The organism is Streptomyces sp. NBC_00876 (assembly GCF_045207435.1).
Lineage (GTDB): Bacteria > Actinomycetota > Actinomycetes > Streptomycetales > Streptomycetaceae > Streptomyces.
Genome location: NZ_CP108800.1, coordinates 3,100,593 through 3,561,965, shown reverse-complemented (window position 1 = coordinate 3,561,965; position 461,373 = coordinate 3,100,593). Strand labels below are relative to the sequence as shown.

Annotated in this window: 381 protein-coding genes, 4 tRNA genes, 3 rRNA genes, 1 other RNA gene, 14 pseudogenes and 1 riboswitch (1 of these 404 cut by a window edge); of the genes and pseudogenes, 233 read left to right on the top strand and 170 right to left on the bottom strand. The window is 70.5% G+C overall.

All coding sequences use genetic code 11. The annotated features are described in order from the left end of the window. Positions 1 to 47 precede the first annotated feature (47 nt). The gene (locus OG782_RS15590) at positions 48 to 857 is read right to left on the bottom strand and encodes a HEAT repeat domain-containing protein (protein ID WP_406451331.1); all 810 of its coding nucleotides are present in this window, start codon (positions 855 to 857) and stop codon (positions 48 to 50) included. Positions 858 to 974: 117 nt separating this feature from the next. On the opposite strand from OG782_RS15590, the gene OG782_RS15585 reads away from it, so the two are divergent. Continuing rightward, entirely contained in the window at positions 975 to 1,424 is a 450-nt protein-coding gene (locus OG782_RS15585; protein ID WP_406451329.1) for a DUF3224 domain-containing protein, read from the top strand. Here the strand turns inward: OG782_RS15585 and OG782_RS15580 are convergent. After that, positions 1,418 to 2,188: a DUF4232 domain-containing protein gene (locus tag OG782_RS15580; RefSeq protein WP_406451327.1), complete on the bottom strand. Its 771-nt coding sequence runs from the start codon at positions 2,186 to 2,188 to the stop codon at positions 1,418 to 1,420. The two genes, OG782_RS15585 and OG782_RS15580, sit on opposite strands and share 7 nt — an antisense overlap. Before the next feature lie 416 nt (positions 2,189 to 2,604). On the opposite strand from OG782_RS15580, the gene OG782_RS15575 reads away from it, so the two are divergent. Next, positions 2,605 to 4,107: a helix-turn-helix domain-containing protein gene (locus tag OG782_RS15575; RefSeq protein ID WP_406451325.1), complete on the top strand. Its 1,503-nt coding sequence runs from the start codon at positions 2,605 to 2,607 to the stop codon at positions 4,105 to 4,107. A gap of 88 nt (positions 4,108 to 4,195) precedes the next feature. Here OG782_RS15575 and OG782_RS15570 read toward each other — a convergent pair whose 3' ends face one another. Then, complete coding sequence (locus OG782_RS15570; RefSeq protein ID WP_406451323.1) at positions 4,196 to 5,476, bottom strand: choice-of-anchor A family protein; 1,281 nt, start codon at positions 5,474 to 5,476, stop codon at positions 4,196 to 4,198. 223 nt (positions 5,477 to 5,699) lie between these two features. Then, entirely contained in the window at positions 5,700 to 7,490 is a 1,791-nt protein-coding gene (gene argS, locus OG782_RS15565; protein ID WP_406451321.1) for an arginine--tRNA ligase, read from the bottom strand. A 135-nt stretch (positions 7,491 to 7,625) separates the two neighbouring features. On the opposite strand from argS, the gene lysS reads away from it, so the two are divergent. Further along, on the top strand, positions 7,626 to 9,389 hold the full coding sequence (lysS, locus tag OG782_RS15560; RefSeq protein WP_406459097.1) for a lysine--tRNA ligase: 1,764 nt from the start codon (positions 7,626 to 7,628) through the stop codon (positions 9,387 to 9,389). A gap of 115 nt (positions 9,390 to 9,504) precedes the next feature. On the opposite strand, the gene OG782_RS15555 is transcribed toward lysS, so the two are convergent. The 3 genes from OG782_RS15555 to OG782_RS15545 form a co-directional block, all read right to left on the bottom strand. Beyond that, on the bottom strand, positions 9,505 to 11,001 hold the full coding sequence (locus tag OG782_RS15555; RefSeq protein WP_406451319.1) for a DUF2637 domain-containing protein: 1,497 nt from the start codon (positions 10,999 to 11,001) through the stop codon (positions 9,505 to 9,507). Between the two features lie 261 nt (positions 11,002 to 11,262). After that, complete coding sequence (locus OG782_RS15550) at positions 11,263 to 12,108, bottom strand: DUF3558 domain-containing protein (protein WP_406451317.1); 846 nt, start codon at positions 12,106 to 12,108, stop codon at positions 11,263 to 11,265. A 182-nt stretch (positions 12,109 to 12,290) separates the two neighbouring features. Next, positions 12,291 to 13,154: a DUF3558 domain-containing protein gene (locus OG782_RS15545; protein ID WP_406451315.1), complete on the bottom strand. Its 864-nt coding sequence runs from the start codon at positions 13,152 to 13,154 to the stop codon at positions 12,291 to 12,293. Positions 13,155 to 13,324: 170 nt separating this feature from the next. Here OG782_RS15545 and OG782_RS15540 point away from each other — a divergent pair, with 170 nt between their 5' ends. Beyond that, entirely contained in the window at positions 13,325 to 14,518 is a 1,194-nt protein-coding gene (locus tag OG782_RS15540; protein WP_406451313.1) for an RtcB family protein, read from the top strand. Between the two features lie 118 nt (positions 14,519 to 14,636). Here the strand turns inward: OG782_RS15540 and OG782_RS15535 are convergent, their stop codons facing one another. After that, positions 14,637 to 15,395 (bottom strand): SDR family NAD(P)-dependent oxidoreductase, encoded by a 759-nt coding sequence (locus OG782_RS15535; RefSeq protein ID WP_406451311.1) that lies wholly within the window; start codon positions 15,393 to 15,395, stop codon positions 14,637 to 14,639. A gap of 54 nt (positions 15,396 to 15,449) precedes the next feature. Next, positions 15,450 to 15,785, bottom strand: a complete 336-nt coding sequence (locus tag OG782_RS15530) for a YnfA family protein (RefSeq protein ID WP_406451309.1) — start codon at positions 15,783 to 15,785, stop codon at positions 15,450 to 15,452. 90 nt (positions 15,786 to 15,875) lie between these two features. Here OG782_RS15530 and OG782_RS15525 point away from each other — a divergent pair, with 90 nt between their 5' ends. Continuing rightward, complete coding sequence (locus OG782_RS15525; RefSeq protein ID WP_406451307.1) at positions 15,876 to 16,385, top strand: hypothetical protein; 510 nt, start codon at positions 15,876 to 15,878, stop codon at positions 16,383 to 16,385. Positions 16,386 to 16,481: 96 nt separating this feature from the next. On the opposite strand, the gene OG782_RS15520 is transcribed toward OG782_RS15525, so the two are convergent. From OG782_RS15520 to OG782_RS15505, 4 genes are all read right to left on the bottom strand, one after another. Beyond that, positions 16,482 to 17,237, bottom strand: coding sequence for a Mut7-C RNAse domain-containing protein (locus tag OG782_RS15520; RefSeq protein WP_406451305.1), 756 nt, complete (start codon positions 17,235 to 17,237; stop codon positions 16,482 to 16,484). A gap of 188 nt (positions 17,238 to 17,425) precedes the next feature. After that, positions 17,426 to 17,962 (bottom strand): GNAT family N-acetyltransferase, encoded by a 537-nt coding sequence (locus OG782_RS15515; protein ID WP_406451303.1) that lies wholly within the window; start codon positions 17,960 to 17,962, stop codon positions 17,426 to 17,428. A gap of 32 nt (positions 17,963 to 17,994) precedes the next feature. Continuing rightward, a complete protein-coding gene (locus tag OG782_RS15510) occupies positions 17,995 to 18,312 on the bottom strand; it encodes a hypothetical protein (RefSeq protein ID WP_406451301.1) in 318 nt (105 codons plus the stop codon). 266 nt (positions 18,313 to 18,578) lie between these two features. After that, positions 18,579 to 19,172: a hypothetical protein gene (locus OG782_RS15505; protein ID WP_406451299.1), complete on the bottom strand. Its 594-nt coding sequence runs from the start codon at positions 19,170 to 19,172 to the stop codon at positions 18,579 to 18,581. Positions 19,173 to 19,456: 284 nt separating this feature from the next. Here OG782_RS15505 and hemL point away from each other — a divergent pair, with 284 nt between their 5' ends. The 7 genes from hemL (at position 19,457) to ccsB (ending at position 27,434) form a co-directional block, all read left to right on the top strand. After that, a complete protein-coding gene (gene hemL, locus OG782_RS15500) occupies positions 19,457 to 20,764 on the top strand; it encodes a glutamate-1-semialdehyde 2,1-aminomutase (protein WP_406451297.1) in 1,308 nt (435 codons plus the stop codon). After that, entirely contained in the window at positions 20,761 to 21,459 is a 699-nt protein-coding gene (locus tag OG782_RS15495; RefSeq protein ID WP_406451295.1) for a histidine phosphatase family protein, read from the top strand. Before hemL ends, OG782_RS15495 begins: the two co-directional genes overlap by 4 nt. Positions 21,460 to 21,867: 408 nt before the next feature. Next, the gene (locus OG782_RS15490) at positions 21,868 to 23,130 is read left to right on the top strand and encodes a hypothetical protein (RefSeq protein ID WP_406451293.1); all 1,263 of its coding nucleotides are present in this window, start codon (positions 21,868 to 21,870) and stop codon (positions 23,128 to 23,130) included. A gap of 67 nt (positions 23,131 to 23,197) precedes the next feature. Continuing rightward, positions 23,198 to 23,806, top strand: coding sequence for a TlpA family protein disulfide reductase (locus tag OG782_RS15485; protein ID WP_406451291.1), 609 nt, complete (start codon positions 23,198 to 23,200; stop codon positions 23,804 to 23,806). Between the two features lie 25 nt (positions 23,807 to 23,831). Next, a complete protein-coding gene (locus tag OG782_RS15480) occupies positions 23,832 to 24,572 on the top strand; it encodes a cytochrome c biogenesis CcdA family protein (RefSeq protein ID WP_406459095.1) in 741 nt (246 codons plus the stop codon). Positions 24,573 to 24,579: 7 nt separating this feature from the next. After that, entirely contained in the window at positions 24,580 to 26,355 is a 1,776-nt protein-coding gene (locus OG782_RS15475) for a cytochrome c biogenesis protein ResB (RefSeq protein ID WP_406451289.1), read from the top strand. Beyond that, entirely contained in the window at positions 26,352 to 27,434 is a 1,083-nt protein-coding gene (gene ccsB / locus OG782_RS15470) for a c-type cytochrome biogenesis protein CcsB (RefSeq protein ID WP_406451287.1), read from the top strand. Before OG782_RS15475 ends, ccsB begins: the two co-directional genes overlap by 4 nt. A 70-nt stretch (positions 27,435 to 27,504) precedes the next feature. Here the strand turns inward: ccsB and OG782_RS15465 are convergent, their stop codons facing one another. The 3 genes and pseudogenes from OG782_RS15465 to OG782_RS15455 form a co-directional block, all read right to left on the bottom strand. Further along, positions 27,505 to 27,960, bottom strand: coding sequence for a nucleoside deaminase (locus tag OG782_RS15465; protein ID WP_406451285.1), 456 nt, complete (start codon positions 27,958 to 27,960; stop codon positions 27,505 to 27,507). Then, positions 27,957 to 29,273, bottom strand: coding sequence for an aldehyde dehydrogenase family protein (locus tag OG782_RS15460; protein WP_406459093.1), 1,317 nt, complete (start codon positions 29,271 to 29,273; stop codon positions 27,957 to 27,959). The genes OG782_RS15465 and OG782_RS15460 overlap by 4 nt, the downstream gene beginning before the upstream one ends. Further along, a pseudogene (locus OG782_RS15455) lies at positions 29,271 to 29,963 on the bottom strand (type 1 glutamine amidotransferase domain-containing protein); the annotation flags it as partial. The pseudogene OG782_RS15455 and the gene OG782_RS15460, both read right to left, overlap by 3 nt. Positions 29,964 to 30,086: 123 nt before the next feature. Here OG782_RS15455 and OG782_RS15450 point away from each other — a divergent pair. Beyond that, positions 30,087 to 30,551 (top strand): MarR family winged helix-turn-helix transcriptional regulator, encoded by a 465-nt coding sequence (locus tag OG782_RS15450; protein WP_406451283.1) that lies wholly within the window; start codon positions 30,087 to 30,089, stop codon positions 30,549 to 30,551. A 12-nt stretch (positions 30,552 to 30,563) separates the two neighbouring features. On the opposite strand, the gene OG782_RS15445 is transcribed toward OG782_RS15450, so the two are convergent. After that, positions 30,564 to 30,962 carry a PLD nuclease N-terminal domain-containing protein gene (locus OG782_RS15445; RefSeq protein WP_326736856.1) on the bottom strand — a complete coding sequence of 133 codons (399 nt, stop codon included), beginning with the start codon at positions 30,960 to 30,962 and terminating at the stop codon, positions 30,564 to 30,566. Between the two features lie 415 nt (positions 30,963 to 31,377). Further along, positions 31,378 to 31,557, bottom strand: coding sequence for a hypothetical protein (locus OG782_RS15440; RefSeq protein WP_406451281.1), 180 nt, complete (start codon positions 31,555 to 31,557; stop codon positions 31,378 to 31,380). Here OG782_RS15440 and OG782_RS15435 point away from each other — a divergent pair. The 4 genes and pseudogenes from OG782_RS15435 to mqnP all read left to right on the top strand — a co-directional run. Beyond that, positions 31,511 to 31,774: pseudogene (locus OG782_RS15435) on the top strand (MHYT domain-containing protein); the annotation flags it as partial. The gene OG782_RS15440 and the pseudogene OG782_RS15435 sit on opposite strands and share 47 nt — an antisense overlap. Positions 31,775 to 31,865: 91 nt before the next feature. Beyond that, positions 31,866 to 32,177 (top strand): MHYT domain-containing protein, encoded by a 312-nt coding sequence (locus OG782_RS15430; protein WP_406451279.1) that lies wholly within the window; start codon positions 31,866 to 31,868, stop codon positions 32,175 to 32,177. Between the two features lie 94 nt (positions 32,178 to 32,271). Further along, positions 32,272 to 33,729, top strand: a complete 1,458-nt coding sequence (locus OG782_RS15425) for a menaquinone biosynthesis decarboxylase (RefSeq protein ID WP_406451277.1) — start codon at positions 32,272 to 32,274, stop codon at positions 33,727 to 33,729. Continuing rightward, positions 33,726 to 34,643 (top strand): menaquinone biosynthesis prenyltransferase MqnP, encoded by a 918-nt coding sequence (gene mqnP / locus OG782_RS15420; RefSeq protein ID WP_406451275.1) that lies wholly within the window; start codon positions 33,726 to 33,728, stop codon positions 34,641 to 34,643. The genes OG782_RS15425 and mqnP overlap by 4 nt, the downstream gene beginning before the upstream one ends. 86 nt (positions 34,644 to 34,729) lie before the next feature. Here the strand turns inward: mqnP and OG782_RS15415 are convergent, their stop codons facing one another. Next, on the bottom strand, positions 34,730 to 35,125 hold the full coding sequence (locus tag OG782_RS15415) for a hypothetical protein (RefSeq protein ID WP_406451273.1): 396 nt from the start codon (positions 35,123 to 35,125) through the stop codon (positions 34,730 to 34,732). Between the two features lie 344 nt (positions 35,126 to 35,469). Here OG782_RS15415 and OG782_RS15410 point away from each other — a divergent pair, with 344 nt between their 5' ends. Continuing rightward, a complete protein-coding gene (locus tag OG782_RS15410) occupies positions 35,470 to 36,153 on the top strand; it encodes a UbiX family flavin prenyltransferase (protein WP_406451271.1) in 684 nt (227 codons plus the stop codon). A gap of 11 nt (positions 36,154 to 36,164) precedes the next feature. On the opposite strand, the gene OG782_RS15405 is transcribed toward OG782_RS15410, so the two are convergent. Beyond that, positions 36,165 to 36,299, bottom strand: coding sequence for a hypothetical protein (locus OG782_RS15405; RefSeq protein ID WP_326736853.1), 135 nt, complete (start codon positions 36,297 to 36,299; stop codon positions 36,165 to 36,167). 132 nt (positions 36,300 to 36,431) lie between these two features. On the opposite strand from OG782_RS15405, the gene OG782_RS15400 reads away from it, so the two are divergent. The 5 genes from OG782_RS15400 (at position 36,432) to OG782_RS15380 (ending at position 40,932) form a co-directional block, all read left to right on the top strand. After that, on the top strand, positions 36,432 to 36,887 hold the full coding sequence (locus OG782_RS15400) for an Lrp/AsnC family transcriptional regulator (RefSeq protein WP_136330825.1): 456 nt from the start codon (positions 36,432 to 36,434) through the stop codon (positions 36,885 to 36,887). 50 nt (positions 36,888 to 36,937) lie between these two features. Beyond that, positions 36,938 to 38,101, top strand: a complete 1,164-nt coding sequence (mqnE, locus tag OG782_RS15395) for an aminofutalosine synthase MqnE (protein WP_406459091.1) — start codon at positions 36,938 to 36,940, stop codon at positions 38,099 to 38,101. Between the two features lie 107 nt (positions 38,102 to 38,208). Beyond that, positions 38,209 to 38,733 (top strand): GNAT family N-acetyltransferase, encoded by a 525-nt coding sequence (locus tag OG782_RS15390; protein WP_406451268.1) that lies wholly within the window; start codon positions 38,209 to 38,211, stop codon positions 38,731 to 38,733. A 156-nt stretch (positions 38,734 to 38,889) separates the two neighbouring features. After that, positions 38,890 to 39,144: a DUF4229 domain-containing protein gene (locus OG782_RS15385; protein WP_406451266.1), complete on the top strand. Its 255-nt coding sequence runs from the start codon at positions 38,890 to 38,892 to the stop codon at positions 39,142 to 39,144. A 441-nt stretch (positions 39,145 to 39,585) separates the two neighbouring features. After that, positions 39,586 to 40,932, top strand: coding sequence for a dicarboxylate/amino acid:cation symporter (locus tag OG782_RS15380; protein WP_406451264.1), 1,347 nt, complete (start codon positions 39,586 to 39,588; stop codon positions 40,930 to 40,932). Between the two features lie 73 nt (positions 40,933 to 41,005). Here OG782_RS15380 and OG782_RS15375 read toward each other — a convergent pair whose 3' ends face one another. Further along, a complete protein-coding gene (locus OG782_RS15375; RefSeq protein ID WP_406451262.1) occupies positions 41,006 to 42,211 on the bottom strand; it encodes an alpha/beta hydrolase family protein in 1,206 nt (401 codons plus the stop codon). A 241-nt stretch (positions 42,212 to 42,452) separates the two neighbouring features. On the opposite strand from OG782_RS15375, the gene OG782_RS15370 reads away from it, so the two are divergent. After that, positions 42,453 to 43,091, top strand: a complete 639-nt coding sequence (locus OG782_RS15370) for a TetR/AcrR family transcriptional regulator (protein ID WP_406459089.1) — start codon at positions 42,453 to 42,455, stop codon at positions 43,089 to 43,091. Here the strand turns inward: OG782_RS15370 and OG782_RS15365 are convergent. Next, complete coding sequence (locus tag OG782_RS15365; protein ID WP_406451260.1) at positions 43,036 to 43,887, bottom strand: MaoC family dehydratase; 852 nt, start codon at positions 43,885 to 43,887, stop codon at positions 43,036 to 43,038. The genes OG782_RS15370 and OG782_RS15365 overlap by 56 nt on opposite strands. Before the next feature lie 4 nt (positions 43,888 to 43,891). Next, positions 43,892 to 45,211, bottom strand: a complete 1,320-nt coding sequence (locus OG782_RS15360; protein ID WP_406451258.1) for a 3-oxoacyl-ACP reductase — start codon at positions 45,209 to 45,211, stop codon at positions 43,892 to 43,894. Between the two features lie 76 nt (positions 45,212 to 45,287). Between OG782_RS15360 and OG782_RS15355 the strand changes: the two genes are divergently transcribed. Both OG782_RS15355 and OG782_RS15350 read left to right on the top strand, forming a co-directional pair. After that, on the top strand, positions 45,288 to 46,565 hold the full coding sequence (locus tag OG782_RS15355; RefSeq protein ID WP_406451256.1) for an acetyl-CoA C-acetyltransferase: 1,278 nt from the start codon (positions 45,288 to 45,290) through the stop codon (positions 46,563 to 46,565). Between the two features lie 96 nt (positions 46,566 to 46,661). Next, positions 46,662 to 48,575, top strand: coding sequence for an AMP-dependent synthetase/ligase (locus tag OG782_RS15350; RefSeq protein WP_406451254.1), 1,914 nt, complete (start codon positions 46,662 to 46,664; stop codon positions 48,573 to 48,575). Between the two features lie 69 nt (positions 48,576 to 48,644). Here the strand turns inward: OG782_RS15350 and OG782_RS15345 are convergent, their stop codons facing one another. Beyond that, entirely contained in the window at positions 48,645 to 49,121 is a 477-nt protein-coding gene (locus tag OG782_RS15345) for a hypothetical protein (protein ID WP_406451252.1), read from the bottom strand. A 361-nt stretch (positions 49,122 to 49,482) separates the two neighbouring features. On the opposite strand from OG782_RS15345, the gene OG782_RS15340 reads away from it, so the two are divergent. From OG782_RS15340 to OG782_RS15315, 6 genes are all read left to right on the top strand, one after another. Further along, positions 49,483 to 50,436 (top strand): LLM class F420-dependent oxidoreductase, encoded by a 954-nt coding sequence (locus tag OG782_RS15340; RefSeq protein ID WP_406451250.1) that lies wholly within the window; start codon positions 49,483 to 49,485, stop codon positions 50,434 to 50,436. 10 nt (positions 50,437 to 50,446) lie between these two features. Then, the gene (locus OG782_RS15335) at positions 50,447 to 51,232 is read left to right on the top strand and encodes an SDR family NAD(P)-dependent oxidoreductase (RefSeq protein WP_406451248.1); all 786 of its coding nucleotides are present in this window, start codon (positions 50,447 to 50,449) and stop codon (positions 51,230 to 51,232) included. Between the two features lie 124 nt (positions 51,233 to 51,356). Continuing rightward, a complete protein-coding gene (locus OG782_RS15330) occupies positions 51,357 to 52,478 on the top strand; it encodes an LLM class flavin-dependent oxidoreductase (protein WP_406451246.1) in 1,122 nt (373 codons plus the stop codon). A 240-nt stretch (positions 52,479 to 52,718) separates the two neighbouring features. Next, positions 52,719 to 54,458: an amidohydrolase family protein gene (locus tag OG782_RS15325; protein ID WP_406451244.1), complete on the top strand. Its 1,740-nt coding sequence runs from the start codon at positions 52,719 to 52,721 to the stop codon at positions 54,456 to 54,458. Next, positions 54,455 to 55,918: an aldehyde dehydrogenase family protein gene (locus OG782_RS15320; protein ID WP_406451242.1), complete on the top strand. Its 1,464-nt coding sequence runs from the start codon at positions 54,455 to 54,457 to the stop codon at positions 55,916 to 55,918. The genes OG782_RS15325 and OG782_RS15320 overlap by 4 nt, the downstream gene beginning before the upstream one ends. Positions 55,919 to 56,074: 156 nt before the next feature. Beyond that, positions 56,075 to 57,565 (top strand): MFS transporter, encoded by a 1,491-nt coding sequence (locus tag OG782_RS15315; RefSeq protein ID WP_406451240.1) that lies wholly within the window; start codon positions 56,075 to 56,077, stop codon positions 57,563 to 57,565. 150 nt (positions 57,566 to 57,715) lie between these two features. Here OG782_RS15315 and OG782_RS15310 read toward each other — a convergent pair whose 3' ends face one another. After that, positions 57,716 to 58,087: a hypothetical protein gene (locus tag OG782_RS15310; RefSeq protein ID WP_406451238.1), complete on the bottom strand. Its 372-nt coding sequence runs from the start codon at positions 58,085 to 58,087 to the stop codon at positions 57,716 to 57,718. A gap of 96 nt (positions 58,088 to 58,183) precedes the next feature. Between OG782_RS15310 and OG782_RS15305 the strand changes: the two genes are divergently transcribed. Continuing rightward, a complete protein-coding gene (locus OG782_RS15305) occupies positions 58,184 to 59,029 on the top strand; it encodes an LLM class F420-dependent oxidoreductase (RefSeq protein WP_406451236.1) in 846 nt (281 codons plus the stop codon). Between the two features lie 88 nt (positions 59,030 to 59,117). On the opposite strand, the gene OG782_RS15300 is transcribed toward OG782_RS15305, so the two are convergent. From OG782_RS15300 to OG782_RS15290, 3 genes are all read right to left on the bottom strand, one after another. Then, positions 59,118 to 60,617, bottom strand: a complete 1,500-nt coding sequence (locus tag OG782_RS15300) for a hypothetical protein (protein WP_406451234.1) — start codon at positions 60,615 to 60,617, stop codon at positions 59,118 to 59,120. A 91-nt stretch (positions 60,618 to 60,708) separates the two neighbouring features. Then, entirely contained in the window at positions 60,709 to 61,476 is a 768-nt protein-coding gene (locus OG782_RS15295) for an ALF repeat-containing protein (RefSeq protein WP_406451232.1), read from the bottom strand. Positions 61,477 to 61,546: 70 nt separating this feature from the next. Then, positions 61,547 to 62,518 carry a hypothetical protein gene (locus tag OG782_RS15290; RefSeq protein WP_406451230.1) on the bottom strand — a complete coding sequence of 324 codons (972 nt, stop codon included), beginning with the start codon at positions 62,516 to 62,518 and terminating at the stop codon, positions 61,547 to 61,549. A gap of 556 nt (positions 62,519 to 63,074) precedes the next feature. On the opposite strand from OG782_RS15290, the gene OG782_RS15285 reads away from it, so the two are divergent. Further along, a complete protein-coding gene (locus OG782_RS15285) occupies positions 63,075 to 64,328 on the top strand; it encodes a serine/threonine-protein kinase (RefSeq protein WP_406451228.1) in 1,254 nt (417 codons plus the stop codon). A 23-nt stretch (positions 64,329 to 64,351) separates the two neighbouring features. On the opposite strand, the gene OG782_RS15280 is transcribed toward OG782_RS15285, so the two are convergent. Both OG782_RS15280 and OG782_RS15275 read right to left on the bottom strand, forming a co-directional pair. Next, positions 64,352 to 64,741: a hypothetical protein gene (locus OG782_RS15280; RefSeq protein WP_406451226.1), complete on the bottom strand. Its 390-nt coding sequence runs from the start codon at positions 64,739 to 64,741 to the stop codon at positions 64,352 to 64,354. Positions 64,742 to 64,996: 255 nt separating this feature from the next. After that, on the bottom strand, positions 64,997 to 65,251 hold the full coding sequence (locus tag OG782_RS15275) for a type II toxin-antitoxin system Phd/YefM family antitoxin (RefSeq protein ID WP_406451224.1): 255 nt from the start codon (positions 65,249 to 65,251) through the stop codon (positions 64,997 to 64,999). A 420-nt stretch (positions 65,252 to 65,671) separates the two neighbouring features. On the opposite strand from OG782_RS15275, the gene OG782_RS15270 reads away from it, so the two are divergent. The 4 genes and pseudogenes from OG782_RS15270 (at position 65,672) to OG782_RS15255 (ending at position 66,973) form a co-directional block, all read left to right on the top strand. Beyond that, on the top strand, positions 65,672 to 65,878 hold the full coding sequence (locus OG782_RS15270; RefSeq protein ID WP_406451222.1) for a hypothetical protein: 207 nt from the start codon (positions 65,672 to 65,674) through the stop codon (positions 65,876 to 65,878). Continuing rightward, positions 65,862 to 66,386, top strand: a complete 525-nt coding sequence (locus OG782_RS15265) for a DUF6879 family protein (RefSeq protein WP_406451220.1) — start codon at positions 65,862 to 65,864, stop codon at positions 66,384 to 66,386. Before OG782_RS15270 ends, OG782_RS15265 begins: the two co-directional genes overlap by 17 nt. Then, positions 66,376 to 66,525 (top strand): annotated as a pseudogene (locus tag OG782_RS15260) (helix-turn-helix domain-containing protein); the annotation flags it as partial. The gene OG782_RS15265 and the pseudogene OG782_RS15260, both read left to right, overlap by 11 nt. Before the next feature lie 49 nt (positions 66,526 to 66,574). After that, a complete protein-coding gene (locus OG782_RS15255; protein ID WP_406459473.1) occupies positions 66,575 to 66,973 on the top strand; it encodes a hypothetical protein in 399 nt (132 codons plus the stop codon). 147 nt (positions 66,974 to 67,120) lie between these two features. On the opposite strand, the gene OG782_RS15250 is transcribed toward OG782_RS15255, so the two are convergent. The 3 genes from OG782_RS15250 to OG782_RS15240 all read right to left on the bottom strand — a co-directional run bounded on the left by OG782_RS15250 (position 67,121) and on the right by OG782_RS15240 (position 71,190). Continuing rightward, positions 67,121 to 67,948, bottom strand: coding sequence for a M55 family metallopeptidase (locus OG782_RS15250; protein WP_406451218.1), 828 nt, complete (start codon positions 67,946 to 67,948; stop codon positions 67,121 to 67,123). Positions 67,949 to 68,055: 107 nt separating this feature from the next. Then, positions 68,056 to 70,200: an RNA polymerase recycling motor ATPase HelR gene (gene helR / locus OG782_RS15245; RefSeq protein WP_406451216.1), complete on the bottom strand. Its 2,145-nt coding sequence runs from the start codon at positions 70,198 to 70,200 to the stop codon at positions 68,056 to 68,058. Positions 70,201 to 70,512: 312 nt separating this feature from the next. Continuing rightward, positions 70,513 to 71,190 (bottom strand): HAD family hydrolase, encoded by a 678-nt coding sequence (locus OG782_RS15240; protein ID WP_406459087.1) that lies wholly within the window; start codon positions 71,188 to 71,190, stop codon positions 70,513 to 70,515. 116 nt (positions 71,191 to 71,306) lie between these two features. Between OG782_RS15240 and OG782_RS15235 the strand changes: the two genes are divergently transcribed. Beyond that, entirely contained in the window at positions 71,307 to 73,889 is a 2,583-nt protein-coding gene (locus tag OG782_RS15235) for a bifunctional FO biosynthesis protein CofGH (protein ID WP_406451214.1), read from the top strand. Positions 73,890 to 74,100: 211 nt separating this feature from the next. Further along, a complete protein-coding gene (locus OG782_RS15230; RefSeq protein ID WP_406451212.1) occupies positions 74,101 to 74,997 on the top strand; it encodes a hypothetical protein in 897 nt (298 codons plus the stop codon). A 38-nt stretch (positions 74,998 to 75,035) separates the two neighbouring features. Here the strand turns inward: OG782_RS15230 and OG782_RS15225 are convergent, their stop codons facing one another. The 3 genes from OG782_RS15225 to OG782_RS15215 form a co-directional block, all read right to left on the bottom strand. Further along, entirely contained in the window at positions 75,036 to 76,007 is a 972-nt protein-coding gene (locus OG782_RS15225) for a hypothetical protein (RefSeq protein WP_406451210.1), read from the bottom strand. A 61-nt stretch (positions 76,008 to 76,068) separates the two neighbouring features. Beyond that, the gene (locus OG782_RS15220; protein WP_406451208.1) at positions 76,069 to 76,290 is read right to left on the bottom strand and encodes a DUF397 domain-containing protein; all 222 of its coding nucleotides are present in this window, start codon (positions 76,288 to 76,290) and stop codon (positions 76,069 to 76,071) included. After that, positions 76,287 to 77,111 carry a helix-turn-helix domain-containing protein gene (locus tag OG782_RS15215; RefSeq protein WP_406451206.1) on the bottom strand — a complete coding sequence of 275 codons (825 nt, stop codon included), beginning with the start codon at positions 77,109 to 77,111 and terminating at the stop codon, positions 76,287 to 76,289. The genes OG782_RS15220 and OG782_RS15215 overlap by 4 nt, the downstream gene beginning before the upstream one ends. Before the next feature lie 160 nt (positions 77,112 to 77,271). Here OG782_RS15215 and OG782_RS15210 point away from each other — a divergent pair, with 160 nt between their 5' ends. Together OG782_RS15210 and OG782_RS15205 are read left to right on the top strand one after the other, a co-directional pair. After that, positions 77,272 to 77,580, top strand: a complete 309-nt coding sequence (locus tag OG782_RS15210; protein ID WP_406451204.1) for a hypothetical protein — start codon at positions 77,272 to 77,274, stop codon at positions 77,578 to 77,580. A 139-nt stretch (positions 77,581 to 77,719) separates the two neighbouring features. After that, positions 77,720 to 78,835 (top strand): ADP-ribosylglycohydrolase family protein, encoded by a 1,116-nt coding sequence (locus OG782_RS15205; protein ID WP_406451202.1) that lies wholly within the window; start codon positions 77,720 to 77,722, stop codon positions 78,833 to 78,835. Positions 78,836 to 79,013: 178 nt separating this feature from the next. Here OG782_RS15205 and OG782_RS15200 read toward each other — a convergent pair whose 3' ends face one another. After that, positions 79,014 to 80,612, bottom strand: coding sequence for a sodium:solute symporter family protein (locus OG782_RS15200; protein WP_406451200.1), 1,599 nt, complete (start codon positions 80,610 to 80,612; stop codon positions 79,014 to 79,016). Between the two features lie 429 nt (positions 80,613 to 81,041). Further along, complete coding sequence (locus OG782_RS15195) at positions 81,042 to 81,824, bottom strand: SDR family oxidoreductase (protein ID WP_406451198.1); 783 nt, start codon at positions 81,822 to 81,824, stop codon at positions 81,042 to 81,044. A 79-nt stretch (positions 81,825 to 81,903) separates the two neighbouring features. On the opposite strand from OG782_RS15195, the gene OG782_RS15190 reads away from it, so the two are divergent. Further along, positions 81,904 to 82,773, top strand: coding sequence for a hypothetical protein (locus OG782_RS15190; RefSeq protein ID WP_406451196.1), 870 nt, complete (start codon positions 81,904 to 81,906; stop codon positions 82,771 to 82,773). A gap of 239 nt (positions 82,774 to 83,012) precedes the next feature. Here the strand turns inward: OG782_RS15190 and OG782_RS15185 are convergent, their stop codons facing one another. The 3 genes from OG782_RS15185 to OG782_RS15175 all read right to left on the bottom strand — a co-directional run bounded on the left by OG782_RS15185 (position 83,013) and on the right by OG782_RS15175 (position 85,266). Then, positions 83,013 to 83,216, bottom strand: coding sequence for a DUF397 domain-containing protein (locus tag OG782_RS15185; RefSeq protein WP_406451194.1), 204 nt, complete (start codon positions 83,214 to 83,216; stop codon positions 83,013 to 83,015). A gap of 130 nt (positions 83,217 to 83,346) precedes the next feature. Continuing rightward, positions 83,347 to 84,270, bottom strand: a complete 924-nt coding sequence (locus OG782_RS15180) for a helix-turn-helix domain-containing protein (protein ID WP_406451192.1) — start codon at positions 84,268 to 84,270, stop codon at positions 83,347 to 83,349. Between the two features lie 273 nt (positions 84,271 to 84,543). After that, on the bottom strand, positions 84,544 to 85,266 hold the full coding sequence (locus OG782_RS15175) for a GPP34 family phosphoprotein (protein WP_250969254.1): 723 nt from the start codon (positions 85,264 to 85,266) through the stop codon (positions 84,544 to 84,546). Between the two features lie 164 nt (positions 85,267 to 85,430). On the opposite strand from OG782_RS15175, the gene OG782_RS15170 reads away from it, so the two are divergent. From OG782_RS15170 to OG782_RS15150, 5 genes and pseudogenes are all read left to right on the top strand, one after another. Continuing rightward, positions 85,431 to 88,124 (top strand): serine hydrolase, encoded by a 2,694-nt coding sequence (locus tag OG782_RS15170; protein ID WP_406451190.1) that lies wholly within the window; start codon positions 85,431 to 85,433, stop codon positions 88,122 to 88,124. A 272-nt stretch (positions 88,125 to 88,396) separates the two neighbouring features. Beyond that, positions 88,397 to 90,232: an MFS transporter gene (locus tag OG782_RS15165; protein WP_406451188.1), complete on the top strand. Its 1,836-nt coding sequence runs from the start codon at positions 88,397 to 88,399 to the stop codon at positions 90,230 to 90,232. A gap of 137 nt (positions 90,233 to 90,369) precedes the next feature. Beyond that, a pseudogene (locus OG782_RS15160) lies at positions 90,370 to 90,603 on the top strand (adhesin); the annotation flags it as partial. A 37-nt stretch (positions 90,604 to 90,640) separates the two neighbouring features. Beyond that, a complete protein-coding gene (locus OG782_RS15155; protein WP_406451186.1) occupies positions 90,641 to 91,348 on the top strand; it encodes an ATP-binding protein in 708 nt (235 codons plus the stop codon). Positions 91,349 to 91,496: 148 nt separating this feature from the next. Continuing rightward, positions 91,497 to 92,342 (top strand): CPBP family intramembrane glutamic endopeptidase, encoded by an 846-nt coding sequence (locus OG782_RS15150; RefSeq protein ID WP_406451184.1) that lies wholly within the window; start codon positions 91,497 to 91,499, stop codon positions 92,340 to 92,342. 87 nt (positions 92,343 to 92,429) lie between these two features. Here OG782_RS15150 and OG782_RS15145 read toward each other — a convergent pair whose 3' ends face one another. Next, positions 92,430 to 93,038, bottom strand: coding sequence for a hypothetical protein (locus OG782_RS15145; RefSeq protein ID WP_406451182.1), 609 nt, complete (start codon positions 93,036 to 93,038; stop codon positions 92,430 to 92,432). A gap of 310 nt (positions 93,039 to 93,348) precedes the next feature. Between OG782_RS15145 and OG782_RS15140 the strand changes: the two genes are divergently transcribed. The 4 genes from OG782_RS15140 to OG782_RS15125 all read left to right on the top strand — a co-directional run bounded on the left by OG782_RS15140 (position 93,349) and on the right by OG782_RS15125 (position 95,732). Beyond that, complete coding sequence (locus OG782_RS15140; protein WP_406451180.1) at positions 93,349 to 93,684, top strand: chaplin; 336 nt, start codon at positions 93,349 to 93,351, stop codon at positions 93,682 to 93,684. A gap of 242 nt (positions 93,685 to 93,926) precedes the next feature. Then, positions 93,927 to 94,460: a flavoprotein gene (locus OG782_RS15135; protein ID WP_406451178.1), complete on the top strand. Its 534-nt coding sequence runs from the start codon at positions 93,927 to 93,929 to the stop codon at positions 94,458 to 94,460. 156 nt (positions 94,461 to 94,616) lie between these two features. Beyond that, positions 94,617 to 95,030 carry a hypothetical protein gene (locus OG782_RS15130; RefSeq protein WP_406451176.1) on the top strand — a complete coding sequence of 138 codons (414 nt, stop codon included), beginning with the start codon at positions 94,617 to 94,619 and terminating at the stop codon, positions 95,028 to 95,030. 303 nt (positions 95,031 to 95,333) lie between these two features. Further along, positions 95,334 to 95,732 (top strand): NUDIX domain-containing protein, encoded by a 399-nt coding sequence (locus OG782_RS15125; protein ID WP_406451174.1) that lies wholly within the window; start codon positions 95,334 to 95,336, stop codon positions 95,730 to 95,732. A 214-nt stretch (positions 95,733 to 95,946) separates the two neighbouring features. Here the strand turns inward: OG782_RS15125 and OG782_RS15120 are convergent, their stop codons facing one another. Both OG782_RS15120 and OG782_RS15115 read right to left on the bottom strand, forming a co-directional pair. Next, the gene (locus OG782_RS15120) at positions 95,947 to 96,234 is read right to left on the bottom strand and encodes a S1 RNA-binding domain-containing protein (RefSeq protein ID WP_406459085.1); all 288 of its coding nucleotides are present in this window, start codon (positions 96,232 to 96,234) and stop codon (positions 95,947 to 95,949) included. A gap of 48 nt (positions 96,235 to 96,282) precedes the next feature. Beyond that, a pseudogene (locus tag OG782_RS15115) lies at positions 96,283 to 97,266 on the bottom strand (restriction endonuclease); the annotation flags it as partial. Between the two features lie 609 nt (positions 97,267 to 97,875). Here OG782_RS15115 and OG782_RS15110 point away from each other — a divergent pair. Next, entirely contained in the window at positions 97,876 to 101,085 is a 3,210-nt protein-coding gene (locus OG782_RS15110; protein ID WP_406451172.1) for a CHAT domain-containing protein, read from the top strand. Continuing rightward, positions 101,082 to 101,750, top strand: a complete 669-nt coding sequence (locus tag OG782_RS15105; protein WP_406451170.1) for a hypothetical protein — start codon at positions 101,082 to 101,084, stop codon at positions 101,748 to 101,750. The genes OG782_RS15110 and OG782_RS15105 overlap by 4 nt, the downstream gene beginning before the upstream one ends. 14 nt (positions 101,751 to 101,764) lie before the next feature. Here OG782_RS15105 and OG782_RS15100 read toward each other — a convergent pair. Both OG782_RS15100 and OG782_RS15095 read right to left on the bottom strand, forming a co-directional pair. Then, positions 101,765 to 102,097 (bottom strand): annotated as a pseudogene (locus OG782_RS15100) (GNAT family N-acetyltransferase); the annotation flags it as partial. 697 nt (positions 102,098 to 102,794) lie between these two features. After that, entirely contained in the window at positions 102,795 to 105,017 is a 2,223-nt protein-coding gene (locus OG782_RS15095; protein ID WP_406451168.1) for an MMPL family transporter, read from the bottom strand. 462 nt (positions 105,018 to 105,479) lie between these two features. On the opposite strand from OG782_RS15095, the gene OG782_RS15090 reads away from it, so the two are divergent. Continuing rightward, complete coding sequence (locus OG782_RS15090) at positions 105,480 to 106,721, top strand: sensor histidine kinase (protein WP_406451166.1); 1,242 nt, start codon at positions 105,480 to 105,482, stop codon at positions 106,719 to 106,721. A gap of 8 nt (positions 106,722 to 106,729) precedes the next feature. Here the strand turns inward: OG782_RS15090 and OG782_RS15085 are convergent, their stop codons facing one another. The 5 genes from OG782_RS15085 to OG782_RS15065 all read right to left on the bottom strand — a co-directional run bounded on the left by OG782_RS15085 (position 106,730) and on the right by OG782_RS15065 (position 109,996). Next, positions 106,730 to 107,404 carry a response regulator gene (locus OG782_RS15085; protein ID WP_406451164.1) on the bottom strand — a complete coding sequence of 225 codons (675 nt, stop codon included), beginning with the start codon at positions 107,402 to 107,404 and terminating at the stop codon, positions 106,730 to 106,732. Positions 107,405 to 107,573: 169 nt separating this feature from the next. Beyond that, the gene (locus OG782_RS15080; protein ID WP_406451162.1) at positions 107,574 to 107,744 is read right to left on the bottom strand and encodes a hypothetical protein; all 171 of its coding nucleotides are present in this window, start codon (positions 107,742 to 107,744) and stop codon (positions 107,574 to 107,576) included. Positions 107,745 to 107,772: 28 nt separating this feature from the next. After that, the gene (locus OG782_RS15075) at positions 107,773 to 108,021 is read right to left on the bottom strand and encodes a hypothetical protein (RefSeq protein WP_406451160.1); all 249 of its coding nucleotides are present in this window, start codon (positions 108,019 to 108,021) and stop codon (positions 107,773 to 107,775) included. 58 nt (positions 108,022 to 108,079) lie between these two features. Continuing rightward, on the bottom strand, positions 108,080 to 108,547 hold the full coding sequence (locus OG782_RS15070) for an ArsI/CadI family heavy metal resistance metalloenzyme (RefSeq protein WP_406451158.1): 468 nt from the start codon (positions 108,545 to 108,547) through the stop codon (positions 108,080 to 108,082). Between the two features lie 57 nt (positions 108,548 to 108,604). Continuing rightward, positions 108,605 to 109,996, bottom strand: coding sequence for an NAD(P)-binding domain-containing protein (locus OG782_RS15065; protein ID WP_406451156.1), 1,392 nt, complete (start codon positions 109,994 to 109,996; stop codon positions 108,605 to 108,607). 51 nt (positions 109,997 to 110,047) lie between these two features. Between OG782_RS15065 and OG782_RS15060 the strand changes: the two genes are divergently transcribed. Further along, positions 110,048 to 110,413 (top strand): helix-turn-helix transcriptional regulator, encoded by a 366-nt coding sequence (locus tag OG782_RS15060; RefSeq protein WP_219572913.1) that lies wholly within the window; start codon positions 110,048 to 110,050, stop codon positions 110,411 to 110,413. Between the two features lie 232 nt (positions 110,414 to 110,645). Next, positions 110,646 to 110,933, top strand: a pseudogene (locus OG782_RS15055) (GNAT family N-acetyltransferase); the annotation flags it as partial. Positions 110,934 to 111,023: 90 nt separating this feature from the next. Here the strand turns inward: OG782_RS15055 and OG782_RS15050 are convergent. After that, complete coding sequence (locus OG782_RS15050) at positions 111,024 to 111,269, bottom strand: hypothetical protein (RefSeq protein ID WP_406451154.1); 246 nt, start codon at positions 111,267 to 111,269, stop codon at positions 111,024 to 111,026. Between the two features lie 45 nt (positions 111,270 to 111,314). Here OG782_RS15050 and OG782_RS15045 point away from each other — a divergent pair, with 45 nt between their 5' ends. Continuing rightward, positions 111,315 to 111,752, top strand: coding sequence for an NUDIX domain-containing protein (locus OG782_RS15045; RefSeq protein WP_406451152.1), 438 nt, complete (start codon positions 111,315 to 111,317; stop codon positions 111,750 to 111,752). A gap of 2,536 nt (positions 111,753 to 114,288) precedes the next feature. Here OG782_RS15045 and OG782_RS15040 read toward each other — a convergent pair. Together OG782_RS15040 and OG782_RS15035 are read right to left on the bottom strand one after the other, a co-directional pair. Beyond that, positions 114,289 to 114,361: transfer RNA gene (locus tag OG782_RS15040), tRNA-Arg, on the bottom strand. Between the two features lie 270 nt (positions 114,362 to 114,631). Further along, the gene (locus tag OG782_RS15035) at positions 114,632 to 115,348 is read right to left on the bottom strand and encodes an IclR family transcriptional regulator (protein WP_406451150.1); all 717 of its coding nucleotides are present in this window, start codon (positions 115,346 to 115,348) and stop codon (positions 114,632 to 114,634) included. A gap of 527 nt (positions 115,349 to 115,875) precedes the next feature. Between OG782_RS15035 and OG782_RS15030 the strand changes: the two genes are divergently transcribed. Continuing rightward, complete coding sequence (locus tag OG782_RS15030) at positions 115,876 to 117,612, top strand: class I adenylate-forming enzyme family protein (protein WP_406459083.1); 1,737 nt, start codon at positions 115,876 to 115,878, stop codon at positions 117,610 to 117,612. On the opposite strand, the gene OG782_RS15025 is transcribed toward OG782_RS15030, so the two are convergent. Beyond that, positions 117,599 to 118,876 carry a M6 family metalloprotease domain-containing protein gene (locus tag OG782_RS15025; protein WP_406451148.1) on the bottom strand — a complete coding sequence of 426 codons (1,278 nt, stop codon included), beginning with the start codon at positions 118,874 to 118,876 and terminating at the stop codon, positions 117,599 to 117,601. The two genes, OG782_RS15030 and OG782_RS15025, sit on opposite strands and share 14 nt — an antisense overlap. 331 nt (positions 118,877 to 119,207) lie before the next feature. On the opposite strand from OG782_RS15025, the gene OG782_RS15020 reads away from it, so the two are divergent. Together OG782_RS15020 and OG782_RS15015 are read left to right on the top strand one after the other, a co-directional pair. Further along, positions 119,208 to 119,870, top strand: a complete 663-nt coding sequence (locus OG782_RS15020) for a TetR/AcrR family transcriptional regulator (RefSeq protein WP_406451146.1) — start codon at positions 119,208 to 119,210, stop codon at positions 119,868 to 119,870. A gap of 164 nt (positions 119,871 to 120,034) precedes the next feature. Further along, positions 120,035 to 121,561: an MFS transporter gene (locus tag OG782_RS15015; RefSeq protein ID WP_406451144.1), complete on the top strand. Its 1,527-nt coding sequence runs from the start codon at positions 120,035 to 120,037 to the stop codon at positions 121,559 to 121,561. Between the two features lie 124 nt (positions 121,562 to 121,685). On the opposite strand, the gene OG782_RS15010 is transcribed toward OG782_RS15015, so the two are convergent. After that, positions 121,686 to 122,198: a MarR family winged helix-turn-helix transcriptional regulator gene (locus OG782_RS15010; protein ID WP_406451142.1), complete on the bottom strand. Its 513-nt coding sequence runs from the start codon at positions 122,196 to 122,198 to the stop codon at positions 121,686 to 121,688. A gap of 134 nt (positions 122,199 to 122,332) precedes the next feature. Between OG782_RS15010 and OG782_RS15005 the strand changes: the two genes are divergently transcribed. Further along, on the top strand, positions 122,333 to 123,115 hold the full coding sequence (locus OG782_RS15005; RefSeq protein ID WP_406451140.1) for a dioxygenase: 783 nt from the start codon (positions 122,333 to 122,335) through the stop codon (positions 123,113 to 123,115). 86 nt (positions 123,116 to 123,201) lie between these two features. On the opposite strand, the gene OG782_RS15000 is transcribed toward OG782_RS15005, so the two are convergent. Further along, entirely contained in the window at positions 123,202 to 124,317 is a 1,116-nt protein-coding gene (locus OG782_RS15000; RefSeq protein WP_406451138.1) for a questin oxidase family protein, read from the bottom strand. Between the two features lie 70 nt (positions 124,318 to 124,387). Beyond that, positions 124,388 to 124,942, bottom strand: coding sequence for a GNAT family N-acetyltransferase (locus OG782_RS14995; RefSeq protein ID WP_406451136.1), 555 nt, complete (start codon positions 124,940 to 124,942; stop codon positions 124,388 to 124,390). 148 nt (positions 124,943 to 125,090) lie between these two features. Here OG782_RS14995 and OG782_RS14990 point away from each other — a divergent pair, with 148 nt between their 5' ends. Then, entirely contained in the window at positions 125,091 to 126,089 is a 999-nt protein-coding gene (locus OG782_RS14990) for an RNA polymerase sigma factor RpoD/SigA (RefSeq protein WP_406451134.1), read from the top strand. Positions 126,090 to 126,256: 167 nt separating this feature from the next. Here the strand turns inward: OG782_RS14990 and OG782_RS14985 are convergent, their stop codons facing one another. Then, positions 126,257 to 127,219: a helix-turn-helix transcriptional regulator gene (locus OG782_RS14985; RefSeq protein WP_406451132.1), complete on the bottom strand. Its 963-nt coding sequence runs from the start codon at positions 127,217 to 127,219 to the stop codon at positions 126,257 to 126,259. Positions 127,220 to 127,281: 62 nt separating this feature from the next. On the opposite strand from OG782_RS14985, the gene OG782_RS14980 reads away from it, so the two are divergent. Then, positions 127,282 to 128,829 (top strand): MFS transporter, encoded by a 1,548-nt coding sequence (locus OG782_RS14980; RefSeq protein WP_406451130.1) that lies wholly within the window; start codon positions 127,282 to 127,284, stop codon positions 128,827 to 128,829. Between the two features lie 202 nt (positions 128,830 to 129,031). Here the strand turns inward: OG782_RS14980 and OG782_RS14975 are convergent, their stop codons facing one another. Together OG782_RS14975 and OG782_RS14970 are read right to left on the bottom strand one after the other, a co-directional pair. Then, positions 129,032 to 129,799, bottom strand: a complete 768-nt coding sequence (locus tag OG782_RS14975; RefSeq protein ID WP_406451128.1) for a DUF6227 family protein — start codon at positions 129,797 to 129,799, stop codon at positions 129,032 to 129,034. 162 nt (positions 129,800 to 129,961) lie between these two features. Continuing rightward, a complete protein-coding gene (locus OG782_RS14970) occupies positions 129,962 to 131,182 on the bottom strand; it encodes a P1 family peptidase (RefSeq protein WP_406451126.1) in 1,221 nt (406 codons plus the stop codon). Positions 131,183 to 131,394: 212 nt separating this feature from the next. On the opposite strand from OG782_RS14970, the gene OG782_RS14965 reads away from it, so the two are divergent. The 6 genes from OG782_RS14965 (at position 131,395) to OG782_RS14940 (ending at position 136,894) form a co-directional block, all read left to right on the top strand. Further along, positions 131,395 to 132,552, top strand: coding sequence for an MFS transporter (locus OG782_RS14965; protein WP_406451124.1), 1,158 nt, complete (start codon positions 131,395 to 131,397; stop codon positions 132,550 to 132,552). Further along, a complete protein-coding gene (locus OG782_RS14960; protein WP_406451122.1) occupies positions 132,549 to 134,873 on the top strand; it encodes a molybdopterin oxidoreductase family protein in 2,325 nt (774 codons plus the stop codon). The genes OG782_RS14965 and OG782_RS14960 overlap by 4 nt, the downstream gene beginning before the upstream one ends. Positions 134,874 to 134,880: 7 nt before the next feature. Next, positions 134,881 to 135,483 carry a 4Fe-4S dicluster domain-containing protein gene (locus OG782_RS14955; RefSeq protein WP_024489583.1) on the top strand — a complete coding sequence of 201 codons (603 nt, stop codon included), beginning with the start codon at positions 134,881 to 134,883 and terminating at the stop codon, positions 135,481 to 135,483. Beyond that, a complete protein-coding gene (locus tag OG782_RS14950) occupies positions 135,480 to 136,166 on the top strand; it encodes a Rieske (2Fe-2S) protein (RefSeq protein ID WP_406451120.1) in 687 nt (228 codons plus the stop codon). The genes OG782_RS14955 and OG782_RS14950 overlap by 4 nt, the downstream gene beginning before the upstream one ends. After that, complete coding sequence (locus tag OG782_RS14945) at positions 136,163 to 136,549, top strand: hypothetical protein (protein WP_406451118.1); 387 nt, start codon at positions 136,163 to 136,165, stop codon at positions 136,547 to 136,549. The genes OG782_RS14950 and OG782_RS14945 overlap by 4 nt, the downstream gene beginning before the upstream one ends. Positions 136,550 to 136,681: 132 nt before the next feature. Then, positions 136,682 to 136,894, top strand: coding sequence for a hypothetical protein (locus tag OG782_RS14940; protein WP_406451116.1), 213 nt, complete (start codon positions 136,682 to 136,684; stop codon positions 136,892 to 136,894). 43 nt (positions 136,895 to 136,937) lie between these two features. Here the strand turns inward: OG782_RS14940 and OG782_RS14935 are convergent, their stop codons facing one another. The 6 genes from OG782_RS14935 to OG782_RS14910 form a co-directional block, all read right to left on the bottom strand. Then, positions 136,938 to 137,450 (bottom strand): MscL family protein, encoded by a 513-nt coding sequence (locus tag OG782_RS14935; protein WP_406451114.1) that lies wholly within the window; start codon positions 137,448 to 137,450, stop codon positions 136,938 to 136,940. 123 nt (positions 137,451 to 137,573) lie between these two features. Next, complete coding sequence (locus OG782_RS14930) at positions 137,574 to 138,077, bottom strand: hypothetical protein (RefSeq protein WP_406451112.1); 504 nt, start codon at positions 138,075 to 138,077, stop codon at positions 137,574 to 137,576. 432 nt (positions 138,078 to 138,509) lie between these two features. Continuing rightward, the gene (locus OG782_RS14925; RefSeq protein WP_406451110.1) at positions 138,510 to 139,358 is read right to left on the bottom strand and encodes an S-methyl-5'-thioadenosine phosphorylase; all 849 of its coding nucleotides are present in this window, start codon (positions 139,356 to 139,358) and stop codon (positions 138,510 to 138,512) included. Positions 139,359 to 139,482: 124 nt separating this feature from the next. Then, positions 139,483 to 139,851 carry an FmdB family zinc ribbon protein gene (locus OG782_RS14920; RefSeq protein WP_406451109.1) on the bottom strand — a complete coding sequence of 123 codons (369 nt, stop codon included), beginning with the start codon at positions 139,849 to 139,851 and terminating at the stop codon, positions 139,483 to 139,485. 66 nt (positions 139,852 to 139,917) lie between these two features. Beyond that, on the bottom strand, positions 139,918 to 141,201 hold the full coding sequence (locus OG782_RS14915; protein WP_406451107.1) for an MFS transporter: 1,284 nt from the start codon (positions 141,199 to 141,201) through the stop codon (positions 139,918 to 139,920). 303 nt (positions 141,202 to 141,504) lie between these two features. After that, on the bottom strand, positions 141,505 to 143,097 hold the full coding sequence (locus OG782_RS14910) for a potassium/proton antiporter (protein WP_406451105.1): 1,593 nt from the start codon (positions 143,095 to 143,097) through the stop codon (positions 141,505 to 141,507). A 276-nt stretch (positions 143,098 to 143,373) separates the two neighbouring features. On the opposite strand from OG782_RS14910, the gene OG782_RS14905 reads away from it, so the two are divergent. Beyond that, complete coding sequence (locus OG782_RS14905) at positions 143,374 to 146,124, top strand: penicillin acylase family protein (protein WP_406451103.1); 2,751 nt, start codon at positions 143,374 to 143,376, stop codon at positions 146,122 to 146,124. 17 nt (positions 146,125 to 146,141) lie between these two features. On the opposite strand, the gene OG782_RS14900 is transcribed toward OG782_RS14905, so the two are convergent. Further along, entirely contained in the window at positions 146,142 to 146,726 is a 585-nt protein-coding gene (locus tag OG782_RS14900; RefSeq protein ID WP_406459081.1) for a 5-formyltetrahydrofolate cyclo-ligase, read from the bottom strand. 107 nt (positions 146,727 to 146,833) lie between these two features. Between OG782_RS14900 and galU the strand changes: the two genes are divergently transcribed. The 8 genes and pseudogenes from galU to OG782_RS14860 form a co-directional block, all read left to right on the top strand. Beyond that, positions 146,834 to 147,736 carry a UTP--glucose-1-phosphate uridylyltransferase GalU gene (galU, locus tag OG782_RS14895; protein ID WP_406451101.1) on the top strand — a complete coding sequence of 301 codons (903 nt, stop codon included), beginning with the start codon at positions 146,834 to 146,836 and terminating at the stop codon, positions 147,734 to 147,736. A 4-nt stretch (positions 147,737 to 147,740) separates the two neighbouring features. Continuing rightward, entirely contained in the window at positions 147,741 to 149,051 is a 1,311-nt protein-coding gene (gene glp, locus OG782_RS14890; RefSeq protein ID WP_406451099.1) for a gephyrin-like molybdotransferase Glp, read from the top strand. Between the two features lie 122 nt (positions 149,052 to 149,173). Beyond that, positions 149,174 to 149,674 (top strand): cyclic pyranopterin monophosphate synthase MoaC, encoded by a 501-nt coding sequence (gene moaC / locus OG782_RS14885; protein ID WP_406451097.1) that lies wholly within the window; start codon positions 149,174 to 149,176, stop codon positions 149,672 to 149,674. Next, positions 149,671 to 150,195, top strand: coding sequence for a molybdenum cofactor biosynthesis protein B (locus tag OG782_RS14880; RefSeq protein WP_406451095.1), 525 nt, complete (start codon positions 149,671 to 149,673; stop codon positions 150,193 to 150,195). Before moaC ends, OG782_RS14880 begins: the two co-directional genes overlap by 4 nt. Positions 150,196 to 150,212: 17 nt before the next feature. After that, positions 150,213 to 150,827: a GNAT family N-acetyltransferase gene (locus OG782_RS14875; RefSeq protein ID WP_406451093.1), complete on the top strand. Its 615-nt coding sequence runs from the start codon at positions 150,213 to 150,215 to the stop codon at positions 150,825 to 150,827. A 163-nt stretch (positions 150,828 to 150,990) separates the two neighbouring features. Next, positions 150,991 to 152,145 (top strand): gephyrin-like molybdotransferase receptor GlpR, encoded by a 1,155-nt coding sequence (gene glpR / locus OG782_RS14870; protein WP_406451091.1) that lies wholly within the window; start codon positions 150,991 to 150,993, stop codon positions 152,143 to 152,145. A 98-nt stretch (positions 152,146 to 152,243) separates the two neighbouring features. Beyond that, positions 152,244 to 152,317, top strand: a tRNA-Ala gene (locus OG782_RS14865). A 183-nt stretch (positions 152,318 to 152,500) separates the two neighbouring features. Further along, positions 152,501 to 152,824, top strand: a pseudogene (locus OG782_RS14860) (nuclear transport factor 2 family protein); the annotation flags it as partial. Between the two features lie 26 nt (positions 152,825 to 152,850). On the opposite strand, the gene OG782_RS14855 reads toward OG782_RS14860, so the two are convergent. Continuing rightward, positions 152,851 to 153,837, bottom strand: coding sequence for an aldo/keto reductase (locus OG782_RS14855; RefSeq protein WP_406451089.1), 987 nt, complete (start codon positions 153,835 to 153,837; stop codon positions 152,851 to 152,853). A 191-nt stretch (positions 153,838 to 154,028) separates the two neighbouring features. Beyond that, positions 154,029 to 154,508 carry a GNAT family N-acetyltransferase gene (locus OG782_RS14850; RefSeq protein ID WP_406451087.1) on the bottom strand — a complete coding sequence of 160 codons (480 nt, stop codon included), beginning with the start codon at positions 154,506 to 154,508 and terminating at the stop codon, positions 154,029 to 154,031. A 49-nt stretch (positions 154,509 to 154,557) separates the two neighbouring features. Here OG782_RS14850 and OG782_RS14845 point away from each other — a divergent pair, with 49 nt between their 5' ends. After that, the gene (locus tag OG782_RS14845; protein ID WP_406451085.1) at positions 154,558 to 155,373 is read left to right on the top strand and encodes an exodeoxyribonuclease III; all 816 of its coding nucleotides are present in this window, start codon (positions 154,558 to 154,560) and stop codon (positions 155,371 to 155,373) included. A 682-nt stretch (positions 155,374 to 156,055) separates the two neighbouring features. Beyond that, a complete protein-coding gene (locus OG782_RS14840) occupies positions 156,056 to 156,649 on the top strand; it encodes an XRE family transcriptional regulator (protein ID WP_406459080.1) in 594 nt (197 codons plus the stop codon). Between the two features lie 78 nt (positions 156,650 to 156,727). Here OG782_RS14840 and OG782_RS14835 read toward each other — a convergent pair whose 3' ends face one another. The 3 genes from OG782_RS14835 to OG782_RS14825 form a co-directional block, all read right to left on the bottom strand. Further along, a complete protein-coding gene (locus OG782_RS14835) occupies positions 156,728 to 157,339 on the bottom strand; it encodes a hypothetical protein (RefSeq protein ID WP_406451083.1) in 612 nt (203 codons plus the stop codon). 150 nt (positions 157,340 to 157,489) lie between these two features. Beyond that, the gene (locus OG782_RS14830; RefSeq protein ID WP_406451081.1) at positions 157,490 to 158,068 is read right to left on the bottom strand and encodes a recombinase family protein; all 579 of its coding nucleotides are present in this window, start codon (positions 158,066 to 158,068) and stop codon (positions 157,490 to 157,492) included. 482 nt (positions 158,069 to 158,550) lie between these two features. Then, on the bottom strand, positions 158,551 to 160,092 hold the full coding sequence (locus tag OG782_RS14825; protein WP_406451079.1) for a recombinase family protein: 1,542 nt from the start codon (positions 160,090 to 160,092) through the stop codon (positions 158,551 to 158,553). A 40-nt stretch (positions 160,093 to 160,132) separates the two neighbouring features. Between OG782_RS14825 and OG782_RS14820 the strand changes: the two are divergent. Continuing rightward, positions 160,133 to 160,267, top strand: a pseudogene (locus OG782_RS14820) (exodeoxyribonuclease III); the annotation flags it as partial. Positions 160,268 to 160,279: 12 nt separating this feature from the next. Here OG782_RS14820 and OG782_RS14815 read toward each other — a convergent pair. Next, on the bottom strand, positions 160,280 to 160,921 hold the full coding sequence (locus OG782_RS14815; protein WP_406459078.1) for a MerR family transcriptional regulator: 642 nt from the start codon (positions 160,919 to 160,921) through the stop codon (positions 160,280 to 160,282). A 195-nt stretch (positions 160,922 to 161,116) separates the two neighbouring features. Between OG782_RS14815 and OG782_RS14810 the strand changes: the two genes are divergently transcribed. The 4 genes from OG782_RS14810 to OG782_RS14795 all read left to right on the top strand — a co-directional run bounded on the left by OG782_RS14810 (position 161,117) and on the right by OG782_RS14795 (position 164,778). After that, positions 161,117 to 162,637 (top strand): flavin-containing monooxygenase, encoded by a 1,521-nt coding sequence (locus OG782_RS14810; RefSeq protein WP_406451077.1) that lies wholly within the window; start codon positions 161,117 to 161,119, stop codon positions 162,635 to 162,637. Next, the gene (locus tag OG782_RS14805) at positions 162,634 to 163,575 is read left to right on the top strand and encodes an alpha/beta fold hydrolase (protein WP_406451075.1); all 942 of its coding nucleotides are present in this window, start codon (positions 162,634 to 162,636) and stop codon (positions 163,573 to 163,575) included. Before OG782_RS14810 ends, OG782_RS14805 begins: the two co-directional genes overlap by 4 nt. Then, positions 163,572 to 164,477, top strand: a complete 906-nt coding sequence (locus tag OG782_RS14800) for an SDR family oxidoreductase (protein ID WP_406451073.1) — start codon at positions 163,572 to 163,574, stop codon at positions 164,475 to 164,477. Before OG782_RS14805 ends, OG782_RS14800 begins: the two co-directional genes overlap by 4 nt. An 88-nt stretch (positions 164,478 to 164,565) precedes the next feature. Continuing rightward, positions 164,566 to 164,778, top strand: a complete 213-nt coding sequence (locus OG782_RS14795; RefSeq protein WP_406451071.1) for a hypothetical protein — start codon at positions 164,566 to 164,568, stop codon at positions 164,776 to 164,778. Positions 164,779 to 164,842: 64 nt separating this feature from the next. On the opposite strand, the gene OG782_RS14790 is transcribed toward OG782_RS14795, so the two are convergent. From OG782_RS14790 to OG782_RS14780, 3 genes are all read right to left on the bottom strand, one after another. Beyond that, the gene (locus OG782_RS14790) at positions 164,843 to 165,070 is read right to left on the bottom strand and encodes a DUF397 domain-containing protein (RefSeq protein ID WP_406451069.1); all 228 of its coding nucleotides are present in this window, start codon (positions 165,068 to 165,070) and stop codon (positions 164,843 to 164,845) included. 103 nt (positions 165,071 to 165,173) lie between these two features. Next, complete coding sequence (gene asnB / locus OG782_RS14785) at positions 165,174 to 167,003, bottom strand: asparagine synthase (glutamine-hydrolyzing) (RefSeq protein WP_406451068.1); 1,830 nt, start codon at positions 167,001 to 167,003, stop codon at positions 165,174 to 165,176. A gap of 219 nt (positions 167,004 to 167,222) precedes the next feature. Then, entirely contained in the window at positions 167,223 to 170,507 is a 3,285-nt protein-coding gene (locus OG782_RS14780) for a S41 family peptidase (protein WP_406451066.1), read from the bottom strand. 190 nt (positions 170,508 to 170,697) lie between these two features. Here OG782_RS14780 and OG782_RS14775 point away from each other — a divergent pair, with 190 nt between their 5' ends. Next, positions 170,698 to 171,270, top strand: coding sequence for a TetR/AcrR family transcriptional regulator (locus tag OG782_RS14775; protein WP_406451064.1), 573 nt, complete (start codon positions 170,698 to 170,700; stop codon positions 171,268 to 171,270). Between the two features lie 128 nt (positions 171,271 to 171,398). Further along, positions 171,399 to 173,627: an MMPL family transporter gene (locus tag OG782_RS14770; RefSeq protein ID WP_406451062.1), complete on the top strand. Its 2,229-nt coding sequence runs from the start codon at positions 171,399 to 171,401 to the stop codon at positions 173,625 to 173,627. Positions 173,628 to 173,770: 143 nt separating this feature from the next. Here OG782_RS14770 and OG782_RS14765 read toward each other — a convergent pair whose 3' ends face one another. Continuing rightward, on the bottom strand, positions 173,771 to 174,121 hold the full coding sequence (locus tag OG782_RS14765; protein WP_406451060.1) for an SsgA family sporulation/cell division regulator: 351 nt from the start codon (positions 174,119 to 174,121) through the stop codon (positions 173,771 to 173,773). 187 nt (positions 174,122 to 174,308) lie between these two features. Between OG782_RS14765 and OG782_RS14760 the strand changes: the two genes are divergently transcribed. The 5 genes from OG782_RS14760 (at position 174,309) to OG782_RS14740 (ending at position 178,934) form a co-directional block, all read left to right on the top strand. Continuing rightward, positions 174,309 to 175,370, top strand: coding sequence for an energy-coupling factor ABC transporter permease (locus OG782_RS14760; RefSeq protein WP_406451059.1), 1,062 nt, complete (start codon positions 174,309 to 174,311; stop codon positions 175,368 to 175,370). A 1-nt stretch (position 175,371) separates the two neighbouring features. Then, complete coding sequence (cbiQ, locus tag OG782_RS14755; RefSeq protein WP_406451057.1) at positions 175,372 to 176,133, top strand: cobalt ECF transporter T component CbiQ; 762 nt, start codon at positions 175,372 to 175,374, stop codon at positions 176,131 to 176,133. After that, positions 176,130 to 176,915, top strand: a complete 786-nt coding sequence (locus OG782_RS14750) for an energy-coupling factor ABC transporter ATP-binding protein (protein WP_406451055.1) — start codon at positions 176,130 to 176,132, stop codon at positions 176,913 to 176,915. Before cbiQ ends, OG782_RS14750 begins: the two co-directional genes overlap by 4 nt. Before the next feature lie 67 nt (positions 176,916 to 176,982). Next, positions 176,983 to 178,143, top strand: coding sequence for a serine hydrolase domain-containing protein (locus OG782_RS14745; protein ID WP_406459076.1), 1,161 nt, complete (start codon positions 176,983 to 176,985; stop codon positions 178,141 to 178,143). Further along, a complete protein-coding gene (locus OG782_RS14740) occupies positions 178,140 to 178,934 on the top strand; it encodes an SDR family NAD(P)-dependent oxidoreductase (protein WP_406451053.1) in 795 nt (264 codons plus the stop codon). The genes OG782_RS14745 and OG782_RS14740 overlap by 4 nt, the downstream gene beginning before the upstream one ends. Before the next feature lie 102 nt (positions 178,935 to 179,036). Here the strand turns inward: OG782_RS14740 and rox are convergent, their stop codons facing one another. Together rox and OG782_RS14730 are read right to left on the bottom strand one after the other, a co-directional pair. Further along, a complete protein-coding gene (gene rox / locus OG782_RS14735) occupies positions 179,037 to 180,587 on the bottom strand; it encodes a rifampin monooxygenase (RefSeq protein WP_406451051.1) in 1,551 nt (516 codons plus the stop codon). Positions 180,588 to 180,785: 198 nt separating this feature from the next. Beyond that, a complete protein-coding gene (locus OG782_RS14730; RefSeq protein WP_406451049.1) occupies positions 180,786 to 181,385 on the bottom strand; it encodes a MarR family winged helix-turn-helix transcriptional regulator in 600 nt (199 codons plus the stop codon). Positions 181,386 to 181,567: 182 nt separating this feature from the next. Between OG782_RS14730 and OG782_RS14725 the strand changes: the two genes are divergently transcribed. Further along, positions 181,568 to 182,968, top strand: a complete 1,401-nt coding sequence (locus tag OG782_RS14725; protein ID WP_406459074.1) for an MFS transporter — start codon at positions 181,568 to 181,570, stop codon at positions 182,966 to 182,968. A 79-nt stretch (positions 182,969 to 183,047) separates the two neighbouring features. Here OG782_RS14725 and OG782_RS14720 read toward each other — a convergent pair whose 3' ends face one another. From OG782_RS14720 to OG782_RS14710, 3 genes are all read right to left on the bottom strand, one after another. Continuing rightward, on the bottom strand, positions 183,048 to 183,494 hold the full coding sequence (locus OG782_RS14720) for a DoxX family protein (protein WP_406459073.1): 447 nt from the start codon (positions 183,492 to 183,494) through the stop codon (positions 183,048 to 183,050). Between the two features lie 19 nt (positions 183,495 to 183,513). Further along, a complete protein-coding gene (locus OG782_RS14715) occupies positions 183,514 to 185,271 on the bottom strand; it encodes a discoidin domain-containing protein (RefSeq protein ID WP_406451047.1) in 1,758 nt (585 codons plus the stop codon). A gap of 112 nt (positions 185,272 to 185,383) precedes the next feature. Continuing rightward, the gene (locus OG782_RS14710) at positions 185,384 to 186,496 is read right to left on the bottom strand and encodes a DUF1996 domain-containing protein (protein WP_406451045.1); all 1,113 of its coding nucleotides are present in this window, start codon (positions 186,494 to 186,496) and stop codon (positions 185,384 to 185,386) included. Positions 186,497 to 186,898: 402 nt separating this feature from the next. Between OG782_RS14710 and OG782_RS14705 the strand changes: the two genes are divergently transcribed. Next, positions 186,899 to 188,815, top strand: coding sequence for a protein kinase domain-containing protein (locus OG782_RS14705; protein ID WP_406451043.1), 1,917 nt, complete (start codon positions 186,899 to 186,901; stop codon positions 188,813 to 188,815). Between the two features lie 139 nt (positions 188,816 to 188,954). Here the strand turns inward: OG782_RS14705 and OG782_RS14700 are convergent, their stop codons facing one another. Then, the gene (locus tag OG782_RS14700; protein WP_406451041.1) at positions 188,955 to 189,161 is read right to left on the bottom strand and encodes a hypothetical protein; all 207 of its coding nucleotides are present in this window, start codon (positions 189,159 to 189,161) and stop codon (positions 188,955 to 188,957) included. 40 nt (positions 189,162 to 189,201) lie between these two features. On the opposite strand from OG782_RS14700, the gene OG782_RS14695 reads away from it, so the two are divergent. Beyond that, a complete protein-coding gene (locus tag OG782_RS14695) occupies positions 189,202 to 189,594 on the top strand; it encodes a hypothetical protein (protein WP_406451039.1) in 393 nt (130 codons plus the stop codon). A gap of 556 nt (positions 189,595 to 190,150) precedes the next feature. Here the strand turns inward: OG782_RS14695 and OG782_RS14690 are convergent. From OG782_RS14690 to OG782_RS14670, 5 genes are all read right to left on the bottom strand, one after another. Beyond that, the gene (locus tag OG782_RS14690) at positions 190,151 to 191,521 is read right to left on the bottom strand and encodes a DUF1254 domain-containing protein (protein WP_406451037.1); all 1,371 of its coding nucleotides are present in this window, start codon (positions 191,519 to 191,521) and stop codon (positions 190,151 to 190,153) included. A gap of 455 nt (positions 191,522 to 191,976) precedes the next feature. Beyond that, positions 191,977 to 192,828 (bottom strand): EamA family transporter, encoded by an 852-nt coding sequence (locus tag OG782_RS14685; RefSeq protein WP_406451035.1) that lies wholly within the window; start codon positions 192,826 to 192,828, stop codon positions 191,977 to 191,979. A gap of 18 nt (positions 192,829 to 192,846) precedes the next feature. Further along, the gene (locus OG782_RS14680) at positions 192,847 to 193,596 is read right to left on the bottom strand and encodes a hypothetical protein (protein WP_406451033.1); all 750 of its coding nucleotides are present in this window, start codon (positions 193,594 to 193,596) and stop codon (positions 192,847 to 192,849) included. A 201-nt stretch (positions 193,597 to 193,797) separates the two neighbouring features. Next, a complete protein-coding gene (locus OG782_RS14675; protein WP_406451031.1) occupies positions 193,798 to 195,453 on the bottom strand; it encodes a penicillin-binding transpeptidase domain-containing protein in 1,656 nt (551 codons plus the stop codon). 132 nt (positions 195,454 to 195,585) lie between these two features. Then, positions 195,586 to 197,364, bottom strand: a complete 1,779-nt coding sequence (locus OG782_RS14670) for a dolichyl-phosphate-mannose--protein mannosyltransferase (protein ID WP_406451029.1) — start codon at positions 197,362 to 197,364, stop codon at positions 195,586 to 195,588. A gap of 53 nt (positions 197,365 to 197,417) precedes the next feature. Here OG782_RS14670 and rsmI point away from each other — a divergent pair, with 53 nt between their 5' ends. The 6 genes from rsmI to OG782_RS14640 all read left to right on the top strand — a co-directional run bounded on the left by rsmI (position 197,418) and on the right by OG782_RS14640 (position 202,950). Then, on the top strand, positions 197,418 to 198,314 hold the full coding sequence (gene rsmI / locus OG782_RS14665; RefSeq protein ID WP_406451027.1) for a 16S rRNA (cytidine(1402)-2'-O)-methyltransferase: 897 nt from the start codon (positions 197,418 to 197,420) through the stop codon (positions 198,312 to 198,314). Between the two features lie 159 nt (positions 198,315 to 198,473). Further along, the gene (locus tag OG782_RS14660) at positions 198,474 to 198,857 is read left to right on the top strand and encodes a hypothetical protein (RefSeq protein WP_406451025.1); all 384 of its coding nucleotides are present in this window, start codon (positions 198,474 to 198,476) and stop codon (positions 198,855 to 198,857) included. A 76-nt stretch (positions 198,858 to 198,933) separates the two neighbouring features. Then, entirely contained in the window at positions 198,934 to 199,800 is an 867-nt protein-coding gene (locus OG782_RS14655; protein ID WP_406451023.1) for a TatD family hydrolase, read from the top strand. Positions 199,801 to 199,925: 125 nt separating this feature from the next. Next, positions 199,926 to 201,185, top strand: coding sequence for a ubiquitin-like domain-containing protein (locus OG782_RS14650; protein ID WP_406451021.1), 1,260 nt, complete (start codon positions 199,926 to 199,928; stop codon positions 201,183 to 201,185). Beyond that, positions 201,182 to 202,054, top strand: a complete 873-nt coding sequence (rsmA, locus tag OG782_RS14645) for a 16S rRNA (adenine(1518)-N(6)/adenine(1519)-N(6))-dimethyltransferase RsmA (RefSeq protein ID WP_406451019.1) — start codon at positions 201,182 to 201,184, stop codon at positions 202,052 to 202,054. Before OG782_RS14650 ends, rsmA begins: the two co-directional genes overlap by 4 nt. Further along, a complete protein-coding gene (locus tag OG782_RS14640; RefSeq protein ID WP_406451017.1) occupies positions 202,051 to 202,950 on the top strand; it encodes a 4-(cytidine 5'-diphospho)-2-C-methyl-D-erythritol kinase in 900 nt (299 codons plus the stop codon). Before rsmA ends, OG782_RS14640 begins: the two co-directional genes overlap by 4 nt. A gap of 54 nt (positions 202,951 to 203,004) precedes the next feature. On the opposite strand, the gene OG782_RS14635 is transcribed toward OG782_RS14640, so the two are convergent. After that, the gene (locus tag OG782_RS14635; RefSeq protein WP_406451015.1) at positions 203,005 to 203,697 is read right to left on the bottom strand and encodes a lipoprotein; all 693 of its coding nucleotides are present in this window, start codon (positions 203,695 to 203,697) and stop codon (positions 203,005 to 203,007) included. Positions 203,698 to 203,829: 132 nt separating this feature from the next. Here OG782_RS14635 and OG782_RS14630 point away from each other — a divergent pair, with 132 nt between their 5' ends. The 8 genes from OG782_RS14630 to galK all read left to right on the top strand — a co-directional run bounded on the left by OG782_RS14630 (position 203,830) and on the right by galK (position 216,076). Next, entirely contained in the window at positions 203,830 to 205,653 is a 1,824-nt protein-coding gene (locus tag OG782_RS14630) for an ATP-binding cassette domain-containing protein (protein ID WP_406459071.1), read from the top strand. Between the two features lie 143 nt (positions 205,654 to 205,796). Next, positions 205,797 to 207,605 (top strand): PQQ-binding-like beta-propeller repeat protein, encoded by a 1,809-nt coding sequence (locus OG782_RS14625; RefSeq protein WP_406451013.1) that lies wholly within the window; start codon positions 205,797 to 205,799, stop codon positions 207,603 to 207,605. A gap of 248 nt (positions 207,606 to 207,853) precedes the next feature. Beyond that, positions 207,854 to 209,716 (top strand): PQQ-binding-like beta-propeller repeat protein, encoded by a 1,863-nt coding sequence (locus tag OG782_RS14620; protein ID WP_406451011.1) that lies wholly within the window; start codon positions 207,854 to 207,856, stop codon positions 209,714 to 209,716. Between the two features lie 115 nt (positions 209,717 to 209,831). After that, positions 209,832 to 211,706, top strand: a complete 1,875-nt coding sequence (locus OG782_RS14615) for a PQQ-binding-like beta-propeller repeat protein (RefSeq protein ID WP_406451009.1) — start codon at positions 209,832 to 209,834, stop codon at positions 211,704 to 211,706. 212 nt (positions 211,707 to 211,918) lie between these two features. Further along, positions 211,919 to 212,614, top strand: a complete 696-nt coding sequence (locus tag OG782_RS14610; RefSeq protein WP_406451007.1) for a LuxR C-terminal-related transcriptional regulator — start codon at positions 211,919 to 211,921, stop codon at positions 212,612 to 212,614. Positions 212,615 to 212,892: 278 nt separating this feature from the next. Next, positions 212,893 to 213,936, top strand: a complete 1,044-nt coding sequence (gene galT / locus OG782_RS14605) for a galactose-1-phosphate uridylyltransferase (protein WP_406451005.1) — start codon at positions 212,893 to 212,895, stop codon at positions 213,934 to 213,936. After that, positions 213,933 to 214,913 carry a UDP-glucose 4-epimerase GalE gene (gene galE / locus OG782_RS14600; RefSeq protein WP_406451003.1) on the top strand — a complete coding sequence of 327 codons (981 nt, stop codon included), beginning with the start codon at positions 213,933 to 213,935 and terminating at the stop codon, positions 214,911 to 214,913. Before galT ends, galE begins: the two co-directional genes overlap by 4 nt. Beyond that, entirely contained in the window at positions 214,910 to 216,076 is a 1,167-nt protein-coding gene (galK, locus tag OG782_RS14595; RefSeq protein ID WP_406451001.1) for a galactokinase, read from the top strand. Before galE ends, galK begins: the two co-directional genes overlap by 4 nt. Before the next feature lie 16 nt (positions 216,077 to 216,092). On the opposite strand, the gene OG782_RS14590 is transcribed toward galK, so the two are convergent. Beyond that, the gene (locus OG782_RS14590) at positions 216,093 to 216,536 is read right to left on the bottom strand and encodes a GNAT family N-acetyltransferase (protein WP_406450999.1); all 444 of its coding nucleotides are present in this window, start codon (positions 216,534 to 216,536) and stop codon (positions 216,093 to 216,095) included. Between the two features lie 280 nt (positions 216,537 to 216,816). Here OG782_RS14590 and OG782_RS14585 point away from each other — a divergent pair, with 280 nt between their 5' ends. Further along, positions 216,817 to 217,620 carry a LuxR C-terminal-related transcriptional regulator gene (locus tag OG782_RS14585; RefSeq protein WP_406459069.1) on the top strand — a complete coding sequence of 268 codons (804 nt, stop codon included), beginning with the start codon at positions 216,817 to 216,819 and terminating at the stop codon, positions 217,618 to 217,620. Here OG782_RS14585 and OG782_RS14580 read toward each other — a convergent pair. Then, positions 217,579 to 218,076 (bottom strand): MarR family winged helix-turn-helix transcriptional regulator, encoded by a 498-nt coding sequence (locus OG782_RS14580; protein WP_406450997.1) that lies wholly within the window; start codon positions 218,074 to 218,076, stop codon positions 217,579 to 217,581. The two genes, OG782_RS14585 and OG782_RS14580, sit on opposite strands and share 42 nt — an antisense overlap. A gap of 89 nt (positions 218,077 to 218,165) precedes the next feature. On the opposite strand from OG782_RS14580, the gene OG782_RS14575 reads away from it, so the two are divergent. Together OG782_RS14575 and OG782_RS14570 are read left to right on the top strand one after the other, a co-directional pair. Next, complete coding sequence (locus OG782_RS14575; RefSeq protein WP_406450995.1) at positions 218,166 to 218,960, top strand: trans-aconitate 2-methyltransferase; 795 nt, start codon at positions 218,166 to 218,168, stop codon at positions 218,958 to 218,960. Further along, positions 218,960 to 219,325 carry a VOC family protein gene (locus OG782_RS14570; RefSeq protein WP_406459067.1) on the top strand — a complete coding sequence of 122 codons (366 nt, stop codon included), beginning with the start codon at positions 218,960 to 218,962 and terminating at the stop codon, positions 219,323 to 219,325. The genes OG782_RS14575 and OG782_RS14570 overlap by 1 nt, the downstream gene beginning before the upstream one ends. Before the next feature lie 72 nt (positions 219,326 to 219,397). Here OG782_RS14570 and OG782_RS14565 read toward each other — a convergent pair whose 3' ends face one another. From OG782_RS14565 to OG782_RS14550, 4 genes are all read right to left on the bottom strand, one after another. After that, on the bottom strand, positions 219,398 to 221,161 hold the full coding sequence (locus tag OG782_RS14565; protein WP_406459065.1) for an FG-GAP repeat domain-containing protein: 1,764 nt from the start codon (positions 221,159 to 221,161) through the stop codon (positions 219,398 to 219,400). Positions 221,162 to 221,416: 255 nt separating this feature from the next. Next, the gene (locus tag OG782_RS14560) at positions 221,417 to 223,171 is read right to left on the bottom strand and encodes an FG-GAP-like repeat-containing protein (protein ID WP_406459063.1); all 1,755 of its coding nucleotides are present in this window, start codon (positions 223,169 to 223,171) and stop codon (positions 221,417 to 221,419) included. A gap of 220 nt (positions 223,172 to 223,391) precedes the next feature. Further along, the gene (locus OG782_RS14555) at positions 223,392 to 224,078 is read right to left on the bottom strand and encodes a TetR family transcriptional regulator (RefSeq protein WP_406450993.1); all 687 of its coding nucleotides are present in this window, start codon (positions 224,076 to 224,078) and stop codon (positions 223,392 to 223,394) included. Next, a complete protein-coding gene (locus tag OG782_RS14550) occupies positions 224,075 to 225,055 on the bottom strand; it encodes an acyl-CoA desaturase (RefSeq protein WP_406450991.1) in 981 nt (326 codons plus the stop codon). Before OG782_RS14550 ends, OG782_RS14555 begins: the two co-directional genes overlap by 4 nt. A gap of 367 nt (positions 225,056 to 225,422) precedes the next feature. Between OG782_RS14550 and ppc the strand changes: the two genes are divergently transcribed. After that, positions 225,423 to 228,152, top strand: coding sequence for a phosphoenolpyruvate carboxylase (gene ppc, locus OG782_RS14545; RefSeq protein WP_406450989.1), 2,730 nt, complete (start codon positions 225,423 to 225,425; stop codon positions 228,150 to 228,152). A gap of 26 nt (positions 228,153 to 228,178) precedes the next feature. Here the strand turns inward: ppc and OG782_RS14540 are convergent, their stop codons facing one another. The 6 genes from OG782_RS14540 to OG782_RS14515 form a co-directional block, all read right to left on the bottom strand. Next, positions 228,179 to 228,649: a hypothetical protein gene (locus tag OG782_RS14540; protein ID WP_406450987.1), complete on the bottom strand. Its 471-nt coding sequence runs from the start codon at positions 228,647 to 228,649 to the stop codon at positions 228,179 to 228,181. A gap of 122 nt (positions 228,650 to 228,771) precedes the next feature. Further along, the gene (pth, locus tag OG782_RS14535; protein WP_406450985.1) at positions 228,772 to 229,365 is read right to left on the bottom strand and encodes an aminoacyl-tRNA hydrolase; all 594 of its coding nucleotides are present in this window, start codon (positions 229,363 to 229,365) and stop codon (positions 228,772 to 228,774) included. A gap of 106 nt (positions 229,366 to 229,471) precedes the next feature. Beyond that, positions 229,472 to 230,050 carry a 50S ribosomal protein L25/general stress protein Ctc gene (locus tag OG782_RS14530; RefSeq protein WP_406450983.1) on the bottom strand — a complete coding sequence of 193 codons (579 nt, stop codon included), beginning with the start codon at positions 230,048 to 230,050 and terminating at the stop codon, positions 229,472 to 229,474. Positions 230,051 to 230,235: 185 nt separating this feature from the next. Beyond that, positions 230,236 to 231,210 carry a ribose-phosphate diphosphokinase gene (locus OG782_RS14525; RefSeq protein WP_406450981.1) on the bottom strand — a complete coding sequence of 325 codons (975 nt, stop codon included), beginning with the start codon at positions 231,208 to 231,210 and terminating at the stop codon, positions 230,236 to 230,238. A gap of 120 nt (positions 231,211 to 231,330) precedes the next feature. Further along, complete coding sequence (glmU, locus tag OG782_RS14520) at positions 231,331 to 232,779, bottom strand: bifunctional UDP-N-acetylglucosamine diphosphorylase/glucosamine-1-phosphate N-acetyltransferase GlmU (RefSeq protein WP_406450979.1); 1,449 nt, start codon at positions 232,777 to 232,779, stop codon at positions 231,331 to 231,333. Positions 232,780 to 232,887: 108 nt separating this feature from the next. Further along, positions 232,888 to 232,959, bottom strand: a tRNA-Gln gene (locus tag OG782_RS14515). Positions 232,960 to 233,198: 239 nt separating this feature from the next. Here OG782_RS14515 and OG782_RS14510 point away from each other — a divergent pair. After that, complete coding sequence (locus tag OG782_RS14510; RefSeq protein WP_406450977.1) at positions 233,199 to 234,500, top strand: sensor histidine kinase; 1,302 nt, start codon at positions 233,199 to 233,201, stop codon at positions 234,498 to 234,500. Between the two features lie 199 nt (positions 234,501 to 234,699). On the opposite strand, the gene OG782_RS14505 is transcribed toward OG782_RS14510, so the two are convergent. Continuing rightward, positions 234,700 to 235,233: an SUKH-3 domain-containing protein gene (locus OG782_RS14505; RefSeq protein ID WP_406450975.1), complete on the bottom strand. Its 534-nt coding sequence runs from the start codon at positions 235,231 to 235,233 to the stop codon at positions 234,700 to 234,702. A gap of 10 nt (positions 235,234 to 235,243) precedes the next feature. Next, positions 235,244 to 235,777: a YwqJ-related putative deaminase gene (locus tag OG782_RS14500; protein WP_406450973.1), complete on the bottom strand. Its 534-nt coding sequence runs from the start codon at positions 235,775 to 235,777 to the stop codon at positions 235,244 to 235,246. Between the two features lie 304 nt (positions 235,778 to 236,081). Here OG782_RS14500 and OG782_RS14495 point away from each other — a divergent pair, with 304 nt between their 5' ends. The 4 genes from OG782_RS14495 to OG782_RS14480 all read left to right on the top strand — a co-directional run bounded on the left by OG782_RS14495 (position 236,082) and on the right by OG782_RS14480 (position 242,243). Further along, positions 236,082 to 237,059: an SMI1/KNR4 family protein gene (locus tag OG782_RS14495; RefSeq protein WP_406450971.1), complete on the top strand. Its 978-nt coding sequence runs from the start codon at positions 236,082 to 236,084 to the stop codon at positions 237,057 to 237,059. A 5-nt stretch (positions 237,060 to 237,064) separates the two neighbouring features. Next, positions 237,065 to 239,506, top strand: coding sequence for an SUKH-4 family immunity protein (locus OG782_RS14490; RefSeq protein WP_406450969.1), 2,442 nt, complete (start codon positions 237,065 to 237,067; stop codon positions 239,504 to 239,506). Between the two features lie 193 nt (positions 239,507 to 239,699). After that, positions 239,700 to 240,593 (top strand): cellulose-binding protein, encoded by an 894-nt coding sequence (locus OG782_RS14485; protein ID WP_406450967.1) that lies wholly within the window; start codon positions 239,700 to 239,702, stop codon positions 240,591 to 240,593. A 192-nt stretch (positions 240,594 to 240,785) separates the two neighbouring features. Continuing rightward, a complete protein-coding gene (locus tag OG782_RS14480) occupies positions 240,786 to 242,243 on the top strand; it encodes an MFS transporter (protein WP_406459061.1) in 1,458 nt (485 codons plus the stop codon). Positions 242,244 to 242,390: 147 nt separating this feature from the next. Here the strand turns inward: OG782_RS14480 and OG782_RS14475 are convergent, their stop codons facing one another. Further along, a complete protein-coding gene (locus OG782_RS14475; protein WP_406450965.1) occupies positions 242,391 to 244,004 on the bottom strand; it encodes an MDR family MFS transporter in 1,614 nt (537 codons plus the stop codon). 382 nt (positions 244,005 to 244,386) lie between these two features. Here OG782_RS14475 and OG782_RS14470 point away from each other — a divergent pair, with 382 nt between their 5' ends. From OG782_RS14470 to mfd, 3 genes are all read left to right on the top strand, one after another. Continuing rightward, positions 244,387 to 245,175 carry an ABC transporter ATP-binding protein gene (locus OG782_RS14470; RefSeq protein WP_406450963.1) on the top strand — a complete coding sequence of 263 codons (789 nt, stop codon included), beginning with the start codon at positions 244,387 to 244,389 and terminating at the stop codon, positions 245,173 to 245,175. Beyond that, complete coding sequence (locus OG782_RS14465; RefSeq protein WP_406450961.1) at positions 245,172 to 247,751, top strand: ABC transporter permease; 2,580 nt, start codon at positions 245,172 to 245,174, stop codon at positions 247,749 to 247,751. Before OG782_RS14470 ends, OG782_RS14465 begins: the two co-directional genes overlap by 4 nt. 294 nt (positions 247,752 to 248,045) lie before the next feature. Beyond that, positions 248,046 to 251,576 (top strand): transcription-repair coupling factor, encoded by a 3,531-nt coding sequence (gene mfd / locus OG782_RS14460; RefSeq protein ID WP_406450959.1) that lies wholly within the window; start codon positions 248,046 to 248,048, stop codon positions 251,574 to 251,576. Between the two features lie 69 nt (positions 251,577 to 251,645). Here mfd and OG782_RS14455 read toward each other — a convergent pair whose 3' ends face one another. Beyond that, a complete protein-coding gene (locus OG782_RS14455; RefSeq protein WP_406450957.1) occupies positions 251,646 to 252,197 on the bottom strand; it encodes a GNAT family N-acetyltransferase in 552 nt (183 codons plus the stop codon). 189 nt (positions 252,198 to 252,386) lie between these two features. Next, entirely contained in the window at positions 252,387 to 252,866 is a 480-nt protein-coding gene (locus OG782_RS14450; RefSeq protein WP_406450955.1) for an ATP-binding protein, read from the bottom strand. A 145-nt stretch (positions 252,867 to 253,011) separates the two neighbouring features. On the opposite strand from OG782_RS14450, the gene OG782_RS14445 reads away from it, so the two are divergent. Together OG782_RS14445 and OG782_RS14440 are read left to right on the top strand one after the other, a co-directional pair. Next, complete coding sequence (locus tag OG782_RS14445; protein ID WP_406450953.1) at positions 253,012 to 253,554, top strand: GntR family transcriptional regulator; 543 nt, start codon at positions 253,012 to 253,014, stop codon at positions 253,552 to 253,554. Then, entirely contained in the window at positions 253,551 to 254,330 is a 780-nt protein-coding gene (locus OG782_RS14440; protein ID WP_406450951.1) for a GntR family transcriptional regulator, read from the top strand. Before OG782_RS14445 ends, OG782_RS14440 begins: the two co-directional genes overlap by 4 nt. A 50-nt stretch (positions 254,331 to 254,380) precedes the next feature. On the opposite strand, the gene OG782_RS14435 is transcribed toward OG782_RS14440, so the two are convergent. Beyond that, complete coding sequence (locus OG782_RS14435) at positions 254,381 to 254,815, bottom strand: GNAT family N-acetyltransferase (protein ID WP_406450949.1); 435 nt, start codon at positions 254,813 to 254,815, stop codon at positions 254,381 to 254,383. A gap of 210 nt (positions 254,816 to 255,025) precedes the next feature. Further along, positions 255,026 to 255,607: a TetR/AcrR family transcriptional regulator gene (locus OG782_RS14430; RefSeq protein ID WP_406450947.1), complete on the bottom strand. Its 582-nt coding sequence runs from the start codon at positions 255,605 to 255,607 to the stop codon at positions 255,026 to 255,028. Between the two features lie 111 nt (positions 255,608 to 255,718). On the opposite strand from OG782_RS14430, the gene OG782_RS14425 reads away from it, so the two are divergent. Together OG782_RS14425 and OG782_RS14420 are read left to right on the top strand one after the other, a co-directional pair. Further along, entirely contained in the window at positions 255,719 to 256,585 is an 867-nt protein-coding gene (locus OG782_RS14425) for an SCO6745 family protein (RefSeq protein WP_406450945.1), read from the top strand. A 108-nt stretch (positions 256,586 to 256,693) separates the two neighbouring features. Beyond that, positions 256,694 to 257,476, top strand: coding sequence for an HNH endonuclease family protein (locus tag OG782_RS14420; RefSeq protein ID WP_406450943.1), 783 nt, complete (start codon positions 256,694 to 256,696; stop codon positions 257,474 to 257,476). Between the two features lie 29 nt (positions 257,477 to 257,505). Here the strand turns inward: OG782_RS14420 and OG782_RS14415 are convergent, their stop codons facing one another. Continuing rightward, positions 257,506 to 258,168 (bottom strand): TetR/AcrR family transcriptional regulator C-terminal ligand-binding domain-containing protein, encoded by a 663-nt coding sequence (locus tag OG782_RS14415; RefSeq protein WP_406450941.1) that lies wholly within the window; start codon positions 258,166 to 258,168, stop codon positions 257,506 to 257,508. Positions 258,169 to 258,371: 203 nt separating this feature from the next. Between OG782_RS14415 and OG782_RS14410 the strand changes: the two genes are divergently transcribed. The 3 genes from OG782_RS14410 (at position 258,372) to OG782_RS14400 (ending at position 261,458) form a co-directional block, all read left to right on the top strand. After that, on the top strand, positions 258,372 to 259,931 hold the full coding sequence (locus OG782_RS14410; protein WP_406450939.1) for an MFS transporter: 1,560 nt from the start codon (positions 258,372 to 258,374) through the stop codon (positions 259,929 to 259,931). A 70-nt stretch (positions 259,932 to 260,001) separates the two neighbouring features. After that, on the top strand, positions 260,002 to 260,874 hold the full coding sequence (locus OG782_RS14405) for an alpha/beta hydrolase fold domain-containing protein (protein ID WP_406450937.1): 873 nt from the start codon (positions 260,002 to 260,004) through the stop codon (positions 260,872 to 260,874). After that, positions 260,871 to 261,458, top strand: coding sequence for a hypothetical protein (locus OG782_RS14400; protein ID WP_406450936.1), 588 nt, complete (start codon positions 260,871 to 260,873; stop codon positions 261,456 to 261,458). Before OG782_RS14405 ends, OG782_RS14400 begins: the two co-directional genes overlap by 4 nt. 78 nt (positions 261,459 to 261,536) lie before the next feature. Here the strand turns inward: OG782_RS14400 and OG782_RS14395 are convergent, their stop codons facing one another. Then, positions 261,537 to 262,415: a DUF4190 domain-containing protein gene (locus OG782_RS14395; protein WP_406450934.1), complete on the bottom strand. Its 879-nt coding sequence runs from the start codon at positions 262,413 to 262,415 to the stop codon at positions 261,537 to 261,539. 241 nt (positions 262,416 to 262,656) lie between these two features. Here OG782_RS14395 and OG782_RS14390 point away from each other — a divergent pair, with 241 nt between their 5' ends. The 16 genes from OG782_RS14390 (at position 262,657) to OG782_RS14315 (ending at position 281,800) form a co-directional block, all read left to right on the top strand. After that, positions 262,657 to 264,837, top strand: a complete 2,181-nt coding sequence (locus OG782_RS14390) for an N-6 DNA methylase (RefSeq protein WP_406450932.1) — start codon at positions 262,657 to 262,659, stop codon at positions 264,835 to 264,837. A gap of 303 nt (positions 264,838 to 265,140) precedes the next feature. Next, the gene (locus OG782_RS14385; protein ID WP_406450930.1) at positions 265,141 to 265,731 is read left to right on the top strand and encodes a hypothetical protein; all 591 of its coding nucleotides are present in this window, start codon (positions 265,141 to 265,143) and stop codon (positions 265,729 to 265,731) included. Continuing rightward, positions 265,728 to 267,260: a protein kinase domain-containing protein gene (locus OG782_RS14380; RefSeq protein WP_406450928.1), complete on the top strand. Its 1,533-nt coding sequence runs from the start codon at positions 265,728 to 265,730 to the stop codon at positions 267,258 to 267,260. The genes OG782_RS14385 and OG782_RS14380 overlap by 4 nt, the downstream gene beginning before the upstream one ends. 92 nt (positions 267,261 to 267,352) lie before the next feature. After that, positions 267,353 to 268,321 carry a glycosyltransferase family 2 protein gene (locus OG782_RS14375; RefSeq protein ID WP_406450926.1) on the top strand — a complete coding sequence of 323 codons (969 nt, stop codon included), beginning with the start codon at positions 267,353 to 267,355 and terminating at the stop codon, positions 268,319 to 268,321. Next, entirely contained in the window at positions 268,318 to 268,719 is a 402-nt protein-coding gene (locus tag OG782_RS14370; RefSeq protein WP_406450924.1) for a GtrA family protein, read from the top strand. Before OG782_RS14375 ends, OG782_RS14370 begins: the two co-directional genes overlap by 4 nt. A 298-nt stretch (positions 268,720 to 269,017) precedes the next feature. Continuing rightward, on the top strand, positions 269,018 to 269,674 hold the full coding sequence (locus OG782_RS14365; RefSeq protein ID WP_406450922.1) for a SurA N-terminal domain-containing protein: 657 nt from the start codon (positions 269,018 to 269,020) through the stop codon (positions 269,672 to 269,674). A gap of 32 nt (positions 269,675 to 269,706) precedes the next feature. Then, positions 269,707 to 270,669, top strand: a complete 963-nt coding sequence (locus OG782_RS14360) for a nucleoside triphosphate pyrophosphohydrolase (protein ID WP_406450920.1) — start codon at positions 269,707 to 269,709, stop codon at positions 270,667 to 270,669. A gap of 19 nt (positions 270,670 to 270,688) precedes the next feature. Continuing rightward, on the top strand, positions 270,689 to 272,086 hold the full coding sequence (locus OG782_RS14355; protein ID WP_406450918.1) for a cytochrome P450: 1,398 nt from the start codon (positions 270,689 to 270,691) through the stop codon (positions 272,084 to 272,086). A gap of 105 nt (positions 272,087 to 272,191) precedes the next feature. Then, positions 272,192 to 273,127, top strand: a complete 936-nt coding sequence (locus tag OG782_RS14350; RefSeq protein ID WP_406450916.1) for a transglycosylase family protein — start codon at positions 272,192 to 272,194, stop codon at positions 273,125 to 273,127. A 301-nt stretch (positions 273,128 to 273,428) separates the two neighbouring features. After that, positions 273,429 to 273,600: riboswitch (cyclic di-AMP (ydaO/yuaA leader) on the top strand. A 4-nt stretch (positions 273,601 to 273,604) separates the two neighbouring features. Next, a complete protein-coding gene (locus OG782_RS14345) occupies positions 273,605 to 274,366 on the top strand; it encodes a transglycosylase family protein (protein WP_406450914.1) in 762 nt (253 codons plus the stop codon). Between the two features lie 307 nt (positions 274,367 to 274,673). Continuing rightward, positions 274,674 to 275,954, top strand: coding sequence for a phosphopyruvate hydratase (gene eno, locus OG782_RS14340; protein WP_329615874.1), 1,281 nt, complete (start codon positions 274,674 to 274,676; stop codon positions 275,952 to 275,954). Between the two features lie 125 nt (positions 275,955 to 276,079). Continuing rightward, positions 276,080 to 276,550: a septum formation initiator family protein gene (locus tag OG782_RS14335; RefSeq protein ID WP_406450912.1), complete on the top strand. Its 471-nt coding sequence runs from the start codon at positions 276,080 to 276,082 to the stop codon at positions 276,548 to 276,550. Between the two features lie 73 nt (positions 276,551 to 276,623). Continuing rightward, positions 276,624 to 277,163: a DUF501 domain-containing protein gene (locus OG782_RS14330; protein WP_406450910.1), complete on the top strand. Its 540-nt coding sequence runs from the start codon at positions 276,624 to 276,626 to the stop codon at positions 277,161 to 277,163. Between the two features lie 160 nt (positions 277,164 to 277,323). Next, positions 277,324 to 278,265: an exopolyphosphatase gene (locus OG782_RS14325; protein WP_406450908.1), complete on the top strand. Its 942-nt coding sequence runs from the start codon at positions 277,324 to 277,326 to the stop codon at positions 278,263 to 278,265. 482 nt (positions 278,266 to 278,747) lie between these two features. After that, positions 278,748 to 280,133: an NAD(P)/FAD-dependent oxidoreductase gene (locus tag OG782_RS14320; RefSeq protein WP_352124362.1), complete on the top strand. Its 1,386-nt coding sequence runs from the start codon at positions 278,748 to 278,750 to the stop codon at positions 280,131 to 280,133. A 362-nt stretch (positions 280,134 to 280,495) separates the two neighbouring features. Next, entirely contained in the window at positions 280,496 to 281,800 is a 1,305-nt protein-coding gene (locus OG782_RS14315; RefSeq protein WP_406450906.1) for a class I SAM-dependent methyltransferase, read from the top strand. A 75-nt stretch (positions 281,801 to 281,875) separates the two neighbouring features. Here OG782_RS14315 and OG782_RS14310 read toward each other — a convergent pair whose 3' ends face one another. Both OG782_RS14310 and OG782_RS14305 read right to left on the bottom strand, forming a co-directional pair. Beyond that, positions 281,876 to 284,404 (bottom strand): ABC transporter permease, encoded by a 2,529-nt coding sequence (locus OG782_RS14310; RefSeq protein WP_406450904.1) that lies wholly within the window; start codon positions 284,402 to 284,404, stop codon positions 281,876 to 281,878. Between the two features lie 101 nt (positions 284,405 to 284,505). Beyond that, on the bottom strand, positions 284,506 to 285,276 hold the full coding sequence (locus OG782_RS14305; protein ID WP_406450902.1) for an ABC transporter ATP-binding protein: 771 nt from the start codon (positions 285,274 to 285,276) through the stop codon (positions 284,506 to 284,508). A gap of 351 nt (positions 285,277 to 285,627) precedes the next feature. Here OG782_RS14305 and OG782_RS14300 point away from each other — a divergent pair, with 351 nt between their 5' ends. From OG782_RS14300 to OG782_RS14275, 6 genes are all read left to right on the top strand, one after another. Continuing rightward, positions 285,628 to 288,039, top strand: coding sequence for a glycosyl hydrolase 2 galactose-binding domain-containing protein (locus tag OG782_RS14300; RefSeq protein WP_406450900.1), 2,412 nt, complete (start codon positions 285,628 to 285,630; stop codon positions 288,037 to 288,039). 258 nt (positions 288,040 to 288,297) lie between these two features. Further along, a tRNA-Leu gene (locus OG782_RS14295) sits at positions 288,298 to 288,383 on the top strand. A gap of 179 nt (positions 288,384 to 288,562) precedes the next feature. After that, a complete protein-coding gene (locus tag OG782_RS14290) occupies positions 288,563 to 288,934 on the top strand; it encodes a DUF4259 domain-containing protein (RefSeq protein ID WP_406450898.1) in 372 nt (123 codons plus the stop codon). A gap of 76 nt (positions 288,935 to 289,010) precedes the next feature. Next, on the top strand, positions 289,011 to 289,610 hold the full coding sequence (locus tag OG782_RS14285) for a DinB family protein (RefSeq protein ID WP_406450896.1): 600 nt from the start codon (positions 289,011 to 289,013) through the stop codon (positions 289,608 to 289,610). Between the two features lie 139 nt (positions 289,611 to 289,749). Beyond that, complete coding sequence (locus tag OG782_RS14280) at positions 289,750 to 290,637, top strand: Bax inhibitor-1/YccA family protein (protein WP_406450894.1); 888 nt, start codon at positions 289,750 to 289,752, stop codon at positions 290,635 to 290,637. Positions 290,638 to 290,754: 117 nt separating this feature from the next. Further along, on the top strand, positions 290,755 to 291,072 hold the full coding sequence (locus OG782_RS14275; RefSeq protein ID WP_406450892.1) for a hypothetical protein: 318 nt from the start codon (positions 290,755 to 290,757) through the stop codon (positions 291,070 to 291,072). 95 nt (positions 291,073 to 291,167) lie between these two features. Here OG782_RS14275 and OG782_RS14270 read toward each other — a convergent pair whose 3' ends face one another. The 3 genes from OG782_RS14270 to OG782_RS14260 all read right to left on the bottom strand — a co-directional run bounded on the left by OG782_RS14270 (position 291,168) and on the right by OG782_RS14260 (position 294,944). Beyond that, positions 291,168 to 292,022, bottom strand: coding sequence for a hypothetical protein (locus OG782_RS14270; RefSeq protein ID WP_406450890.1), 855 nt, complete (start codon positions 292,020 to 292,022; stop codon positions 291,168 to 291,170). 488 nt (positions 292,023 to 292,510) lie between these two features. Next, the gene (locus OG782_RS14265; RefSeq protein ID WP_406450888.1) at positions 292,511 to 293,731 is read right to left on the bottom strand and encodes an acetyl-CoA C-acetyltransferase; all 1,221 of its coding nucleotides are present in this window, start codon (positions 293,729 to 293,731) and stop codon (positions 292,511 to 292,513) included. Between the two features lie 151 nt (positions 293,732 to 293,882). Further along, positions 293,883 to 294,944 carry an SGNH/GDSL hydrolase family protein gene (locus OG782_RS14260; RefSeq protein WP_406459059.1) on the bottom strand — a complete coding sequence of 354 codons (1,062 nt, stop codon included), beginning with the start codon at positions 294,942 to 294,944 and terminating at the stop codon, positions 293,883 to 293,885. A 155-nt stretch (positions 294,945 to 295,099) separates the two neighbouring features. Between OG782_RS14260 and OG782_RS14255 the strand changes: the two genes are divergently transcribed. Continuing rightward, positions 295,100 to 296,512, top strand: coding sequence for a cystathionine beta-synthase (locus tag OG782_RS14255; protein WP_406450886.1), 1,413 nt, complete (start codon positions 295,100 to 295,102; stop codon positions 296,510 to 296,512). Positions 296,513 to 296,793: 281 nt separating this feature from the next. Here the strand turns inward: OG782_RS14255 and OG782_RS14250 are convergent, their stop codons facing one another. Next, entirely contained in the window at positions 296,794 to 297,669 is an 876-nt protein-coding gene (locus tag OG782_RS14250; protein WP_406450884.1) for a helix-turn-helix transcriptional regulator, read from the bottom strand. A gap of 148 nt (positions 297,670 to 297,817) precedes the next feature. On the opposite strand from OG782_RS14250, the gene OG782_RS14245 reads away from it, so the two are divergent. After that, a complete protein-coding gene (locus OG782_RS14245; RefSeq protein ID WP_406450882.1) occupies positions 297,818 to 298,579 on the top strand; it encodes an SDR family oxidoreductase in 762 nt (253 codons plus the stop codon). Positions 298,580 to 298,604: 25 nt separating this feature from the next. Here OG782_RS14245 and OG782_RS14240 read toward each other — a convergent pair whose 3' ends face one another. Beyond that, complete coding sequence (locus OG782_RS14240) at positions 298,605 to 299,033, bottom strand: hypothetical protein (protein ID WP_406450880.1); 429 nt, start codon at positions 299,031 to 299,033, stop codon at positions 298,605 to 298,607. Between the two features lie 184 nt (positions 299,034 to 299,217). Here OG782_RS14240 and OG782_RS14235 point away from each other — a divergent pair, with 184 nt between their 5' ends. The 3 genes from OG782_RS14235 (at position 299,218) to OG782_RS14225 (ending at position 301,482) form a co-directional block, all read left to right on the top strand. Next, the gene (locus OG782_RS14235) at positions 299,218 to 299,736 is read left to right on the top strand and encodes a SigE family RNA polymerase sigma factor (protein ID WP_406450878.1); all 519 of its coding nucleotides are present in this window, start codon (positions 299,218 to 299,220) and stop codon (positions 299,734 to 299,736) included. After that, complete coding sequence (locus OG782_RS14230; RefSeq protein WP_406450876.1) at positions 299,729 to 300,409, top strand: hypothetical protein; 681 nt, start codon at positions 299,729 to 299,731, stop codon at positions 300,407 to 300,409. Before OG782_RS14235 ends, OG782_RS14230 begins: the two co-directional genes overlap by 8 nt. Before the next feature lie 227 nt (positions 300,410 to 300,636). Further along, complete coding sequence (locus OG782_RS14225; protein WP_406450874.1) at positions 300,637 to 301,482, top strand: MurR/RpiR family transcriptional regulator; 846 nt, start codon at positions 300,637 to 300,639, stop codon at positions 301,480 to 301,482. 381 nt (positions 301,483 to 301,863) lie between these two features. Here OG782_RS14225 and OG782_RS14220 read toward each other — a convergent pair whose 3' ends face one another. From OG782_RS14220 to OG782_RS14205, 4 genes are all read right to left on the bottom strand, one after another. Further along, a complete protein-coding gene (locus OG782_RS14220) occupies positions 301,864 to 302,238 on the bottom strand; it encodes a hypothetical protein (protein WP_406450872.1) in 375 nt (124 codons plus the stop codon). Between the two features lie 64 nt (positions 302,239 to 302,302). Continuing rightward, positions 302,303 to 302,770 (bottom strand): roadblock/LC7 domain-containing protein, encoded by a 468-nt coding sequence (locus OG782_RS14215; protein WP_406450870.1) that lies wholly within the window; start codon positions 302,768 to 302,770, stop codon positions 302,303 to 302,305. Positions 302,771 to 302,808: 38 nt separating this feature from the next. Then, positions 302,809 to 303,552, bottom strand: a complete 744-nt coding sequence (locus OG782_RS14210; protein ID WP_406450868.1) for a transcriptional regulator — start codon at positions 303,550 to 303,552, stop codon at positions 302,809 to 302,811. 38 nt (positions 303,553 to 303,590) lie between these two features. Then, complete coding sequence (locus OG782_RS14205; RefSeq protein WP_406450866.1) at positions 303,591 to 304,013, bottom strand: hypothetical protein; 423 nt, start codon at positions 304,011 to 304,013, stop codon at positions 303,591 to 303,593. Between the two features lie 232 nt (positions 304,014 to 304,245). Between OG782_RS14205 and hutU the strand changes: the two genes are divergently transcribed. From hutU to hutI, 4 genes are read left to right on the top strand one after another with little or no spacing between them, the layout of a single operon-like run. Beyond that, positions 304,246 to 305,994: a urocanate hydratase gene (gene hutU / locus OG782_RS14200; protein WP_406450865.1), complete on the top strand. Its 1,749-nt coding sequence runs from the start codon at positions 304,246 to 304,248 to the stop codon at positions 305,992 to 305,994. 17 nt (positions 305,995 to 306,011) lie between these two features. After that, complete coding sequence (locus OG782_RS14195; protein WP_406459057.1) at positions 306,012 to 307,226, top strand: allantoate amidohydrolase; 1,215 nt, start codon at positions 306,012 to 306,014, stop codon at positions 307,224 to 307,226. An 11-nt stretch (positions 307,227 to 307,237) separates the two neighbouring features. Then, positions 307,238 to 308,677, top strand: coding sequence for a formimidoylglutamate deiminase (locus tag OG782_RS14190; RefSeq protein WP_406450863.1), 1,440 nt, complete (start codon positions 307,238 to 307,240; stop codon positions 308,675 to 308,677). A gap of 53 nt (positions 308,678 to 308,730) precedes the next feature. Beyond that, on the top strand, positions 308,731 to 309,918 hold the full coding sequence (gene hutI / locus OG782_RS14185) for an imidazolonepropionase (RefSeq protein ID WP_406450861.1): 1,188 nt from the start codon (positions 308,731 to 308,733) through the stop codon (positions 309,916 to 309,918). Between the two features lie 116 nt (positions 309,919 to 310,034). On the opposite strand, the gene OG782_RS14180 is transcribed toward hutI, so the two are convergent. Next, the gene (locus tag OG782_RS14180) at positions 310,035 to 311,027 is read right to left on the bottom strand and encodes an RNA polymerase sigma factor SigF (RefSeq protein ID WP_406459055.1); all 993 of its coding nucleotides are present in this window, start codon (positions 311,025 to 311,027) and stop codon (positions 310,035 to 310,037) included. Between the two features lie 282 nt (positions 311,028 to 311,309). Between OG782_RS14180 and OG782_RS14175 the strand changes: the two genes are divergently transcribed. The 6 genes from OG782_RS14175 (at position 311,310) to OG782_RS14150 (ending at position 316,868) form a co-directional block, all read left to right on the top strand. Further along, the gene (locus tag OG782_RS14175) at positions 311,310 to 311,678 is read left to right on the top strand and encodes an STAS domain-containing protein (protein ID WP_406450859.1); all 369 of its coding nucleotides are present in this window, start codon (positions 311,310 to 311,312) and stop codon (positions 311,676 to 311,678) included. A gap of 227 nt (positions 311,679 to 311,905) precedes the next feature. Continuing rightward, positions 311,906 to 312,445, top strand: coding sequence for an ATP-binding protein (locus OG782_RS14170; RefSeq protein WP_406450857.1), 540 nt, complete (start codon positions 311,906 to 311,908; stop codon positions 312,443 to 312,445). 192 nt (positions 312,446 to 312,637) lie between these two features. Continuing rightward, positions 312,638 to 313,291, top strand: coding sequence for a peptidase (locus OG782_RS14165; RefSeq protein WP_406450855.1), 654 nt, complete (start codon positions 312,638 to 312,640; stop codon positions 313,289 to 313,291). 45 nt (positions 313,292 to 313,336) lie between these two features. Then, positions 313,337 to 314,329, top strand: coding sequence for a hypothetical protein (locus tag OG782_RS14160; RefSeq protein ID WP_406450853.1), 993 nt, complete (start codon positions 313,337 to 313,339; stop codon positions 314,327 to 314,329). Between the two features lie 38 nt (positions 314,330 to 314,367). Continuing rightward, positions 314,368 to 315,501 (top strand): hypothetical protein, encoded by a 1,134-nt coding sequence (locus OG782_RS14155; RefSeq protein WP_406450851.1) that lies wholly within the window; start codon positions 314,368 to 314,370, stop codon positions 315,499 to 315,501. A gap of 38 nt (positions 315,502 to 315,539) precedes the next feature. After that, entirely contained in the window at positions 315,540 to 316,868 is a 1,329-nt protein-coding gene (locus tag OG782_RS14150; RefSeq protein ID WP_406459053.1) for a hypothetical protein, read from the top strand. Positions 316,869 to 317,026: 158 nt separating this feature from the next. On the opposite strand, the gene OG782_RS14145 is transcribed toward OG782_RS14150, so the two are convergent. Then, positions 317,027 to 318,517, bottom strand: coding sequence for a peptide MFS transporter (locus OG782_RS14145; RefSeq protein WP_406450849.1), 1,491 nt, complete (start codon positions 318,515 to 318,517; stop codon positions 317,027 to 317,029). A 420-nt stretch (positions 318,518 to 318,937) separates the two neighbouring features. Between OG782_RS14145 and OG782_RS14140 the strand changes: the two genes are divergently transcribed. Continuing rightward, on the top strand, positions 318,938 to 319,615 hold the full coding sequence (locus tag OG782_RS14140) for a response regulator transcription factor (protein ID WP_018524728.1): 678 nt from the start codon (positions 318,938 to 318,940) through the stop codon (positions 319,613 to 319,615). Positions 319,616 to 319,630: 15 nt separating this feature from the next. Beyond that, a complete protein-coding gene (locus tag OG782_RS14135; RefSeq protein WP_406450847.1) occupies positions 319,631 to 320,896 on the top strand; it encodes an ATP-binding protein in 1,266 nt (421 codons plus the stop codon). 36 nt (positions 320,897 to 320,932) lie between these two features. Here the strand turns inward: OG782_RS14135 and OG782_RS14130 are convergent, their stop codons facing one another. Further along, complete coding sequence (locus OG782_RS14130) at positions 320,933 to 321,523, bottom strand: GtrA family protein (RefSeq protein ID WP_406450845.1); 591 nt, start codon at positions 321,521 to 321,523, stop codon at positions 320,933 to 320,935. 110 nt (positions 321,524 to 321,633) lie between these two features. Between OG782_RS14130 and OG782_RS14125 the strand changes: the two genes are divergently transcribed. Genes OG782_RS14125 through OG782_RS14115 form a run of 3 tightly spaced genes read left to right on the top strand, consistent with a single transcriptional unit; the run spans position 321,634 to position 324,586 of the window. Beyond that, entirely contained in the window at positions 321,634 to 322,848 is a 1,215-nt protein-coding gene (locus OG782_RS14125) for a 5-(carboxyamino)imidazole ribonucleotide synthase (protein WP_406450843.1), read from the top strand. Next, entirely contained in the window at positions 322,845 to 323,384 is a 540-nt protein-coding gene (gene purE, locus OG782_RS14120; protein ID WP_406450841.1) for a 5-(carboxyamino)imidazole ribonucleotide mutase, read from the top strand. Before OG782_RS14125 ends, purE begins: the two co-directional genes overlap by 4 nt. A 5-nt stretch (positions 323,385 to 323,389) precedes the next feature. Then, on the top strand, positions 323,390 to 324,586 hold the full coding sequence (locus tag OG782_RS14115; protein WP_406450839.1) for a dipeptidase: 1,197 nt from the start codon (positions 323,390 to 323,392) through the stop codon (positions 324,584 to 324,586). 25 nt (positions 324,587 to 324,611) lie between these two features. Here OG782_RS14115 and OG782_RS14110 read toward each other — a convergent pair whose 3' ends face one another. Continuing rightward, positions 324,612 to 324,983: a VOC family protein gene (locus OG782_RS14110; RefSeq protein WP_406450837.1), complete on the bottom strand. Its 372-nt coding sequence runs from the start codon at positions 324,981 to 324,983 to the stop codon at positions 324,612 to 324,614. Positions 324,984 to 325,069: 86 nt separating this feature from the next. Then, entirely contained in the window at positions 325,070 to 326,413 is a 1,344-nt protein-coding gene (locus tag OG782_RS14105; RefSeq protein WP_406450835.1) for a UDP-glucose dehydrogenase family protein, read from the bottom strand. Positions 326,414 to 326,588: 175 nt separating this feature from the next. On the opposite strand from OG782_RS14105, the gene OG782_RS14100 reads away from it, so the two are divergent. Further along, a complete protein-coding gene (locus OG782_RS14100) occupies positions 326,589 to 327,746 on the top strand; it encodes an acyl-CoA dehydrogenase (RefSeq protein ID WP_406459051.1) in 1,158 nt (385 codons plus the stop codon). A gap of 152 nt (positions 327,747 to 327,898) precedes the next feature. Then, a complete protein-coding gene (locus tag OG782_RS14095) occupies positions 327,899 to 329,101 on the top strand; it encodes an AAA family ATPase (RefSeq protein ID WP_406450833.1) in 1,203 nt (400 codons plus the stop codon). 137 nt (positions 329,102 to 329,238) lie between these two features. Here the strand turns inward: OG782_RS14095 and OG782_RS14090 are convergent, their stop codons facing one another. The 3 genes and pseudogenes from OG782_RS14090 to OG782_RS14080 form a co-directional block, all read right to left on the bottom strand. After that, positions 329,239 to 329,508, bottom strand: coding sequence for a hypothetical protein (locus tag OG782_RS14090; protein ID WP_406450831.1), 270 nt, complete (start codon positions 329,506 to 329,508; stop codon positions 329,239 to 329,241). A gap of 264 nt (positions 329,509 to 329,772) precedes the next feature. Next, positions 329,773 to 330,445 (bottom strand): annotated as a pseudogene (locus tag OG782_RS14085) (DNA alkylation repair protein). 106 nt (positions 330,446 to 330,551) lie between these two features. After that, positions 330,552 to 331,094, bottom strand: a pseudogene (locus OG782_RS14080) (hypothetical protein); the annotation flags it as partial. An 8-nt stretch (positions 331,095 to 331,102) separates the two neighbouring features. On the opposite strand from OG782_RS14080, the pseudogene OG782_RS14075 reads away from it, so the two are divergent. Beyond that, a pseudogene (locus OG782_RS14075) lies at positions 331,103 to 331,810 on the top strand (DUF5753 domain-containing protein); the annotation flags it as partial. Further along, positions 331,807 to 332,016 (top strand): DUF397 domain-containing protein, encoded by a 210-nt coding sequence (locus OG782_RS14070; protein WP_406450829.1) that lies wholly within the window; start codon positions 331,807 to 331,809, stop codon positions 332,014 to 332,016. The pseudogene OG782_RS14075 and the gene OG782_RS14070, both read left to right, overlap by 4 nt. A 42-nt stretch (positions 332,017 to 332,058) precedes the next feature. Here the strand turns inward: OG782_RS14070 and OG782_RS14065 are convergent, their stop codons facing one another. From OG782_RS14065 to OG782_RS14050, 4 genes are read right to left on the bottom strand one after another with little or no spacing between them, the layout of a single operon-like run. Further along, on the bottom strand, positions 332,059 to 333,261 hold the full coding sequence (locus OG782_RS14065; RefSeq protein WP_406450827.1) for an ABC transporter permease: 1,203 nt from the start codon (positions 333,259 to 333,261) through the stop codon (positions 332,059 to 332,061). Beyond that, positions 333,258 to 334,175, bottom strand: a complete 918-nt coding sequence (locus OG782_RS14060) for an ABC transporter ATP-binding protein (RefSeq protein WP_406450825.1) — start codon at positions 334,173 to 334,175, stop codon at positions 333,258 to 333,260. The genes OG782_RS14065 and OG782_RS14060 overlap by 4 nt, the downstream gene beginning before the upstream one ends. After that, entirely contained in the window at positions 334,172 to 335,359 is a 1,188-nt protein-coding gene (locus OG782_RS14055) for a peptidoglycan-binding protein (protein WP_406450823.1), read from the bottom strand. The genes OG782_RS14060 and OG782_RS14055 overlap by 4 nt, the downstream gene beginning before the upstream one ends. A gap of 3 nt (positions 335,360 to 335,362) precedes the next feature. Continuing rightward, positions 335,363 to 335,965 (bottom strand): hypothetical protein, encoded by a 603-nt coding sequence (locus OG782_RS14050; protein WP_406450821.1) that lies wholly within the window; start codon positions 335,963 to 335,965, stop codon positions 335,363 to 335,365. 151 nt (positions 335,966 to 336,116) lie between these two features. Between OG782_RS14050 and OG782_RS14045 the strand changes: the two genes are divergently transcribed. Both OG782_RS14045 and OG782_RS14040 read left to right on the top strand, forming a co-directional pair. Further along, complete coding sequence (locus OG782_RS14045; protein WP_406450819.1) at positions 336,117 to 336,770, top strand: response regulator transcription factor; 654 nt, start codon at positions 336,117 to 336,119, stop codon at positions 336,768 to 336,770. Between the two features lie 10 nt (positions 336,771 to 336,780). Beyond that, complete coding sequence (locus OG782_RS14040; RefSeq protein WP_406450817.1) at positions 336,781 to 337,935, top strand: sensor histidine kinase; 1,155 nt, start codon at positions 336,781 to 336,783, stop codon at positions 337,933 to 337,935. A 49-nt stretch (positions 337,936 to 337,984) separates the two neighbouring features. Here OG782_RS14040 and OG782_RS14035 read toward each other — a convergent pair whose 3' ends face one another. After that, on the bottom strand, positions 337,985 to 340,171 hold the full coding sequence (locus OG782_RS14035) for an ABC transporter ATP-binding protein (RefSeq protein ID WP_406450815.1): 2,187 nt from the start codon (positions 340,169 to 340,171) through the stop codon (positions 337,985 to 337,987). An 86-nt stretch (positions 340,172 to 340,257) separates the two neighbouring features. Between OG782_RS14035 and OG782_RS14030 the strand changes: the two genes are divergently transcribed. Beyond that, entirely contained in the window at positions 340,258 to 342,102 is a 1,845-nt protein-coding gene (locus tag OG782_RS14030; RefSeq protein WP_406450813.1) for a S9 family peptidase, read from the top strand. 105 nt (positions 342,103 to 342,207) lie between these two features. On the opposite strand, the gene OG782_RS14025 is transcribed toward OG782_RS14030, so the two are convergent. Both OG782_RS14025 and OG782_RS14020 read right to left on the bottom strand, forming a co-directional pair. Beyond that, the gene (locus OG782_RS14025) at positions 342,208 to 343,173 is read right to left on the bottom strand and encodes a cupin domain-containing protein (protein WP_406450811.1); all 966 of its coding nucleotides are present in this window, start codon (positions 343,171 to 343,173) and stop codon (positions 342,208 to 342,210) included. A 268-nt stretch (positions 343,174 to 343,441) separates the two neighbouring features. Further along, positions 343,442 to 343,588 carry a hypothetical protein gene (locus OG782_RS14020; protein WP_406450809.1) on the bottom strand — a complete coding sequence of 49 codons (147 nt, stop codon included), beginning with the start codon at positions 343,586 to 343,588 and terminating at the stop codon, positions 343,442 to 343,444. A gap of 268 nt (positions 343,589 to 343,856) precedes the next feature. Here OG782_RS14020 and OG782_RS14015 point away from each other — a divergent pair, with 268 nt between their 5' ends. The 3 genes from OG782_RS14015 to OG782_RS14005 all read left to right on the top strand — a co-directional run bounded on the left by OG782_RS14015 (position 343,857) and on the right by OG782_RS14005 (position 346,226). Next, positions 343,857 to 344,639: a helix-turn-helix domain-containing protein gene (locus OG782_RS14015; protein ID WP_406450807.1), complete on the top strand. Its 783-nt coding sequence runs from the start codon at positions 343,857 to 343,859 to the stop codon at positions 344,637 to 344,639. Positions 344,640 to 345,082: 443 nt separating this feature from the next. Continuing rightward, positions 345,083 to 345,547: a hypothetical protein gene (locus tag OG782_RS14010; protein WP_406450805.1), complete on the top strand. Its 465-nt coding sequence runs from the start codon at positions 345,083 to 345,085 to the stop codon at positions 345,545 to 345,547. 202 nt (positions 345,548 to 345,749) lie between these two features. Then, on the top strand, positions 345,750 to 346,226 hold the full coding sequence (locus OG782_RS14005; protein ID WP_406450803.1) for a hypothetical protein: 477 nt from the start codon (positions 345,750 to 345,752) through the stop codon (positions 346,224 to 346,226). A 23-nt stretch (positions 346,227 to 346,249) separates the two neighbouring features. On the opposite strand, the gene OG782_RS14000 is transcribed toward OG782_RS14005, so the two are convergent. From OG782_RS14000 to OG782_RS13985, 4 genes are all read right to left on the bottom strand, one after another. Next, entirely contained in the window at positions 346,250 to 346,792 is a 543-nt protein-coding gene (locus OG782_RS14000) for a hypothetical protein (protein WP_406450801.1), read from the bottom strand. A 24-nt stretch (positions 346,793 to 346,816) separates the two neighbouring features. Next, a complete protein-coding gene (locus OG782_RS13995) occupies positions 346,817 to 349,075 on the bottom strand; it encodes a hypothetical protein (protein ID WP_406450799.1) in 2,259 nt (752 codons plus the stop codon). A gap of 243 nt (positions 349,076 to 349,318) precedes the next feature. After that, complete coding sequence (locus tag OG782_RS13990; protein WP_406450797.1) at positions 349,319 to 349,999, bottom strand: bifunctional 4-hydroxy-2-oxoglutarate aldolase/2-dehydro-3-deoxy-phosphogluconate aldolase; 681 nt, start codon at positions 349,997 to 349,999, stop codon at positions 349,319 to 349,321. A gap of 190 nt (positions 350,000 to 350,189) precedes the next feature. After that, on the bottom strand, positions 350,190 to 351,500 hold the full coding sequence (locus tag OG782_RS13985) for an LCP family protein (protein ID WP_406450795.1): 1,311 nt from the start codon (positions 351,498 to 351,500) through the stop codon (positions 350,190 to 350,192). A 119-nt stretch (positions 351,501 to 351,619) separates the two neighbouring features. Here OG782_RS13985 and OG782_RS13980 point away from each other — a divergent pair, with 119 nt between their 5' ends. Then, a complete protein-coding gene (locus tag OG782_RS13980) occupies positions 351,620 to 352,168 on the top strand; it encodes an acyl-CoA thioesterase (protein ID WP_406450793.1) in 549 nt (182 codons plus the stop codon). A gap of 278 nt (positions 352,169 to 352,446) precedes the next feature. Here OG782_RS13980 and OG782_RS13975 read toward each other — a convergent pair whose 3' ends face one another. Continuing rightward, positions 352,447 to 353,811, bottom strand: coding sequence for an LCP family protein (locus OG782_RS13975; protein WP_406450791.1), 1,365 nt, complete (start codon positions 353,809 to 353,811; stop codon positions 352,447 to 352,449). A gap of 281 nt (positions 353,812 to 354,092) precedes the next feature. Between OG782_RS13975 and OG782_RS13970 the strand changes: the two genes are divergently transcribed. Beyond that, entirely contained in the window at positions 354,093 to 355,133 is a 1,041-nt protein-coding gene (locus tag OG782_RS13970) for a glycosyltransferase family 2 protein (RefSeq protein ID WP_406450789.1), read from the top strand. Between the two features lie 68 nt (positions 355,134 to 355,201). Here the strand turns inward: OG782_RS13970 and OG782_RS13965 are convergent, their stop codons facing one another. From OG782_RS13965 to OG782_RS13950, 4 genes are all read right to left on the bottom strand, one after another. Continuing rightward, the gene (locus OG782_RS13965; protein ID WP_406450787.1) at positions 355,202 to 356,896 is read right to left on the bottom strand and encodes an LCP family protein; all 1,695 of its coding nucleotides are present in this window, start codon (positions 356,894 to 356,896) and stop codon (positions 355,202 to 355,204) included. Positions 356,897 to 356,945: 49 nt separating this feature from the next. Further along, positions 356,946 to 358,712, bottom strand: coding sequence for an LCP family protein (locus OG782_RS13960; RefSeq protein ID WP_406450785.1), 1,767 nt, complete (start codon positions 358,710 to 358,712; stop codon positions 356,946 to 356,948). Between the two features lie 223 nt (positions 358,713 to 358,935). Further along, the gene (locus OG782_RS13955; RefSeq protein WP_406450783.1) at positions 358,936 to 360,282 is read right to left on the bottom strand and encodes an LCP family protein; all 1,347 of its coding nucleotides are present in this window, start codon (positions 360,280 to 360,282) and stop codon (positions 358,936 to 358,938) included. A 290-nt stretch (positions 360,283 to 360,572) separates the two neighbouring features. Next, on the bottom strand, positions 360,573 to 361,322 hold the full coding sequence (locus OG782_RS13950) for a TIGR03089 family protein (protein WP_406450781.1): 750 nt from the start codon (positions 361,320 to 361,322) through the stop codon (positions 360,573 to 360,575). 138 nt (positions 361,323 to 361,460) lie between these two features. Here OG782_RS13950 and OG782_RS13945 point away from each other — a divergent pair, with 138 nt between their 5' ends. From OG782_RS13945 to OG782_RS13935, 3 genes are all read left to right on the top strand, one after another. Beyond that, entirely contained in the window at positions 361,461 to 362,780 is a 1,320-nt protein-coding gene (locus OG782_RS13945) for a peptidoglycan recognition protein (RefSeq protein ID WP_406450779.1), read from the top strand. 154 nt (positions 362,781 to 362,934) lie between these two features. Further along, the gene (locus OG782_RS13940; RefSeq protein ID WP_406450777.1) at positions 362,935 to 364,026 is read left to right on the top strand and encodes a sugar phosphate nucleotidyltransferase; all 1,092 of its coding nucleotides are present in this window, start codon (positions 362,935 to 362,937) and stop codon (positions 364,024 to 364,026) included. A gap of 90 nt (positions 364,027 to 364,116) precedes the next feature. Beyond that, complete coding sequence (locus OG782_RS13935; RefSeq protein ID WP_406450775.1) at positions 364,117 to 365,097, top strand: DNA-3-methyladenine glycosylase family protein; 981 nt, start codon at positions 364,117 to 364,119, stop codon at positions 365,095 to 365,097. 132 nt (positions 365,098 to 365,229) lie between these two features. Here the strand turns inward: OG782_RS13935 and OG782_RS13930 are convergent, their stop codons facing one another. The 3 genes from OG782_RS13930 to OG782_RS13920 form a co-directional block, all read right to left on the bottom strand. Then, positions 365,230 to 366,546: a coenzyme F420-0:L-glutamate ligase gene (locus tag OG782_RS13930; protein WP_406450773.1), complete on the bottom strand. Its 1,317-nt coding sequence runs from the start codon at positions 366,544 to 366,546 to the stop codon at positions 365,230 to 365,232. Continuing rightward, positions 366,543 to 367,499 (bottom strand): 2-phospho-L-lactate transferase, encoded by a 957-nt coding sequence (gene cofD, locus OG782_RS13925; protein ID WP_406450771.1) that lies wholly within the window; start codon positions 367,497 to 367,499, stop codon positions 366,543 to 366,545. The genes OG782_RS13930 and cofD overlap by 4 nt, the downstream gene beginning before the upstream one ends. 94 nt (positions 367,500 to 367,593) lie before the next feature. Then, a complete protein-coding gene (locus tag OG782_RS13920; protein ID WP_406450769.1) occupies positions 367,594 to 368,085 on the bottom strand; it encodes a cysteine dioxygenase in 492 nt (163 codons plus the stop codon). 703 nt (positions 368,086 to 368,788) lie between these two features. On the opposite strand from OG782_RS13920, the gene OG782_RS13915 reads away from it, so the two are divergent. The 3 genes from OG782_RS13915 (at position 368,789) to OG782_RS13905 (ending at position 375,027) form a co-directional block, all read left to right on the top strand. Continuing rightward, positions 368,789 to 369,052, top strand: a complete 264-nt coding sequence (locus tag OG782_RS13915) for a WhiB family transcriptional regulator (RefSeq protein ID WP_030927001.1) — start codon at positions 368,789 to 368,791, stop codon at positions 369,050 to 369,052. 534 nt (positions 369,053 to 369,586) lie between these two features. Then, positions 369,587 to 373,492, top strand: a complete 3,906-nt coding sequence (locus OG782_RS13910) for a glycosyltransferase (protein ID WP_406450767.1) — start codon at positions 369,587 to 369,589, stop codon at positions 373,490 to 373,492. Continuing rightward, on the top strand, positions 373,489 to 375,027 hold the full coding sequence (locus OG782_RS13905; protein ID WP_406450765.1) for a DUF5719 family protein: 1,539 nt from the start codon (positions 373,489 to 373,491) through the stop codon (positions 375,025 to 375,027). The genes OG782_RS13910 and OG782_RS13905 overlap by 4 nt, the downstream gene beginning before the upstream one ends. A 47-nt stretch (positions 375,028 to 375,074) precedes the next feature. On the opposite strand, the gene OG782_RS13900 is transcribed toward OG782_RS13905, so the two are convergent. Next, complete coding sequence (locus OG782_RS13900; protein ID WP_406450763.1) at positions 375,075 to 375,503, bottom strand: metallopeptidase family protein; 429 nt, start codon at positions 375,501 to 375,503, stop codon at positions 375,075 to 375,077. Positions 375,504 to 375,826: 323 nt separating this feature from the next. On the opposite strand from OG782_RS13900, the gene OG782_RS13895 reads away from it, so the two are divergent. The 8 genes from OG782_RS13895 to OG782_RS13860 all read left to right on the top strand — a co-directional run bounded on the left by OG782_RS13895 (position 375,827) and on the right by OG782_RS13860 (position 384,831). Beyond that, a complete protein-coding gene (locus OG782_RS13895) occupies positions 375,827 to 376,204 on the top strand; it encodes a DUF3499 domain-containing protein (RefSeq protein ID WP_406450761.1) in 378 nt (125 codons plus the stop codon). A 93-nt stretch (positions 376,205 to 376,297) separates the two neighbouring features. Further along, a complete protein-coding gene (locus OG782_RS13890) occupies positions 376,298 to 377,674 on the top strand; it encodes a phosphomannomutase/phosphoglucomutase (RefSeq protein ID WP_406450759.1) in 1,377 nt (458 codons plus the stop codon). Positions 377,675 to 378,492: 818 nt separating this feature from the next. Next, entirely contained in the window at positions 378,493 to 378,675 is a 183-nt protein-coding gene (locus OG782_RS13885) for a Trm112 family protein (RefSeq protein WP_328894320.1), read from the top strand. Positions 378,676 to 378,726: 51 nt separating this feature from the next. Then, positions 378,727 to 379,863, top strand: coding sequence for an SIS domain-containing protein (locus tag OG782_RS13880; protein WP_406450757.1), 1,137 nt, complete (start codon positions 378,727 to 378,729; stop codon positions 379,861 to 379,863). Positions 379,864 to 380,000: 137 nt separating this feature from the next. Further along, positions 380,001 to 381,236, top strand: a complete 1,236-nt coding sequence (manA, locus tag OG782_RS13875; RefSeq protein WP_406450755.1) for a mannose-6-phosphate isomerase, class I — start codon at positions 380,001 to 380,003, stop codon at positions 381,234 to 381,236. An 88-nt stretch (positions 381,237 to 381,324) separates the two neighbouring features. Continuing rightward, positions 381,325 to 382,356, top strand: a complete 1,032-nt coding sequence (locus tag OG782_RS13870; protein WP_406450753.1) for a cation diffusion facilitator family transporter — start codon at positions 381,325 to 381,327, stop codon at positions 382,354 to 382,356. 247 nt (positions 382,357 to 382,603) lie between these two features. Next, positions 382,604 to 384,061, top strand: a complete 1,458-nt coding sequence (gene ahcY, locus OG782_RS13865; RefSeq protein ID WP_406450751.1) for an adenosylhomocysteinase — start codon at positions 382,604 to 382,606, stop codon at positions 384,059 to 384,061. 158 nt (positions 384,062 to 384,219) lie between these two features. Next, on the top strand, positions 384,220 to 384,831 hold the full coding sequence (locus tag OG782_RS13860; protein WP_406450749.1) for a hypothetical protein: 612 nt from the start codon (positions 384,220 to 384,222) through the stop codon (positions 384,829 to 384,831). Positions 384,832 to 384,991: 160 nt separating this feature from the next. Here OG782_RS13860 and OG782_RS13855 read toward each other — a convergent pair whose 3' ends face one another. Continuing rightward, complete coding sequence (locus OG782_RS13855) at positions 384,992 to 386,023, bottom strand: RDD family protein (protein WP_406450747.1); 1,032 nt, start codon at positions 386,021 to 386,023, stop codon at positions 384,992 to 384,994. Positions 386,024 to 386,142: 119 nt separating this feature from the next. Between OG782_RS13855 and OG782_RS13850 the strand changes: the two genes are divergently transcribed. The 4 genes from OG782_RS13850 (at position 386,143) to rrf (ending at position 392,989) form a co-directional block, all read left to right on the top strand. After that, positions 386,143 to 387,150 carry a stage II sporulation protein M gene (locus tag OG782_RS13850; protein ID WP_406450745.1) on the top strand — a complete coding sequence of 336 codons (1,008 nt, stop codon included), beginning with the start codon at positions 386,143 to 386,145 and terminating at the stop codon, positions 387,148 to 387,150. Between the two features lie 694 nt (positions 387,151 to 387,844). Then, a 16S ribosomal RNA gene (locus tag OG782_RS13845) occupies positions 387,845 to 389,370 on the top strand. Positions 389,371 to 389,668: 298 nt separating this feature from the next. Continuing rightward, positions 389,669 to 392,793: ribosomal RNA gene (locus OG782_RS13840) — 23S ribosomal RNA — on the top strand. Positions 392,794 to 392,872: 79 nt separating this feature from the next. Continuing rightward, positions 392,873 to 392,989: ribosomal RNA gene (gene rrf / locus OG782_RS13835) — 5S ribosomal RNA — on the top strand. Together the 16S, 23S and 5S rRNA genes form the textbook arrangement of a ribosomal RNA operon. Positions 392,990 to 393,108: 119 nt before the next feature. Here rrf and OG782_RS13830 read toward each other — a convergent pair. The 3 genes and pseudogenes from OG782_RS13830 to OG782_RS13820 all read right to left on the bottom strand — a co-directional run. Further along, entirely contained in the window at positions 393,109 to 394,419 is a 1,311-nt protein-coding gene (locus OG782_RS13830) for a DUF58 domain-containing protein (protein ID WP_406450743.1), read from the bottom strand. Positions 394,420 to 394,430: 11 nt separating this feature from the next. Continuing rightward, complete coding sequence (locus OG782_RS13825; RefSeq protein WP_406450741.1) at positions 394,431 to 395,432, bottom strand: AAA family ATPase; 1,002 nt, start codon at positions 395,430 to 395,432, stop codon at positions 394,431 to 394,433. Continuing rightward, positions 395,429 to 396,259: pseudogene (locus tag OG782_RS13820) on the bottom strand (DUF4350 domain-containing protein); the annotation flags it as partial. The pseudogene OG782_RS13820 and the gene OG782_RS13825, both read right to left, overlap by 4 nt. Before the next feature lie 121 nt (positions 396,260 to 396,380). Between OG782_RS13820 and istA the strand changes: the two are divergent. Genes istA through OG782_RS13805 form a run of 3 tightly spaced genes read left to right on the top strand, consistent with a single transcriptional unit; the run spans position 396,381 to position 399,191 of the window. Beyond that, positions 396,381 to 397,799 (top strand): IS21 family transposase, encoded by a 1,419-nt coding sequence (istA, locus tag OG782_RS13815; RefSeq protein WP_406447160.1) that lies wholly within the window; start codon positions 396,381 to 396,383, stop codon positions 397,797 to 397,799. Then, positions 397,796 to 398,569, top strand: a complete 774-nt coding sequence (istB, locus tag OG782_RS13810; protein ID WP_406447162.1) for an IS21-like element helper ATPase IstB — start codon at positions 397,796 to 397,798, stop codon at positions 398,567 to 398,569. The genes istA and istB overlap by 4 nt, the downstream gene beginning before the upstream one ends. A 25-nt stretch (positions 398,570 to 398,594) precedes the next feature. Continuing rightward, the gene (locus tag OG782_RS13805) at positions 398,595 to 399,191 is read left to right on the top strand and encodes a hypothetical protein (protein ID WP_406447163.1); all 597 of its coding nucleotides are present in this window, start codon (positions 398,595 to 398,597) and stop codon (positions 399,189 to 399,191) included. A 74-nt stretch (positions 399,192 to 399,265) separates the two neighbouring features. Here the strand turns inward: OG782_RS13805 and OG782_RS13800 are convergent. From OG782_RS13800 to OG782_RS13790, 3 genes and pseudogenes are all read right to left on the bottom strand, one after another. Next, positions 399,266 to 399,670 (bottom strand): annotated as a pseudogene (locus OG782_RS13800) (DUF4350 domain-containing protein); the annotation flags it as partial. Further along, on the bottom strand, positions 399,667 to 400,353 hold the full coding sequence (locus tag OG782_RS13795; protein WP_406450739.1) for a DUF4129 domain-containing protein: 687 nt from the start codon (positions 400,351 to 400,353) through the stop codon (positions 399,667 to 399,669). The gene OG782_RS13795 and the pseudogene OG782_RS13800, both read right to left, overlap by 4 nt. A gap of 4 nt (positions 400,354 to 400,357) precedes the next feature. Continuing rightward, positions 400,358 to 401,560, bottom strand: coding sequence for a glycerophosphoryl diester phosphodiesterase membrane domain-containing protein (locus OG782_RS13790; protein WP_406450737.1), 1,203 nt, complete (start codon positions 401,558 to 401,560; stop codon positions 400,358 to 400,360). A gap of 140 nt (positions 401,561 to 401,700) precedes the next feature. Between OG782_RS13790 and mtnA the strand changes: the two genes are divergently transcribed. The 7 genes from mtnA to OG782_RS13755 all read left to right on the top strand — a co-directional run bounded on the left by mtnA (position 401,701) and on the right by OG782_RS13755 (position 410,178). Then, complete coding sequence (gene mtnA / locus OG782_RS13785) at positions 401,701 to 402,846, top strand: S-methyl-5-thioribose-1-phosphate isomerase (protein ID WP_406459050.1); 1,146 nt, start codon at positions 401,701 to 401,703, stop codon at positions 402,844 to 402,846. Positions 402,847 to 402,850: 4 nt separating this feature from the next. Beyond that, the gene (mtrA, locus tag OG782_RS13780; RefSeq protein WP_005316841.1) at positions 402,851 to 403,540 is read left to right on the top strand and encodes a two-component system response regulator MtrA; all 690 of its coding nucleotides are present in this window, start codon (positions 402,851 to 402,853) and stop codon (positions 403,538 to 403,540) included. Between the two features lies 1 nt (position 403,541). After that, positions 403,542 to 405,563: an MtrAB system histidine kinase MtrB gene (gene mtrB / locus OG782_RS13775; protein ID WP_406450735.1), complete on the top strand. Its 2,022-nt coding sequence runs from the start codon at positions 403,542 to 403,544 to the stop codon at positions 405,561 to 405,563. 85 nt (positions 405,564 to 405,648) lie between these two features. Continuing rightward, on the top strand, positions 405,649 to 407,418 hold the full coding sequence (locus tag OG782_RS13770; RefSeq protein ID WP_406459048.1) for an LpqB family beta-propeller domain-containing protein: 1,770 nt from the start codon (positions 405,649 to 405,651) through the stop codon (positions 407,416 to 407,418). 78 nt (positions 407,419 to 407,496) lie between these two features. Further along, the gene (locus tag OG782_RS13765; RefSeq protein WP_406450733.1) at positions 407,497 to 408,225 is read left to right on the top strand and encodes a ComF family protein; all 729 of its coding nucleotides are present in this window, start codon (positions 407,497 to 407,499) and stop codon (positions 408,223 to 408,225) included. A 322-nt stretch (positions 408,226 to 408,547) separates the two neighbouring features. Continuing rightward, entirely contained in the window at positions 408,548 to 409,237 is a 690-nt protein-coding gene (hpf, locus tag OG782_RS13760) for a ribosome hibernation-promoting factor, HPF/YfiA family (RefSeq protein WP_406450731.1), read from the top strand. 185 nt (positions 409,238 to 409,422) lie between these two features. Continuing rightward, positions 409,423 to 410,178 (top strand): response regulator, encoded by a 756-nt coding sequence (locus OG782_RS13755; RefSeq protein ID WP_406450729.1) that lies wholly within the window; start codon positions 409,423 to 409,425, stop codon positions 410,176 to 410,178. A 33-nt stretch (positions 410,179 to 410,211) separates the two neighbouring features. On the opposite strand, the gene OG782_RS13750 is transcribed toward OG782_RS13755, so the two are convergent. Both OG782_RS13750 and OG782_RS13745 read right to left on the bottom strand, forming a co-directional pair. Next, positions 410,212 to 411,387 (bottom strand): winged helix-turn-helix domain-containing protein, encoded by a 1,176-nt coding sequence (locus OG782_RS13750; protein ID WP_406450727.1) that lies wholly within the window; start codon positions 411,385 to 411,387, stop codon positions 410,212 to 410,214. 52 nt (positions 411,388 to 411,439) lie between these two features. After that, the gene (locus tag OG782_RS13745; RefSeq protein ID WP_406450725.1) at positions 411,440 to 412,027 is read right to left on the bottom strand and encodes a GNAT family N-acetyltransferase; all 588 of its coding nucleotides are present in this window, start codon (positions 412,025 to 412,027) and stop codon (positions 411,440 to 411,442) included. A gap of 240 nt (positions 412,028 to 412,267) precedes the next feature. Here OG782_RS13745 and secA point away from each other — a divergent pair, with 240 nt between their 5' ends. After that, positions 412,268 to 415,081 (top strand): preprotein translocase subunit SecA, encoded by a 2,814-nt coding sequence (secA, locus tag OG782_RS13740; RefSeq protein WP_406450723.1) that lies wholly within the window; start codon positions 412,268 to 412,270, stop codon positions 415,079 to 415,081. Positions 415,082 to 415,803: 722 nt separating this feature from the next. Here the strand turns inward: secA and OG782_RS13735 are convergent. Then, entirely contained in the window at positions 415,804 to 416,223 is a 420-nt protein-coding gene (locus OG782_RS13735) for an Rv3235 family protein (protein WP_406450721.1), read from the bottom strand. A 289-nt stretch (positions 416,224 to 416,512) separates the two neighbouring features. Between OG782_RS13735 and OG782_RS13730 the strand changes: the two genes are divergently transcribed. Together OG782_RS13730 and OG782_RS13725 are read left to right on the top strand one after the other, a co-directional pair. Beyond that, entirely contained in the window at positions 416,513 to 417,019 is a 507-nt protein-coding gene (locus tag OG782_RS13730; RefSeq protein WP_406450719.1) for a DUF6912 family protein, read from the top strand. Positions 417,020 to 417,108: 89 nt separating this feature from the next. Further along, positions 417,109 to 417,780, top strand: coding sequence for an HAD family hydrolase (locus OG782_RS13725; protein WP_406450717.1), 672 nt, complete (start codon positions 417,109 to 417,111; stop codon positions 417,778 to 417,780). A gap of 22 nt (positions 417,781 to 417,802) precedes the next feature. Here OG782_RS13725 and OG782_RS13720 read toward each other — a convergent pair whose 3' ends face one another. Further along, the gene (locus tag OG782_RS13720) at positions 417,803 to 418,369 is read right to left on the bottom strand and encodes a DJ-1/PfpI family protein (RefSeq protein ID WP_406450715.1); all 567 of its coding nucleotides are present in this window, start codon (positions 418,367 to 418,369) and stop codon (positions 417,803 to 417,805) included. Between the two features lie 410 nt (positions 418,370 to 418,779). Between OG782_RS13720 and OG782_RS13715 the strand changes: the two genes are divergently transcribed. Next, entirely contained in the window at positions 418,780 to 423,795 is a 5,016-nt protein-coding gene (locus tag OG782_RS13715) for an NAD-glutamate dehydrogenase (protein ID WP_406450713.1), read from the top strand. A 180-nt stretch (positions 423,796 to 423,975) separates the two neighbouring features. Here the strand turns inward: OG782_RS13715 and OG782_RS13710 are convergent, their stop codons facing one another. Then, the gene (locus OG782_RS13710) at positions 423,976 to 424,755 is read right to left on the bottom strand and encodes an ABC transporter ATP-binding protein (protein ID WP_406450711.1); all 780 of its coding nucleotides are present in this window, start codon (positions 424,753 to 424,755) and stop codon (positions 423,976 to 423,978) included. Continuing rightward, positions 424,748 to 425,689, bottom strand: coding sequence for an ABC transporter permease (locus tag OG782_RS13705; protein WP_406450709.1), 942 nt, complete (start codon positions 425,687 to 425,689; stop codon positions 424,748 to 424,750). Before OG782_RS13705 ends, OG782_RS13710 begins: the two co-directional genes overlap by 8 nt. Before the next feature lie 129 nt (positions 425,690 to 425,818). On the opposite strand from OG782_RS13705, the gene OG782_RS13700 reads away from it, so the two are divergent. From OG782_RS13700 to OG782_RS13680, 5 genes are all read left to right on the top strand, one after another. Then, positions 425,819 to 426,424, top strand: a complete 606-nt coding sequence (locus OG782_RS13700) for a TetR/AcrR family transcriptional regulator (protein WP_406450707.1) — start codon at positions 425,819 to 425,821, stop codon at positions 426,422 to 426,424. 436 nt (positions 426,425 to 426,860) lie between these two features. Next, on the top strand, positions 426,861 to 430,406 hold the full coding sequence (locus OG782_RS13695; RefSeq protein WP_406450705.1) for a CDP-glycerol glycerophosphotransferase family protein: 3,546 nt from the start codon (positions 426,861 to 426,863) through the stop codon (positions 430,404 to 430,406). A 277-nt stretch (positions 430,407 to 430,683) separates the two neighbouring features. Then, positions 430,684 to 431,925, top strand: coding sequence for a glycosyltransferase family 39 protein (locus tag OG782_RS13690; protein WP_406450703.1), 1,242 nt, complete (start codon positions 430,684 to 430,686; stop codon positions 431,923 to 431,925). A gap of 81 nt (positions 431,926 to 432,006) precedes the next feature. After that, positions 432,007 to 433,521 (top strand): methyltransferase domain-containing protein, encoded by a 1,515-nt coding sequence (locus tag OG782_RS13685; protein WP_406450701.1) that lies wholly within the window; start codon positions 432,007 to 432,009, stop codon positions 433,519 to 433,521. Positions 433,522 to 433,591: 70 nt separating this feature from the next. Beyond that, entirely contained in the window at positions 433,592 to 433,966 is a 375-nt protein-coding gene (locus OG782_RS13680) for a hypothetical protein (RefSeq protein WP_406450699.1), read from the top strand. Between the two features lie 64 nt (positions 433,967 to 434,030). On the opposite strand, the gene OG782_RS13675 is transcribed toward OG782_RS13680, so the two are convergent. The 5 genes from OG782_RS13675 to OG782_RS13655 all read right to left on the bottom strand — a co-directional run bounded on the left by OG782_RS13675 (position 434,031) and on the right by OG782_RS13655 (position 444,531). Continuing rightward, positions 434,031 to 436,205, bottom strand: a complete 2,175-nt coding sequence (locus tag OG782_RS13675; protein WP_406450697.1) for a CDP-glycerol glycerophosphotransferase family protein — start codon at positions 436,203 to 436,205, stop codon at positions 434,031 to 434,033. A 454-nt stretch (positions 436,206 to 436,659) separates the two neighbouring features. After that, a complete protein-coding gene (locus tag OG782_RS13670; RefSeq protein WP_406450695.1) occupies positions 436,660 to 437,583 on the bottom strand; it encodes a carbohydrate ABC transporter permease in 924 nt (307 codons plus the stop codon). Continuing rightward, positions 437,580 to 439,004, bottom strand: a complete 1,425-nt coding sequence (locus OG782_RS13665) for a carbohydrate ABC transporter permease (protein WP_406450693.1) — start codon at positions 439,002 to 439,004, stop codon at positions 437,580 to 437,582. The genes OG782_RS13670 and OG782_RS13665 overlap by 4 nt, the downstream gene beginning before the upstream one ends. 4 nt (positions 439,005 to 439,008) lie before the next feature. Next, positions 439,009 to 440,379, bottom strand: a complete 1,371-nt coding sequence (locus OG782_RS13660; RefSeq protein ID WP_406450691.1) for an ABC transporter substrate-binding protein — start codon at positions 440,377 to 440,379, stop codon at positions 439,009 to 439,011. A gap of 270 nt (positions 440,380 to 440,649) precedes the next feature. Continuing rightward, the gene (locus OG782_RS13655) at positions 440,650 to 444,531 is read right to left on the bottom strand and encodes an FHA domain-containing protein (RefSeq protein WP_406450689.1); all 3,882 of its coding nucleotides are present in this window, start codon (positions 444,529 to 444,531) and stop codon (positions 440,650 to 440,652) included. A 531-nt stretch (positions 444,532 to 445,062) separates the two neighbouring features. Between OG782_RS13655 and OG782_RS13650 the strand changes: the two genes are divergently transcribed. The 3 genes from OG782_RS13650 (at position 445,063) to prfB (ending at position 449,426) form a co-directional block, all read left to right on the top strand. After that, positions 445,063 to 446,730 (top strand): protein kinase domain-containing protein, encoded by a 1,668-nt coding sequence (locus OG782_RS13650; RefSeq protein ID WP_406450687.1) that lies wholly within the window; start codon positions 445,063 to 445,065, stop codon positions 446,728 to 446,730. A gap of 256 nt (positions 446,731 to 446,986) precedes the next feature. Continuing rightward, the gene (locus OG782_RS13645) at positions 446,987 to 448,237 is read left to right on the top strand and encodes a serine/threonine-protein kinase (RefSeq protein ID WP_406450685.1); all 1,251 of its coding nucleotides are present in this window, start codon (positions 446,987 to 446,989) and stop codon (positions 448,235 to 448,237) included. A gap of 82 nt (positions 448,238 to 448,319) precedes the next feature. Beyond that, positions 448,320 to 449,426 carry a peptide chain release factor 2 gene (gene prfB / locus OG782_RS13640; protein ID WP_406450683.1) on the top strand — a complete coding sequence of 369 codons (1,107 nt, stop codon included), beginning with the start codon at positions 448,320 to 448,322 and terminating at the stop codon, positions 449,424 to 449,426. Between the two features lie 80 nt (positions 449,427 to 449,506). On the opposite strand, the gene OG782_RS13635 is transcribed toward prfB, so the two are convergent. Beyond that, entirely contained in the window at positions 449,507 to 450,856 is a 1,350-nt protein-coding gene (locus tag OG782_RS13635; RefSeq protein ID WP_406459046.1) for a histidine-type phosphatase, read from the bottom strand. A 452-nt stretch (positions 450,857 to 451,308) separates the two neighbouring features. Between OG782_RS13635 and OG782_RS13630 the strand changes: the two genes are divergently transcribed. Beyond that, positions 451,309 to 451,992, top strand: a complete 684-nt coding sequence (locus tag OG782_RS13630) for an LPXTG cell wall anchor domain-containing protein (protein WP_406450681.1) — start codon at positions 451,309 to 451,311, stop codon at positions 451,990 to 451,992. A 149-nt stretch (positions 451,993 to 452,141) separates the two neighbouring features. On the opposite strand, the gene OG782_RS13625 is transcribed toward OG782_RS13630, so the two are convergent. Beyond that, the gene (locus OG782_RS13625; RefSeq protein WP_406450679.1) at positions 452,142 to 452,342 is read right to left on the bottom strand and encodes a hypothetical protein; all 201 of its coding nucleotides are present in this window, start codon (positions 452,340 to 452,342) and stop codon (positions 452,142 to 452,144) included. 279 nt (positions 452,343 to 452,621) lie between these two features. Between OG782_RS13625 and ftsE the strand changes: the two genes are divergently transcribed. From ftsE to OG782_RS13580, 9 genes are all read left to right on the top strand, one after another. Next, the gene (gene ftsE / locus OG782_RS13620; protein ID WP_024489199.1) at positions 452,622 to 453,311 is read left to right on the top strand and encodes a cell division ATP-binding protein FtsE; all 690 of its coding nucleotides are present in this window, start codon (positions 452,622 to 452,624) and stop codon (positions 453,309 to 453,311) included. A 23-nt stretch (positions 453,312 to 453,334) separates the two neighbouring features. Continuing rightward, on the top strand, positions 453,335 to 454,252 hold the full coding sequence (gene ftsX / locus OG782_RS13615) for a permease-like cell division protein FtsX (RefSeq protein ID WP_406450677.1): 918 nt from the start codon (positions 453,335 to 453,337) through the stop codon (positions 454,250 to 454,252). A gap of 67 nt (positions 454,253 to 454,319) precedes the next feature. Then, positions 454,320 to 455,507, top strand: coding sequence for a S41 family peptidase (locus OG782_RS13610; RefSeq protein WP_406450675.1), 1,188 nt, complete (start codon positions 454,320 to 454,322; stop codon positions 455,505 to 455,507). A gap of 18 nt (positions 455,508 to 455,525) precedes the next feature. After that, complete coding sequence (gene smpB, locus OG782_RS13605) at positions 455,526 to 456,014, top strand: SsrA-binding protein SmpB (protein ID WP_406450673.1); 489 nt, start codon at positions 455,526 to 455,528, stop codon at positions 456,012 to 456,014. 120 nt (positions 456,015 to 456,134) lie between these two features. Next, positions 456,135 to 456,522, top strand: a transfer-messenger RNA (tmRNA) gene (gene ssrA, locus OG782_RS13600). Positions 456,523 to 456,899: 377 nt separating this feature from the next. Then, complete coding sequence (locus tag OG782_RS13595; RefSeq protein ID WP_406450671.1) at positions 456,900 to 457,586, top strand: hypothetical protein; 687 nt, start codon at positions 456,900 to 456,902, stop codon at positions 457,584 to 457,586. Further along, a complete protein-coding gene (locus OG782_RS13590) occupies positions 457,583 to 459,775 on the top strand; it encodes a bifunctional polysaccharide deacetylase/glycosyltransferase family 2 protein (RefSeq protein ID WP_406450669.1) in 2,193 nt (730 codons plus the stop codon). The genes OG782_RS13595 and OG782_RS13590 overlap by 4 nt, the downstream gene beginning before the upstream one ends. Next, entirely contained in the window at positions 459,772 to 461,046 is a 1,275-nt protein-coding gene (locus OG782_RS13585; RefSeq protein ID WP_406450667.1) for an acyltransferase family protein, read from the top strand. Before OG782_RS13590 ends, OG782_RS13585 begins: the two co-directional genes overlap by 4 nt. 128 nt (positions 461,047 to 461,174) lie before the next feature. After that, on the top strand, positions 461,175 to 461,373 hold the 5' portion of the coding sequence (locus tag OG782_RS13580; protein ID WP_406450665.1) for a nitrate/nitrite transporter. 1,133 nt of this gene lie beyond the right edge of the window; 199 of the gene's 1,332 nt are visible here — the first part of the coding sequence; the start codon lies at positions 461,175 to 461,177; its stop codon lies beyond the right edge, outside the window.

The following is a 461,373-nucleotide window of genomic DNA, read 5'->3' as shown; positions in this document are numbered from 1 at the left end:
GGTGAGGATGAGGATGAGTGTGGGGTTCTGCGGGGTGATGGTCCGGGTCAGGACCGGGTCAGCCGGTCGGTGAGGTCGACGGCTTCGCGCACGTCCTCGTCCGGGTCCTGGGACAGGCGCCGGAGCAGCGAGTCGACGCCGGGGGTCGACCAGCCGGCCACCGCCTCGACCAGGGCAGTCCGGACGCCGGCGTCGGGGTGGCCGGCGAGGTGGGCCAGTTGGGCGAGCGGGCCGCGTCGGCGCATTCCGAGCCAGTGGAGCGCCGCGCACAGCTGGACGCCGTCGCCCGGGTCGCCGGCTTCGGCGATCCGTTTGAGGAGTACGGGAGTTGCGGGCGCCGGGCCGTCGAGCGGGTGCGGTCGGCGGCGGCGCAGGCGCTGCGATCCGTACTCGCCGCGTACCCGGCAGCCGTAACAGGTGCAGGGCGCCTTGCCGTTGGCGTCGGGGAAGTAGCGCCAGCCGGTGACCTGGCGGACCACGCGCACGCGGTGGATCTCGGCCCGGGTGGCGGCCCGGGGGAGGAAGACCTCCCAGCCGCGCGGGTCCTCCAGCGCGGCCACCCGGCGCACGGCGTCGCCCGCCGTGGTGGCGGTATGGGACCGGCCCGGACGGTTGCTGTAGTGGCCGACCGTGACGGGTTCGTCGTCCGGCAGCCTCAGTTGGACGGCGACGAGGCCGCGCGGGCCGCCGTGGCGGGCGAGCTCACGCAGCCACTGGTGGGTCAGCGTGTAGGAGGGCAGGACCGGGAAGCAGTACAGGCCCCTGTCGCCGTCCCGGCCGTGACTGGCGGCCCGTACCCCGGACTTCCGGATGCGGACCGCGTTCGCGGCGGTTGTCAGGTGGACGAACATGGCCATGGCCCCGATCGTAGGGGGAGGGGCGGGAGCGGGCACGGTCGGGGAGTGGGGCGGACTCGGGCCCGGATCGGCGGGTTCTCTGCCGTGGATCCCTGCCGTGTCCCTACGATCAACGCCATGAGAGCCTCTGCGACCTTCACCGTCACCTCGTTCGTCCCGGCCGGTCTGAAGCCCGAACCCGAGGTCACCACCGCGCTTCCCGTCGGCATCGCGACCATCGTGAAGAGCTTCGAGGGGGAGATCACGGGGCGTTCGACGACCCTGTTCACCGCCGCCTTCGACCAGGCCGCCGGCGTGGGCACGTACGTGGCGATGGAGTCCTTCGAGGGTGCGGTGGACGGCCGCGAGGGCACGTTCAACTTCGTGCACTCGGCCGCGACGAGCGGCGACGACCGCGTCAACGAGTTCTTCGCGATCGTGCCGTCCAGCGGAACCGGCGCACTGGCCGGCATCCGTGGGGGCGGCGGGCTGGCCGTCGACGGGGACGGCACGCACCGGATCTGGTTCGACTTCGACTTCGACGCGGACATTGACGCCGGCGCCGGTCCCAGGGACGGGAGTCAGTAGGTGAGCGCGTCGTCCATGCTCATCTGCCAGTAGGTGACGCTCAGGCTGTCGTCCACGAACACGCTCTTGGAGAGGGGCACCCTGACCTCCGGGCCGGTGTTGTCGGAGTTGCCGTCGCGGTTCTGGAAACTGACGCTCAGGTCCTTGGTGGAGTAGCCGTTCGAGCCGCTGCCGTCGCCCGCCGAGGTCATGACGCCGGCGTAGACGGACTGGCCCGGGTTGATGGTCGCCACCGCCTGCGGCTTGCTGTCCTCGAAGGTCTTCGGAACGGACTGGGCCTCGCCGAACCGCAGGTAGGGGTAGTAGTAGGCGTTGCAGGCCTTCGAGCCGGTGTTGGTCATCGTGAGCAGCATGTGGTTGACCGGCCGCTGCACCTCGGTCATCGCCAGCTTGGTGTTCGCTCCGGTGCAGGTCTCCGTGACCTTGCCGTCGCCCTTCGGCTTGGTCTTGGCCGTGCCGCCACCGGAGCCCGAGCCCGAGCCCGACCCCGAACCGGAACCCGAACCGGAATCCGAGCCCGAATCCGAGCCCGAACCGGCGGAGTCCTTGCCCTGGTCGGTGGCCGGGGTCCCCGAGCCCTTGTCGTCGGAGGCGCCGGAGCTCTCTGCCGGGGTCTGGGAGGACGAGCCGGCCGGAGTGGAGGCGCTGGGGCCGGCCGCCGCTTCGTCATCGCCCTGGCAGGCCGTCAGGGACAGGGATGCGATCAGGGCGACGGCCCCGAGGGCAGAGGTGCGGGCGGCGCGGCGGAAGCGAAGAGTACGCATGAGAGGCCTTTTCCGTTCGGAAGGTGTTGTGGAGTGTGGGGCGCCGCTTTGGCGCACCGGGAGCTGACAGATGTACTGGACAATGACGTGCGGTCAGAGGTGCCAGAGGAGCGCGATGACGGTTGCGACCGAGGCGATCAGAACTCCTGCGGCCACTGCGTCGGTCAGGCTGAGTTGAGTACGAGTACGCACGGCGGCTCCCGGGGACGGGCAGTTGGTGGATGTACGAGTCGCGCTGCTCGCCCTTGCCGGGGTGCTGCTGCGGTGTGTTCCCACATCGTGTCCGGTCCTCGAATCCGGTGGCAACGGTTGCCGGCCGGTACGGGACGCTGGAACGGAAATGTGGCCTCTGACCTGCGACGACATCACCTGCCTGGAACGCCGTTCCGGGAGGGTAGGAGAGGGGAACGGTCAGGGTGGGCACGGAGATCCAGGACTTCGCCGCATTGCTCAGGGGGCTGAAGGAGCGCTCGGGGCTGAGTTACGGAGCGCTCGCCCAGAAGCTGCACATGAGCACCTCCACGATCCACCGGTACTGCAACGGTGACGCGGTCCCGCACGACTACGCGCCGGTCGAACGGTTCGCGCGCGTGTGCCGTGCGCGGTCGGAGGAACTGGTGGCGCTGCACCGGCAGTGGATCCTGGCCGACGAGGCGAAGCGGCGGGGGGCCCGGAGGGCGGAGGCTGCCGGGGCGGTCGGGCCGGCGGCGGTGACGTCGGAGTTCGCGGCCTCGCCGCCGCCCGAGCCGGTGAACCGGCCGGAGCCGCGACAGGAGCCGGAGCCGGAGCCGGAACCGGTGACCTGGCCAGAACCGGAATCAGAACACGAGCCGGAACGGGAGCCGGTGCCGGGGCCGGTGCCGGTGCCGGGGCCACACTCGGAGTTGGTGCCGGTGCCCGTGCCGGAGCCGGATTCCGCTGCTGAGGATGTGACACCGGATGCGCGGCACGCCGGTCCCGCTCCGGTCCCTGGCCGGTTGTCCGGCAAGCGGCTGCGGGTCCTGCTCGCGGCCGTCGCGGTGGTGGCGCTCACCGTGCCCGCCGCGCTGGTGATCAGCAACTACTCGGGCGACCGTACACACGACGAGGGGATGGACAGGCCCCGCAGCAACTCACCGGCCACGCCGAGCCGGAGCGGCAGCGCGTCACCGTCACCGAGCCCTTCGAAACCCTCGCCGTCCGCCACCGGCGGCTCCGCGACGCCCTCCGCCACGGCCACGAGGTCCACCGGCCCCCGGGGGACGGACGGGAAGGGGAAGAAGAGCACCGGGTCCCAGGGGGTCCCGGTGACCGCCACCATCAGTTCGTACAACTGGGACTGGCCCTGCGGGCAGTACTTCCTGCTCGACCGGGATCCCCGGGGCATGCCGCCGGTGCCCGATGTCCAGGACAGGGCCAGGCGCAACTGGGCCGCACAGCTGGGCGGGGTGGACGGGGGCGGCATGCTGCTCGAACTCACCCTCCAGGGAGCTTCGCAGGAGGCGGTCGTACTGAACGCGCTCCATGTCCGGGTGGTCTCGCAGGCGCCGGCCAACGACTGGCCCGCGTACTCGATGGGGGAGGGCTGCGGGGGCGGCATCGCGCCGCAGACGTTCGACATCGACCTGGACGGCAGCCAGCCCGTCTCGCGGCCGGTCGCCGGTGAGGACGCCGGCAAGGTCGTTCCGGCGAAGAACTTTCCGTACCGGGTGAGCTCCACCGACGTTGAGGTGTTCCACCTCAACGCGCACACCGAGGGCCACGACGTGACCTGGTACCTGGAGCTGGAGTGGTCCAGCGGGGGCCGGAGCGGCACGGTGCGCATCGACGACAACGGCAAACCGTTCCGTACGGCAAGCATGAGGGACCGGCCCGTGTATGAGTACAGGTCCGATACGGCCGAGTGGGAGGACATCTCGGAGTCGCTGGAGGGCAACTGACGGCGGCCGGCGGGCCCGCACGCGGGAACGGGGCGGCGGGGCGGGGCCGGCGCGGGAATCCCGCGCCGGCCCCGCCCCGCCTTGTGCGTCAGGCCTGCTTGCGGCGGCGGGCCGCCACGACCAGGCCGGCGCCCGCGGCGAGTACCACCGCACCACCGATGACGATGGGGATCGTGCCGTTGCTGCCGGTCGAGGCCAGGTCGCCTTCATCGCCACCGGCGGCACCCGGAGTGGAACTGCCGGACGGGGCCGCTGTGGTGGGCGTCGCGGATCCGGACGGGCTGTCGGACCCGGTGGCGGTCGGGGACGGCGATGTCACCGGGGCCGACGGGGTGCCCGTCGCCGGCGGCGTCGTTCCGGGGGTGCCGCTCGGGGTGGTGGAGGGAGACGGGGTCTTTCCGCCGGGGGCCTCGGGGAGGCAGCCGGTGAAGGGGAAGTGGTGCGTCTCGGCCCCGCCCGAACCGTGCAGGGAGGCCACCCACACCGAACCGTTGACCGGTGCCGCCGTTCCCAGCTCCAGGTGGGCCTTGGGGGCGAGCACGCTGCCCGGCCAGGCGGCCTGACTGTTCTTCGTGATCTTGGTGGCGTCGGGGAAGTTCCACAGCAGCCTGGCCCGCACCTTGCCGTCGGACGCGCTCTGCAGCTTGTCGTCCAGGACGTAGTCCTGACCGCCCGCCAGGAAGAAGCCGGTGGTGCGGGCGGCCGCCATGTCGTACTCCTGGCCGCTGACGTTGACGATCGTCGTCGCTCCGGCCGGAACCTTGATGAAGACCTCCTTGGCCTTCTCCAGCTGGTCCGCCGGTACCGAGAAGACGTTACGGCCGCTGTCGCCGCCCTCCAGCGTCAGCCGGTTCCCGTCGAGCCGTACCCGGGCGCCGGAGGTCGCGGGCTCCTCGGCCAGCGCTGCGGAGTAGGACCCGAGCTTGGCGAACTCCGCCTCGAAGTCGATGAGGTCGGCCTTCTGGCTGAAGCTGCCGTTGTGGAGTTCGACGGCGCGGTCCGAGACCTTGCCGCCGACGGCCGCGTTGCCCTTCATCACGACGGTGGCCGAACCACCGTTGAGCAGGTTGCCGCGGACGACGAGCGACGCCCGGCCGGGCAGGGCGTCGACCTCGGCGGCCGACAGCTCGTTGGCGACGCTGAACCCGCCCCGGAAGTCCGCGTTGCCGCCGACGGCCACGGCACCCTCCGCGTCGGGGGAGTGGGTGTCGTCCCCGAGGACGAACTCGCCGTACTTACCGGCGATTCCGAACGCGTCGGTGGTGCAGTCCGTCGTGGCGGGGGTGGCCTGGGCGGCCGGTGCGACGGTGAGCCCGAGTACCAGGGCGCCGCCGAGTGCCGCGAGGGCAGCAGTGGTGGGTATACGCATGATGCGTGGTTCTCCTGCGCAGCAGTTATGAAAGTTCCGTGGAGACTTCGGTCATGATTTCCCTACATATGAAAATTGGTCAAGTCCAATGACGGAACCCGCCGGGAACCCGTCCGCCGTGCGGCCGGGCCGAGCAGCCGGAGACGGAACGAGGGCGGGGCCCGGCTCACCGAAGTGTGCCGGGCCCCGCCCTCGTCGTCCGCGTGTGCGGCGGTGGCGACTCTCAGAGCCGCTCGGGGGTCCTGATGCCGAGCAGCGCCATGCCCCGGTGCAGGGTGCGGGCGGTGAGCTCGACGAGGAAGAGCCGGTTCTCCACGACCTCGGCCGGGTTGTCGTCGCTCAGCACCTGGCACTGGTCGTAGAACGTGGTGAGGTGCGAGGCGAGCTGGTAGAGGTACGCGGCCAGCTTGTGCGGCTCGTAGCCGGCCGCCACCTCGGACAGAACTTCGCCGAACTGGTCCAGGTGCAGACCCAGCGCCCGCTCGGCCGGGGCCAGTTCCAGCTCCGGGTGCGCGACCGGCTTCGCGTCGCCGGCCTTGCGCAGGATCGACCGGATCCGGGCGTACGCGTACTGGAGGTACACCGACGTGTCGCCGTGCAGCGACACCATCTGGTCCAGGTCGAACTTGTAGTCCCGCACGGCCGAGGTCGACAGGTCGGCGTACTTCACGGCGCCGATGCCGACGTACCGGCCGTTCTCGACGATCTCCTCCTCGGAGAGACCGATCTTCTCGGCCTTCTCCCGGACCACGGCCGTAGCCCGCTCGACCGCCTCGTCCAGCAGGTCCTCCAGTCGGACGGTGACACCCTCACGGGTCTTGAACGGCTTGCCGTCCTTGCCGAGGAGCGTGCCGAACGCGAGCTGGTGCGCCTTGACGTGCTCGTTCAGCCAGCCCGCCCTGCGGGCCGTCTCGAAGACCATCTTGAAGTGCAGGGACTGCCGCGAGTCCACCACGTACAGCAGGCTGTCCGCCTTGAGGTTCTGCACCCGGTCGCGGAGCGCGGAGAGGTCGGTCGCCGCGTAGCCGTAACCGCCGTTCGTCTTCTTGACGATCAGCGGGGTCGGGTTGCCGTCCGGTCCCTTCACGTCGTCGAAGAAGACGCAGAGCGCACCCTCGGAGCGGACGGCGACGCCCGTCTCCTCCAGGATCCGGCAGGTCTCCTCCAGCATGTCGTTGTAGCCGGACTCGCCGATGATGTCGGGGTCGCTGATCTCCATGTCGAGCTTGTCGAAGACGGAGTAGAAGTAGATCTTCGACTCGTCGACGAACCGCTGCCACATGGCGAGCGTCTCCGGCTCACCGGCCTGGAGCGCGACCACCCGGTCCCGCGAGCGGGCCTTGAACTCCTCGTCGGAGTCGAAGAGGACCCGCGAGGCCTTGTAGAGCCGGTTGAGCGAGGACATGGCGGCCTCGCCGTCGGCCCCGTCACCCTCGCCGCCGTCGTGGTTCAGCTCGTCGGGGTGCTCGATCAGATACTGGATGAGCATGCCGAACTGGGTGCCCCAGTCGCCGATGTGGTGCCGCCGGACGACGGACTCGCCGGTGAACTCCAGGATCTGCACCATCGCGTCGCCGATCACGGCGGACCGCAGGTGACCGACGTGCATCTCCTTGGCCACGTTCGGCTGGGCGTAGTCGATGACGGTGGTGCCGGCGGCGCTGTTGTACGGCACGCCGAGCCGGCCCCCCTCGTCCGCGGCGCGCGCGGCGAGCGTCTCGATGATCGCCTTGTCCGAGAGCGTGATGTTCAGGAACCCGGGCCCCGACACCTCGATGTCCTTGATCAGGTCCGTCGCCGGGAGGGCGGCCGTGACCTGGGCGGCCAGCTCGCGCGGGTTGCCCTTGAGCTTCTTGGCGAGCGCCAGGATGCCGTTGGCCTGGAAGTCGGCCCGGTCGCTTCGGCGCAGCAGCGGGTCCGCGGTGCCGGCATCCGGCAGCGCTGCCGTCAGGGCGTCCGCCAGCTGCTGCTGGAGCGTGGAAGCGAGGGAATTGACCGAGCCGTGCTCAGGCATGGGACGGGCTGCCGTTTCCGTAGGGGTACAAGGGATGACCCCAAGTATCCCACGGCCTGTAAAGCCGTTTTCGCGCTGTGGGCGGTACCTGGGAGAATGAGGATCGCCCCTATGAGTCCTACAAGAGAGAAGGACGTGCCGACCGTGGCTCAGAGTCAGAGCAGCACCGAGACCGACTGGGTCTCCCGCTTCGCGGACGAGGTCATCGCCGAATCGGAGCGTCGTGCGCCTGGCAAACCGGTCGTCGTCGCGTCCGGTCTCTCGCCGTCGGGCCCGATCCACCTGGGCAACCTCCGTGAGGTCATGACCCCGCACCTGGTCGCCGACGAGATCCGCCGCCGCGGGTACACCGTCCGGCACCTGATCTCGTGGGACGACTACGACCGCTACCGCAAGGTCCCCAACGGGGTCGAGGGCGTCGACGCGTCCTGGGCCGAGCACATCGGCAAGCCGCTGACCTCGGTGCCCGCCCCGGCCGGATCCGCGTATCCGAACTGGGCCGAGCACTTCAGGGCCGCCATGACGGCGGCCCTGGACGAGCTGGGTGTCGAGTACGACGGAATCAGCCAGACGGAGCAGTACCGGGCGGGGACGTACCGCGAGCAGATCCTGCACGCCATGCGCCACCGCGCGGACATCGACGCCGTCCTGGACCGCTACCGGACCAAGAAGGACCCGGCGGCGGGCGGTGCCAAGGGCGGCAAGAAGCCGCAGCAGAAGAAGGTCGACGAGGCCGAGCTGGAGGCCGAGGCGGGCTCCGGCGCGGCGAGCGAGGACGACGGCAGCGGCGGCTCGGCCGGTTACTTCCCGTACAAGCCCTTCTGCGGCAACTGCGAGAAGGACCTGACGACGGTCACGTCGTACGACGACGAGAGCACCGAGCTGAACTACACCTGCTCGGCCTGCGGCTTCGCCGAAACGGTCCGGCTCAAGGAGTTCAACCGCGGCAAGCTGGTCTGGAAGGTCGACTGGCCGATGCGCTGGGCGTACGAGGGCGTGATCTTCGAGCCGAGCGGGGTGGACCACTCCTCGCCCGGGTCGTCGTTCGTCGTCGGCGGTCAGATCGTCCGCGAGATCTTCGACGGTGTGCAGCCGATCGGACCGATGTACGCGTTCGTCGGCATCTCCGGCATGGCGAAGATGTCCTCCTCCAAGGGCGGCGTGCCGACCCCGGCCGACGCGCTGAAGATCATGGAGGCGCCGCTGCTGCGCTGGCTGTACGCGCGCCGCAGGCCCAACCAGTCCTTCAAGATCGCCTTCGACCAGGAGATCCAGCGGCTCTACGACGAGTGGGACTCGCTGGAGCGCAAGGTCGCCGACGGCTCCGTGCTGCCCGCCGACGCCGCCGCGTACGCGCGGGCGATCGGGACGGCCGCCGGTGAGCTGCCGCGCACGCCGCGCCCGCTGCCGTACCGCACCCTCGCCTCGGTCGCCGACATCACGGCCGGGGCCGAGGACCAGACGCTGCGCATCCTCAGCGAGCTGGACCCCTCGAGCCCGCTGACCTCGCTGGACGAGGTCAGGCCCCGGCTCGACCGGGCCGAGAGCTGGATCACCACCCAGGTCCCGGCCGAGGCCCGCACCATCGTCCGCGACGAGCCGGACAAGGAACTCCTCGGCTCGCTGGACGAGCAGGGGCGCGAGTCGCTGCGGCTGCTCCTGGAGGGGCTGGACTCGCACTGGTCGCTGGACGGACTGACCACGCTCGTCTACGGCGTGCCGAAGGTCCTGGCCGGTCTGGAGGCCGACGCCAAGCCGACGCCCGAGCTGAAGACGGCGCAGCGGTCGTTCTTCGCGCTGCTGTACCGGCTGCTGGTCAGCCGGGACACCGGCCCGCGCCTGCCCACCCTGCTGCTCGCGGTCGGGGCCGACCGGGTGCGCAGGCTGCTCGGCGCGTAACCGCGTATGTACGAATGACGAAGGGCCGTCACCCGGTGATTCGGGTGGCGGCCCTTCGTCCGTGCTGGTGTGCTGGTGCCGGCCTGCCCGGGACGGGGAGGGGCGGGGCGCCGGCTCAGGCGATGTGGTCGGCCTCGAGCTCGGCGTGGTAGCGGTTCTTGAAGCCCTGGATGTGCTGCCGGAGCAGGGCCGTGCTGCGCGGATGCCGCACGTTCTGGCCGTCCGAGAGGTGTATGTCGAGGACCTCGATGCTGGGGTACGTGTTGTTCTCGGTCACGAACGCCGCGAAGACCTCGTAGGCGATCTCGTTGAACTCCGCGTCCTCCTGCGCCCACTCCTCGGCCCACTCCTCGGCGGCCTCGGCGACGGGCATCGGCTCCTCCTCGGCCGCCTCGGCCTCGGGCGCCGGCGGTGCCTGCTCGGTGCGGGGAGCGGGTACGGCGCCGATCGTGCCCACGTTGCCCAGCGGACGGGTACGGCCGCCGGGGCCCGACGGGATCATGACCGGGGTGGGCTCAAGACCATCGACGTACGTCGGGTTGTACGAACCCTCGTACGCGCCGTCCGGCACCTGCGCCGCGAACCACGGGCTCTCGTGCGCGGGCGGGCCGGCCTGATCCTGGGGCCACTCCTCAGCGGCGGGGTCGTGCGGCTGGGTCTGGGTCCGGAGGTGAGGCTGGGGCTGGTCGTGGCCCTGGGGGTGGTTCTGGCCCTGGCCCTGGCCCTGGCCCTGGCCCTGGCTCTGGTTCTGGGGGTGGGGCTGCGGCTGCTGGTGCTGTACGTGCTGCACGTGTTGTGCCTGTTGCACCGGTTGTGACTGGGGCTCGGTGTGCTGCTCCGGCCGGGCGGTGTGGGCGAGCTCGGGCTGCGGGGCCGCCTCCACGGCGGCCACGGCGGTCACGACGGCGGCCGGGGCCGGGGGCAGGAGAGCGGGTTCGATGCCGGCGGCGGCGAGTCCGGTGGGGCCGGTCTCGGCCAGCGGGACGCCGTACTTGGCGAGGCGCAGCGGCATCAGGGACTCGATGGGGGCCTTGCGGCGCCAGTTGCGGCCGAAGCGGGCCTGGAGGCGGGCCTGGTAGATCAGGCGGTCCTGTTCGAGTTTGATGACCTGCTCGTAGGAGCGCAGCTCCCACAGCTTCATCCGCCGCCACAGCTTGAATGTGGGGATGGGGGAGAGGAGCCAGCGGGTGAGGCGGACGCCTTCCATGTGCTTGTCGGCCGTGATGTCGGCGATGCGGCCCACGGCGTGGCGGGCGGCCTCGACGGAGACGACGAAGAGCACGGGGATGACGGCGTGCATGCCGACGCCGAGCGGGTCGGGCCAGGCGGCGGCGCCGTTGAACGCGATCGTCGCGGCGGTCAGCAGCCACGCCGTCTGACGCAGCAGCGGGAACGGGATGCGCATCCACGTCAGCAGGAGGTCCAGGGCCAGCAGGACGCAGATGCCCGCGTCGATGCCGATCGGGAAGACCAGCGAGAAGTCCCCGAACCCCTTCTGCAGGGCCAGCTCACGCACCGCCGCGTACGAGCCCGCGAAACCGATCGCGGCAATCAGCACCGCACCGGCCACGACGAGCCCGATCAGTATCCGGTGCGTGCGTGTCAGCTGCATCGCAGCCACCCGCGATCCCCTCCCCGTTTCTTCGTCCCCGACACCCGTTCCGGATGGCCGTCTTCGAGTTCTGGCGGGCACAGCCTGGCACATGCGGGTGCGGGGCGTCGCGCGGGGAGGGGCGAAGCCCGGTTCTCGGGCGAGGACCGGGCTTCGTGAAACCACGTTGGCGCAGGGGTGTTGGGGCCGTCAGCCGCTGTCAGCCGCCGTCGGTTGGCCTCCGCGGGCTTCCGCCGGTCGGTGCCGGACGCCGGACGGGCCTCAGTGCGAAGTCTTACGCGTGGCCTTGCTCGTGGTCTTGCCGGTGGCCTTGCTCGTGGACTGGTCCGAAGTCTTGCTCGTGGCCTTGCCGGTGGACTTGTCCGAGGCCGCGGGGGAGCTGCTCGCCTGCTTGCTCTCGTTGGCGGCGGCGACCGAGGCGACCGCCTCCCTGGCGGCCTTCTCGGCGCCCTTCAGGATGTCCGAGGCGGACGGGGTCTTCGCGCCCGCGTAGCCCGCGCCGTTGTAGGTGAGGGTGACGACGACGTTCCCCGTACGGGCGATGATCGTGGCGTACTCGAAGTCCTCACCCGTCTTGGCGAGGTCGTAGGTGACCTTGGTCGCCTGGTCTCCGATGGAGCTGACGGGAGCGGATTCGAGCTTCTTCGCACCCTCGGCCGACTTGGCCTTGGTGACCTGCTTCACGAAGTCCTCCCCGGCGCGTGCGGCGCCGCTGCCCAGGGCCTGGTCCGAGGTGAAGCGGGTGAAGCCGACGTCGAGCCAGCGGTACTGGGAGCCCTTGACGCCGTTGTCGTCGAGGCCGTTCCAGGAGCAGCTGCCACGGGCGGCGGAGTCGCTGGTCCTGCCCCGGGTGCCGTTCTTGCTCTTGGCCGAGGGGACCAGGGACTTGACCGTCTTCGCGGTGATCGACTTGCACGGTTCGGGCAGCTCGTCGAACTTCGCCGGCGCGACGCTCGCTTCCGACTTCGTCGCATCCGGCGCGGCGGACGCGGACGAATCCGCGTCCTTCTTGCTGTCGGAGTCCGACGAGCAGCCGGCGACGACGAGCATCACCGGAAGGGCGGCGCAGGCGAGTATGCGGGTGAGTCGCGGAGCTGATCGGTGCATGGTTCCTTCACTCGGATGGCGCGGCGGTCGTGCTGCCGGTCGGTGGGCGGTGGGCACGCGGCGGCGGACGGCCACCGACGGTTCCGGAGGGCCACGGTACGACGGACGGCCGCCGGATGCCGCCTCGGCCGTACGGGCCGCGGGGGCGGGCCGCGACCGGACACGGCGGGACGGAAAGGGCGTTACTCGCTGAAGGTGTCGACCAGGTTCCGGCCCAGTGCCTGGGCCTTCTCCTGCAGTTCCTTGCTGTCGGGGATCTCGGTGGAGAGGGCCGGCTGCGCCGTGTACTCGATGGTGACGATGACGTTCGATGTGCGGAATACCACGCTCACCGTGCGGTGCTGTGCGGTGGAACCTGCCCGGGTGAGCTGATCGTCCAGAAACGCGCTGTCGCCGAGCTCGCCGAGGATGCGGGGCTGGAGGTTCTCGGGGGAGCTGCCGCCCGTGGTGTCCTCGCCGTTCTTCCCGCCCGCGTCCGTGCCCTCGTCGGGGCCGGTGCTTGCGTCCGTGTCACCGTCGGCGCCCCCGTCTGCGCTGCCGTTCCCTGACGGGGAGTCCTCGGGGGAGTGCGAGGTCTGCTTGTCCGCTCCGGCGTCGTCGGGAACGACCGTGTCCGACGGCAGGTCGGCCGCGGCCTCCTTCTTCGCGTACACCTCGCGGGCGCGGTCGTCGTCGCTCACGGACGTGTCGTACGAGACGACGCGCTCGAAGTCGACGACGAGGCTGCGGGAGGCGTCGGGGGCGTCGGCCTTCCAGCGGCAGCCCACCCGGCGATCGGTGTCGAAGGTGCCGGTGGGGGCGCCCTCGTAGACCTTCTCCTGCTGGGCCTCGGGCAGTTCGGCGGCGCCCGGCAGGAGGTCCTTCAGGGTGGCGAGCGGAATGGAGCGGCAGGCCTCGGGAAGGGTGAGGTACTTGCCCGGAGGCGCGGCGGAGGTGGCCAGGGCGCCCGGCTTGCTGTCGGCGGCGGAATCACCTGTTCCGGTGCCGCTGCTGCTGCAGCCGGCGGCGAGTGCTGCCATGAGCACGGCGCCGGGTACGTACGCCATTCGTCGCACGGTCCTGGGCTCCCTTCGTGCGAAAAACGGTTGCCGCTCGATGACGGCCGGTGGACACAATGTGTATCGCACGCGCAGCCGTGAATGCCGGTCGACCGACTCATTTGCCGATCTTGGCACCGGTTTTGCGCTTTCAGACTTTTCGGGGGAATCGAGGGGCTATGTCGTATGTAGAGGTACCGGGTGCGAAGGTTCCCATCCGTATGTGGGCCGACCCGGCTTCGGTCGAGGACGTCGCGATGCAGCAGCTGCGCAACGTCGCCACCCTGCCCTGGATCAAGGGCCTGGCCGTGATGCCGGACGTCCACTTCGGCAAGGGCGCCACGGTCGGCTCGGTGATCGCGATGCACGGTGCGGTCTGCCCGGCGGCGGTGGGAGTGGACATCGGCTGCGGAATGTCCGCGGTGAAGACCTCGCTGACCGCCAACGACCTGCCCGGGGACCTGTCCCGGCTCCGGTCGAAGATCGAGCAGGCCATTCCGGTCGGCCGCGGGATGCACGACGAACCCGTGGACCCGGGCGGGCTGCACGGAGTCGCGGCGACCGGCTGGGACGACTTCTGGGGGCGGTTCGACGGAGTGGCCGATGCGGTCAAGTTCCGTCAGGAACGTGCCACGAAGCAGATGGGAACGCTCGGATCCGGAAACCACTTCATTGAGTTCTGTCTCGATGAGGCGGGTTCGGTCTGGCTGATGCTGCACTCCGGGTCCCGGAACATCGGCAAGGAACTGGCCGACTTCCACATCGGCCAGGCCCAGAAGCTGCCGCACAACCAGGACCTGGTCGACCGTGACCTGGCCGTCTTCATCGCGGACACCCCGCCGATGCAGGACTACCGCAACGACCTCTTCTGGGCGCAGGAGTACGCGAAGCGCAATCGCGCGGTCATGATGGCGCTCTTCCAGGACGTGGTCCGCAAGGAGTTCAAGAAGGCCAAGGTCGCCTTCGAACCGGTCATCTCCTGCCACCACAACTACGTGGCGGAGGAGCGGTACGAAGGCATGGATCTTCTGGTCACCCGAAAGGGGGCCATCCGGGCCGGCTCCGGTGACTTCGGGATCATCCCCGGCTCGATGGGTACCGGCTCGTACATCGTGAAGGGCCTCGGCAACGAGAAGTCCTTCAACTCGGCCTCGCACGGCGCGGGCCGGAAGATGAGCCGGAACGCGGCGAAGCGGCGTTTCACCACGAAGGACCTGGAGGACCAGACGCGGGGCGTGGAGTGCCGTAAGGACTCCGGCGTCGTGGACGAGATCCCTGGGGCGTACAAGCCGATCGAGAAGGTCATCGATCAGCAGCGCGACCTGGTCGAGGTTGTCGCCAAGCTGAAGCAGATCATCTGCGTGAAGGGCTGAGAACGGCCGGGCGGAGCTGAGAACGGCCGGGCGGAGCTGAGAACGGCCGGGCAGGGGTGAGGGTCGCGGGGGACCTCACTCCTGCCCGGCCGTTCCGTGTCCGAGGCGGGGCGGGCGGTCAGGCCGTGCGGTGGACCTTGGAGTTGGACGCCTGGGCCCGGGGGCGGACCACCAGGAGGTCGATGTTGACGTGGCTGGGGCGGGTGATCGCCCACGTGATCGTGTCGGCCACGTCGTCGGCGGTGAGGGGGGCGTCGACGCCCGCGTAGACCTTGGCGGCCTTCTCCGTGTCGCCGCGGAAGCGGGTGGTGGCGAACTCCTCCGTCTTGACCATGCCCGGGGCGACCTCGATGACGCGGACCGGGGTGCCGACGATCTCCAGACGGAGCGTCTCGGCCAGAACGTGCTCGCCGTGCTTGGCGGCCACGTAGCCGCCGCCGCCCTCGTAGGTGGAGAGGCCCGCGGTCGAGGAGAGGATGACCACCGTGCCGTCGCCGCCCGCGGTGAGGGCGGGGAGCAGGGCCTGGGTGACGTTGAGCGTGCCGATGACGTTGGTCTCGTACATCTGGCGCCAGTCGGACGGGTCGCTGGTGGCTACGGGGTCCGCTCCGAGCGCGCCGCCCGCGTTGTTGACGACGACGGCGAGGGTGCGGAACGCGGTGGCGAACTCGTCGACCGCGGTGCGGTCGGTGACGTCCAGGGCGTAGGCCGTGGCCTCGTGGCCCGCTCGGGTGATTTCCGCGGCGAGCGCCTCGATGCGGTCCTTGCGGCGCGCGGTCAGCACGACGCGGTAGCCGGCGGCCGCCAGCTGCCGGGCGGTCGCGGCGCCGATGCCGCTGCTCGCGCCGGTGATGACGGCGATGGGGGATGCGGCCATGGCGGGCTCCTCGGACAGCTGATCGGTACGGGGCCAGGATAGGCAGGCGTGCGGTCAGTGGTTGCGGGGGGCGTACATGATCACGGCCATGCCGGCCAGGCAGATGAGCGCGCCGGTGACGTCCCAGCGGTCGGGCCGGTAGCCGTCGGCGGCCATGCCCCAGGCGATCGACCCCGCCACGAAGACTCCGCCGTACGCGGCGAGCACCCGTCCGAACTCGCCGTCCGGCTGGAGCGTGGCGACGAAGCCGTACGTGGCCAGGGCGATGACGCCCGCGCCGATCCAGGCCCAGCCGCGGTGTTCGCGTACGCCCTGCCAGACGAGCCAGGCGCCACCGATCTCGAAGAGCGCGGCGACGACGAAGAGGGCGATGGAGCGGACCACGGACATGAGAGCAGGGTGTCATGTGCGGTGCGGTGGATGGCGCGCCGAACTGGTGAGTAAATACGGATAATTCAGGCCGATCTGTATCTTCGGGGCATGGTAGTGACGCGTAAGGCTCTGCTGAGGGTGTCCGCTGCGGCGGCACTTGCGTCGGCTGTGACGCTGGGTGCGGGCGGGACGGCCACGGCCGTCGGCGCGCCGGTGGTGCGGAGCATCGCACCGGAGGCGGATGTATCGCACCACGGGCACGTCTCGCTGTGGGGCACCGGGCTCGGGATCTGGGTGCTGAGCGAGAACCGCGGCCCCTCGGACCTGGCGGGGGTCACCGTGCGGCTGCGGGTCTCCGTGCCGCTCGCGGGGCGGCAGGAACTGCCCGGTGAGTGCTTGCAGGCCGACCGGCAGACCGTGCTGTGCCGCACGGGCCCGCTGCGCGCGGACGGCTCGCAGCAGCGGCAGCTCGCGGTCGAACTCCAGCTCCTGGGGCGGCGCGACGAGGTGGTCGTCAGGGTCGACACGGTGTGGAACGGCGGGGCGACGGACCGCAATCCGGGGAACAGTGAGCATGAGGTACTGGCGCTGGCCACCGGGGACGAATACGTCTTCTGATCAGGCCTGATCCGGCCTGGCATGGCCTGACCTGGCCTGCTTCCAACCGACCCCAACCCATCCCAACCGACCCAGCCTGATCCGGACCGGTCGTGTTCAGCTGTCGGACGGCTCCGGTCCGGCGAGGGCGGTGCCGAAATCGCGGACCGCCTCGGTGACGATGGCCTCCAGGCGGGCGTGATGGGCGCCGCGCCAGTACACCCGCTCGCACTCCGTGCACTGTGCGAAGACGTCGTACGAGCGTTGCGTGCCGTGTTCCAGATGCGGACCGACCGAGTCCTTGTCGGCCGCCGCCAGCCGTCCGTTGCAGGCCGTGCACCGGGTCCACGGGGCGAGCTGCGGGGCGAACCGCTCCAGTACGTCGCGCAGCTGCACCTCGGGGCGGTCGCTGTAGATGTAGGCCCCGGCCCAGATCTCCCGCCTGTGCAGCAGTCCGCGGTCCCGGGAGAGCAGGACGCGCCGCTCCTTCGCCGAGAGCGCGGCCAGCGCCGGATCGCCGATGTCCTCGTTCTCGTAGGCGGCATCGACCCCGAGCAGCCGCAGCCGCCGGGCGAGCGTGCCGAGGTGGACGTCGAGCAGGAAGCGCAGCGGCGCGCCCGGCACCTGCTGAGGGCGCTGCACGGGCCGTACCTCGACCAGTTCGCCGGCTGCGGGAATGTGCGAGACCGGAACCGGCAGGCCGTCGACGAGGAGCTGTCCGGCCTCGGTGAGCGGGACTCCGAGTGATTCCACGACATGGCCGAGGGTGGACGAGCCGTCCGTGATCACGGACGTCCGTCCCAGCCGGCGTCCGTGTGCGACGAAGAGCCGCAGCTCGGGGGCGACTTCGAGGTGGATCTCCGGTCCGTTCACGTGGTCAGGATGCCATTGGAACGGGTGGGGCAGCCAGGGATTTCGGGCGTACGGGCGTGCGGTTGAGGCACGGTCGGCGGCGGCGTTCCCGGTGGCCGGGCGGCGGACCTCGGGGCCGGACGGCCGGTCAGCTTCTCGGTGTCGCCGATGACTTCGGCCGATGACCCGTCGGCGGCTGCCCGGGCCGCTCAGCGATCCGCGTGGAGGTCCAGCCGCCAGTCGTTCGTCAGCAGCGGATTCCCGGGCGGGTACTCGACCTCGCACTCACCGATCAGGGTGAAGCCCGCCTTGCGGCACACCCCGTTCGACGGGCCGTTGGCCACGGACGGGTAGGCGTGCAGATAGCGGTGCTTGTGCTCGGCGCGCGCCTGCTCGGCCACGGCACGGGTCGCGGCCGACGCGATGCCCCGCCCCTGGAACTCCGCGAGAACGGCCCACCCCGTCTCGTACACCTCCCGGCCCTGCCAGGTCCGCTCCCAGAAGCCGATGGTGCCCACGGCCTCGGCTTCACCCTCGCCGGCCAGTGCGATGCGGAACATCCTGCCCCGGCCCGTCCGGTCCGCGCTCAGCGCCACATAGCGGCCGTGGCGCCCCATGAGCTGCTCCTCCGACTCCGGGCCGCCCAGGTGGTCCATCAGCTCCGGTGCGTTGGCGCGGCGGAGCAGCCACAGGTCGCTGTCCGACCAGGGCTCGATCCGTACGGACGATGCTGCGGTGCGCTCCATACCGGCACTGTAGGACGGGGCACCGACAGCCGTTAGCCCCTGCGTGCGGGCGCCGACGCCGACCGGTCGTGGTCCGGGCCGGCCGCCACGCCGGGCGCGATGCCCGTGGCCGGAATTCGCGCCCCCGGCGCACTCGGGCCGTCGTAGAGGGCGCTCAGCGTTCCGTATGCGCCGTCCACGATCTTCTCGGCGTCCACCAGCATCGCGCGCTCGGCCAGCCGTGCGGCCTGATGGGTGTACGGGGACGGCGGAGCCGGATGCCTCCGCCGCCACCAGGTCTCTCCCGCCGCGTAGATACCGCTGGCGAAGACCAGCACGGGGATGGACAGGGCCAGCAGAGTGTCGCCCATGGCAGGCCTCCTTCAGGATCGGTGTCTCCTGCATCGGCAGTTTCGACAGGTCACCTGAAGATCATTCTTCGGCCAATGAATGGCCGGATATGCGTGGCCGACGGACGCCTGTCGTGCAGGTGGGCATCCAGGGTGCGCGGGCTGGGGCGTGTGTTCGGCGGGGGTGTCCGGAGCGGGTGTGTGTGTTCGTCGGGAGCCTGTTCAGGGTGACGCGGGCAGGTGGCGGCACGCGCCGGCTCCCGGCCCGCCGGGCCGCAGATCCCGGCTCAGGGCCACACCAGGCAGTACGCCTGGTGCCCCGCGTCGTGCAGCCGGTGGCTGAAGTCCTGCCACTCGTGCAGCAGCTGGTAGACGTTGAACGCGTCGCGGGGGCCGCCCCGGTCCGGGACCGTGGACCAGATGAAGGCCGCGGCGCCCACGGACTCCTCGCCGACGCCGCGCAGCGGGTCGACGACCGTCATCGGGAGCTTGACCACCGCGTAGTCGGGGTGCAGCACGACCAGCTCCAGCGGCGGGACCTTGTGCAGGGGTATGCCCTGTATGCCGGTGAGGACCATCGCGGCCACCGTCTCCGGCTTGATCTTGGTGAACATGCCGCCCATGCCCAGCTCGTCGCCGCCGAGCTCCTCGGGGCGCATGGAGATGGGCACGCGTGCGGCAGTGGCCCCGTCGGGAGCCCCGAAATACTTGTAGGTCACCCCCACCCGGCCACCACTCCTGCTTCCGGCTCCGCCGCCGGCCTGCGCACCACCGGCCTGTATGCCCTGCTTGCGCTCAGCCTCGCGCCGGTGCCGACCCCGCCGGGCAGGCTCGGGCCCCAGGTCGTCGGTCCCTTCGCCCACTCCGCCACCGCGATGCATATTTCATCCACCCGACTACTAACTAGGAGACACAGCCCCCGCCGCGCAACCCGATCATCGTGTCAGTGACCTCCCCCACGGGCGTGCGGTGAAACACCTGTCCGCAAAGACCGTCCGTGGCTCTGACACCATGGCATGTGTGAGCTTTCCCTATGACGCCTCAGTTTCGCAGACCCGAGAGGGCTGACGCCCTTCGTCGTACGAGGAGAACACGCTCCCCGCTCACCGGTGGCCAAGTTTTCCGGCCCGGCCCTCCGACCCTCGAATCGCAGATCAGGACCAAAGTGGCGTATTCATACAAGGCCCCAGTTTCGCAGTCGCTTTTCGACCGCGCGTCCCTCGTGACACCCGGCGGCGTGAACTCGCCCGTACGCGCCTTCCGGGCCGTAGGCGGTACGCCCCGTTTCATGGTGTCCGGTGCCGGTCCGTACCTCACCGATGCCGATGGCCGTGAGTATGTCGACCTCGTGTGCTCGTGGGGGCCGATGATTCTCGGCCATTCCCATCCTGCCGTCATCGCGGCAGTTCAGGAGGCTGTCGCCCGCGGCACCTCGTTCGGTACGCCCGGCGAGGGCGAGGTCGCGCTGGCCGAGGAGATCGTGGCCCGGGTCGAGCCGGTGGAGCAGGTGCGGCTCGTGTCGTCCGGCACCGAGGCGACCATGTCCGCGATCCGCCTCGCCCGCGGCTTCACCGGCCGGGCGAAGATCGTGAAGTTCGCCGGCTGCTACCACGGTCACGTCGACGCGCTGCTCGCCGCGGCCGGGTCCGGGGTGGCGACCTTCGGTCTGCCGGACACGCCCGGGGTCACCGGCGCTCAGGCCGGCGACACGATCGTGCTGCCGTACAACGACCTGGAGGCCGTGCGCGCCGCCTTCGCCGCGCGGCCCGGCGAGATCGCCTGCGTGATCACCGAGGCGTCGCCGGGCAACATGGGCGTCGTCCCGCCGCTGGACGGTTTCAACGCGGGGCTCAAGGAGATCTGCGCCGCCAACGGCGCCCTGTACATCTCCGACGAGGTCATGACCGGGTTCCGTACGTCGAAGGCCGGCTGGTTCGGCATCGACGGGGTGCGGCCGGACCTGATGACGTTCGGCAAGGTCATGGGCGGCGGCTTCCCGGCCGCGGCGTTCGGCGGGCGCGCCGACGTGATGGCGCACCTGGCCCCGGCCGGTCCCGTCTACCAGGCGGGCACCCTCTCCGGGAACCCGGTCGCCACCGCCGCGGGCCTCGCCCAGCTGCGGCTGCTGGACGATGCCGCGTACGCGAAGGTCGACGCGGTCTCCGCGGAGATCAGGGGGCTGGTGAGCGAGGCCCTGAACAAGGAGGGTGTCGCGCACACCGTGCAGGCGGCGAGCAACATGTTCTCCGTCTTCTTCACCGACGGTCCGGTGCGCAACTACGAGGACGCCAAGCGGCAGGAAGCCTTCCGCTTCACCCCGTTCTTCCACTCGATGCTGGCGCAGGGCGTCTATCTGCCGCCGTCGGCGTTCGAGTCGTGGTTCGTCTCCACCGCCCACGACACCCGGGCCGTCGAGCGGATCGCCGCCGCACTGCCCGCCGCCGCCCGCGCCGCATCGGAGGCCACCGCATGAGCGAGACCAGCAGCACAGCCCGCAAGGACATCACCGTCGTCCACCTGATGCGCCACGGAGAGGTGCACAACCCGGAAGGCGTGCTGTACGGGCGCCGCCCCGGCTACCACCTCTCCGAGCTCGGCCGGCAGATGGCCGACCGGGTCGCCGAGCACCTGGAGAAGCGCGACATCACGCATGTCGTCGCCTCCCCGCTGGAGCGCGCCCAGGAGACGGCGACGCCGGTCGCCAAGGCGCACGGCCTGGACCTGGCCACCGACGAGCGGCTCATCGAGGCCGCCAACGTCTTCGAGGGCAAGACCTTCGGGGTCGGCGACGGCGCGCTGCGCAAGCCGGACAACTGGAAGCACCTGACGAACCCGTTCCGGCCGTCCTGGGGCGAGCCGTACATCGAGCAGGTCGTCCGGATGATGGGCGCCCTGGACGCGGCGCGTGACGCGGCGCGCGGGCACGAGGCCGTGTGCGTCAGCCATCAGCTGCCGATCTGGATCGTGCGGAGCTTCGTGGAGCGGCGCCGCCTGTGGCACGACCCGCGCAAGCGGCAGTGCACGCTCGCCTCGCTGACCAGCTTCACGTACCAGGGCGACAAGATCGTTTCGGTCGGGTACTCGGAGCCGGCCCGGGACCTGGTGCCGGCGCATCTGCTGGCGGGGGCGAAGCCGGTGAAGGGGGCGTCGAAGGGGGTCGGCGCTTAGCCGGCCCCCTGGGCCGGGGGTCTCTCGGTTCGGGTCCGCCCCGGTTCGGCCGGTGGGTGGGCCCGGGTTCGACCCGGTGGCCGCTTTGTCCTCAATCGCCGGACGGGCTTGGATTGGCCGCCCTGGTCCGAGATGTGGCCGCTGGTCCGGCGGGCTTGATGTGGTCGTCCCGGTCCGAGATGTGATCGCTGATCGTTTGTGGGCCGGCCGGGCGGAATTTGGCCGTCCGGGGTTTTGGCCTGCCGTTTTCCGGGCGCTTCCGGGTCGATCTTGCGTTCGGTCATGGCTGGGGTCTGGTTACGTAAAGAATTGTGTGCTAATTCGGGGAACCCTCGTGTTGCTTCACCCATCTAAGCCTTTGCCAGTTTGTATGGACTTGAGGCAAAACGACCGCAGATGGGAACCCGCATGCGTGACATCAGCCGAAGGGGTTTGCTCGGAGCCGGACTTGGGGCCGCGGCCGCCGTCGGGGTGGCGGGCTGCAGTTCCTCCGGATCGTCCGGTACGGAACGGACGGGCCCGGACAAGGGTGCCAAGGGCGAGAAGGCGGCCGGCGGGACCACCAAGGGCACGGGGCACGCGAAGAAGGACGTCAGGGTCATCGGGGACGGTTCCACCGTCGACACCGGAAAGCAGCCGCACCAGCCGGCCGCGCCGGTGCCGCTCGAGCCGGGCCAGAAGCCGCCGCAGTTCGTGATCTTTTCCTGGGACGGCGCCGGCGAGGTCGGCAACGGGCTGTTCCCGCGATTTCTCGAGCTCGCCAGGGAACACGATGCGGGGATGACCTTCTTCCTCTCCGGGCTCTATCTGCTGCCCGAATCGAAGAAATCCCTCTACCGCCCGCCCAACAACCCCATCGGCGCCTCCGACATCGGCTATCTCACCGACGGGCACATCAAGGAGACGCTGAAGAACGTCCGCCAGGCCTGGCTCGACGGGCATGAGATCGGGACGCACTTCAACGGGCACTTCTGCGGCGGTTCCGGTTCCGTGGGGAACTGGTCGGCCTCCCAGTGGCAGAGCGAAATCGATCAGTCGGTCTCGTTCGTCACCGAATGGCGCACCAACACCGGCTGGACCGACCTCGATCCGCTGCCTTTCGATTACCACAAGGAACTCATCGGCGGCCGCACCCCCTGTCTGCTCGGACAGGACAATCTGCTGCCCACCGCGAAGAAGCTCGGCTGGCGCTACGACGCCAGTTCGCCCGGCGGCACGCAGGTGTGGCCCACGAAGCGCATGGGCGTCTGGGACCTGCCGCTCCAGGGAATCCCGTTCCCCGGGCACAGCTTCGAGGTCCTCTCCATGGACTACAACATCCTGGCCAACCAGTCGCAGAATTCGACCAGGGGAATGCCGTCCCGGTATCCGGGCTGGCGCGACCAGGCCACCGAGTCGTACATCAGCGGTTTCCAGCGCGCGTACGAGACGAACCGGGCGCCGTTCTACATCGGAAACCACTTCGAGGAGTGGAACGGCGGCATCTATATGGATGCGGTCGAGGACGCGCTCAAACACATCGCGGGGAAGCCGGATGTGCGGCTCGTCTCCTTCCGGCAGTTCGTCGACTGGCTCGACGTACAGGATCCGGCGGTCCTTGCGAAGCTCCGCACCCTGGAGGTCGGAGAGGCACCCGACGGCGGCTGGAACTCCTTCTTTAAACAGGCCTGACAACGGGCTTTACGGGCACCGAGGGGGGTGCCCAAGATCCCCGAAACCGCCATGCGAAACTTTTCACATGAGCCATGGCCGCGCACTCCGACGCCGCTCCACCCTGCTCGCCGCCCCCGCGGCGGCCGTCGCGCTCGCACTGACGCTGAGCGCCTGCGGCACAGGCGACAAGACCAGCGGCGGCGGCGACACGAACTTCGTCACGGGCAACAGCGGAATCGCCACCGCGGCCAAGGGCGAGCGCGCCGACGCCCCCAAGCTCGACGGCAAGAGCCTGGACGGCAAGCAGCTGGACATCGACGACTACAAGGGCAAGGTCGTCGTCCTCAACGCCTGGGGCTCGTGGTGCGCTCCCTGCCGGCTGGAAGCGAAGTACTTCGCCAAGGTGGCCAAGGCCACCAAGGACCAGGGCGTCCAGTTCATCGGGGTCAACACCCGCGACCCGGAACCGGCCCAGGCCATCAGTTTCGAGAAGGACTTCGGGGTCAGCTACCCCAGCTTCTACGACCCGACCGGGAAGCTCCTGCTGCGTTTCCCCAAGGGAACGTTCAAGCTGCAGTCCATCCCGTCGACCGTCGTCATCGACCGGGAAGGGAAGCTGGCCGCCCGTTTCGTGGGCCCGCTGGACGACACCAACCTGCGCAAGATGATCGACCCCCTGATCGCGGAGAAGTGATCAGGTGATCACCCTCGCCGTCGCCATGCGGAACGAGACGGTCATGAGCGGGGCCCTGCTGGTCGCCCTGCCCATCGCCCTTCTCGGCGGGCTCGTCTCCTTCTTCTCGCCCTGCGTCCTGCCGCTCGTCCCCGGCTACCTCAGTTACGTCACCGGAGTCAGCGGCGCCGACCTGGCCGACGCCCGGCGGGGGCGCATGGTCGCGGGCGCCTCGCTCTTCGTGGCCGGCTTCACCGCCGTGTTCGTCTCCGGCGGAGCGCTCTTCGGCTTCTTCGGCGACACGCTCCAGGCGAACAGCGGGCCGCTCACCAAGGTCCTCGGTGTGCTGATGATCGGCATGGGGATCTTCTTCATGGGCCTGATGCCGTGGATGACCCAGCGCGAGTTCCGCATCCACAAGAAGCCGGTGACCGGCCTCGTGGGTGCCCCGCTGCTCGGCGCGCTCTTCGGGATCGGCTGGACACCCTGCCTGGGGCCGACGCTGAGCTCGGTGAGCATCCTGGCGATGGACCAGGGCACCGCCGGACGCGGGGCGATACTGACCGTCGCCTACTGCATCGGACTCGGCCTGCCCTTCGTCCTCGCCGCCGTCGCCTTCCGCAAGGCACTCGGCGCGTTCGGCTGGGTCAAGCGCCACTACGCATGGGTCATGCGCATCGGCGGCGGCATGATGATCGTGACCGGACTGCTCCTGCTGACCGGCGCGTGGGGCAGCATGATGCAGGAACTACAGGGCTGGTCCGCCGGCTTCCAGGTGGGGATCTGAGTACCGAATGAGCAACACCAAGTCCAACCCTTCCCAGGAACGCGAGCGTCCCGACGAGCGGGAGGTGCGCGCCGAGCAGGACCGGGAGACCGCGAAGGAGCTCGGCGCAGCCGGCTCCCAGCTCTCCACCGCCCCGCGTGAAGAGGTCCTGGCGAACCTTCCCGCCATGGGCGTCATCGGCTGGGTCCGCTGGTTCTGGCGGCAGCTCACCTCGATGCGGGTCGCCCTGATCCTGCTCTTCCTGCTGTCGCTCGGCGCCATCCCCGGCTCGCTGATCCCGCAGAACAGCGTCGACGAGCTCAAGGTGCAGACCTTCAAGGAGCTCCACACCACCGTCACGCCGGTCTACGAGAAGCTCCAGTTCTTCGACGTCTACAGCTCGGTGTGGTTCTCCGCGATCTACATCCTGCTGTTCATCTCGCTCATCGGCTGCATCGTGCCGCGCACCGGCACGTTCATCGGCCAGCTGCGCAGCCGCCCGCCGGGCGCCCCCAAGCGCCTGACCAGGCTGCCCGCGTACACCACCTGGCGCACCGGGGCCGAGCCCGCCGAGGTCCACGAGGCCGCGCTGAAGATGATGCGCGGGCGCCGCTACCGGGCCCATGTCGACGGGGACGCGGTCGCCGCCGAGAAGGGCTATCTGCGCGAGGCCGGGAACCTGATGTTCCACATCGCGCTCATCGTGATGCTGGTGGCCTTCGCCTGGGGACAGCTCTTCAAGTCCGAGGGCGCCAAGCTGGTCGTCGAGGGCGACGGGTTCTCCAACACGATCACCCAGTACGACGACTTCAAGTCCGGCTCCCTCTTCGACAACGACTCGCTGGCACCCTTCAGCTTCAACCTCGACAACTTCATCGGTACGTACGAGCGCAGCGGCCCGCAGATCGGTACGCCCCGCACCTACGAGGCCCGCATCACGTACTCCGACGGCGCCTACGGCAAGCCGAAGAAGACCGTCATCAAGGTCAACGAACCCCTCGTCGTCGACGGCACGAAGGTCTATCTCAACGCCCACGGCTACGCGCCCGTCATCTCCGTCAAGGACGGCCGGGGCAAGGAGGTCTACAAGGCCGCCGTGCCGCTGCTGCCCATCGACAACAACGTCACCTCCACCGGTGCGATCAAGGTCCTGGACGGCTACCGCGACAAGAACGGCAAGAAGGAACAGCTGGGCTTCCAGGCCTTCTTCGTGCCGACCTTCGCCGGCAACGGCAAGGGCACGATGTTCTCGCAGTTCCCGGCCGCCGACATGCCCGTGCTCGCGCTCAACGGCTACCACGGCTCCATCGGCGTCGACTCCGGGCTGGCGCAGAACGTGTACCAGCTGGACACGACCAAGATGAAGGAGTTCAAGGACTCCAAGGGCAAGCAGCTCAAGCAGCGCCTGCTCGTCGGCGAGACGATGAAGCTGCCCGACGGTGCCGGCTCCATCACCTTCGAGGGCCTCCAGGAGTGGGCGAGCTTCCAGATCTCGGAACAGCCCGCCAGCGGCTGGGCGCTCACCGGGGCCGTCGGCGCGATCGCCGGACTCGCCGGCTCCCTGTTCATCCAGCGGCGCCGGGTCTGGATCCGGGCCGTACGCGGTGCCGACGGCGTCACCGTCGTCGAAATGGCGGGGCTCGGCCGCAGCGAGTCCGCGAAGCTTCCCGAGGAGCTGGCCGATCTCGCGGTCACGCTCAACGCCGTGGCAATCACGGCTCCCGACACCGACCCCGACTCCGATCAGGACCCCGACGTCGTCGCCGCGTCCTCCGCAGAACCTGCCGAAGGGGCTGAGAAGTGAATCTCGCCGCCGCAACCAACGAGAACCTGGCACACACCAGCAATGTGCTGATCTATTCGTCGATGGCCGTCTACACGCTGGCCTTCTTCGCGCACATCGCGGAGTGGGTGTTCGGGTCCCGCAGCAAGGTCGGCCGCACCGCCGCCTCGCTGACCGCCGAGCAGGCCGCCGCCGGCACGGTGAAGGTCCAGGTCGCGCAGAAGGGCGGCACCACCGCCGTCCTGGAGCGGCCGACGATCGTCACCCGGTCCGCGGCCGGATCGCGCGACGTACCGGACGGGCCCGGCGCCGCGGGCGGCACCTTCAAGGGTGACCTCTACGGGCGGATCGCGGTCTCCATGACCGTGCTCGCCTTCCTCATCCAGGCCGCCGGGGTCATCGCCCGTGCCCTGTCCGTGCAGCGTGCCCCCTGGGGCAACATGTACGAGTTCTCCATCACCTTCTCCACGGTGGCGGTCGGCGCGTACCTGACCCTGCTCGCCCTGAAGAAGAACGTCCGCTGGATGGGCCTGATCCTGGTCACCGCCGTCCTGCTGGACCTCGGCCTCGCGACCACGGTGCTCTACACCTCCAGCGACCAGCTGGTGCCCGCGCTGCACTCGTACTGGCTGTGGATCCACGTCTCCACCGCCATCATCTGCGGCGCCGTGTTCTTCATCGGCGGCATCGGCACCCTGATCTACCTCTTCCGCGACAGCTACGAGAACAAGATCGCCAACGGGGTGGAGCCGGGCGCGTTCGCCCAGTCCGTGCTCTCCCGGATGCCGTCCGCGTCCAGCCTCGACAAGTTCTCGTACCGGATCAACGCGGCCGTCTTCCCGCTGTGGACGTTCACGATCATCGCGGGCGCGATCTGGGCGGGCGACGCCTGGGGCCGCTACTGGGGCTGGGACCCCAAGGAGGTCTGGTCCTTCATCACCTGGGTCGCGTACGCCTGCTACCTGCACGCCCGCGCCACCGCCGGCTGGAAGGGCCGCAAGGCCGCCTACCTGGCGCTGATCGCCTTCGGCTGCTGGATCTTCAACTACTACGGCGTCAACATCTTCGTCACCGGCAAGCACTCCTACGCCGGCGTCTGAGACCTCTCGGCACCACTGCTGCCCGCACCCCGTTCCCCGGGGTGCGGGCAGTTTCGCGTTCGCGGTGCCTTCAGCCGTCGCCGATGTCCTCGTGCCACAGCGCGGGATGCTCCGCCACGAACCCGCGCATCAGCTCCACGCAGTCCGCGTCGTCCAGCAGCACGATCTCCACCCCGTGCCGGGCCAGCCAGTCGTGCCCGCCGCGGAAGGTCTCGGCCTCACCGATCACCACCCGTGAGATCCCGAACTGCCGCACCAGACCGGAGCAGTACCAGCACGGGGACAACGTGGTCACCATCGTCGTGCCCCGGTACGAGCGCTGCCGGCCGGCGGCACGGAACGCGGCCGTCTCCGCGTGCGTCGACGGATCACCGTCCTGGACCCGCCGGTTGCGGCCGCGGCCGAGCAGCGTGCCGTCCGCCCCGTACAGCGCGGCACCGATCGGGATGCCGCCCTCGGCGAGACCGGCGCGCGCCTCGTCGAGGGCGGTCGCCAGCCACGCCGCGTCCCGGCCGGCCGTGCTCATGAGGGCATCGGGGTGTCCAGGACCGCCTTGCGGTGGCTGAACGTCTCCAGCGAGTACCGTCCGTGGTAGTTGCCCATGCCGCTCTCGCCGACCCCGCCGAACGGCAGGTCCGACACCGTCAGATGGGCGAGCGGCAGCCCGATGCCGACGGCACCCGACGACGTCTCGGCGACCAGCCGTTCGCGTACGGAGTCCGAGTCGGTGAACGCGTACAGCGCGAGCGGCTTGTCCCGGTCGTTGATGAACGCGATCGCCTCGTCGAGCCCGTCCACCGTGACGATCGGCAGCACCGGGCCGAAGATCTCCTCCCGCATCACGGGCGCGTCCGGTGCCACGTCGGCCAGCACGGTCGGGGCGATGTACTTGCTGTCCCGGTCGTACGTTCCGCCGGTCACCGTGCGGCCCGAGTCCAGCAGCCCGGTCAGCCGGTCGAAGTGGCGGCGGTTCACGATCCGCCCGTACTCCGGGTGGGCCGAGGCGTCCGCCCCGTACAGTCCCTCGACCGCGCCGGCCAGCGCGTCCGCGAGGGCGGCGCCGGTCTGCGGGTCGGTCAGTACGTAGTCGGGGGCGACGCAGGTCTGGCCCGCGTTCAGGAACTTGCCGGCCGCCAGCCGGGCCGCGACCGCCTTCACATCCGTGTCCCGGTCCACGAAGACCGGCGACTTGCCGCCCAGTTCGAGCGTCACCGGCGTGAGGTGCTTGGCCGCCGCGGCCATCACGATCCGGCCCACCGCGCCGTTGCCGGTGTAGAAGATGTGGTCGAAGCGCTCGGCGAGCAGCGCGGTGGTCTCGGGGATCGCCCCCTCCACGACGGCGACCGCGTCCGTGTCCAGATGGCGCGGCAGCAGCCGCGCCAGGGCGGCGGAGGTCGCGGGCGCCATCTCGCTGGGCTTGACCACCACCGCGTTGCCCGCGGCCAGCGCGCCGACGAGGGGGGCCAGGAGCAGCTGCGCCGGGTAGTTCCAGGGCGCGATGACCAGGACGACGCCGAGCGGGTCCTGCACGGTGTGCGCCTTCGCCCCGCCCAGCGAGGCCGGTACGGGGGCGGGCTCGGGCCGCAGCCAGTCGGCCAGGTGCTCCAGCGTGTGGTCGATCTCGCGGATCGTGAAGTCGATCTCGGTGCGGTAGGCCTCCTTGCGGCTCTTGCCGAGGTCGGCGCGGAGCGCGTCGGCGAGCTCGTCCCCGCGTTCGGTGAGCAGCGCGCGCAGCTGCCGGAGCTGTCCCGTGCGCCAGTCGAGGCTCTTGGTGCGGCCGGTACGGAAGGTGGCGCGGAGCCGGTCGACGGTCTCGGCCGGGGACTCGGCGGGGGCCAGCGCGGCGACGATCTCGCGGGCCAGCTGCTCGGAGGAGGCCGGGTTCTGGCCGGTGTGCAGCGTGCGGTCGGTGACGGTGTGCGGGGCGAAGGGGGAGGCGGCCGTGTAGTCGGCACCGAGCTCGATCAGCCGGTCCTCCAGCAGCCAGGGCGCCTTGTCGGCGAGTCCGGCGATGGACTCCTCGGCGTTGCTGAAGGCGGTCATGCGGTGGCCGGCGAAGGGCCAGGATCCGTCCTCGCGCCGGGCGGCGAGCAGCGCGGCCGGTGCGTGGCACAGCACGCCGAGGTGCGTACCGGAGTCGAGCGCGGTGGTCAGCAGCCGCCCGGAGAGCTCGTTCACGGCCAGGTCCTCCATGGGGCCGTGGCCGCCGGGGTAGAAGACGGCGTCGTAGCGGTCCGGGTGGATGTCCTCCAGGCGGGCCGGGGCGCGGAGCTCGGGGGCGATCGCGTCGAGGTAGGCGGCGACGGCGTCGGCCTGCTCCTGCCCGCCGTTGGCGGCGGCGCTCAGGCTGCCCGCGTCGACGGTGGGGGTGACGCCGCCGGGGGTGGCGAGGGTGAGGGCGTAACCGGCCTCGCTGAAGACCCGGTGCGGAGCGGCGAGCTCCTCGGCCCAGAACCCGGTGGGGTGGCTGGTGCCGTCGTTGAGGGTCCAGTGGTCGGCGCCGGTGAGGACGAACAGTACGGAGGGCATGGGGGTACTCCCTGCGGGTCGAGCTCAAAACTTGATATGCTCAAGCAATTCACTTCATGTAACTGCCAGAAGTTGAGCAAGTCAAATAAATGTCGGCGGATGCCGATCGAAGAATGGCCGACCATGACGACCGAACCGACGCCCCGCGCCGCCACTGCTCCGGACGACCGAGCCGCGCCGACCCCTCAGGACCTCCTGGAGCCCCTGGCCGTCGTCGTGCGCGGCCACCACGACGACCTCACCGCCGTCGCCGCCCGTCATGGACTGTCGACCTCACAGGCCCGCGCGCTGATCGCGCTCAACGCGCCCATGCCGATGAGCGCCCTCGCCGCCCACCTGGTCTGCGACGCGTCCAACGCCACCGGCCTCGTCGGCCGCATGGAGACCCGCGGCCTGGTCGTCCGCACCCCGGCCCCCGGCGACCGCCGCTCCAAGGTCGCGAGCCGCACCCCCGAAGGCACCGAGCTGGCCCACGCGATCCGCGCCGAGATGCGCGCCGTGCACGGCGCACTCGAAGCCCTCACCCCCGAGGAGCGCACAGCACTGCTGCCCCTGCTCAACCGGCTGGGGCAGCTGCTGTACGCGTGATCGGGTCCCGGGTCAGGAAGCCGGAGGGGTCGACCCCTCCGGCCCGCTCTCCCGCCGCTTGAGCTCGTCCTCGCGGCGGCGCAGGTCCGCCTCCCAGTCCTTGAGGACCGCCTCGTCCTTCTCGTTCTCGTCCTTCAGCGACTTCAGGAAGTCGGGATTGTCGTCGGGTGCCACCCACTGCCGGCGGTGGTTGCGGTGCCATTCGGACGGCGTGCGGCCCCCGGCGGGCACCTCGCGCATCTTGCCCGCGGCCAGCCACACGATCGGGCCGACGATCCAGAACAGCAGGATGATGAAGACCCAGGCGATCTTCGGCAGGTGCTTGGCCTCGTCCTCCGGGGTGTTCAGGCAGTCGATGAACGCGTAGATCGTCAGCGCCAGAGGCAGGAGATAGATCAGAGCCCGGAACATGGTGGAAAAGTCCCCCCGAGGAGAGTTGGCGGGGCAATTGTCCCGCCCCGGTGACGGGCCCAGGGTAGCGGGTGTCATGTGCGCCCCACGGCGGGCGAGGGGGCCGTCCTCACCGGTCCGCGGCATCGGTCCGGGCCGGGCGGCGGTGCGACGGCCTGACGTGCCCTCAATTCACCCTCTTCTCATACAAAACGCGCAGACCGTATGTGATCATGAAGATCGGTGCATGATCTGAATTTCAGGACATTGGTCCCGATGTGATTAATTGAGCCGCGCGGCTCGCCCTCTGCGGTCCGTTCCGTCTCAGCTCCCCCCTCTCGACGGGCAGGGCCCCGGCGGCACTACGAGAAGGGCACTGGGCCGTGGCTGCCACGCTGACCGACTTCCACTACGGCGCGGTGACTCCCGTCGCCGCCTATCTGATGGCCTGCCTGGGGTCGGCGCTGGGGCTGCGCTGCACGGTGCGATCCATGCGCAAGGGGCGTCCCGGCCGGCGGAACGGCTGGCTCTCGCTGGCCGCGGTGTCCATCGGCTGCGGCATCTGGACCATGCACTTCATCGCGATGATCGGCTTCAGCATCGATGGTTCGGACATCTCTTACGACATCTGGCTGACCCTGCTGAGCCTCGTTGTCGCCGTCGCCGTCACCGCGGTGGGAGTGTTCCTCGTCGGCTACCTGGGATCGGGAACGAAGGTCCTGGCCGCGGCCGGAGTGATCATGGGGCTGGGGGTCGCGGCGATGCACTACATCGGTATGGCGGCCATGGAGGTGCACGGCCGCCTGGACTACGACACGGTCACCGTGGCCGTCTCCGTGCTGATCGCCGTGGGCGCGGCCACCGCGGCCCTCTGGGCGGCGGTCACCATCCGGACCCTGTTCGAGCCTCGGCGCCAGCCTCGTCATGGGTCTCGCCGTGACGGGAATGCACTACACCGGCATGGCCGCGGTGAGCGTCGACGTCGACCATTCCGGCATCACCTCCACGCAGTCCTCGATCGACCAGCTCTCCTTCATGCTCGCCATGCTCGTCGGACCGGTGATCGTGCTCGTCCTCGCGGCGGTCGTCGTCACGCTCGACCCCGATCTGGTGCTCGGCGACGAGACGCGGCAGGCGCCTCCCGCGAGGACGGTCCACCGGTCGGCGCGGACCGCCGAGCCGCACGGGCCGTACCAGCCGTACGGGCAGCGGGACCGGGAGTACGAGCGGCGGTGACCGCACGGCCGGTTCCCCCGCCGCCCGGAGCGGCCGCACCGGCTCCGGGGGAGCCCTGACGGTTGACAGCAGGGGGGATGTCAGACTGGTCGGCATGGCTTACGACGATCTTCGATCCCTCCTCCGGGCTCTGGAGCGCGAGGGCGAGCTCAAGCGCATCAAGGCAGAGGTCGACCCGTACCTGGAGGTCGGCGAGATCGTCGACCGGGTGAACAAGGCCGGCGGACCGGCGCTGCTCTTCGAGAACGTCAAGGGCTCCTCGATGCCCCTGGCCATGAACGTCTTCGGAACCGACAAGCGGCTCCTCAAGGCGCTCGGGCTGAAGTCGTACTCCGAGATCAGCGACAAGATCGGCGGACTCCTCAAGCCGGAACTGCCGCACGGCTTCGTCGGCGTCCGGGAGGCCTTCGGCAAGCTCGGCACGATGGTGCACGTACCGCCGAAGAAGGTGAAGTCCGAGAACGCCCCCGTCCAGGAGGTCGTCCTCACCGGCGACGACGTGGACCTGGACCAGCTGCCCGCGCTGTTCACCTGGCCCAAGGACGGCGGCTCCTTCTTCAACCTGGGGCTCACACACACCAAGCACCCCGAGACCGGCGTCCGCAACCTCGGCCTCTACCGGCTCCAGCGCCACGACCGCCGCACCATCGGCATGCACTGGCAGATCCACAAGGACAGCCGCAACCACTACCAGGTCGCCGCCAGGCGCGGTGAGCGGCTGCCGGTCGCCATCGCCTTCGGCGCACCGCCCGCGGTGACGTACGCATCCACCGCACCGCTGCCCGGGGACATCGACGAGTACCTCTTCGCCGGGTTCATCCAGGGCAAGCGCATCGAGATGGTCGACTGCAAGACCGTGCCGCTCCAGGTCCCGGCCAACGCCGAGGTCGTCATCGAGGGATGGCTGGAGCCCGGGAAGACGCTTCCCGAGGGGCCGTTCGGCGACCACACCGGCTTCTACACGCCGCAGGAACCGTTCCCCGCGCTGACCATCGACTGCGTGACCATGCGCAAGCGGCCGCTGCTCCAGTCGATCGTGGTGGGCCGGCCGCCGACCGAGGACGGGCCGCTGGGGCGGGCCACCGAGCGGTTCTTCCTGCCGCTGCTCAAGATCATCGTGCCGGACATCGTGGACTACCACCTGCCCGAGTCCGGCGGTTTCCACAACTGCGCGATCGTCTCGATCGACAAGAAGTACCCGAAGCACGCCCAGAAGGTGATGAGCGCCATCTGGGGCGCGCACATGATGTCGCTGACGAAGCTGATCGTCGTCGTGGACTCCGACTGCGACGTGCACGATCTGCACGAGGTGTCCTGGCGGGCGCTCGGCAACACCGACTACGCGCGCGACCTCACCGTCGCCGAGGGGCCCGTCGACCATCTCGACCACGCCTCCTACCAGCAGTTCTGGGGCGGCAAGGCGGGCATCGACGCGACGAAGAAGTGGCCCGAGGAGGGCTACACCCGGGACGGGGGCTGGCCGGACATGGTCGAGTCCGACCCGGACACGGCGGCGAAGGTCGACCGCCGCTGGAAGGAATACGGACTGTGAGCGCCGCCGAAGCGACCCTGGGCTCCGGGCCCGCGCAACCGAACAGCAAGGTCAAGGCGTTCCTGCGGCTCGTGATGATCGAGCATTCGATCTTCGCGCTGCCCTTCGCGTACATCGCCGCCCTGACCGCGATGTTCCTGGACGGCGGGTCGGTCCAGTGGGTCACGCTGCTGCTCGTCACCGTCGCCATGGTCGGGCTGCGGACGTTCGCCATGGCCGCGAACCGGATCATCGACCGGGAGATCGACGCCCGCAATCCGCGCACCGCGGGCCGCGAGCTGGTGACCGGTGCGGTCTCGGTGAAGTCGGCGTGGACGGGCGCGCTCGTCGCCGTCGTGGTCTTCCTCGGGGCGGCGGCGCTGCTCAACCCGCTCTGTCTGGCGCTGGCGCCGCTGGCCGTCGTACCGATGGTCGTGTACCCGTACGGCAAGCGGTTCACGAACTACCCGCACGCCATCCTCGGCATCGCCCAGGCCATGGGGCCGGTCGGTGCCTGGCTCGCGGTGACGGGCACCTGGTCGTGGGACGCGGTCATTCTGGGGCTGGCCGTCGGCATCTGGATCGGCGGCTTCGACCTGATCTTCGCCTGCCAGGACGTGCAGGCCGACCGCGCCCACGGGGTGCTGTCCTTCCCGGCCCGCTTCGGCATTCCGGCCGCGCTGTGGGGGGCCCGGGTCTGCCACGTGGTCACGACGGGCCTGCTGGTCTGGTTCGGGCTGGCCACGGACGCGGGGATCCTCTACTGGATCGGCATGGTGATCGTCGCCGTGGCCTTCGTGTACGAGCACCGCGTGGTGCGCCCGCACGATCTGTCGCGGCTGAACCGGGCGTTCTTCTCGGTCAACGGGTTCATCGGGATCGCCCTGTTCGCCTGCGCGCTGCTGGACCTGCTGGTGCGGGGTCTGACGGTCTGAACGGCCGTGGCCCGGGTGCCTGACGACATGGGCGTGCCGCCCCGGAGAACCGGGGCGGCACGCCTGTCTGTGACCGCGGCTGTCTGCTAGTGGTCGTTCTTGAAGTAGGACGTGTCGTCGCAGTACGCGTCCCTGTTCTCCTTGTGCAGGCACACCCGCAGCTTGTACTTGGCGCCCTTCTCGGCCAGGTTGCGCGCACCGCCCTGGCTGGCGCGGCCGATGGCCTTGGCGCCGTTGCCGCCGGCCTGGAGGGTGTAGACCGTCTTGCCCTTGGAATTGATGATCCAGCCCTTGACGCCCCAGCCGTCCGCTTCCTGGTCGGAGAGCGTGACGACGTCCCCCCGGAGCGTGATGCTGATCTTTCCGCCCGGCGAGCCGTCGTCGGTCTGCACGCTGTAGTCGGCGGCCATGGCCTGGGTGGAGAACGTGAGGGCCAGAGCCGCGGCTCCGGCGGAGACGCCGAGTATCCTGCCAAGCTTCATTACTAACTCCCCGTTCGGATTTCGCTTGCCTGTTCGGCTTGCGGTTTGACTTTAGATTCCCGGATGGAAACTAAGCAAACAAGATCCGGAACTTGGCTGAAGAGCGTCGCTTGGTGACGATATATGCCGGGCATATGGCATTTTGGAAGCCTGCTGCTTGGCTGGAATTTGCATGGTGTTCATGAATGGGTGCTCAGGAATTTGCGATTCCGATTGCGCAAAGTGTCGCGGCTCTGTGACTTTTCCGTTCCTGCGGGAACCGCCGGAGCCCTGGTGTGCAGCACCGTGACGGGCCGGAACTCCTGACGCGCCGGGGCCCCGGGGGGCCGGATAGGCTCGGGGGTGTGGATTCCGGGACTTCAGTAAGTCGGCAGCAGCGAAAGCCTTGGATTGTCGGGGTTTCAGGCGCTTCGGGCACCCCATTCGCCGCTGCTGTACTGCGGGGCCTGCTGGCCGCGGGGGAAAGCGTCGATCTGGTCGTGAGCCGGGCGTCGCGGCTGACGCTGCTGGACGAGACCGGGATCGCCTTCCGTGACGCGCACTGGCGGGAGGACCTGCGCGGCTGGCTGGCGCGGGGGGCGGACGGGAAGCCGCACACCTTCGATGTGGACGTGGCGGGCGTACGGCACTGGGCGGCCGGCGATCTGGCCGCGGGGCCGTCCTCGGGCTCGTACCCGGCGAAGGGGATGCTCATCGTCCCGGCGTCGACGGCGTGCGTGGCCGGGGTGGCGCTCGGGCTCTCGAAGGATCTGCTGCAACGGGCCGCGAGCGTGACGCTCAAGGAGCGGCGGAAGCTGGTCGTCGCGGTGCGCGAGACTCCGCTGAACGGCCAGACGCTGAAGCATCTGGTGACCCTGGACGAGGCGGGCGCGGTCGTACTGCCCGCCTCTCCGGCGTTCTACGCGGGGGCGACGCATATCCAGGATCTGGTGGATTTCGTCGCGGGGCGGGTGCTGGACGCGGCAGGGGTGCCGCACCAGCTGTACCGCCGCTGGGAGGGAGAGCTCGGTGGTGGCTCTCGCGGCTGACCCGGGTGGGGTCAGCGCTTCTTGGGGGTGCGCGGGTTGCGGGTCTTGTCGACCCGGTGGGCCGCGGCGGGCTGATGGGCACGCGAGCGGTTGGCCAGGTCCTGCAGCTCGCGCATCCGGGCGTAGGCCATCTCGATCGTGTACACGGTGTATCCACTCCTGAAGATTCGAAAGCATTTTTTGGAAGTTCGGAAAGATTTGCAGGCTTCGAAGCCTGCACGCCTTAGATTCTACACGTAGACTTGCGGTACTGCTGAACAATGGAAGGTTTCAGTCACATGGACGCGGTGGACAGGCAGCTCATCCAGGCCCTCAGGGAGAACGGCAGGGCCTCGTACGCCGAGCTGGGACGGCTCGTGGGGCTCTCCGGGCCCAGCGTCACCGACCGCATCAACCGGCTGGAAACCGCCGGAGTCATCACCGGATACCGCGCCACCGTCGACGCGGCCTCGCTCGGGCTCGGGGTCACGGCCCTGATCGGCATCTCGCTCTCCGACGCCGCCGACCACGAGGACGTGGCGCGCCGGCTGAAGGACCTCGCGGAGATCGAGGACGCCTGGTTCATCGCGGGCGACGACTCCTACATGCTCAAGGTGCGCGTCGGCGACGTGGACGGCCTGGAGAAGACCATCCGCCGGCTCAGCGGCACCAAGGGCGTCTCGCGGACCCGCACCACGATCGTCCTCTCCACCAAGTGGGAGAACCGGGTCGGAGACCTCCCCGAAGAGAGCTAGGCGTACGGTGATCTGAAGTCTGTTACGGAGAGAAAATGGGAGGCGCCCTAGTGGACGCGGGACTCAAGCGCGAGCTGGAGCAGAAGGTCCGGGACGGTGAGCGGCTGTCCCGCGAGGACGGGATCGCGCTCTACGAGTCCGACGACCTGGCCTGGCTCGGCGGTCTGGCCCATGAGGTGCGTACGCGCAAGAACGGCGACGTTGTCCACTTCAACGTCAACCGTCACCTCAACATGACCAACGTGTGCACCGCTTCGTGCGCGTACTGCTCCTTCCAGCGCAAGCCGGGGGAGAAGGACGCGTACACGATGCGCATCGAGGAGGCCGTCCGCCTCGCCAAGGCGATGGAGGGCGAGAGCCTCACCGAGCTGCACATCGTCAACGGGCTGCACCCCACCCTGCCGTGGCGCTACTACCCGCGTTCGCTGAGCGCGCTGAAGGAAGCGCTGCCGGAGGTCTCCCTCAAGGCGTTCACCGCCACCGAGATCCACCACTTCGAGACCATCTCCGGGCTCACCGCCTCCGAGATCCTCGACGAGCTCATCGAGGCCGGTCTGGAGTCGCTGACCGGTGGCGGTGCGGAGATCTTCGACTGGGAGGTCCGCCAGCACATCGTCGACCACAACACCCACTGGGAGGACTGGTCGCGCATCCACCGCCTCGCCCACGAGAAGGGTCTCAAGACCCCGGCGACGATGCTGTACGGGCACATCGAGGAGCCTCGTCACCGCGTCGACCACGTGCTGCGCCTGCGTGAGCTCCAGGACGAGACCGGCGGATTCCAGGTCTTCATCCCGCTGCGCTACCAGCACGACTTCGTGGACATGAAGGACGGCAAGGTCCGCAACAAGCTCCAGGCGCGGACGACGATGGCGACCGGCGCCGAGGCCCTGAAGACCTTCGCGGTCTCCCGGCTGCTGTTCGACAACGTTCCGCACGTCAAGGTCTTCTGGGTGATGCACGGCGTGCAGACCGCCCAGCTGGCCCTCCAGCACGGCGCGGACGACATGGACGGCTCGGTCGTCGAGTACAAGATCACGCACGACGCGGACAACTACGGCACGCCGAACAAGCTCGGCCGTGACGATCTGCTGGACCTGATCCGCGACGCGGGCTTCCGGCCCGTCGAGCGCAACACCCGGTACGAGATCATCCGCGAGTACCCGGGCCCGGACGCGGAGCGGCGCGAGTCGCCGCAGCCGATGCGGGTCTGACCCGGCGCGCGCCCCGTCGCGCGCGCAGCGCTGTACGAAAGCTCCGGCCGCCGTCCCCGGCCGGAGCTTTTTCGCGTTCCGGGCGCCGTAAGGGTTAATCTTCGCCTATGACACTTACGTTTGAGCTGGACCCGAAGTTCGACCGGTCCGTCCGGGACGGCATAGCCGCGCTCTGGGCCGATGTGTCCAACGCGGGCGGCGCGGTGGGCTTTGTGCCGCCCGTGACGGCCGACGAGGTCCGGCCCGAACTGGTCAAGCACCTCGTCGCCATGGCCGAGGGCCGCACCCGTCTCCTCGTCGGCTACGACGAGCGGGGCGCCATCGCCGCCACCGCCTTCCTCGCGCACAACACGCACCGGCTGATGTCGCACTGGATCTGGCTCTACACCGTGATGGTCCACCCCCGCCATCAGGGCCGCGGCTACGGGCGGGAGCTGATGGCCGCGGCCGCCGACGCGGCCCGCTCCATCGACGGCATCGAGGCCGTCCGGCTCACCTGCCGCGGCGGCACCGGCGCCGACCGCTTCTACGCGGCCTGCGGTTACAAGGAGGTCGGCCGGGTGCCGGGTGCGATCCGGGTGGCCGAGGGTGATGACCGCGACGACATCATCATGCTGCTGCCGCTGGGCTGAGAAGGTCTGCCGGGCCCGCCCGGAATGCGTTGGGTGCAGCCCTGCGAACTGATCGATTACGGGGCATGCTTCACTGGTCGGGCAGGACTGTCGTACGTAGAGAGAGGGCCAGCTGTGTCCGCTGCCAAGCCGAGCGCAACGATCCGGTACACCGCGATGCGTCTCAGCATCTTCGTCGGCTGCCTCGTCGTCGCGGCCATCGCCGTCCACTTCGGGCTCATCCCTTCCGGCGCCGGAGGGTCCAACATCGTCTGGGTCGTCCTGCTCGCGCTGGTGCTCTCCGCGCCGCTCAGCTACGTCCTGCTGCGCAAGCAGCGCGACGAGATGTCCGAGCAGATCGTGTCCTCGGTCGACCGCGCCAAGGCGCGCCTCGAGGCCAACCGCACGCGCGAGGACAGCGTCACCCGGTAGGGATGCTGTGAGGGCGGAGTAAGCACTTTGTAAGCTTCCTCACACCCGCACCCTTTCTTCGTCAAACCCCAGAACCGGAGCGACCCGCTCCTGTACTGGGGTTTTCGCGTTCCCGGGGGTCTCGGGGCCTCCCGTGCGGGGTGACGGACCGCCGTTCAGCCCCAAAGAAGACCTTTGAGGTTCTCAAAGTTCAAGTGTTAACGTGTTCGACATGAAGACAGCTGTGCGCCTCCGACCTGCCGCGAGCATCCCGCTCGTGGAGCGCCTGCATGTCGATCTCTGCCGCTGTATGTCCGCGGTCTGTTGCCGCAACGTCTGAACGGCATCATGCAGCGGCGCCGCCCCAGAGCCTGACCGGGACGCGGGCGCCGCACCGCCTCACCCCCCGTCCCCCGCACACCGTCCCCGTGCGTCCCGATGCGTCACATCTGGAGTGTGTCCGTGTCCGCGAATCCCGCGTCCGCCACCACCGATGAGCCCTCCGGCTCCGGTTTCCGCATACCCAAGGTCCCGTTCTGGGCCCAGATCGTCGCCGGTCTCCTCCTCGGCGTCCTGCTCGGCTGGCTCGCCCGCAGCTACGACATCGCGTGGCTCTACACCACGCTCGACAAGGTCGGCCACATCTTCGTCCAGCTGCTGAAGCTGGCCGTCGCGCCCCTCGTCTTCTTCGCGATCCTGGTGTCGATCACCAACCTGCGCAAGGTCAACAACGCCGCGCGGCTCGCCACCCGCACGCTGCTCTGGTTCATGATCACCTCACTGATCGCGGTCGCCATCGGCCTCGCGATCGGCCTGATCACCAACCCGGGCTCCGGCACCGGCCTCACCCCGAAGGACGGCAAGCTCCCCGAGCACGCCGGCTCCTGGCTCGACTTCCTGACCGGCATCATCCCGGACAACGTGATCACGCCGTTCACCGAGCTGAACGTGCTCCAGATCGTCTTCATGGCCGCCGTCGCCGGCATCGCCGCTCTCCAGCTGGGCGAGAAGGCCCAGCCGATCCTCACCCTCAGCGAGTCGGTCCTGGAGCTCCTCCAGAAGGCCCTGTGGTGGGTCATCCGCCTCGCCCCCCTCGGCACCGTCGGCCTCATCGGCTACGCGATCGCCGACTACGGCTGGGACCTGATCGGCAAGTACGCGACGTTCACCGCCGACGTCTACATCGGCTGCGCCCTGGTGATGTTCGGCGTCTACCCGCTGCTGCTCGCCACCGTCGCCAAGGTCAGCCCGGTCCAGTTCTTCAAGGGCGCCTGGCCCGCGATCCAGCTGGCCTTCGTCTCCCGCTCCTCGGTCGGCACCATGCCGGTCACCCAGAAGGTCACCGAGCGCCTCGGCGTCCCGAAGGAGTACGCCTCCTTCGCCGTCCCGTTCGGCGCGACGACCAAGATGGACGGCTGCGCCGCGATCTACCCGGCGCTGGCCGCGATCTTCATCGCGCAGATCTTCGACGTGCAGCTGGGTGTCGGTGACTACATCCTGATCGCGTTCGTCTCGGTGATCGGCTCGGCGGCCACCGCCGGTCTCACCGGCGCCACGGTCATGCTGACCCTCACCCTGTCGACGCTGGGCCTCCCCCTGGAGGGCGTCGGCCTGCTGATGGCCATCGACCCGATCCTGGACATGATGCGGACGGCGACGAACGTCGCAGGTCAGGCGCTCGTCCCGGTGATCGTCTCCGCCCGCGAGAAGATCCTCGACCACGACGCGTACAACTCGGCATCGGCCTCCCCGGTCGAGGAGGTCGAGGTGCGCGACGCCGAGCCGGAGCGCGTGGCGGTCGCCGCGTAACCCCGCACGCACGATCCTCCGGAGCGCCCCCGGTCCCACTGGACCGGGGGCGCTCCTGTGTGGGCGGGGGCCGTCAGGGCTGCTGGAAGACGACCTCGGGGTTGCCCGGTGTGGGGCCGTCCAGCAGGGGCTGAGGCCGGTCCTTCAGATGCTGGTCGAGGAAGGCCGCCACGTAGTCGCGGGTGATCCGTGTCGACCGGCCGGCGGAGAGGGGGGCCTCCGGGTCCACCGGCAGGCCGAGCTGTTCGGCGAGTTCCGGGTTGTCCGTGAACGTGAAGTGGCCCGAGTCCTTGACGGTCAGCCAGCGCTTCCAGCCGTCGAGGTGCCGCCAGCCCTCGTCCCAGGACCCGTCGAGGCTGCCGGGGTGGTGGCCCGCGTCGGTGCCGAGCATCAGGAACGGACGGCTCCCGATGCCCGAGCGGGGGACCGGTTCGAAGAAGGTGCCGTCCATGTTGACCCCTGCGTCGAAGCGAGGATCGGCAAGCATCGCCGAGGCGGCCGCGCTGCCGCCGATGGAGTGGCCGGCCGCGGCGACCCGGCGCCTGTCGATCATGCGGGAGTTCTTCCAGGCCGGACGGGCGCCGGTCAGCCGGTCGAGCACGAAGGAGAGGTCGGCGGCCCGTCCGGTGGAGACGGTCCTCAGCACCTTCCGTTCGGCCTCGTCGTCCGGTGCCGCCTCGGCCGCGTCGCAGGCCGCGCACGTGAGGACCCGTCCGTCGGGGAACGCCGTTCCGGTGGACTCGTAGGCGTGATCGACGCTCGCCACGACATAGCCGCGGCTCGCCAGGTCCTCCGCGAGGGAGGTCAGAGTGGCGCGGGGCGTGCCGAAGCCGGGGGAGAGCAGCACGAGGGGGAACCGGCCCCGGGCGGCGGGAGCGTCCGTACGGGCGTGGGTGGAGGTGGAGCTGACGACGGAGGCGGGCACGATGCCGTCCAGTCCGCGCGCCGCCAGCATCAGCCGGGCCTCTTCGGTGCTCATGTACGGGGCGGCGGTGCTCCCGCCCGCGGCACGGGCCGGGTAGTGGACGGACACCATCAGTTCACGGTCCCCGGCTTCGGGCACCCAGGGGTCGGTGCGTTCGTGGTCGGTGAGGTGCAGGACCTCGGCGCCGACGGGGTACGGGCCGGTCGGGCGGGGCAGTTCGAGCGTGGTGGTGGCCGAGGCCGGCGGTGCCGGTGCCGGTGCCGGTAAGGCCTGGGCGGTGGCGACGGGTGCGGCCAGCAGGAGTGTGGCGGAGAGGAAGGCGACGGCCGTGCGGCTGCGGAGTCTCATGGTCATGCCGGGACACTAGGCGGCGGTACAGGTCGAAGGCATCGGGCCCAGGGGCGACCCCGGGGTGGGACCAGGGTCGTACACGGGTCATCCCGCAGGGGGTGCACACCGGTGGACGGCTACCGGCCATTGTGGCCGGGCCGCTGCCGTTCCGTACGACGGCGAGGCGGTCCGCGCCGTACGCTTACCGAGGAGTAGTGCACGGGGGCGGGAGGAAGTCGACGTGGGTGCTGTGAAGAGCAAACGGATGCCGCGCGCGGTGCGTGAGCAGCAGATGATGGATGCCGCGGTGCAGACGTTCGGGCAGCGCGGCTTCCGGGCCGCCTCGATGGACGAGATCGCCGAGCTGGCCGGGGTGTCCAAGCCGTTGGTCTATCTCTACCTGAACTCCAAGGACGAACTCTTCTCCGCCTGTATCAGGCGTGAGGCGAATGCGCTGGTCGAGGCGGTGCGGGCGGGGGCGGAGCCGGGGCTGCCGGCCGACCGGCAACTGTGGTCGGGGCTGCGGGCGTTCTTCACGCACACCGCGGAGAACCCGGACGGCTGGGCGGTGTTGTACCGGCAGGCGCGGACGCACGGGGAGCCGTTCGCCACCGAGGTGAACGTGATGCGCGAGGAGATCGTTGCGTTCGTGACGGGTCTGATCGGGGCTGCGGCGCGTGAGGTGCACGACGATCCGGCGCTCGCGGACCGTGATGTGGCGGGGCTGGCACAGGCGTTGGTGGGCGCCGCGGAGGCGCTCGCCGGCTGGGCGAACGAGACTCCGGGCGTCTCGGCCAAGGAGGCCGCGGCCACCTTGATGAACTTCTCCTGGGCGGGTCTGGAGAACCTTATGAACGGCCGTCCCTGGCAGCCTCAGGGGAAGTCCGCACCGTCGTCCCGGTGAGGTGGATGCGGTCGCCGTCGCCGCCGCGCAGCTGGAAGGCGGCGCCGTCCGAGGCGTAGGTGACGGTCCCGGGCAGCAGGACGGGGGCCCTGAAGTCGGCCCGTACGGTCCGGATCAGGTGCGGCTGCGGGGTCTCGGCGAGGCAGCGGGCCACGGTCCACATGCCGTGGGCGATGGCGCGCGGGAAGCCGAAGAGCCGGGCGGTCAGCGGGTACAGGTGGATCGGGTTGCGGTCGCCGGACGCGGCTCCGTAGCGCCGCCCGAGGCCGGCGGGCAGCCGCCACTCGGCGACGGCGGGGAGCGGCGGTGTGTCTCCCGAAGGCGCCGGGGTGGTTCCCGTACGTGTCGCATGGCGGGACAGGTAGCCGCTGCGGGACTCCCACACCACCTCGCCCGCCAGTCGCGCCTCGGTGACCACGGTGACCTCGGTTCCGCGTCGGTGTGGCGTCAACTCATCTGCGTACACGGTGAGTTCGAGCGAATCTGTCGGGTTCAGCGCCCGGTGTGCGGTGATCTCGATCCAGGTGTGGACGAGTCCGGTGACCGGCAGGGGGAAGCGCCGCCCGGTCATCAGCCGCATGGCGAGCGGGAAGCCCAGGACGTGCGGGTAGGTGACCGGGAGGGGGCCGGTTCCGGCGAAGCCGCAGATCCTGCGGTACGCGGCCAGCGGCCCGGGGGCGATCGGGGCGGCCGGGAGGCGCGGCCGGTCGGCGGGCAGGGTGGCGCCGGGCCGTCCCGCGCGTTTGAACGGGGAGGTGAGGGCGCCGCGCGCCAGGGAGAGGGTCAGGCTGGGCACCGGTTCACGCTCCCAGCAGGCTCTGGCCGCAGACCCGGACGACCTGGCCGTTGACGGCGCTGGAGGCGGGCTGGGCGAACCAGGCGGTGGTCTCGGCGACGTCGACCGGGAGGCCGCCCTGGGAGAGGGAGTTCATCCGGCGGCCGGCCTCCCGGATGAAGAGCGGGACGGCCGCGGTCATCTTCGTCTCGATGAAGCCCGGGGCCACCGCGTTGACGGTGACGTCGTGGTCGGCGGCGGCGCGCGGGGCGAGCGAGCGGACGAGGCCGATGATGCCGGCCTTGCTGGCCGCGTAGTTGGTCTGGCCGTTGTTGCCGGCGATGCCCGCGATGGAGGCGGTGGCGACGATCCGTCCGCCGCGGTTGAGGGTGCCGGCCTTGAGCAGGGCGTCGGTGGTGCGCAGGACGCTGTCGAGGTTGACGTCGATGACCGAGGCCCAGCGGTCGGCGGGCATGTTGGCGAGGCGGCGGTCGCGGGTGATGCCGGCGTTGTGGACGAGGATGTCGAGGCCGCCGGGGGCCGCGGCGGCGATCCGCTCGGCCGCGTCGTCCGCGGTGATGTCCAGCGGCAGGGCGGTGGCGCCGAGCCGGTCGGCGGTGCGTACCAGGTCGTCCTGGGCCTGCGGGATGTCCAGGCAGATGACGTGGGCGCCGTCCCGGGCCAGGACCGAGGCGACCGAGGCGCCGATGCCGCGGGCGGCGCCGGTGACCAGTGCGGTGCGGCCGGTGAGCGGGGCGGCCCAGTCGGCGACCGGGCCGGGGGCGGCCGAGGTGACCTCGATGACCTGGCCGCTGATGTACGCGGACCGGGGCGAGAGCAGGAAGCGCACGGTGGACTCGGCGCCGGCGACCGCGTCGGGCGCGATGCGCAGCAGCTGTACGGTGGCGCCCTTGCCGATCTCCTTGCCGAGTGAGCGCACGAATCCTTCCAGGGCCTGCTGGGCGGCGGCCTGGTGGTGGTCGTCGGGGGACGGGCGCACCCCGAGGACGACGACGCGGCCGCCCGGTGCGAGCGAGCGGACGACCGGGTGCAGGGCGGCGTGCACGGCCCCGAGCCCGGCGGCGGTGTCGACGGCGGTCGCGTCCAGGACGATGCCGGCGGGCCGGTCGGCGTGTGCCGTGATCTCCAGGCCGGTGGTGGCGAGGAGTGTGCCGAGCTCGTCCGTGACGGCGGAGTCCCCGGCGGTGAGGTGGAGGACCGGGCCGGTGAGCGTGGGGGTCTCCAGGCTCCAGCGGTGCAGCCGCGCGGGCTGCGGAAGCCCGAGCTTCCGGGTCAGAAACCGGCCGGTTGCTGTGCCGGTGAGGTGCAGATAGCGGTCGGCCATTGTCCAGACTCCCTGCTCGGTCGTAGATTTACTCTTGAGTAAGGTTACTCAAGAGTCAGGAGTTGGTCGAGATGAGTTGGTCGAGTTGATCCCCCTCGCACTCCCGCAGCCCCGCCGGGTCGCGGTCATCGGCGGCAGCCGCATCCCCTTCGCGCGCTCCGACGGCCCGTACGCGCAGGCCTCCAACCAGCAGATGCTCACCGCCGCGCTGGACGGTCTGGTCGAGCGGTTCGGGCTCCAGGGGCAGCAGGTCGGGGAGTTCGCCGCGGGCGCCGTCCTCAAGCACAGCCGGGACTTCAACCTGGCCCGGGAGACCGTGCTCGGCTCACGGCTCGACCCGCGCACCCCCGCGTACGACATCCAGCAGGCCTGCGGCACCGGCCTCCAGGCCGTCATCGCGGCCGCCAACAAGATCATGCTCGGGGCGGTCGACTCGGCGATCGCGGGCGGCGCGGACACCACGAGCGACGCGCCGCTCGGCGTCAACGACGAACTGCGCCGGCTGCTGCTGTCGGCCCGGCGCGCGAAGTCGGCGGGCGGCAGGGCCAGGGCCCTTGCGGGGGTACGGCCCCGGCATCTGGTCCCGGACATGCCGCGCAACGCCGAACCGCGCACCGGTCTTTCGATGGGCGACCACGCGGCGGTCACCGCCCGCCGGTGGGACATCGGCCGCGCGGAGCAGGACCTGCTCGCCGCCACCAGCCACCGGCGGCTCGCCGCCGCGTACGACCGGGGCTTCCTGGCCGACCTCGTCGTCCCGTACCTCGGCCTGGAGCGTGACCAGAACCTGCGGCCGGGCTCCACCGTGGAGAAACTCGCCACGCTGAAGCCGGTGTTCGGCACGGACCACCCGGACGCGACGATGACGGCGGGCAACTCCACCCCGCTCACGGACGGCGCCGCGACGGTGCTGCTGGCGAGCGAGGAGTGGGCCGAGCGCCGCGGTCTGGAACCGCTGGCCTATCTCTCCCTGTATGAGACGGCCGCGGTCGACTACGTGGGCGGCGAGGACGGGCTGCTGATGGCGCCCGCGTACGCCGTACCGCGGATGCTGGAGCGGGCCGGGCTGACCGTCCAGGACTTCGATCTCTTCGAGGTCCACGAGGCGTTCGCCTCCCAGGTGCTCGCCACGCTGGCCGCCTGGGAGAAGCAGGGGCTCGCAAGCGTCGACCGGGACAAGCTCAATGTGGCGGGGTCGTCCCTGGCCACCGGGCATCCGTTCGCCGCGACGGGCGCGCGGATCGTCGCCACCCTCGCGAAGCTCCTCGCGGAACGAGACGCCCCGGGCCGCGGGCTGATCTCGATCTGCGCGGCGGGCGGCCAGGGCGTCACGGCGATCCTCGAACGCGTGTGACCGGCAGAGAAGTTGAGCACGGTCCGGCGAGGGCATCAGGGCCTTTCGCCGGACGGACCAGGTGAAACGCCCGACCCCGATGCCGAGGAGCCGCACGTGTCCACGCCACCCGCACCTCCCACCACCCCCTCCGCCCCCGTCCTGGTCGAGCCGACGAAGGTCAGGGCGGCCGACGGCAGCGTCCGGCAGGTCTCCGTACCGGCGTTCGCCCCGCCCGTCCGGCGCGGCTCGCTCGCCGAGATCCCGTTCGACAACGCACACGAGGCCCCGGCCGACGCCGTCCTCAGCCGCAAGCAGCAGGACGGCAGCTGGCAGGACGTGACCGCGGCCGACTTCGCGGCCGAGGTGCTCGCCGTGGCCAAGGGCCTGATCGCGGAGGGTCTGCGGGGCGGCGACCGGATCGCGATCATGGCCCGTACGACCTACGAGTGGACGCTGCTCGACTTCGCCGCCTGGGCCGCGGGCCTGGTCACCGTTCCCATCTACCCGACCTCGTCCGCCTTCCAGGCGCGCTGGATCCTCCAGGACTCGGGCGCGGTCGCCTGCGCCGTCGAGACGGCCGAACAGGGCCGCATGATCAGCCAGGAACGCAAGCAGCTCGGCGACCTCGCACACCTCTGGCAGTTCGACACGGGCGCGCTGGGCCGGCTGAAGAAGCTCGGCAAGGACGTCCCGGACGACGTCGTCGCCGCCCGCCGCGCCACCCTGGAACCGGGGACCCCGGCCACGCTCATCTACACCTCGGGCACCACCGGCCGCCCCAAGGGCTGCGTCCTGACGCACGGCAACTTCTTCGCCGAGGTCGACAACGCCATCGAGCTGCTGCACCCGGTCTTCAAGTCGGTCAGCAAGGACCCGGCGTCCACGCTGCTGTTCCTGCCGCTGTCGCACGTCTTCGGCCGGATGGTCGCGATCGGCTGTCTGCGCGCCCGGGTCCGCCTCGGCCACGCCCCGTCCATCCGGACGGAAGACCTGCTCACCGATCTGGCCGGCTTCAGGCCGTCGTTCCTGCTGGCCATCCCGTACGTACTGGAGAAGGTCTACAACACCGGCCGGGCCACCGCCGAGAAGATGGGCCGCGCCTCGTCCTTCGACCGCGCCGCGCGGATCGCCCAGCGCTACGGGCAGGCCGTCGAGGCCGCCGAGCACGGCACGGGCCCCGGCCCCGGCCTGGGGCTGCGCGCGGCCCGCGCGCTGTACGACCCGCTGGTCTACCGCCGCATCCGGGCCGCGCTCGGTGGTCATGTCCGGTACGCGATCTGCGGCGGCTCCCCGCTGGGCCGCAGGCTCGCCGCCTTCTACGCGGGCGCCGGCATCGAGATCTTCGAGGGCTACGGCCTGACCGAGACCACGGCCGCCGCCACCGTCACCCCGCCGCTCAAGCCGCGCCTGGGCACCGTCGGCTGGCCGATGCCGGGCACCGCCGTACGCATCGCCGAGGACGGTGAGGTGCTGCTCAGCGGCGGCCAGGTGTTCCAGGGCTACTGGGACACCGAGCGCGCCGGGGCCGTTCCCGCGCTGGACGGCGGCTGGTTCGCCACCGGCGACCTGGGCGCGCTCGACGAGGACGGCTACCTCACGATCACCGGCCGCAAGAAGGACATCATCATCACCTCGGGCGGCAAGAACGTCACCCCGGCCCCGCTGGAGGACTGGCTGCGCGCCCACCCGCTGGTCAGCCAGTGCATGGTGGTCGGCGACAACCGCTCGTTCATCACCGCCCTGATCACCCTGGAGCCGGACGGGCTCTCCCACTGGCGGCAGATGAAGAAGAAGCAGGACGTCCCGATGCGCGACCTCGTCCACGACGAGGAACTGCGCTCGGCGCTGCAACGCGCGGTCGACGACGCCAACCGGCTCGTCTCGCGGCCCGAGTCGATCCGCAAGTTCACGGTCCTGCCGGTGGACTTCACCGAGGAGGGCGGCCATCTGACGCCGTCGCTGAAGCTGAAGCGGGACGCGATCGCGCGGGACTTCGAGGCGGAGATCGAGGAGTTGTACCGGAAGTGAAGTGGCCGGCCTCCCGGATGAGTTGATCCAACGGCGCCGCCCGGTCACCGAGTCGTGAATCCGCGGTGGTCAGTCCCGGGTGGCGCCTTCGGGCCACACGATCCGCACCGGTACGCCGACGCGTTCCGCGTACGCGACGACGTCGGCGGTGCCGCCGTAGCCGCGGGCCGGTTGCCCGTCCCACACGGCGATCATCCGGTCTGCCAGGCCGACGACGATCTCGCTGCCGGCCTGGTGGGCATGCGAGTTGGATTCGCTCAACCCGGTGTGGTGGGTATCGATCGCGCGGGCCATCAACTCGTCGTAGACGGGGTGGTGCCAGTCGGGCAGGCTCTCGCGGTACTCGGCGGAGGAGATGACGACGTCGAGGCGTCCGCCGTGCGCCAGGACGGCCTGTGCGAACCATGCGTCGGGGCCGTCGGCGATGCAGCTGATGCCCACGAGGTCTGCCGGCGGGCAGTCGGCGATCAGCTTGGCGAGCTCGGTACGGACTTGGGCTTCGACTTCCGGCGAAAGGCCGCGGTGGCCCGTGATACCCAGGCGCATATCTGACTTCTCCCTTACAGGTACGTGCCGTGCGGCAGAGCGTCGAAGCCGAGCACGATACCGGGCGGTGTTGGCCATCGCGTCGATGTCGCCGGAGCCGGGGAGGTGAGTGACGAACGGCCGGGACATACCCGGCAGCTCCGCGGCTTCAGCCGGTGTCGGCGGTGCTTCGGATGCCAGGGCCGTGACCACGTGCCCATGCGTCAGCTCCCCGGCCGGGGAGCTGACCACCCCCTGAACTCCTTTCCCCCGGACACCCCTTGCCTGATGATGCGTCAGGTACGACGATGACTCCGCTCACTCGGAATATGACGAGCCGTCAGATTCTGTCAGGGTCATTCCAGGGGAAGGAGGCCGTTCGGTGCCGATACTGCCCGCCGGACCGCTGTCGTACGGGATGCAGCTCCCGATTCAGTCGCAGAGTGCCATCTACGCGGAACCGTGGGAGGCCGGGGCCACCCCGGCCGACCTCGTCGAGATCGCCCGCACCGCCGACCGGGCCGGGTTCACCTACCTGGCGAGCTGTGACCATGTCGCCATCCCCCGGCGGCTCGCGGAGGCGATGAGCACCGTCTGGTACGACCCGGTGGCCACGCTCGCGTTCCTCGCGGGCGTCACCGAGCGGGTCCTGCTGATGAGCCATGTCGCCGTCGTCGGGCTGCGTCATCCGCTGGCCACGGCCAAGCAGTACGCCACCCTCGACCACCTCAGCGGTGGCCGGCTGATCCTCGGGGTCGGGGCCGGGCACGTGCGTGAGGAGTTCGAGGCGCTCGGGGCCGACTTCGACGGGCGGGGCGGGGTGCTGGACGAGAGCATCGACGCGCTGAAGGCCGCGCTCGGGCCGGAGGAGTACCCGGAGTTCGCCGGGGAGCGGTTCTCCTTCAGCGGGCTCGGGCAGTTGCCCAGGCCCGCCCAGGAGCGGGTGCCGGTGTGGGTGGGCGGGTCGTCGCCCGCCGCGGTGCGGCGGGCCGCCGTACGGGGGGACGGGTGGCTGCCGCAGGGGGATCCGCGGGCGAAGCTGCCCGCTCAGATCGCCCGGCTGCACGCCCTGCGCGAGGAGGCGGGGGTGGACCGGCCGATCGTCGTCGGGGCCATCACCGAGCCGCTGTACGTGGGGGAGCCGGACTGGTCCGTGGGGCGGCGCACCCTCAGCGGGAAGCCGGAGGTGCTCGCCGAGTCGCTGCGGGAGTACGGCGCGATGGGTGTGCACCAGATCCAGGTGCGCTTCCGCAGCCGCAGCAGAAGTGAACTGACCGATCAGATGGCGGCGTTCGCCGCCGATGTCGCACCTCACCTCGACAACCTCGACAGGTAGGAGTCAGGCCATGGGCAAGCTGGACGGACGGACCGTACTGATCAGCGGTGCGGCGCGCGGGCAGGGTGAGCAGGAGGCGCGGCTCTTCGTGGCCGAGGGTGCGCGGGTGGTGATCGCCGATGTGCTCGACGAGCAGGGCGAGGCGCTCGCGAAGGAGCTGGGGGAGGGTGTTGCGCTCTTCGTGCACCTGGATGTGAGCCGGGAGGAGGACTGGCAGGCCGCCGTCGCCGCCGCCAAGGACGCCTTCGGGGGTATCGACGGGCTGGTCAACAACGCGGGGATCCTGCGGTTCAACGAGCTGGTGACCACGCCGCTGGAGGAGTTCCAGCAGGTGGTGCAGGTCAATCAGGTGGGGGCCTTCCTGGGGATCAAGACCGTCGCGCCCGAGATCGTGGCGGCGGGCGGCGGGACCATCGTCAACACCTCCTCGTACACCGGGCTCACCGGCATGGCGTTCGTCGGCGCGTACGCCGCGACCAAGCACGCGGTGCTGGGCCTGACCAAGGTGGCGGCGGTGGAGCTGGCGGCGAAGGGGGTACGGGTCAACGCCGTCTGCCCCGGAGCCGTGGACACCGCGATGTCCAATCCGGCGGCGCTGGACCCGGCAGCGGACCAGGAGGAGTCGAAGGAGGCCGTGGACGCGCTCTACCGCAAGCTCGTCCCGCTCGGGCGGATCGGCAGGCCCGAGGAGGTGGCGGCGCTCGCGCTCTTCCTGACCTCGGACGACTCCTCGTACATCACCGGGCAGCCGTTCGTCATCGACGGCGGGTGGCTGGCGGGCGTCAGTCTCTTCTGAACGTGCCGGAGACCCATCATGTCTGACGAAGCGTCAGGTATTGACGGGTCGGGGTGTCGGTGGAACAGTCGGACGCATCAGAATCTGACGGTGTGTCAGAAACAATTGAGGACGGTGAACCCCCTTGGAATTCGGGCTCTTTGTACAGGGGTATGTGCCCGCCGCGCGGGCCAAGGTCGACCCCGGGGCAGAGCACAAGGCGCTGATCGAGGAGACCGAGTACGTCATCCAGGCGGACAAGTCCGGCTTCAAGTACGCCTGGGCCTCCGAGCACCACTTCCTGGAGGAGTACTCGCACATCTCGGCCAACGATGTGTACCTGGGCTATCTCGCACACGCCACCGACCGCATCCACCTCGGGTCCGGCATCTTCAACCCGCTCGCCCCGGTCAACCACCCGGTGAAGGTGGCCGAGAAGGTCGCCATGCTCGACCACCTCTCGGAGGGGCGCTTCGAGTTCGGCTCCGGCCGGGGCGCGGGCACCCACGAGATCCTCGGGTTCATGCCGGGCATCACCGACATGAACCACACCAAGGAACTCTGGGAAGAGACCATCGCCGAGTTCCCCAAGATGTGGCTCCAGGACGAGTACGTCGGCTTCCAGGGCAAGCACTGGTCGCTGCCGCCGCGCAAGATCCTGCCCAAGCCGTACGGGAAGTCGCACCCGGCGATGTGGTACGCGGCCGGCTCGCCGCCCTCGTACGCCATGGCCGGCAGGAAGGGGCTCGGCGTGCTGGGCTTCAGCGTGCAGAAGGTCTCCGACATGGAGTGGGTCGTCGAGTCCTACAAGAACGCGGTCAAGGACGCCGAGCCGGTCGGTGACTTCGTCAACGACAACGTCATGGTCACCTCGACGGCGATCTGTGCCGAGACGCACAAGAAGGCCGTCGAGATCGCGGTCGGCGGCGGGCTGAACTACCTCCAGTCGCTGCTGTTCCGCTACCACGACACGTTCCCGCGGCCGGACGGCATCCCGGAGTGGCCGGAGCTGCTGCCGGAGTACTCCGAGGAGATCATCGAGCTGCTGATCGCCGAGGAACTGATGATCTGCGGCGACCCGGACGAGGTGCTGGCGCAGTGCCGGCGGTGGGAGCAGGCCGGGGCGGACCAGCTGAGCTTCGGGATGCCGATCGGGATCAGTCCCGAGGACACGATGAACTCGATCAAGCTGATCGGTGAGCACGTGATCCCGAAGATCGACACGGATCCGGTCCACCGGACGACGCGGTTCCGCGACGCGGCGTGAAATCCAGCCCCGCCGGCGTTTGAGGCGCGAGGTCCGGGGCGGAGCCCCGGGGCGCGGGCTCTCGGGGGCGCTGCCCCCGTGCCCCCGCTCCTCAATCGCCGGAGGGGCTTGGTTCTGCCCCAGGGGCTTGATCTGCGGGCGGCGTCTTCCCGGACCGCCGCTCCGCGAGCCGGGGTGCGTACCGCGGCCGTACGCACCCCGGCGCACACCCATGTGTGACACCGAAGAAGGGACCCCGGCATGCTCGACCACCTCATCCGCGGAGCGACCGTCGTGGACGGCACCGGCGGGCCCTCCTACCGCGCGGACATCGGTATCCGCGACGGCCGCATCGCCGTCATCGCGGAACCAGGAACCGTCGCCGAGACGGCCGTGACCAGCGAGGACGTCACCGGCCTGGTCCTCGCGCCCGGCTTCGTCGACCCGCACACCCACTACGACGCCCAGCTCTTCTGGGACCCGTACGCCACCCCGTCGATGAACCACGGCGTCACCACCGTCGCCGGCGGCAACTGCGGCTTCACCCTCGCCCCGCTCCATCCGGACCGCCCCGAGGACGCCGACTACACCCGGCGCATGATGTCGAGGGTCGAGGGCATGGCCCTCAAGGCCCTGGAGGAGGGCGTCGACTGGAGCTGGTCGACCTTCCGTGAATACCTCGACGCGCTCGACGGCCGGATCGCCGTCAACGCCGGGTTCATGGTCGGGCACTGCGCCCTGCGCCGCCACGTCATGGGGCCCGACGCGGTCGGCGGACAGCCGACCCCGGCCCAGCTCGACGCCATGCTCGCACTGTTCCACGACGCGATGGACGCCGGGGCGTGGGGCCTGTCCACCACCCAGTCCTCCACCCACTCCGACGGCGACGGACAGCCCGTCGCCTCCCGGCACGCGCTTCCCGAGGAACTCCTCGCGCTCTCCCGCGCGGTCGGTGAGCACGAGGGCACGCAGATCGAGGCGATCGTCGCCGGCTGCCTCGACCAGTTCTCCGACGACGAGATCGAGCTGTTCGTCGACATGACGGCCGCCGCCGGGCGCCCGCTCAACTGGAACGTCCTGACCATCGACGCCGCCGTCCCCGAGCGCGTACCGCGCCAGCTGATCGCCAGCGAACGCGCCCGCCGTGCCGGGGGCCGGATCGTCGCGCTGACGATGCCGATCCTGACGCCGATGAACATGTCGCTGGGCACGTTCTGCGCCCTCAACCTGATCCCGGGCTGGGGCGACATCCTCGCCCTGCCCGTCCCCGAGCGCATCGAACGGCTCCGCGACGCGGACACCCGCGCCGAGATGCTCCGCCGCGCCGACAGCAAGGAGGCCGGCGTCTTCCGCCGCCTCGCGAACTTCGGCCGGTACGTCATCGGCGACACCTACAGCGCGGCGAACGAGGGCCTCAGCGGGCGGGTCGTGAAGGACATCGCGGCCGAGCGCGGCCAGGACGCCTTCCACTGCCTCGTCGAGATCTGCGCGGCCGACGATCTGCGTACGGTGCTGTGGCCGATGCCCACCGACAACGACCCCGACTCCTGGGCGCTGCGCCGGCGCACCTGGGAGCACGAGGACGTCATGCTCGGCGGCTCCGACGCGGGCGCGCATCTGGACCGGATGTGCGGCGCCCCGTACACCACCCGCTTCATCGGTGACTGTCTGCGCGGGCGCAAGCTCGTCCCGCTGGAACAGGCCGTCAAGATGCTGACCGACGACCCGGCCCGCCTCTTCGGCCTGCGCGACCGCGGCCGCATCACGGAGGGCTTCCACGCCGACCTCGTACTCTTCGACCCCGAACGCATCGACGCGGGCCCCGCCACCCTCGTCCACGACCTGCCGGGCGACAGTCCCCGGCTGGACTCCAAGGCGCTCGGCATCGTGTCGGTCCGCGTCAACGGGGTGGAGACCCTGCGCGACGACAAGGTGACCGGCGCGGTCCCCGGCACGGTGCTGCGCTCCGGCCGCGACACCCGGACGGTGAGCACACAGTGACCATCACACCCCAGCGCCTCTTCATCAACGGCGAGTGGACCGAACCCGCCGACGGACACTACGAGGTGATCAACCCGGCCACCGAGGAGGTCGTCGGCCTCGCCCCCGAGGCGAGCCGCGCCCAGGTGTACGCGGCGGCCGCCGCGGCCCGTGACGCCTTCGCCTCCTGGTCCCGCACCCGCCCGGAGGAACGCGCCGCGATCCTCGACCGCGCCGCCGATCTGATGCAGCGCGACTTCGCCGCGAACGCCGCACTCGCCCAGGCGGAGAGCGGCGCCACCACGGGAACGGCCCGCGGCATGCAGGTCGCCGTGGGCGCCGCCCGCTTCCGGCGGTACGCGAAGGGCGCGCTGGAGCCGGTGGAGGAGGCGATCGGCCCGCAGATCAACGAGGCAGGTCCGATGGGCCGGGCCGGGATCTTCGGAGCGCTCGCCGTCCGCCAGCCGGTCGGCGTCGTCACCTGCATCACCTCGTACAACAACCCCTGGGCCAACCCGGCCGGCAAGATCGCGCCCGCGCTCGCGATGGGCAACACCGTCGTCGTGAAACCGGCCCCACAGGACCCGCTCTCCGTCTACCGGATGGCCGAGGCCCTCGCCGAGGCGGGCATGCCGGCGGGCGTCGTCAACGTCGTCAGCGGCGCGGGCCCCGGAGTGGGCGAGGCGGCCGTCGACTCGCCCGACGTCGACATGGTCAGCTTCACCGGTTCCACGGCGGTCGGTCAGCGCATCGCCGAGGTCTGCGGCCGGGGCATGAAGCGGCAGCTGATGGAGCTGGGCGGGAAGGGTGCCGCCGTGGTGCTCGACGACGCCGACCTCGACTCGGCGGTGGCGGGCATCGGGACGACGTTCTCCTTCTACAGCGGCCAGATCTGTACGGCTCCGACCCGCGTCCTGGTCCAGCGGTCCGTCCACGACGCGCTGATCGAGAAGCTCACCGCGTACGCCGGGTATCTGAAGGTGGGCGATCCGACGGCCAAGGGCACGGTCGTCGGCCCGGTCATCTCCGCCGCGCACCGCGACCGCATCGAGTCGTACGTGGAGCTGGGCCGCAAGGAAGGGGCCCGGGTCGTCACGGGCGGCGAGCGCCCGGACCCGACCGGCCGCGGCTTCTATGTCGCGCCCACGCTGCTGGCCGACTGCACCAACGACATGCGGGTGGTGCGGGAGGAGATCTTCGGTCCGGTCGTGGTGGTCGTCCCCTTCGACGACGAGGAGGAGGGCATCGCGCTCGCCAACGACAGCGACTACGGACTGATCGACTACGTCTGGTCCGGCGACGTGGCCCGCGCCTTCCGCACGGCCCGCAGGCTGCGCGCCGGCGGGGTCGGCGTGAACACGATCGGCCGGAACATGGAGGCCCCGTTCGGCGGGTTCAAGCAGAGCGGGGTCGGGCGCGATGTCGGCTCGTACGCCCTGCACGCGTACAGCGAACTCCAGGCGATCGTCTGGCCGGGCTGAGGGCGGCGGGGTACGGGCTACGGCGGCTGGGTGGGGGGCGGCGTCCCCACCCACCGGCATGTATCTCGCCATCAAGTATCTTGACATCGAGAATAATCCCCGGCAGGCTTCCCCCGGTCTGTTGATCTCTTGATGTCGAGATACCGGGGGTGGGCTGTGCGCCGCACAGCGGGAAGCGGGACGGCGGGAAGCGGGACGGCGGGGGAGCAGGAGCCCGGACCAGGGGGAGGTCAGGGCCTCCTGGCCCAGCTGCGCAACCCGCCGGGCGGCCGGGACGCCCGCATCATGCTGCTCGCCCTGGCCGTCGACCGCACGGGGTCCGGCCTGTGGGCCGCGTCCTCGGTCCTCTACCTCACGTTCGTGACGCATCTGAGCGCGCAGCAGATCGGGCTGCTGCTGGGAGCGGCAGGCGTGGCGGGCATCGCCGGCTCCCCCCTGGCCGGACGGCTGGCCGGCCGCTTCCCGGTCCGTCCGCTGCTGATCGGCTGCCACCTGCTCCGGCTGGTGACCCTCGTCCTCGTCCTGACGTGCACCGGCTTCTCGGCGCTGCTCCCCGTCATCGCGGTCACCTACCTCGGGGACCGGGCGGCGAAGACGCTGGAGATGCTGTTCGCCACCCGCGCGGCGGGCGAACGACGGGCGGCCTACCAGGCGTTGTCCCGCAGTGCGGCGAACGCGGGCTACGGCGTCGGCGCCGGGATCGCCGCCATCGGCCTGGCGGTGGGCACCACGGACGCCTACCGGACCCTGATCCTCGGCAACGCACTGTCCTTCGCCGTCGCCGCGGTGCTGGTGTGGCGCACCGGCGAACCCCGCGACACGGCGACGGTCGAGGTGGCGCGGACGAAGGGAGCCGGCCTCCCGCCTTCCGAAGCCGCCCCCTCGCCTTCCGGGTCCGCCCTCCCGCCTTCCGAGGCCGCCCCCTCGCCCTCGGCGGTCGCCCCCTCGCCTTCCCAAGCCGCCCCCTCGCCTTCCGGGTCCGCCTCCCGCGAGCCCGCCCGCCGCAAGGGCCCGTGGCGGGACGGCGGATACCTCCGCTTCGTCGCCCTCGACATCCCGATGAACCTGGACGACTCGGTCCTCGGCGTCGGCCTGCCGCTGTGGCTGGTGAACCGCACCTCCGCACCGCACGCCCTGGTGCCGGCCTTCCTGGTCATCAACACCGTGCTGGTCGTGGCCCTCCAACTTCCTGTCTCGAGACGCGCCGATGGCCCTCGCCGGGCGGTCCGGGCGGTGCTGGCGTACGGGGTCCTGCTGTTCGTCTGCTGCGCCGCCCTCGCCGCCGCCACCCGCTGCGGGACCTGGGCGGCGGCAGCGGTCCTGCTCGCCGCGGCGGTGCTGGTCACCCTGGCCGAACTGATGCGCTCGGTGAGCTCGTGGGAACTGGCCGTCCTGCTCGCGCCCCCGGACGAGCGCGCCGCCTACCTGGGGGTGGCCGGCATGTCGCAGTCCATCCAGAAGTCCGCGGGCCCGCCGCTGCTCACCGGAGTGGTGATGGCGGCGGGACCGGTGGGCTGGCTGGTGCTCGGCACGGTGGTCGCGGGGCTCGCGGTCGTACAACAACGCTCCTGCGCCCACCGGTTGCGCATCGTCGCGCCGCCCGCCCAGGACCATGCGGCGGCGACGGCCGCCGGGCGGACCCTCTAGCTCAGGCGTCGATCCGGGCTGCCGGGCCGTCTACAGGAACCTGCTCATCGACTACGCGTGTGCGGGGCCGGAGCTGCCTGAGGAACTCGCGGCCGAGGCCCACCCCCATCCGCACGAACTGACTGAGCTGCCTGGCCAATCTGCCCGGAACTACGGGGAGTTCCGCCGGGACCGGGACACCAGCACGTAGGCCAGGATGGCGCTCACCACGACGGCCAGCACGATCCCGAGAACGAGCCCGCCCCCGAACCCGCTCGACCCGTGCTTGCGCCGCTTCTTGCTCTTGCTTCTGCTCTTGTGCTTGCTCTTGTACGTTTGCGCGGCCTCGCGCACACCGGCATGGGCGGCTGCGGCCCCGCCCATGTGCCCCGCGGCCTGTACCGAAGCGGTACGGGAAGCGGCGGTCGCGGAAGCGGGTGAGGCGGCTGATGCCGCGGCGGGCGCGCCGCCGACGAGCACGCCCGTCAGGAACAGCGCGGTGAGAACGGTGCGGGTGCGGGTGCGCGTGCGCGTCCGGACCATGTGGTTGACCTCCCCCGAAGTCGCCGAAAGCTCGGCTTTGCGCACCGTACGGCATACGTTTGGGCGGTCACCAGACAACGACGGAGGTGTCCTCGCATGCGGATCGCCACAACGATCTTCCTCACCGACGAGACGATCACACCGGTGCGGCTCGCGCACCAGCTTGAGCAGCGGGGATTCGCCGGGCTCTATCTTCCCGAGCACACGCACATCCCGGTGAGCAGGGACACTCCTTACCCGGCGGGTGGCGAGCTGCCGCCCGAGTACGGCCGCACCCTGGACCCCTTCGTGGCCCTCGCGCAGGCCGCCGCGGTGACCGAACGCCTCGCGCTGGGCACCGGCATCACGCTGATCGCCCAGCACGACCCGATCGACCTGGCCAAGCAGATCGCCACCCTCGACCACCTCTCCGGCGGCCGCTTCACCCTGGGGCTCGGCTTCGGCTGGAACGTCGAGGAGGCCGCGGACCACGGCGTGAACTGGTCGACGCGCCGGGAGCTCGGCCGTGACCGGATGGCGCTGATGCGCGCCCTCTGGGCGGATGAACCCACGGCGTACGAGGGCGAGTTCGGGTCGGTCCGGGCCAGCCACGCCTACCCGAAACCGTTCCAGCAGCCACGCGGCCCGGTGACCGGCCCGCGCACCCTGATCGGCGGCGCGGCGGGCCCGAAGCTCTTCGCGCACATCGCACAGTACGCGGACGGCTGGCTCCCGATCGGCGGCCGCGGCCTGACGGAGTCCGTACCCAAGCTCCGTGCCGCCTGGGAGTCGGCGGGCCGAGACCCGAAGGACCTCCAGGTGGTCCCGTACGCGGTCCTGCCGAGCGCGGGCAAGCTGGCGCACTACGCGGACCTGGGCATCGAGGAGGTCGTACTCCAACTGCCCCCGGCGGGCGAGACGGAGGTCCTGCGGACGCTGGACGCGTTCGCGGAGTACCTCTAGTACCTCGCGGAGTACCTCTAGTACCTCGCGGAGTACCTCCCTGGTGCCTCGCGGAGTACCTCTAGTACCTCTAGTACCTCTAGTACCTCTAGGGCCGTCGCTCTCCGGCTGTGGCGAGGAGCGCGTACATCGTCGCGGCGGGCAGCGCCGGATTGGCGGCGGCCCGGTGCGCGAGCTCCTCGTCGTCGAGCAGTTCCGCGATCCGGCCCTGGGGCAGCCCCGGGTGGCGCGCCGCGTCGGCGCGGACCCGCGGGTCCGGATCGCGGGTGAGCCGGTCGGCCGGGCCCGGCGCGAGTCCGGCGTCGGACAGGGCCAGGCGGCGGACCGCGGGGTCCTCGTCGGCGGCGAACCGGGCGAGGCCCTGGCGCGGGAAGTCGCGGTGGCGGGTGAGGTGCCACCGGTCGCGGCCGGTGTACTCCAGGAAGCTGCGAAGAAGGAGTGCGGCCGGGGCGCCCGGATGGTTCTGGCAGAGCAGCACGCGTACGCCGAGGTCCTCGTCGTCGGCGAGCAGCGCCACCAGGTCGGCAGGGAGGGCGGGGGCCGCCGCGGCCCGTCGCCGGAGCAGGGGATGCGCCGACAGCGCGTCGCGGCGGAGTCGGTCGGCGTCGGGCGGCACGGGGACCGGGAAGCCGCACGCGTGGTGGCCGTAGGACTCCTCCTGCGTCACCTCGTAGTCGATCGCGGCCCGTTCCGCCTCGCTCAGGGCCGGGTGCACGGAGAGGGCGAGGCGCACCCCGGGGTCGGGATCCACGGCGAGTGCGCGACGCTCCGCCGCCCCCAGGTCCGCCCGCTCGGCGACACGGGTCCGCACCTCGGGATCGGGATGCCCGGCCAGGACGGTCACCATTGCGGCGGGTGTAGTGGCGTTGCCGGCGATCAGCCAGGCGTCCTCCGCCAGGGCCCCGGCCACGACGTCGGGGGCCAGCGCGCCGTACATCAGCAGGTGATGGCGTGCGTGACAGCTGTGAGCGGGGAGATCCTCCCGCACCGCGTCCGGATCGCGCAGCCGCTCGTACGCCCCTTGGTGGCGGGCGGCCGACTCCCGTACGCCCGGGTCGTCGTCGGCCAGCAGTGCGGCCCGCACCCGGGGCGTCAGCGACTCCCAGAAACCGCTCCCCATGCTGCGGACCTTCGCCACGGGATGGGTGGCCATGCTGCTCCGGAATCCGGGGGACATCTGGAGCAGAAGCCCGGTTCCCACCCACTCGTTCTCGTAGGTGTCGATGATCCGCACAACGGTCCGGTCCGGCAACGGCCGTGGCCGGCAGACGTCGTCGGCCCGGGGTGCCTCGGCCAGATGAGCCCGTACGAACCATTCCGGATCGTCCACCAGCCGGGCCCGCTGTTCGGGATCGGCGTACGGATTACGGGCGAGGAAGCTGCGCGTGTACCTGTCGGGGTGGTCGACGACCGCATCCACCACGGCCCCGGGCAGCGGCCGGTCCCGGCACAGCACCATCCGTACGGCGGCCGACTCGCCCGCCAGCAGGCGCAGCAGGACATCGACGGGTGCGGCCGGATTGAGCGCCACACCGGCCAGCCGACGTTCTGCCGGTGTGGCCGCTTCCCATATCTGCTCAGGAGTCACGCCGGGATGATGCCACGACTTCCGGCCCGATCCGGGCCGACTCCCAGCCTGCCGGCCGCCCGGTCCTCACACCGGCCGGCCGCCCGCGCTGTCAGGCGTACTCGTACTGGCCGTACTCGATGAAGTACCGCAGTTCCTCGGGCGTGCCGTCGACGACCTTCTCGGCGGCGGCGCGGAGCTCGCTGCTGATGGTGGGGTCGGCGAGGATACGGAAGACGGCGACCGTGTCGTCCTCGGCCTGGGCGAGGCGGTAGCCGGTTTCGAGGAAGGCGCGGAGGGCTTCGGGGCTGCCGTCGTCGAGCGCCCTGTTGGCTTCGCGGATGACGGCCTTGCCGCTGTCGGGGTCGGCTAGGAGGCGGACGATGGCGACGGAGTCGTCCTCGGCCTGGGCGAGGCGGTAGCCGGTCTCGAGGAAGGCGCGGAGGGCTTCGGGGCTGCCGTCGTCGAGCGCCTTGTTGGCCTCGCGGATGACGGCCTTGCCGCTGTCGGGGTCGGCTAGGAGGCGGACGATGGCGACGGAGTCGTCCTCGGCCTGCGCGAGGCGGTAACCGGTCTTGAGGAAGGTGCGCATGACTTCGGTGGTGCCGTCGTCGAGCGCCCTGTTCGCTTCCCGGGTGACGCCCCTGCCGGTGTCGGGGGCGGCGAGGATGCGGAGGATCTCGATGCGGAGCTCTTCGTCGGACATCTCGTCCACCGGTGTGGTGGAGCCGTCCGTGTCGGTCGTCGCGGTGTCGGAAGCGAACGAATCAGCCGAGGCTGTCGAGGTGGACGGTCCGGCTGCGAAGGCCGGGCCCGCCAGCAGCAGGGCCGGAGCCAGGGCAGCGGCCGCGACGGTCAGAGCGGCACGGGGCAGTCTCATGTGTGAACCTGTCTTGATATCAAGGCGAGTTGAGTAGATCCGGCGGTCGCACCGCGGCCGCCGGTAGTCATCATCGCGCCGGATCGTCCCGCACGGCATTGCTGGATTCCAGCAGTGATGAACGGCTCATGATTGCCGTGCCGTCCTCGCACGCAGGGCATTTGCCCGGATCCGGAGCCCTGAAGGCGTGGTCGCAGTCGTCGCAGTTCTGGAGCGGTACGGGGCGATAGGCGGCGGGAAGCGTGCGCCCGGACGGGAGCGACGCCGTGAGGCGATGCCGCACCAGTTTCGCGGGGAACTTCACGGGCCGGGGCAGGTCCTCGGTGAGGGCCTTGCGTACGTCTGCGGGGGAGGCGTCCCGCTCGAACCAAGCGGCGACACCGGGGGCGAGGAAGTCGATGTCGGCCTCGGTGAGCCTGAGTTGGCCGTCCTGGCGTTGCAGCCCGATGAGGAGCAGTGCGGCGGCCTGGAGGAGCTGGGGCCTCGGGTTGAGCGGCTGCGGAAGCGGTGGGGGCGGCGGCTTCTTCGCGGTGGGCGCGGGCACGCGGGGCGGCGGGGGGACGTCCGCAGGCGGTGGGGACGGCGCGGGAGGCGCGGGGGTCGGCGCGGGTGCGGGTGCCGGTCGCGGAGTTGGCGAAGGTGCCGGATTTGGCGCAGGTACCGGAGCTGGCGCCGGGGCAGGGGCCGGGGCAGGCGCCGGGGCAGGCGCTGGGGCAGGCGCTGGGCGACGCATGAGAGGCCTGGCCGTTTTCCTCTCCGTCTTCGTCCGCTCCTTGTCGGCGGCGGCGGGGTCCGGGTGGTTGTAGGACACGGTGCGTGTGAAGACCCGGCCGTCCGGCGAACGCTCCCGGATGCGCTTCAGGTAGCCGTGCTGCTCCAGTTCCCGCAGGGAACCGGCGATGCGGTGCTCGCTGTCGGAGGGCAGACGGGCGGCGAGCGCCTTGATGCCGATCCTGGCCCCGGGCGGCAGCGACTGGATGTGCAGGGCGAGGCCCCGCGCGGCGAGGGAGAGTTCGGGGTGCTGGCTGAGGTGGTTGCCCACGACGGTGAAGCGTTCGGTATGGCGGACATTGACATGCTCAACACCGGATGGTGGGGCGTAAGGGGCCGCGATAACCTGCGAGGTAGCCATCGGGAAGGTTCTTCTTCCTTGTTGGTCAGGCCCTCGCTGGGATTGCTGTCCCGGTGGGGGCCGTCAGAAGTCTTGAGTTGGTGCGGCGAGCATATGCCAGGCAACCCGGTGGAAATCCACCCCAGTTGGCCAACCTCACCCGTGCGGGTGACGGGCCGCCGGGCGGGTTGGGTGGGTAGTTAGTTCTCTACCAAGTGCCTTTAAAAGCTTTTACGTCGCGGCCCACCGGAACGCGGAGAACCGCGACGCCACTGACCGGGTCGCGGGTACCCGCGACCCGGTGATCCGCGTCCCGGAAGGGCCGGTTCAGGGCCGTGCGCCCCGCGATCAAGGCAGGAGTGTGCCACGGGTGCGGACAGGGCGGCCCCTGTTTTCCGGTTGCTCCACTCTGTGAGGCGGGACGGCTGCGGCTGGTCATGTCTGCGACATACTGAGGCGCTGAAGCACAGGGGGAGGCGTACGGCGCATGGGGTACGGGGCGGATGGTGCGGGCCTGCCGGAGAGTATCGGCGGGTACGCCGTGGAGCGGGAGTTGGGCGCGGGCGGGATGGGCGTCGTCTATCTGGCACGCTCTCGCGGCGGGCGCGCGGTGGCTGTGAAGGTGGCGCGCTCCGAACTCGCGACCGACCCGCACTTCCGGGAGCGGTTCCGCGCCGAGGTCGAGGCCGCGCGCAGTGTGGGCGGCTTCCACACGGCGCAAGTGGTGGACGCGGACCCGGCAGCGGCGGCGCCCTGGCTGGCCACGGCGTACATCCCCGGGCCCACGCTCTCCGCGCTGGTCGAGGCCGAGGGGCCGATGGGCGAGGCGCGGCTACGGCAGCTGGGCGCGGCCCTGGCCGAGGCGCTGGCGGCGATCCATCGCTGCGGCCTGGTGCACCGTGACCTGAAGCCGGGGAACATCATCATGGCCTCGGACGGGCCGCGGGTCCTGGACTTCGGCATCGCGCGGGCTCTGGAGTCGACCCGTCTGACGGCCACCGGGATGGCTTTCGGGACGCCGGGGTTCCTGGCGCCCGAGCAGGCGCAGGGCCAGCAAGTCGGTGGCGCAGCCGATGTGTTTGCGCTCGGGGCGGTGCTTGTCGCGGCGGCGGGCGGCAGCGCGTTCGGGGCGGGCACGCCGATGGGTCTGATGTACCGGTCGGTGCACGAGGCGCCGAACCTGGCTGCGGTTCCGGATGGCCTGCGGACCATCCTGGCGTCGTGCCTGGCCAAGGAGCCCGCTCAACGGCCCACGCCGGACGCTCTGCTGGATCTGTTCGTGCCGGGCGGTGCGGCGCACGCCCCGATGGAGCCGCCGACTCCTCCTCTTCCCTCCTACGCGCCTCACCATGGCGCTCCGGAGCAATGGCATCAGGCTCCCGCCGATGGCGCTCCCGCGGTTGCCCCCGGATTCGGCCCCGGGTTTGCCCCCGCGTTCAGCCCCACGGCCCCTGCGGTGTCCGGCACCGACAGCGACGTCGCCTTCATCGCGGTGGCCTCGGACGGTCACATCCTGATCGACGCCGTAGGGGTCGAGTTCGGCACGAGGTCAGGTGACGTGCAGTTCACCTGGGCCCAGATCAGCACGGTCGAGTACGCGGCCTGGGGCCCCAAACACCTCAGTGTCACCGTCCGCTTCCACAACGGCACCGCGTATCCGTGCGTGATCGCCGCTCGTACGAGGGCCCGTCTCCGGGAATGGCTTGAGGACCTGCCGCTGATCCTGGAGTACTTCGGATAACCGTCGTCCTCGTCGGCCGTGTGTCAGAACCCGGGAGCCGGGACGAGGTCCGGCCACCACGGCGGCACACCGCTGGGGCAGTGGTAGGTGGTGCCTTCCCAGAAGAGCGAGAAGGCGCACCAGGAGACAGCCAGGACGAGCGCTCCGCCGACCACGGCCGAAACCAGAGGGCGCCGGCCCAGGAGGGCCACCGTCCCCAGCCAGACGATCAGCAGAACGATCGCGAGAACGGGGATGAAGACCCAGAGGAGAAAGGCGCCGTTGGCCGCGCTGTTCACGCCGGCGTCGCAGGCGCTCCAGGCCCTCCCCAGGAGCGTGGCCGTCAGCAGGGCTACGGCCGCCGCGACCACCGAACCGACCCATCCGAGTGTGAGCCGAGCGCTCGTACGCCCTCGAAGTTCTGCCCCGCCCATCGCTCCCATGGACGGTCACCCTGGCCTGCACGGGGCTTCCGGTCAACGATCTCTTGCGGGAAGCCGGACCGTGACGAGGAGATCGGCCGCGTGCATGTGGGTGCGTACGCGTTCCGGGGCGGTGCGGGTGGGGCGGTGTCGCGGTTCATGGCCCCATTGGGACAGCGTCCATGAGGAGGCGCAGGCCGTCGGGGTCGTCCTTGAGGAAGGGGGCGGCCTGGTCGATGGCGTGCTCGTCCCAGTTGATCAGACAGGTCAACGCTGCGCCAGGCCGAGTCGTGCGCGCCCCTGGTCATGAGGGACTGTTTCGGCGGTGCCGGAGGCCTGGCGTGCCTGGTACTGGGCGAGGGCCAGGGCGTCCTCGAGTTCGGCGAGCTCCTGCGGGTTGATCAGTACGGCCGTCGGCTGCCCATGGTCGGTGATCGTGATGCGTTCCCGTGCATTCGAGGACCTGCGGACGAGAGGGCCGAAGTGTGCACGGGCTTCTGTGATGGGCAGCGTGTCACTCATGTAATGGAGTGTGCACTTCTTCAATGTTCCGTGCAGTCGGCTGAGAGGCGGCGTCCCGGCCGGCAACGGCGTACATCCCCGGGCCGACGCTTGCCGCGCTGATCGGGGCCGAGGGACGAGGTAGGACGGCGCCTGCCACGTCGCAGGGGCTGGAGCCGGGCGTGCAGGGTTCGAGCCCGAGCCTTCGAGCCGTCCGGTGTATCCGGCTGCCCGTGCTCACCGGCGCGCCCACCAGCCGCTTGCTGCGTTGTTTCGGATGCTTGCTCAGGAAGTTCTCTTCGAGCTGTCCCGGATTCCCCTGTAGCCGGGCCGGTTTATGCGATGACGCAAATATTGGGGCTCCCGCATGGACGGCCCAGGTGCCCCGCTCGTACCGTCGAGACAGCCGGCCCGTGGGGGCCGTCCGAGGGGGTTCGCGTCATGGCTCGTGAGGAACTGACCCGGCTCAACGGCAACGGAAGCGGCACGTGCGGTAAGGATGACTGCCCGAACGTCTACAGGACCGCATCGGGTTCATTCGTGGTTCAGGGTGATGTATCCGATGCCTTCAAGGCGCCCGACGGGGAAGGGCTTGTGGAGATTCCGGAGGAGACGTTGAGGGAGGCCGTCCGTGCTCTTGGCTGGTGAGGAGTGGGCTGCTCGCTTTGAAGGATTCCAGCGGGAAGCCTGGCGTCTGGAGACCCTGCCGCAGTACCTCGTTCCCCAAGAGGCAGAGGAGTTCGAGGCGTTCAGGGCCGGCGCCCGCATCGATCCGGCAGCCGTTTCGAACGAGTACACCGACCGTTTGCGCCGACAAGTCACACAGGGGCGAATCCAAGGACGGGTCCATGTGCTGACCCGCCCGCTGTCGGACTATCTGCGGTTCGAGTTCCACCACTACTACAAGGCTCACTCGTTGGCTGGTGAACAGATCCGCATTCTCGACGTGACGAACCGGACCAACCCCCTTGAGGGGGTGCAGGATTTTTGGATGTTCGACCGTTCCGAAGTGGTCCTCATGAACTACCACTCCGACGGTCGGCAGATCGGCCGAAAATTGTTCAATGGTGGCATTGCGCCGTTCCTTGAATGCCGACGGGTCGCGGTCAATGAGTCGGTTTCCTTCGAGGAGTACGTGAAGGGCGTTGACCTTTGACCCCGGGGCCCTAGGTCATTTCAGGTCAGACCTAGCGGCGGCATTGAAGGAGGAGCGCAATCGGGCCGGATGGACTCAAGTCCGGCTCGCCAGGCGCTGCAACATGAGCCAAACCAAGGTGAGCAACATCGAAAGCGGGAAGTTGACCCCCGCCATAGTTGATGTCGAGCTGATCCTTGAACCCCTGGGTGCAGACGGAGGCACGTTCCATCACCCGAGAGACGGCAGAACAGTTCGGGGTGACGGAGACCTCCGACGCGCTCGACGCGCTCGCATTCCGGGATGTAACGGGAACGCTGACGGACAGAGACGGCCCCTGCGTGGCGGATCTACTGGAAAGCGGGGAGCGGACGCGATACGCGGCAGCCCTCTGCGGCTACGAAATAGGAGTCAACCGCCGATACGCCCACTTCCTCGCGGAGTTCGCCCCGGGGGAAGAGGTCGAGTGCCATAAACGTCTGCTCGCGGCCGTCATCACCGGTGACGTGACAGAGCTGGGGGCATGGCTGGACGAACGCCACGGCCCCGGAACCTTCACAGGCCTGTTCCGAACTCCGGGCTACTTCGAACCATGCTTGACCGCGTAGGCGGTTGACGGGGACCCGTCGCGGTGGTGCCCCGACAGGCCGGAGCGAACGGCCTCGCGGTGGTGCCCCGACAGGCCGGAGCGAACGGCCTGCACCGGCCCGCCGGCGCCCCCGCCGCCCCCGTCCCCGCCTCCCCGAACCGGCCGCCTACGCAGGCTTGATCGACGCGAGCTGGACGAGCAGCAGGACCACCCGGTACGCCTCGGCGAAATCGGTCGCGGTGAAGGCGACCGTGCGGCCGCCCGCGGCGCGGGTCACGCCCGGTACCAGGGTGGCGAGGTCGACCGTGGACCCGCTGTAGAGGTCGACCTCCAGGGCGAGGGGGCCTTCGGGGGACAGGGGCGGGACCTGGGCGCGCCGGGTCACGGCCTCGGCCGCCGCCCGGTGCAGGCGTTCCCGGGCCTCCTGCGGGTGCAGGGTGATCGCGGCGCCCTGGCCGAGGGCCTGCTTCACCTCGACGGTGGAGGCGGAGGGGACCAGGTCGCGCAGTTCGGCGCAGGCGGTGTCGTCGCCGCTGAGCAGTACGACGGGCACGCCCAGGTGGCCGGCCATCGCGGTGTTGAGGCCGATCTCGCCCAGGGAGCGCCCGGCGATGCGTACGTCGAGGATCTCGCCGCTCATGCTGTGTGACAGCACGGACGGCCCGGCGCCGGCGCGGCCGTGGTAGCCGATCAGCAGGGCGGCGTCGGTGTTCTCGTCGATGCCGGCCAGCATGTTCAGCGGGCGGGGCTTGCCGCGCACCAGCCGTACGCGGCGGTCGAGTTCCTCCGGGAGGAGGTTGCGGTACGTGCCGTGGGCGTCGGCGACCAGGATCTCCGCGGTGGGTTCGGCCTCCAGGACCCCGGCGATGACGGCGTTCGCCTCAGCCGTCATCAGCGCACGCCCGCGCTCGTAGTCGTAGCGTTCCGGATTCGTCTCGGAGGGGTGCACGATCCCCGAGATGCCTTCCATGTCCACGGAAATCAGAATCTTCATGGACCGGGGAGTCTACGTGCGGTGGTCACCGGGCCTGGCGCACCGGCCGGCCCCCTGCGATTCCGGGCCCGGAACCCGTCCTCCACGTTCCCGGGCCCGCGCCGCCGTCAGGGGCTCGTGAGGATGACGAGCTTCTGCGTCGCCCGGGTCATCGCGACATAGCGGTCGACGGCCCCCTCGATTCCCGAGCCGAACGTCTCCGGGTCGATGAGGACGACCAGGTCGAACTCCAGCCCCTTCGACAGCTCCGGGGTCAGCGACCGCACGCGGGGCGTCTCCCGGAACGAGGGATCGCCGATGACGCAGGCCGTGCCTTCGGCGTGCGTGGCGAGCCAGGTTTCGAGGACCGTTCCCAGGTCCGCAGCCGGTCCGTGGACGACGGGGATGTCGCTGCTGCGGATGGAGGCCGGCACGTTGGCGTCCGGGAGCACGGCCCGGATGACCGGCTCGGCCTCCGCCATGATCTCCTCCGGCGTGCGGTAGTTGATGCTCAGGGAGGCCATGGTGATCCGGTCGAACCCGGCCCGCTCCAGCCGCTCCTGCCACGACTCCGTGAAACCGTGCCTGGCCTGGGCACGGTCCCCGACGATGGTGAAGCTCCGCGACGGGCACCTGATCAGCAGCATCTGCCACTGGGCGTCCGTCAGTTCCTGGGCCTCGTCCACCACGACATGCGCGAACGGTCCCGCGAGCAGGTCCGGCTCGGTGCCGGGCGCCGCGAGCCCCTCGGCCAGGGTGTCCTTCATGTCCTGGCCGCGCAGCATCGTCAACGCACCCTCCCCGTCGGCGTCGGACTCGAGCAGGACGTCGACGACCTGGGCCATCTGCTCGCGTTCGGCGGCGGCCGCGGCGTTGCGGCGGCGCCTGCGCCGCGATGCCTCCGGGTCGCCGAGCCGCTGCCGCGCCGCGTCCAGGAGCGGCAGGTCGGCGACCGTCCAGGCGCGGGGGTTCCCGCGCTGGAGCCGCGCCACCTCCTCGCGGGTCAGCCAGGGGGCGCACATGCGCAGATACGCCGGTACGGACCACAGGTCTCCGACCAGGTCGGCCGCCTCCAGCAGGGGCCAGGCGCTGTCGAAGGCGGCGAGCAGTTCCCTGTCCCGCATCAGCGACTTGCGGAGCAGCTCGTCCGGTACGTCGGCCTCGGACTTGTCCACCAGGATCGTGAGCAGCTCCTCCCACACCTGGTCGCGCGCCTCGTTGTGCGGAACACCGGGGGCCGACTCGAACGCAACGGCCCATTCACCGGCGCTCAGCCGGATGTCCGACCACTGCGTCGTGACCGTCATCCCCTTGGCGGGCGGCGCCTCGTAGAAGCGGACAGCCGCCTCGATCGCCCGCACCAGGTCCGCGGAGGACTTCAGGCGGGCCGCCTCCGGGTCGGCCTCGTCCCCTGCCGAGGCTCCCTCGGCGACGAGGTCCCGCAGGGTGCAGGTCTGCACCCCCTCCTCGCCGAGGCTGGGCAGGACGTCGGCGACGTAGCCGAGGTACGGCTCGTGCGGACCGACGAACAGCACGCCGCCCCGGTGGTGCCCCAGGCGCGGATCGGAGTAGAGGAGGTACGCGGAGCGGTGCAGCGCGACGACGGTCTTTCCCGTACCGGGGCCGCCGTCGACGACGAGGGCGCCGCGCGATCCCGCGCGGATGATGGCGTCCTGGTCGGCCTGGATGGTGCCGAGGACGTCCCGCATCCGCACCGACCGGTTGCTGCCCAGACTGGCGATGAACGCGGACTGGTCGTCGAGCGCGGCGTGCCCGGCGTAGCCGTCCGGGGTGAACACCTCGTCCCAGTAGTCACTGATCCGGCCACGGGTCCAGCGGTACCTGCGGCGGCTGGCCAGACCCATCGGGTTGGCGTGTGTGGCGCCGAAGAACGGTTCGGCCGCCGGTGAGCGCCAGTCGAGCAGCAGCCGGCGCCCGGTGCTGTCCGTGAGGCCGAGCCGTCCGATGTACAGCGGCTCGGGGTTGTCCTCGCCGACCATGTGGCCCAGGCACAGGTCCAGGCCGAAGCGGCGCAGTGCGCGCAGGCGCGCGGTCAGCCGGTGGATCTCCGCGTCCCGGTCCATCGCCTGCCGGCCCACACCGCCGGGCGACCTGCGTTCGGCGTCGAGGCGCTCGGACAGTTCGGCGATGTTCTGCTCGAGGCACTGCGCGATGGCCGCGAAGTGCTGTTCGTCGCCGGTGATCAGCGCCGGGTCGGCCTTGGGGGCGAGGTGGTCGGGAAGGTTGAACGCACTGGTGGTCAGGGGGTTCATATCGGTAGCTCCCACATGCACTTCGCGAATCTCCCAAATCTGCAGGTTCTGGTGCCTGGGCCAGTGATTCTGAAGCATGATGGGGGCCTTGCCGCAAGGCCCCTGGTGCGCTATATGTTGTAAGTGGCAGGAGGTGGGTGTTCCCCCTGCCGCCCCCTCCCCCCTTCATCTGCTTCCGGCTCGCCGCCCGGAGATTGACGACGGAACCGCGTCGGCGGTGACCGGCCGCCCGGCAATGGGCACCCGCCACCACGGCAAGGGTTCCGTCCTCAAACGCCGGACGGGCTGGGTTGTCCGCGTACGAACCTGCTCTTACAGCGCCCGCAGTGCCCTCGGGCGCGGTGGGTCCGGGACCTGGCTCACCAGGGCCGGCAGGTCCGTCAGCGCGTTGATGCGGAAGTCCGCGGTGTCGACCACATCCGGGTGGTCCGCCCACCAGTACCCGCACGCACCCCGCCGGATGTGCGCCGCCAGCAGCCCCGAGGACTTGGCCGGGAACAGGTCGCCCGCCGGGTGGTCGCCCACGTACAGCGTCGACTGCGGGGCCGAGCCGGACACCTCCAGGACACGGGCGAAGAACTCCGGGTCCGGCTTGGCGACGCCCCACTCGTCCGAGGTGACCACCAGGTCCGCCGGCAGATCCAGTGCCCGCAGCAGCTCCCCGGCCCGCACCGTCCCGTTGCCCGCGACCACCACGCGTACGCCCAGCGAGCGCAGTTCCGCCAGCGCCGGCCGGACGTCCGGGTACAGGTCCGACTCGTCCAGGTGCTCGCCGCGCCCGGCCGCCGTCCGGGCCTGCGAGGCTTCGGTGACGTCTATGTCGGGGCGCAGCATGGTCAGCGCGTCGGCGCTGTCCCGCCCCTGGACGACCGCGGCCCCGACCAGCGCACTCAGTGTGTGCGGCGGGACGCCGAGCCAGTTGGCCCAGGAGGCCCAGTAGCGGTCGTCGCGGATGAGTGTCTCGCCGATGTCGAGGACGATCGTTTCCATCACCGGGCCGAGCCTACGGGTCGGGGACCCTTGTGCGGCCGAGGCGCCAGGGGCGCGAGTGACCTGCGGGAGATCCGGCCCGTCACCGGCCGGCTACTCGCTCGTATGCTCGGTTCATGACCGATCCTCAGCGCGGACGCCCCACCACCAACTCCATGCGACGTGCCCTCAAGCGTGCCCGTGACGGTGTCGCCCTCGATGTGACCGAGGCCGCCGTCCTGCTCCAGGCGCGCGGTGACGATCTCACCGATCTCGCCGCCTCCGCCGCCCGGGTACGGGACGCGGGCCTGGAGGCGGCGGGCCGGCCCGGTGTCATCACGTACTCCCGCAAGGTCTTCATCCCGCTGACCCGGCTCTGCCGCGACAAGTGCCACTACTGCACCTTCGTCACCGTCCCCGGCAAGCTCCGGCGCGACGGCCACGGCATGTTCCTGTCCCCGGACGAGGTCCTCGACATCGCCCGCAAGGGCGCGGAGATGGGCTGCAAGGAAGCGCTGTTCACGCTGGGCGACCGGCCCGAGGACCGCTGGCCCGAGGCGAGGGAGTGGCTGGAGGCCGAGGGGTACGACGACACCCTCGCGTACGTACGGGCCATGGCGATCCGCGTGCTCGAGGAGACGGGTCTCCTGCCGCACCTCAACCCGGGTGTGCTGACCTGGACCGACCTCCAGCGGCTCAAGCCCGTCGCGCCCTCCATGGGCATGATGCTGGAGACGACCGCGACCCGGCTGTGGTCCGAGCCCGGCGGCCCGCACCACGGCTCCCCGGACAAGGAACCGGCCGTACGGCTGCGCGTCCTGGAGGACGCCGGCCGGTCCAACGTGCCCTTCACCACCGGCATCCTCATCGGCATCGGCGAGTCGTACGAGGAGCGCGCCGACTCCCTCTTCGAGCTGCGCAAGACCGCCCGCGCCTACCACGGCATCCAGGAAGTCATCGTCCAGAACTTCCGCGCCAAGCCCGACACGGCGATGCGCGGCATGCCGGACGCGGAGCTGGAGGAGCTGGCCGCGGCCATCGCCGTCGCCCGCCACATCCTCGGCCCGTCCGCCCGCATCCAGGCCCCGCCGAACCTGGTCGACGCGGAGTACGCCCTCCTCATCGGCGCCGGGATCGACGACTGGGGCGGCGTCTCGCCGCTCACCCCGGACCATGTGAACCCCGAGCGTCCCTGGCCGCACATCGACGAACTCGCCGCGAAGACCGCCGAGTCCGGCTTCGCGCTGCGTGAACGGCTCACCATCTACCCGGAGTTCATCCAGCGCGGCGAGCCGTGGCTCGACCCCCGGCTGCTCCCGCACGTCCGCGCCCTCGCCGACCCGGAGACCGGGCTCGCGAAGCAGGACGCGATCCCCGTCGGGCTGCCCTGGCAGGAGCCGGACGAGGGCTTCAACGCCTCCGGCCGCACCGATCTGCACCGCACCATCGACACCGAGGGCCGCACCGCCGACCGGCGCGACGACTTCGACGAGGTGTACGGGGACTGGGAGGCGCTCCGCGAGGCCGCCGCCCCCGGCATGGTGCCGTCCCGCATCGACACCGATGTGAAGGCCGCCCTGAGCCAGGCCGCCGACGACCCGACGAAGCTCACCGACGACCAGGCGCTCGCCCTGCTGCACGCGGACGGGCCCGCACTGGACGAGCTGTGCCGGACCGCCGACACGCTGCGCCGTGACGTCGTCGGTGACGACGTCACGTACATCGTCACGCGCAACATCAACTTCACCAACGTCTGCTACACCGGCTGCCGCTTCTGCGCCTTCGCCCAGCGGCGCACCGACGCCGACGCGTACACCCTCTCCCTGGACCAGGTCGCCGACCGGGCCGCGCAGGCCTGGGACGTCGGCGCGGTCGAGGTCTGCATGCAGGGCGGCATCCACCCGGACCTGCCCGGCACGGCGTACTTCGACATCGCCAAGGCCGTGAAGGAACGCGTGCCCGGCATGCACGTCCACGCCTTCTCGCCGATGGAGGTCGTCAACGGGGCCACCCGTACCGGCATGTCCATCCGTGAGTGGCTGATCGCCGCGAAGGAGGCCGGGCTCGACTCGATCCCCGGCACCGCGGCCGAGATCCTGGACGACGAGGTCCGCTGGGTCCTCACCAAGGGCAAGCTGCCCACGGCGACCTGGCTGGAGGTCATCAGGACCGCCCACGAGGAGGGCCTGCGCTCCTCGTCCACGATGATGTACGGCCATGTCGACCAGCCCCGCCACTGGCTGGGCCACCTTCGCACGCTGGCCAACCTCCAGCAGGAGACGGGTGGTTTCACGGAGTTCGTGACGCTCCCCTTCATCCACACCAACGCGCCCGTCTACCTGGCCGGCATCGCCCGCCCCGGCCCCACCGACCGCGACAACCGGGCCGTCATCGCGATGGCGCGTCTCCTCCTGCACCCGCACATCACCAACATCCAGACCAGCTGGGTGAAGCTCGGCACGGAGGGTGCGGCGGAGATGCTCCGCTCGGGCGCGAACGACCTGGGCGGCACGCTGATGGAGGAGACCATCTCCCGGATGGCCGGGTCGAGTTACGGCTCGTACAAGTCCGTGCAGGACCTGATCGCGGTGGCCGAGGCTGCCGGCCGCCCGGCGAAGCCGCGTACGACGCTGTACGGGGAGGTGCCGGAGGAGCGGGTGCAGGCGGCCACCGCCTCGGACGGGCACCTGCCGGAGCTGCTGCCGGTGCTGCCGCAGTAGGAGGCGAGAGCGAGGGACCGCTTCCGGAGCGGGGACGTCGGAGCTCCGGAAGCGGTCTGTTCGCACGCGCGTTCGCAGTGCGCCACTCGGTCGGGTGAAGGGCCTCTGGGACCACATTCCGCGCCCATCTGATCGGCATATGCTCCCGGCAAGAAGTGGCCCCGGGTGCGTGTGGATGCGCAAGGGGCTCGCACCGACCGGAGGAATCCGCATGGTCAGCTCGCCGCATGAGGCGATGCATCGCATCTTTCAGGAGTACCCGGGGCTGTTCTCCCGCGTCTCGGAGTTACTGGGTGTGCCCATCGCGGCCCCCACCTCCGTCTCGGTGATGCCGACCGACCTCACCGAGCACCGCCCCGTCGAACGGCGCGTGGACACACTGCTGCGCCTCGACGTCGAGGGCGACGAGTCATTCCTCCTGGCCGTCGAGGCCCAGGGCAAGAAGGACGAGGACAAGCCCGCAAGCTGGGCCTACTACCTGTCCTACCTGTACACGAAGTACAGGGTTCCGCCGCTCCTGCTGGTCGTGTGCCAGGACAGGGCGACCGCTGAGTGGGCGTCCCGCCCGGTCCCCATCGGCCCCCGCCAGTGGCCCGCACTCACGCTGCGTCCCCTGGTCGCGGGCCCGCACAACATGCCGGTGATCACCAATGTCGCCGAAGCCCGCAAGGACCTCGTGCTGACCACGCTGGCCGCCATCACACACGCTGCCGATCCGGACATCGGTGCCATACTCAAGACGCTGTCCACCGCTCTGCGGGACGCACCGGAAATCATCGCCGATCCCCTTGTCGAACTCACCGCACAGGGCCTGGGCAACCGCCCGGCCGCGCAACAGTGGAGGAACCTGGTGGCCGTGGACCTTTCTTTCTACAAGTCCGCCATCTCCGAAGAAATCCGGGACGAAGGCCGCTCGGAAGGCCGCTCGGAAGGCCGTGCGGAGGGTGTCGCGCAGGGCATCCTGCTCTTCCTCGCGCGGGCGGGCATCGATGTATCGGACGAGGCGCGTGAACGGATCACCACCTGTGGCGATGTCGACACCCTGAACCGCTGGCTCCTGCGGGCCCCCGCCGCGAAGTCCGTCGAGGACGTCTTCGCCGAGGAGTAGGCGGCCGCTCAGCGCCTGCGCTCTCGCCGTCACCGGTACTAAGCTGTCTGCCCGCTGTCGTACCGGAGCGCGGCAGCGCGAGCCCGGACGAACGCTGTCCGCGGAGTCCGGCCGTCGTACATCCACCCCTCCGTGGACCCGCACCTGCCCATTGCCCGATAGTGAGTGGCGGCGTCATGACTGCGTCGGAGAAGGTGCAGATAGAAGGCGATCAAGGTGTGGTCCTCCACGATTCGGGGGTGCTGTAGGGGGTGCGCCCCGATCCAGCGCGCCTGAAGTCGCTCGAAGTCGCCGGTGAACCGTGCGGACCCCAAACCCATGTTTTCGTCGGCCATCCGCATCTCCAGATTGGCGACGAGCGGCAACACGACCAGAGGGTGGCCGTCGGGGGCCTCTTCCGCTGCCTTCCGGGCAAATCTGAACATCTCTTTATGGGATCCGGACCACTTGGCGCAAAGGTACTGCAGAGCGTGGCGGTGCCCGGTTCGGTGCAGCGGATCACACGCGATGAGAGAGGCCCAACGGGCATCGAATTCGCGTCGGGGTACTTCCAGGCCACGTGCGGTGTGCAGCGCGGTCGCCCGAGGTGTGGGGTCCAGCGGTGCCCGCTTGCCCGCCTGAGCAGCAAGGGAGTCGGCATGCGCCAGAATCCCGAAGAACTTCGGCCAGGCGTTCTTGCGTACGTACTTCGCCCGTGTCGTGCCCCGGATCGCCCAGGCGCGCACGATCTCCGACCGGGAGAGGACGGTCAGAGGGTCGGCGTCGGACGGTTCCGCGTTCGCCCACTCCCACAGCACGCGACTTCCTACGGCCTTGCGGGCGAGGTAGTCGACTCGGTGGTCCTTGAGCGCCCAGTCGCTCCCGCCGGCCAGCAGGAGATCGCGGGCAGGCCGCCAGTCGCTCCGGCGGACCAGAGCATGTGCGGCTGTGCGGAGTTCGCGGTCGCCGTACGCCTGGTCGAAGGAGACGGGCGGCAGGTATCCGAGTGAGACCCGGCTCGGTATGGTCACCAGAGAAAGCTAGCGTCCGAGCCGGGTCTTCGCGACGAGTGAGGCGCGGAGACGCAGGAAATCAGTTGGTGCGCCCCACGGTTCGGCGGTCTGCCGCAAACCCTACGAACGCCGACCAGGCGCCCCGCCCGAAGACGAGCGCGGGTCCGGTGGGTGTCTTGCTGTCGCGTACGGGGACGAGGGCGGGGAAGGTGTCCGACACCTCGACGCAGTTTGTGCCGCCACCGTCGCTGTAGCTGGACTTGCGCCAGTTCGCGGCGGAGAGGTCGAGCGTACGGTTCATGGTCTGTGCTCCTCCAAGACGCCCCGGATAAACACCATTGAGTCCGACGGGGACAGCGCCCGATCTCGGACCCGATCGTAGGACAGCCGATAGTCGGCGACCTTGTCGGCCTCGTCGATCAACTCACCGAACCCATTGCCCTCTACGTAGGCAACCGAGCTCCCGTCCCGTTCCCACAGCAACCACAGATGACTGCCCATCAGGCCGTGGATTCCCGCAGTGAAGGGAAGGACTTGAAGGACGACGGATGGCAGGTGGGATACGTCGGCCAGGTGTGCCAACTGGTCCACCCAGACCTTCGGATCGGCAGTCGGGCGGCGGAGAGCGACTTCGTCCAGAATCACCCGCACCTGAGGTGCCGGGCTGCGGTGCAGCAGTTCCTGGCGACTCATGCGCGCGGCGACTTGCTCTTCGATCAACTCAGCCTTGTCATCCGTTGTCTGGGACGCCGACAGCACCTCGCGTGCGTACTCCTCCGTCTGAAGCAGGCCCGGAACGGCCAGCTGGTACATCCACATGATGCGAGCCACGCTCTCCAGCCGCATGAACTCCTTGTACCGGTCCTTGAAGACCTCCTTGCGCGCCACCTTCCAGAGCTGCACCAGCAGGCCCCCGGAGTCGTAGAACCGGTCCAGGTCCTCCATCACCGCGAGCTTGGACAGGCGCTGGCTGACCTCCAGGCGGTAGAGGTAGCTCTTGTCGTAGCGGGTCTTCTCGGCGAGCTGCCCCAGCGACAGGCCCGCCTTCTCGCGTAAGTACCGAAGGGCCCGGCCGAGCGCGGCGCGGCCCGACTCCTCGTCCGTGGGGGTGAGTTCGGTCATCGGAGGCCCTCCGTTGTCCTGCGCGCGGGCAATCGTGTCTGCCTGTCCGAGCGTACGGCGGGAGCGTGATCATCGGAGCACGATCCGTCACCGTCACCCGTCGGTGGGACCCACGGCCCACCGGCCACGGCCCACCGGCCACCGTCCGTCAGGAGCAGACATGGCCGACCTTCCTCCCCGCCTCCTTCCCTGGTCCTCCCCGGAGGGCAAACCCTGCTGGCTCAGCACCGACAACCCCGAGAGCCTGATGTCACGGCTGGCCGATGCCATGGAGGACGAGCAGATCGAGTGCGGCGAGCAGGTGTGGGCCGGGTCGCGGGCCGTGCTGGCGGACCGGGCCGCGGGGGAGCGGGCGGTGCGGTTCGCGCTCGTCAGGGCCACGGAGTCACTGGGGGACGTACTGCGGATCGCGCACAGCAGAGGGCAGCGGATGCCGGGGGAATCCCCGGAGAATGCCGCGCAAAACTGAACCGAACCAGCCACTTCGTACATACCGTTCCGCCCCCGTCGGGCCCGTGGTCGTTCGATTACAGTGCTGCGCAGTTGCCGCGCAGCCACCGCGCGGGCGCACGCGGGACAGGGCGAGAGGGAGACGGGGGAGGGGCGCGGTGAGCACAGGGAACACAGCGGTCTGGGGCCGCGCCGAGCAGCAGGACTTCCGCAGCCGGGTACGCGGCGCCCTGCTCTGCGGCGCCATCGGCGACGCCCTCGGCGCGGGCGTCGACGGGCTCGCGCTGGAGGAGATCCGGGAGGCCCACGGGACCGACGGGGTCACCGACTTCGTCCTCGCCCACGGCGCACGCGGCACCGTCACCGCCGCCACTCAGCTCACCCTGTTCACCGTCGACGGGCTGATACGCGCCCAGGTGCGCCGCGACACCGGCGCCTGGCACCCGCCCACCGATGTGCACCAGGCCCATCTGCGCTGGGCGGCCACCCAGCGCGACTGGGGCCCCGACGAACGGCGCAAGGACAACGGCTGGCTCGCCGGGCAGGAGTGGCTCTACGCCCGGCGCGCCCCCTCCCGGGTATGCCTGGGCGGTCTCGGCGACACCACCATGGGCACCCTGGACCGGCCCAAGAACCCCGCCGCGCACGACTCCGCCGCGCTCACCCGCTCCGCCCCCTTCGGGCTGCTCGTCGGCTGGGAGCCGCAGCTTGTGCTCCAGCTCGCCGTCGAGTGCGCCGCCCAGACCCACGGCCACCCCACCGCGCTGCTCTCCGCGGGCGCCCTCGCCGTGATGGTGCACGGACTGGCGCGCGGCGATTCGCTGGACGGCTCCGTGCAGCACGCCCTGGCCCTGCTCGCCGAACGGCCGGGCCACGAACCGGTCACCGAGGCGCTCCAGCACGCGCTGGGTACCGTGCGCCAGGGCATTCCGGGCCCCGCGCTCATCGAGTCGCTGGGGGACACGGACTCCGCGGAGGATGTGCTCGCCGTCGCCGTGTACTGCGCCCTGGTGGGCGAGGACGTCCGGCACGGGCTGCGGCTGGCCGTGAACCACGGCGGGCCGTCCGCGGCCACCGGGGCCCTGTGCGGGGCGCTGCTCGGCGCGCTGCACGGCGAGACCGCACTGCCGCCGGCCTGGCTCGTCGAACTGGAGGGGCGCGCCACGCTCCTCGAACTCGCCGACGACTTCGCCATGGAGATGACCCAGGGGCCCGCCCTGCACAGCCCGGCGTCCGCCGCACCGGGCTGGCTGGCCCGCTACCCGCGCGGCTGAAGCCGGGAACAGGCGCGGGACGGGGTTACGGGAGGCAGTGCATCCGTAACCCCGCCGCATCCGTAACCCCGCCCCGCACCCCCGCACCCCCGCACCCCCGTACAGCCGCACCCCCGTACAGCCGCACCCCCGTACAGCCGCACCCCCGTACAGCCGCACCCCCGTACAGTCGCAGGCGTCAGTCCTTCACGCCTTTCGCGTCCTGCACGCCCTGCACGCCCTCCGTGACCGTGACGTCGCCGGGACCGGCCTGGGCCGGCACGGTCGCACCGGTGGCCGGGCCGTCGCCGTCCGAGTTGATCTGCTCGATGATCGCGTCGCGCTCCGGGGTGTCCTCCGGCTTGATGAAGCCGATGACGATGTAGAGCACCAGGGAGATCGCCAGCGGCAGTGCCACCTGGTACTGGAGCGCGACGTCCGTCTTCACCGAACCGTCGAAGTTGTAGTTGGTGAGGTAGAACGCCAGCAGACCGGCCGCCCAGCTGGTGAGCGCCGCCGTCGGTCCCGACTTACGGAACCTGCGCAGCAGACCCAGCATGAACGGGATCGCGATCGGGCCCATCAGACCGGCGACCCACTTGATGACGACGGAGATGATGTCCTTGAACGTCGGGGAGTTGATCTGGGTCGCCAGCGCCATGGACAGGCCCAGGAAGCCGAGTGTGGACAGCCGCGCGGCCAGCAGGCCGGCCCGGTCGCTCCAGTTGCGGGCGGCCTTCGAGAAGACCGGCGCGATGTCCCGGGTGAAGACGGCCGAGATGGCGTTGGCGTCCGAGGAACACATGGCCATCGTGTGCGAGAAGAAGCCGACGACGACCAGACCCAGCAGACCGTGCGGCAGCAGCTGCTCGGTCATCAGGGCGTAGCTGTCCGAGGCGTCCGGCTTCTGCGCGTCGACGAGCAGCGGGGCGCACCACATCGGGAAGAACAGGACCGTCGGCCAGACCAGCCACAGGATGGCGGAGAGCCGTGCCGAGCGGGTCGCGGAGGCGGCGGAGTCCGTGGCCATGTAGCGCTGGGCCTGGTTCCACATGCCGCCGTTGTACTCGAAGGTCTTGATGAACAGGTAGGCCAGCAGGAAGGTCACGGTGTACGGGCCGGCCGTCGGTTCCGTGTGGCCCTCGGGCAGCTTGTCCCAGACCGTCCACAGGGTGGAGAAGCCGTCGAGCTTGCTCATCGCGGTGACGAGCATCGCGATGCCGGCGAACAGCTGGATGACGAACTGCCCCAGCTCGGTGAGCGCGTCGGCCCACAGGCCGCCGACCGTGCAGTAGACGGCCGTGATGATGCCGGTGATGAAGATGCCCTGGGTGAGGGTGATGCCCGTGAAGACGGAGAGCAGCGTGGCGATGGCCGCCCACTTGGCGCCGACGTCCACGATCTTCAGCAGCAGCCCGGACCAGGCGAGCGCCTGCTGGGTCTGGATGTTGTAGCGGTTCTTCAGGTATTCGAGCGGTGAGGCGACGTGCAGCCGCGAGCGCAGCCGGTTGAGCCGGGGAGCGAAGAGCTTGGCGCCGATCCCGATGCCGATGGCGATCGGGAGCGACCACGTCACGAAGGACGTGACGCCGTACTGGTACGCGATGCCGGCGTAGCCGGTGAACATCACTGCGCTGTAGCCGGACATGTGGTGCGAGATGCCGGAAAGCCACCACGGCATCTTGCCGCCGGCTGTGAAGAAGTCGCTGACGTTGTCCACGCGCTTGTGGGACCAGAGCCCGATCGCGATCATCACGCCGAAGTAGCCGATGAGCACGACCCAGTCGAGACTGTTCATGTGCCCCCTCCTGGGGTCCGCCTTATGAACGGGTACGCACTTCGTCAGTACGGCCGTTCAGCGGAGTCCCCGTGCGGGAGCGGGGACTCCGGGGATTGAACCGCCTGTCCGGCGCCTCGGTCAAGGTCCCCGACGGTCATAAGTGTGAACGTGGATCAGTAAGGCGAACGATTTTGCTTGTTCTTGACCCATGGAAGCGTTGTCGTGAACGTGACAGCGGCCACACGATGGGCGGGCGCTTCGTCAGGCCGTGCAGAGAGCGACGACACGTCCACGTCCAGGAACGCCGATGAACACAGAGAGACCGCACGGGATGCGGGTCCCGTGCGGCCGAAAAGGAGGAGAACTGCTTCTGCCGAACCCCCTGTCGGGTTCCCTCCGGACTTTCTCCGGAGTCTTGGTGCGTCGCTGCGTCAGTGCGTCAGTGCGTCAGCGCATCAGCTCACCGGCGTTGACCAGCAGGGACTGCCCGGTGATCGCCCGTGCCCGGTCGGAGGCCAGGAAGGCCGCGGCCTCCGCCACATCGCCGTCCGTGGCCAGCTCCGGAAGCGCCATGCGCTCGGAGAGCCTCCCCAGCACCTCGGCCTCGGGCACCCCTTCGGTGTGCGCGGTGAACTGTACGTACGCCTGCACCGGCGGCCCCCACATCCAGCCCGGCAGCACGGTGTTCACCCGGATCCGGTGCGGTCCGAACTCCCAGGCCATGGAGTACATCGCTGAGGTGAGCGCGCCCTTGGAGGCCGCGTACGCCGCCTGCCGCACCTGGGACGGCGCCGCGATCGCGGACTGCGTGCCGATGAGGACGACCGAACCGCCGCGCTCCTTGAGGGCGGGCAGGCACGCGCGCGTCATCCGCAGCGTGCCGAGCAGATTGACGTCGATGACCGACTTCCAGGTGTCCAGGTCGGCATCCTCGACACCCCCGAAGTAGCTGTCCCAGGCGGCCACGTGGACCACCGCGTCGATCCGCCCGAACCGTTCGACGGCCAGCGCCGCGAGCGCCTCGCACTGCGCCTCGTCGGTGATGTCCGTGGCCAGGTGCGCGGTGTGGCGGCCCTCGGGATCGATCTCGGCGGCCGACTTGGCGAGATTGGCCTCGGTGCGCGCCCCGAGCACCGCGTTGCCGCCGTCGCGCACGACCGTGTCCGCGATCTGACGCCCGAGTCCGGCGCCCACCCCGGACACGATGACGGTCTTCCCCGCGAGCAACATCGGTGCCTCCCGGCTCTGGCAGTTCTTCTGACGGGGCGTCAGAGTAGGTCGCTCCGGCACAGTACGGAAGGGGAACGGCATGAGCGACGGAACACGGGACACCGCCGAGCGGGACGGCGGGACGCGGAGCGACACCTACGCCGAGCTGGCCGCGCTGGGGCCGTACGGAGTCCATCCCGGCCATGCGCTGATCACGATGGTGGAACCGCACCCGGGCCATGAGTACGCGTACAACCGCTGGTATGAAGATGACCACTTCTACGCAGGCGCGATGGCCATGCCCTGGATGTTCTCCGGCCGGCGCTGGGTGGCCACCCGGGAGCTCCAGGAGCTGCGGTACCCGGACAAGTCCGCGATCGCGACGCCCGTCTCGGCCGGCTGCTACCTCTCCACGTACTGGGTGACGGACGGGCGCTACGACGACCACATGAAGTGGACCGTCGGGATCAACAAGCGGCTCAACCGGGACGGGCGGGTCTACCAGGACCGCACCCATGTCTTCACGGCGTTCCAGGACCATGAGGCGACGGTCTACCGGGACGGGGCCGCGGGGCCCCGGGACTTCCATGCCCTCGACCATCCCTATCAGGGACTGGTGCTTGAGGTCATCGACGCCGAAGGGCCGGAGCAGCGCGCCGAGTTGCTGGAGTGGCTGCGCTCGCGGCATCTGCCGAAGCTGCTGAGCGGATCGCCTGCGGCGATGGTGACCGTCTTCCGTCCCACGCCGTTGCCGGGTGACCGGATGACCTATGTGAAGCAGGTGGAGGGCGTCGACACCCGGCTGACCCTGCTCTGGTTCCTCCAGGAGGACCCGAGGGAGTGCTGGGCGGAGCATTTCGCCGGACTCGACGCGGTGGTCGCGGAATCGGGACTGGGGCGGGTGGAGTTGGTGGCGCCGTTCATCCCGACCGTGCCGGGCACGGACCGGTACGTGGATCAGCTGCGCTGATTCCGTCCGCTCCGACGGGAAGTCGCCTCCGACAGGCTTCACTTCCCGCAGGGTTCACTTCCGGCGGGGGCTCACTTCCTGCGGGAAGTCCCTCGCTGACGCGAGGAACCGCAGCCTGGGGAATTGACCACGACATGCGTCAGGTCAGTCACCTACCCTCTCGGCCAGGACGGCGGGCCGGTCGAGAGGGCTTTACTCAGGCTGCGGCTCGTGGGGAGGGACAGCCGCACCGGCCGATATCAGTGCTGAGTGGTTCGGCTGACATCCAGGAGGAACGTCGACCACGTCTTCGCGGTGAAGTCGAGAACTCCGCTGGGCAGGTTCTTCGAATCACGGACCAATACCGCGTGGTCCACCGCTGCCTTGACTTCCACGCAATCCCCATGCGGCCCGGAATACGAGGACTTGGTCCATTCTGTCAGTGCGCCATGCCGACTCAGCATAATGACTCCGATGGTTGTGCCACGTGTTGGGCTGTGTGCCCAGTCACTGCTCCCAGCGACCTGTCAGCGACGCTACGCCGCAACATCATGGGACGTGAGTGGCGTTCACTCATTCGGATGGCATATTCAGCTAAGACCTTTCAGTCCAAGGTCGCGCCGGTGTATCGTCCGCCTCTCGCTGGCGGGGTGGGCTGTTCGTGGCCCGCAGGCTCTCCGCCACACCGAGAATGAAGTCGCGGGAGTGCTCCGCGCTCAGCGCTTTGGCCCGCAGGTGTTCGTACATCACCGCGTAGCTCTGTACGTCGTTCGCCTTTTCCAGGTACAGGTCGCTCGTGACTCCCTCGAGATAAACGACGCTCGCGTCCATGGTCTCCTGGAATTCGAGAATGGCGAACTTTCCGTACATTCCCGGATGGGCCCCGACGTCGTACGGCAGTACCTGGAGCGTCACATGCGGCATCTCGCTCAGCTCCGCCAAGTGCGACAACTGGTCGGCCATGATCTGCGGATTGCCGACGACACGGCGCAGGAGCGCCTCGTCGATGACCGCCCAGAAGCGGAGCGGATTGACCGGGTCGGTCAGGCGGTCCTGGCGCTTGAGGCGGATCTGGATGCGCTTGTCGATCTCGCTGGGCGTGGCCTCGGGCCACATCCCCTCGATGACCGCCTGCGCGTACTGCCGTGTCTGCAACAGGCCGGGGACGATCAGTGACTCGTACACGCGCAGGGAGGCCGCGTCGGTCTCCAGGCCGATGTAGACGCTGTACGGGATGTCGCCGAAGGCATGCCACCAGCCCTGCTGGCGGGAGTCCTTGGCCATCTGCATCAGCGAGTCGACGATCCGGACGTCCTCGACCTCGTACACCCCGCAGAGATCGCGCACGTCGCGCTGGCTGATGGAGCGGCGGCCGTTCTCGAGGCGGCTGATCTTGGACTGCGAGACCAGCAGCCGCTCCGCGACCTCCTCGGCCGTCATGCCCTTGATCTCGCGCAGTCGGCGCAATTCCTGACCCAACCGGCGTCGCCTGACGGTGGGATTGACGTTGGACGGCACGGAAACGGCACCTCCGGCTATGTAGCTGTGCGTGTCTACTGCTCAGCAGATTGCCACCCGGGGGCCCGGCCGCGCTGGGAAATGGCCACACGCAGCGGCGCGGGGCAGCCGGTGGTACCGGCTGCCCCGCGCTTGGTGCGGCTCCCGAACCGGGTCTTGGGGACGTCGGTGCGGCGGTATTCGGTTGTTGCGGTGGTGCGATGCGGTGCGGGTGCTGCGTGCAGTGCTCGGTGAAGCGGGTGGTGCGGGTGCTGCGGCGACGCCCGTGCGGTCCTAGTGGACCGCAGTGTGCGCCATGCTGTCGCGGCGTGACTGCGACTGCACTTGCGGTTGCAACGGCACGCCGGCCGCCTGGTTGCGGCGCGGTTGTGCGACCGCCCCGTTCTGGACGTCCATCACGGCATGCGCCACGAGACCGCCCATCGGGTCGTGTCTGATCAGGTCCCGGAGCCGGGAGCGCGAGGAGCGCCCCTCGTTCCCGGGGTACAGGTGCTTGCCGAGTCCGACCGCGTGGGCCAGTGCGGCGAGCGCCGCGGTCCGCGGGTCCGGCGGTACGCCGGTGCGGATCGCACTGTCCAGCCTGGCTCTGATGTCCCGGCTGATTGCCGTGTCCGTCGCCTGGTAGCGAGTCGTCGGCAGCACTCCGCACATCTGGCCCGCCACGGCATGCACCATGCCGCACCGCTCCAGATGAGCGAGGTAAATCTGGCGGAGCCCCAGCCGGGGTCCGCCGATCCAGTGGACGGCCCGGACCGGGCTGCCGCGTCTGCGCAGCAGTTCCAGTGCGGAGTCCAGGGTCGGATCTCCTGTCGGCCGTGGCATCACCACGGCGATACGATCCCCGTCAGGGGCTATCCGTCCTGCCAGAGCCAGCTCTACTAGCTGGGCCCCGGCGAGGCCGAGGTCGAGCGACTGCGGCTGCGCTGTGGTACCCGTGGTCGGGTCCAGAGCGAGCAGCAGAAGCTCCTCCGGAATTGTTCTGCGGCTCCTGCCCATCCATGCCTCCCCGCGTGGATGAGTGACAGGGTGACCCCTCTCACATCTGTCTGTCGAGGGTGCCTGGGGGCTTTGTACGGGAACCAGTAGGTATGTCGTTCTCGTCTAGCAGCTCGGCCAAGGGTTCACACGGGACACTGGTAGATGGTTCGGACAGCGCGGGCATGTCCCCGCGCCGCATGGAGGAGGCATCGGTGGCGGGCGAGTCCCCCGGCAAGTCGGAGCATCAGAAGTCGTCGGGAACGACTCGGAGCGAGGCCGATCCGCGTCTTGCCGTCTTCGTCGAACCCGTCTCCCCGGTGGAGACCGGCGGCGGGGCGGACACGGCGACGGCCGTTTTCCGTACACGGCCTTCCGGGGCCGAAGCCGGCGTTGAGGCCGGCGTTGAGGGTGGGGTCGGGTCTGAGGCTGGTGCTGAGGCCGACTCCGGTTCCGAGGCCGACTCCGGTTCCGAGGCCGAGCTCGCGTCCGGCTCTGAGCCCGCGTCCGTGGGCGAGGGTGTGGTCACCGCAGGGCGGTCCGAGGGTGCCGAGGCCGCCGAGGAGGCCCCTGAAGGCCGCGAGGGCCCGGTAGAGGCCTCCGAGGCCGAGTCGGGCGCTGCGCAGGCGCACGGGGCGCCCGAGGGGCCTGAAGGGGGCGCGGAGCCCGCCGCGACGGCCGATGCCGCGGCTGCCGATCCGGCTGAGGGGCCGGAGAAGGCTGCCGAGCCCGAGTCCGGGGCGGGTGACGCCCGACTGCGTGCGGCGGTGGCCGCGTGGGTGTCCAAGGCCGACGACGGCAAGGGCGGCGAGGGCGAGAGGGTCGAGGGCGGCGAGGAGTCCGAGCGGACGGCGGAGGCCGGAGAGCGGGGCGACGCTGCCGACGCGGCTGTCGAGCCGGGTGACGGCGAGGACCGGTCCGACGACGGAACGCCCGCCGAGGCCGACGGAAGCGCCAGCACCTCCGATTCCTCCGATTCCTCTGATGCCTCCGACGACGGAGCCGCCTCCGGAGAGGCGCGCGTCCCCCGGAGCCGCGAAGAGTCCGGCCAGACGTCGGATGCCACGTCCGAGCCGAAGCCGGAATCCGAGCCGAAGCCGGAATCCGAGCCGAAGCCGGAATCCGAGCCGAAGCCGGCCGCGGAATCCGACGCCGCGAAATCCGACGCCGACGAATCCGCCGCCGACGAATCCGCCGCCGCGGAATCCGGCTCGAAGCCGGACGGGGAGGGCGCGCGGGCCGCTGCGGACAAGCGTGGAATCGATCAGCCCACGGCTGTCTTCAAGGCACCCCGGCTGCCCCGCGTGGATCAGCCGACGACCGCTCTGAAGATCACCCGGCCGTCGGCGAAGCCGGGGTCCGGGGCCGAGTCGGAGCCGGAGTCCCCCGCCGAGCGGACCAGCAAGTTCGTGCCGCTGCGGGCGGACGACGTGCGCCCGGCTCCCGCGCTGCGTAAGCCGAACGCATCCGCACCCGCTTCCGCTTCCGCATCCGCACCCGCTTCCGCGCCGGAGTCCGCTGCCGGCGCCGGGCAGCAGCCGCCCGCCGCGTCGCTCAGCGGCGCCGAGCGGACCAGGCAGCAGCCAATGCCGCCGAGGCCGCCGCTCGACCTGCTGGCCGAGCTGACGAACACCCCGCCGCCGCCGGAGACCCCGGTCCGCACGGCCGTGCGCCGGGTCAAGATCTGGACGCCGCTGGTCATCCTCCTGCTGATCGCGTTTGCGATCGTGCAGATGGTGCGCCCGCTGCCGGACCCCGTGCTCACGATGACGGCGGAGCCGTCGTACACCTTCAAGGGCGGCGACCTGAAGCTCTCCTGGCCCGAGCAGGGGCAGTCGGCGGTCAGCGTGGACGGCGTCGGTTCGCTCGGTTCGGCCGGGGCGCAGAAGCCGGCCCCCATCGCCAGCGTCGCCAAGATCATGACGGCGTACGTGGTCCTCAAGGAGCACCCGCTCACCGGCAAGGAGCAGGGTGAGAAGATCACCGTCGACCAGCAGGCGGAGGACGAGTCCAAGCTGGGTGACGAGTCCACCGCGCCGATCACCGAGGGGCAGCAGTTCACCGAGAAGCAGCTGCTGCAACTCCTGATGATCCCCTCCGGGAACAACGCCGCGCGCCTCTTCGCCCGCTGGGACTCCTCCGAGGCCGAGTTCGTCGCGAAGATGAACGCAGCGGCCAAGGACCTGGGCATGACCGGCACCACGTACACGGACCCGAGCGGACTGAAGAAGACGACGGTCTCCACCGCCACCGACCAGCTGAAACTGGCCAGGGCCGTGATGCAGAACGAGGTGCTCCGGGAGATCGTCGACACCCCGCAGATCAAGATCCCGGGCATCGACTCGACGATCTACAACAACAACACGATCCTGCTGCAGCCGGGCGTGAGCGGCATCAAGACGGGCTCCTCCACGCCGGCCGGGGGCAACCTCGTCTGGTCCGCCAACACGGTCGTGGACGGCAAGAAGCTGTGGATCTACGGCGCGGTCATGGGGCAGCAGGCGGGCACCGGCCAGCCGTACGACAGCCTGGTGATGTCGCTGAACAACAGCCTCAAGCTGATCAAGGATGCGCAGAAGGCCGTGACGTCCGCCACCGTCGTCAAGAAGGGCGATGTGGTCGGGTACGTCGACGACGGGTTCGGCGGCCGGACGCCGCTGGTCGCGACCGGTGACCTCAAGGCGAAGGGCTGGCCGGGCCTGAAGGTGGAACTGTCCGTGAAGGACAACGGCAAGGCGATCTCCCGCAGCATGAAGGCGGGCACGAAGGTCGGTGTGGTGACCGTGGGGACGGGGCCCGGCAGGGTCAGCACCCCGGTCGCTCTCCAGCAGGATCTGAAGGATCCCGAGTTCGGTCAGAAGCTGACCCGGCTCGGCTGAAGGCTCCGGCACGGCCGTGCCCCGCGGGTTCACCCATGAATCCGATTGCGCGGGGCACGGCCGTCCGACGCGGTCTCCCTCGCACCCCGGTACGGATCGGCCCTTACCGGGGTGCGTGCCGCTTCAGGGGGCCTTTCCGGACAGCGTGAGAATCTGCGTGCTAGCGTCCCGTGGGCAACGCGTGGACCCCGGAACGCGTCTTCCGGCCCATGAGACCCGAGCGGGAAAGCCGGCGATTCCAACGCGTCCGGGGAGGGACGGGGAGAGCCGCAGTGACCACTGCCGAGCCGACACGGGCGAAGAGCGACAGCGCCTCGGCGCGCTCCACGAAGCCCTCGGACGGGACGCAGGCACCGGACGGGGCACAGGCGCCGAGCGGGTCCGGCCGGTTCGGCGGTCTCAAGGAGCGCTGCCTGCGGCATCCGGTCCTGCTGGTGACCGCGATCGCCGCGGCCACCCACATCCTCTGGTTCTTCTTCTTCGCGAACAGCGGCGGCGACATCGCGGCCCAGGACGCCTGGGCCGAGTTCGTCGGCAGGCACCCCGGCACCGCGTACAACCTCGCCTGGTACGGGGGCATGCACCCCGTCTCGTACAGCGTGGTCTCGCCCTATCTGATGTCGGTGCTCGGCGTCCGCACGACGATGATGATCGCCGGAACCGTCTCGGCGGGGCTGACCGCGCTGATCCTGTACCGGGTGAAGGCGGTCCGCAATCCGCTCGCCTGCTCGCTCGCCGGCGTCTTCGCGTTTCTGTGCAACGCGCTGTCGGGCCGGGTGACGTTCGGGCTCGGCATGATGTTCGCGGTCGGCGCGGCGGCGGCGGTGTTCTGCTGGCCGCACCGCTGGCGGTACAAGCGCTGGGCGAAGGCGGCCGTCGCCGCACCCCTCGCCGCGCTCGCGACGGCCGGCAGCCCGGTGGCCGGACTCTTCCTCGGTGTGATCGCGGCCGCGCTGTTCCTGAACAAGCGGCGGCCCGGTGCGTACGCCCTGGGGCTGGCGCCCGTCGCGGTGGTGGCGCTGTCCGCGTGGCTGTTCCCGTTCTCCGGTACGCAGCCGATGTCGATCGCGACGCTGTCGGGGCCGTTCATCTTCGCCGTTCTCGTCTTCTTCCTTGTGCCGGGCGACTGGAAGACGGTGCGCACCGCGGCCGCCGTGTACGGGATCGGGACGCTGCTGACATATGTGGTGGACTCGCAGATCGGCTCGAACGTGTCGCGGATGGCGATGCTGTTCGCCGGCGTGGCGCTGCTGGCCGCGCTGCCGTACACGGTGCCCCGCTCCCGTAAGTGGTACGCACTGGTCATCGCGTTCGTCGGACTGAACTTCTGGATCGGGTACAAGGGCATCGACGACATCGTCCGGACCGCGCCCGACGCCGCCTGGGCGCGCGAACTGGCTCCGCTGGTCGATCAGCTGCAGAAGGTCGGTGCGGACAAGGGCCGGGTCGAGGTGGTTCCGCCGAGCAGCCACCGGGAGGCTTCCGCGATGATGCCGTACGTCAATCTGGCACGCGGCTGGAACCGGCAGGCCGACATGGAGCGCAATCCCCTCTTCTACGACGACACCCTGAACCCGATCAACTACCGCCAGTGGCTCGACCGCTGGGCCGTGCACTACGTGGTGCTGCCGAAGGGCGACCCGGACTCCAGCGGTGCGGTCCAGGAGGCGGAGCTGGTCGCCAAGGGGCAGCCGTACCTGAAGGAGATCTGGGCCAACGGCAACTGGCGGCTCTTCTCGGTCGACAGTCCGGTACCGCTGGCCGATCCGCCGGCGACGGTGGACCGGGCGGGCGCGGGGGAGCTGACCATCCATGTGAAGAAGGCGGGCCGGGTGCTGATCCGTATTCCGTACTCGCGCTGGCTCGCCGTGGTCGACGAGGAGGGCAACAGCCTGGAACGGCCTCAGGAGACCGAGGAGTCCAAGCGGCGTGCGGACGAGAACACCCCGAAGACATTCGTCAACACCAACGGCTGCCTGATCAAGATGGACGAGGACGAGGACGGCGACGAGTGGACGGAACTGCTGGCTCCGCACCCCGGCGTGTACCGGCTGGGTGCGCCGTACCAGTTGTCGCCCGGCACCCCCTGCCCGGACGAGCTGCGCTGACGTCCGGCCTCGCCTGCTGAGGGGTGGGGCCTGATGGCTGGGGCCGGATGCCTGGGGCGTGGCGCCTGGGGCCTGACGTCTGCGGGCGGGGCATTTTTCCGCACGAGCTCTCCCTGTGGAAATCCGGCCCTCGCATGGTCGCCGGCAACCCCACCGTCTACCGGGTGCTCTCCGACCCGGAGGACGCGGACTCTGCGTACCGGGGCTTCGCCGTACGCCAGGGCGCGCACCGGGGCAGCGCGGTCGACGTGAACAGTTACCCGGTCAAGGGCGACACGTTTGCGGTGCAGTTGATCGACCGGGGCCGGGACCGGGGCAGCGCGGCACGGGTGGGCGCGCATCACGCGGCCGCGCAGCGGAAGGTCACCTGCCGCCGAGGCGCCCGCCGGCCACGGGGATACTGCTGCGATGGACACCTCCCCGGCCTCCTGGCGCAATACGACACACGACTGGGCAAGCGTCGTGGACCATGATCACCTTGCGGGCATCCGGCGGTATCCCGCCGCGTTCGCTCCCGGCGGTCCCGGCCATCTGGTCCTCGAGGTCCTCGCCTATGCCGCCGACGAGGCGGAGTGCACCGGCGGGGGACGAGCCGTCGTCACGCTGCACCCGGACGGTTCGGTGTCCGTGGCGGACGACGGGCGGGGCACGGACACCCGGATCGACGGCCGGGGCCGGGGCGTGAGGAAACCGGTCATGGCCACGAAGGACCTGCGGTTCTTCGACTCCCCCCGGCCCGAGACCGAGGCGCGGACCGAGGCCGAGCCCCAGGCCGAGCCCCAGGTCGGGACCCAGCCGCAGACGCTGCCGGACGGGCATCCGCGCCGGGGTATGTCCGTCGTCGCGGCACTCAGCGAATGGCTCGTCCACACCAACCGCCGCCGGAACGGCTCATGGACCCAGCGCTACGAACACGGCATCCCCGTCACCGGCCTGGAACCCGTGGCGGACGACGGCACGACGGGGACGGTGGTCCACTTCCGCCCGGCCGAGGTCCTGCGTGCGGGGGCCGGTCCGGTGGCGGAGGACCCGGCGCCGTGGGCCGCGTCGTGGCCGGACCTGAGCGTCGTAGTCGTCGTCGCCGCCGCTGACGGCGACGACCGGCGCGACGGCTGAGGCGCCGGAGGAATGCCCGACTGTCCCCTTGTCCGGATGGATTGAGGGGTAAGTGAAGTTTGTTCGATTCCGTATGGGATCCTTCTGGGAGGCTGCGGCAGGCCCGGCAGGCGGGGATCTCGCCGCCGGACGAAAGCAGGAGGACCTGGTGCAGGACAGGACGGACCCGGTGCAGGACAGGACGGACCCCGTGCGGGGCGGGACGGACTCGATACAGGACGGCCGGGCGGGACGCAGGCTGTCATGGCCTTGGTTCCTGGCGGTGGTGGTCGTGTACGCGGGCATCATCCAGGGCCTCGGATACCTGATCGGCGTGGACACCAGCTACTCCGACAGCCAGTTCCCCACCACCGAGTCCCTGGTGCGCAACGCGCTGATCCCGATCGGGGCGTCGATCGTGTTCGCGGCCGCCGTCGTGACCTGGCTCGGCTGGTGGGGCGAGGTCCTGCGCTACCGAGCCCCCGTACGGCGCTGGGTGCGCTGGGTGCCGATCTCGATGATCGCCGTCGCCCTGATCGCCCTGAACTACGGCCACCTCGCCGATCAGAGCATCTCTCTCGTGGCCTGCCTGCTCCTGCTCGGGCTGTTCGTCGGCGTCGGCGAGGAGCTCATGTTCCGCGGTATCGGCGTCCACGTCTTCCGCCGGGCCGGATTCACCGAGGGCAAGGTCGCCCTCTACTCCTCGCTCGTCTTCGGCCTCGTACACGTCACCAACGCCTTCGGCCAGGGAGCGCAGGCCATTGTCCAGGCTCTCGTCGTCTCCACCTCGGGCTACTTCTTCTACCTGTGCCTCCGCGTCGGCGGCGTCATCCTGCTGCCGATGCTCGTCCACGGCCTCTGGGACACCAGCCTGATCTCCAACCTGGTCGGCGATCAGCCCCAGGCCGCCTTGGGCATGGTCCTCATCATCCTGCTTCAGGTCGTCCTCATCATCGTGCTGCTCGTCAAGCGCCCGCCGATCGAGACCGGGGCAGCCCCGGCTGCCCCGAACTGACCGCCCGAACCGGCCGGGGCCGTCCCTGACGTGGACGGCCCCGTGGCCTCACCACACAAGCGGTGAGGCCACGGGGCCGTGGCCGAGTCATGCGGCCTGGAGCACTTCACAGGAGCAGTGGCGGAATTCCAGACCGAGTTCGTGGTCCACGGCCGCGCTCGAACGCGTGGCGGCTTCGGTGACCTTCTCCCAGGAGCCGTACTTCATGTAGAGCTGGTCCGCTGTCGGGCCGAGCGGGTTGCCGTACTTCTTCTGGTTGCGTGCCTCCAGTTCCGCGACCTGTTCCGGGGACATGCCGGCGCGGATGACGTCCTTGGCGTCGTTGCGCATCTGGACCAGGGTGCGGGCGATGTCCTCCTCCGAGCGCCCTTCGGCGCGCATCGTGCACTCCTCGCGCTCCATGTCCTCCAGGAGGTCGTGATAGCGCATCCGCTGATCGCGGGCGATCTCGCGCTCCTGCGGAGTCTCGCTCCGGATCAGGCATACGACCGGTTCCGGGCTGGTGCAGTCGCCGTGGTCCGGAGCGGCCTGGGAGACAGGGGCGACGATGACCGAACCGCAGCCGGCGAGCGACCGGCACGGGTGTGTCACATGTGCGGCGGCAGAGGCGGGCTGAAGGGGAAGGAGGACGACTTGGGCGACCAGCAGCGTGGGAACCACGCGGCGGGCCAGTGAACGCAGACTGGTCAGTGACATGCGCTCATCGTTGGGCAGACGACACCGGGACCGAAGGAAGGCGAGGCCGAAGTACCTCCCGTGGGCGGCCGACTCCACTCCGCCGAGTGAAGCGACGACGCAGGGGGCGGCGCAATCTCAGTCCCCCCGTGTCCGTGGTGAGAAGGACCGGCAACGCGCCGCGATGATCAACTCTCCATGGAACGACGGCCATTCGTGGGATCGCGATCGGTGCCTGGGCGCGCCTGGGGGCTGTGCGGGGATGGGCGCGCATCGTGGGACGGAGCTCGCCGCCTCGGTTGCGGCGGCATTCGTTCTTCGTGGAGGTTCCATGTTCAGGCTAGGAAATGCGGTCGTACTGACCGTCGCTGCCGGTGCGCTGGCGTTCGCCGGCGCCGGTACGGCCAGTGCCGACTCGGGCGCGCAGGGCGTGGCCTACGGTTCGCCGGGCGTGCTGTCCGGCAACGTGGTGCAGATCCCCATCAGCATCCCGATCAACGCGTGCGGCAACTCCGTCAACGTACTCGCACTGCTCAACCCGGCCGCCGGCAACACCTGCGTCAACGGCGGCCACGGACGTCAGCAGCACCACGACGGCGGCATGAAGCACGAGGACAAGAAGGACTGGGAGCACAAGGCGGACCACGGCAAGTACAGCCACCGCTGAGCCACCTCCCGCTGCACGGCGGAGCCGGAACGGATCACTGTCCGCCGGCTTTGCCGCAGGGGTTTGAGGAACCGGGCTTTCCGCACAGCCGACAGGGCCCTGGACGCGTCCCACGTTCCGTTGCCGGCCAGGAGCGCTATCCGCTCAATCGATCAAGCCATGGACGAGCACGCTCACGAAACCCGAGGCCGGGCAAGCGGTCCTGATGGCAGGATCGACGCCGACAGAGGGAGAGATTTCGTATGCGTCCAGTGGTACATCTTGTGGGCTGTGGAACACGCCCCACCGGGGATCTCCCCGACTTCGCCTCCGCGCTGCGGGCGGCCGGATGGGATCCGTACATCGTCCCCAGCCCGGCGGGGCGGCGGTTCCTGGAAATCGACCATGCCGAGCAGCGCTCTGGGCAGGCGGTGCGCTGGGACATCGACCCGGATGACCCCGTGCCACTGCCGAAGGCAGACGCGGTCGTCGTCGCACCGGCAACGTTCAACACGATCACCAAGCTCGCCGCGGGCATCGCGGACACACTAGGCCTCACGGTGACCGCCGAGGCTGTAGGGGCTCGGATCCCGGTGGTCGTGGTGCCGTGGACGAACTCCGGTCTGGCGGGGCATCCGCTGTACGAACCTGCCCTGCGGTCCCTGCGCGAGTGGGGTGTTCGCGTACTGCCGGCCGATCAGGCCGATCCCTTTCCCTGGGAGTCACTGCACGGGGTGCTCAAGGAGATCCACGACGACCTCGTTCACGCGGCAGCGGACAACACGCCTTCCTCGTAAGCGGGGTCGCGTACGACCATCTGTGCGGCAACTCCCGGCAGGGCAGGGCAGGGCGCGGCACGGCATGGCATGGCACGGGATCCGAACCGTATTACTCAATCAGACGTGAGTACGTGGACTCTGGCCGGTTCGTAGGAGAGCCGGAACGCTTGAGTCATGCCACAACGACCTCTCAAACTCGTTCCCCAGCTGATGGCGATACTCGCGCTGGCTGTGATTGCGCTAGCGGTATGGGCTGCCTGGCTGGGCTGGGACCAGCACCGCGACGTGCAACCTGACGGTTCGGAGACCGGCCCGTACGAGGCGTGGCAGGTGATCGGGCTGGTGCTGACCCTGCTGGCGCCGGTGTACTGGGCGGCATCCCGGCGCTACATCGCAGGCGCCGTGCTCGGCGTCCCGGCCGGTCTGACCGTTGCCGCCTATTACGACTGGTCGGACGACTCCAGCGGCCTGTTCATGGTCGGCGTGCTGATGATCATGGTGGGGAGCCTCGTCGCGACCGGCGTCGCTTCCGCCGTGATCGCCTCCGTGACAACGAGGGCCGACTCGACGACTCGACAGCGCTCCTGAAAACCGTCGCGCCAGCGATGTCACCGTAGGTGCGAAGCCCACACCCACCGCAGATGAACGGCCCCTGACCGGGTGAATCGGTCGGGGGCCGTTTGGCTGCGCGCTGTCCAGGAGTGACCGTTGCTCCCGCAGGCTCCCGCTCGATCGCGCACGACTGGACACATCTGGAGCCTGCTTCAGCGTCACGCCATTCGCGTCGGGCCCTTTGCGGCTCCAAGCCGGCAATCCGTGATTCCCGTGGGGCCGAACGGGCTATCGTCGCGAGCATGAAGACCCGGCGCAATGTTCGCGCGGTTCTGCTCGATGGCGATCATCTGGTGTTCCTGCGGCGACGGATGGCCAGATGGACCTTCGTACTACACCACTGTCGGCGGAGGCGTCGAACCCGACGACGCGGATCTCGAAGCGGCCCTACGGCGCGAAGTGATGGAGGAGATCGGCGCCACGATCGGCCCTGCCGCCGAGTTCCTGACAGTGACCGAACCAGGTGAGAAGGTCACTGTCGTGCAGCACTACTTCCGGGCCGACGTGTTGGACATGGATCTGGGCCGCCGTAACGGCCCTGAGATGGAGGATCCCGACGTAGGGGACTTCTCGCCAATCCGAGTCGCACTGGACGTGTCAGCCGTGGAAGCGCTGGAACTTCAACCGATTGAACTCGCCGATTACCTACGTGCTCACGTCACGTCGTGGGGTGCCTGACATGTACCGGCGACCCACCTCCCGATCCCACCACTCGCCCCGGCTCCCATCACGTCCGCCTTCGACCCACACTCCGCGGAGCGGGCAGGAGCGGGTGTGTTCAGGGCCTCGGGACACTTCCCCCGTGGTTCTTCACGTGTTCGCGGGGCTCCCGGCCGCATGTGTGCCGAATCCGGTCCGTGTGGGCAACTCCGTGTGGGCAACGACTGGGCGATCAGTGGGGATCTGAGGGTCCGACGCCGTCGCCCGCAAGTGCCTGCTTGTGCGACAGGAGGATCTGGCGCCGCGTCGGATCGACGAGGAGAATCATCACTGCCAGCGTGTCCCCGACCTGGACGACATCCTCGGGCCTTTCCACGTGCCTCGCGGAGAGTTCGGAGATGTGAACCAGTCCCTCGAAGCCGTCATCGCGGTCTTCGATGCGGACGAAGGCGCCGAACGGTGCGAGCTTGGTGACGAGGCCGGTGACGATCCGGCCCACGTGCTGCACGAGCTCCTGCATCGGATCTTCTTGCAGCGCCTTCAGCGAGAGGGACACACGCTCCCGCGTCATGTCGATGCCGTACTCCTGGACCAGTTCTTCCAAGCCGCCTGGGTATCCCTTACCTCCGCTGACGAACTCCCAGTCGCCGTTCGCGCGGCGGTGGAAGGACCCCAGCACGAGGGCGGTTTCGCCGGTGCGGCCGTCTGGGACTTCCAACTGGTCGAGTGGGGTTCTCTCGGCGTCCAGCAGCCGGATTCCGGCGTCGGTGAAGCCGGACAAGTCGGCCGCGGAATTGGCGACAGGATCGACCGCGGCGATGATGACGAGACGGTCAGCGCGCGTCGGTAACGCATCGAAGGAGACTTGGATCGCAGCTCTGTCCGGCGTGACGGGGATGAGCGCGCGGACCGTGCCGTCGGGTGTCCGGGGATTGTTGAAGAAGACGAAGTGGTCGTCGTCCAGGACGCGGTTGCCCTGGCAGATCAGCGCGCACACGTCCAAGGCGACGTTGCCCGACCAGTACATGCCCAGCACGTTGTGGTCGTCCGTGCCGGGCTCGCTGTCCGATGCTGGTCTCTGGGCAGGCACCGAGCGTTCGCCGTTGCCCAGTCGCCCGCGCAGCCCGTGGCGGTGCAGCAGGTCGACCAGTTCGGAGCCTGCCACCAGTTCCAAGGGCTTACCGTTGGCGAAGGTGTGCGAGCCGGGGCCGAATGCGGACGTCGTGACCAGCACACCCTTGTTGGCGCCGGCGTCCTGGACGGTGCCGTACAAGTCGCGGACGGCTGTCGGCGGCACGGTGTTGCGGTAGCGCTTGACCTGTACGACGATCTTGCCGCCGCGAATCGGGGTCGGGTCCAGCGCATCGACGTCCACGCCCCCGTCGTTCGAGCGCTGTGTGGTCACGGCCTGCATGCCCATGGCCCGGAATAGATCGGCGACCAGCGCTTCGAAGGCGATGGGATCCATCTCGTACAGATCCGGCTCTTCGTCGCCTCCATGAGTGACGGCACCGTTACCGACGTCTTCGGGAACCCGGCCGGGTCGCACGGATGGGTGACTAATTGTGGCGTGATTCAGATGGCGGGCTCGGTATGCCGGAAGAGGGCACGGGGGAGAAGGTGTGCACTGTGCCGCTCTGGAGCTGATCGCGATACGCTGTGCGGCCGATCGAACACACGGTGTTGTGGCGTCCGCAAGTGCGGGGTCGACGCGTCCGTTGGCACCGGACTGTGGCTTCTCTGTGCTCACGGATCCGCGCGCCAAGGATGAGCCGGATGCGCGGGTGGCTCGCAGCCTGTTGGGTGAGCGCACTGCTGCACTCGAGGTCCTCATCGCGGGGCCGGGGGCAACCAGGTCTGACCAGGGTCGTGCCATGGTTGAACCCGCTGATGACCGGTTGGCGCGAGGGGGAACGGCGTGCGGCTGTCGCGGGACATCACTGGGTGGGCGTTCATAGGTGAGGTGGACGGTGTTCGGCATGCCGGACTGGCAGTAGGGCTGACCGGTATCAGTCCGTTCACTGCCGGTGCCGGGGCCGGAGGCAGCCTGTTCACCCGCGCGAACGGCTGGTGGCGCCTCCCGGTACTCCTCTCGCTGAACGAGTTGCCTTTCGGTCATCCTGTCGACCAGAGGTGGTGTGTCACGCGGGATGACGGAGGCATGCTGTCCGTCCTCAGCCCGGACGGTGCGTACTTTGTGCACGACCTCCGCCTGGAAGAGCCGCTGGGCTGGCGGGAGACGGCGATCGCCTCGGGCTCGGTCATGCTGGTCGTCTCCCACGTGTTGCCTGCGATGGACGATCCGATCGGCGCGCTCGACCTCGAAACGCGGCAGGGGATGGTGTGTGCCGGCCCCGTGCGCTTCGGCAGGCCGGGCTACGAACCGCGTGATGAGCGTGATGAGGAGGACGGTGCGCCGACGGTGAGGTTCCTCATCGACCCGGTCGGCACGCTGATGGAGCTGGCACATTACGCGTGCGACCGGATCCTGTCGTTGCCCCAGGCGAAGCAACAGGCACGCGAACTGGAGAAGACGCGACAAGCCCTGGCGGATCACTCGGACCGAGCGCTGCCCGCCGAGGCGATGGTGGAACTGCTGCTCCGGGACGATTTCCTCAACCACCGCGGTCTGGTCGAGGTCATGTACGTCTACTGGAGGCTGGTCGCCGAAGTCGCCGACGCCTGCGGGGCGGAGGCCGCCTGGCGGGACGCGGCGCTCCGTACCGTCGAGTCGGCAGTCCACCTGGTGGCGGACCGGTGCGATCGCGCGGTGTTCGAGGAAGCCGACGCGGTGGTGTCACGGCTGATCGACAAGCTGAGCGATCCCGTCGAACTGGAAGCAGCGTTGCTCGCCGCCGTCCGGCTGCGCATGGCCACCCGGGGACCGGAGGATCTAGGCGCTGACCACTACGCCTGCGGGATACGTACCGTCTGGTCCGCTCGGCTGGACGCGGACCTGTACCGCACGTGGTTCACCGACGAGGAGCCCTTCCAAGCCGAGTCCCACCGGTTGGTGGCGGAGGCGGGACATCTGGTGGTGCGCGCGCTGGAGCTGGACGGCGGGACGCGAAGGCCCCGGCTCCTGGCGTCGTTGGCGCAGATCCTGTCGGAAGAGGAGGAAGTTCACCGGGATGCCGTCGGCGGTGCGCTTTCGGCATGGCTCGATTCGTCCACCGCCGACGATCCGGATGTCGCCCTGTTCCTGCTCAGGGTGGCGGACAGGGTCCCCCCGGGCTTGATCGACGGGTTGCCCAGGGCGGTGTTCGGTTCGCCCTTGGCCGACTTCGTCGCCGCCCATGGCAGCAACGTAACCGCGAAGGTGATCAGCCAGGGCGTCAACCTGGCCCGGGAGCACGCCGACCGGCCGCTGCTGCGCACCGTGCTGGACTGGGCAGAGCAGCTCGGTGTCCGCTGGGACCCTGCCCACCGCCGGCAGTTGGCCGAAGCGCGGCTTCACGTGCTGCCCGACGACCCCACCGACTGCCCGGGTTCCGGCCGTCCGCTCGCAGCGTCGTTCCCGCAATCCTGGACCCCGACGCAGCGGTCGGCGGCGCTGCTGCATACGGCCGCACACGCCCGCGACCTACAGCAACCGGCGCTGGGACTAACCCTCTTGAGGCAGGCGGGAGACGTACGGAGCGAAGAAGCCAGGCTGCTGACGGCGGACCTGTACTACCAGTCGACCCAGAGGGGCGATCCGGTCTCCAGCCCTGTGCCGTTCCCGTGGGGCTACTACACGTACGCGGCACTCGGCTACGCCTCGCTCGGCTTCGAGGAACTGGCGCGGGCGAGCCTGGTGCCGTTCGTGCAGCGGGTGGGCAGTCTCCACGGCGAGGAACTCAAGGCAGCCCTGTCCGCGATCATCGTGGACGTGCCGAACTTCGACACGAGCCGCGCGCCCGAACTCGGCGGGGTACTGCGCGACCTTGTGCACTCGGCGGTCTGGCAGCTCACCGCGGACTCCGAGGCACTGCCGCTGGGGCTGATGCTCGGTCTGCACCAGGCGGGCAAGGGACCGGAGCTGGGCGCATGGTGGCGGATCGAGGTTCCGATCGCGCTGCCTGCGCACATCCAGCACCTTCTCGGCAAGCTGCGCGACCTGGAGGAGCCCGCCGTCTCCCATGGTGCGTCTGGCGCATCGCCGCACCCGCTGAACGTACTGGACTCCGACCGCCGTCCCGGCGGCCACGGCACCCAACAGATTGCCCGGAATGTGCGGTGGCGCATCTCGTCGCTCATCGACGATGAGCTGAGTCGCCGCTCGGCACCGCTCGTCGACGACCAGCGTCTCTGGGCGAAGACGCAGGAACTACTGGACGGCCGGACCGTACTGCTGACCTGGTTCCTGCCCGCTGCTGTGAGCGGCGCGGCCGTGCTTCTCGCTGTCACCAGGCAGGGCCGGGAACTCGTCGTGCACCTGGGCGACGGCCCGGACGAGAACAATGACCGGCACCCGGTGGCGGACCGGGTCGAGGCGATCCGGACGGAGGTCGAACGCGACCCGCTGTTCGGCGACGTGACACCGGAAGGCGCCCACTTGCTACGGCAGCCGGGCTACGTGCCACTAGGCGGCGGCGAACTGTGGGACAAGTGGCGGGCCCAGGGCAAGGACCGGATCCTGGCCTGGCCGCACGGCGCGCTGCACTACCTTCCGTTACCGTTGTGCCGCGCCGGAGACCGGATGATCGCCGACGACTGGACGGTCACCACCATCGCAGGCCTCGAAGCCCTGACGCCCGCCGCAGGCCCCGTACGGCCGCGCCGCACCGCGGTGCTGGCCTCCGCCGACGGCGGTGTGCCCTACGGGCTGCACGCCGAACCGGCGCTGGAGGAGCACGCGCGGAAGGTTGCCGACGCGATCGGCGCGGACGCCGCTACCGGGCCCGCGGCCACGCGTGACAGGTTGCTCGCCGAACTGGCCACGGCAGACGTGGTCCACATCGCCGTACACGGGACGCTGGATCACGACGCGCCGTGGATGCACTGCCTCTACCTCTCCCCGGACCGTGACGACGATGGCCGGGTCTTCGCCTACGACTTCCTGGAAGTCGACCTGCGCGGTGTCCGCCTGGTCACTCTCGCCGCGTGCGAGTCCGCGCTGGGCCGATTCGACCGGGCGGACAACGTTCGTGGCATCCCGTCGGCACTGATGACTGCCGGTGTGCAGGCCGTCGTCGGGTGCCTGTGGCCCGTACGCCCGGAGGCGGCCACGTACTTCTACCACCACATGCACCATCGGATCGCGCAGGGCACGGACCCGGAGCGCGCCTTCCGCGAGGCCCAACTCGCCACCCGCACGCGGCATCCCCACTACCGTGACTGGGGAGCGTTCACCTATCTGCATGGTCGGAGCAAGGGAGCCGTGGCATGACCGAGGTCCGCTTGCACGATGTCGAGCTCGTGCCGGAGCACACGCTCGGCAGCCCGGCCGACGGCGAGCCGCTGCGAGGCAGGCTCACGTTCGGCTGGGACGTGATGCCCGCCGACCACGAGGGCGTGCCTGCTCAGTGGGCGTCCTACGTCAGGGCGACGCCCGACCGTGAGTTCCGGCAACTGGTGATGGTGTGCTCGTTCCGTCCGGAGACACCGGCCGGCAAAGGTGTGTTCCGCCATGCCTCCCTGGGTGTGGCACTGTCCACACCGGACGGCCGGGCACGGCCCGTCGCGCGGCTGATCGACCCCGGCGAGCGCACCCGTCCGGTCGTCGCCTCCGGCATGGGCGTGAACTTCACAGTCAAGGCAGGTCTGTTGGACGTGGGTGTGGAGAGGCCGCCGGGTGCGGGGCCGGAGAGGGACGAGTGGATCGTCCGCGGCCACGGCGCGTCCCAACCGAATCCGCAGTGGGAGTTCCGCCGAGTCAAGGGACTCCCGTTGGTCGGCGACCACCCGGTGGCCGCGCTGGTGGAACTCGTGCCCGACCGGTTGAACACGGCAGAGGTGCTGGTGGCGGCAGAGCTGGAGCACCGCGGTTGGGGGATCCGCCGCTACCGGGCACGGCTCGCGCCGTCGCCGCACACCATCGTGCTGGCCGGGTGACCTCGCCACATCCGTCAGCGGATCGCGCGGATCCTCACGATGAGTACGGGCGAGGCCAGTGACGGCCGGCTCCGGCCGATGCCCTCGTACCTCCACGGTTTGTAGAGCGCGTGGACCATTCCGTCCCCAGCGGCTGAGTTGACCATGAGCGTGACGTACGGCTCGTCGCGTGTGGCGAGGAGGGCGTCATGGATACGCTGGGCGGTGCGGTCTTGCGCCAGGCCGGCCGCCGATCTCCGTCAGGGCCATGGCCGTTCGGCGGTGTACTTCTCCGCCGGCGCGGGACTCGTGCGCTGCCGGTAGCGGTCACCGTGCTGGATGGGGTTGCCGTAGGCGTAGCCGACAATCTCGCTCTCCAGAAACCACTGCAACCACGAGTCGTCGTCGGTTCTCTCATTCACTTGCAACGAGCTTGTCAGCGTAGGTGCGAAATTCCTCCGGCTGGCACCCTGGGCCGGAAAGCACTCGTCCCAGGTGTCATACGCCGGCTCGCATGCTTCGAGCTCGGATGACCGGTACAGGAGGGTCGCCTCGACATCTGGGCGTTGCCGGAAGACCCGACGTGCCCCGAGCGCGCGTGACCGCCAAGGAGAGCGGGCCTGGAGCGGGCGCCCGGAGCCCGGCGAGGCCGATGAGTCCGTGCCGGATGACGCTGATCCGTGGAGGCGGATTGGGGAAGGCGACTCCCCGTCCGCTCACGCAAACGGCCACGGACGAGAAGTCCGAGGCCGAGCTAGACCCCTCCCTGGGGGAGAAACCCCAGTTCGGAGCGGTAATGCACTGTGCCCCCGGCAGGATTCGAACCTGTGACACCCGCTTCAGGCGTGGGATCGGATCTCTGCCGGGTGGTGCCCGAGCCTGCCGTGTGGTGCCGTCCTGCCTGGCCGGCACCACATGGCTTCGTACTCGAGCCTGTTCGTTGACACCTTGTGCCGGACCGTCCGCTCACGCATCGCGCACGCGTCAAGGGAGTGTGGGCTCGCTGGATGGGCACGGCCGAGCGGACTTCCAGGCCTTTCGCCGAGCAGCGAACCTGGGGTGGGGTCAGTACTGGCTGGTGTACTGCGGCGTCGTGTCCTTGGCCTGACGCACTTCGTCCGGTGCGTGCCGGGCGAGCTTCTCGCCTTCGATGTCGACGTTGGGCAGGATGCGGTCGATCCAGACGGGCAGGGACCACGCGTGCCGGCCGAGGAGTGCCAGGGCGGCGGGCACGATGGTCATGCGGACGACGAAGGCGTCGAAGGCCACGGCGATCGCGAGGCCGAAGCCGAGCGACTTAATCATGGCGTCGTCGCCTCCGACGAAGCCGGCGAACACGGAGATCATGATGAGGGCTGCGGCCGTGACGACCTTCGAGCTGTGCTTGAAACCGGTCTCGATTGCGGTGCGGGCGCCGGCCCCGTGGACGTACGCCTCACGCATGCGGGTCACCAGGAACACCTGGTAGTCCATTGCGAGACCGAACACGATGCCCACCATGAGAATCGGCATGAGGCTCATGATCGGGCCGGTCTGTTCGAGGCCGACCAGGTCCTTGAGCCAGCCCCACTGGAAGACGGCGACGAGCGCACCGAGCGCGGCCAGGACCGACAGGAGGAAGCCGAGCGCTGCCTTCACGGGGACCATGAGGGAGCGGAAGACCAGGATCAGCACGAGGATCGCCAGGCCGACGACGAGCGCCAGATAGGGAAAGATCGCCGCGCTGAACTTGTCGGAGATGTCGATGTTCATTGCGGTGGAGCCGGTCACCATGGACCGGGCGCCGGTGGACGACTCGGTGCCGGCGGCCAGCGAACGGATGTCGCCGACGAGTTCCTTGGTGGCGTCGCTGCTCGGCCCGCTCTTGGGAATCACCGTGATGATGGCGGTGTCACCGGCCTTGTTGAAGGCGGCGGGTGACACGGACGCCACGTCCGGGAGACCGGCGACGGCCTTGCCCATACCGGCGGCGGTGCTGCGGGCGATGTCGGGGCTCGGGTCGTCGACGGTCAGGGTCAGAGGGCCGTTGAAGCCGGGGCCGAAGGAGTCGGCCAGGATGTCGTACGCCTTGCGCTGTGTGGAGGATGCGGGCCTGGAGCCGTCGTCCGGCAGTCCGAGCTTGAGCTGCGTGGCGGGCAGCGCGACGACGCCGAGCGCGACGACCGCGAACACGAGGACCTTGACCGGCCTGCGCAGGACGAAGGCGATCCAGCGGTTGCCGATCGTCGCCCGGGGAGCCGCGGCCGGTGCCGGAGTGCGTGCGGACTTCTTACGGGCTTTGCCCAGGACCCGCTCCCCGGCGAACCCCAGCAGCGCCGGCACCAGGGTGACGGCCACGAGCACGGAGACGACGACAGCTCCGGCGGCGGCCAGGCCCATGGCGGTGAGCATGGGCAGGTTGACCACGGCCAGGCCGGCGAGGGCGATGACGACGGTCACGCCGGCGAAGACGACGGCTGAACCAGCGGTGCCGTTGGCCCGCGCCGCGGCTTCCTTCGCGTGGTACCCGTCCGCCCGTTCCGAGCGGTAGCGGGAGACGATGAACAGCGCGTAGTCGATTCCGACGGCGATACCGAGCATCGACGCGAGCGCCGAGGTGTTGCTGTTGAGATCGAAGATCGCGCTCACCGCAGTGATGGCCGTGGTGCTGACACCGACGCCCACGAGCGCGGTGATCAGCGGGAGACCGGCGGCGATGAGGGACCCGAAGGTCATGACCATGATGACGGCGGCGAGGGCGAAGCCGATGGCCTCCGCGGAGTGGCCTCCCTCCGGGGCCGCGAGCGCGTCACCGGATGCCTCGACCGTCAGCCCTTCGTCCCGGCCCGTGGCCAGTGCGTCGTCGATGCCGGTGTGGTCGGCGTCGGTCAGGTCCGCCGCGGCAGCGGTGTAGTTGACCTGGGCGTAGGCGGTGGTGCCGTCCGCGCTGACCGCCTTCGTGACGAAGGGGTCGCTGACCTGGCCGATGCGGGACGAGGAGTTCCTGAGGTCCGTCAGGATCGCTTCGGCCGCCGCCTTGTTCGCGGCACTGCTGATCCTCTGACCGTCGGGGGCCCGCAGCACGACGCGAGCGGACGCGCCTTCGGCGTTGGCGGCCGGGAACTTCTCCCCGAGGAGGTCGAAGGCGCGCTGGGACTCCGTACCGGGCAGGGTGAAGCTCGAATCGGCCGAACCGGAGGTGCCGGCCGCGCCGGCGCCGACGGCGCCCAGGACGACGGCCCACAGGAGGACGACCAGCCAGCGCCGCCGGAAGGCGAACCGGCCGATCCTGTGCAGGAAAGTTGCCATAAGGGTGTGACTCCGTAGGGAAGGAAGGTGCTCGGTCGGCGGACATACGCGGCTTGAACGGTGCGTCGCTCCTCGCTCAGCACTTCCGTTCCTGGGCCGGGGTGAGGGGTGCCGCAGCGCCCGCCCGGTGCGGGCTGCGGGCGCTGCGGCACGTGCCGGCCGCCGTCCCCACAGGGCGCGGCACGCCGTCCGGTCACATCACCGCGTGCGACGGTCCCGGACCCGAGCGGCGCGCCGCGTCCACCTGACCGGCCCGGCCGCAGCGCCGCCGGCCATGTACGCCGTCGGCACTGACGGCGCTGATACCGGCGGTCGGCCTCGGGGGAAGGACCGGCCGCCGGTGAATCCATGGTTTCCTGCGAAGACGCCCTGCGATGTCGGCCGTAGGTACTGTTCCGGCGCGGGCCTGTCGGTCATTCGGCCGACACGGCTACCGGGATCCGTACACCTACGCTGACCAGCGTGGACCTGGACCTTCCGTTTACTCCTGCCGTCAAACGCCTCATCACCGTCTGCGCGCTGCTCGCGCTCGCCCTGACGGTGTTCGCGGACGTCGCTCTGCTGTCCATGGCGCCCGACCCGTGGCACCCCGCCACGAACTGGCTGCCCGTCCTGGTGACGGGCCCGCTCCTGATCCTCGCCGTGGGCGACACACGCTTCTCGCCGCCGCTGCTGCCACGCATCTGGATGGTGGTGGCGATGTCACTGACGCTGAGCGGCATCTGCGTCGCGGTCCCCCAGACCGGGTCCTCCGTGGGCGCACTGGAAATCGCGGGCCTGCTGGGTCTGCTTCTCCGCACCGCCGCACGCACCGCGCGCCCGAAGGCGGCCGCCGCATCGGCCGCCGCCCTGAGCGTGACCGTCCTGGTCCTGCCCTTCCGCACCGGCTCGTGGGCGAGCATCGTGGCGGGCGTCTACATGCTGACCGTGCTACTCGCCATCGTCATCACACTCGGCTGCGCCCTCCGCGCCATGGAAGCGCGGCGGCGCAGGGCCATCACCGACGTACGCCAGGCGGAACGCCTCGCGCTCGCCCGCGACCTGCACGACCTGATCGCCCATCACATGACCGGAATCATCGTCCAGGCCCACGCGGCAACGGCCGTCTACCCCACCGCACCCGACAAGGTCGAGCCGATCCTGCGGAACATCGCGCAGGCCGGCACCGAGACACTGGAATCCATGCGCCGCCTGGTCCGCGTGCTGAGGGAGGACAACCACACCGCGGTGCGCCCGGGCGACCTGCTCAGCGAGCTCGCCGAGCTGACCGCGAGCTACTCGACGCCCGCGGCTGCCGGCCTCGCACCCGCCACTGCGCGCCTCGAAGCCACCGCGGCTGCGCGTACCGCCCACATCAGCCCCGAAGTGGAGATCTCCGCCTACCGCGTGGCCCAGGAAGCACTCACCAATGTGCGCAGGCACGCCCCCGGCGCCCAGGTCGACGTCCGCCTCGACGCCGACAGCACCTGGCTGCAGCTCAGCATCACCGACACCGGAGGCCCCCAACGCGCCGCTGTGCCGGCCGGCGGTCAGGGCGGCTTCGGCCTCATCGGCCTGCGCGAACGGGTCGAAGCACTCGACGGAGCACTCCACACCGGCCCTCTGCCCAACGGCGGTTGGGAAGTGAAAGCCACCTTCCGACTGCGTGCCCCGTCCCCGGCCCAGGACACCCCCGCACCCGCCGACCCCCCGCCCGCGGCCTGACGGGCAGCTCATCGGGCCGGCCGCACCGCGCCGTGCTCCCACGCCCACGCCGCGATCTCCACCCGGTTGCGGGCCTCGACCTTGGCCTGGATCCGCCCCAGATACGTCTTGACGGTCGACAACGACAGGAACAGCTGGTCGCAGATCTCCTGGTTGGTGCGGCCCACGGCGATCAGCCGCACGATGTCCAACTCCCGCACGCTCAGCCCGAACGCCTCCACCCCGGCCGGCGCCGTACTCAACTCGGCCTGCTCCAGCCTCTTCAGTAGCCGCACCGTCACCGCCGGGGACACCAGCGCATCCCCCCGGGCGGCGGCATGCACCGCCTCTACGAGCAAGGCCGGCGTGGCGTCCTTCAGCAGGAACCCGCACGCGCCGTTACGCAGAGCGGTACGCACGTAGTCGTCCTGGTCGAACGTCGTGATCACCACGACGTTCAACGGATCAGCCACCCCCGGGCCGGCCAGCTGCCGGGTCACCTCCAACCCGTCCAGCCGCGGCATCCGGATGTCGGCCAGCACTACCTGCGGGCGCAGCCGGCGCGCCAGCTCCACGCACTCCACGCCGTCTGCCGCTTCCCCGACCACCTCGATGCCCGGCTGTGCGTCAAGGATCATGCGGAAACCTGCACGCACCAGCTCCTGATCGTCGGCAACGACAACGTCAATACTCATTCCGGGCATGCGCCAGTTCGTATCACAGCGACCGCACCGCCCCACGTGCGGTCCTCCCCTGTCTCAGCCCGAGAGGGATTGGCCCGCCGGCCCTGCGGCGGTCCACTCCCGCGGGCAGGAAAGAGGCCCTCGCCGCGGCGAAGCGACGGGGGCTCGCCTCTTGCTGTCGCTGGTCCGGTCAGGCCATCACCGCACGGGCGGACCGCCAGGCGATCGCCCCGGACAGGCCGGTGACCTCCAGGGCTCCGTCCCCTGTCAGCCGGAGACGTTTGCCGCGCCCGTCGATGCCCAGGCTCCACACCCGCTGTCCCTCGGCGTCGTCGATGGTGAGGTCGCCGTCCATCTGCATGACGCACATTCCAGGAGACCCGCGCTGCCTACGGGACGACCACCGCGGAGTACGTTCGCCGTCCTGGTAACAGGACCAGATTCCCGTCGGTCTCGTAGACGAGCCGGTACCGGCCGTCCCCCGAGCTGATCGAGTCGCCGCTGCGGAGTGTGTCCCCGGGATGCATGTGGTCGTCCTGGGCCGTGGGGTTCTCGGTGTCGTAGATGTAGCCCAGGCTTCGGTGGTCGAGCACCGCGCCCACCCACGCGCGGATCAGCGCCTGGATGGACACCCCCATGCCTGCTTTCGGCGAGCGAATCCTTCCAGAGTCGCGGCCCCGCGGGCGTCGAGGGTGGTCACGGGCAGCAGCCACCGGCCCCGGTCGGCGCGGGTGGGCCTGCTTCGGCGACGGCCGGAGCCGCGTAGGTGGTGTTGTTCTTCTGCTTGGCCAGGGAGTCGGCGTCTGCCTTGACGACGTAGACCTCCCACGGTTCCTGGCCGGGGCCGTGGACCCAGACCTTGTCCTGGAGGGCGTAGCAGCAGGTGGTGTCGGTCTCGACGTCGGTCGCCAGCCCTTCGTCCTGGAGGCGGGTGGTAGCGGCGTGGACTGCTTCGGTGGTGTCGACCTCGACGCCGAGGTGGTCCATGCGGGTCTCTGCGTCCGGTGCGCCCTGGACGAGGACGAGTTTGAGCGGCGGTTCGGCGATGGTGAAGTTGGCGTACCCGTCGCGCAGTTTCGCCGGTTCGGTGGCGAAGAGCTTGCTGTAGAAGGCGATTGAGGCTTGGAGGTCGGGGACGCGTAGGGCGAGCTGCACTCGTGACATGACGTTCCTCCTGACTCGTGCGGACGCGCCCGGCCGAAGGCAGCCGGGCGCGGTGTTTCAGGACCCGCAGCAACCGCCGGACGAGCCGTCCTCGGTGACCGCCAGCGGCAGGGAGAGGCCGGTGCCGATCTGTACGAGGGCGGGTGCGGCCGGAGCGCAGCAGCCGCCCTCGTCGCCCTGTCCGGCGGCGGGGTCGTCGAAGAGGCCGGCGCCGCCGCAGACCCCGGTCTCGGGGAGGGTGAGTTCGACGCGGTCGGCGGCTTCGGTGTCGCCGGCGAGTGCGGCGGCGACGGAGCGGACCTGCTCGCAGCCGGTCATGGCGAGGAAGGTGGGGGCGCGTCCGTAGGACTTCATGCCGACCAGGTAGACGCCCTGCTCGGGGTGGGACAGCTCGCGGTGGCCGTGCGGGTAGACGGTGCCGCAGGAGTGCTGGTTCGGGTCGATGAGGGGTGCGAGCTCCACCGGTGCCTGGAGGCGTTCGTCCAGGGCGAGGCGGAGCTCCGACAGGAACGACAGGTCGGGGCGCAGGCCCGTCAGGACGATGACCTCGTCCACCGGGTCCATGCGCCGGCCGTCCTCACCGACGAGGACCAGCCGGCCGTCGGCGGCGGGTTCGACGGCCTCGGTGCGGAAGCCGGTGACGGCGTATCCGTCGTCGACGGCGGCCTTGGCGGCCAGGCCCAGGGCGCCCCGTGCGGGGAGCTGGTCGGCGCTTCCGCCACCGAAGGTGGAGCCGCTGATGCCGCGGCGCAGGATCCACACGGAGTGGGTGCCGGGCTCATCCTTCGCTACGCCGGCGAGCGCGGCGAGAGCGGTGAAGGCGGAGGCCCCGGAGCCGATGACGGCGGTGCGCCTTCCGGCGTACCGGGCGCGGACGGCGGGGTCCTTGAGGTGGGGGACGCGGTACGAGATGCGGGCGGAGGCGGCGTGTTCGCCGAGGGCGGGCAGTCCGTCGGCGCTGATCGGGGCGGGGGTGGACCAGGTGCCGGACGCGTCGATCACGGCGCGGCCCAGGATTCGTTCCTCGGTGCCGTCGGCGCGTGTGATGCGGATGGTGAAGGGCTGCTGCTCGCGGTCGGCGTCGACGATCCGGTCGCGGCCGAGGCGGGAGACGCCGGTGACGGTGGCGTCGTAGCGGACCTTGTCGCCGAGGGCGTCGGCGAGGGGCTGGAGGTAGTGCTCGGCCCAGTCCCCGCCGGTGGGATACGTGTCTGCCTCGGGCCGAGCCCATCCAGTGGGTGCCAGGAGCTTCTCGGCGGCCGGGTCGGTCAGCTCGCTCCAGGTCGAGAACAGCCGCACGTGCGACCAGCCGCGCACCGCGGTGGCGGCGGTGGGTCCGGTCTCCAGGACCAGTGGCTCGATGCCGCGCTCGACGAGGTGCGCGGCGGCCGCCAGCCCGGCGGGGCCGGCGCCGATGACGACGACCGGAAGGTCTGCAGTGGTGGTCATGATCTATATTGAAAGGTTGCCACTGGTATCGATGAGTGTCAACATAGACATATGTCGAATTCACGGATGGTGGAGTTGCCGGTGCTGGATGCCGGAACGGTGGTGCCGTGCTGCCCGCCGATCACCGCGGGGGAGTTGTCGCAGGACGACGCGGAGAAGATGGCCGCGATGTTCAAGGCGCTGTCCGACCCGGTGCGGCTGCGGCTGTTCTCCAAGGTCGCCTCGCATGCAGGTGGCGAGGCGTGCGTGTGCGACATCTCTGACGTCGGGGTCTCCCAGCCGACCGTCTCCCACCACCTGAAGAAGCTGCGCGAGGCGGGCCTGCTGACCTCGGAACGGCGCGGGACCTGGGTGTACTACAAGGTCGCCCCGCCCGTCGTGGCAGCCATGTCCGCCATGCTCGACCTGCGCACCTGACCTCCGGTTCGCGCCCGCGGACCAGCCGGCGGAGCCGGGCGGACAGCAGCGTGCCAGGTATGCCTGGAGCGCGGAGACGCGCTCGGTCGTCGTGGCGCCGTCGGCCCGGTAGTAGACCTGTTTCCCTTCCTTGCGGGAGATCACCAGGCCGCCGCGGCGCAGCAGGCTCAGGTGCTCCGAGGCGGTCGACGGCTTCAGTGTGCAGCGGTCGGCGATCCTCACCCCCGATGCTGCCGTGGTCGGCTGGATCGCCGTCTCGGCTGTCTCTGCCCGCGCCGCATACGCCGGCGTGGTCGAGCGTTCCGTCTACGTGCACCCGGACGCCCGCGGGCAGGGTATTGCTCGCGCTCTGCTGCACGCATTGATCGCGTCCACGGAGGCGGCCGGGATCTGGACCATCCAGTCGGGGATCTTTCCCGAGAACGCGGCCAGTCTCGCCTTGCACCAGCAAGCTGGGTTCCGCGTCATCGGGACATGGGAACGCGTCGGCCGGCTCCATGGCGTATGGCGGGATGTGTAACTGATCGAACGCCGCAGCCATCAAGTCAGTTGAGCCGCCCCAGTCGCGCCGCAATCGAGTCCGTTGCCGGAGGCGCCGGCTCGGATGCCCTCAGCGGCTGAGGAGTTCAGCGCTCTCTGCGGTGGCGTCGCGGGCCGGGCGGCCGACGCCGATGAGGGTGGCGGAGGCGGGGCCGGTCCAGTCGCCGTGGCCGAGCAGGTGCAGGCGCGGTTCCCCGGCCGCCCGCGTGCCGGCGAGGCCGACGATGATCAGGCCCGTGCGGTACTCGGGCAGGTCCGGCAGGAAGATCCACGCCAGGGCGAACATGACGGCGGGCCCGACGATCCAGTTGGGCAATCAGTCCACGTCGAAGACCGTCAACAAGCAAGGAGACAGAACCGAATGATCGAACGAGTCCGAGCCATCCTCGTCACCGAGCACGACACGATGCTGGTCATCCGCCGCACCAAGCCCGGAGTTCCCGTGTACTGGGTGCTTCCCGGTGGAGGTGTCGAAGCCGAAGACGAATCCCGGGAGGCTGCCCTTCACCGGGAGATCCACGAGGAGATCGCAGGGAAGGCGGACATCGTCCGCCTCCTGCACACGATGGAGTCCGACGACGAGCGTCAGCTGTTCTACCTCACCCGCATTGCGACCTGGTCCTTCGATGACCGCACCGGGCCGGAGTTCAGTGCCCAGGGCCGGGGCGAATACGCACTGGAGGAGGTCCCGCTGACCGTGGAGGGGATCGACGGCATCGATCTCAAGCCCGAGGAGATCGCCCACGTCCTCCGAGGTGCCCTCGGTGACGGAACTCTCTCAGGTGTTGCTACGGCCTGAGAGACGAAACGTGAGCATGCCACCGGGGCCAGCGCTGCGCATGCGGGCCTCGGTGGCATCACGGTGTCGTGACCGCGTGGTCAGGTAGGTGATGAGCGCGCGGGCGTGGGGGCTGAGTCCGTCGGGATTCTCTTGCGCGTGCGGAGGCTCAGCGTGTACGGCGCTGTTGAGTGGGGCGGACGGCTCGGGCCGGGGACGGTGTCTCGGTCGCAATGGGTTGGGTGTGCTGCGGGAGGTCGGCGAGGCGGATCAGGAGCCATGCCCGTGGCTGGGTTGCGCCACGGCCACTTCAATACAGCGAAGTTAAGACAGAAATTGATCACCCAAGCAGTGGATGAACAAAGGTCACGGTATGAGTGACCTCTCCACTCTCCGACACCTCCTCAGAGAACACGAACCTACCGTGCATGCTGCTGTCCACTACCGGCGAAGAAGGGAAGTCTTCCACCCTTGACCCTCGATCGAATCCAGGGGCCTTCTGGGTAGCGTTTTCATCAATCACCGCGCCGAGGTCCAGGGAGGGGGCACTGTCGACCCAGGTCTCAGTCCACCCTCCTTGAGGGAAGTCTCTCGGATCTCCATAGCGTAGGTGCTGGCGCATCGACTCCAATACGCAATCCTCGACAGTGCGAGCAGCCTCCCGATTCGGAACGAGGCACCGATTGATCAGGACACCGCCCCGAGAGACGTGGGCAGCGACGCGGTCATACACCCTCGGCTCGCTATGCGTGATTCCGACCTTGATCAGCCCTAGGGGTAGAAAATGGATCAGATATACCCAGTGAGGGAGATCCGGGTCGATCCCCTCTGCGCACTGCAAGCAAGGAGGGGCGCCAGCAGTGAGTGCACAGATGGAGACCTTCCTGCTCGCACCACAGTCGGGCTCAGCACAGTGCGCAGAGACTGGATCCGATAGCTTCGCATACCCGTCGTGCTCTCGAATCAATCCGAACTTGCCATAGAACTCGTTTTGCCAACCAGCGAACTTTGAAGTGAAGCATGCATAGCAATGCGTCCATGGCTTACTCGAACTCGAAAGTATGTGGACGGCGTTGAAGGTGTTCGGGGCAGCACAGAGTACGCACACGACATCGATCGACTCCCAAACTTCCCCAATACGGCTGACCATTTGACTCTCTGGAAGCGTCCTCCCAGACCCATCTAGCATCTCAAAACCTGCTTCGCGGACCATTCGGGCCACCTCGCTCTGGTCCATCAGCCAGTGCTCTGGGTCCCGCGCCAGACCGTCCTCATAAATGCGGCGACCGACGCACCAGTTGCAGAGTTCAATACTTCGCGACTGGATCTCCTTGTACGGAATCGCCCCGGGCCTGCCACAGGTCTGGCACCGGTAGTTCCTCGGGGCCCCAGGAGATACAAACGTCCCCTCTGGATCTACCTTGAGTGCACGGTAGATCGCATCGATACACTCAACACAGCGTCCTGGCTTGCCTTTGCGATTGGCGCTCTCATTCTTGCCACACCTGGAACAGGGTCGGACTGCCATGGGCCCCCTTCGGCACGATTGCCTCTACGAGGCTACGGGCGGGCACTGACAACGGGCCGGGGTAGCCAACCTCACCTCTCAGCGATCCCTTCACCGCGCGCGGTCAGCTCACAGAGGGCATCGCGGACGGATGACCTTGTCGGTGGACTACCGCCCCGGACCCACCCGAGCCTCCCGACGCCTACGCACACCAGGCCATCTGACGTGCCTTTTTCATGATTCACGGGGCCCAGTGGGCGCGAGGTAGCCCCGGACAACCGCAGCACTCGTAGCAGCAGGAGTCCTCCGGGGCGGCGGGCGGGGCGCTCTGGTTGGACGCCGCGGGCGTGGCCGCAGTCCGGGTGGGTGCAGGGGAGTGGTGCTGGTCGGACGGAAGCTGGCCGGTGGAAGAGTGGACCGTTGAGAACTTCAGGTCGCTCATCACCACGGATTTGCCGTCGATCCAGCGCGTTGCGGCCATGCTGGACCTCTTCGCCGCTGAGCCGGAGCGCGCGTACAGCACCACCGCCCTAGTTGAGCGCTCAACCTCGACCGCGGTCAGATCAAGGGCGCCCTGGCTGCCTTCACGCGGCACCTGCACGCGCCCTACGGGCGCGGCAACTGGCCGATGAGGTTCGAGTGGGCCACCGACCCCGACTCCACCTACGCGGCTGAGGCGTTTTACCGTCTCGACAAGGCGAACGCCGCTCGCTGGCAGGAAGCACGCGCCACAGCGTAGTGCGCGCGACGGGGCGGGGCCTGGTTCAGGGCGGCCCACTCCGCCGAGACGACCGCTGTAGCCCGGCTCGTACCGCGAGCCCGCGCCACCTCCGAAAACGCCGCCCCCGAAGCGGAGGCCGAGCCCGACGACACGGAGGATCCCGGCCTGGAGTGCGTGCCGGATGACGCTGATCCATTGGGCGATATTCGGGAGACCAACTCTCCGTCCGCTCACGCGCCGCTCACGCAAACGGCCCCGGACGGGAAGTCCGAGGCCGAACAGGGCGCCTCCCTGGAGAGGAAACCCCAGGTCAGCGGCGTAATGCGCTGTGCCCCCGGCAGGATTCGAACCTGCGACACCCGCTTTAGGAGAGCGGTGCTCTATCCCCTGAGCTACGAAGGCAAGGCCGGGGCTTGTACGGAACGTCGTCTGGATCCGGGATGCAGATCCTCGGCGACGTTCACAAGCCCGCTGGTCGGAAGCGGTACAGCGGCTGCCGCGATGGTGACTGGGCAGACTGCGGGACGTACCAACGACCGACCAGGGACAGCGTAGCGGATCCGCCATGGGGAAGGGGTTCTGCATGGGGTTGGTGGTGGCAGGGGTGGTTCGTGCGGCGCTGGCCTGCGGGTTTCGTGGGGCGGGGTGAAGACGGGGGCGGAGTCGGGGTGTTCATTCGGTGACGGTGAACGCGAACGAGGTCAGGGTCCGCTCCATGCGGGCCTTGAGTTCCTGGGCCGTGCTGTGCAGGCGGTGGGACTCGCTTCGGGGCAGGGAGATCGCGATGGCCGAGGGGACCGCGCCGATGGTGACGGGTACGGCGGCGCAGACCGTGTCCCGTTCGTACTCGCCGTTCTCGAGCACCGGTTCGCCCCTGCGTATGCGGGCCAGCCGGCTGAGTACGGTCTCCGGTTCCGTCAACGTGTTCCGGGTCAGCGGGACGGGTGGATAGCGGTCCAGGTGGTCCCGGCGGGATGCCTCGTCGAGCTGGGCCAGCAGGCACAGGCCCACGGCGTGGGAGTGGGCGGACTCGCTGAAGGGTGCCCACTCCTGGATGCCCGCGTGCGAGGGGCCGTCCACGGCGTGGGTGAGCCGGACCTCGCCGTCCACGTAGAGCGCGTAGTAGACGGCGGCGTCCAGGTCCCGGGACAGTGTGGTCAGCCAGCCCGCGGTGTTGGCGTGGCGGGGGGCGGCGGGGGTGAGACCGAGGGTCGCCTCGCCCGGTGAGTACCGGCCCCGGTCCCGTTGCAGATAGCCCTCGTGCACGAGGGTGCGCAACAGGTGGTACGTCGTGCTCAGGGGCAGTTCGGCGCGGCGGGCCAGCTGCTTCGCTGTCGTCCCGTGCGGATGCTCCGCCGCCGCCTCCATGAGCCGAAGGGCCCGTTGCACGGATCCGATCAGCGTGGGGGCTGGGGAGGAGTGAGCGTTGGGCGGCAGGGACACGGATGCTCCAGGACGTTGAATGGTGATGGAGTTGTGTTGTGACTCCGCGTCCATGGACACCTGCGGACCTCCGGGCGTACGCCCCGGGTGTGCGTCTTGCGACCATCAGTCACCCCGGGGGCATTTTCCCCTGGACCGGACCTTTGGTGTGCAGCGGGCTATACCGGGGGCCCGATTCCGGCCCTCGGGAGCCGGAATCGGCGCGGTCTGCCGGGCTCTTGACGAGCGGCGGGGGCGGGCATAGCGTCGCGAAAGCCCTGAGCAAGCGCTTAGAAAGGTCGTTCGTGCCGCACACCGACCCGACCCCGAGCCCGCCCCCGATCCCGGCCGTACCCATTCCCGGGTGCGGGGCCGCCCCCGAGCCCTCCGCCGGGAGAGCCGATCCCGCAGCCCCGACGGATCCCGGGGCCGAGGCAACCGCCGAAGCGGCCGCCGATGCCGCTGCCGAAGCCGCCGCCGATGCCGCTGCCCGGGTGGAGGCGGCGCTGACCGGCCCCGGTGGCCCGTTCGCCGTCGTGCGGGCCGAGGACGGGCCGCAGGCGGGTTCGCTCGTCTACGCGGACGGGCCCAGGACCCTGCGTGAGTTCGTCGAGACCACCTGGGCGTTCGGCGACCGGCCGTTCCTGGTCGCGGCGGAACGCAGCTGGACGTACGGCGAGTTCTTCGCGGCCGCCTCCGCGCTGGCGTGCAGGCTGAGCGAGACGTACGGGCTCCGCCCCGGGGATCGGGCCGTGGTCGCGATGCGCAACCACCCGGAGTGGCAGATCGCGTTCTGGGCCGCCCAGCTCGCCGGGCTGATCGCCGTCCCGCTCAACGCCTGGTGGACCGAGGACGAGTTCACGTACGCGCTCGACGACTGTGAACCCCGGGTGCTCCTGGTCGACGGGGAGCGGCTGCCACGCGTCGCGGCCTGGGCCCGGAACGCCGGGGCGCGCGTGATGGTCTTCTGCGACGAGGCCCGCGGTGAGGACTCCGCCGAGGGGCGTGGCGAGGGGCACGGTGAGGGGCATGGCCAGGGGGCGTCCGAGGGGCGGGTCGAGTGGTACGAGGATCTGCCGGTCCCCGACCCGCTCGCCGCGCCGCCCGAGGTCGAGATCCGGCCGGAGGACGACGCGACGATCATCTACACCTCCGGCACCACCGGGCGCCCCAAGGGTGCCGTCGCCACGCATCTCGCCCAGGCGGGCGCCGCACGCAACCCGGGGTTCCATGCGGCCGCCTCCGCGCTCGGCCGGGGGATCATCCCGGGGATGGGGCCCGCGCCGGTCACGCTGCTGACGTTCCCGTTCTTCCATGTCGCCGCGTTCACCAGCTTCTACGCCTCGATGACGGCGGGCGGCACCCTCGTCCTGATGCACAAGTGGGACACCCGGGAGGCGCTGCGGCTGATCCGCGAGCACGGCGTCACGCACTACGCCGGAGTGCCGGCCACCGCGCTCCAGCTGCTCGCCGAGGCCGGCCGGGCGGGAGACGGGCTGGAGAGCCTCCAGATGCTCAACACGGGCGGGGCGGCCGCTCCGCCCGACCTGGTCGCGCAGCTGACCGCCCGCTACGGGGAGCGGATCGAGCCGCGCAACGGCTACGGGCTCACCGAGACCAGCGGCGGTGTCCTGGCGAATTTCGGCGCGGGCTACCGGCTGCACCCGGACAGTGTCGGCCGGCCGTGCCCCAGCACCGAGGTGCGGATCGCCGGTCCGGCGGGCGAGGCGCTGCCCGAGGGGGAGACCGGTGAGCTGTGGCTCCGCGGGCAGGCGCTGGTCCGGGGCTACTGGCGGGACGAGGCCGCGACCGCGCAGGCGTTCTCCGGCGGCTGGTTCCGTACCGGAGACCTGGCGGTGATGCGGGAAGGGCGGGTCAATGTCGTCGACCGGATCAAGGACTTGGTGATCCGCGGCGGCGAGAACGTGTACTGCGTCGAGGTCGAGTCCGTGCTGCACGACCACCCGGACGTCGAGGACGCGGCGGTTCTGGGCGTCGCCCACCCCGTGCTGGGCGAGGAGGTCGCCGCCGTCGTCCGGCTGCGGCCCGGCGCCGCCGCCACGGCCGAGGAGCTCCGTGCGCACGTGGGGCGGAGCCTGGCCGCGTTCAAGGTCCCCGCCCATGTGCTGGTGTCCGGCGAGCCGCTGCCCCGCAACGCCACCGGGAAGATCCTCAAGCGCGAGCTGCGGGGACCGGTGGAGCGTGAGGTGCGGGGCGTCACGGGCGGGTGATCTGCACGCGGTAGTTCCCCTTGGCGTCCTTGTCGATCACCGAGATGCGTATCCCGTTGGCCCGGTCGGTGAAGGTCTGACCGGGCTGGAACGGGGCGTCGGAGAGCTCGGCGTGCACATTGGGCAGCCGGGTGCAGCCGCTGCTGTCCTTGGTGCTGTCCGCGACGGACACGGGGCCCTGGCCGGTGTCGACGTCCGAGCTGACCTTGTAGATCAGTACCCCGGGTCGGCAGACCTCCTGGTCGTTGCCCGCCTGGGTCCGTACCTCCACCGCGTAGCCGGACTCGGCGGTCAGCGGTACGAACGCGAGCTTCGTACCGCCGTGCGTGGCCAGCGGCTCGAGGATGTGGTCGCTGGTGCCGGGCCGGGAGGCGCAGCTGATCTGGCTGTTGTCGAGCCATCCGAGCTTCCACTTGTGCCAGCCCAGCAGGTCGTTGTTGGCTCCCCAGTCCTCCGACATGATGTCCCAGTGCCCGACCGAGCCGCCGCCCTCCATCGTGTAGAGGTCGGGCAGGCCGAAGACATGGCCGTTCTCGTGCGGCAGGACGCGGTATCCGGTCTGGGCGAACGAGCCGGAACCGTCGTCCTGGCGGCTGTACACGAACGACGTGTTGGACAGCGGTACGCCGTCCGCGTACGGGGCGTCGCTGTTGCCCGAGAAGGTCACGGACAGCACGGTGTCCAGCGCGGAGGGCCCGGCGTTCGGTGTGACCAGGATGTTGACCAGGTCGTACGCGCTGAAGTCCACCTTCGGGTCGGCGGCGGCGACGATGTCCTGGACGAGGTGGCGGTAGCCCGGTTCGTACGGTGAGCCGCGCTCGATTCCGTACCCCGAGAACGGCAGCGGCATCCGCAGCCAGGACTTCACCGGCGCTTCGGGTACGTAGGTGAGCCGGCCGTAGGAGCTGGTGCGGAACCAGTCCGTGGTCTGCGGGAAGAACTCCGCGAGCCGGTCCATGGCGGGCTCCGTCCCCTGCGCGTCCGGGAAGTCGACCATCAGGTTGAGGGCGTGGATCTGGCCGGTGGAACGCGAGTAGCCCGGCAGCGTCGGCATGCCCTCCGACATCTGTACGCCCATGGTGGCCGATATCCGGCACGGGCCGAGCCCGGCTGCCGTGGTGGTGGCCACCGGGCCCGCGGAGGCCCGGCTGGGCAGGGGGAGTGTGCTGCTGGCCGAGGCCAGTGCCGCGATGACCAGGGCTGTTGCGGAGCCGAGGGCTACCGGGTGGCGGTGCTTGCGTATCCGGTGGCGGGGCTGCTGCATAGAGGCGCCTTCGGGGCCGCGGCAGCCGGCCGACCCCTGACTGCGCTCTGCCGATCAGCCTGTGGCGGGTGGTGCGGTGCCGCGCGTTGGGTGCGCCGATCGGTGGGTTTTTCCCGATCTCCGAGTGGTGTGACGCGGGTCACGTCGAGGTGGGAAATAACCGGGGATCCTTTCCCCGTTTGCATCGGTGTCCCCGCGAAACGGGGAAGCGGTCCCCGGTTACGGGGAGGGGTCAGCCGGAAACGAAGGCCTTGAAGACCGGGACCGGAAGACCGGGAGACCGGGACCGGAAACGCAGGACCGGAAACGCAGGAAGAGAAGGAGTGCCGTCGTGGACACCGTCGCCCGCACCGCCACCGGAGCGGCGCAGCCGCGTACGCCCCGCCCGCGGGCCGACGCGCTGCGCAACCGGGAGCGGATCGTGACGGCCGCGCGCGAGATGTTCGTCGAGTTCGGGCCGGATGTGCCGCTCGACGAGGTCGCCCGCCGCGCAGGTGTCGGCAACGCCACCCTCTACCGGAACTTCCCCGACCGGGCCGCACTGACCCATGAGGTCGTCCTCGCGGTCACCTCCCGCACCACCGACCGCGCCGAGGAGGCCTCCAGCGAAGAGGCGGACCCCTTCGACGCACTGAGCCGCTTCGTGCACGCGGCGGCCGACGAACGGATCGGGGCCCTGTGCCCGATGCTGTCCGGCGGCTTCGACAAGGACCACCCCGAACTGCTCGCCGAGCGCCGGCGCCTCGAAGAGGCCGTCGAAGGGCTCGTCGCGCGCGCCATGTCCGCAGGGCGCCTGCGTACCGACATCGCCGTCGGTGACGTACTGGTCGCCCTCTCCCAGCTCACCCGGCCGCTGCCCGGCATCGCCTGCCTGGACATCGACCGGTTCACCCACCGCCACCTGCAGTTGTTCCTGGACGGACTCGAGGCCCCGGCCCGGTCCGTGCTCCCCGGAACTGCGGCGACCTTGGAGGACCTGCGGCGCCGGACCTGACCCTCGCGCCGGGCCCCTGAACGGGGCTGCCCGGCCGCGCGTCCGCCACGCCCCGACCGCCCTTTGCCCCTGACCAGAGCCCAGCCTTCGCTTTCGCCCCGCCTCACCGAATCCCACGGTTCACGACCTCGCGCGCCCTCGCGCGTCCTTAGGTGGCTACTCCCATGTCAAAAACAGCTGATATCCGACTCCCGGACCCCAGTCGCTGGAAGGCGCTGGCGTTCATCGCGCTCGCGCAGTTGATGGTCGTGCTCGATGCCACGATCGTGAACATCGCGCTGCCGCACGCCCAGACGGCCCTCGGCATCTCGGATGCCAACAAGCAGTGGGTCATCACGGCCTACGCCCTCGCCTTCGGCGGACTGCTGCTCTTCGGAGGGCGGATCGCCGACCTCTGGGGCCGCAAGCGCACCTTCGTCGTGGGTCTGATCGGCTTCGCGCTGGCCTCCGCGCTCGGCGGCGCCGCGCAGAACCAGGGCATGCTGTTCGGCTCCCGCGCCCTCCAGGGCGTGTTCGGCGCGCTGCTGGCGCCGGCGGCCCTGTCGCTGCTCGCGGTGATGTTCACCGATGCCAAGGAGCGCGCCAAGGCGTTCGGCATCTACGGTGCGATCGCCGGTGGCGGTGGCGCCGTCGGTCTGATCCTCGGCGGATTCCTCACCCAGACGCTGAACTGGCGCTGGACGTTCTTCGTCAACATCCCGTTCGCGATCGTCGCCGCCGTCGGTGCGTACTTCGTGATCCGCGAGCCGTCCGGCAGCCGCAACCGTTCCTCGCTCGACATCCCGGGCGTCATCCTGTCCGCGCTGGGTCTCGTCTCGCTGGTGTACGGATTCACCCGCGCCGAGTCCAGCGGCTGGTCGGACCCGCTGACCATCGGTACGTTCGTCGCCTCCGCCGTGCTGCTGCTGGCCTTCGTGCTGACCGAGTCCAAGGTCAAGTCGCCGCTGCTCCCGCTGCGCGTCGTGATGGACCGCAACCGCGGTGGCGTCTACCTCTCGCTGGGCCTGGCCGTCATCGCGATGTTCGGCCTGTTCCTCTTCCTCACGTACTACCTCCAGGTCGTCAAGGGCTACTCGCCGATCAAGACGGGCTTCGCCTTCATGCCGATGATCGTCGGCATGATCACCGGTTCGACGCAGATCGGTGCCCGGCTGATGACCCGGGTTCCGGCCCGGCTGCTGATGGGTCCCGGCTTCCTCACCGCTGGCGTCGGCATGCTGCTGCTCACGCAGCTGGAGATCGACTCGTCGTACGCGGCGGTCATCCTGCCGGGGCAGCTGCTGCTGGGTCTGGGCATGGGTACGGCGTTCATGCCGGCCATGTCGCTGGCCACGCACGGTATCGAGCCGCGTGACGCCGGTGTCGCCTCCGCGATGGTCAACACCTCGCAGCAGGTCGGCGGTGCGATCGGTACGGCCCTGCTGAACACGATCGCCGCCTCGGCCGCCACGGCGTACGCCACCTCGCACGCCGCGCTCGGCGCCACCGACCCGGAGCTGCTGAAGCTCCAGTCGATGGTGCACGGCTTCACCGGCGCCATCTGGTGGGCCGTCGGAATCCTGGTGGTGGCCGCCGCGATCGCGGTGACCTTCATCAACGCCGGCCGTCCGTCGACGGCCCCGGCGTCCGTCGGCTCCGGTGACGCCGATGGTGTCGAGGACGAGTTCAAGGTCCCGGTGGTCGCGCACTGAGCCCCTCGCGCGCGGTGTGCCGTGACGCGGTGTGAAGCGAACTCTGCCCCGGTTCCGTTCATCGGAACCGGGGCAGAGGTGCGTGCGGGGCGGGGGCGCGGTGCGGGGGAAGGATGCGGCGCGGTCAGCGGAGCCAGGGCAGGTCCGCGTCCGTGCCCTCCGGCTGCAGTCCGGCCGCCAGGACCTGCATGATCTCGCCCAGCGAGCGCACCTGCTCGGGGGTGAGCCGGTCGAACATGGCCTGGCGCACGGCCGTGACGTGGCCCGGGGCGGAGCGGCGGAGCATCTCGTGGCCCTCGTCGGTGAGGACCGCGTTCTGGCCGCGCTTGTCGGACGGGCAGTCCTCGCGGCGCACCCAGCCGCTCTTCTCCAGCCGGGCGACGGCGTGCGAGAGCCGGGACCGGGTGATCTTGGCGTCCTTGGCCAGCTCGGTCATCCGCTTCTGGCGGCGGGGCGCCTGGGAGAGCTGGACGAGCAGCCCGTAGTAGATGTGCGGCATGCCGGCATCGCCCTGCAACTGGCGGTCGAGGTGATCCTCCAGGAGCGTGGTGGCGTGGAGATACGCGCGCCAGACGCTCTGCTCTTCGTCGGTGAGCCAGCGCGGCGCACCGGTGGATGCCGTGGTCATGTACTCCACTGTACGACCTTTTCTTGAAAGTTTAACTAGATAGAGCTAAGGTCTCCGAAGGTAGGAACTTGAAGATTAAAGAATCGTTCCTTCTGAAGACTCAGTAGAACAATTACCTTGAGCAGCAGCGGATGGGGAGTGCCATGACTGTCACCGCGGAGCGCATGCCCGCTCTATATCTCTCGCACGGAGCCCCGCCGCTGGCCGACGATCCGCTCTGGCCCGGCGAGCTGGCCGCCTGGTCGGCCGGGCTGCCGCGCCCCACCGCCATCCTCATGGTCTCCGCCCACTGGGAGGAGGCCCCGCTCGCGCTCGGCGCCGTCGAGACGATCCCGCTGGTCTACGACTTCTGGGGTTTCCCCGAGCACTACTACCAGGTGCGGTACGCCGCCCCGGGCGCCCCGCAGCTCGCCGAGAGCGTACGCAAGCTGCTGCGCGGCGCCGGTACGCCGGTCCAGGACATCCCGGACCGGGGGCTCGACCACGGCGCGTACGTCCCGCTGGTGGAGATGTTCCCGGAGGCCGACATCCCGGTCCTGCAGATCTCCATGCCGACGCTGGACCCGCAGAAGCTGATGGACATCGGCCGCAAGCTCGCACCCCTGCGCGACGAGGGCGTCCTCATCGTCGGCAGCGGCTTCTTCACCCACAACCTGGCCGCGCTGCGGCATCAGGGCGGCGGCGTTCCCGGCTGGTCGGCGGAGTTCGACGACTGGGGGCACCGCGCCCTCCAGGCACAGGACGTCGACGCGCTGCTGGACTTCGAGCGAAAGTCCCCGGCCGGCCGCCTCGCCCACCCGCGGACCGAGCACTTCGCCCCGCTCTTCGTCACGCTCGGCGCCGCGGAGCAGGAGCTGGACCAGGGGCGCAGCGTGATCGACGGGTTCTGGATGGGGCTGGCCAAGCGCTCGGTGCAGTTCGGCTGAGGCGCGGGGCGGCAGTCCGTCGGTGAACTTCTCAGGGGCCTGTACGGCCCGGAACCGTTCGACCGGGTTCCGGGCCGTACGGAGTCTCAGAGCGCCGGAGGGTTCAGTTCGATTGAGCGGATTGCCGCGGTCAGTGCGGTGGCATCGCCGATGTCCAGCGCGGTGTCGGTGAACTTGATGGTGTGGTCGTCGCCGTGTGCGGCCGCCCGCGCGAAGACCTCCTCGGCGGACAGCCCGCCGGATACGGCCGCATGGGCGGCCGGCCCGGCGGGTGTGTACGCGGCGGTGACCGCCGCGCTCGCCGCCCATGCGGCCCCCAGGCTCGGCGCCCACAGTTCCCGGGGGAGGGCGGGCAGCGTGCGCAGTACGGCATTGGGCGCGGTGGCGGCGTGCACCAGCATGACCGGCTCGCCGTATCCGTACGTCGCATAGCGGTGGGTGGCGGCCCGCACGAGCTCCTGGAGCCGGGCGCGGGCGGTCTCGGGATCGGTCACGGGCTGCCCCGGCCACAGCGGGAAGCCCGTCAGCTGCCCCAGCCGGTCCCGGATGCCGCCGCTCGGGTCGGGGACCGGCGCCACGGCGTCCAGTGCGGCCGCGGCGCTCGGCGCCGGGGCGAGCAAGGACAGCGGGGGCAGCGGCTGATGGCGGGCCGCCCAGTAGCCGAGCGCGTGGGCGAGCTCCGCGATGCGCGGCGCGTTCTGCCCGGCGCTCAGCAGGGTGCGCACGCAGTGGCCGACCCGGATCACCGGGTGCGTGGCGCCGGCCGCGATGCCGGGGAGCAGCCGCGGCCACCACTCGGCGAGGACCTCGCGCCAGGGACGGCCGGCCGTCTCCCGCTCGAAGTACGCCGTCCAGTCGGCGATGCGGCGCGGGTCGCCCAGCGCCTCGCGCCAGTTCGCCGGGGTCACCTCGGCGAAACGGTCCGGCATGTCCTCGAGCTTGTTCCGGTAGTGGTCCAGCCATCGGTGCACACCCGGAGCCTGACCGTGGCGCACCAGCGCCTCGACGGCCATCGGGGCGTGATTGCTCAGCCAGCCGCCCCGTTCCGGGCCGAAGGAGTGGAGCCGTTCCAGTGCCTCGTCGAGCGTGCCGGAGGTGAGGGCGCCGGAGGTGTGGGTGCCTGTGGTGGGCGTGCCTGTGCTGAGGGTGCCGGAGGTGTCGGAAGCCGTACGTTCGGATGCGGTACGTGTCGTGTCGTCCATGCGGGATCACGCTAGGCACCGCACCGGCCCCGGGTATCGGGCTGTGGTCCCGGACCGGCCGGCGCCGGGACTAGGGCTGCGGTCCCAGGTGTTTCTCGTACCAGGCGACGTCCCAGTAACGGTCGAACTTCCGGCCGACCTCCTCGTACGTGCCGATGCGGTGGAAGCCGAAGCGCTCGTGCAGCCGGACCGAGGCCGGGTTGGGCTGGGTGATGCCGGCGTACGCCCGGTGCAGGTCCTCACCCGCGAGCGCGTCGAAGAGCGCCGTATAGAGGAGGGCGCCGATGCCGCGGCCGGTGGCGTCGGGGGAGCAGTAGACGCTGACCTCGACGGATGTGGAGTACGCCGCCTTGGGGCGGAACGCGCTGCTGGTGGCGTAGCCCAGGATCCGAGGGCCTGTCGCATCCGGTGCGTCGGCATGACGGACATCCTGGGCAACCAGGAGCCGGTGCGGGCCGTCTTCGGGGTGGGAGTGCAGCCAGGGCAGGCGCTCACGGGGAGTGAAGGGGGTCGTATCGAATGTGAGGGCCGTCTCACGTACGTAATGGTTGTAGATGTCCGTAAGGGCCTCCAGATCGCTCTCGGCACCGGCCCTGACCTGCGCTTCCGTGCCTGACTGTCGCATCCGGTCTCCTTTGGTGGCGCGACAGGGTACTGCATGTTCGCGAAATTGAATGCCAGGCATGGGAATTCTGTCCGGATTCCAGTCGTTGTTTCCATCGGATGCAGGGCACCCGAAAAGGTGTCGCGACCTACTCAGCAAGGGAGCACGCATGGCAACCCGTGCCGTCGCCCGTCGTTCGGCCGCCACCGGCGGGACCAACCGGGCGAGCAGCGTTCGCGCCGCGGGCGGAGAGATCGCCGATCGCGACCTGGTCGGCATGTACCTGGACGAGATCGCGCGGACGCCGCTGCTCGATGCCGCCAAGGAGGTCGAGCTGTCGCAGATCGTCGAATCGGGTGTTTTCGCGCAGCAGATCCTCGACGGTGCGGTGGAGAGCGAGGCCGGCGGTGCCTCGCGCGAGGAGCTGGAGGCGCTGGTCGCCGAGGGCGAGCGAGCCAAGGACGTGTTCATTCGTTCCAACCTCAGGCTGGTCGTCGCCGTCGCCCGCCGCTATCCGCGGGCCGGGCTGCCCCTGCTCGACCTGATCCAGGAGGGCAACGCGGGCCTGGTGCGCGCGGTCGAGAAGTTCGACTACGCGAAGGGCTTCAAGTTCTCCACGTATGCGACGTGGTGGATCCGGCAGGCCATCACCCGTTCCATAGCCGACCAGTCGCGCACGATCCGGCTCCCCGTCCACCTGGTGGAGGAGCTCGGCCGGATCCGTCGTGTGCAGCGCGAGTTCAACCGTGAGCACGGGCGCGACCCGGAGCACGCGGAGATCGCCGCGGAGCTGGACTCGACCCCGGGACGGGTCGGCGACGTGCTGGACTGGGCCCGCGACCCGGTCAGCCTGAACATGTCGGTGGACGACAACGGCGACACGCAGTTCGGCGACCTCCTGGAGGACACCTCCGCGGTCTCGCCCGAGCAGTCGGTGATGACGCTGCTGCGGAGCGAGGAGCTGGAGGACCTGATCGGCAAGCTCGATCACCGGACCGCGTCGATCATCCGAATGCGTTACGGCATCGAGGACGGCCGCGAGCGGACCCTGACCGAAGTGGGCAAGCAGCACGGGCTCACCCGGGAGCGGATCCGCCAGATCGAGAAGCACGCGCTGCTCGAACTGAAGCGAATGGCTCACGACACGGGCTTTGACGCTGCGGCGTGAGCCCGAGTCCAGTAACCTCCGAATTGGGCCGCTTCACACGGGCCCCCTGAGCTGAGTCCCGGCGCCCACCCCCCCCTGGCGCCGGGGCTCATCCCTTTTTCCGCAGTCCCAGGACCGCAGCCGCCCAGGTCCCGAATGGCCTGGTCAGGGTGTCGCCGCGGGCCTGATCAGGGCGTAGCCGCGCGGATGAGCCGGCCGCCCAGGTCGTTCAGATACGCCGCCAGCTGCGGCGGCCGGTGCGCGGTGAACTCGCAGTCCACCAGTGCCAGCCGCAGCGCCACCCACTCCAGCGAATCCGCCAGTACCGCGCGCAGCCGGCAGCTGTGCTCGCCCGTCGGCTCCAGCGGGCCGAGCGAGGCGGGCAGCCGCGAGGCGACGAACTCAGCCGGAGCCGCGAAGCTCACCTCGACCTCCAGCTCCGGCTGCCTGCGCGCCATGGAACTGCTGAGGAACTCCGCCGCATCGCCCGTCGGCAGCTCCCGGGCTGTGAACCGCGCCCCGGTCGCGAACGGCTCGCTCACCCGGTCGACCCGGAAGGTGCGCCAGTCCGCCCGTTCCAGGTCGTACGCCACGAGGTACCAGCGCCATCCCGTGCTCACCAGGCGGTACGGCTCGACCTGCCGCCTCGTCTCGGCCCCGTCCCCCGCGCGGTACGCGAAGCGCAGCCGCTCCCGGCCGGTGACCGCGGACGCCATCACGGTCAGCGTCTGCGGGTCGATGGTCGAACCGTCGCCACGGGTCAGCGGCACCGTCGCGTTCTGCAGGGTGGAGACCCGGTGGCGCAGCCGCGAGGGCAGCACCTGTTCCAGCTTGGCCAGTGCGCGTACGGAGGCCTCGTCGACGCCCTCGATGGCGTGACCGGCCCCGGCCCGCAGTCCCACCGCGATGGCCACCGCCTCCTCGTCGTCCAGGAGCAGGGGCGGCATGGCCGTGCCGGCCACCAGCCGGTAGCCGCCGACCGAGCCGCGTGACGCCTCGACGGGATAGCCCAGGTCGCGCAGGCGGTCGATGTCGCGGCGGATGGTGCGCGGGCTGACGTCGAGCCGGTCGGCGAGTTCACTGCCCGGCCACTCACGCGGCGTCTGGAGCAGTGACAGCAGATTCAGCAGTCGTGCCGGGGTGTCGGTCATGTCACCCAGGATGCCCGTCCATTGGGCCACAACCTGACCTAATGGACGTTTAACTTCTTCATATGACTTCCTCCGCACCTCTGCCGTCGACGGCGGCCGCGCCCACGGTGTCCCCGGACCCGTCGGACCGCCGCCGGTGGTTCGCGCTGGCCATCGTGATGACCGCGGCCTTCATGGACCTGGTCGATGTCACGATCGTCAACATCGCCATCCCGAGCATCAAGCTGGACACCGGCGCCTCGTTCAGCTCGATCCAGTGGATCGTCGCCGGATACGCCCTGGCCTTCGCCGCCGGGCTGATCACCGGTGGCAGGCTGGGCGACATCTACGGCCGCAAGCGGGTCTTCCTCATCGGGATCGGCGGCTTCACCGTGGCCTCCGCGCTCTGCGGATTCGCCGCCAACCCGGAGATGCTGGTCGTCTCCCGTCTCCTCCAGGGAGGCACGGCCGCACTGATGGTCCCGCAGGTGCTGTCGATCGCGCACGCCACCTTCCCGGCACACGAGCGCGGCAAGGTCTTCGGTCTCTTCGGCGCGATCATCGGCCTCGGTTCCGTGTCCGGTCCGCTGCTGGGCGCGCTGCTGACCGAGTGGAACATCGCCGGTCTCGAATGGCGCCCGATCTTCCTGATCAACCTGCCGGTCGGCATCGCGGGGTTGATTCTGGGCCGTAGGTACATCACCGAGTCCAAGTCCCCGAAGGCGCTCCGCCTCGACCTGGTCGGTGTGGTGCTGGTGACGCTGGCGATGCTCATGCTCATCTACCCGCTGACCCGCGGCGAGGAACTGGGCTGGCCGCTGTGGGGCTATCTGTCGATGGCGGGCAGCATCCTCGTCTTCGGCGTCCTCGTGCTGTTCGAGCGGGCGAAGGCCCGCCGGGACGGTTCGCCGCTGGTCGAGCTGTCGCTGTTCCGGGTCAAGAGCTTCGCCGCGGGCATCGCCGTGCAGCTGACCTTCGGAATCGGCCTGGGCATCTTCTTCCTGGTCTGGACCCTGTACATGCAGGAGGGGCTCGGCTGGACCGCGCTGCGGGCCGGCACGACCGGTATCCCCTTCTCGATCGCCGTCTCGTTCGCCGCCGGGATCTCCGTACAGAAGCTGGTGCCGCGCTTCGGCCGCAAGGTGCTCCAGGCGGGGGCGCTGCTCATGATCGCCGGTCTGCTGCTCTACATCTGGGAGTCCGGCCACTACGGCATGGGGATCACGTCCTGGCAGATGGCGCTGCCCCTGGTGGTCATGGGCGTCGGCATGGGGCTGATCGCGGCCCCGCTGGCCGACGCGGTGCTGTCCGAGGTGCCCAAGGAGCACGCCGGATCGGCTTCCGGGCTGTTCAACACCGTGCAGCAGATGGGCAGCGCGCTCGGGCTCGGCCTGGTCTCGGTCGTGTTCATCGGGGCGATGAGCGACAAGCTGACGCCGCCGCAGATCGGCCCGGCGTTCGCCGACGCCTTCGAGCAGTCGCTGTGGTGGGTGGTCGGTGTGCTCGCGGTGATCTTCCTGCTGATGTTCGCGCTGCCGGCCCGGCCGAAGCAGCACGTGGAGGCCGGTGACGGTGATGTCGCCGCGGAGCCGTCCGGTGAGCCTTCCGGGGAGCCCGCGCTGACGCACTGAGCGGGCGGAGGACATGACGGTGCCCGCATCCCCGGGAAGGGGGTGCGGGCACTGCTGTGCCGGGGGAGCGGGCTCGCGACGCCCTGCGCGGTCAGCGGATGCGCGTGCGGCTCTCCATGGCGCCGCGGGCGGCGGATGCGCGTGCGGCTCTCCATGGCGCCGCGGTCAGCGGATGCGCGTGCGGCTCTCCATGGCGCCGCGGTCAGCAGATGCGCGTGCGGCTTTCCATGGCGCCGCGGGCGGCGTCCTCGTTGCCGTAGACCTCGCACATGTGGCGGCCGTCCGGCGTCGCGGTGTGCTCGACCTCCCACAGGCTCGTCTCGCTCCCGTCGAGGAGCAGGAAGGCGTGCTCGTACAGCGTGAAGCCCGCGTCCCGTCCGTCCACCTGGCACTGGCGGCCGAAGATCTGGGTGATGTGGTGGGCGAAGGCGGCCCGCAGCAGGTGGGCGGTCTTCTCGCCCGGCACGTCCCCGTTCTCCGCGCGGCGCAGTACCCGGCGGGCATGGTCGGCGGAGTTGTCCGGGGCGTACATCCGGGGGAGCGGGGCCGGTGGCGCGGCCATCAGGGCCGTGAGGATGTCCAGATCGGCCTGCGGCCCGCCGTCCCCGAAATCAGGGGCCTCGCAGAAGCCCCCGGTCAGCCGGGCGGCGGCGATGTGGACATCGGCCTCGTCGTCGTACAGCTCGTGCCGGGTGTCGGGCTGCGTGCCGTGCCGGGGGTCGGCGCTGTCCCGCGGACCGCTGTGCACCAGCTCCCACAGGGTGAACGCGGAACCGTCCGTCAGCAGATACGTATGCCGGTAGGTCTCGCGGTGCAGGGCGGAACTGTGGTGCGAGGAGTGCAGGGAACTGCTGTGGGCGAGCGCGGTGCAGAGCCGCTCCACCGTACTGTCGGGCAGGTCGAACGAGTTGAGAGCCCGTCGCAGGAGTCGCTCGAGGTGCTGCTCGGTTGTCTCGTACGGATCGCTCAAGGTGCTTCTCCAGGCCGTCGCCGCGTGTTACTTGGTGCGTGCTTAACGTAGTCCCTGGGTCTGACATCGTGACCGGGGTTACGGAAAACGTACGCCGCACGCAGAAGGTTCCCCAAGATTGCGCCCGAACTTCCTTGCGGGGAAGGTGAGTCGGTTGCCGGGTCACTGTCGTTCGGCTGCTGTTTCCGGACGAGGTCGTGTGCCGTAGAGATCGCCGTAGGAGAGGTATGTGCCGCCGCCCCCGGCGCCGTTGACGCCCGTGGCCGCCCGTACGGCCTTCACGATGGCGCGGGTCACGGCCTCCGCGCCCGCCACCAGCAGGTCATTGAGCGCGATCGGGTTCTCCGGGTCCAGCGTCCGCCCGCCGGTGGCCAGCGCGAAAACGGTGTCCCCGTCGGTCAGCAGATGTACGGGCCGGATGGCGCGTGCCAGCCCGTCGTGCGCCGTGCCCGCGAGTTTCTGCGCCTGTGCGCGGCTCAGGCCGGCGTCCGTGCCGACGACGGCGAGCGTGGTGTTGAGCGGGGGGCGCGTGTTCGCGTCGTGCGCCTGCGCCAGGCGCTGTCGCGCCGTGTCGTGGACCTCCGGTGCCGGGGCGACGGCCGGTTCGGCGCCGCCGTACTCCCCGTACAGCACGCCGGTACGGGGATCGAGAACCGAGCCGGCGGCGTTCACCACGACCAGCGCGCCCACGGTGATCCCGGACGGCAGCAGGACGCTCGCGGTACCCACCCCGCCCTTCAGCTGCCCGGCGACCGCACCCGTACCCGCGCCGACGCATCCCTCGGCGACCGGTGCGCCCTCGGCCGTGCGCGCGGCGTCCTCCACGGCGGCCCGGCCGGTCGACGCGTCGGGCCTGGCCCGCCAGTCGCCGCCCCGCCCCAGGTCGAAGACGCAGGCCGCCGGGACCACCGGAACGACCTGGGACGGATCGGCGCCGACCCGTACGCCGCGCCCCTGTTCCTCCAGCCAGGCCATCACCCCGGCCGCCGCGTCCAGGCCGTACGCGCTGCCGCCGGTGAGAACCACGGCGTCGATGTGCTGCACCAGATTGCGCGGGTCGAGCGCGTCCGTCTCCCGGGTGCCCGGACCGCCGCCGCGCACATCGACGGCCGCGACCGCGCCGCCCGGGGGAGCCAGGACCACGGTGGTGCCGCTCAGCGCACCCTCGCCCGCGAGGCGCGCGTGCCCCACGCGCAGCCCGGCGACATCGGTCAGCGCGTCCAGCCGGTCCGCCGGCTGCGGCTGCTTCGGTGAAGGGGTCGGCCGGTCTGCTGTCTGGGGCGGCTGCTTCGGTGAAGGGTCCAGCGGGTTCGCCGACTGCGGCTGCCGATCTGGCCGCTTCGGTGAAGGGTTCAGCGGGGCTGCGCTGTCCTGGCCGGTCATCCGTTGCTCCTCGGGGTGCGGTGGCTGACTGCGGGGGCCGTGCACGGTGAACGTACCCACCGTTGGAGGCGGAGGCGGAGGCGGAGGTGGAGCGGGTGGAGGCAAGGGGGAGTGTTCGGCCTGCCAGCTCTTACGGCGTCTGGCTGCGACGCGCTCACCCCGTAAGGTCATAGAACAGGACCAATGCCCCCACGCGACCCTACGGTGACGGGGTGACCGAGCCACCAGAAGCCTCTGCCGCAGCCGCGCAGCCCGCCCCCGGTGCCGGTGCCGGCGCCGGTTCCTCAGCCGCGGCCGGCGCCCCGCCGTCCGCCGGCGGATCCGACCGCCCCGGGGCCGCCGCCCCCCGGTCCGTCACCGCCCGTGCGACCGCGGCCGGTGTGGCCGTCTCCCTCCTGCTGATCGTGGCCATCGTGCTGGGCAGCAGGTTCCTGGAGAACTTCGACTCCGCGCTCCTGCCGTACGCCGTGGCCACGGTCTTCCTCGCCTTCGGCGTCGCCTACCGCTACACGGTCTGGGTCTCCGCGCCGGGCGCCCGGCGACTGCTCAGGAAGGGCTGGGGGAGTCTCTTCTCGGCCGCCAACTTCCGTAAGGCGCCCACCGCCCTGCCGAAGATGATCGCCACCTACCTCGGCTTCCAGAAGTTCCTCGGAGCCCGGTCCCACGCCCGCTGGGCCGCCCACCAGCTGATCTTCTGGGGCTGCATCCTCGCCTCGCTGATCACCTTCCCGCTGACCTGGGGCTGGTTCACCTTCACCTCGGGCAGCGGCTCCGGGCCCGGCTACGAGATGCGTATCTGGGGCTTCAAGATCATCGGCTTCGACTCCCTGGACATCCTCGGCTGGCTGATGTTTCACGGCCTGGACATCGCCGCCGTCCTCGTCATCCCCGGCGCCTCCTACTTCCTGTGGCGCCGGATGAAGGACCGCGGCGCCATCACCGGCCAGCGGTTCGGCTACGACCTGGTGCCGCTGATCGCTCTGATCGTCATCTCCGTGACCGGGCTGCTCCTCACCTTCTCCTCGATCTTCCTGCACGGCGGCGGATACGAATTCCTGGCGATCCTCCACATGGTGTCGGTGGTCTTCACCCTCATCTACATCCCGTTCGGGAAGTTCTTCCACATCGTCCAGCGGCCCGCGGCCGTCGGCATGCAGCTCTTCAAGTACGCAGGCCGGCAGGACCAGGAGGTCTTCAGCTGCCGCCGCTGCGAGGAACCCATCGACACCGCCCCGTACGTCGAGAACCTCCGCGGCACCATGCGCGACCTCAGCCTCGGCTTCGACGAGTGGGCCGAGTACTGCCCGCGCTGCAAGCGGGTGCTGCGCGGCAGCGCCTATCTCTCCCAGGTGAAGAAGGGCTTCAAGTGACCGCGGATCCGCGAGCGGCCGACACCCGTGCGGTCGTCCCCCTCGACCCCTCGCTCGCCCCGCCGGGCACCCGCGCCTTCCGGGACGCGGGCGGTATCCCCGCCGACCAGTGGCACGCCGACCAGAACGGCGAGACGCTCGTCCCCACCCACTGCTGCTTCTGCGGTGTCCAGTGCGGGATGTATCTGCGTGTCGACCGGGGCGGCAAGGTCTTCGGGGTCGAACCCCGCAACCACGACATCAACCGGATGCGCCTGTGCCCCAAGGGCATCAACGCGTATCAGCAGGTCAACCACCCCGACCGGCTCACCGCCCCGCTCATGCGCCGCTCCCGCGACGAGGACTTCCGCGAGGTCTCCTGGGACGAGGCGCTCGGCTTCACCGTCGCCGAGATCAAGCGCATCCAGCAGGCCCACGGCAACGACGCCTTCGGGCTGCTCGGCGGAGCCAGCCTGTTCTCCGAGAAGACCTATCTGGTCGGCAAATTCGCCCGGGTCGCCCTCAAGTCCCGGCACGTCGACTACAACGGCCGGCTCTGCATGGTCAGCGCGGCGGGCGCCAACAAACTCGCCTTCGGCATCGACCGGGCCGGCAACCCCTTCTCCGACATCCTGCTCACCGACTGCTTGCTGATCGCGGGCTCCAACATCGGCGAGTGCTTCCCTGTGATGACCCAGTACGTGTGGGGCGCCCGGGACCGAGGCGCCAGCCTGATCGTCATCGACCCGCGCGAGACGGCCATCGCACGGACCGCCGACATCCATGTCGCCCTCAAGCCCGGTACGGACTCGGCGTTCTTCAACTCCGTTCTCCATGTGGTCATCGAGGAAGGCCTCACCGACGAGGCCTATCTCGCCGCCCACGCCACCGGCTGGGAGGAGGTGAAGGCCAAGGCCGCCGAGTACCCGCCGTCCCGGGCCGCCGGGATCTGCGGGATCCCCGCCGAACAGATCGTCCAGGTCGCCCGCACCTTCGCCCGCGCACCCAAGGCCATGGCCTGGCACGCCCGCGGCATCGAGCACCACTCGCAGGGCGTCGAGAACTGCCTCACCGTGATCAACCTCTGCACCGCCACCGGACACATCGGCAAGCCAGGCGCCGGCTACGGCACCATCACCGGCCAGGGCAACGGGCAGGGCGGCCGCGAGCACGGCCAGAAGTCCGACATGCTGCCCGGCGGCCGCTCGATCACGAACGAGGAGCACCGCCGGCAGATCTGTGAGATCTGGGGCATCGAGGAGTCCGAACTCCCGCCCGCCGGAACCTCGATGATGGAAATGGTCTGGCAGATGCAGCGCCGCGAGATCCGCGGACTGATCGGCATCTGCAACAACCCCTTCGTCTCCCTGCCCAACTACAAGGTGGTCAAGGAGGGGTACGACGCCACAGAGTTCCACGCGCAATTCGACTTCTTCCTTTCCGAGACCGCCGCCAACGCCCATGTCGTCTTCCCCGTCACCACCTGGGCCGAGGACGAGGGGGTGATGGCCAACGCCGAGGCCCGTGTGGTCAAGCACAACAAGGCCCAGGACCCGCCCCCCGGTGTACGGACCGACACCTGGGTGATGTGCGAACTCGCCAGGCGCCTCGGCGCCGGCGACAAATTCGCCTTCGCCGACTCCCGCGAGGTCTTCGACGAGCTGCGGATCGCCTCCGCCGGCACCGTCAACGACTACTACGGCATCACCTACGAACGGCTGGAGGAGACCGGCGGCATCGCCTGGCCCTGCCCCTCCACCGATCACCCCGGCACCCCCCGGCTCTTCGAGGACGGCAGGACCTACCACCCCGACGGCAAGATCCATCTGCAGGCCGTCGAATGGCATGTGCCGATGGACCCGTACGACGACGACCACCCCATGTCCCTCACCACCGGCCGCACCGTCGCCCACTTCCTCTCCGGCAACCAGACCCGCCGCCTGGGCGCCCTCGTCGAACAGACCCCGCGCCCCTGGGCCGAGATCCACCCCTCCCACGGCTTCCGCAACGGCGAACCGGTCCGCGTCGTCACCCGGCGCGGCAGCGAGGTCTTCCCCGCCCTGGTCACCGAGGCGATCCGCCCCGACACCGTCTTCATCCCGTACCACTGGCCGGTCCCCACCGCGGCCAACGCGCTGACCATCGACGCCCTGGACCCCCGCTCCAAGATCCCCGAGTACAAGGTGTGCGCCTGCCGCATCGAGCACGCCGAGAAGATCGACGAGGTCCCCGCACCCCCGGTCGCGCCGGGCCATGTCGCCTACCCGGAGACCCAGGTCTCCCGCACCGACCCGCTGCCCCCCTCGTCCCCGCAGGGCCGCGGCACCTCGGAAAGGAGCTGATGCCCGGATGATGGGCAGAACGATCTTCATCGACCCGGGGCGCTGCATCGGCTGCCAGGCCTGTGTCTCCGCCTGCCGGGAGTGCGATTCGCACCGCGGCAAGTCGATGATCCACCTCGACTACACCGACGAGGGCCAGTCCGTCGCCTCCCTTCCCACGGTCTGTATGCACTGCGAGGACCCCGTCGCCCCCTGCGCCGAGGTCTGTCCGGCCGACGCGATCCTGGTGACCGCGGACGGCGTGGTGCAGCAGGCCGACACCACCCGCTGCATCGGCTGCGCCAACTGCGTCAACGCCTGCCCCTTCGGTGTCCCGAAGATCGACCTCCAGGCGAAGCTGCAGATGAAGTGCAACCTCTGCTACGACCGCACCGCCTACGGTCTCGCCCCCATGTGCGCCACCGTCTGCCCGACCGGGGCGCTCTTCTACGGAACCGTCGAGGAACTCCAGGCCGAACGGCCCGGCGTTCAGGTCGCCGACACCTTCGTCTTCGGCGAGAGCGAGGTCCGTACCGGCGTCGCCATGGTCGTCCCCGCCGACCGGGTCCAGTGGCCGGTGCCGGGCGGTCTGCCGGTCGTGGAGATCAACGGGAAGGACGTCCGCCGATGAGCGTCACCGAACAGCCGCCCTCCGGCGACCCGCGCGAGGCCCTCCACGACCGGATCGCCGCGGACTCCCTCACCACCCGCCGTGACTACCTGCGGATCGTCGCCACCGTCTCCGGAGGTCTCGCCGTCGGCGGTCTCGGTGTCGCGGGAGGCATGCTTCCGCGCCACGGCGACCCCGACGACGGCAAGGCACCCGCGCCGAAGCGGATCAGCGCCCAGCTGCTGCCGGGGGAGTCCGTCACCTTCCGCTACCCGGACGGGGAGGACCGCGCGGTCGCCGTCCGGCTCAACGACGGCACCCTCGTCGGATACTCGGCGATCTGCACCCACCTCGCCTGCGCCGTGCTCTGGCAGAAGGACCGCGGCTCCGAGGGGGAGCTGTACTGCCCCTGCCACGAGGGCGTCTTCGACGCCCGCACCGGTGAGGTCACCGCCGGGCCGCCGCCCCGCGGGCTGCCCAAGGTGGTCCTCACCGAGCAGACCGACGGTTCCATCTGGGCGGTCGGCACCACCCACTCCGGCGAGAGCATCGAGCACGGGCTGTGCCGCCAGCTCGGCGAGGACCGTCCGGACCTCGCCTCCCGCATCGGCTGCCCCGGAGCCCGCGGGGGCGCCGAGGCCCCCGGAGTCGGCGGCTCCCGTACCGCGCCCACCGCTCCCGAGACCCCCGGCAGGCGGACATGAGCGACGCCCCGCAGCCCACGGGCCCGCACAACCCGCACTACCCGGAGTACCACCCGGGCAGTGCGCGGCCCGAACTCAACCGTCCCGTCCACGAGCGCTACCCGCAGATCCGGTCCACCAGCGGCTACGGAGACCCCCGCGTCCGCCACACCGGGCCGGGGCCCGGAGCCGGCAGTGACCAGGAACCGGAGCGGTCCTCGAAACTGACGGCCCGGCTGACCCTGGCCATGACCGTCGTCACCGGGCAGCTGTGGGGCCTGACCGTCATCATCGACGAATGGATGGAGGGCAACTCCGGCACCGCATGGTGGGGCGCCGGTTTCCTCTGTCTGTCGTTCCTCGTCGTACTCGGGCTCTGGTGGCTCGACCCGAAGGACCGCTGACCGCCTCCCCGCCCCGGCAAGCCGCCGCCCTGCGGACCGCGGTCACGCACCGACGGGCGTCCCTGCCCCGGAGCGTGACCGCCGCCCTGCGGACCGCGGTCACGCTCCGACGGGCAGTCGTACCCTGGAGGTATGAGTACCGCCCCCGCTCCCGGACCGCGCGATTCGGAGCCGACCTCGCCGGACCGGCCCAAGCCCAAGCCGGCACTGATCTTCGACGATCCGCTGGACCAGCAGTCCTCGGACGATACGGACCGGGGGTGGGGCGAGCGGGCCCCGTCCGGCGCCGGTGGCGCCGCGGATCTCGCGCGCTTCCTGGACGAGAAGCCGCCGCACCACATCTGATGGAGCACCCCGCGGCCCGGCACGGGCCGCTCGGCCCCGTGTGCTACTCCTGGCGGCCGGGTCCAGGGTCCTCGCCGCGCATCCCGCCGGCCGGGCCGCTGCGCTGCGCGACCAGGGTGTCGCGGATCTCCTTCAGCACCTCCAGCTCGCTCACCTCCAGCGTCTCCTGCACGCCTTCCTTCGCCGCCTGCATGGCGGCCCTCCTGGCCAGGTACTTCGCCATCGGCAGGACCATCAGGAAGTAGACGACCGCAGCCGTGATCACGAAGCTGAGGGCGGCGCTGAGCACCGAACCCCACAGGATCCGGATGCCCTCGCTGACCTCGCCCGTCCTCGGGTCCGTCACACAGGGGCCCTTGAGGCAGGAGCTGTAGCTCTCCAGATCCTTGGTGCCGAACGCACCGACGAGCGGGTTGATGACGCCCCTGACGATCGCGTTCACGACGTTCGTGAACGCGGCGCCGATGACGACGGCGATCGCCAGGTCGATCACATTGCCACGCAGCAGGAAGGCCTTGAAGCCGTCCAGCAGATTGACCTTCTTCTTCTCGCTCACGCGTGAGTCGTCCTTCGTATGTGCTGTAAAGGGAGCAAACCGCTCCGCAACTTACGGCAGTACGAGAGGAATCCACCCTATCCGTGGCTGATGTCAGGTGACGTGATAGTTCGTCAGTACGAATCAGCACAGAATCACCGCAAGTCCGGCCGAGATGCCCGCGCCGGCCAGCACCGCGGCCGTCGCCCGCTCCACGGACAGCACGATCAGCGCGCCGTTCTCCGCGGAACTCTCGGCGGAATCCGGCGGAACCCGGTCCACCCGCACGCCCTTCGCCAGCACCCGGGCACGGGCCCCGGCGTCACCGGACGCGATCACGTCGACCCGGTCTCCCGGCCGCAGCAGCCGGACGGTCGCCGCGTCGGCGATCCGGACGGGCGCGGACACCAGCCGGGGCGGTGGCGATGCCCGCAGGGGCGGTGGCCATCGCGTCGCGGAGCCGGCCGCGGCCGCCGCCCCGTGCCCCGCGCCGCCGGTCCCGTCTCCGGTTCCGTCTCCGCTCGTGCTTCCGCTCCCGCCGATCCCCGAAGCGGCCAGCGCGGCAGCCGTCAGCGCCAGCCCCGCGGCCATGGCCCGCCGCTGCCGCCACACCGCCCGCCGCAGCCGGTGTCCACTGCCCCCGCGCACCCGCAGCGGAGGAAAGGCCGGCACACCGCACGGAGCCGGTGCGGGCGGGGGAAGGGGAGGAGGCGTGGGCGGGGAACCGGAAGGGGACGTGGACTGCGGAGACACACACTGCGGAGACCTGGAGGGGCTGTATGGAGACATGCCGAACACCGCCTGCGGTAAGGGAGTTCAGAGTGCGGAGGGCCGCCCCGTATCGGGTCGTTCCGCATGGACATCCCTCACGATCCAGCACCTGCGCGATTCCCGCTGAGCCCTGTGGACGGCGCACACGATGTGGAAAACTCCCTCACCCGCGCGTGGCCTCACCCGCGCGTGGCCCCATCCGCGCGTGGCCCCATCCGCGCGTGGTCCCACCCGCGGGCGGCCGGCCCCCGCCGGGCTCGCCCCCGCCACGGCGCCCGCCGGGCCCACCCCGGCCAGGTTCCCCCCGCCCTACGGCAGCTCGATCCCCGTATCGAGCCCGTCCAGCGCGTGCGCGCACAGGCAGTCGCGGTCCGCCTCCGCGGGCAGCGCGGCCACCGCGTCGAAGAGGACCGAACGCAACCGGTCGACATTGGCCGCGAACACCTTGAGCACATCGCCGTGGGAGACGGCCTCCCCGGCCTCGGCGCCCGCGTCCAGGTCCGTGACCAGCGTCAGCGTCGTGTAGCAGAGGCCCAGCTCGCGGGCGAGCACGGCCTCGGGGTGCCCGGTCATCCCGACCACCGACCAGCCCATCGCCGCATGCCAGCGCGATTCCGCCCGGGTCGAGAAACGCGGCCCCTCGACGACCACCAGCGTCCCGCCGTCCAGCGCTTCCCAGTCCCGTCCGCGGGCCGCGGCGAGGGCGACCTTGCGGCCCTCGGGGCAGTACGGGTCGGCGAAGCCCAGATGCACGACGTTCGGCGTCGCGCCGTCCGCCCTGGTCTCCCCGTCGTAGAAGGTCTGGACACGCGTCCTCGTGCGGTCGACCAGCTGGTCCGGCACGATCAGTGTTCCCGGCCCGTACTCCGGCCGCAGCCCGCCCACCGCGCACGGGCCGAGCACCTGACGTACGCCGACCGAGCGCAGCGCCCACAGGTTGGCCCGGTAGTTGATGCGGTGCGGCGGCACATGGTGGCCGCGCCCATGACGGGGGAGGAAGGCGACCCGGCGGCCGCCGATCTCGCCCAGGAAGACGGAGTCGCTCGGCGCTCCGTAGGGGGTCTCCACGCGAACCTCGGTGACGTCCTCCAGGAAGGAGTACAGCCCCGAACCGCCGATCACACCGATCTCCGCCGAACCGTTCTCTGCGTTCACCATGCGGTCACATTAGGCGCTGGCCGAGCGGTCACCGCAGCCGGGCGGAAAACGCCGAGGACCCCGCCGAGTGAATCAGCGGGGTCCCGGTGAAGAGATGGAGCGGGTGAACGTCCGTGCAGGCGGCTCAGGCCGCGGACGAACCACTCGACGAGGACGACGTCGAAGAAGACGACGTCGCGGAAGAGCTGGACGAACCGGAGGACGACGACGGGGAAGACGACGACGAGGACGACTTCGCGTCCGATCCCGTCGAGGACGACGATCCGGAGCCCGAGGCCTTCGCAGCGGCCGGCGCCGGCGTGCTGCTCGACGAGGAACCGCGGCTGTCGTTCCGGTAGAAACCGGACCCCTTGAAGACGATGCCGACCGCCGAGAACACCTTCTTGAGGCGTCCATCGCAGCTCGGGCACACCGTCAGGGCGTCATCGGTGAACTTCTGCACCGCTTCGAGGCCCTCGCCACACTCGGTGCACTGGTACTGATAGGTCGGCACTTGTTCCTCCTGGCACTCTGACTCAATGAGTGCTAACGACGCTCCATACTGACGTATTCCGCTGGATCAGTCCACCGTGACGGGTCCGCGGTGACCGATGCCACGTGCCACGGTCCGCCCCGCAACCTTCGGTGCGAGCCGGGAACGCAGGCTCACCAGGGTCACCAGCGCCAGCACCGTGCCCACCAGCGGCACCAGGAATCCGGTGCTCGCACCATGGGCGTCCGCGAGCTGACCGGCCACCGTCACCGCGCCCGCCTGGCCGAGCGCGACCGCGCCCGTCAGCCAGGTGAACGCCTCGGTCCGTGCCGTTCCAGGGACCAGTGCCTCGACCAGGGTGTAGCCGCTGATCAGAGCGGGTGCGATGGAGAGGCCGACCAGCAGCCCGAGTCCGGCGAGCAGCGGTACGGAGTGCACCGCCCACAGGCCCGACGCGGTCAGGGTCAGCGCCGCGTATCCGGCGATCAGCCGGCGCCGCGGGCCGGTCTTCCAGGCGATGGCCCCGCAGGCGATACCGGCCAGCATGTTGCCGGCCGCGAAGATCCCGTACAGCAGCCCGTTCGCGCCGGGGCTTCCGATCTCCTCGGCGAAGGCGGTCAGGGATACCTGCATACCGCCGAAGACCGCGCCGATCCCGAGGAAGGCCACCGCGAGCACGCGTACGCCGGGTACGGAGAGTGCGGAGGCGTGCCGCTGGGCACCGGGGGACGAGGTGTTGCGCACCGCGGGCTGGGTGGCGCGCTGGGCGGCGAAGAACAGGCCGCCGACCAGGGTCAGGGCGGCCTCGGCGATCAGTCCCGCCGCCGGGTGCACTCCGGTGCACAGCGCGGTGGCGAGGACGGGGCCGATGACGAAGGTGAACTCGTCCGTCACCGATTCGAAGGCGGCCGCCGTCGACATCAGCGGCGAGGCCTCCCGGCCCGGTGCGGCCCCGAGCACGGCCGCCCAGCGGGCGCGCACCATCGGGCCGATCTGCGGGACGGAGGCGCCTGTCGGTACGGCCGCGGCGAACAGCGCCCACATCGGGGCGTCCGCCAGCGCGAGCGCCGTCAGGGCGGAGACGGAAACCGTGTGTACGAGAACGCCCGGCAGCAGCACGGCACGCTGGCCGAAGCGGTCGGCGAGCTTGCCGGTCTGCGGTGCGAAAAGGGCCATGGAGACCCCGGTCACCGCGGCGACGGCGCCTGCGCTCCCGTACGAGCCGGTGGTGTGCTGGACCAGCAGGACGATGCCGATGGTCAGCATGGCGAAGGGCTGCCGTGCGGCGAAGCCCGGCAGGAGGAAGGTCCACGCACCCGGGGTGCGCAGCAACTGCCCGTATCCGGGGCGGTCGGAGACCGTGGACGCCACGGTCCGTGCCTTTCTGCCGCCTGGTGGCCGTGCTCCTGCGGGGGCGGGCCGGCACGTGGGTGCGGCCCGGTCAGGAGATGCCGAGAGCTGTCCTCTTCGCGCGGAACTGCGGTAGATGCCGGGCGCTCGCAGCAGAGGCGGAGGACGCCACGACCGCCATACGGTCGCGCCAGCTCTGCGTCAGGCAGAGTTGGTGGATCAAATAGGTCGATCTAGGTTTTCTTCATGCTACAGGCAAAGCCTCTGGCGCACCTGTGATTGTGCGCAACCCGACCCCCGTCACCTGTGAACGCGGGTGCGTCCTCAGTGGTGCGCCTTCGCCTCGTGTCCCTCCGCCTCGTGTTCCCCGGCCTCCCGTGACCGGGCGCTGTGCTTCTTCGCCCCGTCGGTCCTGCCCAGCTTCTTCACGGCCTTGAGCGCATTGGCCACGTGCGGCCCGGTGAGGGGTTCGCCGGTACCGGCGCTCTCGCCGGTCCCCAGCCAGCCGGCCAGCTTGCCGCCCTCGCCGATCGCGCGCAGCCGGGCCTCCGTCGCGTCGCGCACGGGATCGGTCGTCACGACCAGCAGTTCATCGCCCCGGCGCAGCACGGTCGAGGGCGCGGGCACGAAGCTCTTGCCGTCCCGGACGATCAGCGTCACCGCCGCTCCCGCAGGCAGGCGCAGTTCGCCGACCTCGACGCCGTGCATCTTCGATTTCGCGGGGATGGCCACGGAGAGCAGATGTCCGCGCAGCCGCTCCAGGGGCGCCGACTCGATGCCCAGGTCGGCCGCCTCGGACGGGTCTTCGGCGATCTTGAGGGCCTTCGCGAGCCAGGGCAGGGTCGGTCCCTGGATGAGGGTGTAGACGACGACGAGTACGAAGACGATGTTGAAGACCCGGGTGGAGCCCTCGATTCCGGACACCATGGGAATGGTCGCCAGGATGATGGGCACCGCGCCGCGCAGTCCGGCCCAGGACATGAGGGCCTTCTCCTGCCAGGGCAGCCGGAAGGGCGCCAGCGAGATGAAGACCTCCAGCGGCCGGGCCACCACGGTCAGCACCAGTCCCACGACGATGGCGGGCCAGAAGTCGTCGACCAGGTCGTGCGGGGTGACCAGCAGTCCGAGCAGGACGAACATGCCGATCTGGGCCAGCCAGCCGAGCCCGTCGGCGAAGCCGCGGGTGGCGGGCCAGTGCGGCAGCTTGGCGTTGCCGAGGATCATCGCGGCGAGGTAGACGGCGAGGAATCCGCTTCCGTGGAGCATCGCGCCCGCCGCGTACGCGGACACCGCGATCGCCATGACCGCGATCGGGTAGAGGCCGGAGGCGGGCAGTGCCACATGACGCAGTCCGTACGAGCCGAGCCAGCCGACGGCGACGCCCACGGCGACGCCGATGGCCAGCTCCAGGGCTATCTCGCCGACCAGTACGTACCAGCTGTCGACCGGGCCCACGGTGGAGAAGGCCACCACCAGGATCACCACGGGGGCGTCGTTGAAGCCGGACTCGGCCTCCAGGACGCCGGTGACCCGGGCGGGCAGCGGCACCTTGCGCAGGACGGAGAAGACCGCGGCGGCGTCCGTGGAGGAGACGACCGCGCCGATGATCAGCGCCTGCCGCCATTCCAGCCCGACCAGATAGTGCGCTCCGGCCGCTGTCACGCCCACGCTCACGCCGACGCCCACGAGCGAGAGGACCACGGCCGCGGGCAGCGCGGGTCTGATCTCTTTCCACTTCGTGCCGAGGCCGCCCTCGGCGAGGATCACGACCAGGGCCGCGTACCCGATGACCTGCGTCAGTTCCGCATTGTCGAACTTGACGTCGAAGAACCCGTCCTGCCCCATGGCGATCCCGATGCCGAGGTACAGGAGCAGGCTGGGGAGCCCGCTGCGGGACGAGATGCGGACCGCGGCCACCGCGACGAGCAGGACGAGTGAGCAGACGAGCAGGAGTTCGTTGAGCGCGTGGACAGTCAGTGGCCGGTCCTTCCCTGCGTACGCCTGCCGGATCGTCTTCCGGTGGCCGGTACTTCGTTACCTTACCTAATCTTTAACGTTTTCTTGATGCGTTCGAGTATTCGTGCGATCGCTACGCAATTCGAACCATCCCGATACCGCGTCGGACCGGCCTGGACGCTGCGCCTATGGTTGCTCCTGCACTCCCAGGACCACCCTGCCCCTCGAAGGACAGCGATGCCCGCCAACACGACCGCCCCTTCCGGCTCCACCGGTACCGCCGGCGGCGGGCCGCGAAAGAAGAAGGGGCGACGCGCCCGCCTGATCCTGATCGTCCTGGTGCTGGCGCTTGTCGCGGGTATCGGTTACGGAACGTACTGGTCCGTATCCACCGTGCGGGCCTCGTACCCGCAGACCAGCGGGACGATTCAGCTCGAAGGCCTCGACAGCAATGTCGAGGTGAAGCGCGACAGCTACGGAATCCCGCAGATCTACGCGGACACCGACGCCGACCTGTTCCGTGCCCAGGGCTTCGTCCAGGCACAGGACCGCTTCTGGGAGATGGACGTCCGCCGTCATATGACGGCCGGCCGGCTCTCCGAGATGTTCGGCTCCGGCCAGGTCGAGACGGACTCCTTCCTGCGCACGCTGGGCTGGCGCAAGGTCGCCCAGGAGGAGTACGACACCGTCCTGTCCGAGGAGACGAAGAAGAACCTCCAGTCGTACGCGGACGGGGTGAACGCCTATCTCGAGGGGCGCGACGGCAAGGACATCTCCGTCGAGTACGCGGCCCTCGGCTTCACCAACGACTACAAGCCGGTCAAGTGGACGCCGGTCGACTCCGTGGCCTGGCTGAAGGCCATGGCCTGGGACCTGCGCGGCAACATGCAGGACGAGATCGACCGCTCGCTGATGACCAGCAGGCTCGACGCGTCGAAGATCCAGGACCTGTACCCGCCCTACCCGTACGACAAGCACAAGCCGATCGTCGGCCAGGGCGCGATCTCCCCCGTCACCGGGAAGTTCGACCCCGAGGCGACGCCGTCCGACGGCATCGGCACAGCGACCGCGCAGGATGCCACGCAGGGCCTCACCACCCAGCTCGGCGCGCTCTCCGACACCCTCGACGAGATCCCCGCGCTGCTGGGCCCCAACGGCACCGGCATCGGGTCGAACTCCTGGGTGGTCTCGGGGCGGTACACGACCACGGGCAAGCCGCTGCTCGCCAACGACCCGCACCTGGCTCCGCAGCTCCCCTCGCTCTGGTACCAGATGGGGCTGCACTGCCGCGCCGTCTCGGAGACCTGCCAGTACGACACCGCCGGCTACACCTTCTCCGGAATGCCCGGCGTGATCATCGGCCACAACCAGGACGTCGCCTGGGGCTTCACCAACCTCGGCGCGGACGTCACCGACCTCTTCCTGGAGAAGGTCTCGGGCGACGGCTATCTGTACGACGGCAAGGTGAAGCCGTTCACCACCCGCGAGGAGACCATCAAGGTCGCGGGCGGCGCGGACCGGCACATCACCGTCCGTGAGACCAACAACGGTCCGCTGGTCTCCGACCGCAGCAGCGAGCTGGAGAAGGTCGGCCAGAAGGCGCCCGTCACCAACGCCGCCCCCGACCGGGCGGACGGTTACGGGGTGGCGCTGAAGTGGACCGCGCTGGAACCGGGTCACTCCATGGACGCCGTCTTCGAGCTCAACCGGGCCAAGGACTTCCCGTCCTTCCGCGCGGCGGCCGAGCACTTCGAGGTTCCCTCGCAGAACCTCATCTACGCCGACACCAAGAACAACATCGGCTACCAGGCGCCGGGGAAGATCCCGGTCCGCAAGTCCGGTGACGGTACGATGCCCAGCCCCGGCTGGTCCTCGTCGTACGGCTGGAAGAAGGACCCGATCCCGTTCGACGAGCTGCCGTACGAGTACAACCCGAAGCGCGGGTACATCGTCACCGCCAACCAGGCCGTGATCGACGAGGACAAGTACCCGTACATGCTCACCAAGGACTGGGGCTACGGCTCCCGCAGCCAGCGGATCAACGACCTCATCGAGTCGAAGACCAAGGGCGGCGGGAAGATCTCGACCGAAGACATGCAGAAGATGCAGATGGACAACACCAGCGAGATCGCCGCGCTGCTGGTGCCCGAGCTGATGAAGATCAACATCTCGGACAAGGACGTCCGCGAGGCGCAGAAGCTGCTGGAGGGCTGGGACTACACCCAGGAGGCCGACTCGGCGGCCGCCGCGTACTTCAACGCGGTCTGGCGCAACATCCTCAAGCTGGCCTTCGGCGACAAGCTGCCCAAGGAGATGCGCGTCAAGGGCGAGTGCCTCAATGTGCCCCCGGCCAAGAGCTCCGGTCCGGTCGACGAGCAGGACAAGCTGGTACGCGAATGCGGTCAGCGCGACCCCGACTCGGCGCAGCCGGACGGCGGCGACCGCTGGTACCAGGTGGTCGCGAACCTCATGGACAAGCCGGACAGCGACTGGTGGAAGGCGCCGGCGAACCGCAAGGACCGGGCGACCGACAACCGCGAGGAGCTCTTCGCCCGTGCCATGGAGGACGCCCGCTGGGAGCTGACCGCCAAGCTCGGCAAGGACATCACCACCTGGAACTGGGGCCGGCTGCACCAGCTGACCCTGAAGAACCAGACCCTCGGTACGGAAGGGCCCGGACTGCTCCAGCGGGCACTCAACCGGGGACCGTGGAACCTCGGCGGCGGCGAGGCCGCGGTGAACGCCACCGGCTGGAACGCGGCCGGCGGCTACGAGGTCGTCTGGGTTCCGTCGATGCGCATGGTCGTCAACGTGGGGGACTGGGACAAGTCCCGCTGGATCAACCTCACCGGCGCCTCCGGGCACGCGTTCAGCGCGCACTACACCGACCAGACCGACAAGTGGGTCAACGGTGAGCTGCTCGGCTGGGCCTTCGGTACGAACGCGGTCGCCTCGGCGACCAAGGACACACTGACGCTGAAACCGTAGGGCCGGGCCCCGGCGCCTCAGTCACCGCTGAAGCGCCGGGGGCCCTGCGGTGTCACCACGGCGTCCACGGGGTGGTCGTGCGGTTCCTCCGGGACCCGCGCGGCCACCTCGTCGCCGTAGAGCAGGACGACCAGCGCGGGGTGGGCGCCGGCCGCCGCGAGCCGGGCCAGCACCCGGTCGTAGCTGCCGCCGCCGCGGCCGAGCCGCATGCCGCGCCCGTCCACCGCCAGACCGGGCAGCAGCACCACGTCCGCGTCCAGGACCGCGTCGGGGCCGAGCCGCTCCCCGCCCGGCTCCAGGAGCCCGCGACCGGCCGGCAGCAGCCGCTCGGCGCCCTCGTACGGCGCCCAGTCCAGGTCGTTGTCCGGCAGGAGCACCGGCAGCAGCACCCGTACGCCCCGCGCGCGCAGCGCGTCCAGCAGGTCGCGCGTACCCGGTTCGCGCCCCACCGAGACATAGGCGGCGACGGTGCGGGCCCGGGAGACCTCGGGGAGCGAGAGGGCTTCACGCGCCAGAACCGCGGCGGCCCGCTCGACGTCCTCCGGGGTCAGGAGGCGTCGTGCGGCGAGCAGTTCGCGCCGCAGCAGCGCCTTGTCGGACATGTTGGTGTTCAACCTGTCACCCATAGATCTCTCGTACCGGCACGGATGAGTACAAAGTTAATCGGAGCCTCATCTTCCGCCCATGTACGCCGGTTAGGGTTCTGCGCATGACTCGGTCGAAACCCAGGATCAGCAAGGCGGTCATTCCGGCGGCGGGCCTCGGAACCCGCTTCCTGCCGGCCACCAAGGCCACTCCCAAAGAGATGCTGCCCGTCGTCGACAAGCCTGCCATCCAGTACGTCGTCGAGGAGGCGGTGGCCGCCGGGCTCTCCGACGTACTGATGATCACCGGTCGCAACAAGCGGCCCCTGGAGGACCACTTCGACCGCAATTACGAGCTGGAGTCGGCGCTCACCCGCAAGGGCGACGCCGAACGGCTGCGCAAGGTCCAGGAGTCGAGCGACCTCGCCGCCCTGCACTACGTCCGCCAGGGCGACCCCAGGGGCCTCGGTCACGCCGTGCTGTGCGCGGCGCCGCACGTCGGCGACCAGCCGTTCGCGGTCCTCCTGGGCGACGACCTCATCGACCCGCGCGACCCGCTGCTGGCCCGGATGGTGGAGATCCAGGAGCGCGAGGGCGGCAGCGTCATCGCGCTCATGGAGGTCCCGCCCGAGCTGATCCACCAGTACGGCTGCGCGGCCGTCGAGGCCACCGCCGAGAGCGACGTGATGCGCATCACGGGCCTGGTCGAGAAGCCGGAGCCGGCCGACGCGCCCAGCAATCTCGCCATCATCGGCCGCTATGTCCTGGACCCCGCGGTCTTCGGCATACTGCGCAGGACCGAGCCGGGCCGCGGCAACGAGATCCAGCTGACCGACGCCCTGCAGCTCCTGGCCGAGGACGAGAGGGCCGGCGGACCCGTGCACGGCGTCGTCTTCAAGGGACGCCGCTATGACACCGGTGACCGGAGCGACTACCTCCGTGCCATTGTCAGACTCGCGTGCGAACGTGAAGACCTGGGCCCGGAGTTCCGGACCTGGCTCCGCAGATACGTCACCGAGGAGATGTAGGACCTTGAGCAGCACCATCTGGTCGGTGGACGAGCACCTGGAAGACATCCTCGCCGCAGTGCAGCCGCTCGAGCCCATCGAGCTGCAACTGCCCGAGGCCCAGGGCTGCGTCCTGGTCGAGGACGTCGTGGTGGAGATCGCCCTGCCGCCCTTCGACAACAGCTCGATGGACGGTTACGCGGTCCGCGTCGCCGATGTGGAGGGTGCCACCGAGGAGTTCCCGGCGGTCCTCACCGTCATCGGGGACGTGGCCGCGGGCGACGACGGCCTCGGCGCCGGCCGGCGCGTGGGACCGGGAGAGGCCGCCCGCATCATGACCGGCGCCCCGCTGCCGGAGGGTGCCGAGGCCGTGGTCCCGGTCGAATGGACCGACGGCGGTACGGGCGAGGGCCCCGCCGCCACGATGCGCGCCCACAGCGCCGCCCCCGAGGGCGCGGGCGGCGAGGTCCGCGTGTACCGTCCGGCCGCGGCCCGCGCCCATGTCCGGGCCCGCGGCAGCGATGTACGCCCCGGCGATATGGCGCTGCGCGCCGGCTCGGTGGTCGGGCCGCCGCAGATCGGCCTGCTGGCCGCGATCGGCCGCTCGACGGTGAAGGTGCGTCCCCGGCCGCGTGTCGTCGTCATCTCCACCGGCAGCGAACTGGTCCAGCCCGGCGAGAAGCTGACCGGGGGACAGATCTACGACTCGAACAGCTTCGCGCTGACGGCCGCCGCGCGCGACGCCGGGGCGATCGCCTACCGGGTCGGTGCCGTCACCGACGACGCCGAGACGCTCCGCGCCACGATCGAGGACCAGCTGATCCGCGCCGACATCGTCGTCACCACCGGCGGCGTCAGCGTCGGCGCGTACGACGTCGTCAAGGAGGCCCTGTCCTCGGTGGGCGACGAGGACGAGCCGGGCAGCGGCATCGACTTCCGCAAGCTCGCCATGCAGCCGGGCAAACCGCAGGGCTTCGGCTCCATCGGCCCCGACCACACCCCGCTGCTGGCGCTGCCCGGCAACCCGGTCTCCAGTTACGTCTCCTTCGAGCTGTTCGTACGGCCCGCGATCCGCACCCTGATGGGCCTGCCGGAGGTCAACCGCCCCACCGCCAGAGCCACTCTGGTCACCGACAAGGCCCTGTCCTCGCCGGCCGGCAGGCGCCAGTTCCTGCGCGGGACGTACGACGCGGAGGCGGGGACCGTCACGCCTGTCGGAGGTTCCGGATCGCATCTGATCGCCGCGCTCGCCCAGGCGGACGCGCTGATCGTGCTGCCCGAGGACGTGACCTCCGCCGAGCCCGGCGCGGACACCGAGGTGATCCTGCTCCGCTGACCGGCGCCCGGTGGCGGTACGGTGTCTGCCGCTGTGCCTTCCGGGGGACACCCCCCGGACCCCGGACCTGCACCCCGGTGCAGCACCGGGGCAACCGGCGCCCTACCGCTAGGCGGAGTTAGTTGAGTACGCAGAACAGGCTGACGCACATCGACGAGGCGGGGGCCGCCCGCATGGTGGACGTCTCCGAGAAGGACGTCACCGCGCGCGTCGCCCGCGCCAGCGGCCGGGTCCTCGTCTCGCCGCGTGTCATCGAGCTGCTCCGGGGCGAGGGCGTCCCCAAGGGCGACGCCCTCGCGACCGCCCGCATCGCCGGGATCATGGGGGCCAAGCGCACCCCGGACCTGATCCCCCTCTGTCACCCCCTCGCCGTCTCGGGCGTCACCGTCGACCTCGGGGTGGCCGACGACGCGGTGGAGATCACGGCCACCGTGAAGACCACGGACCGCACCGGCGTGGAGATGGAGGCCCTGACCGCGGTGTCGGTCGCCGCGCTCACCGTGATCGACATGATCAAGGCGGTCGACAAGTCCGCGGTGATCACGGACGTCCGGGTCGAGACGAAGTCGGGCGGCAAGTCCGGCGACTACCAGCGCACCGCAACCGGCGGAGCGGACGCATGAGCACGCCGGGGGCGTCACAGGCCCCGTCCGCCTACCGCGCCCTCGTGGTGACCGCGTCGAACCGGGCGTCCGCCGGGGTCTACGCCGACAAGGGCGGCCCCCTGATCGCCGAGGCGCTGACCGCGCTCGGCTTCACGGTCGACGGCCCGCGGGTCGTCCCCGACGGCGACCCGGTCGAGCAGGCCCTGCGGGACGGGGTGGCCGCCGCGTACGACGTCATCGTGACCACCGGCGGTACGGGCATCTCGCCCACCGACCGCACGCCCGAGGCCACCCGCCGGGTCCTGGACCACGAAGTCCCCGGCATCCCCGAGGCGATCCGCGCCGAGGGCCGGGACAAGGTCCCCACGGCCGCGCTCTCGCGGGGCCTGGCAGGTGTGGCCGGCCGCACCCTGATCGTCAATCTGCCCGGCTCCACCGGCGGGGTGCGCGACGGGCTCGCGGTCCTGACCCGTCTCCTGGTGCACGCCGTCGACCAGCTGCGCGGCGGCGATCACCCCCGACCCGGGAGCCCGAGCTGAACGTCCCGACCTGGCCGGTGATCCTGGTGGACGGCGATGTCGCCCTCCGGCCGATAAGACTGCGCGACCAGCGCGAGTGGCGCGAGGTCAACCGGCGCAACCGGGACTGGCTGCGCCCCTGGGAGGCGACCGTGCCGCCGCCCGCCCCCGGCGCCCCGGTGGCCCAGCGGCCCACGTACCGGCAGATGGTCCGCCATCTGCGCGCCGAGGCCAACGCCGGCCGGATGCTGCCTTTCGCCATCGAGTACCAGGGGCGGCTGGTCGGCCAGCTGACCGTCGCCGGGGTCACCTGGGGCTCGATGTGCTCGGGGCACATCGGCTACTGGGTGGACCAGGAGGTGGCCGGGCGCGGGGTGATGCCGACCGCGGTCGCTCTCGCCGTCGACCACTGTTTCCGCGCGGTCGGACTGCACCGCATCGAGGTGTGCATTCGCCCGGAGAACGGGCCCAGCCGGCGGGTCGTGGAGAAACTCGGATTTCGCGAGGAGGGCCTTCGCCCCCGCTATCTGCACATCGACGGTGCCTGGCGCGACCATCTGATCTACGCCCTCACCGCGGAGGAAGCCCCCGACGGGCTGCTCCGGAGGTGGCACCGGGCACGGCCGGACCGTCCGGAACACCACCAGAAATGAAATGTGTGTTCGAAATTGATCAGGGTGCGACTGCTAACGAACGCACTATCGCCGACTGCTGATCTGAACAATCACAAAAAAAGTCCGTGATATCAGCCGGATCGTGCGACACACCGTGTCAATTGGCGGATGCCTCCGCGCAAACCCCTCTACGGTGTGAGATGTGAGCAGCAGCGGCCTCATCTACGCAGTCATCGTCGGGGCCTGGGCCGCCTACTTGGTGCCGATGTGGCTCCGCAGGCAGGACGAGCTCAACGAAGCCCGTCCGACGGAACGCTTCAGCACCGCCATCCGGCTGCTGTCCGGACGGGCGGCGATGGAGCGCCGGTACGCCAAGGGGCTGCAGGAGCGCACCGACGACGATGCGGCGCCCGACGCCGACCCGGACGCAGTCACGGACCGAATGGATTCCGCCGACGTCCGGGCCTTTGCCGCGCCTCCGTCGCACACCGAGGCCCGGGTTCACGACCCCGCCCGTACGCCGGAGCGCGCGGCGGACAGCCGCCCGGCCCGCGACCGGCCGGCGTCCCCCTCCGACTCCCTCGTACCCGCGTCCGCCCGGCGCCCGCGCCCCGGCGGCATCGACGCAGAGCGCGCCCGGCGTGCACAGCGCACGCAGGTACTGGCGCGCCGCCGGCGCACCACCGTCGTCCTCTTCCTCGGCTTCACGCTCGGCGCGGTCGTCGCGGCGGTCGGCGGCCTCCGCCTCCTCTGGGCCCCCGCGGTTCCCGCGGTACTGCTGAGCACGTACATCGTGCATCTGCGGGCCCAGGAGCGGCGCAGGTTCGCCTTCACCATGGACCGGCGCCGGGCCGAGGTGGCGGCGCAGCGGCTCCGCGAGAGCCGCCCCCGCCGGCACCAGCCGGCCGCGACGGCCCCCGCCGAGTCCGACGAGGACCCCGAAGCGCGTCACCCCGCCCCCGAGCCCACCCCCACGGTCTCCCCGCAGGAGGCCGGCCGCCGTGCGCTGGTCGAGCAGACGGACCACGCGGAGTGGGTCGACCAGCAGCGCGAACGGGGCCCGGTCCAGGGCGACAGCTGGGAGCCGGTCCCGGTCCCGCTGCCGACCTACGTCACCGCCCCGGTCGCCCCTCGCGCCACGGGCGGCATCGAGGTCGGCAACCCGGAGACCTGGAGCGCGGCCCGCTCCAGCACCGCCGAACCCACCCAGCCGGCCGCCCCGCAGACCGCGGCGCCCCCGGTGGATCCGGCGCCACGCCAGCGCTCCAACCAGTCCCGCCGCTCCCGCGACCGGGGCCGGACCCCTCTCTTCGACCAGTACGACGAAGAGAGCCGCCCCCGCGCCGCCAACGAGTGAGACGCCCGCCCCGCACGCTGCGACACCGACTCGGCTGACCAGCGCGGAACGGATTTCCGAGCACCCCGTTGAGGGTGCTAAAGTTTCACTCGTTGCAAGGGCCTGTGGCGCAGTCTGGTAGCGCACCTCGTTCGCATCGAGGGGGTCTGGGGTTCAAATCCCCACAGGTCCACCGCAGCTCAGAGCCCCTGCCGGGGAAACCCGGCAGGGGCTCTTTGGCGTTATCGGGGTGCTTGCTCGCGTGATGCGGGGTGCGGACGGGCCGACGCGACGGCTGTGGCGAGCAGGTCGAGGAGCGGCGCCACGCAGGGGTGCGGATCGCGGCGCGGTGCGATCGCGTAGATGCCGCGGGCCGCGCGCCTACATCCGCGGACATGCCACGGGCGACCCCGCCCACTTCCGCGATGCGTTCCTGCCCACCGCCCACATCGAGGGGATCCGCGACGGCCCCTTCGTCTCGTGGTCCCTGGACGAGTACGGCGCGCTCTTCCCCGGCCGGCCGGCCCCGGACGAGGCGACCCGCTCCCGCCGCATCGACACCGTCGACGTCCACGGCACCGTCGCGACCGCGGCCATGACGCTCGCGCACGGCGCGGACACCTTCACCGACGTGTTCCTGCTGGTCCGCGCCGACGGGAGCTGGCGTATCGCCAACAAGGCGTACCACCGCAGCTCCTGAGGCAGGGGCGACGCCGGTCCCCCGTCTCAGTGCGCCCCGTCCAGCCGCACCCGCTGCTCGTCCGTCAGCTCCAGGTCCACCGCCGCCAGGTTCTCCTTCAGCTGGGCCACCGACGAGGCCCCGGCCAGCGGGATCACCGGCAGGCGGCTGCCGATCTGCCAGGCCAGGACCACCTGGTTGATCCCGGCCCCGGTCTCGGCGGCGATCTCGCGCAGCACCGCGAGCCGGGCGGGGGTGCCGGGGTGGTCGTAGTCCTCGGGGACCGGCTTGTCCGGGCGGGTGTACGCGCCGGTCAGCAGCGGGGAGTAGGCGACCAGGGTCAGGTCCGGTTCGGCGCGCAGATAGCTGAGCAGTTCGGGGCCCGCGTGGCCCAGGCTGCCGTCCTCGAAGAGGGGGCTGGGGACGTCGAAGCGGGGGCGCAGGTGGCTGTGCTGGTACTGGAGCACCTCGTAGCCGGGCAGTCCGGCCGCGGCCGCGAGCGCCCGGGCGCGCTCCACCCGCCAGATGGCGTGATTGCTCGCGCCCAGCAGCCCCACCCGGCCGGCCGCGCTCAGCTCCCCGAACGCCTCGACGGTCTCCGCGAGGGGGACGGTCCGGTCCTCGATGTGCGCGTAGAGCAGGTCGAGCCGCTCCACCCCGAGCCGCTCGCAGCTGCGCTCCACGGCCTCGCGCACCGCCTTCGCCGACAGGCCTTCCGGGTTGTCGACGAACCCGGTGCCGGGGGCGAGGGGCTCGGCGCCCAGTTTGGTGGCGATGACGATCTCGTCCCCGATGCCGCGGCTGCGCCGCCACTTGCCGAGCAGCCGTTCGCTCTGGCCGCCGAGGCCGCCGTCGACCCAGTACGCGTAGTTGTCGGAGGTGTCGATGAAGGTGCCGCCGGCCTCGACGTAGTGGTCGAGGATCGCGAACGAGGTGCTCTCGTCGGTGACCGACCCGAAGAGCATCGCGCCGAGCGCGAGGACGCTGACCTCGCGGCGGGTGGCGGGATCGGATCCGATGGTGCGGTACTTCATGGCGGTGTCCTCCCGTTGCGGTCACCGTCGTTCGGTGGCCGTGGAAGGGAGTGTGCTGGTTGAAGTGCGCTTCAACGCAAGGGCGTAGAGGGAAGGGGATCAGCTGCCGGAGGAGGTGCGCGGGAACGCGGCGCGGAACCGGGCGTTCGTGGGTCGGGACCACTCCTGGTTCCGGCCGGGGCGGGCAGGGCTCAGGAGAGCGGCTTGGCGTAGCAGCGGCTGCTGTCGTAGTCCCGGTAGTGGCCGAACTTCTCGCAGGGCGTGTAGCCGCTGGAGAGGTACAGCGCGATCGCCTCGGGCTGCCGGTCGCCGGTCTCCAGCACCATGCGGGTGCGGCCCGCCGCGCGGGCGTCGGCCTCCAGACCGGCCAGGATGCGGCGGGCCAGGCCCTGCCCGCGGCCCTCGGGTATGACGAACATCCGCTTCAGCTCGGCGTCGCCGTCCGAGTAGCCCTCGTCGTTGCGCTCCTGCGAGCGCCAGCCGCCGGTGGCCACCGGGCGGTCCGACGTGTCGTAGGCGAGCAGGTACAGACCGCGCGGCGGATCGAACATCGTGGCGTCCAGCGGTGTGATGTCGCCCTCGTCCCCGTAGCGCTCGGCGTATTCGAGCTGCACGAGATCGTTGAGTTTGACGGCGTCGGGGTGGTCATAAGGACGCGGCTGGATATTCATGCACTCGATGGTACATGTATGCGAACGATCGGGTCGGTATCGTGCCGGAATGCTCACTGTGACCACCGTGAATGTAAACGGTCTCCGCGCCGCCGCGAAGAAGGGCTTCGTCGAGTGGCTGGCGCGGACCGACGCCGATGTGATCTGCCTCCAGGAGGTACGGGCCGAGCCGGAGCAGCTGCCCGAGGAGGTGCGGGAGCCCGAGGGCTGGCACACCGTCCACGCGCCGGCGGCCGCCAAGGGCAGGGCCGGCGTCTCGCTCTACTCCCGCCGGGCGCCCGAGCGCGTACAGACCGGGTTCGGCGGCTTCGGGGCCGAGGGGGCCGAGGAGTTCGACGCGAGCGGCCGGTACGTCGAGATCGATCTGCCGGGTGTCACCGTCGCGAGCCTGTATCTGCCCTCCGGTGAGGTCGGCACCGAGAAGCAGGACGAGAAGGAGCGCTTCATGGCGGCCTTCCTGCCCTACCTCGTCGGGCTGAAGGCCCGGGCCGCCGCCGAGGGGCGCGAGGTCGTGGTGTGCGGCGACTGGAACATCGCCCACCAGGAGGCCGACCTCAAGAACTGGAAGGCCAACAAGAAGAGCTCTGGCTTCCTCCCCGAGGAGCGGGAGTGGCTGACCCGGGTCTTCGGCGAGGCCGCGTACGTCGACGTCGTGCGCGCCCAGCACCCGGAGGTGGAGGGCCCGTACTCGTGGTGGTCCTACCGCGGGCGCGCCTTCGACAACGACACGGGCTGGCGGATTGACCTTATCGTCAGTTCGCCTCGCTTGGCGGAGCGTGCGGTGAAGGCGTACGTGGAGAGGGCTGCGAGCCATGCGGAACGGTGGAGCGATCACGCGCCCGTGACTGCCGTGTTCGATCTGTAGGAAGCGGCAGCGGAAAGCCCCGCCTGGCTGTGTTGCTCGCCGTCGCCGGACGGGGCCGCTTGGTGGGCGCTAGGCGCGCTGTACGTCGCTGGGCGGGACCAGTCACTCTTGGCCCCCACCCTCGGGCCGCAGGAACGCCGTGGGGCGCTTGTGGCGCTCTCCGGGGGACTCGGCGGGATCTTCGTAGTCCGGGATCACGGCATGCAGGATGCCGACCCGTCCCGTGCGGTCTTGCACGCTTCGGCCGATGTCCGCTCGTGTGACCATCAGTGCCCCTCGGGGTGGCGCCGAATGAATACGTTGCAGTCGCTCACGGACGTCCAGTCACCCACGATGCGAGCGCGGTCCCGTACGGCGGCGAGTTCGACGCAGCCCGCGCACCCGTCGATGGGGTTCGGCTCCCGGTCCAGGTCCAGCGGCAGTTCGATCGGCGGGGTGCTGTATCGCGTGGTTCGGTCATGGCGGGAGCGTGGCCCACTCCTGCGGACGTATCTCCCCCACATGGCGGACAGTTGCCGCTCTTCAGTCCGCCATGGATGGCGTCGGCCTGTCCCCGCGCCAGTTAGCGTACCGGGTGGGGGTATCTGTGAAGCAGGTGGACCGATGGTTGGGCAATGCTGGTCTGACACCACACGCAAGGAACCGAGCGGACGCCTGTCGGGCGCTGGGAGTCGACGAAGAGATGTTGTGGCCGAAGGCTGTGCAAGAGCGCGTGAAGACCGGCACTGACCGGGAGCTGGTCCACAGCTACCCCTACCGTTCCGCGTGCCCGTCCACGGTCTGGACGGAACTTGTCGAGTCGGCCCGAGCGGAGCTCTTCCTCGCCGGCTATACGAACTACTTCTTCTGGACGCAGATCCCGCACTTCGCGGAGACGATCCGGCGCAAAGTCGAGTCGGGGTGCCGCGTGCGGTTCCTCGTGGGGGACCCGGACGGAGAGGTGACCCGCCAGCGAGAGACGATCGAGGACGTGGCGTTGTCCGTCTCCACGCGCATCAGGATCACCCTGGAGCACCTTGACCGGCTCGGCCCGCTGGAAGGGCTGGAGACGCGCGTGTCCGCCCCTCTGGACGCCATCAATCACGTGAGCCTGTCCGTGTTCCGCTTCGATGACGATGCCTTGGTGACACCGCACCTCGCTCGGCTCGTGGGGCACGACTCACCACTCCTGCATCTGCGTCGCCATAGCAGTGGGGGCATGTTCGACCGGTTCGCAGAGCACGGCGAGGAACTGTGGGAGCGGGCCGTGCCTCGGGGCCTCGAAACCCGCGCCTGAGTAGCCCCGCATCACGTTGCGGCCCCTGAGTCGGTGGCTTCGGGGCACTCGCGCAACTTGACCGTCGGCGGCGGTGGTTCACTGGGAAATGACCCACGCTGCGGGCTTGGGCGCGCCATCGGGTCCCCACACGGCCAGGACGGGCTGTTCGCTGCGGACACCAAGGAAGTCGATGGTGCCTTCGGTGCACTGCCCGGGCTTGAGGATGGTGTCCTTACTCGGAAAAGCAGTCCTGGGATCGGGGGCAACCATCTTCATGGTGTTCACTTCGCCGCTGGGCTTGATGAGTGCGAAGAATCTCCGATAGACGGTGATCGGCGTTCCGGTGGTGCTGCAGATACGAACCTTCACCTGGTCGTATCGAAGGTCCTCATCTGCCACTTTGGGCGGCATGTTTTGCTTGTAGGCCAGCACCGCTGTCGTGCCGGTACCCTTTGTGCCACTGCGTGTAGTGCTGCTCCACTGCCATGCCTCGCCGAGAGCCATGGGGTCGCCTGGAGGCGCGGCATAGGTGAGGCCGCCGCCGACTTGCGGATCGTCAGTGCTCGGCTGCTCCGACTTCGACGGTGCAGGCGTTGGAGCCGACGTAGCCCCCTGCACGGTCTCGCTGACAGCTTCACTGTTACTACCGCACGCGGCGAGGGCTGCGCAGAGCAGGCCAACGGACATGGCTGTGGTGGCGGTACGCATGGTGTTCCCCCCAAGGTGTCGTACAGGTGAGCGGATCTTAACGGCGCGACAGGTCGGAAGATCAGCGACAGAGCCCGCTTACCCCTTGGGTCCGAACACGAGAAAGACCGTCCGCCACCAGGGGAAGACGGTCTCTCCGATCGGGTCGGGCTACTCGGCTTTGCTCAGCGCTCGGTACAGCGTGGCACGGGACACCCCGAGGGCCTTGGCGATGGCCGTGACGCTCTCCCCCTTGGCGCGGCGCGCCTTGGCCGCAGCGAGCTTGTCAGCGTCCATCACGGCGGGCCGTCCACCCGTACGCCCCTGAGTGCGGGCAGCGTCCAAACCGGCGCGGGTCCGGTCCTTGATCAAGCTGCGTTCGAACTCCGCCATCGCGCCCACCACTTGCAGCATGAGCCGCCCGTCCGGGGTGTTCGGGTCGATGCTGGCCAGCGCGCCCGTCAGCACCCGGAACCCAACTCCCCGCGCGGCAAGCGCGTCCACCATGTTCACCAGGTCGATCAGCGAGCGGGCAAACCGGTCCAGCTTCCACGCACAGAGGGTGTCTCCGGGTCGGACGTAGTCGAGCACGGCGGCAAGTTCGGGGCGGTCCGCGTTCTTCCCGCTCGCCTTGTCCGTGAAGATCCGGGCACACCCCGCATCAGCCAGCGCGTCGTGCTGCAACTGCGCTTCCTGGTCGGCGGTGGAGACTCGCGCGTAGCCGATGAGGTGCCCCGTGGTCGCGTTCACGACGAGACTGTCTCACAATCCGTCTCAAAACCTCAAGGGGTTTGGGTGGGTTGTGAGACGGGTTTCGGTACACGGTTTCGGGGGTTGAGAAGGGGCGGCGGGAACGTCTCAATAACCATCGTTTGATGGACGCCCCGCCGACCGTCACACACAGCAACTTCCCGCGCAAACAGTCCAATCAGCCACGCGAGAGATTTCCCTCCCTGCCGCTCTGGCGGGAACAGGGTAGGGGCACCTCCCTGGGGTCCATGTCCGGCAGCGCGACAGCGAAGCAGGCGCCCGCGATGACGGGATGACGGATGAGGCCCTCGATCTGTTTTTCTCTTATTTTTCTATGTGCAATCAAAAAAGTAGGGAGAACCGTCATTCCGTCATCGTTCTGCCGCTGAGAGCAGCAAGGCAGCGGCGCCCCCGTAGCGCGCGAACGGCCCGACACCAGGGAATCTCCCCAGCGGCGGGCCGTGAACGGTGCTCAGACAGGCTCAGGCGGCCGTATGCCCCTGCCGCTGGACCCTCGTGCCCTGCAAGTCGATCGACAGGCGTTCCAGTGCGCGGCGCTTCATGTCCGCAGGGCGTCCCCCTCGCTGACCCTTCGCGCACTCCAGGCGGGTTCCGGTGTCGAGCAGCATGAACCGCCGTTCGCGGGCGTCGCCGATCCTCCAGTAATCGGCGTAGGTCTTCCCTGTGGGAACCAGCTCCGTGCGTTCTTTCTGTACTGGAGTTGCTTCCAGGACCTCGGCGCGGCCCTCCAGTGCGTCCACCTGCTCCTGCCAGATGGCGAGGCCGACACGTGATCGCCGCGATTCGCGAACGGCGTACAGCTCGCGGAGTTCGGTGGTGATCTCCTCCAGTTCGGGGCGGGGGTCGTAACCGGGGTACGTCACCCGTTCCAGTACGGGGAAGCCTCCCCACTCCTTCAGGAACTCCCGTTCCGCGTACTCCTCCACCCAGTCGGTCTTGATGGCTACGGAAGCCTCGCAGTGAAGTCCCTTGGTGCGGGCCCGGCAGACGTAGACCGAGTAGCCGTGTGCGGGGACCCGGTACATGCGGCCCTTGCAGGAGGCGCAGTGCAGGACGCCGAGCAGGAGTGCGCCGGTGTCCTTGCGATTCCCTGCGGCCCCCTTGGGGCGTTCACCAAGCGCGGCCTTGATCTGCTCGAACCGGTCTCGCGTCAGGATCGGGTCGGAGGTGATACTCACCGGCAGGCCGTTGCCGTCCCGGACGACGGAGCCCGCGTACGTTTGGTGACCGAGGAGCGACGGGGACAGCAGTACGCGTTTGACGGTCTGGCCGACCCACTTGCGCCCCTTCGGGTTTCGCCCTTGCCGAACGTCATTCCAATCGCGAGGCGTCAAGATGTCTTTGCTGTTCAGATGGAATGCGATGGCGTTCGGAGCGTTGCCGTCCAGCAGCATCCGGATCATCGTTTCGATGGCTTCCACGCGCTTCGGGTCCTGGGCCAGGGTCCATCCTTCGCCGGCTGGACGCTGAACGGGAGCGTATCCGTACGGCGGGAGCCCTCCGGAGTACCGCCCCATCGCCCGCAGCGCCGCATTGGCGCTCGTGACGCGCTCCTTGATGGCCTGGTTCTCCATCTGCGCGGCGAAGGCCAGCAGCATGGTGATCAATTCGGACATGATCGAGGTCATGTCCAGTTCCAGTGAGCTGCCTCCCGGGCCCTCCGCGAAGACCAGGCGCTTGCCGTGGCGCTTCGCCCAGCGCGTCAGCTCGGCCATGTCGCCCATGGAGCGGACGGCACGGTCGAGCCGCCACCAGACGATCACGTCGAAGTCGTCGGGTCTGGCCAGCCAGTCGCCCAGTTCCGGCCGTTCGAACGGAGTCGTCCTGGTGGCGGAGACATCCAGGTCCTCCGCGTAGCCGACGACCTCAGCTCCGAGGCGCCTGGCCTCCGCCTCGCCGGCTTCCCGCTGGCGCTTCGGCGATGTCGATTCGTCGGTCCTGACGCTCAGTCGTACCGCGACGAGTGCCCGCAGTCCGGGGCGGTCGTTGTTCGTATGGGTCATGCGAATCCCCCTCGGAGCAAACTGTATCTATATTTCAATGGGCTGGCGCATCGACTACCAGGTGGCCACCCCGGGACTGGCCGCCCGCGCCGCGAAGGCGTGGGTCGAGCGGGCCGCCACGCACGGCGAGCGGTGGAGCGATCACGCGCCGGTGACGGTGGTGTACGAGCAGTAGGGGCGGATCCCCCTATGCCGGCGGCTGCGACGGCTCCGTGTCGCGGCGCAGTCGCCGGTCCAGGGCCATGGAGAGTTCCGCGTCCACCACCGCGCGGGCCAGCGGGCGCAGTTGGGGCGGTTCGGTCTCCGTGCTGTGGGCGCGCAGGGTGGTGACGAAGAGGTCGGCCAGGGCGTCCGCGTGCTCGCGGACCCGGCGGCCGGAGGCGAGGACCGCGGCGAGCGGGACCCCCTCCCGCACCAGTTCGGCCGAGACCTCCAGCAGGCGGCGGCTGATGTGCACGATCTCGTCGCCGTCCGTGCCGAGGTAGCCCAGTTCCATGGCCGTCGCCAGGTTCTCCGGGGTGGACTCGCCCTCGAAGTAGTCCGCGAGGCGCTCGGGTGTGAGCCGGACCGGGGTCTCCTCGGTCGGTTCGCCCAGGCCCAGCACCTCGGCGACATCGCGGCCGCTCTCGAAGGTGCGGGCCAGGTCGGCGATGCCGTTGAGGGTGTGGCCGCGCTCCAGCAGTCCGGCGATGGTGCGCAGGCGGGCCAGGTGGTGGTCGTCGTACCAGGCGATCCGGCCCTCGCGGCGGGGCGGCGAGATCAGGCCGCGTTCCCGGTAGAAGCGCAGGGTCCGCACGGGGATGCCGGCCTCCTTGGCCAGCTCCTCCATGCGGTATTCGCGGTGCTCGCGTCCTTCAGCCACCCCCGCACCCTACCGGCCGCCCCCGCACCGGAGGCCTCATGTTGTACCGCCGGTAACTTTCCCTCGCCGGACCCCTACCGCTCGGTACGGAGCTGCTCTACTCTCCCAACAATGCCAGTGATTGCTGGCAGAGTCGTGTGACGTACCGCGGGAGGCGGCAGCATGGCCCAGCACGAGCATGTACGAGTGGCGGTGATCGGATCCGGATTCGGGGGTCTTGGGGCCGCTGTCCGGCTGCGCCGCGAAGGCATCACCGATTTCGTGATCCTGGAGCGGGCCGATTCGGTCGGCGGCACCTGGCGCGACAACAGCTATCCGGGCTGCGCCTGCGACGTACCGTCCCACCTCTACTCGTTCTCGTTCGCACCCAACCCCGAGTGGCCGCGCACCTTCTCCGGGCAGGAGCACATCCGTGCCTACCTGGAGCACGTCGCGGACACCTTCGGGCTGCGCCCGCACCTCAGGCTGAACCACGAGGTGACGCGGATGCGCTGGGACAACGAGGCGCTGAACTGGGTCATCGAGAGCGCCAACGGCACCACGGTCGTCGCCGATGTCGTCGTCTCCGCGACCGGCCCGCTCTCCGACCCGAAGACGCCCGACATCCCGGGGCTCGACGGCTTCCCCGGCAAGGTCTTCCACTCCGCCCGCTGGGACCACGACGCCGACCTGACCGGCAAGCGCGTCGCGATGATCGGGACCGGTGCCTCCGCGATCCAGATCGTGCCCGCGATCCAGCCGAAGGCCGGCAAGCTGACGCTCTTCCAGCGCACCCCGCCCTGGGTCATGCCGCGCATGGACCGCACCATCAGCGGCGCCGAGCGCTGGCTGCACCGCACGCTCCCCGTCACCGGCACAGCGCGTCGTGGACTGCTGTGGGGCATAAGGGAGTTGCAGGTCAGCGCCTTCACCAAGCACCCGAACCAGCTGGGCCTGGTCGAGCGGATAGCCAAGTCCAACATGGCACGGTCGATCAAGGACCCGGCGCTGCGGGCCAGGCTGACCCCCTCGTACCGCATCGGCTGCAAGCGCATCCTGCTCTCCAGCGCCTACTACCCGGCGCTCGCCCAGCCCAATGTGGATGTGGTCGCCTCCGGTCTCGCCGAGGTGCGCGGCTCGACGCTCGTCGCCTCCGACGGTACGGAGACCGAGGCCGACGCGATCATCTTCGGCACCGGCTTCCATGTCACCGACATGCCGATAGCCGACCGGGTGGTGGGCGCGGAAGGCATCACGCTCGCCGAGTCCTGGAAGGACGGCATGCAGGCGCTGCGCGGTGCGAGCGCGGCCGGCTTCCCCAACTGGATGACGATCATCGGCCCCAACACCGGGCTCGGCAACTCCTCGATGATCCTCATGATCGAGGCCCAGCTGAACTACATGGCCGACTACCTGCGCCAGCTGGACGTGCTGGGCGGCCGCGTCGCACTCGACGCGCGCCCCTCGTCCGTCGGCGCCTGGAACCGCCGCGTCCAGGAGCGCATGAAGCGCACGGTCTGGAACACCGGCGGCTGCAACAGCTGGTACCTGGACGCCAACGGCCGCAACACCACGGTCTGGCCGGGCACCACCGCCGAGTTCCGCAAGGCGACGCGCAATGTCGACCTCGCCGAGTACGAGGTCGTACGGGTGCGGGCGAAGCGGGACGCGGAGAAGGCCGTCGTCCAGGAGGTGGCGGGATGAGCCGGCCGCTGCACAGCAGGCACCCCCGGCCGGTGCCGGTGCGTGAACTGATGGCCGTCTCCGCCGACGGCTCCCGCATCCATGTCGAGGTGCACGGACAGGACGGCGCCCCCACGGTGGTCCTGTCCCACGGCTGGACCTGCAACACCCGCTTCTGGGACGCCCAGATCAGGGACCTCGCCGTGGACCACCGCGTCATCGCCTACGACCAGCGCGGCCACGGCACCTCACCCTCGGTGGCGCGGGAGCGCTACAGCACCGAGGCGCTGGCCGACGACCTCGAAGCGGTGCTCGCCGCCACGCTGGAGCCGGGGGAGAAGGCCGTACTGGCCGGGCACTCCATGGGCGGCATGACGATCATGGCCGCCTCGCGCCGGGCCGGGCTGCGCGAGCACGCGGCCGCCGCGCTGCTGTGCAGCACCGGAAGCTCGCGCCTGATCGCCGAATCGCTCGTCGTGCCGTTGCGGCCCGGCGCCGTGCGGACCCGGATGACCCGTGCGATCCTCGGGGCGCGGGCCCCGCTCGGACCGGTCACGCCGCTCTCCCGCCGCATCCTCAAGTACGGGACGATGGGCGCCGGTTCGGCCCCGGACCGGGTCGACGTCTGTGCGCGGATCGTGCACGACTGCCCGCGGGCGGCCCGGGTCGCCTGGGGACAGGTGCTCGCGGACCTCGATCTCGACGAGGGCGTACGGGAGCTGCGGGTCCCCACCGCGGTGATCGCGGGTACGGACGACCGGCTGACGCCGCCCGTCCACGCCCGTGCGATCGCCGCGGCGCTGCCCGACTGCCTCGGGCTCACCGAACTGGCGGGCCTGGGCCACATGACGCCGGTCGAGGCGCCGGAGGCCGTCACGGCGAAGATCCGGGAGCTGGTTACCACCTACCTCCCGGTGCGCGGTACGACTGATGTCGAGGGCAAGGAGGAGGTCGCATGAGCGGCAGGGGCAGTCTCGAAGGACAGGTCGTCGTCGTCACGGGCGCGGCGCGCGGCGTGGGTGAGCTGCTGGCGCGCAAGCTCTCGGCGCGCGGGGCGACACTCGCCCTGGTCGGCCTGGAGCCGGACGAACTGAAGAAGGTCTCCGAGCGGCTGCACGGGGACAGCGATCACTGGCACGCGGACGTCACCGACCACGAGGCGATGGCACGGGTCGCGCAGGAGGTCAAGGAGCGCTTCGGCAAGGTCGACATAGTCGTCGCCAACGCGGGCGTCGCCTCGGGCGGACCGTTCGTCGACTCCGACCCGGTGGCCTGGCGACGGGTCATCGAGGTCAACCTGATCGGCGGCGCGGTGACCGGCCGGGCGTTCCTGCCGGTCCTGATGGAGAGCCGCGGCTACTTCCTCCAGATAGCCTCGCTCGCCGCCATCACCCCGGCCCCGATGATGACCGCGTACTGCGCGTCCAAGTCGGGCGTCGAGGCGTTCGCCCACAGCCTGCGCGCGGAGGTCGGCTACCGGGGTGTGAAGGTCGGCGTCGGCTACCTCTCCTGGACCGACACCGACATGGTGCGAGGCGCGGACGAGGACGACGTGATGCGCGAGCTGCGCCAGCGGCTGCCGTGGCCGTCGAACCGTACCTACCCGCTGGGCCCGGCCGTCGACCGCATCGTGGCCGGCATCGAGCGGCGCTCCCCGCATGTGTACGCCCAGTGGTGGCTGCGCGGCATGCAGTCCGTACGCGGCTACCTGCCCTCGCTCATCGGTGTCGTCGGCCAGCGCGAGATGAAGCGGTTCGGTTCGCGGCTGGAAGGCGTCGGCAAGGGGCTCGTGGGCGCCGGCGGTGCGGCTGACCAGGACGAACGTGCGGCGCGCACATCGTCGGATACGCAGCGTAAGTGATCGAAATGCGCTGAATGTTCTGCCGTGTAAGTCTGGTCGAGGCCCCAAGGGGCCATCCCCCACGCACCCCCACATAGGAGTGAACAGCATGGGCATCGCCGACCAGTTCAAGGACAAGGCGCAGGATCTTGCCGACCAGGCGCAGAAGAAGATGAAGGACGGCAAGAGCGAGGGCCAGCGCCAGGGTCAGGGCCAGGACCGTCGCCAGGACGCGTCCGACCGGGCCCGCGAGGCGTCCGAGCAGGGTCGCGACAAGGCCCAGGGCGCGGCGGACGACCTTCGCGAGAAGTTCGACCGCTGACGTTGCGCACATGCGCGTGAGGGCGCGTCCCGGGATCTTTCCGGGGCGCGCCCTTCGGCGTGGCTCAGACGGCTGCCTTGACGGACGCGACGAACGGCGCCCAGGCGGCTGCGTTCACGATGACCGCGGGGCCGTGGCGGCGCTTGGAGTCGCGTACGGGGACGAGGCCGGGGTGGCCTTCGGCGGCTTCGAGGCAGTTGCCGCCATCGGCATTGCTGTGGCTGCTCTTACGCCAAGTGGCGAAGTTCTGTGCCACTTCGAGGCAGTCGCCCCCGCTGCCCCGGACAGTCACGTAGCCGGGTTCGAACAGCGGACGCGTAGCTGTCCGTTGGTGAGCTTGATGAGGCGCGGTCGCTGGGATCGGGCGCGCATTCCACCGGAGACGCGGATCGGGGTCAGACCTTGACCGTCGGGTGGTGGAGGTCGAACCACACCCCCAGGTCGAGCGTCCGCTCCAGCAGCATCCGCTGCTGCTGGTCCAGGTCGGCGGCGGGCAGGGTGGTGGCCTCGGTGAGGCGCTCGCGGTTGACCAGGTCCGTGGCCGTGTGCCCGGATCGCAGCAGTTCGGCCCCCTGGGACTGGATGGCCTCGACATAGGCGGGGTCGAACGTGCCCGGGTATCCGCTCTTCTTGCGGTTGGCGACCGACTCGGGCAGGACGTTCCGGGTGGCGGCGCGCAGCAGGCTCTTCTCGCGGCCGTCGAAGGTCTTGAGGGACCAGGGGGCGTTGAAGACGTACTGCACGAGGCGGTGGTCGCAGAACGGGACGCGGACCTCCAGGCCGACGGCCATGCTCATCCGGTCCTTGCGGTCCAGGAGGGTCTGCACCATGCGGGTCAGATGGAGGTGGCTGACCACCCGCATGCGCTGGTCCAGGCCTGTCTCACCGTCCAGGACGGGGGTCTGTGCGACGGCGGTGCGGTAGCTGTCGGCGAGGTAGTCGCCGATGCCGAGCGCGGGCTTGAGGTCCTCGCTGATCTGGCCGTTCGAGTCGATCAGCGACTGGCTGCCCGCCAGCCAGGGGAAGGTCTCGGCGTGCCGCCGCTCGTCGTGGAACCACGGATAGCCGCCGAACACCTCGTCCGCCGATTCGCCGGACAGGGCCACGGTGGAGTGGCGGCGGACCGCGGCGAAGAGGAGATAGAGGGAGTTGTCCCGGTCGCCGATGCCGGTCGGCAGGTCGCGGGCGCCGACCGCCGCCCGGCGGACCTCCGGGGCGGACAGGGCCGCCCCGTCCAGGATGATGTCCTGGTGGTCGCAGCCCACGTGTTCGGCGACGGCGTGGACGTAGGGAGTGTCCTGGGTGGGCGAGATGTCGATGGCCTTGAAGTGCTTGTCCTGGTCGGGGAAGTCGACGGCGAAGCTGCGCACCGTCTCGCCCTGGGGCGCGAGGTGGATCTGCGACAGGGCGGTGAGCGCGGAGGAGTCCAGGCCGCCGGAGAGCAGCGTGCAGCGGGGCACGTCGGCGACGAGCTGGCGTTGGACGATGTCCTCGAGCAACTCACGGACGTGCGCGACCGTTTCGTCCCTGCTGTCGGTGTGCGGTTCGGAGCGCAGCTGCCAGTAGGTGTGGCGGCGCAGTCCGCCGCGGTCCAGGACGATGATCTCGCCGGGCAGCACCTCGCGCATGCCCTCCCACACGGCGGCGCCGGGGGTCTTGGCCCCGGCGAAGAGCTCACGCAGTCCGTCGAGGCCGACGACGGGGGCGACGGTGGGATTGGCCAGGATCGCCTTGGGCTCCGAGCCGAAGACGACGCCGTCCTCGGTCTCGTAGTAGTAGAACGGCTTGATGCCCATGCGGTCGCGGATCATCACCAGGCGCTCGGTCCGGGCGTCCCAGATGGCGAAGGCGTACATGCCGTTGAGGTGTTCCACGAGCTTCTCGCCCCACACGACGTAGCCCCGCAGCACCACCTCGGTGTCGGAGTCGGTGTCGAACCGCTGTCCGGCGCGGCGCAGTTCCGAGCGCAGCTCGGTGAAGTTGTACGCCTCGCCGGAGTAGACCATGGCGACCGCCCCGTCGGGGGTCTCCACGGTCATCGGCTGGGCGCCGCCCGGCAGGTCGATCACGGCGAGCCGCCGGTGCCCCAGGGCGGCGTGGGGTGTCACCCATGCGCCCGCGGCGTCGGGGCCGCGGCACGACATGGTCTGTGTCATGGCGTCGATGTCGTTCCGGTGTTCCGTCAGATCACGCCGGTAGGAGACCCAGCCGGTGATTCCGCACATGCGAACCTCGATTCACTCGATCGAAAGGGGTTGCCCCGGACGACTGTTGCCCTATGCACGCAGTTAGTCCACGTCGAGTTGTCGATCGCCTGTGTGGTATTTCCGACAGGTAAATTCATGTTAACGACAGGTTTCATGAGGCCCGGAAAACTTTGAGCCAATCACCCGGCGGGCGCGCGGCCCGCCGGGTTCCTGCCGTCGGTTTTCCCCGCCGGTTTCCTATCGCGGCGGCAGCGGGGGCCGGCGGAGGTTCGGGGCCGTTTCGTACGTCGGCGGGGTGGCCGGCGGGTGGGCGGCCAGGAGGTCCAGGGCGACCCGGACCGCGTCGTCCAGCACCGCGTGCCGGCCCTCCGCCCAGTCGAGCGGGGTGCGCAGGGCCTCCAGGTCGGGTTCGACGCCGTGGTTCTCGATCGACCAGCCGTAGGTGTCGAACCAGGCCGCGTTCATCGGCACCGTGATCACCGTGCCGTCGCCCAGCCGGTGACGGCCCGTCATGCCGACCACGCCGCCCCAGGTGCGCTGGCCGACCACCGGGCCCAGCTTCAGCAGCCGGAACGCGGCGGTGATCATGTCGCCGTCGGATGACGTCGCCTCGTCGGCCAGCGCGACCACGGGTCCCCGGGGGGCGTTGGAGGCGTACGACACCGGCTGGGCGTCGCGGGTGAGGTCCCAGCCGAGGATCGTGCGGGTGAGCTTCTCGACGACCAGTTCGCTGATGTGGCCGCCCGCGTTGCCGCGTACGTCCACGATCAGGGCCGGGCGGGAGACCTCCAGGCGCAGGTCCCGGTTGAACTGGGCCCAGCCGGAGCCGCCCATGTCGGGGATGTGGAGGTAGCCGCAGCGGCCGCCGCTCACCTCCCGTACGACCTCGCGGCGCTTGGCCACCCAGTCCTGGTAGCGCAGGGGGCGTTCGTCGACCAGGGGGACGATCGCGACGCGGCGGGAGCGGCCCTCGCCCCCGGCGGGCCGGACGGTCAGCTCGACCGTGGTGCCGCCCGCCGCGGAGAGCAGCGGGTAGGGGCCGGTGACCGGGTCGACCGGGCGGCCGTCGACATGGGTGAGGACCGCGCCCTCGCGGATGCCCGTACCGGCGAGCGGGGAGCGGGCCTTGGAGTCCGAGGAGTCGCCGGGCAGGATGCGCTGGATGGTCCAGTCGCCGTCCCGGCACACCAGGTTGGCGCCGAGCAGGCCGATCGCCCGCTGGTAGTGCGGCGGGCCCTCGTTGCGCCGGGCGGGGGTGACGTAGGCGTGCGAGGTGCCCAGTTCGCCGAGGACCTCGCGCAGGAGATCGGCGAACTCGTCGGGGGTGGCGACCCGTTCGACGAGTGGGCGGTACTGGTCGAGGATCGCCGGCCAGTCGATGCCGCACATGTCCGGCTCCCAGAAGTAGGAGCGGATGATGCGGCCGGCCTCGCCGAACGCCCCCCGCCACTCCGCCGCCGGGTCGGCCTCGTGCAGGATGCGGCGCAGGTCCAGGTAGACGGTGGAGTCGTTGTCGCCGGGTTCGGTCGCGGGGACGGCGCGCAGTTCGCCGTCGTCCATGACGACGAGGCGGGAGGCGTCGCCGCTGACGGCGAACCAGTCGAGGTGGTCGACGAGTTCGGTCTTCTTCGCCTTCGCGATGCTGAAGTGCTCCAGCGTCGGGCGGCCCGACATGTCCGCCGGGTTGGCGAACGTCTCACCGAGCGCGCCGGAGATCGGCCAGCGCAGCCAGACCAGGCCGCCGCCACTGACCGGGTACAGCGCCGAGTACTTGGAGGCGGAGACCGGGAACGGCGTGACCCGGTTCTCCAGGCCCTCGAACTCGACGGTGACCGTGGACCCCTCGGCCGCACCCGCCTCGTCGGAGTCCACCGGGTCGAGGCCGCCCGCGGCCGGCCGGCCGTCGGGGGAGAGGGCGAAGGGCGAGGGCGTCGCCGAGGAGAGCGGGACGAGGTAGGGGCGGCAGCCGAGCGGGAAGGACAGGTCTCCGGTGTGCACGTCGTACACCGGGTCGAAGCCGCGCCAGGACAGGAAGGCGAGGTAGCGGCCGTCGCCCGTGAAGACGGGGTTCTCGTCCTCGAAGCGGCCGTTGGTGACGTCGACGATGGCCGGGGCCCCCGGGCCCTGGATCCGCGCGAGCTTGATCTGGCGCAGCGAGCGGCCGATGCCGGGGTGCGACCAGGTCAGCCAGGCGCCGTCCGGGGAGAACGCCAGATCGCGGACCGGGCCGTTGACGGAGCGGATCAGTTCGGTGGGCTCGCCGGTGGACGTCTCCTCGTCGGTGTCCAGCAGGAGCAGCCTGCCGTCGTGCGAGGCGATCGCGAGACGTTCGCCGTCCGGGTCGGAGATGAGTTCCTGGACCCTGCCGACCCGCCCGGAGGCGAGCCGGCGCGGTGCGCGGTCGCCGCTGGCGCGCGGCAGGGACGCGATCTCGACCGCGTCCTCGCCCTCCGCGTCGGTGACGTACGCGACCTGGCCGCCGCTGCCGAGCATCTCCGGCAGCCGCACCCGTACCCCGGGGGTGTCGGCGATGGTGCGGGCGGGCCCGTCGCGGTGGGTGAGCCAGTACAGGCTGCCGCGTACCAGGACGGCGCTGGCCCGGCCGGTCTCGTCCACGGAGAGCGAGTCGACGTTGCTGGCGGCCGGTACCTGGTAGCTGCGCCGGCCGGCGCGCTGCCCGCCGAGCCGTACCTCCAGCTTGCGGGGCCGGGCGTCCGGCGACTCCAGGTCGTCGACCAGCCACAGCTCGCCGGCGCACTGGTAGACGACCCGTCGCCCGTCGCTGGAGGCGTGCCGGGCGTAGAAGGCGTCGTGGTCGGTGTGGCGGCGCAGATCGCTGCCGTCGGGCCGGCAGGAGTACAGGTTGCCGACGCCCTCGTGGTCGGAGAGGAACGCGATGCGGCCCCCGGCGAACATGGGCGAGGCGAGGTGGCCGTCGATGTCGGGGAGCAGCCGCTCGCCGTGCAGCCACAGCCGGCCCGTGGCCCCGCCCCGGTAGCGCTTCCAGGCGGCTGGTTCGTGCGGCGGTGTGCCGCTGAGCAGCAGGGTGCGTCGCTCGCCGTCGATGTCGGCGACCGCGATGTCGGAGACCGGCCCCCAGGGCAGCCTGCCGCCGGGGCTGCCGTCCGTGGGCACGCTGTAGGCCCAGGAGAAGTACGAGAACGGCTGGCGGTGCGAGGACACGGCGAGGATCTGCGAGGAGTCCCCCGGGTCGGGGGTCCAGCCGCAGACCCGGGCGTCCGTCGACCCCCAGTAGGTGAGCCGGCGGGCCGGGCCGCCGGCGACCGGTGCGAGGTGGATCTCGGGGTCGAGGCTGCGCCAGGTCGTGTACGCGATCCGGGTCCCGTCGGGCGAGAAGCGCGGATGGCTCACTCTGGTGCGGTCGACGGTCACGCGCCAGGCGCGTCCGGGCGCCTCCCCCTCGGGGGCGAGGGGGGCGACCCAGAGATCGTCCTCTGCGGCGAAGCAGAGCAGATCCTCGTGGAGGTGCGGGAACCGGAGATACGAGACGTCGTCACTCACCCCCCAATGCTTTCCGTGCGAGGGGGCCGCGGCAACTTGTGGTGCGCAACACAAGCGAAACGAGGTCGTTTCGCTAGGTCGGCGAGGTACCGTCCATGTGTACGAAACGGTTTCGTTCGATAGCTGAAGCGTGATTGACCTGCGACTGATGTACGAATGATCCGGGCTCAAGGGAACAGGAGGTCGACCCATGGCACGCACACGGCTCACGCCCGAGCGTGAGAGCGAGCTGTACGCCGCCGTGCTCGACCTGCTCCGCGAGGTCGGCTACGACGCTCTCACCATGGACGCCGTCGCCGCACGTACCCGTTCCAGCAAGGCCACCCTCTACCGCCAGTGGGGGAGCAAGCCGACCCTCGTCGTCACGGCTCTGCGGCACAACAAGCCCGTCTCCCTCGGCGATGTCGACACCGGCTCGCTGCGCGGTGACTTCCATGCCGTCCTGAGCCGCTCCGACGACTGTCAGATGGAGAAGAACGCCGCGCTGATGCGGGGTCTGAGCCATGCCGTCCACAACAACCCCGATCTCCTCCAAGCCCTGCGCGACCTGCTGATCGAGCCGGAGATGACCGGTCTCGACGAACTGCTGCGCCGGGCCGTGGAGCGCGGGGAACTGCGTCCGGACCAACCGGCGCTGAAGTACGTACCGCACATGCTGATCGGCGCTTTCGCCGCCCGGCAGCTGGTCGAGGACCGCGACGTCGACCAGGCGTTCCTCACCGACTACCTCGACTCCGTGATCCTCCCCGCTCTCGGAGTCTGACAGCCGTCCCCGCCGTCCCCACGGCACCCGCACGGCCCCTCCCCAAAGCCCCACCTGACACGCCGCTCTCGTCGTCGGGCTGGTACCTCACGCCCTTTTCCACTCGACCTGACCGGGAGTACGCCCCCGTGGCCACATTCCTCTACAAGCTCGGACGGCTCGCCTTCCGGCGCCGCCGCTACGTCGCCCTGATCTGGGTGGCGCTGCTGGCACTCGCCGGATTCGGCGCGGCCTCCGCCGCCACTGCCACCTCCAGCTCCTTCTCGATCCCGGGTACGGAGGCCCAGAAGGCCTTCGACCTGCTGGAACAGCGATTCCCCGCGTCCAGCGCCGACGGCGCGACCGCGCGCATCGTCTTCAAGGCCCCCGAGAACGAGAAGATGACGGACCCGGCCAACAAGGCCGAGGTCAACAAGATCACCCACGAGCTGAAGTCCGGCTCCGACCAGATCGCCTCGGTCGTCGACCCGTACGCCGGAAAGGCCGTCTCCAAGAACGGCTCGACCGCGTACATCTCGGTCACGTACAAGGTCAACTCGATGGAGCTGACCGACGCGACCCGGGACGCCCTGGAGGACGCGGGCACCGCGGCCCAGAAGAGCGGGATGACCGTCGAGATCGGCGGTGACGCGCTCCAGGTGATGCCGGAGACCGGCGCCACCGAGATCATCGGTGTGGCCATGGCCGCGGTGGTGCTCGTCATCACCTTCGGCTCGCTCATCGCGGCGGGGCTGCCGCTGCTCACCGCCCTGATCGGGGTCGGCATCGGCGTCTCGTCGATCACGGCGCTGGCCAATGTGCTCGACCTGGGCTCCACCACCTCCACCCTCGCGATGATGATCGGCCTCGCGGTCGGCATCGACTACGCGCTCTTCATCGTCTCCCGCTACCGCGCCGAACTGGCGGAGGGCCGGGAACGCGAGGAAGCGGCGGGACGCGCGGTCGGCACCGCCGGTTCCGCGGTCGTCTTCGCCGGGCTCACCGTGGTCATCGCCCTGGTCGGCCTGGCCGTCGTCAACATCCCGATGCTGTCGAAGATGGGCTTCGCCGCGGCCGGCACGGTCGCGATCGCCGTCCTCATCGCCCTCACCCTCGTCCCGGCCCTGCTGGGCTTCGCGGGCAAGCGGGTCATGGGGCGCAAGGCGCGCAAGGCCGCCGAGGCGGAGAACGAGCCCGACGCCAAGCCGAACATGGGCACCCGCTGGGCGCGGTTCGTGCTGCGCAAGCCGGTGTGGGTGCTGCTGGTCGGTGTCATCGGCCTGGGCACGATCGCCGTACCGGCCGCCTCGCTGGAGATGGGTCTGCCGGACGACAGCTCCCAGCCCACCAGCACCACCCAGCGCCGCGCCTACGACCTGCTCTCCGAGGGCTTCGGCCCCGGCTTCAACGGCCCGCTGCTGGTCGTCGTCGACACCGCGAACAGCGCCGACGGCAAGGCCGCCGCCAAGCAGGTCGGTGACGAGATCTCCGGCATGAAGGGTGTCGTCGCCGTCACCCCGGCCACCTTCAACAAGGCCGGCGACGCGGCGATGATCACCGTCGTCCCGAAGGACCGGCCGAGCTCCGTCGAGACGGAGAACGTGGTCCACGCGATCCGTGACGCGGGCAAGGACATCAAGTCCGACACCGGCGCCGAGGTGCTGGTCACCGGCGCCACCGCGATGAACATCGACTTCTCGCAGAAGATGAACGACGCGCTGCTGCCGTACCTGGCGCTCGTCGTCGGCCTCGCCTTCCTGCTGCTGATGGTGGTCTTCCGCTCGGTCCTGGTGCCGCTGAAGGCGGCGCTCGGCTTCCTGCTCTCGGTCGTCGCGGCCCTGGGCGCGGTCGTCGCGGTCTTCCAGTGGGGCTGGCTCGGCTCGCTCTTCGGGGTCGAGCAGACCGGTCCGATCATGTCGATGATGCCGATCTTCATGGTGGGCGTGGTCTTCGGTCTCGCGATGGACTACGAGGTCTTCCTCGTCACCCGGATGCGTGAGGCGTACGTCCACGGCGAGAAGCCCGGCCAGGCCATCGTCACCGGCTTCAGGCACGGTGCCCGGGTCGTCACGGCCGCGGCCGTGATCATGATGGCGGTCTTCTCCGGCTTCATCGGCTCCAGCGAGCAGATGATCAAGATGATCGGCTTCTCGCTCGCCATCGCCGTCTTCTTCGACGCGTTCGTCGTCCGCATGGCCATCGTGCCCGCGGTCCTCGCGCTGCTCGGGAAGCGGGCCTGGTGGCTGCCGCGCTGGCTGGACCGGGTGCTGCCCAACGTGGACGTCGAGGGTGAGGGCCTGCGCAAGGAGCTCTCCGACACCCCCGCCGCCGACGCCGGCCCGGACGCCGGGGGCGAGCGCGAGCTCACCCGCGTCTGAGCCGTGGCCGAGAGCCGCTGACCTCCGCGGCCGCGTCTGAGCGGAGCGCGGCCCCGGAAGCGCCGGTTACCTGTGGGGACGGGGGACCGGGGCGACGAGAGCCCCCGTGCACCAGTGCACGGGGGCTCTCGGCATGCGGCGGGTCAGGCGGTGGCGGTCTCGGTCCTGGCCTCGTGGTGCGTACGCCGCAGGAAGCGGATCAGGGGTGAGCTGTCGAACTGCACCACCTCGACGCCCCCCGCCACGTGGCGCTCCACCACGAGCTGGACCCGGCCGCACGGCCAGATCCGGAAGGTGCCGAGCTCGACGGGGGAGCGCAGCCCGCGCTCCAGCAGATCGCGCTCGACGGCCCAGTTCGCACCGCCGGGGAAGGCGATGTGGATCGTCGCGGTGGCTTCGGCGGAGTCGTAGCGCAGCTCGACGGGCACCACGGGCAGATCGCGGGCGTCGGTGACGAGCCGGGCGCGGGCATGTTCTTTGATCGCGGGGGACATGGGCCGGCTCCTCCTGTGTATATATCTTCGTCCTCTAATGTCCCATATATTCCGCCAAGAGCACTGCGAGAACACTGGGCAGTTGTGACAGACCCGCTCTTGCGAACCATTCGCAACAAGGCCCTATCATTGAGAGGTTCATGACCCCGCGCAGCAACGCAGGAACGCAGGAAGCGGAGCCTCCCCCATGCATGTACCCGACGGATTCATCAACGCACCCGTCTCCGCCGTCGCCGGAGTCGTGGCCGCCGGTGCCGTGGCCGTCAGCCTGAAGGGTGCCCGACGCGAGCTGGACGAGCGCACCGCGCCCCTGGCCGGCCTGGTCGCCGCCTTCATCTTCGCCGTGCAGATGCTGAACTTCCCCGTCGCCGCCGGCACCAGCGGGCACCTGCTGGGCGGGGCGCTGGCCGCGATCCTGGTCGGGCCGTACACCGGGATCCTGTGCGTATCCGTCGTCCTGCTGATGCAGGGCATCCTCTTCGCCGACGGCGGGCTCACCGCGCTCGGCGTGAACGTCCTGGACATGGGCGTCGTGACCACCGTCGTCGCGTACGCCCTCTTCCGCGGCCTCGTGGGCGTGCTGCCGCGCACCCGCCGCTCGATGACCGCCGCGTCCTTCGTCGCCGCGCTCGTCTCCGTACCGGCCGCGGCCGCGGCCTTCACGCTGATGTACTGGATCGGCGGCACCACCGACATCCCGATCGGCAAGGTCTTCACCGCGATGGTCGGGGTCCACGTCCTGATCGGCATCGGCGAGGCCGTGATCACCGCGCTGACCGTCGGCGCCGTCATCGCCGTCCGCCCCGACCTGGTCCACGGCGCCCGCGGCCTCACCGCCCCGCTCAAGCTCCGTATCGACGGCGAACTCGTCGACGCCCCCGCGCCCGCCCGTGAGCCCGTCTCCGCCCACCGCTCCACCCGGGGCCTTTGGGCCACAGGCCTCGTCACCGCCCTGGTCCTGGCCGGCTTCGTCTCCTTCTACGCCTCCGCCGATCCGGACGGTCTGGAGAAGGTCGCCACCGACCAGGGCATCGACAAGAAGACGGAGGAGCACGCGGCCAAGGACTCCCCGCTCGCCGACTACGGCGTCAAGGACGTCTCCGACGCCCGGATGTCCGGCGGACTGGCCGGAATCATCGGCGTGGGCGCCACCCTCGTCGTCGGCAGCGGCGCCTTCTACGTCGTCAGCCGCCGACGCCGTACGGCGGACGAGCCCGCGGCCGCCAACCACACCGAAGAGAAGGTCTGAGATGGGCGCCGGACACGCCCACAAGCTCTACCGGCACGGGCACTCGCCGGTCCACGACCTGCCGCCGCACTGCAAGCTCGCCGCCGTCTTCGCCTTCGTCGTGGTCGTGGTCACCACCCCGCGCGAGGCGGTGTGGGCCTTCGGGCTGTACGCGCTGCTGATCGCCGGCGTCACGGCCCTGGCCCGCATCCCCGCCGCGTTCCTCCTCAAGCGGCTGCTGATCGAGGTGCCGTTCGTCGCGTTCGCCCTGCTCATGCCGTTCGTCGTGCCCGGCGAGCAGACGCACGTCCTCGGCCTCTCCGTCAGCGTCCCCGGCCTCTGGGGCGCCTGGAACGTCCTGGCCAAGGGCACCCTGGGCGTCGCCGCCTCCGTGCTCCTCGCCTCCACCACCGAACTGCGCTCCCTGCTGCTCGGCCTCCAGCGCCTCAGACTGCCCCCGCTGCTCGTCCAGATCGCCTCCTTCATGATCCGGTACGGCGATGTGATCACCGACGAGATGCGCCGGATGTCCATCGCCCGCCGCTCGCGCGGATTCGAGGCCCGCGGGGTACGGCAGTGGGGTGTCCTGGCCAAGTCGGCGGGCGCCCTGTTCATCCGGTCCTACGAACGCGGCGAACGCGTCCACCTCGCGATGGTCAGCCGCGGCTACACCGGCACCATGCCGGTCATCGACGAGGTGACCGCCTCCCGCACCCAGTGGGCGTACGCCTCGGCACTCCCCGTGCTCGCCCTTGTCGTCTGTCTGCTGGGATGGACCGTATGAGCCAGTCTTCCGCCGCCCCCGTGCCGACCCCTCCGCCGTCCCTGGAGGTCCGGGGTCTCGCCTACGCATACCCCGACGGCCACCAGGCCCTCTTCGGCGTCGACCTGAACGTCGGACGCGGCGAACGCGTCGCCCTGCTCGGCCCGAACGGGGCCGGCAAGACCACCCTGGTCCTCCACCTCAACGGCATCCTCGACGCGGGCGCCGGCACCGTCCACGTCGCCGGGCTCCCCGTCGACAAGCGCAACCTCGCCGAGATCCGCCGCCGCGTCGGCATCGTCTTCCAGGACCCCGACGACCAGCTCTTCATGCCCACCGTCCGCGAGGACGTCGCCTTCGGCCCCGCGTCCGGCGGGCTGCGCGGCGCCGAACTGGAGGAACGGGTCACCGAAGCGCTGCGCCAGGTCGGCATGGAGGAGTACGCCGGCCGGCCGCCGCACCACCTCTCCTTCGGTCAGCGCCGCCGCGTCGCCGTTGCCACGGTCCTCGCCATGCGGCCGGAGATCCTCGTCCTGGACGAACCCTCCTCCAACCTGGACCCCGCCTCCCGCCGCGAACTCGCCGACATCCTGCGCTCGTTGGACGTCACCGTGCTGATGGTCACGCACGACCTGCCGTACGCCCTGGAGCTGTGCGGCCGCGCGGTCATCCTCAGCGACGGGGTCATCGCCGCCGACGACCGCACCCAGGAGCTCCTGTGCGACGAGGAGTTGATGCGCGCCCACCGGCTGGAGCTCCCCTTCGGCTTCGACCCGCGTTCCGTGACGGTGAACATGAGGTGACCCGCCCCACCTGCGACCTGCGGCGCAATGCACCATGGGGGGCATGAGCGGGAGCGCAGGAGCAGGCGTGGACGTACGGGGCACGGTGGTGCCCGGATTCGAACCGGTCCGGGATGCTTTCATCCGTAACTTCGAGCAGCGCGGCGACCGTGGGGCAGCGGTCACCGTCTACCGGCACGGGCGCAAGGTCGTCGATCTGTGGGCCGGGACCAGAGACGTCGACGGCGTCGAGCCGTGGGCCGTCGACACCGTGCAGATCGTCCGCTCGGCCGGCAAGGGCATCGCCGCCGCCGTACCCCTGCTGCTGCACCAGCGCGGCCAGATCGACCTGCACGCCCCGGTCGGCACGTACTGGCCGGAGTTCAAGACGAACGGCAAGGAGCGCGTACTCGTCCGCCACCTCCTCGCCCACCGGGCCGGCATCCCGGCCCTGGACCGGCCGCTGACCCCCGAGGAGGCGGCCGACGGAGTGAGCGGGCCGCGCGCGGTCGCCGCCCAGCACCCCCAGTGGGAGCCCGGCACCGACCACGGCTACCACGCGCAGACCTACAGCTGGCTCATCGGCGAACTCGTGCGGCGCGTCACCGGACGGACCATCGGACGCTGGATCGCCGAGGAGATCGCCCGCCCGCTCGGCCTGGACTTCTGGTTCGGCATCCCGGCGGACGAGGCCCACCGGGTCGGCCGGATCGGCCCCGTCGAACCGCCCGCAGGGGACGGCACCGGCGCGCTGCGCATGCGGCCCAAGCGCTCGGTCGTCGACGCCTACCGCGACCCGGACTCGCTGACCCGGCGGGCGTTCGGCGCCATCGACCCGTTCCCCGACGAGAACGACCCCGGCTACCGGGCGGCCGAACTCCCCGCGTCCAACGGCATCGCCACCGCCCGCGGCCTGGCCCGCTGCTACGCCGCGATGATCGGCCCGGTCGACGGCCACCGGCTGTTCGCCCCCGCCACCCTCACCCTGGCCCGCACCGAGGAGTCGGCCGGCCCGGACCGGGTCCTGGTCGTCTCCACCCGCTTCGGCCTCGGCTACATGCTGCACGGACCGGCGTCCCCGCTGCTCGCCCCGGGCTCCTTCGGTCACCCCGGCCGGGGCGGTTCGCTGGGCTTCGCCGACCCCGAATCCGGCATCGCACTGGGCTATGTGACGAACGGTCTGCAGAAGGGAGTCACCGCCGACCCCCGTGCCCAGGCACTGGTGCGCGCAGTACGTTCGGCGCTATGACTTCTCCCGCACTCTCGCGATTCGACGGATACGGCGTACTCATCACCGGCGCGGGCCAGGGCATCGGTGCCGCCACCGCCCGCCGGCTGGCCGCCGAGGGCGCCCGCGTCCTGGTCACCGACCTGGACGGCGACCGGGCGGAGCGGGTGGCGGCGGAGATCCGGGAGAGCGGCGGCGAGGCCGGTGCGCTGGCCTGCGACGTGGCCGACCGGGCGGCGGCCGGGGCGGCGGTGGAGCGCGCCGTCTCCCTGTTCGGCGCGCTCGACGTGCTGGTCAACAACGCCTACTCGTGCACGCCCGATGCCGCGCTCTTCGAGGACGAGCCGGACGAGGCCTGGCAGCGCGACCTGGACGTCACCCTCTCCGGCGCCTACCGCTGCGCGCGGGCCGCGCTGCCGCACCTGGTGGCGTCCGGCCGGGGCGCGATCGTCAGCATCGGCTCGGTCAACGGCGAGCAGGACTTCGGCAACCACGCCTACAGCGCCGCCAAGGCGGGCCTGGCCAGCCTCACCCGTACCCTCGCGGGCCACGCGGGACCGCGCGGGGTGCGGGTCAACCTCGTCGCACCCGGCACCGTCCGCACCGACGCCTGGGCGGGCCGCGACGCCGAACTGTCCCGGGTGAGCGGCCTCTACCCGCTCGGCCGGGTCGGCGAACCGGAGGACATCGCGGCCGCCGTCGCCTTCCTCGCCTCCCGCGACGCGGCCTGGATCACCGGCACGACCCTGTGCGTGGACGGCGGGCTGACCGCGGTGAACACGGGCTTCCGGCAGGCGCTCACGAAGGAGTAGGGCCGGCCGTCCGTACGGCACAGGGGACCGCACCGGCCCTCCGGGGCAGCCCAGGGGCTGGGGCGGCCGAAGCCGCCCCAGCCACCCGCCCCTGGCCCAGGATCAGTTGGCGGGCTCTCCGAACCAGCGGGAGAGGTGGTCGTCCAGGTCGTCCTGATCGTCCCCGATCCAGGCGACATGGCCGTCGGGGCGCAGCAGGACGCAGGGGACATCCAGTGCCGCAGCGGGGTCCGCGAGGTGGTCGACCCGGTCCGACCAGCCGCCAGCGGTCAGGCGTTCGGTGCGGTCCAGCAGCAGGCCGCGGCCGCGATGCAGCAGATCGTAGAGGCGGCCGTGTCCAAGGTCGATGTCGGGCAGGCGGCGGCCGAGCAGGCCTGGGCCTTCGCCGAAGTCGTAGCGGATACTGGTCGCGGCGATCTTCTCGATGAGGAAGCGGTTCACCTCGTCGAAGTCCATCAGTTCGGTGAGCAGCCGGCGCACGGCCTGCGGGCCCGGTTCGGTGGAGTGCAGTTCCATCTGGGCGCGGGTGTTGTCCAGCACGTCCGCGGCGACCGGACGGCGTTCGGCCTGGTAGGTGTCCAGCAGTGTGTCCGGCGCCCAGCCGCGGATGTGCGCGGCCAGTTTCCAGCCGAGGTTGAAGGCGTCCTGAACGCCCAGGTTGAGGCCCTGTCCGCCGGTGGGCGGATGGATGTGTGCCGCGTCCCCGGCCAGCAGGACCCGCCCGGCCCGATAGCGCTCGGCCAGCCGGGTGGCATCTCCGAAGCGGGACAGCCGGCGCGGGGAGTGCACGCCGAAATCCGTTCCGGCGATGGTGCGCAGCTCGCGCCTGAAATCCTCGAGTGTCGGTGGTTCCGCGCGATCGCCGATTCCGGCGGCGGGGACCACGACGGTGTAGGTCCCCTCGCCGAGGGGCCTGAGCCAGAATCGCTTGTTGGTCTCGCCGATCTCGGCCACCTTGGCGGCGATCTCCTCCCGCGGCGCCCCCACTTCCATCTCGCCCATCAGCGTCTCGTTGCGCGACGGTTCGCCGGGGAAGCCGACGCCGAGCAGTTTGCGTACCGCGCTGCGCCCGCCGTCACAGCCGACGAGATAGCGCGAACGCAGCAGTTCGCCGCCGGCCAGCTCGACGGTCACGCCCCCGTCGTCCTGCTCCAGACCGGCCACCGCACCACCGCGCCGGACCTGCGCACCCAGTTGGACCGCATGCTCTTCGAGCAGACGGACGATGACCGGGTGCGGAATGCCCAGCAGATAGGGGTGCGCGGAATCCAGGTCCTTGGGCGCGGGTTTGGCGATGCCGGCGAAGATGCCGCCGGCCGGACGCTTTCTGCCGTGTTCGAGAACGCGGTCCAGCAGTCCGCGCATCGCCATCAGCTCGATACTGCGCATGTGCAGACCGACGATGCGGAAGGAGGCGGGCCCGGTCTCCTTCTCCAGAACGAGTACCCGGACGTCGTGCAGCCGCAGCTCGGCGGCCAGCATCGCGCCGGTCGGCCCGCACCCGGCAATGATCACGTCGTACATGTCGCACATGAGGGGCGCGCGACCGGAGCCGGAGGCCGACGACCGGAGTCCGGGGGCGCCGCTCACGGGGATGTCGCGCTCGGCCGCGTCGTTCGACGACGGCTCGGTGGTGAACTGCGGAGAGTCCATCAGGTGTTGCCTTTCGGGAGTGCCTTCTTGTGGCGGCGCTCCCGGCGACACCTATGTCAATCGCCCGCCCGTGACGGGAAGGGGGAGCACCCACATCGCTGCTGCGTTCATGGGTCTCACCTCCTTGAGTGGTGTCACGGTCACTCGCAAGTTATAAGCACGAGCGTCACCCCGTCCAATCATTTCCCGGCCACGTGATCACGACTCCGCCTCGTCGTACACGTCCACGATCCGTCGCAGGAAGGCCGCCACGACGGCCTGCTCGTCCGGCGAGAGCTCCGCGGCGGCGTCCGTCACGCCCTTGATGACCGGTGCCACATGGTCGTACGCCGTGGCGCCCCAGTGCTCGGCCGGCGTGACGATCACCTTGCGGCGGTCGGTGGGATGCGGCTCGCGGGTGGCGTGACCGCCGGCGACAAGACGGTCGATGACCAGGGTCGTTGCCGCCGTCGAGGCCTCCAGCCGGTGGGCGAGGTCGGTGGGGGTCGTCGGCCCGACGTTGACGAGGTGGTCCATCACGGCGAGCCCCGCCGCGTCGACCCGCAACTGGCGCCCCAGACGGCGCTCGAACCGCTGCTGCCGGAGCGTGAGATTCCGCAGCTGTTCCCGGATGGCGCCACCGGTCGTCTGCCCCCGGACGGCGCCACCGGTCGTCTGCTCCGGGGCGGCGCCACCGGTGGTCTGCTCTCGGACGGCGCCACCGGTCGTCTGCTCCGGGGCGGCGCCACCGGTCGTGGCGGAGCCTGCGGGCGCCGGTGCGGCCTCGGCGGGTTCGGTGGCGGGCGGTTTGACATCCATGCGGCTCAGGATACTCTCGATATTGCTAATAAAATTGGTAACCAATGATCTGAGGCAAAATGAGTGCGGACCCGATCGCCACACCGGTCGCGGAGCCGGGCCCGCGACCGGCCGGATTGCCCGGGAGATCCGGGGAATCCGCAGAGCCCCCCTACCGGTGGCGCTGGCTGATCCTGGCGGTGATGCTCGTCGCCGAGATCATGGACCTGCTGGACGCGTCCATCGTCAACGTGGCGGGACCCGAACTGGAGCGGTCCCTCGGGGCGGGTCCGGTCGGCCTTCAGTGGGTGATCGGCGGCTACGCACTCACCCTGGGCGCGGGCCTGATCCTCGGCGGCCGGCTCGGCGACCGGTACGGGCGCCGCCGGATGTTCCTGGCCGGCCTCGCCGCCTTCACGCTCACCTCGCTGCTCTGCGCGTGCGCACCGGACATCGGGTCGCTGATCGCCTTCCGGCTGCTCCAGGGCACCGCGGGCGCGATGCTCCTGCCGCAGGGCCTCGGACTGCTGCGGGAGAACTTCTCCGGCGCCGAACTCACCAAGGTCTTCGGCATCTTCGGCCCCGTCCTGGGCCTCGGCGGCATCGTCGGCCCGGTCCTGGGCGGCGGACTGATCCAGAGTGACTTCCTGGGCCTGGGCTGGCGGCTGGTCTTCCTGGTCAACCTGCCCATCGGCATTGCCGCGCTGATCGTCGCGGCGAAGGTCGTCCCCAGGAAGCCCGGCGACCGCACGGTGGTCGTCGACGGCGTGGGCGCGGCCCTGGTGGCCCTGTCCTGCGCCCTGCTGGTCCTGCCGCTGAACCAGGGCCAGGAGTCCGGCTGGCCGCTGTGGACCTGGCTGTGCATGGCCGCGTCCGCCCTCGGCTTCGCCGCCTTCGCCCTCCAGCAGCGCCGCACCGCCGCCCGGGGACGCGAGCCGCTGGTGACACCCGCGCTGCTGCGCAAGCCCGCGTTCACCGTGGGGCTCGGCGGGATCGCGCTGTTCTTCGGCGGACTGGTCGGCAGTCAGCTCGTACTGACCCTCTATCTCCAGATCGGACAGCACTTCAGCGCCGGTGAGGCAGGTCTCGGCAATCTGCCGCTCGCCGTGGGGACCGCGATCGGCGGCGCGGTCAGCGGTGCGTTCCTCGCCGAGCGGATCGGCCGGGCGGTCCTGCAGATCGGCCCGCTCGTGCAGCTCGCGGGCGCCGGACTGCTCTGGTACGAGCTCGGCGCCGACGGATCGTTCTCCCTCTGGCACATCGCGCCCGGCGTGGCCGTCTCCGGGATCGGCGCGGGCATGGTGATCGCCGCCCTGTTCAGCTTCATCCTCGCGGCCGTCGACGACAGCGAGATCGGCTCCGCCTCCGGGGTGCTCACGGCGGTGCAGTCCATCGGCGGCTCGATCGGGGTGGCCGTCTTCGGATCGGTGTTCTTCGACCGGGCCGGAGCCGGTGAGTTCACCGCCGGCTACCGCCACGCACTGATCGCGCAGGCCTGTCTGCTGGTCGCCTTCCTGGCCATCACCCTCCTGCTCCCGAAGAAGGCACGGCCCGAGGGCGAGGAGCACGCGGGGCCGGGGGAGGGGGAGGACGCCAGGGGGTGACTGTCCCCGAAGCCCGAAACGCACGGCACCGGCCTCCCGGGGGCAGTCCCGGGAGGCCGGTGTGCGGGTACCCGTCCCCTCAGGCGGGCACCCGCAGGTGCCGCTTCCGCCGAGTGCCTGCCTCCTCCCGGGTGGCTCCGCGGGAGGTGAGCAGCCGGTCCGCGGCCAGCACGCCCGGACCGGAGAAGACGAGCAGGAGCAGCGTCCAGCAGAAGAAGACCGCCGCCTCGCCGCCGTTCTGGATCGGCAGCAGGCCCGCCCGCTGGTGGACGTCGAAGTACGCGAACGCCATGGAGCCGGAGCCCAGGCACGCCGCCGTCCTCGTACCGAGGCCGAGCGTCACCAGGATGCCGCCGGCCAGTTGGACGACGGCCGCGTACCACCCCGGCCAGGTGCCGGCCGAGAGCATCGGCCTGCCGAGGACGCCGAAGAGCGAGGCGATCCCGTGGCAGGTGAAGAGCAGCCCGATGACGATGCGGAACAGGCTGAGCACGTAGGGCCGGGCCTGCCCGAGGCGGGTGACCATCATGAGTAGCGCCTCTCCGTCAGCTGTAGACGCCGAACTCGTAGAGCGAGTAGCCGTATCCGGAGCCGCGGGCCGTGCCGTTGATCCGTACGTAGCGGCCCTTGCCGTTGACGTCGATGTCGTCGATGTCGCCGTCTCCGTCCGTCACCGACTTCACCGTCGTCCAGCTCTGCCCGTCCTCGGACGTCTGGATGTCATAGGCCTTGCCGAACGCCGGGTCCCAGGCGAGCTGTACGTGCTTGAAGCTCGTCGAGGCGCCGAGGTCGACCTGGAGCCACTGCGGGTCGCTCCAGTCACTGGCCCAGCGGGTGTCGAACTTGCCGTCCACCGCGTTGGCCGCACCGCACGGGCAGCCGCCCGTCGGGTCGGTCTGGAAGGTGGACGCCGTGGCGGCCTTGCCCTGGGAGACGTTGGTCCCGTCGACCTTCGGCGGGACCACCTTGACGGACCTGGTCTCGATGCCCTCGTTGCCGTGGCCGTCGGTGGCCTTCACATAGACCTTGTAGACGCCCGTCTTCTTCGGGGCCTTCGCGGTCAGGGTGCCGTCGCCGTTGTCCTTGGTCTCGGCCGGGACCAGCGCCTTGTTCTGGTCGACGTAGTTACTGCTGAACAGCACCTGGTAGGTGATCGCGTCACCGTCCGGGTCGCTGGTGCGGGTGCTGATCCGCACGTCGCCCCCGGTCGGGACGCCGGTGGTGGCTCCGTCCACCGCCATGTCCGTGATCACCGGCGGGGTGTTGTCGCCCGAGGTGTCCGCGCCGTACGCCTTCTTCACGGCGTAGTACGCGAGCCGCTTCTGGCCGCCGGGCAGCAGGTTGAACCAGACGCCGCCGAAGTCGTCCTCGACGCCGTAGTGGAACATCGTCGCGCCGAGCGCCACCCCGGTGTGACCGGTGACGCAGCCCCACGCCTTCTCGTACCCCTCGCCCTTGGCGACATCGGTCGGCTCGGCCGGCACGCCGTTGGCGTCGTCGTCGACCTCCCACTCACCGGCCGGGCCCGTCTCGGTGACGATGTAGGGCTTGTCGTAACCCCCCTTCTCCCAGTCGGACTTGATGTTGCACACCGCGTTGTAGGCGTTGACGGCGTACAGGTCGAGGTCGGGGGCGTTCTTCTTGTAGTACGGCCAGGCCCCGGTCCAGGCGTCGGTCGAGGTGACCGGGTGGTTCGGGTCGACCGCGTGGATCTTCTTCGCGACGTCGTTGACGAAGGTGGTGTAGGCGTTGCGCTGGGCCTCCAGCTCGTCACCGCCGTAACAGTTCTGCAGGCCGAGCGTCGACTCGTTGCCGACGTTCCACATCAGCACACCGGGGTTGTCCTTGTAGGTGTCGACCCACTTGGGGAACTCGGCGAGCATGTTGTTCTTGTACTCGGTGTCCGTCAGGTAGTTCACACAGCCGCCGCTGCCGGGGCCGCCGCCGGGCTGGAGCCAGAAGCCGGCGATCACCTTGATGCCGTTGGCCGCAGCCGTGTCGAAGAGCGGCTTGCTGGTGGCGTCGGTGCCCCAGGTGCGGATGGTGTTGACGCCCATGGACTTCACGTCGGGCATGTACTTCTCCGCGTCGGCGACCGAGGGGCCCCAGGTCAGACCCTTGACCGTATACGGCGAACCGTCCACCGTCAGCTGCCAGTCGCCCTGCGAACCGGTGACCTTCACGACGTTGCCGGCCGCCTGGGCGGCGGGCGCCTGCACGGCGAGCAGACCGCCGCCGAGCAGGGCCGCCGCCGCGACCGGGGCCACGAGGCGTTTGGCCCTGCGGGTGGGGGGACGGTGCATGTCTTGCTCCTTGCGGGTGGGGGGACTGGTGAGGGGGGCAGGGGCCCGCACGATCTTGGAGAGCGCTCTCCGGCGTGGGCCGAAAAAGGGCCCCTGATGGGGGGCGTACGGGCTACGGCAGTTCGTAGTTCTCGTCGAGCACCGCACCCGCCGCGGGGTGGTTCTCGTCGTAGCCGTGCGGGTCGCACTGGAGGCCGCCCTTGACGCAGTGGGTGACCATCGCGTCGAGGGTGGCGGCGTCCCACCCGTTCATGAAGTCGTAGTGGAAGGAGTAGCCGGCGCCGCTCGCCAGCTTCACCTGCGACATGTCACCGTTGACCGGCCAGGCCATCTTGAACTCGATCATCGGCAGCGCGACGGGGTGGTCGGCCGGGCAGGAGTTGTAGTTGGCGCCCCCCGCGACCGGGTAGGCCATGTGGCTCTTGTGGTCGGGCGTGTCCAGGTGGATGCCGTCCCAGCAACTGGGGGCCTGGAGACGCAGGTTGAGCTGGACGTCCTGGCGGTCCGGGCAGGTCGCCGGGAAGTCGTAGTTCTTGAAACTGTCACCGCACTCCCAGCCCTCGACCGTGCCCTTGAGGTTCTTGAACTCCTCCTTGGTCTGCATCGGGCTGCCGACGACGTACCGCAGTCCTCTGGGGAAGGGGCGGACGCTGGTGTAGTCGGTGACACCCGACTTGTAGTAGATGGTCTGGACGCCCTGGGGCAGGACCTTCTGGTCCCCGTTGAACAGGCTCGGCATCCAGTAGCCGGACTTGTCGCCGCCCGCCAGGCAGGTGGTGTCGCCCGCCTCCAGCGACGCGGTGGTGGTGTCGGCGTTCGTGGTCGTGTTGCCCATGAACGTGTGGTCATGGGACTTCCCGGGCTGACCCGGATAGACGATCGGATCGTCGGGGGCGGTGTGCGTCGGGGCGCACTTGGCCTGGAACTCGTGGAAGTAGGCCTGCGGCGGAACCGCCGTGGACGGGGTGACGCCGGTGACCGGCGGGTCGGCCATGATGTAGCCGTCGCCGTCCGGGTCGTCGCCCGAGGCCTTGGTGGAGTCGGCCATGCCGGGCATCCCGGGCATGGAGTACGCGGCGTTGTGTGCGGTGTGCGTGCCGGCCGCCGCGGCCGGCGTTTCGGGGGAAGCGTTCGCTGTCGCCGCGATCCCGGCGATCCCTGCCGTGGTCAGGCTCAGCGAGGTGAACAAGAGCAGTCCGGTGAGAGTTCTCGACCTCCGTGGCATGGAGACCTCCTGCTGCGTGGGTGGGGGTGCATGAGGTGGGAGAGCGCTCTCCCGCTCCGGAGTGTTCCGCCCCCGACAACAGCGTGTCAATAGTTGGTGAACGATCCCCGCCCCGTGCGGATTTGCCGGGCCGGGACGGGATGGCGAGGTGAAGGGCGGGTGACCTGCGAGGAGTTGACGAACGGCGGAAACGGGCGCCACCGATCCGAATCTCCGTCCGCCGGATCCCGTCGTCGCCCGGGCCGGCCGTCACCGGCGAGGCCCTGTGTCGTTGAGCCGCGTACCGGCGGAACCGTCCCAGCCGTACCGGACGTCATCGCCCCCACCGGAATCTTCAACGCCCTCTAGCGTTGGGCAAGTTGTGCCGTTGATCATGCGGGTCGAGTCGGGGGGAATACCGTCATGGGCGGGGACGAGCGTGGCGAGCGGGAGGACTACGTCGCGGGGGGTATCAAACCGCTCACCGAGTTCGATCCGGCGCGCATCGGTCCCTACCTGCTGCTGGGGCGCCTCGGGGCCGGCGGCATGGGGCGGGTGTTCCTCGCACGGTCGGACAGCGGGCGGACCGTCGCCGTGAAGGTGGTGCACGAGGAGCATGCGTCCGACGCGCGGTTCAGGGCCCGGTTCCGGCGGGAGATCGAGGCGGCCGGAAGGGTCGCCGAACGGTTCACCGCGCCCGTGCTCGACGCGGGGCCCGACGACGACCCGCCGTGGGTGGCGACCGGGTACGTACCGGGCCTCTCGCTGGAGCGGATCGTGCGGCAGCACGGACCGTTGCCCGCCGCTTCGCTGTACGCCCTCACCGACGGACTGCTGCACGCCCTGAAGGACATCCACGACGCGGGGATCGTGCACCGTGACCTGAAACCCTCCAACGTCATGCTGACCGTGGACGGGACCAAGGTCATCGACTTCGGGATCGCGCGGGCCCTGGAGACCTCCGTCGAGTCGCTCCTGACCAGCACGGGGATGGCCATCGGGTCGCCCGGCTTCATGTCGCCGGAGCAGATCCGGGGGGAGGCCGCCGGGCCGAAGAGCGATGTGTTCACGCTCGGGTGTGTACTCATGTACGCGGCGACCGGGCGGCTCCCGTTCGGCCACGGGGCCAGCAATGCGCACGTCGTCATGTACCGGATCGTGCAGGAGGAGCCGGATCTGGAGGGGGTCGAGGACGAGGCCTTCAAGTCGCTCATCGCACGCTGTCTGATCAAGGACGAGAAGCAACGGCCCGGTGTGGACGCGCTGCTGGCGGACACCGGTGGCAGCGAGCCGGCGGCGTCGCAGGGCGCGTGGCTGCCGCCTGACGTCGTCGCACACCTCGCGCGGCAGGCCGCCCAGCTGCTCGACGCCGAGGTACGGCCACTGCGGGAGGAGCCCGTGGACCGTGCGACGGCCGACCTTCGCCCGAAGGCCGCGCCGCCGGTCGCTCCCGGCCTCGCCCCGCAGGGCAATGCCGGGAAGCCGGTCGCTCCCGGCCTCGCCCCGCAGGCCGATCCGCCGGTTGCTCCTGACCTCGCCCCGAAGGGCAAGGGCTCCGCGGCGGAGCCGGGCGGGCGGCGCCCCCGTCGGCGACGCACGGTCATCGCCCTGCCTGTCGTCCTCGTCCTCACCGTCGGTGGCGCCACGATGGTGGTGCTCCAGCCCGGCTTCGGCGACGCGGAGGGGGCCCGCCCGCCGGCCAGCAGCGCGAGTCCCGCTGCTGATGGCAGCAACTCGCCGGGTAAGCCGGGCAGTTCCCCGTCCAAGAAGGAAAAGGAGAAGGGGAAGGAGGACGGGAAGGGCTCGGGTGGCACCGGAGGTTCCTCGGGGACGCCGGCGGAACCGTCACGCTCCGCGACCACGAACGGAGGGGGCTCCACCGGATCGGGTGGCTCGTCCACCGGGGCGCCCACCGGATCGTCCGGCTCGGCAACCGGATCGTCCGGCTCGGCAACCGGATCGTCCGGCTCGCCCACCGGCCCCACCGGCTCCGGCGGTGGAGGCTCTTCCGGGGCTGCTTCCGCACCCGCAGACTCCCCGCCGCCTGCCGTGAAGGGCTTCAAGGTGGAGTACACGAGTGACTGCGCAGGCCCGTGCTCCAGGCCGATCAAGGTGAGCTGGTCGTCGGCCGACCGGGCGTCCGGATACGACATCCACTACACCAACAAGGGCAGTTCGCTCATGAACAAGAACGTCGACACCAACTACCACACCGGCGGCACGAGCTTCCCGATCGGGGGCACGTACTCCCGCGACGAGATCTGCTTCTCGGTGCGCGCGACCAACAGGTACGGGGATTCCGCCTGGTCGGAGCCCTGGTGCGGGACGGTTCCCTACTAACGGCGCATCGACACTCGGTCCGGTCCGGTCCGGACCGGACCGCTGGCCCACCAGTCGATCCGCCGCACACCCCGAGCACTCATCCGCGCCCACGGCCCGCGATCGAGGGCAGCCCCTGGGTGCATCTGATTCTCGCGGGTCAGGGAGTGAGGGGCCGGTAGTAGTGGACGGCCTGATGGCTTGTGGGAAATCCGTACTGCACGTCCGTGAGCATGCGCAGGATGAACTCGCCCATGCCGCAGTCGAATCGCTCCCAGTCACCGAAGTCGTACTGCACGAGAACCGGCCAGTCGTCGGGGCCGGCCGCCCCGGTCTGCCAGACGAAGCCGATCTCCTGCTCGGACACCCCCCCAGCGCAGCAGCCCGTGCCGGGCCGGTTAGGGAGCATGCGGGCGCCACAGCTCGGCGGCACGCACGGCATCGCCCTGGGACCAGGCCACGAGGTCCATGCCCAGGTAGCCGGGGACGAGGAGGTCGACGTGGTCGAACGCCTCGCCGAGTATCTCCACCTGATCCGGACCGGGCAGAGAGCCGAGTGGGACCGGCGTCTCCTGGACCCCATTCCTACCGTCTCCTGGAAAGGCGACGTGGTCCTTCTCTCCCCGGAACTGGCCGACACCCAGGCTCCCGAGTACGACTCCTTCAGGGCCGGCAACATCCTCGAACAGCCGCTGGCCGAGATCCTCCGTGGTGCCCATCGGCTTCACTGCGTACGCGACTTCCTCATCGGTTCGGACCGCTGCCGGGCCGAATGTGAGTTCTTCGGCTTCTGCCGCTGAGCCCAGGCCGCCAACCGCTACTTCGAGAACGGCAGCCTGAAGACCACCGAGACCAACTACTGCCGTGTTTCCCGGCAGGCCCTGGTCACGGCCCTATCCACCTTGGCATCGAAGGAGACGGCTGCACGGGCAACGTTCTCTCGCAGCCCCGAGGCCTCTCTTCGCTCAAGCAGATCGTCATCGACCGGGCCCAGTCGCTGCAACTCGCCGAGGCGCTCATGGCTGAGCTGGAGGTGACCTTCGGCGAGGACCTCGACGATCAGTAGCCCACCTGTCCTCGGGAGGCATAGCCATGGGCCCGAAACTCGTATTCGACACCTTCGACGACATACGTGGCCGGTGCGCCATCGCACCGATCCGGCAGGCCGGCAACGAGCCCGGCTACGACGACGGCGCCACCGCGAACAGCCGGGACCCGCAGCGCATGGCCGAGGCAACCGTGTCTCTACAGGGCGGATCCCCTACGACGGCCGAGGCTTCGTGGGAAGCGACCTGTTTCGCTCTTCGTCCCCACTTGGTTCGCGCCCGGCCGTCTGAGTGGGCTCGCCGGGCTTCGTCAGTTGGAGCGTTCCACCCGGGGCGGTGTCCAGGTGCCGTCCAGGATGGCCTGCTGGGGCCAGTAGGCGCGGATGTACAGGGAGAACGCGTCGGCCGGCGCAGGGAGCCAGTTGGTGGCCGGGGCGCCGTCGGGCAGGGAGTTGCCGACGTACAGGGTCAGAGACCCGTCCGCGCCGTACGCGAGGTCGGGGTTCTTCGTGCCCAGGGAGTACCTGCCGAGATCGTTCTCGGCGTAGAAGTGGTGTTTGTTGTAGAGCGTCACCGAGAAGAAGCCGTTGACCGGCGGCAGAGCGCCCGCTCCGAACCGCACCGTGTAGGTGTGGGTGCCGTCCAGCTGGATGCCGTCGGCGTCGGTGTCGGTGAAGATGTACTTCGTCTCCTGCGGCGCGTTCTCGAACATGTTCGAGCGTGCGAGGGCGGTGCGCGTGAGGTAGTCGGTGCCGAACGCGGAGTTGTTCGTCGGGGAGAACCAGTTGTTCCCCGCCGAGGGACCGTTGTACTCCCAGCGCAGAAGCGGAGTGATGATTTCCTGCTCGGCCTCGTGGGCCACCTCGATCAGCGCCTGCTTGACGTCCGGTGAGGCGGCGGCAGCGGAGAGCAGGACCCGGAACTGCTGGTACAGCGCCTCCTCGCCGGGCAGCGGCGGGACACTGTCGAGGACCTCGGGCAACTGGTCGAAGAACTTGGCCGGATCAACCCACCGGATCTCGCCCTCGCCCGCGGCTTCGGGAACGGGGAAGGTGGGAACATTCGCCCAGTCGTCGCTCTTCATCGTTCCGTCGAACTGGTCCAGCGGGTAGATCGTGACGTAGGGCAGCAGCTCCATGACCTTCGCGCGGTCCTCGGGCGTGTCCTCGATGAAGACGCGCGGGCAGAACGCGGCCAGAGCCGTCGTGGACCGGAACGAGCCGGTGATCTGCTCGGGCAGTTCACCCTCCCAGTTCGGGCCGACCACTGCGTAGAAGCCGGGTTTGGTGCCGTACTGCTTGCCCATCTGGGCGAACGAGTCCGTGCGGTGGTCCCACGCGGCCGCCACCCAGAACCTGTCGCCGAAGTCGGGAATCTGGAATACGGCCGGCTGCTCGTCCAGACTGCCGAACCCGAACCCGTACAGGACGTCTTGATTGGTGCATGCCACGAAGCGCTGCCCTGCCGGGATGTAGTCCGTCATCATGCACACCCGGCCCAGCGGTGCGTTCGGCAGCACACCGCCCCGCAGCCCTGGCTCCGGCACGGACGTCAGCGCGGTACGGCGATTGATCATCGAGACCATGGGCCAGCCCCACACATAGGCGACGCGTCCCACCGCCCGCACGAACGACTCCGGCATCCGGGTGCGTGACTCAGTACTCGCGAGATCAGAAGACATCGGTACCTCTTTCCAGCTCTCCGTACACCCGAACAGCTCGGACGCTAGCCGAGCCGTGCTGGACCAGCTATCGGGCTTAACCCAACCGGGGGAACCGGAGGCGGCAGGTCTGTTCCCATGCCCCGGCTCGGGGGTGGGCACTGTCGATGAGCGTCATCTTCGCGCCGTGTGCTCGACAAAAGGGGCGCCGGTACCGGCCCGTCGCCGGTCGACCGGCGGAAGACGGGCAGCCGGCGCCACCTGGTCTGCGACGGACTCGGGGTCAAGGCCCATCGCCCCATGGAACGTCTGACGCACGACGGATCGACCAGCGGCATCGGAGCGAGCTCCGTGGCTGCCTTCTGGCTGGGACAGCCGAAGAATCCTCGGGACGGCGTCCCCGTCCCCAGGCACAACGCGGCCGTGCCGGCCAACGGTTCGAGCCATCACGCCACGCCCCGCCCCCGCCACCGCGCTCAACTCGTATGCAGCATCAGCCCGATCCCCACCACCATCAGCCCCGCCGCCGCGATCCGCGGTGCGCCGAAGCGTTCCTTGAAGAAGACGGTCCCGATCGCCGCGCCCACGATGATCGAGGACTCGCGCAGCGCCGCCACCGGGGCGAGCGGTGCCCGGGTCTGGGCCCACAGGACGAGGCCGTACGCCGTCACCGACAGGGCCGCGCCGAGCAGGCCGCGTACCGCGTACGGGCGGAGCTGGGCGGGCAGCGCTGAGCGGCGGCGGCAGAGGGCGTAGAGGGGGATGGCGAGGCCTTCCAGGATCATCAGCCAGGCGATGTAGCCGAGGGAGCTGCCGGAGGCGCGTACGCCGACGCCGTCCACCGTCGTGTAGCCGGCGATGGCCAGACCGGTCGCCAGCGCGGCCAGGATCGCGGGCCACTGGGGGCGTTTGCCGGCGCCGCGGATGCCCCAGAGGGCGAGGCCGACCAGTCCCGCCGAGGCGACCGCGACGCCCGCCGTGGCCCAGCCGTCCGGGTGCTCGCCGACGAAGACGGCGGCCAGGACGGTGACCACGAGCGGGGCGGTGCCCCGGGCGATCGGATACATCTGGCCGAAGTCGCCCAGCGTGAACGACCGCATCAGCAGCAGCATGTACGCCACGTGCAGGGCGGCGGAGACGGCCAGGTAGGGCCAGGCCTGTGCCGCAGGCAACGGGACGAAGCAGGCGGCGGCCGCGCCGATCAGCAGACCGCCTCCGGAGATCAGGGTGAACGAGAGCAGCTGGTCCTTGATCGCATGGGCGATCGCGTTCCAGCCGGCGTGGGTGAAGGCGGCCGTCAGGACGGCTATGGCAACGAGCGGTGTCACGAGGTATCCGGGTTCCGGTCAGTGGGGACGGCGGCCGGTGAGGGCCTGCCAGCGTGCTTGGGCGGCGTCGAGCTCGTGGCGCGCCCTGGGGATGCGGGGGTCGCCGCCCTGGCGGGCGGTGATCTCGTCGAGACGGCGCCCGGCCTCGGACTGCCCGGTGGTGTCGTTCCGGGCACGGTCCAGCTCGGCCTCGGCCTCATCGATGAGCGTGGGCAGGTCCCGCTGGAACGCCCTGGCGATGTCCATGGCGTTGTGGACGTCGACGATGAACTTGCGGACGTACTCCTCGCCGAAGTGCTCCAGGTGATAGGTCACCAGGTGCCGGCGTCCGGCCGGGTCGGTCACGTAGATGTGGGCGGCCGTGAGGGTGTGGTCGGAGCGGACAGTGATCCCGGCCAGCGGAAGGTCGCCGCTCCACTCCTCGGTGCGCACGGCGAGAACGTGCTGGTAGAGGCAGAGGTTGCCGAGCTCGTCGAGGAATCCGCCGCGGTCCGGACGGTGCAGATAGACAACTCGCTCCTCGGCCTTGCGTACCCGGTGCCGGTGGGCGGCGTCGGCGGTCAGGGCGGCGGCCCGCGCGCCGGACAGCTCCTTGACCGCGGCCCGCTCCAGCTCGCGCAGGGCGTCCCGCGCGGTGTCGAGGTCGTGCCGCGCGGCGGCGTGTTCCTGGCCGAAGGCGAACCGCAGGCCCCCCGGGTAGCGGCGGAGCCGCCGGCCGGCCACGGCTGCGACGGCCAGCACGAGCAGCAGTATCCAGCCGATGATCATGGCCCTTCCCCCTGTACCGCAGACGGCTTCTCCGGGACCGGACCGATGGCGCCGCGTCCGGTCCCGCCTCGACGACTATCGGGAAACCGGACTGCGGCCGTCAACTTCATTGGCCTGCGGCCCCTCGTCTCCCGGCCACGGGTTTCCGCCCCCTGGTCTCCCGCCCTCTGGTCTCCCGCCCCCTGGTCTCCCGGCCACGGGTCACGGCCCCGCGCGCAGGACCTCCGCGACGACCGGGCCGGCCGCGGTGCCGCCGTGGCCGCCGGACTGGACGAGGGCCGCTGCCGCGAGATTGTTGCTGAAGCCGGTGAACCAGCTGTCGGAGGTGGCGTGCCCGTCGATCTCGGCCGAGCCGGTCTTGCCGCCCTTGAAGCCGCCCACGCCCGCCATGGCGGCGGTCGCCGTACCTTCCGGTTTCGTGGCGGTGTAGTTCAGCATCTCCCTCAGCTGCGCCGACACCCCGCCCGGCAGTGGGCTCGCGGTGGCGAAGGTCCGGTTGTCCAGGTCCTTCGGGACGATGTAGGGCTGAAGGAACTGGCCGTGGACGGCGGTGGCGGTGATGGACGCCATGTTCAGCGGGTTCATCCGGATCTTGCCCTGGCCGATGTACGAAGCGGCGGTCTCCGCGCCCTGTGACGCGGGCACCTCGCCGTCCCATGTCTGGATGCCGGTCTGCCAGTTGCGGCCTATCCCGAAGTACTGCGAGGCCTCGTTGCCGAGCGCCGTATCGGCCTTGCCGGCCTTGTCCAGCGGGCCCACCGGCTTGATGAACGCGGTGTTGCAGGACCGGGCGAAAGCCCTCTTCAAGGTGGCGTCCGGCATGGAGAAGTTCTCCAGGTTGTGGAACGGCACGCCCATCCACGTCACCTGCGGCTCGCACGCGACCGGCTCGTTCGCGCTGCCCAGCCCGTTCTGGATGATCATCGCGGCGGTCACGATCTTCATCGTCGAGCCGGGGGCGACCGTGGCCAGCCGGGCGGCGTCGAAGTTGTCCCGACGGTTGTTGGCGATGGCCCGGATCGCACCGCTCGACGGCTCCACAGCCACCACGGACGACTTGTCGTACTTCTTCACGGCCTTCTCCGCCGCCGCCTGGATTCCCGGGTCCAGCGTCGTCTGCACCCGGCCCGGCTTCCCCTTGGCCAGGGTCAGCAGCGTCTTGTCCGCGCCGTCCGCGTCCGCGCTGTTGATCCACGTCTCGATGCCCGTGGTGCCGCCCGCCTCGGAGCCGTACTTCTTGCGCAGCTCGTCCAGGATGCCGCCCAGCGACGGGTACTTCTCCTTGCTGAGCACGTTGCCGTTGCGGTCGACCGCCTCGATCGACGCCGTCTTCGACTCGCCGGTCTCCAGCGACTCGCCCTTGCCGAGATCCGGATGGATGACGGAGGGCAGCCAGTCCACGAGCGGGTGGCCCGTGGTCAGTCCGCGCACCACGGTCAGCTCGGAGGCGTACGACCAGGCCTTCGTCTTCCCCTCGAACGAAACGGTCGCCTTCACCGTGTACGGCACCTTCGAGCCGATCGCCGGGCCGGGGGTGATCACGGCCCTGGTGACATGGACGGTGTCGCTGTAGCCGACCAGGGCCGGTTCCGCCTCGCCCTTGTTGTTGGTGAGCTGGGCCGCGACCTCCGCGTCGCCCTTCGCCCACGCCGCGAGGAACTTCTTCGACGTGTCGGCTGTCTCGGCCTTGGTGACCGGACCCGTCTTCACCTCCGTGGAGGTGGTCTTGCCGTCCCCGCCGCCCCCGACACCGCTGTCGCCCAGCCCGTCCAGGATGTTGTACGCCCCGTACCCCACCCCGCCGATCACGACCGCGAACACTCCGCCGACGATGCCGATCTTCGCTCCGCTGCGCATTCCTGCGTCCCCCTCCCCAGGAGGCCCCCTTGAACGTGTTCAAGGGGGCTGTTCCGGGAACTTTACGGGACGGTAGTGACAGGAGTACCGATTGTTATCGGAATGCGATCCGCCATGGCGTGAACAGACCGGTTAAATCCAGGTATCCAGCCACATGCGGTCCCGCCAGGAATCTTCCGGAATGGCGGTTCCGGTATACAGCGGCCAGAAGTAGATGAAATTCCAGACGATCAATAGAACCAGTACGCCCGCGGCGACTGCCCCCAATGTCCGGCGCCGTTCACCCGATGGATCGCCCTTCGCCAGGCCCAGTTCGTTTTTCGCCCCGGTGCCCGCCGCCGGACCCAGCATCGCGCCGATCATCATGGCCACCGCAAGGCACAGGAACGGCACGAACACGACCGCGTAGAAAAGGAAGATGGTGCGTTCCTGGTACAGGAACCACGGCACCCAGCCCGCGGCCACTCCGCAGGCGATCGCGCCCGCGCGCCAGTCACGGCGGAAGAACCAGCGCCACAGCACGTACAGCAGGGCGAAGCACGCGGCCCACCACAGCAGCGGCGTGCCGAGCGCCAGCACCTCGCGCGCGCACTTGCCGGTCGCCGAGTCGGTGCAGCCGTTCTGCTCCTCGTAGAAGTACGAGACGGGCCGGCCCAGCACGATCCAGCTCCACGGATTGGACTGGTAGGTGTGACCGGACGTCAGGTTCACATGGAAGTCGTAGACCTGGTTCTCGTAGTGCCACAGGCTGCGCAGCCAGTCCGGCAGCCAGGTCCAGCTGCCGCCCTTGCCGTCGGTCGCCGCCCAGTCCCGGTAGTAGCCGTGCCGCTCCGGGTCGTTGTGGATGATCCAGCCGGTCCAGGAGGCGAGGTACGTGAGGACCGCGACCGGCACCGTGGAGACGAACGCCGGCACCAGATCCCGCTTCAGCACCGCCTTGTACGGCTGCACCGCACCCGCGGTCCTTCGCGCGCCGACATCCCACAACACCGTCATCAGGCCGAACGCGACCATGATGTACAGCCCGTTCCACTTGGTGGCGAAGGCCAGCCCGAGCGAGATCCCGGCCGCGATCCGCCAGGGGCGCCAGCCGAGCCGCAGCCCCTCCGCGACCCCGGCGTCCGGCCGCAGCACGCCCTCCTCGTCCACCGGCAGCGCGGCCGCGAGCCGGCGTCTGGCCCAGTCGCGGTCGATCAGCAGGCAGCCGAACGAGGCCAGCACGAAGAACATCAGCACCAGGTCGAGCAGCGCGGTGCGGCTCATCACGAAGTGCAGCCCGTCCACCGCGAGCAGTCCGCCCGCCAGACAGCCCAGGAACGTCGAGCGGAACAGCCGGCGGCCGATCCGGCACAGCATCAGCACCGACAGCGTGCCGAGCACCGCGACCATGAACCGCCAGCCGAACGGTGTGAACCCGAAGATCTGCTCACCGATGCCGATGATCCACTTGCCGACCGGCGGGTGCACCACATAGCCCGGCTCGATGGGGATCTTCACCTGCGACGGATCGCTGAGGATCAGCTTGTCGACGTCCTTGGGCCACGAGCCCTCGTACCCCTGGTTGATCAGCGCCCAGGAGTCCTTGGCGTAGTACGTCTCGTCGAATATCACCGCGTGCGGGCTGCCCAGGTTCCAGAACCGCAGCACCCCCGCCACCAGCGCCACCAGGAGCGGGCCGCCCCACGCCGACCAGCGCACCAGCCGGTCGGCGAGCAGCGGGGGCACACCGAGCACCGCCCACAACTGGCTCCCGGGGCGGGTGTACGGCGGAATCAGCCGTTCCCGCAACCCGATACCGGGGCGCGGGGAATGGCCGAAGCGGCGCAGCCGCTGCTGCCAGGAAGTCGGCTCCGGGCCGTGCAGTTCCCCGGCGTCTTGGCCCTGCCGGGCTTCGGGCGCTGTACTCGTCACCGCGCCATCGTAGGGAACGCATCTGTGCGAACGCCGCCGCCCGTGCTGGGAGGATGGACGTTGTGACTGGAACGACTGGAACGCTGGTACTCGCAGGGACCCCCATCGGCGATGTGGCGGACGCCCCGCCACGCCTCGCCGCCGAACTGGAGACGGCCGATGTCGTCGCCGCCGAGGACACCCGCCGGCTGCGCCGGCTGACCCAGGCGCTGGGCATCCACACCACGGGGCGTGTCGTCTCCTACTTCGAGGGGAACGAGAGCGCCCGTACGCCCGAACTCGTCGAGGCGCTGCTGGGCGGCGCCCGGGTGCTGCTGGTGACGGACGCCGGGATGCCGTCCGTCTCCGACCCCGGCTACCGGCTGGTCGCCGCGGCGGTGGAGAAGGACATCAAGGTCACCGCGGTGCCCGGCCCCTCGGCCGTGCTCACCGCGCTCGCCCTGTCCGCGCTGCCGGTGGACCGGTTCTGCTTCGAGGGCTTCCTGCCGCGCAAGGCCGGTGAACGCCTCGGCAAGCTCCGCGAGGTCGCCGACGAGCGCCGCACCATGGTCTTCTTCGAGGCCCCGCACCGGCTCGACGACACCCTCGCCGCGATGGCCGAGGTCTTCGGCGCCGACCGGCGCGCCGCCGTGTGCCGGGAGCTGACCAAGACGTACGAGGAGGTCAAGCGCGGCCCGCTGGGCGAACTCGCGGTCTGGGCCGCCGAGGGCGTACGCGGCGAGATCACCGTCGTCGTCGAGGGCGCGGCCGACTCCGGGGCCGAGGAACTGGACGCCGATGAGCTGGTGCGCAGGGTGCAGGTGCGCGAGGAGGCGGGGGAGCGGCGCAAGGAGGCGATCGCCGCCGTCGCGGCGGCCGCCGGGCTGCCCAAACGCGATGTGTTCGACGCGGTCGTAGCGGCAAAGAACGCGGCTCGGACCGGCCCAGTGGACGGCAAAGGACTATCGTGAAAGGCAAAGCGCGAGCCGCGTACCGGCCCCTTTTGCCACGAGTAGGCCAAGACCGCTCCAACACTCGACAGGGCCTGGTGCGCTCCCGCCGGTAAAGGCGTCCACTGGATCCAGGACGCATTCTCCGGAGTGCTTGTCCGGCGGACAAGAGGAGCAGGCATGAGCGAGATCGCAGCAGCCACCGTGCACGAGGCGTATGCCTTCGCCTGCATGAGGTGTGGATACGGCTGGGAACAGGCCTATGAAATAGAGCACCACGTCGACGCTTCCCACAACGCATTCGTGGTCTACAAGGCGGACGGCGAGCGCGTGCCCTCGCCCCTTTCCACGCCGACGTGCACGAACTGCGGCGGACATGTCGTACGGATCATGCGGGCGGGCCGGGTCTCGACGGTTCAGCGACTGCTCCAGAACCGCCCGGCCGCCGCCGACACCGACGTCCAGGAGCGGGAGCGGGAGAACGAGCCCGTGGCCGCCACCGCGGCGCCGGCCGCCGGACACCACTGGCACCTCTCCGACCTGCTGCACCCGTTCCGCAAGTGAGGCCCACGCGGTGAGGCCCACGCGGTGAATCCGGCGCGGTGAGAGCCCCGGCCACGGTCCTCGTACGATCGTGGCCATGAGCCGTACCGAAGCCCCGCCGCTGCCCGAACCCCTCCGGGTGCCGGTCGCCGATTCGCACACCCACCTGGACATGCAGGACGGCACCGTCGAGGAGGGCCTGGCCAGGGCCGCCGCGGTGAACGTGACGACCGTGATCCAGGTGGGCTGCGATGTGAAGGGCTCGCGCTGGGCCGCCGAGACGGCCGCCGCGCACCCGAGCGTGTACGCGGCCGTCGCCCTGCACCCCAACGAGGCGCCGCGGATCGTGCACGGGGATCCGGATGGCTGGTCGCGGCAGGACGCCCGTGAGGCCGGCGGCACGGCCGCGCTCCACGAGGCGCTCGCCGAGATCGACGCGCTGGCCGCACTCGACCACGTACGCGGCGTCGGCGAGACCGGACTCGACCACTACCGGACCGGCCCCGAGGGCATGGCGGCGCAGGAGGAGTCCTTCCGCGCCCACATCGAGATCGCCAAACGGCACGGCAAGGCACTCGTCATCCACGATCGCGAGGCGCACGCGGATGTGCTGCGCGTTCTCGCGGACGCGGGCGCCCCCGAGCGGACCGTCTTCCACTGCTACTCCGGCGACGCGGACATGGCCCGGATCTGCGCGGACGCCGGGTACTTCATGTCCTTCGCGGGCAACATGACGTTCAAGAACGCCCAGCCGCTGCGCGACGCCCTGGCCGTCGCGCCCATGGAACTGGTCCTGGTCGAGACGGACGCGCCGTTCCTCACCCCCGCCCCGTACCGCGGACGGCCTAACGCGCCGTACCTGATTCCGGTCACGCTGCGCGCCATGGCGGAGGTCAAGGGCGTCGACGAGGACACCCTGGCGTCGGCGATCGCCGGCAACACGGCTCGCGCGTTCGACTACTGACCCCGGCGGCCGCGACAGCGGGTAGTCGCGCCGCCTTGGAGAGTGACACCCGCTCCGCTATCGTCCCGGGCGCCAGAGGCCGCAAGAGTGAGCCGGTCCGGTACGGATCTTCTGGAGCGAGCGTCGTGAGCAATTCGCAGGGCAGTCACCGCGCGGCACGCGGCAGGGGGCGTACGGCGGACACGGCGGCGCGCGGCGGTGGGAGCGCGGCGGCGCGCGGCCCCGCCACCGTCGTCGTCCCGGGCCCCTCGCCCGTACCGCTGCACGAGGAGCTGACGCTCACCGCGTGGCCGCTGCGCGCGCCGACCGCCGTGGACCTGCCGACGGGCCTCGCCGCACCCGCTCCCGGCCCGGCCGCCACCGCGCGGGGCCGCGCCGCCCAGGCCCCCACCGTCGCCGCCCTCGCCGTGCCGGTGCCCGGCGGCCGGGCCGGGGCGCGGCGGGCCGCACGGCGGCGCCGGGTGCCCGTGGGCCCCGAGCAGCTGCGCAGGCTGGTCCCGCAGGCCCTCGTCGTCGCGTTCCTCGCGGGCGGCACCACCGCGTTCGTCGCCGAGGACAAGGCGGTGACGCTGGACATCGACGGGGAGCAGCGCACCCTGCACACGTTCGCCGACGACGTCGCCGGGCTCCTCGCCGAACAGGGCATCGACGCAGACGGCCCCGCGACGGTCTCCCCGGACCCCGGCAGCGGCCTCGGCGACGGGGACGAGGTCACCGTCCGCAGCCGGCGCCCGGTGACGCTCACGCTCGACGGGGTGCGGCGCCGTGTCTGGACGTCCGAGCACACGGTCGGCGCCGCCCTGCGCCGGCTGGGGGTGCGGGCCGACGGCGCCTACCTCTCCGTCTCCAGGGCCGCGCCGATCGGCCGGAGCGGGCTGACCCTGGACGTACGCACCGAACGCACCGTGACCGTGATGGCCGACGGCCGCGCGCACACCGTCCGCACCAACGCGGCCACCGTCCGCGAGGCCGTCACCCGGGCCGGTGTCACGCTGCGCGGCGAGGACACCACCTCCGTGGCCCCGGACAGCTTCCCGCGCGACGGCCAGACCGTGAAGGTGCTCCGGATCACGTCCGCCCTCGTGGTGCGCGAGGAACCGCTGCCGTACGCCGTGGAGCGGTCCGGGGACGGATCGCTGGCCGCCGGTACCGAGCGGGTCGAACGGGAGGGGCAGGACGGTTCGCGCCGCGTCATGTACGCCCTGCGGACCGTCAACGGCGTCCGGCACAAGCCCCGGGTGCTGGCCACGGAGCTCGTACGGGAACCGGTCAGCCGGGTCGTACGGGCCGGCACCGGGCCGCGCCCGGCCAACCGGGCGAAGAAGCTGTACGTGCAGCGGGGGCGGCCTGAACGGTCACCCGGCGGTCGTACGCTTAACGGGTGAGCACCACAGAGCCCGACGCCCTCCTGGGCCCCGCAGAAATCCGCGAGCTGGCCGCGACGCTGGGCGTACGCCCCACGAAGCAGCGCGGCCAGAACTTCGTCATCGACGCCAACACGGTCCGCCGGATCGTGCGCACCGCGGAGGTCCGGCCCGACGACGTGGTGGTGGAGGTCGGCCCGGGGCTGGGCTCGCTGACCCTGGCGCTGCTGGAGGCGGCCGACCGGGTCGTCGCCGTCGAGATCGACGACGTTCTGGCGGCCGCGCTGCCGGCCACGGTCGCCGCCCGGATGCCCGAGCGCGCCGACCGCTTCACGCTCGTCCACTCCGACGCGATGCTCGTGCGCGAACTGCCGGGCCCGCCGCCGACCGCTCTGGTCGCCAACCTTCCGTACAACGTCGCCGTGCCCGTCCTGCTCACCATGCTCGACCGTTTCCCGAGCATCGAGCGGACCCTGGTCATGGTGCAGGCCGAGGTCGCCGACCGGCTGGCCGCCCGGCCGGGCAACAAGGTCTACGGAGTGCCGTCGGTGAAGGCCAACTGGTACACGGACGTCAAGCGCGCCGGCTCCATCGGCCGCAAGGTCTTCTGGCCCGCGCCGAACGTCGACTCCGGGCTCGTCTCGCTGGTCCGCAGGACCGAACCGGTGGCGACCACGGCGAGCAAGGCCGAGGTCTTCGCGGTCGTCGACGCCGCCTTCGCCCAGCGCCGCAAGACGCTGCGGGCGGCCCTGTCCGGCTGGGCCGGCTCCGCGCCCGCCGCCGAGGCCGCACTGGTCGCGGCCGGCATCTCGCCGCAGGCCCGCGGCGAGGCGCTCACGGTCGAGGAGTTCGCCGCCATCGCGGAGAACAAGCCGGAGCCGTCCGCATGAGCGCGAGTGTCACCGTCCGGGTACCGGCCAAGGTCAACGTCCAGCTCGCCGTCGGTGCCGCGCGCTCCGACGGCTTCCACGACCTCGCCAACGTCTTCCTCGCCGTCGGCCTGTACGACGAGGTCACCGTCACCCCGGCCGAAGCCCTGCGCGTCACCTGCTCCGGCCCCGACGCCGCCCAGGTCCCGCTGGACGCCACCAACCTCGCCGCCCGCGCCGCGATCGCCCTGGCCGGCCGGTACGGCATCGCACCCGATGTGCACATCCACATCGACAAGGACATCCCCGTCGCGGGCGGAATGGCGGGCGGCAGCGCGGACGGCGCCGGTGCCCTCCTGGCCTGCGACGCGCTCTGGTCGACCGGAGCGTCCCGTGCGGAGCTGCTGGCCATCTGCGCCGAGCTGGGCAGCGACGTGCCGTTCAGCCTGGTCGGCGGGGCGGCCCTCGGGGTCGGCCGCGGCGAGCGGCTGACCCCCCTCGAGGTCGGCGGCACCTTCCACTGGGTCTTCGCGGTCGCCGACGGCGGCCTCTCCACCCCCGCCGTGTACCGCGAGTTCGACCGGCTCACGGCGGGGACGCACGTGCCCGAGCCCGCCGCGTCCGCCGTCCTCCTGGACGCGCTGCGCACCGGCGACACCACCGCACTCGCCGGCGCACTGAGCAACGGCCTCCAGCCGGCCGCCCTGTCCCTGCGGCCCTCGCTGGCCGGCACCCTCACGACGGGCACCGACGCGGGCGCACTGGCCGCACTGGTCTCCGGCTCCGGACCGACCACCGCGTTCCTGACCGAGGACGAGGCGTCGGCCCGCAAGGTCGCCGACGCGCTGCTCGCCTCGGGCGCCTGCCGCAACGCCCGCATCGCGTCGTCCCCGGCGCCGGGGGCCACGCTCCGCTGACCGCGATGCCCCGGCCCGGATCATCCGGGCCGGGGTAACGCTGACGCGGCCCGCTCAGCCCAGCCGCACGCTCTGCTTCGCCAGCTCGAACGCCGGGAGCATGCCCTTGTGCTCCTGCGCGTCCAGTCCGCCCAGGTGCACCACGACCGGTCCGTCCGGTGTGGGGACGGCGAAGGCGCGTGCCGGGCGGGACTCCTCCATGATCTCGCTGTAGACGGTGTAGCCGACCTCGGTCACGGACAGCTTCCCGGCCGTGGACCGGGTGTACGTGATCTTCGAGGCGTTCTCGTCCGCCTGCACGAAGCCCTCCAGCGCCTGGCGCGGGGTGCTGCCCTTGTCCTTGCTCTGCCACACCCGCAGGAACCCGATGTGGCCCGCGGGCTTCGCGTCGATCTCGCAGACCACGGTCACCGGGCCCTGCTCGGTCAGCGCCGCGAACTCGGAGCCGGGATCGGCGGCGACGGCCTTCGCCTTCCAGCGCCGGGCCAGGTCGAAGGAGACCGGGAGCTCGCAACCGGAACCCGGACCCCCGACGGTCCCGCCCTTGGCCGCCGTCTTCCCGGCCGTCTTCCCCGCCGCCGCGCCGCCCGGCCGCGCACCCGTCCGCGCGTCGTCGTCCGGCTCCGGCGAACAGCCGGCCAGTGCCCCCGCGACCAGCAGTACGGGCACCAGCCCGCGAACCGTACGACCCACCATGAAGTTCCCCACCCCAGTGCACTGCGGGACCCGCCCCCGGGTCTTGATCATTTCGCGCAAGGTACCGCACGGCCACGGCCGCGCGGATGCCCCGTCCCGCACGGGTGAGCGGGCGCTCGTACGGAGCGCCGCGCCGTGGCGACTACCCTGAAGGTCAGTGTTCTCCTTCGAGCTGGAGCGTTTGTGGCCGTCAACCTCGTCAATGTCGAGCAGGTCAGCAAGGTGTACGGCACCCGTGCGCTGCTCGACGGTGTGTCCCTCGGTGTGTCCGAGGGGGACCGGATCGGTGTCGTCGGCCGTAACGGGGACGGAAAGACGACCCTCATCCGGATGCTCGCCAAGCTGGAGGAGGCGGACACCGGCCGCGTCACCCACAACGGGGGACTGCGCCTCGGGGTCCTGACCCAGCACGACTCGCTGGACCCGAAGGCCACCATCCGCCACGAGGTCATCGGCGATCTCGCCGACCACGAGTGGGCCGGCAGCGCCCGGATCCGCGATGTGCTGACCGGACTCTTCGGCGGCCTCGGCCTGCCCGGCTTCGAGCACGGCCTGGACACCGTCATCGCCCCGCTCTCCGGTGGCGAGCGCCGCCGGATCGCGCTGGCCAAGCTGCTCATCGCCGAGCCGGACCTGATCGTCCTCGACGAGCCGACCAACCACCTCGACGTCGAGGGCATCTCCTGGCTGGCCGGACATCTGCGCGCCCGCCGCTCCGCACTCGTCTGCGTCACCCACGACCGGTGGTTCCTCGACCAGGTCTGCACCCGCATGTGGGACGTCCAGCGCGGCAGCGTCCACGAGTACGAGGGCGGCTACAGCGACTACGTCTTCGCCCGGGCCGAACGGGAGCGGATCGCCGCGACCGAGGAGTCCAAGCGGCAGAACCTGATGCGCAAGGAGCTGGCCTGGCTGCGGCGCGGCGCCCCCGCCCGTACGGCCAAGCCGCGCTACCGCATCGAGGCGGCCAACGAGCTGATCGCCGACGTGCCGCCGCCGCGCGACACCAGCGAACTGATGAAGTTCGCCAACGCCAGGCTCGGCAAGACCGTCTTCGACCTGGAGGACGTGACCATCCAGGCCGGGCCCAAGACGCTGCTCACCCACCTCACCTGGCAGCTCGGCCCCGGCGACCGCATCGGTCTGGTCGGGGTCAACGGCGCGGGCAAGACCTCGCTGCTGCGGGCGCTGGCCCAGGCGGCCCGTACCCAGGGCGACGAGCAGCCCGAGACCGGGAAGATCGTCGTCGGCAAGACCGTCAAGCTCGCCTACCTCTCCCAGGAGGTGGCCGAGCTCAACCCGAACCTGCGGGTGCTGGAAGCGGTGCAGCAGGTACGCGACCGGGTCGACCTCGGCAAGGGCCGGGAGATGACCGCGGGCCAGCTCTGCGAGCAGTTCGGCTTCTCGAGCGAGAAGCAGTGGACCCCGGTCGGCGACCTGTCCGGTGGTGAGCGTCGACGGCTGCAGATCCTGCGTCTGCTGATGGACGAGCCGAACGTCCTCTTCCTCGACGAGCCCACCAACGACCTCGACATCGAGACCCTGACCCAGCTGGAGGACCTGCTCGACGGCTGGCCCGGGTCGATGATCGTGATCTCCCACGACCGGTTCTTCATCGAGCGGACCACCGACAAGGTGATGGCGCTCCTCGGCGACAGGTCGCTGCGGATGCTGCCGCGCGGCATCGACGAGTACCTGGAGCGCAGGCTTCAGCTGGCCGAGGCGGCCACGCCCGCCGGGGCACCCGCGTCCGCAGGGTCCGGCGGGGCCCCCGCACCGGCGTCGGCCCTCTCGCCGCAGGCCGCGCGCGCGGCGAAGAAGGAGCTGCAGAAGGTCGAGCGGCAGCTCGAGAAGATGTCGACCCGCGAGACGACGCTGCACGCCCAGATCGCCGACAACGCCACGGACTTCGAGAAGGTCGCGAAGCTGGACGCCGAGCTGCGCGAACTGGTGACGGAGCGCGATGTGCTGGAGATGCGCTGGCTGGAACTGGCCGAGGAGGCCTGACCGCTGAGCGAGCGCCTGTCACACCGGCCGCGACGGCAGGTGTGACAGGTGTTGCAGGTGTGATCGTTGGGGTCTGTGGGGCGGGTGGTAGAAAGAAACCCTTGCCCGCACGACAGGCTTCAACGGAACAGGGGGACGGGCCGATGAGCCAGCCGCCCGGACAGCAGCCGCCGCAGGGTGAGTTCGGAGCACCGTACGACCCGGCGTCAGGGGCGCACCCGCAGCCGGCCGGCCCGTACGGACAGCCGCAGCCGCAGCCCGGACCGTACTCACAGCCCGCGCCGCACCCGCAGCCGGCCGGCCCGTACGGCGCGCCCGCCCAGCCCGGCCCGTACGGACAGCCGCAGCCCGGGTACGGCTACCCGGGTGCGCCGCAGCCCCATCAACAGGAGCCCCACCAGCAGCCGTTCCACCAGCTGCCGGCCCATCAGCAGCCGGCCCCGCAGTACGGCGGGCCGCCGCAGTACGGCGGGCCGCCGCAGGGCGGGGGCCGGTTCCGCGGCCGGACCGGGATGGTCATCGGCGCGGTGCTCGCGGTGGTGCTCCTGGCCGGCGGAGGCATCTGGTTCGCCACCGGCGGGAACGGCAAGGGCGGGAAGCCCGAGGCCGGCCCGAGCCACGGTTCCGCGCAGCCGCCCGCCCCGCCCTCGCCCACGGGCAAGGACAACGGCAAGGGCGGCAAGGAGGACGAGAAGATCAGCCCCGCCGCCGAGGCCGCCACCGTCAACTCCAAGCGCAAGGCGGGCGAGGCGAAGGTCCTCTGGCTCCAGAAGGGCGGCGTCGACCTGCCGCGCAACGGCTCGGACGTGTTCGGCCCCTGGATAGCCGGCGACACCATCGCCAAGGCGATGTACTACACGGTCAGCGGCTACTCCGTCGCCGACGGCACGCTCAAGTGGAGCCTGCGGCTGCCCACCGTCATGTGCGCGGCGCCCTCGCAGCCCACCGCCGACGGCAAGATCGTGCTCGGCATCAATCACAGCACCGCGCCCGACGCGGAATGCGACACGCTCCAGATGGTGGACCTCCGGACGGGCAAGGCCGGCTGGCGCACGTCGTACGTCCGCGAGGGCGTCTGGGACGGGCTCTCCGACCTCGCGATGTCGATCAACGGGGACACCGTGACCGTGGGCCGCACCAGCCGGTCCGACGCCTTCCGGGTCAGTGACGGCAAGAGGGTGTTCGGGAAACTGCCGGGAAACTGCCAGCCGTTCGGATTCGCCAGCGGCCCCCTGGCGATCGCCGCGACCAGCTGCCAGACCGCCGCGGACGACCACAAGGAACAGCAGGTGCAGCGGATCGACCCCGCCACCGGCAAGGTGCTGTGGACGTACAAGGTCAAGAAGGGCTGGCAGGTCGATCAGTTCTACTCGGTCAGCCCCCTGGTCGTCTCGCTGAAGCAGCCGGACAAGTGGGGCATCCTCGTGCTCAACTCCGACGGCACCTACCGCACCCAGCTCTCCGGCGGTCCGGGCGACTACGCGCCCATGTGCGACTCGGAGCTGAGGACGCTGGGCCAGAACCTCGACAACTGCGTGGGTGTGACCTCCGACGCGGACACGCTCTACATGCCGACCAAGTCCACCGAGGGCAAGGACGGACCCGGGAACAAGGTCGTCGCCTTCAGTCTGACCTCCGGCAAACCCCGGTGGACGGCGGCCTCCCCTGCCGGGCAGCCCGTCGTGCCCCTGCGGGTGGCGGGCGGCAAGCTGCTGATGTACGTGGAGCCGGCCAAGAACAAGGGGGGCGGCATCGCCTCCCTCCCGTCCGGCGGCGGCACTCCGGAGATGGTGCTGCGGCACCCCGCGTCGGGCTCCTCCCTGGAGCGCGGCTTCTTCGACCCGCGCATCGCGTACGTGGGAGGACGCTCCTTCCTCATGCAGAACACGATCAGCGGCGTCGAGGACGGGGACGAGGAGGAGATGCGGTCGATGGTGGCCTACGGGAACTGACGGCCCGGGGCATAACGGCGGCATCACGGGGCGGTTCTCCCTTGGGAACAGGGGCGGACCGAACCGGGGCCGGTCAGGGGGCGGGTGGTAGAAAGAAGCCCCGCTCGACTGACGTAACACTGCGGGATCCATGCCCGATTCGCTCCATTTCGCTGGAATTCAGGCGGTCTTGACCGGCCCTTGGATCCCCGGCGCGATCGCGGGGGAGTCCGGAACGGGCACAGGACCGCACGAAGGGGGACGCGCTGATGACCCAGCCGCCCAGCCAGCAACCGCCGCAGGGAGGCTTCGGCGCTCCGCAGGGGCCGCCGCACGGGGTCCCGCAGCCGCCCCAGGGCCCGCCGCAGACGCCACCGCCGCCCGGGCAGCCGCCCCAGGCCCCCGCCGCTGCGCCGACCCCGCCGCCCACTCAGCCGGGGTACGGCTACCCGCAGCAGCCCGGTCCGTACGCCCAGCAGCAGCCGGGACCGTACGCCCAGCAGCCCGGCCCCTACGGCCAGCAGGCGCAGCCCGGTCCGTACACCCAGCAGCAGCCGGGGCCGTACGCCCAGCAGCCGGGGCCGTACGGGCAGCCGACGCAGCCCGGTCACGGCTTCCCACAGCAGCAGTACCCCGGCGCACCGGCTCCGGCCGGCTCCGGTGGCGGTGGCGGTGGCGGCTTCTTCAAGGGCAAGCCCGTGGTGGTCATCGGTGCCGCGGTAGCCGCACTGCTGGTCATCGGCGGCGGCGTCTTCTTCGCGACGAGCGGTGGCGACGACGACAAGAAGCCCGTCGCGAAGAAGAGCGGCGACGTCCAGAAGCCGACCACCTCGCCCTCCGTCGACGAGGGCGACGGCAACGGCACCGGCCGTGAGGGCAGCGACGACCTGAACGGCGGGCGCAAGCCCGGCGAGGCGAAGGTCCTCTGGCTCCAGAAGAACGACGTCGACCTGCCGCGCAACGGCTCGGACGTGTACGGCCCGTGGATCGTCGGCGACACCGTCGTCAAGGGCATGTACCGCACGGTCTCCGGCTTCTCGGTGGCCGACGGCAAGCAGAAGTGGACGCTGAGGACGCCCGCGGACATCTGCTCCGCACCGTCGCAGACCACCGCCGACGGCAAGATCGTCATCGCGGTCAAGAACGGCACGACCGACAAGGCCGACTGCTCCGTGCTCCAGCTGATCGACCTCAACACCGGCAAGGCCGGCTGGAAGACGGAGATCAAGAGCAGCGGGCTCTTCGACATGATGACGGACATCTCGCTGGCCATCAGCGGCAACACCGTGACGGTCGGCCGCACCGGCGCCTCCAACGCGTTCCGCGTGAGCGACGGCAAGGAGCTGTTCGGCAAGCGGGACGGCACCTGCCAGCCGTTCGCCTTCGCGGGCGGCCCCAAGCTCATAGCCGCGACCAGCTGCCGCACCGACGACGTCGAGAACCCGCAGCACGAGATCGAGGAGATCGACCCGAACACCGGCAAGCCCAAGTGGACCTACAAGCTCGCACGCGGTGTGGAGGTCGACAAGGTCTACTCGGTGAGCCCGCTTGTCGTGTCGTTGAACAAGGGCAGCGGCGACAGCAAGAAGTGGAGCATCGTCGCGTTCCGGGAGAACGGCACGCTCCGCTCCCAGATCATCAGCGACAAGGGTGACAAGTTCGCGCCCAACTGCGGCAGTGCCTTCTCGATCTTCGGTCAGCACCTCGACGGCTGCACCGGTGTCGCGGCCGACGCCAACACCTTCTACATGGCGACGCAGGACGACACCAGCGGCTCCGCCCGCACCAACCAGGTCGTCGCCTTCAACCTGAACACCGGTAAGACGAAGTGGAAGGCGAAGGCCCCGGCCGAGCAGACCATGAGCCCGCTGGGGATGGAGGGCGGCAACGTGCTCCTCTATGTGAACGCGGGCTACAGCAAGGGCGGCGGGATCGCCACCCTGGCGCCGACCGGCGGCACCCCGAAGATGCTGCTGCAGCACCCGGCCTCGACCTCTGCGATCGAGAGCTCGTTCTGGGACGCGAAGGTCCTCTACGCGAACGGCCGTTCCTTCATCGCGAGCGGGCGGGTCAGCGCGAGCAACGACAAGGAAGAGCTGGAGACGAAGACCATGATGGCCTTCGGCAAGTGACGGCTCACCACGGCACCTGAAGGAACACGGCCGGCCGCGGACGGCAGCAGTCCTGCCCCGCGGCCGGCTCCGGCCCACCGACCGACTCCCTTTCCCCCCAGAGGTACGCGACGCCATGACCCAGCCGCCCCAGCAGCCGCCCAACGATCCGCCCCAGGGCGGCTTCGGCGCCCCGCAGGACCCCCCGCCGGGTGGGTTCGGCGCTCCTACGCCGCCGCCCGCCGACCCGTTCGGCAAGCAGCCGGCCACCCCGCCGCCGCCCCCGGGCGGATACGGCACCCCGCCGCCCGCGGGCCCGCCCCAGCAGCAGCCCGGCTACGGCTACCCGCAGGGGCAGCCGCCCACTCAGCCCGGGTACGGCTACCCGCAGGGCCAGCCCGGCTACGGCTACCCGCAGCAGCCGACGCAGCAGGGCTTCGCCGGCTACCCGACCGCCCCGATGCAGCAACAGCAGCAGGGCTACGGGTACCCCACCGCCCCGATGCAGCAGCAGCCGTACCAGCCGCCGCAGCAGGGCGGGGACGGGCCGAAGAAGTTCTCCACCCAGGCGCAGATCATCGTCGCCGCGGTCGTCGCCGTGGCGCTGATCGTCGGCGGCGGGCTCTGGTTCGCCTCCAGCGGCGGTGACGACAAGAAGAAGGAGGAGGCCTCGTCCTCCTCCGGTACCACCGGAGGCGAGGGCAAGGGCGGCAAGGGCAACGAGGTCGGCGGCGGCGGCAAGGAGAAGGCCCCCGCCAACACCGCGTCCTCGACCGCCTTCCAGCTGCCGCTGCCCAAGGTCACCGACATCACCACGGTCGACGGCTCCTGGCTGACCGACAAGGCGTACGTGAAGACGGGCGTCAACGAGGTCGTCGGCTACGACCAGACCAGCGGCACCAAGCTCTGGTCCATCCCGCTGCCCGGCCAGCTGTGCGCCGCCTCCCGGCACATGAGCAAGGACTTCAAGACGGCCATCGCCTTCGAGGACGGCAAGCGGTCCAAGGCGAACAAGTACCCGACCTGCAACCACATCGGCGCCCTCGACCTGAACACCGGCAAGCTCATGTGGAACAAGTCGGTGACCGCGTCCACCAGCGGTGACCGTCCCGTCCGGTTCGACGAGATCACCCTCAGCGGCACCACGGTCGCCGCCGGCGGCACCGAGGGCGGCGCCGCCTTCGACCTGAACACCGGCGCCGAGCGCTGGAAGCCGAAGGTCAGCACCGACGGCTGCTACGACAAGGGGTACGGCGGCGGCGAGGCCCTCGCCGTGGTCCGCAAGTGCGGTACGTACGACGACCCGCAGCTCATCATCCAGGCGCTGAACCCGACCACGGGCGCCCCGCTCTCCTCGTACAAGATGCCGCCCGGCGTCGAGTACGCGAGCATCGTCTCCACCAAGCCCCTGGTCGTCGCCGCCGACGTCGGCGACACCGCAGGTGACGGCAGCGGGATCTCGGACTTCTTCTCGATCGACGCGGCCACCGGCAAGCTTCTGGTCAGGATCCCGGCCGACGCGGAGAAGTACGCGGCGGACTGCCGCTCCACCGAGGTCGAGAGCTGCCAGCAGCTCGCCGTCGGCAACAACCGGATCTACCTGCCCACCGAGGAACACGAGGGCACCGCCGACTACGGCGACACCAACGAGATCGTCTCGTTCGACCTCACCACCGGAAAGCCGACCAGCGACCGGGCCGACGCGGGCGAGCGCTACACGATGTTCCCGCTGCGCATGGACGGCGGCAACATCATCGCGTACCGGGAGCCCCCGTACGACAAGGGCGGCGAGGTCGTCTCCATCGACGGCAGCACCTTCAAGCAGACCGTGCTGATGAAGAACCCGGGCGACGAGGCCGTCCGGGACGCGGAGACCAGCTTCTCCCCGGAGTACGCCGAGTACCGCTACGGGAACGGCCGGCTGTACATCTCCGAGACGATGGTCAGCAAGCCTCGCGAGAGCACGCTGGACGACAAGGAGTACCTCGTCGTCGCGTTCAAGACGAGCTGACCCGGCGTCAATTGCGCATCCGGCCCTGCCGGTCGATCATTCGACCGGCAGGGCCGGTCGTTTTCTGTCGGTCAACCGGCACTGAATGGCACATGATTCGGCATTCCCGGGACCTTCTGCCGGCTAAGGCACCCCTGGCGTCGAACAAGCGTGTAACTTGCAGGCCCTGGAGGGCCGGGGGGCCTGGCGTCAGTGCTACGGGGGGTTGCTCGATGGTCGTGCGGCTGATGGTGGTCGATGATCATCGCCTGCTCGCCGAGGCGCTCGCCTCGGCACTGAAACTACGCGGCCACCGGGTGCTGGCCGCCGCCGCGCCCACCGCCGACGCGGCGGAGCTGGTGGTCGGCAGGGCCCCGGAGGTCTGCCTGTTCGGCACGGCGGCACCCGCCGCGCCCGGCACCTTCGACCCGGTCGTCAGGATCAGGCGCGAGCGCCCGCAGACCGCCGTGGTGGTGCTCGGCCCGGTGCCCAGCCCGCGCGGGATCGCGGCCGCCTTCGCCGCGGGCGCCGCCGGATACGTCCGGCACGACGAGCGCATCGAGGGCGTCGAGCGGGCGATCGCCAAGGTGCGGGCCGGTGAGACGGCGATCGCGCCGCAGCTGCTCCAGGGTGCCTTCGCGGAACTGCTCAACCCGGCGGTCCAGCCGGACGACGAGGGCCGGCGCCTGCTCCGGATGCTCACCCCGCGCGAGGTCGAGGTCCTGGTCCGGGTCGCCGAGGGCGAGGACACCCGGCTGATCGCGGCCGGCATGCGGATCGCGCCGAGCACCGCCCGTACCCATGTGCAGCGCGTGCTGATGAAACTGGGAGTCGGTTCCCGGCTGGAGGCGGCGGCGCTCGCCGCCCGCACCGGTCTGCTGGACCGGGCGGCCGCGGGGACACGGCAGGGGCCGGACCCCCTCGGCTGACGGCGCCCGGCGGCCCCCTGTGGTGGGCCCCGGGCCCGCGAACGCCCCCCGGTCAGGAACGTTCCTCGCCCCGTTGCGCGACAGCGCCGGGTGACGGGGCGCCGCGGCCCAACCGGCCGCGCGGTGCCGTCACTTGGGCGAGCGCGCCATGCCCGCGCGTCTGCGTGGTGCATGCACTGAATCCCGCCCCCGGCCACTCCGTGCCGCCCCGCGCCGACGCATTGACGGACCTGTTGATTTATGGTTCATTGTGTTCGGTTCTGTTTGGGAGGAGTCTGGTGAAGAAGACGGTTACGACGCTCGCCGACGGGCGGGAGCTGCTCTACTACGACAGCCGTGACGATGTCGTGCGCGACGCCGTCGACCGGCGTCCGCTCGACCCCGTCTCGACCTCGTCCGAGATCCGCCGTGACCCGCTGCTCGGCGACAGCGTCGCCATCGCCTCGCACCGCCAGGGCCGCATCTACCACCCGCCGGCCGACGAGTGCCCGCTGTGTCCCTCGCAGGAGGGCCGGCAGAGCGAGATCCCGGAGGCGGACTACGACGTCGCCGTCTTCGAGAACCGCTTCCCCTCCCTCGCCGGCGACTCCGGCCGCTGCGAGGTCGTCTGCTTCACCTCCGACCACGACGCGTCCTTCGCCGACCTCACCGAGGAGCAGGCCGGACTCGTCCTGGAGGCGTGGACCGACCGCACCGCCGAGCTCGCCGAGCTTCCGCAGGTCAAGCAGGTGTTCTGCTTCGAGAACCGGGGCGCCGAGATCGGCGTCACCCTCGGCCACCCGCACGGCCAGATCTACGGCTACCCCTTCGTCACCCCGCGCACCGAGCTGATGCTGCGCTCCATGGCGGCCCACCGCGCGAAGACCGGCGGCAACCTCTTCGACGACGTGGTGGCCCGCGAGGAGGCCGACGGCTCCCGGATCGTCCTGGCCGCCGAGCACTGGATCGCGTTCGTGCCGTACGCCGCGCACTGGCCGTACGAGGTCCATCTGCACCCGCGCCGCCGCGTCCCCGACCTGCGGGAGCTCGACGAGGCGGCACGCACGGAATTCCCACAGGTCTATCTGGAACTCTTGAGGCGATTCGACCGGATCTTCGGCCCCGGTGAGCCGCCCACCCCGTACATCTCCGCCTGGCACCAGGCACCGTTCGGGATCGAAGGACGGGAGGACTTCGGGCTCCACCTCGAGCTCTTCACCATCCGACGCACCACCGGCAAGCTGAAGTTCCTCGCGGGTTCCGAATCCGGCATGAGTGTGTTCATCAACGACGTGCCGCCGGAGACCGCGGCCCAGCGACTGCGAGAGGTAGCGAGCGAGTGAGCAAGACCCCCAAGAAGTACCTGGTGACCGGTGGTGCGGGATACGTGGGCAGCGTGGTCGCCCAGCACCTGCTGGAGGCGGGGCACACCGTCACCGTCCTCGACGACCTCTCCACCGGCTTCCGAGAGGGCGTCCCGGCCGGCGCCGAGTTCATCGAGGGCCGCATCCAGGACGCCGCGAAGTGGCTCGACGCCTCCTACGACGGGGTGCTCCACTTCGCCGCGTACTCCCAGGTCGGCGAGTCCGTCACCGACCCGGAGAAGTACTGGGTCAACAACGTGGGCGGCTCCACCGCCCTGCTCGCCGCGATGCGCGACGCCGGGGTGCGCACCCTGGTCTTCTCCTCCACCGCGGCCACCTACGGCGAACCGGTCTCCAGCCCCATCACCGAGGCCGACCCGACCGCGCCGACCAGCCCGTACGGCGCGACGAAGCTCGCCGTCGACCACATGATCACCGGTGAGGCGGCCGCCCACGGCCTGGCCGCCGTCTCGCTGCGCTACTTCAACGTGGCGGGGGCGTACGGCAGCTGCGGCGAGCGGCACAGCCCCGAGTCCCACCTGATCCCGCTGGTCCTCCAGGTCGCGCTCGGCCGGCGCGAGTCGATCTCCGTCTACGGCGACGACTACCCCACCCCCGACGGCACCTGCGTCCGCGACTACATCCACGTCGCCGACCTCGCCGAGGCCCACCTGCTGGCCCTCGACGCCGCCACCGCGGGCGAGCACCTGATCTGCAACCTCGGCAACGGCAACGGCTTCTCGGTCCGCGAGGTCATCGAGACGGTCCGCGAGGTCACCGGCCACCCCGTCCCCGAGACCGCGGCCCCCCGCCGCGCCGGCGACCCGGCCGTCCTCGTCGCCTCCGCCACCACCGCCAGGGAGCGCCTCGGCTGGCAGCCGTCCCGCGCCGACCTGGCCGGAATCGTCTCCGACGCATGGACGTTCGCCCGCCGAGAGGAGCCCACCGCACCATGACCGAGAACGCTGAGCTGACCGCCTCCTTCACCGAGCTCTACGGGAGCGCGCCCGAGGGAATCTGGGCCGCACCCGGCCGGGTCAACCTGATCGGCGAGTACACCGACTTCAACGACGGCTTCGTGATGCCGCTCGCGCTGCCGCACACCGCACGGGCCGCCGTCGCCCGCCGCACCGACGGCGAGCTGCGGCTGCACTCCACCGACGTACCCGGCGGCGTCGTCCAGCTGCGCGTCGACGAGCTGACCCCGAACGAGGGCCACGGCTGGGCCGCCTACCCGGCCGGTGTCGTCTGGGCGCTGCGCGAGGCCGGCCACGAGATCACCGGCGCCGACATCCAGCTGTCCTCCACCGTCCCCACCGGCGCCGGGCTCTCCTCGTCCGCCGCCCTCGAAGTGGTGACCGGGCTCGCCCTGAACGACCTGTTCGGACTCGGCCTCACCGCCGCCGAACTGGCGGTCCTGGCCCAGCGCGCGGAGAACGGGTTCGTCGGCGTCCCCTGCGGCGTCATGGACCAGATGGCATCGGCCTGCTGCACCGAGGGCCACGCCCTGCACCTGGACACCCGCGACCTCACCCAGCGCCAGGTCCCCTTCGACCTGACCGCCCACGGTCTGCAACTCGTCGTCGTCGACACCCGCGTCAAGCACGCCCTCGGCGACGGGGCCTACGCGGAACGGCGCGCCGGCTGCGAGGAGGGCGCCCGCGTCCTCGGCATCGCCACCCTGCGCGAGCTCGCGTACGAGGGTCTGGGCGCCGCGCTCGACACGCTGGCCGAGGCCGGCGCGGACGAGTCCGTCGTGCGCTACGTCCGCCATGTGGTCGGCGACAACCAGCGTGTCGAGCAGGTCATCGCGCTGCTCGACGCGGGCGACGTGCGCGCGGCCGGCCCGGTCCTCACGGCCGGCCACCTCTCGCTCCGGGACGATCTGCGGGTCTCCTGCGTGGAGTTGGACCTGGTCGTGGAGACGGCGAACGCCGCGGGCGCGCTCGGTGCGCGGATGACCGGCGGCGGCTTCGGCGGCTCGGCGATCGTGCTGGTCGAGGAGGAGCAGGCGGACACGGTCGTCAAGTCCGTGCGGGAGGCGTTCGCCGCGGCCGGATACGCGGCCCCGGGCGTCTTCCCCGCGACGCCGTCGGCAGGGGCCCGCCGGCTCGTCTGAGCCCGGCGCGAGCTGTTCAGCCGAGCATCTTGGTGAGCGTGAACTCGGTGACGCCTGGCGGGTAGTCCTCGACCCGCCCGCTCACCTCGTAACCCCGCTTCCGGTAGAAGTCCGGGGCCTGGAAGTCCCAGGTCTCGACCCGGGAACGGGTGCAGGACCGGTCCGTCCTGGCCACCCGTTCCGCCTCGGCGAGCAGCCGCGAGCCGAGGCCGGAACCGCGGTGGCGGGCGTCGACCCACAGCAGGTCCACATGGAGCCAGTACGCCCAGGTGCGGCCGGTCACTCCGGCGGCGACCCGGCCCTCGGCGTCCAGGGCCCAGATCTCCAGCGGTACTTCGTGCGCGGCGGGCGTATCGCGCAGTGTGCGGATCTGCGGCGAACGTGCGGTGTTGTCGTCGCGCAGCCGCCTGTTCAGCAGCTGACGTCGTTCTTTGTCCACTTCTGTCTCAAGACGGAACATGCGTCACACCCTAGGACCGGCCGGTCCACCAGTTCCGCCAATCGCCTTCCGCTCCGGGCCGCCGCCCGTACGCTGATGCACAGCACCGGTGGGGGCCGGTGCTGATTCAGGGGTACGAGACAGCCGGGTGCGACGCCCGGGGGCGGGGTGCCGGTCGGTACACGGCGGCGGCCGTGGTGCCACGGTTCATCTTCCGCTCCGGGCGCCGCACCCGTGCCGGTCCGTCCCCGCCGGGGGCGCACGCCAGAGGCGCCCCAGAGCACACAGCATGGGGGTGTCTGTGGTCCGTATCCGGGTTCTCGTGGTCGACGACCACCGCATTTTCGCCGAGTCGCTCGCCGCGGCGCTCGCCGCCGAGCCGGATGTCGACGTGGCGGCGGCCGGCAGCGGGCCGGCCGCCCTGCGCTGTCTGGAACGCGCGGAGGCCGAGGGGCGCGGCTACGACGTGCTGCTGGTCGACGCCGAACTGGGCACCCTGGCCCCGGCGGGCCGCACGGGCGCGGGCCCGGTGCCGGTGCCCGCCCCGCGCCCGGGGAACAACGGGCCCGTCGACGGGATCTCCCTGGTCGCCGGGGTCCGTGCGGGCCGGCCCTCGGTGCGTACGGTGGTGCTCGCCGAGAAGGACGATCCGCGCAGGGCCGCTCGCGCGCTCCAGGCCGGCGCCTGTGGCTGGGTCGCCAAGGACAGCTCGCTGCAACGGCTGCTCGCGGTCATCCGCGGAGTGCTGCGCGACGAGACGCATCTGCCCGCCGCCCTGCTCACGGGGGTGCTCAGGGAGCTGACGGCGGACCGCAAGCACCGCACCGAGTCTCAGCAGCTCGTCGATTCGCTGACCCCGCGCGAGCGTCAGGTGCTGCGCTGCATGGTGGCGGGACTCGGCCGCAAGGCGGTGGCGGAGCGGCTCTTCCTCTCCCCGCACACGGTGCGGACGCACATGCAGAACGTGCTGGGGAAGCTGGGCGTGCACTCGACGCTGGCGGCCGTCGCCCTGGCCAGAAGGGCGGGCGTGGGCCCGGCCGATCCGGAGGAGCCGATCGCGGCGCTAGCCGGGGATGTTGTCGAACGGGGCGGTCAACTGGCGTAGCAGTCCCGCCAGTTCGCCGCGCTGGTGGCGGGAGAGTTCGCCGAGGATGGCGCGTTCCTGGGCGAGCAGGCCGGCCAGCGACTGGTCGGCCTTGTCGCGTCCCTCGGCGGTGAGCCGGACCAGTACGCCGCGGCGGTCGCTGGGGTCGGGGAGCCGCTCGACGAGGTTCTTCTTGGTGAGCCGGTCGATGCGGTTGGTCATCGTCCCCGAGGTGACCAGCGTCTGGGTGAGCAGCTGGCCGGGGGAGAGCTGGTACGGGGCGCCGGCACGGCGCAGCGACGTCAGGACGTCGAACTCCCACGGTTCCAGATGGTGCTCGGCGAAGGCGATTCTGCGGGCCCGGTCGAGGTGGCGGGCCAGGCGGGAGACGCGGCTGAGGACCTCGAGTGGTTCCACGTCGAGGTCGGGGCGCTCGCGGCGCCATGCAGCGACCAGTCGGTCGACCTCGTCCTCCATGTGGATCAGTGTAGAGGGTCTGTCGACATGAAGTCTCTTGAATTCGAGTGTCTTGACATCAAGATACTTTCTCGTTGATCCTGGATGCCATGACCGCACCCCTCTGGGATCCGCAGCAGTACCTGCGTCACGCGGACCACCGCACCCGCCCCTTCCACGATCTGCTGGCCCGCGTCCCCGCCCTGCCGGGCCCGGCCCCCCGGATCGCCGACCTCGGCTGCGGAGCGGGCAACGTCACCGCCCTGCTCGCCGAGCGCTGGCCCACGGCCCGTATCACCGGCTACGACAACTCCCCGCAGATGCTGGAGCGCGCCCGCGCCCACACGAGCGCCCTGCTGGACTTCGCCGAGGCCGACGCCGCGACCTGGACCCCGGGGGAGCCCTGCGACCTGATCGTCTCCAACGCCCTGCTCCAGTGGGTCCCCGGCCACGCGGACCGCTTCCCCGACTGGCTGGACGCCCTCACCCCGGGCGGGGCCCTCGCCCTCCAGGTCCCGGGCAACTTCGACCAGCCCTCGCACACCCTGATGCGCGAACTCGCCGAGTCCCCGCGCTGGCGCTCCCGCCTGGGCGGCCGCCTGCGCCACACCGACGCGGTGCTGAGCCCCGCCGGCTACCTCGACCGGCTCACCGGCCCCGGCCTCACCGCGGACGTCTGGGAGACCACCTACCTCCACCTCCTGCACGGCCCGGACGCCGTCCTCGACTGGGTGAAGGGCACCGGCCTGCGCCCCCTGCTCACCGCACTCGCCGACGACGAGGAGGCCGAGAGGGCCTTCCTCGCCGAGTACCGCGACCTGCTGCGCACCGCGTACCCCGCGGGCCCGCACGGCACGGTCTTCCCGTTCCGCCGCGTCTTCGCCGTCACCCACCGGGAGAAATGATGATCGCCGCCGTCGACCACGTCCAGCTCGCCGCCCCCGCAGGCTCGGAGGACGCGCTGCGCACCTACTACGCAGACGCCCTCGGCATGACCGAGATCCCCAAGCCCCCGGTCCTGGCCGCCCGCGGCGGCTGCTGGTTCCAGACCGGACCGGTCCAGCTCCACCTGGGCATCGAGGCGGACTTCCGCCCGGCCCGCAAGGCCCATCCGGGCCTGCGGGTGACGGACATCGAGGCGTTCGCGGCCCGGCTGACGGAGCACGGTGCCGAGGTGAAGTGGGACGGGGACCTGCCGGGCCACCGCCGCTTCTTCAGCCATGACCCGGTGGGCAACCGGCTGGAGTTCCTGGAGCCGGTGGACGGCTGAGCGGGCGCCGGACGCGGGAGCGCCCCGCCCCCGGAGGTGACGGGGACGGGGCGCGGGGAACGGGGCGGACCCTCAGAACAGGCTGCGGAAGGTGTCCCAGCCGTAGCCGATCCGTATGCGCTTGGCGACCTTGCCGGTGCCCGTGGACGAGTAGCGGTACAGATCGCCGCTGCCGTCGACGGCCACCAGATCGGCGTCGCCGTCACCGTCGAGGTCGCCCGGTGCGGCCATCAGCGTGTAGATGCCGTAGCCGGTGCCGATCCTCACCCGTGCCTTGAAGGGCGCCGCGGTGTTGCCGGTGCCCTCGTAGAGGTACAGATCGCCCTTTCTGTCGCGGGCCACGACATCGGCGCGGCCGTCGCCGGAGAGGTCGCCGTCGCCGATGATCCTGTCGTAGGTGTTCCAGCCGTAGCCGACCTTGACCTTGGGCTCGAAGCCGGTGCCGAGGCCGTTGCCCCTGTGCAGGTACAGGTCGCCCTTGGTGTCGCGCGTCAGCAGGTCGCCCTTGCCGTCGCCGCTCAGGTCACCCGGACCGGTCAGGGTGTCGTAGGCCTTCCAGCCCCGGCCGAAGAAGTGGCCGTCGACGGACAGCTCGTCCGACACGATCCGTACGATGTGGCCCCGGCCGTCCTTGGTGAGCGAGGACGCGTACGCCTGCAACGACGGGTAGGAGCCCACCGGGGCGGGATCGTCCCCGCTGCGGGTCTCGGCCCCGAAGAACTGCCCGTTGTTCCTGGACCGGTACCACCAGGAGTAGCCGGCCTTGCTGTGGGCCACGAGCTCACGCTTGCTGTAGCCGGGGTTGCCGCCCGAGGCAACGAACTGCACCGCCTTGTTCCACCCGAAGGTGCCGGCCTGGCGTCGCATGAAGGAGCTGTAGCCGGTCTGCCGGTAGGTGTAGGTGTCGCCGTTCGGCATGCGGGCGAGCATGTCACCGCGGCCGTCGCCGTTCACGTCGTCGACACCGACGAGCTGGTTGTAGACGTCGAAGCCGTAGCCGACCTTGACCCTTGCCTTGAACGGCTTCGCGAGGTCGCCGGTGCCGCCGAAGAAGTACAGGTTTCCGTTGGCGGTACGGGCGGCCACATCGGCGAACCCGTCGCCGTTGGTGTCGTTGAGACCCACGATCTGGTCGTAGGCGCCCCAGCCGGAGCCCACCTTGACGCCGGGCTTGAAGGGCGCGGTGTGGACGTCGCCGGTCGCCCGGTAGGTGTAGAGGTCGCCCGAGGGCGTGCGCGCGAGCAGGTCGCCGAGGCCGTCGCCGTTCAGGTCGCCGGGTGAGAGCACCTTGTTGTACCTCTGCCAGCCGGTGCCGGACCAGGCGGGAAGGTGCGCGTTGTTGATGTTCTGGCTCTGGTGCAGCGCGAGCGTTCCTGTCGCCGAGAGCGTGAGCAGGACGGGCATCCCGCTGTCGTCGAGTTCGCCCGGCGCGATGATGTCCTTGGGCACCTCCTTCCTGTCGTTGTCGTAGATCGTGAACTGGTAGGTGCCGGCCTTGCTCAGCTTGGCGTACAGGACGCCTTTCAGGTCCCGGTACATGAGGTCGCTGAGACCGTCGTGGTCCAGGTCGAGGCGCGGCTTGGCGGGAACGACCGCCGCCGTACCCTCGGCAGCCACGGCGCGCGACGTGGCCGCGGCGGGCTGCGTCGGGGTCGAGGCCGGCTTGTCGCTGGGCTCGGGAGTGAGCTGCGGTGCGCTGCCCGTCGGTGCGGGTGACGCGTCATCGGCCGAGGCCGGGGCGGCCAGCAGCATGCCGGCCGAGAGTACGAGTGCGGTGCAGGCCGCGATCCGGCGCGCGCGCTTGGAGCGCGCGGGAACGGAACGGCCGGGTTCCACAGAAGACAAAGCCCCCCCAGGGGTTGTGGTGGAACCGGGAGAAACGCCTTCATGGGTACGTCACATGCAGGGTGAAGTGTTCCCGGAATGTTCACAGACTCTATATCTATGAATGCCGGGACTGGAGTGGTTTAGCACTGGATCAATGTCATGGTCTGGAAACAGCCGGAGCGGGCGGAGCGGTCGCGGGGGAGACGCGCGAGCGCCCTGCCCCCGGAGATCCGGGGACAGGGCGCTCGCGGCCGAACGGGACGCTCAGTACATGTTGTTGTAGATGTCCCAGCCGTAGCCGATCTTCACGCGCTTGTCGATCTTGCCGGTGCCGGTCGACGTGTAGCGGTACACGTCGCCCTTGCCGTCGACGCCCAGCAGGTCGGCCTTGCCGTCACCGTTGATGTCGCCCGGTGCGGCGAACTTCTTGTAGATGTTGAAGCCGGTGCCGATCTGCACGCGCGCCTTGAGGGGCGCGGAGGCGTTGCCGGTGCCCTTGTACAGGTAGAGCGTGCCGCCGGAGGTGCGGGCGACGACGTCGGCGAGACCGTCACCGGTGAGGTCACCGGCGCCGACGATCTTGTTGTACGTGTTCCAGCCCGTGCCGACCTTGAGCTTGGTCGCGAACTTGGTGGCGAGCCCGTTGCCCTTGTACAGGTACAGGTTGCCCTTGGTGTCGCGCGCCAGCAGGTCGCCCTTGCCGTCGCCGCTCAGGTCGCCGGGACCGGTCAGGCTGTTGTAGACCTGCCAGCCGGAGCCGATGTAGTTCGCCCCGACGTACAGGTCGCCCCGGTACTGCTGGACGAGGTCGGCCCAGCCGTCGTTGTCCAGCGAGGAGGCGAGCGAAAGGCTCACCTGGTTCCAGCTGGTGTCCGAGCTGTCGAGCTGACGGGGGAAGAACTGCCCGTTGTTGCGGGCCTGGTACCAGTAGATGCTGCCGCCGTTGGTCCGGGCCTCGATCTCGTGCTTGCCGAAGTCCGGGTTGCCGCCCGCGCCGACGAACAGCGCCGCGGCGTTCCAGCCGGTGCCGCCGGTGATGCGCGGCTCGAAGGTGCCGTAACCGGTGGACAGGTAGGTGTAGACGTCGCCGCCGGGCTTACGGGCGACGATGTCGCTGAGTCCGTCGCCGTCGACGTCGTCGACACCGACGAGCTGGTTGTAGATGTCGAAGCCGTAGCCGGTCTTGACGCGGGCCTTGAACGGCTTCGCGATGTCGCCCGTACCGGCGTAGAAGTAGAGGTCACCGGCCGTGGTGCGGGCCAGGACATCGCCGATGCCGTCGCCGTTGACGTCGTTGGCGCCCACGATCTGGTCGTACGAGGCCCAGCCGTAGCCCACCTTGACACCGGCCTTGAAGGGCGCGGAGTCGACGTTGCCGGTGGACTGGTACGCGTAGATGTCGCCCGAGGGCGTACGCGCCAGCAGGTCCCCGCGGCCGTCACCGTTCAGGTCGCCGGGGGCGAAGACCTTGTTGTACTTCTGCCAGCCGCCGCCGGACCAGGTGACGTAGCCGGTGCTGTCCGCGCCCCAGCTCTGGTACAGCGAGAGCTTGCCCGCCGCCGACAGCGTGAGGAAGTCCGGCATGCCGCCGCCGTCGAGGTCGCCCGGCGCGATGATGTCCTTGGGCGTCTCGTACTGGTCGTCGCTGTTGATCGTGTACGGCTGGGCGCCCGACGAGTCGGCCATGACGTACAGGTTGCCGTCCAGGCCCCGGTACATCGTGTCGCTGTAACCGTCGCCGTTGACGTCGAGACGCGGCTTGGCGGGTACGACCGCCGCCTGAGCGCCCGCGACACCCGCTGCCCGCGACTTCTTCGCGGTGCGCTTCGGCAGGACGAGGGTCGGCTGGGCCCCGAGGTCCGGGGTGAACTGCGGTGCGGCGCCGCGCGGTGCGGGCGCCGGGTCATCGGCCGAGGCCGGGGCGGCCAGCAGCATGCCGGCCGAGAGTACGAGTGCGGTGCAGGCCGCGATCCGGCGCGCGCGCTTCGAGCGTGCGGGAACGGAACGGCCGGGTTCCACAGAAGTCAAAGCCCCCCCAGGGGTACGTGGTGGAACCGGGTGAAACGCATTCACAGGTGCACTACATGCAGGGTGAAGCATTCCCGGGATGGTCACAGACTCTACAACTGTGAACTCCGGGACTGAAGTGGTTTAGCGGTACATCAATAATTCTTCTTGGACACACCTCTGCCACCGGCCGCAGGGCCGGTGGCAGAGGACGGGGGACGGGGCCGGCCGGTCAGCTCTTGCGGTGCCCGATCAGCCGCGGCCGCGACTCCAGGTTCTCCAGACCGTGCCACGCCAGGTTCACGAGATGGGCCGCGACCTCCGACTTCTGCGGCTTGCGCGCGTTCACCCACCACTGCCCCGTCAGCGCCACCATGCCCACCAGCGCCTGGGCGTACAGCGGCGCCAGCTTCGGATCGAACCCCCGGGCCTTGAACTCCAGGCCCAGGATGTCCTCCACCTGGGTGGCGATGTCGCTGATGAGCGAGGCGAACGTACCCGTCGACTGGGCGACCGGGGAGTCGCGGACCAGGATGCGGAAGCCGTCCGTGTACGTCTCGATGTAGTCCAGCAGCGCGAACGCCGCCTGCTCCAGGAGTTCACGGGGATGGCCGGCGGTCAGAGCACTAGTCACCATGTCCAGGAGCTGACGCATCTCCCGGTCCACCACCACGGCGTACAGCCCCTCCTTGCCGCCGAAGTGCTCGTAGACGACCGGCTTGGAGACCCCGGCACGGGCCGCGATCTCCTCCACCGACGTACCTTCGAAACCCTTGTCGGCGAAGAGGGAGCGACCGATGTCCAGCAGCTGCTCGCGGCGTTCCTTCCCGGTCATCCGCACCCGGCGGGCCCGCCGGGCCGAGGGTGGACGGGTGTTCTCGCTGCCTGCGCTGCCGTCGGTCGCCACATCGTCAATCATGCCGCGTCGGCGCCCGCGCGGTTGCGCCGGGACTCGATACGGACGGAGTCGGGCCACCGGACGTCGGACGCCCAGCCCAGCTTCTCGAACCACCGGATCAGCCGGGCACTCGAGTCGATCTGACCCTTCATGACGCCGTGCCGCGCACTCGTCGGGTCGGCGTGGTGCAGGTTGTGCCACGACTCACCGCACGACAGGACCGCCAGCCACCACACGTTCCCCGACCTGTCACGGGACTTGAAGGGGCGCTTGCCGACCGCGTGACAGATGGAGTTGATCGACCAGGTCACGTGGTGCAGCAGGGCGACCCGGACCAGGGAGCCCCAGAAGAACGCGGTCGCCGCACCCCACCAGGACATCGTCACCAGGCCGCCGACCAGCGGCGGAATCGCCAGCGACACGATCGTGAAGGACAGGAAGTGACGCGAGATCCAGCGGATCGACGGGTCCCGGATCAGATCGGGGGCGTACTTCTGCTGCGGCGTCCGCTCCTCGTCGAACATCCAGGCGATGTGCGCCCACCACAGCCCCTTCATCAGGGCCGGCAGCGTCTCACCGAAACGCCACGGCGAATGCGGATCACCCTCCGCGTCCGAGAAACGGTGATGCTTGCGGTGATCGGCCACCCAGCGCACCACCGGACCCTCGACAGCCAGTGAACCGGCCACGGCCAGGGCGATACGGAGCGGACGCTTCGCCTTGAACGAGCCATGCGTGAAGTAGCGGTGGAAACCGATCGTGATGCCGTGGCAGCCGATGAAGTACATCGCCACCATCAGGCCCAGATCGAGCCAGCTCACACCGCGGCCCCAGGCCAGCGGCACCGCCGCGACCAGCGCCACGAACGGCACAACGATGAACAGCAGGAGGGCGATCTGCTCGATCGACCGCTTCTTGTCCCCGCCGAGCGTGGCGGAGGGAGGAGCCTGACCGTCGGCCGCCAAAGCGGCCTCGATCACATCGGGGCTGGTCTTCATGGGGAGTCCCCTGTGGGGTGAGAATGCGGCGGACAGACAGGGCCTCCCGTCCGGGAGACCCTGGGGTTACGCACCCGTAACCTACGGCGTCGTAAGTATGGCAGCGCGGAGGCCCGCCACACGAGAGGCCGAGCGGCCGGGCAAGGACGAGCGCGTACGGGGTAGAGGACACAGCGCGTACCCGGGCCGTCCCCGCCATGAACAACGGACGCATCCCGGGGCGCGAACAGCACCGACAGCACGGACACCTATCCTGGAGAGGTCGGACAGCGCGGTCCGCACCCTGCTGTCCGGGGGTCGCGTCGGCACCGCAGCCGGCCGCGGGCCTCCGGATCCCGTGCTCAACCACTGCAAGGAGCCGCACACTGTGAGCAGTGCCGACCAGACCCCTGCCGCCAGCCCCGAGCTGCGCGCCGACATCCGCCGCCTCGGTGACCTGCTGGGCGAGACCCTCGTACGCCAGGAAGGCCAGGAACTCCTCGACCTCGTCGAGCGGGTCCGCGCCCTGACCCGTACCGACGGCGAGGCCGCGGCCGAACTCCTCGGCGACACGGACCTGGAGACCGCCGCGCAGCTCGTGCGCGCGTTCTCCACCTACTTCCACCTCGCCAACGTCACCGAACAGGTGCACCGCGCCCACGAGATGCGCGACCGGCGCGCCGCCGAGGGCGGCCTCCTCGCCCGCACCGCCGACCGGCTCAAGGACGCGGACCCCGAGCACCTGCGCGAGACCGTCAAGAACCTCAACGTACGGCCCGTCTTCACCGCGCACCCCACCGAAGCCGCGCGGCGTTCCGTACTGAACAAGCTCCGCCGCATCGCCGCACTCCTGGAGACCCCGGTCATCGAGGCCGACCGGCGCCGCCAGGACATCCGGCTCGCCGAGAACATCGACCTCATCTGGCAGACCGACGAACTGCGCGTCGTCCGCCCGGAACCCGCCGACGAAGCCCGCAACGCCATCTACTACCTCGACGAACTCCACGCCAACGCCGTGGGCGACGTCCTGGAGGACCTGGCCGCCGAACTGGAGCGCGTCGGCGTCGAACTGCCCGCCGGCACCCGCCCCCTCACCTTCGGCACCTGGATCGGCGGCGACCGCGACGGCAACCCCAACGTGACGCCCGCCGTCACCTGGGAGGTGCTGATCCTCCAGCACGAGCACGGCATCACCGACGCCCTCGAACTCGTCGACCAGCTGCGCGGACTGCTCTCCAACTCCATCCGCTACACCGGAGCCACCGAAGAGCTCCTCACCTCCCTCCAGGCCGACCTGGAAGCGCTCCCCGAGATCAGCCCCCGCTACAAGCGGCTGAACGCCGAGGAGCCCTACCGCCTCAAGGCCACCTGCATCCGGCAGAAGCTCGTCAACACCCGCGAACGCCTCGCCGCAGGCACCCCGCACCGCCCCGGCTGCGACTACCTCGGCACCGCCGGACTCATCGCCGACCTCGCCCTCATCCAGACCTCGCTGCGCGAACACAAGGGCGGCATCGTCGCCGACGGCCGCATGGACCGCACCATCCGCACGCTGAACGCCTTCGGCCTCCAGCTCGCCACGATGGACGTACGCGAACACGCCGACGCCCACCACCACGCACTCGGCCAGCTCTTCGACCGCCTCGGCGAGGAGTCCTGGCGCTACGCCGACATGCCGCGCGACTACCGGCAGAAGCTCCTCGCCAAGGAGCTCCGCTCCCGCCGCCCCCTCGCCCCGACCCCGGCCCCGCTGGACGCCGCCGGCGAGAAGACCCTCGGCGTCTTCCACACCATCAAGGAAGCCTTCGAGCGCTTCGGCCCCGAAGTCATCGAGTCCTACATCATCTCGATGTGCCAGGGCGCCGACGACGTCTTCGCCGCCGCCGTCCTCGCCCGCGAAGCCGGCCTCCTCGACCTGCACGGCGGCTGGGCCAAGATCGGCATCGTGCCGCTCCTGGAGACCACCGACGAGCTCAAGGCCGCCGACGTCATCCTCGACGAGATGCTCGCCGACCCCTCCTACCGACGCCTCGTCTCGCTCCGCGGCGACGTCCAGGAGGTCATGCTCGGATACTCCGACTCCTCCAAGTTCGGCGGCATCACCACCTCCCAGTGGGAGATCCACCGCGCCCAGCGCCGACTGCGCGACGTCGCCCACCGCTACGGCGTACGCCTGCGCCTCTTCCACGGCCGCGGCGGCACCGTCGGCCGCGGCGGCGGCCCCTCGCACGACGCGATCCTCGCGCAGCCGTGGGGCACGCTCGAGGGTGAGATCAAGGTGACCGAGCAGGGCGAGGTCATCTCCGACAAGTACCTCATCCCCGCCCTCGCCCGCGAGAACCTGGAACTGACCGTCGCGGCCACCCTCCAGGCCTCCGCGCTGCACACCGCACCCCGCCAGTCCGACGAGGCCCTGGCCCGCTGGGACGCGGCCATGGACACCGTCTCCGACGCCGCCCACGCCGCGTACCGCAAGCTGGTCGAGGACCCCGACCTGCCGACGTACTTCCTCGCCTCCACCCCGGTGGACCAGCTCGCCGACCTGCACCTGGGCTCGCGGCCCTCCCGCCGCCCCGGCTCGGGCGTCTCGCTCGACGGCCTGCGCGCCATCCCGTGGGTCTTCGGCTGGACCCAGTCACGGCAGATCGTGCCCGGCTGGTACGGCGTCGGCTCCGGCCTCAAGGCCCTGCGCGAAGCCGGCCTGGACACCGTCCTGGACGAAATGCACGAACACTGGCACTTCTTCCAGAACTTCCTCTCCAACGTCGAGATGACCCTCGCCAAGACCGACCTGCGCATCGCCCGGCACTACGTCGACACCCTCGTCCCCGACGAGCTCAAGCACGTCTTCGACGACATCGAGGCCGAGCACGCGCTGACCGTCAGCGAAGTCCTCAAGGTCACCGGCAACACCGAACTGCTCGGCACCAGCCCGGTGCTCCAGCAGACCTTCGCCATCCGCGACGCCTACCTGGACCCGATCTCCTACCTCCAGGTGTCCCTGCTGGCCCGCCAGCGCCAGGCCGCCGAGCGCGGCGAGGAAGCCGACCCGCTGCTCGCCCGCGCCCTGCTGCTCACCGTCAACGGCGTCGCGGCAGGTCTCCGCAACACCGGCTGATCAACACGGACGCGGGTGGGGCCCTGTCACAGGGCGATGAACGCCGCCACGAGCAGGACCCCACCCGCGATCCCGGTGCCCCAGGCGGTCCGGGTCAGCCGCAGACCACCGCCGATCACCAGCGCGGCCAGCAGCAGCGCGCCGCCCAGCGGCACCCACGCATAAAGGAAGCCCGGCGTCCCGGTACGTACGACGTCATCGGTTCCCGGCTTCACCACCACGGGAAACCGGTCACCCTTACGGGCCGCCACGGACTTCTCCACCGACACCCGGGACCGCGCGGCGGCCCCGTCGGACGGTGCGAACGGCCCCGTGCACACCTCGGCACCGCAGCCCGTGACCGCCATGGTGCCGTGCTCACGCCCCTTGGCCAGCACGATGTGATGCGCCGTGTCCCACGAGGACAGCACACCCGCGACGAGCAGCAGCAGGACGACACAGCCGAGCGCGGCGCTGCGGCCGTAGTGCAGGGCACGGTGGGAGGAGCTGGCCTTCATGGGGGCCGATCCTTGGCCAGGGCCCTGCGGTCGGTCAAGCCGTGGCCGAAAACAGCCCGGTTACCAGAGGGAATGTCGGGGTTCGTCGCGCCGGCGCGGCACAGGACCCCGGCCCACGCGCCTCAGGAGTTGTACGCGCTCTGCGCGCGCTCCAGACCCTCCGCCAGCAGGCACTCCACCGAGTCCGCCGAGCGGTCCACCAGGAACGCGAGCTCCTTGCGCTCCGTCGACGAGAAGTCCTTCAGCACGAAGTCCGCGACCTGCATCCGGCCCGGCGGACGGCCGATCCCGAACCGGATCCGGTGATAGTCCGGCCCCATCGACTTCGTCATCGACTTCAGCCCGTTGTGCCCGTTGTCACCGCCGCCCAGCTTCAGCCGCAGCGTCCCGTAATCGATGTCCAGCTCGTCGTGGACCGCCACGACATGATCGAGCGGCACCTTGTAGAAGTCGCGCAGCGCCGCGACCGGACCACCCGACAGATTCATGTACGACATCGGCTTGGCCAGCACCACCCGGCGGCTCAGCGGGCCGGGCGGACCGATCCGGCCCTCCAGCACCTGCGCCTGCGCCTTGGGCGCCCGCTTGAACTTCCCGCCGATCCGCTCCGCGAGCAGATCGGCGACCATGAAGCCGACGTTGTGCCGGTTCGCCGCGTACTCGGGACCGGGATTACCCAGGCCCACGATCAGCCAGGGGTCGGTGGCGTCGGACATCGCGCTGGGTCTCCTCGCGTACGGGCGGGCGGCGGAACAGGGAAACGGGGCGGCAGGCCTCCCGGAGGAGACCGCCGCCCCGTCAGTCAAGCAGGTGGGGTGAGGCTCAGGCCTCGGCGGGAGCTTCCTCCGCGGGGGCTTCCTCGACCTGAGCCGCGACGACCTGCAGCACGACGGCGTCCTCGTCACCGGCCAGCACGGAGCCCTTGGGCAGCGGGATGTCCTTGGCGAGGATCGAGTCGCCGGCGTCCAGGCCCGCGATGGAGACCGTGACGGACTCGGGGATGTGGGTGGCCTCGGCCTCGACCAGCAGGGTGTTCTGGACGTACTCGAGCAGGTTGCCGCCCGGGGCCAGCTCGCCCTCGACGTGCACCGCGATCTCGACGTTGACCTTCTCGCCGCGCTTCACGGTCAGCAGGTCGACGTGCTCGATGTTGCCCTTGAGGGCGTTGCGCTGCACGGCCTTCGGGATGACCAGCGCGTCCTTGCCGTCGATCTCGAGACCGATCAGGACGTTGGCGGTACGGAGCGCGAGCTGCAGCTCGTGGGCCGGCAGCGTGATGTGGACAGCCTCGGCGCCGTGGCCGTAGATGACGGCGGGGACGAGGTTGGCGCGACGGGTGCGGCGGGCAGCGCCCTTGCCGAACTCGGTACGGACCTCGGCGTTGAGCTTGATCTCGGCCATGACTGCACTCCTCGTAAGGTGACAAGACTACGGATGGTCACCCGGCCCACGACAGGCCTGCTACGAAGAGCGCGTCGATAACGGACCGCCGTACCTATGGGTACGGCCTCCCTCGCCGAGCAACTCGCTGAGTCTACCCGGCGGGGAGGCCGCACCCAAAGTGGATCTTCTGTGAGGCTTTTCGCCTACTGCTCCTCGAAGAGGCTCGTGACCGAACCGTCCTCGAAGACCTCGCGCACCGCACGCGCGATCGTCGGCGCGATCGAGAGCACCGTGATCTTGTCGAGCTCCAGCTCACCCGGGGTCGGCAGGGTGTCCGTGAACACGAACTCGCTGACCTTCGAGTTCTTCAGCCGGTCCGCGGCCGGGCCCGAGAGGACGCCGTGCGTCGCCGTCACTATGACGTCCTCGGCACCGTGCGCGAACAGGGCGTCCGCGGCGGCGCAGATCGTGCCACCGGTGTCGATCATGTCGTCGACCAGGACACAGACCCGGCCCTCGACGTTGCCGACGACCTCGTGGACGCTGACCTGGTTGGGCACGTCCTTGTCGCGGCGCTTGTGCACGATCGCCAGCGGGGCGTCCAGGCGGTCGCACCAGCGGTCGGCCACCCGCACGCGGCCGGCGTCCGGGGACACGATCGTGAGCTTCGAACGGTCGACCTTCGCACCGACGTAGTCGGCCAGGATCGGCAGCGCGAAGAGGTGGTCGACCGGGCCGTCGAAGAAGCCCTGGATCTGGTCCGTGTGCAGGTCGACGGTGAGGATGCGGTCCGCACCCGCCGTCTTCATCAGGTCCGCGACCAGACGGGCCGAGATCGGCTCGCGGCCACGGTGCTTCTTGTCCTGGCGGGCGTAGCCGTAGAACGGCACGATCACCGTGATGGAGCGGGCCGACGCGCGCTTCAGCGCGTCCAGCATGATCAGCTGCTCCATGATCCACTTGTTGATCGGAGCCGTGTGGCTCTGGATCAGGAAGCAGTCGGCGCCGCGGGCGGACTCCTGGAAGCGGACGTAGATCTCACCGTTGGCGAAATCGAAGGCCTTCGTCGGCACGAGGCCGACACCCAGTTGGTGTGCAACCTCCTCGGCCAGCTCGGGGTGGGCGCGGCCGGAGAAGAACATCAGTTTCTTCTCGCCGGTCGTCTTGATCCCGGTCACAGCACAGTCTCCTCAGACGTGTTCCTGGCGCTGCACGCAGATGTCCCGATGTGCAACGAGCCAGCCGAAATGGGGTGAGCATCTATCACGGTACGCCGTGCTCGACGCGCCTGATTCCGGTCAGCTTTCGCTGCCGGTGTCCTCCGTGGCGGCCTGGGCCGCCTGCGCGGCGGCACTTCCCGGACGCTTCCGGGCCACCCAACCCTCGATATTCCTTTGCTGGCCACGGGCCACGGCCAGCGAACCGGCCGGGACGTCCTTGGTGATGACCGAGCCCGCCGCGGTGTAGACGCCGTCCCCGACCGTGACGGGAGCCACAAACATATTGTCCGACCCCGTACGGCAGTGCGAGCCGATCGTCGTGTGGTGCTTGGCCACCCCGTCGTAGTTCACGAAGACGCTCGCGGCACCGATGTTGGTGTGGTCACCGATGGTCGCGTCACCCACGTACGACAGGTGGGGGACCTTCGTTCCCTCCCCGATCGTCGCGTTCTTCATCTCCACGTACGTGCCGGCCTTGGCCTTCGCGCCCAGCTTCGTGCCCGGCCGCAGATAGGCGTACGGACCGACCAGCGCGCCCGGCCCCACCTCCGCCCCGTCGGCGACGGTGTTGTCCACCCGGGCGCCCGCGTGGACGACCGTGTCCGTCAGCCGGGAGTTCGGGCCGACCTCGGCGTCCTCGCCCAGATGCGTCGCGCCCAGCAGCTGCGTACCCGGGTGCACGATCGCGTCCCGCTCGAACGTCACCGTGACGTCGATCAGCGTCGACGCCGGATCCACCACGGTCACGCCCGCCGTCATCGCCCGCTCCAGCAGCCGCTGGTTCAGCAGCCGGCGGGCCTCGGCGAGCTGCACCCGGTTGTTGATCCCGAGGATCTCCCGGTGGTCACCGGCGACCGAGGCGCCGACCCGGTGCCCGGCCTCGCGCAGGATCGACAGCACGTCGGTGAGGTACTCCTCGCCCTGGCTGTTGTCCGTACGGACCTTGCCGAGGGCGTCCGTGAGCAGCTGCCCGTCGAACGCGAACACCCCGGAGTTGATCTCCCGGATCGCGCGCTGCTCGTCGGTGGCGTCCTTGTGCTCGACGATCTCGGTGACGGCGCCGGACGCCGGGTCCCGGACGATCCGGCCGTAGCCGGTGGAGTCGGGGACCTCGGCGCTCAGCACGGTGACGGCGTTGGCGTCGGCGGTGTGGGTGGCGGCGAGCGCGGCGAGCGTCTCGCCGGACAGCAGCGGGGTGTCGCCGCAGACGACGATCACGGTGCCCTCGACGGTCCCGCCCAGCTCGTCGAGCCCGACGCGCACCGCGTTCCCGGTGCCCTTCTGCTCGGCCTGGTAGGCGGTCCGCACCTGGGCGTCCGCGGCGGCGAGGTGGGCGGTGACCTGCTCGCTCGCGTGGCCGACGACCACGACGAGGTGCTGCGGGTCCAGCTCGCGGGAGGCGGCGACGACATGTCCGACGAGCGAGCGCCCGGAGATCTCGTGCAGGACCTTGGGGGTCTTCGACTTCATGCGGGTGCCCTCACCCGCTGCGAGGACGACGACGGCTGCCGGGCGTACGGAGCTCACGGATATGCCCTTCGGCTTCGGGTGGTGGACATCCGCAGGATACCGGGGGGTGCCGAGCCGGACATGAGTGCGGGCCCCGACCGTGATGGCCGGGGCCCGCAGCAAAAGCTCCCCCACCAGGACTCGAACCCGGACAAATAGCACCAAAAGCTACTGTGCTGCCAATTACACCATGGGGGAATAAAGCCGACGAAGCCGGACATTGTGTCAGGCTGCCGGATTGGCACCCAACACTATGCCGTACCGCCGGCCCTCGGGGCGACGGTATAAGTCTGCACGGTTGTCCACGCGAACCGCCAGTCACCCGTGGCAACGCTCGCCGGTGCAGCCCTCGTTGATCCGGGAGCGTGTCACCCGCGGCACGACGGGCTGCGCAGGTCACCCGAAAATCAGGTGCGCCCGCCCGTACGCTGGACGGCATGACCGCAACGGGGGCAGACCGGGAAGCGGCGGGACCGACCACCCGCGGCTACTGGTGGTGGGAACGGCGACGGAGTGTCGCACTGGATGTGGGACTGGCGCTGGTATCGGCGCTGGAGTGTGCGCTGGAAGGGGTGGATTTCGCGGGGGACACCGGGCTGCCGGTGCCGCTGGGGGTGGTGTTCGGGCTGTTCGCGGGGGCCGTGCTGCTGGTGCGCCGGAAGTGGCCGATCGCCGTGGTGCTCGTGTCGATCGCGACGACACCGGCCGAGATGGGCTTCCTGATGGGCCTGGTCGGCCTCTACACGCTGGCCGCGTCCGACGTGCCGCGGCGGATCACCGCGGTGCTGATGAGCATGTCGCTGGTGGGGACGTTCATCGTCACGTACGTGCGGCTGCGCCAGGGCGTGAACGCCGACGCGGACTTCGGTCCCGGCGACTGGTACGTCCCGATGCTCTCCCTCTTCATGGCGGTCGGGCTCACCGCGCCGCCGGTGCTGTTCGGCCTCTACATAGGGGCACGGCGCCGGCTGATGGAGAGCCTGCGGGAGCGGGCGGACTCGCTGGAGCGGGAGCTGTCGCTGCTCGCGGACCGGGCGGAGGAGCGGGCCGAGTGGGCGCGTACGGAGGAGCGGACCCGGATCGCGCGTGAGATGCACGATGTGGTCGCCCACCGGGTGAGCCTGATGGTGGTCCATGCGGCGGCGCTTCAGGCGGTCGCGCCGAAGGATCCGGCGAAGGCGGTACGCAATGCCGCGCTGGTCGGTGACATGGGGCGGCAGGCGCTGACGGAGCTCCGCGAGATGCTCGGTGTGCTGCGTACGGGCGAGCCGATGGTCGCGCGGGTGACCAAGGTGCCGTTGGCCTCGGTCGGCCGGGCCGCGCCGGCTGCGCCGGAGGACGGGCCGCGGCTCGACGAGGTGGAGGTCCTGGTCGGGGAGTCGCGGGCGGCGGGGATGACGGTCGAGCTGTCGGTGGAGGGCGAGGCGCGCGGGTACGCGCCCCAGGTCGAGCAGACGGCGTACCGGGTGGTGCAGGAGGCCCTGACGAACGTGCACAAGCACGCGGCGGGTGCGAAGACCTGGGTGCGCCTGGCGCACCGCGACGCCGAGGTCGCGATGCAGGTGGAGAACGGTCCGTCGGACGCGGCGACGGCGGATGCGGGGTTGCCCAGCGGGGGCAACGGGCTGCTGGGGATGCGGGAGCGGGTGCTGGGGCTGGGCGGGGTCTTCGTGTCCGGCCCGACGGACGCGGGCGGGTTCCGGGTCTCGGCGGTGCTGCCGGACGCGGGCGCTGCGTAGGGCCTGCCGGACGCGGGCGGCGTAGGGCCTGCCCGAGGCGGGCGCGCTGCAAAGGACCTGCCTGGCGCGGGCGCTGCGTAGGGCCTGCCCGAGGCGGGCGCGCTGCAAAGGACCTGCCGCCTCCCGGTCGGTCCCGAGCCCTCCGGTTGGTCCCGAGCCCTCCCGGCCGTACCCGAGCCCTTCACCCGTGACGAGCCCTTCAGCCCGTGACGAGCCGTTCCGGCTGGATGCCCGTGACGAGCGTGGTCAGGGCTCCGTCGATGTCGGCTCCGAGGTACCAGTCGCCGGTGTGGTCGATGCTGTACACCCGTCCCTCGGTGTCGATCGCGAGGACGGCCTGTCCGTCCCCTTCCTCGCCCAGGGCCGCGACCTCGGTCTCCAGGGCGCGTCCCAGGTCTGCCAGGGTCCGTGCGAGGTGGAGTCCGCTCAGCGGGTCGATGCGTACCGCCGCCGGGGCGATCTGCCGGCCGGGTGCGGTAGGGGTGATGTGCAGGCCGCCGAATTCGGCCCAGGCCTCGACGGCCGCGGGGAAGACGGCGTGCTGGTGGCCGGCGGGGGAGGCGTGCGAGCGCAGGGCGTCGGCCCATTCCTCGGCCTGGCGGATGTCCCAGCGGCCGGGCTCCCAGCCGGCGGCGCGCAGGGCGGCGTCTACGGCGACGGGGAAGCGGGTGGTGGCGTGGCGGTCGCGGGCCGCCGGGCCTGCTTGTCCGGGCAGTTCGGTTCGGTCGTGCATGGGGGCGCGCTCAGCCCTTCTCGGCGGTGGTGGCCGCTCCGGCCGTGGTGAGGTCGACGGGACGTACGCCGAAGTGGGCGAGCATGACGGAGCAGGAGCGGCAGGGTGCCGCGTAGCTGCCGTGCAGGGGGTCCCCGTCCTCGCGGATGCGGCGGGTGGTGAGGCGGGCGTGCTTGAGGGAGCGGCGGGCCTCGCCGTTGGTGAGGGGTTTGCGCTGAGCTCGTTTGGAACGTGTGGTCTCGGCGGCGGTGAGGTGCCGGGAGAGCAGTATGGCTTCGGGGCAGCGCCCGGTGAAGCGTTCGCGCTGGCTGCTGGGCAGGGTGTCGAGGAAGTCCTGGACGAGGTGGTGGAGCGCGGGTGGCTGGTCGCCCTTGCCGGCGGTGCAGGTGAGTGTCTCGCCGCGGACGGACAGGGCCGCCGCGACGGCGGGCAGGATGCCGTCGCGGCGCTGTGTCAGGCGGGGGGCGTGGCCCGCTTCGGTGGTGCTCCAGCTGAGTCGTGGGTCCCCGGTCGTGACGGTGTGTGCAGAGTGTGCGGTGTGCATGGTGCTGTGTCCCTCCCGTGCCCGCAGCGGCCGCTGCCGAATGTGCACGCCCCCGGGTATGCGGGTGACAGCCTGCCAAATGTGTCGGGTCCTGTGAAAGCTGGGTCGCTGAAACGTGTCTGCGTGTCGCGCGAGAGTGGCCCGGTCGTCGCTCTTCCGTCACACGGTTGTGACGGTTGGTGACGGAAGTGGCTGGGGGGCGGAGGGGCGGGGCCCGTTCGGGTGTCACCGCATAGGCTGTGCCTGGACCGCCCCCATGGGCCGGTCGGTCCTCATCAGCCAGACGCAGCAGGGGGCAACCGCCATGACGACAGGTCGGCTCGGGCAGCAATCCGCGCCACCGAACGCGGCCTACGCCGGGCAGCTCGTGCACTTCCCGGATCCGGTCCGGGCGTCCCGCCACCCCAGAGGTGTGCGCATGGACGGCAACGGGTGTCCGGACTTCGCGCCCTACGCGCGCGCCGCCGCCGAGATCGCCGAGCCCCCGCAGGGCTTCGGTGTGGACGAGCTGCGGCTCACGGACTATGTGTCGGCGAACGCGGCGATGGCGGCCAGTGGCCACGAGTTGTGGGACACGATTCCTCCGGTGGCCACTCCGCACGGCTGGACCTGGCACCACGTGCCGGGCGGCCGGCGGATGGAGCTGGTCCCGGTCGAGGTGAAGGCGTTGTTGCGTCATCACGGCGGGCTGGCGGCGACCGCGGTCGACCAGAACAAGCGGGGTACGCGCCCGCTGCAGGAGACGCGGCCCGCGCACTTCCGGCTTCCGAAGGGGGCTGTGGCGGTGAGCGAGCAGCAGGTCCTGGGGGTCGAGGAGGATCTCGGCTACCGGCTGCCGGGTGCCTACCGTTCGTTCCTGAAGGCGGCCGGGGGTTCGGCCCCGGTGGGTGCGGCGCTCGACGCGGAGCTCGGTCTCCTGGTCGACCAGCCGTTCTTCACGGTGCGCGAGGAGGCCGCCGTGAACGATCTGGTGTACATCAACAAGTGCCTGCGGGACCACCTGACCAAGGACTACCTGGGGGTCGGTTTCGTTCAGGGCGGGATTCTCGCGGTGAAGGTCCGGGGCAACGGGATCGGTTCGGTCTGGTTCTGCGCGTACGACGACGCGAGGGATCAGGACGGCTGGACCGTTCAGGAGCGGGTGGACCGGCTGCTGTTGCCGTGCGGCGCGGACTTCGACGCTTTTCTGCAGCGCCTTGCGGGCAATCCGCCGGAGCTGGAGACGGTGGCGAACCTGATGGTGGACGGTGGCTTCGCGCAGGCCGTCCCGGTGGAGGGGTGAGCGCGGTGGTGACCTTTGCACAGGCGCAGGAGCGCGCGGACGAGTGGGTCAACGGTGACGTTGCGGCGTATCAGCACCGTGAGGTGCGGGTCCGTGAGTTCGAGCTGGGTTTCGTGGTGTGGGCCGAGGACCGTGCCGACGGTCCGGTCTCGGACGGTGGCCGGCAGCGGCTGGTGATCGCCCGGGACAGCGGTGAGGCGACGCTGTGGCCGGCGCTGCCGGTGGGTGAGGTGATCCGGCGGTACGAGGAGGAGTACGGGGCGCCCGCTGCGGCGCCGGCTGCTCCGGAGCCGCCGCAGCGCATCGACCTGAATCAGACGTCGTTCCTGTTGAGCCCGCCCGAGTGGCTCCAGGAGGCCGCGGACAAGCTCGGGATTCCGGACCGCCGTGCGGCGGGTGGCGGGCACACGCCACCGCCCGCTCCCGCTCCGGCTCCCGGTCCGATTCCCGTCGCGTACGAGCCGACGGCTTCCGACGGGGTTCCGGCGTCCTCGCTGCGGCCGCCCGTGGGGGCCACGCCGTGGGCGGGGACCGATACCAACGCGGGTTCCGACGAGGGGGAGGTGGCGATGCCGGCGACGGTGTTCGCGCCGCCGCTCTCGGGTGCGGACGACGAGGAGGCGCCGCCCCGGGTGGTGGCCGCCGATGCTCCGACCGCGCTGATGTCGGGTGGCAGCCAGCTGCCCCGGACGGCGATCGTGCCGGGCCTGAACCCGCAGGGGCCCGGCGCCCCGGCGCCGTCCGTTCCGGGTCCGCCGGTTCCCGGGCAGAACGTTCCGGGTCTGCCTGCTCCCGGGCAGGATTTTCCTCCGCCGCCGGTTCCCGGGCACAACGCCCCCGCGCCGAACCGTCCGGGTGGCCCCGGTGTTCCCGGTCCCGGTTCAGGGGACATCGCGGACGCCGCCACCAGCAAGGCCGCTGTTCCACCGCGGGGTGCGCGCGGGGGCGGTTCGACGCCTCCGCCGCCGCCCGGTGCGCCCGGTGCTCCGGGTGCCCGGCCGGGCGCTCCTGTGCCGCCGCCCTCGGGGCCGGGTGCGCCCGGGGCTCCGGCGGGCGGGTACCTGCCGACGCAGCTCGTCTCGCAGGTGGGCCCGCCCGGTGCGCCGCAGCAGCCGGGTCCGCCGGGTCCGCCGGCGCCGCCCGGTGGCGGTGTGCATCACGCGGCCACGATGTTCGCGGACCCCGGCTCGGTCGGTCCGCCGGCTCCGCAGCCGCCCGGTCCGCCCGGTCCGCCCGGTGTTCCGGGTGCGCCGCTGCCGCCCGGTCCGCCCGGGATCCCCGGTGGGCAGCAGCAGCCGCCCCCGCCTCCCGGTGCCACACCGCCGCCTCCCGGTGGCGGGGTGCATCATGCGGCGACGATGCTCGCGGGTCCGGGGCAGGTCGGTCCGCCGGGTCCGCCCGGTGCGCCGATGGGCGCTGCCCCCGGGCACACCCCGCCGCCGTCGTACGGGTATCCGCAGGCGCCGGCCGGTCAGCCGACCGTGGGTCCCGGCTACCAGGCCGTACTGCGCTACCGCGGGCCGGACGGCAGTGAGCAGCAGCTGATCCGCCGCTCGGCGCCGGGCACTCCGCACCCCGAGTGGCAGATGCTGCACGAGCTGCGGGCCATGAACGTGCCGCCGCAGCAGGTCATCGAGCTGCACACGGAGCTGGAGTCCTGTGAGCTGCCGGGTGGTTACTGCGCGCGGATGATCCGGGAGACCTGGCCGCAGGTGCGGATCACCAGCGTCGCTCCGTACGGCACCGACCATGCGAGCCGGCAGCAGGGTATGCAGCATCTGCTGACGCACCAGGGTGAGCTGCACCAGGTGGCGGACGGCCCGGCGCGGCCTGCGCCGGTGCGTGCGCCGCTGCCGCAGGCTCCGCCCGCGATGGCGGTGCCGCCGGAGGCCATCGCGGAGGAGATGCTGCAGACCTTCGGTCCGCAGGGTGTGCTGCGTTTCGACCAGCGCGCGGTGTCGCGGCAGGGTGTGCCGGAGGTTGTGGCGCGGACGCTGGTGTGGGCGGGTCTGCCTGCCGACTTCGGGCCGTTCTTCTGGGCGCAGCCGGGTCAGCCGGTGGTGCCGACCCTGGCCGAGCTGGCCGGGCAGCGGCAGGTGCAGGCGGCTGCCGACGCGGGGTCGTACCTGGTGATGGGTTCCGACTTCGGCCGGGCGATCTGTGTGCAGTACGGGACGGCGCACATTGTCGCCGTGCCGGTGGAGGCGGGTCCGGGCGGCCAGTCGGTGCCGCCGCAGTTCGTGAACACGGGGCTGCCGGAGTTCGCGCGTTCCATGGCGTTGCTGGGCCGGATGTGGCGGCTGCGGTTCGGGCTCAACCCCGAGCAGGCGGGCCGCTGGACGGTCGACTTCCAGGCGCAGCTGGTGGCGCTGGACCCGGCGGCGCTGGCGTCGCCGGAGAGCTGGTGGTCGGTGCTGCTGGAGCAGATGTGGGACGGGCTGATCTGACCGGCCGGTCTCCGCGGTATTCCTGGGCGTGGCGCCCCTTCCCCGAACGGGGAGGGGCGCCACGCCTCTTCTGTGGGCTGTGATGCCTGTCGCTTCCGTCCGGAAACCATCGAAACGATTCCGACTTCTTGGCCAATTGCCGCATCCTTGACGTATTGCTCGATGGTCGGAGAGTCGGAAAGAGGCGTCAAGGATGAGTTCTGCACCGGTGTCCGCACACGGCTTCGTCGGCGTGCGCGGTCGTGGCTACCGTCCGGAGCAGGTGGACCGCACGGTGGCCGCGCTGTCGGCGGAGCGGGACGAGGCGCAGGGCCGGGTGGCGCAGCTGGCCGGGCTGGCGGAGCGGCTGGTGGCCGAGTCGGCCCGGCTGGACGAGGCCGTTGCCGCGCTGGCGCCGCAGGACTACGCGTCGCTGGGGGAGCGGGCGCAGCGGATCCTGGCGCTCGCCGAGGGCGAGGCGGAGGCGGTCGGGTCCGCGGCTCAGGAGGAGTCGCAGGCGCTGTGGGACGAGGTGGACGCGGCGGCGCGGGCTCTGCGTGAGTCGGCGAGGGCCGATGCGGAGGCGATGCGTGCGGCCGCGGTGGGCCATGCCGAGCAGGTGCTGTCCGCCGCGGAGGGTTCGGCCGGTGAGGCGCTGGCGGCGGCCCGGGTGGAGGCGGCGCAGGTGCGCGAGGACGCGGAGGCCGCGATGGCGGCGACCCGCAGTCGTACGGCGAGTGTGCTGACGCATCAGGAGCAGGAGCACGCCGAGCGCTGGAAGGTCGCCGAGCAGCAGCTGTCGGACGCCGGGGCGGCGCAGTCGGCGCAGCACGCGGAGCTGACGGAGCGTGCCGAGGCGGGACTGGCCGGTGCGCGGCGTGCGCTGGCCGAGGCCGAGGAGGCCGCGCGGCACGGTCAGGAGGACGCCGCGGCGAAGGGTGAGGAGCTGCTGGCCGGGGCGCGGGTGCGTGAGGAGCGTGTGGTGCGGGAGACGGAGCGGATCCTGCGGGAGCACGAGGAGGGCCGCGAGGACGTGCAGGCGCACATGGCGCACGTACGCAATTCGCTTGCGGCGCTCACGGGGCGGGTGGCTCCGGCGGAGGACTGAGGGCGTCGCCCGGTTCGCCGTCGGGCAGGGGTCCTGGACGCGGCTGGGCGGGATGCGGGCGCTTCGCTCCATGAGGGCATCCTTGCGCCGCGCTATGTGCATCAGCCACATAATGTGTATGAGACATTCGGCATGTACGATGCACGTCGCAGTCCCGGTGAGCGGGACCACGACCCCAAGGAGTCCCTCCTCATGGATGCCCCCCAGCCGACCGCCAGAACGGGCGGTGTCGTCGCCACGCTGGCCTTCGCCGGCACCGTGGCGGCGGTCATGCAGACACTGGTCACGCCGCTCATCGCCGAGCTGCCGCAGCTCCTGAACACGACGTCCTCCAACGCCGCCTGGGTGATCACCGTCACCCTGCTGGTCTCGGCCGTGTGCGTACCGGTCTCCGGGCGGCTGGGCGACCTGCTGGGCAAGCGCCGGATGCTGCTCGTGTGCTCGGTGCCGCTGTTCGCCGGTTCGGTGGTGTGCGCGCTCGCCTCCTCCGTGGTCCCCATGATCGTCGGACGCGGTCTGCAGGGCATGGGTATGGGCATGGTGCCGCTGGGCATCGCGCTGCTGCGTGATGTGGTGCCGAAGGAGAAGCTGAGCTCCTCCATCGCCCTGGTCAGCGCCTCCCTCGGCATCGGCGGTGCCCTCGGCCTGCCGATCGCGTCGGCGGTCGCCCAGTACGCGAACTGGCGGGTGCTGTTCTGGGGCTCCGCCGCGCTGGCCCTCGCCATCTCCGCGCTGATCTGGTTCCTCATCCCGGACGTTCCGGCCGCCGCCAAGGGGCAGCGTTTCGACGCGCCCGGCGCCCTCGGCCTGGCCGTCGGCCTGGTCTGCCTGCTCCTCGCCGTCTCCAAGGGTGCTGAGTGGGGCTGGGCCTCCGCGACGACGACCGGCCTGTTCGGCGCCTCCGTCGTGGTGCTCGTCGGCTGGGGCTTCTGGGAACTGCGTACCAGGGACCCGCTGGTCGACCTGCGCACCACGGCCCGCCCCCGCGTGCTCATCACCAACATCGCGTCGCTCTTCGTCGGCTTCGGCATGTACGCCGGGATGCTGATCGTGCCGCAGCTGCTTCAGTTCCCCGAGGCCACCGGCTACGGCCTGGGCCAGTCGATGCTCGCGGCGGGTCTGTGGATGGCCCCGGGCGGCGTCATGATGATGATCGTCTCCCCGCTCGGCGGAAAGCTCACCGACGCCCGCGGCCCGAAGTTCACGCTGATCAGCGGCGTACTGGTGATCGCGGCGGCCTACGGCCTGGGGATCGTCCTCATGGGCTCCGCCTGGGGGCTGATGCTGTTCCTCATGGTCAGCAGCAGCGGTGTCGGCCTCGCCTACGGCGCGATGCCCGCCCTGATCATGAGCTCGGTCCCGGCGTCCGAGACGGCCGCCGCCAACGGGTTCAACACCCTCATGCGCGCGCTCGGCACCTCGATCGGCGCCGCGGTGATCGGTGCGGTCCTCTCGCAGATGACGACACAGGCGGGTGGCGTCACGTTCACCTCCGAGGCCGGGTTCCGTACCGGGCTGCTGTTCGGCTGCGGTGTCGCCCTCATCGCCGTGATGATCTCGGCGTTCATCCCGGCCGTCCGCGGGTCCGCCGCCACCGGTGAGAAGACCGGCGCCCCCGCCTCGCCGGAGGTGGCCGCGGCCAAGGGCTGACCCGGGGGCGCGCCCCCGTACGGCGACTGCCCGGTTCCCGGCCCCTGCGGGGGCTGGGAACCGGGCAGTTCCGCGTTGCCAAGCCTCGTACGCGCCCCGCCGGGAGAGGCTGCCGCGCCGAACGGCCCACGGTGACACGCCGGTTGTCTATCCCTTATGCGGCAGCGGAGCGCTCTCGGGCTCCTCGGCCAGGATCGGGAAGCGGCGGGGGGCCACGAAGACGAGCACCAGCAGGGCCACGGCGGCCGCTGCGGCGGCTCCGAGGTAGACCTGGTCGACCGCGGCGTCAACGGCCCGCCGCAGATAGTCCGTTGCCGCCGCGCTCAGCGAGCCCGGGTCGTCCAGGGCGTGCGAGACGGAGTCCAGGTCGCCGGGCAGACCGGCCACGGGTGCGTCGGCGAGCCGGGACGCGAGAACGCCGTTGGCGACGGCCCCGAACAACGCGGCGCCGATGCTCTGGCCCAGCTGCCGGCAGAAGAGCACGGAAGCCGTCGTCGTACCGCGTTCGGACCAGCCGACGGTCGACTGGACGCCCACGATCAGCGGGAGTTGGAAGAGCCCGAGCGCGGCGCCGAGCAGCAGCATGATCAGCGCGGGCTGCCACGCCTCGCCCGGGTAGGGCAGCAACGGGAAGGCGAGCAGGATCAGCAGGGCGCCGGTCATGCCGATGATCGCGGTGCGGCGGAATCCGATGCGGTTGTAGACCCGGTTGGAGAACGCCGCCGACACCGGCCAGCTCAGCGTCATCACCGACAGCACGAATCCGGCGGCGATCGGTCCGAGGCCGAGCACCGACTGCGCGTACGTGGGCAGGAAGACGGTCGGCGCGACCATCAGCAGGCCCATCGCGCCCATGGCCAGGTTGACCGAGGCGATGGTGCGCCGCCGCCACACCCAGCCGGGCAGGACGGGTTCCGCGGCCCGCCGCTCGATGAGCACGGTCAGCGCCGCGAGCACGGCGGTCGCACCCAGCAGCCCGAGCGAAGGGGCCGACAGCCAGGGCCAGGCGACCCCGCCCTGCACGAGCGCGGTCAGCAGCACCGCGCCCGTCGCGAAGACGGCGAGCGCGCCCGCCCAGTCGATACGGGAACGGGGCGCGCCGGCCGGGCGAGGCGCGCGGGAGGGCTCGTGGAGGTGACGGACGACGAGCAGCAGGGCCAGGGCCCCGATGGGCAGGTTGATCAGGAAGATCCAGCGCCAGTCCGCGTACACCGCGAGCAGCCCGCCGAGTACCGGCCCGGCCACCGCCGAGGTGGCCCAGACGGTGGACAGCCTGGCCTGGATCCTGGGCCGTTCCCTGAGCGGGTAGAGGTCAGCCGCGATGGTCTGCACCGTGCCCTGGAGCGCGCCGCCGCCGATGCCCTGGACGACCCGGAAGGCGATCAGCGCGGCCATGCTCCAGGCGGCGGCGCACAGCACCGAACCGATCAGGAACAGGATGACGCCCGCGATCAGGACCGGCTTGCGGCCGAAGGTGTCGGAGAGCTTCCCGTACACCGGCAGGGTCACGGTCACGGCCAGCAGATAGCCGGAGAAGAGCCAGGAGAAGACGGAGAAGCCGCCCAGGTCACCGACGATCTGCGGGATCGCGGTGGACACGATGGTGCCGTCGATGGCCGACAGGGCCATGCAGAGCATCAGCGCGGCGACGACCGGTCCGCGCCGGCGGGGCGCCGCGGGAGGTGCGGAGCCGGTCTTCGACCCCGATATCGCCTCTTTGCCGCCGCCCACGCCGCTCACCAGGATCCCTTCCGTATGCATGTATTTTCCGGACACTGTCTCACCTGCGGCTCCCGGTGGGCAGACGGCGTGGGTGCCGGATCTGCGCGCGGGGGCGCTCCACCCGTGGGTGTGGACCCTTGGGCGCAGTCCCCGATACGCCTCTCCACCCAGGGGCTCAGCCCCCTAGGGGTTGCTCCTTACTCCGGGCCAGGGGCCGTTCCTCCCGGCGGAGGACGTGCCCTGTCCCGCCCCCTCCGTAGCGTGGTTCACGCACCGCGATTGCGGCTGACCGCAGGAGGCGGGGTGGGGAAAACCCCACCCGAAGACTGCGCTGGGCACCAGCGCGCCGGACCCCCTCCAGCCACCAGACTTCAGAGCAGACGGCGACAACCCCGCCGCTGACCGACATAGGAGATAAACCGTGACAACGGCTGTAACCATTACCAGGCACGGGGGCACTGGAGGGCGTACGGCCGTGGCTGCGCGAGCGCGGCAGGTCGTCAAGGCGTACGGGGTCGGGGAGACCCGGGTCGTCGCGCTCGACCATGTCGATGTGGACATCGCCCGCGGGCAGTTCACGGCGATCATGGGCCCGTCCGGCTCCGGCAAGTCGACGCTGATGCACTGCCTCGCGGGTCTGGACACCGTGACCTCCGGTCAGATCCACCTGGCCGACACCGAGATCACCGGTCTCAAGGACAAGAAGCTCACCCAGCTCCGCCGCGACCGCATCGGCTTCATCTTCCAGGCGTTCAACCTCCTGCCGACGCTGAACGCGCTGGAGAACATCACGCTCCCGATGGACATCGCCGGCCGCAGGCCGGACGCCGCCTGGCTGCGCCAGGTCGTGGAGACCGTGGGCCTCACCGAGCGGCTCAAGCACCGGCCCACCGAGCTCTCCGGCGGCCAGCAGCAGCGCGTCGCCGTGGCCCGTGCGCTCGCCGCCCGGCCCGAGATCATCTTCGGTGACGAGCCGACCGGGAACCTGGACTCGCGGGCCGGCGCCGAGGTGCTGAACTTCCTGCGCAAGTCCGTCGACGAGCTCGGCCAGACCATCGTCATGGTCACCCACGACCCGGTCGCCGCCTCCTACGCCGACCGCGTGCTCTACCTCGCCGACGGGCGCATCGTCGACGAGATGCTCCACCCCACCGCCGACCAGGTGCTGGACCGCATGAAGGACTTCGACGCGCGCGGGCGGACGTCATGACCGTCTGGAAGACCTCGATGCGCAACTTCTTCGCGCACAAGGGACGCATGGCGCTGTCCGCCGTCGCCGTCCTGCTGTCGGTGGCGTTCGTGTGCGGCACGCTCGTCTTCACCGACACGATGAACACCACGTTCGACAAACTCTTCGCCGCGACCTCGGCCGATGTCACCGTCAGCCCGAAGAACGCGAAGGTCGACGACACCCCCGAGAGCGGCAAGCCCGAATCGCTGCCCGCCTCCGTCGTGGACCGGGCCGCGAAGGCCGACGGGGTGAAGAAGGCCGAGGGCACCGTCTCCAGCATGGCGGTCACGGTCGTCGACAGCCACAACAAGAACATGGGCTCCGAGACCGGCGCCCCCACCATCGCGGGCAACTGGACGCAGAACGAACTGCGTTCCATGGAGATCACCTCGGGCCACGCACCGCGCGGCCCGACCGAGGTCATGGTCGACGCCGACACCGCGGACAGGCACCACCTGAAGATCGGTGACGAACTGCGCACCATCGCGGTCACCGGCGACGTCAGGGCGAGGATCAGCGGCATCGCCGCCTTCAAGGTCACCAACCCCGGTGCGGCGATCGTCTACCTCGACACCGCCACCGCCCAGCAGAAGCTGCTCGGCAGGACCGGCGTCTTCACCCAGGTCTCCGTCACCGCCGAACCCGGCTTCAGCGACACGCAGTTGAAGCGCAACGTCGCCACCGCCCTGGGCGGCTCCGCCACGTACAAGCTGCAGACCCAGAAGGAAGCCGCGGCGGCCAACAAGGACTCCATGGGCTCCTTCCTCGACGTGATGAAGTACGCCATGCTCGGCTTCGCCGGGATCGCCTTCCTCGTCGGCATCTTCCTGATCGTCAACACCTTCTCGATGCTGGTCGCCCAGCGGACCCGCGAGATCGGTCTGATGCGGGCCATCGGCTCCAGCCGCAAGCAGGTCAACCGCTCCGTGCTGCTCGAAGCGGTGCTCCTGGGCATCGTCGGATCGATCCTCGGCGTCGCGGCCGGCGTCGGCCTCGCCGTCGGACTCATGAAGGTCATGGGCGCCGTGGGCATGGAGCTGTCCACCCAGGACCTCACCATCGCCTGGACGACCCCGGTGGTCGGACTCGCGCTCGGCATCATCGTGACCGTCCTCGCCGCGTACATCCCGGCCCGCCGGGCCGGCAAGGTCTCCCCGATGGCCGCCCTGCGCGACGCCGGCACCCCGGCGGACGCCAAGTCGGGCTGGATCCGGGCCGGAATCGGCCTGGTCCTCACCGGCGGCGGCGTCGCCGCCCTGTGGACGACGACGCGGGCGGACGAGGCGAGCGAGGGCTCCCTCTTCCTCGGCGTGGGCGTGGTCCTCACCCTCATCGGCTTCATCGTGATCGGCCCGCTGCTCGCCTCAGTCGTCGTACGGGCGCTCAGCGCCGTCGTCCTGCGCTTCTTCGGCCCGGTCGGCCGGCTGGCGGAACGCAACGCACTGCGCAACCCGCGGCGCACCGGAGCGACCGGCGCGGCCCTGATGATCGGCCTGGCCCTGGTGGCCTGCCTGTCTGTGGTCGGCTCCTCCATGGTCGCCTCGGCCACCGACGAGCTGGACAAGTCGGTGGGCGCGGACTTCATCGTGCAGTCGCCCACCGGCGCGCTGATCGTGCCGCAGGCCGCGAAGGCGCTGGAGAGCGCACCCGGCATCGAACACGTCACGAACTACAAGTCCATCGGCGCGAAGCTCACCGGCCCCGACGGCTCGACGACGGACGAGCACGTCACCGCCGCCGACCCGACGTACCAGCAGGACCTGCGGCGCAAGATCGTCGCCGGCGACCTCTCCGCCGCGTACGGCGAGAACGCCATGTCGGTCGGCAACGAGTACGCCACGGCGCACGGCATCAAGGTCGGTGACACGATCACCGTCGCGTTCAGGGTTGGCGACACGGCGAAGCTGAAGGTCGCCGCGATCACCTCGGACGACACGACCGTGGACCAGGGCGCGATGTACCTGAGCACCGCGACCGCCGAGCGGTACGTCCCCGCCGACCGGATGCCCAAGAACGTGATCATGTTCGCCAAGGCGCAGGACGGCAAGGAGAAGGAGGCGTACGCCGCCCTCAAGAGCTCGCTCGCCGAGTACCCGCAGTACAAGGTGCAGAATCAGGCCGACTTCAAGCAGGACCTGAAGGACCAGATCGGCCAGCTGCTGAATGTCGTCTACGGGCTGCTCGCCCTGGCGATCATCGTCGCGGTGCTCGGAGTCGTGAACACCCTGGCGCTGTCCGTCGTCGAGCGGACCCGGGAGATCGGCCTGATGCGCGCCATCGGCCTCTCCCGCCGCCAGCTGCGCCGCATGATCCGGCTGGAGTCCGTGGTCATCGCCCTGTTCGGCGCCCTGCTCGGACTCGGCCTGGGCATGGGCTGGGGCACCTCGGCCCAGAAGCTGCTGGCCCTGGAGGGTCTCGGCGTCCTGGAGATCCCGTGGCCGACCATCATCACGGTGTTCGTCGCCTCGGCCTTCGTCGGACTGTTCGCCGCTCTGGTCCCGGCGTTCCGGGCCGGACGGATGAACGTCCTGAACGCCATCGCCACGGACGGGTGACGAGGGCGGTGCACGTAGACTGACGGCTCCGGCCCCGGGCGTTCCTCCAAACGTTCCGGGGCCGGAGCCGTCTGCGTGCCCCCTTCCTGCGCCGCGCGCAGGCCCGTTGCGCAAGCGACTGTCACCCCGGAGCCGTACGCTGGACACCCCGGCCCGTCCGGGGGTGGTTTCCCGGTGGGGCCGGATCAGGCCGGTCGGGGAGTCCGCCCCCCGCACGTGTCGGGCCCTTCGCGTTGCCCCCTGGCAGCAGCCGGCTGTCAGACCTCGCCCTCGTTACCCGGACGGAAGCCCTTCATGAGCCTGCACGGTCTGCTGGATGTCGTCGTACGTGATCCGGCGCTCGACGAAGCGGTGAAGGCGGCCGGTGACGGCCACCGGATGCACATCGACCTGGTCGGCCCGCCCGCCGCACGGCCCTTCACCGTGGCTGCGCTGGCCCGGGACACCGGACGCACCGTGCTCGCCGTCACCGCGACCGGGCGCGAGGCGGAGGACCTGGCGGCCGCGCTGCGCACGCTGCTGCCGCCGGACACGGTCGCGGACTACCCGTCCTGGGAGACCCTGCCGCACGAGCGGCTCTCGCCCCGCTCCGACACCGTGGGCCGGCGGCTGGCCGTACTGCGGCGCCTGGCGCACCCGAGGCAGGACGACCCGGAGACCGGGCCGGTCTCCGTCGTCGTCGCGCCGATCCGGTCCGTGCTCCAGCCGCAGGTCAAGGGGCTGGGCGACCTGGAGCCCGTGGCGCTGCGGATCGGGCAGAGCGCGGATCTCGGCAGGACCGTCGAGGCGCTCGCGGCGGCCGCCTACTCCCGGGTCGAACTGGTCGAGAAGCGCGGCGAGTTCGCGGTGCGCGGCGGCATCCTCGACGTCTTCCCGCCGACCGAGGAACACCCCCTGCGGGTGGAGTTCTGGGGCGACGACGTCGAGGAGATCCGCTACTTCAAGATCGCCGACCAGCGGTCCCTGGAGATCGCCGAGCACGGCCTGTGGGCGCCGCCCTGCCGCGAGCTGCTGCTGACCGACGAGGTGCGCGAGCGGGCCGCCGCGCTCGCCGAGGCCCACCCCGAGCTCGGTGAACTCCTCGACAAGATCGCCGAAGGCATCGCGGTGGAGGGCATGGAGTCCCTCGCCCCGGTCCTCGTCGACGACATGGAACTGCTGATCGACGTGCTGCCCGAGGGCTCGATGGCCGTGGTGTGCGACCCCGAGCGGGTCCGTACCCGGGCCGCCGACCTGGTCGCCACCAGCCAGGAGTTCCTGGAGGCGTCCTGGGCGGCCACCGCGGGCGGTGGCGAGGCCCCGATCGACGTCGGCGCGGCCTCGCTGCGGGGCATCGCGGACGTCCGCGACCGGGCCCGCGAGCTGAACATGATGTGGTGGTCCATCTCCCCGTTCGCCGCCGACGACGAACTGGACGAGGACACCCTCAAGCTCCGGATGCACGCCCCGGAGGCGTACCGCGGGGACACCGCCCGCGCGCTCGCCGACACCAAGGGGTGGCTGGCCGAGGGCTGGCGCACGGTGTACGTCACCGAGGGCCAGGGACTGGCCGCCCGTACCGTCGAGGTACTGAGCGGCGAAGGCATCCCCGCCCGACTCGACGCGGACCTGGCGGAGATCTCGCCGTCCCTGGTCCACGTCTCCTGCGGCGCCATCGACCACGGCTTCGTCGACCCCGAGCTCGGACTGGCAGTCCTCACCGAGACGGACCTGACCGGCCAGCGCACCGCCACCAAGGACCTGGGCCGGATGCCGGCCCGCCGCAGGAAGACCATCGACCCGCTGACGCTGGAGACGGGCGACTACATCGTCCACGAACAGCACGGCGTGGGCCGCTACATCGAGATGGTGCAGCGCACGGTGCAGGGCGCCACCCGCGAGTACCTCCTCGTCGAGTACGCCCCCGCCAAGCGCGGCCAGCCCGGCGACCGCCTCTACATCCCGACCGACCAGCTGGAACAGGTCACCAAGTACGTCGGCGGCGAGGCCCCCACCCTGCACCGGCTCGGCGGCGCCGACTGGACCAAGACGAAGGCGCGCGCCAAGAAGGCCGTCAAGGAGATCGCCGCCGACCTGATCAAGCTCTACTCGGCCCGGATGGCGGCCCCCGGCCATGTCTTCGGACCGGACACCCCGTGGCAGCGCGAACTGGAGGACGCCTTCCCGTACGCGGAGACGCCCGACCAGCTCACCACCATCGCCGAGGTCAAGGAGGACATGGAGAAGTCCGTCCCCATGGACCGGCTGATCTGCGGCGACGTCGGCTACGGCAAGACGGAGATCGCGGTCCGGGCGGCCTTCAAGGCGGTCCAGGACGGCAAGCAGGTCGCCGTACTCGTCCCCACGACCCTCCTCGTCCAGCAGCACTTCGGCACGTTCACCGAGCGCTACTCCCAATTCCCCGTCACCGTACGGGCGCTGAGCCGCTTCCAGTCCGAGTCGGAGTCCAAGGCGACGATCGCGGGCCTGCGCGAGGGCTCCGTCGACCTGGTCATCGGCACCCACCGGCTCTTCTCCAACGAGACGAAGTTCAAGGACCTGGGCCTGGTCATCGTCGACGAGGAACAGCGCTTCGGCGTCGAGCACAAGGAGCAGCTGAAGAAGCTCCGCGCCAACGTGGACGTCCTCACCATGTCCGCGACGCCCATCCCCCGTACGCTCGAAATGGCGGTGACCGGCATCCGCGAGATGTCGACGATCACCACACCGCCCGAGGAGCGCCACCCGGTCCTCACCTTCGTCGGCCCGTACGAGGAGAAGCAGATCGGCGCGGCCATCCGCCGCGAACTGCTCCGCGAGGGGCAGGCGTTCTACATCCACAACCGCGTCGAGTCCATCGACCGCGCCGCCGCCCGGCTGCGCGAGATCGTCCCCGAGGCCCGGATCGCCACCGCCCACGGCCAGATGTCCGAACAGGCCCTGGAACAGGTGGTGGTGGACTTCTGGGAGAAGAAGTTCGACGTCCTGGTCTCCACGACGATCGTCGAGTCCGGCATCGACATCTCCAACGCCAACACCCTGATCGTGGAGCGCGGCGACAACTTCGGCCTCTCCCAGCTCCACCAGCTGCGCGGCCGGGTCGGCCGGGGCCGCGACCGCGGCTACGCCTACTTCCTCTACCCGCCGGAGAAGCCGCTCACCGAGACGGCACACGAGCGTCTGGCCACGATCGCCCAGCACACCGAGATGGGCGCCGGCATGTACGTGGCCATGAAGGACCTGGAGATCCGCGGCGCGGGCAACCTCCTGGGCGGCGAACAGTCCGGCCACATCGCGGGCGTCGGCTTCGACCTGTACGTCCGCATGGTCGGCGAGGCGGTGGCCGACTACCGGGCCTCCCTCGAAGGTGGTGTGGAGGAGGAGCCGCCCCTGGAGGTCAAGATCGAGCTCCCGGTCGACGCGCACGTCCCGCACGACTACGCCCCCGGCGAGCGGCTGCGCCTCCAGGCCTACCGCTCGATCGCCTCGGCCTCATCGGAGGAGGACATCAGGGCGGTGCGCGAGGAGCTCACCGACCGCTACGGCAAGCTCCCGGAGCCGGTCGAGAACCTCCTCCTGGTCGCCGGCCTGCGCATGCTGGCCCGCGCCTGCGGGGTCGGCGACATCGTGCTCCAGGGCCCGAACATCCGGTTCGCGCCGGTGGACCTGCGCGAATCGCAGGAGCTGCGCCTGAAGCGCCTGTACCCGAAGACGATCATCAAGCCGGCCCTGCACCAGATCCTGGTCCCGCGCCCCACCGGCGGCAGGATCGGCGGCAAGCCGGTCGTGGGACGTGAACTGCTGGCGTGGACGGGCGAGTTCCTGACGACGATCCTGGGGTCGTGACCTTCTGACCCTCTGGCTTCTCGTCGAACGGCCCCGCCGGACATCCGGCGGGGCCGGTTCGTTCCGTGGTCAGGGGCGGTCCGGCGTCCCGGATTCCGGCGTCCCGGATCCCGGACCCTGGGAGGAGAACCGGGACAGATACAGCAACTCGCCGCGTTCGTCGGTGCGGGTGTACTCGACCGTCATGCCCAGGCGGGCGGCCAGCTGGAGCGAGGCCGTGTTGTGCGGACGGATCGTGGCCCAGACGCGAGCGATCCCGGAGGCGGAGCACTCGTCCAGCACCGCACGGGCCGCCTCCCCGGCAATGCCCTGCCCCTGGTGGGTGCGGCGGACCTCGTAGCCGATCTCCGGTCCGGCGGAACCGGTGCGCCCGGCGAAGACCCCGCAGTTGCCCACCAGTAGACCGCTGTCGCGCAGCCGTGCGCCGTACCAGGCCAGTCCCGTCTCCCGGTACGTCAGGATCCGGCGCTCGATCCACTCCTCGGTCCGGTCGAGCGAGCTGATGGGCCCCGTCCCGATGGTGTGGGTCTTCGGGTCGCAGAAGATCTCATGCAGGTCGGCCGCATCGTCCGGCCGGAAGCACCGCAGCTCCAGCCGTTCCGTCCCGATGATGTCCCGCATCGTCGCCCCCCTATTTTGCCTGATGCCGCGGACGTGTTTGCGGCATCAGGCAGTATCCCGCGTACCTGAAGCAGGCGGTGGGAGACGTGTGACGCGGCAGCGACCGGAGGTCTCCTTGCCGGCGACGGATCGGACGGCCTGTTCCGCCTCGCACGGCGCCGGCCGGGGTACCGCCGGCGACATGGTGCCTCAGGGCCGAACATCTGGTTTCCGCCGGGGAGTGGGGGGAGGCCCCGCCTGTGAACCCGAGGCCCCGAGGGGGTTCCGATCGAGTGCGGCCGACGTCCTGAGGACCAGCCACACCGTCTTGCCGACGACGTGGTCATCGACCACGAAGTCGTCGGCAAGCTCGCTCACGAGGTGTAACCCGCGCCCCGAGCCGGCGTCGTCGTCGGGGTACTGGACCGCAGGCCGACCTGGCCCGCTGTCACGGACCTCCAGGCGCACCAGCTCCTCGCCCCGGTGGAGGCCGACGCAGAACTCGTGCCCGGGTGGCGCGCCATGCAGCAATGCATTGGTGGCGAGCTCTGACACACACACCTTTATGTCCTCGACCAGAGTGTGGAGCTCCCACTCGATGAGGACACCAGTGACGAAGTCGCGTGAGGCACCAACAGAGGTGCGCCTGCGGGGAATCGTCGTTGCTGCGACAGGGACGCGGTGGTTCACCGCCTTGCTCGCGGGCCGTAACGTGAAATGAGACTTGCTGCTATTCGCGAAAAGCGGAAAGGTCTACTCTGTGAGGGGTGCGTCTGAGTCGCCTAGCGTGAGATGCGGCAGGCTGGTGAAGGTGTTGGCTGCGGAGGAGAAGGACATGGGCGGCAGGGAATGGATCGGCAACTCGGTGCCGTATCTCGTCGCGCCTTCCGGAGCTCAAGGTGACGCGTGGGCGGCCGAGGCCGCCGCGGAGGGGCGCCGGGGCAGTCAGCGCATTGTCCAGGCGGGCGAAGTGGAGGCGTCGGCGGCGGTCGCGGAGCTGCTGGGGATGGTTGCCGGGCAGATCGTCGTCACGCGTCGCAGGATCATGTATCTCGATGGTGAACCGTGCGAGTTGACGGACACGTACTACCCCGTGGACATCGCGGGTGGTACCGGTCTGGCCGGGACGGCCAAGATCCCGGGTGGGGCGATCAGGCTTCTGGCGGACCTCGGGCATGTCGGTGTGCGTGTGCGAGAGGACGTGACCGCCCGGTCGGCGACCGGACATGAGCGGGAGCAACTTCGGCTGGCGGCGGGGGAGCCCGTGTTGCAGCTGACCCGGCTCACCCTGGACGACGAGGACCGGCCCATTCAGGTCGACGTCATGGCCATGCCTCCACGACGCCAGAAGTTGCGGTACGAGATCAGGATCGGATGACTGTGCCCAGACCCGAAGCGGATGCTGTCGACCGCCGTTCGCTGCACGAACGGATCGCGGCCGATCTCAGGGATCAGATCATGGGCGGGGACCTCGCTCCCGGTGCCAGTCTCCCCTCCACCCTGCACCTCAAGGATCGGTTCAACGCCTCGAACGCGACTGTGCAGAAGGCATTGCAGGTGCTCAAGGAGGAACAGTTGGTGATCGGCAGGGCCGGTGCCTCGGTGACGGTCCGCGAGCATCGTCAACGAACCGTTCGCCCGGCCTCGTACATGGCCCCGGCGGGTTCGGGGGAGCCGTACGGCTGGCTGACCGAAGCGGCAAAGGATGGCTCCCGCGCGCACAGCACACTCATCGAGGTCGGCGAGAGCGAGCCGCCCGCGGATGTCGCCGAGGCGCTTCGGTTGCCGAAGCCCGGTGTCGCCCTCCTGCGGCGCCAACTGCTCGTGGTCGACGGCGAACCGGTCGAACTCGTGGCTTCGTACTACCCGCTGGAGATCACCCGGGGCACCGCGATGGAGGAGCCTCGAAAGATCCCGGGCGGCACGCCGACCCTGCTCGCGGAACTGGGCTATCCACCCCGGCTCAGCGTGGACCGGGTGTCCGCACGGGTGCCCACGCAGGATCAGTACCAGGCGCTGCGGCTGCCCGGTGGGCTGCCGGTCCTGCGGACACTGCGTGTCGTCTACAGCGACGACGAGCGGGCCATCGAAGCGACCGTCATGGTCAAGGCGGGGCATCTGTACGAGTTGCAGTACGAGTTCACTGCCGAGTAGGAGTGACGTACGCACGACATCCGCTCGCCCTGCAGCCCGTGAGCCGCCTTCTAGTCGTTCGGGAACCGATAGACCTTCGACTCCCGTGCGTGGAAGCCGAGCCGCTCATACAGCCGGTTCGCGCCGGCACGATCCGGCCGGGAAGTAAGATCCACCGTCCGTGCGCCCGCCTCCCGGGCGATTCGCAAGGCCTCCCGGGTGAGGAGTGCTGCGACTCCCCGGCCTCGCGCCGCGCTGTCGACAACCACGTCTTCGACGCGGGCCCGCAATCCGGATGGCAAAGGCGACAGCACCAGAGTCAGGGTGCCGACGATCGCCTCGGGCGACCGGGCGACAAGCACGGTGTTGGCGTCCCACGTCACCATCCGGTCGAGGGCGTCGTAGTCCAGGGGTTCGGCTCTCGCGGACAGTTGGGGCAGCAGCCGGCCGAAGGCGTCGACGAGTTCCTGACTGGCTTCCCGGATGATCTCTACGCGGACGTCCATGTCGGGAGCCTACCCATTGACCAGCGCCGCGTAGGCATGCCAACAGGGCGCTGAGCGCTGGCTCATTGACGGTCGGTTGCCACGTCCGGCCGCCGGAATCGCGGTCCAACTCGCCCCTTCCGCGTCCATGGAATCCGAGCCCACGGCTTCCCTGATCGTTCATGTCCGGGCTCTCCGGCGACCGGAACACGCCTCTCCGTCCCCCGTCGGTCAGCCGGCGGCAGGGCCATCAGGTGCGAACAGCAGGTACGCGAGCACCCGGAACACCTCCTCCGGATCCCGGTCGCCCACCGCCCCGCTCAGGTTGCCGCTGAGCAGCAGGGTGGCGAAGCCGTGGGCCAGGGACCAGGCGGCCACGCCCGTGAGCCGGGGGTCGCCGCCGCGTCCGGCGGCGGGGAGGCCGGTGACGCCCGCACGCAGTTCCACCGAGGCCCGCTCCTTTTCCGCGATCAGTTCCGGGTCGTCGGCCCGGTAGAGGTCCGGCTGGAACATCACCTGGAAGTGCGCCGGGTGCTCGGTGGCGAACCGTACGTACCGCACGCCGCGCTCCCGCAGGTCCGGGGCGTCGGCGAGCGCGTCGGCGAAGAGGCCGTACCCCTCCGTGGCGATGGCGGTGAGCAGGCCGGTGCGGTCCTTGAAGTGGTGGGCGGGGGCGGCGTGGGAGACGCCGGCCCGGCGGGCCAGGTCGCGCAGGCTCAGCGCGGCGGGGCCCTCGGCGCGGATGACGTCGAGGGCGGCGGTGAGGACGGCCCGCCTCAGGTCGCCGTGGTGGTAGGTGCGGTCGCTGGTCATGAACAGCAGATTACGCGGAATCTAGTCATTGACAAGTTTGCCCTGGGAGGCGCACGCTGGCTATCTAGTCAGCGACAAGATGCTGACGCCGATGCTGCGGAAGGCAAAGACATGTCCGACGAGCTGGGTCGCGTACGGCAGATGTGGCACCTGTTGGAGCCCCTGCACGCTGTTCTGTACTACGCGCCGGAGGCCTTCGAGGAGGCCGCCGCCCTCGGGTACCGCACCGACGAGCGTTGGCCGAGCTACTTCGCCTGGCGGGCGGCGCCGCTCGGCGAGGCCGACGCAGGGCGGGTCGCCCAGACCTTCTACAGCTTCAGTCCGGTGCGGGTGGCCGAACACGTGCCCGCCGTCTGGTCCGTGGCCTCGCCCGGTGCGGTGCTCGCCGCCCGGCGCGGGGCCGTCGACCGCACATACCGGACGCTGCTGGGGGAGGCGTGCGCCGCTCCGGAGACGGCCGAGGCCGCCGCGCTCCTGCGGCGCGTCGCGGAGGCCGCCGAGACGACGGACCGCCCGCTCGCCGCGGCCAACGCCGCACTGCCCCGGCCGGACGAACCCCACCTCGCGCTCTGGCACGCGGCCACGGTCCTGCGCGAGCACCGCGGTGACGGCCACCTCGCGGCGCTCGTGCACGCGGAGCTCGGCCCGGTGGAGTCGCTGGTCTCCTTCGCGGCCATCGGTGCGGCGAGGCCCGAGGTGTTCGCCGGCCGCGGGTGGAGCGACGAGGAGTGGATGGCGGCCCGTCAGCGCCTCGTGAAGCGGGGGCTGTTGACGGACGACGGTACGGCGACGGAGGCGGGGCGGGCGCTGCGTGACGGGGTCGAGCGGCGTACGGACGAGGCGGCCGCCGCCCCGTGGCGGGTGCTCGGCGACGGGGAACGGGAGCGGCTCGTCGAGCTGCTCGGGCCGCTGTGGGTGGCGGCGATCGGCTCCGGGCTGCTCCCGTCGGAGACGACGCTGGGCATCGGCAAGGTGTGATCCGGGCCGCATCGGGGATGAATGGCGGCCATGAACACCGCCCGGCGGGGAAGACGTCCGTAGGATTCCCGGGTTGGTTCGGCTTTCTCCCCGTCAGGACGGCTTCGAGTGATATCTCCCCGCGATTGTCGAGTGATCGTGCCCGCTCTGGGCGCGGTGGTGGTGCTGGCCCTCACCGGCTGCGATCCCGAAGGGATCACGTCCGGCGGGCAGTCGCCGAGCGGCAGCTCGAACGGCGGCGGCCAGTCGGTCACCGGCTTCGGCGCCAGCCCGCTGGACAACGCCGACGGTACGAAGCCGGGCCTCGCCCCCCTGACGTCCGGCGCGGACCGGGCGGCGGCCCGCAAGGTCATCGAGAAGGTGGCGACCAAGGGGCGCGGTCCGAGGACCGGCTACGAGCGGGACAAGTTCGGGTACGCCTGGAAGGACTCGGTCGACGGCGTCCCGCTCTCCAGGAACGGGTGCGATACGCGGAACGATCTGCTGGCCCGCGACGGCAAGGACGTCCGGTTCCGCGCGGGCTCCGACTGCGTGGTCGTCGCCATGACGCTCAAGGATCCGTACACCGGATCGACCATCGCGTGGCGCAAGCAGCAGGCCACCAAGGTCCAGATCGACCACGTCATGCCGCTCTCGTACGACTGGCAGATGGGCGCGGCCCGCTGGAGCGACGCCAAGCGGCAGCAGATCGCCAATGACCCGCTCAATCTCATTCCGGTGGACGGACCCGCCAACGGCTCCAAGAGCGATTCCGGTCCGGCGTCCTGGCTGCCGCCGAACAAGCAGATCCGTTGCTCGTACTCGCTTCGGTTCGCCCAGGTCTCCCTCAAGTACGAACTGCCCGTGACCGCGGCGGACAAGCAGATGATGCTGCGGCAGTGCGGGGCCTGAGCCGGCGGGCGGTTCTCACGCCCCGGTGATCACCGGGGGGACTGCCAGACGCCGGCGCGGGCCGCTGCGGCGGCGCTGCGGGCGGCGGTGTCCGCGTCGTCCTCGGTGAGTGCGCGGCCGGTGTTGAGCAGGGCGTAGTACAGAGGGGCGGAGACGGCGGCGATGACGGCGTGGGGGTCGGTGCCGTCGGGGAGTTCGCCGCGCGCGACGGCGTCGGTGACGCAGCCCGACCATTCGGCGATGCGGACCTCGTAGAAGCGGTGGAGGGCGTCGGCCGCCTGGTCGTCGCAGAGCGATGCGGCGATCAGGGCTTTGAAGAGGGAGCCCTGGCGGGGGTCGGTGAGCGTCTTGACGACGAGGCGGGCATTGGCGGTGAGGTCGCCGTCGAGGGTGCCCGTGTCTGCGCGGGGGAGGGAGGTCGCGGCCATGTCGGTGAGCAGGTCGGCGGCCAGTGCGCCCGGGGTGCCCCAACGGCGGTAGACGGTGGTCTTGCCGACGTCGGCGCGGCGGGCGATCTCGGTGAGGTCGAGGGCGGCGAAGCCGTCGGCGGCGAGGGTGTCGCCCGCCGCCTTGAGTACGGCCTCGCGGACCCGGGCGGTGCGGCCGCCGGGACGCACGGTGCCGACGGGGGCCGAGGGGGTGGCCTGGCCTGCGGGGTTGGCTGCGGGCGGGGTGGCCGGGGGCGTGGGCATGGCGCTCTCCTTCTGATGGTTTCTCGCGGGCCACACCCATCTTATCGGGACTCTGGTTCCCATTGGCGACCTGCGGTGCTACCTTCATATCCGTAACGGAACGACAGACCCGTTAGGGCTTGTCGTCCGGATGTCCGCACCGTCCTGTCGTCCCGCGCGCTCCGCCGTACCGGCGAACGGCGGGGAAGAAATGGAGATCTGTCATGTCTATGACGAAGGCACCGTCGGGGGTCACCCCCGGGGAGCAGCGCCCGCCCCGCTCCGCCGCCGATCCCCGGACGGCCGCCCCCGAGGAGCAACCGCAGCGCCTCACCGGCCGGTTGAAGCTGATCCTCGCGGTGCTGCTGGTGGCCCAGTTCATGCTGGCCGTCGACTTCTCGATCCTGAACGTCGCGCTTCCGGCCATCGGCGACGGCCTCGGGTTCTCCCTCTCCAACCTGCAGTGGATCGCGACGACGTTCGCGCTCAGCGCGGCCGGCTTCACCCTCTTCTTCGGGCGGATCGGCGACCTGATCGGCCGCAAGAAGATCTTCATCGGGAGTCTGGCGCTGCTGGGCGCCTCGTCCCTCGTCGGCGGGCTGGCCACCACCCCCGAGATGCTCCTCGCCGCCCGCGTCGCCCAGGGCCTGGCCACCGCCGCCGCCACCCCGGCAGGACTCTCCCTCCTCACCACGATCTTTCCCGAGGGCCCGCTCCGTCAGAAGGCGCTCGGCATCAACGGGGCGCTGATGTCCGCGGGGTTCACCGCCGGCGCGATCCTCGGCGGCGTCCTGACCGACCTGCTCTCCTGGCGCTGGGCGTTCTTCATCAACGTCCCCGTGGCGCTGGCCGTCGTCCTCGTCGCACCTGCCGTCATCAAGGAGTCCCGGCCCGCCGCCCGGCCCAGGCTCGACCTGCCCGGCGCGCTCGCCGTCACCGGCGGCCTGCTCGCCCTGGTCTACGGCCTCACCCAGGCCGGCGAGCACGGCTGGGGCAACGCCCACGCCGTCACCGGTCTCCTCGCCGGCGCAGTCCTCCTCGCCGCGTTCTTCCTGATCGAGCGCAAGGTCGCCGAGCCGCTCGTCCCGCTCAAGACCCTGGGCCGCCGCAATGTCGCCTGGGGCAACGCGCTGGGCATGCTCGCCTTCGTCACCGAGACCTCGCTCGTCTACCTCCTCACCCTCTATCTGCAGAAGACGCTGGACTTCTCGCCGCTCACCGCCGGAATCTCCTTCGGCGTCCTGGGCATCGGCACGGTGGCCGGCGGACTGCTCGCCCCCAGGGTCATCGCCAGGACCTCCACCCTGACCGCCCTGATCGCCGGCGGCATCATCCAGACGGTCTTCACCGCCGCGCTGCTCTTCCTCGGTACGACGACCGGCACCGCCCTCGCCCTGCTCCTGCCCGCCACCTTCTTCGGCGGCATCGGCAACATGCTCGTCATCGTCGGCTTCATGGTCACCGCCACCAGCGGTCTGCCCGACGAGGAGCAGGGCCTGGCCACCGGGCTCGCCTCGATGTCGCAGCAGGTGGGCATCACCCTCGGCACCCCGATCATGTCGACGGTCGTCACGGCGACCACCGCCGGCGCCGCCTCCGCCTCCGCCATTCACCACGGCGTCACCGTCGCCATCGCCGTCAACGCCGCCCTCGTCGCCCTCGGGGTCGTCATCGCGGCGCTCTTCCTCCGTAACAAGAAGTCCCAGGACGCACGCGGCGAGGAGTTTCGGGACGCACGCGGCGAGGAGTCGCAGGACGGATCAGTGGTCGCGCAGAGCGTCTGAAGGTCCGTGGCCCAACCGGCCCCGCTCTCGTGCCGACCCTCCACACCGCTTCCGGAAGGAACAGCCTCCGATGAACACGACCAGCCCGCCCCGGTGGACCGACGTGACGATTCCGGGAGAGCGGCCCGTCCGCGCCCGTCTGCACTCCCCGGCCGGTACGCGGTCCGCGGACCGTGGCGGATGGCTCGTGTGGGCGCACGGGGGGAGCTGGCAGCGGGGATCGGCGGCCGAGTGGCACCCCGTCACCCAGCGGCTGGCCGCGCTCTCCGGGTGGCGGGTCCTGAGCGTCGACTACCGGCTCGCCCCCGCACACCGCCACCCCGCCGCCCTGGAGGACGTGCTCACCGCCCTGGACTGGGCCCGGGGCCGGGCGGGCGCCGAGTCGGTACCGGTGGCGGTCGGCGGGGACAGCGCCGGCGGCACCCTGGCCGCGGCCGCCGCCCTGGCCGCCTGCGACCACCGGGCCGCAGGGCCGCAACGGGCCCCGCTGGCCGCCCAGTTCCTCGCCTACCCGCCCCTCGACCCCGCCTGCTCCGGGGCCAGCCACCGACGCGACCCGGCGGCCTTCCCCCACCCCGCCGATCTCCGCCGCGCCTGGCGGGCGCTGCGCGGCACGGCGTCCCCGGCCCCCGAGGCCGGTGGCCGGGTCCTGTACTCCACCCCGCTCGACGCCCCCGACCTGCGCGGACTCCCGCCCGCCGTGCTGGCCGTCGGCGGACTGGACCCGGTCGCGGACGACGTCCTCGGCTACGCCGCCCGGCTGCGTGCCGCCGCCGTCCCCGTCGATCTCGTCCACCTGCCCGACACCGCCCACGCCGACCTCCTGCACCCCGGCAGCAAGCTCCTGACCGCACTCGCCGAACGTCTGCGCACCGTCACCGTCACCGTCACCGTCAGCGCCGGCCCTGCCCGCACCCTGAACCCGAAGGAATCCTTGCGATGACCACCACTTCCGCCTCCGCCCCCTCCGCGGCCCCCGGTGCCGTTCCCGCGCCGCTTGAGGCACTCGTACGGCACTTCGCCGACCTGCGTGAGGGCACCCACGCCGGACACGCCGACCGGCCGTCCAAGGAGGCGGCCTTCGGTGCGGCCGCCGAACTCCTGGACGCCCCCGCCCGCCAGGTCCTTGCCGAGTTCGACACCCATCTGCTGCTGGGCACCGGAACGATCCGTGCCACCGGCCTGCGCCGCGACCGGTACGGAGGAGCCTTCGCCGCCTGGCGCCTGACCTGGCCCGAACAGCGCCGCGCCGGGATCACCGCCCTCACCCTGCACGCCCACTACGGCGCCGGGTTCCACCATCCGCACCTGCGCGGCGCGACCGTCGCCGAGTGGCCGCTCAACGTCTTCACCCCCGCCCAGGCCGCCGAGCTCGTCCCCACCTTCCGCGCCATCGTCGCCGCCGACCTGCACAACCTCGTCCTCCAGCGCGACTGGCGCATCGTTCCGGCCCTCCGCGACAGCGGCCACCACTCTCACCCCGGCGGGCCGGCGACTGCCACGGCCGCCGATCCGTACCGTTCCTGACGGGGGCGCACGCACGAACGGAACCCGCCCATGGGCGGGTTCCGTCGCGTCGTGGGGTGATGCGCGCCGGTGGGCGGGTCAGAGCTTCAGGTCCCACTGCGTCGCGTCGTACGTGAAGCCGGGGTTGACCTCGACGGTCAGGGTCCTGGCGTCCACGGGGGCGTCGAAGGCGTAGAGGACCGTGACCTTCTTGCCCGGCAGGACCGTGCCGCTGAAGCCCTCGCCGACCTTTCCGTCGAAGATCTGCTCGGCGTCGACCCCGTCCTGTCCGGCGCGGGCCGAGACGCTGACGAGTGCGGAGTCGAACTTCTCCTTGCCCGCGTTCTCGATGACGACGGCGACGCGGTAGGCCTTGTTGCCCTTGGTGTGACCGACCGCGAACGAGCCCGCGGAGTACGAGGTCGCGTCGCCGACCGTGACCGTCAGGTCGTCGTCGTAGACCGCCGAGTCGCCCGCCTCCAGGGCCTTGCCGGTGTCCTTCTCCTTGGCGTCCCCGCTGTCCGCGCCGCTCTCCGCGTTCTTGCCGGAGTCCCCGCCCGCCTTCGGCTTCGCGGAGGCCGTCGTGTCCGACAGCGCCTTGTCGAAGTCGCTCACCGCGTCGTCGACCGCCTTGAACGTGATCACCGCGCCGACCACCGAGAGGATCAGCGCGACCAGGCCGAGCACGGCCCCGAACGTCGCCATGTTCTTGTTCGTCGCCTCACCCCTCTTGGCGCGGCCCCGTCCGACCAGCCCCAGGATCAGGGCGAGGGTGCCGAGGATGCCCGCCAGCCAGAAGAGGAACGGGACCAGGCCCGAGACGGCGCCGATGAGGCCGAGGATCAGGGCGGCGATGCCGAGCCCGTTGCGGGCGGGGCGCATGCCGGGTGCCTGGGCCGGTGCGTACGGCGACTGCGAAGGCGACTGCGGCTGGGGCTGCGGCTGCGGCGTCTGGGGCTGCTGCGTGAACTGGGACATGGCTGTGCCCTTCGGCAAGTACGGGGATGAGGTGCGGGGATGAGCGCTGAGCGGTTCCACCGGTCGCCTCGTGCAGCGACAGGTCAATCACACCATGAGCTGTGAACCACGTCAACACTGTTCACGGTGGAGTAGACGGTGCACGCTGTGAATCGTGTGCTGTGAACGGGTCGGTATGCTCGCCCGCACAGCAGTGAGCACGGACGGGCCAGCAGCGGTACGAGCACCAGGGAGACAGCAAGTGCCGGAGAACGCGACAGAGGTGACCGCCGCCGGGATCGCGCGGATGGCAGGAGTGGGGCGCGCGGCCGTCAGCAACTGGCGCCGCCGTCACGCCGACTTCCCCAAGCCCGTCGGCGGCACCGAGACGAGCCCGTCCTTCGCCCTGCCCGAGATCGAGCAGTGGCTGCGCGACCAGGGGAAACTCGCCGAGGTCCCGCTCCGCGAACGGGTCTGGCAACAGCTGACAGGACATCCCGCGGGCGCCGTCCCCGCGCTCGTCCACGTCGGATGCGCCCTGCTCCTCGTGCGGGACCGGCCCTCCGCCTGGCGCGAGATCACGGGCGTGTCCGACGCCCGCATGGCCGGCGTGCTCTCCCTCGCGCTGAACGATCTGCTTGCCGCCCGCTTCGGACCGGCCGCCGGGAGCGGCCGCGCTGTTCACACCCCGGACCGGGCCGAACTCCTGCCGTCCGTCCCGCTTCTGCGCGGCGCCGCGGAGCTCGCCGCCGCAACCGGGGTCCGGGAGACCTTCGAGTTCCTGCTCGGCCGTCAGCTCGACGCCAACCCGCGCCAGTACACGCTCACCCCGCCCGGTCTCGCCGGGCTGATGGCCGCACTGGCAGGCACCGGCGGGCCGTCCGCACTCACCGTCCTCGACCCGGCGGCAGGCACCGGCGCGCTGCTCGGCGCGGTCGCCCACCCGGCCGCCCTGTACGCGCAGGAGAGCGATCCGGACCTCGCCGCACTCACCGCGCTGCGCCTCGCCCTGCACGCGGGCACCGGCGCGGACACCATCGCCGTGCGGACCGGCGACACCCTGCGCGCCGACGCCTTCCCCGGCCTGGCGGCCGACGCCGTCCTGTGCCATCCGCCGTTCAACGAGCGCAACTGGGGCCACGACGAACTCGCCTACGACCCGCGCTGGGAGTACGGCTTCCCCGCCCGCACGGAGTCCGAACTCGCCTGGGTGCAGCACGCCCTCGCCCACCTGCGCGAGGGCGGCACCGCGGTCCTGCTGATGCCGCCCGCCGCCGCATCGCGCCGCTCCGGACGCCGTATCCGCGCCGACCTGCTCCGGCGCGGAGCGCTGCGCGCCGTCATCGCCCTCCCGGCCGGCGCCGCGCCCCCGTACGGCATCCCCCTCCACCTCTGGGTCCTGCGCAAGCCGGGGGCGGGATCGCACCCCTCGCCCGAACTGCTCCTGATCGACACCGCGGAGCCCGCCGAACCGGCCTCCGAGCGCAGCGGCCGCGACCGGCTCGACTGGCCGGCCCTGCACCGCACCGTGCTCGACGCCTGGCAGCCGTTCGGCGGCGAGGACGACGAGAACGGCGAGCGCAGTAGTACGAGCGACGAGCGCGGGGAGAACGAGGAGTCCGAGGAGTCCGAGGAGTCCGAGGAGTCCACGGGGACCGGGAACAGCGACGGGAACACAACGGCCCGGCCCCGCGCCGGCCGCGTCGTGCCCGTCATCGAACTCCTCGACGACGACGTCGACCTGGCCCCCGCGCGCCATCTGCCGCCCCCGTCCGCGGCCGGGGGACCGGCCGGGCTGATCCACGTACGGGAGCGGCTGACACAGACCCTGGGGCTCGCCGGCACCCTCGCCCCGCCGCCCGCCGAACTCTCCGCCCCCGCCCACTGGCCGCTCACCACCGTCGGCGAACTCGCCCGGGCCGGCGCCCTCCAGCTGCGCAACGGCGGCTCCGGCACCGGGACGGGCCCCGTGCTCACGGAGCACGACGTCCTCGGCGCCGCCGCCCCCTCGGGGAGCCTGCCGGCAGACGGGCCGCACGAGGAACCCGTACGGGTCGAACCGGGCGATGTCGTCGTGCCCGTGCTCGGCGGCGGTTCCGTCGCCCGTGTCATCGACGACGCCACCGCGGGCGCCGCGCTCGGCCGCAACCTCCAGCTGCTGCGCCCCGATCCGGCCGCCCTCGACCCGTGGTTCCTCGCCGGTTTCCTGCGCGGCACCGCCAACAACCGCCAGGCCAGCAGCTACGCCTCCACGGCGACCCGGCTCGACGCCCGTCGCCTCCAACTGCCGCGCCTGCCCCTGGCGGAGCAGCAGCGGTACGGCGAACGGTTCCGCGCGCTGGCCGCGTTCGAGGACGCGCTGCGGCTCGCGGCACGGCTCGGCGGGCAACTCGTCCAGGGGATGTACGACGGGCTGACGGACGGAACGGTCGCTCCGGACTGAGGGCGGTTGCGGTGGACCGGCGGACGGTGAATCCGCCCGGCAGAAGGGCATCGGTCACAGGCCGTCAGCCGGTGCGGCCGCTCGCGGGAGGGGCATCCGCCCCAGGCCGTCGGCCGGCAAGGCCGCCCGGGGGAAGGGCATCCGCCGCACGCCGTCAGCGGGGTACGGTCACGCGGAAGTGAGCGGAACCACAACGGTTCCGTACAACCCGGGGACCCTTGTCGGTGTCGCCCTTTACGCTCGGATCTGCGCGCACGCCCATGTGTGCGCAGACGTTCCACGACCAGGTATCCAGGAGCAGCCATGTACGCCCCGGGTTATCCGCCGACGGCGCCGCGCAGAGTCCCCAGCAGGGCCTGGATCGTGTCGATGCGGGTCCTGTTCACCGTGCTGTCGGTGTTCTCCTGCGGCATGCTCCTGTGGGCTCCGCTGATGCGGCTGGCGATCGTGCGCCGCAGGGCCCTGGACTGGTGGCTGACCGGCCTCGCATTCGCCTTCGTCGTCGTGGAGCTGATGGTCCTGGGCCGCGACGGCAGCGACGCCGACGCCCACGGCATCGACTTCGTCCTCATACCGCTGCTGCTCCTGGCGATGGTGGCCGCACCCACGCACTACCTCGTCGCCGACATCCGCCACTACGCGCAGCTGACGTTCCGGAACACCGGCGGCACCACCGTGCCGCAGGGGTACGGATACGCGGCCGCGCTGCCCCCGCAGAACCCCGGTCCGCCCCAGCCCGCGCCCCCGCAGACCTACCCGCCGCAGCAGTACCAGCAGCCGCAGCCCCCCACACAGCAGCAGCCGCACCCGGCCCCCCACCCCCAGCGCATCGACCAGGTCCGCGCCGAGCTCGACGAGCTGAGCGACTACCTCCGCAAGGAGGAGGGCCGGTGAACGGTCGCCTCATCGGCGGGCGGTACGAACTGGCGACGATCCTCGGACAGGGCGGCATGGGCCAGGTCTGGACGGCCTACGACCAGCGCCTGGACCGCCGGGTCGCCGTCAAGCTGCTGCGCCCCGACCGCGTCACCGGACCCATCGGCAGCGACGCCGCGGGCGAACTGCGCCGCCGCTTCGTCCGCGAGTGCCGGGTCACCGCCCAGGTCGACCACCCGGGCCTGGTCACCGTCCACGACGCGGGCAGCGACGGCGACGACCTGTACCTCGTCATGCAGTACGTCGAGGGCGCCGACCTCGGCGACCACCTCGCCGAGCACGACCCGTACCCCTGGCAGTGGTCCGTAGCCGTCGCCGCCCAGCTCTGCGCCGTCCTGTGCGCCGTGCACGCCGTGCCGATCGTCCACCGCGACCTCAAGCCCCGCAATGTGATGGTGCGCCCGGACGGCACCGTGCTCGTGCTCGACCTCGGTGTCGCCTCCGTCCTGGACACCGACACCACCCGCCTCACCCACACCGGATCACCCATCGGCTCCCCGGCCTACATGGCCCCCGAGCAGGCCATGGGCGGCGCCGTCGGCCCGTACACCGATCTGTACGCCCTCGGCGTGCTCCTGTACGAACTCCTCAGCGGCGATGTGCCGTTCGCCGGCTCCACCGCCCTCGGCGTACTGCACCGCCACCTCTACGAGGCGCCGCTCCCCGTCCGGCAGATCCGGCCCGACATCCCCGAACCGCTCGAGGCACTCGTCCTGCGCCTGCTCGCCAAGGACCCGCAGCACCGCCCGGCCAGCGCCCAGGAGGTGTACGAACACCTCGCCCCGCTGCTGCCCACCCGGGGCTCCGGGCTCCCCCAGGGGCCGCTCGACCCGACGCGCCCCTTCCTGCGCCCGCACGCCCCGTGGCCCGACCGCGCCACCACCCCGCCGCCCGAGCGGCCCGCGCCGATGCCCGCCGGACCGGATGTCGCGGCCGCCGTCGACGAGGTCAAGAAACTGCTCGGCGAGGGCCGGATCACCCAGGCCGTGGACATGCTCGGCGGCATCCTCCCGGCCGCCGCCGAGCAGCACGGCGAGGGCTCCCCGGTGGTCCGCATCCTGCGCAAGCAGTACGCGGCGACACTGATGGACGACGGCCAGTACCGCCGCGCCCTGCCCGAACTGCGCCGGCTGGCCGACGACCGGGCCGCGGAGGCCGGTCCCGCCGATCCGCAGACCCTCGGGTTCCGCTGCGACGCGGCGCACTGCCTGGAACAGCTGGGCGAGCCCGCCGCCGCCCTGGCGGAGTACCGCGCGGTCCTTCCGTACTACGAGAACCAGTACGCGACGGGCAACGACCCGGCCCGCTCCTACGAGATCCGGCACCGCATCGGCCAACTCCTCCTGGCACTCGGCGACCACGCGGGGGCGCGCGGCCAGTTGCAGGCACTGCTGTACGACACCGAGCGGATGTACGGGCCGCACCACCCGCTGCCCGTCGAGCTGCGCCGGCAACTGGCGCGGCAGCTGGAGGTCAGGGGCGGCTGAACCGCCGCCCGCGCGGGCCAGTTCACCCAATCGTCGCCCCCAGGCCACACCGGGCATCAGCTCCCGACACTTTGACCGGCTGATGTACATTCGTGCTGATCTCGCTGGTGGTGCCTTGTTTCAACGAGGAAGAGATCCTCGAACGCTTCCATGAACGCGTGACGGAGGAGATGACCCGGCTCGGTCATGACTTCCAGCTCGTGTACGTGGACGACGGAAGTGCGGACCGGACCCTGCCGATCCTCCAGCAGCTGGCCGCCGCCGACCCCCGGGCCCGCTACGTCTCCTTCAGCCGCAACTTCGGCAAGGAGGCCGCCATGCTGGCCGGACTCCAGCACGCCGGGGGCGACGCCGTCGTCATCATGGACGCCGACCTCCAGCACCCGCCGGAGCTCGTCGGCCGCATGCTCGAGGAACACGCGCAGGGCCACGACCAGGTGATCGCCCGCCGCACCCGCAAGGGCGACCGCGTCACCAGGACCCTCACCGCCCGCGCCTACTACTGGCTGATCAACCGCCTCGTCGACGTCGAGCTCGTCGACGGGGTCGGCGACTTCCGGCTGCTCTCCCGCCGCGCCGCGGACGCCGTACTCCAGCTCACCGAGTACAACCGCTTCTCCAAGGGCCTCTTCGCCTGGGTCGGATTCCCCACCACGACGTTCAGCTACGAGAACGCCGTCCGGGAGGACGGGCGCTCCGCCTGGACCTTCGGGAAGCTGCTCAACTACGGCCTCGACGGCCTCCTGTCCTTCAACAACAAGCCGTTGCGCGCCGCGCTCTACCTCGGCATGCTCCTGATGTCCCTCGCCCTCGCCTACGCCACGTGGATCGTCGGCGTGGCACTGGTGAGAGGGGTCGACACCCCCGGATACGTCACGCTCCTCGTCGTGGTCACCGCCCTCGCCGGGGTCCAGATGGTGATGGTCGGGGTGGTCGGGGAGTACGTCGGACGGATCTACTACGAGGTCAAGCGCCGCCCGCACTTCCTGGTGAAGGCCACCAACACCCAGGTCCGCGGGGAGGCATCCGAGCCGGAGCCCCTGGAGTTCGTACGCCGATGACGCTCAAGGCACAGCTGGCCCGGTTCGCCCTCGTGGGAGCCGTGAACACCGGCACGTACTACGGCTGCTACCTCGTCCTGCTGCACCGGCTGCCCTACATAGCCGCGCACGTGGCGGCCTTCGCGCTCAGCATGACCGGGTCGTTCTTCCTCAACTCGTACTTCACCTACCGCACCCGGCCCACCTGGCGGAAGTTCCTGCTCTTCCCGCTCACCAACGCCGCCAACTTCGTCATCACCACCGGCGGCGTCTACCTGCTGGTCGACCTGGCCGGGTTCAGCAGCCGGTACGCCCCGCTGGCCGCGGCCGCGGCCGCCGTCCCGATCACCTTCGTGGTCTCGCGCACGATCATGCTGCGGCCGGACACACCCCCGAAACCGGTCGAACGCGTCGGCTGAGCCGTGCCGGCGGCACCCCACATCCCCAACTCCTCCCGAATCGTTGGTCGAATCAGTGGCCCGGACCAGTTCCACTGCCCGAGAGCATCCGGCACTTGGGGGGCGGCGTCGCGGGTCTGGGCACGCGCATCTGCGGCGTTGTCGTCAATCGCCATGGCTCCGCCATGCCTCAATCCTCCGCCTTGCAGCTGCACGCACCCAGACCCGCTCCTTTTCCCGCCCCCCAAGTGCCGGATGCTCTAGCATCGATCACCGCAAGGCCTTGTGCACCGCCGCACAATCTCCTCGGGAGGCTCCTTTGCACCGCCGCCGTCGTAACGCGCTCACCGTCTCCGCCGCACTGCTCGCCGCAGCGCCACTCCTCGCCGCCTGCGGCAGTCAGGCCCACCCCGGTGCCGCGGCCGTCGTGGGCGGGGACCGGATCACGGTGTCCACCGTGCAGGCCCAGGTGGCGGACGTGCGCACGGCCCAGGACTCGTCCGGGCAGGCCGCCCAGATCACCAACCAGTCCGGCCAGCTCGTCCGCGCCAAGCTCCACGGAATGATCCTGGACCGGATCCTGGACCGGGCGTCGGCGGACGCGGGCGTGACGGTCAGCCGTGCCGAGATCCAGCAGATGCGGCAGTCGGCCGTCGCCCAGTACAAGGGGGAGAAGGGGCTGCGTGCCGCGGTGCTCCAGGAGCGCTGGATCGCCCCGGACCAGATCGACGCCTTCCTGCGCGAGCAGATCCAGCTGACCAAGCTCGGCCGGGCACTCGGCGCGGACCCGACGACCCCGGAGGGCACGAAGGTGCTCGGCGACGCCCTGACGAAGGCGTCCAAGGCGCTGAAGGTCGACGTCAACCCGCGCTTCGGCACCTGGAACAACCAGCAGATCCAGCTCGCCGAGTACAAGGCCCCCTGGATCACCCAGGTCACCAAGCCGGCCCAGGCGGCCGCGGAGGCCGGGGCCTGAGCACGCTCCGGCGGCCGGGGTAGATTCGCCGTGTGAACGCTGAAGACCCCGGCCGTATCGTCCTGCTCACCGCCAGCCACCGCGTCGCGCCCGGACTGCTGTCCTGGCCCGCCTGGCAGACACTGCACGCCGCCGACCGGGTGCTGTGCGGCGAGCCCGGCCAGCCGCAGCTGCCGTATCTGCGCGAGGCGGGCATCAACGTCGAGCAGGCCGTGCCGGACGCGCAGGAACTCATCGACGCGTGTTCCGGCGGCCGCACCGTGGTGGTCCTCACCGGCGGCGAGGGCAACCAGCCGCTGACCGACGGACTGGCCAGGCTGGCCGGTTCGGGCCGGGTGCAGATGCCGAACCTGGAGCTCCTGCCCGGTTCGTACGACCTGCCGGGCGCCCGGCTCCTCGATCTGGTCCAGGTCATGGACCGGATCCGGATCGAATGCCCCTGGACCTCCCAGAAGACCCACAAGGGCCTCGCCAAGTACGCCATCGAGGAGGCGTACGAGCTCGTCGAGGCGATCGAGGACGGCGACCGCGAAGAACTCCGCGAGGAGCTCGGGGACGTACTGCTCCAGGTCGTCTTCCACGCGCGCATCGCCGAGGAGGACGAGGACGAGCCCTTTTCCGTGGACGACGTCGCCGCCACGCTCGTCGAGAAGCTGATCCACCGCCACCCGCACGTCTTCGGCGACGAGACCGCCGAGACGCCGGAGGACGTCCACGCGCACTGGCTGCGCACCAAGGCCATCGAGAAGCAGCGCGAGTCGGTCACCGAAGGGGTGCCGCTCGGCCAGCCCGGCCTGGCACTCGCCGCGAAGCTCGCGAGCCGGGTCCGTACCGCCGGACTCGACGTGGCGCTCCCCGAAGGCGACGACATCGGCTACCGGCTCCTCGCCCTGGCCGTGCGCGCCGAGAAGGACGGCATCGACCCGGAGGCCGCCCTGCGGGCCGCGGGGCGCGCGTACCGGGACGCGATCAGGGCGGCGGAGGGCGTCAGGTAGCAGCGGATAACGTCGGGGGGTGAACGACAGCCCCGCCGAAACCCCTGCCGAAGCCTCCGACGGCACCACCCCTGCCGAAGCCCCCGACGGCACCGCCCCCGCCGAAGCTCCCGCCGGCTGCCCCGCCCACCTGGCCGGTGGCGGAGCCGCCGCGCCGCCCGCCCCCGAACTCTTCACGTGGGAGTTCGCCACCGACCCGTACCCCGCCTACGCCTGGCTGCGCGAGCACAGTCCCGTGCACCGCACCACGCTGCCCAGCGGGGTCGAGGCGTGGCTCGTCACCCGGTACGCGGACGCCAGGGAGGCTCTCGCCGACAGCCGGCTCTCCAAGAACCCGGCGCACCACGCCGGGTCCGCGCACGCCAAGGGGAAGACGGGCATTCCGGGGGAACGCAATGCGGAGCTGATGACGCATCTGCTGAACATCGACCCGCCCGACCACACGCGGCTGCGCCGCCTCGTGTCCAAGGCCTTCACCCCCCGGCGGATCGCGGAGTTCGCACCGCGCGTGCAGGAGCTGACGGACCGCCTCATCGACTCGTTCATCGAGAAGGGGGAGGCGGACCTCATCCATGAGTTCGCCTTCCCGCTCCCCATCTACGCGATCTGCGACCTGCTCGGCGTTCCGCGTGAGGACCAGGACGACTTCCGGGACTGGGCGGGCATGATGATCCGCCACGGCGGCGGCCCGCGCGGCGGAGTGGCCCGTTCCGTGAAGAAGATGCGCGGCTATCTCCTCGAACTGATCCACCGCAAACGCGAGGACCCGGGCGACGACTTGATCTCGGGGCTGATCCGGGCGAGCGACCACGGTGAGCACCTGACGGAGAACGAGGCCGCCGCGATGGCCTTTATCCTCCTGTTTGCCGGTTTCGAGACGACCGTTAATCTGATCGGCAACAGCGTCCACACCCTGCTCGGCCACCCGGAGCAGCGCGAGCGGCTCCAGCGTTCGCTGGCCGCGGGGGAGACGGAGCTGCTGGCCACCGGGATCGAGGAACTGCTGCGGTACGACGGCCCGGTGGAGCTCGCCACCTGGCGCTACGCCACCGAGCCGCTGACCATCGGCGGGCAGCGGGTCGGCGAGGGGGACCCCGTGCTCGTGGTGCTCGCCGCCGCCGACCGGGACCCGGAACGCTTCGACGGGGCGGACGCGCTGGACCTTGCGCGGCGTGACAATCAGCACCTCGGGTACGGGCACGGCATCCACTACTGCCTGGGGGCGCCGCTCGCCCGGCTGGAGGGGCAGGCCGCGCTCGGCACACTCCTGAAACGCCTTCCGGACCTGCGACTTGCGGGAGATCCTGCCGATTTGCGGTGGCGTGGCGGGCTCATCATGCGTGGACTGCGCACCCTGCCGGTGGAGTTCACCCCGGGGCCGGCGCTCATTGAAGGTGACACTCTGTCAACTCTGTGACTTTCACGTGATCTCTGCTGCATCGACTTGTGACACACGTTCGAGTCCCGCTAGGTTCACCGTTCGACTCACCAGTCACTCGTCAGTCACACGGAAGGCATCCCCATGGGCTCCGCTAACGGCAGACACCGTCGCCCTCGGCAGGCACCCGCCATCATCGTCGCCGCAGGCGTGACCGGCTCGGCCATCGCCATCCCGCTGCTCGGTGCGGCAGGCGCGCACGCCGCAGAGGCCTCGACCTGGGACCGGGTGGCCGAGTGCGAGAGCGGCGGCATGTGGAGTGCCGACCTCGGCAACGGCTTCTACGGCGGCCTGCAGTTCTCGCAGGAGACCTGGAAGGCGTACGGCGGCGAGTCGTACGCCGAGCGTGCCGACCTCGCCAGCCGCTCGCAGCAGATCGCCGTGGCGGAGAAGGTCCTGGACGACCAGGGGCCGAAGGCGTGGCCCAGCTGTGCGGTCATCTCCGGGCTCGCGGTGGACGGGAGCCTGCCGGGCGTCGACCCGGGCGGCACGCCGTCCGCCGACCCCTCCGGGAGCGCCGACGCGTCCCTGGGTGCCGATCCGGCGGACGACGCGTCCTCGGGGGCGGCGAAGACCCCGAAGGGCGACGCGAAGGACGACGCGAAGGGTGAGGGGGCCGGCGAGGACGCCGCGCCGGACGCATCGGCCTCACCGTCCTCGGAGCCGTCCTCCACCCCCTCGGCGGGCTCGTCCGGCCAGGCGCGGGAGAAGGGGAAGGCTGCCGGCAAGCACCGCGGCGCCCCTGCCTCCGGGGAGGCCCGGGAGGACGGCGGCGACACCGGACGCGACTCGGGGCGGCACGCCTCGCGCGGTGACAGTGGCGCACGCGACACGGGCGCCAAGGCGGCCGACGGCGCGTACACCGTCCGCCCCGGCGACAACCTGTGGGCGATTGCTGATGCACAGAAGCTGCCCGGCGGCTGGACGGAGCTCTATGAGGCCAACAAGGCGGAGGTGGGCTCCGATCCGGACCTCATCCTGCCTGGCCAGAGCCTTGATCTCGGTGTGAAGGCCGGATGAGCGCGGTCTGATCAACAGCTGAGAACACCCACAAAACTGGGGTAGTTAAGAGGCCTATGTCCCACTTTTGACTAAGTGAGACATGGGTCTCTTTGCGTCAACTGGCGTGTCTTGTCCGGGAGCTCCCTCCGCATCCGTTCCCACCTGCGGAAACGCTGGTTCATCGGATGCAAGTAAGGGCCGTTTATCCGGTATGTCCATCTTTGAATGTGGGGGTTGCCTGTGTTTACGGTCGGAACCGCTCGCACCGCGGGCCCCGTCGATCGTCACGCCGAATCCTGCCGTCGGTCGAAGGGAACAGACGCGTAAAGCGCCGTAGGCAGGAGCGGGGGACCCAGGTAAGCGCCGGGCCCGATCGTCGTAAGACGCATCAGGACCGGCTTGGGGTGAAGTCGTGCGCTAGGACGTGCGACCGGGCAACTCACTTGGCCCGAACCCGACAGCTCACCTCGTAGGCGTCGGTGAGGAGAAGTCTCGATGCTGCTCAACAGCAAGGGCAACAAGCACCGTCGCCCGTCCAAGGCCGTCCGTATCGCCACGCTCGCCGGTGTCGCCGGTGCCGCCATCGCCGTGCCCCTGATGGGTGCGACCGGCGCCTCCGCCGCCTCCGTGTCCACGTGGGACGCCGTCGCCCAGTGCGAGTCCGGTGGCAACTGGTCCATCAACACCGGCAACGGCTACTACGGCGGCCTGCAGTTCTCGCAGTCCAGCTGGGCCGCCGCCGGCGGTACCCAGTACGCGGCCCGTGCGGACCTGGCCACCAAGGCCCAGCAGATCGCCACCGCCGAGAAGCTCCTCGACCTCCAGGGCCCGGGCGCCTGGGCCTGCGCCGGCGCCGGCAGCCTGAGCAACGACGGTGTCGACCCGGGTGTCGACACCGGCTCCTCCGCCGCCAAGGCCGAGGCCGCACCCAAGGCCGAGGCCGCCCCGAAGCAGGAGTCGGCGCCGGTCCAGCAGGCCGCGCCGAAGAAGGCCGAGCGCACCGAGGCCCCCTCCACCAACCGCTCGGACCGCTCGACCGCCCCCAAGGCCGAGTCGAAGACCGTCACCACCCCGACCGGCGAGAAGGTCGAGAAGGGTGACGGCGAGTACAAGGTCGTCACCGGCGACTCCCTGAGCAAGATCGCTGCCGACCACGACGTCAAGGGCGGCTGGGAGCAGCTCTTCAAGCTCAACAAGGACATCGTCGACGACGCCGACCTGATCTTCCCCGGTCAGCAGCTGCACCTCACGAAGTAGCAGTAGCGAGCTGACGCGGTAGTCGCGCTCTCTCCTCGCCGACCACTCCGGCCGCCCCGGCCCGGCGCGCACCTCCCCCCGTGCGTGCCGGGCCGGGGTCTGCCGGTTTCTGCGTTGATCGTTCAACTGTTGTAGTTACTGGTCAGTAAATTTCTAGTCTTTCGCCCCACTCTGCCCGTACTTGGGTCCTTTTTCGTCCCAGGGGACGGGCGGTCGGCCGACTGAGACGGCCGAGCCGGTTAGGCTCTTGTCGCAAGGCCAAAGCGACCCTGCACCACCAGCGTCATATCCCAGAAGGAGATGCCTCGTGCCGTCCATCGACGTCGTCGTAGCCAGGGAAATCCTCGACTCCCGCGGAAACCCCACGGTCGAGGTCGAGGTCGGCCTCGACGACGGCAGCACGGGCCGTGCTGCTGTTCCGTCCGGCGCCTCCACCGGTGCGTTCGAGGCCATTGAGCTTCGCGACGGCGACCCCAACCGCTACCACGGCAAGGGCGTCGAGAAGGCCGTCCTCGCCGTGATCGAGCAGATCGGCCCGGAGCTCGTCGGCTACGACGCGACCGAGCAGCGGCTGATCGACCAGGCGATGTTCGACCTGGACGCCACCGAGAACAAGGGCTCCCTCGGCGCCAACGCCATCCTCGGTGTCTCGCTCGCCGTGGCCCACGCCGCCTCCGAGGCCTCGGACCTGCCGCTGTTCCGCTACCTCGGTGGCCCGAACGCGCACCTGCTGCCCGTCCCGATGATGAACATCCTCAACGGTGGGTCGCACGCCGACTCCAACGTGGACATCCAGGAGTTCATGATCGCGCCGATCGGCGCCGAGTCCTTCTCCGAGGCCCTGCGCTGGGGCGCCGAGGTCTACCACACGCTGAAGAAGGTCCTGAAGACCAAGGGCCTGTCCACCGGTCTCGGTGACGAGGGCGGCTTCGCGCCGAACCTGGAGTCCAACCGCGCCGCCCTCGACCTCATCGTCGAGGCCATCAAGGAGGCCGGCTACGCCCCGGGCAAGGACATCGCGCTCGCGCTCGACGTCGCCGCCTCGGAGTTCTACAAGGACGGCAAGTACGAGTTCGAGGGCAAGTCCCGCTCGGCCGCCGAGATGACCGAGTACTACGAGGAGCTCGTCTCCGCGTACCCGCTGGTCTCCATCGAGGACCCGCTGTACGAGGACGACTGGGCCGGCTGGAAGGTCATCACCGACAAGCTCGGCGCCAAGGTGCAGATCGTCGGCGACGACCTCTTCGTCACCAACCCGGAGCGCCTGGCCCGCGGCATCGAGGAGGGCTCCGCCAACGCCCTGCTCGTCAAGGTCAACCAGATCGGTTCGCTGACCGAGACCCTGGACGCCGTCGAGCTGGCCCAGCGCAGCGGCTTCAAGTGCATGATGTCGCACCGCTCCGGCGAGACCGAGGACGTCACCATCGCCGACCTCGCGGTCGCGGTGAACTGCGGCCAGATCAAGACCGGCGCCCCGGCCCGCTCGGACCGTGTCGCCAAGTACAACCAGCTGCTGCGCATCGAGGAGATCCTCGACGACGCCGCGGTGTACGCGGGCCGCTCGGCGTTCCCGCGCTTCAAGGGCTGACACGCGCCCACGTACAACAGGGGCTGACAAGCCCGGCGGGGTCGAGCGCCCCGGCCTCCGTCCGTCCCCGCACTCGGTCCCGTACCGTGTGCGGGGACGGACGTGCGTAATGGGGAGGCGGAGACATGGCCGCGAAGAACCGGGACCGGTTCTCCACCGCGACCCGGCTGCGGTTGCTCGGCGAGCAGACCGCGGCCCGTGTCTACCGGTCCCAGAACCGCCGTCAGGCCCGCCGCTCCCGCCTCACCGGCCGGGCGGCCTTCCTGGCCCTGATCGTCTGCTCGCTGATCGTCGCCCTCGCCTATCCGATGCGGCAGTACGTGTCGCAGCGCGACGAGATCGCCGACCAGGAGCGGCTCGCCCAGGAGGCCGAGGCCCGTACCGAGGAGCTGCGCGACGAGAAGGCGCGCCTCCAGGACGATGCGTACATCAAGCGGCTGGCCCGCGAGCATCTGCACTACCTTCTTCCCGGGGAGACCGGCTACACCGTGGTCGACCCCGACGCGGTCAAGGAGCGCAACGGGCAGCCGGAGGAGTCCGGCCGGCCCTGGCACTCCAACCTGTGGGACGGCGTCGACAGCGCCGACCGCGGCTGACCGCCGCCCTTCCCGTTCCCCGTACCTCTGCAGAACCGCAGTTCGAGCAGTCCGATCAGAACCCTAGGCAGGCATGGAAACGCCCCCTCCCCAGACCGAGTCCACCGCGCCCACCGACGCGGACATCGCCGCGTTCCAGCAGCAGCTGGGGCGCCCGCCGCGCGGGCTGCGCGCGATCGCGCACCGCTGCCCGTGCGGCAACCCGGATGTGGTCGAGACGCAGCCCCGGCTGGAGGACGGTACGCCGTTCCCGACGACGTTCTACCTGACGTGCCCGCGTGCGGCGTCCGCGATCGGCACGCTGGAGGCGAACGGGGTCATGAAGGAGATGACCGAGCGTCTCGCCACCGACCCCGAGCTGGCCGCGGCCTACCGGGCCGCGCACGAGGACTACATCGCGCGGCGCGATGCCATCGAGGTGCTGGAGGGCTTCCCGAGCGCGGGCGGCATGCCGGACCGGGTGAAGTGCCTGCATGTGCTCGTCGGGCACTCGCTGGCCGCCGGGCCGGGCGTGAACCCGCTCGGGGACGAGGCGATCGCGATGCTGCCGCAGTGGTGGCGCAAGGGGCCGTGCGTGTCGCCTTGCGGCGCGCCGGACGAGGACGCGGGCTGAGCGTCCGTACCCGGGGGCCGCTGCCCCCGGACCCCCGCTCCTCAATCTCCCCCCGGACTTCGTCCGGGGGGACCCCCAGGGGCTTGGTTTCCCGCCGGTGGGGATTGATCTGCTGCCGGCGGCAGGCTTGAAGACATGATGCGCCGGAGAGGCTGAAGAGATGACGCGTGTAGCCGCCATCGACTGCGGTACCAACTCGATCCGTCTGCTCGTCGCGGACGCCGACCCTGTCACGGGTGAGCTCGTCGAGCTCGACCGGCGGATGGAGATCGTCCGCCTCGGACAGGGCGTCGACCGGACCGGCCGGCTCGCCCCCGAGGCGCTGGAGCGGACCTTCGCCGCCTGCCGACGGTATGCGGCGGTGATCAAGGAGCACGGTGCGGAGAAGGTGCGCTTCGTGGCCACCTCCGCCTCCCGTGACGCGGAGAACCGGGACGACTTCGTCCGCGGGGTGCTGGACACCCTGGGCGTCGAGCCCGAGGTGATCAGCGGCGGACAGGAGGCCGAGTTCTCGTTCGACGGGGCCACCAAGGAGCTCACCGGGCGCGACGACCTCGCGAAGCCGTACCTGGTCGTGGACATCGGCGGCGGCTCCACCGAGTTCGTCGTCGGCGACGACCGGGTGCGGGCCTCCCGGTCCGTGGACATCGGCTGTGTCCGGATGACCGAGCGCCACCTCGTGCGGGACGGCGTGGTCGGCGACCCGCCCACGCCCGGGCAGGCCGATGCGATCCGTGCGGACATCGCCGCCGCCCTGGACCTGGCCGAGGAGAGCGTCCCGCTCACCTCTGCGGGCACCGTCGTCGGCCTCGCCGGGACGGTCACCACCGTGGCCGCGATCGCGCTGGGGCTCGAGGAGTACGACTCCGAGGCGATCCACCACTCCCGGGTCTCCCTGGAGCAGGTCCGGGAGATCACCGGGCGGCTCCTCGCCTCGACCCACGCCGAGCGCGCGGCGATCGGCGCGATGCACCCGGGACGGGTCGACGTGATCACCGCGGGGGCCTTGATCCTGCTGGCGGTGATGGAGCGGACCGGTGCCGGCGAGGTCGTCGTCAGCGAGCACGACATCCTCGACGGGATCGGCTGGTCCCTCGCCTGAGGGCAGCCGGTCCGAGCGGCCTCCGGGGCCCCGTCAGGGGGCTGTGGAGGCCGTGTCGCAGGCGGCCGCGAACCTCGCTCATACGCATCCCCGCCTGCACCTTTGAGATGCTGGGGGCCACCCGGGGGGTGCCTTGGGGGACACGTCGCTACGAAGTTCGTGAACTTCTTCACAAGGAATTGGGCCTCTGGGGGCGGAAGTCTGCTCCGTACGGGCTGCCGGGAGGGTGTGCGGGGCCACTCGCCACGCATACGGGACGGTTCCGGGCGCATTGCTGGAGTGTGAACCGGACGGGTGGTTCGCCCCGCCCAGTGGCTCAAGGGCCAGCTCACAAGCGGTGAACAACGTTCGCCGGGGTGTCGTGGTTCCCTGTCGGAGCCATGACCTGGGTCACGTGAGCGGCGGAGTGTAGCAGAGGGTGGCCCATACCTTGTGAAGGGGCTCACGAGCGTGCCCTCCGGGCGGGGTGGATACTCGATGGCATGAGCACCACGGAGCGTCCCAGGATCCTCGTAGTAGGCGGTGGGTACGTAGGCCTGTACGCAGCTCGGCGCATTCTGAAGAAGATGCGCTATGGAGAGGCGACCGTCACGGTCGTCGACCCCCGGTCGTACATGACGTACCAGCCCTTCCTCCCCGAAGCTGCTGCCGGCAGCATCTCGCCTCGGCATGTCGTCGTCCCGCTGCGACGCGTGCTGCCCAAGGCCGAGGTCCTCACCGGCCGCGTCACGACCATCGACCAGGACCGCAAGGTCGCCACGGTCGCGCCGCTCGTCGGCGAGGCCTACGAGCTGCCCTTCGACTACCTGATCATCGCGATGGGCGCCGTCTCCCGTACCTTCCCGATCCCCGGCCTGGCCGAACAGGGCATCGGTATGAAGGGCATCGAGGAGGCCATCGGCCTGCGCAACCACGTCCTCGAGCAGCTGGACAAGGCCGACTCGACGACCGACGAGGACGTCCGCCGCAGGGCGCTGACGTTCGTCTTCGTGGGCGGCGGATTCGCCGGCGCGGAGACCATCGGCGAGGTCGAGGACATGGCCCGCGACGCGGCGAAGTACTACACGAACGTGAAGCGCGAGGACATGCGCTTCATCCTCGTCGACGCCGCCGACAAGATCCTTCCCGAGGTCGGCCCGAAGCTGGGCACCTGGGGCCGGGAGCACCTGGAGTCCCGTGGCGTCGAGGTCTTCCTCTCGACCTCCATGGACTCCTGCGTCGACGGTCACGTGGTCCTGAAGAACGGACTCGAGGTCGACTCCAACACCATCGTGTGGACGGCCGGCGTGAAGCCGAACCCGGCGCTGGCCCGCTTCGGCCTGCCGCTCGGTCCGCGCGGTCACGTGGACACCTCCGAGAAGCTCCAGGTGCAGGGCACCGACTACATCTGGGCCGCCGGCGACAACGCCCAGGTTCCGGACCTGATCGGCCGCAAGGCCGGCAACCCGAACGCCTGGTGCCCGCCGAACGCCCAGCACGCGCTGCGTCAGGCCAAGGTCCTCGGTGACAACGTCATCTCCGGGATGCGCGGCTTCCCGCAGGCCGACTACAGCCACGCCAACAAGGGTGCGGTCGCCGGTCTGGGCCTGCACAAGGGCGTCGCGATGATCGTCATGGGCAAGGTGAAGATCAAGCTCAAGGGCCGTCTCGCCTGGTACATGCACCGTGGCTACCACGGCATGGCGATGCCGACCTGGAACCGCAAGATCCGGATCTTCGCCGACTGGACCCTGGCGATGTTCCTCAAGCGCGAGGTCGTCTCGCTCGGCGCCATGGAGACTCCTCGCGAGGAGTTCTACGAGGCCGCCAAGCCGGCGCCGGCCCCCGCCGCCGCCAAGCCCGTGGGCGAGAAGGCCAAGGCCTCCTAGCTCCGCCCCGGACAGGAGGGCCCCGGTCCTCCGGTCCGGTCCGCGGGTATCCGCATCCGCGACCGCAGTCGCACAACGCCCGAAGGGGTCGTCCGCCATCCGTGGTGCGGGCGGCCCCTTCGGCGTATCCGGGCGGATCGGTGCGGTGCGGGGCGACGGGGCGTGCGGGCCAGCGCCCCGAAGGATGCATGTGCCATACAGGTATTTTGCCGATCCATTGCGCGGTAGCGGGATGGCCCGGCCCCCGGAGACTGTTGACGGGGGTGTACCTCGCCATGGCGCCAAGGGTGCCGGGGCGTGGTTCGGGACATGTGTGGGCATGTCTGGGCACGTCGGGAAACACCATCACGGAGGTGTACGCCATGGCAGACGCCGCATTGCGGCTGACCGCTCTCGCCCAGGAGTTGCTGGGAGAACCGCTACCGGTCCGCATCCGGGCCTGGGACGGCAGCGAATCCGGACCGCCCGGCGCCCCCGCCCTCGTCGTCCGCAACCGCCGCGCCCTTCGCCGGCTGCTGTGGAAGCCGGGCGAACTGGGCCTGGCCCGTGCCTGGGTGGCCGGGGAGCTCGACATCGAAGGCGATCTGTACGAGGCCCTGGACCTGGTGGCCGGGCTGATCTGGGAGCGCGGCGCCGAGGCCAAGGACAGCGTCCACCCGGTCCGCGACCCCAAGGTGCGGGCCGCCGCCAAGGGACTGCTGCAACTGGCCGGGCCCTGGCTCCCGCCTCCTCCGCCGCCCGAGGAGGTACGCCGCCGGGCCGGCACCCTGCACACCAAGCGCCGCGACAAGGAGGCCATCAGCCACCACTACGACGTGGGCAATGACTTCTACGCACTGGTCCTCGGCCCGTCCATGGTCTACTCCTGCGCCTACTGGGAGGACGGCGGAACCCTTGAGGACGCCCAGCGCGACAAGCTCGACCTGGTCTGCCGCAAGCTCGCGCTGAAGGAGGGCGACCGCCTCCTGGACGTCGGCTGCGGCTGGGGCTCCATGGCCATCCACGCGGCCCGCGAGTACGGCGCCCGGGTCACCGGCGTGACGCTCTCAGTCGAGCAGGCCGCCTTCGCCAGGAAGCGCATCGCCGAGGAGGGCCTGACCGACCGGATCGAGATCCGGGTCCAGGACTACCGCGACGTCAGGGACGGCCCGTACGACGCCATCTCCTCGATCGGCATGGCCGAACACGTCGGCTCGGTCCGCTACCGCGAGTACGCCGACGACCTCTACGCACTCCTCAAGCCCGGCGGGCGCCTCCTCAACCACCAGATCGCCCGCCGGCCGGAGCGGGACGAGTCCGCGTACCACGTGGACGAGTTCATCGACGCCTATGTCTTCCCCGACGGCGAACTGGCCCCGGTGGGCCGCACCGTCGCCACCCTCGAGGAAGCCGGATTCGAGACGCGCGACGTCGAGTCGCTCCGCGAGCACTACGCCCTGACCCTGCGCCGCTGGGTCGCCAACCTGGAGAAGGACTGGGAGCGGGCGGTACGGATGACCTCGCCCGGCCGCGCCAGGGTCTGGCGGCTCTACATGGCCGCATCCGCGCTCTCCTTCGAGCACAACAAGATCGGCGTCAACCAGATCCTGGCGGTGCGCCCGGCGGACGGCGGGGCCGCCCGCATGCCGCTGCGCGCCCGTGACTGGAAGGCCTCCGCGACCGGCTGAGGAAGCGGACGTACGTGAGGGCCGGTACCCGCGCCGCAGCGGGTACCGGCCCTCACCTACGTCAGGCTCCGGCGGCTACTCCGTCTTGATCGCCGTCAGCATGTTCAGCTTCGCGGCGCTGCGGGCCGGCCACAGTGCGGCGAGCACGCCCACCAGCCCGGCCAGCAGCAGGAAGAGCGCGATCCGGCCCCACGGCACGACCAGTACGTACTGCGGGATCTGGGACGCCACGGTCTGTCCGATCGCCCAGCCGAGGAACAGCCCGAGCCCGATGCCGACCAGTGCGCCGAAGAGCGAGATGACCACGGCCTCCAGCCGGATCATGCGCTTGACCTTACGCCGGTCCAGGCCGATCGCCCGCAGCATGCCGATCTCCTGCTGCCGCTCGAAGACCGACATGGCCAGGGTGTTGACGACCCCGAGCACCGCGATGATCAGGGCCATCGCCAGCAGTCCGTACATGATGTTCATCGCGAGGTTGATCGAGCCGCCGAACATGTCCCGGATGTCCTGCCGGTCCATGACGCTCATCCCGGGGTTGTCCCCCAGCGCGTCCACCAGCGCCTGCTCGTGGGCCGCGCTCGCACCGCCGTCCGTCTTCACCCAGATCTCGCGGATGTCCGCACGGCCCTCGTGCGGGGCGACGACCTCGCGGGGGATCAGGACCGGCGAGAGGAACTCGTTGTCCTTGTAGAGCGCGCCGACCTTCAGGTTCTCCTTCTTGTCGTCGTCGTACGTGACCGGGACGCTGTCCCCGGTCTTCCAGCCGTTGGACTTCGCGGTCTTCTCCGAGACGGCGATCTCGCCCTTGTCCAGGGAGTCCATCGAGCCCGAGAGGGTGTCGACGGTGAGGACCTGCTGCACATCGCCGGGGGTGACACCGGACGCCGAGAGCTGGGCGTCGCCGATCTTCAGCCAGACGGCCTGCTGGGGCGAGACGGCGGTGACGCCGTCGGCCTTCTCCAGGGCCGTGAGCGCCGACTCGTCGAGCGCGTCCCCGCTCGCCATCGAGACCATGTAGTCGGCCCTGATGTTGTCCGTCGTCATCTTGTCGACCGCCTGGCCGAGGGTGACGCCGAGCACCGAGATGCCGGTGACGAGGGTGAGACCGATGGCCAGCGCGGAGGCGGTGGCGCCGGTACGACGGGGGTTGCGGACCGCGTTCTGCGCGGCCAGCTTGCCGGAGACCCCGAACAGCCGCCGCAGCAGCGGGCGCACCAGGGCGATCACCGGGCGGGACAGCAGCGGGATGAGGACGATGACACCGATCAGCGCCAGGAAGGCGCCGCCCGCGATGAGGAGCTGGCCGTTCGAGCCGGCCTGTGCCGCGCCGGCCACGACGGCCGCCCCGCCGAGCAGGGTGATGACCGCGCCCATCGAGTTGCGCAGGACCAGGGACTTCACCGTGGCCACCGCGTACTGGCTGTTCATCGCCGCGACCGGCGGGATCTTCGCGGCCCGGCGGGCGGGCAGCCAGGCGGCGAGCAGGGTGATCAGGACGCCGACGCCGAAGGCGGCGACGACGGTGAGCGGGGCGACGACCAGCGGTCCGGCCGGGATCTTCCCGCCGATCAGGCTCATCGCGGAGCGCAGCCCGGTGGCCAGGCCGAGGCCCAGCGCGAAGCCGACGACGGACGCGATCAGGCCGACGACGGCCGCTTCGAGGAGCACCGAGCGCTTGACCTGGCGGCGCGAGGCGCCGACGGCGCGCAGCAGCGCGAGTTCCTTGGTGCGCTGGGCGACCAGCATGGTGAAGGTGTTGGCGATCAGGAAGATGCCGACGAAGAGGGCGATGCCCGCGAAGGCGAGCAGCAGCTTGTTGAGGCTGCCCAGGCCGGACTCGATCTGCTCGGCCTGTTCGTCGGCGAGCGCCTTGCCGGTCCTGGCCTCGGCGTCCTTGGGCAGCAGCGGCTTCACCGCGCTCAGCACCTGCTGGTCGGAGGCGCCGGACGCGGCGGTGACGGCGACGTCCTTGAACTCGCCGGGCCGCAGGAACAGCTTCTGGGCGACGGGGGTGTCGAAGAGCACGAGGCTGCCGCCGGCGTTGACGGCGCCGTCCTCGGTGGTGAAGACCCCGGACAGGGTGTACTCCTTCACCGGCCCGTTGGTGGCGACCCGTACCCGGTCACCGACCTTGTACTCGCCCTTGTCCGCGGTGTCCTTGTCCAGGGCGATGCTGCCCGCGGCGGTCGGGCCCGAGCCGCCGGTGAAGGTGTACTGGGCGTCCTTGCCGTCCTTGCCGGGGGCGAAGTTGGAGCCGGTGTTGGACCAGCCGTTGCCGATCAGCTTGCCGTCGGGGTCGGCGACGCCCGCGAAGCCGTCGACGCGGCCGGTGGCGGTGTCCACGCCGTCCAGCGCCTGGATCCTCTTCAGGGTGGCCGCGTCGATGGCGGGGGTCTTCTCGTCGCGCTGGTCGGCGTGGGTGGTGATCGCGACGGCGACGTCGTCGTAGCTCTTCGCCGACTGGTTGCGGAAGGCGTTGCCGAGGGTGTCGGTGAAGACCAGGGTGCCGGAGACGAAGGCCACGCCGAGCATCACGGCGAGGACGGTCATCAGCAGCCTGGCCTTGTGCGCGAGCACATTGCGCAGGGCGGTACGGAACATGTCTGTCAGTCCTGGGAGGGGAGAGGTTCCGGAAGGGGGCATGGGTCAGGCGTCGCGCGGCACGAGGCGGTGCGACGGAGGCCCTGGGGAGGAGCCGGGGCTCAGCTGGTGCGGCCCTTGGCGTCGAACGCCTTCATCCGGTCCAGCACCCCGTCCGCCGTGGGGTGCATCATCTGGTCCACGATCGCCCCGTCCGCGAGGAAGATCACCCGGTCCGCGTAGGAGGCGGCGGCCGGGTCGTGGGTCACCATCACCACGGTCTGGCCCAGTTCGCGCACCGAGTTGCGCAGGAAGCCGAGGACCTCGGCGCCCGAGCGCGAGTCCAGGTTCCCGGTCGGCTCGTCGCCGAAGATGATCTCGGGCTGCGAGGCCAGGGCGCGGGCCACGGCGACGCGCTGCTGCTGGCCGCCGGAGAGCTCGGTGGGCCGGTGCTTCAGCCGGTCGGCGAGGCCCACCATCTCGATGACCTTGCGCAGCCAGTCCTGGTCGGGCCTGCGGCCCGCGATGTCCATCGGCAGCGTGATGTTCTCCAGCGCGGTCAGCGTGGGCAGCAGGTTGAACGCCTGGAAGATGAAACCGATCTTGTCCCGGCGCAGCTGGGTGAGCTGCTTGTCCTTGAGGGTGCCCAGCTCCGTCTCACCGATGCGCACCGAACCGCTGCTGAAGCTGTCGAGGCCGGCCACGCAGTGCATCAGCGTGGACTTGCCGGAGCCCGAGGGGCCCATGATCGCGGTGAACTCGCCCTGCGGGAAGTCCACCGTGACCCGGTCCAGGGCGACGACCTTGGTCTCGCCCTCTCCGTAGACCTTCGAGAGTTCCGTGGCGCGGGCGGCCACCGCGGTGGCGCGGTGAGCGGTGGACATGGTGGTCACGGGAGACTCCAGGGTCGGGTTCGTACGGGACGGGGAGCCCGTCCGGCGGCCCCCGCCGGTGGCGGGGGCCCGGGACGGGGGCACTACTCCATCGTCTCCGCCGGTCCGCCCCCGGTCGTCACTCCCGGTGCCCGTTCCCGGGGCAGCCTTGAGTCGCACCGCGGGGTCCCGGCGTCCTCCTGCGGTATGACACCGGCCCTGAGAGCGGCCCCGCCCGCTACCGCGGCGGGGCCGTCGGCCCGCGCGGGACGAGCCGGGCCGCCGCGTCCAGGGCGGCTTCCGGGACCCCTTCCCCTGCTACGACCACTTCGCGGCCTGTGCCCGGCTCCCCGACTGCGGAAGGATCTCCGCATGAGCCTTCATCATCTGCCCCTGCACGACGGCTGGACGCTCACCGCCGACGGTCCCGTACCCGTGGGGCTCCCCACCGGGGGCGTACCCGCCACCGTGCCCGGCTGCGTCCACACCGACCTGCTGGCCGCCGGACTCATCGACGATCCGTACCTGGACGACAACGAGAACCGGCTCGGCTGGATCGGCCGCACCGACTGGACCTACCGCACCACCTTCGACTGGACGGCGGACGGGCACGATCACGCCGATCTGCGCTTCGACGGCCTCGACACCGTCGCCACCGTCCTGCTCAACGGCACGGAAGTGGGCCGGACCGCCAACCAGCACCGCGGCTACCGCTTCCCCGTCCGCCCGCTGCTCGTCGAGGGCGCCAACACCCTCGACGTACGGTTCACCGCCCCGTACACCTACGCCGAGGAGCTGCGTGAGCGGCTCGGCGACCGGCCCGGCGCATACGCGGAGCCGTACGCCTTCATCCGCAAGATGGCGTGCAACTTCGGCTGGGACTGGGGGCCGACCCTGGTCACCTCCGGCATCTGGCGGCCGGTCGCGCTGGAGACCTGGAGCGGCCCGCGGATCGCCTCGGTGAAGCTGCTCCCGGACCTGGACGCGGACGGGGTGCCGCGCCTGACCGCCGAGCTGGAGGTCGAACACGACGGCCTCGTACCGCTGTCGGGCGAGGTCGGGGTGATCGGGGCGGGCGCCGTCTTCATCGCCACGGAGGACGAGCACTGCATCTCGGTCACCCTCTCGGTTCCCCAGGCCGAGGTCTGGTGGCCGCACAGCCACGGCGGACAACCGCTGTACGACGTCAAGGTCCGCGTGGGCGACGACGTGCGCCGGCTCAGGACCGGTTTCCGCGCCGTCACGCTGGAGCGGGAGGCGTTCCGGATCTCGGTCAACGGCGAGCCGGTCTTCGTACGCGGCGTCAACTGGATCCCCGAGGACTGCTTCCCGCACCGCGTCACCCGGCAGCGGATCTCCGACCGCCTCGACCGGGCGGTCGACGCCGGGGTCAACCTGATCCGGGTCTGGGGCGGCGGACTCTACGAGAGCGACGACTTCTACGAACTGGCCGACGAGAAGGGCCTGCTGGTCTGGCAGGACTTCCCCTTCGCCTGCGCCGCCTACCCCGAGGAGCAGCCGCTGTGGGACGAGGTGGCGGCCGAGGCCCGGGAGAACGTCACCCGCCTCGCCCCGCACCCCTCCCTCGTCCTGTGGTGCGGCAACAACGAGAACCTGGAGGGCCACGCCGACTGGGGCTGGCAGCAGGAGCTGGGCGACCGCACCTGGGGCCACGGCTACTACCACGAGCTGCTCCCCGCGATCGTCACCGGGACCGATCCGACCCGCCCCTACTGGCCCGGCTCGCCCTACTCCGGCACCGAGGACATCCACCCGCAGGACCCGGCACACGGCACCATCCACATCTGGGACGTGTGGAACCGGGCCGACTATCTCGCCTACGCGGACCGGGTGCCCCGCTTCGTCGCCGAGTTCGGCTTCCAGGGCCCGCCCGCGTACGCCACCCTGCGCCGCGCGGTCAGCGGCCCGCTGACCCCCGACGCCCCGCTCCTGGCCCACCACCAGAAGGCCGGGGACGGAAACGCCAAGCTGCTCCGGGGCCTGGGCGACCATCTGCCGCAGCCGGGCGCGGACTTCGACGACTGGCACTGGCTCACCCAGCTCAACCAGGCGCGCGCCGTCGCGTTCGGCATCCGCCACTTCCGCTCCCACACCCCGTACTGCATGGGCGCGATCGTCTGGCAGCTCAACGACTGCTGGCCGGTCGTCTCCTGGTCGGCCGTCGACGGTGACGGACGCCGCAAGCCGCTCTGGTACGCCCTGCGGAACGTGTACGCGGACCGGCTGATCGCGGTGCGCGACGGAGCAGTCCACCTGGTCAACGACGCCGCCACGCCCTGGGCCGGAACGCTCCGCCTGATCCGGCACGGGCTGGACGGGGCGGTGCTGGCCGAGGAGGAGATGGCGGTGAGCACGGCCGCGCGCTCCGTCACCCGGGTCGCGTTGCCGCCGTCCGTCGCCGAACCGGCCGACCGGACCCGCGAACTGCTGGTCGTGCGCCTCGGCGACACCAGGACGGTCGAGTTCTACGAGGAGGACACCCGCGTCGAGCTGCCGCCGGCCCGCTACGACGTCACGGTGACGGAGAGCGGCGGTGAGACGCCCGGATACCGCGTCGAGGTGACGGCCCGCACCCTTCTGCGGGACCTCGCACTCTTCCCCGACCGGCTGGATCCGGCGGCCGAGGTGGACGAGATGCTCGTCACGCTGCTGCCCGGGGAGAGCACCGTGTTCGCGGTCACGGGCGCGGCGCTTGCGGACCCCGATGCGCTGGGGGTGCGTCCGGTGCTGCGCTGCGTCAACGACAGTGTCGCGAGGCGGTAGTTGCCGCAGGGGTGGCGCGCCCATGGCGATCCATGGCGCGCCACTGGCGAATCGACTGCGCGGGGGAGGCGAGTTTCCGTCAATTCGGATAGCCGTCTGCTGTGGTCGTCATCACGCCCAGGCGTGTGACTATGCCTTCTGGATGTGCTGACGGACCCTCAAGCACTCAATAAAATAGGACAACATCGAGCCACTGTTCGGCTGAGCGGGGGGAGCCCCACGGATAGGGTCATGTGCCAACGCGGAGCCGCGCGCCAAGCCCGGATGGTGGAATGCAGACACGGCGAGCTTAAACCTCGCTGCCCCTCGGGGGCGTGCCGGTTCGAGTCCGGCTCCGGGCACCATTGCGCGCCACGGCCGACGGGGGCCGAGGGGAATTCGTCCCTTTGGCATGCCGCATTTTCTGTTGAAATCCGAACAGAAAATGCGTCCGGCGGACCCGCCCCCGGGTGCCGGAAGCGATGTCAGTGCCCTCTGCTGTGATGGGGATCCGGCAAGGACGACGCGGAGCAGGGGTGCGGGCATGGGTACGTGGGGTGCGGGCAACTTCGACAGCGATACGGCGGCGGATCATCTCGCGGAGCTGACGGGCCGGCTGCTGGCCGAGGTGACGGAGGCGATGGCCGGTGACCCGGTCGGGATCGAACCGGACGAGTACTGGGGCGTGACCGTCCCCTGCAACCTGGAACTGCTGCTCACGCTGAACGGCCACGGCTGGGTGGGGGTGGCCCTCCCGCCCTCCGGGGTGATCCGGCAGTGGCAGCGCACGTTCATGGCGGTGTGGGAGCGGACCATTGACGGGCTGGAGCCGGAGGCCGGGTACAAGGCCGAGCGCAGGGCCGTGCTCACCGGGACGTTCGAGCGGCTGGCGGAGGCCGCGGAGGCGGCCGGATAGCCGGCCGGCCGGACGGACGGGCGGTGCCGGCGGAAAAGCCGTTGGCTGCCGGCGGCGGTACCGGCAGATTGGCTCCATGCCGGAAACAGACCACAAGAAGGACCTGCACCTGTATCTGCAGGACGCCCGTGACGCCTTCCTCTGGAAGCTCGAGGGGCTGGCGGAGTACGACATCCGCCGCCCCCTGACACCGACCGGCACCAATCTGCTGGGACTGGTCAAGCATGTGACCGGAGCCGAGGCGTTCTACTTCGGTGACACCTTCGGGCGGCCGGTCGGGGCGCCGAAGCTCTGGATCGCCGGTGCCGCCGAGCCGAACGCGGATCTGTGGGCCACCGCCGAGGAGTCGCGTGAGGAGATCGTCGCGCAGTACCGCCGGGTGTGGGCCCACTCGGATACGACGATCGAGTCGCTGGATCTCGACGCGAGGGGCCGCCTCCCCGGGGAGGCGGGCCACGAGCTGACGCTCCACCGCGTCCTCGTCCACATGGTCGCCGAAACCCAGCGGCATGCCGGGCACGCCGATGTCGTACGGGAGCTGATCGACGGGACCACGGGGCTGCGGAGCGGGGCCGACAACATGGCGCCCGGTGACCCGGCATGGTGGCGGAGCCACCGCGACCGGCTGGAACGGGTGGCCCGGGAGGCGTCGGGCGCCACCGGGGGAGTGCGCTGAGGTGCGGTGATGCGCGCCGATGAGCGCCGAAGCGCCGCGTTGCGATCGCGGAAAGATCCTCCCCTGGCACTAGGGAGATTGCTTTGCCTACCCATTACTCTTATGGGAAGGCCGCGCTGGGTGGCCATGGAGGAGTGAGATGAGGAGCAGCAACCCGGTCTTCTCGCGACGGGGCTTCAGCCGCGACAACGGTCACGCCGGCTTCAACGCGTCACCGCAGGCCGGGGCCCCCGCAGCGGGCGCCAACCCGTACGCACAGGGCACCGCCCCGAACCCGTACGCCACCAACCCCTACGCCCAGCAGGACACCCAGTACGGCGCCCCGCAGGCGCCGGCGCGCTCCGGGGCGATGACGATCGACGACGTCGTCGCCCGCACGGCGCTGACGCTGGGCACGGTCGTGGCCGGTGCCGTGCTCGCCTGGGCCCTGCTCCCGGTCGACGAGGCCAACCTCGGCAAGTCGTACGGCATCGCGATCGGCGCCGCGCTGATCGCCTTCGTGCTGTCGCTGGTCCAGTCCTTCAAGCGCACGCCCGTTCCCGCGCTGATCATCTCGTACGCCGCCTTCGAGGGCGTGTTCCTCGGGGTCATCTCGAGCGCGGTCAGCACGTACATCGGGCCGGGCGTCGTGATGCAGGCGGTGATGGGCACCATGTGTGTCTTCGCCGGTGTGCTGCTCGCGTACAAGATGCGCTGGATCCGTGTCACCCGCCGGTTCTACGGCTTCGTGATGGCCGCCGCCATGGGCTTCATGCTCCTGATGGTGGTCAACCTGCTGTTCGCCGCCTTCGGTGGCGGTGACGGCCTGGGCTTCCGCAGCGGCGGCCTCGGCATCCTCTTCGGTGTCATCGGCATCGTGCTCGGCGCCTGCTTCCTGGCCCTGGACTTCAAGCAGGTCGAGGACGGCATCGCGTACGGCGCCCCGCGCGAGGAGTCCTGGCTGGCGGCCTTCGGCCTCACCATGACCCTGGTGTGGATCTACCTGGAGATGCTGCGCCTGCTCTCCATCCTCAGCGGCGACGACTAGTCGCGACGGTCCGGGAAACGGCCCGCAGGCTCCTCGACGGAGCCTGCGGGCCGTTTCTGTTGTGGCGGGGCAACGGCCCGTTGGTAACCATCCGGGAGGGGCGCGTAGGGTCGCGGGGTGCTCGATACGACGCCCCTGATCATTGCCGTGGACCGATTCGCCGACCGGCTGCGCGCCGCCCCGCAGAGCAGGCTGCAGCGGGGTGCGGCGGCCGAGGGGCTGGCCGCGGCCAGGGAGCTGTCGGTGCGGGCCCAGCGCATCGAGGCACCGGGCAGGGAGCCGAGGATCATGCCGGACGCCGGGATCTTCGCGATCGGGGACCAGCTCGCCGTCGCGGGGCGGGATCTGTCCGTGGCCATGGAAATGGCCCCGTCAGCGGAGCTGGACGAGGCCGTGCAGTTCGTGGAGGAAGCGGCCGGGCGGGCGTTCGCCTAGGCGGTACGCGCCCGGCGCGGGAGCGCGGGGTGCCCTGGGGCAGCGGCCGGCGAGAGCCGCTGTGCCCGGGATGGGGCCGGCGACCGGTCCGCGGGCTAGAAGCTCGCGATGACGCGGTCGGCCAGTATGTAGACGTTCTCCTTGCCGCACGAGAACGTCAGCGCGTACGCACCGGAGACACCGGAACCACCGAGCAGCACCGGGTGCTCGCCGGCCCGCAGCGATTCGGCCAGACGCTCGGCCGTCTCGCGGTGGCCGGGGGTCATGCAGAGGGTGGTGCCGTCGGCGAACACATAGACATCGAGCGTGCCGAGCGGGCCGGGGCGTACGTCGGAGAGTTCCGTACGGCTGTCGGCCAGCTCCTCCAGGCGGTTGACCGTGCGCTCGTGGTCGGTGACGACGGGTGTCTGCACCGGAACGAAGTCGGGGTGCGAGGGGTGCCGGCGACGGGCCGCGGCCAGCTCGGGGGAGTCCTCGGCGAACTCCGCCGTCTCCGGGAGCTCGGCCATGTCGGCCAGTTCCGTCAGCTCGGCGAGTTCCGTCAGCTCCTCCAGCGCCTCTGTGGCGTCGAGGTCCATCGACTCCAGGCCGACGAAGTCGCTCTGGCGGGGCATGAAGAACGGCGCGTCCTCGCCGATCCCGGCCAGTCCGCCCAGCAGGGAGGGGGCGTCAGCGGCGTCGCGCGCCTCCTGCGAGGCCCAGAACGCACGGGCCTCGGCGAGCTCGCGCTCCCGCTCCTCGGCCAGCGCCTCGGCGACCGCCGCGCGTATCTCGGCGGCGGGGGTGGCTTCGTTTCGGCTCTGAGCGGGTACGGCTGCAGTACGGGCGCGGCCGTCGGCCAGCTCGCTACGCAGGGCGGATACCTGCTTACGCAGCCCGTGAGCGGCGTGCAGAGCAGCAGCGCCCACGGCCGTGGCAGCGGCGGTGGTCAGCAACAGGGCAAGAGGCATGGCGCTCACTGACATACTCCCGGTTTCAATCGATCCCCCGACTTACTACATCAGCTTCGCCTGTGACGGCACCATGTGTCAGTGCATTACGTCACGAATTGGACAGGTCTTTGGGCCTGGGGTTTAGCTCTGATGTGGTTGTGACCTGCGGGAATGACTCTCCCCCAGGAGATAGGTCACATCCTGGGGGAGATTCGGTCACGGTCGGGGCTCGGAACCAGCCACTTCGCCGGGCCCGGGGGTCCGGGAGCGACTTGGCACGGGCCCGGTTCGGACCAGTTCAGCTCGGCTCAGCTCAGCCGCTCGTGCCTTCGGTCGCGTTCGCTTCGCTTCCGCTGCGGGCAGGTGCCGCCCTCGTTCCTCGGGCGACCCCTACCCTCCGCTGCAGCTCAGCTCAGCCGCTCGTGCCTTCGGTCGCGTTCGCTTCGCTTCCGCTGCGGGCAGGTGCCGCCCTCGTTCCTCGGGCGACCCCTACCCTCCGCTGCAGCTCAGCTCAGCCGCTCGATGACCATCGCCATGCCCTGGCCGCCGCCCACGCACATGGTCTCCAGGCCGAACTGCTTGTCGTGGAACTGCAGGCTGTTGATCAGCGTGCCGGTGATCCGGGCGCCGGTCATGCCGAAGGGGTGGCCGACCGCGATGGCGCCGCCGTTGATGTTGACCTTGTCCAGCGGCAGGCCGAGGTCGCGGTAGGACGGGATCACCTGGGCGGCGAACGCCTCGTTGATCTCGGCCAGGTCGATGTCGTCGATCGTGAGCCCGGCCCGCTTCAGCGCCTGCTTGCTCGCCTCGACCGGTCCGTAGCCCATGATCTCGGGGGAGAGGCCGGAGACGCCCGTGGAGACGATCCGGGCCAGCGGGGTCAGGCCCAGCTCGCGCGCCTTGGTGTCGGACATGATGACGAGGGCCGCGGCGCCGTCGTTGAGCGGGCAGCAGTTGGCCGCGGTGACCAGGCCGTCGGGGCGGAAGACCGGCTTCAGGCCCTGCACGCCCTCCAGGGAGACGCCGGCACGCGGACCGTCGTCCTTGGAGACCACGGTGCCGTCCGGGGTCGTCACCGGGGTGATCTCGCGCTCCCAGAAACCGTTCTTCAGGGCTTCCTCGGCGAGGTTCTGCGACCGGACGCCGAACTCGTCCATGTCCTGACGGGTGACGCCCTTGATCCGGGCCAGGTTCTCCGCGGTCTGCCCCATCGCGATGTACGCGTCCGGGACCAGGCCGTCCTCGCGCGGGTCGTGCCAGCTCGCGCCGGACTCCGCCGCGCGGGCGGCGGTACGGGCCTCGGCCTCGGCGAAGAGCGGGTTACGGGTGTCCGGCAGGCTGTCGGAGTTGCCCTTGGCGAACCGGGACACCATCTCGACACCGGCCGAGATGAAGACGTCGCCCTCGCCGGCCTTGATGGCGTGCAGCGCCATGCGGCTGGTCTGCAGGGAGGACGAGCAGTAGCGGGTGACCGTACAGCCGGGAAGGTGGTCCATCCCCATCTGCACGGCGATGATGCGGCCCAGGTTGTTGCCCTGCTCGCCGCCGGGGAGGCCGCAGCCGAGCATCAGGTCGTCGATGTCCTTGGGGTCCAGCTCGGGGACCTTGGCCAGGGCGGTCTGGATGATCGTGGCGGTCAGGTCGTCCGCGCGCAGGTCCTTCAGCGAACCCTTGAAGGCCCGGCCGATGGGCGAACGGGCAGCAGAGACGATCACGGCTTCGGGCATCACGCGGCTCCATGAGGGCTGGAAGGCTGTCTGGCAGGACTGTTCTGGAAGTTACCCGGACGTACTGCTGAGGTCACCCGGCCGGGCATGTGATGCGGGCCTCTTTTCTAAGCGACCGCTCAGTCGCTGACAGCTGCGCGCCCGTCGGAGCTCATGCGTGCCGGGGCGAGGTGTCGGTGCCGGGACCGGGGCGGCGTTCCACCCGGGTGGAACCGCCCGGCTGCCCGTGCATCTCCGGATGCGGGTGGGGGTGCGGTTCCGTGGCCGCGGGCAGACGCCGCCGCCTGCGGTGCTTGAGGAGCGCCCAGGGCGCCCGGGCCCCGGTGACCTCCGTACCGGCCTCCCTGGCCGCCTGGGAGGCCGCCTTGGCCACCGGCAGCATGTCCTCGCGCCGGGCACCGTCCAGCCGGTCCGACTCCGGCCACAGCCCCAGCACCGCGCAGAGCGTCGGCAGGAGCGCCATCGCCGCCGTCGCGTAGCCCTCCGCCGAGGGGTGGTAGTTGTCCGGGCCGAACAGCTCCCGCGGGTTCGCCTCGAACTCCGGGCCCAGCAGGTCGCCCAGCGACACCGTGCGCCCGCCCTGTTCCACCGAGCCGATCGTCTGGGCCGCCGCCAGCTGCCGGCTCACCCGCCGGGCCAGCCACCGCAGCGGCTGGTAGACCGGCTCGATCGTGCCCAGGTCCGGACAGGTGCCCACGACGACCTCGGCCCCGGCGGTACGCAGCCTGCGCACCGCCGTGGTCAGACAGCGCACCGACTGCGTGGCGGGCATCCGGTGCGTCACATCGTTCGCCCCGATCATGATCACGCAGACGTCCGGGATCCGCGCCGGGTCCGCGAGCAGCAGGGAGACCTGCCGCTCCAGATCGTCCGAGCGCGCACCCGGCTGCGCGACGTTGCGCAGATCCACCGGCCGCTCCGACACCGCCGCGAGCCCCGAGGCGAGCAGCGCCCCCGGTGTCTGACCGGCCCGGCGCACCCCCTGCCCGGCCGCCGTGGAGTCCCCGAGCAGCCCGAAGCGCAGCGGATCGGCGGGCCCGGCGAACGCCACCCCGTACCGCCCGTCCGCGCTCGGCGGGACCGGGGCGCTGCCGCCGCCCACCTGCCGCTTCGCCAGCTGGACCTCCGTCAGCAGGACGCCCACCGCCGCGGCGCCCAGCAGCCCGATGCTGCCACCGCCGTAGGCCGCGCCCGCCGCGATCCGCCGTGCCACCCTTGCCGTCGACACAGTCCGGTCCACCTCCTCGTCGCCGTACTGCCGTACACAGAGCTAACTGCCCCGAAGTGACGGCCGTTCAATCGCTTCGCCCAATCTCGTGCCCGTACGCATACTCTTGCCGCACCATCTCGGAGACCCCGGAGTACACGGTGCAATTCCACGATTCGATGATCAGTCTCGTAGGCAATACCCCGCTGGTGAGGCTGCGCAGTGTGACGGCCGGCATCCAGGCGACGGTTCTGGCCAAGGTCGAGTACTTCAATCCCGGCGGATCGGTCAAGGACCGGATCGCCCTGCGCATGATCGAGGCCGCCGAACAGAGCGGCGAGCTGCGGCCCGGCGGCACGATCGTCGAGCCGACGAGCGGCAACACGGGCGTGGGCCTGGCGATCGTCGCGCAGCAGAAGGGCTACAAGTGCATCTTCGTCTGCCCGGACAAGGTGTCCACGGACAAGATCAATGTGATGCGCGCCTACGGTGCGGAGGTCGTCGTCTGCCCGACGGCGGTCGACCCCGAGCACCCGGACTCGTACTACAACGTCTCCGACCGGCTGGTCCGTGAGACGCCGGGAGCCTGGAAGCCCGACCAGTACTCCAACCCGAACAACCCCCGCTCCCACTACGAGACCACCGGTCCCGAGCTGTGGGAGCAGACGGACGGGAAGATCACCCACTTCGTGGCGGGGGTCGGTACCGGTGGCACGATCAGCGGCACCGGCCGCTATCTGAAGGAAGCGAGCGGCGGCGCGGTCAAGGTCGTCGGCGCGGACCCGGAGGGCTCGGTCTACTCCGGCGGCTCCGGCCGTCCGTACCTGGTCGAGGGCGTCGGCGAGGACTTCTGGCCGACGGCGTACGACCGGACGGTCACCGACGAGATCGTCGCCGTGTCCGACAAGGACTCCTTCCAGATGACCCGCCGCCTCGCCAAGGAGGAGGGGCTGCTCGTCGGCGGCTCCTGCGGTATGGCGGTCGTGGGCGCCCTGGAGGTCGCGAAGCGGCTCGGGCCCGACGACGTGGTCGTCGTCCTGCTGCCGGACAGCGGCCGCGGCTACCTGAGCAAGATCTTCAACGACGAGTGGATGGCCGACTACGGCTTCCTCGAGGACACCGGCCCGTCCGCCCGCGTCGCGGACGTCCTCGACTACAAGGACGGCCCGATCCCGACGCTCGTCCACATGCACCCGGAGGAGACCGTCGGCGAGGCGATCGAGGTGCTGCGCGAGTACGGCGTCTCGCAGATGCCGATCGTGAAGCCCGGCGCGGGCCACCCGGACGTGATGGCCGCCGAGGTCATCGGATCGGTGGTCGAGCGGGAACTGCTGAACGCGCTCTTCGCGCAGCGCGCCTCGCTCACCGACCCGCTGGAGAAGCACATGTCCAAGCCGCTGCCGCAGGTCGGCTCCGGCGAACCGGTCGAGGACCTGATGGCGGTGCTCGGCGGTACGGGTGCGGCGGACGCGGCGATCGTGCTGGTGGAGGGCAAGCCGAAGGGCGTGGTCAGCAGGCAGGACCTGCTGGCGTTCCTGGCCAAGGACGCGACGGCGGGCACCCCCAAGCCGTAGCCCCTCTCGCGGCCGGGCCGGTCCGGAGCGCGGGCTTCGCGAAAACGGTACGAGCGCGACACGTGGCCGCAGCACCGGCTTAACACGGCTCGGGCAGATTAGTGGGTGTCGGCAGGGAAACCCGCCGGCACCGATACGGCGACACGGACTACGGAGCGGCTCCCGGACCTCCACCGTCGCCCGGATGCGAGACCGGCCCTGACCCGGACCGCGTCCCTCGCGGGGACCGCCGTCGTCCCGCCCCCTGGGAAACCGGGGGTGCGGCGGTCCCCGCGATACATCTATGCGCGCAGACCGCTCGTGTCCCCGGCGTTCTCCTCCCCGCCGTCCTCCCGCGGCGCGGCCGCCCAGCTCGCCAGCAGGGCGATGCGCTCAGCGGTCTCCGAGCCGGGTTCCGGGGTGTAGACCACCAGGGACTGGCCCACGTCGCCGGGCAGGGCGAGCGTCTCGTACGGGAGCGTCAGCGCGCCCACCACCGGGTGGCCGATCCGCTTGACGCCGTACGTCTTCGCCTTCACCTGATGGTCCGCCCACAGCCGGCGGAAGTCCTCGCTCTTCATCGAAAGTTCGCCGACCAGAGTGGCGAGCTGCTTGTCGTCGGGGTGCAGTCCCGCGTCCAGCCGCAGATACGCGACCGTCTCCGCCGCCACCGCCGCCCAGTCCGGGTACAGCTCCCGTGCCGCCGGCTCCAGGAACGTCTGGCGCGGCATGTTGCGTTCGGCGGCGGGCATCCGGGAGAAGCCGACGACCGCGTCGCCGAGCGCGTTCCACGCCAGTACGTCCATCCGGCGCCCCAGGATGAAGGCGGGCGCCCGGTCGAGCGTGTCCAGCAGCAGCCGCAGCCCCGGCCGCACCCGCTGCACGGTGGACGGTTCCGCCGTGCGCGCCGAGGGGCGCGCCACCTTGCGCAGGTAGGCGTGCTCCGTGGCGTCCAGCCGGAGCACCCGGGCTATCGCGTCGAGCACGGCGTCCGAGACGCTGGGGCCGCGGCCCTGTTCCAGCCGGATGTAGTAGTCGACGCTCACCCCGGCGAGCTGGGCGACCTCCTCGCGCCGGAGCCCGGGGACGCGCCTTCTGCCGTAGGAGTTCAGCCCCACGTCCTCGGGCTGGATGCGGGCACGTCGTGAGCGGAGGAAGTCTCCGAGGTCGCCGTCCATGCCGCCGATCGTAGAAGACCGGCCCTCTCCCAGCCTGGTACTGCCGGACCCAGGAAAGACGCACCCCTGGGTAGCGGCGGCCCGCAGCCGCAGAGTTGGGCCCAGGCCGGGGAAACGCCCCGGCAGGACAACACCGAGGAGCACGGACATGTCGTACGCAACGCTCGCAGGCCGCACCGCCGTCGTCACCGGAGCCGCCAGCGGCATGGGCGACGCGACCGCCCGGCTGCTCGCCGCCCAGGGCGTCCGGGTGGCGCTGCTGGCCCGCCGCGCGGAGCGGCTGGAGAAGCTCGCCGCCAAGATCACCGCCGACGGCGGCCGGGCGCTCGCCGTGGTCACCGACGTCACCGACCAGGCGTCCGTGGACGCCGCCGCCGAGCGGGTGCACGCCGAGTTCGGCCGGGTGGACCTGGTCGTCAACGCGGCCGGTGTGATGCTCCCGAACCCCGTGGACGAGGGCCGCACCGACGAGTGGCAGCGGATGCTCGACACCAACGTGGCGGGTGCGCTGCGCATCATCCGCGCCTTCACCGCCGACCTGGTGGCGGCCGCCGCCGAGGGCCGCACCGCCGACCTGGTCAACATCTCGTCGATCGGCGCGCACATCACGTTCCCCAACTACGCGGTGTACGGCGCCACGAAGGCCGCGCTCACGTATCTGTCGGCCTCGCTGCGCACCGAGCTCGGGCCGCGCGACGTCCGCGTCACGAACATCGAACCGGGCCTCACCGACTCGGAGCTGGCCGGTCACGTCGACAACGCGGAACTCAGCGGCCAGCTCGACGGCATGTTCGACGCGCTCGGCGGGCTCTCCAGCGACGAGATCGCCGACCTGATCGCCTACACGACCAGCCGTGCGCGCCACATCAACCTGCGACAGCTGGTCGTGCTGCCGACCCGTCAGGCATGAGGCCCGCCGTACGGGCCGGGCGCGCTCAGTCCTCCCAGTCGGACGCCGCGCGCCGCTCCTTCTCCCGGCGCCCGAACAGCCGCCCGCCGTGGGCGGCCTGGAAGACGTTGACGCCGACGATCCCGAGCCAGGCGACCACCAGCCCCTGGATACCGGCCTGGGCGGCGCCGATGGCGGACAGCGGGATGGCCAGGACCAACGAGATGATCGCGAACCCGTAGCGTTCCCCGAAGTGCCCCAGCGGCTGCTCCGGCGAGCGGGCCCCGCGGGCGACGACGATCTGCTGCTCCGCGAGATGGCGCCTGACCCGTCGGTCGAGCGTGCTGTCGAGCCGCTGTTCGACCTTCTCCAGGAACGACTCGACGAGCGCGGACTCGTAGTCGGCCCCCAGCTCGTTGCGGGCCTGCAGGGTGGCCTTGAGCTCTTTCTTGAGCTCGGTGTCGGGTGCGTCCATGGTTCCACCGTACGAAGCGGGGGTGCCCGGGTCAGTGGGGCTAACCCCCCTGTTTCCCCGGGACCGGGCACCCGCGGCCGCCGGCACTCCTCCCGGCGGAAAAGTCGTCCGTAACATCCCGGCCCGCCGGAGCGTGTATCTGGCAGAAGCAGTTCTCGGGCACGTGAGGGAACGGACGGGGGCCATGACGGCAGGATCGGACGAGTTCGATGCGTTCTATGCGGCGACCGCCAAACGCCTGGTGGCCACGGTCTATGCGGTGACGGGCGATCTGGGGGAGGCGGAGGACGCCGTGCAGGAGGCATACGTGCGGGCGTGGCAGCGATGGGACAAGGTGGCCGCCGGCGGGGACCCGCTGCCCTGGGTGCGGACCGTGGCCGTACGGCTGGCGATCAGCACCTGGCGCAGGACCCGCAACCGGCTGCGGGCGCACTTCCGGCACGGCCTGCCCACCGATGTGCCGGGTCTTTCGGAGGACCGGGTGGCACTGGTCGGCGCGCTGGCGGAGCTGAACAGCGAGCAGCGCCAGGCGGTGGTCCTGCACCATCTGCTGGATCTGCCGGTGGAAGAGGTGGCGCGGGAGACGGGGGTGTCGAGCGGTGCGGTACGGACCCGGCTCCACCGGGCCCGCAGGATTCTCGGCGAGCGGCTCGCCGACACCACGCTCGGTGCCGAGCGGGAGGGGAGCGTTCACCATGGCTGAGGTCGAGGAGCTGCTGGACGGCGTCGCGGTGCGCCTGCCCGCCGCCGAGGAGATCCGGGCGAAGGGGCAGCGCAGGCGCAACCGCCGCCGGGTGGCCGGGGCGGGCGGCATGGCGGTGCTGGTGGCGGCCGGGGTCTGGGCCGTACTCCCGTGGGATGCCCCGGAGCCGGAACACGCGACGGTCGCCACCGCGACGACCAACCCCTTCCGCACCGACGGGGTGATCGAGATGAAGCCGGCGGACGAACTGCCCGGGTACGAGCAGTGGCACTGGAAAGCGGCCGAGGGCCTGGCGACGGACCCCGAACCGCAGGACGGCCCACTGCCCCAGATCGGGCTCGGCGAAGCCTGCCCCGCCTCGTTCGTCATGGCCGACGAGCCCGATCAGAAGCGGTACGGCCGTCCGTACCGGGGCAGGAACGACGCCCTGGCCCTGCACCGTGTCGTCGAGTACGACGACACCGCGACGGCCCGCGAAGAGCTGACGGGCCTGCGCCGGTCGCTGAAGGCGTGCGGCCTGAGACCCGCGCAGCCGACCCGGACGGAGGCGGACGAGGGAAGCAGCGTCTGGTCCGGCACTGTGAACGAGGGCCGCACGATGCGGGTCACCATCCAGCAGTGGAACTCCTGGGTGTCGGTCGTCGAGGTCCTGGAGGGCAGGCCCGCGGGGTGAGCGGGTGGCGCGGGGCCGGTGGGCCGGCCACCGGACGGAGCTGAGCGGGACGCCCGCCCGTCGCGGGCGTCCCACCGGTGGCGGCTCGGCACGCTCGGCCGGTGACCCTGCCGGCCCGCCGGACCGGCCCGCTGGAGACGGCTGCATATGGACATGCAGACGCCTTGCTGGCTGAATGGATCCGTCGGAGCCGGATCTCGGCGCGACCGATCTACCGAGGGGACAGGATGAGCGGGAGCAGCCCGGCCGCACGGTTGCAGCAGCTGTTCGAGGGGCGCAGGCTCACGCCCACCCAGCGGCGTATCGCGCACTCGATGGTGCGCAGGGCCGGCGACGCCCCCTTCCTCTCCAGCGTCGAGCTGGCCGAACTGGCCGGGGTCAGCCAGCCCTCCGTCACCCGCTTCGCCGTCGCCCTCGGGTTCGACGGCTATCCCGCGCTGCGCAAGCACCTGCGCGAGGTCGCCCCGGCCGGTTCCGTCGCGGGCGACGGGGAGGACACGTACAACGAGTACCAGCAGGCGGTGCTCGGCGAGATCGAGAACCTGCGCCACCTCGCCGGGCTGCTCGCCGACCCGGGGCCCGTCGAGCGGGCCGGCCGGCTGCTCGCCGCCTCCCGGCCGCTGCCCGTGCTCGGACTGCGCGCCGCCTCCTCTCAGGCGCGGGGCTTCGGGTACTTCGCCGCCAAGGTGCACCCCGACGTCCGGGTGCTCGACGAGGGCGGCAGCATGCTGCACGACCGGATCGACGCGGCCCGGCGGGCCGGCGCCACCGCGCTGATCTGCTTCGCGCTGCCGCGCCACCCCCGCGAGGTCGTGGACGCCCTCGCCTACGCGCAGGGCCAGGGCCTGACCGTGGTGTCGGTCGCCGACTCCGCCTTCGCCCCGGTGGCCGGGCACAGCGATCTGCTGATCCCGGCCGCCGTAGGCACCGGGCTCGCCTTCGACACGGCGTGCGCCCCGATGCTGCTCGGGCGGGTGCTGCTGGAGGCCATGTGCGACAACCTGCCCGACGCCCAGGCCCGACTGGAGGAGTTCGACGCGGGAGCGGTGGCGCGCGGTCTGTTCGTCGAGTGAGCGGTGTTCTTTGGCTGAGGGTTCCGTCCTCAATCGCCGGACGGGCTTGACTGGTGCGGGTGCTCCGCGACGCGGAGGCGCGTTCCCCGGGTGGTGGGGGTCCGGTGCCCCTCCGGGGAGACTCCTCAGACGACGAACGTTCGGCGGGTACGCAAGCGACCCGGGTAGCTGTTCGTCGTCCTGCGGGGACTCCCCTGCACGCCCCCGGACCGGCCGCCCCACGTCTGCGGCAGTACTACCGCCGGCGTACACACGCAGTGACGGCCGGGTGGGGACGTGCAGGGGAGTCCCCGCAGAAAAGCCCGTCCGGCGATTGAGGACGGAACCCCGCACAAACGGAACCCCGCACAAACGGGACCCCGCAACCGCCGAGGGCCCCGCTCAGACCTCCAGGTCGGCCTCGATCTTCTTCAGCTGGTAGCGGGCCATGGCCAGGTTGGCCCGGCCGGAGTCCAGCACCAGGTAGAGGAACAGGCCGTTGTTTCCACGGGTCTTGAGCAGCCGGATCAGGTGGTACTGGGTGCCCAGGGTGATCAGGATGTCCTCGATCTCGTCCTGGATGCCGAGGTGTTCCATCGTGCGGAGCTTGGCGCGTACGACGTCGGTGTTGCCCGCGGCCGCGACCTCCAGGTTGAAGTCCTTGCCGCCGCCGAGGGTGCCCAGTGCCATGCCGCTCGTGTAGTCGACGAGGGCGACACCGGTGGTGCCCTCGATGGACGACATCGCTTCCTTCAGTGACGCTTCGGTGTTCGCCATGAGTGCTCGTTTCCTTTCCCTGACCGGTCGGGACGACCGGTTCCGTTTATGGGTCGTGCCGGGTTCACGTCGTGCGGTGCGGCAGCGTGCCGGGCTGTTGTTGCGGGGTACGCGGTACGGGGGCGCCGGGGCCGGACTGGGGGGCCCGTGCCAGCGCCGCGTCGACCAGTTCGCCGATCCGGGTGCCGGATCGGCGGCCCTCCAGATGGAGCCGGCCGACATTGATGCGGTCCTCGGCCAGCAGGGTCAGTACGGCCGACGACCCCGCCGCGTACGTCGCGATGTAGCCGGCCTCGCCCCGCACGAGGAGTTCGCGGAAGCCGCCCCGGCCGGTCGCGTCCGCCATCCGGATGGCGACGCCGAGCGCGGCCGCGGTCAGTGCGGCGACGCCCTCCGCCTCCACGCCCGGGGTGTCGTGGGCCAGCACCAGGCCGTCGGTGCTGGCGGCGAGCGCGCCGGAGAGGAGCGGAACCCGTGCCCGCAGGCGCTGGAGCTCGGCCAGGACGTCCTGTACTTCGGCCTCGGGCACCATCAGCTGTTTCCTCCCGGCACGCTGTCTGAGCGCGCGTATCACAGGGCCTCCAATGCGTCTCGGAGCCGGAGCAGCAGGGCGACGTCGGGGTCGGCCGTGACCTCGGGGAGCGTGATCCGGCCGGCTGCGGAGCCCGCCGGGCCCGCCGTCTGCCGGACCGCTTCGACCAGCCCCGCGGCCGCGAGGCGCCGCAGGTCGACCAGGGTGTGGAACGCCGATCTGCCGAGTTCCTGGGCGATGTCGGTGGCGGTACGCACTCCGTCCAGGCGCTCCAGCACGCTGCGCCGGCGCGGTGGTACGGGGGAGTCGACCGGGTGGCCGGTCCGTACGAGCGGGGCGCTGTCGGTCACCGCCTCCGGCCAGATCCGGTCCAGCAGTTCCCGGCGCCGGAGCGTCTCGCGCTGCACGGCGTCCACGGGTACGGGGCGCACGGGGCCGATCCAGTGGGCGACCCCGTAACGGAAGCGGGCCGGGGTCCGGGTCGGGGCGAGGGCGAAGAACGCCGCGTCGTAGAGCGCCCCCAGGTGGCACAGTTCCAGCGCGCCGCCCGGCACCCGGCCGCTGTCCACGAGGTACCGGCCGACCCGCTGTCCGGCGCCCGCGTGGGCGACCGCGTCCCACCAGCCCTCGCGTTGCAGCGCGCCGCCCCGGGTGAGCAGGACGTCGATACCGGGCGTCGCGGGGCTCTCGGCGTGCACCACCTGGCCGTCGGCCAGGTAGAGGGTGCCGCGGTCGCGCATCAGGGCGCCGGTGGCGCGTTCGGCGGCGAGGCGCTGGAGCATGGGCGAGAGGACAGGGGCAGGGGCGGGGGCGGCCGTTCTCATGCCAGGACCAGCCGCTCGGCCATCTCGCCCAGCCGTATCCGGGCCAGCGCCAGATTGCCCTCCGCGCGGTCCAGCCACAGGTGGACGAAGACGCTGCTGTCGAAGTCCGTCTCCACGAAACGCAGGATGTGGTACCCGGCGCGGGTGGTGACGATGACGTCCTCGACCGGGGGCCCGGCCGACGCGGCAGCCGCACCGTCGGGCGCGGTCGGTGCGTCCGGTAATCCGAGCGAGAAGGCGGGCTGCTCCACCGCCATCCGTGCCACCTCGGCCGTTTCCGCGGCGGTGGCCTCGTGATCGCCGTTGGGCGCGTCACCGATGGTGCCGAGAGCGAGACCGCTCGTCCAGTCGACCACGGCGGCGCCACGGGCCCCGGGCAGTCTCATGACATCGAGCAGGCACTCGTCGATTCCGGGCACGCGGGCTCCCCTCCGACGCTGCGTGCGGCTGTGACCCAGAGGTTACGCAACGTGCTCGCTCCCGGTGGAGGTTCTGGCATTTTCCACTGGTACATGCGAAAGGCCGTGGACAATGCCCGGCCGCGGGCCGCCGGCGGCGGCTCGGAGGTCCTCCCGCCCCGCCCTGTTGACTGGAGCTATTCAGCCAACCAAGATGTGAATAGAAAATTCACAGTCGCGAGGAGGCATTGCCATGTCAGGACCCCGCCCCGTACGGGCACCGCGCGGTACCGCACTGAGCACCCTGGGATGGCAGCAGGAAGCCGCCCTGCGCATGCTGCAGAACAACCTCGACCCCGAGGTCGCCGAGCACCCCGACAAGCTCGTCGTCTACGGCGGCACGGGCAAGGCGGCCCGCGACTGGCGCTCGTTCGACGCGATGGTCCGCACGCTCCGGACGCTCAAGCAGGACGAGACGATGCTCGTCCAGTCCGGGCGTCCGGTCGGTGTCATGCAGACGCACGAGTGGGCACCGCGGGTCCTGATCGCCAACTCCAACCTGGTCGGCGACTGGGCGAACTGGGAGGAGTTCCGCCGCCTGGAGGCGCTCGGGCTCACCATGTACGGCCAGATGACCGCCGGTTCGTGGATCTACATCGGTACCCAGGGCATCCTCCAGGGCACGTACGAGACGTTCGCCGCCGTCGCCGCGAAGAAGTTCGGCGGCACGCTGGCCGGGACGATCACCCTGACCGCCGGACTCGGCGGCATGGGCGGTGCCCAGCCGCTCGCCGTGACGATGAACGACGGCGTCGCGATCTGTATCGACTGCGACCCGCGCGCCATCGACCGCCGTATCGAGCACCGCTTCCTCGATGTGAAGGCCGACAGCCTGGAGCACGCGCTCCAGCTGGCCACCGAGGCACGGGACGCCCGCAAGCCGCTCTCCATCGGCCTGCTCGGCAACGCCGCGGAACTGCTGCCCCGGATGCTCGCCGAGGGCGCCCCGGTCGACATCGTCACCGACCAGACCAGCGCGCACGACCCGCTGGCCTACCTCCCGCTCGGGGTCGACTTCGACGACATGGCCGACTACGCCACCGAGAAGCCCGCCGACTTCACCCTGCGCGCCCGTGAGTCGATGGCGAAGCACGTCGAGGCGATGGTCGGCTTCATGGACGCCGGTGCGGAGGTCTTCGACTACGGCAACTCGATCCGCGGCGAGGCGCAGCTCGCCGGATACGAGCGGGCCTTCGACTTCCCCGGCTTCGTGCCCGCCTACATCCGGCCGCTGTTCTGTGAGGGCAAGGGCCCGTTCCGCTGGGCGGCCCTGTCCGGCGAGGCGTCCGACATCCACAAGACCGACAAGGCGATGCTCGAACTCTTCCCGGAGAACGAGTCCCTGCACCGCTGGATCAAGATGGCCGGCGAGCGCGTCCACTTCCAGGGCCTGCCCGCCCGCATCTGCTGGCTCGGCCAGGGCGAGCGCGACAAGGCCGGCGAGCGCTTCAACGACATGGTCGCCAGTGGCGAACTGGTCGCCCCGCTGGCCATCGGCCGTGACCACCTGGACTGCGGCTCGGTCGCCTCGCCGTACCGGGAGACCGAGGCCATGCTCGACGGATCCGACGCGATCGCCGACTGGCCGCTACTGAACGCGATGGTCAACGTGGCGTCGGGGGCCTCCTGGGTCTCCATCCACCACGGCGGCGGCGTGGGCATGGGCCGGTCCATCCACGCCGGACAGGTGACGGTCGCCGACGGCACGAAGCTGGCGGGCGAGAAGATCCGCCGGGTGCTGACCAACGACCCGGGCATGGGTGTCATCCGGCACGTCGACGCCGGCTACGACATCGCGGAGTCGGTCGCCGCGGAGCGCGGGGTCAGGATCCCGATGCGCGAGAGCGGCCCGGACGCGGCGTCCGGCACGAGTTCCGCGTCCGGCACGGGCGACGCGTCCGGCACGGGCGACGAAGCCGGTACGGGCGGGAGCGCCGCGTGAGTCCCACCTTCCACGCGATGTGGGCATCGTTGCGGAACATCGGCCGCAACGCCGAGTCCGGCGGCTACCGGCGCTACGCCTGGACCGGGGCCGACGCCGACTGCCGCCTCTGGTTCCGGATGCAGGCCGAGGCCCGAGGCCTCGACTGCGAGGTGGACCGCAACGGCAACCAGTGGGCCTGGCGCGGTGACCCCCTGGCCGGGGACGCCGTCGTCACCGGCTCGCACCTCGACTCCGTGCCGGACGGCGGAGCCTTCGACGGGCCGCTCGGGGTCGTCTCCTCCTTTGCCGCGCTCGATGAACTCCGCCGCAGGGGAGTGGAGTTCACCCGGCCGCTGGCCATCGCCAACTTCGGTGACGAGGAGGGCGCGCGCTTCGGTCTCGCCTGTGTCGGCTCCCGGCTCGCCGCAGGGCAGCTGACCGCCGAGGCCGCGCACCGGCTGCGCGACGGTGACGGCGTCACCCTGCCGCAGGCCATGGAGGCGGCCGGGTACGACCCCGACGCCATCGGCCCGGACCCCGAAAGGCTCGCCCGTATCGGCGCGTTCGTCGAGCTCCACGTCGAGCAGGGGCGCGCCCTCGACCTCACCGGCGACCCGGTCGGCATCGCCTCGGCGATCTGGCCGCACGGACGCTGGCGGTTCGACTTCCGGGGCGAGGCCAACCACGCGGGCACCACCCGGCTCGCCGACCGCCGCGACCCGATGCTCACCTACGCCGAGACCGTGCTCGCCGCCCGCCGCGAGGCGGAACTGGCCGGCGCGCTGGCCACCTTCGGCAAGATCGCCGTCGAACCCAACGGCGTCAACGCCATCCCCTCCCTCATCCGCGGCTGGCTCGACTCCCGCGCCGCGGACCAGGACACCCTGGACACCGTCGTCACCGGCATCGAGCGGGCCGCCCGGGAGTACGCCGAGCGGGCCGGTATCGACCTCGACGTCGTACGGGAGTCCTTCACGCCCGTCGTGGAGTTCCAGCACGCCCTGCGCGACGAGCTGGGCGCGCTCCTGAAGGACTCCGCCACCCGGGACACCGGTCGCGACGTCCCCGTACTGGGCACCGGAGCCGGACATGATGCGGGTATTTTGTCCGCTTCGGTCCCCACCGCCATGCTGTTCGTACGCAACCCCACCGGGATCTCGCACTCGCCGGCCGAGTACGCCGCCGAGGACGACTGCGTGGCCGGGGTGATCGCACTCGCCGACGTACTGGAAGGTCTCGCGTGCCGATGACAACGGAGCCGATGGCAACGGAGCCGACGACGGAGCTCGCCACGGAGCCGACGGGCAAGCCCGTCACCGTGACGTACTGGCTGTCCCATGCCTGGTTCGGCACCCATGTCGAGCCGGACGTCGTCCTGGAGGTGTCCGGCGGGCGGATCGCCGGGGTGCGGACCGGCGTGGGCGCCCCGCCGCCCGGCGCGACCGTGCTGCGCGGGCTCACCCTGCCCGGTCTCGCCAACACCCACTCGCACGCCTTCCACCGTGCGCTGCGCTCCACCGTCCAGGTCGGCTCCGGCACCTTCTGGACCTGGCGCGAGATCATGTACCAGGTCTCCTCCCGGCTCACCCCCGACACGTACTACGACCTGGCCCGGGCCGTGTACGCCGAGATGGCGCTGGCCGGCGTCACCGCGGTCGGCGAATTCCACTATCTGCACCACGCGCCGGGCGGCGTCCCGTACGGCAACCCGAACGCGATGGGCGAGGCCCTGATCGCGGCCGCCCGCGAGGCCGGTATCCGGATCACCCTGCTGGACACCGCCTATCTCGCCGCCGGATTCGGCCGCCGGCCCTCCCAGTACCAGAAGCCCGACCAGCACCAGCTGCGCTTCTCCGACACCACCGCCGACGCCTGGGCCGAGCGCGCCTCCCTCCTCAAGGGCGACGGACCTGGCGGCGGACCGGACGAGGGGACGGGCGACGGGCACACCCTGATCGGAGCGGCCATCCACTCGGTGCGGGCCGTCCCCGCCGACCAGCTCGCCACCGTCGCCCAGTGGGCGCAGGAGCGGCAGGCGCCGCTGCATGTCCACCTCTCCGAACAGACCGCGGAGAACGAAGCCTGTCTCGCCGCCCACGGCCGCACCCCCACCCGGCTCCTCGCCGACCACGGGGTCCTGGGCCCGCGCACCACGGGCGTCCACAACACCCACCTCACGAGTGAGGACATCGCGCTGATCGGCTCGATGGGCACCGGGACCTGCATGTGCCCGACCACCGAACGCGACCTCGCGGACGGAATCGGCCCCGCGGTCGCCCTCCAGCACGCGGGCTCCCCCCTCTCGCTCGGCAGCGACAGCCACGCCGTGATCGACCTCTTCGAAGAGGCCCGCGCGATGGAGCTCAACGAGCGCCTGCGCACCCGGACCCGAGGCCACTGGACCGCGGCCGCGCTTCTGCGTGCCGCCTCCGCCGACGGCCACGCCGCACTCGGCCGGCCCGACGCGGGCACCCTCGAACCGGGCGCCCCCGCCGACCTGGTGACCGTCGCCCTGGACTCCGTCAGAACCGCCGGGCCGGTGCCCCGGCTGGCAGCGGAGACAGCGGTATTCGCCGCCTCCGCAGCCGATGTGCGTCACACGGTGGTCGCGGGCCGGCACATCGTGCGCGACGGACACCACGAGCTGGTCGCCGACGTCCCCCAGGCGCTCGCGAAAGCCATCGCGGCCCTGCACCACTGAGCACCCAGGCAGAGCCCCCTCCACCGCCCGGACGCAAGGAGAGCAGACCCCCGATGACGACGACCGCCATCACCCACATCTCCGCACTGGTCACCAACGACCCCTCCCTCGGTGACAATTCCCCCCTCGGACTGATCCAGGACGCGGCCGTCGTCATCGAGGGCGACCGGGTCGTCTGGACCGGTGAATCAAGCAAAGCACCCGCCACTGACAACGCCGTCGACGCGGGCGGCCGGGCCGTGATCCCCGGTTTCGTCGACTCCCACTCCCACCTCGTCTTCGCGGGCGACCGCACCCAGGAGTTCAACGCCCGGATGTCCGGCCGCGCCTACAGCGCGGGCGGGATCAGGACCACCGTCGCCGCCACCCGCGCGGCCACCGACGAGGAGCTCTCCGCCAACGTCGCCCGCTACCTCGCCGAGGCGCTGCGGCAGGGCACCACGACCTTCGAGACCAAGTCCGGCTACGGCCTCACCGTCGAGGACGAGGCCCGCGCCCTGCGCATCGCGGCCCGCCACACCGACGAGGTCACCTTCCTCGGCGCCCACATCGTGCCCCCGGACTACGCCGACGACCCGGCCGGATACGTCGCCCTGGTCACCGGCCCGATGCTCGACGCCTGTGCCCCGTACGCCCGTTGGATCGACGTGTTCTGCGAGAAGGGCGCCTTCGACGGCGACCAGGCCCGGGAGATCCTGACCGCCGGCCGCGCCAGGGGGCTGCACCCCCGGGTGCACGCCAACCAGCTCGGGCACGGCCCCGGCGTCCAGCTCGCCGTCGAGCTCGACGCGGCCTCCGCCGACCACTGCACCCACCTCACGGATGCCGACGTCGACGCCCTGGCCCAGTCGGAAACCGTCGCCACACTGCTGCCCGGCGCCGAGTTCTCCACCCGTGCCGTGTGGCCCGACGCCCGCCGTCTGCTCGACGCGGGCGCCACCGTCGCCCTGTCCACGGACTGCAACCCGGGCTCCTCGTTCACCTCGTCCCTGCCCTTCTGCATCGCCCTCGCCGTCCGGGACATGGGGATGACGCCCGACGAGGCCCTCTGGTCCGCCACGGCCGGCGGCGCGGCCGCCCTGCGCCGCGGCGACATCGGCCGCATCACCTCCGGCGCCCGCGCCGATCTGGTGGTCCTGGACGCCCCCAGCCATGTCCACCTCGCCTACCGGCCGGGCGTACCGCTGGTCCACGAGGTGTGGCGGCGCGGCGAGCGCGCCGTGGCGCCGCACAGCGGCTGACCGGGCGTCAATAACGCGGAAGGGCCTGCCCCTTGGCGGGGCAGGCCCTTGATCCTTCGGTCCTCCGGTCCGGCAGGCTCCGCGAACCCGGCATGATCCGAACGAGAGGCCCTGGCTCACTCCTCCAGGGTCAGACCCCTGCGCAGCTTGACCAGGGTGCGGGAGAGCAGCCGCGACACATGCATCTGGGAGATGCCGAGCTCCTCGCCGATCTCCGACTGTGTCATGTTGGCGACGAACCGGAGCGAGAGGATCGTCCGGTCGCGGCCCGGCAGTGAGGCGATCAGCGGCTTCAGGGACTCGACGTACTCGATGCCTTCGAGCCCGTGGTCCTCGTAGCCGATCCGGTCGGCCAGCGCGCCCTCGTTCTCGTCCTCCTCGGGCTTGGCGTCCAGCGAGCTCGCGGTGTACGCGTTGCTCGCGGCCATGCCTTCGACGACCTCGTCACCGGTGATGCCCAGGCGGCCGGCGAGCTCGTCCACGGTGGGCGCTCGGTCCAGTTGCTGGGCGAGCTCGTCGCCCGCCTTGGCCAGGTCGAGCCGCAGCTCCTGGAGCCGGCGCGGTACGCGCACGGACCAGCTGGTGTCGCGGAAGAAGCGCTTGATCTCGCCGATGATGGTCGGCATCGCGAAGGTCGGGAACTCGACGCCCCGGCTGAGCTCGAAGCGGTCGATCGCCTTGATCAGGCCGATGGTGCCGACCTGGATGATGTCCTCCATCGGTTCGCTGCGGGAGCGGAACCGGGAGGCGGCGAACTTGACCAGGGCCAGGTTCAGTTCGACGAGCGTGTTGCGTACGTAGGAGTACTCGTGCGTGCCCTCTTCGAGGGACTCGAGCCGGGCGAAGAGCGTCTTCGACAGGGCTCTGGCGTCCAGCGGCCCCACTTCGGAGGGGTCCGGGATCTCGGGAAGCCCCTCGAGTCCGCCGGTGGCGCCCTCGAGGCCGCGGTCGTCTTCGGTCGTGCTGGTGGAACCGGTACTGCCACTGCTGGTGGTGCTGGTGCGCGTGCCGTCCGGGACGGTCGCGGCAGGGGAGTGTGATTCGGTCAGTCCCTGAGGACATGCTGACGATGCGTTGTGGGTACGCGTTTCGTCGAGCCGGGGTGACATGGTCTCCTCCATCGTTCTCGGCATATGGCTGCCGATGCCCATACGTGTTCCTGCGGTGAAGCGGCGCCTCCAAGCCGGCCGTGTTTCGGGTGTCCCTCTACCATTACCCGGTCCCTGCGGCCGGTTACAACCACCAATTGACGCTATATGTCCGCTTTGTTGAGGTCTTCGGCTACCGCGTGGCGCACGGAACGCGTACTGTTTTAAGAACGTCAGCGACAGCTGTAACGCATCTGCATGCACAGTGATGCAGACAGTGACGATCGGTGAAGAGGGACGGGCATGGACCGCGGGACGGTCGGCAGTGCGAACCGGGGTCGGCTTCAGGTCGAGGTCCGGACCGAGGGCCGCAGCGAGGTTGTGACGCCGGTGGGCGAGCTCGACCACCACACGGCGGACCTGCTGCGCGAGCCTTTGGAGAGCGCGGTCGAGCAAGGGCGCGCGCGCCTGGTGGTCGACTGCTCGCGACTCGAATTCTGTGATTCCACCGGGCTCAATGTGCTGCTCGGTGCCCGCCTCAAGGCGGAGGCGGTCGGGGGAGGGGTCCATTTGGCCGGAATGCTGCCGGTGGTGGCGCGGGTCTTCGAGATCACCGGGGCCGAGGCGGTATTCACCGTCCACGACTCCCTCGAAGAGGCCCTGGACACCTGAGCGTGGCGCGTTCCGACGCCCCGGGCGCCTCATCTGTTGCCCGCGTCACGCGATCCGCGTAGGCGAAGTGGGTGTTGTCACGATTCGGCCGGGCAGGAGACACCCCGGCGAGCCCTGGGCGACCTGCACGCTCCGTACCCGTGCGGTCCCTGTATCAGTGTCCGTATCGGTATTCGTATCTGTATCTGTTCAATGGCGACATGGTGAATCGGTGAGGTGAAGCGCTGATGAGCACCACCCGGCAGCATCCGCCGGGCGACCTCGGCCGCGAGCCGGAGGGCGCGGGCGTGGGTGCACGCGCCGACGCGGGCATGCGCGCGGACGCGGGCGCCGGCGTTCCCTCCGTCCCGCCCGCCGACCGGCAGTGGCGCACCCTGTCGCTGCGGCAGGTCAGCGGCATCGTGCCGACGGCCCGGGATTTCGCCCGCCAGGCGCTCCACGACTGGGGATGGCTCCCCGCATCGACCGCCGACCGCCGGGCCGCCGCCGAGGACGTCCTGCTGGTCGTCTCCGAGCTGGTCACCAACGCGTGCCTGCACGCGGACGGCCCCGACGAGATCCGCATCGCCCACACGCCGAAGGTGCTGCGGGTGGAGGTCACCGACGGCGGCGCCGGACAGCCCGCGCCCCGTACGCCGCACCGGGCCGGGCGGCCCGGCGGTCACGGCATGTTCATCGTGCAGCGGCTCTGCCTGGACTGGGGAGTCGTACGGGTGCCGGGCGAACCCGGCAAGACCGTCTGGGCGGAGCTGGCCGCCCCCGCATAGCCCCCACGCAGGTTTTCCCTGCTCGTCCCCCCGGGCTCGTACGCCCCTCGAAGAGCGCGCCGGATCGGCGCGCTCTTTGTCTTCCCTCCACAAGGCCCCGGGCGTACCTTGAGCGCCCAATCTGATGTGTCGTCAGTTATTTGTGCCGCATCGTGCGGCGCGCGGCGACTCCCGGCATGAGGGGAACTCGAGGTGTCGAACCAGAAGCGAACAGCTCTCGCGCTGGCGTCCGGACTGGCGGGTGCGGTGGTGCTGCTGGTCGCGCCCGCCGCCCACGCGACGGTCGTCGATGTCAACTACCAGTGCAAGACCCCGATCGGGAACAAGGCCGCGGTGTCGCCGATCGACATCAAGAGCGTGAAGAGCGGCAGTGGCTACAGGCTCACGATGTCCTTCCAGAAGGGCGTCTCCTCCAGCCCGGTCGAACTGGGCAAGGGGGCGATGAGCCCCAGCGCCGTGATCAAGGTGGGCGGCGCCGACCCGGGACAGGTACAGGTCTCCGGCGCGCCCAACTCCGCCGCCATCCCCGCCAACAGCCCCATCAAGATCAGTGATCTGTCGGGGACGTACACCCCGAAGAAGAGCGGCAAGGTCGACTTCACCGCCGGAGTGCTCACCATCAAGGCGCTCGGTACGACGACGACCTGCACCCCGTCGAACAGCCCGGGGCCCTCGCTCTCCCTCGACGTCACCGCCGCGGGCGGCGGCGGCAGCAACGACGCGCTGCCCAAGACCGGACCGCTGGACTCGGCGGTGGCGCTCGGCACCCTCGGCGGCACCGTGCTGCTGGCCGGTGCGGCCGGGGTCCTGTGGCTGACCAGGCGCGGGCAGCCGGCCACGGGCTGACCCCCGCGAGAAACGCCGCCGCCGTCACGCACCAGGGAGCCGCCCATGCCGTCGTTGACCGGTCACGCCACCCGCCTCGCCCTGCCCCTGCTCGCCGTCCTGTGGTGCACCCTCGCCATGGCGCCGGCGGCCGGTGCCACCGAGCACCGCGCCGCTCCGGCGTGGACGGCGCAGCCTGCCGCGAACGGCTCCGGGCAGGGCGACGGCAGACCGTACTTCTATCTGGAGGGCCTGCCCGGCAGCGTGCTGCAGGACCGGCTCTCGGTCACCAACCCGGGACCGGAACCGGTCACCGTACGGCTGCGCGGCGCCGATGCGTACAACGCCGAGAACGGCGCGTTCGCCGTGCGCGGCACGGACGGTTCGACCGGGACCGGGGCCTGGCTGCGGACGGCGAGCAGCAAGGTGACCGTGCCCGCCCGCACCCGGGCCGACGTCCCGGTCTCCTTCACCGTGCCGCAGAACGCGCTGCCCGGTGACCACCCCGGGGCGATCGTCGCCGAGAGCGGCGGCCGCTCGGTGGGCGTACGGGTCCAGCTGCGGGTGGGCGGGCCGACCCTGGCCGCGCTCACGGTCGAGGACGTCACCGTGTCCGGGCGCACCATCCACTACACGCTGGTCAACCGGGGCAACGCGGTGCTCGCGCCGCGCCTGGCCGTCAGCGCGGACGGTGTCCTGGGAACCCTGCTGCGGCGCGGCGCCCGCACCCTTCCCGTGGAGCTGATGCCCGGACAGCGGGTGCGGCTCACCGAACCGTGGCGGGACGCCCCCGCTCTGGACTCCGTCACCGTGCGGCTGCGCGTCACCGCGGCGGGCGGTGCGCACGGGGAGGCGACGGCCTCGGCGGTCTTCGTCCCGTGGGCACCGCTGACCGGCGGCGCACTGCTGCTCCTGGCCGCCGTCGCCGCGGGCGTGTACGGCCTGAGGCGCCGGCGAGGAGTACGGCGGGGCGCGCGCGACGACGGGGCCGCCCCGGCCACGGATCCCCAACAGCATTCCGACGAGAGGCACTTGGTGAAGGCGGGAGCGGAAACGTGACTGGACGGACCGGAAACGCGGCTGGGCGGACCGGGAACGTGACGGGACGGACCGGACCGGCCCCATCCCGGGGCGACGGCCGTGGCGGGGCGGCCGTCCTGCTCGCCGCACTGCTGGCCGCGATACTGCCCGCCCTGCTCCTGACCGCGTCGGCGGCCCAGGCCCGGAGCCGGAGCGCGGCGGACCCGAAACCGGTGGTCACGCTCTCCGGGAAGCAGGCGGGCAAGGGCGGCGAGATCACCGTCAAGGGCACCGGCTGGCGGCCCGACACCCTGCTCATGATGCTGATCTGCGGGCAGTCCACCCCCGCCCGCGGCGTGATCGGCGGCACCAACTCCTGTGCCAACGCGGACGGCCGCGCCGTCACCACCGACAAGAAGGGCGCCTTCGCCAAGAAGCTGCCGGTCGCCGAACCGCCCGTACCGTGCCCCTGCGTGGTGCATGTCGCCACGGTCACCGGGGAACAGGCCGTCGCCGACGCGGTGTTCGTCGTCGCCGGCCACCCCGTCGCGCCGCTGCCGAAGCAGACGGGGGACGGCAAGCTCGCTCTCCTCGCCTCCACCCGGCTGGAGGGCGACAGTTCCATCCTCACGTGGTTCGGCGCCCCGCCCGCCCGCCGGCTCGTGTTCACCGTCGGCAACATGGGCTCCGCTCCGGTCAAGGACCCGGTCTTCCGGGTCGCCACCGCGCACGGCGTCTACGCGCCGCAGTGGGAGGAGCAGCAGTGGCGCGGGACTGTCGAGCCCGGCCGCAAGGCGCTCATCGAGCTGCCCGTGGAGCTGACGGCGGGCGCCCACGGCGACTACCAGATCTCCCTGAAGTACGGCTCGAAGGTGATGGCCGAGCAGCCGTGGGGAGTCGGCCGCCCCTGGGGTGTGACGCTCTTCTGGATCCTGCTCTGCCTCGTCGTGCCCGCCGCCGTCTTCCGTATCGGCATGGCGGTCGTCGACAAGGTACGGCCGCGCTCCTCCCACGCGGCGGGCCGGCGGGGGCGGGGTTCCTCCTCGCGCGCCGGCGCGACCGTGAAGTTCCCGAAGCTGCGGCGCGCCCCGGCCCCGGCCGCAGGCCCCGCGCCCGCGGCGGAACCGCAGACCACCACGGCCGCGCTGCCGTGGTTCACCCCTGATTCCGCACCGTCAGAGCACAGACCGACGACGAAGGGACATTCGTGAGTACGCAACGCAGGACGGTCGCGGCGGGAGTCGCGATGATGATCGGCGGGGCGGGCATGCTGCTGGCCGCGAGTCCGGCCCAGGCCGCCGACATCTCGTACAAGACGGAGTGCATACCCCCGGCGATCTCCGGACTGCCCGCCGTACAGGGCACCACGAAGGTGCAGGTGACCGCGCCCGCCACGGCGAAGGTCGGGGACACCGTCGAGGTCGTGTGGAAGACGGTCCAGGCCGCCTCCAGCAACCCCGACGTCATCGACCTCGAGAAGGACGCCATCAAGCCGACCGGCACGATCAAGCTGGGCGGCGCCGCCACCGGGGACCTGAAGATGGAGGGACCGCGGCAGAACCCGCCGATCCCCAGGAAGAGCCCGATGGTCCTGCCGGACATGAAGGGCTCGCTGAAGCTGGAGAAGGCGGGTGATCTGACGCTGACGCCGGACGGGTACAACATCAACGTCTCCAAGCCGATCTCCACGGACACCAAGTGCTCCCCGAAGGAGGCGGTCCAGCCGGGCGCGACCATCAAGGTCACGGACGGCTCGGGCACCACCGGCGGTACGACGGCCGGTGGCACCACGGCAGGCGGCACGACCGCAGGTGGTACGACCGCGGGCGGTACGACGTCCGGCGGCACGACGTCCGGCGGTACCACCAGTGGGGGCACGACCGCGGGCGGTACGACGGCCGGGGGCTCCACCGGGGGCTCCGGCGGGACCACCGACTTCCCGGGCAAGGAAGTCGCCGTCAACTACACCTGCACGTCCCCGGGCCCGGGGAACATCGCCTCCAAGGTGACGGTCAACGCCAAGAAGAACGGCGGGAGCTACGGGCTCACGGTCAAGACGGCCAAGGGCGTGATGGACAGCCCGGCCGACCTGCCCGCGCGTGCGCTCAAGCCGTCCATGAAGATCATGGTCGGCGGCGCCGACAAGGGCTCCGTCACCGTCACGGGACCCGGAAACCCCCAGCCCCTGCAGAAGGACAAGCCGGTCGACCTGCCCGACATGACCGGCACGTACAAGCCGGGAGCCTCCGGCAAGTCCACGCTCACCCCCGGCACCCTGACGATCGATGTCACGCTGGGCACCGCGAAGATCAACATCCCGTGCACGGTCAAGGGCGCCGTGAAGGCGTCGCTCGAACTCGACACCACCGCCCAGCAGGGCGGTGCCTCCGGCGGCGACGCCACGGCGTCCGGCGGAGCGGCGGCGGGCGGCAACGCCTCCGGCGGCGGGCTCGCGGCCACCGGTGCCGAGGACAACGGCGCCCTGCGCGCCCTCGGCCTGGTCGCCGGCACGGCGATCCTGCTCGGCGGCGCGGTGTTCACCTTCACCCCGTGGCGCCGGCTGCGCGCGGGCCGGTGAGCTGAGCCCGTGCACACGTCGGCCGCATGCGGGCCGGTGAGCTGAACCCCGTACACACGGAAGGGGCCGCCGCACCGTCGAAACGGTGTGGCGGCCCCTGCGCCGTGCGGTCAGTACGTCCGTACGTCCGTACGTCAGTAAGTCAGTACGTCAGCGGGTCAGCGCACGTCGCCCATGAGCTCCGTGACCTTCCTGCGGTACATCCAGATGGCCAGGGCCGCGACGATCGCGAGCGCCGCCTCCAGGCCGACCAGGCCGGTTCTGTTGAGATCGACACCGGCCAGCGACAGCAGGCTGGTGGTGCAGTCGCCCGCGGTGACGGCCAGGAACCAGACACCCATCATCTGGCTGCCGTACTTCGCCGGAGCCATCTTCGTGGTGACCGACAGGCCGACGGGGGAGAGGCAGAGCTCGCCGACGGTCTGCAGGAAGTAGATCGAGACCAGCCACATCGGGCTGACCTTGTCGCCGTCCGTGGCCATCGTCAGCGGCAGCATGAAGACCAGGAACGAGACGCCGACCAGGAAGAGGCCCGAGCCGAACTTGACGACCGTGCTCGGCTCCTTGCCGCGCCGGTTCAGCGCCAGCCAGATCCAGGCGACGACCGGGGCCAGCGCCATGATGAAGACCGGGTTCACCGACTGGTACCACGAGGTCGGGAAGTGCACGCCCAGGAGGCTGTTGGTGGTCGAGGACTCACCGAAGAGCGACATGGTCGAGCCGCCCTGGTCGTAGATCATCCAGAACACGGCCGCGGCCACGAAGAACCAGATGTAGCCGGACATCTTGGACTGCTCGGTCCGCGTGAGGTCCTTGTCCCGCTTGATCCGCACCAGCACGGCGACCGGGATGACCAGACCGGCGACGGTGATCGGGACGAGCGCCCAGTTCAGCGTGTAGATGTCGGTCGCCACGATCACGCCGTAGAAGACGACGGCGGCGATCAGCCACATCAGGCCCTTGCGCAGCGTCGTGCGGCGCTCCTGGTCCGACAGCGGCTTCGGGACGATGCTGCTGCGCGCGCTCAGGTGGCGCGTACCGATGAGGAACTGGGCCAGGCCCAGCGCCATACCGAGAGCGGCGATGGCGAAACCGAGGTGCCAGTTCACCTTCTCGCCGATCGTGCCGATGATCAGCGGGGCGGCGAAGGCACCGAGGTTGATGCCCATGTAGAAGACGGTGAAGCCGCCGTCGCGGCGCGGGTCGTCCGGACCGTCGTAGAGGTGGCCGACCATCGTCGAGATGTTGGCCTTCAGCAGACCGGAACCGAGGGCGACCAGCGCCAGACCGGCGAAGAAGGTGCCGGATCCGGGCAGGGCCAGCGTGAGGTGTCCGGCCATGATGATCACGGCCGAGACGGTGACCGTCTTGCGGGGACCCCAGACCCGGTCGCCGAACCAGCCGCCGGGCATGGCGAGCAGGTAGACCATCGCCATGTAGATGGAGTAGATCGCGGTGGCCGTCGCCGCGTTCATGTGCAGGCCGGAACTGGAGACCAGGTAGAGCGGGAGCAGCGCCCGCATGCCGTAGAAGCTGAAACGCTCCCACATCTCGGTCATGAAGAGAGTGGCCAGACCGCGGGGGTGGCCGAAGAACGTCTTCTCTCCACCAGCGGTGCTCGCCGGGTCCTTCGTCAGGCTGGACGCCATGATCGATCCTTGCTTGCTCGGGACGCGACGCCTCGTGAAGCGGTACGCGCCCGGTGGGGGGAGGCCGGCACCGACGCGGGTACGCCCACCACGTCGGGATCCACGCCCGGTGCGCCCTCATCGGCGTCCCGGGCCCGGCCACAGGTCATTCACTGAAATTCGGGGCTGGTGGGGACCAGCCCGCACATAAAAAATGACCCTTGGCGCTCATAGCTGCCCAAAGGTCATCGAGTAGTGCATTAGGCGTTGAGACACCATACGACACGACAGAGCCGGATATGAAAGGACTTGAGACATGGATCACAGGTCCAGGCGCAACCACACTCCCATATTCGAAGGTCCTATCGTGAATGAGGCGCAGACCCGCAGGGCTGCTGGATCACCGCACCCCTTGTCGTCTGCGCGGACTACCATCACTGCATGACCCGTGTACTGCTCGCCGAGGACGACGCATCCATCTCGGAGCCGCTGGCCCGCGCCCTGCGTCGGGAGGGTTACGAGGTCGAGGTCCGCGAAGACGGTCCGACCGCCCTCGACGCCGGCCTCCAGGGCGGCATCGACCTGGTCGTACTCGACCTGGGACTGCCCGGCATGGACGGCCTCGAGGTCGCCCGCAGGCTCCGCGCCGAAGGCCACACCGTGCCGGTCCTGGTGCTGACGGCCCGGGCCGACGAGGTGGACACGGTCGTCGGCCTCGACGCCGGAGCCGACGACTACGTCACCAAGCCCTTCCGGCTCGCCGAACTCCTCGCCCGCGTCCGGGCCCTGCTGCGCCGCGGTGCCACCGAGCCCGCCCCGCAGCCCGCCACCCACGGCGTCCGCATCGACGTCGAGTCGCACCGCGCCTGGATGGGCGACGAGGAACTCCAGCTCACCGCCAAGGAGTTCGACCTGCTGCGGGTCCTGGTCCGCGACGCGGGCCGGGTCGTCACCCGTGACCAGCTGATGCGCGAGGTCTGGGACACCACCTGGTGGTCGTCCACCAAGACCCTCGACATGCACATCTCCTGGCTCCGCAAGAAGCTCGGCGACGACGCCGCCAATCCCCGCTACATCGCCACCGTCCGGGGCGTCGGCTTCCGCTTCGAGAAGAGCTGACGTACAGAAGCAGTCATGCGCCGACGACTGATCAACTCCACCCTCGCCGTGGTGCTCGTGGTGATCGCCGTCTTCGGCGTCTCCCTCGTCATCGTCGAGACCCGCACCATCAGCAGCAGCGCCCAGGAGAGCGTCGACTCCGAGGCGCTGCGGCTGATCAGCGTCATCGAGAGCCGGCTCCTGGGCGCCGAGCGGATCAACCCCGGGGTGCTGGCCGAACAGATCGACGACAAGCGCTACGCCCTGGTCAAGATGCCGGGACGCGCACCCATCGAGGTCGGCGACCGCCCCACCGGCAGCGTGATCACCGCCACGGAGGAGGGTGAGCACGGCGAGAAGGTCACCGTCGAGGAGTCCCGCTCCGCCGTCACCCGCGAGGTCGGCCGCACCCTGATGATCATCGGCGCGGTGGCGCTGCTCGCCATCGTCTCCGCCGTCCTGCTCGCCGTACGCCAGGCCAACAAGCTCACCTCGCCGCTCACCGACCTCGCCGAGACCGCGGAACGACTGGGCTCCGGGGACCCCCGCCCGCGCCACAAGCGGTACGGGGTGCCGGAGCTGGACCGGGTCGCCGATGTGCTCGACGCCTCCGCGGAACGGATCGCCCGGATGCTGACCGCGGAGCGCCGGCTCGCCGCCGACGCCTCCCACCAGCTGCGCACCCCGCTCACGGCCCTCTCCATGCGGATCGAGGAGATCTCCGTGACCGACGACCCGGAGACGGTGAAGGAGGAGGCGCACATCGCCCTCACCCAGGTCGAGCGGCTCACGGATGTGGTCCAGCGGCTGCTCACGAACGCCCGTGATCCACGGACGGGCTCCGCCGTCGTCTTCGACCTGGACGAGGTCGTCAAGCAGCAGATCGAGGAGTGGCGCCCGGCCTACCGGGGCGAGGGCCGCGCCATCGTCCGCTCCGGCAAGCAGGGACTGAGCGCGGTCGGCACGCCCGGAGCGGTCGCCCAGGTGCTGGCCGCGCTGATCGAGAACTCACTCATGCACGGCGGCGGTACGGTCGCGCTGCGCACCCGGGTCACCGGGAACCAGGCGGTCATCGAGGTGACGGACGAGGGCCCCGGCGTCCCCGCCGACCTGGGGGCGCGGATCTTCGAGCGGACGATCAGCGGCCGCAACTCCACGGGCATCGGCCTCGCGGTCGCCCGCGACCTCGCGGAGGCGGACGGCGGCCGCCTGGAACTGCTCCAGCAGCAGCCCCCGGTCTTCGCCCTCTTCCTCAGCCGGGTGGCCCTGAACAGAAAGGAACCGGAACGCCCGGTGAGGTGAACCGACCCGCGCGCCCGCCCCCGGCCGCACCCGGGGCTACCGCCGCGCCGTATCCGCCTCGGCCCGCACCACAGGCGCAGGTACCGGCGCAGGCGCAGGTACGGAGACAGCCGCGTCCCCCACGGACTGCGCAGGCCGCACGGATTCCTCCGGGCTCAGGACCACCTCTTTGTCAGGCAGCCCCTCCGCGGCGTCGGGCAACGCCTTGAACACCCACGTCCGGTAGGACCAGAAACGGAACAGCGTCGCGATGCCGATCCCCAGGATCTTGAAGACATTGCTCTGGACCGGGCTGTTCCAGCCGAACCCGTACGTCGCCGCGTACAGCACCCCGGTCTCGATGACCGCACCCACCGCGCTGAACAGCAGGAACAGCGTCAGCTCCCGGGTCCGGCCGCTCTTGTCGCGGTCACGGTAGGTCCAGTAGCGGAAGCCGACGTAGTTGCAGAGGATCGCGACGAACGTCGCCAGCAGACCCGCCCGCACCGTGGGGATGTCCGTGTAGCGCCACAGCAGGTTGGACACGACGATATTGACGACCAGGCCGACCGCGCCGACCACGCCGAACTTGGCGACCTCCCGGGCCAGCAGATCCAGCCGGGCCCGCAGTGCGCCCCGTTCGCTCATGTGATCGCTCAGCCCGTCTGTCGGTTCGGCTCCATGTTCCGTCAACCTGCCCATGCTAACCAGGCCGTCCGTCCGCTGCCTGTGCGTACCGGTACAGGTGTGGCGAGGCTGTGACACGTACGGCCCACTGCCCGGCCCGCAGGGCATCGTCGGGTGGCTCCGGAGGGTGCGGATACCCTGGAGGAGTGACGTTTCCGGTAGTCGGCATGGTCGGTGGCGGTCAGCTCGCCCGTATGACCCACGAGGCGGGCATCCCCCTCGGCATCAAGTTCAAGCTCCTCAGCGACACCGCTCAGGACTCGGCGGCCCAGGTCGTGAGTGAAGTCGTCGTCGGCGACTATCGCGACCTGGAGACGCTGCGTGCCTTCGCGCGCGGCTGTGACGTGATCACCTTCGATCACGAGCACGTGCCCACCGAGCACCTGCGGGCCCTGGAGGCGGACGGCATCCCCGTGCGCCCCGGACCCGACGCTCTGGTGCACGCCCAGGACAAGGGGGTGATGCGCGCGAAGCTCACCGAGATCGGCGCGCCCTGCCCCCGCCACCGCATCGTGAAGGACCCGGCCGACGCCGCGGCCTTCGCCGAGGAGGTGGGCGGCTTCCCGGTCATCCTCAAGACCGTGCGCGGCGGCTACGACGGCAAGGGCGTCTGGGTGGTCCGCTCCGAGGCGGACGCGGCCGACCCCTTCCGGGCCGGTGTCCCGGTCCTCGCGGAGGAGAAGGTCGACTTCGTACGGGAGCTGGCGGCCAACATCGTCCGCTCGCCGCACGGCCAGGCCGTCGCCTACCCGGTCGTCGAGTCGATCCAGGTCGACGGCGTCTGCGACACGGTCATCGCCCCGGCCCCCGAGCTGGACGAGCGGCTCGCGGGCGAGGCCCAGCAGCTCGCCCTCCGTATCGCCGCGGAGCTCGGTGTCGTCGGCCACCTCGCCGTCGAACTCTTCGAGACCCGGGACGGGCAGATCCTCGTCAACGAACTGGCGATGCGCCCGCACAACTCCGGGCACTGGACCCAGGACGGTGCGATCACCTCGCAGTTCGCCAACCACGTCCGGGCCGTCCTCGACCTCCCGCTCGGCGACCCGCGCCCGCGCGCCACCTGGACGGTCATGTCCAACGTCCTGGGCGGCGACTTCCCGGACATGTACCAGGCGTATCTGCACTGCATGGCCCGCGACCCGCAGCTCAAGATCCACATGTACGGCAAGGACGTGAAGCCCGGCCGCAAGGTCGGCCACGTCAACACCTACGGCGACGACCTGGCGGACGTGCGCGAGCGCGCCCGGCACGCGGCCGACTACCTGCGAGGAACGATCACCGAATGACTTCCCCCGCCTCCACCGCGCCGGTCGTCGGCATCGTCATGGGCTCGGACTCCGACTGGCCCGTCATGGAAGCGGCGGCCAAGGCGCTCGACGAGTTCGAGATCCCCTACGAGGTCGACGTCGTCTCCGCCCACCGCATGCCGCGCGAAATGATCGCGTACGGCGAGAACGCCGCGGGCCGCGGCCTCCGGGCGATCATCGCGGGTGCGGGCGGCGCCGCCCACCTGCCCGGCATGCTCGCCTCGGTCACCCCCCTGCCGGTCATCGGCGTACCGGTCCCGCTGAAGTATCTGGACGGCATGGACAGCCTCATGTCCATCGTGCAGATGCCCGCCGGCATCCCGGTCGCCACCGTCTCCATCGCGGGCGCGCGCAACGCGGGCCTGCTGGCCGTCCGCATCCTCGCCGCGCACGACGCGGAGCTGCGGACCCGCATGACGGAGTTCCTCTCGGATCTGAACGACCAGGCCACTGAGAAGGGCAAGCGCCTTCGCAGTAAGGTCGGCAACCCCGACTCCTTCGGTTTCGGAAAGTAGGAGCAGTGACGGACCGGCTGGAACAGGCCAGGGAACTCCTCGCGGAGTACCCCGTCGTCGACGGACACAACGACCTGCCGTGGGCGCTGCGCGAACAGGTCGGCTACGACCTGGACGCGCGGGACATCGCCACCGACCAGTCCGCCCACCTCCACACCGACATCCCCCGGCTGCGCGCCGGGGGTGTCGGGGCCCAGTTCTGGTCCGTCTACGTACGGTCCGACATGCCGGGCGGCGAGGCCGTCGCCGCCACCCTGGAACAGATCGACGTGGTCGCCGAGCTGCTGGACCGGTACCCCGCCGACCTGCGCCGCGCGCTGACGGCCGACGACATGGAGGCGGCCCGCGCCGAGGGCCGGATCGCCTCCCTGATGGGGGCCGAGGGCGGCCACTCCATCCACAACTCGCTGGGCACCCTGCGAGCCCTGCACGCACTCGGCGTCCGCTACATGACGCTGACGCACAACGACAACATCCGCTGGGCCGACTCGGCCACGGACGCCCCGGGCGTCGGCGGGCTCTCCCCGTTCGGCCACGAGGTCGTACGGGAGATGAACCGCACCGGCATGCTGGTGGACCTCTCGCACGTGGCGGAGACCACGATGCGCGACGCGCTCGCCACCTCGGTCGCGCCGGTGATGTTCTCGCACTCCTCCTCGCGGGCGGTCTGCGACCATCCGCGCAACATCCCCGACGACGTCCTCGCGCAGCTGCCGGCCAACGGCGGCATCGCCATGGCGACCTTCGTACCGAAGTTCGTCCTGCCGGAGGCCGTCGCCTGGACACAGGCGGCGGACGACAACCTGCTTGCGCAGGGACTGCACCACCTGGACACCACCGAGCGGGCGATGAAGGTCCACGCCGCGTTCGAGGCGACGAACCCCCGCCCGATGGCCACCGTCGCCACGATCGCCGACCACCTCGACCACATGCGCGAGGTCGCCGGCATCGACCACATCGGCGTCGGCGGCGACTACGACGGCACCGCGTTCCTCCCGCAGGGCCTCCAGGACGTCGCCGGCTACCCGAACCTGATCGCGGAGCTGCTGGGCCGCGGCTGGTCCACCGCCGACCTGGCCAAGCTCACCTGGCAGAACGCCGTACGGGTGCTGCGCGCCGCCGAGGACGTGGCCCGGGACCTGCGCACCCGCCGCGGCCCGTCCCACGCCACGATCGAGCAGCTGGACGCCCCGGCGCTCTGAGCGGACCGGGCCGGGGCTCCGGCCGTCAGCAGGCGCAGAGACAGAACGGGTGCCCCACCGGATCGGCGTACACCCGGAAGCTTCGCTCCCGGTCCGCCGCGTCGAGCACCGTCGCACCCAGCGCCAGCACCTCCCGCTCCGCCGCGTCCAGATCCGGCACCTTCAGGTCGAGGTGGAACTGCTGCGAGCCGTCCGTGCCCGGCCACCGCGGTGGTACGAAGTCGGGCGCGCCCTGGAAGGCGAGCGGCGTGCCGAAGTCGCCGACGAGGTCGACCCAGTTGTCGCCGGCGTCCTCCATCGCAGTGATCTCTCCGCCCAGCAGCCCGGCGTAGAAGCCGGCGAGTGCCATGGGGTCCGGACATTCCAGGACGACAGCACCCAGTGTGGCAAGGGCCATGGTGATTCCTCCTCGGGCAGAACTGATCGGTCGGCTGAGAAGTGGGTCGGCCGAGAAGCGGCCGAGAAGCGGCCGAGGAGCGGTGGTCAGGCCTTCGGCCGTCCCATCGCCCGGTACGTCCACCCGGCCTCGCGCCACACCGCGGGGTCGAGCGCGTTGCGCCCGTCCAGGACGATCCGGCTGCCCGCCACCTCGCCCAGCGCCTCCGGGTCCAGCTCGCGGAACTCGCGCCACTCCGTCAGGTGCAGCACCACATCGGCGCCGCGCACGGCGTCCAGGGCGGTGTCGGCGTAGCCGAGCGTGGGGAAGAGGCGCCGGGCGTTGTCCATGCCCTTGGGGTCGAAGACCGTGACCTGTCCGCCCTGGAGGTGGATCTGCCCCGCGACGTTCAGCGCGGGCGAGTCGCGTACGTCGTCCGAGTCGGGCTTGAACGTCGCGCCCAGCACGGCCACCCGCTTGCCGAGGAACGAGTCGCCGCCCACGGCCTCCCGGGCCAGCTCCACCATGTGACCGCGGCGGCGCATGTTGATGGAGTCGACCTCGCGGAGGAAGGTCAGCGCCTGGTCGGCGCCCAGCTCACCGGCGCGCGCCATGAAGGCGCGGATGTCCTTGGGCAGGCAGCCGCCGCCGAAGCCGATGCCCGGGCGCAGGTACTTCTTCCCGATCCGCTCGTCGTGTCCGAGCGCCTCGGCGAGCTTCATCACGTCGCCGTCGGCGGCCTCGCAGACCTCGGCCATGGCGTTGATGAACGAGATCTTGGTGGCGAGGAAGGAGTTGGCGGAGGTCTTCACCAGTTCGGCGGTCGGGAAGTCGGTCACGACGAACGGGGAGCCCTCCGCGACCGGCCCCGCGTACACCTCGCGCAGCAGCTTCTCGGCACGCTCGCTCTCCACGCCGACGACGATCCGGTCCGGGTGCAGCGTGTCGTCGACGGCGAAGCCCTCGCGCAGGAACTCCGGGTTCCAGGCCAGCTCCGCCCCGTCGCCCACCGGCGCGAGCTCGGCGAGCCGCGCCGCGAGCCGGGCCGCGGAGCCGACGGGCACGGTGGACTTGCCGACGACCAGGACGGGCCTGGTCAGAAGCGGTGCGAGCGATTCGAAGGCGCTGTCGACGTAGCTCATGTCGCAGGCGTACTCGCCGTGCTTCTGCGGCGTATTGGTGCAGACGAAATGCACATCGCCGAACTCGGCGACCTCTTCCCACGACGTGGTGAAGCGCAGCCGCCCGGTGGCGCCCTCGATGCCCGCGACGTGCTTCTTCAGGATCTCCTCGAGCCCCGGCTCGTACATCGGGACCCGGCCGGCCGACAGCATCTCGATCTTCTCGGGCACGATGTCGAGCCCGAGGACTTCGAAGCCGAGCTCCGCCATGGCCGCGGCGTGGGTGGCGCCGAGATAGCCGGTGCCGATCACAGTGATCCTGAGGGCCATGTAGTGCTCCAGTGAGATGCGGACAGGCGTGCGGTGAACGAGCATAGTCCTGCCCGTGAATCGTCCCTTTCCGGCTGTCGTGAAGCTCACGGCCCGAGCGCGTATGCCTTTGCCGGGGTGGGCACCTAAAATTGGGTTACTTAACGGTAGTTAGCACCCTTGGGGAGTGAGCGTCTTGGCGGGTTCGACCGATTTCGACCTGTACCGTCCGGCCGAGGAGCACGAGATGCTCCGTGAGACGGTGCGTGCGCTCGCCGAGGCGAAGATCGCCCCGTTCGCGGCCGCGGTCGACGAGGAGGCCCGCTTCCCGCAGGAGGCGCTGGACGCCCTCACCGCCGCCGACCTGCACGCGGTCCACGTACCCGAGGAGTACGGCGGCGCCGGCGCCGACGCGCTCGCCACGGTCATCGTGATCGAGGAGGTGGCCCGCGCCTGCGTGTCCTCCTCCCTCATCCCGGCCGTGAACAAGCTCGGCTCGCTCCCGGTGATCCTCTCCGGCTCCGAGGACCTGAAGAAGAAGTACCTGGGCCCGCTCGCCAAGGGCGACGCGATGTTCTCGTACGCCCTCTCCGAGCCGGACGCGGGCTCCGACGCCGCCGGCATGAAGACGAAGGCCGTGCGCGACGGCGACTTCTGGGTCCTCAACGGCGTGAAGCGCTGGATCACCAACGCGGGCGTCTCCGAGTACTACACGGTCATGGCCGTCACCGACCCGACCAAGCGCTCCAAGGGCATCTCGGCGTTCGTCGTCGAGAAGTCGGACGAGGGCGTCTCCTTCGGCGCCCCGGAGAAGAAGCTCGGCATCAAGGGCTCCCCGACGCGCGAGGTCTACTTCGACAACGTCCGCATCCCCGCCGACCGCATGATCGGCGAGGAGGGCACCGGCTTCGCCACCGCGATGAAGACCCTGGACCACACCCGCATCACGATCGCGGCCCAGGCACTCGGCGTCGCCCAGGGCGCCCTCGACTACGCCAAGGGCTACGTCCAGGAGCGCAAGCAGTTCGGCAAGCCGATCGGCGACTTCCAGGGCGTCCAGTTCATGCTCGCCGACATGGCCATGAAGCTGGAGGCGGCCCGCCAGCTCACCTACTCGGCCGCCGCCAAGTCCGAGCGCCTCGACAGCGACCTCACCTTCTTCGGCGCCGCGGCCAAGTGCTTCGCCTCCGACGTCGCGATGGAGGTCACCACGGACGCGGTCCAGCTCCTCGGCGGCTACGGCTACACGCGGGACTACCCGGTGGAGCGGATGATGCGCGACGCCAAGATCACCCAGATCTACGAGGGCACGAACCAGGTCCAGCGGATCGTCATGGCCCGCAACCTGCCGTAACGGCGATACGCGCCTGCGCACCACCGGCACAGCACACAGCGCCCCGCACCCGGACCGTCCCGGGTGCGGGGCGCTGGGCCGTGCCGGGAACCCGGCCCGGCCCATGGATCGCAGGCCGCCGGGATGGCCGTACCTGCTGTCAGACTGACCGGATGCAGGACAACAACCATTTCTCGCTGACCAGGGTGCGGCTCCGGCACTACCGCAGCATCGCGGAGGCAGACGTCGCCCTGGGGCGGCTGCTGCTGCTCGTGGGGCCCAACGGGTCGGGCAAGAGCAACTTCCTCGACGCGCTGAGGTTGCTCTCCGAGTCGCTGCAGACCTCGCTCGACCAGGCCCTGCGCAGTCGTGGCGGAGTGGGGGAGGTGCGGAGGCGGTCCACCGGGCATCCGATGCACTTCTCCATCGATCTGGAATTCCGGGGGCCCGGATACGAGGGCGAGTACGGGTTCGAAGTCGCTGCGGTGCGGGGAGGCGGGTTCCGGGTCGCCCGCGAGCATTGCGGGGTGTGGCTCGACGAGCGGCGCCAGGAGGGGAAGCGGTACGCGGACGCCAGGTTCCGTATCGACAAGGGCGTGCTGACGGACTCCTCGGAGCCGGTGATGCCGCCGGTGAGCGGACAGCGGCTCTACCTGGTCTCCGCAGCGGGGCTCGACGCCTTCCGTCTCGTCCTCGACGGCCTTGCGGGGATCAGCGTCTTCAGCCTGAACCCTGATGTCATGCGCCAACCGCAGACGCCCGACACGGGTGACTTCCTGCATCGTGACGGCGCCAACATCGCCAGCGTCCTCCACCGGCTGGAGCCGGCGGACAAGGCCAGGGTCGAGGCGTACCTCCAGCAGATCGTGCCCGGCATGCACGAGGTGTCCCGCTCCGAGCTGGGCAACTGGGAGACACTTGAATTCGCTCAGGACGTTCCCGGGGCGAAGAACCCCTGGCGGTTCCAGGCCCAGTCGGTCTCCGACGGGACGCTGCGCGCCCTCGGGGTGCTGGTGGCGCTGTTCGCCGGGACGGGTTCCACGCTCAGTACGGTCGGGATCGAGGAGCCCGAGAGCGCCCTGCACCCGGCGGCGGCCGGTGTCCTGCTGGACGCCCTGCGCGACGCGAGCGAGCGGCGCCAGGTGATCGTGACGAGCCACAGCCCCGACCTGCTGGACCGCCATGACTTCGAACTCTCCCAGCTGCGCGCGGTCCGTTCGATCGGCGGCGAGACGCGGATCGGGCCGCTCGACGCGGCAGGGGCGCTGGCCATGCGGGAACAGCTCTACACACCAGGGGAGTTGCTGCGTACGGACCAGCTGCTGCCGGAGGACCCGGTAGGCCCGGGGCCTGAGCTGGCCCGCAACCTGCCGTAACGGCGATACGCGCCTGGCAGCGGACGCCGCGGGCGGAGCTTCAGCGCCCCGTGACCGACTCGTTCCGGTCGAACCGGCCGAATTCGTCGAGGTAGTTCGGCCTCTCGAGGACCTCGCCGATGCCGTCACGGAAGTACTCAGACGCGGGGGATATCCGGCTTCGCCGCGATGAGCATGCTGCGGGGGATCACCACGAGGCGTTCGTCCCGACTGATCGAAACTCCGTCGGGCAGCCGGGTGCCGAGGGAGGCGGTGAGATCACGTCCGATCACCGCGATGTCGCCGTTCTCCAACTCCCAGATGTCTGGGCATTCAGGACCGGAGTTGGTCGCCCCCAGTTCCAGGGCCGACTTACCCAGACGCTTCTTGAAGGTTGTCTCCGGGTCTGCTTCCCACGGCCTGCTCATGATGCCGCCCCTCTGTCGCCTTGTGCTTCAAGTTATCAGTGACGGTCAATCAAGTGACTTGTCCAGCAAGGGAGTTGGCTAGATCTGGCTGAGTCGATTGAGGCCGCCCCTCAGATGCCTCGGTCAGGAAGGGACAGTGGCCGGCGGGCGGGGCGCGGGCAGTGTCGTCAGCTGCGAGCGGAGATCACCCAGCGAGATCGCTCGCGAGCTCCTACGGGTTGTGCAGGCAGGGGTGAGTGAAAGCAGAGGTGGGGAGGCGGCGTCCTAGCTGTCGCCCCGCCGCCGCAACAGCTCGGTGATCCAGATGGGCGCGTACGGAGACGTGCAGCCCGGCGGAGTCGGGTAGTCCTTGAGTACTTCCAGCCGCTCACCGATGCTGATCGCGCGGGCGCGGTATTCGGGGTGCTCGATCCCGATCCGGGCCAGGCAGTGGTTCATCGCCCACTGGAGGCGTTCCGGGGGCGTCCTTCATCGCCGCCTCGATGACGTCGAGCAGCCCTGCGAGGTCGAGGCCCTCGGGCTTCTTCGCCACGCGCTCGGTGGTCAGCGCCCAGCCGGCACTCGCGACCACCGGGTCCGGATCGGCGGACCAGGCCACGCGTAGCTCTTCGGCGTGCGGGCTCTTCTTCACCACGTAGTTCACGAGCCAGTCGTGCACCTTGGGCCTGTGCGCCTCGCGCAGCATGACGTCCAGTTCGTCACGCTCGAACGCCTTCGGGCGGCAGATCAGGATCGCCACCAGCCTTGCCGCGGTGTCGCCCGTCTGTCAGAGCTCGTGGGAGATGTCCTGCTGGGTCTTCAGCCGCTTCGCGAGCGCGCGCAGCCTGCTGAGGTTCACCCCGTGATCGTCGCCGTGCCTCTCGTTGACCGCGCGCGCCTTCGGGTCCTCGAGCTCGACGAGCTCGGCCACCACCTCGGCCACGGTCGTCTCTGTCATCTGCGCCTCCTGCCCGTTTCGTCCGAGATCGAGCGTACGACGGGATCCGGCGAGCGTGCTGTGGCCGCCGCCCATCCGGGCCGTGGTCACAGCGACCCAGGCGGGACTACATGTCGGCGAAGACTTCCTCGGCGGAGGCGGCGGTGGTGGCGCGGGTGAGCCACTGGTGCATGAGCTGGGGGTCCTTGCAGGTGCCGATCTTCTCGCGGGCCTCGTCGGTGAGGGCGATGCCGCGTACTTCGAGGATCAGCAAGAGGTCTTCGGCCTGGCCCTTTGCCTGGCCTTCGGCTCGGCCTTCGTCCCGGATTTCTTCGGACATGAAGGATTTGTAGAAAGAGGTATCCACGGCCACCAGGTTCCTCCGCTGTTGTGCGGCCGGGCGGTTGCCCAGGCCCTGTGCGGTGAGCTCGACGATGGGGTCGGCGATGTCTTCCGGTGCCTCGCGCAGTGCGGCGGACAGCGTTTTCAGTATGGCACCGACGTCTGGATTGTCGGCGTGTGTGATGGCGGCGAGGGTGGCGAGTGCGAGGTCCTTGCGGGCTTCGGCGACGTTGGTGATGACGGGCATGTTGTGGGGTCCGGCGACGAGTGGGTTGAGTGTGAGGGTGGGCCATTGGGGGAGGCCGATGGTGATGGGGGTGGCGGCCCATTGGGGCGATCGGTTACGGGGAAGACCTGGTCTACAAGGTGGAGGGCGGGCGGCGCATCCCCCGGCCCGAGTTCCTGGACCGGGCCGATGCTGTGCTCGGCGCGGGCGGCCAGCTCGCTTCTATGAAGCGGGACGTTGCGGAGGTCCGGTACCCGAAGAAGGTGCGGGATCTTGCGAAGCTGGAGGCGCGTGCCGTAGAGGTTGCGGTGTATGCCGAACATGGCATCCATGGCTTGTTGCAGACGGAGGGTCATGCTCGGGCGCTACTGGAGACGCGCCAGCCTTCGTACTCCCGGGACGAAGTGGAGCGCGGAGTAGCGGCCCGTATGGCCCGACGTTCGATCTTCGACCGCTCGCCTGCTCCTGCGCTCACCTTCGTTCAGGAAGAGGCCGCGCTGCGGCGGCCTATCGGAGGCAGAATGGAATGGCGCCGCCAGCTGGAACGGCTGTTGGAGATTGGGCAGTTTCGGAATGTATCGCTGCAGATCATGCCGCTCAACTGTGAGACTCACCCTGGGCTGGATGGCGGGATCGAAGTGCTGAAGTTCGGAGACGGTACGGCCGTGGGGCGCTCTGTAGGTGCGTTCAACGGACGCTCCGTTTCTGATCCGAGGCAACTCCGAGTCCTTGACCTGCGATGTGGCATGATCCGGGCCCAGGCCTTGACACCAGCGGAGTCACTGGCCTTCATCGAGCGAGTGCGGGGAGAAACATGATCCACAATCCCTCTGCCGGGGACGCTTCTGCGATGGAGTGGTTCAGAAGCAGCTACAGCGACAGCAGCAGCGGAAACAACTGCGTCGAGGTCGCCGCCGCATCCCACACCGTCCACGTCCGCGACTCCAAGCACACCCACGGCCCACGCCCCACCCACACCCCGCATGCCTGGGCGGCCTTCGTCGCCTTCGCCTCCCAGCGCTGACCCGGACCGCCCCTGCACAGGCCCCCCGCACAGGAACCCCCCTCACACCGAGCTCAGCGCCTCCGTAGGTGTCAGCCGGGCCGCGCGTGTCGCCGGGTAGAGGCCGGCGACCGTGCCGATCAGGGCTGCCGAGGCGACGCCCGCCAGCAGGACGCCCACCGGCATGACGACGGGCCAGCCCTGGGTGACGGACCAGCCTGCCGTGATCAGCGCGCCCAGCAATACGCCGACCGCGCCGCCCGAGCCGGACAGGGCCACGGACTCGGCCAGGAACTGGATGCGGATCTGGCCGCGTCCGGCTCCCAGTGAGCGCCGCAGGCCGATCTCCGGGCGGCGTTCCAGGACCGAGATCACCATCGTGTTGGCCACGCCCACACCGCCGACGAGCAGGGCCACCGCGCCCAGCCCCAGGAAGAGCGACGTGAAAGCGGACTTGGCGGCCAGCTGGGCCTCCAGGGCGTCGGAGGGACGGCTCACCCGTACGTCCTGCGGGCTTTGCGGGTTGGCCGTGGCGGCCAGCACACCCCGTACCGCTTCGACGGACTCGTCGGCCGAGCGTTCGTACACCGTGGTCGGGTGGCCTTCGAAGGCGAACAGGTCGCGGGCGGCGTCCCAGCCGATCAGGGCCGAACGGTCCAGTTCCGGGGCGAGTGCGACGGGGGAGAGCAGGCCGATCACCGTGAACCACCGTTCCCCGATGTAGACCTGGCGCCCCGTCCGGTCGATGCCGAGCCGTTCGGCGGCCACCGAGCCCAGGACGACCGACGGATAGCGGCCGGTCGCTCCGTTGAGGAAGACCCCCTGGCCCACCGAGCCGCCGACCGTCGGCAGCAGATCCGTTCTGGCCGCGGCCACGCCGATCCCGCCGCCCGCCAGCGGGTCGATACGGTCCGTCCGGCGCACGGTGACACCGGAGAGCTGGGCCGTTGCCGTGACCGATTCGACCGGACCGATGCGACCGACCATCTCCACAGCGTCCGACGGGAGTTGGGCGTCCTGGCCGAACAGGTCGCGGCCCGGTGAGACCGTCAGCAGGTTGGTGCCGAGGCGGCTGATCCGGTTCGTGAGGTCGGCCTGTCCCGCGTTGCTGATGCCGAGCACCGCGACCATCGCGGCGATTCCGATCGCGATCCCGAGCGCGGACAGCACCGCACGCGTCGGGCGGCTGCGGATGCCGACCAGCCCGACGCGCACGATGTCGGCGGGCAGGAGGCGGGAGGGGGTGGGGAGTTCGGATGCTCTCATCGGGCGGACTCCTCGGCAGCCGGGTACGGAGCCGGGTGGTCCGGGTGGTCCGGTGGCGGGGCCGGGTTCGGGGCCGGGTGGGCCGGGTGCGTAACTGGGAGGTCCGGGTTCGGGGCCGGGTGGTCCGGGTGGTCCGGTGGCGGGGCCGGGTGCGGAGCCGGGTGGGCGGTCGAGTCCTCGACGATCTCGCCGTCCAGCAGTGCGACCCTGCGCGGCAGTTGTTCGGCGAGCGCCGAGTCATGGGTGATGACGACGATGGTGGTCCCCTGCGCGTTCAGGCCGCGCAGGAGCGCCAGCACGCCCGCGCCCGCCGCCGAGTCCAGGTTGCCGGTCGGCTCGTCGGCCAGGATCACGGCCGGGCGGATCGCGATCGCACGGGCGATGGCGGTCCGCTGCCGCTCACCGCCGGACATCTCGTGCGGCTGGTGCCACAGCCGGTGGCCCAGCCCCACCCGTCGCAGTGCCGCGACCGCCAGCGCGCGCCGGCGGCGGGCCGTGATGCCGTGGTAGAGCAGCCCCTCGGCGACGTTGTCGACGGCGCTGCGGCCGGGGGAGAGGAAGAACTGCTGGAAGACGAAGCCGATCCAGCGCGCCCGGACCGCCGACAGCCGCCGGTCGTTCAGCTCGGCGACGTCGTGACCCCGCAGCAGCACCCGGCCGGTCGACGGGCGGTCCAGCGTGCCCATCAGATGGAGCATGGTCGACTTCCCGGAGCCGGAACGGCCCACCACGGCCAGGAGTTCACCGCCCCGTACATCGAGGCTCGCCCCCCGCAGCGCGTGCACCCCGCCCGGGTAGGACTTGGACACGTCCTCCAGCCGGATCACCGGAGCCTCGTCCTCGCTGCGGTCGGCGGCGCGGACCGCCGGATCCGGCGCACCGCCCCGCGACGGCGCCGTGCCCGGTTTCCTCATGCGCTCGGCACCTCCACCCGCATGCCCTCGGTGACCCCGTCGCCGGACACCTCGACCTTGCCCTGGGCGAACGCCCCGAGCCGGACCCGTACCAGCCGCCCCTGCGGCGTCTCGACCGCGTAGCCGCCCTCGGCGAGCGCCAGGAGTGCCGGGACCGGGACGGCGAGGACGTCGTCCCGGCGGTCGCTCGTGAAGTCGACGGAGACGGGGGCGCCGTCCAGGCTCCCGACGTCCTTGGGCCGGGTGAGGGCCACCCGGACCGCGATCGTGGCGTTCTGCGCGGCGGTGTCCCGGTCGGCCGTACCGCCGTCCCGGCCGGCCGTCTCCGGTTCGCTGGCCACCGTGCCGACCCGGGTGACCTTGCCGCCGGTCGTGGCGCCGCCCGGCAGGCGGACGCGGACGGTCGCGCCCTTGCGGGCCAGCTGCTGCTGGGCGACAGGCATGTCGACCGTGACGACGCGCTGCGTACCGGAGAGCGTCAGGAGCTCGCCCTCGGCGGGTGCGCCGATGATGCCGCGCGTCTCCGTCACCCGTACGGAACCCGGCTCGACGAGCGCGTCCCCCGGGGACACCTTGCCGGTCTCCTCGTGGCCGAGGTCCTCCTGCCAGTCCCGTACGGCGTCGGCGGTCCCGGACGAGTAGTGGTCGTCGTCGGCGAGCTGGTCGCCGTGGCCGAGCTTCTTGAGGTTGCGCTTGAGGACACGTACATCAGGGCCGTCCGCCACGCCCTCGGAGAGCTCCCGGTACAGCGGCGTACCGCCGTAGAACAGCGGCACGTCCACCCCGGCGACGGCATAGGCCCGGTCGCCGCGCTCCAGGGTCGTGCCGGCGTCGGGCAGCCAGGTCACGATCGCGCGGCCGGAGCCGGCGACGGTGTAGCGCCCGTCGTATCCGAGCGTTCCGTCGACCCGCTGCGTCTGGACGAGATCGGTCCGGGTCACCGTGGCCGTCGCGGTCCGCGCGCCTGCGGCTGCGGGGGTCGCTCCGTCGTCCTGGCGCAGCAGGAACGCCGTACCCGCCCCGGCCGCCGCCAGGACCACCAGGGCGGTCACCAGGAGCACGCCGCGCCCGCGCCGGCGCGGGGGCCGCCCGCCGTCGTCGTCGAGGTCCGCGGCTTCCGGCGGGTCCGCGGGGCCGGGCACGAAGGCACCGGTCTGCGGCAGCCGGTCGACATCGTCACTCATCGGTCACTCGCCTGCCGAGGGCGAGGCGGAGCCCGTTCCCGCACCGATGGACGTACGGCAGGCCGTGATCGCCTCGCGCGCCTCGGGGCTGCTCGCCGCCCCGCTCAGCTGGAGGGGCTTGCCGGGCTCGGGGTCGGCGACGTCCAGGCCCTTGCCGCGCAGGCAGGCGGCGAGAGCGACGGCGCGGTCCTGCGCCGTGCTGTCGGTGCTGTCCTTCGCCCCGCCGCCGAGCAGCTTCTGGCACTCGGCGAGCGCCGTCTGCGTCTTGGCGTCGCCCTTGGTGCCCGCCGGGAGCTGCACGTTCTCCTCGCCCGGCGCAGGGTCGGGGATCTGGACACCGTTCTTGCGCATGCACCGGGCGAACGCCACCAGCTGGTCCTGCCGGCTGCCGCTGGGGGAGTCGGAGGCCGACGCGGTCTTCTTCGCGTCGTCGTCCCCGGCGCTCGCGACCCCCGGCGAATCGGATTCGCTCGAACACGAGGCCAGCGCCAGCATCGCGGCCGCGGCGACGGCCACGGCCGCAACCGCCGGACCGGCCCGGCCCCTGACACGGCGGGGCCGGCCCGCCTCCTGCTCCGATGCGTTCGTCCCGGTCCTGACTGCCACGGTCGTGTCCCTTCCTCGCCATGCCGTGTGTGCGTCCACAGATGTACGGGGGAAGGGGTTGCCGCACGGTTTCCGCCCGTGCATACGGTGGCGAAACACCGGGGCGGGTATCACGTTGACCGGTGACGTCGGCAGACAGGGGAACGGGTCGATGCGGGTGCTGGTGGCGGAGGACGAGGCGATGCTCGCCGAACTGGTCGCGGAGGGGCTGCGGCAGTACGGGATGGCCGTCGATGTCGCCCTGGACGGTGACGCGGCCCTGGAGCGGCTCTTCGTCAACGACTACGACGTCCTGGTCCTGGACCGCGACCTGCCGGGAACGCACGGCGACGAGGTGTGCCGCCAGGTCGTCGCCTCCGCGGCCCGTACCCGCATCCTGATGCTGACGGCGGCGGGACAGACCGGCGACCTGGTGGCGGGCCTGGCCCTCGGCGCCGACGACTACCTCTCCAAGCCCTTCGAGTACCCGGAGCTGGTGGCCCGCGTCCAGGCCCTGTTCCGGCGCGCGACCCGGGCGGTGCCCCCGGTGCTGGAACGGGCCGGGGTCACCCTGGACATGCCGCGCCGGCAGGCCTTCCGCGACGGCCGCTATCTGCGGCTCTCGCCCAAGGAGTTCGCCGTGCTCGAAGTGCTCCTCGTCGCGGAGGGCACGGTCGTCAGCGCGGAGGAGCTGCTGGAGCGGGCCTGGGACGAGAACGCCGACCCGTTCACCAGCGCCGTACGGATCACCATGAGCAAGCTCCGCGCCAAACTGGGCGAACCGTGGCTGATCGAGACGGTGCCCGGCAGTGGCTACCGGATCTGAGGGGGCCGGGATGCCGGAACCGACCGTGAACCCGCGCCGGCACCGGCGCTCGGTGCGGATGCAGCTGACCGTCCTGTACAGCCTGGTCTTCTCCGTCACCGGCCTGCTGCTGCTCGGCCTGACCAACCTGCTCTTCCGTACGAGGATCGGCGCCACGACCGTGACGGTCGTACCGAAGAGCGAACTGCCCACCGGAGGCGTCTCCACACTCACGCCCAACCAGCTGGCTGCGGTGGCCGAACGGCTGCGCGGCGACGCGCTCGAACAGCTGATGCTGATGTCCGTGCTCGCCCTGGTCGTGATGCTGCTGGTCTCGGTCGTCCTCGGGTGGTGGATCGCCGGCCGGGTGCTGCGCCCCCTGCACACCATCACGGCCACCGCGCAGCGGCTGTCCGCCGCCAATCTGCACGAGCGGATCGCTCTGGACGGCCCCGACGACGAACTCAAGGACCTCGCCGACACGTTCGACGCCCTGATGGACCGGCTGCACGCGGCCTTCGAGGCGCAGCGCCGCTTCGTCGCGAACGCCTCCCACGAGCTGCGCACCCCCCTCGCTGTACAGCGGGCCGCGATCCAGATCCGGCTCGGCCGGGCCGGGCCCGGGGATCTGCCCCGGATCCAGGAGGAGTTGCTGGAGACCAACCGGCGCAGCGAGCGGCTGATCGAGGGGCTGCTGACCCTGGCCACCAGCGACCGGGGCCTGGACCGCCATGAACCGGTCGACGTGGCACAGACCGCCCTCGAAGCGGTCGGCCAGTGGCAGCCGGCGATCAAGGAGGCAGGTCTGCGTGCCGAGCTGGACCTGCGGCCGATGACGGTGACGGGCGATCCGGTGCTGCTGCTCCAGCTCGTCTCCAACCTCGTCCAGAACGCCGTACGCCACAACGTGCCGGGCGGGACCCTGGAGGTGGCCACATCGGCCGCGGACGGGCTCGTGGTCCGCAACACCGGTGCCGTCATCGCCCGCCACGAGGTCCAGGGGCTGCTGGAGCCCTTCCGCAGGCTGTCCCGGCAGGGCGAGGGCGTCGGCCTCGGCCTGTCCATCGTCCGCTCCATCGCACAGGCCCACGGCGGCACGGTCGAGCTCACCGCCCGTCCCGGCGGCGGTCTGGAGACCCGGATCGCCCTGGCCGCGACCGCACCTTCGCAGCCGGTTCCGGCGTGACGGGAAGCCCGGCGTGACCACCGGAAGCCCGGCGGGGCGGCGCGGCGGCTTACCGGCCGGCCGTTCGCCGGCCGTCCCCGTTTCCGCTCATGCTCCCCTTCCCCTTCCCCTTCCCCTTCCCCTTCGCCGCGAGAGCGGCCTCGATGGCGGCGGCCTTCGCGGCACCCGGACCGGCACCCGGACCGGCACCGAGTCCGGGAGCCGGCGGGCCGTCCGTGGGCGGCTCCTGCGCGTACGCGGACGCCTGGAGGGCGAACAGGCGGGCGTAGGAGCCGCCCAGTCGCATCAGCTCCTCGTGCGTCCCGCGCTCGACCGGACGGCCGTCCTCGATCAGGACGATCAGATCGGCGTGACGCACGGTGGAGAACCGGTGCGAGATGTACACGGTGGTGCGCCCGTGGGCCAGATCGCGCAGCCGGGCGAACAGGTCGTGCTCCGCCTCCGCGTCGAGCGCCGACGTCGGCTCGTCGAGGATCAGCAGCGGGGCGTCGCGCATGAACGCCCGGGAGAGCGCCACCTTCTGCCACTCCCCGCCGGACAGTTCCACCCCGGTGTCGAACCACTTGCCGAGTGCCGTGTCGTAGCCCTTGGGCAGCCCCTCGGCGAGCAAGGCCGCGCCACCGCGCCGGGCCGCCTCCTCGATCCGCTCCCGCTCCTCCACCCGGTCCATGTCCCCCAGCCCGATGTTCTCGGCGACGCTGGCCTGGTACGTGACGAAGTCCTGGAACATGGCCGCGACATTGCGCCGCAGCTCCTCCGGATCGAGGTCGCGGATGTCCGTACCGTCGAGCAGGATGCGGCCCGAGTCGGGTTCGTACAGCCGGCAGAGAAGCTTGATCAGTGTCGACTTGCCCGCCCCGTTGCGGCCGACGACGGCGAGCGTGGTGCCCGGCGGGATGTCCAGGCTGACACCGTCCAGGGCCGGCCGGTCGGCGCCGGGGTAGCGGAACGTCACGTTCTCCAGCACGACATGGCCCAGCAGCGGGGACGGCAGCGGCAGCGGCGGCCGGGTCCGCTCCCCGTCCGGTCCGGCGGGGCCGGCCGGCACGGCCAGCAGTTCGTACAGCTTGCGCAGGTACAGATTGTTCTCGTACGTGCTGCTCACCCCGGTGAAGATGCCCTGGACGGACGCCTGCACCGAGGTGGCGGCGGCGGTGTACAGGATCAGGTCGCCGAGGCTGAGCCGGCCGTGGACGGCCTGCACCGCGACGTACAGATAGGTGAGGGACCCGACCAGCGTGGTCAGTGTCGACCAGGCGTTGCCCATCAGATAGCGCGGCACGACGACACGGCGCAGACCCCGGTACGCGGTCGAGCCCAGCAGCCGGAAGCGCTCGGTGAGGAACGGGCCGAGGCCGTAGACCTTGACCTCCTTGGCGTACGCGTCGGTGGACAGCAGCCGCGACACGTACTCCATACGGCGCCGGATCGGCGAGGACCAGAGCGTGACCATGAAACTGCGCATGCTGTACCGGGAGTCGGAGACGAAGGCGGGCACCGGAGCGAGCAGCGCCGCCAGCGCGACCACCGGTCCCAGGCCGAAGAGCAGCCCGACCATGCTGAGGAAGGTCACCATCATCTGGAGCAGGTTGAACGCTCCGCCGATCATGGTGACGGGCCTGGTCGACGCCTCCTGCTGGGCCTGGCGCAGCAGGTCGTACGAACGGGAGTCCTCGAAGAACGACAGCGGGAGCCGGCCGGCGTGCTCCATGACCTGGAGCTGCACGCTCTGGGACGCCTTCTCCTGGAGGAGCTGCTGGGCGATGCTCCTGACGGCCGTGCCCAGGGCGCTGAGCGCGTAGACCGCGAACTGGACCGCGGCCAGCACCGCCAGCGCCCCGACGGTGGTCAGTACGGGCAGTTGCAACGTGGTGCCCGGCAGCGGGATGCCGAGGCCGATCCGGTCCGGGCGGTCGCCGGAGTGCAGCGCGGCGCCCTCGACCACCGTGTTCACCAGCAGCCGTCCGGTCACCGCGACGGCCGCGGGCACCAGGCCTATCAGCACGGTCGAGACGCCGAGTGCCAGGGTCAGCAGCGGACTCGCCCGCCAGACCAGGCCGAGCACCCGGCCCAGTCCCGCGACCGTGTCGGTGGCCGTCGCGGCCGCCCTGGCGAGCCTGGAGCGAAGCCCGCGGGGCCGCTCAGGGCGCTCGGGTTCGGGGAAGTCGGCGGGGCCGGTGAGGCCGCTGCCTCCCGTCGACGCCGTGCCTCGTGCCGTGAACACCACTTGCTGCATCAGTGCGACTCCTCCGCAACGCCGGGCCGTGAACCACGCCCGGTACCCGCCGACCCACCCACCACCAGGACAGGACGGGCCCGCCCATGACCGCGCACACGCTCATCCCGCGCGCCGTGCTCTTCGGCAATCCGGACCGGATGAGCCCGGCCCTCTCCCCGTGCGGGCGGTACCTCGCCTGCCTCGCCCCGGACAGCCGCGGGGTTCTGAACGTGCACGCCGGCACCTGGCAGGACATGGACCTGCGGCCCGTGACGGCCGATACCGGGCGCGGTGTACGCGCCTTCGCCTGGTCCGGCGACGGGCACCGGCTGCTGTACGTGCAGGACCGCGACGGCGACGAGAACACCCACCTCTACGCGGTGGACCCCACCGCGACGGGTCCCGCCAGGGACCTCACCCCGTACGACGGCGTGCAGGCCCGCATCGTGGCCATCGACCCGCGGTTCCCCGGCCGGATCCTGATCGGCCTCAATCTGCGGGACCGCTCCCGGCACGACGCCTACCGGCTCGACCCGGCCACGGGCGCCCTCGAACTCGCCGCCACCGACGAGGGATTCAGCCGCTGGGTGGCCGACGGGCGGCTCCGGGTGCGCGGAGCGGTCCGTACCGAGGCGGACGGTTCCTCGGCCCTCCTGGTGCGCGAGGACGAGGACGCCGCCTGGAAGGAACTGCACCGCGTCGGCCCCGAGGACGCCCCGTCGCTGCGCCCGTTCGGATTCACCTCCGGGGGACGCCACCTGCTGCTGCTCTCCTCGCTCGGTTCGGACACGGCCCGGCTGCTCCGCCTGGACACCGCCACCGGCAGCACCGAGGTGCTGTACGAGGATCCGCACCACGACGTCGAGGGCGTCGGCGCCCACCCGGTCACCGGCCGGGCGCAGTTCGTCCTCGTACGGCGCGAACGCAACGACATCGAGGTCCTCGACCCGTCCCTGGCACCCGACTTCGACGCCCTGCGGGCCGCCGCTCCCGGGGACGTGTCCGTGCTCGGGCGGGACCGCGCCGACCGCCACTGGCTGGTGCAGCACAACACGGACGACGGCCCGGCCGGCTACCGGGTCCTGCGCCGGGGAACCGGGCGGACCGTCCACCTCTTCAGCCATCTGCCGGCCCTCGACGGCCACCGGCTGTCCCATGTCGAACCCTTCTCCTTCCGCGCCCGCGACGGACTGCGCGTGCACGGCTACCTGACCTTCCCGCCCACCGGCGGCCGCCGGCACCTGCCCGCCGTGCTGTGCGTCCACGGCGGTCCGTGGACCCGGGACCAGTGGGGTTTCCGCGCCGAGACGCAGTGGCTGGCGAACCGCGGCTACCTCTGCGTCCAGGTCAACTTCCGCGGTTCCACCGGCTACGGAAAGCGGTTCACCAACGCGGGCGACCGCGAATGGGGCGGCCGGATGCAGGACGACCTCCAGGACGCGGTGCGCCACACCGTCGCGCTCGGCCACACCGATCCGGACCGCGTCGCCGTGTACGGCGGCTCGTACGGCGGGTACGCGGCGCTCGTCGGCGCCGCGTTCACCCCGGACGACTACCGCTGCGCCGTCGCGGTCGCCGCGCCGTCCTCGCTGGCCACCTTCATCGAGTCGGTGCCGCGGACCTGGGGGCCGATGGCGGCCATGCTCCGACGCCGCGTCGGCTCCCCGGAGTCGGAGCGCGAGTTCCTCCGGTCCCGTTCCCCGCTGTCCGCGGCGGACCGCATCCGGATACCGCTGCTGATCGGCCAGGGAGCCAGGGACCCCCGGGTGCGGAGCGCGGAGTCGGAGCAACTGGTGTCCGCACTGCGGCGGAACGGCGTCCCGCATGAGTACCTGCTCTTTCCCGACGAGGGCCACGGCTTCGTGCGTCCCCGGAACCGGCTGGCCTTCTACGCGGCGGCCGAACGCTTCCTGGCACAGCACCTCGGCGGCCGTTACGAGGAGGCCTGACGGCAGGGCCGGGCGTCGCGGGGAGGCCTGACGGCGGGGCGGGCCGGCGGCTTGCCCGGCCGGGCAAGCCCCGCCCGGCCCCTGCCCGCCCCGGGGGAGCGGAGCTCAGCCCAGGGTGAGCAGCCCCTCCTGCACCAGCCTGCGCACCAGGACGAGCCGGCCCTCGACGTCCAGCGCACCCGTGATGTCCCGCGCGCTGAACGGCGCTTCGGAGCTCAGCAGATAGCGGAGCTCGGGCTCGATCCGCTCCGGGAACCGGACGACCTTGCCGTGGAACTCCAGGTTGAGCGAGGCCCCTTCGTGGGACAGGGACCACAGGAGTTCGGCCCTGCGCAGCACCTGGGTGTCCGGGCCCAGCGTGCGAAGCCCCTCCAGGTCCAGCAGATGGCCGTTGAGTACCGGCTGACGGCCGACCAGGGCCCGGCTCGCGGCGCGCTCGACGACGTCGTGCGGCCGCACCTCACCGGCCACGGAGGACAGCAGCCCGGCCAGGGTGCCGGCCGCCCGGTCGAGCAGCTCCGGATCCAGGGCGAACCCGGGCGGCAGCGAGCCGCGGTACTTCGGATCGCTCTCGATGGCCTGGTCGAGGGCGTCCTTGAGCACGGTCGACCACAGCACGGGCAGTATTCCGAGGGTGATGTGGAGCGACGCCTCGTCGTTGGAGTTCGCGTCGTGCACGGTGCCGCGCGGCATGTACATCAGGTCGCCGGCCTTCAGGTCGAACTCCTGGACCGGAGCGCCGGGGCCCTCCGGGGGCCGCCGGTAGTGCTGGGAGTGCAGGGGCAGTTCGTCCGGTGACTCGTACAGACGCCAGTGCTTCGAGCCCCAGACCTGGAGAACGAAGACGTCATGCGTGTCGAAGTGGCTGGTCAGCCCCTGGGCGCCCGCCGGGGTGAGGTAGGCGTTGGCCTGAAACCCGGCACTGAACTCGCCCGCCAGGGTCCGGCACAGCCGGCCCAGCGGCTCCCACCGTTCGTGCAGGAACTTGAAGACGACGGTCGAGCCCTTTCGGTAGAGGTCGTAGAGGACCTCCAGACCATTGCTGGGCCCGCCCGGACCGGAGGCGGCCATTTCGACCAGCGGGATCTCTTGTCCGTTGACGACGACTTTGAGTTCCGAAGACCGGACACTGGAGGTGGAAAGAATGTGATCGACGTCGCGGAATGTCAGTGGATCCGCGAAGTAGTCAGGGTTTTCCCGGTGAATTATGAGAGGCTTCTTTTCCCAGAATTCACTCTTGAAGTCTTCCGTGGTGAACGGGGACAGGAGGTCGGAGAGGCCGAGCGAAGGCTGCGCCTGGGGCGCAGCCTTCCACCCGCCGTGAGTCACGGCCATAGGATCAGATCACCGGGTCCGACGGGTCGTTGTCGGAAATGACGAGGACCGGGTCGGTGGGGTCGTTGTCCGAGATCACGAAGTCCGGCGTCGCGATCGGCGACGGCGAGACCTCGATTTCATCCGCTCGCAGTGAATTACGCTCTTCCATTTTCCCTCCCGTATCTCCAGAAATCCCGCACCGAACGGCCCGGGACGGTTGAATGTTGGTCAATCGGCGGGACCGCTGTCAACGTCTTGCCGGGGCCTGTCCAATTCCCTTCCTGATCCCCGGCAATCCCGTCGGGTAAATAGATCCATGAGATTTTTTACCACCGGCACCGGGACATTTTTCACCGGCGGGGAAGAGGGCGGATACATCGTTGAAACGCGTGATCGTCTAGACCTGTGAGGGAACCCCCAGGCGAGGAGGCGCACCGGTGAGTCGACAGGCGAGTCCCGAGCAGCGCTACCGGGCGGTGCTGGCGGTGCTGGCGGGGGTCCCGGTGGCCGAGGTCGCCCGACGCCACGGGGTCTCGCGGCAGACCCTTCACAACTGGCGCAAGAGGTACGGATCGGGGGGCGAGGCGGGCCTCGCGGACAGGTCCCGGCGCCCGCACCGGAGCCCGGCGCGACTCGACCGTTGTGTGGAGGACCTGATCTGCGCGCTTCGCGAACAGCACCCGGACTGGGGCGCCAGGCGCCTGCGCGAGGCACTCGGCGGGCGCGTCGAGCCTCTTCCCTCCCTGACCACCGTGCACAGGGTGCTCGTCCGCAACAACCTGGTGGCGGCGGGGGACCGGGCCGGCGCGCCCGCCCCGGGCGACGAGCGGCTGGCCGATCTGATCGACGGCGTGCGGCAGCTCGTGGACCGCTTGGGCCGGGCCCTGGCCGAACTCGGCGCGGGCGGGGACGGGGCCGGTGGTGAGGGCGGCGGTGAGAGTGAGGGCGGGAGCTCGGGCGGGGGCCACGGGCGTGGGCCGGTGCCGTGCGGCCTGTGCCCGCCGGAGCCGGCCCCGGACGTGACCACTGAGCCGCATCCGGGAGGTGTCCGCACGTTCTACGCTCCGCGCGTCAGCCTCTTCGAGCAGCCCGCCCGGACACCGGAGTCAACTATGTACCGGCACGGTGCGGTGATCGTGACTCCGGCGGAACTTTCGCGTCCGGCAGCTCAGTTGACCGAAAACCACCCTCCGGGATTTCGCCCTCGCAGACCGGCGTGATCCAGGCGGGAGGCCGGGGGGCGGCCGGGCGCAGGTCGGAGGCATGGGCGTCCACCCTGCGCAACGCGCGCATCGGTGCCACCGCCCTTCCGGCCGGTCGTCGCGCCGGAGGCGAGCGGGTTGCGTCTTCACCCAGCCCCGGCGGGCGTCGCTCGTCCGTTGATCCAGACAACCGTGACCGAGAACTCATGGGCAGTCAGTTGTCTTACGGGCGGACGGTGTTGCTCCCCACCTACAATCCTGCGGTGATCACGCCGACCGGCGTGGCCCGAAAGGACCGGCGAGTTGTCCACGTACATACCGGGGCGCAGAACCCGGTCGAACCATACGCGTACGAGCGTGGCCGCGGAGGCCCGAAGAGGGGCCGAGCGGCACACCCGCTCCCGCTCCCGCACCGTGAACCGACAGGCGGCCCGATGTCATTGAGCGACGACCGACGGCCATTGACGACGGTCTCCGCCCTCCCCGTACCGCTCGCGAAGCTGCTCTGGCGACAGCACGCCGTCTACCGCGAACGCGGCGGCACCGTAGTGATCCGAGGCGAGGACGCCGGCCGGTGGATCAGCCTCACGTCCCACGGGTCCGGCCTGGTGAGGGTTCGCGCCGGCCGCATCCTGGACGGCGGCACCACCGCCCCGGCCCGTGCCGAGGCGACCGTCCCCCTCGACGGCGACATCACCCGGCTCGCGGCCTGCTGCCGCGGCCTGCTGGCCGAAACGGCCGACGCGAGGACCGGAGAGACCGGGGGACCCTCGACCGGGCGGGGCCGGCAGCGGCAGGCTTCCCGGCAGGGCTCGCGGAAGGGCCCGCGGCAGGGCTCGCGGCGAGGCAGGCGCGGACGGAGCGCGGCCGTGCTGGTGTGTGCCGCCGTTGTCGTCGGGCTGATCGCCGCTTCGATGTTCGGCTGAGCGCGTGGTGTCGGGCTGTTCGTTGCCTCGCTGTTCGGCTGAGCGCGTGGTGTCGGGCTGATCGTCGCCTCGATGTTCGGCTGAGCACATGTCGTCCGGCTGATCGTCGCCTCGACCTTCGGCTGAACGCTTCGGCGCACGAGGTGAACTCCACCCGATCCGGACGCGGGCGACCGGGCCCGGTGGCGTACCTTCCCTGTCCATGACGGACATCGACGAGCTCACCGGCCTGTTCGAGGCCCTGGGGGCGGACGACGCCTCGGGATGGGCCGAGTCGGAGGCTGAGGAGGGCATCCCTCAACTGGCCCGGTTCCGGTTCCTGCGCATGGTCTGGCAGGACATCGACGCCTGGAGCTCGGCGGCGCCGCACTGGGTCGAGGCCTACCGGAAGGAAGGCCTGGCCGGCGGTGCCGTCGAGCGGGCGGTGCGGCTCGGGCTGACCCCGGCGGAGCTGGGCGAGATAGCCCGCGAGATCGCGCGGGAGACGGCCTTCGCCCTGCTCCAGGGGATGGACGACCCGGACCGCGGCGATGTCCCGCCCGGGACCGGCGGGCACCTGCCCGGCTGGCGTCTGGCCGAACTCTCACCGCGGGGCGAGCCCACGGGACGGACCCTGGGCGCGCTCCACGAGGACCTGAACGAAACGGAGCCGCAGAGCCCGGCCGGAGGGGTCGTATGACCGCGTTCGACGTGAGGCGCAGATCAGCCGGTGCCGGCCCCGGTGGCGCGGGGCGTCTCCGGGCCGCCCCGTTCGCGCCACTCACGGAAGGGTGAGACCTCCGCCAGCGGGGAGTCGACCGCCGCCAGGCCGTCGGCGAAATCGGCGGCCAGCCCGGTCAGCATGGCGAGGAGTTCATCCCGGGGAACGCGCTCCCACTCCGGTTCCGGAACCCACCGCGTGCGTGAGGCGCAGCGGATGGCCACCACCTCGCCCTCCGGGTGGAAGGTCAGCGTTCGCTCGAGGCCCTGGGAGTAGAGGTCGACCTCCACCTCCCGACCGGCCCGCACCCCGGCGAGCAGGGCCGGGAGCTGCTCCATGAGCGTGGAGAGGTCGTACGCCACGTCCACGGGCCACTCGGGCGTACCGAAGCCGCCCATGCGGAAGCCGCAGTCCCCGGCCTCCGCCAGGGCCTCGCACGCCTCCATGACCAGGGTCTCGTACTCCTCGTCCGCCTCCGGGGGGACCGGGTCGCCGGCGGGAGCGCTCCGGGGGGCCGGCGGGCGGAACGATACGGAGAAGCTCATGACGTCACGATTCCTGTTCCAGTCCTATTCCAGGTCGACGACCGGGTAGGCCGTACGGTAGAGCCCGCCCGGGCCGGGGACGAGCGTGGCCGCCCGGGCAGCGACGATGGTTCCGTCCGGCATGATCACCTGTCCGAGCCCTGCCGGGATGGGCACTGTACGTACCCCGGAGCCGGGTACGTGGGCGCTGCGCAGGAACTGCGCGGCGGCGTCGTTGTCCAGCCACTGGCCCTGCTGGTTGCCGGTGCTGCGGGCGCGGTCGGTCAGTGACTTGGTGTTCTTCGCGCCCGCGCCGTGGGTCTTGAAGCTGTGCCCGAAGGTCTTCACGCTCTTGGAGGACCAGTTGACGCAGTCCTCGGCGCGGACGGGTAGCGCCGCGGGCGGGGACGGCCGGCCGTGGCCGCCGAGGACAACGGTGTAGCGAACGTGCACGACGCCGCCCCGCACCGGCTGCCCGGCGAGGCCGGGGAGGTGGAAGGCCGCCCCCGAGGCGCTCTGGGACACGGGGCAGTTCGCGCCGTCGCGTTCCTCCCGCACCTTGTCGACCAGCCTCTTGACCTCGGTCGTCGCCAGTGCGCGGGCGTTGACGAGGGTGTCGGCGCGGAAGGGGATGCGGTACTGGACCAGCTTGCCGCCGCTGGCCCGGGAGCGGGCCCGCGCCTCGGCCTTCTTCTGCGCCTCGACCGAGGTGAAGGTGGGACCGGCGCCCGGGTTGGAGCAGGACAGGCTGCCGGAGACGGTGGCGCCGGTGGCCGCGAAGGAGCGCTGCGGGCTGGTGCACCGGCCCGCCGGCTTGCCGTCGATGCTGAAGGAGGCGGTCATCACCGCGGTGACCTTGCCGTCGACCAGACGGCTCCTGGCGCTGGTGGTGATCTGGCCGGCGAAGCTGCTCGTGGCCGTGCACCCGCCCCCATTGCACTTCACCGTGCCCGAACCGCTGAGGGCCAGGCTGATGCCGCTGTCGGTGGCCTTGTTCAGCTCCTTGGTCTGCTTCTCCAGGGTGTCGAGCATCGGGTCGACGTCGTCCCCGGTGACCGGCGCCAGGTCCAGGCCGTCGGAGTCGCTGCCCTCAAGAGGGCCATCGGTGATCTCGGGGTCCCCGGAGGGATCCCCGGACGGGTCCTCGTCCTCGGAGGCCGCCCGGGTCGTGAAGGCCGCCGACCGGACCGAGGCCGGCTGGGCGGAGCCACTGGAGGAACCGGAGCCACTGGAAGAACCGGAGGAACCGGAGGAACCGGAGGAACCGGAGGAACCGGAGGAACCGGAGGAACCGGAGGAACCGGAGGCGCTGTAGGGCTCCAGGCGCAGCACCCGGTGAGGCTTCTTCGCGGTGACGAGCAGCCGGCCCATCGAGGTGTTGACGGCGAGCGCGGCCGCGCCGTTGACCGTCGGAGGCTTGGCGGATGCGCTGGGGGCGGGCGTGTTGCGCGCCGCGTCCAGGGCCCTGGCGAGCTGGATCGCCAACAGGGCCGGGGACGGCCTGCGTTCCACGACCTCCTGCGTCTCACCGGTGTCGGTGTCCTCGGCGGCCGCCCAGGCGGAGGCCTCCTTCTGCCGGGTGAAGGTCCTGCCGCCGATGTGCAGGATCTCGACGGCGAGTTCGGCGTCGCCCAGGCCGCTGGTGCCGAAGCTGCTGCCCGCGGCGGTGACGGTGACGTCCCGCTTCATCAGCCCGGCGGCGGAGTCCTGGTACCGCAGGCCGGGAGACCCGGCCAGCGTGGCCACGGCCTGCCGGAACGGCCTGAGGTCCTGCTTGGCCACCGGCGCCTTCGAACCCGGGCTGCCGTTGTGGACCAGCAGCCCGGCCAGCAGCGCCACGATCAGCACACCCAGGCCGCCGAACAGCAGGAAGCGCCCGCGCCGCCCGGCGGGCAGCAGCCGCCGCCCCGGCCCGCCCGGCGGCACAGGAGGCGGAGGACCGTACGGATAGCCGGGCGGCCCGTAGGGGGAGCCGGGCGGCGGTACGTGAGGCTGGTTCGGCGGCGGCACGAACGGCGAGCCCTGCGGCGGCGGGTACGGGCCCTGCGTCGGGTACGGACCTTGCGTCGGGTACGGGCCCTGCGTCGGCGGCCCGAACGCGCCGGGCGGGGAGGCGTATGCGGGGTGCTGGGGCGGAGCGTCGGGCGGCGGGGCGTACGCAGGGTGCTGGGGCGGAGCGTCGGCCGGGGCCGGGGCCGGGGCCGGTGCCGGGGGCCCGAAGGCGCCGGGCGGCGGCGGGCCGTAGGAGGGCTGCTGTGGCGGGTGGCCCGCCGGGGGCCGCTGTGCGTCTTCGTGCTCCGTCATGGTGTCCCCCGTGTGTGGTCTGCGGGCCGCCGTCGCGTGGGGCGCGGCACCCGGCACCTGGCCGTTACGGCCGTCCTGACCGCCGCGTGCCCGGAACGGGCCGCGGCGGCGGCAGGATCTGATCGCTACGGGACAGTGTGGAGGTGACGAGGCGTCATGCGCCGCCGGTTTCCGGACATCCGGCAGGTGACGAGGCGCACGCCGAGGTCCCGGCCGTCCCCGCCCGCCATCACCGGACCGGCCCTACGCCCTCGCGCACCTGGCCACGAACTCCGCCGCACGGGCATGGAGTTCCTTCTGCGATCCGCCGGTCAGGGCGTCCTTCAGGAGCGGCGAGCCGATGCCCACCGCCAGGGCCCCGGCATCGAGATACGGGCGGATGTCGTCCAGGCCGATCCCGCCCGTCGGCACCAGCGGGAGCTGCGGCAGCGGGGCGTGCAGTGCGGCGACCGTGCGCGGGCCGAGCGGCTCGGCCGGGAACAGTTTCACCGCACTCGCCCCCGCCTGCCAGGCCGCCCACGCCTCGGTGGCCGTGAACGCTCCGGGGAGCGATCCGAGCCCGGCGTCGTTGCAGGCGGGCAGCAGGCCGGGGAAGTTGCACGGGCTGACCACGAACCGGGCGCCCACCGACGTCACTTGCTCGATATGGGCGGTCTCCGTGACCGTGCCGACGCCCAGCAGACACTCCGGCGGGAGGGTCCCGCGCAGCTCGGCCAGGGCCGCCAGGCCGCCCGGCGTCGGCAGGGTGATCTCGATGCAGCGCACGCCGGCATCGGCCAGGGTGCGGACGGTCTCGACGAGGGGTGCGCCAGGGAGGCTGCTGCGCAGGATCGCGACCAGTCCGTGGTCGCGGAGAGCGGCACGCAGGGTCTCGTGGTGCGGAGCGGTGGCGGGGAGGGTTTCCTGCGGGGCGGGGGTGCTCATGGCTTCGGACTCCGGGGTAGCGGACGGGTCTCGGGAGCGGAGGTACGGCGGCCCGGGACGGATCACGGGCGGTACGGCGGCCCGGGACGGATCACGGGCGGTACGGCGGCCCGCCGGTGTCCGGCGGGCCGAACCAGGATGCGGCAGGGCCCGGACGGCGAACCGTCCGGGCCCTGTCCGAAGTCCGCGGTCAGTTACTCGTGACCGTGACCTTCTCGTCGTTGTTGAGCTGCTCGACCAGCTGCTTCACCTTGGCCTTGTCCCAGACCAGATTGCCGCCGACGGAGCCGGAGATCGGCATGTTCATCGACTTGCCGTCGCCGCCCGTGACGCCCTTCATGGCGAAGAACATCTGCCCCAGGTCCCACAGCGACATGTCCTTGTCGACGATGAGGGTGTCCAGGCCCGCGCCCATCGTCGGGTACAGCTTGAACGGGTTGAGGATCGTCGACGCCGTCGCCGTCTGGTTCGCCAGCGCCGCGAGGAACTTCTGCTGGTTCTTCGTACGGTCCAGGTCGCTGGCTGCGAAGGCGTAGCGCGTCCGGACGAAGGCCAGAGACTGCTCGCCGTTCAGCGTCTGCTTGCCCGCCTGGAAGTCGGCGCCGGAGTTCTTGTCCTTGAAGGCCTTCGGGATGTCGAGCTCCACGCCGCCGATCGCGTCCACGATCTGGGCGAAGCCGCCGAAGCCGATCTCGACGTAGTGGTCGATGTGCAGCCCGGTGTTGAACTCGACGGTACGCACGAGGAGTTCGGGACCGTCCGTGGCGTACGCGGCGTTCAGCTTGGTCGTGCGGCCCGTGCCCGGGTACTTCTTGCCGGATTCGGAGCCGACGAACGAGGGGATCTCGACGTTCGAGTCACGGGGCAGCGAGACCAGCGTCGGGCCGTTCGAGCCGTCGTGCAGGATCATCATCGAGTCGGTCCGCTTGCCCTCGGCGGAACCGGTGTGCAGCTTCTTCTTGTCCTCGGCCGTCATGCCCTCGCGGCTGTCGGAGCCGACGATCAGATAGTTCGTGCCGTCGCCGCCCGCCGGCCGCTCGATGACCTTGGAGAGGTCGACCTCGCGCTTCAGCTTGGAGTCGGCCCAGAAGTACGTACCGATGGAGACCGCGAGCACCACGACCACCAGGGTCAGCGCGCCGATCTTGATCCGCCGGCGCCAGTCCGGTGCCGCCGCCGGCCGTCCCTGGACGTATCCGCCGTCGCCGGGGCCGCCGCCGTGCCCCGGACCGCGGCCGCCGTGGCCGCCGCCGTAGACCTGGCCCGTGTTGTAACCGCTGTCGTACTGCGGGCCGCCGTCGTCGTAACCGCCGGGCTGCTGCGGGACCGGCCGCTGCCTCGGCGGCGCCGGGCGCTGCCGGGGCCGGGCGGGCTGCTGCGGGACGGGGCGCTGGACATGCGGCATCGAGCGGGCGCTCTCGGGCCGGTCGCTCGCGCTGCCCTGCCCGTAGCGGTTGCCGCTGCGGTCGTCATCGGTCCAACCCTCGGGCCAGTCGTTCATGCGATCCAGTGTGCAGGTCCGGGCCGCTGCTATTACAGGGTGTGAGGGAAATCGGATCAGGGCTGTTGCGAAGCTGATGCATTGCGGAACGCCCAAAGCCCCCGCATAAGGTGGAGGGCATGACAGATCAGGCCCTGCGCCCGGAGGGCGACATTCCGGGCAAGCCCACCGCGGCCTCCCGGACCACCCTCAGCCACATCATGACCGGCAGCGACACCAATCTGCTGGGCACGGTGCACGGCGGGGTGATCATGAAACTGGTCGACGACGCGGCGGGCGCGGTGGCCGGCCGGCACTCCGGCGGGCCCGCGGTCACGGCCTCGATGGACGAGATGGTCTTCCTCGAACCGGTCCGCGTCGGTGACCTGGTTCACGTCCGCGCGCAGGTGAACTGGACCGGCCGCTCCTCCATGGAGGTCGGCGTCCGGGTCATGGCCGAGCGGTGGAACGAGTCGACCCCGGCCTCGCAGGTCGGCACCGCGTACCTGGTGTTCGCGGCGGTCGACGCGGACGGCAAGCCGCGCCGGGTCCCGCCGGTGATCCCGGAGACCGAGCGCGACAAGCGCCGCTACCAGGAGGCGCAGATCCGCCGCACCCACCGGCTGGCCCGGCGCCGCGCGATCAAGGAACTGCGCGAGAAGCACATCGCCGAGGACATCGAGGACTGAACCGACCGGGCAGGGGCAGCCCACGGGCAGACCGCCGCACCGTGTCCGGGAGCCCCCGAGCCGCTCCGGGCAGGCCACCGCACCGTGTCCGGGAGCCCCCGAGCCGCTCCGGGCAGGCCACCGCACCTCGTCCGGGAGCCCCCGAGCCGCTCCGGGCAGACCGCCGCACCTCGTCCGGGAGCCCCCGAGCCGCTCCGGGCAGACCGCCGCACCTCGTCCGGGAGCCCCCGAGCCGCTCCGGGCAGGCCACCGCACCTCGTCCGGGAGCCCCCGAGCCGCTACGGGCAGACCACCTCGTCGCCCTTGACCGCGCCGAACCTGCCCGGATCGGGCTGCTCGGCCCGGACCCGCTCCACCTTGCGGTAGTCCGTGCCCGCGGTCACCTTCATCGTGGGGCCCTGGCCCTTCACGGCCTTCAGCTGCGCCCCCGGCAGGGCCGCCGCCAGTGACTTCGCGGACCGGTCCCAGCGCGGGTCGTACGTGACCAGGGTGTGCTTGAGATCGCGCTGCGGAGCGGTGAGCGGGGCGCGGGTGGTGTTGAAGCCGGTGGCGTGCAGCGCGGCGTCGACCGTGGAGCCGAGGCCGTCCTTCGCGGTCCCGTTGTAGACCTGGACCCGGATCTGGTTCGGCGCGACGTCGACCTTCTTGGCCGGTGCCTGCTTGGGCCGCGCGACGGTCAGCGGCTTGTCGTCCCGCAGCGCCTGGAACAGCTGCTTCGACTTCTTCGGGTCCCACTTGACCGTCGAGCCGATGCCCTTGACCTGGTAGGCGACATCTCCCATCGGCACCGAGGTGAATTCGGACGAGGCGGCGGAGAAGCCCCGCATCGCCTGGCCGAGGTCGAGCATCTGCTCCGTACCGAAGCCCTTGTCGGCCCGTACCGACTTCAGCATCGTCGAGGCGACCTCGCGGAACTTCACCGGGTTCAGCAGCACCCCGCTGCTCGTCGCCTGCTTGATCAGGGAGGCCATGAACTTCTGCTGGCGCTGCATCCGGCCCAGGTCGGCGGCGCCGTCGATGTGCCGGGAGCGTACGTACTGGAGGGCCTGGCCGCCGTCGAGCTCATGGGTGCCGGCCGCGAGGTCGAGACCGGTGTAGGAGTCCTTCATCGGCCGGGTGGTGCAGATCTTCACCCCGCCGAGTGTGTCCACCGTCGTCATGAAGCTGGTGAAGTCGACCTCCAGATAGTGGTCGACCTTGACGCCCGTCATGTGCTCGACCGTCCGCACGGTCAGGTTCGGCCCGCCCTCGGCGTAGGCGGCGTTCAGCTTCACCGGATGGGCCGCGTGCTCCTTGCCGGTGGTCTGGTCCGTGTGCGCGGGGATCTCGGCGTAGCTGTCGCGCGGCAGACTGACGATGCTGGCGCGCTCCTTGTCCGCGGACAGGTGCACCAGCATGATCGTGTCGGTGCAGTGGCAGGGCGCACCGCCCAGCCGGTACTTCTTCTTCTCTTCCTTGGTGATCTTGTCGCGGCCGTCGGTGCCGACCAGCAGCAGATTCATGCCGTGGCCGCCCGCGGGACGGTTCTTCATGTCCTTGAACGGATCGATCCGGTCGATCCCGGTCTCCAGATTGGTCACCACGGCGTGGCCGATGCCGCCCGCGCCGAGCACGAGCACGGAGAGCCCTGTCGCCACCCGCATGCCCCAGCGGGGCCTCTCGTCCTGTTTTCTGGGCCGTCTGCGCTGCGGGGGAGCGGCGCGGGGCCGTGGCGGACGGGGGTAGGGGTGCGGCGTGGGCACGGGGGGACACCTCCGCGGTGCAAGGGGGACCGTTCGCACAGTAGGCCCATACGATCTGCATCCCGGTCAGCCACTCGGCGGCGCGCGCCGGTGTCCCCCATTCGCGGTAACGTGGCGGCCGAATAACGCCGCCTGGTGGGGTGCGAGACCCCCGGCGCCCCCGAGGACCCCCTGAGGACCACATGTCTGCCGCGCAGCACCCCGCCGTCTCCGTGATCATGCCGGTGCTCGATGAGGAGCGCCACCTCCGGAACTCCGTCCGGCACATCCTGGAGCAGGAGTACGCCGGCGAGATGGAGGTGGTGATCGCGCTCGGCCCGTCCACGGACCGTACGGACGAGATCGCCGCCGAGCTGGTCGCGGAGGACCCCCGGGTCCACACCGTGCCGAACCCCACCGGCCGCACTCCCGCCGCGCTCAACGCCGCGATCAAGGCCTCCAGTCACCCGATCGTGGTGCGCGTGGACGGCCACGGCATGCTCTCGCCGAACTACATCGCGACCGCCGTGCGGCTCCTGGAGGAGACGGGCGCGCAGAACGTCGGCGGCATCATGCACGCCGAGGGCGAGAACGCCTGGGAGGACGCCGTCGCCGCGGCCATGACGTCGAAGATCGGCGTCGGCAACGCGGCCTTCCACACCGGCGGCCAGGCCGGACCCGCCGAGACCGTGTACCTCGGCGTCTTCCGCCGCGAGGCGCTGGAGCGGGCGGAGGGCTACAACATCGAGTTCATCCGCGCCCAGGACTGGGAGCTGAACTTCCGTATCCGCGAGGCCGGCGGCCTGATCTGGTTCTCGCCCGAGCTGCGGGTGCAGTACCGCCCGCGCCCCTCCGTCCGGGCGCTCGCCAAGCAGTACAAGGACTACGGCCGCTGGCGCCACGTCGTCGCCCGCTACCACTCCGGCTCGATCAACCTGCGCTACCTGGCCCCGCCGACCGCCGTCGTCGCGATCGCGGCGGGCATCGTGGCCGGCGCCGCCGTCACCCCGTGGGCGCTGGTCGTCCCGGCCGGGTACGTCGCGGCCATCGTCGCCGGATCGCTCCCGGCCGGCAAGGGCCTGTCGCCGAAGGCGCGGGCACTGATCCCCGTGGCGCTGGCGACCATGCACATGTCCTGGGGCTACGGCTTCCTGACCAGCCCGCGCTCGCTCGCCAGGAAGGTCATCGCCAGCCGTCGCCCGGCGGTGCAGGCCGAAGCGGGGCCGGTCACCGCGGACCAGTGACGGCAGATACGTGAGAGGGGGGCGCCCGGTGAACCGGGCGCCCCCCTCTCACATGTCCCGCGCGTCCGTTACATCTGGCGGTAGGGCCAGTAGATGTCCATGCAGTCGTCCGTCTTGGCGCTGTTGACGGCCTCGGTGCCCTCCAGCGGGTCGCTGTCGTCGACGGCGGGCTTCGGGAACGTGGAGCCCGTCCGCCAGTCCGAACCGACCGTGAGCGTCAGCCCCGCACCGTCCGGCGTCTCCTTCACGACACTGGTCGGCATCCCGAGCGCCTTGGCGATCGACAGCGCGTCGGACTTGCCCTGGGCGCCGGCGCTGCGCGGGTACGACACCTCGGTCGTCAGCGCCGTTCCGGGATCGGCCGAGGTGTCCGCCTCGGTGAAGCCCTTGGCCTTCAGCAGGTCCCGGACGGCCCCGGCCCGGCCCTCGGCGGCCGCCTGGCCGTCGGCGGAGGTGCCGTTGACGACGGTCACGCCGAGCGAGGCGGGAGCGCCGGCCTTCGGGCCGGTCTCCGTCTTCTTCTTCGCCTTGGCGCGGTCCTTCGGGTTGAGCGACTGGTCGTCGCGCAGCAGCCCCCAGAGCTTCTCCGCGGCGCCGGGCTTCGGCAGGACGTGGGCCTCGGGGTCGTCGGGGTCGGGGATCCGCGGCATCGTCAGCATGGTCATCTTGTCCAGCGGCACGTTCTTCAGCTGCATGCCGAGGTCGAAGAGCTTCTTCGGCGTGCCGATCTCCTCGGAGACCTGGAGCGAGCTGGTCGCCGTCTCGGCGAGATCCATCAGCCGTCCGGTGTCCGTGAAGGCGTTCTGGCCCTTCAGCTCACGCATCACGGAGTTCAGATACATGTGCTGGGCCTTCGACCGGCCGATGTCGCTCGCGAAGGCGTGCCGGGTGCGCAGCCACTTCAGCGCGACCTCGCCCTGGATCTTGTGCCGGCCCTTCTTCATCCGCAGATACGAGCCGCCCGGCACCCTGGGCTTGGGCACGTCGTAGACGTTGTCCTTCACACACACCCAGGCGCCGCCCACGGCGTCCGCCATGTCCACCACACCGGCGAAGTCGACCATCATCCAGTGGTCGATGTAGACACCGGTGAGCTTCTCCCAGGTGTCCAGCGTGCAGCCGGCGCCGCCGCGGAGCGTCTCGTTGATGATGCCCCTGCTGGCGGGGTACTTCTTGTGGGTGTCGGGGTTCTTGCAGTACGGGATCTGCACCGTGGTGTCGCGCGGGATGCTCACCACCGAGGCGTTCTTCCGGTCCGCCGACACATGGAGCAGCATCTGCACATCGGCGAGCGGGGTGTTTCCCACGCTCTCCTTCGACCCGCCGAGTTTCAGGTTCTCCGCGCTGTTGCGGCTGTCGGAGCCGATCAGCAGGATGTTCAGCGGGGTCTGGCCCGCGGCGTTCGGGGCGGTCTTCTTCGCCGCACTGTTGCCGGCGCTCCGCTTGCCCTTGCGCAGGTTGTTGCTCAGGTGTTCGTAGTAGAGGTAACCGGCCGCGCCGGTGCCGAGTATGAGGAACGCGAGCGAGATGGCTATCCAGCGCAGCACGCGCCGTTTCTTCCCCTTGCCGGCGCGGTGGGACCGGTCACGACGCCCGCCGCCCCCGCTCTCACCGGTGCCCGGTTCAGCGGCACTTGTGCCGCTTCTCCCGTCCCCGCCCTCGTTCCTCTTCCCGTCCTCGTAGAGGCCGTCGTCCCAGCCGAGCTGGCCGGCATGCCGGACGCGTGGCCGCGTCCCTTCCCCGGGCGTACTGCTCCGTCCCACCAGGACCCCCCTGCTGTTCAGACTCGCGGTATCGCGCAGTGACCCGGTGTCACTTGGCGCACTCTGCCTTGTCGGCACTGGCCTTCGGAATGTCGATCTTCGCCGGCCCGGTGATGGGCGTGCCCGCGCCCTTGAAGTCCCTGCCCAGCGTCAGCACCATCGCCTGGAGACCTTCGGCGTCGGTGGTGCCCTTCTTGAGGGCCGATCCGGGCAGCCCCATCATCGCGGCGAGCGCCCGTGCCTGGTCCGCCTGGTTCGGCGCGTACTCGAGCGTCGTCCTGGCGGCCTTCTCCGGGGCGTTGGCCTTGTTCGTGGACTTCGGGACGCCCTTGTCGTTCTGGAGCCAGGTCACGGTCTGCTGAGCCGCGCCGCCCAGGTCGCCGCCGTTGTAGACATCGACGCGTACGTCGGCCGCGGCCGCCTTGGTGCCCTTGAGGAGGGCGTCCTGCTTGCTCTTGGCGGCCTTCTTCTGTGCGGCCACCTCGGTCAGCGAGGTGTCGTCCTGCATCATCGAGAGCAGCTGAGGAGCCTTCACCGGGTCCACGACCACCGTGATCGGTGTCGGCTCGGCCGGGTTGTCTATCACCGGCAGCGTGACGAACGTGATGTTCTTCGTGTCGATCTTGGTGAGTTCCTTGGCGAGCGAGGTCAGCTTCGGCACCGAGCCGATGGCGGAGTCGACCGTCAGCGCCTTGGTCGCCGAGTCCGCCAGCTTGTAGAGCTTCGTCGGGCTCGTCAGCGTGTCGTCCGACTTCATCTGCCGGATCATCGAGCCGATGAACTGCTGCTGGCCCTTGATCCGGTCGAGGTCGCTCCCGTTCGCGTAGGCGTGCCGGGTCCGTACGAACGCCAGCGCCTGCTCGCCCTCGATGGTGCTCGGGCCCGCCGGCAGGTCCAGGTGCGACTTCTCGTCCTTGACCGCGTGCGCCAGGCAGATCTTGACGCCGCCGACCGCCGTGGACAGCGTCTTGACCGCGTTGAAGTCGACCATCATGAAGTGGTCGACCGTCAGACCGGTGAGCTTCTTGACGGTGTCCATCGTGCAGCCGGGGTCGCGGCCGTCCTGGCCGAGGCTGGTGTTGAACCGGACGTAGTCGGTGCCCGGGATCGTCTTCTCCGAGCCGTCCGGCTGCTTGCTCCTGCACTCCGGGATGTCGGTCATGAGGTCGCGGGGGATGGACACCGCCGTGGCGTTGGTGCGGTCCTTGGACACGTGGAACAGGATGTTCGTGTCCGCGTGGCCGACACTGCCCTTGTCGCCGTAGCCCTCGTTGCCCTTACCGGTCCGCTTGTCCGTACCGATGATCAATATGTTCATGGGCGCGTTGGCCGTGATGACGTCCTTGTTGCCGCGGTCGCCGATGTCCACGGTGTTCAGGTTGCCGTTGAAGTGCTGGTACAGCGCGTATCCGCCGACCGAGACGCCGACGAGCAGGAAGGCCATCACGCCGCCCGTCCAGAGCAGCGCCTTCTTGCGGCGGGCCTTGGGGGCCTTGCGCTTGCGCCGGCCCGTGCTGTTCTCGGCGGCAGCCGGAGCCTCTTTGCCGCGCGGACCGGAGGCCGAACGGCGACCGCCCTGCCGCGGCACCTCACGGCCGCGGCGCGAACCCTCGCCCGCCGCGCCGGGACGCTCGCCGCCGCCCTCACGGGCTGCGCCTCTGCGACCGGAACCCCGCGGAGCCGAACGGCCCGACGCTCTGCCCGAATCCCCTCCGGATTGATTCAGTCGCAGTTCGTAGTCGCCGGTGTCCGGGTTGAGAACCCACTGGTCTGCGGGGTCGATGTCGTCCGCCCGCCCACGGCCTTGTGCATCCACGGTTGCTTGAGTCCTCCGTCGGTGCCACGCGAGGCGCCTCCCCCGATAAGGCGCTCAGTCTTTCGCTCCGGAAGTGCACGGCCGGATGGCCGGGAGCACCGGATCGCGTCACACTATCCGTCCAGTTCGGCGTCGAGCGACGGGCGTGACACATTCCACGGCCCTTACAACCGGGCATTCTTCCCATTGCACGCCGAACGGTGATGTCTGCTTGGCCATTGCTTTACTGCTTGCACAGGTCAGTCGCCGCGTTGTTCCCCGAATACGTGGGTGTGGGCGTCGGTCCCGAGGTGTCGGTGACGTCGGCGCTCTTTCCGTCGCCGGCCTTCAGCTGATCCGCCGGTACGACCGCGACCGGCTTGTCGTCGCGCAACTGCTTGAAGAGCTTGTCCGCGTCGGGCTGTACCAGTTCGTCCCGGTTCCGGTTGGCGGCGTACGGCTGCCGGGGGACGGTCAGGAACTGCACCTTGTCGGTCGGTACGTTGCGCATGCCCCGCACCAGCTCGTAGAGGTCCTTGAGGCTGTCCAGCCCGGGGTCGGTGGTCAGCGCCTTCGTGGCCGCGTCCAGCACCGGGTAGAGCCGGGTGGGATTGAGCAGGACGCCGTTGCTCTGGACCTTGTTCACCAGTGCGCCCAGGAACTGCTGCTGGCGGTCCATCCGCTCGGTGTCGCTGCCGTCACCGATCGACTTGCGGGCCCGTACGTACCCCAGCGCCTGCTCGCCGTCGAGCTTCTGGCGGCCCGCCGGGAGCTTGAGATGTGCGGCGCTGTCATCGATCGGCTCCTTGAGGCAGATCTCGACACCGTCCACGGCGTCGACCATGTCCTTGAAGCCGTTGAAGTCGACGACCATGTTGTGGTCGACGCGGATGCCTGTCATCTTCTCGACGGTACGGATGGTGCAGGCGGTTCCACCGAGCTCGAAGGCCCAGTTGAACTGGGCGAATTGCGGCTTACTAGCAGTCTTGTCCGGCTTGTGGCACTCCGGGATGTTCACCATCAGATCCCGCGGGATCGACATCGCCGTGGCGCTTTTCCGGTTCGCGGCCAGGTGCAGCAGGATCGTGGTGTCCGAGCGCTGGCTGCCGCCGTCGTCGCGGCCGTACCGGCGGTTGTCCCCGGCCCGGCTGTCGGAGCCGATCAGCAGGATGTTCTCCGCATTGTGGACGACGGACGCGGGCCGCTCCTTCTCGTACGCCTTGAGCTCGGCGGCCGCGGAGGTGTCCGTCCTGATGTTGCCGTCGAGCTTCTTGTACAGCCACCATCCGGCACCCGCGGCGACCAGCACGACGAACGAGGCGCCGAGCGCGGTCCAACGCAGCCAGTGACGCTTGTGCTTGACGGTGATGTCGATGGTCGGAGCGGCACCTCCCGGCAGCGGCCCGTGCGACGGACCGCTGCCGGACCCGCTGCGCGTCTCACCGCCCGGGGTGTTCCCCTGATCGCTCCCCGGGGCACGCGTCTCGTCGCGCTCCTCGCCGGGCGACCCGTCCGGCGTCTGGTCCTCGCCCGCGGCCGAGTCGTCGGGGTCGGCCGGCGTGCCGGCACTTTCGGTCACGTCTGCGTCCATCCTTCACATGCGGCAGCGCGCTGGGCCGCCGGTCGCAGAAGTAGACGGCTGAACCTCACGCTTGGTTGTGCCTCGAGTGGTCTGTACCGCAGATCATGTACCGGAGTTGACGTTCAGGCCGGAGGGCTCGGCCCACGATGGGCCGGACGGGTGACCCTCGAACCGCTTGTCATATTGCGGCCTCGCCCGGGGTGCGGACGTCACCGGCAGGGGGCGGAGACGGCCCGGACCGGCCGTCGCACGGCCGGAGCGACCCGCTCGTTCATACGGTCACGGCGCGCCCCGACCGCTCACACGGTCACGGTGACCCGCTCGCTCCCGACGCGCTGGGCCAGCCCGTCCTCGCCCAGCTGCCCGAGATGCCGGCACAGGACCACCGAACCCCCGGTGGCCAGCGGCGCGTAGAGCCCGGCGCTGAGGCCGTCCCAGGTGTCGTACGTACGCCCCGACAGCAGCCGCGCCCCAGCGCCCAGGCCGAGCGCGGCACCGTCCTCGCGGGCCCGGGCCACCAGCTCCGCCGCCGTGAACTGCGCGCCGCCCACCGTCAGCGCCGGGGCGTCCGGGTCCACCGGCGCGAACGGGGCGAACCGGTCGCCCTGCCCCGGCACCTCGACGGCATAGTCCGCGAACCCCTCGGGCGCCTGCGGGAACCTGCCGCCCAGCGGGCGCAGCGCCAGCGCGATCCGCTCACCGCGACAGGCCCGCGCGGCGTCCAGCGTGTCCGGCCCGGTGACGACGAGATCGGCGGCGGCCGGATCACCCTGCACATCGGCGACGACACCGACCGAGGCACAGGCCAGCAGCCAGACCGCGGACTGCCAGTGCGCGGGCAGCAGCAGCGCCAGCCGGTCGCCGGGCTCCGCCGCGAGGTCGCCCTGCAACAGGTTGGCGGTCTTGGCCACCCAATTGGCGAAGGTGGCCACCGACAGTTCGACGCGTTCTCCGGTGGCGTCGTCGTAGAAAGTGACCATGGGGCGGCCGGGGTCCGCGGCAAGCGCGGAACGCAGCAGGTCGGCAGGGGTGCGGTCGCTGGCGTTCATTCGCAGAAGGGTACGCGGCGGCGGTGGAAGGGGCCGGGTGCCGCGGGTGCCGGGTACACCGGTTCGGCAGACGGGCCGTCAATTCCCGGGAGGAACCCCGGTCGCCGGAGTGGTCCGATTGTGCCCAGGATCATCTGTATGCGTGCCTTCATTGCATCCTCCATTGGTGTCACCTGCGCGGCAGCTCTCGTACTGCCGCTCGCCGCGCCCGCGGGCGCCGCCCCCGACACCCCCGCCCACCCGGCCACCGCGGGATCCGGTCCCGCCGAGACGTCCGAACCCGCCGAAGTACCCGGTTCGACGCAGTCCCTGGCACTGAACCCGCTGTCCTCCGCCTCCGTACGGGCCACCGGCGCCCCCGCCGCGGCAGCCGCCGGACAAGGGCTGCCCGAGCGCGACGCCCAGCCGTTCTCCATGGTCGGCGTCGTCTGGGACGACGTGGACACCGAACTCCACGGCACCGCCCAGGTCCGCACCCGCGCCACCGGCACCGGCCGCTGGTCCGGCTGGCAGGACCTCCAGACGCACAACGCCGAGCACGGGGCCGACCCCGGGAGCGCCGAACGCGCATCGGGCGCCGTCCGCGGAGGCACCGCCCCGCTCTGGGTCGGTGCCTCCGACGGCGTCGAGGTCCGGGTCCGCCCCGAGGCCCCGGACGCCGGGACGGCCCCCGTGCCCCTGCCCGCCGGGCTCCACCTCGAACTGGTCGACCCCGGCAAGGACCCGCAGGAGCTCCCCTCCACCGGCGCCGCGGGCGCCGACCGCTTCGCCCTGTCCGGTCCTGGTGCGCTCCCGGCCCTGAGCCGCTCCGCGACCGAGGCGGCCGCCGGCTTCGCGCCCGGCGCCAAGCCGTACATCGGGCCCCGCCCGCGCATCGTCACCCGCAAGGGCTGGGGCGCCGACGAGAAGATCCGCGAGCGCGCCTTCGCGTACACGAAGACCGTCAAGGCGGCCTTCGTCCACCACAGCGCCACCGGCAACAACTACACGTGCTCCCAGGCGCCCTCGGTACTGCGCGGCATCTACCGCTACCACGTCAAGAGCAACGGCTGGCGCGACCTCGGCTACAACTTCGCCGTCGACAAGTGCGGAAACATCTACGAGGGCCGCGCCGGAGGCGTGACGAAGGCCGTCATGGGCGCGCACACCCTCGGCTTCAACACCAACACCATGGGCATCGCCGTGCTCGGCACCTTCAGCAGCTCGAACCCGCCCGCCGCGGCCGTCAACGCCGTCGCCAAGCTCACCGCCTGGAAGCTCGGCCTCTTCGGCGCCAATCCGAAGGGCAAGGTGACCCTGGTATCGGGCGGAAGCAACAAGTACAAGAAGGGCAAGAAGGTCAAACTCAACGTCATTTCCGGCCACCGGGACGGATTCGCAACCGAATGCCCCGGAGCGCGTCTCTACAAGAAGCTCGGCACGGCCAGGACGAGTTCGGCCCGGCTGCAGGGCCGCTGACGCGGAAGGAGCCCGTTCACCGGCGCCCAACGCGCCGGGGACCTGCTGAGGGCTGCTGACCGAAGGACACCGCCTCCGGTCTGCATACACTGGCCAGCCGAAGAAACCGTTGTCCGATCCAGGCCCGGCCCCAGCAGGAAGCAGAGACAGTGCTGTGACAGAGGCAAAAGAAGCGATTCTCCTGGTCGGCGGCAAGGGAACCCGGCTGCGCCCGCTCACGGTGCACACCCCGAAACCCATGGTTCCGGCAGCGGGCGTCCCCTTCCTCACGCACCAGTTGGCGCGTGCCCGGGCCGCCGGCGTCGAGCACATCGTCCTCGCGACGTCGTACCTGGCGGAGGTCTTCGAGCCGTACTTCGGTGACGGTTCGGCGCTCGGCCTCCACATCGAGTACGTCACCGAACGCGAACCGCTCGGCACCGGCGGCGCCATCCGCAACGTCGCGCAGCGGCTCACCTCGGGCCCCGACGAGCCGGTCCTCATCTTCAACGGCGACATCCTCACCGGCCTCGACATCCGCGCACTGGTCACCTCGCACGCCGACTCCGGGGCGGACGTCTCCCTCCACCTGACCCGGGTCGAGGACCCGCGCGCCTTCGGACTCGTGCCGACGGACGACAGCGGCCGCGTCACCGCGTTCCTGGAGAAGCCACAGACGCCCGAGGAGATCGTCACCGACCAGATCAACGCGGGCGCGTACATCTTCCGCAGATCGGTCATCGACACCATTCCGGCGGGCCGCCCCGTCTCCGTGGAGCGCGAGACCTTCCCCGGACTGCTCGCCGACGGCGCACACCTCCAGGGCATGGTCGACTCCACGTACTGGCTGGATCTCGGCACCCCGCAGGCCTTCGTACGCGGCTCCGCCGACCTCGTCCTGGGCCGCGCGCCCTCCCCGGCCGTCCCCGGCCGGTGCGGCGACAAGCTCGTCCTGCCGACCGCCACCGTCGCCCCCGACGCCAAACTCTGGGGCGGTACGGTCATCGGCGCCGACGCCGTCATCGGCGCGGGCGCCAGGATCGAGGGCTCCACCGTGCTGGCGGGCGCCGTCGTCGAACAGGACGCCGTGATCACGGACTCCCTGGTCGGAGCGGGCGCCAGAATCGGCAGCCGTACGGTGCTCGCGGGCGCCGTCGTCGGCGACGGAGCCACGGTCGGCGCCGACAACGAACTGCGTGAAGGCGTCCGGATCTGGTGCGGCGCGCACCTGCCGGCCGCATCGGTGCGGTTCTCCTCGGACGAATGACCGGAGCGATCCGCCCCTCGTAGGACAGCCCGGCTGGCCGGAATCAGCCGTACCCTCGACAGGCAGCCCCGACTACCGAGGACCTCACCCGTGGCAGGACGATTCGCTCCCCGCAACGCCCCGCGCGCGGCCGTCCCGCACCAGGCGGCGACGCCCGCGGCGGCGGCGCTGACCCGCGACTGGACCCCGCCCGGCCCGCTCGACCTGCGGCTCGTGCTCGGCCCGCTGCGCCGCGGGCCCGCCGACCCCACGTTCCGGATGTCCGCCGACGGCTCCGTCCGCCGGGCCGGCCGCACACCCGAGGGCCCCGGCACGCTCCATGTCGTCGCCCGCGACGGGCGGATCGAGGCGGCGGCCTGGGGGCCCGGCGCGTCCTGGCTGCTGGACCAGCTGCCGACGCTGCTGGGCGCGGCGGACGAGCCGGAGGCCTTCACCCCGCGCCACCGTCTGCTGGCCGTGACCCACCACCGCCGCCCCGGCCTGCGGCTGCTGCGCACCGGCCTGGTGCTGGAGTCCCTGATCCCGTCGGTCCTGGAGCAGAAGGTCACCACGGACGAGGCGTACCGCGCCTGGCGGCTGCTGGTGCGCAAGTACGGGGAGCCGGCGCCCGGCCCCCAGGAGTACGGCCTCTACGTCATGCCCGACGCCCGCACCTGGTCCCTGATCCCGTCCTGGGAGTGGCACCGGGCGGGCGTGGACAGCAAGCGCTCGGCGACGATCCTGCGCGCGGTCCGGGTGGCCCGTCGCATGGAGGAGGCGGCCACCATGGAACTGACCGACGCCATGGCCCGGCTCCAGGCGATCCCCGGCATCGGCCCCTGGACGGCCGCCGAGACCCTTCAGCGGTCGAACGGCGCGCCGGACGCGGTCACGGTCGGCGACCTCCACCTGCCCGGCATCGTCGGCCACGCCCTGGCCGGCAACCGGAACGCGGACGACGAGGAGATGCTGACCCTGCTCGCCCCGTACGAGGGCCAGCGCCACCGCGCCACCCGCCTGATCATGCTCTCGGGCAACACCCCACCCCGCCACGCCCCCCGCATGCAACCGGGCAACATCGCCCGGCTGTAGAACACGGACCGGGGCCGGCCGAAATCAAGCAGGTCCGGCCCGGGCAATATCAAGCCCGTCCGGCGATTGAGGACCGGGGTCCGGGGCAGAGCCCCGAAACCCACCCCACGCACCGCACCGCGCCGCACGGCCTCACCGCACCGCGATGAACCCCTCCGCATCGCGCCCGGCCCGCGCCGGAGGCGACACCGCCGCACGCCCCACGGCCACCGCTCCCAACGGATCCCACGACGCGGGCAACGACAGCACCTCCCGCACGACCTCGCGGCAGAACATCGTCGAGGACACCCACGCCGACCCCAGCCGCTCGCCCGCCAGCGCCACCAGGAAGTTCTGGATCCCGGCACCCGCGGCGACCACGAACATCTCGCGCTCCGCGCCGTCCCGCCGCTCGTCCCCGTAGGTGTGGGAGCCGTCCATCACCAGGCACGGCACCACCAGATACGGCGCCCGGCGCAGCACATCGCCTCGCTTCACCCGTCGCGCGACCGACTCCTCGCTCTTGCCGTCGCGCCGCAGATCCGCGACCCACGCGTCCCGCATCGCGTCCAGCAGCCGGGTCCGCGACTCCACCGATTCCAGCAGGACGAACCGCCAAGGCGTCGTGTGGTGCGGTGCCGGCGCCGTCACCGCGGCGGCCACGGCACGCCGGATCGCCCCCGGGTCCACCGGATCGTCGGTGAACTCGCGCACCGTACGCCGCTGGGTCACCGCTTCCCGTACCGCCTCGGACGTCCCCAGCCGGAACATGTCGTCGGCCGCGACCCGCACCATCGGCCGGGCGCCCTCGGCGTCGGCCGGGTCCAGGACATGGCCGAGCCCGCGGACCACCGCGACCGGCAGCCCGTCCGCCTTGCCCTTGACCAGGTCACCGGCCGAGGCCAGCTCGTCCGCGGTGGCGACCACGGTCGCGCTCAGCGGATTGCCGTACGCGTCGCTGCCGCCCCGCAGGTCGTCCAGCACCCGCACCCCGGCCGCCCCGATCGCGACATCGGTCAGCCCGTTGCGCCACGGCCGCCCGAAGGTGTCCGTGACGACGACGCCGACGTCGACGCCGAGCGTGTCCCGCAGCCCCTGCCTGATCGTCCGCGCGGAGGCGTCCGCGTCCTCGGGCAGCAACAGGACCGTTCCCGCCGGGGTGTTCGAGGCATCGACCCCGGCCGCGGCCATGACCAGGCCCTGCCGGTTCTCGACGATCCGCAGCGTGCCGCGCCGCGCCACCACCCGTACCGTCTCGGCGTCGATGGCCGCCTCCCGGTCGGCGGCCTCGACGATCCGGCCCTCCGCCTTGGAGACGATCTTCGAGGTGACGAGCAGTACGTCACCGTCGACGAGACCGGGCTCGGTGGCGGCGATCAGCTTCGCGAGGTCGTCCCCGGGCCGTACCTCGGGCATGCCGGGCAGTGCCCACACCCGGTAGGAGGGAGCGGGGTCCGGGGTGGTGCTCATGCGCGTACCTCCTCGGCGAGCGCCAGCGCCTGCCGTGCCATCTCGGCCGTGGTGGCGACATCGGTCATCATCAGCGGTACGGCGCGGCAGCGGATGCCCGCGGCCTCCACCTCGTCCACCGCACCGCCGTCCACGGTGTCGACGAGCCAGCCGTCGAGCAGCCCGGAGCCGTAGTGCCGGGCGACCGCCGAGGCCGTGGTCTCGACGCCCACCGCGGCGAGCACCTTGTCCGCCATCCCGCGCACCGGCGCGTCACCGACGATGGGGGAGAGGCCGACGACCGGCACCCCGGCCTCGGCGATGGCCTCCCGGATGCCGGGCACGGCGAGGATGGTTCCGACGGAGACGACGGGGTTGGACGGCGGGAAGAGGATGACGTCGGCCCCGGCGATGGCCTCCAGGACGCCGGGGGCCGGCTTCGCCTGCTCGGCGCCCACGGGCACGATCGCCTGCGCCGGTACGGAGGCGCGCAGCTTCACCCAGTACTCCTGGAAGTGAATGGCCTTGCTCTCGCCGTCGACGTCGACGGCCACATGCGTCTCGACGCGGTCGTCGGACATCGGCAGCAGCCGGACCCCCGGCTTCCAGCGCGCACAGAGCGCCTCGGTGACGGCGCTCAGCGGATAGCCCGCGCCGAGCATCTGCGTACGGACGATATGGGTGGCGAAGTCACGGTCGCCGAGCCCGAACCACTCGGGGCCGACGCCGTACGCCGCGAGCTCCTCCTTGACGTGGAAGCTCTCGTCGGTACGGCCCCAGCCCTGCTCCTCGTTGATGCCACCGCCGAGGGTGTACATCACGGTGTCGAGGTCGGGGCAGACCTTGAGCCCGAACAGATGGATGTCGTCACCGGTGTTGCCGATGACTGTGATGTCCGCGTCGGGCGCGGCCTCCTTGAGGCCACGCAGGAAACGAGCACCACCGATACCGCCGGCCAGAACCACAATGCGCATGCAAACAGTCTGTCAGGCGAAGCCTGATCCTTGTCGGGGTGGTGGCGGGAGACGGGTGGGGCTGACGGACGGGGCCCGGTACCCGGCGGGACTGTCAGGCGGTGGCGACGGCCGGGGCGCACAGGGCGGTGTGCATCGGCATGTCGGTCAGGCCCGGGTAGTAGATGTGCAGGCTGACGGCGGGCTCGAGCGAGTCGTTGACCACGTCGTGGATGTAGCCGGGGGCGAAGGCGCGCTGGGCGCCGGTGCCCAGGGTCCGCTTCCCGCGGTCCGTACGCTCGGTCAGTTCGCCGTCCAGCACGGTCAGTACGCCGCAGGACAGGCCGTGGTCGTGCAGTCCGCTGCCCTGGCCGGGGACCCAGCTGAGCAGCCAGACCTCGTAGCCAGGCCCGGTGCGCAGCCGGTGGTACCAGCGGGTGGTGGCGTCGTACTGGACGAGCGGAGCCCACTGGGCGCGGTCGGCGGCGATGGTGCGGGCGAGCCCGACGAATTCCGCCACCGTCGTGGGGTGCTCGCGGGCGGGGCGCAGGAGGTGCTGGACCTCGAGGAGGTCGCCGGCGATCTGGAGGTCGCTGTCGCTGTTCATGGGTGCGGTGGTTCCTCAGCAGGGGTGCGGGTGCAGCGCGGGTGCAGGGGTGTCGCAAGAACCGGGGACCGGGTGACCGCAGGGCCGGGAGGCCGCGTGTGGGGAGGGTCCGGAGGTCCGGGATGAGCTGTGTCGGGCTGGAGCGCGAGGGCTTCAACAGCTGAGACAGCTGGAACAGCAACAGCGAGCCTGAACAGCGCTACGGAACCCACGGATGTGGGTGACGTGCATCGCTGAGGTCACTGGCATGACATCAAGGAGAACCGGTGGACGTCTGACTGTCAACCCAATGACCGATTTGGGGGTAATGTTTCACCTCATCCGGTTACATCGCCCGGAGAAAGGTTTATGCGGTTCCCGCGGCGGAGATGTGGCGCAACAACCGCACCGGCAAACACGGGTGAGGCCCTGTGACCTGAATGTGATCTTGGTCGCTTCGGTGGCTGAATCGCAACGTCTTCGCGTCCTCGGGAGTTCTTCCTCGTAGCCGGCGAGGGCGCGGTGGAGCCTATGGCATATGTCAGGTTTTTGACGATTTGAACACTTTACGCATACGCTTGGTTCCGCAGAGTGAATCCCGGGCCCGATAGCAGATCTGCGCTTGACTGGCCCGAAGCTACACACTTGTAATTTCACTCGTGTCGTTCGGCCGATTCGATGACGGCCGCATCACGGGGACGCAAGAGACAGACGAGGGGCGCACATGACCGAGCTGTTCCAGCAACTGCTGGTCGAGGACGCGGACGAGGAACTCGGCTGGCAGGAGCGCGCACTGTGCGCCCAGACCGATCCCGAGTCCTTCTTCCCCGAGAAGGGCGGATCCACCCGCGAGGCAAAGAAGGTCTGTCTCGCCTGTGAAGTCCGGTCCGAATGCCTTGAGTACGCCCTTTCCAACGACGAACGCTTCGGTATCTGGGGCGGTCTCTCCGAGCGGGAGCGGCGACGTCTGAAGAAGGCCGCGGTCTGACCCGCCGCCGCCACGGAACGCCGGTGCGCGACCGCGGGGCCTGACCTGCCCCGTACGAAGCCACCGGCCCGCAGAGGGCAGAAGCCGGCCGGAGGCTCCGGCCGCTCGAACCGTTCGGCCACGCCAGAACCGGCCGCTCGAACCGTTCGGCCACGCCAGAACCGGCCGCTCCAACCGTCCGGCCACGCCAGAACCGGCCGCTCGAACCGTCCGGCCGCAAGAACCGGCCGCAACGAGCCGGACCCCGGGGAACCGACCTCTCCCCGGACCGGCCGTCCATGGCCCGCCGCCTGCACCCTGCCCGCAGGCGGCGGGCCATCGCCGTACCCGGACAGCTCACCCGGACCGTGCCACGGACGCCCTCAGTGGCTGTGCCGTCGCCCTCGTTCAACCGGTCCGCGCCACCCCGGTTATCCGTACCGTTAGTGTGGGGCCCCGTCCGAGACGCGCCAACGACCCGACAGGGCGCGCGTGTACACCGATGCAGCCCCCGGGGGGACATCCCCCGGACCCGGCCGGAGGGCCCGTACCTCGATGTCCGTGCACAGCCAATCGACGGCGCCGTACGCGGCCGCCGCCGCCCCAGAGTTCCCCCGGCATGTCGTCACCGCCGTGCTCGTCTCCCACGACGGCGCACGCTGGCTGCCCGACGCGCTCGCCGGGCTGCTCGGGCAGGAACGCCCCGTACAGAACGTCGTAGCCGCCGACACCGGCAGCGCCGACGACTCCGCGCGACTGGTCACCGAGGCACTCGGCGCCGACCGCGTCCTGCACCTCGCGCGGCGTACGAGCTTCGGCACCGCCGTCGACGAGGCGAGCCGCACGGCCGGTGTCCTGACCCCGGACGACCTGCCCTACCTGAAGCGTCCCAGCGGCTGGGACCCGGTCACCAGATCCTGGCGCGACGACGCCTACGACCTGCCCGAGCTCCCGCACGGCGAACCGGTGCAGTGGCTCTGGCTGCTCCACGACGACTGCGCGCCCGAACCCGACGCGCTCGCCGAGATGCTGCGCGTCGTCGACAACGACCAGCACGCCGCGATCGTCGGCCCCAAGCTCCGTGGCTGGTACGACCGCCGGCAGCTCCTCGAGGTCGGCGTCTCGATCGCCAACAGCGGACGCCGCTGGACCGGCCTCGACCGCCGCGAGCAAGACCAGGGCCAGCACGACCAGGTCCGTACCGTCCTGTCCGTCTCCACCGCGGGCATGCTGATCCGCCGGGACGTCTGGGAGGAGCTCGGCGGCTTCGACCGCAGGCTGCCCCTGATGCGTGACGACGTCGATCTGTGCTGGCGCGCCCACATGGCCGGGCACCGTGTGCTGGTCGCCCCCGACGCCGTCCTGCGGCACGCGGAGGCGTCCGCCCGCGAGCGCCGCCCCATCGACTGCGCCGGCCGTTCGGTATCCAGCCCGCACCGCGTCGACAAGGCCGGCGCCGTCTACACGATGCTCGTCAACGCCCGCGGCAAGCAGCTGCCCTGGGTCCTGCTCCGGCTGGTGCTCGGCACGCTGCTGCGTACGCTCGCCTATCTCGTCGGCAAGGTGCCCGGCCAGGCGCTCGACGAGGTCGCCGGGTTCCTGGGCACCGTGCTGCGCCCCGGGCGGATCCTCTCGGCCCGGCGCAGACGCGGCAAGGGAGCCGTCGACCCGGCCGAGCTGCGCGGGCTCTTCCCGGCGCCCGGCGCCACCGTCCGGGCGACCGTCGAGCAGGTCGCCGGGAACTTCGGCGGCGGTTCGGAGCCCGAGTCCAGCGGCTCGCGGCACGGCGCCGTCGAGTCCGGGCCCGGCGGCGACGACGCCGACTTCCTGGAGATCGACCAGTTCGCCAAGCTGAAGCGCGTCGGGCGCAAGCCGGGCCCGGTGCTCTTCGCCGTCCTGCTCCTGGTCTCCCTCGTCGCCTGCCGCGGCCTCCTCGGCGGCGGCGCCCTGGCCGGCGGCGCCCTGCTGCCCGCACCCGGCGACGTATCCGACCTGTGGGGCCGCTACGCGGACGGCTGGCACACCGTCGGCACCGGCGGCACCCAGACCGCACCGCCCTACCTGGCCGTGCTCTCGGCCCTGTCCGCGCTGTTCCTCGGCTCCACCGGCTTCGCGCTCACCCTGCTGCTCGTCTGCTCGGTCCCGCTCGCCGGACTCACCGCCTACTTCGTCTCCCGGCCGCTGCTCCCCTCGCGGCTCCTGCGGGCCTGGGCGAGCATCGCGTACGCCTTCCTGCCCGCCGCGACCGGCGCCCTGGCGACCGGCCGTCTCGGCACCGCCGTGCTGGCCGTGCTGCTCCCGCTGATCGCGCGTGCGGCCGTCTCCGCTCACGGCATGCGCGGCAGCGGCGACAATCGCGGCAGCTGGCGCGCCACCTGGGCGTACGCCCTGCTGCTCACCCTCGCGATGGCGTTCACCCCCATCGTCTGGCCGCTCGCCGTGGTCCTCGGCCTCGGCGTCCTGGCCCTGCGCCGCAACGACATCACGGCCTACGGGCTCCGCTTCCTCGCCGCCGTCGGCACCCCGCTGCTGGTCCTCGCGCCCTGGTCGCTCTCACTCCTGTCCAGCCCCTCGTCCTTCCTGGAGGAAGCGGGACTGGAGAGCGGTACGGGCTCGGCCTCCGCACTGGACCTGCTGGGGATCAGCCCCGGTGGCCCCAAGGCGGCGGGCGGCGTCCTGCTCCTCGGCATCGTGTTCGCGGCGCTGGCCGCGCTGCTGCGCGGGGAGCGGCAGTTCGCCGTCCGGACCGCCTGGGCCGCGGCGCTGGTGTCCCTGGCCTTCGCCGGGATCGCCAACGGCTCGGGCTGGGCGGGACCCGCCACCCTCGCCTACGGCGCCGCGCTCATCGCGGCCGCACTGGTCGGCGCGGACGGTGCCCGGATCCGCGTCGCCGAGCTCAGCTTCGGCTGGCGCCAGCCGGTCGCCGTCCTGATCGCGCTGGCGGCGGGCGTGGCCCCCGTGCTGGCGGCCGCCGGCTGGATGATCGGCGGCGCAGCGGGTCCGCTGGAGCGCCGCGACCCGGTTCAGGTGCCCGCGTTCGTCGCCGAGGAGAGCCGCAACCGGGACCAGCTGCGCACCCTGGTGCTCGGCGGTACCTCGCCCTCCTCCGTCGCCTACACCCTGGTCCGCGGCTCCGGTGCGCGGCTGGGTGACGCCGAACTGGCCGCGGCCGGTGGCGGCAACAGCCACCTCGACAAGGTCGTCGCCAACCTGGTCGCGGGCTCCGGCGCCGACCAGGGCAGCCAGCTCCGCGGCTTCGCGATCCGATACGTCCTCGTACGGGACGGGGCGCCGAAGAAGATGAGCCGGGTCCTCGACGCGACCCCCGGCCTCAGGCGCCTCAGCCAGCTGGACGGCAGCGCGCTCTGGCAGGTGGACCGCCAGGTCGCCCGGATCATGATCGTCCCGGCCGACGCCGCCGGCGAGCAGCTCCCGGTGGGGTCCGCCCCCGTCGAAGCGCACACCACGATCCCGAAGGGCGGCGCGGGCCGCGTGCTGCGGATCGCCGATGCCGCCGACCCCGGCTGGCAGGCCACGCTCGACGGACAGGCGCTGACCCGCAAGACCGTCGACGGCTGGGCCCAGGGCTTCGAGCTCCCCACCGAGGGCGGCAAGCTGGACCTCACGTACGAGACGCCCCTCACCCACTCCGCGTGGATCTGGGCCCAGGCCGCGTTCGCCGTGGTCCTGCTGGTCCTGGCCCTGCCGGGCCGGCGCCGGGAGATCGACGACGACCTGCCCGAGGAGGCCGTCGCGGTCACCGCCGAGCCGGTCGCCGGCGAAGGGCGCCGGGCACGCAGACTGCGCGCGGCCGCCCTGGCGGAGGGCGAGGGCGAGGACGACGGAACCGAGGGCCTCGACGCCGGGGAGGCGCCGCAGTACGCACCGGCTCAGCCGGGCGCCCAGCAGCCCGCCGGGCAGGAGCCGTACACCGCCGCCGACGGCCAGGACGTCTTCGTTCCCCAGCAGGCGGACGGCGACACGGGCCAGTACGCGGAGGGCGACACCGGTCAGTACGCGGCGGTGCCGCAGCAGCAGTACGGCACCTGGGACGCCCCGCAGTACCAGGGCGCCGGCTACCCGCAGTATCAGGACGGGCAGTACCAGGAGGGCCAGTACGCGCCCGGGCAGCAGCAGCCGGACGGCTCCGGCGCCTACGACGCGTACGGCTATCCGCAGCAGCAGGGCGAGTACACGCAGAACGACCGGGGCGAGTACACGCAGAACGATCAGGGCCCGTACGCGCAGAACGACCAGGGCCCGTACACGCAGAACGGCCAGAGCACCTACACCAACGACCCGAGCGGCCAGTACGGCAACGCGCCCTACGACCCCGGCCGTTACGACGCCGGGCAGTACGGCGACCAGCGCGCGTACGACCCGCAGAACCCCGACGAGAACCCCGCCCCGGGCCAGAACCCGTGGCCGACCGGTAACGCATCGCGAGGCGAGTCCGAGTGAAGTCCACCAGCCTGTCCCTCATCGCCGGGGCCGTCGCCCTCGCCGCCGTCACCGGATTCGCCGCGGTCACCGCGCCGGGCGACGGGGGCACGACGCAGGCGAAGGCGGCCGAGCGGCTGCCCGTGGAGCGGTCCACCCTGCTCTGCCCGGCGCCCGGTCTCTCGGATCTCGCGGAGACGACGTACACCTCCTTCACCCCGGCGGCGAAGGCCGGAGGCGAGGCCGGTACGGCCGAGCTCCGGTCGTCCACGGCCGCGGGGGACGACGAGAAGGAAGCGAAGGACGAGAAGGACAAGGAGAAGAGCAAGGGCAAGAAGGCCAAGACGGCGGACCCGGACAAGCCGTTGGTCTCCGTCAAGGAGCCCGGCAAGCCGGCCACCGCCGAGGTGTCCGGCTCGGACGCCCCCGCTCTCGTGGGCATCGCCACCGGCCGGCTGGCCCCCGGCTGGACCGCCCAGCAGACCACCACCATCGAGGCGGGTGACGCCCGCGGGCTCCTCGGTGTCGGCTGCACCGCACCCGACACCGAGTTCTGGTTCCCGGCCGCGAGCACCTCGAAGTCCCGCCAGGACTACGTCCACCTCACCAACCCGGACGACTCCGCGGCCCTCGCCGACATCGAGCTGTACGGTCCGGACGGCACGCTCAAGTCCGACGTGGGCGAAGGCATCACGGTCCCGCCCAGGTCCGGTGTCCGCGTCCTGATCTCGACCCTGACCAGCAAGGCGGCCGAGGACGTGACCGTCCACGTCACCACCCGTACCGGACGGGTCGGCGCGGTCGTCAGGACCGCGGACAGCAAGACCGGCAGCGACTGGCTCACCGCCTCCGCCGGTCCGGCGGGCACCCTGGTCATGCCCGGCATCCCGGCCGACGCGACCTCGGTCCGGCTGGTGGCCTTCGCCCCCGGCGAGGACGACGCCGATCTGAAGCTGAAGCTGCTCGGGAAGTCGGGTGCGATCTCACCGGCAGGGCACGAGGACCTCCACGTCAAGTCACGGATGACCGCCGGAATCGACCTGAAGGACCTCACCCGGGGCGAAGCGGGCTCGCTGATGCTGGTCCCCGAGGAGGCCGGGAAAGCCACCCCGGTGGTGGCCGCGCTGCGGGTGGTCCGCGGCAAGGGCGACCGGCAGGAGGCCGGCTACATCCCGGCGACCGGCCCGGTGGGCGCGCAGGCGACCGCGGCCGACAACCGGGCGAAGGGCTCGGTCCTCTCGCTCACCGCTCCCGGCGCCGCCGGCACGGTGAAGGTCACGGCGTCCGCGGGCAGCAAGGGCGGGACCCCGGTCAGCAAGACGTACAAGGTGGCCGCCGGTACGACCGTCGCGGTCACCCCGCCCGTACCCGACGGTCTCAAGGGCACGTACGCGCTGACCATCGAGACGCAGGCGGGCGGCCCCGTACACGCCGCCCGCACGCTCACGGTTCCGCTGGACGGCATCCCGATGTTCACGGTGCAGACGCTGCCGGACGACGAGGGAACGGTCGAGGTGCCCGCTGCGGCGCAGGACCTGTCGGTCCTGGACGACTGAGGTCCGGGTGCGGGTCCGGATACGAGGACCCGCACCCGCCGCCGGCGCTACTCCTGTCCGTACCGCGGATCGACCGACTCCGGCGAGAGCCCGAGCAGTTCCGCCACCTGCTCCACCACGACCTCGTGCACCAGCAGCGCACGCTCGTCGCGGTTCTTGGTGCGGATCTCCACCGGGCGCCGGTAGATGACGATCTGCGCCGGCCGTTGCTTCTCCGCGGACAGCGCGCTGCCCAGCGGCACGATCTCCTCCGCGGTCTCCGGCACGTCGAGGACCACGAAGTCGACCTCGGCCAGCTGCGGCCAGCGGCGCTCCAGCCGCTCCACCGAGTCCTGCACGAGATCGCGGAAGCTGTCCGCCCGGCTGGCCGACAGCGGCACCTGGGGCGGGGCGACGGGGCCGCGCATGCCGCGGCCGTGCCGGTCTCGGCGCCGCGGTCGCGGCTCGGACGAGTGGGGCGGTACGGGACTGTCCATCACTGACGCAGCGTAACCCTGCGCGGGAACCAGCGGACCGCGGCTGCCCGGGAGGGCCGGGGTCTGTCCGCTCTTGAACAATCCGGCCATACGGGAGCCCGTTTCAGGCCCCGCTCCCGATCGCCGATCTCCCGCCCCGCGACGGGTTTTGGGCCGAGCGGCGACCGGAAACGCTGCCGTCACGCCCGGTGGCGCTCTGTTCCCGTGCAGGTCAGGGGAGTTGCCCGGGAAGCGGCTGTGCACGAGGTCACAGGGCGACACGGTGGGGTGGGCCGGGGGAGAGTCGTCGCAGCCCGCTCAAGAGTGCGGTACCGTCCAATATCGTGAGCCCTGTACGTCGCTGTTCGCGCACCGCGTGCGGCCGCCCTGCCGTCGCGACACTGACGTACGTCTATGCCGACTCGACTGCGGTCCTCGGCCCGCTCGCCACCTACGCCGAGCCCCATTGCTACGACCTCTGTGCCGAGCACAGCGAGCGGCTGACCGCGCCCCGCGGCTGGGAGGTCGTCCGGCTCTCCGACCCCTCCGCGCCCGTCCGCCCCAGCGGTGACGACCTCGAAGCGCTCGCCAACGCCGTACGGGAAGCGGCGCGTCCGCAGGACCGCGGGGACGGGACCAGGGGCGGCGGCCCGCGCGCCGCGGAACCGACGGAGGTCGGCCGCAGGGGCCACCTCCGCGTACTGCGCTCACCCGACTCCTGAGGCGGGACCACTCCCCGGCGCGCCCGGAGCGTGAGGCGTTCCCGGCCGCCGGGTAGTTTGGCGGTCCGAAGAAACCCTCAGGAGGACCGGCCCGTGACCGCAGATCTGTCGCAGCTCGTGAAGGCCTACGACGTACGCGGAGTCGTGCCCGATCAGTGGGACGAGGCGCTGGCCGAACTGTTCGGGGCGGCGTTCGTCGAGGTGACGGCCGCGGCCGCGATCGTGATCGGCCACGACATGCGCCCCACGTCCCCCGCCCTTTCGGGAGCCTTCGCCCGGGGCGCGGCGGCCCGCGGCGCCGACGTCACCATGATCGGCCTCTGCTCGACCGACCAGCTGTACTACGCGTCGGGAGCCCTGGACCTGCCGGGCGCGATGTTCACGGCCTCGCACAACCCGGCGCAGTACAACGGCATCAAGATGTGCCGCGCCGGCGCCGCCCCGGTGGGCCAGGACACCGGCCTCTCCGAGATCCGCACGCTGGTCGAGAAGTGGTCGGAGACCGGCGCACCGCAGCCGGCCGCCACCCCCGGCACGGTCACCGGACGCGACACGCTCACCGACTACGCCGCCCACCTGCTGTCCCTGGTCGACCTGTCCGCGATCCGCCCCCTGAAGGTGGTCGTGGACGCGGGCAACGGCATGGGCGGCCACACGGTCCCCACGGTCTTCGAGGATCTGCCCGTGGAGCTCGTACCGATGTATTTCGAGCTGGACGGCACGTTCCCGAATCACGAGGCCAACCCGCTCGACCCCAGGAACATCGTCGACCTCCAGGCCCGGGTGGTGGCCGAGGGCGCCGATCTGGGCCTGGCCTTCGACGGCGACGCGGACCGCTGCTTCGTCGTGGACGAGCGCGGCGCGGGCGTCTCCCCGTCGGCGATCACCGCCCTGGTCGCGGCCCGGGAACTGGACCGCAACGGCGGCCGGGGCACGGTCATCCACAACCTGATCACGTCCCTCTCGGTCCCCGAGGTCGTACGCGAACACGGCGGCACCCCGGTCCGCACCCGGGTGGGCCACTCCTTCATCAAGGCGGAGATGGCCGCACACGGCGCGATCTTCGGCGGCGAGCACTCCGCGCACTACTACTTCCGCGACTTCTGGAACGCCGATACGGGCATGCTCGCCGCCCTCCACGTCCTGGCCGCCCTCGGAGGCCAGGAGGAGCCCCTCTCGGCCCTGGTCGCCCAGTACGACCGCTACACCGGATCCGGCGAGATCAACTCCACGGTCGACGACCAGCCGGCCCGTACCGCAGAGGTACGAGCAGCCTTCGCCGGCCGCGAGGGCGTCACCACCGACACCCTGGACGGCCTGACGGTCACGGCCCCCACCTGGTGGTTCAACCTCCGCGCCTCCAACACGGAACCGCTGCTGCGCCTGAACGTCGAGGCCGGTGACGAGGAAACGATGACAGCGGTACGCGACGAGGTCCTGACCCTGATCCGCCAGACCCCCACCCCCTGACCCACCCCCACCCCCTGACCCACCCCCACCCCCTGACCCACCCCCACCCCCTGACCCACCCCCACCCCCTGACCCACCCCCACCCCCTGACCCACCCCCACCCCCTGACCCACCCCCACCCCCTGACCCACCCCCACCCCCTGACCCACCCCCTCCGAGGCCTCCTGTGGCCTTTCGGCCTCTGCGGCCCTTCCGGCCTCTGTGACCTTCCGTTTCTGCGGCCTCTGCGTTTCTGCGTTTCTGCGTTTCTGCGGTCCTGCGGTCCTGCGGCCCTGCGGCCCTGCGGTCCTTGCGAGGCCTCCTCCGCCCCAGTCCATCCGGCCTCTCCGGCTCTTGCGAGGCCTCCTCCGCCCCCAGCCCCTCCGGTCTCTCAGGCCCTCCGAGGCCCCCTCTGCCCTCCGGCCCATCCGGCCTCTCCGAGGCTTCCTCCCGCCCCAGCCCCTCCGCACCCCCAGCCCCATTCCAGCCCCTCCGGCGTTTGAGGAGCGGGGTCCGGGGCGGAGCCCCGGTTACGGGAAGGGGCGGGGAGGGGAACAAGCCCGCCGCAGGCGCACCCCCACACCGCACCCCCCCACACCGCACCCCCCCCCGCACCGCACCACCCCCACACCGCACCACCCCCGCACCGCACCACCCCCACAACCGCCCCGCCCCCCAACCCCGGCCGGACGGCCAGGCCGCGCCCCCGCCGCCCCGGCGGTAGGCTAACCTCGCCCGTTCCAAGAGGCATGCACAAGATCAACTGAACAAGATCAACCGCACACGCGGAACCCGCACCATCACCACCCACTCGCCGCCCGCCCGAAGGGACCCACCCCATGCCGCTCGAAGCCGGCCTCCTGGAGATCCTGGCCTGCCCGGCCTGCCACTCCCCCCTCGATGACCGGTCGGCGGCCGACAGCCCCGAACTGATCTGCACCGGCAAGGACTGCGGCCTGGCCTACCCGGTACGGGACGGCATCCCCGTCCTCCTCGTCGACGAGGCCCGCCGCCCCGCGTAACCGGCCCCACACCCCGCACGGTGATCGGCACGTGATCGGAGGACCGTCCCCATGCTCGACGAGTCGTTGCTCGACGCCCCGGAAGCCCTGGCCCGAGCCGACCGCCGCGGTCTGCTCCGCGGCGCCGCCGAGGCCGGGGCCCGGGTCCGTACCGCCGCCCGGCACGCCGCGGAGGCCGGGATCACCGAGCTGAATCCGGAGGGCCGCCCGCGCGCCGTCCTGGTCGCCGGCTCAGGTACCGCCGCAACCGGCGTCGCCGATCTGATCGCTGCTCTCGCCGGCGCCTCCGCGCCGGTCACGCGCATCCACCCGACCGGCGTCGCCCCCGCCACGGGCGCGATGCGCTGGACGCTGCCCGGCTGGGCGGGCTCCCTCGACCTGCTGCTCGTCGTCACGGCGGACGGGGCCGAACCGGGCCTCGCCCTCCTCGCCGAGCAGGCGTACCGCCGCGGCTGCACCGTCGTGGCCGTCGCCCCCCGGCAGTCACCGCTGCACGAGGCGGTCGACGGGGTGCACGGCCTCGTCGTACCGATGGCTTCCGCCCCGCACGGCGAGTACGACGCCGAGACATCGGCGGCCGGCCCCGGCACCCTGTGGGCCCTGTTCACCCCGCTGCTCGCGCTGCTCGACCGCGTCGGCCTGGTCACGGCGCCCGCCGAGGCGCTCCAGGGCGTCGCCGACCGCCTGGATCGCACGGCGGAACGCTGCGGACCCGCCGTCGCCACGTACAGCAACCCGGCCAAGACCCTGGCCGCCGAGCTCGCGGACAGCCTGCCCCTCGTCTGGACGGAGGGCGACGCCGCGGGGCCGGTCGGTCGCCGGTTCGCCGCGGTGCTGGCCGAGCTCTCGGGCCGCCCGGCCCTCGCCGCCGAACTCCCCGAGGCGCTCCCCGCCCATGGGGCCCTGCTGGCCGGGGCCTTCGCGGCCGGAGCCGACCCCGACGACTTCTTCCGCGACCGCGTCGATGAGTCCGAACCCTTGCACGCCCGGGTCGTCCTGCTCCGCGACCGGCCCACGGGCGGCCTGAGCGCCGCCCCCGCGGCCCGCGAGCTCGCCCTGGGCCACGACACGGCGATCAGCGAGCTCGAACCGGAGGAGGGCAGCAAGCTCGAAGCCCTCGCGGAACTCCTCGCGGTCACCGACTTCGCCGCCGTCTACCTGGCCCTCGCCTCGGCAGCCCGCGCCTGAACCACCCCGGGTAGACGTCACCACATCCAGCGAACACCCCCGCACCCAGCGAACACCACCGCGTCTCGCGAGGCGCGCACCTCGCAAGGCACACATCTCGCAAAGCACGCATCCCACAAAGCACGAGGACGACTTTCATGGACCGGCTCTCCAACACCGTGCGCCCGTACGCCTGGGGCTCCACCACCGCCATCCCCGCCCTGCTCGGCATCGCCCCGACCGGCGAACCGCAGGCGGAGATGTGGATGGGCGCCCACCCCGGAGCCCCTTCCCTGATAACCCGCACCGCACCCGCACCCGCCCCCGGCACGGCACCGGACTCGACGCCCGGCTCAACCCCCGGCCCGACTCCGGCAGCCCCCGTCGAGCAGCCCCTCACCGATGTCATCGCAGCCGACCCGGCCCGCGAACTCGGCCCGGCCACCGTCGAGAAGTTCGGCCCCCACCTGCCCTTCCTCCTCAAGCTCCTCGCCGCCGGCGCCCCGCTCTCCCTCCAGGTCCACCCGGATCTCACCCAGGCGCAGCAGGGGTACGCGGACGAGGAGCGCCGGTCCGTCCCGATCGACGCCCCGCACCGCACGTACAAGGACGCCAACCACAAGCCCGAGCTGATCTGCGCGCTCACCCCCTTCGACGGCCTGTGCGGCTTCCGCCCGCCCCTTGAAGCGGCCGAGGCGATGGAGGGGCTGGGCGTCGACTCCCTCAAGCCGTACGCCGATCTGCTCCGCGCCCACCCCGAAGAGGCCGCCCTGCGCGAGGTCCTCACGGCGATCCTGAGCGCGGACCCGGAGCAGATGAGGCAGACGGTGACCGCCGCGGCGGCCGCCGCCGAACGGATCGGCGGCGCCTACGCCCCGTACGCCCGCATCGCCCACCACTTCCCCGGCGACGCCGGTGTCCTCGCGGCCATGCTGCTGAACTACGTACAACTCCAGCCCGGAGAGGCCCTGTTCCTCGGCGCCGGAGTCCCGCACGCCTACCTCGACGGCCTCGGCGTCGAGATCATGGCCAACTCGGACAACGTGCTGCGCTGCGGCCTGACGCCCAAGCACATCGACGTACCCGAACTCCTGCGCATCGTCCGCTTCGAGGCCACCGAACCGGGGATTCTGCGCCCGGAGGCCTCCCCGTCCGGCGAGGAGGTGTACGAGACGCCCGTCGACGAGTTCCGGCTCTCCCGCTTCGACCTCTCACCCGGCGCCGCCCCCGTCGCACTGACCGCGGCGACCCCCCAGATCCTGCTCTGCACGGCCGGCACCCCGCGGGCGGGGGAGCTCGTCCTCACGCCGGGCGAGTCGGTCTTCGTGCCGGCCGGCGAGAAGACCGAAGTGTCCGGTACGGGTACGTTGTTCCGCGCCACAGTGGTGGCCTGACGTACCGTCCGCACGAGCGACTGCAACAATGTCCGGCCGTACCGCGGCCGCCGGAGCCGCAGCACCGAAGAAGGGACACCAGGCACCCATGAGTGCGTCAGGCGGAACCAAGGCGATCGTGGCGGCACTCGGCGCCAACCTCGCGATCGCAGTGGCTAAATTCGTGGCGTTCCTGTTCAGTGGCTCGTCGTCGATGCTCGCGGAGAGCGTCCACTCGCTCGCCGACTCGGGCAACCAGGGACTGCTGCTGCTCGGCGGCAAGCGGGCCAAGCGCGAGGCCACCCCCCAGCACCCCTTCGGATACGGGCGCGAGCGCTACATCTACGCCTTCCTCGTCTCCATCGTCCTGTTCTCCGTGGGCGGCATGTTCGCGGTGTACGAGGGCTACGAGAAGATCAAGCACCCGCACCAGATCGAGGCCTGGTACTGGCCGGTGGGTGTCCTCGTCTTCGCGATCATCGCCGAGAGCTTCTCCTTCCGTACGGCGATCAAGGAGTCCAACGAGACCCGCGGTTCGCTCACCTGGACCCAGTTCGTCCGCCGCGCGAAGGCGCCGGAACTGCCCGTCGTGCTGCTCGAGGACCTGGGCGCCCTCATCGGCCTGATCCTGGCGCTCGCCGGCGTCGGCCTGGCGCTGGGCACCGGCGACGGTGTGTGGGACGGCATCGGCACGCTCTGCATCGGCATCCTGCTGATCGTCATCGCGATCGTCCTGGCAGCCGAGACCAAGTCCCTGCTGCTCGGCGAGGCCGCCGGCACCGACCAGGTCGACAAGATCAAGGCGGCGGCCGTCGACGGCGAGACCGTCACCGGCATCATCCACATGCGCACGCTCCACCTCGGTCCGGAGGAACTGCTGGTCGCCGCCAAGATCGCGGTCCGGCACGACGAGACGGCCACCGAGGTCGCCAACGCCATCAATGACGCCGAGGCCCGCATCCGTGAGGCGGTCCCGATCGCCCGCGTCATCTACCTGGAACCGGACATCTACAACGCGGCGGCCGCCGCGGCCGGCACCAACCCGGCCAAGGAACCGGGCGGAGCAACGGGCGGGGCCACATCCGGCGAGACCCCCGGCACCCCCGAGACCCCGTCCGGCTCGACGGAATCCGGCCACTGACCGCATCCGTTGCGCCTGTGAGGCCGCTCCCGGACCGGGTGGGCTGGGAGCGGCTGGGCCGTTCGGTGTAGATTCGACGGCAGTGTCAGACGTCGCTGCTGATGGCGGTCGATCGGTCCGTACGCCGGACCGGCCGAGGGAGAGAGGGCCTCCGACGGACTGCGCTGCGAGCGCCCGGGCATTCCTGTGCCCGCCGCCGCAGAGCCGCCCTACCCACCCTCGACCCCATTACGAGGAGCAGCCCGTTATGACGACGGTCGCCAATCGACAGGACTTCAAGGTCGCCGATCTCTCCCTCGCGGCCTTCGGCCGCAAGGAGATCACCCTGGCCGAGCACGAGATGCCCGGCCTGATGTCGATCCGCAAGGAGTACGCCGCCACGCAGCCGCTGGCCGGCGCCCGCGTCACCGGCTCACTGCACATGACCGTGCAGACGGCCGTGCTGATCGAGACCCTGGTCGCCCTCGGCGCCGAGGTCCGCTGGGCCTCCTGCAACATCTTCTCCACCCAGGACCACGCCGCAGCAGCCATCGCGGTCGGCCCGAACGGCACTCCGGAGGCCCCCGCGGGCGTCCCCGTCTTCGCCTGGAAGGGCGAGACGCTCGAGGAGTACTGGTGGTGCACGGAGCAGGCCCTGACCTGGCCGAACACCCCCACCGGCGGTCCGAACATGATCCTCGACGACGGTGGTGACGCCACCCTCCTCGTCCACAAGGGCGTCGAGTTCGAGAAGGCCGGCGCAGCCCCGGACCCGTCGACCGCGGACAGCGAGGAGTACGCCCACATCCTCACCCTGCTGAACCGCACCCTCGGCGAGGCCCCGCAGAAGTGGACCCAGCTGGCGTCCGAGATCCGCGGCGTCACCGAGGAGACCACCACCGGTGTGCACCGGCTGTACGAGATGCACCGCGACGGCACCCTCCTGTTTCCGGCGATCAACGTCAACGACGCGGTCACCAAGTCGAAGTTCGACAACAAGTACGGCTGCCGTCACTCGCTGATCGACGGCATCAACCGCGCCACCGACGTCCTGATCGGCGGCAAGACCGCCGTCGTCTGCGGCTACGGCGACGTGGGCAAGGGCTGCGCGGAGTCCCTGCGCGGCCAGGGCGCCCGCGTGATCATCACCGAGATCGACCCGATCTGCGCGCTGCAGGCGGCGATGGACGGCTACCAGGTCGCCACTCTCGACGATGTCGTCGAGCAGGCGGACATCTTCGTCACCACGACGGGCAACAAGGACATCATCATGGCCGCCGACATGGCCAGGATGAAGCACCAGGCCATCGTCGGGAACATCGGCCACTTCGACAACGAGATCGACATGGCCGGCCTCGCCAAGATCGACGGCATCGTCAAGGACGAGGTCAAGCCGCAGGTCCACACCTGGACGTTCCCCGAAGGCAAGGTCCTCATCGTCCTGTCCGAGGGCCGCCTGCTGAACCTGGGCAACGCCACCGGCCACCCCTCGTTCGTGATGTCCAACTCGTTCGCGGACCAGACCCTGGCCCAGATCGAGCTGTTCACCAAGCCCGAGGAGTACCCGACCGACGTCTACGTGCTGCCCAAGCACCTCGACGAGAAGGTCGCCCGACTCCACCTGGCCGCGCTCGGCGTGAGGCTCACGACGCTCCGCCCCGAGCAGGCCGCCTACATCGGCGTCGAGGTCGAGGGTCCGTACAAGTCCGACCACTACCGCTACTGATCCCGCCACGCCCGGTGGGGGTCTGCCGGTGACCGGTCACCGGCAGACCCCGCACACGCGGTGATTCAGCAGCAGCTACGAACGCAGGCCCCCGCACCCCCGTGTCGGGGGCCTGCGCCGTACCGCACCCGCACAGCCCGAGGAACCCGAAGGACCCCATGCCCCGCGGCCGTTATTCGCTCCACGATCTTCACGACCACACCCCCCTCGGCGAAGAACACTTCCATTGCGCGCCCGGCCCGTCCGGCTGGCGTTACGTCTCCCAGACAACCGCCCCGTCCGGCGATCACCTCGGATCCCTCGACCTCACCCTCGACGAACTCGGCCGCCCCATCCGTCTCGAACTGCATGCCGCGAGCTGGCAGGTCCGCGGCGCCGCCCTCGAAGGCGTCACCTGGGTCCGTACCGATCCGACCGGCACACATGCCACCGAAGACAATGTCCGCGCACACGGCTTCTCCGGTATGTCCCCCGCATTCCTCATCGCGACCGCACGGCTGCTGCGACTCACCCCCGCTTCCCCCGAGACCCGTCTCCGCGTCGTCACCTTCACGGACCCGGTGCTCGCCCCCCGTACGGTCGACCAGTCCTGGGCCCTGGTGAACAGTGAAGCGCACCCCACTGACAACGGCCCTCTGACAGTGGACGAATACCAGGTCAGCGCTCTGGACACCGGTGAACAGCACACCGTCCACATCGCCGGCGACGTGGTCGTCTCGGCCCCTGGCATCGAGCTCGAAGAACTGGAATCCCCGCCCTCCGACCGCTAAGGGCTGTCCCGTAATCCCTGGCGGGCGCACGACGACAGCTACGGCGCCTCGCCGCGTTGTCGGAACGCCCGAATACGTCCAGTATGCGGACGTCCCTCCGCCTTGCGATGCACCGCATCTGACGCCGCGCGCTGATCCGCCAGGGATTACGGGACAGCCCTTAGGCGGGCGGAGCGAATCCGGTAGCGGGCGGCCTCGGCGGCTCCGCCGCCCCGGGCGCCACCGGCCCACTCGCCACGGCAGTCCGGTCAGGGGCCGCAGGGGCAGAGGAAGAAGGGGAAGAGGGGGAAGAAGCAGGGGCAAAGCGGGTCACGGGGCCCGGGCCGGAAGCTCCGACGGGAGCTCCGGAAGGACCCCCGCTCCACGGCGTCGCCACTCCGCCGGCCACCCCCGCCAGCCCCGCCTGCGGTCCCGCCCCGAAGGGATCACCGGCCGCGTTCCGGGCGGCGGCGGAAACGCGGCGCGTGTCCCGCGCCTGCCGCTCGTTCACCACGGCTGCCAGATATGCGGCGGCAGGCACGCGGACCGGCGCAGGAACCCCGGTCCGCGCAGCGACCTCCCCGGCCAGCCGCTCCGCCATGGTCCGGCCCACCGCGGCATCCAGCTGGTGCATCCGCGTCAGGTACTGACGAACCGCCAGCCACAGGTCGTCCGGTACCGCAGACAGGTCCAGCCCGGAGAACCGTCCGACCAGCCAGGGCGGCGGAGGCGGAACAGCAGCGGCGCGGCCCGCCGGAACCCGTTCCCGTACGACGAGAGTCCCCGCGAAGACATCCCCGAGCCGCCGCCCGCGCGCCGACACCAACGACGCGATGGAGGCTACGACCCCGAGAGTCAGCAGGATCTCCACGACCCCCATCGCCCCGCGCACCAACGCGTGCCGGAACCGGATGGGTCCTCCGTCGTCCCGCACCACCCGCAGCCCGCACGCCAGCTTCCCCAGCGAACGGCCATGGCTCAGCGTCTCCACCGCGATCGGCGCCCCCACCAGAACGAGCAGGAAGGTCGCGACGGTCACCGCCGCCACCGCTGCGTCGTCCAGCGTGGCCGTTGCGATGGCCATCCCGAGCGACACCAGCACGAACGCCGTCACCACCACCACCAGATCGATGGCCAGAGCCAGGGCCCGGCTCGGAAGTTTCGCCGGCCTCAACCCCAGCACGACCGCGTCCCCGGTCACGAGCTCATTCATCGCCGCCCACCCTTCGCCGACCATCCCTGCCCCTGGGGGCCACAGTCTGCCAAGCTGACCCGCAACGCGCCGCAGTTGTACGGACCGGCACACACCCATGCCTGGAGCAGCAGCCGATCATGGACCTCGACGTCTTCGTCAACGCCCACCGCATCGAGTGGGACCGCCTGGACCACCTCCTGCGCCGCGGGCGCAGGCTCACCGGCGCGGAAGCCGACGAACTCGTCGACCTCTACCAGGGCACGGCCGCGCATCTCTCCCTGATCCAGTCCAGCGCCCCCGACCCACTGCTCACCGCGCGACTCACGCAGTTGGTGGCCCGCGCCCGGTCCACGGTGACCGGCACCCGCCGCGCCTCCTGGCGCGACGCCGCCCGCTTCCTCACAGCGGGATTTCCCGCAGCGGTCTACCGCTCCAGACACTGGTGGATACCCACCGCTGTCCTGTCCACGTTCCTGGCCGCCGTAATGGGCTGGTGGATCGGTACCCATCCGGAAGTGCAGTCGGCCATCGCCGCCCCGGACGACCTCCGCCGCCTGACGAGCCCGGGCGGGGAGTACGAGACCTACTACTCGAGCCACCCGGCGGCTTCCTTTGCGGCCCAGGTATGGACGAACAACGCCCAGGCCGCCGCCATGTGCCTCGTACTGGGCGCATTTCTCTGCGTCCCGGTGATCTGGATCCTGTTCGTCAACGTGCTGAACCTCGCGGTGGGCATCGGCCTGATGTCCTCGGCCGGCCGCCTCGACACCTTCCTCGGCCTGATCCTTCCGCACGGCCTGCTCGAGCTCACAGCGGTCTTCGTCGCCGCGGGCACCGGCCTGCGCCTCGGCTGGACGGTCATCGACCCCGGCCCCCACACCCGCCGCACAGCCCTCGCCCAGCAGGGGCGAGCCGCCATCGGCATGGCCATCGGGCTGGCCCTCGTCCTGTTCGTCTCGGGCGTCATCGAAGGCTTCGTCACCCCCTCCGGCCTCCCGACCTGGGCGCGCATCGCCACAGGGGTCACCGCCGAGCTGGCATTCCTTGCCTACGTCTACATCCTGGGCGGCCGAGCGGCCCGGGCCGGCGACGCAGGCGACATCGCAGTGACCGAGCGAAGCGCCGAGCTGCCCGTCGCCGCCTGATGTGCATACGCCCCCGCTGACCTGCTAGTCTCCTCCTCGCCCCAAAAAACCGTTGACACGGAGGACTGGGGGAGGTAGATTCGAACGGTTGCCTCGAACTGGACAAGTTCGGGCTCAGCAAGTTAGAGTTACCTCGCTCTCACCGGAAATTGAATTTCCGCAGAGCCATTGATTCCCACTCTCTGGAACATGAAGCCGATTAGCTCGGCCGAAATGCTTCTGATAAAGTCGAATCAGCCGAAAGGCAAGGCCACTTCAACGGCCACCGGAATTCAAATTCGAACCGGAAACGGAACGAAATGAGTCTGGTAAGGTTGGAACCGCCGGAAAGGGAAACGCGAAAGCGAAGAACTGGAAAGCGAAACCCGCTTCGACCGGGAATCGGACACGAAAGAGTCTGATAGAGTCGGAAACGCAAGACCGAAGGGAAGCGCCCGGAGGAAAGCCCCAGAGAATGTTCTGAGGGTGAGTACAAAGGAAGCGTCCGTTCCTTGAGAACTCAACAGCGTGCCAAAAGTCAACGCCAGATACGTTGATACCCCGACCTGCTTCGGCAGGTTCGAGGTTCCTTTGAAAGTCCTACGAGGCCACTGGCCTGGTAGGCAATGCACACAGCGAGGATTCAGTGGACGACCGGTCATATTCCGACATGGTCGTTCCGCTCTCGTGGTGTCTACCCGATTACGGGAAAACATTCACGGAGAGTTTGATCCTGGCTCAGGACGAACGCTGGCGGCGTGCTTAACACATGCAAGTCGAACGATGAAGCCCTTCGGGGTGGATTAGTGGCGAACGGGTGAGTAACACGTGGGCAATCTGCCCTTCACTCTGGGACAAGCCCTGGAAACGGGGTCTAATACTGGATAACACTTTCCCTCTCATGGGGGATGGTTAAAAGCTCCGGCGGTGAAGGATGAGCCCGCGGCCTATCAGCTAGTTGGTGGGGTAATGGCCTACCAAGGCGACGACGGGTAGCCGGCCTGAGAGGGCGACCGGCCACACTGGGACTGAGACACGGCCCAGACTCCTACGGGAGGCAGCAGTGGGGAATATTGCACAATGGGCGAAAGCCTGATGCAGCGACGCCGCGTGAGGGATGACGGCCTTCGGGTTGTAAACCTCTTTCAGCAGGGAAGAAGCGAAAGTGACGGTACCTGCAGAAGAAGCGCCGGCTAACTACGTGCCAGCAGCCGCGGTAATACGTAGGGCGCAAGCGTTGTCCGGAATTATTGGGCGTAAAGAGCTCGTAGGCGGCTTGTTGCGTCGGTTGTGAAAGCCCGGGGCTTAACCCCGGGTCTGCAGTCGATACGGGCAGGCTAGAGTGTGGTAGGGGAGATCGGAATTCCTGGTGTAGCGGTGAAATGCGCAGATATCAGGAGGAACACCGGTGGCGAAGGCGGATCTCTGGGCCATTACTGACGCTGAGGAGCGAAAGCGTGGGGAGCGAACAGGATTAGATACCCTGGTAGTCCACGCCGTAAACGTTGGGAACTAGGTGTTGGCGACATTCCACGTCGTCGGTGCCGCAGCTAACGCATTAAGTTCCCCGCCTGGGGAGTACGGCCGCAAGGCTAAAACTCAAAGGAATTGACGGGGGCCCGCACAAGCAGCGGAGCATGTGGCTTAATTCGACGCAACGCGAAGAACCTTACCAAGGCTTGACATATACCGGAAAGCATCAGAGATGGTGCCCCCCTTGTGGTCGGTATACAGGTGGTGCATGGCTGTCGTCAGCTCGTGTCGTGAGATGTTGGGTTAAGTCCCGCAACGAGCGCAACCCTTGTTCTGTGTTGCCAGCATGCCCTTCGGGGTGATGGGGACTCACAGGAGACTGCCGGGGTCAACTCGGAGGAAGGTGGGGACGACGTCAAGTCATCATGCCCCTTATGTCTTGGGCTGCACACGTGCTACAATGGCCGGTACAATGAGCTGCGATGCCGCGAGGCGGAGCGAATCTCAAAAAGCCGGTCTCAGTTCGGATTGGGGTCTGCAACTCGACCCCATGAAGTCGGAGTTGCTAGTAATCGCAGATCAGCATTGCTGCGGTGAATACGTTCCCGGGCCTTGTACACACCGCCCGTCACGTCACGAAAGTCGGTAACACCCGAAGCCGGTGGCCCAACCCCTTGTGGGAGGGAGCTGTCGAAGGTGGGACTGGCGATTGGGACGAAGTCGTAACAAGGTAGCCGTACCGGAAGGTGCGGCTGGATCACCTCCTTTCTAAGGAGCATCTAGATTCCGCAAGGAATCCAGAGCCACTACGCCGGCAAATGTTCGGCGGTGGTTAGCTCATGGGTGGAACGTTGACTATTCGGCACGGTTGGCTGGTTTTCGTAAGTACTGCTTCGGCGTGGAAAGCGTAAACGGGTTGATTGTGTCGGGCACGCTGTTGGGTATCTGAAGGTACGGCCGTAAAGGTCGTCCTTCGGTTGCCGGCCCCAGTGCACTCGTTCTTCGGAACGGGGTGATGGGTGGCTGGTCGTTGTTTGAGAACTGCACAGTGGACGCGAGCATCTGTGGCCAAGTTTTTAAGGGCGCACGGTGGATGCCTTGGCACTAGGAACCGATGAAGGACGTGGGAGGCCACGATAGTCCCCGGGGAGCTGTCAACCAAGCTTTGATCCGGGGGTTTCCGAATGGGGAAACCCGGCAGTCGTCATGGGCTGTCACCCGCTGCTGAACACATAGGCAGTGTGGAGGGAACGAGGGGAAGTGAAACATCTCAGTACCCTCAGGAAGAGAAAACAACCGTGATTCCGGGAGTAGTGGCGAGCGAAACTGGATCAGGCCAAACCGTATGCGTGTGATACCCGGCAGGGGTTGCGCATGCGGGGTTGTGGGATCTCTTTTTCATGGTCTGCCGGCCATGAGACGAGTCAGAAACCGTTGATGTAGGCGAAGGACATGCGAAAGGTCCGGCGTAGAGGGTAAGACCCCCGTAGCTGAAACATCAACGGCTCGTTTAAGAGACACCCAAGTAGCACGGGGCCCGAGAAATCCCGTGTGAATCTGGCGGGACCACCCGTTAAGCCTAAATATTCCCTAGTGACCGATAGCGGATAGTACCGTGAGGGAATGGTGAAAAGTACCGCGGGAGCGGAGTGAAATAGTACCTGAAACCGTGTGCCTACAAGCCGTGGGAGCGTCGCGCATCGAGTTTACTCGGTGCGTCGTGACTGCGTGCCTTTTGAAGAATGAGCCTGCGAGTTTGCGGTGTGTTGCGAGGTTAACCCGTGTGGGGAAGCCGTAGCGAAAGCGAGTCCGAATAGGGCGATTTAGTAGCGCGCTCAAGACCCGAAGCGGAGTGATCTAGCCATGGGCAGGTTGAAGCGGAGGTAAGACTTCGTGGAGGACCGAACCCACCAGGGTTGAAAACCTGGGGGATGACCTGTGGTTAGGGGTGAAAGGCCAATCAAACTCCGTGATAGCTGGTTCTCCCCGAAATGCATTTAGGTGCAGCGTCGTGTGTTTCTTGCCGGAGGTAGAGCACTGGATAGGCGATGGGCCCTACCGGGTTACTGACCTTAGCCAAACTCCGAATGCCGGTAAGTGAGAGCACGGCAGTGAGACTGTGGGGGATAAGCTCCATGGTCGAGAGGGAAACAGCCCAGAGCATCGACTAAGGCCCCTAAGCGTACGCTAAGTGGGAAAGGATGTGGAGTCGCAGAGACAACCAGGAGGTTGGCTTAGAAGCAGCCACCCTTGAAAGAGTGCGTAATAGCTCACTGGTCAAGTGATTCCGCGCCGACAATGTAGCGGGGCTCAAGCGTACCGCCGAAGTCGTGTCATTCCAGCATGTACCCCCAACGGGGGCTGGGATGGGTAGGGGAGCGTCGTGTGCCGGGTGAAGCAGCCGCGGAAGCGAGTTGTGGACGGTTCACGAGTGAGAATGCAGGCATGAGTAGCGATACACACGTGAGAAACGTGTGCGCCGATTGACTAAGGGTTCCTGGGTCAAGCTGATCTGCCCAGGGTAAGTCGGGACCTAAGGCGAGGCCGACAGGCGTAGTCGATGGACAACCGGTTGATATTCCGGTACCCGCTTTGAAACGCCCAGTACTGAATCAGGCGATGCTAAGTCCGTGAAGCCGGCCCGATCTCTTCGGAGTTGAGGGTAGTGGTGGAGCCGATGAACCAGACTTGTAGTAGGTAAGCGATGGGGTGACGCAGGAAGGTAGTCCAGCCCGGGCGGTGGTAGTCCCGGGGTAAGGGTGTAGGCCGTGTGGTAGGTAAATCCGTCACACATTAAGGCTGAGACCTGATGCCGAGCCGATTGTGGTGAAGTGGATGATCCTATGCTGTCGAGAAAAGCCTCTAGCGAGTTTCATGGCGGCCCGTACCCTAAACCGACTCAGGTGGTCAGGTAGAGAATACCGAGGCGTTCGGGTGAACTATGGTTAAGGAACTCGGCAAAATGCCCCCGTAACTTCGGGAGAAGGGGGGCCATCACTGGTGATCCGATTTACTCGGTGAGCTGGGGGTGGCCGCAGAGACCAGCGAGAAGCGACTGTTTACTAAAAACACAGGTCCGTGCGAAGCCGTAAGGCGATGTATACGGACTGACGCCTGCCCGGTGCTGGAACGTTAAGGGGACCGGTTAGCTGACTTTCGGGTCGGCGAAGCTGAGAACTTAAGCGCCAGTAAACGGCGGTGGTAACTATAACCATCCTAAGGTAGCGAAATTCCTTGTCGGGTAAGTTCCGACCTGCACGAATGGCGTAACGACTTCTCGACTGTCTCAACCATAGGCCCGGTGAAATTGCACTACGAGTAAAGATGCTCGTTTCGCGCAGCAGGACGGAAAGACCCCGGGACCTTTACTATAGTTTGATATTGGTGTTCGGTTCGGCTTGTGTAGGATAGGTGGGAGACTTTGAAGCGGCCACGCCAGTGGTTGTGGAGTCGTCGTTGAAATACCACTCTGGTCGTGCTGGATGTCTAACCTGGGTCCGTGATCCGGATCAGGGACAGTGTCTGATGGGTAGTTTAACTGGGGCGGTTGCCTCCTAAAGAGTAACGGAGGCGCCCAAAGGTTCCCTCAGCCTGGTTGGCAATCAGGTGTTGAGTGTAAGTGCACAAGGGAGCTTGACTGTGAGACCGACGGGTCGAGCAGGGACGAAAGTCGGGACTAGTGATCCGGCAGTGGCTTGTGGAAGCGCTGTCGCTCAACGGATAAAAGGTACCCCGGGGATAACAGGCTGATCTTCCCCAAGAGTCCATATCGACGGGATGGTTTGGCACCTCGATGTCGGCTCGTCGCATCCTGGGGCTGGAGTCGGTCCCAAGGGTTGGGCTGTTCGCCCATTAAAGCGGTACGCGAGCTGGGTTTAGAACGTCGTGAGACAGTTCGGTCCCTATCCGCTGTGCGCGTAGGAATATTGAGAAGGGCTGTCCCTAGTACGAGAGGACCGGGACGGACGAACCTCTGGTGTGCCAGTTGTCCTGCCAAGGGCATGGCTGGTTGGCTACGTTCGGAAAGGATAACCGCTGAAAGCATCTAAGCGGGAAGCCTGCTTCGAGATGAGTATTCCCACCCTCTTGAGGGGTTAAGGCTCCCAGTAGACGACTGGGTTGATAGGCCAGATGTGGAAGCCCGGTAACGGGTGGAGCTGACTGGTACTAATAGGCCGAGGGCTTGTCCTCAGTTGCTCGCGTCCACTGTGTTAGTTCTGAAATAACGAACGGCCGTGTTTTTATCCGGTGTTGGTTAATTTCATAGTGTTTCGGTGGTCATTGCGTTAGGGAAACGCCCGGTTACATTCCGAACCCGGAAGCTAAGCCTTTCAGCGCCGATGGTACTGCAGGGGGGACCCTGTGGGAGAGTAGGACGCCGCCGAACAATCATTGTGGAAAAGCCCCGTGCCCTTGTGGCACGGGGCTTTTCTGCGTTCCGGACCAGAACCAATCAAAACTGAGTCCGCTTCATGGCGTGCACTCGGTTTCCGACGGGCGGTGCTGCTACAGACGCCCTGCTGCCTTGAGAGCCAAGTAGGCGTCGGCAACGGCAGGCGCCAGATGCTCCGGTGTCGCATCGACGACGACCACGCCATGACGCTGGAGCTGGTCCGCAGTGCGACGCCGGCGTGCCTGAGCCTGGGCTCCGGCAGCCGCTTCATAGACCGCGTCCACTGTGCCCCTTGCCTTGGCCATCTTCTCGACATGCGGGTCGTTCACGGCCGCCAGCAGCACTGTGTGGCGTTGGGTGAGGCTGGGCAGGACGGGCAGCAGGCCTTCTTCTATGGGCGCCGCATCGAGGCTTGTCAGAAGCACGATCAGAGAATGGCGAGGCGCGCTCACCAGAGCTGTGGCAGCGAGACCCCGCGAATCCGTCTCCACGAGCTCCGGTTCAAGCGGTGCCATTGCATTGACCATCGCCGAGAGGACTTCCCCGGCTCCCCTGCCCTGGACCCGTGCGCGAACGTGGCGGTCATAGGCGAGCATGTCGACGCGGTCGCCGGCGCGAGCGGCGAGAGCGGTGAGAAGTAGCGTCGCATCCATGGCGGCGTCTAGCCGTGGCACGTCCCCGACCCGACCTGCCGAGGTACGGCCCGTATCGAGGACCACGAGGATGTGCCGGTCCCGCTCGGGGCGCCAGGTCCGCAGGGCGACGCCGGTCTGTCGTGCGGTGGCCCGCCAGTCGATCGAGCGGACGTCGTCGCCGGGAACGTAGGGCCGCAGACTGTCGAATTCCGTGCCCTCGCCACGGCTGAGGACGCTGGTGGGACCGTCGAGCTCACGCAGTCTGGCGAGTCGGGAGGGAAGATGCTTTCGGCTCGTGAACGGTGGCAGGACCCTGACGGTCCAGGGGACCTGATGACTTCCTTGGCGTGCAGCGAGCCCCATCGGGCCGTAGGAGCGGATAGTGACCCCCTCGGCCCGCCGGTCGCCGCGACGAGTGGGGCGTAGGAAAGTGGTGATGCGTCGTCGTTCGCCGGGTGGAACGGTCAGTTTGTGTCGGGACGCGGACTGCTCCGTCCCGCGGTGCCAGCTGCTGGGAGGCCAGGCGTCACGAAGGTTCGCCCGCAGACGACGACCGGAGGGGTTGACTACGGTGAGTTGCACTTCCGCAACGTCACCAAGTCGAACTGTTGTATCACCGGATCGGGTGAACTGAAGCGAGCGCACTGGCGCTGCCAGGGCGTAGTCGCACACAATTGCCAGTGAGAGCGGGACATTGACCGCGAGCATGCCCGTCCAGCTCGGGGCCAGGATCCCTACAGGGAGTGACCCCAGAGCCGCGAGCAGCGCGGTGCGTCCGGTGAGGGCCACAGGTCACCGCCTCATCGGGGTACGGGGACGTGGGCGAGGACAGCGGTGATGACGGAGTCGGGGGTGACTCCCTCCATCTCCGCCTCGGGCCGCAGGTGGATGCGATGCCGGAGTGTGGGGAGGGCCAGGGCTTTCACGTCGTCCGGGATGACATAGTCGCGGCCGGTGAGCCAGGCCCAGGCGCGGGCGGTGGAGAGCAGGGCGGTGGCTCCTCGGGGAGAGACCCCGAGGGAGAGCGAGGGGGATTCACGCGTGGCTCGGCAGATATCTACGACGTAGCCGGCGATCTCGGGGGAGACGGTGGTCTTGGCGACGGCGGTGCGAGCGGCCTCCAGGTCGGCGGGACCGGCTACCGGGCGTATCCCCGCTGCACGCAGATCGCGGGGGTCGAAGCCGTCGGCATGGCGGGTGAGGACATTGATCTCGTCATCGCGCGACGGCAGAGGAACCGTCAGTTTCAGCAGGAACCGGTCCAGTTGGGCTTCGGGAAGCGGGTAGGTGCCTTCGTACTCGACGGGATTCTGAGTGGCGGCGACGAGGAAGGGGTCGGGAAGGGGGCGGGGCGTGCCGTCGACCGTGACCTGACGTTCCTCCATCGCCTCCAGGAGTGAGGCCTGTGTCTTGGGAGGCGTCCGGTTGATTTCGTCGGCGAGCAGGAGGTGGGTGAAGACCGGCCCCGGCTGGAAGGAGAACTCGGCGGTGCGGGCGTCATAGACGAGTGAGCCGGTGACGTCGCTGGGCATCAGGTCGGGCGTGAACTGGACGCGTTTGGTGTCGAGTTCGAGCGACGCCGCGAGGGCTCGGACCAAGAGGGTCTTGGCGACGCCCGGGACACCTTCGAGTAGTACGTGCCCTCGGCAGAGCAGCGCCACGACGAGACCGGTGACCGCCGGGTCTTGGCCGACCACGGCCTTGGCGATCTCGGAGCGCAGGGCTTCCAGGGAAGCGCGGGCTGTCTCGTCGCTGCTGACGGTCTCGGTTGTCCCGGCGGGCACTGAGGGCGGGGCGCTCATGAGGTACGGACCTCTCTTTCCAGGGTGTCGAGTTGGTCTGCCAGAAGAACGAGAGCGGTGTCGTCGGACGGGGCCGGCCCGAAGAGGAGTTCCTGGGGTCCGTTGCCAGTCGCGCCGAGGCGTGCGGAGAGAGCAGGGAGGAGTGTTGCGGGGGAGTGGGCGTCCTTGGGGGAGACGCCCACGAGGGGTGCTATGCGCGCGCGGGTGGCGTGTCGCAGGGAGGCGGCGGCTCGGTCGCGGGCATTGGCCCTGCGGTTGAGGCGGGCGCGCCCCTCGGCGGCTTCGGAGGCGCGGATTGCCACGGGCAGTCGTTCGGCGACCACTGGGCCCAGGCGACGTGCCCGCCAGATGGCGGCAAGCACTGCGGCGAACGCGAGTTGCAGAGTGCCCCACAGCCAGCCGGACGGGATCAGATCGATGAAGCCGCTTTCGCCGTCCGCGGTGTCGCCCTCCGTACTGCCGCCATGGTCACGGGTGTTGCCGATGGCGGCGGAGGGATCAGCAAGTGAGGGGAGGTACCAGACCAGATGAGGGCGGGAACCGAGGAGTTGAAGGGCCAGGGCAGCGTTGCCCTGGTTGTCCAGACGTTCGTTGTGGAGGAGGTCGGGGGAGCCGAGGAGCACGGTGTCACCCGCTCCGGACTGCTGGAGGAGCAGCGAGGCCAAGCCGTCGGCCGGGTAGCAGGTGAGGGCGTCGAGGTCCTCGGACAGGTAGCGGTAGCCACCCGTTTCGGCGTCGCCGGCTTGCCGGGCGGCGGCCATGGGGCATTGCGGGGGGCGTGCGGTGACGGGGCGGGTGGATTCTGCTCGGACGCCGGGAGCCAGTTGTCGGCGTACAAGTGAACGTGCATCACCGCGTACGGATGAAAGTGCACCGTTCTTGATGCGGTGAAGCGGGTGCCGCGGGAGTCTGCTGTCGTCTGTTCAGGGTCGGCGGAGGGCGGCGAGGGTGGTTCTGGATCCGCATCGCTGGTTGGAGTTGAGGCGGTTTCGCGGTCTGTATGAGTCCGGTGCGATGAGCTTGCGGCAGATCGCGAAGGAGACCGGGCTGAACCGTCGTACGGTCGGCAAGTACTTGTCGGGCGAGTCGCCGGTCGCGCCGCCGCGGCGGGCTTCCAACGGTCAGCCGTACCAGCGGGTGGTGGACGAGGTCGCGCCGTTGATCGACGCGATGCTGCGGGCCGAGATCCTGCTCAAGGGTGCGGTGATCCACGAACGCCTGGTGGCGGAGTACGGGTTCACGATCAACTACCAGCGCGTCAAGATCTACTTGCAGGAGGCCCGGCCCCGTATCGCGGAGGAACTGGGCATCAGCCCGAGTGAGCTGGCGGGGCTGCACCGCCGGTTCGAGGTGGTGCCAGGGGCCCAGGCGCAGGTCGACTGGGGTGACGAGGGCAAGATCCTCGCTCACGTGGGCATCCCGAAGGTCTACTCGTTCCACATGACGTTGTCCTACTCGCGTGATCCGTTCTGCTGCTTCACCACCAGCCAGGACCTGGCCACCTTCTTCGACTGCCACCGTCAGGGGTTCGCGCACTTCGGCGGGGTGCCGATGTCGATCGTCTACGACCGCACGAAAACGGTGGTCCGTCGGCATGTCGCACCAGGTGAGGCGGTCCCACTGCATCCCGAGGCCGTCGCGTTCGCCGGGCATTACGACTTTGATCCCGACGTGCTTGCCGCCTACCGGCCCACGGGGAAAGGCCGGGTCGAGCGGCAGGTGCTGATCGTCCGCGATCACGTCCTGGCCGGACGCGCCTTCTCCTCCATCGAGGAAATGAACGCCGCGTTCACCGCCTGGGTTCCGATGCGGCGGGCGAAGGTCCACGGCACCCATGGCGAGGTCATCGGCCTGCGGGCGGTCCGCGACCACGTGGCCCTGAGGCCGCTGCCGCAGACGCCTTATGTGGTCACGCAGCGGCACCTTCGCTACGTCGGCAAGGACTGCCTCGTCGCCTTCGACGCGAACCTCTACTCGGTGCCGGCCCGCAGGGTCCGCCCTCGCCAGCTGGTCGAGGTCAGGGCCACGAAGTCCCAGATCATGCTGCATGCCACCGTCCCCGGTCACAGTGGCGAGACCCTGCTGGCCACCCATCCGCGGGCGGTCGGCCGGGGCGCCCGCATCGTGGATGAGAAGCACTGGGACGGTCTGCCCACGGGATCCGGCCGCCGCGTCACAGCCGGCGATGGGAGCCTGCCCCGGGCCCGCCGGCAGAACACAGGACCCGAATCCGGGCCGCTGGCGGCCCTGCTGAACCGGACCGCGGTCACCCAGGTCGAGGTCGGCCGTCGGCCCCTGTCGGTCTATGACGAGCTGACCGGCACCCGCCCCTTCACCACCAAGCCGAGCACGAGGGAAACGTCTTGAACGAGTTGGTCTCCACCCGCATCCGCAACACGGCCGGCAAGCTGGGACTGCCCCACCTGGCCGACGCCCTGACTCAGTACGCTCAGCGGGCTGACGAGGCCAAGATGGGCTACCTCGACTTCATCGACCTGGTCCTCTCCGAAGAGCTCGCGGTCCGTGAAGATCGCCGCTTCCGCACCGGCCTGCGGATCTCGAAGCTCCCGCACCACAAAACGCTGGACGACTACGACTTCTCGTTCCAGCCCGAGCTCGACCCACGCAAGGTCAAGGACCTTGCCACTCTCTCCTTCATCGAGGCCAAGGCCAACGCAGCTCTGCTCGGGCCGCCGGGAGTGGGCAAGACACACATCGCCGTCGCTCTCGCGGTCGCGGCCTGCCGGGCCGGATACTCGATCTACTTCACCAGCCTCGACGACATGGTCCGCAACCTCAAGACCGCCGAGGCCGCCGGGCGGCTGAGCAGCAAGCTCGGCAGCTACCTCCGACCGGCTGTCCTCGTGGTCGACGAGGTGGGCTACCAGCCCCTCGAACGCGCCGAGGCCAACCTGGTCTTCCAGGTGATCTCAAAGCGCTACGAAAAGGGCTCGATCATCCTGACTTCGAACAAAACCTTCAGCGAATGGGGACAAGTGTTCGGCGACGAGGTCCTGGCCACCGCCATCCTCGACCGCCTCCTGCACCACTGCGACGTGATCTCCATCAACGGCCCCAGTTACCGGCTCAAGAACCGGCTCGCTGCCATCGAGCGAGACCAGGAAAGCGCAGCCTGACAACGACCTGGTCGACAATGAGCGCATGGACGTCCCTGAGCTGCTCGAATCAGCTTCCCTGCTGGTTCCGGAAGAGACCGCCACCGAGAACGACATCACGGTGCGAGATATCTGGGACTACCTCGTCCACGACGAGTGGGAGATCGCCCTGGGCCTGCTGGAGGAGCTCGGGGACGGTCGCTCGCTCCCTCTGGCGTTTTGGGAGAAGCTCGCCAAAGCGGCTGAGCAGCTCCGGCTTGAGCGGAGCGCGGCTTGGTGCCATTGGCGTTGCTCCGAGATCCGCAACGGCGTGATCCGGGCGGGTCTGACGCTCCGTCCTGCCGCCGAGGCGCGACGCACGACGCCAATCTCCGGCGCCGGTGTTCTGCGACCCATGTGGGACACCGGACACCTCTCACCCACCGGTGAACGTGCGGTGAGCATCGCCTCGCTCTGGGTTGAGAACATGCCCGTTCTCGAGCCCGGCGGCCGAGCCACGGTTCGCCTCGTGCCCCTCACCCCCTCCCACTGGACGCACGTCCGGCCCGGCCAGCAGATAACCATGCACGAGGACCGAACTGTGGCCGGCACCGCAGTCATCCTGGAAGTTCACCGCCCTGCCACCGTCATGCCCTCGCGATGACGTGACTGGCTCACAGCCTCCCTGCTGGTGCACGTATCTCCGTACTTGGTGGAGCACTCACAGGAGTACGCCGACACCAGTGCGCCTACGGAGTTCGGACCCGCACCAAGAATGACTGTGCGACCGGGGGCGGCGGTGATCGCGGCGTGGAGTGCGTTCTGCTGGTACGGCGTCAGCAGGTTGGGGCCGGTGACGAGGAGCGTGGTGTCGGGACCGGCCGCGGATGCCGCGGCCTGGAGTGTGGTCACGACACGGACGGAGACGCCGCGGTCCTTGAGGAGTTCGGCGACGGCCCTGCTGCCGTAGCGGTCTGCGGAGCGGGGGTCGAGGCGACCGTGCTGGTCCCCCGAGCGGGTGGCTGCCAGGGCGATGCCGGCGACGACGAGCAGGAGGACGGCGAGCAGCACTCCACGGGTGCGGATCCACACCTGGCGGGGGGTGGGGGAGGCCGAAGTCGAAGGGTTGGTGACCGCGGTCATTCGGCAGCTCCCCGGAGCGTGCCGGTGAGTTCCGGTGTGGCGGACTCGATGTCGAGGTCCAGGGTGAGCAGTGCCAGATATGCCGGCTGGTCCGTCGTGCGGCCACCGTATGTCACGTCGTCGAACTCCCGGGCGGCCGCACGGAGCCGCGTGGCGTGTGCGGGGAGCGTGCGGCCTGCCTGCGCGGCGGCTTCATCGGCGGTGCGCCCCGGGCGGGGATCGAGCAGGGCGCGCTCCTCGAGGGAGCGGACGATGGCGCGCATCCGTTCCTGGACCGCTTGGTTCCAGCGGCCTGCGGCGGCGTGGGCCTCGGCGGCGGTGCGGTGGTCCGCGGTGGTGCGGGGGCCGTCGCCGAAGAGGGCGTCCGCCGGACGGATGCTGCGTTGCGGGGTGCCCAGCCGCCACCAGAGCGCGGCGAGCGGAGCGACGACGATCAGGACGAGCGCGATCAGTCCGAGCGGGCCGCCCGGTGCGGCGCCGGACGCCGAAGAGAGCAGATCGCCGATCCAGGTCCAGAGGTGGTCGAGGGCCCGGGCGAGAGGGTTCGGGTCGTTCTCGTGGTACATCGGTTTGGAAAGCTCGTGCTGTGCGGCCTCACGGGCCGGCACCCGCGGGGTGTCCACGGGTATGTCGCCGCTCGCCCGCATCAGCCGTGCTGTCATCGTGGCCCCCGCCCCCGACACGGTGTCAGCTCCTGTTGTCGTAACCCGGCAGTCCGGCTGCCCTGGCAAGTTCGAGGTCGAGCGCTTCACGTCGGATGCGCTGATCCACGTAGAGCAGCGCCATGACTCCGGCGGAGAGCGGATAGGTGATCGTCGCGATGACCACGTCACCGATGGCGGAGATGATCAGGAACGGCCAGCCGAAGCCGGTGGCTCCTTCGGTGAGGAAGGAGCTCAGACCGCCGTCGTCCACGGCCAGGGCGACGAGGCCGAACGGGATGCCGATCACCAGCATCACGATGAGCGTCAGCAGCCAGGTGAGGGCGAGGATGCCGAATGTCCGCCACCAGGCACCCCGGACCAGCTTGGCGGAGCGCCGCATCGATGCGGTGATCGACTGCCGCTCCAGCATCAGTGCCGGGGAGGCGAGACAGAAGCGGACCATCAGCCAGAGGAACACGCCGACCGCGGCGAGAAGCCCGATGAAGGCGAGTCCGACACCTGCGGTGTCGCCGATCAGGAAGCCCGGGAGGAGACCCGCGGTCATGATGGCTCCGGCCATGACGGCGAGCAGGAGTGTCAGACCGAGCAGCGGGAACAGCCGGGGCCGGGCCTCGGCCCAGGCGTCGGAGAGCGTTACGGAACGGCCCAGCACCGATCGGCTGATCACCACGGTCAGTACCGCGGTGGTGAAGATCGTGGCGAGCATCGAGATGAGCAGGGGAGGGGCGCTGTTGAGCAAGCTGTAGCGGAGCGATTCGGTGGCCTGGCGCAGAGCTTCCGCGCCGGTGGCGTTCCGGTCGACCGACGGGGGCTCCGGCAGCAGATACCGCTGCACGAGGAGGATCGCTGTCTGGGCGATCACGGAAACGGCGAGGGTGATGCCGAGGACCGTGCGCCAGTGCGCGCGCATGGTGGAAACGGCGCCGTCCAGGATCTCGCCGACGCCCAGCGGCCGGAGCGGGATGACGCCGGGCTTTGCCGCGGCCGGCGGGCGGCCCCAGCCGGGGCCGTACGGGGAGGCACCCGGGCCGGGTGGCGGAGGAGGCACGCCGGGGCCGGTTCCGGAATTGCTCGGCGGGGACCACTGGCCTGCGGGCGGCTGCGTGGAAGACCACTTTCCCGCAGGTCCGCTGCCGTCGACGGGCTCGGAAGGCCGGGGAACTCCCGCCTCCTGGCCGTCGGAGGGGGCAGATCCGGGCGAGGCCCAGCCCGGAGTGTCGTTCATTCTCGCTCCTTCACGGTCCTGACCGCGCATCGGGGCGTCAGGTTGGCAGCCATCGTGCCACGCGTCGCACCTGTCCGGGCCTGGCGCTGCATCTCCTTCGTTCCTTCATGCGCGGGCGGGTCACCGGGCAGACTGGGCGGATGGCTGATCAGGACGCGCAATCGCAGGTGGGCAGCGAACCCGCCGCGCTTTCCGTACTTCGCTGGGACGAGCCTCCGGAAGGTCCCGTGCTGGTGCTTCTCGACCAGAGGCGGCTGCCCGCGGAGGAGGCCGAACTGGTGTGTACCGATGTGCCGGCGCTGGTGGAGGCGATCCGGACACTGGCGGTGCGGGGAGCACCGCTGCTGGGCATCGCGGGGGCCTATGGGGTGGCTCTGGCCGCTGTGCGGGGCTATGACGTGGCGGAGGCCGCCGGGCTGCTGGAGCGGGCGCGGCCCACCGCGGTGAACCTCGGGTACGGCGTGAGGCGGGCCGCCGGGGCTTACTGGGCGGCCGTCGAGAAGGGGGCGGACGCGGAGCGGGCGGCGGCGGTGGCGCTGAAGGAGGCCAGGACGCTTCACGCGGAGGACGCCTCGGCCAGTCGGCGCATGGCCGGGTTCGGGCTTGCGCTCCTGGACGAGCTGCTTCCCGGCGGTGGGCATCAGCTGCTGACCCACTGCAACAGCGGTGCGCTCGTCTCGGGTGGCGAGGGGACCGCCTTCGCGGTGGCGCTCGCCGCGCACCGGGCGGGCCGGCTCAGGCGGCTGTGGGTGGATGAGACCCGACCGCTGCTGCAGGGTGCCCGGCTGACCGCGTTCGAGGCGGCGCGCAACGGCATGTCGTACAGCCTGCTCACGGACAACGCGGCGGGGTCACTGTTCGCGGCGGGGGAGGTGGATGCCGTGCTCATCGGGGCGGACCGCATCGCGGCGGACGGATCCGTGGCCAACAAGGTGGGGAGTTATCCGCTGGCGGTCCTTGCCAAATACCACCACGTACCGTTCATTGTGGTGGCACCGACCACGACCGTGGATCTGCACACTGCGGACGGGGGGTCGATCACCGTGGAGCAGCGACCGGGACGAGAGGTGACCGAGCTCACATTCGCACAGCATGGGGTGGCCGGTGAGGAGACGGGCGGAGTGCTCGTGGCGCCGGTGGGCACCCCGTCGTACAACCCCGCCTTCGACATCACGCCGCCGGAACTGGTGACGGCGATCGTCACGGAAGAGGGCGTAATCTCCCCGGTCACGGGGGTCGGACTGGCAGAGCTGTGTGCCAGATCATCGCAGGTAACGATTAGCTAATGGGATGATGTCGTTTATGAAGGGACGCGTCCTTGTCGTCGACGACGACACCGCACTGGCCGAGATGCTCGGGATTGTGCTGCGTGGTGAGGGGTTCGAGCCGTCGTTCGTAGCGGACGGCGACAAGGCACTTGCTGCATTTCGTGAGGCAAAGCCGGACCTGGTGCTGCTGGATCTCATGCTGCCCGGTAGGGACGGCATCGAGGTCTGCAGGCTGATCAGGGCCGAGTCCGGTGTGCCGATCGTCATGCTCACTGCCAAGAGCGACACGGTTGACGTGGTGGTGGGCCTGGAGTCCGGGGCCGACGACTACATCGTCAAGCCGTTCAAACCTAAGGAGTTGGTTGCCCGGATCAGGGCACGTTTGCGGAGGTCCGAGGAGCCGGCGCCGGAACAGCTGACCATCGGGGATCTGGTCATAGATGTCGCCGGGCACTCGGTGAAGCGGGACGGGCAGTCCATCGCCCTGACGCCGCTGGAGTTCGACCTGCTGGTCGCGCTTGCCCGTAAACCGTGGCAGGTCTTCACCCGTGAGGTACTCCTCGAGCAGGTCTGGGGCTACCGTCACGCCGCTGACACCCGTCTGGTGAATGTGCATGTCCAGCGCCTGCGCTCCAAGGTCGAGAAGGACCCGGAGCGGCCGGAGATCGTGGTGACCGTCCGAGGTGTCGGTTACAAGGCCGGACCGAGCTGACATGTCCCTGGGCAGCACTGCTCCGAAGCCCGGGGAGCCGGGAGTCCGTGCGGAGCGGGCTGCCGGTTCAGGGCACACGTCATCTCCGGTCGGGCGCTTCCTGCAGGGCGGCCGGTTGTTCCAGGACCGGGCGCCCGGCGGGCCGGTGCCGCGGCTGCTGATGCGCTGGGTACGGCGTCCGCTGCTGCCCGCAGTACGGCTGTGGCGGCGCAATCTCCAGCTGCGCGTCGTCGCGGGCACGCTGCTGATGTCGCTCGGTGTGGTGCTGCTGCTCGGCCTCGTCGTGATCGGACAGGTGCGCAACGGCCTGCTGGACGCGAAGGGCAAGGCCGCCCAGACCCAGGCCGCGGGCGGGTTCGCGGCTGCCCAGGAGAAGGCGAACGCACCGGTCACCCCCACGGGCCAGGGCGACGACTCGGCGGACGGCACGACGGCCAACAACTCCTGGCGGACCGAGCTCGTCGACCAGCTGGCCAGTGGCGGGAAGAACGCCTTCAACGTGGTGGCGCTCAGCGCCGACGAGGGATCCCGCGCGCCCCGTGGCTCGGGCAGCGTCGAGGCGGCGAGCATTCCGCAGAGTCTGCGGGAGTCGGTGAACAAGGGCCCGGGTGCCTTCCAGACGTACTCCCTGATCCAGTACGAGAACGGGCAGGAGTCGCAGCCCGGTCTCGTCGTGGGCAAGCGTCTCTACGACATCGAGCGCAACCCGTACCAGCTCTACTACGTCTTCCCGCTGACGCAGGAGGAGAAGTCCCTGACCCTGGTCAAGGGCACGCTGGCGACCGCGGGCCTGTTCGTGGTCGTACTGCTCGGGGCCATCGCATGGTTCGTGGTGCGCCAGGTCGTCACACCGGTGCGCATGGCGGCGGGAATCGCCGAGCGGCTCTCCGCCGGCCGGCTGCAGGAGCGGATGAAGGTCACCGGTGAGGACGACATCGCCCGGCTCGGTGAGGCCTTCAACAAGATGGCGCAGAACCTTCAGCTGAAGATTCAGCAGCTGGAGGAGCTCTCCCGGATGCAGCGGCGCTTCGTCTCGGACGTCTCGCACGAGCTGCGGACGCCGTTGACGACGGTACGGATGGCCGCCGATGTCATCCACGAGGCACGCGTCGATTTCGACCCCGTCACGGCCCGCTCCGCGGAACTGCTGGGGGACCAGCTCGACCGGTTCGAGTCGCTGCTCTCCGATCTGCTGGAGATCAGCCGGTTCGACGCGGGCGCCGCGGCGCTGGAGGCGGAGCCGATAGACCTCCGGCAGGTCGTGCGGCGGGTGATCGGCGGTGCCGAGCCCCTGGCCGAGCGCAAGGGCACCCGGATCCGGGTGGTCGGCGACGAGCAGCCGGTGATCGCGGAGGCCGACGCGCGCCGTGTCGAGAGGGTTCTGCGCAACCTGGTCGTCAACGCCGTCGAGCACGGCGAGGGACGCGATGTCGTGGTGCGGATGGGGGTGGCGGGCGGAGCTGTCGCCGTGGCCGTCCGGGACTACGGCGTGGGACTGAAGCCCGGCGAGGCGACCCGGGTGTTCAACCGTTTCTGGCGGGCCGACCCGGCCCGCGCACGGACGACCGGCGGCACCGGCCTCGGGCTGTCCATCGCCGTCGAGGACGCACGGCTGCACGGCGGCTGGCTGCAGGCCTGGGGCGAGCCCGGTGGCGGCTCACAGTTCCGGCTGACGCTGCCGCGTACGGCGGACGAGCCGCTGCGCGGTTCGCCGATACCGCTGGAGCCCGAGGACTCACGGCGCAACCGTGAGAACCGGGAGCGGGCCGCAGCCGCTCCCGTCACGGGCAGCGAGCACCGGCTGATGGCCGTGCCCTCCCAGCCGGCCGGCACGGACCGTTCATCGTTGCCCGTTCCGGCCCGGGCCCCCGTGCCCGCACGGACCGCACCGGCCTCGGTGCACCCGGCGGCACTGCCGGGCAACGGTGCGCGCGTGGTGCCGCGCCCCGCGGAGGACCGGCCGGGCAGCCACAACGACTCTCCGGGGCAGCAGCCGGGGCGGGAGGACACGACTCGTGGGTGACCGTCGTCAGGGCGGCCGTGGACGTGCGGCGGGGCTGACCGTGCTGCTGGGATGCGGTGCGCTGCTCCTGTCCGCGTGCGGCTCGATGCCCGTGACCGGTGACGTCAAGGCTGTGGACGCTTCACAGCCCGGTGACTCCCAGGTGCAGGTGTACGCGGTCGCGCCGCGTGACGGTGCCACCCCGAACGAGGTGGTCGACGGCTTCCTGGAGTCGATGACCAGCGACGACTCCGATTTCCGGACGACGCGCAAGTACCTCACCAAGGAGGCGTCGAGGAGCTGGAGGCCGAGCGCGAACACCACCGTGCTGGCCAAGGCGCCGAACCGGAGCGACCGCCCGGTCCATGAGAGCGACCGCAGCACCGACGCGGTCGGCTACACGCTGTCCGGCGAGAAGGTGGGGACGGTCGACGAGCAGAACGCGTATCAGCCGCTGGCCCCCACGGACTACTCCCGCACTCTTCACCTGGTGCGGCAGAAGGGGCCGGAGGGCAAGGAGTGGCGCATCGACATCGTGCCGGACGGCCTGGTGCTCGGGCAGTCGGACTTCAAGCGGCTCTACCGTTCCGTCAACAAGTTCTACTTCGCGACCGGGCGGTCCGAGGCGCAGTCCACGCTGGTCGCCGACCCCGTCTACATCCGTAACCGGACGGACCCGGTCACCGGTATGGACACGGTGACGCAGGCGGTCCGCAGCCTTCTGCGGGGCCCGACGGACTGGCTGAGGCCGGTGGTCGCATCCCGCTTCCCCGCAGGTACCGGTCTGCGCAAGGGGGTCACCTCGCTGACGCCCGACGACCGCAACGTCCTGAAGGTCCCGCTCAACAAGAAGGCGGACGGGGTCGGGCAGCGCGACTGCCGGATGATGGCCTCGCAGGTGCTCTTCACGCTCCGGGACCTGACATCCGCCCGCGTCGAGCAGGTGGAGCTGCTGCGCTCGGACGGCTCGCCGTTGTGCGTGCTCGGGGCGGATCAGGCGGAGGAGTACGCCCCCGACGGTTCGTCGGGGGGCCCCGACAGTCAGTACTTCGTCGATGACAAGGGGCATGTGCAGCGCATTCCGGGCAGCACCAAGGGCAGCGGTGAGCCGGAGCCGGTGGCCGGACCGTTCGGCAGCGGTTCGCTGCGGGTGAGCGCGGTCGGCGTGGCCCGGGACGAACAGACGGCGGCAGCGCTCTCGCAGCACGGGGACGCGCTCTACGTGTCCTCCATCGCCGCGGACGGTGAGCTTCCCGTTCCGGCGGTGACCAGCAAGGCCGCCCGTACCAAGGACCGGCTCACGGCACCCAGCTGGGACGGCCGGGGCGACCTGTGGGTCGCCGACCGGGACCCGGGCAATTCCAGGCTGCTGCGGCTGGCCGGCGGTGCGGGCAAGCCGCAGGAGGTCACGGTGCCGAGCCTGGGCGGCAGCCGGATCAAGGCGCTGAGGCTGTCCTCGGACGGGGTGCGTATCGCGTTGCTGCTGACGCGCGACGGCCGTACGACGCTGAACATCGGCCGGATCGAGCGGCAGGGGCCGCAGAGCGACGCGCAGGTTTCCGTGGTGGATCTGCGGCAGGCCGCGCCCCAGCTGGCGGATGTGACCGCCATGTCGTGGTCGGGCGGGAGCCGTCTCGTGGTGGTCGGCAAGGAGCAGGGTGGCGTGCAGCAGGTCCGCTATGTGCAGGCGGACGGCTCGACGCCCTCCTCGGGCGTACTGCCCGGGGTGAACCAGGTGCTGGCCATCGCCGCGGCGGACGACGAGCAGTTGCCGCTGATGGCGGACACGTTCGGCGACGGGATAGTGAAACTGCTGCCGGGCGACAACTGGCAGACGGTTCTGAAGGAAGGTTCGGCGCTGGTCTACCCGGGCTGACGTCGAGGGCGCCGCCCGCGCGGCCGGGCGTTGTCCACAGGGGTGGTCCGGCAGCTTCGGCGGGGGCACAGTGGAGTCATGCGCGGGTGGTGGCGGGAGATCACCGGACTGGTCCTGCCGGTGGCCTGCGGTGGCTGCGGCAGACCGCGGACCGGGCTGTGCGAGGAATGCGGCGCTCAGCTGTACGGCGCGGCGCCGCGCCGGGTGCGGCCCGATCCGGAGCCGGCCGGTCTGCCCGTGGTGCATGCCGCCGCCGGGTACGAGAACGCGGTACGGGCGGTGCTGCTGGCCCATAAGGAGCGCGGTGTGCTCGGCCTGGCGGGTGCACTTGGCAAGGCCCTGGCGGGTGCCGTGAGGGCCGGGGCGGGGCAGCCGCCGGACGGGAGACCCCTGCTGCTCGTGCCTGTGCCCTCCGCGCGCCGGGTCGTGGCCGCGCGCGGACATGATCCGGCGCGGAGGATCGCACGGGCGGCCGCGGCGGAGCTGCGGCGCGCAGGAACCCCGGCCGGGGTGGTCGCGGTGCTGAGGCAGCGGCGGCCGGTGGCGGACCAGTCGGGCCTCGGAGCCCGGGAGCGTCAGGCGAATCTGGCGGGCGCGCTGGCCGTGGTGGCCGGGGGTGAGCGGCTGCTTGCCGCCGGACGAGTGGTGCTGGTGGACGACCTGTTGACGACAGGGGCCTCGCTGGCCGAGGCGGCACGGGCGATCGGCGCGGCCGGTGGGCGGGAAATCGCTGGTTCACAGGGGTGCGCGGCGGCCGTAGTCGCAGCATCTCCGGCCGCCTTCGAAATAAACCGGAACTGGAACTGAACTTGCATCGTTGCAGGTAGTGAGTGGGTAGAACGACCTGAACGGAGGTACGTGCGAGTAGCGGGTGCCGACATCCCGCCGGGCAGGCTATGTTCGGTTGTGAGGAATGGTGAATGCCAGACCTCGGCGAATGCACCACCAGGTTTCGGGCAGGCGACCCACCGGTAGTTCAGAAACCGGAAATTCGGTGGGGTGGAGACCTTGCCGACGGGGGAGGAGGAGGTGGAAGTCACCGAGTCCGCGGCTCCGGCCACCACCGGAGCCTGGTGCAAAAGGGAGATGCTCCGCCGCTGAGCGGAGCGATCCGGGAACGGAGTTCTGCGTGGACATCGTCGTCAAGGGCCGCAAGACCGAGGTGCCCGAGCGGTTCCGCAAGCACGTGGCCGAGAAGCTGAAGCTGGACAAGATCCAGAAGTTCGACGGCAAGGTGATCAGCCTCGACGTGGAGGTGTCCAAGGAGCCGAATCCTCGTCAGGCAGACCGTTCCGACCGGGTGGAGATCACGCTCCGCTCGCGTGGACCGGTCATCAGGGCAGAAGCGGCCGCAGGCGACCCGTACGCAGCGCTGGACCTGGCCACAGGCAAGCTGGAGGCGCGGCTGCGCAAGCAGCACGACAAGCGCTACAGCCGCCGCGGCACGGGTCGTATCTCCGCTGCGGAGGTCGGTGAAATGGTGCCGGACGCGGCCTCGTTCAACGGCGACGGGGAACTGATCGCCGACGAAACGGCACAGCCCGTGCCCACCACCAGGATCGGCTCGCTCGAGGTACAGGGCGAAGGACCGCTGGTGATGCGCGAGAAGACGCACGTCGCGGCACCCATGGCGCTCGACCAGGCGCTCTACGAGATGGAGCTGGTCGGTCATGACTTCTATCTGTTCGTCGACTCCGAGACGAAGGAACCGAGTGTCGTCTACCGGCGGCATGCCTACGACTACGGTGTCATCCACCTGAGGACCGACCCGCTGGCCGCCGACGAGGCGGGCGGCGCGGGCGGTGCGCTCGGCGGCTGACGCCACCACTTCGGGGTGCCCCTGGAGCGTCTGTGCGCTCCCAGGGGCACCCGCGTGCCACCACAGGATCACCGCTCTGAGGTCCAGGCATGAAATCATGGCGGCCCAAGCCAATCGCTGTTCTGTGAACTGCCGTTGGCGGACAGTTTGTGAACTTCAGGCCGTGGCCTTCAGGGGGAGGAACGATGGCGGACACCTTCGGGCCCGTGCGCGATGCGAATGCTGCCGGCGATGCTGCCGGTGTCCATACCGGCGGTGACGAGGACGGTGGTTACCGCAAGGAGCCGATCCGGGTCCTAGTGGTCGACGACCACGCTCTCTTCCGCAGAGGTCTGGAGATCGTCCTCGCACAGGAGGAGGACATCCAGGTCGTCGGCGAGGCGGGGGACGGGGCGGAGGCCGTCGACAAGGCGGCCGATCTGCTGCCCGACATCGTGCTGATGGATGTCCGGATGCCCAAGCGGGGCGGTATCGAGGCCTGCACCTCCATCAAGGAGGTGGCACCCAGCGCGAAGATCATCATGCTGACGATCAGTGATGAGGAGGCCGATCTGTACGACGCCATCAAGGCGGGCGCCACCGGCTATCTCCTCAAGGAGATCTCCACGGACGAGGTCGCCACCGCGATTCGCGCGGTCGCCGACGGGCAGTCCCAGATCAGCCCCTCCATGGCGTCCAAACTGCTCACCGAGTTCAAGTCGATGATCCAGCGGACCGACGAGCGCCGGCTGGTACCGGCGCCCCGGCTCACCGAACGCGAGCTCGAAGTCCTCAAACTGGTTGCTACGGGCATGAACAATCGGGATATCGCGAAGGAACTCTTCATTTCCGAGAACACGGTGAAGAACCACGTCCGCAACATTCTGGAGAAGCTGCAGCTGCACTCCCGGATGGAAGCCGTGGTCTATGCCATGCGGGAGAAGATCCTCGAGATCAGGTGACCGGGCCGGGGGCAAAGCCCCGGTAATGCGCGGTCAGGCCAGGGCGCGGGTGATTTCCCGGGTGAGCGGACCGCGCAGCTCCGGTGCGTCCACCCGCTCCAGGCGCACGTCCGTGCAGCCGACCCAGGAGGCGGCCTCCACCAGCGCCTCGGCCATCGGCGCCACGGCCTTCGCGTCCGCCAGGGACACCTGCCGGGCGACGAGCGTCGCGCCCTCGCGGGCCGGGTCGACCCGGCCCCGCAGCCGGCCGCCCGCCAGCAGGGGCATCGCGAAGTAGCCGTGGATGCGCTTGGGCCGGGGCACGTAGGCCTCCAGCCGGTGGGTGAAACCGAAGATCCGCTCGGTGCGCGCCCGCTCCCAGATGAGTGAGTCGAACGGCGAGAGCAACGTCGTACGGTGGCGGCCGCGCGGTTCGGTGGCCAGTGCGGCCGGATCCGCCCAGGCGGGCTTCGCCCAGCCCTGCACCGTCACCGGCACCAGCCCGGAGTCCGCCACCACGGCGTCGAACTGCTCGCCCTTGAGACGGTGGTAGTCGGCGATGTCCGCGCGGGTGCCGACGCCCAGTGACTGCCCCGCGAGCGCCACCAGCCGGCGCAGGCACTCCGCGTCGTCCAGATCGTCGTGCAGCACGGCGTCGGGCAGGGCACGCTCCGCGAGGTCGTAGACCCGCTTCCAGCCGCGTCGCTCGGTGCACACCACCTCGCCGTACATCAGGGCCCGCTCGACGGCCACCTTCGAAGCGGACCAGTCCCACCACTCCCCGCCGTTCTTCGCGCCGCCCAGTTCCGTCGCCGTCAGGGGGCCCTCGGTGAGCAGCTGCTTGATGACGGTGTCGTACGCGCCGTCCGGCAGGTCGTGGTGCCACTGGGGCCGGGCACGGTAGGCGCGGCGGCGGAAGGCGAAGTGCGGCCACTCCTCGACCGGCAGGATGCAGGCCGCGTGCGACCAGTACTCGAAGGCGCGGCCCCCCGTCCAGTACGCGTCCTCGACCGTGCGACGGCCCACCGCGCCCAGGCGCGCGTACGGAATCAGTTCGTGCGAGCGCGCGAGCACCGAGATCGTGTCGAGCTGTACGGCGCCGAGGTGGCGCAGCACTCCGGGCACCCCGGCCCGGCGGTCCGGGGCGCCCAGGAAGCCCTGGGCGCGCAGGGCGATCCTGCGTGCCTGGTCGGCGGAGAGTTCGGCTGCGGGAGGCTGCACAGACGTCATGCCTCGCACCCTAGAGGGCCGCACTGACATCCCTGCCGGGGATGTGCGGACATCACGGACGGGTGGGGGCGGCCGCCGGCAGATAGGCGTGGGTGCCGGACAGGCCGAGGTCGGACGGGAGCAGCGCGCCGGTCCACGTATCGCGTCGTACTCCCTTGTTGAGCAGCCCGGAGCGCTGGTCGCCCTCCATGCGGAAGCCGGCGCGCAGTGCGACGGCGCGTGAGGCCGAGTTCCCGGTCTCGGCCCGCCACTCGAGCCGGTCACCGCCGAGCGAGGTGAAGGTCCAGTGGGCGGCCGAGAGGACCGCTTCCGTCGTGTGGCCGAGGCCGCGGTGTCCGGGGGCCGCCCAGAAGCCGACCTCGTACGTGCCCGGCAGGCTGCGGCGGCTGATGCCGAGGGCTCCGGTCAGGGCCCCGCCCTCGCGCAGCACCACGGCGAAGTTGTACGTGGAGTCGTCCTGCCAGCCGCCCGGCGAGAACTCCCGGGTGAAGAGTTCGGCGTCGGCGCGGCCGTACGGGGAGGGGACGACCGTCCAGCGCTGGATGTCGGGGGCCTGGCAGGCCGCGTACACATCGTCCGCGTCGCCCGGGGCGAAGGGGCGGAGCAGCAGGCGTTCGGTGGTGAGAGTGATCGGCTCCATGTACGGATTCTGCGGAGGGAACGGTCGCGGGTCGAGTACTTTTCGGGCTTCCCGGCACCTTCGGCACCCTTCGGCCGTTGACTCGGAAGGGCACTGCGGGGTCAACGCAGTGGCAGCCCTCCCGGCGCGGCGGGGTCCTCGCTTACGATGGCCGTTGCGGTGGGGCCCACCTGCCGTGCCCGCGCCAGAGTCCATAACACGACCCAGTGCCAGGCCCGACCGGCAAGGAGACCAGCCTCAGTGTCCGTCTTCAACAAGCTCATGCGTGCAGGCGAAGGCAAGATCCTGCGCAAACTGCACCGCATCGCGGACCAGGTCAGCTCCATCGAAGAGGACTTCGTCAACCTCTCCGACGCCGAGCTGCGGGCGCTCACCGACGAGTACAAGGAACGGTACGCGGACGGCGAGAGCCTGGACGACCTGCTTCCCGAGGCATTCGCGACGGTCCGTGAGGCCGCCAAGCGGGTCCTCGGACAGCGCCACTACGACGTCCAGATGATGGGCGGCGCAGCTTTGCACCTCGGCTATGTGGCCGAGATGAAGACCGGCGAGGGCAAGACCTTGGTCGGCACCCTGCCCACGTATCTCAATGCGCTCTCCGGCAAGGGCGTGCACCTGATCACGGTCAACGACTACCTGGCCGAGCGCGACTCGGAGATGATGGGCCGGGTCCACAAGTTCCTCGGGCTGTCCGTCGGCTGCATCATCGCCAACATGACGCCGGCCCAGCGCCGCGAGCAGTACAACTGCGACATCACGTACGGCACGAACAACGAGTTCGGTTTCGACTACCTCCGCGACAACATGGCGTGGTCGCAGGACGAGCTCGTCCAGCGCGGTCACAACTTCGCGGTCGTCGACGAGGTCGACTCGATCCTGGTCGACGAGGCCCGTACGCCGCTGATCATCTCCGGTCCCGCCGACCAGGCCACCAAGTGGTACGGCGACTTCGCCAAGCTGGTCACGCGTCTGGCCAAGGGCGAGGCGGGCAACCCGCTCAAGGGCATCGAGGAGACCGGCGACTACGAGGTCGACGAGAAGAAGCGCACTGTCGCGATCCATGAGTCCGGTGTCGCGAAGGTCGAGGACTGGCTCGGCATCGAGAACCTCTACGAGTCGGTGAACACCCCCCTCGTCGGGTACCTCAACAACGCCATCAAGGCCAAGGAACTCTTCAAGAAGGACAAGGACTACGTCGTCATCGACGGCGAAGTCATGATCGTCGACGAGCACACCGGCCGTATCCTCGCCGGCCGCCGCTACAACGAGGGCATGCACCAGGCGATCGAGGCGAAGGAAGGGGTGGACATCAAGGACGAGAACCAGACGCTCGCCACGATCACCCTGCAGAACTTCTTCCGCCTGTACGACAAGCTCTCGGGCATGACCGGTACGGCGATGACCGAGGCCGCCGAGTTCCACCAGATCTACAAGCTCGGCGTGGTGCCGATCCCGACCAACCGGCCGATGGTCCGGGCCGACCAGTCGGACCTGATCTACCGCACCGAGGTCGCGAAGTTCGCCGCCGTCGTCGACGACATCGCCGAGAAGCACGAGAAGGGCCAGCCGATCCTGGTCGGCACCACCTCGGTCGAGAAGTCCGAGTACCTCTCGCAGCAGCTGTCCAAGCGCGGCGTGCAGCACGAGGTCCTCAACGCCAAGCAGCACGACCGTGAGGCGACGATCGTCGCCCAGGCCGGCCGCAAGGGCGCGGTCACGGTCGCGACGAACATGGCCGGCCGCGGTACGGACATCAAGCTGGGCGGCAACCCGGACGACCTCGCCGAGGCGGAGCTGCGTCAGCGGGGTCTCGACCCCGTGGAGCACGTCGAGGAGTGGGCGGCCGCGCTGCCCGCCGCGCTGGAGAAGGCCGAGCAGGCCGTGAAGGCGGAGTTCGAGGAGGTCAAGGACCTCGGCGGGCTGTACGTCCTGGGCACCGAGCGGCACGAGTCGCGCCGTATCGACAACCAGCTGCGCGGTCGTTCCGGCCGTCAGGGCGACCCGGGCGAGTCCCGCTTCTACCTGTCGCTCGGTGACGACCTGATGCGTCTGTTCAAGGCGCAGATGGTCGAGCGCGTCATGTCGATGGCCAATGTGCCCGACGACGTGCCGATCGAGAACAAGATGGTGACGCGGGCGATCGCGTCGGCGCAGTCGCAGGTCGAGCAGCAGAACTTCGAGACGCGTAAGAACGTCCTGAAGTACGACGAGGTGCTCAACCGGCAGCGTGAGGTCATCTACGGCGAGCGGCGCCGGGTCCTGGAGGGTGAGGACCTGCAGGACCAGATCCGCCACTTCATGGACGACACGATCGACGACTACATCCGCCAGGAGACGGCGGAGGGGTTCGCCGAGGAGTGGGACCTGGACCGGCTGTGGGGCGCCTTCAAGCAGCTCTACCCGGTGAAGGTCACGGTCGCCGAGCTGGAGGAGGCCGCCGGGGACCTTGCCGGTGTGACCGCCGAGTTCATCGCGGAGTCCGTCAAGGACGACATCCACGAGCAGTACGACGAGCGGGAGAAGACGCTCGGCTCGGACATCATGCGTGAGCTGGAGCGGCGCGTGGTGCTGTCCGTCCTGGACCGCAAGTGGCGTGAGCACCTCTACGAGATGGACTATCTCCAGGAGGGCATCGGCCTGCGGGCCATGGCGCAGAAGGACCCGCTGGTCGAGTACCAGCGCGAGGGCTTCGACATGTTCAACGCCATGATGGAGGGCATCAAGGAGGAGTCCGTCGGCTACCTGTTCAACCTGGAGGTCCAGGTCGAGCAGCAGGTCGAGGAGGTTCCGGTGCAGGATGCGGCCGAGCGCACCTCGCTGTCGAAGGAGGACGGCGTTCCGGCGGCGCGTCCGGAGATCCGGGCCAAGGGGCTCGAGGCTCCGCAGCGTCCGGACCGGCTCCACTTCTCCGCTCCCACGGTGGACGGGGAGGGCGGGGTCGTCGAGGGCGACTTCTCCAACGGTGAGGGTGAGGCGGAGTCGGACGGGCTCACCCGGGCGGAGCGGCGTAAGGCGCAGAAGAGTGGTGGGGGTGGGCGGCGGCGCAAGAAGTAGCGTGCGCTTCGCTGATCGCTGATCGTTTGTTGCGGCCGGGGCCGGGCACCGTTGGGTGTCCGGCCCCGGCCGTTGGCCGTTGTGTGCCGGGGCGGGGGTTTGCCGCGGGGTGGGTGCGGCGTGGGGGTGGGTGCGGGGGTGGCCGCTGCGCGGGGCCTCGTCCCCTACCCGCCCCTTCCCGAAACCGGGGCTCCGCCCCGGACCCCGCTCCTCAAACGCCGGAGGGGCTGGGTGGGGCGGGGCTGTGGCTGGGTGGGCCGCTTGGGTTGGGTGGGCCGGGTGTGGCCGGGTGGGCCGGGTGGGCCGGGTAGGCCGGGTGAGCTAGGTGGGCCGGGTAGGCCAGGTGGGCCAGGTGGGCCGGATGAGCCGGGCCGGCAGGGTGGGCCGTGTAGGCCGGATGAGCCGGATGAGTCAGATCGGCCGTGTGGGCCGCGTGGGCCGGGTGAGCCGCACCGGCAGGGTGGGCCGGATGAGCCAGATCGGCCGGGTGGGCCGTGTGGGCCGGGTGAGCCGCACCGGCAGGGTGGGCCGGATGAGCCAGATCGGCCGGGTGAGCCGGGTGAGCCGGGTGAGCCGGGTGAGTCGGGTGAGCCGGGTGTGGCCGGGGTGGGCTGGTGTGTGGCCGGGCCTTCTGTGTGGGCGGCTCCTGGGGTGGGTGTGGGTGGGCTCCTGGGTGTAGGTGTGGTCGGGCTGGCGGGTGGGGTGTGCGGCCGTCGGTTTGGTCAGCGGTGGCGGATGGGGGTGCTGCCCAGTTCCACCGCGGCGCAGCGCCAGCGGAGGTCGGGGCCCTGTTCCAGGCGGAAGGCCATGGCGCGTACCTCTTCGCCCGCCGCGATGCTTGCGCAGGCCTCCACGACGCCCGGAGCCGGCTGGGCGCCGCGGCACATGCGGATGACCGGGCGGGCGCCGCGGCTCCTGAGCGGGGTGGCGGGGGCCAGTTCGGCGAGCTGGTCGTAGGCCTCGCCGATCGTGTGGCCGAGCATCCAGTGGACGGGGCGCTGGCCGCTGAGGACCGCCAGGAGACGTTCGGCGAACCATTGGTGGGGCCGGACCCGCTGGGGTGTCCGGCGGCGTTGTGCGGGTACGGTTTCGGGCCTGCGTGCGTCGTGCCGTCCGGCGGGCCGGGTCCTGTTCGTGGTCATCGCTGTCGCCCCCGTGCTTCAGAGGCCCGGATCAGTACCGGGCGGTAACTTCTGCTGTGGATCTTCTACGGGGGTGGCGGAGGCGCCGCAAGCGTCGATCGGCCGGGGGTGGCGGACGCGTGATTCACCTATCCGGGTGATGGAGGCGGTCCGGTGAGGGGGCCGGGGGCGGGCCGGGCAGGGTGAGGGGCGGTTGCCGGGTGGACGGGGCCGGGCCCGTACACGTAACCCCAAAGGGGGACGCCGCACGTATCCTGAGGGCGTCTCCGACTACGAAAGCGGCCCAGCCATGCGCGTGTACGTCCCCCTGACCCTCTCCGGTCTCGCAGCGGCGCACCGGGCCGGCGAAGTCGGTCCCGGACCGCTGACCGCCTACGCGGTGACCCCCGCGCTGCGCGAGTGGTACGTCTCCGACGACATCGAGGAGCTGGAGTACGCCGCGCTGACCAGGGCCGCGTCCGCGTCGCTGCGGATGATCGCCGGGGACCCCGGAGCCGTTCGCCGCCGCGTCGTCGTCGCCGTCGATGTGCCGGACGGGGCCGCGGTCGCCGACCCGGGCCATGTCCTGGACGCCTCCTCGCTCGGTGAGGTCACCATCGCCTCCGCGGTCGCGCTGGCCGAGGCCGCTGCCGTGCACGTCGACTCGGACGAGGCGGACAAGGACGTCACGGCGGCCGCGGCCGTCCTGGGGGCGGCGGACCTGGGCGACGACGACGCACAGTTCACCGTCGACGGAGCCGAGGACCACGAGCTGCTGTGGTTCGGCGTTCAGGAGATCCCGAACCTGATCGGCTGACCGGTTTTCCGGCCGGTCCGCCAGACCGTGGCGAAAGCTTGGTCCTGCCGTTCGTCCGATTGTCAGTGGCAGCAGGTATTTTTCTGGACATGGGGACGCACGGGAATCACCGCACGCATCTGGTCTGGGACTGGAACGGCACGCTGCTCGACGACAACACCGCGGTCGTCGGCGCGACCAATGCCGCGTTCGGCGAGGTCGGCCTGGAGCCGATCACTCTGGAGCAGTACCGGGAGATGTACTGCATCCCGATACCGCGTTTCTATGAACGGATGATGGGCCGGCTGCCCACGGACGCCGAGTGGGAGCGGATGGACGGGATCTTCCACACCTACTACACGCAGCAGCGGGACGCCTGCGGGCTGACCGAGGGGGCCGCGGAGCTGCTCGCCCAGTGGCAGCTGGCCGGCCGGAGCCAGTCCATCATGAGCATGTACCGGCACGACGAGCTGCTGCCCGTGGTGCGCGGATACGGCATCGAGCGGCACTTCGTGCGTGTCGACGGGCGTACCGGGCCCTCCGGCGGCAGCAAGGCGCAGTACATGGAGCGGCACTTCGCGGCGCTGGACGGGATATCCCCGCAGCACACGGTGGTCATCGGTGACGCGGTGGACGATGCGGTGGCCGCCGCCCATGTAGGAGCGAGAGCGGTGCTCTACACGGGCGGTTCGCACAGCCGGGCCAGTCTGGAAGCGGCCGGGGTGCCCGTCGTGGACACCCTGGCCGAGGCCGCCGCCCTCGCCGAGCAGCTCGGCGGGTAGCGGCCGGCCGGGGAGCGGTGGTTCAGGTCACCGGAGCCTTGGTGCGCAGCACGGTCAGGAATTCACGCATCCAGGCCGAGTGGTCGGGCCAGGCGCGGGACGAGACCAGCGTGCCGTCCACCACGACCTCGGTGTCCTCGAAGGCGGCTCCGGCGGTCTCCATGTCCGGTTCCAGCGCGGGGTAGGCCGTGACCCGGCGGTTCTTCAGCGCGCCGGCCGCGGCCGACATCAGCGGACCGTGGCAGATCTGGGCCACCGGGCGGTCCGCGTCGAAGAACGCCGAGAGGATCTTGCGGAGGTCCGCGTCGTTGCGCAGGTATTCGGGCGCGCGGCCGCCGGGGATCACCAGGGCCACATAGTCGTCCGGGTCGACCTCGGCGAAGGCCAGGTCGGCGGGCCAGGTGTAGCCGGGCTTCTCGGTGTAGGTGTCGAAGCCGGGCTCGAAATCGTGGACCACGAAGCGGAGCGTCTTGCGGGAAGGAGCGGCGATATCGACGTCGTAACCCTCCTCGCGCAGCCGCTGGTACGGATAGAGGACCTCGAGAGACTCGGCGGCGTCGCCGGTGACGATCAGGATCTTCGGTGCCATGACGGGGCTCCCCACGGTGCGTCGGCCTGCACTGACCGGATACCAGATATCCAGCTACCAGAGTGCGGCAGCACGGGCCTCCGCGCTGTCCAGACTGTCAAAGTTCGGGGTCTTCTTTTGTACACATACGGCTCGTGACGGTTACCGGGGTGGGCGAGATAGCCTGGACCCCGTGATCAGCGCGATACGCCTCGGGGGCAGCGAAGCCCCCGGCCTGCGCCCGGAGTGCCACAGCACCCGGGCCATGACTGATCCCTTCAGCCCGGCCCGACTGCCAAAATTGGCCAATAAGGTCCCGGGCGTCTCTCATTGCGGCATAGCGTCGACCGAGACCGGACACCCCGCGTCGTGGCGGTACGCCGACCTTTTCACCTACGTCACGCAACGGCGCGCGACAGGAGCCAGAGGACATGCAGACCAAGCTGGACGAAGCCAAGGCCGAGCTGCTCGCACGGGCCGCCAAGGTAGCTGACAACAGCCCGGGCGGTGGTGTCGGCGGCCCGGGCGGTACCTCCCGGGTGCACGTTGCGGCCGCCGGGACCGGGCAGGAGCGTCCGGCCCAGGACGTGCTGCTCGCCTATCTCCAGCGCTACTACCTCCACACGGCTCCGGAGGACATCGCGGGCCGGGACCCGGTCGACGTCTTCGGCGCCGCGTCCTCCCACTACCGGCTGGCCCAGGACCGTCCGCAGGGCACGGCGAACGTCCGGGTGCACACCCCGACGGTCGAGGAGAACGGCTGGACCTCCAGCCACTCCGTCGTCGAGGTCGTCACCGACGACATGCCGTTCCTGGTCGACTCCGTCACCAATGAGCTCTCCCGGCAGGGGCGCGGCATCCATGTCGTGATCCACCCGCAGGTCATCGTCCGGCGCGATGTGACCGGCAAGCTGATCGAGGTCCTCACCGACGGCGCCGGCCTCTCGAAGGGCCCCCGGACCGGCCGCGAGAACGCCAAGGGAGCGAAGGACGCCAAGGCCGAGCTGCCGCACGACGCGCTCGTCGAGTCCTGGATCCACGTCGAGATCGACCGTGAGACCGACCGCGCCGACCTCAAGCAGATCCAGGCCGACCTGCTGCGGGTGCTGTCCGACGTACGGGAGACCGTCGAGGACTGGGAGAAGATGCGCGACGCCGCGCTGCGCATCGCCGACGACCTGCCCGGCGAGCCGCTCGACGACCTGGCCGACGACGAGGTGAACGAGGCACGGGAACTGCTGCGCTGGCTCGCCGCCGACCACTTCACCTTCCTCGGCTACCGCGAGTACGAGCTGAAGGACAGCGACGCGCTGGCCGCCGTGCCCGGCACCGGTCTCGGCATCCTGCGCGCCGACCCGCACCACAGCGAGGACGAGGCGCACCCCGTCAGCCCCTCCTTCGACCGGCTGCCCGCCGACGTCCGGGCCAAGGCCCGCGAGCACCGGCTCCTCGTGCTGACCAAGGCCAACAGCCGGGCGACCGTGCACCGCCCCAGCTACCTCGACTACGTCGGCGTGAAGAAGTTCGACGCCGACGGCAACGTCGTCGGTGAGCGCCGCTTCCTCGGACTGTTCTCGTCCGCCGCCTACACCGAGTCCGTGCGCCGGGTGCCCGTCATCCGCCGCAAGGTCGCCGAGGTGCTGGAGGGCGCGGGCTTCACGTACAACAGCCACGACGGCCGCGACCTGCTGCAGATCCTGGAGACGTACCCCCGCGACGAGCTCTTCCAGACGCCCGTCGACCAGCTGCGCTCCATCGTCACCTCGGTGCTCTACCTCCAGGAGCGGCGCCGGCTCCGGCTCTACCTGCGCCAGGACGAGTACGGCCGCTACTACTCCGCGATCGTCTACCTGCCGCGCGACCGCTACACCACCGGTGTGCGCCTGCGGCTGATCGACATCCTCAAGGAGGAGCTGAACGGCACCAGCGTCGACTTCACCGCCTGGAACACCGAGTCGATCCTGTCCAGGCTGCACTTCGTCGTCCGGGTCGCCCCCGGCAGTGAACTGCCCAGCCTCACCGACGCCGAGGCGGACCGCATCGAGGCCCGGCTCGTCGAGGCCGCCCGTTCCTGGGCCGACGGCTTCCAGGAGGCGCTCGGCGCCGAGTGCGGCGAGGAGCGTGCCGCCGAACTCCTGCGCCAGTACGGGCACTCGTTCACCGAGGGCTACAAGGCCGACCACTCGCCGCGCGCCGCCGTGGCCGACCTGGTCCACCTCGAGGCCCTCAAGCAGGACGAGAAGGACTTCGCCCTCAGCCTGTACGAGCCGGTCGGCGCCGCCCCCGGCGAGCGCCGCTTCAAGATCTACCGGACCGGCGAGCAGGTCTCCCTGTCCGCCGTCCTGCCCGCGCTCCAGCGGCTCGGTGTCGAGGTCGTCGACGAGCGCCCGTACGAGCTGCGCTGCGCGGACCGCACGCACGCCTGGATCTACGACTTCGGGCTGCGGATGCCGCAGGCCACGGGCAACGGCGGCTACCTCGCCGACGACGCCCGCGAGCGGTTCCAGGAGGCCTTCGCGGCCGTGTGGACCGGTGCGGCGGAGAACGACGGCTTCAACGCGCTGGTGCTGAGCGCCGGTCTACACTGGCGGCAGGCGATGGTGCTGCGCGCCTACGCGAAGTACCTGCGCCAGGCCGGATCGACCTTCAGCCAGGATTACATGGAGAGCACTCTCCAGAACAACGTCCACACCACCCGGCTGCTGGTCTCGCTCTTCGAGGCCCGGATGTCGCCGGACCGCCAGAGCGCCGGCACGGAGCTGACCGACGGGCTCCTCGAAGAGCTCGACGGGGCCCTGGACCAGGTCGCCTCGCTCGACGAGGACCGGATCCTGCGGTCCTTCCTCACCGTCATCAAGGCCACCCTGCGCACCAACTTCTTCCAGCGCGCCGACAGCGGCGAGCCGCACGCGTACGTGTCGATGAAGTTCGACCCGCAGTCCATCCCGGACCTCCCGGCGCCCCGCCCGGCGTTCGAGATCTGGGTCTACTCGCCCCGGGTCGAGGGCGTCCACCTGCGCTTCGGCAAGGTCGCCCGCGGTGGTCTGCGCTGGTCCGACCGGCGCGAGGACTTCCGTACGGAGATCCTCGGCCTGGTCAAGGCGCAGATGGTGAAGAACACCGTCATCGTGCCGGTCGGCGCCAAGGGCGGCTTCGTCGCCAAGCAGCTCCCCGACCCGGCCGTCGACCGTGACGCCTGGATGGCCGAGGGCATCGCCTCCTACCGCACCTTCATCTCGGCGCTGCTCGACATCACCGACAACATGGTGGCCGGCGAGGTCGTGCCGCCCAAGGACGTCGTCCGGCACGACGAGGACGACACCTACCTCGTCGTCGCCGCCGACAAGGGCACCGCGAAGTTCTCCGACATCGCCAACGAGGTCGCCGTCGCCTACGGCTTCTGGCTCGGCGACGCGTTCGCCTCCGGCGGTTCGGCGGGGTACGACCACAAGGGCATGGGCATCACCGCCCGCGGCGCCTGGGAATCGGTCAAGCGGCACTTCCGTGAGCTGGGCCACGACACCCAGACCGAGGACTTCACCGTCGTCGGCGTCGGCGACATGTCGGGCGACGTCTTCGGCAACGGGATGCTGCTCTCCGAGCACATCCGGCTCGTCGCGGCCTTCGACCACCGGCACATCTTCATCGACCCGAAGCCGGACGCCGCCACCTCGTACGCCGAGCGGCGCCGTCTCTTCGACCTGCCGCGCAGCTCCTGGGCCGACTACAACAAGGAGCTGATCTCGGCGGGCGGCGGCATCCACCCGCGCAGCGCCAAGTCCATCCCGGTCAACGCGCACATCCGCGAGGCGCTCGGCATCGAGGCCGGGGTCACCAAGATGACGCCCGCCGACCTGATGCAGACCATCCTCAAGGCCCCCGTCGACCTGGCGTGGAACGGCGGCATCGGTACGTACATCAAGTCCTCCGCCGAGTCGAACGCGGACGTCGGCGACAAGGCCAACGACGCGATCCGCGTCAACGGCGAGGACCTGCGGGCCAAGGTCGTCGGCGAGGGCGGCAACCTCGGCGCCACCCAGCTCGGCCGGATCGAGTTCGCCCGCACCGGTGGCCGGATCAACACCGACGCGATCGACAACAGCGCCGGTGTGGACACCTCCGACCACGAGGTGAACATCAAGATCCTGCTCAACGGCCTGGTCCGGGACGGCGACATGACCGTCAAGCAGCGCAACAAGCTGCTCGCCGAGATGACCGACGAGATCGGCCGGTTGGTACTGCGCAACAACTACGCGCAGAACACCGTGCTCGCCAACTCGGTCGCCCAGGCGTCCTCCCTGCTCCACGCCCAGCAGCGCTTCATGCGCCGGCTGGGCCGCGACGGGTACCTCGACCGGGCTCTGGAGTTTCTGCCCACCGACCGGCAGATCCGCGAACTGCTCAGCGCCGGCAAGGGGCTCAGCCAGCCCGAGCTGGCCGTGCTGCTCGCCTACACGAAGATCACGGCGGCGCAGGAGCTGATCGGGACCAGCCTGCCGGACGACGCGCATCTGCAGAAGCTGCTGCACGCCTACTTCCCGCGGCAGTTGCGCGAGCAGTTCCCCGAGTCGGTCGACGGGCACGCGCTGCGGCGCGAGATCATCACCACGGTCCTGGTGAACGACACGGTGAACACCGGTGGTTCGACCTTCCTGCACCGGCTGCGGGAAGAGACCGGTGCCTCGATCGAGGAGATCGTGCGGGCGCAGTTCGCGGCCCGCGAGATCTTCGGGCTCGGCAAGGTGTGGGATGCCGTCGAGGCGCTCGACAACAAGGTCGCCGCCGATGTGCAGACCCGGATCAGGCTGCACTCGCGCCGGCTCGTCGAGCGCGGCTCGCGCTGGCTGCTCGGCAACCGGCCGCAGCCGCTGGAGATCGCCGGGACGATCGACTTCTTCCGGGACGGGGTCGCCCAGGTCTGGGCGGAGCTGCCCAAGATGCTGATGGGCGCCGACCAGGAGTGGTACCAGGGCATCCTGGACGAGCTCACTGAGGCGGGGGTGCCGGACGAGCTGGCGCAGCGCGTCGCCGGGTTCTCGTCCGCCTTCCCGGCGCTCGACATCGTGGCGATCGCGGACCGTACGGGGAAGGACCCGCTGGCCGTCGCCGAGGTGTACTACGACCTCGCGGACCGGCTGGGCATCACCCAGCTGATGGACCGGATCATCGAGCTGCCGCGGGCCGACCGCTGGCAGTCCATGGCCCGCGCCTCCATCCGCGAGGACCTGTACGCCGCGCACGCGGCACTCACGGGTGACGTGCTGAGTGCGGGCAACGGGTCGTCCACGCCGCAGGAGCGGTTCGAGGCGTGGGAGGAGAAGAACGCGGCGATCCTGACGCGTTCGCGCTCCACGCTGGAGGAGATCCAGGGCTCGGACGCGTTCGACCTGGCGAACCTGTCGGTGGCGATGCGGACGATGCGGACGCTGCTGCGTACGCACGTGTAGGGGTTGGGCGAGGCGGCTGCCGGGTGTGTACCGGTGGCCGCCTTCGCCTTGTCCTCAAGCGCCGGACGGGCTCGTGTGGGTGCTGCCCCGGCCGGGGTTCGGGTTTTGTCCTCAAGCGCCGGACGGGCTTGGTTGTGCCGGGTGTGGGCTTCGAGGTGGTGGGTGGGGGCCAGCGGGGTGTTATTTCTTGCCGGTGAATTTCTCGTACGCCGCCACCACTTCCTTCGCCGGGCCGTCCATCCGCAGCGTTCCCGCCTCCAGCCAGATCGCACGGTCGCAGGTCTCGGTGATCGACTTGTTGTGGTGGCTGACCAGGAAGACCGTGCCGGCCTGCTTGCGCAGTTCGATGATGCGTTCCTTGCTGCGCCGCTGGAACCTGGCGTCGCCCGTGGACAGCGCCTCGTCGATCAGGAGGACGTCGTGGTCCTTGGCGGCGGCGATGGAGAAGCGCAGCCGGGCGCCCATGCCGGAGGAGTAGGTGCGCATCGGCAGGGTGATGAAGTCGCCCTTCTCGTTGATGCCGGAGAAGTCGACGATGCCGTCGTAGCGTTCGCGGATCTCCGTACGGCTCATGCCCATCGCGAGCCCGCCGAGCACGACGTTGCGCTCGCCGGTCAGATCGCTCATCAGGGCCGCGTTCACGCCGAGCAGCGAGGGCTGGCCCTGGGTGTGGACGCGGCCCTTCGTGGCGGGCAGCAGCCCGGCGATGGCCTTGAGCAGGGTCGACTTCCCCGAGCCGTTGGAGCCGATCAGCCCGATCGCCTCTCCCTTGTACGCGGCGAAGCTGACCCCCTTCACGGCGTGCACCTCGCGTACCCCGGGGGACTGCCGGCGCGAGGTGATCCGGCTGAGGGCCGAGGTGGCGCTGCCCCTGCCGGTGCGGGCGCCGTTGACCTTGTACGTGATGTGGACGTCGTCGACGACGACGGTCGGCACCGCGGAATCCGTGTTCTCAGCCACGTCCGTAACTCTCCTCGGCCTTCCAGAAGTAGATGAATCCGCCCACGCCGCACAGCAGCGCCCAGCCGGCTGCGATGGCCCACACGTGCGGGGGCAGCTGTCCGCCGTCGAAGCTGTCGATGAACGCGAACCGCACCAGGTCGATGAAGACGGCGGCCGGATTGATCTCCAGCGCCAGCTTCACGAAGTGGGGGACCCGGTCGCCCTGGAGCATCGTCTCCATGCTCCACATGACGCCCGAGGCGTACATCCAGGTGCGCAGGATGAACGGCGTCAGCTGGGCGATGTCGGGGGTCCGTGCGGCCAGCCGGGCCATCACCATCGAGATGCCGGTGTTGAAGACGGACTGGAGGGCCAGGGCCGGCACCGCCAGCAGCCAGGAGGGCTGTGGGTACTGGCCGAAGACCAGCAGGATCAGCACCAGCGCGCCCAGGGAGAAGAGCAGCTGCTGGAGCTGTTGCAGGGCCAGCGCGATCGGCAGTGAGGCCCGCGGGAAGTGCAGGGCCCGCACGAGGCCGATGTTGCCGCTGATCGCCCGGGTGCCCACGGTGATCGACGAGCTGGTGAAGGTCCAGATGAAGACGCCGGTGACCAGGAACGGTACGTAGTCCGGGACGCCGTGCTTCGTCTTCATCAGGACGCCGAAGATGAAGTAGTAGACCGTCGCGTTGAGCAGCGGGGTCATGATCTGCCAGACCTGGCCGAGTTTCGCCTGGCTGTACTGGGCGGTGAGCTTGGCGGTGGCGAACGCCGTGATGAAGTGGCGTCGCCCCCACAGCTGCCGGATGTACGCCGGCAGGGTCGGCCGCGCCCCGCTCACGGTCAGCCCGTGCCGGGCGGCGAGGGCGGCGAGCTCGCCCGGCGCGTACACGGGCGGGAGGGCGGACGGCGGAGTGTCCGCCAGGGTCGCCGGGGCTGTTGTCTGGCTCACCACGATCGCTTTCGTCGGGGGGCGGGAAACAATCACGAGCAACGGAACGGGACCGTATCGTCGTAACGCCGAGGGTAGGACGTGGCGACGTCGCAACGCAACCGTTTCGTCGTCACGGACTATGATTCGGCCATGACCACCGATCCGGAAAGCCGCCGCCGTGTCCCCGCCGGAGCCGCCGTGCTGCGCGAGGACGTGACCGATGCGATCCGCAGCGCGGTGTTCGCGGAACTGGCCGCGGTCGGCTTCGCCCGGATGTCGATCGAGGGCATCGCCCGGCGGGCCGGGGTCGGCAAGACCGCCGTCTACCGCCGCTGGAAGTCCAAGCTGCACCTGGTCCTGGACCTGGTCTCGGCCGTCGCGGTGCAGGGGATGCCCGCCCCGGCCACCGGTTCGCTCCACGGGGACGTCCGCGCCGTACTCGAGCTGGCGGCGTACGCCCTGCGCCACCCGCTCGCCTCCCAGGTCATCCCGGACCTGCTGGTCGAGGCGGCCCGGAACCCGGAGATCTCCGACGCCATCAAGGCCGCTCTGCTCGACCCGCAGCAGGGCGTCGCCGCCGTGGTCGTACGGGAGGCCGTCGCACGCGGGGAGCTGCCGCGGGGCAGCGATCCCGACCGCGCCCTCGACCTGATCGTCGGCCCGCTCTACTGGCGGCTCGCGGTCGTCCGGGGCGAACTGCCGCCGGGCTATCTGGACGACCTGGCGGACTCGGCCGTGGCCGCGCTCACCCGCTGACCCGGTCCGGGGCGCGGCCATGTGATCCAGGCCGCGGACAGCGGCGGGAACCGGGCGTCCCGAACCAGGTGTCTCCCCCTGCGCCCCTGGTCACGGCAGCCCCGCAGGTTTCGAGGAGGCCCGCCCCGGGTGACACCTCGATCACGTGTATGAGCGTGCTTGTAAGGGTCACCCGTCCATCCGCTAGTCTGGTGAACGGGCCGCCCACCGGGCCTCCCGGAGCATGCACACCACGTGCTCCCGGACCGTCCGGGCGAAGCCCCAGGCACTGCCGTCACAGCCGAGGACGAACCCCTGGATCCGTTCGGAGCGGAGCGGCGCTGCCCGCGGGGTGAGCACGGTGCAGGCGTAGTCACTCGTTCGGGACCGTAACCGGTGACCCCCGACCGTTCACACGGTTGAGCCATACGGATAGCCAGGCCCCCGATGAACGGACGTGCTCAACATGCCGCCACGGCTCAGTGTCGTTGTCCCCGTCTACAACGTGGAACTCTTCCTGACGGACTGCCTGAAGTCCCTCGCGGAGCAGACCATGACCGACCTCGAGGTGGTGATGGTCGACGACGGTTCCACCGACAACAGCGCAGCTCTGGCCGCAGAATTCGCCGCGCAGGACGACCGCTTCCGGCTGGTGAGCCAGAAGAACGGCGGCCTGGGGCACGCCCGTAACACCGGTGTCCGCAACTGCGACCCGGAGAGCCGCTACCTGGCCTTCGTCGACAGCGACGACATCATCCCGCCGAACGCCTACGAACTGCTCGTCGGGGCGCTCGAGAAGACCGGCTCCGACCTCGCGTCCGGCAACGTGCTGCGCCTGCGGGCCGGCGGCAAGCTCCAGCAGTCGCCGATGTTCCGCAAGCCCATGGCGACGACCCGGATGCGCACCCATGTCTCGCGCGACCTGGACCTCCTCGGGGACCGGATCGCCTGCAACAAGGTCTTCCGCCGCTCCTTCTGGGACGAACACGCGTTCGCCTTCCCGGTCGGCGCGCTCTACGAGGACATCCCGGTCGTGCTGCCCGCCCACTTCCTGGCCGGCTCCGTCGACATCGTGAAGGACCCCGTCTACCACTGGCGGGACCGTCCGGGCTCGATCACCACCAGCCGGGCCGTCGTACGCGGCATCCGCGACCGGGTCGCGCATGTGCAGGGCGTCTCCACCTTCCTGGCGGAGAACCGCACGGCCGCCGACAAGAACCACTACGAGGACCACGCCCTCGCCAACGACCTCTGGTACTTCATGGAGGTGCTGCCCGACGGTGACGAGGAGTACCGCGCCGCCTTCCTGACGTACACCAACGAGTTCCTCGGCCAGGTCGACCAGTCGGTCCTCGACGGACTTCCGCTGCGGCTGCGCCTGATGTGGCACCTCGTGCGTGAGCGGCGCATGGAGGAGCTGCTGGCCCTCCTCGCCTTCGACAAGCGCGAGCCGGGAGCGTTCGGGGTGCGCGGTGTGCGCCGCCGCCAGGCCAGCTACCCGGTGCTCAAGCAGCCCGTGCCGAGCCAGGTGCTGCGCGTGGCCGACCGCGACCTGCCGCTCGCCGCCCGGCTGCGGGACGCCCAGTGGCGCGACGGCAAGCTGCACCTCAAGGGGTACGCCTACGTCCGCAACCTGCCCGTCGCCTCGGGCGCCGGCGAATTCCGGATCGGCTGGCTGCGCGCCGGCCGGCGCAACGTGGTGCCGCTGCGGCTGCGCAGGGTCGACGAGCCCGAGGCCACCGCACGCTCCCGCCAGAGCCTGCACGACTACCACCGGGCCGGCTTCGAGACGGTCGTCGACGCGTCCAAGCTCCGCGTCCCGGCCGACGGCAGCCCCAAGCAGCTCACCTGGCAGCTGGAAGTGGGCATCGCCAGGAACGGTCTGCTGCGCCGCGCCTTCCCCTCCGTCCGTGAGGCCTCCGTCGCGCCGCCCGTGTACCGGCCCGATGGGGATCACCGGATCGTGCCCGCCTTCGAGGCCGACAAGCTGGTGCTGCACTCCGAGCGGATCGACGCCCGGCTGGAGACCCATGGCGCGGGCGACAGCGCCGGCACCGTCGTGGTCTCCGGCATGGTCCGCGACCGCCTGGTCAAGGGCGCCCTGATGCTGCGCCTCACCCACACGGCCACCTCCACCACCTACGAGGTCCCGGCCACGGCGAGCGAGGGCACCGAGCCCTCGGCCGCGGGCTGGCGCCGCTTCACCGCCGAGCTTCCCCTCGACGCGGTTCAGGAGGCCCGGCCCACGGCGGACGGCGCGCCGAAGAGCATCGCGTACAGCGTCCACCTGACCGGCCCGAAGGGCCTCAAGGCATCGCTCGACGTTCCCGGCCCCGTGCTCCCCGGCCGCTACCCGCTCGCCGACGGCGAGGACGGCGCACGCCGCGAGCTCGCCTTCGTCACGAGCTCCCGCGGGAACCTGCTGATCAGCGACCGCACGGTGCAGCCCTCCGTCGAGCTGGCCAGCTGGACCGAGGACGGGCAGCTGTTCCTGGAGGGGACGTTCCCCGAGGACCGGGAGCACCCCGTCGAGCTGGTGGCCCAGAACAGCGGCCACCGCGAGGAAGCGACCTTCCCGGTCGAGTTCACCGGACCCGAGGACGCACGGCGCTTCCGCGTCGAACTGCGCCCGGACGCCGTCGAGGGCCCGGGCGGCGCGCTGCCCCTGGGCGAGGGCAACTGGTACTTCTTCCTCCGCGAGAAGGGCGCGAGCGACGAGAGCGGCGACATCGCGCTGCGCATCCCCGCCTCCGCCTTCCGTACCCTGCCCGCCACCCGCAAGCTCTCCGGCCGCGACTACACCATCGAGCGGCGCTTCGGGGACCAGCTCCTGGTGGTCTCCGCCCCGGTGCTCTCCGCTTCGGAGCGCGGCCTGCGGGCCAAGAAGCTGCTGAGCGACTCCTACGCCGCACAGCGCACCGCCCCGCTGCGCGAGGCCGCCCTCTACAGCAGCTTCGACGGCCGTCAGTTCTCCGACTCGCCGCGCGCGGTCTACGAGGAACTGGTGCGCAGGGACGCCGGCCTGGAGCACCTGTGGGTCGTCCGCGACCAGCAGGCCATCGTCCCGGCGGGCGCCAAGGCCGTGGAGCACGGCTCCGTCGCCTGGCACGAGGCGCTGGCCCGCAGCCGGCACATCGTCACCAACACGCAGCTGCCGGAGTGGTTCCAGCGGCGCGAGGACCAGACCGTCGTCCAGACCTGGCACGGCACCCCGCTCAAGCGCATCGGCCTCGAACTCGCGGGCACCGTCCAGGCGAACGCCGCCTACATCGCCACGCTCAAGGAGCGCGCGCGGCAGTGGTCCTTCCTGGTCTCCCCGAACACGTACTCCACCCCCGTCCTGCGCCGCTCGTTCGGCTTCGAGGGCGAGGTACTGGAGTGCGGCTATCCCCGTAACGACCTCTTCCACGCCGCGGACCGCGCGAAGGTCGCCGACGCGGTACGGGAGAGGCTCGGCATCCCGCAGGGCAAGAAGGTCGTCCTGTACGCGCCGACCTGGCGCGAGGACCAGCGGCTGGGCGGCGGGCGCTACTCCCTGGGCCTCCAGCTCGATCTGGCCGCGGCCGAGCGCGAACTGGGCGCGGACACCGTCCTGCTGGTGCGCCGTCACTACATGGTCACCGACCGGCTCCCGGACAGCGGTACCGGCTTCGTCCGCGACGTGTCGCGCTACCCGGACGTCGGTGAGCTGATGCTCATCAGCGACGCGCTGGTCACCGACTACTCCTCGCTGATGTTCGACTTCGCCCAGACCGGCCGCCCGATGCTGTTCCACACGTACGACCTGGAGCACTACCGCGACACGCTGCGCGGGTTCAGCTTCGACTTCGAGTCGCGGGCACCCGGTCCCCTGATCCCGGGCTCCGACGACCTCATCGAGGCGCTGCGCGACCCGGCGGCGGCCATCGCGGGACACGCGGAGGCGTACGAGGCATTCCGGCGGGACTTCTGCGACCTCGACGACGGCAGGGCCACCGCCCGGGTGGTCGACCGGATGCTGTAGCCCCACCCCAGCGCAGACACCGCCCCCGGAGGGCGACAGTGCCCGGCCGGCAGCCGTACCGGCCGGGCACCGGTGTGTGAGGAGCCAGGGGACGAGGCGGGGACGACGCGGCGGTGTACGCGAATTGATGTACGGACTGTGCGAACTTCCTGAACCGTTCGAGTGATTCGGGAAATGCGGCGTCTGTGCGAATGCGCAGGGCATTCGACCGACGAGCCGCATAAGTGTGTTCATCGGTGCGTCGCATAGCGTCAACTGGTTGCTACGTTCTGTTTTCATGGGTATCCGAATGTGGTGCGAAAGCGGCAACGTGCGGCGGGCGAGAGCTGCCGTGCTCGTCGCCGCGACCGCCGGCCTCATCACACGCATGGTCATCGCGGCGAATGTGCCGGGCCCGGCCGATGTGCGCATCTTCGAGGCATTCGCCAAGGCCATCACCGTCCACGGACCCGTCGGAATCTATGCGCACCCGCTTCCCGGTCAGCCCGTCTACAACCACCCGCCGCTGGCCGGCTGGATGCTCCTCGGTCTGAACGGCCTCACCGAACTCGGGATGTCGTTCTCCACGCTGATCAGAGCGCCTGCCTCGATCGCCGACTTCTTCTGCGCGCTCCTCGTGTTCGAGATCGTCCGCCGCCGCGCCACCCTGCGCACGGCGGTGCTCTGCGGCGTCGGAGTGGCCGCCAGCCCGGTACTGATCGCCACCTCCGGTTACCACGGCAACACCGACGCGGTCGCCGTCGTGTTCGCCCTGGCCGCGGCCCATCTGCTGGCCGACCGGAAGTCGCCCCTGGCGGCGGGGGTGGCCGCGGCGCTCTCGATCAGCGTCAAGTTCATTCCGGTCGTGGTGATCCCGGCCCTGTTCATCGCCGCGCTGCGCGGCGGCCGGCCCGCGGTCGTCCGCTTCGGCGCCGCGTTCGCGGCCGTGTCCGCGCTCGTGTGGGGACCGCCCCTGGTGACCGTGGGGCGGCAGCTCGTGGAGAACGTCCTGGAGTACGCGGGCGGCAGTTACCGCCTCTGGGGGCTGGTGCGGTTCGCGGACGTCCTCTCACTGCCGGAGTCCTTCATCACCTTCATGCAGGGCGGCGGCCACTTCCTCTTCGTGCTGGTCTGCGTGGCCGCCGGGGCCCGGCTCGCATGGCTGCGGCCCGCGCAGCTCCCCGGTGTCGTCGCCGCCACGCTGGGCCTGCTGCTGCTCCTGTCCACCGCGTCCGGTCTGCAGTACCTGACCTGGGCGGCCGCCGGCATGTTCGTCCTCGGGCTCCCCGAAGGGCTCGCGTTCAGCTGTGTCCTCGGAGTGACGGCCGTGCTCGGCTACAGCGGGGCCTCCGCCGTGCGCTGGAGCGAACCGGTTCTGCTGTGGGGCACGGCCGGCTGGCTGGTCCTGGCGGCCGGCCTCGTCACCGGTGTCCGCCGGATCCTCGCCACGCCCCCGGACGCGCCACCGGGCACCCGCACCGAGCGGGCACCCCTCTCCGCTCCCCGTACGTCACAGCCCTCCGGTTCCACCGCCAACTGACCGCGGAAACCGGTACAGCACCTGCCACCGACCCGTCCCCTACCCCAGCACCGAGTACCGAGCGCAACTGGAGAACGCCCCGTGAAGGAAAGCCCGAGCCCCAGGATCGGCATCCTGGTGGTCGCGTACAACGCGGAGACAACGCTGGAGAAGACCCTCGACCGGATTCCGGAGGACTTCCGGTCCCGGATCGATGAGATTCTCATTCTCGACGACGCGAGTCATGACGCGACCTTCACCGCCGGCTGCCGCTGGTCGCAGGCCGAGGGAATGCCACGGACCGTGGTGATGCGGCACACCAAGAACCTCGGCTACGGCGGAAACCAGAAGGCCGGATACGCGCTGGCGGCAGCGCACGGACTCGACATCATCGTGCTGCTGCACGGCGACGGACAGTACGCCCCCGAACTGCTCCCCGAGATGGTCGCCCCGATCGAACGCGGCGAATGCGAGGCCGTGTTCGGATCGCGGATGATGAAATCCGGCAGCGCCCTCAAGGGCGGAATGCCCATGTACAAATGGCTGGGCAACCGCATTCTCACCCGGCTGGAGAACGGCCTGCTCGGCTCGAACCTCACCGAATTCCATTCCGGCTACCGTGCCTACAGCGTCGAGGCGCTGAAGAAGCTGCCGATCGACCGGAATACCGACGCCTTCGACTTCGACACCCAGATCATCGTCCAGCTGCTGAACGCGGGAATGCGGATCAAGGAGATCCCCGTACCCACGTACTACGGCGACGAGATCTGCTACGTCAACGGGATGAAGTATGCGAAGGACGTCGTCAAGGACGTCCTCGAATACCGCCTGGCCGTCAAGGGGTTCGGCACCTGTGCGTGGATCCCCAAGCCCGTCGAGTACGCCTTCAAGGAGGGCGACGGATCCTCGCACGCCGTCATCCTGGAGAAGATGCGGAAGCTGCCGCCCGGCCGGGTGCTGGACCTCGGCTGTTCCGGCGGACTGTTCGCCCAGCGCCTCGAATCCCTCGGCCACGAAGTGACCGGTGTGGACTTCGTCGAGGTGCCGGGCGTCCGCGAGAAGTGCAGCCACTTCCACCTCGCCAACCTGGAGGAGGGGCTGCCCGCCGGAATCGGCGTCGACTTCGACTACGTCGTGGCCGGGGACGTCATCGAGCACCTCTCCCGTCCCGAAGGGGTGCTCGCCGAGGTCGCCACCGTGCTGCGGCCGGGCGGTCAGGTGCTCCTGTCCGTGCCGAACTTCAGCCACTGGTACTCACGGCTGCGCGTGGCGATCGGGGCCTTCGACTACGACCGGCGCGGCATCCTCGACGAAACGCATCTGCGCTTCTTCACCCGGGCCAGCCTGCGCCGCACCGTGCGCGCCGCCGGTTACGACGTCCTGGACATCGCCTCGACCGGGGCGCCGTTCTGGTCGCTGCTCGGCCGCGGCCCGCTCGCCGCGGTACTCGGCGGAATGTCGAGGCTGCTGACCCGGGTCCGGCCGACGCTGTTCGGATATCAGCACGTCGCACTGCTCACCCCGCATGCGGCCGAGACGATCATCGCTGGAGAGCACGTCGATGTACAGGACATCCTCAACCGACAGTACGTCCCTGCCGACCGGGTCGGCGTCTGAGGCGACCATCCCCGAGCCCGCCCCCGCCCCGGCGTCCGAGGCCCGGGTCACCCCAGTCAGGAGCAAGGCCTTGACCCTCCCCAGTGTGCTGCTGCTGCTGTTCGCCGTGTTCTCGTCGGCGGGTGGCCAGATCATGCTCAAGCACGGGATGAAGGGCGCCGCGGCCGCCGCCGGCCGCGACGGCGGCTCCGTCGCGCTGCGCGCCGTCGGGAGTCCCTGGGTCGTGTTCGGGCTGGTGGTCTTCGCCGTGTCCGCGCTCGCCTGGATGACGACCCTGGCCAAGGTGCCGCTCTCCGTCGCGTACCCCTTCAACGCGCTCGGCTATCTGCTGATCGTGCTGGCCGGGGCGACCGTCCTGCACGAGCGGACGTCGATGTGGACCTGGGGCGGCTCGCTGCTCGTGGTCGTCGGCCTGGTCACGGTCATGGCGGGCCAGCAACGCTGAACCGCACGCCGAAGGGCCCGTCACCGGAACGTTCCGGTGACGGGCCCTTCGGCATGCGGTCCGGTCAGACGGCTGCGGGCTCGGCGGGCTCCTCGCCCAGCAGGACCCGGCGCACCACACGCTCGGCGGCGCGGCCGTCGTCGTACGGGCAGAAGCGGGCGCGGAAGGCCTTCAGCAGCGCCTCGTTCTCGTCGCTGTCCCAGCTGCCGTCGGTGAAGACCCGCGCCAGCTCGTCCGTGGTCGTCGCGACGGCACCCGGGGTCTCGCCGGGCTTGCCGGACAGCAGGTCGAAGACGACACCGCGGACCGTGCGGTACGTCTCCCAGTCCGGGGCGTGCACCACGATCGGGCGGTTGAGATGGGCGTAGTCGAACATCACCGACGAGTAGTCCGTGACCAGGGCGTCCGCCGCCAGGCACAGGTCCTCGATGCGCGGGTGGTCACTGACGTCGATGATCGACGCGCTCTCGGGCAGTCCGGCGCCCCCGTAGAAGTAGTGCGCGCGCACCATGACCACGGTGTCCGGGCCGACGGCCTCGCAGAACCGCTCCAGGTCAAGGCGGCTGGTGAAGCCGGCCTCGTAGTCGCGGTGGGTGGGCGCGTACAGCAGGGCGCGCTGGCCGGGGCGGATGCCGAGGCCCTCGCGGATCTTCTGGATCTGCTCCTGCGTCGCCGTCGTGAAGACGTCGTTGCGGGGGTAGCCCGTCTCCAGCGAAAGAGCCGCGCTGGGGTAGGCGCGCGACCACACCTCGGTGGAGTGCGGGTTCGCGGAGACGCTCCAGTCCCACCGGTCGACGCGCTTGAGCAGCCGGTCGAAGTTGAGGCCCTGGGCCGCCGCCGGGTAGTTCTGCTGGTCCATGCCCATGATCTTCAGCGGCGTGCCGTGATGGGTCATGACGTGGATCTGGCCGGGGCGCTTGACCAGGTGGTCGGGGAAGTTGACGTTGTTGAAGAAGTACGTGGCGCGGGCCAGCGTCGCCCAGTAGCGGCGGGTGCCGGGCACCACGTAGTCGATGCCCTTCGGCAGCGAGTCCACCTGGTTCTTCGAGACCACCCAGACCCCGTGCACATCGGGGGCCAGCTCCTGGGCCTTGCGGTAGATCGCCTCGGGGTTGCAGCTCACGCCGCGGTTCCAGTAGGCCGCGTAGACGGCGAGCTTGGGGTCGAGCGGAAGCTTGCGCTGCGCCTTGTAGTAGCGCGCGGTGAACGACTTCTTCGCCTTCGCCCGCGCCGTGGTGGGCGCGGTGCGCAGTCCCCGGCGGGTGGCGAGCGCGGTGTCCAGGGCGCCGAGCGCGGCGTACCGGCCGCCGCCCATCAGCTGCGGGCGCAGACCCTTCGTGCCGCCCGGGAACTTGAATCCGTCGGGGCGGTGGGCGTTGTGGAACGCGCCGACCGCGCCGACGTACTGCCGGCGCCGCTTCGTGACCGACGGGTAGGCGGACAGGAGCTCCTGGACGGCGCGGTCGAAGAGCAGTCCGCGCACGCCGCTCAGGGCGGGGCGCGCCTCGACGAAGGTCATCAGGCCGGCGTACGCGTCGACGAGCTCGAGCGGTGTCGAGCCGGCCGACGGCTCCACGTCGTCGACGAGGCCGGGCAGGTAGCGCTGCTGGCGGTGCTCGACGCAGGCCGTGTCCAGTGTGGCGATCGAACCGGCGACGGCGAGGGTCTCGAGTGCGTACATCCGCTCACCGTGCGGGCCGGGGCCGAAGCTCAGGCTCTCGCTCTCGGCGAGGGTGCGGCGGACGGCCCGGTTCCAGGAGACCGGGGCGAGGTCGAGGAGGTCGGGGCGGGCGGCGAGGGTGAGCGGGCCCGCGGGCATGCCGCTCAGCAGCGTCATCGACCGGGTCGCACGGGTCTTGCCGCGGAACGGGCGCTTGCGGTGGCCGAAGAGCAGCACGTCGGGGCCGTCGGTGGAGTCCAGCCGGTCGGCGACGGCCTGCAGCGCGCCGGGCAGGTAGACGTAGTAGCCCTCGAGGAAGAGGAGGTAGTCACCGGTGGCCCGCTCGGCCCCGGCGTTGCGCCGGCCGTGTGCCCCCGCGCCCTGCGGCAGATGAACGGCCTGCACCCGGCTGTCTCGTGCGGCGAACTCGTCCAGGACCAGTCCCGATCCGTCCGGGGCGCCGTCATCCACACCGATCACCTCGATGTCCGTGAAGGACTGCGAGAGCACCGACTCCAGGCACTCGCGCAGGCTTCCACGGGCGCGGCGGACGGGGATGATGACACTCAGCCGGGGCATACAGACTCTTTCTCGGACTGTGCGTACTGGGGAGCACACAGCGTACTGGGGAGCGCTCAGCAGGACGGGCAGGGGGCGGACAGGCGTGCGATGGTCAAAGCGGCGGGCGGATCGGGCCCCGGTGGGGTTCCGGCCGGCCGGAACCGTCGGATCCATGGATGCGGAAGCGGCGGTCCCCGTCGGGACCGGTACACGCAACACTCTGCCGTCGATGTGGTCGACCGCGCGGCTGATGAAGGCCCCACTTATCATACTACCTGGGATGGTAAGTGAACCTTGGACATCCGAGGGCCCGCGGAGGCGTGACGCACCGCGGACAGCGCTACGGGGCAGCCCCCGGCCGGCCGGCCCGGAACTGCCCCGCGTCGCTGTGCGTACGGCGTGAGTCACGCCTGGTCGGTTACCGCTCTGAGCGTTCGGCTTGCGTCACACCTGACCGTCAGTTGCCCATCGGTTACTTGACCGCTCCCGCCATCACGCCGGAGACGAACTGGCGCTGGAAGGCGAAGAACACCGCGAGCGGAATCACCATCGAGACGAAGGCGCCGGGCGCCAGCACGTCGATGTTGTTGCCGAACTGCCGCACCTGCTGCTGGAGTGCCACCGTGATCGGCGGGGAGTCGGAATCCGCGAAGATCAGCGCGACCAGCATGTCGTTCCACACCCAGAGGAACTGGAAGATCCCGAGCGAGGCGATCGCCGGTCCGCCCAGCGGCATCACGACCCGGGTGAAGAGCCGGATCTCGCCCGCCCCGTCGAGCCGCGCCGCCTCCAGCAGCTCCCGCGGGATCTCCGCGAAGAAGTTGCGCAGCAGGAAGATCGCGAACGGCAGGCCGAAGGCGGTGTGGAACATGATCACGCCGAAGGTCGTCTCGAAGATCCCGATCTCGCCGAAGAGCTTGGAGACCGGGATCAGCGCGACCTGCACCGGGACCACCAGCAGTCCCACGACCACCAGGAACCACCAGTCGCGGCCGGGGAACTCCATCCAGGCGAAGGCGTATCCGGCGAGCGAGCCGATGACCACGACCAGGACCGTCGACGGGACGGTGATCAGGACCGTGCTGAACAGCGAGTCGGTGATCGTCGAATTGTCGAGCAGCCGGGAGTAGTTGTCGAAGGTCAGCTCGGACGGGACGGTGAAGATCTTCCACCAGCCGGTCGCCGCGATCCGGTCCGCGCCGCGAAGCGAGGACAGGAACAGTCCGACGGTCGGCATCAGCCAGAACACGGCCACCAGGACCAGGACGACGCGCATCACGCCGCCGCCGGCCCTGGTCGCGATCCTTGCGCCGAGGGACCGCCGGGCCTTCGGCTTCCCGGTGTCCGGGGCGTCGCCCGCCGCGGCGGGCGCGGCCGTGGTCGAGGGTGTCGTCATCGGCGCCCCTCCTTCCGTATCCGCCTGATGTTGAAGAGCATCACCGGGACGACCAGCAGCAGCAGGAGTACGGCGATGGCGCTGCCGATCCCCAGGTCCGCGTCCGTGCCGAACGAGGACCGGTAGAGCTGGAGCGCCAGCACGTTCGCGTCGTCCTGCGAGGAGCCGGGCGCGATGATGAAGACCAGGTCGAAGACCTTCAGGACGTTGATCATCAGCGTCACCAGCACCACCGCGAGGACCGGGGCGAGCATCGGCACCGTGATCCGGCGGAACACCTGCCACTCGTTGGCCCCGTCCACCCGGGCCGCTTCGAGGAGTTCACGCGGCAGGCCCGCCAGGCCGGCCGCGATCAGCACCATGGCGAAGCCCGCCCACATCCAGACGTAACTCCCGATGATGCCGGGGGTCACGAAGGACGGGCCGAGCCAGTCCACCCCGTTGTACGGCTCCTTGAAGTTCGAGGCCGGGAGCCGGAGTTCGGCTCCGTCCGCCGAGGCGGGCAGGGTGAACGTGCCGTCCGCCCCCGCGGTGGCCGAGGCGACCACCTTGCCGTCCTTGACGGCCTCCACCTTGATGCCCTTGAGCCCCAGTTCCCTGGCGTCGATGACATTGGGACTGCCGCCGCCGCCCTTGGTGAAGTCCAGCCAGGCGGTGCCGGTGATCTGTCCGTTCCCGCCCGTCTGCGGGGCGCGGGCCGGCTTCGCGTCGGAGGGCATCTTCGCGGGCAGCACCCCGACCAGCGGCAGCTGGACCGGTTCCCCGGCCCGTACCGGCACCTTCGTCACGAAGGCGCCGCCGCCGGCCGCCTTGAGCGGATGGACGGGCAGCGGATGCGCCTTGGGGAAGCCCGCCGATTCGGCGAACGTGTCGTGCACGCCCACCCAGACGGCGTTGGCGACCCCGCGCTCCGGTGCCTGGTCGTACACCAGCCGGAAGATGATGCCGGCGGCCAGCATCGAGATCGCCATCGGCATGAAGACGATCAGCTTGAACGCGGTGCCCCAGCGGATCCGTTCCGTCAGCACCGCGAAGATCAGACCGAGTGCGGTGGAGACGGTCGGGGCGAAGACCACCCAGATCGCGTTGTTCTTGACCGCCGTACGGATGGTGTCGTCCGTGAACAGCGCCTTGTAGTTGCCGAACCCGGCGAAACCGGTCCCCGCCTGGTCGAAGAACGAGCGGTAGACGGAGTAGACGATCGGGTAGACCACGAGCGCGCCGAGCAGCACCAGCGCGGGCAGCAGGAAGAGCGCCGCGATGGCCCTGCGGGTACCGGTCACGCTCCTGCGACCGGGCGCCTTACGGAGAGGCGGCTCCCCGGGCAGAGGCTTCCTGGGGGCGGGTACCGAGGTCCCGCCGGATGGTTGCGTGTCGGCGGGGGGCGCCTCGTCGGCGCCCCCCGCTGCGGCTGTCGTCATCCCGTCAGCTCTTGTACGCCTTGGCCGCGTCGGACTCCAGTTTCGCCTGGGTCCCCGCGATGTCCTTCGGGTTCTTCAGGAAGTCCTGGAGGGTCTTCCACTCGCCCTTCCCGGGCGTTCCGCCGAACGACTGCGGGGCCTGGTCGGACATGTCGAACCGGACGGCGTCCCCGGCCGCGATCAGCGCCTTCGCCATCGTGCGCTGCACCTCGTTGGGGTACGCGGCGGCGTCCAGGGCCTTGTTCGGCGAGATGAACCCGCCCTGCTCGGCCCAGATCTTCGCGGCGTCGGTGGAGGCCAGCCAGGTCAGCAGGGCCTGGGCGCCCTTGCCGTCCTTCAGGGCCACCGCCGCGTCGCCGCCGGTCACCACGGGCGACTCGGCGCCGACCGCGGGGAACGGGAACACCTTGGCGTCCGTACCGACCTTGGCCTTCGTCTGCGCGATGTTGATGCTGACGAAGTCACCCTCGAAGACCATGGCGCCCTTGGGCTGGTCCCCGCCGGTGAAGGTCTGGGTGACCGAGGCCGGGAACTCCGTCTGGAGCGCGCCGTCGGCACCGCCCGCGATCAGGGAGGGCTTGCCGAAGAGCTGGGCCAGCGTGGTCAGCGCGTCCTTGACGGACGCATCCGTCCACTTGATCTTGTGCTGGGCCAGCTGGTCGTACTTCTCCGGGCCCGCCTGGGAGAGGTAGATGTTCTCGAACCAGTCGGTGAGCGTCCAGCCGTCCGCGCCGCCGACCGAGACCGGGGTGACGCCCGAGGCGGACACCGTCTCCGCGGTCGCCAGGAAGTCCTTCCAGGTCTTCGGCTCGCTCGCGCCCGCGTTCTCGAACGCCTTGGCGTTGTACCAGATCAGCGACTTGTTGGCGGCCTTGAAGTACACGCCGTACTGCGTGCCGTCCACCGCGCCGAGGTCCTGCCAGACCTGGGAGTAGTTCTTGGCCAGCTGGGCCTTGGCCCCGGCTCCGACCGGCTTGGCCCACTTCTTCGCCACGGCCTGCTGGATCGCGCCGACCTGCGGGATCATCGCGACGTCCGGCGGCTGGCCGCCCGCGATCTTCGTACCGAGGAAGTTGACGATCGGGTCCTGCGCCGGGACGAAGGTCACCGTCGCGCCCGTGCGCTTCTCGAACTCCTTGAGCACCTTGACGAAGTTGGCCTGTTCGGGGCCCGTCCAGACCGCCGCGACCGACAGTTTCTCGCCGTCCAGTTTCGGTAAAACGACGCTCGACGCGTTGTCCTTGCCGTTCGCGGAGCCGCCGTCGTCCGCCTTGCCCTTTCCGCCGTCACCGTCGTCGCTGCAACCGGTGAGGGCCAGTGCGCCGATGGCGGTGAACACCAAGGCGGCCCTGCGAATCCGAAGGGTTGTGCGCATTCCTGCCCCGTCTCTCTGTGCGCGTGCACCGACCGGCGCGGCCTGAATCCCGACGCCGGCCGGTCATTCATCACGTCGTCGTGTGCGCACAGTCCTACGCCGGGCATCCGGGCGCCGCAAGGCCGTCCTCGGGCCCAAATCAGTGATCGTGATGGGCTCGTGACGTGAGGTCAGTGCAGGTATCCGGCCATTGGGGACGAGGGGGTGCGCCGCACCCCCTCGCCGCACAGGGGTGCCTCCGGTACGGCTCGAGGGTGCCTCCGGCGTCGCTCAGGGATGCGCGGACGGCAGGGGCGCCGGCGGCTCGGCGTTCACCGAACGGGCCGCGCGCTCCAGCGCACTCGCCAGCAGCGCCAGGTCCGTCGGGCCGTTGCCCAGCTCGCGCACCGGGCGGCGGGTGGGCGGATCGCCCATCCGCTCCCACTCCAGGGGGACGACCGTCGGCCGCAGCGTCGCCGTACGCGGAATGCGGCCCGTCACCCGGCCGCCCTGGAACGGTGTCACCCGACCGTCCGGATGCCCCAGCCGCCCGCGGCCCGGCGCCGGTTCGTCCGGTGACGGCGGGACGACGGGCGGATCGAGCACGATGCGCAACCGCGCTCCGCGGGCCAGTTCGGTGTCCTCCGTGCGGTCCGGGCGGGCGGACGTCGCGACCAGATGGACGCCGAGCCGGCCGCCGTCCCTCGCCACGGCCTCCAGCGCCCGTACGACCGAGCCGGCGGCCGGCCGGCCGGGACTGCCCAGGGCCGGGGCGATCAGCGCGTCGAAGTCGTCCACGAGCACGACGAGCCTGGGCAGCGGTGAGGGGCCCGGGTCCACCGCACGGGCCGAGGCGGGCCGCAGCCGCAGGGTGCCGCTCAGCTGGGACTCGACGTCCCCGTGCTGCTCGGACGGACCGGGCGGGCGCTGCCCGACCATCCGCTGCGCCACCTCGTGCCGGCTGTGCCACTCGGCGAAGTCGAGCCCGCCGAGGAGTTCGGCCCGCCGCTTCAGCTCGCCGCCCAGCGCCTGGGCGAACTCCCGCATCCTGACCGGATCGGAGGCCACCAGGTGTGTGAACGCGTGCGGGAGTTCGGTGCAGGGGCGCAGACTCTCGCCACGCTCGCCGCCCGCCCCGTCGACCAGCAGGATGCCGAGCCGGTCCGGCCGCGAGGCGGCGGCCAGCGAGGCGGCGACGGCCCGCAGCAGCTCGGTGCGTCCGCTGCCGCCGGGGCCCTCGATCAGGAGGTGCGGTCCCTCGTCGGCGAGGTCCACACTCACCGGCCCGCGGGGTCCGGCGCCGAGCACCACCACGGGCCGTCCGGCGAGGACGGCCACACCCGTGTCGGCCGGCCGGTGGCTCGTGTCCGCGGCGGTGGATCCGTGCTCGGCTGCCTGGGCGGCGGCCCGCCCGGATTCGGCGCCGCGCGCGGCGACCTGCGGCCCGTCGCTCTGACGCGGCCCGCTGACCCGGTTCGATGAGCGCCCCGAACCGGCGGGACGCAGGCTGCCGGTGTCCGGCGCGTCCCCTCCGGCGCCGCTCCCCACGCCCGCCGCCCCGCCCCAGGACCGGGTGTCGGACCCCGGCAGAGTGCGGGAACTGGTCTCCCCGGGGCCCCCGTCGTGACGCTGCCCGCCCACCCGGGGGTAGGGGGTGCGCCCGGAGCCGGGCGTGGTGCCGGGGTACGGGGTGCGGCCCGAGCTCCGGTTCTCCGCGCTGCCCGGGTACGGGGTGCGGCCGGAGCCGGGGGCGGTGTCCGGGTACGGGGTGCGGCCCGGGCCCGCGTCGTCGTAGGCGTCACCGCGGCCGGCGGCGCGTCGCGGCACGCCTGCGTGGGTGTCGCGGCCGTCGGACGTGCGGGGGTACGGCGTGCGCCCGGAGCCCTGGTTCTCCGAGCTGCCGGGGTACGGCGTGCGCCCGGAGCCCCGGGTGTCCGTGCTGTCCGGGTACCGCGTCCGTCCCGACCACGGGTCGTCCGAGGCGCCGGGGTACGGGGTGCGGCCGGAGCCCCGGCCCTCCGTGCGGCCCGAGCCCCGGCCCTCTGCGCGGTCGGGGTAAGGGGTGCGGCCGGAGCTTCCGGGCTGCCAGGTGTCCGTGCTCGCGGCGGTGGCCGTGTACGGGGCGTCGCCGCCCGTGCGCTGGGCGCCCACGCGGGGGCCCGCGCTGCCCGTGCCGTGGACCGTGGCACCCGGCTGGTGGTCCGCCGTGGAGGCCCAGCGGGCCATCAGGGAGGCCGGGGTGGCGCGGGCCAGGCCCAGCTCGTCCAGGAGGCGCGCGGACGGTGGGAGCGCCACCGCCGCCGGGCGGCCCGGCAGCGCGGCCGAACCCTCCGCGCGCAGCGGGGCCAGCGCCCGTCCGAACCGCTGCGCCCACTGCGCCGACACCGCGTCCACCGTGGCGACCGTGCCGTGCCCGGCCGCCCGGCCGCCCGCCGTGCGCAGCAGCCGCAGGGCCGTCGCCACATCGCCGCTCAGCATCGCCACGGCCCCGCACTCGCGGAAGGCGATCGACGCGTGGCACGCCGCCTCGTACGTCGCGGCGACCGGTGAGGTGGGGGTGGCGGCCGGGGTCTCGGCCAGACAGATCAGATGGATGCCCGCGGCCGCACCCGCAGCGGCCAGCCGGGCGGTGTTCTCGCGCAGCACGGCCGAACCGGGATCGCCGTCGACGATCACCACGGTGAACGGTCCCTCGTGGTGCCGGGCGGCCTCGGCGACCGTACCGGGGTCGAGGCTCGCCCAGCCGGGACCGAGCGGTCCGTCGTCCAGCCGGCGCACCAGCTCCGTCGTCCGGGCGAGCGCCTGATCGCGGTCGTACGCCAGCAGCAGCCGGCAGTCCTGGCCGTGCATCGGCCGCAGATGCGGCAGCCAGCCCAGCCAGGCCCACTCGCGCCGGCGCTCGTCCACGCCGCGCGCCCGGTCCGTGCTGATCAGCACGATCTCCAGATCGGCGGGGGAGTGCAGTGCGGCCAGCTGTGCCACGGCGGAGCGGGCCAGTCCCGCCAGCCGTTCCCGAGGTCCGGCGAGGCCCAGCGAACCGGCCTCCCGCAGCCCCACGGTCACCGGCACGGCGGGCAGCTCGGCCCGCTCGGTCGTGCCCAGCCGGAGCACCAGCGCCTCCGGGTGCGTGGTGTCGCGCTCCCACAGCCGCGGGCCCGGTCCGAGCGCCGTCAGCAGGATCGACGCGGGATCGGGCCAGGTGCCCTCCGGGGCGGTGGGCAGGGAGGCGAACGTGGCGGCGGCCGACGGCGGACCGCTCTCGCCGGGTGCGCCCGGGTGCACCGGCTCGCCCTTGTTGCCCGCGAGCCTGCGGGCCCACGCGCCTATCCCGCCGCGCCGGGGCGCCTCCTCGTCCGGATGGCCGGGGCGCCCGGGGCCGGACCGCGGCCGCGCCGCGTCCCGGTCGTCGCCCCCGGGGCCGTGCTCGTGATCGAGGGAGGCGAATCCTTCGTGGGTCTGCGGCCCGCTGTAGTCATGGCCGGAGCCGTCCCCGTAGCCGTGGTCCGGGTACGGGGCGGCGGCCGGCGGCTTCGACACCCGCAGATGGCCCTCGCCGTCCGGGGCCGTCCCCAGCGTCGGCGTACGCGCACCCGAGGTGAGCCGGAGCGTCGATTCGCCGAGCCGCAGCAGCGCGCCGGGCTTCAGCCGGACCGGGCGGTCGCGGACCTCCGCACCGTCCAGCGAGGTGCCGTTGGTCGAGCCCAGGTCGGCCACGGCGACCCGGCCGTCGTCGGAGACCGTCACCGCGCAGTGCAGCCGGGACACATCGGGGTCGTCGAGCGGCACATCGGCCTCGGCCGAGCGGCCGATCCGGATCCGCCCGCCGTGCAGGAGGTGGACCCCGCCCGCGTCGGGGCCCGCGATCACGTGCAGCTGGGCGGGGACGGAGTCGTCGGCCGTCTCGTCGTCGCCCGGCACCTGGAGCGAGAGCACGGCCCCGTCGACCAGGGGCGGCTCACCGAGCGCGCACCGCTGCGCGTCGAGGCGTTCCCGCCCGGCGAACAGCACCACCGCGCCGCTGCCGAGGGAGCCGTCGGGGCCGGAGACGGCCGCGGCCAGGCTGGACGCCACGGTGGCCAGCGCCGTGCCCGCGGGGGCGGTGACGAGCACGTCGCAGGCGCGCGCCGGGGTCTGGCCGCTGCGCGGCGCGAGGACGGTCAGCCGGATCTGCATCGCCGTCAGCGGTCCCTTCTGCGCGCGGTGACCGGCAGGGGGAACGCCCTGTGATTCCCCCCACCCGGCACGGACGCGTCGTCCGGTACAGGTTCGTCACGTACCGCGGAGCTCCCGACCCCACAGTCCGTGCTGAGGGCATCCTCGCATCTGTCACTGACAACACGCCCGGCGGTCACCGCTAAGTGATCTTGAAACGTCGGCTGTGCGCCCATAAGTGCCTGCTTGGCCGGTTCCCCGGCGGGGCGGCGGGCGGCCCGGCGAGGGGGTGGTGCGACCCGGACCGGGGTCCGGAACCGTTCCCTCACGTCTCCGGGCGGCAACCATCCGGCCGGTGCGGGCGTCTTCCCCCGCGACCGGTGCGCCCCGGGGGCCGGGAGGCCGTGTCCGCACCGGAGGATTACGGGAATGCGGACAAAAAGGTAACCTTCCCGACCCGGTCCTCCACTTGGTCCACCCCACTAGAGTGGGCCGGAAACTCCGGACGGATCCGGGGACCACGAGCACCACGACCAGCAGGGAGCGCATGACGTGCGGCCGGTAGGCAGCAAGTACCTGCTCGAGGAGCCGCTGGGACGCGGCGCCACGGGCACCGTCTGGCGCGCCCGCCAGCGGGAGACCGCGGGCGCCGAGGCGGCCGTCGCAGGCCAGCCGGGCGAGACCGTGGCGATCAAGGTCCTCAAGGAGGAGCTCGCCAACGACGCGGACGTCGTGATGCGGTTCCTGCGCGAACGCTCCGTGCTGCTGCGGCTGACCCACCCGAACATCGTGCGCACCCGGGACCTGGTCGTGGAGGGCGATCTCCTCGCCCTCGTGATGGACCTGGTCGACGGTCCCGACCTGCACCGCTACCTCCGCGACAACGGCCCGCTCACCCCGGTCGCCGCCTCGCTGCTCACCGCGCAGATCGCGGACGCGCTCGCCGCCAGCCATGCCGACGGCGTCGTCCACCGCGATCTGAAGCCCGCCAACGTGCTGCTCGACGAGCGCGACGGCGAGATGCACCCGATGCTCACCGACTTCGGCATCGCCCGCCTCGCCGACTCCCCGGGCCTGACCCGGACCCATGAGTTCGTCGGTACGCCGGCCTATGTGGCACCCGAGTCGGCCGAGGGCCGCCCGCAGACCTCCGCCGTCGACATCTACGGCGCCGGAATCCTGCTGTACGAGCTGCTCACCGGACGTCCGCCGTTCGCCGGCGGCACCGCGCTCGAGGTCCTGCACCGCCACCTCAGCGAGGAGCCCCGTCGCCCCAGCACGGTCCCGGCCCCGCTGTGGACGGTGATAGAGCGCTGCCTCAGCAAGGACCCGGACCGCCGGCCCAGCGCCGAGAACCTCGCCCGTGCGCTGCGTACCGTCGCCGCCGGCATCGGTGTGCACGCGAACTCCGCGCAGATCGCCGCCGCCGACGGGGTGGCGGCCCTCCTCGCGCCCGACCCGGCACCCACCGCCGTCCCCGAGGTGCCCGGGGCGGCCGACCGGACGCAGGTGCTGCCGAGCAACGCCGGTTCGTACGACCCGAACGCGGCCACCAGCGTGATGCAGCAGAACGCCGGGCCGGGTGGCGGTCACGCCGACCCGACCGCGGTCATGCCGCCGGTCCCTCCACGGCCCGACGGGTCCCCGCAGTCCGACGACCCGCACCCCTGGCAGTCCCAGCTCCAGGCCGCCCGCGACCGCAACGAGCAGACGCAGGTCCAGTACCTCGACCCGAGCCAGGACCCGCTGCGCCGCCGCCCCCAGCGCCAGCAGCAGCCGCCGCCGCAGCAGCCGCGCCGCCAGCAGCAACAGCAGCAGTACCCCCAGCAGCAGTACCAGCCTCAGCAACAGCAGTACCAGCCGCAGCAGCAGCGCCAGCCGCAGCAGCAGCGCCAGCAGTACGCGCAGCCCCAGCAGCAGCATCAGCCCCAGCAGTACGCGCCGCCGCAACAACCTCAGCAGCCCCAGCAGCGCCCGCCCCGCGAGCCGAGGCAGCGCAGCGCCAACCCGATGAAGATCCCGGGCCTCGGCTGCCTCAAGGGGTGCCTGTTCACGCTGGTCCTGCTCTTCGTAGCGAGCTGGCTGATCTGGGAGCTCACCCCGCTGAAGGACTGGATCGGCCAGGGCCAGAGCTACTGGCACGCGATGACCGACGCCTTCGACACCGTCACCGGCTGGATCTCGAAGCTGGGCGGCGACAGCGGCGGCAGCGGCAACTGACCGGGCGCACGCGCTCCCTGGGCCGTGCGACACCGGCCCGGGGCGACCGGCCCCGGGCGTGCGACACCGGCCCGGGGCGTGCGCACGCCGTCAACTCTGTAGCTATATCGACTTCTGCGGACCAATTCCGCGGCAATTCGCCCGCAGAAGCGAAGGTTGGCGCCATCCAGGGCGCGCGACCCCCCGATCGCCGCGTAACTTTGTCGACCGGGGGTTGTTGAGCGAGGGTTCATCGCCAGCCGCTGAGGGAGCAGTCTTGGCACGGAATATCGGCAGCCGGTACACCGCCCACCAGATCCTGGGGCGCGGCAGCGCCGGCACGGTGTGGCTCGGTGACGGCCCCGAGGGGCCCGTCGCCATCAAACTGCTCCGCGAGGACCTCGCGTCCGACCAGGAGCTCGTGGGCCGCTTCGTCCAGGAGCGCACGGCGCTGCTCGGACTCGACCATCCGCACGTCGTCGCCGTACGGGACCTCGTGGTGGACGGCAACGATCTGGCCCTGGTCATGAACCTGGTCCGCGGTACGGATCTGCGCACCCGGCTCGACCGCGAGCGCCGGCTGGCCCCCGAGGCCGCGGTCGCCATCGTCGCGGACGTCGCCGACGGCCTCGCCGCCGCGCACGCGGCGGGCGTCGTCCACCGCGACGTCAAGCCGGAGAACATCCTGCTCGACATGGAGGGCCCGCTCGGCCCCGGCAACTCCCACCCGGCGCTGCTCACCGACTTCGGTGTGGCCAAGCTGATCGACACCCCGCGCCGCACCAAGGCCACCAAGATCATCGGTACGCCGGACTATCTGGCCCCCGAGATCGTCGAGGGCCTCCCGCCGCGCGCCGCCGTCGACATCTACGCCCTCGCGACGGTGCTGTACGAGCTCCTGGCGGGCTTCACTCCCTTCGGCGGCGGCCACCCCGGCGCCGTCCTGCGCCGCCATGTCACCGAGACCGTGGTCCCGCTCCCCGGCATCCCCGAGGAGCTGTGGCAGCTGCTGGTCCAGTGCCTGGCCAAGGCCCCGGCCTCCCGGCTGCGCGCCTCCGAGCTGGCGGCCCGGCTGCGCGAGCAGCTTCCGCACCTGAGCGGCATCCCGCCCCTGGACGTGGACGAACCGGACGATGAGCCGGAGCCCCAGCCGCACGGCCAGGGCTACGACGAGCAGCAGTACACCCCGGCCGCCGACGAACCCCGCCGCCGCGGTGCCGTCCCGCTGGTCCCCGGCTCGTCCCCCGACTCCAACCGGGACACCCACACGAGCATGCGCGTCCCTGCCCCCGACGAGCTCTCCGGCGGCCCCCGCGGCACCGCCCGCGCCCCGCGCGCCCCGGGACGGCCCCGGCCCGGCTCGGCCCGCAACAAGTCGGCGGCGATTCGCAAGCGCCGTCTGACCCTGGGCGCCGCGGCCCTCGTGCTGGTCGCCGGAGCCGGGGTGGGCGGCTGGCTGGCGCTGGGCGGCGACGGCGCGGGGGCGACGCCGCAGGACACGAAGAATTCGGCCCCCGCCACCCCCTGACCCGGACACCGGTGGCGGGGCGGGGGAGAGGCGATCCCGCGGCCCGAGGAATGTCCGCGCCGACAGCCGTTACGCTGGACCCGTGGCAGTCGTCGATATTTCCGAAGAGCTGAAGTCCCTCTCCTCGACCATGGGGTCGATCGAGGCCGTCCTGGACCTGGATGCGCTGAGGGCGGACATCGCCGCGCTCGAGGAGCAGGCGGCCGCCCCGTCCCTCTGGGACGACCCGGAGGCGGCGCAGAAGATCACCAGCAAGCTTTCGCACCTCCAGGCCGAGGTCCGCAAGACCGAGGCCCTGCGCGGCCGCATCGACGATCTCGAGGTCCTCTTCGAGCTCGCCGAGGACGAGGGCGACGCCGACGCCCTCGCGGAGGCGGAGACCGAGCTGGAGTCGGTCCGCAAGGCGCTGGACGAGATGGAGGTCCGCACGCTCCTCTCCGGCGAGTACGACGCCCGCGAGGCGCTCGTCACCATCCGGGCCGAGGCCGGCGGCGTCGACGCCGCGGACTTCGCGGAGAAGCTCCAGCGCATGTACCTCCGCTGGGCCGAGCGGCACAACTACAAGACCGAGGTCTACGAGACGGCGTACGCCGAAGAGGCCGGCATCAAGTCGACCACCTTCGCCGTGGAGGTCCCGTACGCGTACGGCACGCTCTCCGTCGAGCAGGGCACCCACCGCCTCGTCCGGATCTCCCCGTTCGACAACCAGGGCCGCCGCCAGACGTCCTTCGCCGGCGTCGAGGTGCTGCCGGTGGTCGAGCAGACGGACCACGTCGAGATCGACGAGTCCGAGCTGCGCATCGACGTGTACCGCTCCTCGGGCCCCGGCGGCCAGGGCGTCAACACCACGGACTCCGCGGTGCGCCTGACCCACCTGCCCACCGGCATCGTCGTCTCCTGCCAGAACGAGCGCTCGCAGATCCAGAACAAGGCGTCCGCGATGAACGTCCTCCAGGCCAAGCTCCTCGAGCGCCGCCGCCAGGAGGAGCAGGCGAAGATGAACGCGCTCAAGGGCGACGGCGGCAACTCCTGGGGCAACCAGATGCGCTCCTACGTCCTGCACCCGTACCAGATGGTCAAGGACCTGCGTACGGAGTTCGAGATGGGCAACCCGGAAGCGGTCTTCAACGGCGAGATCGACGGCTTCATCGAGGCCGGAATCCGCTGGCGCAAGCAGAGCGAGAAGTAGCCCCGCGGGGCGGACGCACACGAGGACGGGCGTGGGAGCAACTGCTCCCACGCCCGTCCTCGTGCGTGCGCGTGGACGTGTCAGGAAGCGGTGCGGCCGAGGCACCGCTTCAGCTCGTCGACCTCGTAGAAGTAGCTGCCCTTCGCCACCGGCTCGCAGCCCTTCCTGAACGCGGTCTGCTTCTCGTTGTAGAGCATCCGCACGAGGTACTTGTCGCCCTTCTCGAAGAGGTCCCACTGGATGTTCGTGGCCATGGAGGCCACGGACGCCCCGCGCCAGGGGTTGTTGGCATAGGTGTACGGCTTCCGCGGCGACGCGGCCTTCGTGCTCCCCGGCAGCCCCATGAGCGCGGCCAGCGGGATGATCTCCTCCGCGTGCGTGAAGCGCAGTTCGGCGCCCGCGTCACTGGTTCCGGCCCGCTTGGCGTCGATCTTCGCGAAGAAGTCGTCGAGCAGGACGTTCGCCATCCGGTAGGTGATGTCGCTGTCGTCGAAGCCCGGCCCCTTCTCGTAGAAGTCCTCGGCGTCGCTGAGGTAGGCGAACCACCGCGCGTCGCGCGGCGCGATGTAGCGCCCCATGTTCCAGTCGCCCTCGTCGGACATGGCCGGGGCGATGCTGTAGAGGGCGTAGACGGCCTGGGCGGCCTCCACCTCGGTGCCGGTCGAGGAGAACTCGCCCGCCGAGATCCGCTCGACGAAGGCGGGCTTGAAGATCTTCTTCAGCACATTGCGGGCGGCGGTGTGCGAGGCCGGCCGGCCGGTGATCGCGTCGAGGGTGGCGGCGAGCCGCTCGTCGTTGTCGACGTAGTCCCGGTACTCCGCGCCGCCGGCCGACTTGTGGAAGTAGAGCAGGTCGGCGTCGGTCCTGGCCGGGGTGATGAGCGGCGCCAGCGCCGGGTCGTTCTCGGCGAGGGCCTCGGCGAACAGGTTCCCGCTGTCGACGGCCCGGTCCTTGCCGGAATTGGTGACGTTGATCTGCTCGGATTCCTTGGCGATCTGCTTGAAGAGCCCGGGAAGCCGCTTCTCCAGCCGCGCGGCGGTGTCCTGGATCTCACGCACGCCCCGGCCGCTGAGCTGTCCGTAGCCGATCTTGTCCATGGCGGCGAGCAACGCCTTCGTCTCGCCGCCGAACCGCTCACCGGCCGGGGTGAGCTGTCCCTCGCTCCGGGCCTTGTCCCACAGGGCCAGGATCAGGTCGCCGTCCTCGCTGTCCGACGCCGCGCGGGAGCCGTGGCGCGAGACGCTCTCGGTGAAGACCGGGACGAATCCCTTGGGGGCCTGCTGGTAGGACCGCATGTTCTGCTGCGGCGCGTACGGCGTCTTGGTGGCGTAGTTGCCGGAGGGGCCGGCCTGGGCCTGCGCCGGCAGTGCTGTGGCCAGCAGGGCGGAGAGGGCGAGCGTCAGAGCGGTTGCGGCGGTTGCCTTCTGCATGGATTCACCGGGTTCGGTACGAGGCGGCGGGGCGGACGCCCGCAGCATGATCTGTCCGGATGAACGCGGGGCGACGGCGGCAAGGCGCCTGGGGGCGTTGCCCCGCCCCGTGCCGTCGGGGCGCTGCCCCGCGTGTGCCGAAACGGTCATGGGGCGTACGGGAGTTGGCCGTCCGAGTTGCGTAGAAGCCGTGGTGAGTGCGTCACAGTCGTGGTTCTGAATGAGGGTCAACCAGTGCTGAACCGGGACAGATTACACGGAACGGCCTTGACGTAGTCCTTAACTCTGGACAAGGTGCTGGAGCAGCATGCGTATGTCTGGGACGGTTGTGATCGGGGGCGGGCGGCATGGCCACGACACCACGTGGGCCGGCGCTCGGAGCGAACCCCGCCGGACGATCGCCCGCATATGGCTGCTCCACTGACGAGTACAGCTACTGGGGGTAGCAGCACATGACGAAGAAGACGCGTGTACGCGTCGCGCGGATAGCCGCGGGTGCGGTCATCGCCGCGGGTGCCTCGCTGACCGCCGCCGGTGCGGCGCAGGCCGTCGGCATCGGTGTCGACGTCGCGGGTGTTCATGTCGGCGTCCAGACCGCGGACGAGCCGGGCGAGGGTGACGAGACGTGCAGCCCGCTCGACCCGCGGTGCGAGGAGCCGACGGACCCGCCGACCGAGCCGACGGACCCGCCCACCGAGCCGACCGATCCGCCCACCGAGCCGACGGACCCGCCGACCGAGCCGACCGATCCGCCGACCGAGCCGACGGACCCGCCGACCGAGCCGACCGATCCGCCGACCGAGCCGACGGACCCGCCGACCAAGCCGACCACGGACCCGACGGACCCGACCACGGACCCGACCACGGACCCGTCGGAGCCCGGTCAGACCGGTGCTCCCGATGACGACGCCAACACCTGCACCGTCGACCTCGACGGTGCCGAGTGCGCCGACAACAACACCGACACCGACTCGGTCGGCAACCAGCCGGCCGAGCAGGGCAAGGGCAAGGACGAGCTCGCCGAGACCGGTGCGGCCGAGACCACGTTCCTGCTGATCGGTGCCGCGACGATGATCGCCGGAGGCATCGGCTTCCGGATCCTGCCGCGCCTGGTGAACGGCCGCACGGCCGCCTGAGGCCGCTGACGCCGGACACACAGAGGGGCCCGGGACGCCGATCGGCGTCCCGGGCCCCTCTTCGTATGCGTACGAGCGGACACGCGCTGTGCGCGGATGAACGTTCTTGCGGAGCCCCTGGGAGGGCGGCGCAGGCGGTGGGGCGGGCGCTACACGCCCTGGTGCGCCAGCAGCGCCAGTGCGCCCAGTAGTACCACCATCAGCGCGACCAGCATCGCCGGGCTCAGCCCCGCGAACGGTCCCTGCTCCTGTTCCTGCTGCAGTCGCGCGCGGCTCGCCCGGCATACGGGGCAGCGCCCCTCGTTCACGGGGGCCGCGCAGTTTGCGCACACCAGCCGGTCATAGGTCATGCGCTTTCCTCCTCCCGCGCGGCGGAGCCGCACAAGCCTTCACTCCGCACAACGCTCACGGAAACGCAACCGTTCCCCCTACCACTGTGCCAGCTCGCGCGGATTTCGGCGCGGCCCGCCGGATACCTCCCGGTCCGTTCCCGTTCCGTTCCTGTTACGGCGGAGCCCGACCGCTGCCGTTTCACCGTAAATCACCCATCCCGGTACGCGCGCCTGCACGCCTGAGCCCGGTTCGCGTATGGTCACGCACACCTACTCCCGGCCGACCGTGGTGCATCCGTGATCCGATTCGACAACGTCTCCAAGACCTACCCGAAGCAGAGCCGTCCCGCTCTACGGGATGTGTCTCTCGATATCGAGAAGGGCGAGTTCGTCTTCCTGGTGGGCTCCTCCGGCTCCGGCAAGTCCACCTTCATGCGCCTCATCCTGCGCGAGGAGCGCGCCAGCCAGGGCATGGTCCATGTCCTGGGCAAGGACCTCGCGCGCATGTCCAACTGGAAAGTGCCGCACATGCGCCGCCAGCTGGGCACGGTCTTCCAGGACTTCCGCCTGCTTCCCAACAAGACCGTCGCGGAGAACGTGGCGTTCGCCCAGGAAGTGATCGGCAAGCCGCGCGGCGAGATCCGCAAGGCGGTGCCGCAGGTCCTCGACCTCGTCGGCCTCGGCGGCAAGGAGGACCGGATGCCCGGTGAGCTCTCCGGTGGTGAGCAGCAGCGCGTGGCGATCGCGCGGGCCTTCGTCAACCGGCCCATGCTGCTGATCGCGGACGAGCCGACCGGCAACCTCGACCCGCAGACCTCGGTCGGCATCATGAAGCTGCTGGACCGGATCAACCGGACCGGCACCACCGTGATCATGGCGACCCACGACCAGAACATCGTCGACCAGATGCGCAAACGCGTCATCGAGCTCGAGCAGGGCCGTCTCGTACGCGACCAGGCGCGCGGCGTCTACGGCTACCAGCACTGAGCACCGAGCACTGAAAGGACGCCATGCGCGCCCAGTTCGTCCTGTCGGAGATCGGCGTCGGCCTCCGTCGCAACCTCACGATGACTTTCGCCGTCGTCGTCTCCGTCGCCCTCTCGCTTGCCCTGTTCGGCGGCGCGCTGCTCATGCGCGAGCAGGTCAGCACGATGAAGGACTACTGGTACGACAAGGTCAACGTCTCCATCTACCTCTGTGGCAAGGGGGATGCGGAGACGGTGGTGCAGTGCGCCAAGGGTGCGGTCACCACGCAGCAGAAGAAGGAGATCGAGGGCGATCTCAAGAAGATGGACGTCGTCGAGACGGTGACGTACGAGTCGTCCGACCAGGCGTACAAGCACTACCAGGAGGAGTTCGGCGACTCCCCGATGGCGGGCAACATCACGCCGGACCAGATGCCGGAGTCCTTCCGCGTCAAGCTGCACGACCCCACGAAGTACAAGGTCGTCGCCACGGCCTTCTCCGGGCGTGACGGGGTGCAGTCCGTCCAGGACCAGAGAAGCATCCTGGACAACCTCTTCGGTCTGATGAACGGCATGAACGTCGCCGCGCTCTTCGTGATGGCGCTGATGCTCGTCATCGCCCTGATGCTGATCGTGAACACCGTCAGGGTGTCGGCGTTCAGCCGAAGGCGCGAGACCGGCATCATGCGGCTCGTCGGCGCCTCCGGCTTCTACATCCAGATGCCGTTCATCATGGAGGCCGCGTTCGCCGGTCTCATCGGCGGTGTACTGGCCTGCGTCATGCTGCTGGCCGGCCGCTACTTCCTCATCGACGGTGGTCTGGCGCTCCAGGACAAGCTGAACCTGATCGACTTCATCGGCTGGGACGCGGTCCTGACCAAGCTCCCGCTGGTCCTGGCGATCGGGCTGCTGATGCCCGCCGTTGCCGCCCTCTTCGCCCTGCGCAAGTACCTCAAGGTGTGACGAGCGCCCCTGAGGCGCGCGGCCAACGGTCCGTGCGCCCATGGAGCGTTGACCTAGACTCGGCGCCATGCCGGACCCCGTCAGCAGTGTCGGACCCCGCGGCCTTCGCCGCGGGGCGGCCCTGACGTTGGTCTTCGCGGGCGTGCTCGCCACGGCCGCCGCCACCGGATCGCTGCCGCACGGGGACGGGCGGAGCCCGCAGGTGAAGACCCGGTCCGTCGCCGCCACCGCCGACCGCGACGAGGTGGCCGATGCCGCCGCCGACGCGGTGGCCGACGGCAAGTCCGGTACGGAGGCGGCCGAGGAGGTCGTCAGCCGCAGCGGGGACCGCTGGGGCGCCGTGTACGACGAGCGGGAGTACCAGGAGTTCGAGCAGGCCCTCGACGGCTCGTACACGGGCGTCGGGATCGCCGCCAGACGCTCCGCCGACGGGCTGGTCGCGGTCGCCAGGGTCCAGCCGGGCAGCCCCGCCGACCGGGCCGGCATCAGGGCGGGCGACCTGCTCCGCTCCGTCGACGGCCACCGGGTCGACAGGCGCCCGGTCTCCGACGTCGTGGCCCTGCTGCGCGGTGACCGCAGCGGCGCGGCCGCGGGGAGCGCCGTCGTGCTGGGGGTTCAGCGGGGGTCCGCCACCCGGACCGAGACGCTGCGCCGGGCCCGGCTCGCCACCCAGGCCGTCACCGTGCGGCGGCTCGGACCGTACCGTTCCGATTCCTCCGCAGCTGTACTGATCGAGGTCGGATCGTTCACCAAGGGATCGGGCGCCGCGGTCCGGGAAGCGGTGCGCGAGGCGCCGGCCGGCGCCGGGGTGCTGCTGGATCTGCGCGGCAACTCCGGCGGGCTGGTCACCGAGGCCGTCACCGCCGCCTCGGCGTTCCTGGACGGCGGTCTGGTCGCCACGTACGACGTGCACGGCGAGCAGCGCGCCCTGTACGCGGAGGCCGGGGGTGACACCGTGCGCCCCGTCGTCGTCCTCATCGACGGCGGCACCATGAGCGCGGCCGAACTCCTGACGGGTGCGCTCCAGGACCGGGGCCGTGCCGTCACGGTCGGCTCGCGCACCTTCGGCAAGGGCTCCGTCCAGATGCCGAGCAGGCTCGCGGGCGGCTCGGTGGCCGAGCTGACCGTCGGCCACTACCGCACTCCGGCGGGCCGCGGTGTCGACGGCCGGGGCATCACCCCCGACCTCGCGGTGACCTCGCGGGCCCAGGAGCGGGCCGAGACAGTATTGAGTGGCCTCGGGGGCGGGTCGTAGTGCGAAAATGGCAGCACTATGGCTAAGGAAAAAGACACCGGGCGCAAGATGGTCGCGCAGAACAAGAAGGCGCGGCACGACTACACCATCCTCGATACCTATGAGTGCGGCCTCGTACTGATGGGCACCGAGGTCAAATCGCTGCGCATGGGCCGGGCCTCGCTGGTGGACGGCTTCGTTCAGATCGACGGCGGCGAGGCGTGGCTGCACAACATCCACGTCCCGGAGTACGTCCAGGGCACCTGGACCAACCACACCGCCAAGCGCAAGCGCAAGCTGCTGATGCACCGGGCCGAGATCGACAAGCTGGAGTCGAAGTCGCAGGAGACCGGGCACACGATCGTGCCGCTCGCCCTGTACTTCACCAATGGCCGGGTCAAGGTCGAGATCGCGCTGGCCAAGGGCAAGAAGGAGTACGACAAGCGGCAGACGCTGCGCGAGAAGCAGGACACGAGGGAGACGAACCGGGCGATCTCGGCGGCCCGCCGCCGCCAGCGGAGCGCCTGAGCGCACCGCGCCAGTGGCTGCCGGCCGGTCCGGCAGGAATACGCTGGCATCGTCGTGCGTTGGTCACGTACGATGGCACTGCACCCCACGGGGTGTGTACCACCTTTGAAAAATCAACATGGGGATGATCGGTTTCGACAGCGGATGTCGAGGCAGGGGAAGCGAGTCGAGGAAGCGGCAATGATCTCGTAAACCATATGTCGCAAACAATAATCGCCAATTCCAAGCGCGATTCCTCCGCCTTCGCCCTCGCTGCCTAATTAGCAGCTAAGCGAAGACTCTGCGGAGTGTCAGCCCGGGGGTGATCCCGACCCGGATCCTGGCATCACTAAGGGATCTAAACTTCTAAGCCCGGTCACGGGGCCTAGAAGGAAATCAAACAGTGGCTGGGCCTGTCGGAGGCTTGTTCGTGTGACCTCCGGGGCCGAGAAAAGCGTAGCGAACTGCACTCGGAGAAGCCCTGGTTCCGCACCGTTGGACGCGGGTTCGATTCCCGCCATCTCCACAATTCCCATGTGAACGAGGACCCCGTTGCCACCGGCAACGGGGTCCTCGTTTTTTGTCTCCCCGGACGCTGTACCCCGTGCGATGTACGCCGTTCGAAGCCGCCGGCGCACGGGGCGTGCGGCCCGGCGTGCGCTCCCGGCCCTCACTCCATGTCGCTTCAGGGACGAACCCGCAGGGGCCAGTGGCCCCAACGCGGTTCGAAAACGGATGTATGTCTCATGATGAACAGCGGCTGCCGACATGACCGAACTGTCGTCGGCGTGCGCTACATTCATGCCCCGGGTGCACCGTGGTAAGGGGCGCTGGGACAGGGTGGGGGCCCGTCCGGCGGCAACACACAACCGGCCAGTCGCGCGCACCCGTTCCTGAGTGGGGGAAGTGCGTACAACAGTGGAAACATGGCGTGAAGGGGCCCGTGCGGGGCATACGCACGAGCCGAACGAAGTCACCATTCAACTTGACGGGCTGGGGAGGCAGCTTTCCGAGCTGCTCCCGGAACCGGGCGCTCCGGAAGGCTCCGACGGCCCCGTCTTCGTCGACGAGAGCGGGCGGCGCGGCAAGACGCTCCGGCGGCTCGGCTGGGTTCTGGCCGCGATCTGTGTCGGCTACGCGGTGACGCTGATCGTCGCCCTGCTCGGCGGCAACTCCAGCGCACCCTTCCTGCCTCTCTCGGAGCAGGAGGGGCACAAGAAGGCGGAAGAGGTGCAGACGCCGGTCACACCCGGCCGGAGCCCTGGCATCCCGATGTCACCCGGTGCGACGTCCGGCGCCTCGCCGTCCGCCCCGCAGACCGGAGCCGGCGCGCCCGCCCCGGGCAGCGCCGGCCGCTCCTCGGCTCCCGGGACCGGATCCTCTCCGTCGGCGCTCTCCGCGTCGTCCGAGGACCACGCCGCTCCGGGCGAAAGCACCGGCGGCAGCGCACCGGCCGGCGGGACGACTGCCTCCGCACCGCCCGTCGCCCCCGTGACACCGTCCGCCGACGCATCGGCTTCGCCGGCCCCGTCTCCGCCCGTCGGGACCCCGGATCCTCCTGTGGAAGAGCAAGAAGGCGCCAACCAGAGATGACCACCCCCGTCCCACGGGGCAGGCACAACCGTAAGAAGCAGACCCGGCGGCGCAGGCTTCCCATGCGCTACATGCTGCCGTTCCTGTTCCTCGTTGCCCTGCTCGCCATGCTCATGCTGCGCGGCTACGTGCACAGCGAAATCCTCGCCGACCACCGGATCCAGCCACCGGCGGCCACCGACCGGGTGCCCGAGCGGGTGCTCGACGGCGGGCCGGTCATCGACGCCCGCAGCGTCACCGAGCCCGCCAGGACCCTGCGCATCCCCGATCACCGCATCGTGCTGACCTTCGACGACGGCCCCGACCCGGTGTGGACCCCGCGGGTGCTCGACAAGCTCAGGCAGTACGACGCACACGCCGTCTTCTTCGTCACCGGCACCATGGCCTCGCGCTACCCCGAGCTGGTGGAGCGGATGGTCAGGGAGGGGCACGAGGTCGGGCTGCACACGTTCAACCACCCCGATCTCTCCTACCAGAGCACCGGCCGCATCGACTGGGAGCTCTCCCAGAACCAGCTGGTGCTGGCCGGTGCGGCAGGCATCCGTACGTCTCTGTTCCGGCCGCCGTACTCCTCGTTCGCCGACGCCATGGACAACAAGTCCTGGCCGGTCACCCAGTACGTCGGCAGCCGCGGCTACCTCACCGTCGTCAACAACACCGACAGCGAGGACTGGAAGCGCCCCGGGGTCGGCGTCATCAGCAAGAACGCCACCCCGAAGCACGGCAGGGGCGCCGTCGTCCTGATGCACGACTCGGGGGGCGACCGGTCCCAGACCGTGGCCGCGCTCGGCCACTTCCTGCCGAAGATGCAGGACAAGGGATACGAGTTCACCAACCTCACCGACGCACTCGGCGCACCCAGCGCGCACACCCCGGTCACCGGGTTCGCGCTCTGGAAGGGCAAGGCGTTCGTCTACGCCGTGGGCGTCTCGGAGCACATCACCGATGTGCTGGTGGTGGGTCTCGCCGTCATCGGGGTGCTGGTCCTCGCACGCTTCGGCCTGATGCTGCTGCTGTCCTTCGTCCATGCCCGCCGGGTGCGCCGCAAGGGCTTCGGCTGGGGCGAGCCGCTCACCCGGCCGGTGTCGGTCCTGGTGCCCGCGTACAACGAGAGCAAGTGCATCGCCAACACGGTGCGTTCGCTGGTGGCGAGCGACTACCCGGTCGAGGTCATCGTCATCGACGACGGCTCCACCGACGGCACCGCGGAGCTCGTCGAGGCGATGCGGCTGCGGCATGTCAGGGTGGTGCGCCAGCGCAACGCCGGCAAGCCCGCCGCCCTCAACAACGGCATCGCGCACGCCCGCTACGACATCATCGTGATGATGGACGGCGACACGGTCTTCGAGCCGTCCACCGTCCGCGAGCTCGTGCAGCCCTTCGCCGACGCACGCGTCGGCGCCGTCGCCGGCAACGCCAAGGTCGGCAACCGCGATTCGCTGATCGGCGCCTGGCAGCACATCGAGTACGTGATGGGCTTCAACCTCGACCGCCGGATGTACGACCTGCTGCGCTGCATGCCCACCATCCCCGGCGCGGTCGGGGCGTTCCGCCGCGACGCCCTGGAGCGGATCGGCGGCATGAGCGAGGACACCCTCGCCGAGGACACCGACGTCACCATGGCCCTGCACCGCGACGGCTGGCGCGTCGTGTACGCGGAGAACGCCCGCGCCTGGACCGAGGCGCCGGAGACCGTGCAGCAGCTCTGGTCGCAGCGCTACCGGTGGTCGTACGGCACGATGCAGGCCATCTGGAAGCACCGCCGCGCGGTCATCGAGCGCGGTCCGTCGGGCCGTTTCGGACGTGTCGGGCTGCCGTTCGTCGCCCTGTTCATGGTCGTCGCCCCGCTGCTCGCCCCCCTCATCGACGTCTTCCTGCTGTACGGGCTCGTCTTCGGCCCCACCCGGCAGACGGTCGTCGCCTGGCTCGGCGTCCTCTCGGTGCAGGCCGTCTGCGCCGCGTACGCCTTCCGGCTCGACCGGGAACGCATGACCCATCTGATCTCGCTGCCCCTCCAGCAGGTCCTCTACCGGCAGCTCATGTACGTGGTGCTGCTCCAGTCCTGGATCACCGCTCTCACCGGCGGCCGGCTGCGCTGGCAGAAGCTGCGCCGCACGGGAGTCGTGGAGGCGCCCGGTTCGATGCCGGGCCAGCGCAGGCGCAGCAATGACCGGAGGCCCGTCGCATGACCCACCCGAGCCCTCCCTCCGCGTACCCGCAGCAGCCGCCCGGGCCGCACGCCGTGCCGTTCCCGGGGCCGGACCACCGCCGTCCCGCGCCGCCCACCGAGGCGGTCGCGGCGGTCCCCGCCCAGGTGGGGGCGCCGGTGCCCACCGGGGCGAAGGCGGCCGGCCGCGACCGCTACCTCGATCTGCTGCGGGCCGTCGCCCTGGTCCGCGTCGTCGTCTTCCACCTGTTCGGCTGGGCCTGGCTCACCATCCTGTTCCCGTCCATGGGCGTGATGTTCGCCCTGGCCGGATCCCTGATGGCCAGGTCGCTGGCCCGGCCCGCGTGGAGCGTCATCCGCGGCCGGCTGCGCAGGCTGCTGCCGCCGATGTGGGTGTTCGGCGCCCTCGTCGTACCGATGATGTTCGTGATGGGCCTGAAGCCGGTGCGGGAGGAGGGGATCTGGTGGTTCCTCAAGCTGGGCTGCTACCTCCTGCCGGTCGGCTCGCCGCCGTTCCCCTGGGAGAACGGCTCCGAGGGCGGATTCCTGGAGCAGTCCTGGGCCGAGCAGGCGGTGGGCCCGCTCTGGTACATCCGCGCCTACCTGTGGTTCGTACTGGCCTCCCCGCTGCTGCTGAAGGCGTTCCGCCGGCTGCCGTGGGCGACTCTCCTCGCGCCGGTCGGCCTCACCGCCGTCATCGGCACGGATCTGCTGCCCGTCCCCGGCGCGACGGGTGAGGCACTCGTCGACTTCGCCGTGTTCGGATCCTGCTGGATCCTGGGCTTCGCCCACCACGACGGGCTGCTGCGCACGGTCCCGCGCTACCTCTCGGTCTCCACGGCCGCGATGATCATGGCCTTCGGCCTCTGGTGGGCGTCGGGGCACCTCACCGAGGAGGGCTGGAACCTGGACGAGATCCCGCTCGCCCAGGCCTGCTGGTCGCTCGGCTTCTGCGCGATCCTGCTCCAGTACGCACCCTCGTGGCAGCGGCTGCCCGGCCGGCTGGCCCGCTGGGACAGGCCGGTCACCCTGGCCAACAACCGGGCCGTGACGATCTACCTCTGGCACAACATGCTGCTGATGGCGACGATGCCGCTCATCGACCAGCTGTGGAACGTCCCCTGGGTCGGCGACCACCTCGGTACGTACATCGACGCGTCGTACGACGTGCTCGTGCTGATCCTGATCTGGCCGCTGATCGGGGTGATGATCCTCGCGGTCGGCTGGGTCGAGGACGTCGCGGCCGGGCGCGGGCCGCGGCTGTGGCCCGACAGCGCACCGAAGCGGCGGTGAGCACCCTCACCGGGCCGCCTCCGGCCCGGTGAGAGCAAGGTTGCGCACCGGTCACCTCGCAGCACCACGCCGAAACGCGGGCTCCCTAGCGTCGGGGACAACACCCCGACCACCCGTGGAGGCGCGTGATGGCTGGCCGTTGGATCGAGCAGTGGGATCCCGAGGACGAGACGTTCTGGCGGGAGAAGGGCGAGCGGATCGCCCGCCGCAACCTCTGGTTCTCCGTACTCTCCGAGCACATCGGCTTCTCGGTCTGGACCCTGTGGTCGGTGATGGTCCTGTTCATGGGACCGGAGTACGGGGTGGACCCGGCCGGGAAGTTCTTCC

What these genes read in the sequence shown, in the direction of transcription:
- OG782_RS14970 (WP_406451126.1), bottom strand. Translation starts at nt 131,182, where the DNA reads ATGACCGGCCAGGACAGCGCAGCCCCGCTGAACCCTTCACCGAAGCGG.
- OG782_RS15430 (WP_406451279.1), top strand. Translation starts at nt 31,866, where the DNA reads ATGGGTCTCGCCGTGACGGGAATGCACTACACCGGCATGGCCGCGGTG.
- OG782_RS15590 (WP_406451331.1), bottom strand. Translation starts at nt 857, where the DNA reads ATGGCCATGTTCGTCCACCTGACAACCGCCGCGAACGCGGTCCGCATC.
- OG782_RS14025 (WP_406450811.1), bottom strand. Translation starts at nt 343,173, where the DNA reads ATGGCCGCCTCCGGTCCGGGCGGGCCCAGCAATGGTCTGGAGGTCCTC.
- OG782_RS15250 (WP_406451218.1), bottom strand. Translation starts at nt 67,948, where the DNA reads ATGAAGATTCTGATTTCCGTGGACATGGAAGGCATCTCGGGGATCGTG.
- OG782_RS13765 (WP_406450733.1), top strand. Translation starts at nt 407,497, where the DNA reads ATGCGCGGGTGGTGGCGGGAGATCACCGGACTGGTCCTGCCGGTGGCC.
- OG782_RS14950 (WP_406451120.1), top strand. Translation starts at nt 135,480, where the DNA reads ATGAGCGTCACCGAACAGCCGCCCTCCGGCGACCCGCGCGAGGCCCTC.
- OG782_RS13915 (WP_030927001.1), top strand. Translation starts at nt 368,789, where the DNA reads ATGACCGAGCTGTTCCAGCAACTGCTGGTCGAGGACGCGGACGAGGAA.
- OG782_RS14925 (WP_406451110.1), bottom strand. Translation starts at nt 139,358, where the DNA reads ATGGTGAACGCAGAGAACGGTTCGGCGGAGATCGGTGTGATCGGCGGT.
- OG782_RS14335 (WP_406450912.1), top strand. Translation starts at nt 276,080, where the DNA reads ATGGCCGCGAAGAACCGGGACCGGTTCTCCACCGCGACCCGGCTGCGG.
- OG782_RS14540 (WP_406450987.1), bottom strand. Translation starts at nt 228,649, where the DNA reads ATGAAGGCCAGCTCCTCCCACCGTGCCCTGCACTACGGCCGCAGCGCC.
- OG782_RS14570 (WP_406459067.1), top strand. Translation starts at nt 218,960, where the DNA reads ATGATCGCCGCCGTCGACCACGTCCAGCTCGCCGCCCCCGCAGGCTCG.
- OG782_RS14575 (WP_406450995.1), top strand. Translation starts at nt 218,166, where the DNA reads ATGACCGCACCCCTCTGGGATCCGCAGCAGTACCTGCGTCACGCGGAC.
- OG782_RS15095 (WP_406451168.1), bottom strand. Translation starts at nt 105,017, where the DNA reads ATGGCAACTTTCCTGCACAGGATCGGCCGGTTCGCCTTCCGGCGGCGC.
- OG782_RS14495 (WP_406450971.1), top strand. Translation starts at nt 236,082, where the DNA reads ATGACGACAGGTCGGCTCGGGCAGCAATCCGCGCCACCGAACGCGGCC.
- OG782_RS14320 (WP_352124362.1), top strand. Translation starts at nt 278,748, where the DNA reads ATGAGCACCACGGAGCGTCCCAGGATCCTCGTAGTAGGCGGTGGGTAC.
- OG782_RS14795 (WP_406451071.1), top strand. Translation starts at nt 164,566, where the DNA reads ATGGGCATCGCCGACCAGTTCAAGGACAAGGCGCAGGATCTTGCCGAC.
- OG782_RS14660 (WP_406451025.1), top strand. Translation starts at nt 198,474, where the DNA reads ATGAGCGAGATCGCAGCAGCCACCGTGCACGAGGCGTATGCCTTCGCC.
- OG782_RS13970 (WP_406450789.1), top strand. Translation starts at nt 354,093, where the DNA reads ATGTCTGCCGCGCAGCACCCCGCCGTCTCCGTGATCATGCCGGTGCTC.
- OG782_RS14000 (WP_406450801.1), bottom strand. Translation starts at nt 346,792, where the DNA reads ATGAGCTTCTCCGTATCGTTCCGCCCGCCGGCCCCCCGGAGCGCTCCC.
- OG782_RS14840 (WP_406459080.1), top strand. Translation starts at nt 156,056, where the DNA reads ATGTTGTGGCCGAAGGCTGTGCAAGAGCGCGTGAAGACCGGCACTGAC.
- OG782_RS14805 (WP_406451075.1), top strand. Translation starts at nt 162,634, where the DNA reads ATGAGCCGGCCGCTGCACAGCAGGCACCCCCGGCCGGTGCCGGTGCGT.
- OG782_RS13660 (WP_406450691.1), bottom strand. Translation starts at nt 440,379, where the DNA reads ATGCGCACAACCCTTCGGATTCGCAGGGCCGCCTTGGTGTTCACCGCC.
- OG782_RS14810 (WP_406451077.1), top strand. Translation starts at nt 161,117, where the DNA reads ATGGCCCAGCACGAGCATGTACGAGTGGCGGTGATCGGATCCGGATTC.
- argS (WP_406451321.1), bottom strand. Translation starts at nt 7,490, where the DNA reads ATGCCTGAGCACGGCTCGGTCAATTCCCTCGCTTCCACGCTCCAGCAG.
- OG782_RS14210 (WP_406450868.1), bottom strand. Translation starts at nt 303,552, where the DNA reads ATGCTCCAGCGCCTCGCCGCCGAACGCGCCACCGGCGCCCTGATGCGC.
- OG782_RS14395 (WP_406450934.1), bottom strand. Translation starts at nt 262,415, where the DNA reads ATGTCCCAGTTCACGCAGCAGCCCCAGACGCCGCAGCCGCAGCCCCAG.
- OG782_RS14500 (WP_406450973.1), bottom strand. Translation starts at nt 235,777, where the DNA reads ATGCACACCGCACACTCTGCACACACCGTCACGACCGGGGACCCACGA.
- hutU (WP_406450865.1), top strand. Translation starts at nt 304,246, where the DNA reads ATGTCAGGACCCCGCCCCGTACGGGCACCGCGCGGTACCGCACTGAGC.
- OG782_RS15120 (WP_406459085.1), bottom strand. Translation starts at nt 96,234, where the DNA reads ATGCAGGAGCTCGTGCAGCACGTGGGCCGGATCGTCACCGGCCTCGTC.
- OG782_RS14760 (WP_406451059.1), top strand. Translation starts at nt 174,309, where the DNA reads ATGCATGTACCCGACGGATTCATCAACGCACCCGTCTCCGCCGTCGCC.
- OG782_RS14130 (WP_406450845.1), bottom strand. Translation starts at nt 321,523, where the DNA reads ATGAGCGAACGGGGCGCACTGCGGGCCCGGCTGGATCTGCTGGCCCGG.
- OG782_RS14815 (WP_406459078.1), bottom strand. Translation starts at nt 160,921, where the DNA reads ATGGAGGAGCTGGCCAAGGAGGCCGGCATCCCCGTGCGGACCCTGCGC.
- OG782_RS15235 (WP_406451214.1), top strand. Translation starts at nt 71,307, where the DNA reads ATGACCGATCCTCAGCGCGGACGCCCCACCACCAACTCCATGCGACGT.
- OG782_RS14415 (WP_406450941.1), bottom strand. Translation starts at nt 258,168, where the DNA reads ATGCCCACGCCCCCGGCCACCCCGCCCGCAGCCAACCCCGCAGGCCAG.
- OG782_RS14135 (WP_406450847.1), top strand. Translation starts at nt 319,631, where the DNA reads ATGCGCCGACGACTGATCAACTCCACCCTCGCCGTGGTGCTCGTGGTG.
- OG782_RS14695 (WP_406451039.1), top strand. Translation starts at nt 189,202, where the DNA reads ATGCGGGCGCCACAGCTCGGCGGCACGCACGGCATCGCCCTGGGACCA.
- OG782_RS13770 (WP_406459048.1), top strand. Translation starts at nt 405,649, where the DNA reads ATGCCCGTGACCGGTGACGTCAAGGCTGTGGACGCTTCACAGCCCGGT.
- OG782_RS15335 (WP_406451248.1), top strand. Translation starts at nt 50,447, where the DNA reads ATGGGCAAGCTGGACGGACGGACCGTACTGATCAGCGGTGCGGCGCGC.
- OG782_RS13860 (WP_406450749.1), top strand. Translation starts at nt 384,220, where the DNA reads ATGCCCCGCGGCCGTTATTCGCTCCACGATCTTCACGACCACACCCCC.
- OG782_RS14170 (WP_406450857.1), top strand. Translation starts at nt 311,906, where the DNA reads ATGAGCACCACCCGGCAGCATCCGCCGGGCGACCTCGGCCGCGAGCCG.
- OG782_RS15325 (WP_406451244.1), top strand. Translation starts at nt 52,719, where the DNA reads ATGCTCGACCACCTCATCCGCGGAGCGACCGTCGTGGACGGCACCGGC.
- OG782_RS15535 (WP_406451311.1), bottom strand. Translation starts at nt 15,395, where the DNA reads ATGGCCGCATCCCCCATCGCCGTCATCACCGGCGCGAGCAGCGGCATC.
- OG782_RS15555 (WP_406451319.1), bottom strand. Translation starts at nt 11,001, where the DNA reads ATGCAGCTGACACGCACGCACCGGATACTGATCGGGCTCGTCGTGGCC.
- OG782_RS15215 (WP_406451206.1), bottom strand. Translation starts at nt 77,111, where the DNA reads ATGACCGAACTCACCCCCACGGACGAGGAGTCGGGCCGCGCCGCGCTC.
- OG782_RS14550 (WP_406450991.1), bottom strand. Translation starts at nt 225,055, where the DNA reads ATGAAGACCAGCCCCGATGTGATCGAGGCCGCTTTGGCGGCCGACGGT.
- OG782_RS14850 (WP_406451087.1), bottom strand. Translation starts at nt 154,508, where the DNA reads ATGAATATCCAGCCGCGTCCTTATGACCACCCCGACGCCGTCAAACTC.
- helR (WP_406451216.1), bottom strand. Translation starts at nt 70,200, where the DNA reads ATGAACCCCCTGACCACCAGTGCGTTCAACCTTCCCGACCACCTCGCC.
- OG782_RS14030 (WP_406450813.1), top strand. Translation starts at nt 340,258, where the DNA reads ATGACCGCGCACACGCTCATCCCGCGCGCCGTGCTCTTCGGCAATCCG.
- OG782_RS14990 (WP_406451134.1), top strand. Translation starts at nt 125,091, where the DNA reads ATGGCAACCCGTGCCGTCGCCCGTCGTTCGGCCGCCACCGGCGGGACC.
- OG782_RS14730 (WP_406451049.1), bottom strand. Translation starts at nt 181,385, where the DNA reads ATGGATGTCAAACCGCCCGCCACCGAACCCGCCGAGGCCGCACCGGCG.
- OG782_RS15385 (WP_406451266.1), top strand. Translation starts at nt 38,890, where the DNA reads ATGCGTCTCAGCATCTTCGTCGGCTGCCTCGTCGTCGCGGCCATCGCC.
- OG782_RS13590 (WP_406450669.1), top strand. Translation starts at nt 457,583, where the DNA reads ATGACCACCCCCGTCCCACGGGGCAGGCACAACCGTAAGAAGCAGACC.
- OG782_RS14330 (WP_406450910.1), top strand. Translation starts at nt 276,624, where the DNA reads ATGGAAACGCCCCCTCCCCAGACCGAGTCCACCGCGCCCACCGACGCG.
- OG782_RS13930 (WP_406450773.1), bottom strand. Translation starts at nt 366,546, where the DNA reads ATGAGCACCACCCCGGACCCCGCTCCCTCCTACCGGGTGTGGGCACTG.
- OG782_RS14370 (WP_406450924.1), top strand. Translation starts at nt 268,318, where the DNA reads ATGACGCTCAAGGCACAGCTGGCCCGGTTCGCCCTCGTGGGAGCCGTG.
- OG782_RS14510 (WP_406450977.1), top strand. Translation starts at nt 233,199, where the DNA reads ATGACCGCAACGGGGGCAGACCGGGAAGCGGCGGGACCGACCACCCGC.
- OG782_RS14225 (WP_406450874.1), top strand. Translation starts at nt 300,637, where the DNA reads ATGAGCGGGAGCAGCCCGGCCGCACGGTTGCAGCAGCTGTTCGAGGGG.
- OG782_RS13745 (WP_406450725.1), bottom strand. Translation starts at nt 412,027, where the DNA reads ATGGAGCCGATCACTCTCACCACCGAACGCCTGCTGCTCCGCCCCTTC.
- OG782_RS14410 (WP_406450939.1), top strand. Translation starts at nt 258,372, where the DNA reads ATGTCTATGACGAAGGCACCGTCGGGGGTCACCCCCGGGGAGCAGCGC.
- OG782_RS14385 (WP_406450930.1), top strand. Translation starts at nt 265,141, where the DNA reads ATGTACGCCCCGGGTTATCCGCCGACGGCGCCGCGCAGAGTCCCCAGC.
- OG782_RS14995 (WP_406451136.1), bottom strand. Translation starts at nt 124,942, where the DNA reads ATGCGACAGTCAGGCACGGAAGCGCAGGTCAGGGCCGGTGCCGAGAGC.
- OG782_RS15310 (WP_406451238.1), bottom strand. Translation starts at nt 58,087, where the DNA reads ATGGTCCGGACGCGCACGCGCACCCGCACCCGCACCGTTCTCACCGCG.
- smpB (WP_406450673.1), top strand. Translation starts at nt 455,526, where the DNA reads ATGGCTAAGGAAAAAGACACCGGGCGCAAGATGGTCGCGCAGAACAAG.
- OG782_RS14280 (WP_406450894.1), top strand. Translation starts at nt 289,750, where the DNA reads ATGAGGAGCAGCAACCCGGTCTTCTCGCGACGGGGCTTCAGCCGCGAC.
- OG782_RS14005 (WP_406450803.1), top strand. Translation starts at nt 345,750, where the DNA reads ATGACGGACATCGACGAGCTCACCGGCCTGTTCGAGGCCCTGGGGGCG.
- OG782_RS13700 (WP_406450707.1), top strand. Translation starts at nt 425,819, where the DNA reads ATGACCACCGATCCGGAAAGCCGCCGCCGTGTCCCCGCCGGAGCCGCC.
- OG782_RS13805 (WP_406447163.1), top strand. Translation starts at nt 398,595, where the DNA reads ATGGACGTCCCTGAGCTGCTCGAATCAGCTTCCCTGCTGGTTCCGGAA.
- OG782_RS14675 (WP_406451031.1), bottom strand. Translation starts at nt 195,453, where the DNA reads ATGCGCAGCGGAGCGAAGATCGGCATCGTCGGCGGAGTGTTCGCGGTC.
- OG782_RS15140 (WP_406451180.1), top strand. Translation starts at nt 93,349, where the DNA reads ATGTTCAGGCTAGGAAATGCGGTCGTACTGACCGTCGCTGCCGGTGCG.
- OG782_RS14110 (WP_406450837.1), bottom strand. Translation starts at nt 324,983, where the DNA reads ATGGCCCTTGCCACACTGGGTGCTGTCGTCCTGGAATGTCCGGACCCC.
- OG782_RS15360 (WP_406451258.1), bottom strand. Translation starts at nt 45,211, where the DNA reads ATGGCCGACCGCTATCTGCACCTCACCGGCACAGCAACCGGCCGGTTT.
- OG782_RS15280 (WP_406451226.1), bottom strand. Translation starts at nt 64,741, where the DNA reads ATGGGCGGGGCAGAACTTCGAGGGCGTACGAGCGCTCGGCTCACACTC.
- ahcY (WP_406450751.1), top strand. Translation starts at nt 382,604, where the DNA reads ATGACGACGGTCGCCAATCGACAGGACTTCAAGGTCGCCGATCTCTCC.
- OG782_RS14425 (WP_406450945.1), top strand. Translation starts at nt 255,719, where the DNA reads ATGTCCGACGAGCTGGGTCGCGTACGGCAGATGTGGCACCTGTTGGAG.
- OG782_RS14710 (WP_406451045.1), bottom strand. Translation starts at nt 186,496, where the DNA reads ATGCCACGGAGGTCGAGAACTCTCACCGGACTGCTCTTGTTCACCTCG.
- OG782_RS14400 (WP_406450936.1), top strand. Translation starts at nt 260,871, where the DNA reads ATGACCACCACTTCCGCCTCCGCCCCCTCCGCGGCCCCCGGTGCCGTT.
- OG782_RS15305 (WP_406451236.1), top strand. Translation starts at nt 58,184, where the DNA reads ATGCGGATCGCCACAACGATCTTCCTCACCGACGAGACGATCACACCG.
- OG782_RS15400 (WP_136330825.1), top strand. Translation starts at nt 36,432, where the DNA reads ATGGACGCGGTGGACAGGCAGCTCATCCAGGCCCTCAGGGAGAACGGC.
- purE (WP_406450841.1), top strand. Translation starts at nt 322,845, where the DNA reads ATGACTTCCCCCGCCTCCACCGCGCCGGTCGTCGGCATCGTCATGGGC.
- cbiQ (WP_406451057.1), top strand. Translation starts at nt 175,372, where the DNA reads ATGGGCGCCGGACACGCCCACAAGCTCTACCGGCACGGGCACTCGCCG.
- OG782_RS14290 (WP_406450898.1), top strand. Translation starts at nt 288,563, where the DNA reads ATGGGTACGTGGGGTGCGGGCAACTTCGACAGCGATACGGCGGCGGAT.
- OG782_RS15540 (WP_406451313.1), top strand. Translation starts at nt 13,325, where the DNA reads ATGTCGTATGTAGAGGTACCGGGTGCGAAGGTTCCCATCCGTATGTGG.
- OG782_RS14825 (WP_406451079.1), bottom strand. Translation starts at nt 160,092, where the DNA reads ATGACCCATACGAACAACGACCGCCCCGGACTGCGGGCACTCGTCGCG.
- galU (WP_406451101.1), top strand. Translation starts at nt 146,834, where the DNA reads ATGACTCGGTCGAAACCCAGGATCAGCAAGGCGGTCATTCCGGCGGCG.
- OG782_RS15545 (WP_406451315.1), bottom strand. Translation starts at nt 13,154, where the DNA reads ATGGCGTACGTACCCGGCGCCGTGCTCATGGCAGCACTCGCCGCCGGC.
- OG782_RS13870 (WP_406450753.1), top strand. Translation starts at nt 381,325, where the DNA reads ATGAGTGCGTCAGGCGGAACCAAGGCGATCGTGGCGGCACTCGGCGCC.
- OG782_RS14345 (WP_406450914.1), top strand. Translation starts at nt 273,605, where the DNA reads ATGCTGCTCAACAGCAAGGGCAACAAGCACCGTCGCCCGTCCAAGGCC.
- OG782_RS15065 (WP_406451156.1), bottom strand. Translation starts at nt 109,996, where the DNA reads ATGACCACCACTGCAGACCTTCCGGTCGTCGTCATCGGCGCCGGCCCC.
- OG782_RS14720 (WP_406459073.1), bottom strand. Translation starts at nt 183,494, where the DNA reads ATGGTCACCCGCCTCGGGCAGGCCCGGCCCTACGTGCTCAGCCTGTTC.
- OG782_RS14300 (WP_406450900.1), top strand. Translation starts at nt 285,628, where the DNA reads ATGAGCCTTCATCATCTGCCCCTGCACGACGGCTGGACGCTCACCGCC.
- OG782_RS15390 (WP_406451268.1), top strand. Translation starts at nt 38,209, where the DNA reads ATGACACTTACGTTTGAGCTGGACCCGAAGTTCGACCGGTCCGTCCGG.
- OG782_RS14740 (WP_406451053.1), top strand. Translation starts at nt 178,140, where the DNA reads ATGACTTCTCCCGCACTCTCGCGATTCGACGGATACGGCGTACTCATC.
- OG782_RS15495 (WP_406451295.1), top strand. Translation starts at nt 20,761, where the DNA reads ATGAGCGAGACCAGCAGCACAGCCCGCAAGGACATCACCGTCGTCCAC.
- galK (WP_406451001.1), top strand. Translation starts at nt 214,910, where the DNA reads ATGACCGAGAACGCTGAGCTGACCGCCTCCTTCACCGAGCTCTACGGG.
- OG782_RS14655 (WP_406451023.1), top strand. Translation starts at nt 198,934, where the DNA reads ATGAGCCGTACCGAAGCCCCGCCGCTGCCCGAACCCCTCCGGGTGCCG.
- OG782_RS14610 (WP_406451007.1), top strand. Translation starts at nt 211,919, where the DNA reads ATGGTCGTGCGGCTGATGGTGGTCGATGATCATCGCCTGCTCGCCGAG.
- mfd (WP_406450959.1), top strand. Translation starts at nt 248,046, where the DNA reads ATGAGCCTGCACGGTCTGCTGGATGTCGTCGTACGTGATCCGGCGCTC.
- OG782_RS14945 (WP_406451118.1), top strand. Translation starts at nt 136,163, where the DNA reads ATGAGCGACGCCCCGCAGCCCACGGGCCCGCACAACCCGCACTACCCG.
- OG782_RS14180 (WP_406459055.1), bottom strand. Translation starts at nt 311,027, where the DNA reads ATGTCACCCCGGCTCGACGAAACGCGTACCCACAACGCATCGTCAGCA.
- OG782_RS15370 (WP_406459089.1), top strand. Translation starts at nt 42,453, where the DNA reads ATGCCGCGCGCGGTGCGTGAGCAGCAGATGATGGATGCCGCGGTGCAG.
- OG782_RS14615 (WP_406451009.1), top strand. Translation starts at nt 209,832, where the DNA reads ATGACCCAGCCGCCCCAGCAGCCGCCCAACGATCCGCCCCAGGGCGGC.
- rox (WP_406451051.1), bottom strand. Translation starts at nt 180,587, where the DNA reads ATGGACTCTCCGCAGTTCACCACCGAGCCGTCGTCGAACGACGCGGCC.
- OG782_RS15075 (WP_406451160.1), bottom strand. Translation starts at nt 108,021, where the DNA reads ATGGGGGTGTCCATCCAGGCGCTGATCCGCGCGTGGGTGGGCGCGGTG.
- OG782_RS13990 (WP_406450797.1), bottom strand. Translation starts at nt 349,999, where the DNA reads ATGAGCACCCCCGCCCCGCAGGAAACCCTCCCCGCCACCGCTCCGCAC.
- OG782_RS14855 (WP_406451089.1), bottom strand. Translation starts at nt 153,837, where the DNA reads ATGAAGTACCGCACCATCGGATCCGATCCCGCCACCCGCCGCGAGGTC.
- OG782_RS14285 (WP_406450896.1), top strand. Translation starts at nt 289,011, where the DNA reads ATGCCGGAAACAGACCACAAGAAGGACCTGCACCTGTATCTGCAGGAC.
- OG782_RS15220 (WP_406451208.1), bottom strand. Translation starts at nt 76,290, where the DNA reads ATGAACCGTACGCTCGACCTCTCCGCCGCGAACTGGCGCAAGTCCAGC.
- OG782_RS14040 (WP_406450817.1), top strand. Translation starts at nt 336,781, where the DNA reads ATGCCGGAACCGACCGTGAACCCGCGCCGGCACCGGCGCTCGGTGCGG.
- OG782_RS15195 (WP_406451198.1), bottom strand. Translation starts at nt 81,824, where the DNA reads ATGTTGCTCGCGGGGAAGACCGTCATCGTGTCCGGGGTGGGCGCCGGA.
- OG782_RS15145 (WP_406451182.1), bottom strand. Translation starts at nt 93,038, where the DNA reads ATGTCACTGACCAGTCTGCGTTCACTGGCCCGCCGCGTGGTTCCCACG.
- OG782_RS14775 (WP_406451064.1), top strand. Translation starts at nt 170,698, where the DNA reads ATGGCACGCACACGGCTCACGCCCGAGCGTGAGAGCGAGCTGTACGCC.
- OG782_RS13955 (WP_406450783.1), bottom strand. Translation starts at nt 360,282, where the DNA reads ATGGACGCAGACGTGACCGAAAGTGCCGGCACGCCGGCCGACCCCGAC.
- OG782_RS14750 (WP_406451055.1), top strand. Translation starts at nt 176,130, where the DNA reads ATGAGCCAGTCTTCCGCCGCCCCCGTGCCGACCCCTCCGCCGTCCCTG.
- OG782_RS14800 (WP_406451073.1), top strand. Translation starts at nt 163,572, where the DNA reads ATGAGCGGCAGGGGCAGTCTCGAAGGACAGGTCGTCGTCGTCACGGGC.
- OG782_RS14680 (WP_406451033.1), bottom strand. Translation starts at nt 193,596, where the DNA reads ATGATCATCGGCTGGATACTGCTGCTCGTGCTGGCCGTCGCAGCCGTG.
- OG782_RS15135 (WP_406451178.1), top strand. Translation starts at nt 93,927, where the DNA reads ATGCGTCCAGTGGTACATCTTGTGGGCTGTGGAACACGCCCCACCGGG.
- OG782_RS15450 (WP_406451283.1), top strand. Translation starts at nt 30,087, where the DNA reads ATGACGACCGAACCGACGCCCCGCGCCGCCACTGCTCCGGACGACCGA.
- OG782_RS14705 (WP_406451043.1), top strand. Translation starts at nt 186,899, where the DNA reads ATGGGCGGGGACGAGCGTGGCGAGCGGGAGGACTACGTCGCGGGGGGT.
- OG782_RS13585 (WP_406450667.1), top strand. Translation starts at nt 459,772, where the DNA reads ATGACCCACCCGAGCCCTCCCTCCGCGTACCCGCAGCAGCCGCCCGGG.
- OG782_RS13610 (WP_406450675.1), top strand. Translation starts at nt 454,320, where the DNA reads ATGCCGGACCCCGTCAGCAGTGTCGGACCCCGCGGCCTTCGCCGCGGG.
- OG782_RS15185 (WP_406451194.1), bottom strand. Translation starts at nt 83,216, where the DNA reads ATGCTGAGTCGGCATGGCGCACTGACAGAATGGACCAAGTCCTCGTAT.
- OG782_RS14310 (WP_406450904.1), bottom strand. Translation starts at nt 284,404, where the DNA reads ATGTTCCGTACCGCCCTGCGCAATGTGCTCGCGCACAAGGCCAGGCTG.
- OG782_RS13880 (WP_406450757.1), top strand. Translation starts at nt 378,727, where the DNA reads ATGCTCGACGAGTCGTTGCTCGACGCCCCGGAAGCCCTGGCCCGAGCC.
- OG782_RS14250 (WP_406450884.1), bottom strand. Translation starts at nt 297,669, where the DNA reads ATGGACGGCGACCTCGGAGACTTCCTCCGCTCACGACGTGCCCGCATC.
- OG782_RS14715 (WP_406451047.1), bottom strand. Translation starts at nt 185,271, where the DNA reads ATGCACCGTCCCCCCACCCGCAGGGCCAAACGCCTCGTGGCCCCGGTC.
- OG782_RS15425 (WP_406451277.1), top strand. Translation starts at nt 32,272, where the DNA reads ATGGCTTACGACGATCTTCGATCCCTCCTCCGGGCTCTGGAGCGCGAG.
- OG782_RS13790 (WP_406450737.1), bottom strand. Translation starts at nt 401,560, where the DNA reads ATGAACGACACTCCGGGCTGGGCCTCGCCCGGATCTGCCCCCTCCGAC.
- OG782_RS13850 (WP_406450745.1), top strand. Translation starts at nt 386,143, where the DNA reads ATGGACCTCGACGTCTTCGTCAACGCCCACCGCATCGAGTGGGACCGC.
- OG782_RS14045 (WP_406450819.1), top strand. Translation starts at nt 336,117, where the DNA reads ATGCGGGTGCTGGTGGCGGAGGACGAGGCGATGCTCGCCGAACTGGTC.
- OG782_RS15475 (WP_406451289.1), top strand. Translation starts at nt 24,580, where the DNA reads ATGAGCAACACCAAGTCCAACCCTTCCCAGGAACGCGAGCGTCCCGAC.
- OG782_RS13625 (WP_406450679.1), bottom strand. Translation starts at nt 452,342, where the DNA reads ATGACCTATGACCGGCTGGTGTGCGCAAACTGCGCGGCCCCCGTGAAC.
- OG782_RS13635 (WP_406459046.1), bottom strand. Translation starts at nt 450,856, where the DNA reads ATGCAGAAGGCAACCGCCGCAACCGCTCTGACGCTCGCCCTCTCCGCC.
- OG782_RS14690 (WP_406451037.1), bottom strand. Translation starts at nt 191,521, where the DNA reads ATGTCTTCTGATCTCGCGAGTACTGAGTCACGCACCCGGATGCCGGAG.
- OG782_RS13735 (WP_406450721.1), bottom strand. Translation starts at nt 416,223, where the DNA reads ATGACCACGAACAGGACCCGGCCCGCCGGACGGCACGACGCACGCAGG.
- OG782_RS14465 (WP_406450961.1), top strand. Translation starts at nt 245,172, where the DNA reads ATGACCGTCTGGAAGACCTCGATGCGCAACTTCTTCGCGCACAAGGGA.
- OG782_RS14325 (WP_406450908.1), top strand. Translation starts at nt 277,324, where the DNA reads ATGACGCGTGTAGCCGCCATCGACTGCGGTACCAACTCGATCCGTCTG.
- OG782_RS14190 (WP_406450863.1), top strand. Translation starts at nt 307,238, where the DNA reads ATGGCAACGGAGCCGACGACGGAGCTCGCCACGGAGCCGACGGGCAAG.
- OG782_RS15270 (WP_406451222.1), top strand. Translation starts at nt 65,672, where the DNA reads ATGGCTCGTGAGGAACTGACCCGGCTCAACGGCAACGGAAGCGGCACG.
- OG782_RS15440 (WP_406451281.1), bottom strand. Translation starts at nt 31,557, where the DNA reads ATGTCCGAACCATCGATGCTGAAGCCGATCATCGCGATGAAGTGCATG.
- OG782_RS15345 (WP_406451252.1), bottom strand. Translation starts at nt 49,121, where the DNA reads ATGCGCCTGGGTATCACGGGCCACCGCGGCCTTTCGCCGGAAGTCGAA.
- OG782_RS15375 (WP_406451262.1), bottom strand. Translation starts at nt 42,211, where the DNA reads ATGACCATGAGACTCCGCAGCCGCACGGCCGTCGCCTTCCTCTCCGCC.
- OG782_RS14175 (WP_406450859.1), top strand. Translation starts at nt 311,310, where the DNA reads ATGGACCGCGGGACGGTCGGCAGTGCGAACCGGGGTCGGCTTCAGGTC.
- OG782_RS13885 (WP_328894320.1), top strand. Translation starts at nt 378,493, where the DNA reads ATGCCGCTCGAAGCCGGCCTCCTGGAGATCCTGGCCTGCCCGGCCTGC.
- OG782_RS13715 (WP_406450713.1), top strand. Translation starts at nt 418,780, where the DNA reads ATGCAGACCAAGCTGGACGAAGCCAAGGCCGAGCTGCTCGCACGGGCC.
- OG782_RS15585 (WP_406451329.1), top strand. Translation starts at nt 975, where the DNA reads ATGAGAGCCTCTGCGACCTTCACCGTCACCTCGTTCGTCCCGGCCGGT.
- OG782_RS13750 (WP_406450727.1), bottom strand. Translation starts at nt 411,387, where the DNA reads ATGACGTCTGTGCAGCCTCCCGCAGCCGAACTCTCCGCCGACCAGGCA.
- OG782_RS15170 (WP_406451190.1), top strand. Translation starts at nt 85,431, where the DNA reads ATGTCCCCGCGCCGCATGGAGGAGGCATCGGTGGCGGGCGAGTCCCCC.
- OG782_RS15295 (WP_406451232.1), bottom strand. Translation starts at nt 61,476, where the DNA reads ATGAGACTGCCCCGTGCCGCTCTGACCGTCGCGGCCGCTGCCCTGGCT.
- OG782_RS13725 (WP_406450717.1), top strand. Translation starts at nt 417,109, where the DNA reads ATGGGGACGCACGGGAATCACCGCACGCATCTGGTCTGGGACTGGAAC.
- OG782_RS14530 (WP_406450983.1), bottom strand. Translation starts at nt 230,050, where the DNA reads ATGGCCGAGATCAAGCTCAACGCCGAGGTCCGTACCGAGTTCGGCAAG.
- OG782_RS14235 (WP_406450878.1), top strand. Translation starts at nt 299,218, where the DNA reads ATGACGGCAGGATCGGACGAGTTCGATGCGTTCTATGCGGCGACCGCC.
- OG782_RS14635 (WP_406451015.1), bottom strand. Translation starts at nt 203,697, where the DNA reads ATGATCAAGACCCGGGGGCGGGTCCCGCAGTGCACTGGGGTGGGGAAC.
- OG782_RS14095 (WP_406450833.1), top strand. Translation starts at nt 327,899, where the DNA reads ATGCAGGACAACAACCATTTCTCGCTGACCAGGGTGCGGCTCCGGCAC.
- OG782_RS15580 (WP_406451327.1), bottom strand. Translation starts at nt 2,188, where the DNA reads ATGCGTACTCTTCGCTTCCGCCGCGCCGCCCGCACCTCTGCCCTCGGG.
- OG782_RS15490 (WP_406451293.1), top strand. Translation starts at nt 21,868, where the DNA reads ATGCGTGACATCAGCCGAAGGGGTTTGCTCGGAGCCGGACTTGGGGCC.
- OG782_RS14955 (WP_024489583.1), top strand. Translation starts at nt 134,881, where the DNA reads ATGATGGGCAGAACGATCTTCATCGACCCGGGGCGCTGCATCGGCTGC.
- OG782_RS13945 (WP_406450779.1), top strand. Translation starts at nt 361,461, where the DNA reads ATGCGTGCCTTCATTGCATCCTCCATTGGTGTCACCTGCGCGGCAGCT.
- manA (WP_406450755.1), top strand. Translation starts at nt 380,001, where the DNA reads ATGGACCGGCTCTCCAACACCGTGCGCCCGTACGCCTGGGGCTCCACC.
- OG782_RS14035 (WP_406450815.1), bottom strand. Translation starts at nt 340,171, where the DNA reads ATGCAGCAAGTGGTGTTCACGGCACGAGGCACGGCGTCGACGGGAGGC.
- OG782_RS15285 (WP_406451228.1), top strand. Translation starts at nt 63,075, where the DNA reads ATGGGGTACGGGGCGGATGGTGCGGGCCTGCCGGAGAGTATCGGCGGG.
- OG782_RS14440 (WP_406450951.1), top strand. Translation starts at nt 253,551, where the DNA reads ATGACTGTGCCCAGACCCGAAGCGGATGCTGTCGACCGCCGTTCGCTG.
- OG782_RS13910 (WP_406450767.1), top strand. Translation starts at nt 369,587, where the DNA reads ATGTCCGTGCACAGCCAATCGACGGCGCCGTACGCGGCCGCCGCCGCC.
- OG782_RS15155 (WP_406451186.1), top strand. Translation starts at nt 90,641, where the DNA reads ATGGACACCTCCCCGGCCTCCTGGCGCAATACGACACACGACTGGGCA.
- OG782_RS14905 (WP_406451103.1), top strand. Translation starts at nt 143,374, where the DNA reads ATGCCCGCCAACACGACCGCCCCTTCCGGCTCCACCGGTACCGCCGGC.
- OG782_RS14900 (WP_406459081.1), bottom strand. Translation starts at nt 146,726, where the DNA reads ATGTCCGACAAGGCGCTGCTGCGGCGCGAACTGCTCGCCGCACGACGC.
- ftsX (WP_406450677.1), top strand. Translation starts at nt 453,335, where the DNA reads ATGCGCGCCCAGTTCGTCCTGTCGGAGATCGGCGTCGGCCTCCGTCGC.
- OG782_RS13730 (WP_406450719.1), top strand. Translation starts at nt 416,513, where the DNA reads ATGCGCGTGTACGTCCCCCTGACCCTCTCCGGTCTCGCAGCGGCGCAC.
- OG782_RS15025 (WP_406451148.1), bottom strand. Translation starts at nt 118,876, where the DNA reads ATGCAGCAGCCCCGCCACCGGATACGCAAGCACCGCCACCCGGTAGCC.
- OG782_RS13690 (WP_406450703.1), top strand. Translation starts at nt 430,684, where the DNA reads ATGGGTATCCGAATGTGGTGCGAAAGCGGCAACGTGCGGCGGGCGAGA.
- OG782_RS14980 (WP_406451130.1), top strand. Translation starts at nt 127,282, where the DNA reads ATGACTTCCTCCGCACCTCTGCCGTCGACGGCGGCCGCGCCCACGGTG.
- asnB (WP_406451068.1), bottom strand. Translation starts at nt 167,003, where the DNA reads ATGTGCGGAATCACCGGCTGGGTCTCCTACCGGCGTGATCTGACGGAA.
- OG782_RS15480 (WP_406459095.1), top strand. Translation starts at nt 23,832, where the DNA reads ATGCGGAACGAGACGGTCATGAGCGGGGCCCTGCTGGTCGCCCTGCCC.
- OG782_RS14245 (WP_406450882.1), top strand. Translation starts at nt 297,818, where the DNA reads ATGTCGTACGCAACGCTCGCAGGCCGCACCGCCGTCGTCACCGGAGCC.
- OG782_RS14195 (WP_406459057.1), top strand. Translation starts at nt 306,012, where the DNA reads ATGTGGGCATCGTTGCGGAACATCGGCCGCAACGCCGAGTCCGGCGGC.
- OG782_RS14580 (WP_406450997.1), bottom strand. Translation starts at nt 218,076, where the DNA reads ATGGAGGACGAGGTCGACCGACTGGTCGCTGCATGGCGCCGCGAGCGC.
- OG782_RS14240 (WP_406450880.1), bottom strand. Translation starts at nt 299,033, where the DNA reads ATGGACGCACCCGACACCGAGCTCAAGAAAGAGCTCAAGGCCACCCTG.
- OG782_RS15570 (WP_406451323.1), bottom strand. Translation starts at nt 5,476, where the DNA reads ATGCGTATACCCACCACTGCTGCCCTCGCGGCACTCGGCGGCGCCCTG.
- pth (WP_406450985.1), bottom strand. Translation starts at nt 229,365, where the DNA reads ATGTCCGACGCCACCGACCCCTGGCTGATCGTGGGCCTGGGTAATCCC.
- OG782_RS15200 (WP_406451200.1), bottom strand. Translation starts at nt 80,612, where the DNA reads ATGAACAGTCTCGACTGGGTCGTGCTCATCGGCTACTTCGGCGTGATG.
- mtrA (WP_005316841.1), top strand. Translation starts at nt 402,851, where the DNA reads ATGATGTCGTTTATGAAGGGACGCGTCCTTGTCGTCGACGACGACACC.
- OG782_RS14845 (WP_406451085.1), top strand. Translation starts at nt 154,558, where the DNA reads ATGCTCACTGTGACCACCGTGAATGTAAACGGTCTCCGCGCCGCCGCG.
- OG782_RS15105 (WP_406451170.1), top strand. Translation starts at nt 101,082, where the DNA reads ATGACCGAGGTCCGCTTGCACGATGTCGAGCTCGTGCCGGAGCACACG.
- OG782_RS13670 (WP_406450695.1), bottom strand. Translation starts at nt 437,583, where the DNA reads ATGACGACACCCTCGACCACGGCCGCGCCCGCCGCGGCGGGCGACGCC.
- OG782_RS14880 (WP_406451095.1), top strand. Translation starts at nt 149,671, where the DNA reads ATGAGCACGCCGGGGGCGTCACAGGCCCCGTCCGCCTACCGCGCCCTC.
- OG782_RS15530 (WP_406451309.1), bottom strand. Translation starts at nt 15,785, where the DNA reads ATGTCCGTGGTCCGCTCCATCGCCCTCTTCGTCGTCGCCGCGCTCTTC.
- OG782_RS14475 (WP_406450965.1), bottom strand. Translation starts at nt 244,004, where the DNA reads ATGCATACGGAAGGGATCCTGGTGAGCGGCGTGGGCGGCGGCAAAGAG.
- OG782_RS15525 (WP_406451307.1), top strand. Translation starts at nt 15,876, where the DNA reads ATGGTAGTGACGCGTAAGGCTCTGCTGAGGGTGTCCGCTGCGGCGGCA.
- OG782_RS13950 (WP_406450781.1), bottom strand. Translation starts at nt 361,322, where the DNA reads ATGAACGCCAGCGACCGCACCCCTGCCGACCTGCTGCGTTCCGCGCTT.
- OG782_RS15015 (WP_406451144.1), top strand. Translation starts at nt 120,035, where the DNA reads ATGTCAAAAACAGCTGATATCCGACTCCCGGACCCCAGTCGCTGGAAG.
- OG782_RS13975 (WP_406450791.1), bottom strand. Translation starts at nt 353,811, where the DNA reads ATGCGGGTGGCGACAGGGCTCTCCGTGCTCGTGCTCGGCGCGGGCGGC.
- OG782_RS13825 (WP_406450741.1), bottom strand. Translation starts at nt 395,432, where the DNA reads ATGAGCGCCCCGCCCTCAGTGCCCGCCGGGACAACCGAGACCGTCAGC.
- OG782_RS14430 (WP_406450947.1), bottom strand. Translation starts at nt 255,607, where the DNA reads ATGACCAGCGACCGCACCTACCACCACGGCGACCTGAGGCGGGCCGTC.
- OG782_RS14230 (WP_406450876.1), top strand. Translation starts at nt 299,729, where the DNA reads ATGGCTGAGGTCGAGGAGCTGCTGGACGGCGTCGCGGTGCGCCTGCCC.
- OG782_RS15085 (WP_406451164.1), bottom strand. Translation starts at nt 107,404, where the DNA reads ATGCCCGGAATGAGTATTGACGTTGTCGTTGCCGACGATCAGGAGCTG.
- hutI (WP_406450861.1), top strand. Translation starts at nt 308,731, where the DNA reads ATGACGACGACCGCCATCACCCACATCTCCGCACTGGTCACCAACGAC.
- OG782_RS13720 (WP_406450715.1), bottom strand. Translation starts at nt 418,369, where the DNA reads ATGGCACCGAAGATCCTGATCGTCACCGGCGACGCCGCCGAGTCTCTC.
- OG782_RS14640 (WP_406451017.1), top strand. Translation starts at nt 202,051, where the DNA reads ATGAGCGCGAGTGTCACCGTCCGGGTACCGGCCAAGGTCAACGTCCAG.
- OG782_RS14220 (WP_406450872.1), bottom strand. Translation starts at nt 302,238, where the DNA reads ATGGCGAACACCGAAGCGTCACTGAAGGAAGCGATGTCGTCCATCGAG.
- OG782_RS13655 (WP_406450689.1), bottom strand. Translation starts at nt 444,531, where the DNA reads ATGCAGATCCGGCTGACCGTCCTCGCGCCGCGCAGCGGCCAGACCCCG.
- cofD (WP_406450771.1), bottom strand. Translation starts at nt 367,499, where the DNA reads ATGCGCATTGTGGTTCTGGCCGGCGGTATCGGTGGTGCTCGTTTCCTG.
- OG782_RS14835 (WP_406451083.1), bottom strand. Translation starts at nt 157,339, where the DNA reads ATGCGTACCGCCACCACAGCCATGTCCGTTGGCCTGCTCTGCGCAGCC.
- OG782_RS14485 (WP_406450967.1), top strand. Translation starts at nt 239,700, where the DNA reads ATGAGTTCTGCACCGGTGTCCGCACACGGCTTCGTCGGCGTGCGCGGT.
- OG782_RS15070 (WP_406451158.1), bottom strand. Translation starts at nt 108,547, where the DNA reads ATGTCACGAGTGCAGCTCGCCCTACGCGTCCCCGACCTCCAAGCCTCA.
- OG782_RS15210 (WP_406451204.1), top strand. Translation starts at nt 77,272, where the DNA reads ATGGCCGACCTTCCTCCCCGCCTCCTTCCCTGGTCCTCCCCGGAGGGC.
- OG782_RS14480 (WP_406459061.1), top strand. Translation starts at nt 240,786, where the DNA reads ATGGATGCCCCCCAGCCGACCGCCAGAACGGGCGGTGTCGTCGCCACG.
- OG782_RS13900 (WP_406450763.1), bottom strand. Translation starts at nt 375,503, where the DNA reads ATGGACAGTCCCGTACCGCCCCACTCGTCCGAGCCGCGACCGCGGCGC.
- OG782_RS14055 (WP_406450823.1), bottom strand. Translation starts at nt 335,359, where the DNA reads ATGAGTGACGATGTCGACCGGCTGCCGCAGACCGGTGCCTTCGTGCCC.
- OG782_RS14590 (WP_406450999.1), bottom strand. Translation starts at nt 216,536, where the DNA reads ATGTTCCGTCTTGAGACAGAAGTGGACAAAGAACGACGTCAGCTGCTG.
- OG782_RS15110 (WP_406451172.1), top strand. Translation starts at nt 97,876, where the DNA reads ATGCTGTCCGTCCTCAGCCCGGACGGTGCGTACTTTGTGCACGACCTC.
- OG782_RS14070 (WP_406450829.1), top strand. Translation starts at nt 331,807, where the DNA reads ATGATCCACAATCCCTCTGCCGGGGACGCTTCTGCGATGGAGTGGTTC.
- OG782_RS13630 (WP_406450681.1), top strand. Translation starts at nt 451,309, where the DNA reads ATGACGAAGAAGACGCGTGTACGCGTCGCGCGGATAGCCGCGGGTGCG.
- OG782_RS13755 (WP_406450729.1), top strand. Translation starts at nt 409,423, where the DNA reads ATGGCGGACACCTTCGGGCCCGTGCGCGATGCGAATGCTGCCGGCGAT.
- OG782_RS15060 (WP_219572913.1), top strand. Translation starts at nt 110,048, where the DNA reads ATGTCGAATTCACGGATGGTGGAGTTGCCGGTGCTGGATGCCGGAACG.
- OG782_RS15505 (WP_406451299.1), bottom strand. Translation starts at nt 19,172, where the DNA reads ATGCATCGCGGTGGCGGAGTGGGCGAAGGGACCGACGACCTGGGGCCC.
- OG782_RS14625 (WP_406451013.1), top strand. Translation starts at nt 205,797, where the DNA reads ATGAGCCAGCCGCCCGGACAGCAGCCGCCGCAGGGTGAGTTCGGAGCA.
- OG782_RS13920 (WP_406450769.1), bottom strand. Translation starts at nt 368,085, where the DNA reads ATGAACAGCGACAGCGACCTCCAGATCGCCGGCGACCTCCTCGAGGTC.
- OG782_RS15175 (WP_250969254.1), bottom strand. Translation starts at nt 85,266, where the DNA reads ATGGGCAGGAGCCGCAGAACAATTCCGGAGGAGCTTCTGCTGCTCGCT.
- OG782_RS15485 (WP_406451291.1), top strand. Translation starts at nt 23,198, where the DNA reads ATGAGCCATGGCCGCGCACTCCGACGCCGCTCCACCCTGCTCGCCGCC.
- OG782_RS14145 (WP_406450849.1), bottom strand. Translation starts at nt 318,517, where the DNA reads ATGGCGTCCAGCCTGACGAAGGACCCGGCGAGCACCGCTGGTGGAGAG.
- OG782_RS15130 (WP_406451176.1), top strand. Translation starts at nt 94,617, where the DNA reads ATGCCACAACGACCTCTCAAACTCGTTCCCCAGCTGATGGCGATACTC.
- OG782_RS15000 (WP_406451138.1), bottom strand. Translation starts at nt 124,317, where the DNA reads ATGGACGACACGACACGTACCGCATCCGAACGTACGGCTTCCGACACC.
- OG782_RS15125 (WP_406451174.1), top strand. Translation starts at nt 95,334, where the DNA reads ATGGCGATCATCTGGTGTTCCTGCGGCGACGGATGGCCAGATGGACCT.
- OG782_RS14765 (WP_406451060.1), bottom strand. Translation starts at nt 174,121, where the DNA reads ATGTCCCCCGCGATCAAAGAACATGCCCGCGCCCGGCTCGTCACCGAC.
- OG782_RS15240 (WP_406459087.1), bottom strand. Translation starts at nt 71,190, where the DNA reads ATGGAAACGATCGTCCTCGACATCGGCGAGACACTCATCCGCGACGAC.
- OG782_RS14445 (WP_406450953.1), top strand. Translation starts at nt 253,012, where the DNA reads ATGGGCGGCAGGGAATGGATCGGCAACTCGGTGCCGTATCTCGTCGCG.
- OG782_RS14150 (WP_406459053.1), top strand. Translation starts at nt 315,540, where the DNA reads ATGATCGGCGGGGCGGGCATGCTGCTGGCCGCGAGTCCGGCCCAGGCC.
- rsmI (WP_406451027.1), top strand. Translation starts at nt 197,418, where the DNA reads ATGGACGTTGTGACTGGAACGACTGGAACGCTGGTACTCGCAGGGACC.
- OG782_RS14940 (WP_406451116.1), top strand. Translation starts at nt 136,682, where the DNA reads ATGAGTACCGCCCCCGCTCCCGGACCGCGCGATTCGGAGCCGACCTCG.
- OG782_RS14405 (WP_406450937.1), top strand. Translation starts at nt 260,002, where the DNA reads ATGAACACGACCAGCCCGCCCCGGTGGACCGACGTGACGATTCCGGGA.
- OG782_RS15445 (WP_326736856.1), bottom strand. Translation starts at nt 30,962, where the DNA reads ATGTTCCGGGCTCTGATCTATCTCCTGCCTCTGGCGCTGACGATCTAC.
- OG782_RS14065 (WP_406450827.1), bottom strand. Translation starts at nt 333,261, where the DNA reads ATGAGAGCATCCGAACTCCCCACCCCCTCCCGCCTCCTGCCCGCCGAC.
- OG782_RS14140 (WP_018524728.1), top strand. Translation starts at nt 318,938, where the DNA reads ATGACCCGTGTACTGCTCGCCGAGGACGACGCATCCATCTCGGAGCCG.
- mtrB (WP_406450735.1), top strand. Translation starts at nt 403,542, where the DNA reads ATGTCCCTGGGCAGCACTGCTCCGAAGCCCGGGGAGCCGGGAGTCCGT.
- OG782_RS13995 (WP_406450799.1), bottom strand. Translation starts at nt 349,075, where the DNA reads ATGACGGAGCACGAAGACGCACAGCGGCCCCCGGCGGGCCACCCGCCA.
- OG782_RS15045 (WP_406451152.1), top strand. Translation starts at nt 111,315, where the DNA reads ATGATCGAACGAGTCCGAGCCATCCTCGTCACCGAGCACGACACGATG.
- OG782_RS14350 (WP_406450916.1), top strand. Translation starts at nt 272,192, where the DNA reads ATGGGCTCCGCTAACGGCAGACACCGTCGCCCTCGGCAGGCACCCGCC.
- OG782_RS14160 (WP_406450853.1), top strand. Translation starts at nt 313,337, where the DNA reads ATGCCGTCGTTGACCGGTCACGCCACCCGCCTCGCCCTGCCCCTGCTC.
- OG782_RS15190 (WP_406451196.1), top strand. Translation starts at nt 81,904, where the DNA reads ATGAGCGACGGAACACGGGACACCGCCGAGCGGGACGGCGGGACGCGG.
- OG782_RS15465 (WP_406451285.1), bottom strand. Translation starts at nt 27,960, where the DNA reads ATGAGCACGGCCGGCCGGGACGCGGCGTGGCTGGCGACCGCCCTCGAC.
- OG782_RS14725 (WP_406459074.1), top strand. Translation starts at nt 181,568, where the DNA reads ATGCTCGTCGCCGAGATCATGGACCTGCTGGACGCGTCCATCGTCAAC.
- OG782_RS13985 (WP_406450795.1), bottom strand. Translation starts at nt 351,500, where the DNA reads ATGAACGACTGGCCCGAGGGTTGGACCGATGACGACCGCAGCGGCAAC.
- OG782_RS14060 (WP_406450825.1), bottom strand. Translation starts at nt 334,175, where the DNA reads ATGAGGAAACCGGGCACGGCGCCGTCGCGGGGCGGTGCGCCGGATCCG.
- OG782_RS15510 (WP_406451301.1), bottom strand. Translation starts at nt 18,312, where the DNA reads ATGGGCGACACTCTGCTGGCCCTGTCCATCCCCGTGCTGGTCTTCGCC.
- OG782_RS14105 (WP_406450835.1), bottom strand. Translation starts at nt 326,413, where the DNA reads ATGGCCCTCAGGATCACTGTGATCGGCACCGGCTATCTCGGCGCCACC.
- OG782_RS14215 (WP_406450870.1), bottom strand. Translation starts at nt 302,770, where the DNA reads ATGGTGCCCGAGGCCGAAGTACAGGACGTCCTGGCCGAGCTCCAGCGC.
- OG782_RS15005 (WP_406451140.1), top strand. Translation starts at nt 122,333, where the DNA reads ATGACTGTCACCGCGGAGCGCATGCCCGCTCTATATCTCTCGCACGGA.
- OG782_RS13675 (WP_406450697.1), bottom strand. Translation starts at nt 436,205, where the DNA reads ATGCCCCGGCTGAGTGTCATCATCCCCGTCCGCCGCGCCCGTGGAAGC.
- OG782_RS13980 (WP_406450793.1), top strand. Translation starts at nt 351,620, where the DNA reads ATGACAGATCAGGCCCTGCGCCCGGAGGGCGACATTCCGGGCAAGCCC.
- OG782_RS14505 (WP_406450975.1), bottom strand. Translation starts at nt 235,233, where the DNA reads ATGCACGACCGAACCGAACTGCCCGGACAAGCAGGCCCGGCGGCCCGC.
- OG782_RS15080 (WP_406451162.1), bottom strand. Translation starts at nt 107,744, where the DNA reads ATGCAGATGGACGGCGACCTCACCATCGACGACGCCGAGGGACAGCGG.
- OG782_RS15415 (WP_406451273.1), bottom strand. Translation starts at nt 35,125, where the DNA reads ATGAAGCTTGGCAGGATACTCGGCGTCTCCGCCGGAGCCGCGGCTCTG.
- OG782_RS15515 (WP_406451303.1), bottom strand. Translation starts at nt 17,962, where the DNA reads ATGGAGCGCACCGCAGCATCGTCCGTACGGATCGAGCCCTGGTCGGAC.
- OG782_RS15230 (WP_406451212.1), top strand. Translation starts at nt 74,101, where the DNA reads ATGGTCAGCTCGCCGCATGAGGCGATGCATCGCATCTTTCAGGAGTAC.
- OG782_RS13855 (WP_406450747.1), bottom strand. Translation starts at nt 386,023, where the DNA reads ATGAATGAGCTCGTGACCGGGGACGCGGTCGTGCTGGGGTTGAGGCCG.
- OG782_RS14090 (WP_406450831.1), bottom strand. Translation starts at nt 329,508, where the DNA reads ATGAGCAGGCCGTGGGAAGCAGACCCGGAGACAACCTTCAAGAAGCGT.
- OG782_RS15550 (WP_406451317.1), bottom strand. Translation starts at nt 12,108, where the DNA reads ATGCACCGATCAGCTCCGCGACTCACCCGCATACTCGCCTGCGCCGCC.
- OG782_RS14315 (WP_406450906.1), top strand. Translation starts at nt 280,496, where the DNA reads ATGGCAGACGCCGCATTGCGGCTGACCGCTCTCGCCCAGGAGTTGCTG.
- OG782_RS14270 (WP_406450890.1), bottom strand. Translation starts at nt 292,022, where the DNA reads ATGCCTCTTGCCCTGTTGCTGACCACCGCCGCTGCCACGGCCGTGGGC.
- mtnA (WP_406459050.1), top strand. Translation starts at nt 401,701, where the DNA reads ATGGCTGATCAGGACGCGCAATCGCAGGTGGGCAGCGAACCCGCCGCG.
- OG782_RS14265 (WP_406450888.1), bottom strand. Translation starts at nt 293,731, where the DNA reads ATGCCCGAAGCCGTGATCGTCTCTGCTGCCCGTTCGCCCATCGGCCGG.
- OG782_RS14620 (WP_406451011.1), top strand. Translation starts at nt 207,854, where the DNA reads ATGACCCAGCCGCCCAGCCAGCAACCGCCGCAGGGAGGCTTCGGCGCT.
- OG782_RS14985 (WP_406451132.1), bottom strand. Translation starts at nt 127,219, where the DNA reads ATGACCGACACCCCGGCACGACTGCTGAATCTGCTGTCACTGCTCCAG.
- OG782_RS13665 (WP_406450693.1), bottom strand. Translation starts at nt 439,004, where the DNA reads ATGACGACAGCCGCAGCGGGGGGCGCCGACGAGGCGCCCCCCGCCGAC.
- OG782_RS15275 (WP_406451224.1), bottom strand. Translation starts at nt 65,251, where the DNA reads ATGAGTGACACGCTGCCCATCACAGAAGCCCGTGCACACTTCGGCCCT.
- OG782_RS14020 (WP_406450809.1), bottom strand. Translation starts at nt 343,588, where the DNA reads ATGGAAGAGCGTAATTCACTGCGAGCGGATGAAATCGAGGTCTCGCCG.
- OG782_RS14435 (WP_406450949.1), bottom strand. Translation starts at nt 254,815, where the DNA reads ATGGACGTCCGCGTAGAGATCATCCGGGAAGCCAGTCAGGAACTCGTC.
- OG782_RS14455 (WP_406450957.1), bottom strand. Translation starts at nt 252,197, where the DNA reads ATGCGGGACATCATCGGGACGGAACGGCTGGAGCTGCGGTGCTTCCGG.
- OG782_RS14555 (WP_406450993.1), bottom strand. Translation starts at nt 224,078, where the DNA reads ATGATTGACGATGTGGCGACCGACGGCAGCGCAGGCAGCGAGAACACC.